385 protein-coding genes, 2 tRNA genes, 1 other RNA gene and 3 pseudogenes (2 of these 391 only partly in view) are annotated in these 461,373 nt (G+C 61.3%); 177 read left to right on the forward strand and 214 right to left on the reverse strand.

The window, feature by feature from the left end; all coding sequences use genetic code 11:
• The 6 genes from mctP to GH665_RS39545 form a co-directional block, all read right to left on the reverse strand.
• Positions 1-453 carry the 5' portion of a monocarboxylate uptake permease MctP gene (gene mctP / locus GH665_RS15680; protein WP_153136609.1) on the reverse strand. It extends 1,098 nt beyond the left edge of the window, so 453 of the gene's 1,551 nt are visible here — the first part of the coding sequence; it begins with the start codon at positions 451-453; its stop codon lies beyond the left edge, outside the window.
• On the reverse strand, positions 453-701 hold the full coding sequence (locus GH665_RS15685) for a DUF3311 domain-containing protein (RefSeq protein WP_153136610.1): 249 nt from the start codon (positions 699-701) through the stop codon (positions 453-455). Before GH665_RS15685 ends, mctP begins: the two co-directional genes overlap by 1 nt.
• A 435-nt stretch (positions 702-1,136) precedes the next feature.
• The gene (locus GH665_RS15690) at positions 1,137-2,060 is read right to left on the reverse strand and encodes a class I SAM-dependent methyltransferase (RefSeq protein ID WP_153136611.1); all 924 of its coding nucleotides are present in this window, start codon (positions 2,058-2,060) and stop codon (positions 1,137-1,139) included.
• Complete coding sequence (locus GH665_RS15695; RefSeq protein WP_153136612.1) at positions 2,057-2,530, reverse strand: DNA-deoxyinosine glycosylase; 474 nt, start codon at positions 2,528-2,530, stop codon at positions 2,057-2,059. The genes GH665_RS15690 and GH665_RS15695 overlap by 4 nt, the downstream gene beginning before the upstream one ends.
• Entirely contained in the window at positions 2,530-3,303 is a 774-nt protein-coding gene (locus tag GH665_RS15700; protein ID WP_153136613.1) for a chorismate--pyruvate lyase family protein, read from the reverse strand. The genes GH665_RS15695 and GH665_RS15700 overlap by 1 nt, the downstream gene beginning before the upstream one ends.
• Before the next feature lie 53 nt (positions 3,304-3,356).
• Entirely contained in the window at positions 3,357-6,416 is a 3,060-nt protein-coding gene (locus tag GH665_RS39545) for a hypothetical protein (RefSeq protein ID WP_153136614.1), read from the reverse strand.
• A gap of 269 nt (positions 6,417-6,685) precedes the next feature.
• Here GH665_RS39545 and GH665_RS15710 point away from each other — a divergent pair, with 269 nt between their 5' ends.
• Positions 6,686-6,955 (forward strand): FHA domain-containing protein, encoded by a 270-nt coding sequence (locus GH665_RS15710; protein WP_153136615.1) that lies wholly within the window; start codon positions 6,686-6,688, stop codon positions 6,953-6,955.
• A gap of 146 nt (positions 6,956-7,101) precedes the next feature.
• Here GH665_RS15710 and htpG read toward each other — a convergent pair whose 3' ends face one another.
• Both htpG and GH665_RS15720 read right to left on the reverse strand, forming a co-directional pair.
• Positions 7,102-9,000 carry a molecular chaperone HtpG gene (gene htpG / locus GH665_RS15715; RefSeq protein ID WP_153136616.1) on the reverse strand — a complete coding sequence of 633 codons (1,899 nt, stop codon included), beginning with the start codon at positions 8,998-9,000 and terminating at the stop codon, positions 7,102-7,104.
• Between the two features lie 83 nt (positions 9,001-9,083).
• Positions 9,084-10,538, reverse strand: a complete 1,455-nt coding sequence (locus GH665_RS15720; RefSeq protein ID WP_153136617.1) for an aminotransferase-like domain-containing protein — start codon at positions 10,536-10,538, stop codon at positions 9,084-9,086.
• Positions 10,539-10,817: 279 nt separating this feature from the next.
• On the opposite strand from GH665_RS15720, the gene GH665_RS15725 reads away from it, so the two are divergent.
• The 6 genes from GH665_RS15725 to GH665_RS15750 all read left to right on the forward strand — a co-directional run bounded on the left by GH665_RS15725 (position 10,818) and on the right by GH665_RS15750 (position 18,674).
• Positions 10,818-11,507: a VOC family protein gene (locus tag GH665_RS15725; protein WP_153136618.1), complete on the forward strand. Its 690-nt coding sequence runs from the start codon at positions 10,818-10,820 to the stop codon at positions 11,505-11,507.
• Positions 11,508-11,582: 75 nt separating this feature from the next.
• The gene (locus GH665_RS15730; protein ID WP_153136619.1) at positions 11,583-12,779 is read left to right on the forward strand and encodes an aminotransferase-like domain-containing protein; all 1,197 of its coding nucleotides are present in this window, start codon (positions 11,583-11,585) and stop codon (positions 12,777-12,779) included.
• Between the two features lie 57 nt (positions 12,780-12,836).
• Positions 12,837-13,301 carry a RidA family protein gene (locus GH665_RS15735; RefSeq protein ID WP_153136620.1) on the forward strand — a complete coding sequence of 155 codons (465 nt, stop codon included), beginning with the start codon at positions 12,837-12,839 and terminating at the stop codon, positions 13,299-13,301.
• A 193-nt stretch (positions 13,302-13,494) separates the two neighbouring features.
• A complete protein-coding gene (locus tag GH665_RS15740) occupies positions 13,495-14,409 on the forward strand; it encodes a PhzF family phenazine biosynthesis protein (RefSeq protein WP_153136621.1) in 915 nt (304 codons plus the stop codon).
• Positions 14,410-14,876: 467 nt separating this feature from the next.
• Positions 14,877-17,237: a bifunctional diguanylate cyclase/phosphodiesterase gene (locus GH665_RS15745; RefSeq protein WP_153136622.1), complete on the forward strand. Its 2,361-nt coding sequence runs from the start codon at positions 14,877-14,879 to the stop codon at positions 17,235-17,237.
• Positions 17,238-17,465: 228 nt separating this feature from the next.
• Entirely contained in the window at positions 17,466-18,674 is a 1,209-nt protein-coding gene (locus GH665_RS15750) for a chromate transporter (protein WP_153136623.1), read from the forward strand.
• Between the two features lie 30 nt (positions 18,675-18,704).
• Here the strand turns inward: GH665_RS15750 and GH665_RS15755 are convergent, their stop codons facing one another.
• From GH665_RS15755 to GH665_RS15775, 5 genes are all read right to left on the reverse strand, one after another.
• Positions 18,705-19,163 (reverse strand): CopD family protein, encoded by a 459-nt coding sequence (locus GH665_RS15755; protein WP_028196844.1) that lies wholly within the window; start codon positions 19,161-19,163, stop codon positions 18,705-18,707.
• A gap of 262 nt (positions 19,164-19,425) precedes the next feature.
• Positions 19,426-21,750, reverse strand: coding sequence for a DNA topoisomerase IV subunit A (gene parC, locus GH665_RS15760; protein ID WP_153136624.1), 2,325 nt, complete (start codon positions 21,748-21,750; stop codon positions 19,426-19,428).
• 64 nt (positions 21,751-21,814) lie between these two features.
• Positions 21,815-23,800: a DNA topoisomerase IV subunit B gene (locus GH665_RS15765; protein WP_153136625.1), complete on the reverse strand. Its 1,986-nt coding sequence runs from the start codon at positions 23,798-23,800 to the stop codon at positions 21,815-21,817.
• Between the two features lie 337 nt (positions 23,801-24,137).
• On the reverse strand, positions 24,138-26,075 hold the full coding sequence (locus tag GH665_RS15770) for an ATP-binding cassette domain-containing protein (protein ID WP_153136626.1): 1,938 nt from the start codon (positions 26,073-26,075) through the stop codon (positions 24,138-24,140).
• A 202-nt stretch (positions 26,076-26,277) separates the two neighbouring features.
• On the reverse strand, positions 26,278-26,679 hold the full coding sequence (locus GH665_RS15775; RefSeq protein ID WP_153138509.1) for a DUF4399 domain-containing protein: 402 nt from the start codon (positions 26,677-26,679) through the stop codon (positions 26,278-26,280).
• A 338-nt stretch (positions 26,680-27,017) separates the two neighbouring features.
• On the opposite strand from GH665_RS15775, the gene GH665_RS15780 reads away from it, so the two are divergent.
• Together GH665_RS15780 and GH665_RS15785 are read left to right on the forward strand one after the other, a co-directional pair.
• Positions 27,018-27,209 carry a rubredoxin gene (locus GH665_RS15780; protein WP_028196839.1) on the forward strand — a complete coding sequence of 64 codons (192 nt, stop codon included), beginning with the start codon at positions 27,018-27,020 and terminating at the stop codon, positions 27,207-27,209.
• 449 nt (positions 27,210-27,658) lie between these two features.
• On the forward strand, positions 27,659-27,958 hold the full coding sequence (locus GH665_RS15785) for a hypothetical protein (protein WP_153136627.1): 300 nt from the start codon (positions 27,659-27,661) through the stop codon (positions 27,956-27,958).
• A gap of 100 nt (positions 27,959-28,058) precedes the next feature.
• On the opposite strand, the gene GH665_RS15790 is transcribed toward GH665_RS15785, so the two are convergent.
• Positions 28,059-28,685, reverse strand: a complete 627-nt coding sequence (locus GH665_RS15790) for a TetR/AcrR family transcriptional regulator (protein ID WP_153136628.1) — start codon at positions 28,683-28,685, stop codon at positions 28,059-28,061.
• A gap of 218 nt (positions 28,686-28,903) precedes the next feature.
• Between GH665_RS15790 and GH665_RS38755 the strand changes: the two genes are divergently transcribed.
• Complete coding sequence (locus GH665_RS38755) at positions 28,904-29,215, forward strand: H-NS histone family protein (protein ID WP_167530951.1); 312 nt, start codon at positions 28,904-28,906, stop codon at positions 29,213-29,215.
• 17 nt (positions 29,216-29,232) lie between these two features.
• On the opposite strand, the gene GH665_RS39430 is transcribed toward GH665_RS38755, so the two are convergent.
• Positions 29,233-29,367 (reverse strand): hypothetical protein, encoded by a 135-nt coding sequence (locus GH665_RS39430; RefSeq protein ID WP_281357241.1) that lies wholly within the window; start codon positions 29,365-29,367, stop codon positions 29,233-29,235.
• A 62-nt stretch (positions 29,368-29,429) separates the two neighbouring features.
• Between GH665_RS39430 and GH665_RS15800 the strand changes: the two genes are divergently transcribed.
• Positions 29,430-29,735: a panthothenate synthetase gene (locus GH665_RS15800; protein ID WP_153136630.1), complete on the forward strand. Its 306-nt coding sequence runs from the start codon at positions 29,430-29,432 to the stop codon at positions 29,733-29,735.
• Positions 29,736-30,354: 619 nt separating this feature from the next.
• Positions 30,355-30,429: transfer RNA gene (locus GH665_RS15805), tRNA-Arg, on the forward strand.
• A gap of 435 nt (positions 30,430-30,864) precedes the next feature.
• Here the strand turns inward: GH665_RS15805 and GH665_RS15810 are convergent.
• The 3 genes from GH665_RS15810 to GH665_RS15820 all read right to left on the reverse strand — a co-directional run bounded on the left by GH665_RS15810 (position 30,865) and on the right by GH665_RS15820 (position 32,363).
• A complete protein-coding gene (locus GH665_RS15810; protein WP_153136631.1) occupies positions 30,865-31,572 on the reverse strand; it encodes a glutathione binding-like protein in 708 nt (235 codons plus the stop codon).
• Between the two features lie 229 nt (positions 31,573-31,801).
• Positions 31,802-32,023, reverse strand: coding sequence for a hypothetical protein (locus tag GH665_RS15815; protein ID WP_028196820.1), 222 nt, complete (start codon positions 32,021-32,023; stop codon positions 31,802-31,804).
• A gap of 148 nt (positions 32,024-32,171) precedes the next feature.
• Entirely contained in the window at positions 32,172-32,363 is a 192-nt protein-coding gene (locus tag GH665_RS15820) for a CsbD family protein (RefSeq protein WP_153136632.1), read from the reverse strand.
• Between the two features lie 175 nt (positions 32,364-32,538).
• On the opposite strand from GH665_RS15820, the gene GH665_RS15825 reads away from it, so the two are divergent.
• The 5 genes from GH665_RS15825 to GH665_RS15845 all read left to right on the forward strand — a co-directional run bounded on the left by GH665_RS15825 (position 32,539) and on the right by GH665_RS15845 (position 37,162).
• Positions 32,539-32,865, forward strand: coding sequence for a hypothetical protein (locus tag GH665_RS15825; protein ID WP_153136633.1), 327 nt, complete (start codon positions 32,539-32,541; stop codon positions 32,863-32,865).
• Between the two features lie 270 nt (positions 32,866-33,135).
• Complete coding sequence (dcm, locus tag GH665_RS15830) at positions 33,136-34,419, forward strand: DNA (cytosine-5-)-methyltransferase (protein WP_153136634.1); 1,284 nt, start codon at positions 33,136-33,138, stop codon at positions 34,417-34,419.
• 30 nt (positions 34,420-34,449) lie between these two features.
• A complete protein-coding gene (locus GH665_RS15835) occupies positions 34,450-34,896 on the forward strand; it encodes a very short patch repair endonuclease (protein WP_153136635.1) in 447 nt (148 codons plus the stop codon).
• 173 nt (positions 34,897-35,069) lie between these two features.
• Complete coding sequence (locus GH665_RS15840) at positions 35,070-35,573, forward strand: YbhB/YbcL family Raf kinase inhibitor-like protein (protein ID WP_153136636.1); 504 nt, start codon at positions 35,070-35,072, stop codon at positions 35,571-35,573.
• A 149-nt stretch (positions 35,574-35,722) separates the two neighbouring features.
• A complete protein-coding gene (locus tag GH665_RS15845) occupies positions 35,723-37,162 on the forward strand; it encodes an MFS transporter (protein ID WP_153136637.1) in 1,440 nt (479 codons plus the stop codon).
• 208 nt (positions 37,163-37,370) lie between these two features.
• On the opposite strand, the gene otsA is transcribed toward GH665_RS15845, so the two are convergent.
• The 6 genes from otsA to GH665_RS15875 form a co-directional block, all read right to left on the reverse strand.
• A complete protein-coding gene (gene otsA / locus GH665_RS15850) occupies positions 37,371-38,801 on the reverse strand; it encodes an alpha,alpha-trehalose-phosphate synthase (UDP-forming) (protein WP_153136638.1) in 1,431 nt (476 codons plus the stop codon).
• Between the two features lie 211 nt (positions 38,802-39,012).
• On the reverse strand, positions 39,013-39,225 hold the full coding sequence (locus GH665_RS39105) for a hypothetical protein (RefSeq protein WP_153136639.1): 213 nt from the start codon (positions 39,223-39,225) through the stop codon (positions 39,013-39,015).
• 152 nt (positions 39,226-39,377) lie between these two features.
• A complete protein-coding gene (locus tag GH665_RS15860) occupies positions 39,378-39,614 on the reverse strand; it encodes a hypothetical protein (protein WP_153136640.1) in 237 nt (78 codons plus the stop codon).
• Between the two features lie 1,001 nt (positions 39,615-40,615).
• A complete protein-coding gene (locus tag GH665_RS15865; RefSeq protein ID WP_153136641.1) occupies positions 40,616-42,013 on the reverse strand; it encodes a sigma-54-dependent transcriptional regulator in 1,398 nt (465 codons plus the stop codon).
• A 302-nt stretch (positions 42,014-42,315) separates the two neighbouring features.
• Positions 42,316-42,591, reverse strand: a complete 276-nt coding sequence (locus GH665_RS15870) for a hypothetical protein (protein ID WP_153136642.1) — start codon at positions 42,589-42,591, stop codon at positions 42,316-42,318.
• A gap of 48 nt (positions 42,592-42,639) precedes the next feature.
• Positions 42,640-42,957 carry an ElaB/YgaM/YqjD family protein gene (locus tag GH665_RS15875; protein ID WP_153136643.1) on the reverse strand — a complete coding sequence of 106 codons (318 nt, stop codon included), beginning with the start codon at positions 42,955-42,957 and terminating at the stop codon, positions 42,640-42,642.
• A 398-nt stretch (positions 42,958-43,355) separates the two neighbouring features.
• Between GH665_RS15875 and GH665_RS15880 the strand changes: the two genes are divergently transcribed.
• The 3 genes from GH665_RS15880 (at position 43,356) to GH665_RS15890 (ending at position 46,005) form a co-directional block, all read left to right on the forward strand.
• Positions 43,356-44,402, forward strand: coding sequence for a sigma-54 interaction domain-containing protein (locus GH665_RS15880; RefSeq protein WP_153136644.1), 1,047 nt, complete (start codon positions 43,356-43,358; stop codon positions 44,400-44,402).
• A 389-nt stretch (positions 44,403-44,791) separates the two neighbouring features.
• Positions 44,792-45,388 (forward strand): hypothetical protein, encoded by a 597-nt coding sequence (locus GH665_RS15885; protein ID WP_153136645.1) that lies wholly within the window; start codon positions 44,792-44,794, stop codon positions 45,386-45,388.
• Positions 45,389-45,486: 98 nt separating this feature from the next.
• On the forward strand, positions 45,487-46,005 hold the full coding sequence (locus GH665_RS15890; protein ID WP_028196807.1) for a hypothetical protein: 519 nt from the start codon (positions 45,487-45,489) through the stop codon (positions 46,003-46,005).
• Positions 46,006-46,069: 64 nt separating this feature from the next.
• On the opposite strand, the gene GH665_RS15895 is transcribed toward GH665_RS15890, so the two are convergent.
• Positions 46,070-47,416, reverse strand: a complete 1,347-nt coding sequence (locus GH665_RS15895; RefSeq protein WP_153136646.1) for an ABC transporter ATP-binding protein — start codon at positions 47,414-47,416, stop codon at positions 46,070-46,072.
• Positions 47,417-47,439: 23 nt separating this feature from the next.
• Complete coding sequence (locus tag GH665_RS15900; protein ID WP_153136647.1) at positions 47,440-49,191, reverse strand: ABC transporter permease; 1,752 nt, start codon at positions 49,189-49,191, stop codon at positions 47,440-47,442.
• A 761-nt stretch (positions 49,192-49,952) separates the two neighbouring features.
• Here GH665_RS15900 and GH665_RS15905 point away from each other — a divergent pair.
• Positions 49,953-51,644: a sensor domain-containing diguanylate cyclase gene (locus GH665_RS15905; protein WP_153136648.1), complete on the forward strand. Its 1,692-nt coding sequence runs from the start codon at positions 49,953-49,955 to the stop codon at positions 51,642-51,644.
• Positions 51,645-51,868: 224 nt separating this feature from the next.
• The gene (locus GH665_RS15910) at positions 51,869-52,135 is read left to right on the forward strand and encodes a double-stranded DNA-specific endonuclease (protein ID WP_120346012.1); all 267 of its coding nucleotides are present in this window, start codon (positions 51,869-51,871) and stop codon (positions 52,133-52,135) included.
• 75 nt (positions 52,136-52,210) lie between these two features.
• Here GH665_RS15910 and GH665_RS15915 read toward each other — a convergent pair whose 3' ends face one another.
• Both GH665_RS15915 and GH665_RS15920 read right to left on the reverse strand, forming a co-directional pair.
• Positions 52,211-53,527 carry an ATP-binding protein gene (locus tag GH665_RS15915; protein ID WP_153136649.1) on the reverse strand — a complete coding sequence of 439 codons (1,317 nt, stop codon included), beginning with the start codon at positions 53,525-53,527 and terminating at the stop codon, positions 52,211-52,213.
• A complete protein-coding gene (locus GH665_RS15920) occupies positions 53,511-54,236 on the reverse strand; it encodes a response regulator (RefSeq protein ID WP_028196802.1) in 726 nt (241 codons plus the stop codon). Before GH665_RS15920 ends, GH665_RS15915 begins: the two co-directional genes overlap by 17 nt.
• Before the next feature lie 220 nt (positions 54,237-54,456).
• Between GH665_RS15920 and GH665_RS15925 the strand changes: the two genes are divergently transcribed.
• Entirely contained in the window at positions 54,457-54,984 is a 528-nt protein-coding gene (locus GH665_RS15925; protein WP_153136650.1) for a periplasmic heavy metal sensor, read from the forward strand.
• 218 nt (positions 54,985-55,202) lie between these two features.
• Here GH665_RS15925 and GH665_RS15930 read toward each other — a convergent pair whose 3' ends face one another.
• The gene (locus GH665_RS15930; protein WP_153136651.1) at positions 55,203-55,913 is read right to left on the reverse strand and encodes a pirin family protein; all 711 of its coding nucleotides are present in this window, start codon (positions 55,911-55,913) and stop codon (positions 55,203-55,205) included.
• 619 nt (positions 55,914-56,532) lie between these two features.
• Between GH665_RS15930 and GH665_RS15935 the strand changes: the two genes are divergently transcribed.
• From GH665_RS15935 to GH665_RS15955, 5 genes are all read left to right on the forward strand, one after another.
• Complete coding sequence (locus GH665_RS15935) at positions 56,533-57,309, forward strand: ABC transporter substrate-binding protein (protein WP_153136652.1); 777 nt, start codon at positions 56,533-56,535, stop codon at positions 57,307-57,309.
• A 156-nt stretch (positions 57,310-57,465) separates the two neighbouring features.
• Positions 57,466-58,155, forward strand: coding sequence for an ABC transporter permease (locus GH665_RS15940; RefSeq protein ID WP_153136653.1), 690 nt, complete (start codon positions 57,466-57,468; stop codon positions 58,153-58,155).
• The gene (locus GH665_RS15945; RefSeq protein WP_153136654.1) at positions 58,152-58,865 is read left to right on the forward strand and encodes an ABC transporter permease; all 714 of its coding nucleotides are present in this window, start codon (positions 58,152-58,154) and stop codon (positions 58,863-58,865) included. Before GH665_RS15940 ends, GH665_RS15945 begins: the two co-directional genes overlap by 4 nt.
• Positions 58,866-58,916: 51 nt before the next feature.
• Positions 58,917-59,696 carry an ABC transporter ATP-binding protein gene (locus tag GH665_RS15950; protein ID WP_153136655.1) on the forward strand — a complete coding sequence of 260 codons (780 nt, stop codon included), beginning with the start codon at positions 58,917-58,919 and terminating at the stop codon, positions 59,694-59,696.
• A 591-nt stretch (positions 59,697-60,287) separates the two neighbouring features.
• Positions 60,288-61,442: a porin gene (locus GH665_RS15955; RefSeq protein WP_153136656.1), complete on the forward strand. Its 1,155-nt coding sequence runs from the start codon at positions 60,288-60,290 to the stop codon at positions 61,440-61,442.
• 237 nt (positions 61,443-61,679) lie between these two features.
• Here the strand turns inward: GH665_RS15955 and glnK are convergent, their stop codons facing one another.
• Entirely contained in the window at positions 61,680-62,018 is a 339-nt protein-coding gene (glnK, locus tag GH665_RS15960; RefSeq protein ID WP_074763377.1) for a P-II family nitrogen regulator, read from the reverse strand.
• 148 nt (positions 62,019-62,166) lie between these two features.
• Positions 62,167-63,897 (reverse strand): NAD+ synthase, encoded by a 1,731-nt coding sequence (locus GH665_RS15965; protein WP_153136657.1) that lies wholly within the window; start codon positions 63,895-63,897, stop codon positions 62,167-62,169.
• Between the two features lie 132 nt (positions 63,898-64,029).
• On the opposite strand from GH665_RS15965, the gene GH665_RS15970 reads away from it, so the two are divergent.
• Positions 64,030-65,199, forward strand: coding sequence for a GNAT family N-acetyltransferase (locus GH665_RS15970; protein ID WP_153136658.1), 1,170 nt, complete (start codon positions 64,030-64,032; stop codon positions 65,197-65,199).
• A 9-nt stretch (positions 65,200-65,208) separates the two neighbouring features.
• Positions 65,209-65,532: a GIY-YIG nuclease family protein gene (locus GH665_RS15975; protein ID WP_153136659.1), complete on the forward strand. Its 324-nt coding sequence runs from the start codon at positions 65,209-65,211 to the stop codon at positions 65,530-65,532.
• Here the strand turns inward: GH665_RS15975 and GH665_RS15980 are convergent.
• From GH665_RS15980 to ppa, 3 genes are all read right to left on the reverse strand, one after another.
• Positions 65,529-67,634 carry an FUSC family protein gene (locus GH665_RS15980; protein WP_153136660.1) on the reverse strand — a complete coding sequence of 702 codons (2,106 nt, stop codon included), beginning with the start codon at positions 67,632-67,634 and terminating at the stop codon, positions 65,529-65,531. The two genes, GH665_RS15975 and GH665_RS15980, sit on opposite strands and share 4 nt — an antisense overlap.
• Before the next feature lie 46 nt (positions 67,635-67,680).
• Positions 67,681-67,869 (reverse strand): hypothetical protein, encoded by a 189-nt coding sequence (locus tag GH665_RS15985; RefSeq protein ID WP_153136661.1) that lies wholly within the window; start codon positions 67,867-67,869, stop codon positions 67,681-67,683.
• A gap of 64 nt (positions 67,870-67,933) precedes the next feature.
• Entirely contained in the window at positions 67,934-68,461 is a 528-nt protein-coding gene (gene ppa, locus GH665_RS15990; RefSeq protein WP_153136662.1) for an inorganic diphosphatase, read from the reverse strand.
• Positions 68,462-68,758: 297 nt separating this feature from the next.
• On the opposite strand from ppa, the gene GH665_RS15995 reads away from it, so the two are divergent.
• The 3 genes from GH665_RS15995 (at position 68,759) to GH665_RS16005 (ending at position 72,414) form a co-directional block, all read left to right on the forward strand.
• Positions 68,759-70,198 (forward strand): aldehyde dehydrogenase family protein, encoded by a 1,440-nt coding sequence (locus GH665_RS15995; protein WP_153136663.1) that lies wholly within the window; start codon positions 68,759-68,761, stop codon positions 70,196-70,198.
• Between the two features lie 53 nt (positions 70,199-70,251).
• The gene (locus tag GH665_RS16000) at positions 70,252-71,010 is read left to right on the forward strand and encodes an SDR family oxidoreductase (RefSeq protein ID WP_153136664.1); all 759 of its coding nucleotides are present in this window, start codon (positions 70,252-70,254) and stop codon (positions 71,008-71,010) included.
• Positions 71,011-71,094: 84 nt separating this feature from the next.
• Entirely contained in the window at positions 71,095-72,414 is a 1,320-nt protein-coding gene (locus tag GH665_RS16005; RefSeq protein ID WP_153136665.1) for an MFS transporter, read from the forward strand.
• Positions 72,415-72,581: 167 nt separating this feature from the next.
• Here GH665_RS16005 and GH665_RS16010 read toward each other — a convergent pair whose 3' ends face one another.
• Genes GH665_RS16010 through hemC form a run of 3 tightly spaced genes read right to left on the reverse strand, consistent with a single transcriptional unit; the run spans position 72,582 to position 76,809 of the window.
• Positions 72,582-73,772: a heme biosynthesis protein HemY gene (locus GH665_RS16010; protein ID WP_153136666.1), complete on the reverse strand. Its 1,191-nt coding sequence runs from the start codon at positions 73,770-73,772 to the stop codon at positions 72,582-72,584.
• 2 nt (positions 73,773-73,774) lie between these two features.
• A complete protein-coding gene (gene hemDX / locus GH665_RS16015) occupies positions 73,775-75,793 on the reverse strand; it encodes a fused uroporphyrinogen-III synthase HemD/membrane protein HemX (RefSeq protein ID WP_153136667.1) in 2,019 nt (672 codons plus the stop codon).
• The gene (hemC, locus tag GH665_RS16020; RefSeq protein ID WP_153136668.1) at positions 75,793-76,809 is read right to left on the reverse strand and encodes a hydroxymethylbilane synthase; all 1,017 of its coding nucleotides are present in this window, start codon (positions 76,807-76,809) and stop codon (positions 75,793-75,795) included. Before hemC ends, hemDX begins: the two co-directional genes overlap by 1 nt.
• Positions 76,810-77,226: 417 nt before the next feature.
• On the opposite strand from hemC, the gene ppc reads away from it, so the two are divergent.
• The gene (gene ppc / locus GH665_RS16025) at positions 77,227-80,355 is read left to right on the forward strand and encodes a phosphoenolpyruvate carboxylase (protein ID WP_153136669.1); all 3,129 of its coding nucleotides are present in this window, start codon (positions 77,227-77,229) and stop codon (positions 80,353-80,355) included.
• Between the two features lie 150 nt (positions 80,356-80,505).
• Here ppc and GH665_RS16030 read toward each other — a convergent pair whose 3' ends face one another.
• The gene (locus GH665_RS16030) at positions 80,506-81,258 is read right to left on the reverse strand and encodes a class I SAM-dependent methyltransferase (protein ID WP_153136670.1); all 753 of its coding nucleotides are present in this window, start codon (positions 81,256-81,258) and stop codon (positions 80,506-80,508) included.
• Between the two features lie 201 nt (positions 81,259-81,459).
• On the opposite strand from GH665_RS16030, the gene GH665_RS16035 reads away from it, so the two are divergent.
• Together GH665_RS16035 and argH are read left to right on the forward strand one after the other, a co-directional pair.
• Positions 81,460-82,272 (forward strand): helix-turn-helix transcriptional regulator, encoded by an 813-nt coding sequence (locus GH665_RS16035; protein WP_153136671.1) that lies wholly within the window; start codon positions 81,460-81,462, stop codon positions 82,270-82,272.
• Between the two features lie 148 nt (positions 82,273-82,420).
• Positions 82,421-83,827 (forward strand): argininosuccinate lyase, encoded by a 1,407-nt coding sequence (gene argH / locus GH665_RS16040; protein WP_153136672.1) that lies wholly within the window; start codon positions 82,421-82,423, stop codon positions 83,825-83,827.
• A gap of 221 nt (positions 83,828-84,048) precedes the next feature.
• Here the strand turns inward: argH and GH665_RS16045 are convergent, their stop codons facing one another.
• Positions 84,049-91,428, reverse strand: a complete 7,380-nt coding sequence (locus GH665_RS16045; RefSeq protein WP_153136673.1) for a non-ribosomal peptide synthetase — start codon at positions 91,426-91,428, stop codon at positions 84,049-84,051.
• A gap of 480 nt (positions 91,429-91,908) precedes the next feature.
• On the opposite strand from GH665_RS16045, the gene GH665_RS16050 reads away from it, so the two are divergent.
• From GH665_RS16050 to GH665_RS16060, 3 genes are all read left to right on the forward strand, one after another.
• Positions 91,909-92,379, forward strand: a complete 471-nt coding sequence (locus GH665_RS16050) for an energy transducer TonB family protein (RefSeq protein ID WP_246216224.1) — start codon at positions 91,909-91,911, stop codon at positions 92,377-92,379.
• A 392-nt stretch (positions 92,380-92,771) separates the two neighbouring features.
• Positions 92,772-94,079 (forward strand): MFS transporter, encoded by a 1,308-nt coding sequence (locus tag GH665_RS16055; RefSeq protein ID WP_153136674.1) that lies wholly within the window; start codon positions 92,772-92,774, stop codon positions 94,077-94,079.
• A gap of 99 nt (positions 94,080-94,178) precedes the next feature.
• Positions 94,179-94,358: a hypothetical protein gene (locus GH665_RS16060; protein ID WP_074285075.1), complete on the forward strand. Its 180-nt coding sequence runs from the start codon at positions 94,179-94,181 to the stop codon at positions 94,356-94,358.
• 171 nt (positions 94,359-94,529) lie between these two features.
• Here the strand turns inward: GH665_RS16060 and GH665_RS39435 are convergent, their stop codons facing one another.
• Entirely contained in the window at positions 94,530-94,661 is a 132-nt protein-coding gene (locus tag GH665_RS39435) for a hypothetical protein (protein ID WP_255246783.1), read from the reverse strand.
• 731 nt (positions 94,662-95,392) lie between these two features.
• Positions 95,393-96,397: a lipopolysaccharide heptosyltransferase I gene (waaC, locus tag GH665_RS16065; RefSeq protein WP_153136675.1), complete on the reverse strand. Its 1,005-nt coding sequence runs from the start codon at positions 96,395-96,397 to the stop codon at positions 95,393-95,395.
• Positions 96,398-96,609: 212 nt separating this feature from the next.
• On the opposite strand from waaC (GH665_RS16065), the gene GH665_RS16070 reads away from it, so the two are divergent.
• Positions 96,610-98,025, forward strand: a complete 1,416-nt coding sequence (locus GH665_RS16070; RefSeq protein ID WP_153136676.1) for a chloride channel protein — start codon at positions 96,610-96,612, stop codon at positions 98,023-98,025.
• Positions 98,026-98,246: 221 nt separating this feature from the next.
• Here GH665_RS16070 and GH665_RS16075 read toward each other — a convergent pair whose 3' ends face one another.
• From GH665_RS16075 to map, 6 genes are all read right to left on the reverse strand, one after another.
• On the reverse strand, positions 98,247-98,561 hold the full coding sequence (locus GH665_RS16075) for a YXWGXW repeat-containing protein (RefSeq protein WP_153136677.1): 315 nt from the start codon (positions 98,559-98,561) through the stop codon (positions 98,247-98,249).
• 328 nt (positions 98,562-98,889) lie between these two features.
• Positions 98,890-99,153, reverse strand: a complete 264-nt coding sequence (minE, locus tag GH665_RS16080; RefSeq protein WP_028196771.1) for a cell division topological specificity factor MinE — start codon at positions 99,151-99,153, stop codon at positions 98,890-98,892.
• A gap of 14 nt (positions 99,154-99,167) precedes the next feature.
• Positions 99,168-99,983 carry a septum site-determining protein MinD gene (gene minD / locus GH665_RS16085; RefSeq protein WP_153136678.1) on the reverse strand — a complete coding sequence of 272 codons (816 nt, stop codon included), beginning with the start codon at positions 99,981-99,983 and terminating at the stop codon, positions 99,168-99,170.
• A 104-nt stretch (positions 99,984-100,087) separates the two neighbouring features.
• Entirely contained in the window at positions 100,088-100,936 is an 849-nt protein-coding gene (gene minC, locus GH665_RS16090; RefSeq protein WP_153136679.1) for a septum site-determining protein MinC, read from the reverse strand.
• A 220-nt stretch (positions 100,937-101,156) separates the two neighbouring features.
• Complete coding sequence (locus tag GH665_RS16095; protein ID WP_153136680.1) at positions 101,157-101,690, reverse strand: GNAT family N-acetyltransferase; 534 nt, start codon at positions 101,688-101,690, stop codon at positions 101,157-101,159.
• Between the two features lie 185 nt (positions 101,691-101,875).
• Positions 101,876-102,661, reverse strand: coding sequence for a type I methionyl aminopeptidase (gene map / locus GH665_RS16100; protein WP_153138514.1), 786 nt, complete (start codon positions 102,659-102,661; stop codon positions 101,876-101,878).
• A 449-nt stretch (positions 102,662-103,110) separates the two neighbouring features.
• Here map and GH665_RS16105 point away from each other — a divergent pair, with 449 nt between their 5' ends.
• Positions 103,111-104,088 (forward strand): ferritin-like domain-containing protein, encoded by a 978-nt coding sequence (locus GH665_RS16105; RefSeq protein ID WP_153136681.1) that lies wholly within the window; start codon positions 103,111-103,113, stop codon positions 104,086-104,088.
• A 122-nt stretch (positions 104,089-104,210) separates the two neighbouring features.
• Entirely contained in the window at positions 104,211-105,515 is a 1,305-nt protein-coding gene (locus tag GH665_RS16110) for an Nramp family divalent metal transporter (protein WP_217361881.1), read from the forward strand.
• 10 nt (positions 105,516-105,525) lie between these two features.
• Here the strand turns inward: GH665_RS16110 and GH665_RS16115 are convergent, their stop codons facing one another.
• From GH665_RS16115 to GH665_RS16140, 6 genes are all read right to left on the reverse strand, one after another.
• The gene (locus tag GH665_RS16115; protein ID WP_153136682.1) at positions 105,526-106,038 is read right to left on the reverse strand and encodes a chalcone isomerase family protein; all 513 of its coding nucleotides are present in this window, start codon (positions 106,036-106,038) and stop codon (positions 105,526-105,528) included.
• Between the two features lies 1 nt (position 106,039).
• The gene (locus GH665_RS16120; RefSeq protein WP_153136683.1) at positions 106,040-107,251 is read right to left on the reverse strand and encodes an SAM-dependent methyltransferase; all 1,212 of its coding nucleotides are present in this window, start codon (positions 107,249-107,251) and stop codon (positions 106,040-106,042) included.
• A gap of 12 nt (positions 107,252-107,263) precedes the next feature.
• Positions 107,264-108,121 (reverse strand): DUF1365 domain-containing protein, encoded by an 858-nt coding sequence (locus tag GH665_RS16125; protein ID WP_153136684.1) that lies wholly within the window; start codon positions 108,119-108,121, stop codon positions 107,264-107,266.
• Complete coding sequence (locus tag GH665_RS16130) at positions 108,118-109,422, reverse strand: NAD(P)/FAD-dependent oxidoreductase (protein ID WP_153136685.1); 1,305 nt, start codon at positions 109,420-109,422, stop codon at positions 108,118-108,120. Before GH665_RS16130 ends, GH665_RS16125 begins: the two co-directional genes overlap by 4 nt.
• Positions 109,423-109,677: 255 nt before the next feature.
• Positions 109,678-110,844: a transporter substrate-binding and LysM peptidoglycan-binding domain-containing protein gene (locus tag GH665_RS16135; protein WP_153136686.1), complete on the reverse strand. Its 1,167-nt coding sequence runs from the start codon at positions 110,842-110,844 to the stop codon at positions 109,678-109,680.
• 42 nt (positions 110,845-110,886) lie between these two features.
• Entirely contained in the window at positions 110,887-111,645 is a 759-nt protein-coding gene (locus GH665_RS16140; RefSeq protein ID WP_153136687.1) for a hypothetical protein, read from the reverse strand.
• Between the two features lie 788 nt (positions 111,646-112,433).
• Here GH665_RS16140 and GH665_RS16145 point away from each other — a divergent pair.
• Positions 112,434-112,841, forward strand: a complete 408-nt coding sequence (locus GH665_RS16145) for a RidA family protein (RefSeq protein ID WP_153136688.1) — start codon at positions 112,434-112,436, stop codon at positions 112,839-112,841.
• 29 nt (positions 112,842-112,870) lie between these two features.
• On the opposite strand, the gene GH665_RS16150 is transcribed toward GH665_RS16145, so the two are convergent.
• From GH665_RS16150 to GH665_RS16170, 5 genes are all read right to left on the reverse strand, one after another.
• The gene (locus GH665_RS16150; protein WP_246216225.1) at positions 112,871-113,806 is read right to left on the reverse strand and encodes an alpha/beta fold hydrolase; all 936 of its coding nucleotides are present in this window, start codon (positions 113,804-113,806) and stop codon (positions 112,871-112,873) included.
• Between the two features lie 14 nt (positions 113,807-113,820).
• Positions 113,821-113,928: a DUF3563 family protein gene (locus GH665_RS39650; RefSeq protein ID WP_153136689.1), complete on the reverse strand. Its 108-nt coding sequence runs from the start codon at positions 113,926-113,928 to the stop codon at positions 113,821-113,823.
• 217 nt (positions 113,929-114,145) lie between these two features.
• A tRNA-Ser gene (locus GH665_RS16160) sits at positions 114,146-114,235 on the reverse strand.
• A 147-nt stretch (positions 114,236-114,382) separates the two neighbouring features.
• Entirely contained in the window at positions 114,383-115,678 is a 1,296-nt protein-coding gene (gene serS, locus GH665_RS16165) for a serine--tRNA ligase (RefSeq protein WP_153136690.1), read from the reverse strand.
• A 146-nt stretch (positions 115,679-115,824) separates the two neighbouring features.
• The gene (locus tag GH665_RS16170; protein WP_153136691.1) at positions 115,825-117,138 is read right to left on the reverse strand and encodes a replication-associated recombination protein A; all 1,314 of its coding nucleotides are present in this window, start codon (positions 117,136-117,138) and stop codon (positions 115,825-115,827) included.
• Between the two features lie 362 nt (positions 117,139-117,500).
• On the opposite strand from GH665_RS16170, the gene cytX reads away from it, so the two are divergent.
• A complete protein-coding gene (cytX, locus tag GH665_RS16175) occupies positions 117,501-118,817 on the forward strand; it encodes a putative hydroxymethylpyrimidine transporter CytX (RefSeq protein ID WP_153136692.1) in 1,317 nt (438 codons plus the stop codon).
• A gap of 94 nt (positions 118,818-118,911) precedes the next feature.
• Here the strand turns inward: cytX and speB are convergent, their stop codons facing one another.
• Complete coding sequence (gene speB / locus GH665_RS16180) at positions 118,912-119,901, reverse strand: agmatinase (protein ID WP_028196760.1); 990 nt, start codon at positions 119,899-119,901, stop codon at positions 118,912-118,914.
• 170 nt (positions 119,902-120,071) lie between these two features.
• Between speB and GH665_RS16185 the strand changes: the two genes are divergently transcribed.
• Complete coding sequence (locus tag GH665_RS16185) at positions 120,072-120,992, forward strand: LysR family transcriptional regulator (protein ID WP_153136693.1); 921 nt, start codon at positions 120,072-120,074, stop codon at positions 120,990-120,992.
• 86 nt (positions 120,993-121,078) lie between these two features.
• Here the strand turns inward: GH665_RS16185 and lolA are convergent, their stop codons facing one another.
• Together lolA and GH665_RS16195 are read right to left on the reverse strand one after the other, a co-directional pair.
• Positions 121,079-121,807 (reverse strand): outer membrane lipoprotein chaperone LolA, encoded by a 729-nt coding sequence (gene lolA, locus GH665_RS16190; RefSeq protein ID WP_153136694.1) that lies wholly within the window; start codon positions 121,805-121,807, stop codon positions 121,079-121,081.
• A gap of 245 nt (positions 121,808-122,052) precedes the next feature.
• Positions 122,053-124,365, reverse strand: a complete 2,313-nt coding sequence (locus tag GH665_RS16195) for a DNA translocase FtsK (protein WP_167530952.1) — start codon at positions 124,363-124,365, stop codon at positions 122,053-122,055.
• Positions 124,366-124,700: 335 nt separating this feature from the next.
• On the opposite strand from GH665_RS16195, the gene trxB reads away from it, so the two are divergent.
• From trxB to GH665_RS16210, 3 genes are all read left to right on the forward strand, one after another.
• Positions 124,701-125,699: a thioredoxin-disulfide reductase gene (gene trxB, locus GH665_RS16200; protein ID WP_153136696.1), complete on the forward strand. Its 999-nt coding sequence runs from the start codon at positions 124,701-124,703 to the stop codon at positions 125,697-125,699.
• Positions 125,700-125,879: 180 nt separating this feature from the next.
• Positions 125,880-126,638 (forward strand): Smr/MutS family protein, encoded by a 759-nt coding sequence (locus tag GH665_RS16205; RefSeq protein WP_153136697.1) that lies wholly within the window; start codon positions 125,880-125,882, stop codon positions 126,636-126,638.
• 13 nt (positions 126,639-126,651) lie between these two features.
• On the forward strand, positions 126,652-127,272 hold the full coding sequence (locus GH665_RS16210; RefSeq protein WP_153138520.1) for a trimeric intracellular cation channel family protein: 621 nt from the start codon (positions 126,652-126,654) through the stop codon (positions 127,270-127,272).
• A gap of 109 nt (positions 127,273-127,381) precedes the next feature.
• Here GH665_RS16210 and fliD read toward each other — a convergent pair whose 3' ends face one another.
• From fliD to GH665_RS16225, 3 genes are all read right to left on the reverse strand, one after another.
• Positions 127,382-128,890: a flagellar filament capping protein FliD gene (fliD, locus tag GH665_RS16215; RefSeq protein WP_153136698.1), complete on the reverse strand. Its 1,509-nt coding sequence runs from the start codon at positions 128,888-128,890 to the stop codon at positions 127,382-127,384.
• Positions 128,891-129,171: 281 nt separating this feature from the next.
• Entirely contained in the window at positions 129,172-130,323 is a 1,152-nt protein-coding gene (locus tag GH665_RS16220; RefSeq protein ID WP_153136699.1) for a flagellin, read from the reverse strand.
• 388 nt (positions 130,324-130,711) lie between these two features.
• Positions 130,712-132,217 (reverse strand): flagellar hook protein FlgE, encoded by a 1,506-nt coding sequence (locus GH665_RS16225; protein ID WP_153136700.1) that lies wholly within the window; start codon positions 132,215-132,217, stop codon positions 130,712-130,714.
• Between the two features lie 354 nt (positions 132,218-132,571).
• Between GH665_RS16225 and GH665_RS16230 the strand changes: the two genes are divergently transcribed.
• Together GH665_RS16230 and GH665_RS16235 are read left to right on the forward strand one after the other, a co-directional pair.
• The gene (locus GH665_RS16230) at positions 132,572-133,231 is read left to right on the forward strand and encodes a glutathione S-transferase family protein (protein WP_153136701.1); all 660 of its coding nucleotides are present in this window, start codon (positions 132,572-132,574) and stop codon (positions 133,229-133,231) included.
• A gap of 112 nt (positions 133,232-133,343) precedes the next feature.
• The gene (locus GH665_RS16235) at positions 133,344-134,261 is read left to right on the forward strand and encodes a LysR family transcriptional regulator (protein WP_028196751.1); all 918 of its coding nucleotides are present in this window, start codon (positions 133,344-133,346) and stop codon (positions 134,259-134,261) included.
• 131 nt (positions 134,262-134,392) lie between these two features.
• Here GH665_RS16235 and GH665_RS16240 read toward each other — a convergent pair whose 3' ends face one another.
• The 4 genes from GH665_RS16240 to GH665_RS16255 form a co-directional block, all read right to left on the reverse strand.
• Positions 134,393-135,508: an ABC transporter ATP-binding protein gene (locus tag GH665_RS16240; RefSeq protein ID WP_153136702.1), complete on the reverse strand. Its 1,116-nt coding sequence runs from the start codon at positions 135,506-135,508 to the stop codon at positions 134,393-134,395.
• Between the two features lie 104 nt (positions 135,509-135,612).
• A complete protein-coding gene (locus GH665_RS16245; RefSeq protein WP_153136703.1) occupies positions 135,613-136,470 on the reverse strand; it encodes a carbohydrate ABC transporter permease in 858 nt (285 codons plus the stop codon).
• Positions 136,460-137,401, reverse strand: coding sequence for a carbohydrate ABC transporter permease (locus GH665_RS16250; protein WP_153136704.1), 942 nt, complete (start codon positions 137,399-137,401; stop codon positions 136,460-136,462). The genes GH665_RS16245 and GH665_RS16250 overlap by 11 nt, the downstream gene beginning before the upstream one ends.
• Before the next feature lie 195 nt (positions 137,402-137,596).
• Entirely contained in the window at positions 137,597-138,844 is a 1,248-nt protein-coding gene (locus GH665_RS16255; RefSeq protein ID WP_153136705.1) for an ABC transporter substrate-binding protein, read from the reverse strand.
• A gap of 531 nt (positions 138,845-139,375) precedes the next feature.
• On the opposite strand from GH665_RS16255, the gene zwf (GH665_RS16260) reads away from it, so the two are divergent.
• The 5 genes from zwf (GH665_RS16260) to GH665_RS16280 all read left to right on the forward strand — a co-directional run bounded on the left by zwf (GH665_RS16260) (position 139,376) and on the right by GH665_RS16280 (position 146,547).
• Complete coding sequence (zwf, locus tag GH665_RS16260) at positions 139,376-140,839, forward strand: glucose-6-phosphate dehydrogenase (RefSeq protein ID WP_153136706.1); 1,464 nt, start codon at positions 139,376-139,378, stop codon at positions 140,837-140,839.
• Positions 140,840-141,041: 202 nt separating this feature from the next.
• Positions 141,042-141,764 (forward strand): 6-phosphogluconolactonase, encoded by a 723-nt coding sequence (gene pgl / locus GH665_RS16265; protein ID WP_153136707.1) that lies wholly within the window; start codon positions 141,042-141,044, stop codon positions 141,762-141,764.
• Positions 141,742-143,658 carry a bifunctional transcriptional regulator/glucokinase gene (locus GH665_RS16270; RefSeq protein ID WP_153136708.1) on the forward strand — a complete coding sequence of 639 codons (1,917 nt, stop codon included), beginning with the start codon at positions 141,742-141,744 and terminating at the stop codon, positions 143,656-143,658. The genes pgl and GH665_RS16270 overlap by 23 nt, the downstream gene beginning before the upstream one ends.
• 615 nt (positions 143,659-144,273) lie before the next feature.
• A complete protein-coding gene (locus tag GH665_RS16275; RefSeq protein WP_153134963.1) occupies positions 144,274-145,404 on the forward strand; it encodes an IS481 family transposase in 1,131 nt (376 codons plus the stop codon).
• Positions 145,405-145,620: 216 nt separating this feature from the next.
• Positions 145,621-146,547 (forward strand): bestrophin family protein, encoded by a 927-nt coding sequence (locus GH665_RS16280; protein ID WP_153136709.1) that lies wholly within the window; start codon positions 145,621-145,623, stop codon positions 146,545-146,547.
• Between the two features lie 11 nt (positions 146,548-146,558).
• Here GH665_RS16280 and GH665_RS16285 read toward each other — a convergent pair whose 3' ends face one another.
• From GH665_RS16285 to apbC, 5 genes are all read right to left on the reverse strand, one after another.
• On the reverse strand, positions 146,559-147,305 hold the full coding sequence (locus tag GH665_RS16285) for a lysozyme inhibitor LprI family protein (RefSeq protein ID WP_153136710.1): 747 nt from the start codon (positions 147,303-147,305) through the stop codon (positions 146,559-146,561).
• Positions 147,306-147,307: 2 nt separating this feature from the next.
• Positions 147,308-149,593, reverse strand: a complete 2,286-nt coding sequence (locus tag GH665_RS16290) for an arginine/lysine/ornithine decarboxylase (RefSeq protein ID WP_153136711.1) — start codon at positions 149,591-149,593, stop codon at positions 147,308-147,310.
• An 84-nt stretch (positions 149,594-149,677) separates the two neighbouring features.
• Complete coding sequence (dcd, locus tag GH665_RS16295) at positions 149,678-150,247, reverse strand: dCTP deaminase (protein WP_028200499.1); 570 nt, start codon at positions 150,245-150,247, stop codon at positions 149,678-149,680.
• A gap of 244 nt (positions 150,248-150,491) precedes the next feature.
• Positions 150,492-151,025 (reverse strand): superoxide dismutase family protein, encoded by a 534-nt coding sequence (locus tag GH665_RS16300; RefSeq protein ID WP_028200498.1) that lies wholly within the window; start codon positions 151,023-151,025, stop codon positions 150,492-150,494.
• 131 nt (positions 151,026-151,156) lie between these two features.
• A complete protein-coding gene (gene apbC, locus GH665_RS16305) occupies positions 151,157-152,245 on the reverse strand; it encodes an iron-sulfur cluster carrier protein ApbC (protein WP_153136712.1) in 1,089 nt (362 codons plus the stop codon).
• A gap of 331 nt (positions 152,246-152,576) precedes the next feature.
• Here apbC and GH665_RS16310 point away from each other — a divergent pair, with 331 nt between their 5' ends.
• Both GH665_RS16310 and metG read left to right on the forward strand, forming a co-directional pair.
• Entirely contained in the window at positions 152,577-153,230 is a 654-nt protein-coding gene (locus GH665_RS16310; RefSeq protein WP_153136713.1) for a YiaD family glycine zipper/OmpA-like lipoprotein, read from the forward strand.
• A 418-nt stretch (positions 153,231-153,648) separates the two neighbouring features.
• Entirely contained in the window at positions 153,649-155,787 is a 2,139-nt protein-coding gene (gene metG, locus GH665_RS16315) for a methionine--tRNA ligase (protein ID WP_153136714.1), read from the forward strand.
• Positions 155,788-155,907: 120 nt separating this feature from the next.
• Here metG and GH665_RS16320 read toward each other — a convergent pair whose 3' ends face one another.
• Together GH665_RS16320 and GH665_RS16325 are read right to left on the reverse strand one after the other, a co-directional pair.
• Positions 155,908-160,239, reverse strand: coding sequence for a translocation/assembly module TamB domain-containing protein (locus tag GH665_RS16320; protein ID WP_153136715.1), 4,332 nt, complete (start codon positions 160,237-160,239; stop codon positions 155,908-155,910).
• 28 nt (positions 160,240-160,267) lie between these two features.
• Positions 160,268-162,106 (reverse strand): autotransporter assembly complex protein TamA, encoded by a 1,839-nt coding sequence (locus tag GH665_RS16325; protein ID WP_174771726.1) that lies wholly within the window; start codon positions 162,104-162,106, stop codon positions 160,268-160,270.
• A gap of 414 nt (positions 162,107-162,520) precedes the next feature.
• On the opposite strand from GH665_RS16325, the gene GH665_RS16330 reads away from it, so the two are divergent.
• From GH665_RS16330 to panD, 4 genes are all read left to right on the forward strand, one after another.
• Positions 162,521-162,706 (forward strand): DUF3460 family protein, encoded by a 186-nt coding sequence (locus GH665_RS16330; protein ID WP_153136717.1) that lies wholly within the window; start codon positions 162,521-162,523, stop codon positions 162,704-162,706.
• Between the two features lie 4 nt (positions 162,707-162,710).
• Positions 162,711-163,583 (forward strand): segregation and condensation protein A, encoded by an 873-nt coding sequence (locus GH665_RS16335; RefSeq protein WP_153136718.1) that lies wholly within the window; start codon positions 162,711-162,713, stop codon positions 163,581-163,583.
• A 199-nt stretch (positions 163,584-163,782) separates the two neighbouring features.
• Positions 163,783-164,616 carry a pantoate--beta-alanine ligase gene (panC, locus tag GH665_RS16340; RefSeq protein ID WP_153136719.1) on the forward strand — a complete coding sequence of 278 codons (834 nt, stop codon included), beginning with the start codon at positions 163,783-163,785 and terminating at the stop codon, positions 164,614-164,616.
• A 50-nt stretch (positions 164,617-164,666) separates the two neighbouring features.
• On the forward strand, positions 164,667-165,053 hold the full coding sequence (panD, locus tag GH665_RS16345; RefSeq protein WP_012432059.1) for an aspartate 1-decarboxylase: 387 nt from the start codon (positions 164,667-164,669) through the stop codon (positions 165,051-165,053).
• 84 nt (positions 165,054-165,137) lie between these two features.
• Here panD and GH665_RS16350 read toward each other — a convergent pair whose 3' ends face one another.
• A complete protein-coding gene (locus tag GH665_RS16350; RefSeq protein WP_153136720.1) occupies positions 165,138-165,776 on the reverse strand; it encodes a ParA family protein in 639 nt (212 codons plus the stop codon).
• A 211-nt stretch (positions 165,777-165,987) separates the two neighbouring features.
• On the opposite strand from GH665_RS16350, the gene GH665_RS16355 reads away from it, so the two are divergent.
• The 3 genes from GH665_RS16355 to GH665_RS16365 all read left to right on the forward strand — a co-directional run bounded on the left by GH665_RS16355 (position 165,988) and on the right by GH665_RS16365 (position 168,041).
• Positions 165,988-166,407 (forward strand): PaaI family thioesterase, encoded by a 420-nt coding sequence (locus tag GH665_RS16355; protein ID WP_153136721.1) that lies wholly within the window; start codon positions 165,988-165,990, stop codon positions 166,405-166,407.
• Between the two features lie 597 nt (positions 166,408-167,004).
• A complete protein-coding gene (locus GH665_RS16360) occupies positions 167,005-167,454 on the forward strand; it encodes a mobile mystery protein A (RefSeq protein WP_246216300.1) in 450 nt (149 codons plus the stop codon).
• Complete coding sequence (locus GH665_RS16365; RefSeq protein WP_153136723.1) at positions 167,445-168,041, forward strand: mobile mystery protein B; 597 nt, start codon at positions 167,445-167,447, stop codon at positions 168,039-168,041. The genes GH665_RS16360 and GH665_RS16365 overlap by 10 nt, the downstream gene beginning before the upstream one ends.
• Before the next feature lie 89 nt (positions 168,042-168,130).
• Here the strand turns inward: GH665_RS16365 and GH665_RS16370 are convergent, their stop codons facing one another.
• Complete coding sequence (locus GH665_RS16370; protein WP_153136724.1) at positions 168,131-168,547, reverse strand: DoxX family protein; 417 nt, start codon at positions 168,545-168,547, stop codon at positions 168,131-168,133.
• A 138-nt stretch (positions 168,548-168,685) separates the two neighbouring features.
• Positions 168,686-170,146 carry a cobyric acid synthase gene (locus GH665_RS16375; protein ID WP_246216301.1) on the reverse strand — a complete coding sequence of 487 codons (1,461 nt, stop codon included), beginning with the start codon at positions 170,144-170,146 and terminating at the stop codon, positions 168,686-168,688.
• Positions 170,147-170,308: 162 nt separating this feature from the next.
• Here GH665_RS16375 and cobU point away from each other — a divergent pair, with 162 nt between their 5' ends.
• Genes cobU through GH665_RS16395 form a run of 4 tightly spaced genes read left to right on the forward strand, consistent with a single transcriptional unit; the run spans position 170,309 to position 173,736 of the window.
• The gene (gene cobU, locus GH665_RS16380; protein WP_153136725.1) at positions 170,309-170,863 is read left to right on the forward strand and encodes a bifunctional adenosylcobinamide kinase/adenosylcobinamide-phosphate guanylyltransferase; all 555 of its coding nucleotides are present in this window, start codon (positions 170,309-170,311) and stop codon (positions 170,861-170,863) included.
• A complete protein-coding gene (gene cbiB / locus GH665_RS16385; protein ID WP_153136726.1) occupies positions 170,863-171,798 on the forward strand; it encodes an adenosylcobinamide-phosphate synthase CbiB in 936 nt (311 codons plus the stop codon). Before cobU ends, cbiB begins: the two co-directional genes overlap by 1 nt.
• Positions 171,791-172,828 carry a threonine-phosphate decarboxylase CobD gene (gene cobD, locus GH665_RS16390; protein WP_246216226.1) on the forward strand — a complete coding sequence of 346 codons (1,038 nt, stop codon included), beginning with the start codon at positions 171,791-171,793 and terminating at the stop codon, positions 172,826-172,828. Before cbiB ends, cobD begins: the two co-directional genes overlap by 8 nt.
• Positions 172,825-173,736 carry a cobalamin-binding protein gene (locus GH665_RS16395; RefSeq protein WP_153136728.1) on the forward strand — a complete coding sequence of 304 codons (912 nt, stop codon included), beginning with the start codon at positions 172,825-172,827 and terminating at the stop codon, positions 173,734-173,736. Before cobD ends, GH665_RS16395 begins: the two co-directional genes overlap by 4 nt.
• A 36-nt stretch (positions 173,737-173,772) precedes the next feature.
• Here GH665_RS16395 and GH665_RS16400 read toward each other — a convergent pair whose 3' ends face one another.
• From GH665_RS16400 to GH665_RS16430, 7 genes are all read right to left on the reverse strand, one after another.
• On the reverse strand, positions 173,773-175,188 hold the full coding sequence (locus tag GH665_RS16400) for a Fic family protein (RefSeq protein ID WP_153136729.1): 1,416 nt from the start codon (positions 175,186-175,188) through the stop codon (positions 173,773-173,775).
• 203 nt (positions 175,189-175,391) lie between these two features.
• Positions 175,392-175,982, reverse strand: coding sequence for an alpha-ribazole phosphatase (gene cobC / locus GH665_RS16405; RefSeq protein ID WP_153136730.1), 591 nt, complete (start codon positions 175,980-175,982; stop codon positions 175,392-175,394).
• Entirely contained in the window at positions 175,967-176,743 is a 777-nt protein-coding gene (locus tag GH665_RS16410) for an adenosylcobinamide-GDP ribazoletransferase (RefSeq protein WP_153136731.1), read from the reverse strand. The genes cobC and GH665_RS16410 overlap by 16 nt, the downstream gene beginning before the upstream one ends.
• Positions 176,744-176,806: 63 nt before the next feature.
• Positions 176,807-177,868: a nicotinate-nucleotide--dimethylbenzimidazole phosphoribosyltransferase gene (gene cobT, locus GH665_RS16415; RefSeq protein WP_153136732.1), complete on the reverse strand. Its 1,062-nt coding sequence runs from the start codon at positions 177,866-177,868 to the stop codon at positions 176,807-176,809.
• A gap of 39 nt (positions 177,869-177,907) precedes the next feature.
• Positions 177,908-178,747, reverse strand: coding sequence for an ABC transporter ATP-binding protein (locus GH665_RS16420; protein WP_153136733.1), 840 nt, complete (start codon positions 178,745-178,747; stop codon positions 177,908-177,910).
• Entirely contained in the window at positions 178,744-179,799 is a 1,056-nt protein-coding gene (locus GH665_RS16425; protein ID WP_153136734.1) for a FecCD family ABC transporter permease, read from the reverse strand. The genes GH665_RS16420 and GH665_RS16425 overlap by 4 nt, the downstream gene beginning before the upstream one ends.
• A gap of 27 nt (positions 179,800-179,826) precedes the next feature.
• Positions 179,827-180,000 carry a hypothetical protein gene (locus GH665_RS16430; protein ID WP_153136735.1) on the reverse strand — a complete coding sequence of 58 codons (174 nt, stop codon included), beginning with the start codon at positions 179,998-180,000 and terminating at the stop codon, positions 179,827-179,829.
• An 838-nt stretch (positions 180,001-180,838) separates the two neighbouring features.
• On the opposite strand from GH665_RS16430, the gene GH665_RS16435 reads away from it, so the two are divergent.
• From GH665_RS16435 to GH665_RS16455, 5 genes are all read left to right on the forward strand, one after another.
• The gene (locus tag GH665_RS16435; RefSeq protein WP_028200474.1) at positions 180,839-181,195 is read left to right on the forward strand and encodes an ATPase; all 357 of its coding nucleotides are present in this window, start codon (positions 180,839-180,841) and stop codon (positions 181,193-181,195) included.
• Positions 181,192-181,506 carry a cell division protein ZapA gene (locus GH665_RS16440; protein WP_091796442.1) on the forward strand — a complete coding sequence of 105 codons (315 nt, stop codon included), beginning with the start codon at positions 181,192-181,194 and terminating at the stop codon, positions 181,504-181,506. Before GH665_RS16435 ends, GH665_RS16440 begins: the two co-directional genes overlap by 4 nt.
• A gap of 110 nt (positions 181,507-181,616) precedes the next feature.
• Positions 181,617-181,798: non-coding RNA, 6S RNA (gene ssrS / locus GH665_RS16445), on the forward strand.
• 95 nt (positions 181,799-181,893) lie between these two features.
• Entirely contained in the window at positions 181,894-182,352 is a 459-nt protein-coding gene (locus tag GH665_RS16450; protein WP_153136736.1) for an EVE domain-containing protein, read from the forward strand.
• Between the two features lie 206 nt (positions 182,353-182,558).
• Positions 182,559-183,290, forward strand: coding sequence for an SIMPL domain-containing protein (locus tag GH665_RS16455; RefSeq protein WP_153136737.1), 732 nt, complete (start codon positions 182,559-182,561; stop codon positions 183,288-183,290).
• Positions 183,291-183,407: 117 nt separating this feature from the next.
• On the opposite strand, the gene lgt is transcribed toward GH665_RS16455, so the two are convergent.
• Positions 183,408-184,313: a prolipoprotein diacylglyceryl transferase gene (lgt, locus tag GH665_RS16460; RefSeq protein WP_153136738.1), complete on the reverse strand. Its 906-nt coding sequence runs from the start codon at positions 184,311-184,313 to the stop codon at positions 183,408-183,410.
• A gap of 132 nt (positions 184,314-184,445) precedes the next feature.
• Positions 184,446-185,441 carry a LysR family transcriptional regulator gene (locus tag GH665_RS16465; RefSeq protein ID WP_153136739.1) on the reverse strand — a complete coding sequence of 332 codons (996 nt, stop codon included), beginning with the start codon at positions 185,439-185,441 and terminating at the stop codon, positions 184,446-184,448.
• Positions 185,442-185,659: 218 nt separating this feature from the next.
• Here GH665_RS16465 and ilvD point away from each other — a divergent pair, with 218 nt between their 5' ends.
• Both ilvD and GH665_RS16475 read left to right on the forward strand, forming a co-directional pair.
• Entirely contained in the window at positions 185,660-187,333 is a 1,674-nt protein-coding gene (gene ilvD, locus GH665_RS16470) for a dihydroxy-acid dehydratase (RefSeq protein ID WP_153136740.1), read from the forward strand.
• A 192-nt stretch (positions 187,334-187,525) separates the two neighbouring features.
• A complete protein-coding gene (locus tag GH665_RS16475; protein ID WP_153136741.1) occupies positions 187,526-187,867 on the forward strand; it encodes a c-type cytochrome in 342 nt (113 codons plus the stop codon).
• A 108-nt stretch (positions 187,868-187,975) separates the two neighbouring features.
• On the opposite strand, the gene GH665_RS16480 is transcribed toward GH665_RS16475, so the two are convergent.
• The 3 genes from GH665_RS16480 to GH665_RS16490 all read right to left on the reverse strand — a co-directional run bounded on the left by GH665_RS16480 (position 187,976) and on the right by GH665_RS16490 (position 190,694).
• Positions 187,976-188,605 (reverse strand): DUF2486 family protein, encoded by a 630-nt coding sequence (locus tag GH665_RS16480; RefSeq protein ID WP_153136742.1) that lies wholly within the window; start codon positions 188,603-188,605, stop codon positions 187,976-187,978.
• A gap of 93 nt (positions 188,606-188,698) precedes the next feature.
• Entirely contained in the window at positions 188,699-189,115 is a 417-nt protein-coding gene (locus GH665_RS16485; RefSeq protein WP_153136743.1) for a DNA polymerase III subunit chi, read from the reverse strand.
• Between the two features lie 52 nt (positions 189,116-189,167).
• Positions 189,168-190,694 carry a leucyl aminopeptidase gene (locus GH665_RS16490; protein ID WP_153136744.1) on the reverse strand — a complete coding sequence of 509 codons (1,527 nt, stop codon included), beginning with the start codon at positions 190,692-190,694 and terminating at the stop codon, positions 189,168-189,170.
• Between the two features lie 137 nt (positions 190,695-190,831).
• Here GH665_RS16490 and lptF point away from each other — a divergent pair, with 137 nt between their 5' ends.
• Genes lptF through GH665_RS16505 form a run of 3 tightly spaced genes read left to right on the forward strand, consistent with a single transcriptional unit; the run spans position 190,832 to position 193,473 of the window.
• Positions 190,832-191,929: an LPS export ABC transporter permease LptF gene (gene lptF / locus GH665_RS16495; protein WP_153136745.1), complete on the forward strand. Its 1,098-nt coding sequence runs from the start codon at positions 190,832-190,834 to the stop codon at positions 191,927-191,929.
• Between the two features lie 3 nt (positions 191,930-191,932).
• On the forward strand, positions 191,933-193,081 hold the full coding sequence (gene lptG, locus GH665_RS16500) for an LPS export ABC transporter permease LptG (RefSeq protein ID WP_153136746.1): 1,149 nt from the start codon (positions 191,933-191,935) through the stop codon (positions 193,079-193,081).
• Between the two features lie 11 nt (positions 193,082-193,092).
• Positions 193,093-193,473, forward strand: a complete 381-nt coding sequence (locus GH665_RS16505) for a sirohydrochlorin chelatase (protein WP_153136747.1) — start codon at positions 193,093-193,095, stop codon at positions 193,471-193,473.
• Between the two features lie 655 nt (positions 193,474-194,128).
• Here the strand turns inward: GH665_RS16505 and cobA are convergent.
• The 6 genes from cobA to GH665_RS16535 all read right to left on the reverse strand — a co-directional run bounded on the left by cobA (position 194,129) and on the right by GH665_RS16535 (position 200,352).
• Complete coding sequence (gene cobA / locus GH665_RS16510) at positions 194,129-194,884, reverse strand: uroporphyrinogen-III C-methyltransferase (RefSeq protein ID WP_153136748.1); 756 nt, start codon at positions 194,882-194,884, stop codon at positions 194,129-194,131.
• A gap of 73 nt (positions 194,885-194,957) precedes the next feature.
• A complete protein-coding gene (locus GH665_RS16515; RefSeq protein ID WP_153136749.1) occupies positions 194,958-196,271 on the reverse strand; it encodes a sulfate adenylyltransferase subunit 1 in 1,314 nt (437 codons plus the stop codon).
• 18 nt (positions 196,272-196,289) lie between these two features.
• Complete coding sequence (cysD, locus tag GH665_RS16520) at positions 196,290-197,252, reverse strand: sulfate adenylyltransferase subunit CysD (protein ID WP_153136750.1); 963 nt, start codon at positions 197,250-197,252, stop codon at positions 196,290-196,292.
• A gap of 115 nt (positions 197,253-197,367) precedes the next feature.
• The gene (locus GH665_RS16525; protein ID WP_153136751.1) at positions 197,368-198,114 is read right to left on the reverse strand and encodes a phosphoadenylyl-sulfate reductase; all 747 of its coding nucleotides are present in this window, start codon (positions 198,112-198,114) and stop codon (positions 197,368-197,370) included.
• On the reverse strand, positions 198,111-198,650 hold the full coding sequence (locus GH665_RS16530; protein ID WP_153136752.1) for a DUF934 domain-containing protein: 540 nt from the start codon (positions 198,648-198,650) through the stop codon (positions 198,111-198,113). The genes GH665_RS16525 and GH665_RS16530 overlap by 4 nt, the downstream gene beginning before the upstream one ends.
• A gap of 22 nt (positions 198,651-198,672) precedes the next feature.
• Positions 198,673-200,352, reverse strand: a complete 1,680-nt coding sequence (locus tag GH665_RS16535) for a nitrite/sulfite reductase (RefSeq protein WP_153136753.1) — start codon at positions 200,350-200,352, stop codon at positions 198,673-198,675.
• A 234-nt stretch (positions 200,353-200,586) separates the two neighbouring features.
• On the opposite strand from GH665_RS16535, the gene GH665_RS16540 reads away from it, so the two are divergent.
• From GH665_RS16540 to GH665_RS16560, 5 genes are all read left to right on the forward strand, one after another.
• Positions 200,587-201,528: a CysB family HTH-type transcriptional regulator gene (locus GH665_RS16540; RefSeq protein ID WP_028200562.1), complete on the forward strand. Its 942-nt coding sequence runs from the start codon at positions 200,587-200,589 to the stop codon at positions 201,526-201,528.
• 32 nt (positions 201,529-201,560) lie between these two features.
• A complete protein-coding gene (locus GH665_RS16545) occupies positions 201,561-202,721 on the forward strand; it encodes an ABC transporter substrate-binding protein (RefSeq protein WP_153136754.1) in 1,161 nt (386 codons plus the stop codon).
• Positions 202,722-203,005: 284 nt separating this feature from the next.
• Complete coding sequence (locus GH665_RS16550; RefSeq protein WP_153136755.1) at positions 203,006-204,205, forward strand: efflux RND transporter periplasmic adaptor subunit; 1,200 nt, start codon at positions 203,006-203,008, stop codon at positions 204,203-204,205.
• Between the two features lie 15 nt (positions 204,206-204,220).
• Positions 204,221-207,433, forward strand: coding sequence for an efflux RND transporter permease subunit (locus GH665_RS16555; protein ID WP_153136756.1), 3,213 nt, complete (start codon positions 204,221-204,223; stop codon positions 207,431-207,433).
• An 88-nt stretch (positions 207,434-207,521) separates the two neighbouring features.
• Positions 207,522-207,782 carry a hypothetical protein gene (locus GH665_RS16560; protein WP_120297970.1) on the forward strand — a complete coding sequence of 87 codons (261 nt, stop codon included), beginning with the start codon at positions 207,522-207,524 and terminating at the stop codon, positions 207,780-207,782.
• Between the two features lie 7 nt (positions 207,783-207,789).
• Here GH665_RS16560 and GH665_RS16565 read toward each other — a convergent pair whose 3' ends face one another.
• The 6 genes from GH665_RS16565 to GH665_RS16590 form a co-directional block, all read right to left on the reverse strand.
• Complete coding sequence (locus GH665_RS16565; RefSeq protein WP_153138524.1) at positions 207,790-208,914, reverse strand: Gfo/Idh/MocA family protein; 1,125 nt, start codon at positions 208,912-208,914, stop codon at positions 207,790-207,792.
• A gap of 84 nt (positions 208,915-208,998) precedes the next feature.
• Positions 208,999-210,048 (reverse strand): sugar phosphate isomerase/epimerase family protein, encoded by a 1,050-nt coding sequence (locus tag GH665_RS16570; protein WP_153136757.1) that lies wholly within the window; start codon positions 210,046-210,048, stop codon positions 208,999-209,001.
• 79 nt (positions 210,049-210,127) lie between these two features.
• On the reverse strand, positions 210,128-211,090 hold the full coding sequence (locus GH665_RS16575) for a substrate-binding domain-containing protein (protein ID WP_153136758.1): 963 nt from the start codon (positions 211,088-211,090) through the stop codon (positions 210,128-210,130).
• 82 nt (positions 211,091-211,172) lie between these two features.
• On the reverse strand, positions 211,173-212,186 hold the full coding sequence (locus tag GH665_RS16580; RefSeq protein ID WP_028200552.1) for an ABC transporter permease: 1,014 nt from the start codon (positions 212,184-212,186) through the stop codon (positions 211,173-211,175).
• Positions 212,167-213,654, reverse strand: coding sequence for a sugar ABC transporter ATP-binding protein (locus GH665_RS16585; RefSeq protein WP_153136759.1), 1,488 nt, complete (start codon positions 213,652-213,654; stop codon positions 212,167-212,169). Before GH665_RS16585 ends, GH665_RS16580 begins: the two co-directional genes overlap by 20 nt.
• A gap of 3 nt (positions 213,655-213,657) precedes the next feature.
• Positions 213,658-214,743, reverse strand: a complete 1,086-nt coding sequence (locus GH665_RS16590) for a LacI family DNA-binding transcriptional regulator (protein WP_153138526.1) — start codon at positions 214,741-214,743, stop codon at positions 213,658-213,660.
• A 353-nt stretch (positions 214,744-215,096) separates the two neighbouring features.
• Between GH665_RS16590 and GH665_RS16595 the strand changes: the two genes are divergently transcribed.
• The 23 genes from GH665_RS16595 to ureG all read left to right on the forward strand — a co-directional run bounded on the left by GH665_RS16595 (position 215,097) and on the right by ureG (position 241,175).
• Positions 215,097-215,750 carry a protein-L-isoaspartate O-methyltransferase family protein gene (locus GH665_RS16595; RefSeq protein WP_153136760.1) on the forward strand — a complete coding sequence of 218 codons (654 nt, stop codon included), beginning with the start codon at positions 215,097-215,099 and terminating at the stop codon, positions 215,748-215,750.
• Between the two features lie 59 nt (positions 215,751-215,809).
• A complete protein-coding gene (locus GH665_RS16600; protein ID WP_028200548.1) occupies positions 215,810-216,133 on the forward strand; it encodes a rhodanese-like domain-containing protein in 324 nt (107 codons plus the stop codon).
• Between the two features lie 40 nt (positions 216,134-216,173).
• Entirely contained in the window at positions 216,174-217,694 is a 1,521-nt protein-coding gene (locus tag GH665_RS16605) for a TolC family outer membrane protein (protein WP_246216227.1), read from the forward strand.
• 132 nt (positions 217,695-217,826) lie between these two features.
• Positions 217,827-218,303 (forward strand): DUF2844 domain-containing protein, encoded by a 477-nt coding sequence (locus GH665_RS16610; protein ID WP_153136762.1) that lies wholly within the window; start codon positions 217,827-217,829, stop codon positions 218,301-218,303.
• 32 nt (positions 218,304-218,335) lie between these two features.
• Entirely contained in the window at positions 218,336-219,637 is a 1,302-nt protein-coding gene (locus tag GH665_RS16615) for a DUF3443 domain-containing protein (RefSeq protein WP_153136763.1), read from the forward strand.
• A 170-nt stretch (positions 219,638-219,807) separates the two neighbouring features.
• Positions 219,808-220,260, forward strand: a complete 453-nt coding sequence (locus tag GH665_RS16620) for a DUF2844 domain-containing protein (protein ID WP_153136764.1) — start codon at positions 219,808-219,810, stop codon at positions 220,258-220,260.
• Positions 220,261-220,293: 33 nt separating this feature from the next.
• Positions 220,294-221,850: a DUF3443 domain-containing protein gene (locus GH665_RS16625; protein ID WP_153136765.1), complete on the forward strand. Its 1,557-nt coding sequence runs from the start codon at positions 220,294-220,296 to the stop codon at positions 221,848-221,850.
• Between the two features lie 597 nt (positions 221,851-222,447).
• Entirely contained in the window at positions 222,448-223,746 is a 1,299-nt protein-coding gene (gene urtA, locus GH665_RS16630) for an urea ABC transporter substrate-binding protein (protein WP_153136766.1), read from the forward strand.
• 112 nt (positions 223,747-223,858) lie between these two features.
• A complete protein-coding gene (gene urtB, locus GH665_RS16635) occupies positions 223,859-225,496 on the forward strand; it encodes an urea ABC transporter permease subunit UrtB (RefSeq protein ID WP_153136767.1) in 1,638 nt (545 codons plus the stop codon).
• A 1-nt stretch (position 225,497) separates the two neighbouring features.
• On the forward strand, positions 225,498-226,694 hold the full coding sequence (gene urtC, locus GH665_RS16640; RefSeq protein WP_153136768.1) for an urea ABC transporter permease subunit UrtC: 1,197 nt from the start codon (positions 225,498-225,500) through the stop codon (positions 226,692-226,694).
• Positions 226,691-227,554 carry an urea ABC transporter ATP-binding protein UrtD gene (gene urtD / locus GH665_RS16645; protein WP_153136769.1) on the forward strand — a complete coding sequence of 288 codons (864 nt, stop codon included), beginning with the start codon at positions 226,691-226,693 and terminating at the stop codon, positions 227,552-227,554. Before urtC ends, urtD begins: the two co-directional genes overlap by 4 nt.
• A 658-nt stretch (positions 227,555-228,212) precedes the next feature.
• On the forward strand, positions 228,213-229,283 hold the full coding sequence (locus GH665_RS16650) for an IS30 family transposase (protein ID WP_153135631.1): 1,071 nt from the start codon (positions 228,213-228,215) through the stop codon (positions 229,281-229,283).
• Between the two features lie 169 nt (positions 229,284-229,452).
• On the forward strand, positions 229,453-230,145 hold the full coding sequence (gene urtE / locus GH665_RS16655) for an urea ABC transporter ATP-binding subunit UrtE (RefSeq protein ID WP_028199808.1): 693 nt from the start codon (positions 229,453-229,455) through the stop codon (positions 230,143-230,145).
• Between the two features lie 164 nt (positions 230,146-230,309).
• Positions 230,310-231,191, forward strand: coding sequence for an urease accessory protein UreD (locus GH665_RS16660; protein ID WP_153136770.1), 882 nt, complete (start codon positions 230,310-230,312; stop codon positions 231,189-231,191).
• Between the two features lie 652 nt (positions 231,192-231,843).
• Entirely contained in the window at positions 231,844-233,700 is a 1,857-nt protein-coding gene (locus tag GH665_RS16665; RefSeq protein WP_167530953.1) for a S8 family serine peptidase, read from the forward strand.
• Between the two features lie 85 nt (positions 233,701-233,785).
• Positions 233,786-235,615 (forward strand): tetratricopeptide repeat protein, encoded by a 1,830-nt coding sequence (locus tag GH665_RS16670; protein WP_246216229.1) that lies wholly within the window; start codon positions 233,786-233,788, stop codon positions 235,613-235,615.
• Between the two features lie 208 nt (positions 235,616-235,823).
• Complete coding sequence (locus GH665_RS16675) at positions 235,824-236,627, forward strand: transporter substrate-binding domain-containing protein (protein WP_153136772.1); 804 nt, start codon at positions 235,824-235,826, stop codon at positions 236,625-236,627.
• 163 nt (positions 236,628-236,790) lie between these two features.
• Positions 236,791-237,093, forward strand: coding sequence for an urease subunit gamma (gene ureA, locus GH665_RS16680; RefSeq protein WP_054041799.1), 303 nt, complete (start codon positions 236,791-236,793; stop codon positions 237,091-237,093).
• 32 nt (positions 237,094-237,125) lie between these two features.
• Positions 237,126-237,431 carry an urease subunit beta gene (locus GH665_RS16685; protein ID WP_046566532.1) on the forward strand — a complete coding sequence of 102 codons (306 nt, stop codon included), beginning with the start codon at positions 237,126-237,128 and terminating at the stop codon, positions 237,429-237,431.
• A 52-nt stretch (positions 237,432-237,483) separates the two neighbouring features.
• A complete protein-coding gene (gene ureC, locus GH665_RS16690) occupies positions 237,484-239,190 on the forward strand; it encodes an urease subunit alpha (protein WP_153136773.1) in 1,707 nt (568 codons plus the stop codon).
• Between the two features lie 2 nt (positions 239,191-239,192).
• The gene (gene ureE / locus GH665_RS16695; RefSeq protein ID WP_153136774.1) at positions 239,193-239,843 is read left to right on the forward strand and encodes an urease accessory protein UreE; all 651 of its coding nucleotides are present in this window, start codon (positions 239,193-239,195) and stop codon (positions 239,841-239,843) included.
• Positions 239,830-240,510: an urease accessory protein UreF gene (locus tag GH665_RS16700; RefSeq protein ID WP_153138530.1), complete on the forward strand. Its 681-nt coding sequence runs from the start codon at positions 239,830-239,832 to the stop codon at positions 240,508-240,510. Before ureE ends, GH665_RS16700 begins: the two co-directional genes overlap by 14 nt.
• Positions 240,511-240,521: 11 nt before the next feature.
• Positions 240,522-241,175, forward strand: coding sequence for an urease accessory protein UreG (gene ureG / locus GH665_RS16705; protein ID WP_153136775.1), 654 nt, complete (start codon positions 240,522-240,524; stop codon positions 241,173-241,175).
• 21 nt (positions 241,176-241,196) lie between these two features.
• Here the strand turns inward: ureG and waaA are convergent, their stop codons facing one another.
• The 4 genes from waaA to GH665_RS16725 all read right to left on the reverse strand — a co-directional run bounded on the left by waaA (position 241,197) and on the right by GH665_RS16725 (position 246,083).
• Complete coding sequence (gene waaA, locus GH665_RS16710; protein ID WP_153136776.1) at positions 241,197-242,510, reverse strand: lipid IV(A) 3-deoxy-D-manno-octulosonic acid transferase; 1,314 nt, start codon at positions 242,508-242,510, stop codon at positions 241,197-241,199.
• Positions 242,511-242,586: 76 nt separating this feature from the next.
• Entirely contained in the window at positions 242,587-243,471 is an 885-nt protein-coding gene (gene kdoO, locus GH665_RS16715; RefSeq protein ID WP_153136777.1) for a Kdo hydroxylase KdoO, read from the reverse strand.
• 53 nt (positions 243,472-243,524) lie between these two features.
• Positions 243,525-244,526: a lipopolysaccharide heptosyltransferase I gene (gene waaC, locus GH665_RS16720; protein WP_153136778.1), complete on the reverse strand. Its 1,002-nt coding sequence runs from the start codon at positions 244,524-244,526 to the stop codon at positions 243,525-243,527.
• A 162-nt stretch (positions 244,527-244,688) separates the two neighbouring features.
• Complete coding sequence (locus GH665_RS16725) at positions 244,689-246,083, reverse strand: phosphomannomutase/phosphoglucomutase (protein ID WP_153136780.1); 1,395 nt, start codon at positions 246,081-246,083, stop codon at positions 244,689-244,691.
• Between the two features lie 304 nt (positions 246,084-246,387).
• On the opposite strand from GH665_RS16725, the gene GH665_RS16730 reads away from it, so the two are divergent.
• From GH665_RS16730 to GH665_RS16760, 7 genes are all read left to right on the forward strand, one after another.
• Positions 246,388-247,650, forward strand: a complete 1,263-nt coding sequence (locus GH665_RS16730; protein WP_153136782.1) for an oligosaccharide flippase family protein — start codon at positions 246,388-246,390, stop codon at positions 247,648-247,650.
• Positions 247,647-248,477, forward strand: a complete 831-nt coding sequence (locus tag GH665_RS16735) for a glycosyltransferase (protein ID WP_153136784.1) — start codon at positions 247,647-247,649, stop codon at positions 248,475-248,477. Before GH665_RS16730 ends, GH665_RS16735 begins: the two co-directional genes overlap by 4 nt.
• 49 nt (positions 248,478-248,526) lie before the next feature.
• Positions 248,527-249,675: a glycosyltransferase family 4 protein gene (locus GH665_RS16740; protein ID WP_153136786.1), complete on the forward strand. Its 1,149-nt coding sequence runs from the start codon at positions 248,527-248,529 to the stop codon at positions 249,673-249,675.
• A 12-nt stretch (positions 249,676-249,687) separates the two neighbouring features.
• Entirely contained in the window at positions 249,688-250,710 is a 1,023-nt protein-coding gene (galE, locus tag GH665_RS16745; protein WP_153136788.1) for a UDP-glucose 4-epimerase GalE, read from the forward strand.
• Positions 250,711-251,233: 523 nt separating this feature from the next.
• Positions 251,234-252,379, forward strand: coding sequence for a glycosyltransferase (locus tag GH665_RS16750; protein ID WP_153136790.1), 1,146 nt, complete (start codon positions 251,234-251,236; stop codon positions 252,377-252,379).
• 34 nt (positions 252,380-252,413) lie between these two features.
• Positions 252,414-253,502: a glycosyltransferase family 4 protein gene (locus tag GH665_RS16755; RefSeq protein WP_153136792.1), complete on the forward strand. Its 1,089-nt coding sequence runs from the start codon at positions 252,414-252,416 to the stop codon at positions 253,500-253,502.
• A gap of 234 nt (positions 253,503-253,736) precedes the next feature.
• Positions 253,737-254,798 carry a glycosyltransferase gene (locus tag GH665_RS16760; protein ID WP_246216230.1) on the forward strand — a complete coding sequence of 354 codons (1,062 nt, stop codon included), beginning with the start codon at positions 253,737-253,739 and terminating at the stop codon, positions 254,796-254,798.
• Here GH665_RS16760 and GH665_RS16765 read toward each other — a convergent pair.
• From GH665_RS16765 to GH665_RS16790, 6 genes are all read right to left on the reverse strand, one after another.
• Positions 254,724-256,208 (reverse strand): MOP flippase family protein, encoded by a 1,485-nt coding sequence (locus tag GH665_RS16765; protein WP_153136796.1) that lies wholly within the window; start codon positions 256,206-256,208, stop codon positions 254,724-254,726. The two genes, GH665_RS16760 and GH665_RS16765, sit on opposite strands and share 75 nt — an antisense overlap.
• A 26-nt stretch (positions 256,209-256,234) precedes the next feature.
• Complete coding sequence (locus GH665_RS16770; RefSeq protein ID WP_153136798.1) at positions 256,235-258,496, reverse strand: polysaccharide biosynthesis tyrosine autokinase; 2,262 nt, start codon at positions 258,494-258,496, stop codon at positions 256,235-256,237.
• Positions 258,497-258,617: 121 nt separating this feature from the next.
• Entirely contained in the window at positions 258,618-259,910 is a 1,293-nt protein-coding gene (locus GH665_RS16775; protein WP_153136800.1) for a cellulase family glycosylhydrolase, read from the reverse strand.
• A 127-nt stretch (positions 259,911-260,037) separates the two neighbouring features.
• Complete coding sequence (locus tag GH665_RS16780; protein ID WP_153136802.1) at positions 260,038-261,291, reverse strand: hypothetical protein; 1,254 nt, start codon at positions 261,289-261,291, stop codon at positions 260,038-260,040.
• Positions 261,288-262,757, reverse strand: a complete 1,470-nt coding sequence (locus tag GH665_RS16785; protein ID WP_153136805.1) for a N,N-dimethylformamidase beta subunit family domain-containing protein — start codon at positions 262,755-262,757, stop codon at positions 261,288-261,290. The genes GH665_RS16780 and GH665_RS16785 overlap by 4 nt, the downstream gene beginning before the upstream one ends.
• 39 nt (positions 262,758-262,796) lie before the next feature.
• Complete coding sequence (locus GH665_RS16790) at positions 262,797-263,822, reverse strand: glycosyltransferase family 2 protein (RefSeq protein WP_246216302.1); 1,026 nt, start codon at positions 263,820-263,822, stop codon at positions 262,797-262,799.
• Positions 263,823-264,230: 408 nt separating this feature from the next.
• Between GH665_RS16790 and GH665_RS16795 the strand changes: the two genes are divergently transcribed.
• Entirely contained in the window at positions 264,231-265,211 is a 981-nt protein-coding gene (locus GH665_RS16795) for a glycosyltransferase family 2 protein (RefSeq protein ID WP_153136811.1), read from the forward strand.
• 66 nt (positions 265,212-265,277) lie between these two features.
• Here GH665_RS16795 and GH665_RS16800 read toward each other — a convergent pair whose 3' ends face one another.
• Positions 265,278-266,576: a glycosyl hydrolase gene (locus tag GH665_RS16800; RefSeq protein WP_246216232.1), complete on the reverse strand. Its 1,299-nt coding sequence runs from the start codon at positions 266,574-266,576 to the stop codon at positions 265,278-265,280.
• Positions 266,577-267,123: 547 nt separating this feature from the next.
• Positions 267,124-268,767 carry a methyl-accepting chemotaxis protein gene (locus tag GH665_RS16805; RefSeq protein ID WP_153136815.1) on the reverse strand — a complete coding sequence of 548 codons (1,644 nt, stop codon included), beginning with the start codon at positions 268,765-268,767 and terminating at the stop codon, positions 267,124-267,126.
• Between the two features lie 269 nt (positions 268,768-269,036).
• On the opposite strand from GH665_RS16805, the gene GH665_RS16810 reads away from it, so the two are divergent.
• The gene (locus GH665_RS16810; protein WP_046566557.1) at positions 269,037-270,137 is read left to right on the forward strand and encodes an MraY family glycosyltransferase; all 1,101 of its coding nucleotides are present in this window, start codon (positions 269,037-269,039) and stop codon (positions 270,135-270,137) included.
• Positions 270,138-270,207: 70 nt separating this feature from the next.
• On the opposite strand, the gene GH665_RS16815 is transcribed toward GH665_RS16810, so the two are convergent.
• From GH665_RS16815 to GH665_RS16830, 4 genes are read right to left on the reverse strand one after another with little or no spacing between them, the layout of a single operon-like run.
• Positions 270,208-272,094 (reverse strand): polysaccharide biosynthesis protein, encoded by a 1,887-nt coding sequence (locus GH665_RS16815; protein WP_153136817.1) that lies wholly within the window; start codon positions 272,092-272,094, stop codon positions 270,208-270,210.
• Positions 272,094-273,134 (reverse strand): MraY family glycosyltransferase, encoded by a 1,041-nt coding sequence (locus GH665_RS16820; RefSeq protein ID WP_153136819.1) that lies wholly within the window; start codon positions 273,132-273,134, stop codon positions 272,094-272,096. The genes GH665_RS16815 and GH665_RS16820 overlap by 1 nt, the downstream gene beginning before the upstream one ends.
• 8 nt (positions 273,135-273,142) lie before the next feature.
• Positions 273,143-274,102 (reverse strand): UDP-glucose 4-epimerase family protein, encoded by a 960-nt coding sequence (locus GH665_RS16825; protein ID WP_153136821.1) that lies wholly within the window; start codon positions 274,100-274,102, stop codon positions 273,143-273,145.
• Entirely contained in the window at positions 274,099-274,941 is an 843-nt protein-coding gene (locus GH665_RS16830) for a glycosyltransferase family 2 protein (RefSeq protein WP_153136822.1), read from the reverse strand. Before GH665_RS16830 ends, GH665_RS16825 begins: the two co-directional genes overlap by 4 nt.
• A 618-nt stretch (positions 274,942-275,559) precedes the next feature.
• On the opposite strand from GH665_RS16830, the gene GH665_RS16835 reads away from it, so the two are divergent.
• Together GH665_RS16835 and GH665_RS16840 are read left to right on the forward strand one after the other, a co-directional pair.
• Positions 275,560-276,102 carry a D-glycero-alpha-D-manno-heptose-1,7-bisphosphate 7-phosphatase gene (locus tag GH665_RS16835; protein ID WP_153136824.1) on the forward strand — a complete coding sequence of 181 codons (543 nt, stop codon included), beginning with the start codon at positions 275,560-275,562 and terminating at the stop codon, positions 276,100-276,102.
• Between the two features lie 89 nt (positions 276,103-276,191).
• Positions 276,192-277,235: a glycosyltransferase family 2 protein gene (locus GH665_RS16840; protein ID WP_153136826.1), complete on the forward strand. Its 1,044-nt coding sequence runs from the start codon at positions 276,192-276,194 to the stop codon at positions 277,233-277,235.
• A 211-nt stretch (positions 277,236-277,446) separates the two neighbouring features.
• On the opposite strand, the gene GH665_RS16845 is transcribed toward GH665_RS16840, so the two are convergent.
• The 4 genes from GH665_RS16845 to GH665_RS16860 form a co-directional block, all read right to left on the reverse strand.
• The gene (locus GH665_RS16845; RefSeq protein ID WP_153136828.1) at positions 277,447-278,970 is read right to left on the reverse strand and encodes a hypothetical protein; all 1,524 of its coding nucleotides are present in this window, start codon (positions 278,968-278,970) and stop codon (positions 277,447-277,449) included.
• Positions 278,971-279,870: 900 nt separating this feature from the next.
• On the reverse strand, positions 279,871-280,992 hold the full coding sequence (locus GH665_RS16850; RefSeq protein ID WP_153136830.1) for an acyltransferase family protein: 1,122 nt from the start codon (positions 280,990-280,992) through the stop codon (positions 279,871-279,873).
• Between the two features lie 25 nt (positions 280,993-281,017).
• Positions 281,018-282,061: an acyltransferase family protein gene (locus tag GH665_RS16855; RefSeq protein WP_153136832.1), complete on the reverse strand. Its 1,044-nt coding sequence runs from the start codon at positions 282,059-282,061 to the stop codon at positions 281,018-281,020.
• Positions 282,062-282,236: 175 nt separating this feature from the next.
• Complete coding sequence (locus tag GH665_RS16860; protein WP_153136834.1) at positions 282,237-283,343, reverse strand: methyltransferase domain-containing protein; 1,107 nt, start codon at positions 283,341-283,343, stop codon at positions 282,237-282,239.
• Positions 283,344-283,785: 442 nt separating this feature from the next.
• Here GH665_RS16860 and GH665_RS16865 point away from each other — a divergent pair, with 442 nt between their 5' ends.
• Positions 283,786-285,273 carry a SulP family inorganic anion transporter gene (locus GH665_RS16865; RefSeq protein WP_153136836.1) on the forward strand — a complete coding sequence of 496 codons (1,488 nt, stop codon included), beginning with the start codon at positions 283,786-283,788 and terminating at the stop codon, positions 285,271-285,273.
• A gap of 147 nt (positions 285,274-285,420) precedes the next feature.
• Here the strand turns inward: GH665_RS16865 and GH665_RS16870 are convergent, their stop codons facing one another.
• On the reverse strand, positions 285,421-286,581 hold the full coding sequence (locus GH665_RS16870) for a TylF/MycF/NovP-related O-methyltransferase (RefSeq protein WP_153136838.1): 1,161 nt from the start codon (positions 286,579-286,581) through the stop codon (positions 285,421-285,423).
• 743 nt (positions 286,582-287,324) lie between these two features.
• On the opposite strand from GH665_RS16870, the gene GH665_RS16875 reads away from it, so the two are divergent.
• The 9 genes from GH665_RS16875 (at position 287,325) to GH665_RS16915 (ending at position 298,553) form a co-directional block, all read left to right on the forward strand.
• Positions 287,325-287,930: a D-sedoheptulose-7-phosphate isomerase gene (locus tag GH665_RS16875; RefSeq protein ID WP_153136840.1), complete on the forward strand. Its 606-nt coding sequence runs from the start codon at positions 287,325-287,327 to the stop codon at positions 287,928-287,930.
• 604 nt (positions 287,931-288,534) lie between these two features.
• A complete protein-coding gene (gene rfbF, locus GH665_RS16880) occupies positions 288,535-289,302 on the forward strand; it encodes a glucose-1-phosphate cytidylyltransferase (protein ID WP_153136857.1) in 768 nt (255 codons plus the stop codon).
• A 2-nt stretch (positions 289,303-289,304) separates the two neighbouring features.
• Entirely contained in the window at positions 289,305-290,405 is a 1,101-nt protein-coding gene (gene rfbG, locus GH665_RS16885) for a CDP-glucose 4,6-dehydratase (RefSeq protein WP_167530954.1), read from the forward strand.
• A 28-nt stretch (positions 290,406-290,433) separates the two neighbouring features.
• The gene (gene rfbH / locus GH665_RS16890) at positions 290,434-291,777 is read left to right on the forward strand and encodes a lipopolysaccharide biosynthesis protein RfbH (RefSeq protein ID WP_153136861.1); all 1,344 of its coding nucleotides are present in this window, start codon (positions 290,434-290,436) and stop codon (positions 291,775-291,777) included.
• A 2-nt stretch (positions 291,778-291,779) separates the two neighbouring features.
• Positions 291,780-292,850 carry an NAD-dependent epimerase/dehydratase family protein gene (locus GH665_RS16895; RefSeq protein ID WP_153136863.1) on the forward strand — a complete coding sequence of 357 codons (1,071 nt, stop codon included), beginning with the start codon at positions 291,780-291,782 and terminating at the stop codon, positions 292,848-292,850.
• Complete coding sequence (locus GH665_RS16900) at positions 292,847-293,536, forward strand: sugar phosphate nucleotidyltransferase (RefSeq protein ID WP_153136864.1); 690 nt, start codon at positions 292,847-292,849, stop codon at positions 293,534-293,536. The genes GH665_RS16895 and GH665_RS16900 overlap by 4 nt, the downstream gene beginning before the upstream one ends.
• Positions 293,536-294,900: a GHMP family kinase ATP-binding protein gene (locus tag GH665_RS16905; protein ID WP_153136867.1), complete on the forward strand. Its 1,365-nt coding sequence runs from the start codon at positions 293,536-293,538 to the stop codon at positions 294,898-294,900. The genes GH665_RS16900 and GH665_RS16905 overlap by 1 nt, the downstream gene beginning before the upstream one ends.
• A complete protein-coding gene (locus GH665_RS16910; RefSeq protein WP_153136869.1) occupies positions 294,897-296,798 on the forward strand; it encodes an N-acetylneuraminate synthase family protein in 1,902 nt (633 codons plus the stop codon). The genes GH665_RS16905 and GH665_RS16910 overlap by 4 nt, the downstream gene beginning before the upstream one ends.
• 9 nt (positions 296,799-296,807) lie before the next feature.
• On the forward strand, positions 296,808-298,553 hold the full coding sequence (locus GH665_RS16915) for a thiamine pyrophosphate-binding protein (protein ID WP_153136870.1): 1,746 nt from the start codon (positions 296,808-296,810) through the stop codon (positions 298,551-298,553).
• A 152-nt stretch (positions 298,554-298,705) separates the two neighbouring features.
• Here GH665_RS16915 and GH665_RS16920 read toward each other — a convergent pair whose 3' ends face one another.
• The 9 genes from GH665_RS16920 to GH665_RS16960 all read right to left on the reverse strand — a co-directional run bounded on the left by GH665_RS16920 (position 298,706) and on the right by GH665_RS16960 (position 307,955).
• A complete protein-coding gene (locus tag GH665_RS16920) occupies positions 298,706-300,358 on the reverse strand; it encodes a Stf0 family sulfotransferase (protein ID WP_153136873.1) in 1,653 nt (550 codons plus the stop codon).
• Positions 300,359-300,841: 483 nt separating this feature from the next.
• Positions 300,842-301,543, reverse strand: a complete 702-nt coding sequence (locus tag GH665_RS16925) for an ABC transporter ATP-binding protein (RefSeq protein WP_153136875.1) — start codon at positions 301,541-301,543, stop codon at positions 300,842-300,844.
• Positions 301,544-301,556: 13 nt separating this feature from the next.
• Positions 301,557-302,345 (reverse strand): ABC transporter permease, encoded by a 789-nt coding sequence (locus GH665_RS16930; protein WP_246216233.1) that lies wholly within the window; start codon positions 302,343-302,345, stop codon positions 301,557-301,559.
• A gap of 363 nt (positions 302,346-302,708) precedes the next feature.
• Positions 302,709-303,311 (reverse strand): NUDIX hydrolase, encoded by a 603-nt coding sequence (locus GH665_RS16935; RefSeq protein ID WP_153136877.1) that lies wholly within the window; start codon positions 303,309-303,311, stop codon positions 302,709-302,711.
• Positions 303,312-303,370: 59 nt separating this feature from the next.
• Positions 303,371-304,267: a dTDP-4-dehydrorhamnose reductase gene (rfbD, locus tag GH665_RS16940; protein WP_153136879.1), complete on the reverse strand. Its 897-nt coding sequence runs from the start codon at positions 304,265-304,267 to the stop codon at positions 303,371-303,373.
• 12 nt (positions 304,268-304,279) lie between these two features.
• Positions 304,280-304,831 carry a dTDP-4-dehydrorhamnose 3,5-epimerase gene (gene rfbC / locus GH665_RS16945; protein WP_153136881.1) on the reverse strand — a complete coding sequence of 184 codons (552 nt, stop codon included), beginning with the start codon at positions 304,829-304,831 and terminating at the stop codon, positions 304,280-304,282.
• A complete protein-coding gene (rfbA, locus tag GH665_RS16950) occupies positions 304,828-305,709 on the reverse strand; it encodes a glucose-1-phosphate thymidylyltransferase RfbA (protein WP_153136883.1) in 882 nt (293 codons plus the stop codon). Before rfbA ends, rfbC begins: the two co-directional genes overlap by 4 nt.
• Positions 305,710-305,719: 10 nt before the next feature.
• Complete coding sequence (gene rfbB, locus GH665_RS16955) at positions 305,720-306,781, reverse strand: dTDP-glucose 4,6-dehydratase (RefSeq protein ID WP_153136885.1); 1,062 nt, start codon at positions 306,779-306,781, stop codon at positions 305,720-305,722.
• A 262-nt stretch (positions 306,782-307,043) separates the two neighbouring features.
• A complete protein-coding gene (locus tag GH665_RS16960; RefSeq protein ID WP_153136887.1) occupies positions 307,044-307,955 on the reverse strand; it encodes a GDP-mannose 4,6-dehydratase in 912 nt (303 codons plus the stop codon).
• Positions 307,956-308,179: 224 nt separating this feature from the next.
• On the opposite strand from GH665_RS16960, the gene GH665_RS16965 reads away from it, so the two are divergent.
• Complete coding sequence (locus tag GH665_RS16965) at positions 308,180-309,091, forward strand: symmetrical bis(5'-nucleosyl)-tetraphosphatase (protein WP_153136890.1); 912 nt, start codon at positions 308,180-308,182, stop codon at positions 309,089-309,091.
• Between the two features lie 47 nt (positions 309,092-309,138).
• Here GH665_RS16965 and GH665_RS16970 read toward each other — a convergent pair whose 3' ends face one another.
• The 8 genes from GH665_RS16970 to GH665_RS17005 form a co-directional block, all read right to left on the reverse strand.
• The gene (locus GH665_RS16970; RefSeq protein ID WP_153136892.1) at positions 309,139-309,999 is read right to left on the reverse strand and encodes a lysophospholipid acyltransferase family protein; all 861 of its coding nucleotides are present in this window, start codon (positions 309,997-309,999) and stop codon (positions 309,139-309,141) included.
• Between the two features lie 37 nt (positions 310,000-310,036).
• Complete coding sequence (locus GH665_RS16975; protein ID WP_153136893.1) at positions 310,037-311,317, reverse strand: dihydroorotase; 1,281 nt, start codon at positions 311,315-311,317, stop codon at positions 310,037-310,039.
• 14 nt (positions 311,318-311,331) lie between these two features.
• The gene (locus GH665_RS16980) at positions 311,332-312,357 is read right to left on the reverse strand and encodes an aspartate carbamoyltransferase catalytic subunit (RefSeq protein WP_144192863.1); all 1,026 of its coding nucleotides are present in this window, start codon (positions 312,355-312,357) and stop codon (positions 311,332-311,334) included.
• Positions 312,358-312,414: 57 nt separating this feature from the next.
• Positions 312,415-312,957 carry a bifunctional pyr operon transcriptional regulator/uracil phosphoribosyltransferase PyrR gene (gene pyrR, locus GH665_RS16985; protein WP_153136895.1) on the reverse strand — a complete coding sequence of 181 codons (543 nt, stop codon included), beginning with the start codon at positions 312,955-312,957 and terminating at the stop codon, positions 312,415-312,417.
• Entirely contained in the window at positions 312,944-313,384 is a 441-nt protein-coding gene (gene ruvX, locus GH665_RS16990; RefSeq protein ID WP_025496511.1) for a Holliday junction resolvase RuvX, read from the reverse strand. The genes pyrR and ruvX overlap by 14 nt, the downstream gene beginning before the upstream one ends.
• Before the next feature lie 10 nt (positions 313,385-313,394).
• Positions 313,395-313,973 carry a YqgE/AlgH family protein gene (locus GH665_RS16995; protein ID WP_025496512.1) on the reverse strand — a complete coding sequence of 193 codons (579 nt, stop codon included), beginning with the start codon at positions 313,971-313,973 and terminating at the stop codon, positions 313,395-313,397.
• 266 nt (positions 313,974-314,239) lie between these two features.
• Positions 314,240-315,661: a FimL-related protein gene (locus tag GH665_RS17000; protein ID WP_153136898.1), complete on the reverse strand. Its 1,422-nt coding sequence runs from the start codon at positions 315,659-315,661 to the stop codon at positions 314,240-314,242.
• A gap of 268 nt (positions 315,662-315,929) precedes the next feature.
• Positions 315,930-316,100, reverse strand: a complete 171-nt coding sequence (locus GH665_RS17005) for a rubredoxin (protein WP_006047743.1) — start codon at positions 316,098-316,100, stop codon at positions 315,930-315,932.
• 336 nt (positions 316,101-316,436) lie between these two features.
• On the opposite strand from GH665_RS17005, the gene GH665_RS17010 reads away from it, so the two are divergent.
• Both GH665_RS17010 and cysC read left to right on the forward strand, forming a co-directional pair.
• Positions 316,437-317,297: a hydroxymethylpyrimidine/phosphomethylpyrimidine kinase gene (locus GH665_RS17010; RefSeq protein ID WP_025496515.1), complete on the forward strand. Its 861-nt coding sequence runs from the start codon at positions 316,437-316,439 to the stop codon at positions 317,295-317,297.
• Positions 317,298-317,526: 229 nt separating this feature from the next.
• The gene (gene cysC / locus GH665_RS17015) at positions 317,527-318,198 is read left to right on the forward strand and encodes an adenylyl-sulfate kinase (RefSeq protein WP_153136900.1); all 672 of its coding nucleotides are present in this window, start codon (positions 317,527-317,529) and stop codon (positions 318,196-318,198) included.
• A 138-nt stretch (positions 318,199-318,336) separates the two neighbouring features.
• On the opposite strand, the gene groL is transcribed toward cysC, so the two are convergent.
• The 7 genes and pseudogenes from groL to GH665_RS17050 form a co-directional block, all read right to left on the reverse strand.
• A complete protein-coding gene (groL, locus tag GH665_RS17020) occupies positions 318,337-319,977 on the reverse strand; it encodes a chaperonin GroEL (protein ID WP_090532067.1) in 1,641 nt (546 codons plus the stop codon).
• A 54-nt stretch (positions 319,978-320,031) separates the two neighbouring features.
• Positions 320,032-320,322, reverse strand: coding sequence for a co-chaperone GroES (gene groES / locus GH665_RS17025; protein ID WP_007178996.1), 291 nt, complete (start codon positions 320,320-320,322; stop codon positions 320,032-320,034).
• A 530-nt stretch (positions 320,323-320,852) separates the two neighbouring features.
• A pseudogene (locus tag GH665_RS17030) lies at positions 320,853-321,416 on the reverse strand (IS6 family transposase); the annotation flags it as partial.
• Positions 321,417-321,494: 78 nt separating this feature from the next.
• Positions 321,495-321,821: pseudogene (locus tag GH665_RS17035) on the reverse strand (cation:dicarboxylate symporter family transporter); the annotation flags it as partial.
• 327 nt (positions 321,822-322,148) lie between these two features.
• Complete coding sequence (locus GH665_RS17040; RefSeq protein WP_153136903.1) at positions 322,149-323,417, reverse strand: 2-hydroxycarboxylate transporter family protein; 1,269 nt, start codon at positions 323,415-323,417, stop codon at positions 322,149-322,151.
• A 132-nt stretch (positions 323,418-323,549) separates the two neighbouring features.
• Positions 323,550-324,407 carry an HpcH/HpaI aldolase/citrate lyase family protein gene (locus GH665_RS17045; RefSeq protein WP_153136905.1) on the reverse strand — a complete coding sequence of 286 codons (858 nt, stop codon included), beginning with the start codon at positions 324,405-324,407 and terminating at the stop codon, positions 323,550-323,552.
• Entirely contained in the window at positions 324,398-325,627 is a 1,230-nt protein-coding gene (locus tag GH665_RS17050) for a CaiB/BaiF CoA transferase family protein (RefSeq protein WP_153136907.1), read from the reverse strand. Before GH665_RS17050 ends, GH665_RS17045 begins: the two co-directional genes overlap by 10 nt.
• A gap of 119 nt (positions 325,628-325,746) precedes the next feature.
• Between GH665_RS17050 and GH665_RS17055 the strand changes: the two genes are divergently transcribed.
• Positions 325,747-326,331 carry a MarR family winged helix-turn-helix transcriptional regulator gene (locus GH665_RS17055; RefSeq protein WP_167530955.1) on the forward strand — a complete coding sequence of 195 codons (585 nt, stop codon included), beginning with the start codon at positions 325,747-325,749 and terminating at the stop codon, positions 326,329-326,331.
• Between the two features lie 66 nt (positions 326,332-326,397).
• Here GH665_RS17055 and GH665_RS39440 read toward each other — a convergent pair.
• Positions 326,398-326,946: pseudogene (locus GH665_RS39440) on the reverse strand (LysR substrate-binding domain-containing protein).
• Positions 326,947-327,580: 634 nt separating this feature from the next.
• On the opposite strand from GH665_RS39440, the gene GH665_RS17065 reads away from it, so the two are divergent.
• Positions 327,581-328,810 (forward strand): porin, encoded by a 1,230-nt coding sequence (locus tag GH665_RS17065; protein WP_153136910.1) that lies wholly within the window; start codon positions 327,581-327,583, stop codon positions 328,808-328,810.
• 7 nt (positions 328,811-328,817) lie between these two features.
• Here GH665_RS17065 and GH665_RS17070 read toward each other — a convergent pair whose 3' ends face one another.
• Positions 328,818-329,639 carry a TetR/AcrR family transcriptional regulator gene (locus GH665_RS17070; protein ID WP_153136912.1) on the reverse strand — a complete coding sequence of 274 codons (822 nt, stop codon included), beginning with the start codon at positions 329,637-329,639 and terminating at the stop codon, positions 328,818-328,820.
• Positions 329,640-329,818: 179 nt separating this feature from the next.
• Here GH665_RS17070 and GH665_RS17075 point away from each other — a divergent pair, with 179 nt between their 5' ends.
• The 8 genes from GH665_RS17075 (at position 329,819) to GH665_RS17110 (ending at position 337,783) form a co-directional block, all read left to right on the forward strand.
• On the forward strand, positions 329,819-331,012 hold the full coding sequence (locus tag GH665_RS17075; protein ID WP_153138534.1) for an alpha/beta hydrolase: 1,194 nt from the start codon (positions 329,819-329,821) through the stop codon (positions 331,010-331,012).
• Positions 331,013-331,040: 28 nt separating this feature from the next.
• On the forward strand, positions 331,041-332,735 hold the full coding sequence (locus GH665_RS17080) for an AMP-binding protein (protein ID WP_246216235.1): 1,695 nt from the start codon (positions 331,041-331,043) through the stop codon (positions 332,733-332,735).
• A gap of 3 nt (positions 332,736-332,738) precedes the next feature.
• Positions 332,739-333,608, forward strand: a complete 870-nt coding sequence (locus tag GH665_RS17085) for a VOC family protein (RefSeq protein WP_153136917.1) — start codon at positions 332,739-332,741, stop codon at positions 333,606-333,608.
• The gene (locus GH665_RS17090; RefSeq protein ID WP_153136919.1) at positions 333,605-334,762 is read left to right on the forward strand and encodes an FAD-dependent monooxygenase; all 1,158 of its coding nucleotides are present in this window, start codon (positions 333,605-333,607) and stop codon (positions 334,760-334,762) included. The genes GH665_RS17085 and GH665_RS17090 overlap by 4 nt, the downstream gene beginning before the upstream one ends.
• Positions 334,759-335,238: an acyl-CoA thioesterase gene (locus tag GH665_RS17095; protein ID WP_153136921.1), complete on the forward strand. Its 480-nt coding sequence runs from the start codon at positions 334,759-334,761 to the stop codon at positions 335,236-335,238. The genes GH665_RS17090 and GH665_RS17095 overlap by 4 nt, the downstream gene beginning before the upstream one ends.
• Positions 335,235-335,990 carry a maleate cis-trans isomerase family protein gene (locus GH665_RS17100; protein WP_153136922.1) on the forward strand — a complete coding sequence of 252 codons (756 nt, stop codon included), beginning with the start codon at positions 335,235-335,237 and terminating at the stop codon, positions 335,988-335,990. The genes GH665_RS17095 and GH665_RS17100 overlap by 4 nt, the downstream gene beginning before the upstream one ends.
• A 54-nt stretch (positions 335,991-336,044) precedes the next feature.
• Positions 336,045-337,304, forward strand: coding sequence for an MFS transporter (locus tag GH665_RS17105; protein WP_246216236.1), 1,260 nt, complete (start codon positions 336,045-336,047; stop codon positions 337,302-337,304).
• Between the two features lie 245 nt (positions 337,305-337,549).
• On the forward strand, positions 337,550-337,783 hold the full coding sequence (locus tag GH665_RS17110; RefSeq protein ID WP_153136927.1) for a hypothetical protein: 234 nt from the start codon (positions 337,550-337,552) through the stop codon (positions 337,781-337,783).
• A gap of 251 nt (positions 337,784-338,034) precedes the next feature.
• Here GH665_RS17110 and GH665_RS17115 read toward each other — a convergent pair whose 3' ends face one another.
• The 3 genes from GH665_RS17115 to GH665_RS17125 form a co-directional block, all read right to left on the reverse strand.
• Positions 338,035-339,198 carry an N-acetylneuraminate epimerase gene (locus GH665_RS17115; RefSeq protein WP_153136929.1) on the reverse strand — a complete coding sequence of 388 codons (1,164 nt, stop codon included), beginning with the start codon at positions 339,196-339,198 and terminating at the stop codon, positions 338,035-338,037.
• Positions 339,199-339,230: 32 nt separating this feature from the next.
• Entirely contained in the window at positions 339,231-340,298 is a 1,068-nt protein-coding gene (locus GH665_RS17120; RefSeq protein ID WP_153136931.1) for a porin, read from the reverse strand.
• A gap of 572 nt (positions 340,299-340,870) precedes the next feature.
• Positions 340,871-341,572, reverse strand: a complete 702-nt coding sequence (locus GH665_RS17125) for a FadR/GntR family transcriptional regulator (RefSeq protein ID WP_217361882.1) — start codon at positions 341,570-341,572, stop codon at positions 340,871-340,873.
• Between the two features lie 610 nt (positions 341,573-342,182).
• Here GH665_RS17125 and GH665_RS17130 point away from each other — a divergent pair.
• Together GH665_RS17130 and GH665_RS17135 are read left to right on the forward strand one after the other, a co-directional pair.
• A complete protein-coding gene (locus GH665_RS17130) occupies positions 342,183-343,325 on the forward strand; it encodes a sialidase family protein (RefSeq protein WP_153136934.1) in 1,143 nt (380 codons plus the stop codon).
• Positions 343,326-343,492: 167 nt separating this feature from the next.
• Positions 343,493-344,821 carry a GDSL-type esterase/lipase family protein gene (locus GH665_RS17135; protein ID WP_153136936.1) on the forward strand — a complete coding sequence of 443 codons (1,329 nt, stop codon included), beginning with the start codon at positions 343,493-343,495 and terminating at the stop codon, positions 344,819-344,821.
• A 272-nt stretch (positions 344,822-345,093) separates the two neighbouring features.
• Here GH665_RS17135 and GH665_RS17140 read toward each other — a convergent pair whose 3' ends face one another.
• On the reverse strand, positions 345,094-345,786 hold the full coding sequence (locus GH665_RS17140) for a FadR/GntR family transcriptional regulator (RefSeq protein WP_153136939.1): 693 nt from the start codon (positions 345,784-345,786) through the stop codon (positions 345,094-345,096).
• A gap of 326 nt (positions 345,787-346,112) precedes the next feature.
• Here GH665_RS17140 and GH665_RS17145 point away from each other — a divergent pair, with 326 nt between their 5' ends.
• Positions 346,113-347,225 (forward strand): porin, encoded by a 1,113-nt coding sequence (locus tag GH665_RS17145; protein ID WP_408271789.1) that lies wholly within the window; start codon positions 346,113-346,115, stop codon positions 347,223-347,225.
• Between the two features lie 181 nt (positions 347,226-347,406).
• On the forward strand, positions 347,407-348,876 hold the full coding sequence (gene zwf / locus GH665_RS17150; protein WP_153136941.1) for a glucose-6-phosphate dehydrogenase: 1,470 nt from the start codon (positions 347,407-347,409) through the stop codon (positions 348,874-348,876).
• A 50-nt stretch (positions 348,877-348,926) separates the two neighbouring features.
• Here the strand turns inward: zwf (GH665_RS17150) and GH665_RS17155 are convergent, their stop codons facing one another.
• The 21 genes from GH665_RS17155 to GH665_RS17255 form a co-directional block, all read right to left on the reverse strand.
• Positions 348,927-349,178 (reverse strand): BON domain-containing protein, encoded by a 252-nt coding sequence (locus tag GH665_RS17155; protein ID WP_167530956.1) that lies wholly within the window; start codon positions 349,176-349,178, stop codon positions 348,927-348,929.
• 222 nt (positions 349,179-349,400) lie between these two features.
• Positions 349,401-349,751 (reverse strand): BON domain-containing protein, encoded by a 351-nt coding sequence (locus GH665_RS17160; protein WP_167530957.1) that lies wholly within the window; start codon positions 349,749-349,751, stop codon positions 349,401-349,403.
• Between the two features lie 229 nt (positions 349,752-349,980).
• Positions 349,981-350,988, reverse strand: coding sequence for an SIS domain-containing protein (locus GH665_RS17165; protein ID WP_153138537.1), 1,008 nt, complete (start codon positions 350,986-350,988; stop codon positions 349,981-349,983).
• Positions 350,978-352,084 carry an N-acetylglucosamine-6-phosphate deacetylase gene (nagA, locus tag GH665_RS17170; RefSeq protein WP_153136947.1) on the reverse strand — a complete coding sequence of 369 codons (1,107 nt, stop codon included), beginning with the start codon at positions 352,082-352,084 and terminating at the stop codon, positions 350,978-350,980. Before nagA ends, GH665_RS17165 begins: the two co-directional genes overlap by 11 nt.
• A gap of 1 nt (position 352,085) precedes the next feature.
• The gene (locus GH665_RS17175) at positions 352,086-352,841 is read right to left on the reverse strand and encodes a GntR family transcriptional regulator (RefSeq protein WP_153136948.1); all 756 of its coding nucleotides are present in this window, start codon (positions 352,839-352,841) and stop codon (positions 352,086-352,088) included.
• Between the two features lie 50 nt (positions 352,842-352,891).
• Positions 352,892-353,851 (reverse strand): alpha/beta hydrolase, encoded by a 960-nt coding sequence (locus tag GH665_RS17180; protein ID WP_153136950.1) that lies wholly within the window; start codon positions 353,849-353,851, stop codon positions 352,892-352,894.
• A gap of 42 nt (positions 353,852-353,893) precedes the next feature.
• Positions 353,894-354,925, reverse strand: a complete 1,032-nt coding sequence (locus GH665_RS17185; RefSeq protein WP_167530958.1) for an ABC transporter ATP-binding protein — start codon at positions 354,923-354,925, stop codon at positions 353,894-353,896.
• Positions 354,912-355,937, reverse strand: coding sequence for an ABC transporter ATP-binding protein (locus GH665_RS17190; RefSeq protein WP_153136954.1), 1,026 nt, complete (start codon positions 355,935-355,937; stop codon positions 354,912-354,914). Before GH665_RS17190 ends, GH665_RS17185 begins: the two co-directional genes overlap by 14 nt.
• Position 355,938: 1 nt before the next feature.
• Entirely contained in the window at positions 355,939-356,868 is a 930-nt protein-coding gene (locus GH665_RS17195) for a dihydrodipicolinate synthase family protein (RefSeq protein WP_153136955.1), read from the reverse strand.
• Positions 356,869-356,875: 7 nt separating this feature from the next.
• Entirely contained in the window at positions 356,876-357,769 is an 894-nt protein-coding gene (locus GH665_RS17200) for an ABC transporter permease (RefSeq protein ID WP_217361883.1), read from the reverse strand.
• 114 nt (positions 357,770-357,883) lie between these two features.
• Positions 357,884-358,837, reverse strand: coding sequence for an ABC transporter permease (locus GH665_RS17205; RefSeq protein ID WP_153136957.1), 954 nt, complete (start codon positions 358,835-358,837; stop codon positions 357,884-357,886).
• 57 nt (positions 358,838-358,894) lie between these two features.
• Positions 358,895-360,451 (reverse strand): ABC transporter substrate-binding protein, encoded by a 1,557-nt coding sequence (locus tag GH665_RS17210; RefSeq protein WP_217361884.1) that lies wholly within the window; start codon positions 360,449-360,451, stop codon positions 358,895-358,897.
• A gap of 69 nt (positions 360,452-360,520) precedes the next feature.
• Positions 360,521-361,441 (reverse strand): ROK family protein, encoded by a 921-nt coding sequence (locus tag GH665_RS17215; RefSeq protein ID WP_167530959.1) that lies wholly within the window; start codon positions 361,439-361,441, stop codon positions 360,521-360,523.
• Positions 361,438-362,121, reverse strand: a complete 684-nt coding sequence (locus GH665_RS17220) for an N-acetylmannosamine-6-phosphate 2-epimerase (RefSeq protein WP_153136960.1) — start codon at positions 362,119-362,121, stop codon at positions 361,438-361,440. The genes GH665_RS17215 and GH665_RS17220 overlap by 4 nt, the downstream gene beginning before the upstream one ends.
• A 188-nt stretch (positions 362,122-362,309) precedes the next feature.
• Positions 362,310-363,944: an FAD-dependent oxidoreductase gene (locus tag GH665_RS17225; RefSeq protein WP_153136961.1), complete on the reverse strand. Its 1,635-nt coding sequence runs from the start codon at positions 363,942-363,944 to the stop codon at positions 362,310-362,312.
• Between the two features lie 810 nt (positions 363,945-364,754).
• On the reverse strand, positions 364,755-366,236 hold the full coding sequence (locus tag GH665_RS17230) for a hypothetical protein (protein WP_246216237.1): 1,482 nt from the start codon (positions 366,234-366,236) through the stop codon (positions 364,755-364,757).
• 218 nt (positions 366,237-366,454) lie between these two features.
• A complete protein-coding gene (locus GH665_RS17235; protein WP_408271754.1) occupies positions 366,455-366,841 on the reverse strand; it encodes a GtrA family protein in 387 nt (128 codons plus the stop codon).
• Positions 366,838-367,776, reverse strand: a complete 939-nt coding sequence (locus GH665_RS17240) for a glycosyltransferase family 2 protein (protein ID WP_153136963.1) — start codon at positions 367,774-367,776, stop codon at positions 366,838-366,840. Before GH665_RS17240 ends, GH665_RS17235 begins: the two co-directional genes overlap by 4 nt.
• 263 nt (positions 367,777-368,039) lie before the next feature.
• Positions 368,040-368,534: a hypothetical protein gene (locus GH665_RS17245; protein ID WP_153136965.1), complete on the reverse strand. Its 495-nt coding sequence runs from the start codon at positions 368,532-368,534 to the stop codon at positions 368,040-368,042.
• Between the two features lie 122 nt (positions 368,535-368,656).
• Positions 368,657-369,223, reverse strand: a complete 567-nt coding sequence (locus GH665_RS17250; RefSeq protein ID WP_153136966.1) for a hypothetical protein — start codon at positions 369,221-369,223, stop codon at positions 368,657-368,659.
• 131 nt (positions 369,224-369,354) lie between these two features.
• On the reverse strand, positions 369,355-369,768 hold the full coding sequence (locus GH665_RS17255) for a hypothetical protein (RefSeq protein ID WP_153136968.1): 414 nt from the start codon (positions 369,766-369,768) through the stop codon (positions 369,355-369,357).
• A 579-nt stretch (positions 369,769-370,347) separates the two neighbouring features.
• Between GH665_RS17255 and GH665_RS17260 the strand changes: the two genes are divergently transcribed.
• Positions 370,348-370,965: a TetR/AcrR family transcriptional regulator gene (locus GH665_RS17260; RefSeq protein ID WP_153136970.1), complete on the forward strand. Its 618-nt coding sequence runs from the start codon at positions 370,348-370,350 to the stop codon at positions 370,963-370,965.
• Between the two features lie 11 nt (positions 370,966-370,976).
• Positions 370,977-372,194 carry a glycosyltransferase gene (locus GH665_RS17265; RefSeq protein WP_153136972.1) on the forward strand — a complete coding sequence of 406 codons (1,218 nt, stop codon included), beginning with the start codon at positions 370,977-370,979 and terminating at the stop codon, positions 372,192-372,194.
• Between the two features lie 30 nt (positions 372,195-372,224).
• On the opposite strand, the gene GH665_RS17270 is transcribed toward GH665_RS17265, so the two are convergent.
• Entirely contained in the window at positions 372,225-373,037 is an 813-nt protein-coding gene (locus GH665_RS17270) for an FkbM family methyltransferase (RefSeq protein WP_153136973.1), read from the reverse strand.
• A 357-nt stretch (positions 373,038-373,394) separates the two neighbouring features.
• Between GH665_RS17270 and GH665_RS17275 the strand changes: the two genes are divergently transcribed.
• From GH665_RS17275 to GH665_RS17290, 4 genes are all read left to right on the forward strand, one after another.
• Positions 373,395-375,164, forward strand: coding sequence for an alpha/beta hydrolase (locus GH665_RS17275; protein WP_153136974.1), 1,770 nt, complete (start codon positions 373,395-373,397; stop codon positions 375,162-375,164).
• A gap of 181 nt (positions 375,165-375,345) precedes the next feature.
• On the forward strand, positions 375,346-375,984 hold the full coding sequence (locus GH665_RS17280; RefSeq protein ID WP_153136976.1) for an SCO family protein: 639 nt from the start codon (positions 375,346-375,348) through the stop codon (positions 375,982-375,984).
• 25 nt (positions 375,985-376,009) lie between these two features.
• Positions 376,010-377,968 (forward strand): RICIN domain-containing protein, encoded by a 1,959-nt coding sequence (locus GH665_RS17285; RefSeq protein ID WP_153136978.1) that lies wholly within the window; start codon positions 376,010-376,012, stop codon positions 377,966-377,968.
• A complete protein-coding gene (locus GH665_RS17290) occupies positions 377,968-378,423 on the forward strand; it encodes a hypothetical protein (RefSeq protein ID WP_246216239.1) in 456 nt (151 codons plus the stop codon). The genes GH665_RS17285 and GH665_RS17290 overlap by 1 nt, the downstream gene beginning before the upstream one ends.
• A gap of 396 nt (positions 378,424-378,819) precedes the next feature.
• On the opposite strand, the gene GH665_RS39655 is transcribed toward GH665_RS17290, so the two are convergent.
• Positions 378,820-379,290 (reverse strand): hypothetical protein, encoded by a 471-nt coding sequence (locus GH665_RS39655; RefSeq protein WP_153136980.1) that lies wholly within the window; start codon positions 379,288-379,290, stop codon positions 378,820-378,822.
• Positions 379,291-379,385: 95 nt separating this feature from the next.
• Here GH665_RS39655 and GH665_RS17300 point away from each other — a divergent pair, with 95 nt between their 5' ends.
• Entirely contained in the window at positions 379,386-380,414 is a 1,029-nt protein-coding gene (locus tag GH665_RS17300; RefSeq protein WP_153136981.1) for a hypothetical protein, read from the forward strand.
• A gap of 67 nt (positions 380,415-380,481) precedes the next feature.
• On the opposite strand, the gene GH665_RS17305 is transcribed toward GH665_RS17300, so the two are convergent.
• Together GH665_RS17305 and GH665_RS17310 are read right to left on the reverse strand one after the other, a co-directional pair.
• A complete protein-coding gene (locus tag GH665_RS17305; protein WP_153138548.1) occupies positions 380,482-381,564 on the reverse strand; it encodes a glycosyltransferase in 1,083 nt (360 codons plus the stop codon).
• Positions 381,564-382,817 (reverse strand): oligosaccharide flippase family protein, encoded by a 1,254-nt coding sequence (locus tag GH665_RS17310; RefSeq protein WP_153136983.1) that lies wholly within the window; start codon positions 382,815-382,817, stop codon positions 381,564-381,566. Before GH665_RS17310 ends, GH665_RS17305 begins: the two co-directional genes overlap by 1 nt.
• A 350-nt stretch (positions 382,818-383,167) precedes the next feature.
• Between GH665_RS17310 and GH665_RS17315 the strand changes: the two genes are divergently transcribed.
• A complete protein-coding gene (locus tag GH665_RS17315; protein ID WP_153136985.1) occupies positions 383,168-384,358 on the forward strand; it encodes a glycosyltransferase in 1,191 nt (396 codons plus the stop codon).
• 63 nt (positions 384,359-384,421) lie between these two features.
• Here GH665_RS17315 and GH665_RS17320 read toward each other — a convergent pair whose 3' ends face one another.
• Positions 384,422-385,570: an acyltransferase family protein gene (locus GH665_RS17320; RefSeq protein WP_153136986.1), complete on the reverse strand. Its 1,149-nt coding sequence runs from the start codon at positions 385,568-385,570 to the stop codon at positions 384,422-384,424.
• A 292-nt stretch (positions 385,571-385,862) separates the two neighbouring features.
• Between GH665_RS17320 and GH665_RS17325 the strand changes: the two genes are divergently transcribed.
• Together GH665_RS17325 and GH665_RS17330 are read left to right on the forward strand one after the other, a co-directional pair.
• Positions 385,863-387,356 carry a hypothetical protein gene (locus GH665_RS17325; RefSeq protein ID WP_153136988.1) on the forward strand — a complete coding sequence of 498 codons (1,494 nt, stop codon included), beginning with the start codon at positions 385,863-385,865 and terminating at the stop codon, positions 387,354-387,356.
• Complete coding sequence (locus GH665_RS17330; protein WP_153136990.1) at positions 387,353-388,588, forward strand: glycosyltransferase; 1,236 nt, start codon at positions 387,353-387,355, stop codon at positions 388,586-388,588. Before GH665_RS17325 ends, GH665_RS17330 begins: the two co-directional genes overlap by 4 nt.
• A gap of 49 nt (positions 388,589-388,637) precedes the next feature.
• Here GH665_RS17330 and GH665_RS17335 read toward each other — a convergent pair whose 3' ends face one another.
• Together GH665_RS17335 and GH665_RS17340 are read right to left on the reverse strand one after the other, a co-directional pair.
• Complete coding sequence (locus GH665_RS17335) at positions 388,638-390,380, reverse strand: FAD-dependent oxidoreductase (protein ID WP_153136992.1); 1,743 nt, start codon at positions 390,378-390,380, stop codon at positions 388,638-388,640.
• A 227-nt stretch (positions 390,381-390,607) separates the two neighbouring features.
• Entirely contained in the window at positions 390,608-391,228 is a 621-nt protein-coding gene (locus GH665_RS17340; protein WP_153136994.1) for an LbetaH domain-containing protein, read from the reverse strand.
• A 176-nt stretch (positions 391,229-391,404) separates the two neighbouring features.
• Here GH665_RS17340 and GH665_RS17345 point away from each other — a divergent pair, with 176 nt between their 5' ends.
• Positions 391,405-391,911 (forward strand): hypothetical protein, encoded by a 507-nt coding sequence (locus GH665_RS17345; RefSeq protein WP_153136997.1) that lies wholly within the window; start codon positions 391,405-391,407, stop codon positions 391,909-391,911.
• 31 nt (positions 391,912-391,942) lie between these two features.
• Here GH665_RS17345 and GH665_RS17350 read toward each other — a convergent pair whose 3' ends face one another.
• The 9 genes from GH665_RS17350 to GH665_RS17390 all read right to left on the reverse strand — a co-directional run bounded on the left by GH665_RS17350 (position 391,943) and on the right by GH665_RS17390 (position 404,383).
• On the reverse strand, positions 391,943-393,277 hold the full coding sequence (locus tag GH665_RS17350) for a glycosyltransferase WbuB (RefSeq protein WP_153136999.1): 1,335 nt from the start codon (positions 393,275-393,277) through the stop codon (positions 391,943-391,945).
• A 56-nt stretch (positions 393,278-393,333) separates the two neighbouring features.
• Complete coding sequence (locus GH665_RS17355) at positions 393,334-394,476, reverse strand: glycosyltransferase family 4 protein (protein WP_153137001.1); 1,143 nt, start codon at positions 394,474-394,476, stop codon at positions 393,334-393,336.
• A gap of 115 nt (positions 394,477-394,591) precedes the next feature.
• The gene (locus GH665_RS17360) at positions 394,592-395,551 is read right to left on the reverse strand and encodes a GDP-L-fucose synthase family protein (protein ID WP_153137003.1); all 960 of its coding nucleotides are present in this window, start codon (positions 395,549-395,551) and stop codon (positions 394,592-394,594) included.
• Positions 395,552-395,556: 5 nt separating this feature from the next.
• The gene (gene gmd, locus GH665_RS17365) at positions 395,557-396,675 is read right to left on the reverse strand and encodes a GDP-mannose 4,6-dehydratase (RefSeq protein ID WP_153137005.1); all 1,119 of its coding nucleotides are present in this window, start codon (positions 396,673-396,675) and stop codon (positions 395,557-395,559) included.
• A 99-nt stretch (positions 396,676-396,774) separates the two neighbouring features.
• The gene (locus tag GH665_RS17370; RefSeq protein WP_153137007.1) at positions 396,775-399,009 is read right to left on the reverse strand and encodes a polysaccharide biosynthesis tyrosine autokinase; all 2,235 of its coding nucleotides are present in this window, start codon (positions 399,007-399,009) and stop codon (positions 396,775-396,777) included.
• Between the two features lie 50 nt (positions 399,010-399,059).
• Complete coding sequence (locus GH665_RS17375; protein ID WP_153137009.1) at positions 399,060-400,202, reverse strand: polysaccharide biosynthesis/export family protein; 1,143 nt, start codon at positions 400,200-400,202, stop codon at positions 399,060-399,062.
• Between the two features lie 67 nt (positions 400,203-400,269).
• Complete coding sequence (locus GH665_RS17380) at positions 400,270-401,655, reverse strand: undecaprenyl-phosphate glucose phosphotransferase (protein WP_153137011.1); 1,386 nt, start codon at positions 401,653-401,655, stop codon at positions 400,270-400,272.
• A 63-nt stretch (positions 401,656-401,718) separates the two neighbouring features.
• Positions 401,719-403,290 carry a sugar phosphate nucleotidyltransferase gene (locus GH665_RS17385; protein WP_153137013.1) on the reverse strand — a complete coding sequence of 524 codons (1,572 nt, stop codon included), beginning with the start codon at positions 403,288-403,290 and terminating at the stop codon, positions 401,719-401,721.
• 112 nt (positions 403,291-403,402) lie between these two features.
• Positions 403,403-404,383 carry a helix-turn-helix domain-containing protein gene (locus tag GH665_RS17390; protein WP_153138550.1) on the reverse strand — a complete coding sequence of 327 codons (981 nt, stop codon included), beginning with the start codon at positions 404,381-404,383 and terminating at the stop codon, positions 403,403-403,405.
• Between the two features lie 819 nt (positions 404,384-405,202).
• On the opposite strand from GH665_RS17390, the gene GH665_RS17395 reads away from it, so the two are divergent.
• The 4 genes from GH665_RS17395 (at position 405,203) to GH665_RS17405 (ending at position 410,825) form a co-directional block, all read left to right on the forward strand.
• Entirely contained in the window at positions 405,203-407,479 is a 2,277-nt protein-coding gene (locus GH665_RS17395; protein WP_153137015.1) for a hypothetical protein, read from the forward strand.
• A 195-nt stretch (positions 407,480-407,674) separates the two neighbouring features.
• Positions 407,675-407,824, forward strand: a complete 150-nt coding sequence (locus GH665_RS38760) for a hypothetical protein (RefSeq protein ID WP_167530960.1) — start codon at positions 407,675-407,677, stop codon at positions 407,822-407,824.
• A gap of 20 nt (positions 407,825-407,844) precedes the next feature.
• Positions 407,845-408,297, forward strand: a complete 453-nt coding sequence (locus GH665_RS17400) for a GDP-mannose mannosyl hydrolase (protein ID WP_153137016.1) — start codon at positions 407,845-407,847, stop codon at positions 408,295-408,297.
• A 146-nt stretch (positions 408,298-408,443) separates the two neighbouring features.
• A complete protein-coding gene (locus GH665_RS17405) occupies positions 408,444-410,825 on the forward strand; it encodes a PIG-L family deacetylase (RefSeq protein WP_153137018.1) in 2,382 nt (793 codons plus the stop codon).
• A 41-nt stretch (positions 410,826-410,866) separates the two neighbouring features.
• On the opposite strand, the gene GH665_RS17410 is transcribed toward GH665_RS17405, so the two are convergent.
• On the reverse strand, positions 410,867-411,952 hold the full coding sequence (locus GH665_RS17410) for a glycosyltransferase family 4 protein (RefSeq protein WP_153137020.1): 1,086 nt from the start codon (positions 411,950-411,952) through the stop codon (positions 410,867-410,869).
• Between the two features lie 721 nt (positions 411,953-412,673).
• Here GH665_RS17410 and GH665_RS17415 point away from each other — a divergent pair.
• Positions 412,674-414,626: a glycoside hydrolase family protein gene (locus tag GH665_RS17415; RefSeq protein WP_153137022.1), complete on the forward strand. Its 1,953-nt coding sequence runs from the start codon at positions 412,674-412,676 to the stop codon at positions 414,624-414,626.
• Between the two features lie 124 nt (positions 414,627-414,750).
• Here GH665_RS17415 and GH665_RS17420 read toward each other — a convergent pair whose 3' ends face one another.
• Complete coding sequence (locus tag GH665_RS17420) at positions 414,751-416,289, reverse strand: amino acid permease (protein WP_153137024.1); 1,539 nt, start codon at positions 416,287-416,289, stop codon at positions 414,751-414,753.
• Between the two features lie 76 nt (positions 416,290-416,365).
• Positions 416,366-417,142, reverse strand: a complete 777-nt coding sequence (locus tag GH665_RS17425; protein ID WP_153137027.1) for an SDR family NAD(P)-dependent oxidoreductase — start codon at positions 417,140-417,142, stop codon at positions 416,366-416,368.
• A gap of 271 nt (positions 417,143-417,413) precedes the next feature.
• On the opposite strand from GH665_RS17425, the gene GH665_RS17430 reads away from it, so the two are divergent.
• Together GH665_RS17430 and GH665_RS38765 are read left to right on the forward strand one after the other, a co-directional pair.
• A complete protein-coding gene (locus GH665_RS17430; RefSeq protein WP_153137029.1) occupies positions 417,414-418,388 on the forward strand; it encodes a helix-turn-helix domain-containing protein in 975 nt (324 codons plus the stop codon).
• Between the two features lie 982 nt (positions 418,389-419,370).
• Positions 419,371-419,511, forward strand: coding sequence for a hypothetical protein (locus GH665_RS38765; RefSeq protein WP_167530961.1), 141 nt, complete (start codon positions 419,371-419,373; stop codon positions 419,509-419,511).
• Positions 419,512-419,562: 51 nt separating this feature from the next.
• Here the strand turns inward: GH665_RS38765 and GH665_RS17435 are convergent, their stop codons facing one another.
• The 4 genes from GH665_RS17435 to GH665_RS17450 form a co-directional block, all read right to left on the reverse strand.
• Positions 419,563-421,047, reverse strand: coding sequence for an MFS transporter (locus GH665_RS17435; RefSeq protein ID WP_153137031.1), 1,485 nt, complete (start codon positions 421,045-421,047; stop codon positions 419,563-419,565).
• A gap of 91 nt (positions 421,048-421,138) precedes the next feature.
• Positions 421,139-422,395, reverse strand: coding sequence for a CaiB/BaiF CoA transferase family protein (locus GH665_RS17440; RefSeq protein ID WP_153137033.1), 1,257 nt, complete (start codon positions 422,393-422,395; stop codon positions 421,139-421,141).
• Positions 422,392-423,369 (reverse strand): hydroxymethylglutaryl-CoA lyase, encoded by a 978-nt coding sequence (locus GH665_RS17445; RefSeq protein WP_153137035.1) that lies wholly within the window; start codon positions 423,367-423,369, stop codon positions 422,392-422,394. The genes GH665_RS17440 and GH665_RS17445 overlap by 4 nt, the downstream gene beginning before the upstream one ends.
• 220 nt (positions 423,370-423,589) lie before the next feature.
• A complete protein-coding gene (locus tag GH665_RS17450) occupies positions 423,590-424,483 on the reverse strand; it encodes a LysR family transcriptional regulator (protein ID WP_153137037.1) in 894 nt (297 codons plus the stop codon).
• A gap of 179 nt (positions 424,484-424,662) precedes the next feature.
• On the opposite strand from GH665_RS17450, the gene GH665_RS17455 reads away from it, so the two are divergent.
• Both GH665_RS17455 and GH665_RS17460 read left to right on the forward strand, forming a co-directional pair.
• Positions 424,663-425,316: a LysE family translocator gene (locus GH665_RS17455; protein WP_028198772.1), complete on the forward strand. Its 654-nt coding sequence runs from the start codon at positions 424,663-424,665 to the stop codon at positions 425,314-425,316.
• Between the two features lie 178 nt (positions 425,317-425,494).
• Positions 425,495-426,283, forward strand: coding sequence for a sulfite exporter TauE/SafE family protein (locus tag GH665_RS17460; RefSeq protein WP_153137039.1), 789 nt, complete (start codon positions 425,495-425,497; stop codon positions 426,281-426,283).
• A gap of 52 nt (positions 426,284-426,335) precedes the next feature.
• Here GH665_RS17460 and GH665_RS17465 read toward each other — a convergent pair whose 3' ends face one another.
• Together GH665_RS17465 and GH665_RS17470 are read right to left on the reverse strand one after the other, a co-directional pair.
• Entirely contained in the window at positions 426,336-426,584 is a 249-nt protein-coding gene (locus GH665_RS17465) for a hypothetical protein (RefSeq protein ID WP_153137041.1), read from the reverse strand.
• 319 nt (positions 426,585-426,903) lie between these two features.
• Positions 426,904-427,254, reverse strand: a complete 351-nt coding sequence (locus tag GH665_RS17470) for a BON domain-containing protein (protein ID WP_153137043.1) — start codon at positions 427,252-427,254, stop codon at positions 426,904-426,906.
• A 712-nt stretch (positions 427,255-427,966) separates the two neighbouring features.
• Here GH665_RS17470 and GH665_RS17475 point away from each other — a divergent pair.
• The 3 genes from GH665_RS17475 (at position 427,967) to GH665_RS17485 (ending at position 431,370) form a co-directional block, all read left to right on the forward strand.
• A complete protein-coding gene (locus GH665_RS17475) occupies positions 427,967-429,424 on the forward strand; it encodes a TAXI family TRAP transporter solute-binding subunit (protein WP_246216240.1) in 1,458 nt (485 codons plus the stop codon).
• A 94-nt stretch (positions 429,425-429,518) separates the two neighbouring features.
• Positions 429,519-430,163, forward strand: coding sequence for a 2-hydroxychromene-2-carboxylate isomerase (locus tag GH665_RS17480; protein ID WP_153137044.1), 645 nt, complete (start codon positions 429,519-429,521; stop codon positions 430,161-430,163).
• A gap of 223 nt (positions 430,164-430,386) precedes the next feature.
• Positions 430,387-431,370, forward strand: coding sequence for a LysR substrate-binding domain-containing protein (locus tag GH665_RS17485; protein WP_153137046.1), 984 nt, complete (start codon positions 430,387-430,389; stop codon positions 431,368-431,370).
• Positions 431,371-431,426: 56 nt separating this feature from the next.
• Here the strand turns inward: GH665_RS17485 and xdhC are convergent, their stop codons facing one another.
• The 3 genes from xdhC to xdhA form a co-directional block, all read right to left on the reverse strand.
• The gene (gene xdhC, locus GH665_RS17490; protein ID WP_153137049.1) at positions 431,427-431,993 is read right to left on the reverse strand and encodes a xanthine dehydrogenase accessory protein XdhC; all 567 of its coding nucleotides are present in this window, start codon (positions 431,991-431,993) and stop codon (positions 431,427-431,429) included.
• Between the two features lie 107 nt (positions 431,994-432,100).
• The gene (xdhB, locus tag GH665_RS17495) at positions 432,101-434,467 is read right to left on the reverse strand and encodes a xanthine dehydrogenase molybdopterin binding subunit (protein ID WP_153137050.1); all 2,367 of its coding nucleotides are present in this window, start codon (positions 434,465-434,467) and stop codon (positions 432,101-432,103) included.
• Positions 434,468-434,496: 29 nt separating this feature from the next.
• On the reverse strand, positions 434,497-436,026 hold the full coding sequence (gene xdhA / locus GH665_RS17500) for a xanthine dehydrogenase small subunit (protein WP_153137052.1): 1,530 nt from the start codon (positions 436,024-436,026) through the stop codon (positions 434,497-434,499).
• 389 nt (positions 436,027-436,415) lie between these two features.
• Here xdhA and GH665_RS17505 point away from each other — a divergent pair, with 389 nt between their 5' ends.
• Complete coding sequence (locus GH665_RS17505; protein ID WP_153137054.1) at positions 436,416-437,627, forward strand: MFS transporter; 1,212 nt, start codon at positions 436,416-436,418, stop codon at positions 437,625-437,627.
• A gap of 672 nt (positions 437,628-438,299) precedes the next feature.
• Here the strand turns inward: GH665_RS17505 and GH665_RS17510 are convergent.
• The 4 genes from GH665_RS17510 to aspT (GH665_RS17525) all read right to left on the reverse strand — a co-directional run bounded on the left by GH665_RS17510 (position 438,300) and on the right by aspT (GH665_RS17525) (position 444,891).
• On the reverse strand, positions 438,300-439,529 hold the full coding sequence (locus tag GH665_RS17510) for a pyridoxal-phosphate-dependent aminotransferase family protein (protein WP_153137056.1): 1,230 nt from the start codon (positions 439,527-439,529) through the stop codon (positions 438,300-438,302).
• Positions 439,530-439,639: 110 nt separating this feature from the next.
• Positions 439,640-441,304 carry a bifunctional aspartate transaminase/aspartate 4-decarboxylase gene (locus tag GH665_RS17515; protein WP_153137059.1) on the reverse strand — a complete coding sequence of 555 codons (1,665 nt, stop codon included), beginning with the start codon at positions 441,302-441,304 and terminating at the stop codon, positions 439,640-439,642.
• 103 nt (positions 441,305-441,407) lie between these two features.
• Complete coding sequence (gene aspT, locus GH665_RS17520; RefSeq protein ID WP_153137061.1) at positions 441,408-443,090, reverse strand: aspartate-alanine antiporter; 1,683 nt, start codon at positions 443,088-443,090, stop codon at positions 441,408-441,410.
• Between the two features lie 118 nt (positions 443,091-443,208).
• Positions 443,209-444,891, reverse strand: a complete 1,683-nt coding sequence (aspT, locus tag GH665_RS17525) for an aspartate-alanine antiporter (RefSeq protein WP_153137062.1) — start codon at positions 444,889-444,891, stop codon at positions 443,209-443,211.
• Positions 444,892-445,431: 540 nt separating this feature from the next.
• Between aspT (GH665_RS17525) and GH665_RS17530 the strand changes: the two genes are divergently transcribed.
• A complete protein-coding gene (locus tag GH665_RS17530) occupies positions 445,432-446,430 on the forward strand; it encodes a 2-hydroxyacid dehydrogenase (protein WP_106355958.1) in 999 nt (332 codons plus the stop codon).
• Here the strand turns inward: GH665_RS17530 and GH665_RS17535 are convergent.
• The gene (locus GH665_RS17535) at positions 446,427-447,044 is read right to left on the reverse strand and encodes a plasmid fertility inhibition factor family protein (protein ID WP_153137064.1); all 618 of its coding nucleotides are present in this window, start codon (positions 447,042-447,044) and stop codon (positions 446,427-446,429) included. The genes GH665_RS17530 and GH665_RS17535 overlap by 4 nt on opposite strands.
• 77 nt (positions 447,045-447,121) lie before the next feature.
• On the opposite strand from GH665_RS17535, the gene GH665_RS17540 reads away from it, so the two are divergent.
• From GH665_RS17540 to GH665_RS17550, 3 genes are all read left to right on the forward strand, one after another.
• Positions 447,122-447,946, forward strand: coding sequence for a crotonase/enoyl-CoA hydratase family protein (locus GH665_RS17540; protein WP_153137066.1), 825 nt, complete (start codon positions 447,122-447,124; stop codon positions 447,944-447,946).
• A gap of 233 nt (positions 447,947-448,179) precedes the next feature.
• Complete coding sequence (locus GH665_RS17545; RefSeq protein WP_153137067.1) at positions 448,180-449,346, forward strand: MFS transporter; 1,167 nt, start codon at positions 448,180-448,182, stop codon at positions 449,344-449,346.
• A 135-nt stretch (positions 449,347-449,481) separates the two neighbouring features.
• Positions 449,482-450,642, forward strand: coding sequence for an MFS transporter (locus GH665_RS17550; RefSeq protein ID WP_153137069.1), 1,161 nt, complete (start codon positions 449,482-449,484; stop codon positions 450,640-450,642).
• 160 nt (positions 450,643-450,802) lie between these two features.
• Here GH665_RS17550 and fahA read toward each other — a convergent pair whose 3' ends face one another.
• From fahA to GH665_RS17565, 3 genes are read right to left on the reverse strand one after another with little or no spacing between them, the layout of a single operon-like run.
• Complete coding sequence (gene fahA / locus GH665_RS17555) at positions 450,803-452,131, reverse strand: fumarylacetoacetase (RefSeq protein ID WP_153137071.1); 1,329 nt, start codon at positions 452,129-452,131, stop codon at positions 450,803-450,805.
• Positions 452,128-453,474 (reverse strand): homogentisate 1,2-dioxygenase, encoded by a 1,347-nt coding sequence (hmgA, locus tag GH665_RS17560; RefSeq protein WP_153137073.1) that lies wholly within the window; start codon positions 453,472-453,474, stop codon positions 452,128-452,130. The genes fahA and hmgA overlap by 4 nt, the downstream gene beginning before the upstream one ends.
• A 47-nt stretch (positions 453,475-453,521) precedes the next feature.
• Positions 453,522-454,883, reverse strand: coding sequence for an MFS transporter (locus tag GH665_RS17565; RefSeq protein WP_153137075.1), 1,362 nt, complete (start codon positions 454,881-454,883; stop codon positions 453,522-453,524).
• 347 nt (positions 454,884-455,230) lie between these two features.
• Here GH665_RS17565 and GH665_RS17570 point away from each other — a divergent pair, with 347 nt between their 5' ends.
• Entirely contained in the window at positions 455,231-456,064 is an 834-nt protein-coding gene (locus tag GH665_RS17570) for an EAL domain-containing protein (protein WP_028198794.1), read from the forward strand.
• A gap of 63 nt (positions 456,065-456,127) precedes the next feature.
• Here GH665_RS17570 and GH665_RS17575 read toward each other — a convergent pair whose 3' ends face one another.
• On the reverse strand, positions 456,128-456,913 hold the full coding sequence (locus GH665_RS17575; protein ID WP_153137078.1) for an IclR family transcriptional regulator: 786 nt from the start codon (positions 456,911-456,913) through the stop codon (positions 456,128-456,130).
• A 104-nt stretch (positions 456,914-457,017) separates the two neighbouring features.
• On the opposite strand from GH665_RS17575, the gene GH665_RS17580 reads away from it, so the two are divergent.
• On the forward strand, positions 457,018-458,208 hold the full coding sequence (locus GH665_RS17580) for an acyl-CoA dehydrogenase (RefSeq protein ID WP_153137080.1): 1,191 nt from the start codon (positions 457,018-457,020) through the stop codon (positions 458,206-458,208).
• A 152-nt stretch (positions 458,209-458,360) separates the two neighbouring features.
• Here GH665_RS17580 and GH665_RS17585 read toward each other — a convergent pair whose 3' ends face one another.
• Positions 458,361-458,999 carry a peroxiredoxin gene (locus tag GH665_RS17585; RefSeq protein WP_153137082.1) on the reverse strand — a complete coding sequence of 213 codons (639 nt, stop codon included), beginning with the start codon at positions 458,997-458,999 and terminating at the stop codon, positions 458,361-458,363.
• A gap of 383 nt (positions 459,000-459,382) precedes the next feature.
• Here GH665_RS17585 and GH665_RS17590 point away from each other — a divergent pair, with 383 nt between their 5' ends.
• The 3 genes from GH665_RS17590 (at position 459,383) to GH665_RS17600 (ending at position 460,839) form a co-directional block, all read left to right on the forward strand.
• Positions 459,383-459,685 carry an ElaB/YgaM/YqjD family protein gene (locus GH665_RS17590; RefSeq protein ID WP_028198798.1) on the forward strand — a complete coding sequence of 101 codons (303 nt, stop codon included), beginning with the start codon at positions 459,383-459,385 and terminating at the stop codon, positions 459,683-459,685.
• A gap of 148 nt (positions 459,686-459,833) precedes the next feature.
• Positions 459,834-460,220: a phage holin family protein gene (locus GH665_RS17595; protein WP_153137084.1), complete on the forward strand. Its 387-nt coding sequence runs from the start codon at positions 459,834-459,836 to the stop codon at positions 460,218-460,220.
• 139 nt (positions 460,221-460,359) lie between these two features.
• Positions 460,360-460,839: a DUF3318 domain-containing protein gene (locus tag GH665_RS17600; RefSeq protein ID WP_153137087.1), complete on the forward strand. Its 480-nt coding sequence runs from the start codon at positions 460,360-460,362 to the stop codon at positions 460,837-460,839.
• Positions 460,840-460,915: 76 nt separating this feature from the next.
• Here GH665_RS17600 and GH665_RS17605 read toward each other — a convergent pair whose 3' ends face one another.
• Positions 460,916-461,347 carry a type IV pilin protein gene (locus GH665_RS17605; protein ID WP_153137089.1) on the reverse strand — a complete coding sequence of 144 codons (432 nt, stop codon included), beginning with the start codon at positions 461,345-461,347 and terminating at the stop codon, positions 460,916-460,918.
• A 10-nt stretch (positions 461,348-461,357) separates the two neighbouring features.
• Positions 461,358-461,373, reverse strand: partial view of a pilus assembly PilX family protein gene (locus tag GH665_RS17610; RefSeq protein WP_408274715.1) — the final stretch only. It continues 563 nt past the right edge of the window; 16 of the gene's 579 nt are visible here — the last part of the coding sequence; its start codon lies off the right edge, out of view — the gene reads right to left on this strand; its stop codon occupies positions 461,358-461,360.

The raw sequence follows: 461,373 nt of genomic DNA on the forward strand, positions 1-461,373 counted from the left end.
GCCGATCACCACTTCGATCCCGACCAGTTGCAGCGCGATGTACGGCATCGTCGCGACAATGCCGGTCACGGCGATCGCCAGCGCCAGCATGCGGCTGCCGTAGCGAGCCGAGACGAAGTCCGCCGAGGTCACATAGCCCTGACGCTTGGCGATGCTCCACAGCTTCGGGAACACCACAAAGGCGAACGGATAGATCAGGATCGTGTACGGCAGCGCGAAGAAACCGGTTGCGCCCGCACCGAACACCAGCGCCGGCACGGCGATAAAGGTATAGGCGGTGTACAGGTCGCCGCCCAGCAGGAACCACGTGACGATGGTGCCGAAGCGCCGGCCGCCAAGGCCCCACTCTTCCAGATGGGCCAGGTCGCCCTTGCGCCAGTGGGCCGCAATAAAGCCGAGAATGGTGACGCCGATGAAAAACAGGACGAAGACGAAAGTTGCGGTGGCGTTCATTATCGTGCGCCCCCTTGCGAGTTGCCCGGCGTGCCTCGCGAGCGGGTCTTGGTCTTGAAGTACACGAGCGCCGTGATGATCGCGCTGATCAGCACCCAGAGGAGCTGATACCAGTAGAAGAACGGAAAATCGAACAGTTGCGGTTCGACCTTGTTATATGACGGCACCCAGATCATCGCGATCCAGGGCAACAGCAGCAACCAGAGCCAGTGCTTGCTGGCCTTGTTCGCGTCGGCGTCGTGAGCCATGACGTCTCCTCTTCCCTATTATTGAAATGTTGGCCCGTGTGTGGACGGGTGGTGGATGTCCCGTCGCAGGTAGGCCACGGGTACCCCGAAAGCTTCGAAAGAGTATAGGAGCCGAGAACGTCCGGTCAAGCAGGGACGACCCGAGGCGCGAATGTGCCGCTGGGGCAGGCGGGGCGGCGGTTTAGCAGAGTTGGGCGGGATGCGGGGCGGCTGGACGCGGCGGTCGGGTCGCCGATGGGTGATGCGTTCTGGGTGCCCGGGGCGCCCGGGACAATCGAACCGGCTTTTCAATGCGCTGGGGAAGCGTTGAGAGACACGGTTGAGAGACACGGTTGAGAGACACGGTTGAGAGAAGCGCTTGAGAGAATCGTCGCATGAGCGCAACGGGGGAAGCCTGGGTCGAACCAGCTTCAGCCAGTCCGACCCATTCTCGCCTCAGATCGAGAACGAGCTGCCGTTCTGTCCGGTCGACTCCTGCAGACCCTTGATCCACTTGCGCGCCGGCAAGCCGAGTTCCGCTTCGATCAGCTTCGCGCGCGTTTGCAACGCCGCGAACGGCACGTCGAGCGCCGGGCCCGAGAAGGCGATCGCGATACGGTTGCCATCGTGCACTTCCGGCAGCGCGACCACGCGGCCATTGAACGCTTCGTTCAGGCGCTTCATGTTGCGCACGAAGCTCGGATGATCGCCGAACAGGTTGACCGTCACCACGCCCGCGTCGGTCAGACAGGCGCGCACCGCACGGTAAAAGCCGACGCTGTCGAGCACCGGGCCACGCGCGGTCGCATCGTAGACGTCGATTTGCAGCGCGCCGATCGTGCCATGGTTGGCGCGGTCGTTGACGAAGTCCCATGCATCCATTTCGTGCACGGTGAGGCGCGCGTCGTCGTGCGGCAGCTCGAACATCGTGCGCGCGGCTACCACCACCGCCGGGTTCACTTCGACCGCTTCGACCTTCGCGCGTTTCAGGAAGCGATGGGCAAACCTGGTCAGCGCGGCTGCGCCGAGACCGAGCTGAACGATCCGTCTGGGCGTTTCGATGAACAGCAACCAGGCCATCATCTGTTGCGCGTATTCGAGTTCGATGTGGTCCGGCTTGCGCAGACGCATCGCGCCTTGCACCCATTCCGTGCCGAAGTGCAGAAAACGCACGCCGCCCTCTTCCGAGAATGTGACCGGCGCGAAGCGCGGCTTGCGCGGCGCTTCGATTTGCGGCGCATCGTGCAGGTCGTCGTCGTGCAGTGCGCGCTTTTTGTTGCGCACTACTTTCTGTTTGTTCGGCGTGTGGTCGTCGCCGTCAGCGGCTTTGTTGCGGAAAGCACGGGCTTCAGCCGAGGCGCGCTTGATCAGTTTCGTCATGTAAGGATGTCGCGCCAGAGACGCAATTTTTGGTCGAACGAGAGCATAGCATTCGCCGGACTCGACGAAGGCAATACGAGGGTGGCGTAGCCGGCTTCGCCGATCACCGGCGCAAAGCGGCCTGCCGTCTTGCCGTTGAAGCAGACTTTGGCGAGCTTCGGCGCGTGGGCACGGAGCGAAGCGAAATCGTTGGGACTGGCGTTGCGGATCGCGGCGTCGAGACTGCCTTCACGCTCGCAGGCGGCGAGCACGTCCCATACGCCGATGCCATGCGATAGCAAACGCCTTAGGCGCTCTTCATAAGCGAACTCGGGAAGCGGCTCGTCGAGCACCGTGCCGAGCAGCCGCCAGAACTGGTTGCGCGGATGCGCGTAATACTGTGTCGCCGCGAGCGACGCCTCGCCGGGAAAGCTGCCGAGAATCAGCGTATGTGTATCCGCCGCGACGACCGGAGGGAAGCCGCGCAGCATCAGCGCTTCACCTTACTGTCTGATGCCGATGCGTGTTCGGATTCACGCGCATCGCGTCCGGCAAGATGGCCGCGTTCCGCGCGCGGCGCACCGTGAGCGCGCGACGCCGTATGCTCGAGCGGCCTGCCATGCTCCCGTGCGTGAGTGCGCTGCGGCGCTTGTGCGGTCGCGTGAGGCGCAAACGGTGTGCTGGCCGTGTTCACAAGATTCGCCAGGTGTGCAAGCTGCGTCCACAGCGCGGGCAACATGCATTCGGTCACCATCAGCGGCGCACCGTGACGCTCGAACACCGAGCGGCGTGCGACCAGCGCATGCGGTGGCGGCGCTTCGTCGATCTCACGCGCAGCCAGGCGATACAGAGGATGGCGCGCCGTCAGCCGCCGGCTCACCAGCGACGAACGCGCAACGCTGCTATCGCTGTACAGCAACTCGGCGAGCGGCCGTGTACGCAACCGGCGCATGGCCTGCCAAATGCCGATGCTTGCCGCCAGCGGCGCGACACTGTGCGCGGCGACAAACGGCACGCCATTCACCGACAGAACCACTTCCCGGACCCACACCGGCGCGCGCGGCACCAGCCCGAGCGCGGCGTGTTCGTCGTCCCACGGCAGCGTGACGGCTTCGCACGTCACGCGCACCGCGACTTCGCCAAGCGTGCGCAGATGCGCGGTCAGCGATCCGCCGCGGGTCAACCAGTCTTTCTGGGCGGCGCTAAAGCCGGGTAAGGGCGCGACGCGCCAGTGGGCGTCGGCGGCATCAAAACGGATAGGCATGGTGTCGGATTATAACGGCGGCGCCGTCAGACGCTTGCCGAGCCGCGCAGCTTTCAGACCGTCACGAACTCCCGCAGCGCGGTCCGCACATCCTCGAGCACCGTGTCCCATCGACCCAGCTCCCGCTGCCTGAACAGGCGCGCCGACGGATACCACGGGCTGTCGTCGCGATCGGCCATCCAGCGCCAATCCGTGCAGGTGGGCAACAGGATCCAGACCGGACACCCGGCGGCACCTGCCAGGTGAGCGACGGATGTGTCGACGGTAATGACCAGATCGAGCGATTGAAGAATGGCCAAGGTATCGGAAAAATTGCCGATATCGGGGCCTGGCAGAACTAAGTCGAGGTCCATCGGCAACGCCGCCGCCTCATCTTGCGCCTGCCCCATTTGCAACGAAACCCACGTCACCGCGGGTTGCTCGAGGATGGGCACCCAGCGGTTCAATGCAATCGAACGATAACGATCGAGCCCGTAGCCCGGATTGCCCGCCCATACCAGTCCCACGCGTTTTTTTCGCGCGGGAAGCGGGTCGGCATTGGCAGTGGCATCGGTGGCATCGGTAGCATCGATTTGCTTCCGCCAGCGGTGCACCAACGCCGGCTCCGCGCTCAGATACGGCATCGCCAAAGGAAGCATCGGCAATGTCAGCTTGATATGCTCCGGCATCCTGAGCATTCGGCACCAGAAGTCATACGGCCCCGGCGGTGACTCGACCCATACGGTGCGGACGCCGCTTGCGCAGCGTGCCAACTCCGCCAGCGGCGCGGCAACCCACACATCGACGAGCGCACCCTGCCGATTCAACCACGCAGCCAGCCGGAGAAACTGGATCTGATCGCCAAGCCCTTGCTCGCCGACGAGCAGAAACCTGCGGCCCGCCACCGGCTCGCCTTGCCACTCAGGAAAGTCGGGGCGAACCAGATCGTGGTTTTCCGGCAGTGCTTCATGCCAGCGATACTGTTTCCAACCCTGCTCGAAGTCGCCGAAACGCAGTTGTGCGGCCGCGAGATTGAACTGAATAGGCGCGTTATCGGGCAGCAGCCTGGCAGCCTCGGCGGCATGCAACCGCATCTGATCGAACTCGCCCAGCATGTTGCACGCATACGATGCGTTGTGATGCAGCCCGGCGTTCTGCGAGTCGATAGCCAGCATCTGAGCGGCGAACCTGGCGGCGTCCCGGAAGCGGTGCGCACTGTTCAGTTCAAAGGCCGCTTGCGCGGGTGCTGTGAATTCGGAAGTCAGGTGTGCAGGCAGGCGAGCGAGCACCGGTGTGCTGTCCAATTGCGCAGGCGCTTTCTCCGGACTCTGTTCATGCGAGAGCATCATCGCCTGCAATCTGTCAGTCACCCGCGCGACCACCGGTGCCCAATCGCCGGGCTGTGGTTGCCGGAATAGCTCTACCGAGTCGTACCACGGCTGCGTCTCCTCATTGCCCCACGCCCAATGCGAGACGTGATCGAGCATGGCCAGCACGGGGCGTCCCAGCGCGCCACCCAGATGCAACGGCGCGCTGTCGATGGTCACCACCACGTTGAGCGCGCTCACATGTGCAGCTACGTCGTCGAAACCGGCCTGATAGTGCGCCGTCAGATCGCGGATGCGATAGCCCTGCGCGATCAACGCCGCCACATCGGCGTGCCGGCCCGGCGTCAGCGGATAGAACACCACATTGGGTAACGCGAGCACCGGAGCCAACGCTGCAAGCGGAATCGACCGCTTCGCGTCACGACGGTGCGTCGGGCTACCTGACCAGACGAGACCGACGTGCATGCGCGCCGGCTCCCCGCTCCATGCGTTGATCCGCTCGCGCCACGCAGCGACACGGTTTGCCTCGCCAAACAGGTAGGCGCCGCCGCGCACGTGTTCAGGCCGCAAGCCAAGCAGTGACGGCACGCTCATGATCGGCAGTCCAAAGTGGGGTTCGCCAAGCGGCCCGTCCTCGATAGACACGCAATCCGCGTAAAAGCGCGCCAGCAGCGGTTGCAACGCGCGACGCACCGCGAGCACCAGCCTGCCGCCCTCGTCGCGTACGCGCGTCGCCAACTCGGGTACGAAGCGCACCATCTGGATATCGTCGCCGTTGCCCTGTTCGCTGTGCACGAGCAAGGTCTTGCCGGCCAGCGATTCACCCTGCCAGCGCGGACACAGGCGCCCCATCACGCTCACGACGTTGTTCGGCTCGCGGTCGTCGCGCGTCAGACGCGCTTCGAAATGCGGCCACGCGCCAGGCCAGTCGCCGCGCCGCAATTTGAGGTCGGCGAGATCCACTGCCGCTTGCGACGCGGATGGCTCGAATGCGAGCGCGGCATGCAGCGCCGCCTCGCTGTCGGCAAAACGCGCCTGCTCGGCGAGATACATACCGATCGCGGCCAGAACATGGGCATTGCCCGGTGCGGCGGCATTGGCAGCGCGCATGGTCGCCTCCGCTGCGGCGGCATCGTTGCCCTGCCATTGCGCGTGGCTCAGTTGCCAGGCGATTTCGGCGTCGGCGGGATCGCGCGTCAGCACCTCGCAACAAACACGTTCGACCGTTGCCCAATCACGTATCTCCCGGAAAGCCAACACCAGTTGCAACGGCAACGCGGGGTGGATTGCCGGATCGAGCGCATAGGCCCGCAACAGCGCCGCGCGGCGCTCGGCTCGCGCGCGCGCGTCCGGCAACATTGCAAGCGCAATCGCCAGCCACCAGGGTGCCCGGGCGTCTTGTGGCGCGTGTTGCTCATACGCGCGCAACATGTGCGCCGCGGCTGAAGGCGCACCGCAGCGCTCGATCAACCAACTGGTCCATTCGACCGTCGCCGCCGGCGGCTGCACGGCGACCGCCAGTTCACTATTGCGCTGCGCGGTCCCGGCGCGGCCAAGCGCATCGGCGAAGAGCGCCACGCGGGCGTGACGCACACCATTGCCCGCAGCCTGCGCTTGCGATGCGCTGTGGTACGCCGCTTCAAAACGGCCGGCGCTTGCGCAAAGATCCGCGTGCAACTGCGGCGTGGCACCCTCCGCGATCAGTTCGAGAGCGCGTTGTTCGGCGGCATCGAAACCTTGTTCGCGCAAGATCGACCACAGCAGATACACAGGATCGACGGGGTTCACCAGGATGGAATCGGACATAGGAAGACAAAGAGGTTATTGCACGCAGCAACGCGTAGTCGCAGAAATAAGACTCGGCGCATAAAGGGCTTAAAGATTGCAAATAATCCTTTATGCATCCGAATTTCGATCGCGCGAGCATAAGACAAATACGTGTTTTTTCATCTCACAAATCAATCTCGATATAGAGTTGTTGAATGTATTTGATTAGTTAACCATAATTATTTTCCGGACATTTTTAATAGCTTTCCAGAGCGTCCGGATCAACAACAAACAACATGGAGTAACAGTTGAATACTACGAACTCAAAAGAAACTTCCGACCGCATTGCCCATCTGGCGGCAGTCGTTTTGCGGCGACCGAGGGTCTTGTATGTGGAAAAGGAACTTGCTGGTTCCGCGCTCGCGCAGCACCATACGTCCAAGCAAACCAGCACGGCGATCGGCAGTCTGGCGGCGAAAGTGCTGGCTGACCCGCACTCCTGCATCGAAGCCAAGGAACTAGCCGGCTCCGTGCTATCGCAAGTGCGTCATTTGCACGGGCAAGCATCTGCGCACTAAGCCCCCTGTGTAGCGTCTTCGCCGGGCAGTCGGGCGACAAGGCACATAAAGCACATAAGGCGCAGGGCAAAAAAATGCGCTGCCGAAGCAGCGCATTTTTCAATCACAAGCGTCAGAGCGACGCCCGTCCAGGCTCAATCCGAAACTCAGCTCGCACGCGACAGCAACAACGCGTTGGTGCGCTTCACGAAGCTCGCCGGATCTTCCAGCGCGCCACCTTCGGCCAGCAATGCCTGATCGAACAGCAGATGGCACCAGTCATCGAAATTCGCGCTGTCCGCGTGCAAGCCTTTCACCAGCGCATGCTCCGGATTCACTTCGAGAATCGGGTGGAACGACGGTGCGTCCTGACCCGCCGCCTTCAGCATACGTTGCAGATAACCGCTCATTTCGCCGTCGTCGGCCACGAGGCAGGACGGCGAATCGGTGAGGCGGAACGTCAGGCGCACGTCCTTGGCCTTATCCTTCAGCGCTTCTTTCATCTTGTCGACGAGCGGCTTGAACTCTTCGCCGACCTTTTCCTGCGCCTGCTTTTCTTCGTCATTCAACGCACCCAGATCGAGATCGCCGCGAGCGACGCTTTGCAGCGGCTTGCCGTCGAATTCGTTCAGGAACGACAGCATCCATTCATCGACGCGATCGGTCAGCAGCAGCACTTCCACGCCCTTCTTGCGGAACACTTCGAGATGCGGGCTGTGGGTCGCGGCCTGCCAGGTGTCGGCGGTCACGTAGTAAATCTTGGTTTGCTCGGGCTTCATTCGCGCGACGTAATCGGCGAGCGATACAGTCTGCTCCGGCGATTCCGTATGCGTCGACGCGAAACGCACCAGCTTCGCAATCCGCTCGCGATTGGCAAAGTCTTCGCCAATGCCTTCCTTCAGCACCTGGCCGAATTCCTTCCAGAAGCCGGCGTACTTTTCGCGATCGGCCTCGTTCTCCGAGTTCGCCAATTCTTCGAGCATCGACAGCGAACGCTTGGTCACGCCCTCGCGGATCGCCTTCACGTCGCGGCTTTCCTGCAAGATTTCGCGCGACACGTTCAGCGGCAGATCGGCCGAATCGACCACGCCCTTCACGAAACGCAGGTACGCCGGCAGGAGTTGCTCGGCGTCGTCCATGATGAACACGCGTTTCACGTACAGCTTCAGGCCACCGCGATGATCGCGGTTGAACATGTCGAACGGCGCATGCGTCGGCACGTACAGCAGTTGCGTATATTCGCTGCGGCCTTCGACACGGTTATGCGTCCAGGTCAGCGGATCTTGATGATCGTGCGAGAGGTGCTGATAGAACTGCTTGTACTGTTGTTCGGTGATGTCGTTCTTCGAGCGGGTCCACAGCGCGCTCGCCTGATTGACGGTCTCTTCCTCGTCCTTCGTGACCATCTCGCTCTTTTCGGCGTCCCACTCTTCCTTCGCCATCAGGATGGGCAGCGCGACGTGATCCGAATACTTCTGGATGATCGACTTCAGACGATGCGACGACAGCAGCTCGTCTTCATCGGCACGCAGATGCAGCGTGATGGTCGTGCCGCGCGCGGCGCGCTCGATCTGCTCCACCGCGAAATCGCCCTCGCCGGCGCTTTCCCAGCGCACGCCTTCCGAGGCCGGCACGCCGGCGCGGCGCGTTTCGACTGTGATCTTGTCCGCGACGATAAAGCCCGAGTAAAAGCCCACGCCGAACTGGCCGATCAGCGCCGCGTCTTTCTGCTGGTCGCCGGAGAGCTTGCCGAAGAATTCCTTGGTGCCCGAGCGCGCGATCGTGCCGAGGTTGGCGATCGCTTCGTCGCGGCTCATACCGATGCCGTTGTCGTCGAGCGTAATGGTGCGCGCGGCCTTGTCGTACGACACGCGAATCCGCAGATTCGGATCGTTTTCGTACAGCAAGCTGTTTTCGATCGCTTCGAAACGCAGCTTGTCGGCCGCATCGGACGCGTTCGAAATCAGCTCGCGCAGAAAGATTTCCTTGTTGCTGTACAGCGAATGGATCATCAGGTGCAGAAGTTGTTTAACTTCTGCCTGAAAGCTCATGGTTTCTTGTGCCATGGTCGGACTTCCTCTCTGTTACGAATACGAAAATATAGGGGGGCAAACATTGCCGGCGTAATTGGGGGCACGCCGGCAATGTTTCAAGAGGCGCGCCGGGCAACGCTGTCCAGATAACGGCAGAGGAACGTCGACAGTTCAGGATCGCCGCAGTTGGCGATATTGAAACGCATCCACGTAGTTGTCGACTGTTGGGGAGAAAACAGACTCCCCGGCGTCAGCAGAAAGCCCTCTTCGTGGCCGGCGGCGGCGAGCGCGCCCGCATCGACGCCGGTGTCGGCCCACAAGAACATCCCTGCCGAGGGCGTCAGAAACAGTTTCATGCCGGTCTTTTCGAGCATCCGCACGGATTTTTCGCGCACGCCGTCAAGGCGCGCCCGCAAGCGTTCGACGTGCCGGCGGTAATGCCCCTCGGTGAGAATCTTGTAGAGCACGCGCTCGTTCAACTCGGGGCTCGTCATGCCAACCAGCATCTTCTGATCGCTGACGGCCCTTGTCACTTCGGGTGCGCTGGCGATAAAACCCACGCGCAGATTGGGCGCGAGTGTCTTCGAAAAGCTGCCGAGATAAATCACGCGCTTTAACTGGTCGAGGCTCGCGAGACGCGTGCCGGGATGGCTCGGCGGGCACAGGTCGCCATAAATATCGTCTTCGACGACGATGAAGTCGTGTGCCTCGGCGAGACGCAAAATGCGGAACGCCTGCGCGGCCGTAAGCGAGGTGCCGGTGGGATTCTGCAGCACCGAATTGATCACCAGCATTTTCGGCCGCCAGGTCTCGATCAGCGACTCGAGCGCGTCGAGGTCCGGCCCATCCGGCGTGTACGGCATGCCGACCAGCCGCGCGCCCTGCGACGCGAAGCGCCCGAACATCTGAAACCAGGCGGGATCGCCGACGATCACCGCATCGCCCGGCTTCACGTAAATCCGCGAAATCAGGTCGATGGCCTGGGTAATACCGGAAACCATCACGATCTGATCCGGCGAGGCGCCGATTTCCAGTTCCTCCAGCCGCGTCTGCAACTGTTGGCGTAGCGGCAAAAAGCCCTGCGGCGTACCGATACCGAGCATCTGCGCACCGCTTTGCCTGCCGAGCGTGCGCAGCGCGTTGGTGATCAGATCGCCGTCGAGCCAGCGGCCCGGCAAGTAGCCGAGGCCCGGACTGCGCTCGGGGCGCGCGCCCGTATGCAGCATATTGCGCAGCAGCCAGACGACGTCGATCGTGGCCGGCGCGGGGGCCGCTGCGGCAATTGTGCGGATCTCCGCCGTCGGCGCGCCACCCAGGCGTTCGCGCACATAGAAACCGGAACCGCGCCGCGACTCCAGATAGCCCTGCGCCACCAGCCGCTCGTACGCCTCGACCACGGTGAAGCGCGACACGCCTTTGTCCTGCGCCAGCTTGCGAATCGACGGCATGCGCATGCCGGGACGGAACACCCGTTCCTCGATGCGGCGGCTCGCCCACTGGACAAGCTGCTCGACCAGCGTCATCGACGCCGTGTCGTGCGGGGTGGGAATCTGGGTAAGCGGGACGGACATGGCTGACTCCAACTGTACCGAATGGTATCGAGTCGATTGTACCGTTACTGTGCCGGTCGCCGCCGCTACATTCAAGGCTGGATTCAAGATAAGCAACGGATGATGAAGCGGCTCGGGGCGTCATGCAGCGCACCCGAGCGGCCCTGGGCGAGACCAGCCCAAACGCCATCCGTCTGGCCCGCCGACCCGGCAAACGGTTATGCTTACGACCCCGGCCCCGCTGCTGCCGCATCCGGCGCACGTTCCGGCTTACCGCAGAAACCGTTTTCCTGATCCGCCATGACTGCCCATCCACTCCGTCTCGATCATCTCGTGATTTCCGCCCGTACCCTCGACGAGGGCACGCAGTACGTCGCCGACACGCTCGGCGTCGCACCGTCCGGCGGCGGCGCGCATCCGCTGATGCGCACGCACAATCGCCTGTTGAACCTGTGGGGCGGCGTGTATCTGGAAGTGATCGCGGTCGACCCGCAGGCCGCGGAGCCTGCGGACGCCGCCGCGCCCCGTGCCCGCCTGTTCGCGCTCGACGACCCGGCCACGCAGGCGCGGCTCGAAAAAGGGCCATACCTGTCGCACTGGGTGGCCCGAGTCGACCGCCCGAAGCGGCTCACCGCATGGCAGGCACAGTATCCGCAGCGCATTGCGCCGATCGTGCCGATGACGCGCGGCGACTTCAGCTGGGGGCTGTCGGTGCCCGACGACGGCGCGTTCCCCACGTGGGAAGGTGCTGGCGACGGTGTGCTGCCATCGCTGATCCAGTGGGACACGCTGCGGCATCCGTCGGCGGTACTGCCGGAAACAGGCATTGCATTGAAAGCTTTGAAAGCAGTCCATCCGCAAACCGACGCGATTGCCACGCAATTGCGCTGGCTGGGCGCGGCGCACCTGATCGCGCTCGAACCCACGGAAGGCGCAGCGGCGCTGATCGCCGAGTTTGAAACACCCGAGGGTCTACGGACCCTTAAATAAGCAGCGCGCGCAGGTCGTCGACTCGCGCGATAATTGAAGTTTTGACCGGTTCCAGACATACCAGCAGAGGAGACCATGGACCAAAGCGACTTGAAAGCCCCCACGTGGCAACTGTCCGAACGCGCGCGCAAGCTCACGAGCTCGGCGATCCGCGAGATCCTGAAGGTCACGGAACGGCCCGAAGTCATTTCGTTCGCGGGCGGCCTGCCCTCGCCGGCGACCTTCCCGGCCGAACGCATGCGCGAAGCATCCGATCGCATTCTGCGCGACGCACCCGCCGCGGCCTTGCAATACAGCGCGACCGAAGGCTATCTGCCGCTGCGTGAATGGATCGCGCAACGCTATTCGGTGAACGGCGCGCAGATTCGCCCGTCGCAGGTCCTGATCACCACCGGCTCGCAACAGGCGCTCGATCTGCTCGGTAAAGTGCTGGTGTGCCCGGACAGCCCCGTACTGGTCGAAACGCCGACCTACCTCGGCGCGTTGCAATCGTTCTCGATGTACGAACCGCGCTATGTGCAGGTGCCGACGGACGAGCAAGGCCTGATTCCCGAGGCGCTGACGCCCGAGCTGACAGCCGGTGCGCGTCTGTTGTACGCACAACCGAACTTCCAGAATCCGACGGGCCGCCGCCTGCCGGTCGAACGCCGCCGTGCCCTGGCTGCGTTTGCAAAGACCGCACCGTTCCCGGTGATCGAAGACGATCCGTACGGCGCGCTCGACTACGCCGGTGAACCGCTGCCCACCATGCTGTCGATGGCGCCGGATCACATCGTCCATCTCGGTTCGTTCTCTAAAGTGCTGGCGCCGGGCCTGCGGGTCGGCTACATCATTGCGCCCGAAGAGTTGATCTTCAAGCTCGTGCAGGCCAAGCAAGCCACCGATCTGCACACGCCGAGTTTCACGCAACGCATCGTGTACGAAGTGGTCAAGGACGGCTTTCTCGACACGCACGTGCCGACCATTCGCGAGCTGTATCGCGATCAATGCGCGGCAATGCTCGCCGCGCTCGAACGCTACATGCCTGAAGGCGTGAGCTGGAACCGTCCGGAAGGCGGCATGTTCGTGTGGGTGAATCTGCCCGCGCAGATCGACAGCATGAAGCTGCTCGAAGAAGCCGTCGCGCAGAATGTGGCGTTCGTGCCGGGCGGTCCGTTCTTCGCGAGCGAAGCCCAGCACAATACGCTGCGCCTGTCGTTCGTCACGGTGCCGCCGGCCAAGATCGACGAAGGCGTGGCGCGTCTCGCAGAACTGATCCGCGCAAAGGTCTGAACACCCCCGGCCGCCGCGCCGGGTTAACCGACTTCCACTACCGACCAGGAACACACCATGGCTCAAACGAATGTGTACGACAAGCTTAAGGAACTGGGCATCGAACTGCCGAGCGCGGGCGCTCCGGCAGCGGCCTATGTGATGAGCGCGCAAAGCGGCAACACGGTGTACCTGTCCGGCCACATCGCCAAGAAGGACGGCAAGGTGTGGACCGGCAAGCTCGGCGCCACGCTCACCACCGAAGAAGGCAAGGTCGCCGCACGCTCGATCGCGATCGACCTGCTCGCCACGCTGCACACGCATGTGGGTGATCTGAACCGTGTCACGCGCATCGTCAAGCTGATGAGCCTCGTCAATTCCACGCTTGAATTCACCGAGCAGCACCTGGTGACCAACGGCGCGTCCGAGCTGATCGCGGATGTGTTCGGCGAGCGCGGCAAGCATGCACGTTCGGCATTCGGCGTGGCACAGATTCCGCTCGGCGCTTGCGTCGAGATCGAGATGATCGCCGAAGTCGAATAACACATGCCAACAGGTTCGGCCGCTGGTTCGCCCAGCGGGTCGTCCTGCGTGTGGCCGTAAACGCACTGAACGCGTCGCAAGGTGTCCAGCACCTGCGGCGCGTTTTGCATTTATCGCAAGGTAGATCGTTCCTTTGTCACCAGGTAGAATCCCCGAACCCTATCAATCTGCTGGATTCGCCGGATTGCGCCCGATGCCCGCCAACACCGTTCGTTTTAAACAGGTCGACGTGTTTACGTCGGTGCCGTTCAAAGGCAATCCGCTTGCGGTCGTATTCGACGCCGATGCGCTCGATGCGAATCAGATGCAGGCAATCGCGCACTGGACCAATCTGTCCGAAACCACCTTCCTGCTGAAACCAACCGACCCGGCCGCCGACTATCGCGTGCGTATCTTCACCACGTGTGGTGAATTGCCATTCGCCGGTCATCCGACACTCGGCACCGCGCATGCGTTGCTCGAAAGCGGTTACCGGCCCAAACAGGCTGGCAAGCTGGTGCAGCAATGCGGCGTAGGGCTCGTCGAACTGCAAGCGCTGACCGAATCGGGATCGGGATCGGCCGGCCAGACGCCGGGCGAATGGGCTTTCGCCGCACCGCCCGCGCGCGTCACGCCGCTTGCGCAGGACCATTACACAGCACTCACTACGGCTTTACGTAGCGACGCGATCGATTTCAGTGCAACGCCCTGCGCGGTCGACAATGGCGCGCCATGGCTCGTGGTGCGGGTCAATTCCGCGCGCGACTGCCTTGGGCTCGAACCCGATGCCGCGGCGCTCGCCGACATCGTGCATGCGATGAACACCCATGGTCTCGCCGTCTATGGGCCGCACGACGCCAACGGCCCGGCCACCTTCGAGGTGCGCTGCCTGATGGCGGGCGGGAGCTTCGGCGTGGGCGAAGATCCGGTTACGGGTAGCGCTAACGCCGCGATCGCGGGCCTTCTGAGCGCCCAGCAACTCCGCCCGGGTTCAGGTTACACGGCCCGCCAGGGCACGGTGTTAGGTCGCGCCGGCAACATTTCGGTGCATTACGACGACGCAGCCGGTAAAACGTGGATCGGTGGGCCGTCGGTCACGATTGTCGACGGCACATTCCGTTTGCCATGAACGGCGCGGCACCGGTTGCAGGCTCGCGAGCGCTGGCCTGCCGCTGAATGCAGCCGCTGTTTCGCCATTTTCAGCCACGCCTGACCACAAAAGCCGCACCGTTTACGCATTTAATGCGTCATGCATAACGCGAGGCCTGGCACACCTGAATTCCAGATCCAGATGAGATACTCGAAAACAAATGCCAGGCCGCGGCCCCAATGCTGGCCGCGCCAGCTGCGAATTCAGCCCGCCAGGACCGCCTGTCGCGCCCGCGTATACCCGATGCACGGACGCTTCCTTAATCCAGTGGCATTAAGTAATATCGAAACGTACCCGATGACCTCCGGATGGTCAGGCACGACGCCACGCTCCCTTCCCCTGCGCAGCAGTTCCGGCACCTTGGTCACCATGCAGCCACCCATGAAATTAGCGCAGTCGATGTTCGCGCAGTTGCAACTGACCGGCACCAGGGAACGGGCTACCCGATGAGCCAGTTCCGCTTCTCCGACCAGCGCGAAGCCAAACCCCGGCGCGACCCTGCCGTGTCGCGCCGCCGAGCCCTGCTCGCGATTCCCGCGCTCGGCGTGCTGGTGCTGATCCTGCTTTGGGCTGTAATCTTCGCGCGCCTGTCGGTTGAGAAAGAAGCCACGAATCGTGAAGCCATGGCCTCTGCCGCAATTCTCTCCGCGGCGCTGGAGCAGCACACGGTCAAGGCGATTCACCAGGTCGACCAGATCACCCGCTTCGTCAAATACGAGTTCGAGAAATCGCCGAATCATTTCGATCTGGCCAACACGGTCGAAAAAGGCGTGGTGCAAAGCGATACGCTGGTGCAGGTGTCGCTGATCGACGAGCACGGCACGCTGATCGCCAACACGGCCGAACTCAATCCCAAGCATATCGATCTGTCGGACCGTGAACACTTCAAGGTCCACGAACACGAAAACGACGACCAGCTCTATATCAGCAAGCCGGTGCTTGGGCGCATATCCGGCCACTGGACCTTGCAGATGACGCGGCGTCTGAATCATCCCGACGGCTCGTTCGCAGGCGTCGTGGTGGTCTCCGAAGACCCAAGCTATTTCACCAGCGACTTCTACAACAACGCGGCCATTGGCCGTGAAGGCGTGATCGCGGTGATTTCCGACAACGGCACGGTATTGGCGCGCCGCACGGGCAGCCCCGACAGTGCCAACGGCACGTTCTCGGCGAGCGGATCGTATCCGACCTCGGAACACGTGTCGGGCACCTATGTCGATTCGATCGACAACGTCACGCGCATCGTCTCGTACCGGCATATCGACGGCTATCCGCTCGGTGTGCTGGTGGGCCTGTCGCAAGCCGAAGAATTCGCCGACTACAATCACACGCGCAACGTCTATCTGCTAATGGCGGGCTTCATCTCGCTCGCGATGCTGAGCTTCTTCGCGGTGGCCACCGGTTTGATCGGCAAGCTGCTCGGGCGTGAACGCGAGATGACGCATCTGGTCGAGTACGACCTGCTGACCGGTTTGCGCAATCGCTATGCAACGTTGCAAGCCTTGCGGCACGACGTGGCGCAGCCGTCCAATCTCGGCCGCCTCGCGATTCTCTTCATCGATCTCGACAACTTCAAGACCGTCAACGACACGCTCGGCCACAACGCCGGCGACATCGTGCTGCAAATGACAGCCTCGCGTCTCGCTACCGCGGTCGGCGACGGCGGCTCGTTAAGCCGCATCGGCGGCGACGAGTTCGTCGTGGTGATCAAGGGCGACGACGTCGAGAAGCGCGCGGTCACGCTCGCCGAAGCGGCGGCCGAAGCCTTCGCCAAGCCTTTCGAAGTGCGCGGCAGTTCGTTCGTTCTGCATGCGAGCATCGGCATCGCGCTCTACTCGGTCGCCAACGAGAGCGAAATCGACCTGCTGAAAAAAGCCGACCTCGCGATGTACAGCGCCAAAGACGCAGGCAAGAACTGCTACCAGTTCTATTCGCCGCAACTGTCGCACCGCGCGGACCATTTGATGAAATGGGAACAGCAGTTGCGCGTCGCGCTCGCCGAAGGCCAGCTGTTTCTCGCCTATCAGCCGAAGATCGATCTGACGCGCCGCTGCATCACCGGTTTTGAAGCGCTGGTGCGCTGGAACCATCCGCAGCACGGCTTGATTCCCGCCAACGAATTCATTCCGGTCGCCGAATCGACCGGCCTGATCGTGCCGATCGGCGACTTCGTGATCGAGACTGCATGCCGCCAACTGGCGGTGTGGCAGCAACAGGGCTACGACACGCTGTCGCTCGCGGTCAACATCTCCGCGGTGCAATTCTGGCGCGGCGATCTATACGAAACCGTCTCGCATGCGATCGAGGAAAGCGGCATCTCCGCGCGCCGCCTCGAACTCGAAATCACCGAGACCGCGATGATGGAATATCCCGAACTCGTCTCGGAGAAGATCTTCGCGTTGAAGCGCCTCGGCGTGCGCATCGCGCTCGACGACTTCGGCACCGGCTATTCGTCGCTCTCCTACCTGAACCGCTTCTCGGTCGATACGCTGAAGGTGGACCGTTCGTTCGTCCAGGCGATCCCCGGCGACCGCAGTGTCTGCGTGATGGTCACCGCGATCGTCAATCTCGCGCGTTCGCTCGGGCTCACGGTGGTGGTCGAAGGCACCGAGACCGAAGAGCAGATTGCGTGGCTCGCCGCGCTCGGCCATATCGAGGCGCAGGGCTTCCTGTTCTCGCGGCCGGTACCGGTCGACGCGATTCCGGCACTGCTCGAACGCTTCGGCGTATGCGGCACGAAGGGCCAGCGCACCGCGCATGAAACAGACAGCACCAACAGCTTGTCCAGCACGAGCGCCAATAGCTGAGTGCGCGCGGGTAGCGCGGTGCTTGCCGCACTTACGTGTATGCGTAGGCATTCCGCATGAGTCCATAAGCGTATAAACGACTCCCCGCGCTTATCCAACCGCAGCTTCGCAAAACCAGCTACATTCACGCTGTAATGCGTGCCGGCGCGATACCGGCTGCCGGCGCGCCAACACACACAATGATGATCCCAGAGGGCGGGCCGCCCGCGTGCCGGAGCCCGCGGCGCCATGCAGACGATCACGAACCAGGATGCAGCCAGACGAGGGGAGCGAGAACCGCTATGGACGCTGTTCCGGGTCGTGTGCGGCCTGTCGGCGCTGTCGTGGGGCGGCCTCGCGCTGATGGCGCAACTTGAAAACCATTACGTGGAACGCGAGGGACGGCTCTCGCGCGTGGCCTTTTCCGACCTCATCGCGCTCGCCTGGATGGTGCCCGGACCGGTGGGCTGCAATGTCGCCGTGCAACTCGGGCACGCGCTGCGCGGCCGCGCCGGCGCCTGGGTGGCGGGCGTGGCCAGCGTGCTGCCTTTTTTCATGCTGATGACGCTGTTCGCGATCTTCTATCGCACGCCGCTCGTGCGTGCAGCGGCCTCTCAAACTCTGCTCAATCATTTCAGCGTGGTGTTGGCCACGCTGATCGCGATCACCTGGTACAAACAGACGCGTGCGCTGGTGCGCGGCAAGCTCGAATGGATCGCGGCGCTGCTCGGGTGTGTGGGCCTGTTTTATGCGCGCAGTCCCGCCGCCTATGTGGTGATGCTCGGCGCGGCTTTCGGCGCCGGCTGGCTGGTCAGCCCGGCTCGCAACACGCGTATCGTGCTGTCGATTGGACGAGGCGATTGGCAGATACTGGCTGCATTGTGCGTACTGCTGGCGATATTCGCGCTGCCGCTGCCACATCGCTATGAGCTGGCGCTGCTATGGCCGCGGCTGGCCGGTGCGGGCATGACGTTATTCGGCGGCGGTTTCTCGGCGTTGCCGGTACTCAAGACGCTGTTTGTCACACCGGCGATCGGTGTGTCGGATAACGACTTCACCCTCGCGTTTTCGCTGTCTCCGTTGTCGCCGGGACCGCTGTTGAACGTAGTGCCGTTCTTCGGCTATCTGGTGGACGGCTGGCTGGGCGCGCTGATCGCCACGCTCGCGCTTTTTGTGCCGTCGGGCTGCCTGGTGGTGCTCGCGCAGCGGCATCTGCATCAGTTGAAGGCCAATCCGCGTTTCGAGCATGGCATGCGGATCCTGCGCGCGGTCACCACCGCGTTTCTGGCGGTGGCTGTACTGCGCATCGCGGGGCATGTGCCGTTCAAACCCATGTATCTGGTGACGGCGCTGTTCTCCGGCATGTGCTTCGCGAAACTCAAAGTGCCGGTGTATGTGGTGTACGGGACCGTGGCGATCGCGTGCGGGCTATGGCTTGCCTACGGCGCCACGCCTTAGGCAAGCACACCCTGGATTCAGGCGCCGGTTTCAGAACCCGCGCGATAACACGGCCACGCCGATCGTCACCACGCCCAGCACGATATTCACCAGCACCAGGCGCCGGATCGTACCGACCGCTTGTGCGCCATCCGGCCACTTCTGCGCCTGCACCGCGCGGCGAATGCGCGGGAACACGGCGAAGCGGATGTGTCCGAAGATCAGCATCATCACGATGCCGAGGCCGGCCATGGCATGCAGCGGCCACGTGGCATGACCACCGCCGAATTGCATCAGCAGGAAGCCGCCGGTGAGGAGAATCACCAGCACTGCTGCGGCAACCCAGTTGAAGAAACGGCCGAACACCGATTCCCACAACGGCAAGCGCAATTGCGGCGAAAGGTCGGCAATGGCCGGACGCAGACAGAAATGGGCGAACACCATTCCACCGACCCAGACCGCGACGGCGAGCAGATGCAAAAAGAGTGCGAGTTCGACTGCTTTGTTCATGTTGTTTTCCTCTCCCGACGACGCCACACCGCTTATGACGAGTGATATTAGTAGCGGCTATTGAGCGCATTCGACCGCGCGCTATGCGTGCAGTTCCTTGCGCTGGCAACGTCTTGACATTCTTTGTAGTTTTTATTGCAACGCGGCCAATACCGCGACAGCGTTACACCCCGGATTTTTGCTACGCACGGCGTACGCTTTTTAAAGCGCACGCCGCGTTGATGCCTCGCGCTACCCTGCTCTTATCGACTTCTAGTGCTTGTTACGCGGCCAGCACCGGGCGCAAACCGTCGAGCTTCATCTTGCTCTCAGGCGCACGCCCCTTGCGCGCCCGCTTACCGATATGCGGCGTGAGCGTGGCGCCGCTCAGCTTCTCTTCGTCGACACGGCCGCCGCGACGCGTACCGATCAACACCACGCCCGCCTTATTGATGGACAGCGCCTGCAGCAGCGTTTCGTTGTCGTCGAGCGCCATCAGCGTGACGCCGCGTCCGCCGCCCGAAAGCGTCTTCATTTCGTCGAGACCGAACACCAGCAGGCGTCCACCTGAAGACAGACACGCAATGTGCGTCGCGTCCGGCAGCATCGGCATCGGCGCGAGCGGGGCGGCACCCGCGTCGATCGTCATGAACGACTTGCCGGCCTTCACGCGGCTCACCATGTCGCCGACCTTGGCGACAAAGCCGAAGCCATTGCTCGATGCGAGCAGCAATGCCTGATCCGCGGACGCCGCGTAGTAGTGCATCAGGTGGCTGCCCGATTCGAGTTCGATCAGCGAGGTGACCGGCACACCATCGCCCCGGCCGCCCGGCAGCATCGCAACCGCCACCGAATAGACGCGGCCATTGCTGCCCCACGCGACCAGCGTATCCGGCGTACGGCACTGGAACGCCGCGTAGAGACCGTCGCCGGCCTTGAACGTGAAGCCGGCCACATCCAGGCCGTGGCCCTTCAGCGCACGCACCCAGCCCTTCTGCGACACCACCACCGTCACCGGCTCGTCAACCACGCGTGCTTCGAAAATGGCGCGCTTTTCCTGCTGGATCAGCGTGCGGCGCTCGTCGCCGTATTGCTTGGCATCGCCTTCGATTTCCTTGATGAGCAGGCGCTTCATCGCGGTTTCGCTGCCGAGCAGTTCTTCGAGCTTGGCCTTCTCATCGCGCAGTTCGGACAGTTCCTTCTCGATCTTGATCTTCTCGAGCCGCGCCAACTGACGCAGGCGGATTTCGAGAATGTCTTCGGTCTGCCGGTCCGACAAGCCGAACGCGGCCATCAGCGCGGCCTTGGGCTCGTCCGATTCGCGAATGATGCGGATGACTTCGTCGATATTCAAAAAGACGATCATCCGGCCTTCGAGGATGTGAATCCGGTCGTCGACCTTTTGCAAACGATGGCGCGTGCGGCGCGTGACCGTCGCGAAGCGGAACGCGATCCACTCGTGGATGATTTCGCTCAAACCCTTCTGACGCGGCCGGCCATCGCCGCCCACCATCACCATGTTGAGCGACGCATTCGATTCGAGGCTCGTATGCGCGAGCAGCGAATTGACGAACTCGGTTTGGTCGATACGGCTCGATTTCGGCTCGAACACGAGACGCACCGGCGAGTCCCTGCCCGACTCGTCACGCACTGCGTCGAGTAGCGCGAGCATGGTCTGCTTGGTCTGCAACTGTTCAGGCGTGAGCGCCTTCTTGCCGAGCTTGATCTTCGGGTTGGTCTGCTCTTCGATTTCTTCGAGCACCTTCTGCGCGGCAGTGTTCGGCGGCAGTTCGGTAATCACGAGTTGCCATTGGCCACGCGCAAGTTCTTCGATCTTCCAGCGCGCGCGCACCTTCAGGCTGCCGCGGCCGCTTTCGTACGCGGCGGAAATCTCGGCGTCGCTCGAAATGATCTGGCCACCGCCCGGGAAGTCCGGCCCGGCGACGTGCTGCATCAACTCGGCATGCTCGATCTTCGGATTGCGGATCATCGCAACGGCGGCCGCCGCCACTTCGCGCAGATTGTGCGACGGGATTTCCGTGGCCAGCCCCACGGCAATGCCCGATGCGCCGTTCAGCAGCACGAACGGCAAGCGCGCGGGCAACAGCCTCGGTTCTTCGAACTCGCCGTCGTAGTTCTTCATGAAGTCGACCGTGCCCTGGTCGATCTCATCGAGCAGCAGCTTGGCGATCGGCGTCAGGCGCGCTTCGGTGTACCGCATCGCCGCTGCGCCGTCGCCGTCGCGCGAACCGAAGTTGCCCTGGCCGTCGATCAGCGGATAGCGCATCGAGAAGTCTTGCGCGAGGCGCACCAGCGCGTCGTACGCCGACTGGTCGCCGTGCGGGTGGTACTTACCCAGCACGTCGCCGACCACCCGGGCCGACTTCACGGGCTTGGCGTTGTCGCCGAGGCCCATGTCGTTCATCGCGTACAGAATGCGTCGTTGCACCGGCTTCTGGCCGTCGCACACATCGGGTAGCGCGCGACCCTTGACCACGCTCACCGCATAGTCGAGGTACTGGCGCTCCGCGTAATTGCCGAGCGTCAGAAAGTCGCCTTCCGGGGGCGGCGGCTCGGTGAAAAGGTCGAGAGTGTTATCGTCGTCCATCTAGATTCCGTATCCGTATTTGGCGTGAAGTTTTTGTGCAAACCATGAGCGCTTTAAAAGACGCTCAGATATCCGCTTCCACTTCGTTGCCCTTTTCTTCCAGCCAGCTGCGCCGCGACGCCGCTTCGCCCTTGCCCATCAGCATCGTCATACGCGCCACTGTGGCGTCGTAGTCGAGTTCGCCGAGTGCCACCGGCGTCAAGCGCCGCGTGTCGGGGTTCATCGTGGTGTCCCACAACTGCTCCGCACTCATTTCGCCTAGGCCCTTGAAGCGGCTGATCGACCATTGCGTATCGCGCACACCGTCTTTGCGCAGCTTGTCGAGGATCGCTTCGAGCTCGCCTTCGTCGAGCGCATAGAGCTTCTGCGCCGGCTTCTTGCCACGTGCGGGCGCATCGACCCGGAACAGCGGCGGGCGCGCCACGCACACATGCCCACGCTCGATCAGTTGCGGGAAATGCTTGAAGAACAGCGTGAGCAGCAGCACCTGGATGTGCGAACCGTCGACGTCAGCGTCCGACAAGATGCAGATCTTGCCGTAGCGCAGATTCGACAGATCGACCTTGTCGTCCGGGCTATGCGGGTCGACACCGATCGCCACCGAAATGTCGTGCACTTCGTTGTTGGCAAACAGCCGGTCGCGCTCGGTTTCCCACGTATTCAGCACCTTGCCGCGCAGCGGCAGGATCGCCTGATATTCCTTGTCGCGGCCCATCTTCGCCGAGCCGCCCGCCGAATCGCCCTCGACGAGGAACAGTTCGTTGCGGCCGATTTCCGTCGATTCGCAGTCGGTCAGCTTGCCCGGCAGCACAGCCACGCCCGAACTCTTGCGCTTCTCGACCTTCTGGCCGGCACGGGTGCGCGCCTGTGCCTGTTTGATGACGAGGTCGGCGAGCTTCTTGCCGTGCTCGACGTGCTGGTTCAGCCACAGCTCCAAGGCCGGACGCGAGAACGACGACACCAGTTTCACCGCATCGCGGCTATTCAGGCGCTCCTTGATTTGCCCCTGGAACTGCGGATCGAGCACCTTCGCCGACAGCACGAACGAAACGCGCGCGAACACGTCTTCCGCCAGCAGCTTCACACCCTTCGGCTGCAGGTTATGCAACTCGACGAAGCTCTTCACGGCCTGGAACAGACCGTCGCGCAAACCGGATTCGTGCGTGCCGCCCGCGGGTGTCGGAATCAGATTGACGTACGACTCGCGCATCAGCGTGCCTTCTTCGCTCCATGCGACGACCCATGTGGCGCCTTCGCCCTCAGCAAACGTCTCTTCGCTGGTACGCGAATTTTCGACGTAGCGCTCGCCCTCGAATAGCGGAATCAGCAAATCGCTGCCGTTCATGCCTTCCAGCAGGTAGCCGCGCAAACCGTCTTCGTACTTCCAGCTTTGCTGCTCACCGGTTTTCTCGTTGATCAGCGTGACTTCGACGCCCGGCAACAGCACCGCTTTCGAGCGCAGCAGACGTTGCAGTTCGCCGAGCGGCAGGTTCGGCGAATCGAAATATTTCGGATTGGCCCACGCAGTGACGCGCGTGCCGGATTTCTTGTCGGCCTTTGTTGCAGGCCGAACTTCGAGCTGCTTCGCGACGTCGCCGTTGGCAAAGCTCAACTCGGCGACCTTGCCGTCGCGCCACACGGTGACGTCGAGGCGCGTGGACAGCGCGTTGGTGACCGACACGCCGACGCCGTGCAGGCCGCCCGAGAACGTGTAGGCGCCGCCGGCGGCTTTATCGAACTTGCCGCCCGCGTGCAGGCGCGTGAAAACGATCTCGACAACCGGCACGCCTTCTTCCGGATGCATGCCGAAGGGAATACCACGGCCGTCGTCGTCGACCGAGACCGAATGGTCCGCATGCAGCGTGACCGTGATTTGCCGGCCGTGGCCGCCAAGGGCCTCGTCCGACGCGTTGTCGATAACTTCCTGAATGATGTGCAGCGGATTTTCGGTGCGGGTGTACATCCCGGGCCGTTGCTTGACCGGCTCCAGGCCCTTCAACACCTTGATCGACGCTTCGCTATACGCGGCGTTTGGCTTTTTCGTAGACATGGTTGACTCGGGTGCGTCGGTTCATCGTTGTCCACAGGTCCTGTGGACAGGTCCGTGGACAATGCGTTGAGTTTTCAAAAAAAGCGAAACGAAACAACGGGGTTAGGTGGGGTGCCCGCAGTGCGGGCAAGCTGTTTTATCGCCCGGCTTCCCGTAGGCTCGCTCGACGGCGGCTCGACGCCGGGCTCTACAGCCCGGCAAAGGCCTGCCGGTGCGAACGCCGGAGGAAGCCTGTTCGCGGGGTATTTTACTGATTTCGAACCAGGCGGCAATTCACGACCTGCGAGCGTGGCCGTTTGGACAAGGGGCGGCATGCAGATCACGCCGCTCCCGTGCATCACTTACGTTTGTTTTCCAGCTCGTCCCAGCGTTCCAGCGCGATCAGCAACTCCTCGTCGATCGCGGCATAGCGCTCGGTCAGGCGCGTGCCCTCCTGAGCGTCTTTGGCGAAAACCGAACCGTCTTCGAGTTGGGCGCCGATGGTTTTCTGCTCGGCCTCGAGCGCGGCAATTTTCGCCGGCAACGCTTCGAGTTCGCGCTGATCCTTGAACGACAGCTTGGCGGCGCGCTGCGTATTGCGGCCCGCGCCGGCATCTTTCGGGGCCGCCGTTTCTTTTGCCGCGTCTTTGGCCGCTTCTTTCTGCGCGTCCTGCGCCATCTGCTGCGAGCGGTCCCGCTGAATCTGCCAGTCGGTAAAGCCGCCGACGTACTCGCGCCACTTACCCCCGCCTTCTGCGGCGATCACCGAAGTCGCGACGTTATCCAGAAACGCGCGATCGTGGCTGACCAGCAGCACGGTGCCGTCGTATTCGGTGAGCAGTTCTTCGAGCAACTCGAGTGTCGGGATGTCGAGGTCGTTGGTCGGTTCGTCGAGCACCAGCACGTTCGCCGGACGCGCGAACAGACGTGCCAGCAGCAGACGATTGCGCTCGCCGCCCGACAGCGACTTGACCGGCGAACGCGCGCGTTCCGGCGCGAACAGGAAGTCGCCGAGATAGCTCATCACGTGCTTCTTCTGGCCGTTCACTTCAACCCACTCGCTACCCGGGCTGATCGTATCGGCCAGGCTCTTGTCCAGATCGAGCTGCGCGCGCATCTGGTCGAAGTACGCGACTTGCAGATTGGTGCCGATCCGCACCGTGCCTTCGTCCGGCGCCAACTCACCGAGGATCATCTTGAGCAGCGTGGTCTTGCCCGCGCCATTCGGACCGACAAAACCGATCTTGTCGCCGCGCATGACCGTGGCCGTGAAGTTGTCGACCACCGTGCGCGAACCGTAGCGCTTGGTGACGTCGGTCAGTTCGGCGACGATCTTGCCGGACTTTTCGCCCTGCCCCACGTCGAGCTTCACGTTGCCCTGCACGTTGCGGCGTTCGGCGCGCTCATTGCGCATCTCCACGAGCCGTGCAATCCGGCCGACGCTGCGCGTGCGGCGCGCTTCCACGCCCTTGCGAATCCACACTTCTTCCTGGGCGAGCAGTTTGTCGAACTTGGCCGCTTCCACTTGCTCGATTTCAAGCTGCTGCGCCTTCCGGGTCTGGTAAGCGCTGAAATTGCCCGGATACGACAGCAAACGCCCGCGATCCAGTTCGACGATGCGCGTGGCGACACGGTCGAGAAATGCGCGATCGTGGGTAATGAAGAGCAGCCCCGCGCGCAGCGAAACCAGCAACTCCTCGAGCCAGCGGATGCCGTCGAAATCGAGGTGGTTGGTTGGCTCGTCGAGCAGCAGCACGTCCGGCTGCACGACCAGCGCGCGCGCCAGCGCCACGCGCTTTTGCATGCCGCCCGACAGCGAACCGACCCGCGCCTCGCCATTCAGACCGATCTGCTGCAGCGTGGTGGCCACGCGCGTGCTCCAGTTCCAGGCGTCCGAATGGTCGAGCGCCGATTGCAGCGTGTTCATGCGCGACATCAGTTCGTCGTGTACCGGGCCTTCCGGCTCGTCGGCAAGCTGATTGGCGACTACATCGTATTCGTCTAGCAGCGCACGGGCATGAGTCAGGCCGGCGGCAACCGCTTCGAAGACGGTGTCGTCGGTATCGAACTCCGGCTCTTGCGGCACGTAGACCGAGGTCAGACCCTGCTGGCGCGTGACGAGGCCGTCGTCTGGCTTGGCCAGATCGGCGACGATCTTCAGCAGCGACGACTTGCCCGCGCCGTTACGGCCGATCAGCCCAACGCGCTCGCCCGCTTCGAGGGAGAAATCCGCGTGATCGAGCAACGCGACGTGACCGAACGCCAGTTGGGCCCCGGTAATGGTGTAAAGCGACATGGAGAATTGGAGAAGACAGCGATGAGTCGGAACTGCTCATTGTACCGGGCGCGCGCTCGGGTGCCTGTATGCCGGAAGAGATAGGCTGATTGGCCGGCTTGAAAAACGGGTTCGGAAGGAATCCCGGCCGAACCTTGAGCGGGGAAGCTCGACCGGACGGTGCTTGCACCCGCCCGGCCAGTCGTTCACAGGCCCGACACGCTTACTTCACGTGCACCGTGATGGTCTTACTCAGCTCCGGACCGTACGAGCGGTGCATGCCGTCGCCGAATTGCAGCGTCAGCGTATGGTCACCCGGCGGCAGCGTCACATCGGTTTCGGTCTGCCCTTTGCCGAAGTGAAGCGATTTATCAGTCGCGGGAATCACTTCGCCTTTAGGAAGCGGTTTGCCGTCGATCAGCAAATGATGATGGCCGGTGCCATCCGTCATCGTGCCGGCCGGCGCGATGCTCATGCCTTCGACAGCGAACACCACATGCACCGGGTTGCTGACGGTTGCGCCGTCCGCCGGCTGCACGAAAGACACGCTCGCGGCTTGCGCAGCGCCTGATACGGCCAGCAAGCCGGCCAGTGCCGCACCGATCAACCATTTGTTTTTAAACATCATTTTTCTCCTTTTTGGGAAACGAAAGTCATGCGCGGGCCAGGCGGGCGTCGATTGCGACTCCGGTTGCGGCTTCGGTTACCTGAGGCCGATCGTCGCAATGGATGCGGTGCGCCCGCTGCGCCTGTCCAAAAAATGAGCTGCGGATCGAAGCATACACGCTGTGTATGACGAGGTTCGTCACGCGGGCCCGGACATGTCTCAGGCGCTTTGCGGCGATGCCGCATGGGTAAATGGCGGTCCGTTTGACAAATTCCGGTAATATTGCGGGTCGCCGCCGTGCCCAAAAAAGGGGCAGACTTGGCGGATCACTGCATTGAACCAAAGAAGAGTACGTCGTGAGCGAAGTAATTGAAGTGACTGAATATAAGAGCTGGGTCTGCCTGATTTGCGGCTGGATCTACAACGAAGAAGAAGGCCTTCCCGAAGAAGGTATCGCCCCGGGCACGCGGTTCGCCGCGATTCCGGACGACTGGCGCTGCCCGCTGTGCGATGTCAGCAAGGCGGAGTTTGCAGTGGTGGAATTCTGAGTGCGCTCAACCGAACCGGGGTGCGCTGCCTGATTTAGTGCGGCAATGGCAGTACGGCAGTGCACCGGATGGTTTGCGCGGCCCAGTGGGTGATGCCCACTGGGCCGTTTGTTTTGGGGAAATGGAATGGCAGGCGCAAAGCTTGTCATAAGGGGCGCTCTTCCCCTGCCATAGCAAATAAATTTGCAACATACGAAACGCGATACGCCGATTCTTTTAGCCGCATCCTTGGCCCAACCGACATTAGCGCGATTACCAGCCAGTAGGGCAAAGCCTTGAACGAGGGTTAGCTTGATTGAGACGGATGGTCAAGTACGTCCGGGAGTGGCTGAAATAATAGAGACAGAGCGGTTAAATCCCGTGGATTGCGCTGCCTGGCAAGCGATGCTGCCGGGGATGCGGCATTCACCGCTCCTTTCTAAAAAAATACGAAAAAAGCCCGAGGGAATATGAGGATTAAAAGCAAATGGGGACGCGGTATTCACGAAGGGAAAGTCGTTTCCGTCGTAGACGGCAAGCGGATTTTCATCCATCTACACGCTTCAGTTGAAACGCTCTCTTTAGGCAATATAGCGGCCCGTCGAAGCCAAAGCGTGCTTACCGTCTCGATCGATAATGTGCAAAAAATAGCGGATCACATGAGCGAACCATTTACCCACGCGAAACGAGACGACGTGGTAGTTCTGCTTTATGAAAACGACGAAACTCGTACAGCGGCGCTCGCCATGCTCGGGTTGCGCGACGCATAAGCAAAACCCTGCTGTTATTACTTCTTCAACCACTCGCCGGCCGTGATCTCCACGGCCTCGGCGGCATTCTTGCTTACCTCGTTCTCCACAGCATCGCAGATCAGCGCACAGGCGGCGCCGCGGCTAGCAAGCTGCGCAGGAAGACCATGATCATATGGCCAATGGGGACCTCGGACAGCATCGATCGCTGCAGTGCGAGGCCTTGCGAGAGCCCCATGAAGGACGCGGCTAAGATAGTCGGCGATTCTGGCGGCACTCTTTCCAGCCTGGCAAAAATCTGCGCGATGCAATAAGCAAGGCCGTCACGGTGGGCGTCGAGCAACGCCTGTGAGGCTGCTGCAAAAACAGGGTTGCGGCGCCCCTGAAGCTTGAACTCAACGCCCAGCACAGACCACTCAGGCTCGGCATCAAGCGTCTGCGCCCAGACCTCCAACGCATTCAGTATGTCGTCCGCAGACGAGGACGGGTCGCTCAGCGTCCGGGCAATGTCGGTTACTTGCGTCCTGGAACGCTCTTGCATCAACTCCACAAACAACTCTTCCTTGCTCGCGAAATTCGAATAGAAAGCACCCTGCGTATAACCGGCCTCGGCCGCAATATCTCTGAGAGAAGTGGCGCCGAAACCTCTCTCGACAAATAGCCGCTTCGCCGCAGCCAGCAAATGCGCCCGGGTCTGCAATCGACTTTCTTCGCGGCTCAGCCGCGGGGATTTGGTCGCCGTATTCATGGCCGGAAGGATATCAGTTGATATTTAAAATTCAACTGGCTATTATTACGATTGCATTTCATATCTCACTTGATATGCGAAAGTGCAAGGCACGACCTGAGTCCTTGGAGAGCCGTACGGAACAGGACGAGGGCGTGCGTGCGAAGTCAGTGCGGGAGCCAACCGCTAAGACCGGGAGCGCAATGCAACAACCTGGTCATGTACTACGGAAAGAGAACATGAGCAGCAGGGTAAAGATCTTGAAGCAGCAACTCGCGCAACTCGATGAGCGGTTATTAGTGGCGTGGCAGCAGGAGCAGAAAGCGGCTATCGACCACGTCCGCCAGGTGATGAACTTCTTCAACCTGGTGCCTAACCAGTTACGCGTCGACCGGCGAGGCACGTACAACACCAAGCCGGTTCAGATGAAGTATCAGGACCCGATCACCGGCGCGACCTGGAGCGGCCGTGGACGCGCGCCGTCCTGGATCCGGAACCGAAACTACGACGATTTTCTGGTCAGGCATTCGGACGACGTCGGGGCAGACTAGGTAGGGTCGGTCGACGTTCAAGCAAGGCGATATTCATGGAGTCCGGATTCCGGATTCCGCACGGCCTCGCGGTATTTCCTGGCGAGTTCGCCGACCTTGACGATCGCGGCGCCCCCCCCCACTTGCTCTTTGCCGGTTTGTTGAACAGCCACGGCCGACTCGCAAAGCTCCTATTCTTGAAGAGTCCATTCGGACCCAATCAAGGAGGGAGGCCATGCGCATGCTTCTCAACATACGAATACCTCACGAGCCATTTAACACGTTTGTGCGCGATGGCACTATCGGAGAGTTAATGGAGAGGATTCTCGCGGAGATGAAACCGGAAGCCGCCTACTTCACCTCGGAGAACGGAACACGCGGAGCAATCCTCATCGTGAACCTCGAGGAGCCGTCGCAGATTCCGAAATTCGCGGAACCATGGTTTCTTTCGTTCAATGCGGACTGCGAGTTTCGCGTGGTGATGGTGGCAGATGACCTCAGGAAAGCCGGACTCGAAACGCTTGGCTCCAAGTGGAAATAGGGAGCGCGGCACGGCGTGTGAGCGCGAACAGCATGCCGTGCCGTCGCCCACTTCGGTCGACGTACTCAGATAACCGCTTGACCTCGAAGAACTGCCGTTGTGCACCAGTAAGTGCGCGCGGCCGAAGGGTTGGATTGGGACGCCCAGACCACACACGTTTGATCCGGCTAGCTTGTAAACGCTGTCAACGATGAGATTTCGTAGACCATGACCAGCACACAACAACAAAAAAAGAGCCCGCCAATGCGGGCTCTCTGTATTTCAGAATAGGCGCACAAACTGCGCGGCATCACTACTCAGTCAAGCTGCAATCTAAGGTTCGTAGCGGCGGCAAACGCGCCGGCCTTTCTGCGATCCGGGGCAAACCTGGCAATGCGTTGGATCGTAAGCTTTGCATCCTGGACGTTCTCGACCTCGACTTCCCCAAGCTGCGCCCAGGCTTCGGTAGCGCCTTTCGTTTTGAGTGTTTTTGCTATACTCTTGCGCTCGCTGGCGTACCAGGGCTAACAAGCTGTCACGGCGCTTCGTTTAGGAAGAAGCAGAAATGCCGGGCACGCCCAAAAGGTATGGCGGGAGCCAATAGCAGCAAGGCTTCAGCCCACCTATTGCCAATATCCATCTCCCCGTAGTTCAATGGATAGAACAAGTGCCTCCTAAGCGCTAGATACAGGTTCGATTCCTGTCGGGGGGACCAAGAAGCTTCCCAGCGTCCCCCAAGTTTGCCCACAAAAGCCCCGAAAGCCTCGCGCTGCGGGGCTTTTTGCTGCCATCATCGCCCACAGTTGCACAATACAAACCAGATTTGCTGGGGGTATCGATGAGCATAGCCACCTGTTTTGCGACAGGGTCAGGCGACAAGCAGCGCAATAAGACATGCAACGGCCATAGCCAGGCACAATCCGCCTGAGATCAAGTCGTATGGGTAAGTCATGGGATCCCCGATTCGTTATCCGGCAAGCATAAGACGATCAGGGGCGACGTGGTGTTAAGCATGGTCAGGCAAGCACACCCGGAAAACCAAGGGCGTCCGCACTCGGTTGCCGATCGTCGCGGCGCCCGGCCTATTGCTCGATGTGCATGCGCCACGCGGGCGACGTCGCCGCTTACGCCCCCCGCTCGCACGAATCCATCAAGCCGGCCGCTTCGGAATCTCCAATCCCCTCGCCACTGCCGGACGCGCGACGAACGCCGCCAGCACCCGCTTCACGTTCGAAAATTCTTCGATCCCGACCAGCTCCCCTGCTTCGTAGAAGCCGATCAGATTGCGCACCCACGGAAAGGTCGCGATATCGGCAATCGAATACTGATCGCCCAGAATCCAGTCACGTCCTTCGAGCTGCCGATCCAGCACCCCGAGCAAACGTTTTGACTCAGCGACGTAGCGGTCACGCGGGCGTTTGTCTTCGTACTCCTTGCCCGCGAACTTATGGAAGAAACCCACCTGACCGAACATCGGGCCGATGCCGCCCATCTGGAACATCACCCACTGAATCGCTTCATAGCGGCCAGCGGCATCTTGCGGAATGAATTTGCCGGCTTTGTCCGCGAGGTAGATCAGAATCGCGCCGGATTCGAACAGCGGCAGCGGCTTGCCGCCAGGGCCATTCGGATCAATGATCGCCGGAATCTTGTTGTTCGGATTCAGCGACATAAACTCGGCCGACATCTGATCGTTCGTATCGAAGCGAACGAGGTGCGGCTCATAGGGCAGGCCGGTCTCTTCGAGCATGATCGACACCTTCACGCCGTTAGGCGTCGGCAGCGAATAGAGCTGAATCCGGTCCGGATGCTCGGCAGGCCATTTCTTCGTGATCGGGAAGGCGGAGAGATCGGTCATGGTGATGATGTAACCCTTGTGCGAGAGCTTCGGCTGAAAATTGGAATCGGGAATCCGCGATCGGCCAGCAGGCCGGCAGGAAAGACCCGAACGCGCGATCGCCAAATATAAACCGACTCGGCACAACGCGTACAATACCGACTCAGAACATCGCGACGCGACCGTTCACCGCGCTCTCCCACCGCCGAACCACAAGACGGCGCCAGGCATCACCGCAACTCAACGCAACTCACCACAAATCCTTGGTCGCCGTCCCGGCACTCAGGTTATAGCCTTCGCGCCACAGCACCGCGCCGACGGTCAGCAGCATGGCCTTCTGCTCGTCGCCAAGTTGCTCCCACATCGCCGCCAGCCAGGTGGCAAAACTTGCACAGGTGGTTTCGAGGTCGACGGGCGCTTTGCCCTGCAGGTACTGCCGCTCGAACATCGAAAGCACTTTTTCGGGTGTCATGGGCACGTCTCCTCCGGGTTGGATGCGCCAAGTCTAAAGGCGCCGCACGGTGCGCGGAGCGTCCGCACAGGCAAACCCGGGTTACTCCCAGGCGAAAACAAGAAAGGCGCCGAAGCGCCTTTCCCGTCAAGCAACACCACCAGCCGAATTACGGCGCGTTGTGCTTTGCCTTGTCCTTACTGTCTTCCTTGGCGTCACCGTAGGCCTTCTGCACCTTGCCGGCGGCTTGTTGAAGATCGCCCTTAAGCTCCTTGCCCGGGTTATTGGTGGCCTTACCGACGGTTTCGTTGACTTTGCCCTTGATCTGCTCGCCGACGCCCTTGACTTGATCCTTATTCATATTCAGCTCCAGTATCTGAAATGCCGGCACGACGTTGCGCCAGTAACCCGATACAGCAACGGGTGTGCCCGTGCCCACCATCAGTCCGTTTTGCCGGGCCAAGCCGGCCAAAAAATATTTTCAAAAACCCCTAAAGTCCCGCCGCAGCTTGCCGTAAAGGTGCCATGGAGGGGCTATGGAACGCACACTCATTAAGCTGGCGGGGTCGAGCCAAGCGACGCTGATCGATCAGGACATCGCGCATATCGGGCGTGTCATGCGACCGTCTTTACTCGGCGATCTGGGCGGCCCTATTCTGCCCGCCGCCTATTGGCGCAAGCGTCTGCACCAGTTGCTCGACACCAGCCAGTTGTCCCATGCGCAACTGTGCGGCGTGGACAGCCTGCTGCTGCAACTCGATCAATTCGAGGCCAGCGCCCAGCCGGCGTGGGACGAGCTGCCGCCGGCAACGGGCATGCCGCTCCGGCCGGTACACGCAGTGACGGCCTACCCCCATATCTGACCCGCTGCAAGCCTTGATGGCTGGCCTTCTGCGCCGGCCAAGCCCATTTTCCCCTGTTAAAAAAAGGCCGCGAATCCTGTCGCGGCCTGAACACGTCGCAACGCAGGGAATTCGCGTCACACCACAAGCCTACACGTTCAACTGTGACAGTCACGTTTAGACGAAACGGGTTGTTGCGTTGCGGGAGATTTCCGGTCTTCGTCTGCAAAAATAGGAAAAAGGGACGACCTTAGGTCATAATGTCCGCAAAAATTCCCAGCAAGGACCTCCGTGACCGTCGCCGCCCCGCTCGACCTGCTCAAACAGGCTCGCGCCCGCTTCACCCAACGCGAAATCGCAGCGCACGTCGGCAAGGACATCAAGACGGTGCGGCGCTGGGAAAAGGGCGAAACGCCGTGCCCGTCCATGCTCGAACCGGCCCTGCGCGATCTGCTGCATAGCAGCGGCCGGACGAAGGCTGGCGCAGTGACAGGCGGCACCCAGTTCCGTTTTATCGATCTGTTTGCCGGCATCGGCGGCATTCGCATGGGTTTCGAGGCGCAGGGCGGCGACTGCGTATTCACGAGCGAATGGAACGATTTCTCCACCAAGACCTATCGCGAAAACTATCCGGCCGACGGCGAACACGCGTTGATCGGCGACATCGTTTCGTTTCCCGCCGAAGAGGTGCCGAGCCACGACGTGCTGCTCGGCGGCTTTCCGTGTCAGCCGTTCTCGATTGCCGGCGTCAGCAAGAAGAATGCGTTGGGCCGTCCGCACGGATTCGAATGCACGACGCAAGGCACGCTGTTCTTCGACGTCGCACGGATCATCGCCGCCAAGCGCCCCGCCGCGTTCCTGCTGGAGAACGTGAAGAATCTGCTCTCGCATGACAAGGGCCGTACCTTCGACGTGATCCTGCAGACCCTGCGCGACGAACTCGGTTACGAAGTGCACTACCGCGTGGTCGACGGTCAGCATTTCACGCCGCAGCACCGGGAGCGCATCATCATCGTCGGCTTTCGCGGCAAGACCTCGTTCTGCTGGGACGATCTGCGCCTGCCGGAAAGCGGTCCACGTCTGGGCTCGATCCTGCATCGCACCGACGGCAGCGAACCCGTCCTGCCGTGGGACCACGATCGCTTCTTCGACCACGCTGCCAAACGCGTGCAGCCGAAGTACACGCTCACGCCCAACCTCTGGACCTATCTGCAAAACTACGCGGCGAAGCATCGCGCGGCGGGCAACGGCTTTGGCTTCGGCATGGCTTATCCCGACAGCGTCACCCGCACGCTCTCCGCGCGTTATCACAAGGACGGGTCGGAAATTCTCGTGTACCAGGGCGAACAGTTGCGGCCGCGCCGCCTCACGCCGCGTGAATGCGCCCGGCTAATGGGTTTTCCCGATACCTTCAGGATTCCCGTCAGCGACACGCAGGCTTACCGGCAGTTCGGCAACAGCGTCGTCATGCCGGTGATGCGGGAAGTGGCGCGCATCATGCTGCCGCACGTGCAAAAGCTGCTCGCCGCGCAAACACGCCATGGCTCGAAGCAAACCCTTTCGCTCTATTCCTGAGCGGCCCGATCCGTTATCCGGGCCCTAGCGATGGTCGATATCGTCGACAGTGCAACGCGCAGCCGCATGATGTCCGGTATTCGCGGCCGCAACACCAAACCGGAAATTCTGATCCGCAGCCTGCTGCACGGCCAGGGTTTCCGCTTCCGTCTGGACGCGCGCGATCTGCCGGGCCGTCCGGACATCGTCCTGCCGCGCTACCGTGCTGTCGTGCTGGTACACGGCTGCTTCTGGCACGGCCACGACTGTCATCTCTTCAAATGGCCACAAACCCGGCCGGAGTTCTGGCGCGACAAGATCGGCCGCAATCGCAGCAACGACGACAAGGTTCAGGCAGCGTTGCTCGCGAGCGGCTGGCGCGTCGGTGTGGTGTGGGAATGCGCTTTGCGCGGCGCCAATCGGGATATCGAGGGCGTGTTGCAGCGGCTTGTCGCGTGGTTGAAAAGCGACGCGACGCGCTTCGAGGAACGCGGCTGAAAGCTGCTTGTAGCCTGCCCGGTTCGAACGAATCCCGAAGCCGCTGGTGATACACTCGATTGGCTAGCTTGGGGCATTTTTTGCGTACCGGACTTGCAGAAATCGGGCAGCAGGCCGGCGGCAAAAGAACGCGCTCCGTCCATCCCAGAACCACTCAACAAGGGAGGCACACCATGGCTGATTTCCGTCTCTGGTCCGACGATTTCCCCACCAACGGCTTTATGCCGAAAGCCCACGAGTATCACGACAAGGCCTTCGGGGTGGACGGCGAGAACATCTCGCCCGCGCTGCAGTGGGACGCACCACCGGCCGACACCCAAAGCTTCGCACTCACCGTTCACGATCCCGACGCCCCGACCGGCAGCGGCTTCTGGCATTGGGTTGTCGTCAATATTCCGGCCGACGCCCGCTCACTGCCGCGTAATGCCGGCAAGGCCGACGGTTCGCTGCTGCCGCAAGGCGCGCTGCAGGTGCGCAACGACTACGGCACGGTCGGCTACGGCGGCGCCGCGCCGCCGCGCGGCGACAGGACGCATCGCTACATCTTCCGGCTGCATGCGCTGAAGGTGCCGCACCTGCCGATCAACGCGGAGACCACCAATGCGGTCGCGCGTTTCATGACGCATCTGAACGAACTCGACTCGACCACTCATACCGGCCTGTACGAACTCAAATAACCAGCGAGACGCGATGCCGCTGCGCTGCTGCAGTGCAACGGCATCGTTGCTGCGCGCCGTCTTGTCTTTCCAGGGCCGCACGCAGCGCGCGCGGTTCATCGCCGGGACGCCTGGCTGATGAATCGCCCTACTCCAAATCCAGAAGAACGATGCACGCACAACCATCGCGCAAAGACAGTTCGATGACGGCCGATGCCGCCTCAGCTACCTCACTCGCCGCCGGCCCAACGCTCGCGGATAGCACCGAACAAGGCTTGCCGATTCCGCAGCGCTACTGGGCCATGCTGGTCATCGCCCTCGCCCTCACGCTGGCGGTGCTCGACAGTGCGATCGCCAACGTGGCGCTGCCGACCATCGCACGCAATCTGCATGCGAGCGCAGCCGGCTCGATCTGGGTCGTCAATGCCTACCAGCTCGCGATCACCATTTCACTGTTGCCGCTCGCGTCGCTCGGCGATCGTATCGGCTACCGGCGCATCTATCTGGCCGGGCTGATCCTGTTCACGGTGGCGTCGTTCGGTTGCGCGCTGTCCACTTCGCTGCCGACGCTCGCGCTCGCCCGCGTGGTCCAGGGCTTCGGCGCGGCCGGCGTCATGAGCGTGAACACCGCGCTCGTGCGGATGATTTATCCTCCCGCGCAGTTGGGGCGCGGCGTTGCAATCAACGCAATGGTCGTGGCGGTGTCGTCGGCGGTCGGGCCGACCATTGCCTCAGGGGTGCTCGCCATCGCCTCGTGGCCATGGCTGTTCGCGATCAACGTGCCGATCGGGATCGCGGCGATTGTCGGCGGCTTCAAGGCGTTGCCGATGAACCCCGGCCACGAGTCTCCGTACGACTATCTGAGCGCGGTGATGAACGCGTTTGTGTTCGGCCTGCTGATTTTCGCCGTCGACGGCCTCGGTCACGGCGAATCCGTCGGCTGGGTCGCCGCGGAAGCACTCGGCGCGCTCGTGATCGGCTACTTCTTCGTGCGCCGTCAGTTGACCCAGCCCGCGCCCCTGCTGCCGATCGATTTGCTGAAGATTCCGGTGTTCGCCTTATCGATCGGCACGTCGGTCTGTTCGTTCTGCGCTCAGATGCTGGCGTTCGTGTCGTTGCCGTTTCTGTTGCAGGACACGCTCGGCTTCTCACAGGTCGATACCGGCTTGCTGATGACGCCGTGGCCGGCAGTCATCATCATCGCGGCGCCGATTGCCGGCGTACTGTCGGACAAGGTGTCGTCGGGCTGGCTAGGCGGCGTCGGACTCGCTGCGATGACGGTGGGCCTGTTGCTGCTCGCCACCCTCGGCGCGCATCCGGAGCCCATGCAGATCGCCTGGCGCATGGCGCTGTGCGGCGCGGGCTTCGGGATCTTCCAGTCGCCGAACAATCGAACCATGCTGTCCGCCGCGCCGCGCGAGCGCAGCGGCGGCGCGAGCGGCATGCTCGGCACCGCGCGCCTGACCGGACAGACGCTCGGCGCCGCGCTGGTCGCGCTGATCTTCGGCATCGCGCCGCAGAACGGGCCGATCATCGTACTATATGTGGCCGCGTGCTTTTCAGCGGTTGCCGCCGTGGTCAGCACGTTGCGCGTGATGCAGCGAGCCTGAACGGGCAAACGGGGCACGCTGGGTCGAGCGACGTGAGCGCATGGCAACGCTCATTGCAAGCCTGCTCCCTGAAAACAACAAGGGCGCGCATCGCATACCGCGATCCGCGCCCTTTCTCGTGTCCCTTTCCGCGTTCTTTTCCGTGCTTCAGTTCTGTTTCGACGTGACCGGCACGCGCGATTCCCGAAGGAATCGCGCCGCCATTGATTCAGCTGGAAGATGCGGTCACGTCAGCGAGCTTTACCGCTTTGGCCGTCACCGAAGAGGCGGTCGCGATGTTGCGCAGATCGCCCAGGAAGGTATCGCGCCAGACCGACAGATTGTTCTCACGCATCGGCGCCATCATGTCCGCGTGACGCGCCTGGCGCTCGGCGAGCGGCATCGACAGCGCGCGCTCCAGCGCCTCGGCCATCTGCGACAGATCGAACGGATTGACAACCAGCGCACCCGGCAATTGCTCGGCGGCGCCGGCAAATTGCGACAACACGAGCACGCCCGGATCGGCCGGATCCTGCGATGCAACGTACTCCTTCGCGACCAGGTTCATGCCGTCGCGTAGCGGCGTCACATAGCCGACCTGCGATTGACGGAACAGCGCCATCAGCAGATTGCGCTCGTACTTGCGGTTCAGGTACTGGATCGGCGTCCAGTCGAGTTGCGCGAAACGACCGTTGATACGGCCCGCTTCGCCTTCCAATGTCTGACGAATGCGCTGATACGTCTGCACGTCCGCGCGCGTCGGCGGCGCGATCTGCACCAGCGATACGCGTCCGTGCCAACCCGGTGCATTCAGCAGTAGCCGTTCGAATGCCTGGAAGCGCTCCACCAGTCCCTTCGAATAATCGAGCCGGTCGACGCTCATGATCAGCTTGCGCCCGCGCATGCCGTCACGCAGGCTGCGTACCGGCTTGCGATCGGTGAACTGCTCGGCGGCCTTGGCGATCGCATCCGGATAAATGCCGATCGGGTATGCGGCCACTTTAAGAAAGCGGTTGCACGCGTGCACCATGCCGTCTTCGCTCGAGGTGCCGTGCTGGCCGCGCTCGATAAAGTCGACGAACGACTGGCGATCCGCCTCGGTCTGGAAACCGACCACGTCGTAGCTGCACATTGCCTTGACCAATTCCTCGTGCGGCGGAATCGTACGGAGTACTTCCGGAACTGGAAAGGGAATATGCAGGAAGAAACCGATTGGATTCTTCACGCCGAGTTCGCGCAGGCAGCGCGCGAACGGCAGCAGATGATAGTCGTGCACCCATATGATGTCGTCGGGTTTGAGCAGCTCCTTGAGCTGCTTGGCGAGCGTCGCGTTGACTCGCTGATAGCCCGCATATTCCTGCCGGTCGTAGCGCGACAGGTCGTTGCGATAGTGGAACGTCGGCCACAGCGTCGCGTTCGAAAAACCGCGGTAGTACTGGTCATAGTCGCGCTTGGTGAGACCCACCGTCGCGTATGTCACATTGCCCTGCTTCTCGATCACCGGGGACGACGGCTCGCTCACGGTCTCGCCGCTCCAGCCGAACCAGACTCCGCCGGTTTCCTTCAACGCGTCCAGCACGCCGATCGCGAGGCCACCTGCCGCGGGGCGGCCTTCCTGGATTGGCGCCACACGATTCGATACCACGATCAGTCTGCTCATTGGTGCTCCACCTCGTCAGTTGTTTCGTTGCATACGGATATGTGCGTTAACGGTGCATGCAAGTCGCGTGCCGTTTTTTGAGATGTTGGAAATAAAAATGGTTACAAATGTATCGGACGAGCAAAAACATGCAATACCGAAGCATTGCGAAGAAATTTTTTCTGCTTTGTATGACGAAACCGAAACCGTTCTTACCGGCTGTCAGACGGGTTCAGGCGTCCTGTTCCGAGCCGAGATCGCGTTGATACTCCAGCCCTTCCTGGCGCACGCCACCCTGGTTGTGTTCACCGTCTGGCGGCGCATTGGGCGCGATGCGATTCTGCGCTGCCGGGTCTGGCGACTCTGGCGAGCTGCTCTGGCTGCTACCCGGCCGGAAATCGCGTTTTGAGTGGCGCGCGGAACGTCGCAGTGCTGGATGTCTCATGGTCGATGCCTCCGGGGGAAGCCCGCCGTCAACGAGACGGCATCAATTCAGTGTAGGGGTCGCGACGGCAAATTGCCGGTAAAAGATGCGCCGAGTTTGTAACAAGTACATAAAATCGCTGTGGCGGATGGTGGTGCGGCGCACTGAGCATGTCAGAGTTGCACGAACGCGGGTTGAGGCAGTGGGCGCCGATTGGCTTGTGGCGTTTGCGTGGGTTGCGGGGGTGGGTCGCCGATCGGCGGCGCAACCGGTTCGATCGGGTCTGGAGTCGGGCTGGGGCCTGGAATCGTGTCGGGTTCGCCAGGGTCTGGTGACGGTGATGGCGGTTCGATCGGCTCGGGACGGTGAGCGTGTTTCGGGAAGGCGGTCGCGGCGGCGTAGTCCGGCATGTTCGTTGTCCTTGGCTTTGCGGTTGTTGTGGGTGGCAGCAAGGGTTATGCCGGGAAGGGTTTTGCCTGCCCGGCAGGTGGGGGCCTTCGCGGCGCTCTTGGTTTGCTTGCCCGATTGCCTTGGTTTGCTTGTGGCCGTTGGCCGCTTCTTGGGCTTGTCTTGCTGTGTCTGTGCGTTTGCCTTTTTGGCCTTTCCTTGATTTGTTAGTGGTCTATTAGTGTTGCCCCTGTGCGGGGCGGCACCTACTTCTCTTTGCCGGCCGCAAAGAGAAGTAGGCAAGAGAAAGCGGCTCAAACCGCTAATTCTTAAGCGGGTCCCCCGCGCAGTGGCGGTAGTGGTGCATCTGGAATCCGTGTCCCCGCGCACTCCGCGCCGTTGACAAAGGATTCATCAGCTCCCACTCCGCACTGCGTGCGTCGCGGATGGGGCTGCCAGGGAAACCAGGAGGGGTTGCTCCGCGCAGCGGGGGCCGTCGGCTTCGCCTCGGTGAGGCGCCCCGCTCTGGTTGGCCAATCCCATTTCAAATGAATGTCGGGGCATCGATTTCGCGATCGCGTTTGTGCTTCCAGCAGCGATGTAACGGCGAGTCGGGGAGCGGACCAAACCGCGGAAGCGAAAATCCGGCGGGCGGTTTTATGAACAGGGTATCGGCGCGCGCAGCGCCGCCGGAGGTATGACGCCTTTGTCACTGACGCCGAATGTGCGAGGGCACAGATTCCAGATGCACCACCACCGTGGCTGTGCGGGGGACCCGCTTAAGAATTAGCGGTTTGAGCCGCTTTCTCTTGCCTACTTCTCTTTGCGGCGGCAAAGAGAAGTAGGTGCCGCCCCGCACAGGGGCAACGCTAATAGACCACTAACAAATCAAGGAAAGGCCAAAAGACCAGCAGCAGAACAGAGACAACCACCTCAGCAAGGAAAGGCCAAAGGCGCACCGCCAACAAACCACAACAAGGCAACGCCAAAAGCAACCCCCCGAGCAGGCCCAACCCTAGATCTTTCAGACGTCCACACCCGCCCGCGGCGACTCATCAGCCGCATCCCCCTCATCCCTCGCATCGTTCCCGTACTCAACCAGCCGGTTGTACAACGTCTTCAAACTGATCCCAAGAATCTCAGCAGCCCGCGTCTTCACCCCACCACATTGCTCAAGCGTAGCCAGAATCAGCTGACGATCCGCCTCCGCAAGCGAAGTCCCAAACGGAATCGTAATCGCCGTGCCAGCCGCAGGCTTCGACAACGTGATCTGCAACGGCACCGTCGCCGTACTGTCCGAATCCGTACCCGACATGATGTGCGCGCGCTGCACATAGTTCTTCAACTCGCGCACATTACCAGGCCACGGATACGACATCAACATTTCCTTCACGGCGGCCGGGAAATGTTTCTTCGTGCTGTGACGCTCGTTGAGTTCGTCGAGAAACGCCTGCCCCAGCAATTCCACATCCTTGCCCCGATCGCGCAGCGGCGGCAAGCTGATCGGAAACACGTTCAGGCGGTGATACAGGTCGAGCCGCAACTTGCCTTCCAGCACCGCCTGCTCAGGATCACGGTTGGTGGCCGCAATCAGCCGCACGTCCGTTTCGATTTCTTTGGTCGTGCCGACCCGCATGAACATGCCGGTTTCCAGCACGCGCAGCAGCTTCACCTGCAACTCGATCGGCATCTCGGTGATTTCGTCGAGGAACAGCGTGCCGCCGTTCGCGCGTTCGAAATAGCCTTTGTGCTGACGGTCCGCACCGGTGAACGAACCGCGCTCGTGGCCGAACATTTCCGACTCGATCAGATTCGGCGAGATCGCGCCGCAATTCACCGCCAGAAACGCATGCTTGCGGCGCAAACTGAGTTGATGCAGCGTCTGGGCGGCAACTTCCTTGCCGGTGCCCGACTCGCCAACCAGCATGACCGAGGCAGCCGTCGGCGCAACCCGGCTGATCTGGTCGTAAACCTCCTGCATGGCCGGTGAGTTCCCGAGCATCAACCCAAACCGGCCCATGCGGCGCAACTCGCCACGCAACGTGCCGATTTCCGCCTTCAGGTCGCCAGCACGCGGCAGGCGCGACAGAATCGCCTTCACCCGCTGCATGTTGATCGGCTTGACCAGGTAGTCGGTGGCGCCCATCTTCAACGCATTGACCGCCGACTCCACCGTGGCGTGACCCGTAATCACAATCACTTCCACGCCGGAGCGCGGATCGAGATCTTCAAACAGATCGACTCCACTGCCGTCAGGCAATTTCAGATCTGTAAAAACGACGTCCGGCATCTGCCGGACCAGTTGAATGCGCGCTTCGCGCAAATCGCCCGCAGTGGCAGTAGTCAGACCGTCTTCCCCGATGATGGCGGCAAGCGCCTCGCGGGTACCGGCATCGTCATCGACAATCAGTACGTGTGGCATCGCGTCTCGAAAGCCCGAAAGCGTGAATGGGGAAACATGCAAAACGCATGCTGAAGTGCCGGCCGGCCACTCGCCTTATGCTGCGCGTGCGTCGTGATGTGAGCACACGCTAACTTTTTGCGATAGCGCCGAACCCCTGACTTGAATCAATACCGCAACAATCAATGAGAAAATCGCCCATTGCGACGCGGCATTGTTGTCTATTTACCTATTATACGGTTTTATCGGGACACGTTTGTAATGTGCGCCAGATGCCGCCCGGCGAAGCGGCCCGTTCCGGCGCAGCCGCGTGCGCAAGGGCGTCACTGTGGCCCTTCGCTACGCGGAAACGGCCATGCGCTCCCTTGGCCATTCGGATGCTGCGAGCCATTTGCGCCGTGCGCTGTGTCTGGTGCGGACGGGCCGGCGCTTGCCGCGCTCACGCCGCCGGTCGCCACCGCGCCGCCCTCACCCTCCCAGCGGCTCAGGTCACGCGCCGTCGGAATCTGTGCGGCACGGTTTCGCTGCACATAGCGCAGAGCCAGCAACCCGCCGAGGGCCATCAGCGCGCCGAAGATGCCAATTTTGGGTCGTCCCATCGTGAACTCCTGGTTATCGCCTAGGGGATCCGCATCGAACGCGGCGCGTCAGCGCGCGGCGAGGACGCCGAGCAGAAAACCGGCGCCCGCAGCCATACCAAGCGAGCGCCATGGGTTGTGCCGCACGTATCGCTCGGCACTGACGGTTGCGGCACGGTAGCGGTGCCGGGCGTTCCGCTGCGCATCACCGAGCGCCGCCTGCAACGTCTCGACATGCGCCGTCAGGCGTTCGCGCAGCGCATCGACGCCCTCGCCCGGTACATTGGCTGCGAGCCGCAGCATCTCTTCCGAATCCGTCAGCAACACCCTCAGATCTTCGACAATCTTCTGGCCGCCGAGTGCGAGCTGTTGCGTGGTGTCACTCATTATTCGCTCCTATGTCTGAATTCGGCGTCTGCGTCCCATTTGCGTCCTGGTTGCTGCGCGTGACGAACAATCGAGGAACCAAGGAAATCGCATCCGCCACCGGCGCGCCTTGCACAGCGTCAAGCCGCTCAAAAGCGCACGCACGTCGAATTCATGCCGCAAACGCCGTGCCCGGTAAATTTGCTACGCTCATTCGATAGCAACCCCGGCTCAGGCACTTTCGACCGGATGCGCGGCGAACTATTTCTCCACCGGTCACATGGATTGCCGGAAGCAGCTTCAAAGTGGTTAAATCGAATTCTTGTGAGATAGTGAGTGAACTGGTCCACCTTGCTCCAAGGACTTCAAGGCCTGCGCGCCGCAACACCGAACCCCATTTGCACAGGACTCCCCCGTTTATGGCGTCAATCGACCTGGACCCGCCGACCGTCTCCGCCGCACAGACGAAGCAGCGCGTCGCGGACGGCATCGCGGGACTGAAATCGTACGGGCTGCTGTACGGCTCGTCGCCGGTGATGCTCGATTTGTATGAACAGATCGAGCGCGTCGCCGGCACCGATGCGACCGCGCTGATCATCGGCGAATCCGGCACCGGCAAGGAACTGATTGCCCGCACGATTCACGATCAAAGCAGCCGCAAGGACGCCCCGTTTATCGCCGTGAACTGCGGCGCAATTCCCGACGAACTCATCGAAGCCGAATTGTTCGGCCACGAAAAAGGCAGCTTCACGGGTGCCGTGCAAGGCCGTATCGGCTACTTCGAGCATGCAAACGGCGGCACGCTGTTTCTCGACGAAATCACTGAAATGGCGCCGGTGCGCCAGGTCAAACTTTTGCGCGCACTCGAGACCGGCACCTTCTTCCGGGTGGGCGGCAACGAACTGATCCGTGGCGACGTGCGCGTGATCGCCGCGACCAATCGCGACCCCGCGATCGCCGTGAAGGAACACGGTCTGCGCGAAGACCTGATGTACCGGCTCGCGGTTTTCCCATTGCGCGCACCGCCGTTGCGCGAGCGCGAGGGTGATCGCGAACTGCTCGCCCAACACTTTCTCGCCCTGCTGAATCAGCAGGAAAACGCGAGCAAAAGCTTCAGCAAGCGGTCGATCGAAACACTGCGAACCTGGTCGTGGCCGGGCAACGTGCGCGAGCTGAAGAACGCGGTGTATCGCGCGTTCATTCTCGCGGAGAAAACGGTTGAACTACCGCATCCGCATCTCGCGTCGCGCGTGAAAAAGCCCGTGACCCAGGGCGACGCGATGAGCGTGTGGATCGGCACTCCGCTCGCCGATGCGCAAAAGCAGATCATTCTCGGCACGCTCAAATATTGCGGCGGCGACAAGCGGCGCGCGGCCAAAGCACTCGGCGTCAGCCTGAAAACGCTGTACAACCGCTTGAGCGTGTACGGCGGCGACGAAGGCGCGGAAGAAGAAAGCGAACCCTAAGCCGTGCCAGGCGCTCACGCGATTCGCTCGCGTGGGCAGGTATTTTCTGCATACCGACTGCCTGCTTTTTCAGCCACCTGCTCCGCGCGTTGCGCATGCCATCTCCGCTGAAACGGCCCTTTTTTGCGCATCTTTCATCTCATAATTAATCCCTTCGCACCACCAATCAAATCGGCTTCTGCTCACCAGAAACCGATTTGACTCGCACTATCTTTTGCAATTGCTTGCACTTTCCCACTGCCAATTACAAATGGCATCCTGCAAAATGCGGCAGCGCATAGTGCAACGATGAGAAAGCCGTGCCTTTCGCTCACACACCGTTCACAAATGTGAAGCACGCAAATAAACCATGCGTGAGCGAAGGCACTTGCAGGAGCAGAGACAGGGAAATGCAAAAAAGTATGGTGTGGGCCGAAGGGGCAAAACAAACAACTACCGCGTCTAAAGCCGCTAAACGCGGACGTCCGAATGCAACGGCGCTCGTCGCATTAGCGATGGCGATCACGTCGGCGTTGAGCGGGTGCAGTTCGCTCTATACGGAAGGCGCCACCGCCGGCGCAGGTGTCGCAGGCGCCGCGCTCGCGGCCAAAGTCACCAGCAACGCGGCCGTCGCTACCGGCATCGGCCTCGGCGCAGTGGCCGCGGCGCGTGCCGGCGTGCAGTACTCGGAGCGCGTGGTCCACAAGAATACGCAGGACGGTATCGCCAAAATCGCCGGACCGCTCGAGGTCGGCGCGATTGCACCGTGGAGCGTGACGCATTCGATGCCGATCGAAGACGACGAACACGGCCGCGTCACCGTAAGCCGCACAATCAGCGCCGGTGCGCTCGACTGCAAGGAAATCGTCTTCTCGGTCGATCAGACCGCTACCCAGAATGTGCCGGCTAGCAGCGCGTTCTACGTCGCCTCGATCTGCCGCGACGGCGACAACTGGAAATGGGCGTCGGCCGAACCCGCCACCGAACGCTGGGGCGCGCTGCAATGAGGGCGCTGTGGCTCCAATCTCCCCGCAATGGGCGCGCGCTGCCTGAACTACGTTCCAGCCACGCTAAGCGCGACGCCCTGGCTCCGCGCACGCATGCAATGGCGCTGTCCGGCAACCGGCTGCGGCTCGCACTCGCGGGAGCAATCTGCGTCGGCGCGAGTCTGCTGACGAGCGGCTGCTCGTCGGTTGGCGCGGCGAGCGGCGCCGCGGCCGGTGTAGCGTCAGGTCTCGTGACCGCCAACCCGGCAGTCGGCATCGGCGTCGGTATCGCCGTACAGGCCGCGACGGATGAGGCCGTCAACCGCTACATGCGCACCATGCACACCGATCAGCAGAACATGATTGCCGCGTTGGCGGGGGCGATGCCGGTCGGCGAGACGCGGCTTTGGGCAGTCAAGCACTCGCTGCCGATCGAGAACGGCCATGGCCAGGTGCGCGTGACGCGTGCGTTCAGTTCGGCGCTCGCGCTGTGCAAGGAGTTCGTGTTCTCGGTGCAGGATGGCGACGGTCCGAACGCGCACGAGGATTGGTACACGGCCAGCGCGTGCCGCCAGGACAAGGGCTGGAAGTGGGCGTCGGCGGAACCGGCGGTCGAGCGCTGGGGCAATCTGCAATAAAAAAAGCGGCGGGGTCTCCCCTGCCGCTTTTTTGTCTCGGGCGTCTTAATCAATCCGACAGGATTTAAGACTCCACGTCTTCCAGACTGAAAATTTCCGTCTGGTCGTTGTACGAGAAGATCTCGCCATAACGGCCCCAGTTGATCACTGCGTCGAGCGTCTCTTCCGCGGCGCTGTCCGACAGAAAATCCTCCAGCTCCTGCTCGAAGCGCACACGCGGTGCGCGATGCCCCGGCCGTTCGTTCAACACCTTCTTGATCCGCGCGGCGAGCGGCACGTGGCGCAGCAGGTGCTCGGCGAACATCATCTTGCGTTCCTGGGTACCGAATTCCGAGAACACACGCGCCGGCGGCGTCAGGAAAATATCGCCTTCGCGCACGTCGGCGAAACCCAGGTGCTGCAGCACTTCAGCAACCGGGAACAGATCGTCCACCTCCAGATGCAGCGAGCGGGCGATTTCCGGCATGTCGGCACGGCCGTGGTACGGCGCGGCGGCCAGCGTTTCGATCAGACCGGCCATCAGGTTGGTCGACACATGCGGCAGCCAGCTGCCGAGCTCGAGACCCTTCCTGGTCGCTTCGTCGGTCTGGCGCGCGGTCATCTTGGCGTAGATCTCGTCGACCAGACGGCGGAACGCCGGGTCCAACCGGTTACGCGGATGCTTGAACGGCACCTTGATCTCGGCGATCACGCGGCCCGGGTTCGACGACAGCACCAGAATGCGGTCGCACATGAACACCGCTTCCTCGATGTTGTGCGTGACGATCAGCACCGATTTGATCGGCATGCGGCCTTGCGTCCACAGGTCGAGCAGGTCGGTACGCAAGGTTTCGGCGGTCAGCACGTCGAGGGCGGAAAACGGCTCGTCCATCAGCAGCAGCGTCGGATCGACCACCAGCGCGCGCGCAAAACCAACGCGCTGGCGCATACCGCCCGACAATTCGCGCGGATACGCGTTTTCAAAACCGTCGAGACCGATCAGGTCGATCGCGGCCAGCGCGCGTTCGCGACGCTCGCGCGCCCCCACGCCTTGCGCTTCGAGACCCGCTTCCACGTTCTGCAGCACGGTCAGCCACGGGAACAGCGCGAAGGTCTGGAACACCATCGCGACACCCTTGGCCGGACCGTCGAGCGGCTTGCCGAGGTACGTCACTTCGCCGTCGGTCGGTTCGATCAGGCCGGCAATGATACGCAGCAGGGTCGACTTGCCCGAGCCCGAACGGCCCAGCATGCCGACGATCTCACCTTCGCGCAGCGACAGGTTCACATCGTCGAGGACGAGCAGCTCGCCTTGGGTCTTGTTGAACCCTCGGCACACGTCCTTGACGCACAGAATCTCCTCACCCAGGCGCGGAGGCATCGGCGGCGTCTGGACCGGCGCGGCGGTTACGGCAGCTTTAGGATTTTGCATCGCGGTTTGCCTTAAATTTACTGTCAATCGAGCCGAAGCTTGGACTCGGCATAGGCGTACATCGGACGCCACAGCAGGCGGTTAAACAAGGTCACAAAGAGGGACATCACGGCAATGCCGAGAATGATTTTCGGGAAGTCGCCCGCAGCGGTGGTCTGCGCGATATACGCGCCCAGACCGTGTGCGGCGAGTTTGGTGTCGCCCCACTGAACGAACTCGGAGACGATACTCGCGTTCCACGCGCCGCCGGATGCGGTAATCGCCCCCGTCACGTAGTACGGGAAGATACCGGGCAGCATCACCTTGCGCCACCACTGCCAGCCGCGGATACCGAAGTTGGCGGCCGCCTCGCGGTAATCGTTCGGGTAGGAACTGGCGCCCGCAATCACGTTGAACAGGATATACCACTGGGTGCCGAGCACGATCAGCGGCGACAGCCAGATGTCCGGGTTCAGGTGAAAGCGCACGATCACGATCACGAAGACCGGGAACAGCAGGTTCGCCGGGAACGCGGCCAGAAACTGCGCGAGCGGCTGGATCTTCTCGGCGAGCGCCGGACGCAGCCCGATCAGCACGCCGAGCGGCACCCAGATCACCGACGAGATCGCGATCAGCAGCGCCACCCGCAGCAGCGTGATGAGGCCCAGCACGAGCACGTGTCCCACTTCGTCGAGTGTCACGCCGGTGCGCACATACGCCACCACGCTATAAACGACATACACAGTAAGGAGGATCACCAGAATCCCCCACACGATATCGCCCACGCGCGACGATTTCTGGCGCTGCGGAATCGCAAAGCGGACGCGGTCGAATGCCGGCAGACGCATCGGCACCCGTGCGGCGTTCGCGAAGACCCAGCCCATCGGCACGAGCAGGCGGTGAATCAGACGGGTACGGCGGATCAGGTCGAGCAGCCACGATTCCGGGGCATTGCCGGAACTGGTCGTTTCCATGCGGAACTTGTCGGCCCACGCGACGAGCGGGCGGAACAGGAACTGGTCGTAGGCCAGAATCACGACCGTCATCGCCAGAATCACCCAGCCGACCGCGTGCAGGTTCTTGTCCGAGATCGCCTGCGCCAGATACGCGCCGATCCCCGGCAACGTGATCGTGTTGTTGCCCACCGTGATGGCTTCGGAGGCCACCACGAAGAACCAGCCGCCCGACATCGACATCATCATGTTCCAGATGAGGCCGGGCATCGAGAACGGCACTTCGAGCTTCCAGAAACGTTGCCAGCCCGTCAGATGGAAACCCCGCGACACTTCGTCCAGATCGCGCGGCACCGTGCGCAACGACTGATAGAAGCTGAAGGTCATGTTCCACGCCTGGCTCGTGAAAATCGCGAAGATCGCCGCGAGCTCCGCGCCCAGCACGCGCCCCGGGAACAACGCGAGGAAAAACGTGACCGTAAACGAAATGTAGCCGAGCACCGGCACCGACTGCAGGATGTCGAGAATCGGCACCAGCACGAGACCCGCGCGGCGGCTCTTCGCGGCAAGCGTACCGTAGACCAGCGTGAAGGTAAGCGACGCGACCATCGCCGCCAGCATGCGCAGCGTTGTGCGCATGGCGTATTCGGGCAGGCTCGACGGGTCGAGCGAGATGACCTGGGTCTTCAGCGTCGACATCGGCGCCAGCGTCTGATGAAAACCGATCGCGGCCATCGCGATGATGCAGATGATCAACGGGAAGGCGACGAAATCCCAGCCGTTAGGCAGCAATCGCCACGCCGAAGCATTGGCGGTGCGTTTCAGGTCGAAACTGAAGTCCATCAGGCGCCCTCCTCGTTATTACAGGTGTTCGAATGGACAAAGGAGGCCGCAGGTTCGGCGCGGCAGTCTGAAGATCGGTCCGGAAAGCGGAAATCAGGCATGGCAAAACGCGTAGGCGCGGTAAATCGTTAGCGTTGGAGACACATAGACCGGTGCGGACGTGTCCTTGGGCGAGCTGCCCAGGACCGGTACCACGAAGCCGGACTCCTCTGTCGCCGCGGGCGCCGCCCTAAGGCTGGCGGGCTTTCCTTGTTTTGGACGGCACGACACTACACCATCCTATGTTTCAGGCACAACCTTTCGCGCCAAATACCGGCAAACAGCCGCGTACGCCGCAACGACGGCCTTCAAAAGGCCTTCATCCAGCGTTGATCCGGCGCAATACAGCAAGTTATTTACCGACGTGCGCCAGCCATTTTCCCGGCAATCGCGAGCGCGGCCCGGAAATGCATTTCAAACACCCGGAAAACCCGCGCGGCCATTCAGAAAGCCGACACGCTGCCGTTAAGGCCCTGATGAGCGAGGCGGACACGCTTCGCATTCCCGCAATAACAGTGGCGTCAGGCCCCATGACGGTTAAAATCAAAAAACGACACGCTATGTACGGTGACCGGGACACAGCACGGTCCACACCGAGGCCGCATCGCCAGCCGCTTCCATAAGGGCGTCACAGCTGGGCGAAAACAACCGGGCAAAACGGCGCCACCGCGCTGCCACGAATGAGCTAGTTGCATGTCACAGCCAGACGGAACAGAGGGTCGATGAACAGGACAACCTTGCGCCAGGCAGCCGGACCGATCAGCTTCGCGCTGATCGTGCTCGTTTGCTGGTTCGTGGCCGGCATGGTCGCGGACCGGATGGTACAGCAAGAGCTGGACGCGGCCATGCGCACACAGCGCCAAATGTCCACGTCGATCGTCGACAACATGGCCGAGGTGATTGCGAGCGACCTCTCGATGTCCCGGGCTATCCCCGCCACCATGGCCGAAATGAACGTGGTCCAGCGCGCGCTGGTGCAATCCCAGAATTATGCCGCGAACGGCGAAGCGACGGAACCCGCCCTGCGCGCCGCGTTGTTAAAAGACCCGCAGATGCTCGCCGTGAGCAACTTCCTGCATGACGCACAAGGCTTCTCCGGGCTCGATCAGATCTGGCTCGTCAACACCAACGGCACCTGCGTCGCGTCGAGCAACTCCATCAATAACCCGCTCGCCGCGGAACGCTCCTTCGTCGGCGTCGACATGCGCACCCGCAGCTATTTGACAAATGCCCTGCTCGGCGCGTTTTCGGAAGCTTATGGCGTGGGCCGCTCGAGCGGCGAGCCGGGCATCTTCATCGCAGCGCCGGTTTACACCGACGGCCTGCTGGTCGGAGCCGTCGTAGCCAAAGTGGGGATCGCGCGGCTGCGCCACTGGGTCGCCCATACCGGCACCTTCGTGGCCGACGAGCACGGCGTCATCATCATGGCGCACAACAGCGATCTTGAAGGCCATGCCCTGCCAGATTCGCGCGTCACGCAGATGAGCGCCGCCGAGCGCAAGGCCATCTACCGCCGCGACATCCTCCCCGACATCCGGATTCAGGTCGACGCACAAGTACGCGAGCAGGCGCCCTGGGTACCCGCAGCCATCGCCAGCCAGTTGTTCGGCATGAGCGCGCAGCAAACGCCTGCGTTGTATCAGGCACGCGGCGGCCTGAACTCGGGGCTATCGGCGCATCTGGTCGACCCGCTTGCGGCGTGGCCCGAACTGCTGCGCAATCACAAGCGCGATCATCTGCTGGTGTTTCTGACGCTGGCCGGCACGGTCGCCCTCGCGTGGGTGATCACCGTGTCGTACGTGCGGGAGCGGCGCCATCATCGCGCCACCCGCGATCTTGCCGAGCAACTGCAATCGGCCAACACCCTGCTCTCGGCCGAAGCGCGCCACGACGCGCTGACCGGTGCGCTGTCGCGGCGCTACTTCCTCGACCTGCTGCGTCACGAGATAGAACGCGCGCATGCAGGTAATCAGCCGCTGTGCGTGGCGATCGCCGATCTCGATCACTTCAAGCAGATCAACGACCGCTTCGGCCACGCCGCGGGCGACCGCGCGCTCGAGCATTTCGTCGATACCTGCCGGGCTGAGTTGCGCGGCACCGATGCGATCGGCCGGCTGGGCGGCGAAGAGTTCGGCCTGCTGCTGCCGGCCACGAATCTGGAGGGGGGCCGCGAAGTCGTCGAACGCTTGCGTCTGCGTCTCAAGGCGGTTCCTTCGCCGAAGCTGCCGCCTTCGGTGGGTTTGAGCGTGAGCATCGGCATCACCGAACTCTCCGCCGACGATCTGCCCGAGCGCATCATGAGCCGCGCCGACATGGCGCTTTACGCAGCGAAGACGGGTGGGCGCGACCGCACCGAAGCGCTTCCTCCCGACGATACCGCACCGCCCGCGCGCACGGTGGCCAACGCCTGGTAGCGCCTGGTAACACCTGGCAGCGCCCGATAACGTCTGCTCTCACGGGTAATGCGCCGATCCGCGCCGGATTGCAGTTCGCGCCGCCCTGCCTGTCATGCCATTGGCACCCCGAGGAACGCGGCAACTGACGCAAAGCAAATCACGCCCTCGGAAGTTCCGTAAGGATGCAGGTATCATCAACCCTGACATTGAGGTTGCCGCTACCGCTCTAACGGGAGATTCGCATGAAGGGAAATTTGGTCATCGTCTGTCGCGATCAGGATGCCGACGCATTCGACCATTTGCTGGCCGAATATGGCGCGTTCCAGACACGCCTGTCGTCGACCGCGTGGTATCTGAAACTGGATGTCGCACCGGAATTGATTCAGGAAGAAATACTCACGCGTCTCGGCAAGTACACCACACACTACATTTTCGAAGCCGAAACGGTCACGTGGAATACGGTGGATAGCGACGCGGCGAATGCGTTGAACACGCTGTTTTCAGACTAGCGCAACGGCTGCCGGACGCGCATTCCGGCACGAACACAGCGGGGCCCAGGCGCCTGCCGCCCTTGCCCCGCCAACCTACCAGACGCTTTCCGAGGCCGCCATAACACGCGGCACCACCTCGAACGGAAAGCTCATCAAGACCCGCAAGCCACGGCCTTCGTGGTTGCCGATCTCCCACTCCCCGCCCGCACGCCGCACCAGACGCTCGACGATCGCGAGCCCCAGTCCGCTATGGCCATTGCCGCCGCGTGCTGGGTCGAGCCGGACGAACGGCCGGCTGGCATTGATCAGGTCCTGCGCGGCGATACCGCTGCCGTTGTCGCTCACCGACAGCGTGAAGCCTTGCGCCGTGCGCGCCGTGGCGACAACGATCGGCGGCGCGCCGTAGGCATGGGCGTTGTCCAGCAGGTTCGAGAGGATCCGGTCGAGCGTCGCCGCGGGCAGCAGGAAACCGGGCCCCGCGTTGAGTTCGGTTCGCACCGTGGGCGCGCCGGCAGCGACCGCACGATAACTGCGGACCACGCGTTCGCACTGCGCGTCCACTTCGACCGCTTCGCTGCGGTCGGCGCCGTCGTGGGCGAACACCAGAAACTGTTCGACGATGTGCGTCATTGAATCGACGTCGCGCACGACGCCATCACGCATTTTCACTTCTTCCATCATTTCGGCGCGCAGCCGCAAGCGTGCCAGCGGTGTTTTCAGATCGTGCGCGACGCCGGCCAGCATGACGGCCCGGTCGTTTTCAGTACGTGCCACTTCCTGAACCATCTGGTTGAAGCCATGCGTCAACTGCCGCAATTCGCGCGGACCGCGCTCGGGCACCGGCGGCACCGGCAAGCCGCGGCCGAAGCGCGCCACCGCCTGGGCAAGCGAGCGCAACGGCTGCTGCAGCGCCCATGCGGCAAACAGCGCCGCCATCACCGCAAACGAGAAAATGATCGCGAGCCACAGCACCGTGCGATCGAGCGAGCGCGGCGGCCGCAACGGCTGCACCGGCACGACGATCCAGTTGCGATCCGTGGTGGCGCGCACCCACAGCGTGGGCGGACGGCCAGGCTGGCCGATTCGCACCAGGGTGCCGGGCGGCATGCGATCGCGCACGTCTTCGATAAAGCGTTCGAGCGGCGCCGGCAAGGTGGCGATATCCGGCGGCACGTCGGAGCTGGCCGGATCGACCAGCCGTACTCGCGACGGCAAGGGCTGGTCCGGCGTGCGGGCAACGTGCTGGCGTACCGCGTCGACGAGGAAGGTGGCCTCCTCGACGGCGTAGCGGGTTTGCAATTGGCTGCGCTCGAGCCGCATCAGCGCGTACCACGCGAAATGCGACAGGAGCAGCACCGCAATGACTAGCAGCGCGAGGCGCCCGAACAGTGAATCAATGGGCCGACGCATGCTGTTCGCCATCCGGCACGAACACGTAGCCGCGCCCGCGCACCGTTTGAATGAAACGCGGCGTGGACGGGTCGGTTTCGAGAATGCGACGCAAACGCCACACCTGTACGTCGATGCCGCGATCGGTGCCGTCGTATTCCGGGCCATGCAGCAGTTCGAGCAGGCGCTCACGGGTGAGCGTGCGCATGGGGTGATTGACAAAAATCTTCAGAAGCGCGAATTCGCTACCCGACAGCGTGAGCGGCTTGTCTTCGTGATGCAGCGTGCGCGACTGGAAATCGAGCGTGAAGCGGCCGAAGTTGAACGGCTCGCGCTGCTCCGGCGCCGCCGCCGACGGCAGCGTGCGGCGCCGCCGCAGCACCGCCTGCACGCGCGCCAATAGCTCGCGCGGATTGAACGGCTTGCCGAGATAGTCGTCGGCGCCGAGCTCCAGCCCGACAATCCGGTCCACGTCATCAGCACGCGCGGTGAGCATGATCACAGGAATGTCGTCGCCCGACGCGCGCAGCTTGCGCAGCGCGGTCAGCCCGTCGACGCCCGGCATCATCAGATCGAGCACGATCAGATCAGGACGCTCGCGTTCGAGCCTGCGCTCGAGCGTGCCCGCGTCGTGCAGCACCGAGACTTCGATGCCCTGACGGGCCAGATAGTCGCGCAGCAGATCGCGCAATTCGACGTCGTCGTCAACAACAAGTATTTGAGTAGCCATGGGATGAAGTTTAACGCGCGGCAGGAGGGGTTTTCGATTTCAGACGGCCCGCAAGGGTTACCGGGTGTTACCGTGAAAGGCGCACGTAATGACCCGTAATAGCCACATCCGTCGGCGTAACACAGCGTTCGAGACGTTTCTCTACGCTGTGTCTTACCGAATGCAGGCCGTCCTCTATCACCGGTTGCATCGTCGGCTATTCCATTACAAGGAGCCTTACATGTCCACCAAAAAAATCTCGCGCGTTCTCGCCGTTGCCGCTACTGCCCTTGCCATCGGCGCGGGCGCTGCCTATGCCGCACAACCCGCCGGTCAAGGCGGCCCCGGCGGCTGGCATGGCCACTTCATGAAGGAACTGACGCAACTGCACGACCAGTTGAAGCTGAACGCGGATCAGGAAAAGCAATGGCAGGCCGCGCTCGACACGATGAAGCAGAACCATCAGGCCATGCGCGCCAACCATGAACAGATCAAGAACCAGATGAAGGCCGCTCAGCAGCAGCCGATCCTGGATCTGAACGCCATGGCGGCCGCGCACCAGCAAGTCGAGCAGAAAGACGCGCAACTGCGTCAACAAACCACGGACGCGTGGCTCGCCTTCTACAACGGCTTGAACGACCAGCAGAAGACTACCGTCAGCACGGCGCTAAAGCAGCGTTTTGCGAAGATGGAAGCCCGTCACGAGAAGATGCACGAGCGCTGGCAGCATCATAAGGGCGCGGCGTCGGCGCCGGCTGCCAATCAGTAAGCGGTTTCAATAAGCGGTATTACCCAGGCGGAAGGCAGCTTGCGCGGCCGCCTTCCAGATGCAGAAACGCCACGGAAGCTTTTCCGTGGCGTTTCAGTTTGCGTCCAGCCAGCCCTTCAGGCCTAAGACACTCGTTGCGCCCGCAACCGGCAATCGCTAACCCTCTGCCAACCATTGGCCACCCATCGGCCAACGAATAAACGACAGGCGAAGGGTGCTTATCCGTTGAGCGGACCCAGATCGAACAGCAGGACTTCGGCATTCTCGCCCTTCTCGAGTGTCACCGTATCGGTCCCGCTGAGCTTGGCGGCATCGCCGGCTTTGAGCGTTTCGCCATTCACTGTCAGCGCGCCGCGCGCCACGTGCACATAGGCGAGGCGCCCTTCCGGCAACGCGAACGCAGCTTGCTCAGCGCCGTCGAGCAACGCCGCGTAGATCGACGCGTCCGCGTGAATCGTGACGGAACCGTCCCGGCCGTCGGGCGAAGCGATCACGCGCAGACGCCCGCGCTTGTCGGCATCGTCGAAGCGTTTTTCCTCGTAGCCGGGCTGGTCGCCCGCGCGTTGCGGGATCACCCAGATCTGCAACAGGTGCGCCTCGTCGTCCTGCGATGCATTGAATTCGCTGTGCATCACGCCCGTACCGGCACTCATCCGCTGCACGTCGCCGGGACGGATGGTCGAGCCGTTGCCCATGCTGTCACGGTGTGCAAGCGCGCCTTCGAGTACATAGGTGACGATTTCCATGTCGCGATGGCCGTGCGTGCCGAAGCCCTGCCCACCGGCGATACGGTCTTCGTTGATCACCCGCAGCGGTCCGAAATGCACGTGTTGCGGGTCGCGGTAATCGGCAAACGAGAAGCTGTGATACGAGTCGAGCCAGCCGTGATTGGCATGGCCGCGTTCGTCGGAACGGCGGATCTCGATCATGAGAGTCTCCCAGTAACTAAATAACGATGCCCAGAATGTATGGGCGCGCGGCCCGCTAAACAATCGGCAACGGCGCACCGGATCGTTCCATAAATCCGCGCAATCACGCGCCGGCGGGGCGCTGGGCGCGGCCAGCCCGGCTACCGGCGCCCCGGCCACGCCATTGCGGCCGCGTTGTCGGCCGTCGAGCGAACGAGTATGGACAAACACAGCCGGAGTGCGGTCCGGCACCGTCGCAAATCCACAACGCATGCGCCCGGCCATCGGCCATCGACGGCGTCCCAAACTGGCGCCCCGTCCCTGTTCGGGTAAAATACCGCCCTTTTCAAGACGCGTGGGTGCCGAAGGCACGTTGGCGGGCCCGACAGCCGGGCCGCAATGGGCCAGCCACGGGTTTCACCCGCTCGCCGATTTCGCTCGATACGTCGAGAAGACGGGCGCGAAAGCGAGGCGAACGCGAGGCAAACGCGAGGCGAAAGCGGGCCCGACCGAAGCAAAACCCAGGCGGAACCCAGACGCGGCGCGACAATTTTGACCGCCTAGAATAGCGACGGCCGGCCACGAGCCGGCGGTCGTCGAGATCGGTACACCACGACGATCAGTTTGATCCAGGAGAAACATGAAGAAGGCCGCACTGTGCGTGGCGCTTGCCGTCATGGCCACCGGCGCCATGGCGAAAGAATGGAAAACCGTGCGCATCGGGGTGGACGCCAGCTACCCGCCGTTCGAATCGAAGGCGGCCAGCGGCCAGGTTGTCGGCTTCGACGTCGATCTGACGAAAGCGCTGTGCGCGAAGATGAACGTCAAATGCTTGTGGGTCGAACAGGACCTGGACGGGATCATCCCGGCCTTGAAGGGCAAGAAGTTCGACGCGATCGTGTCGTCGCTGACCGTCACGGACAAGCGCCGCGAGCAGATCGATTTCTCCGGCAAGCTGTTCGAAGCGCCGGCCCGCATGATCGCCAAAGCCGGCTCGCCGCTCCTGCCCACGGCGGAATCGCTGAAGGGCAAGCATGTCGGCGTCGAGCAGGGCTCGACTCAGGAGACCTACGCCAAGGCGTACTGGGAGCCGAAAGGCGTGACCGTGGTGTCCTACCAGAATCAGGATCAGGTGTACGCCGACATCGCCTCGGGTCGTCTCGACGCCGCGCTGCAGGACGAACTGCAAGCCGACGCCGGGTTCCTGAAGACGCCGCGCGGTAAAGGCTTCGCCTGGGCCGGGCCGGAAGTGAAAGACCCGAAGACACTCGGTGACGGCACGGCCATCGGCCTGCGCAAGGACGACGTCGAGCTGAAAGCGATGTTCAACCAGGCGTTGGCGCAGGTGCATCAGGACGGTACGTTCAAGAAGCTCGAAAAGCAGTATTTCGACGTCGATATTTATCCTGGGCGTTGAACTGGACACTGAGCGGGTCACTGAGTTGACCGCTCACTCGGGGCTCGCCCGCATGGGCTTTCCCGAGGCTTCGTAATACAGTCGGCAACAGTTTCAAAAGCAGCTTCAACCCCGATTCAGAACAAGAGTCGGCAAGCGTATCGTCAAGGACCCCCTATGTTCCTTCAAGGCTACGGCCCGCTGCTTCTCAACGGCACCTGGCAAACCGTCAAACTGGCGGTGTTGTCGCTGGCGTTCGCTTTCGTGCTGGGCCTGCTCGGCGCGGCAGCCAAGCTGTCGAAGAACCGCTTGTCCTATGGCGTCGGCACCGTCTACACCACGCTCGTGCGCGGCGTGCCCGACCTCGTGCTGATGCTGCTGCTGTTCTACAGCATCCAGATCTGGCTGAATAACCTGACCGACCTGCTCGGCTGGGACCAGATCGACATCGATCCGTTCGTGGCCGGCGTCGCGGTGCTGGGCTTCATCTACGGCGCGTACTTCACCGAAACCTTCCGCGGCGCCTTTCTGGCTGTGCCGCGCGGCCAGCTCGAAGCGGGCGCGGCCTACGGCATGACCAGCTGGCAGGTGTTCTCGCGGGTCATGTTCCCGCAGATGATGCGCTTCGCGCTGCCCGGCATCGGCAACAACTGGCAGGTGATGGTGAAAGCCACGGCGCTGGTGTCGATCATCGGTCTCGCGGACGTGGTCAAAGCCTCGCAGGATGCGGGCAAAGGCACGTTGCGGTTCTTCTTCTTCACCCTGCTTGCAGGGGCGATCTATCTCGTCATCACCACAGTGTCCAACTTCGTGCTGATGTACCTCGAAAAGCGTTACTCGACTGGCGTACGAAAGGCGGATCTATGATCGAGATCATTCAGGAATACTGGCGCAACTACCTCTATACCGACGGCTACCGCCTCACGGGCGTCGCAATCACGCTGTGGCTGCTGGTGGTGTCGATCGGACTCGGCTTCTGCCTGTCGATCCCCCTCTCGGTTGCGCGCGTGTCGAAGAAGAAATGGCTCGCCGCGCTGGTGTGGCTGTATACCTATGTCTTTCGCGGCACGCCGCTCTACGTGCAGCTGCTGCTCTGCTACACCGGCCTGTACAGCCTCGACATCATCCGCAATCACGAACTGACCAACGCGTTCTTCCGTGACGGCATGCATTGCACGCTGCTCGCGTTCACGCTGAACACCTGCGCGTACACCACCGAGATTTTCGCGGGCGCGATCAAGGCGACGCCGTATGGCGAGATCGAAGCGGCGCGCGCCTACGGTATGTCGTCGTTCACGCTGTACCGGCGGGTGATTCTGCCGTCGGCGCTGCGCCGCGCGTTGCCGTACTACAGCAACGAAGTGATCCTGATGCTGCACGCCACCACCGTCGCATTCACCGCGACCGTGCCGGACATCCTCAAGATCGCACGCGACGTGAACTCGGCTACCTATCAGTCGTTCAACGCGTTCGGCATCGCCGCCCTGCTCTATCTATGCATTTCGTTTGCGCTCGTGTGGCTGTTCCGCCGCGCCGAGCACCGCTGGCTCGCTTACCTGCGGCCGCAAGGCAAGTAATCAAGAAGAAGGGCACTGCGCCCCAGGCAAGCAAGCCCGCCAAGGAACCCGATGAACACCAGGAAGCAAAAGCTCTTCGTCGATGAGCTTCACAAACAGTACGGCGACAACGAAGTCCTCAAGGGCGTGTCGCTGAAGGCCAATGCCGGCGACGTGATCAGCGTGATCGGCTCGTCCGGTTCGGGCAAGAGCACGATGCTTCGCTGCATCAACTTTCTCGAGCAGCCGAATGCCGGGCGCATCTTTGTCGACGGCGAAGAAGTCCGCACGCAGATCGGCAAAGCCGGCGCGCTGCGCGTGTCCGATCCGAAGCAGTTGCAGCGCGTGCGCACCAAGCTGTCGATGGTGTTCCAGCACTTCAATCTGTGGACCCATATGAACGTGCTCGAGAACATCATCGAGGCACCGGTCAACGTGCTGGGCCTGAAGCGTAAGGAGGCCGAAGAGCGGGCACGCGAGTATCTGGAGAAAGTGGGCCTCGCGCCGCGTCTCGAGAAGCAGTACCCGTCGCATCTGTCAGGCGGTCAGCAGCAACGCGTGGCAATCGCGCGCGCGCTGGCCATGCATCCGGACGTGATGCTGTTCGACGAGCCGACCTCCGCACTCGACCCCGAGCTGGTCGGCGAAGTGCTCAAGGTCATGCAGACGCTCGCCGAAGAAGGCCGCACGATGATCGTCGTCACGCATGAAATGGCGTTCGCGCGCAACGTGTCGAATCACGTGATGTTCCTGCATCAAGGCCGCGTCGAGGAAGAAGGCCACCCGGACGAAGTCTTCAGGAACACAAAGAGCGAACGGCTCAAGCAGTTCCTCTCCGGCAGCCTCAAATAAAGCGGTTGTACAGCCCGCTATCTGGGCTGTAGTCAAAGTAGCATTACAAGGCGCTTACGAGCGCCTTTTTTACTTCGCTCACCTGCCTATTCCGCCCATTCCGGCCGCCAAAACGGGCCAAACCTGGCCCAAACCACCCTCCTTTCTCCCTACTCTGACGCATTTAAAGCGTCAATAGTGGCAATCCTTAACGTTGCTCGTCCCAATCCGTGATTCCCTTGTCGCAGAAGGGTTTCCCGCCTTTTTGGAGATATCGCAACGATTCCTTGTGCACATTCGTATTGCAATTTGGAGACATCCACCCGGGGCGGTACTAATTTCTTCTCCCACTCCAGGGTATTTTTGATAAATTAGTAACCAAAGTAGCAAAACAAAGTTCATTAAAAGTAGTTTCACTTCAAAGCAACAGAGGAGAACCGGTCGGCGAGGGATCGGCATGGCGCGAAGAATAGCCCGCTGAGGCTATCCGTCACGGCAGGAGACCCAATCCACCCGCTAATCTCCCTGGTACCGATTTCTGTTCGGCGCGCTTGTGTCCGAACACCATTCGCAGTACTGGGTTTCACTTTTTGACAGGGTATGGAGGAGAAGATGAAGAAAGCTTTGCTCGCCGCTGCGCTGATGACAGCCGGTGTAGTTGCGCACGCCCAAAGCAGCGTGACGCTGTACGGCCGCCTTGATGCTGGCCTGGAATACATGTCGGGCGTTCCGCAAGGCGTCGGTGCAAACGGTCAGGCAACGGGCAGCACGAACCGTTTCAAGGCAGAAAGCGGCGACTGGGGTACCAGCCTGTGGGGCTTGAAGGGCGTTGAAGACATCGGTGGTGGCAACAAGGTGCTGTTCCAGTTGGAAGGCTCCTTCAACACCATGACGGGTGCAGGCCCTGGCGGTGGCGGTCTCTTCAATCGTTGGGCAACGGTGGGTCTCGCGAACGACCAGTACGGTACGTTCACGATGGGCCGCATGCTCTTCATCTCGAACGGCGTGTGGGACTTCGACCCGTTCGGTCAATCGAACTGGTCGTCGGCTTCGCTGGTGCGTGGCCGCAACTGGCCGCAATCGAGCAACAACTTCGCTTACCAGTCGCCGAAGATCGCAGGCTTTGACTTCTACGGTCAATACGCGCTGTCGAACGCAACGAACTGGAACGGTAATAACCCGGCCGGTCAGGGTCGCGAAGCTGGCGCACAGATCACCTACACGAACTCGCTGTTCCAGGTTCGCGGTCTGTACGACGAAATCCGCAACCCGGGCAATGGTGTTCTGTACGGTCCGGGTGCTGCCACCGCGGCCAATACGGCTAACGTCGCTACCGGCGTGTTCGCAGCATCGCGCGAATACTCGGCTCTCGTGAACGTGTTCCTCGGCCAGTTCAAGGTCCAGGCTGCATACCAGGCTGTCCGTTCGGCAGGTGCTACGGGCGTTCTGCCGGGCCAGCCGACGACCCTCGATCACGAATGGGGCGGTGTGACGTGGCAAGCAACGCCGGCTGCAGCGCTGATTGCAGCGGTGTACCACGTCAACGGCAACAACGGTGCGGGCAACGCAACGATCTACACGATTGGCGGTTCGTACAACCTGTCCAAGCGCACGTTGCTGGACATCCAGATCGCTACGGTTCGCAACAGCAAGAATGCTAACTTCGGCCTGAATGCTGACAACGCCGGCACGTCCGCCGCAACGGACAACCCGCTGCCGGGTCACCAGCAGTCGGGTGTGTACGCAGGTATTCAACACTCGTTCTAATCGAACGGGGCGCCCCGAGGGAATTTCCTTCGGGGTGTAGCAACGAGTTCTTCAAGAGAATCTTTTTCACGCTGCTGCGAGAGGCGCGTATCGGTGCGATGTCCGAAAGGGTATCGCACCGTTTTTTATTGATGCGCGCGGTTTTACCACTGCTTCGCCGCACCTGATCGGTGCGCACTAAGTAAGTGCCAATACCACCGCTTTAAAGCAATGTTTCAACAGTGCGAGTCGAACCGCTCAAACTGCCGCTTCGTTTTCTTCGCCGGTACGAATCCGGATCACACGCTCTACCTCCGCGACGAAAATCTTGCCGTCGCCGATCTTGCCGGTGCGCGCCGCGCCGATGATCGCGTCGATCACCTGATCGCACTGATTGTCCGCGACCACTACTTCGATCTTCACTTTCGGCAGAAAGTCGACCACGTACTCTGCACCACGATAGAGCTCGGTATGGCCTTTTTGCCGGCCGAAACCCTTGACTTCGGTCACCGTCAGCCCTGTCAGGCCGACTTCAGCGAGCGCCTCGCGCACTTCGTCGAGTTTGAACGGTTTAATGACTGCAGTGATGCGCTTCATGGCGAACCTCGTCTCGTGATTGGAAAGTTGAAAGGGAAATGGATAATTTTTATTCTACGCCGCGCCGGATGCGTTGCGGCGATCCGGCGATCCGGTGGGCGCTTCTGGTCTGCTATCAGGTAAGTCCGCAGCAGCCGTTTGCTTCAGTTCACTCCACCGGCTCCGTGTAGCGCGACGTAATCGGATAACGCCAGTCGCGGCCAAACGCGCGATGCGTGACGCGAATGCCGATCGGCGCCTGACGGCGCTTGTACTCGTTGATCTTGATGAGGCGCGTGACGCGTTTCACATCGTCGACCGCGTAGCCCGCCGCGATGATTTCGGCAAGCGAGCGATCCTCTTCCATGTACATGCGCATGATTGCGTCGAGCACTTCATACGGCGGCAAGCTGTCCTGATCGGTCTGGTTTTCGCGCAGCTCCGCCGACGGCGCACGGGTCAGAATCCGCTCGGGAATCACGTCCTGCTTGCCGAACGCAGTAGCCTGGTTGCGGTAATGGCACAGCTTGTAGACCAGCGTCTTGGCGATGTCCTTGATCACCGCGAAGCCACCGGCCATGTCGCCGTATAACGTGCAGTAGCCCACCGCCATCTCGCTCTTGTTGCCGGTGGTCAGCACGATCGAGCCGAATTTATTCGACAACGCCATCAGCAAGGTGCCGCGAATGCGCGCCTGAATGTTTTCTTCGGTGGCGTCTTCGGCACGACCCGCGAATTCATCGGCGAGCGAGCTGCGGAACGCGTCGAACATCGGCGCGATCGCGATTTCGTCGTAACGCACACCGACGCGGCGCGCCATCTCGGCGGCGTCGGTGGTTGAAATGTCCGCGGTGTAGCGCGACGGCATCATCACCGCGCGCACCCGGTCGGCACCCAGCGCGTCGCACGCGACGGCCAGCACCAGCGCCGAATCCACGCCGCCCGACAGGCCGATCAGCGCGCCGGGGAAACCGTTCTTGTTGATGTAGTCGCGCACGCCCATCACGAGTGCCGCGTACACCTGCGCTTCGAGAGAGAGCTCCGGTGCGATCGCGGCAGGCAGCGGTTTGCCGCCGTCGAACTCGACAATCGCGTTGCCCTCCTCGAACTGCGCCATCTTCGCGACCAGTTCGCCCTTCTCGTCGAGCACAAACGAACCGCCGTCGAACACCAGTTCGTCCTGTGCGCCCACCATGTTCACATAGACCATGGGCAAACCGGTCTCGCGAATCCGCGCGCGCAGAATGTCGAAGCGCACCGCTTCCTTGTTCAGGTGGTACGGCGAGCCATTCGGAATCAGCAGCACCTGTGCGCCCGCCGCCTTCGCCATTTGCGCGGCCGACGCATGCCACGCATCCTCGCAGATCACCACACCGTACTTGATGCCGTCCAGTTCGAACACGAACGGCTTCGGGTCGGAAGCGAAGTAGCGCTTCTCGTCGAACACCTCGGTATTGGGCAAATCCTGCTTGCGATAGGTGCCGGCCACCTCGCCGTCCACGATCAGCGAAGCCGCGTTGAAGGTATCGACCGGCGGCACGCCGCGCTCGATCGGCGCGTTTGCATTACCATGGCCGTGCGCCACGCTGTGTGTCAACGGGTTGTACGTCAACGGGTTGTACGTCAAGTCACGCAGCGGATGGCCGACGATCACATGCAAGCCGGCGAAGGGCTTCAGTTGCGTGGCCAGATCGGCCAACGCGGCCGCACTCGCAGCGTAGAACGCGGGACGCAGCAACAGATCTTCGGGCGGATAGCCGGATAGCGCGAGTTCAGGCGCGATCAGCAGCTTCGCACCATCGTTGTGCGCGGCGCGCGCGGCAGCGACAATCTTCGCGACGTTGCCGGCGAAGTCGCCGACGGTGACATTGATTTGAGCAAGAGCGATTCGGGTCTTCATGGCAGGATCGACAGGCAAGCCACAGGGCTTGCGAGTACCGCGGCTGGTTAGCTCGACGGCAACGGACAAATCGGATAAACGAACGACGCATCGCTACAGGCCTGCGTCGCTCATTGGGAACAGTCAGACAGATTGAACCAGGAACGCTTTGATTATCGCACGGGCATTCTGGCGTCGCCCTCCGAGGTGGACGCCGCGCAATGGAACGCCCTTCTCGCGCAGCAGACGCAGCCCACGCCGTTTCTGCGGCACGAGTTTTTGAGCGCGCTCTCCGCAACCCGCTGCGCAGTTGCCGATACCGGCTGGGCGCCGCAATTCGTCACGCTCACCGATCCGCGCACCGACCGGCTCGTGGCCGCCGCGCCCGTGTATCTGAAGGGGCACTCGTACGGCGAATACGTCTTCGATTGGGCCTGGGCCGATGCGTACAAACGCAACGGTCTGCCGTATTACCCGAAGCTGCTCTGCGCAGTGCCGTTCACACCGGTGCAAGGCAACCGGCTGCTGTCGGCGGATACGCACGCCCTCAAGCATCTGGCCGCGACGCTGATGGCGTTCGCCGAGCAGGCCGACGTGTCCTCGCTGCACGTGCTGTTTCCAACTGAAACGGAGGCGAGCGCGCTGACGGAGATGGGCATGATGCAACGCGAAGGCGTGCAGTTCCACTGGCTCAACGACGGCTATCGCGACTTCGACGATTTCCTCTCCACGCTCGAACAGAAGAAGCGCAAGAACATTCGCGCGGAGCGTCGCAAGGTCCAGGAAGCCGGCGTGACCATGCGCCGGATTCGCGGCGAGGATATCCAGGATGCCGATTGGCGATTCTTCAGCAAGTGCTATCGGCAAACCTACCGCGAGCACTTTTCGAGTCCGTATCTGAACCTCGATTTCTTCCGGATGATCGGCGCCTCGATGCCGGAAAATCTGCTGCTGGTGATTGCTGAATACGAGGGCAAGCCGATTGCGAGCTCGCTCGTGGTCTATCAGCGCGACGCGAAAACCGGCGGCACCTTGTACGGCCGCTACTGGGGCGCGCTCGAACATGTGCCCTGCCTGCACTTCGAAACCGCGTACTATCAGCCGCTTGAATTTTGCATCGAAGAAAAGCTCGGTGCGTTCGAAGGCGGCGCCCAGGGCGAGCACAAAATGGCGCGCGGTTTTCTGCCGACCGTGACGCGCTCGGCACATTGGCTCGCGCATCCGGCCTTCGCCGATGCGGTCGGCCATTTCCTCGACAACGAAAAGAACAGCATCCACGCGTATGTGGACGAGCTGCGCGAACACAATCCGTTCAAAGGCTGAAGCGTACTCATGGCGTGGTTTCTGTATCTGCTCGAATGTTCGGACGGCAGCGTCTATACCGGCATTGCCACCGACGTGCAGGCGCGGTTCGACAAGCATGTGAGCGGTGAAGGCGCGCGCTATACGCGTTCGCGCAAGCCGGTGCGGGTGCTAGCGTCGTTCGAGTTGGCGAATCGTTCGAATGCGTCGCGTGCGGAGTATTGGGTCAAGCGGCTGCAGCCTGCCGAGAAGCGGGCGCTGGCAGGCGGGCTGCGTACGCTTGAATCGGTGCTGCCCGAGCCTGAACCCGAGCCTCTGGCCGAATCCGAATCCGAATCGGCGGAGCCGACCTAACCCCTCGCCTCCCGCATCCGCTCCGTCAGCAGCCGGTGCATCAGCGCGATTTCCCCCACCGCATCCGCTTCCAGCGACGTCAACCGGTCGCGTGCGGGAAGCTCGCGCCGTATCGGCCGCAGGGTCCGATTCAAGGCCGCCTCGATGTCGGCACTTGTAGAGTCGATCCAGGCGCCGAGTTCACCGTGCCTGCTGCGCAGGTTCGTACTCAAGCGCAGTTGGGTCGCGGTGCCCGCCATTTTCCGCAACACGCTCAGTACCGTCAGCGTGACCGTGTCGACCATCGAGTCCTCGAGTTTTTCGAGTCGAATCCGGCCAATTGCCTCCTCGGCGTTATTGCTGCCGAGGCCAGCGGCGCGGCGCAAGCGCTCCATGTCCTTCTCGCTTCGCTGCGGCGATTCGAGTGCCGCCCTTAGATACGCGAGATTGGCCCGCACCGCCTCGCCCAGATAGGCGCGATAGTCGACCTTTTCGCGCGTCGGCCACAGGTAGAAGGTTGCCAGCAGCGCCAATACGCAGCCGAGCACATTGTTGCCCAGCCGCGTAAGCGCGTAGGCAAATTCGCTGGCGCCTGGCGTCGCGAAGTCAGCCACCAGCACGAAGGTCGGCGTCAGGAACAGAACGAAGAGGCTGTAGCTGACGGGGCGCAGCGCCATGGTAGCCACCACCAGCGGAAACACCGCCAGTGAAATGCCGAGCGGCGAATGAATCGCGTAGCCGATTGCAGCCGCCAGCACGCCCCCGACAATGCTCCCGGCAGCGCGCTCGATACTTCTTGGCCAGGTCGCGGCAATGGACGGTTGCAGGATCAGCAGCGTCGCCATGGTTGCCCAGTAGCCGAACGGAAGCCCGAGCGCCCGGATGACCAGAAAGCCCGCCGTGGTCGTCACGCCCACTCGGGCTGCGTGCCGCAAGCCGACCGACTGAACCGAGAGGTTCGCCTTGAAGGTCGACCACGTCTGCGTCAGTAGTCTGGCGGCACGGTCCCGCCACGCCGGCGATTGGTCATACGCCGGCGCGAAATCAACCAGTTCGAAATCGAATTTGAGCGCGACAGGTTCCATCAATGCGGATTCGAGCCGCCTCGCGAGGCGCCGCAATCGGCGTTGCAGGTCGGCGAGACGGTCCCATTGCGCTTCGCCGGTGGCTGCGCCCACTCTGCGCAGAACCTCGCCTATGCCGGTCAACAGTCGTGCCGCGCGCCTGGCCCGACGTGGGTCCCCCGGGATTTTTTCGCACGCGCCAGTGACTGCAATCAGATAGGCAAAGAGCGCCTCGCTCTCCGTCAACAGGCCGAGCAGATTGTCGTAGGTTTCCCGGCCGGCCGTTCGCGAACCCGGCACGTTCGCGAGCGCCTTGCGAGAGCGCTCCAGCGCGGCCCGCGCATCGGCGCGAAATTTCGCGGCATGCGTCGCCCACTCGTGAGGCGCTGCACGCTGCTCCAGCAGGCGCGCACTGTCGAATGCAATGTCAGCGAGGCGCACATACGCCGTCCGCAGCGAAGCGCGGCTCGTGCCGAACGGATGAATACGCCAGACCGTCAAGCTCAGCACGACGGCAAACAGACATCCGGACAGATAGATGCCGAGAAACGCCATCCCTTCCCGAAGGTCGCGCATGGGCTTGTCGACCATCACCACGCAGGCGGTCGCCGCGAGAATGGTCACCTGCGATGCCGCCGCGCCCCAGATCCTGCCGAACGCACCGAGCGAGGTGAATACCAGCATGGCGAGCGCCGCAAACGCCGTCCCCTCGCCCGACGCGAAAGCGGTCACGCCGCCGCACACTGTCGACAGAAGCGCAAAGCCCATCATCGAAGCGAAGCGCGCGCGATTCGAGCCGGCGGCGTCGGCAAGACAGGTCCAGAAAGCGCCGATCGCGGCCCATGCGAAGGCCGGGTCGTGCAGCAGATTGCCCAGCACCAGCATCGCGGTGGACGCACAGGCGGCTCTCAGCCCTTCCGACAGATTGGCCTCGCTGGTCGAAAACGACACCATCCATACCGGCCGTTTGCGGTAGATCGCGGTGACGAGCGCGTACAGGCTCGTGTACAAGCGGCTCGACCAGCGTGACGACGAAGGGTGGGACTTGCGATTCAGCATCCGGACGGTGGGCTCTCAAAACACACGTTCGCGCTACCTCAGCGCATTAATACGCCACCGGCAGGAAATCTGCTGCGGCCGCCGAATGATAAGGGTTAACACTGAGATATAAAAATGCCTTCGGTTCATCCAGTCGATGCGTTGTGTCTATGTGCTGAAGCAACGCCGGCCAGACTGGCGCGTTGCCGGCATGGCACATCGTGCCGGGTTCGGGATCGCTGGAAACGCCACCCATGAAAAAACCGCGCGGCCCTTGCAGGCTCGCGCGGTTTTTTCGTCAACTACCCGTGCAACGCAGCTTACTTCTTGTAGTTCGCCACGCCTTCGCTGATTTCCTTGTGAGCGGCGTCGATATCCGCCCAGCCTTCGACCTTCACCCACTTGCCCTTCTCCAGCGCCTTGTATTGCTCGAAGAAGTGCTTGATCTGGTCTTTCAGGTACGCCGGCACGTCGTCGAGCGACTTCAGCGTGGCGGTCATCGGGCAGACCTTGTCGTGCGGAACGGCGACCAGCTTGGCGTCGACGCCCGATTCGTCGGTCATTTGCAGCATGCCGAGTGCGCGTGCGCGAACCACCGAGCCGGCCAGCAGCGGGAACGGCGTGATCACCAGCACGTCGACCGGATCGCCGTCGCCCGACAGCGTTTGCGGAATGTAGCCGTAATTCGCCGGATAGCGCATACCCGTGCTGATGAAACGGTCGACGTGGAGGAGGCCCGTTTCCTTGTCGGCTTCGTACTTCACCGGATCGCTTTGCGCCGGGATTTCGATGATGACGTTGAAATCTTGCGGGAGATCTTTGCCTGCGGGGACGTGATTGAAGCTCATGAGCGCTCTCTGATCAGATGGAATTCGGAACACGGCGTGCGGCGCGCGGGCTCGGGCGGCGTGAATCGTGAGTCTCTCGCGAAACTCGCCGGCACGAGCGGCGCTACGGCCGGACAGTGCGGAATACGCCATTATAGCCAATCGGCCGATGCCACCTCGGCTTGGATCGGCGCGATAATCATCTGGCGTCTCTCGATTGTGCCTCTCGTTTGTGAACACCGCGCGTCCGGGCCCGGGCTTGAGTTCTGGTCTGGGCATCGGCCCCCTATCGGCTGCGTGACATCTCAAGGAGCATGCATGGAAGAAGCCCGGCATTTCATCGGCGGCGAATGGTCCGCTGCATCAGGCGGCGAAACGATCGCCGTGCTCGATCCCTCGGACGGCCAGCCGTTCACCACGCTTGCGCGCGGCACCGCGGCGGATATCGACGCCGCCGTCCACGCGGCCCGCCGCGCCTTCGAAGGCGCATGGGGCGAGGCCAGCGCCGTCGAACGCGGCCGCGTGCTGCACCGGCTGTCGATGCTGGTCACCATCCACCAGGAAGAACTCGCTCTACTCGAAGCCCGCGACACCGGCAAGCCGCTCAAACAGGCGCGTGCCGATTCGGCCGCACTCGCGCGCTACTTCGAGTTTTACGCCGGCGCGGCAGACAAGCTGCACGGCGAAACGCTCCCCTATCAGGCCGGCTACACGGTGCTCACCATCCGCGAGCCGCACGGCGTGACCGGCCATATCGTGCCGTGGAACTACCCGATGCAGATCTTCGGCCGCAGCGTCGGCGCGGCGCTCGCCACCGGCAACGCGTGCGTCGTCAAGCCGGCGGAAGATGCGTGCCTGTCGGTCCTGCGCGTCGCCGAACTGGCGGCCGAAGCGGGTTTGCCGGCGGGCGCGCTGAATATCGTCACGGGCTTCGGACATGAAGCGGGCGCGGCACTCGCCCGTCATCCCGGCATCGATCACATCTCCTTCACCGGCTCGCCCGAAACCGGCAAGCTCGTGACGCAGATGGCCGCCGAGAACCATGTGCCGGTCACGCTCGAACTAGGCGGTAAGTCGCCGCAAATCGTTTTCGCCGATGCGGATCTCGATGCGGCCTTGCCCGTGCTGGTTTCGGCGATCGTGCAGAACGCCGGGCAAACCTGCTCGGCGGGCAGCCGCGTGCTGATCGACCGGGCGATTTACGAGCCGCTGCTCGATCGGCTGAGCGGCGCGTTTCACGCGCTGCGGGTCGGGCCCTCGCATGCCGATCTCGACTGTGGTCCGTTGATCAATGCGAAGCAGCAACAGCGCGTCTGGGATTTTCTCTCCGACGCGCAACACGACGGCATCCCAATGGCCGCACACGGCGAAGTGATTCCCGAAGCGCCGGAAAGCGGCTTCTATCAGGCGCCCACGCTGCTGCGCGACGTGCCCGCGAGCCACCGTCTGGCACGCGATGAAGTGTTCGGGCCGGTGCTCGCCGCCATGTCGTTCAGCGACGAAGACGAAGCGCTCTCGCTCGCCAACGGCACGCAGTACGGCCTCGTCGCGGGGATCTGGACGCGCGACGGCGCCCGTCAGATGCGTCTTGCGCGGCGCCTGCGCTCCGGTCAGGTATTCATCAACAACTACGGCGCGGGCGGCGGCGTCGAGTTGCCGTTCGGCGGCGTGAAGCATTCAGGCCACGGACGCGAAAAGGGTTTTGAAGCGCTGTATGGCTTCACGGTGCTGAAAACCATCGCCATTCGTCACGGCTAGGCACGGCACCGCGGCAGCACGCATCACCATCCACAACAAACAACGGAGACATCATGCGGTTGACAGGTAAAACAGCCATCGTCACGGGTGGCGGCTCGGGTTTCGGCGAAGGCATCGCGAAAACCTACGCGCGCGAAGGCGCAAATGTGGTGGTCAACGATCTGAACGGCCCGGCGGCCGAACGGGTGGCGAGTGAAATTGCGCTGGCCGGCGGCAAGGCGATCGCGGTGGCCGGCAACGTCACGCTGCGCGAGGATTGGCAGACACTGCGCGAGGCCGCGCTCGAAGACTTCGGCAGCGTGCAGATCGTCGTCAACAATGCCGGCACCACGCATCGCAACAAGCCGGTGCTCGACGTGACGGAGGCCGAGTTCGACCGTGTCTATGCGGTGAACGTCAAAAGCCTCTACTGGAGCGTGCAGGAATTCGTGCCGTATTTCCGCGAGCAAGGCGGCGGGAGCTTCATCAATATCGCGTCGACGGCCGGCGTGAGGCCGCGTCCGGGACTCGTCTGGTACAACGGCAGCAAGGCTGCGGTAATCATCGCCAGCAAGTCGCTCGCCGTAGAGTTGGGGCCGAACCGTATTCGCGTGAACTGCGTGAACCCGGTCATGGGCGAGACAGGGCTGCTGTCGGAATTCATGGGCGTTGAAGACACGCCGGAGAACCGCAAGCGTTTTCTCGCCGGCATTCCGCTCGGGCGTTTCTCGACGCCGCAGGATATCGCCAACGCGGCGCTGTATCTCGCCTCGGACGAAGCCGAGTTCATCACCGGCGTGTGCCTCGAAGTGGACGGCGGGCGCTGCGTGTAAACGCCAAGCAAACCAAACCATTCAGCAAGGCTAGAATCGCGATCGACGGCGGTACTTCATTTCCACAAGAAAAGAGGAGACACCATGGCTAGTCCCGCAGATCCGCTCCACCATCCCGGCGCGGGTGCGCCACCTTCCACGTTCGAAGAAGCGACCTACCGCAAGGTCACCTGGCGGCTCGCGCCGCTCCTGATGCTCTGCTATGTGGTCGCGTATCTCGACCGCGTCAACGTCGGCTTCGCCAAGCTGCAAATGACCACCGATCTGGGCCTGAGCGATGCAGTCTACGGCTTCGGTGCGGGGATTTTCTTCATCGGTTATTTCATCTTTGAAATTCCGAGCAACGTGATCCTGCACAAGGTCGGAGCGCGCGTGTGGATTGCACGGATCATGGTGTCGTGGGGCGTGATCTCCATGCTGACCATGTTCGTCACCACGCCGGCCATGTTCTACGTGATGCGCTTCCTGCTCGGTCTCGCCGAGGCGGGCTTCTTCCCTGGCATCATCCTGTATCTCACATATTGGTATCCGGCGCATCGCCGTGGCCGCATGACCACCTGGTTCATGACGGCGATCGCGTTGTCCGGCGTGATCGGCGGTCCGGTGTCGGGCTATATCCTGAAGAGCTTCAACGGCATGAACGGCTGGCATGGCTGGCAGTGGCTGTTTCTGCTCGAAGGCATTCCGTCCGTGATCGTCGGGATCTTGGTGTTCGTGATACTCGACGACCGCGTCGCGAAAGCGAAGTGGCTCACCAAGGAAGAGAAGGACTTGCTCGAGCGTCAGGTGTCGGCCGAAGAGGCCACCAAGCACGACATGCCGATTCGCCAGGTGCTCACGAGCGGCCGCGTGCTGATGCTGAGTCTTACGTACTTCTCGTTCGTGATGGGCCTCTATGGTGTGAGCTTCTGGCTGCCGACCATCATCAAGGCGACCGGCGTGACGGATGCGTTCATGATCGGCCTGCTGTCGGCGATTCCGTTCGCGGCGGCGGTGATCGCAATGGTGTTCGTGTCGCGCAGCGCCGACCGCATGCGCGAGCGGCGCTGGCATATCGCCTTGCCTGCCTTCGCCGGGGCAATCGGCCTCGTGCTCTCCGTGGTATGGGCGCACAACACGGTGCTGGCGATGGCCTCGCTCACGCTCGCGACCATGGGCATTCTGACCACCCTGCCGCTGTTCTGGAGTTTGCCGACCGCAATCCTCGCCGGCACGGGCGCGGCGGCCGGCATCGCGATGATCAATTCGATCGGCAATCTGGCGGGCTTCCTCAGCCCGTACGCGGTCGGCTGGCTAAAGCAGGCGACCGCCGCGAACGACTCCGGCATGTACATGCTGGCGGCATTCATGATTCTTGGCGGTTTGCTGGCGGTCAGCGTGCCGGCGAAGATGGTCAATAAGTAAAGCGGCTCGCCGAACGAAGTAACACAGGAACCTCCGTCGAACCACAAGCATTACCTCATGAATCACGCTTGACGCTTCAACAAAAAACCCCCGCCGTCTTGCAACGCCGGGGGTTTTTTCTGACTGACTCGCCGCATGATCAAACACGTGCCGCGGCGATCAAAGCATCAAACGATATTCATCGCCAACGCGCTTTCACGATAATGCTCGCTTGCCTTATCGGAATCGCCAAGCTGTTCATGCAAACGCGCCAGCGCGCGATGCGAACGAATCTTCAGTGTCTCGTTGTCGGCCAGTTTCAGCGCGCGTTCGAGGAACGATTGCGCCTTGCCCCACAACTGCTGATGCAAACACAAGCGGCCCAGCGCGAACATCAGATCCGCGTCTTCCGGACGATCCTTCTGCCACCCTTCGGCCTTCTGGATCAGCGGCAACGCGTCGCCACCGGTCGTGTCCGGATAACGGCGCAGCAGACGCGCGTCCCAGTTCTGCGCGAGCGCTTCTTCGACGATCTTGCGCGCTTCCTGCGGACGATTCAGCGACACCAGCAGTTCGGCGGCGAGATCGGCAAGACGCGGCGAATGACGCTCCGTGGCCGACAGCGAATTCCACAACTCCAGCAGCGCATCAGCGTTATGACGCCGGTCGCGCAGCAGGTTCTCCGCCGCGAGCTGACGCAAGCGCACCGCCACCGCCGGATGGATCGCTTCGCGCTTTTCCAGTGTCTTGACGAGCTTGAGCACTTCACCCCAGTTCTTCAATTGCTGTTGCGCACGCAACATGATCTGCTGCGCGTGAATGCGCCGCGCGCCCTGCGATTGCATTTCGGTGAGCGCGCTCAGCGCGCCGTCCGCATCGCGGCCATCGGCACGCATGTCGGCGGTCGCCATCAGGCGCGCGTCCTGCCAGTCGGCCTCGTCGATCTGCGCGAGCCATTCGTCGCGCCGCGCGTACTCGTGCATGCGATGCGCCGCGGTGGCCGCGATCAAACCGGCCGCGCCCTTGTTGTCGCCGTTCGTGAGTGAATCTTTCGCGGCTTTCTCAGCGCGCGAGAAACGCCCCGCGTACAGATTGCCGATCGCGTCACGCAATGCGGCGTGCGCCTTCGCAACACGCGAGCGCGCGCGATAGGCCGCCACGCGCTGCGGCATGCGCCAGATATTGCGCACGATGCGCAGCAACGCGTAGATCAGGATGAACAGCACCACCAGCCCGACCACGAACAGATTCAGCGAGATGTCGACGCGATACGGCGGGTAGATCAGCAGCACCTGCCCCATATCGAAGCGTCCGACCACCGCCAGCACCACCGCGATCGCGAACAGTAACGCGAGCCATAGAAGTCCCCGGATTGCCATGATTAACCTCGGCTCCGGTATTGATTGACGGCCTGCAGGCTGGTGTTCAGATTCGGCAGCTCAACCGCGGCCGAGCCCGCATCCACCTGCTTGACCAGATCGATCACAGTCTGGGTTTTCTTCGAGGTATTGTCGAAGTAGCGCGTGAGTGCGGCCTGCGCCGCCTGCAGATCGGACTTCAGCGTGGTCTGGTTGCGCGAAAGCAGGGCAAGCCGTGCCGACAGCAAACGCAGTTTCAGATTCTCGCGCAGGAAGTAGCCTTGATCGGGCGTGACGAGCATGGCGTCGGCGTTGTCGATACGGCGCACCTGGACGAGACTCGTCAATTGCTGGCCGATGCCGGTCGTGACTTCGCGCCACCAGACTTTCCAGCGCGGCTCGCCGGTGGCCGCGGCTACCTTCGCCGTGTCGGCCCAGGTGGCGGCCTTCGGCGTGGCGTGCGCAATCGGCGCCTCGCCGGAGAGCGGCAGGCTGTCGACCTGGTCGATAGCGTTGTCGAGCTTGATCGCCATACCCGTCAGATCCGTGGACGGCGCGGCCTTCAGCTTGTCGATGTCTTGCGCGATGGCCTTGCGCACCGTAACGGCCTGCGGGCTATCCGATGCGGCAAGCCGCGTGTCCGCGCTTTGCAGCGCGAACAGCGCGAGTTGTGTATTGCCGGTGAGCTGCAATTGCTGGCTCGCGGCCGACAGCATCTGGCCGACTTCGGCCATGGTCCAGTCGTCGCGATTGCGGGCGAGATCGGTGTATTGCTGTTGCAAGGCCTGCTGCGCGGTTTGCGCATCGGCGAGCTTGCCTTCGAGTTGCGCGACCTGCGCGTCCGACTGTTTAACCGTGGCCAGCGCCTGATCGGTCTTGATGCGCAACTCGTTGGTCTGCGCGTCGTTCGCCTGCTGGCGTTGCGCGAGTTGCTGCTCGGTGCGCTCCACCTTGCGATTGAGCGCATAGCCGCCCACCCCCGCCGCACAAGCGATGATCACGACGACAAACCACAGCAGCGGTCCGCTCGCGCTGCGGCGCTTTTGCGCTTCGTAGGGCGTGAAGGGTGGATTCGGCGGCAACGCGCTGGTTGCGGCCGGCTGGGGTGAAGCGTTCGTGGATGCGTTCGTTTCAGTCATGCGTGATTTAGCCGGTGAATAAGCCGGGTTGGTCGGTACCGGTTGGACTACGGTCGGCACGGCAGCAAGCAAGGCGCGGGCAATGCGATCGTCGCCCGCGCCGGACACCGTAATGCTATCAAAACCCAATGCCCGCGCGGTCTGCGCGATGCGGGGGTGGGGCGTGACCAGGTTGGCGTGCTTCAGTTGCACGATTTCATCCGCAGTCAGATGCTCCTGCGCGAGCTCGTGCAAATTGCGCACCCCTTCCGAACTGGTGAGCAGCCATGCGTGCGGCGCGCCGGCCAGCAGCGCGTGCACGCGCGTCCAGCCGCCGATCGACGGTTCCGGCACGAGGCGGCGATAGGCCGCCACCGTTTCGACTTCCGCGCCCGCTTCGCGCAAGCGGTCGGCCAGCCATTCGCGGCCGCCGTCGCCGCGCACGATCAGCACGCGCTTGCCTTCGAGGCTCGTTGCGCCAAGCGCTGCGTCGAGCGCCGCGAACAGACCTTCGGAATCGAAGCGCGCCGTATCGTCATCGGATCCGGACGGCGGGCTGATGACGGTGTAGGCCGGCGCGGCGACGCCATGCCGTGCGAGCGCCTGCACACTGCCCGGCCCGACAACGCCGATCGGCAGCGCATGCGGCCAGATCGTATCGCGGCGGGCAAACGCGTGATCGACCGCATTGGGCGACACGAACACGACCAGTGCATAGCGCTCGAGCGCATCCAGCGCGGCGCGCAACGGCGCTTCGTCGGTAACCGGCGCAATGTCGATCAGCGGAAAGTCGAGCACGGCAACGCCCGCCGCCGCGAGTTGCGCGGCTAACTCGTTTGATTGACCGGCCGGTCGTGTAATCACGACCGTGAACGCCGCCTTGTCGACGGCAGGGGATGCGTTGCCCGGGATTTCGGCCGCCATCACTCGCCGGTCGCCGCGCTATCCGGCGCGCCGTCTGCCGACGCTGCCGCAGGACCGCTAGCCGTACTCAACGCACGGACGATGTCCATCGCACCTTGCTGTTCGAGCGCGCTCGCCACTTCCTCACCAAGCGCAATCGCGCGCTCGACGGTGGGCGCCGGCGCCGATGCCTGCGCGCTCAACACACGCTGGCCGTCAGGCGTGGCGACGATGCCGCGCAGATGCAATGCGCCGTCATGCCATTGCGCGTAGGCCGCGAGCGGCACTTCACAACTGCCGCCGAGGGCGCGCGAGACCATCCGCTCCGCTTCGACGGCCGCTGCCGTATGTTCGTGATGCAGCGGCGCGAGCCATGCCGCGAGGTCCGCGCGATCGGCGCGAATCTCGATGCCGAGCGCGCCCTGGCCGGCTGCGGGCAAGCTGTCTTCCGGATCGAGATTCGCGCGGATGCGCTCGCCGAGACCCAGACGCTTCAAACCGGCCGCGGCCAGAATGATCGCCGCATAGTCGCCGCGGTCGAGTTTCGCGAGGCGGGTGTCGAGATTGCCCCGCAACGGGCGCACCACGAGGTGCGGATAACGCATGCGCAGCATGGCCTCGCGACGCAGGCTGGAGGTCCCGACCACGGCGCCGGCCGGCAGCGCGGCAAGCGAGTCGTAAGTGTTGGAAACCAGCGCGTCGCGCGGATCTTCACGCTCCATGATGGCGGACAGCGCAAAGCCCGCGGGCAATTCCATCGGCACGTCTTTGAGCGAATGCACGGCCAGATCGGCGCGGCCGTCGGCCAGTGCCGCTTCCAGTTCCTTGACGAAAAGGCCCTTACCACCAACCTTCGACAAAGTGCGATCGAGAATTTGATCGCCACGTGTCGTCATTCCGAGGATTTTTACGTCACAAGATGGATATAATTTGTGCAGCGCACATCGCACATGCTCCGCCTGCCACATGGCAAGGCGGCTTTCTCGCGACGCAATCACAAGCGTGTGGGGTGGCGTAGAAAACGTCTCGGTGTTCATTAGCTTGCTGATTGAATGACGGGGTGTAATAACAATCAATGTTAGCACGCGCCCTTGTGTCTCAAGGCACAGCGGAGCGCCGTGCCGGCGCGGTATCGATGGAGGAGACGGGCCTCGGCGCAGCGCGCCTGCCCCATCCCTGCCTGTTCAAGCACGGTCGTTCGCGCACCGGAGCGCGGCATGCGGGATGATGCAATGCGGCGCAACGTGCCTGGCAGACAGGCCAGGCATCTCGTGCGCTTTGTGCAAATCTTTGCGCAAATGCTCGCGGTCCCCTCTCCGGCGTGTTGTCATCGGCGGCCATCGGCCGCATACCGCTTCGTACTGGTTTCGCGCAGTTCACGTTGCAACTCATACGCAGTTCCGCAGTAGCAGTTCATCACTCAACAGACCCTGGCTTCCCTGAGGAAACCCATCGTGACGTCTTCCGGATCGGCGCGCCCTGCCCGCCGCAACACTGCATCGCCCAACGCTCAAGCGGCCGACGCCGCCGCTTCTGCTTCTGCTTCCGCCGCCACGGCTGCCCAGTCCGCCCCGGCCAAACGCGCCGGCAAAGCTGTCAAGACAAGCCAGCCTGCCAACGTCGCCAAAACCGCCAAGTCTGCCAAGTCCGCCAAAACCTCCGCGAAGGCCAATAAAGCGGTGAAGGACGTCAAGACAGAGAAGGTAGCGCAAGCGCCCAAGCTGCAAGCCGTTTCGCAGGATACGGTCGCGCACGCGCCGAAAAGCAGCGCCCGCACGCGCGAAGACAAGGATCATCCGCTGTTTCAGGACATCCGCTATCTGGGACGCCTGCTAGGCGACGTGCTGCGTGAGCAGGAAGGCGACGCGGTGTTCGACGTCGTGGAAACGATCCGTCAGACCGCCGTGCGTTTTCGCCGTGAAGACGACAACGCCGCCGCCCAGACGCTCGACAAGAAACTGCGCTCGCTGAGCCCGGAACAAACGGTCAGCGTGGTGCGCGCGTTCAGCTACTTTTCGCATCTTGCGAATATCGCCGAAGACCGTCACCGCAATCGCCGTCACCGGATTCACGCGCTGGCCGGCTCGACCTCGCAACCGGGCACGATGGCGCATACGCTCGAGCGGCTCGTCGCCGCGGGCGCCGCGGCAACGCCGGTTCTGCAGCAGTTCTTCAACGAAGCGTTGATCGTGCCGGTCCTGACCGCGCACCCCACCGAGGTGCAGCGCAAGAGCATTCTCGACGCACAGCACGACGTCGCGCGCCTGTTGGCCGAACGCGATCAGCCGTTGACCGACCGCGAGCGCGCGCACAACGAAGCGATGCTGCGCGCCCGCGTCACGTCGCTGTGGCAAACGCGCATGCTGCGTGATTCGCGCCTCTCCGTGGCCGACGAAATCGAAAACGCGCTGTCGTACTATCGTGCCACCTTCCTCGAAGAAATCCCGGCGCTCTACGCCGATATCGAAGAAGCGCTCACCGAACACGGTATCGACGCCCGCCTGCCGCCGTTCTTCCAGATGGGCAGCTGGATCGGCGGCGACCGCGACGGCAACCCGAACGTCACGGCCGAAACGCTCGAGAACGCAATTACCCGCCAGGCCGCGGTGATCTTCGAGCACTACATGGAGCAGGTGCACAAGCTGGGCGCCGAATTGTCGGTGTCGAACCTGCTGGCCGGCGCGAGCGATGGGCTCAAGGCACTCGCCGCCGCGTCGCCCGACCAGTCGCCGCACCGCACCGACGAACCGTATCGCCGCGCGCTGATCGGCATGTACACACGGCTCGCGGCAAGCGCCCGTGTGCGTCTGGGCGAAGGCAGCGTGCCGGTGCGCAGCGCCGGCCGCGGTGCGGCGCCGGTACGCGCGATACCGTATGACGATTCCGCCGAATTCGTGCGCGACCTGCACGTGCTGATCGATTCGCTTGCCGCGCACCATGGCGCGCCGCTCGCGGCACCGCGCCTGTCGCCGCTCGCGCGCGCCGCCGAAGTGTTCGGCTTCCATCTGGCGAGCATCGACTTGCGCCAAAGCTCGGACATTCATGAGGCCGTGATCGCCGAGTTGCTGAAGCGCGCAGGCGTCGAAAACGACTATGCGTCGCTCGCCGAAGAAGACAAGCTCAAGGTGCTGCTCGCCGAACTTTCGCAGCCGCGCCCATTGCGCCTGCCCTACGCCGAGTACTCCGATCTCGTGAAGAGCGAACTCGGCGTGCTTGAAGAGGCCCGCGTCACGCGTGAAAAGTTCGGCCTGCGCGCGGTACGCAACTACATCATTTCGCACACGGAGACCGTCAGCGATCTGGTCGAAGTCATGTTGCTGCAAAAGGAAACCGGCCTGCTGCAAGGACGTTTGGGTGACGCGAACGACCCGGCGAGAGCAGGCTTGATGGTGATTCCGCTGTTCGAGACGATCCCCGACTTGCGCAACGCGCCGCACATCATGCGTGATCTGATCGCGCTGCCGGGCATGGATGCCTTGATCGAACATCAAGGCAACGAACAGGAAGTGATGCTCGGCTATTCGGACAGCAACAAGGACGGCGGCTTCCTGACGTCGAACTGGGAGCTGTATCGCGCCGAGCTGGCGCTGGTGTCGCTGTTCAATCAACGCGGCGTGACGCTGCGCCTGTTCCACGGCCGGGGCGGCACGGTTGGCCGTGGCGGTGGCCCGACGTATCAGGCGATTCTGTCGCAGCCGCCGGGCACCGTCGACGGCCAGATCCGTTTGACCGAACAAGGCGAGGTGATCGCCAGCAAGTTCGGCAATCCGGAAATCGGCCGGCGCAATCTGGAAACGGTAGTGGCCGCGACGCTCGAAGCGTCGTTGTTGCCGCACGGCATTGCGCCCGCGCAACTGCCGGCCTTCGAAGAGACCATGCAACAGTTGTCCGACGCGGCGATGGCGTCGTATCGCGCGTTGGTCTATGAAACGCCGGGCTTCAAGGAGTATTTCTTCGAGTCCACGCCGATCTCGGAGATCGCCGAGTTGAACATCGGCAGCCGTCCGGCTTCGCGCAAACTGCAGGATCCGAAGCAACGCAAGATCGAAGATCTGCGGGCGATTCCGTGGGGCTTCTCATGGGGCCAATGCCGTTTGCTGCTGACCGGCTGGTACGGTTTCGGCAGCGCGGTGGCCGCGCATCTGGACAGCGCGCCGAGCGACGCCGAGCGCACCCGCCGTCTTGCGCTGCTCAAGAAGATGCACAAGACCTGGCCGTTCTTCTCGAACCTGCTCTCCAATATGGACATGGTGCTGGCGAAGACCGACCTCGCGGTGGCCTCGCGCTACGCTCAGCTTGTATCGGACAAGAAGCTGCGCAAGCACGTGTTCGAGCGGATCGTCGGGGAATGGGAGCGGACCTCGAAGGTGTTGTCGGAGATCACCGGCAAGAGCGAACGGCTCGCGGAGAATCCGCTGCTCGCGCGTTCGATCAAGAACCGCTTCCCGTATCTCGACCCGCTCAATCACTTGCAGGTCGAGTTGCTCAAACGTCACCGTGCGGGGGATACCAACGCGCGCGTGCGGCGCGGGATTCACCTGACCATCAACGGGATTGCGGCGGGCTTGCGCAATACCGGCTAACGCTTGCTGGTTGCGATGTGGCGGAGGTGCGGCGTGTTGCACCCCGCTGTATTAGCTTGATTTAACCTGATGCACTGCGGCGGAATGTCGGTCTCGGCATTCCGCCGTTTTCTTTTGGCGCGGCTTATTGCACGCCGTTGCCTGCCGCGCTTACTGCGCCTCGACCATCAGCGCGTCGAGCTTGAACGAACCGTCTTCCTGCACATCGAAATACTGGCGCACCTCGTCGGGCGAATTGCTCCACAACGAGCGAATCGCCACCACCCGTGGCTCCGGCGTGCGCATGCGCGCCACCCACGAGCTGAACTCGATCGCGATGCGCCAACGCTCACGAATCGATGCCTTGAAACCGGCCGCTTCGAAGAACGCAATCCATTCGTCAGCGCGGTAGTCGCGAATGTGCGAGCCGTCGCGCAATACTTCGACTGCCTGAATATGCGTGTCGAGCAGCGGATGATCGGCGCCGGCGATGTCGATGAACAACACCTTGCCGCCAGGCTTCAACACGCGCCGCACTTCGGCCAGCGCGAGCGGCACGTCGTGCCAGTGATGCGCGCTCATCCGGCTGATGATCCAGTCGAACGAATGGTCGTCGAACGGCAGCGTTTCCGCGGCGCCTTGCTGCGTGCGAATGTTGGCGAGGCCGCGATCCTTCGCCGCGCCGTCGACCGTCGCCAGCATTTGCGGCGCGATGTCGTACGCGACCACTTCCTTTGCATGCGGCGCCGCCGCGAAACTCGCGTGACCCGCGCCGCAGCCCATGTCGAGCACCCGGGCACCCGGCGTCGCCGCGATCGATTCGGCCAGCGTCTGCAGGTCGGCGCCGGTGGCATGCGTCTGACTCGTCAAATACGCGGCGGCGGTCGAGCCGAAGGCGTCGGCGACCTGATCGTGATGCTTCATGGAAGACTCCCGTTGTCTATGTGGGGTTGGATTGGGCTTGGGCCGGGTTGGTCTGAACGACGCTGGGTCGTTCCAACCGTTACCGTTACAATAGAACCGGTCGTGTACCAGTACAAGTTAAGCAATTATTCTGGTATCAATAGCACCACCCCGGCACTACCCCGACACCACCCCGCTTCCTCCAAGCGCAGCCCGACAAGAATGACCACGCCGCCCTCCGCCGACCACCCGCCGCCACTCGACGCCACGCCTGCCCGCGCGCTTGGCGATTTCATCCGCGCCCACCGTGAACGGCTCACGCCGCAAGCGCTCGGCCTGCCGCCCGGCCCGCGCCGCCGCACCCCCGGCTTGCGGCGCGAAGAAGTCGCGCAACTGTGCGGCGTCAGTCCGACCTGGTACACGTGGATCGAACAGGGCCGCCCGGTCTCCGCTTCCGCCGAGGCGCTGGCGCGGATCGCCGTGGCATTGCAACTGTCGCGCGCCGAGCGGGCGTATCTGTTCGAACTGGCCGCGCAGCGCGACCCGGCCGAGCCCGATCCGGCCGCCGCCGACGCTCCCGCCACCCTGCTCGAAACCGTGCAGCTCGTGAACGCCCCGGCTTACGTGCTCGACCGTCAGTGGAACGCGCTGGCGTGGAACGCGCGCGCCGCCGACCTGTTCGTCGGCTGGCTGGACGGCACCCACGATCGCAATCTGCTGCGCTACACCTTCACCGAACCGGCCGCGCGCGAACTGATCGTCGACTGGGAAACGCGCGCGCGACGCCTCGCCGCCGAATTCCGCGCCGACTCGATTCGTCATCTGAACGACGCGCCCACGCGCGGGCTGATCGACTCGCTCACCGCCGCCAGCGACGCGTTTGCGCGTTTCTGGGCGTCGCAGGACGTCGGCGGCCGGGAAGGCGGCCGGCGCGAATTCAACCATCCGCGCGACGGCCGCATCATCTATGACCAGATCACCTTCAAGCCCGCGCATCGCGAGGATCTGAAGCTGGTGGTGCTGGTGCGGGAATAGCGGTGCTTTTGCCTGAGCGGCCTTGGGGCGGGCGGCATCTTTGATGCGGTCCGCCAGTGTTAAAATCCCTGTCTTTCGCTCATTCCGATGGCGCCCGCCCTGTACGCAAACGCCGTCAGCGTCCTCACCTCGTTCAAAGCCCAACACCATGACGTCCCAACTGCACAAAAAAGGCGAAGCCTGGTCGGCTCGCTTCTCGGAGCCGATGTCGGAGCTCGTCAAACGCTACACGTCGTCGGTTTTCTTCGACAAGCGTCTGGCGCTCGTCGATATCGAAGGGTCGCTCGCGCACGCCTCGATGCTGGCCGCGCAGAAGATCATCGCCGCCGACGACCTCGCCGCGATCCAACGCGGCATGGCGCAGATCAAGGGTGAAATCGAGCGAGGCGAGTTCGAGTGGCAACTCGATCTGGAAGACGTCCACCTGAACATCGAAGCGCGCCTGACCGCGCTGATCGGCGACGCCGGCAAGCGTCTGCACACGGGCCGCTCGCGTAACGACCAGGTCGCGACCGACATCCGCCTGTGGCTGCGCGGCGAGATCGACCGCATCGGCGGGCTGCTGACGGAGCTGCGCACGGCCCTGCTCGACATGGCGGAGAAGAACGCCTCGACCATCATGCCCGGCTTCACGCACTTGCAGGTGGCGCAGCCGGTCACGTTTGGCCATCACCTGCTGGCCTACGTCGAAATGTTTTCGCGCGACGCCGAACGCATGATCGATTGCCGCAAGCGCGTGAATCGCCTGCCGTTGGGTGCGGCGGCTCTCGCCGGCACGAGCTATCCGATCGACCGTCACGCGGTGGCGAAGACCTTGGGCTTCGACGGCATCTGCGCAAATTCGCTGGATGCGGTGTCCGATCGTGACTTCGCGATCGAATTCACGGCAGCATCCGCGCTGGTGATGACGCACGTGTCGCGCTTCTCGGAAGAACTGGTTTTGTGGATGAGTCCGCGCGTCGGCTTCATCGATCTGGCCGACCGTTTCTGCACCGGCTCGTCGATCATGCCGCAGAAGAAGAACCCGGACGTGCCCGAACTCGCGCGTGGCAAGACGGGCCGCGTGAACGGTCATCTGATCGCGCTGCTCACGTTGATGAAGGGCCAGCCGCTCGCCTACAACAAGGACAACCAGGAAGATAAGGAACCGCTGTTCGACACCGTCGATACGGTTGCAGACACGCTGCGCATCTTCGCTGAAATGGTCGCGGGCATCTCCGTGAAGCCGCAAGCCATGCGCGACGCCGCGTTGCAAGGCTTCTCCACGGCCACCGATCTCGCCGATTACCTGGTCAAGCGAGGTCTGCCGTTCCGCGACGCGCACGAAGCCGTGGCGCTGGCGGTTCGCGTGTGCGCCGATCGTGGCTGCGATCTGGCCGACCTGACGCTGGAAGAAATGCGTCAGGAACTGCCGAACGTCGCGCATCTGATCGGCGACGACGTGTTTTCGTATCTGACGCTCGAAGGTTCGGTGGCCAGCCGCAACCATCCGGGCGGCACGGCGCCCGAGCAGGTGCTTGCCGCGGTCAAGGCCGCACGGGAAGCGTTGAAGTAATGTAACGGTAAGGCGCGGCACAAAAACAAAGGCGAACTCATCAACGAGTTCGCCTTTTTTGTTTCGTGACCGGACTGATCGATTGCGCAAAGTACCGCGCAAAAAAAGAAAGCCCGCACGAAGCGGGCTAAATGAAAGACTTCCACCGATGCCTCTCGAAAGAGGCCAACGAAGTGTAGGCTCGTTTTAGCCGAAGAGAAATCCGGTCATATTTCAGCCTGTTACAACGCCACCGTCTCCGGTATAGGGGGAAGAAAGCCCGCGTCGCGCAGATAGCCGATGTAAAGCCGGATCATCGCGCCGTAGTCGGTCGTCAACGCCACGCCGTGCCGCGCAAGCTCGGTCAACGTGTCGATCTGCTCGACCGGCAACGGTGCGGCGGAAAGGTCACCGGTATAGAAGTCGCGAATCAGCGCCAAACCGTTCGACGCATCGAGACCCGCCAGACGCCGCTGCCAGTCGGCCGGCACCTGTGCCTCGGCATGCAAGCCACAAGCAGCGAACACAGCAAACCACTGACGCAAGGACAGGGCGAACGGATTGTTCAGGTTCGCCACGCGGATGCCGGCACGCGGATGCAGCACCATTGCCGTCAGCGCGCTCGCGAGCTGATCGACCGGCATCATCTCGACTTCCCGCGCCGTTTCCGGATAGGCACCGAGTTGCAAGCAGCCCTGAGTGAACAGCCAGAAATGGTTGCGCGCGAAATTGCTAAAACCGGTGCGGCTGTCGCCGGTGATATTGCCGGGTCGAGCAATGAGCGCCGGCAGGCCGAAGCGGCGTGCGCACTCCGCGACCCGTTGTTCGCTCACCCATTTCGTCAGCAGATAGCCGTTATCCAGCAACGGACGCGCGCGGCTCACATGCTCGTCGATGCGCACGGCGCCCTCCAGCATCTCGCCAACCGACAGCGTCGAGACGAAACAGAACGGTTTTTGCCGCTGCGTCAGTGCGAGCCGCAGCAAAGCCTCGGTGCCGCCGACATTCGCGGCCTTCATCTCCTCGTAGCTATGCAGGTGATGGACGAATGCGCCGCAGTGCAGGATCGCGTCGACCTCCCCCGCGAGTTGCCGCCAGCGCGATGCGTCGAGTCCAAGTTGCGGCGCGGCGAGATCGGCAGGAATCACCTCGACGCGGCTGAAGTCGATCGCCAGCCCCGCCTCGCGCGCCTTCTCCTCCAATACGGCGCGGCCGGCATCAGCGCTCGCGCAGCGTTGCAGGCAAATCACCTTGTCGATCCGGGCGCACAACGCGTGCAGCAGGTAAATGCCGAGGAAACCGCTCGCGCCGGTCAGCAGCATCGTGCGAATCGGCGCTGGCTCGGCGGCCTCAGAGCAAGCTGGCGCGGCATGTTCGGCAACGAACGGCGTCGACGCATCGGCAATCGCGCGCTCGATCATGTCCTCGTGACCACCGTGCGCGAGCGTCGCGACGGTCGGCGAGCGGTAAAACTCAGCCATCGCAAAATCGATGCCGAGCGTTTCGCGCAATTGCGCCTGCATCCGCCCCGCCAGAATCGAATTGCCGCCGAGCCGAAAGAAACTGTCGTCGCGGCCGATGCCGGAAACGCGCAGCAGCACCTGCCAGATTCCGGCGATGCATTGCTCGACGCCTTCGCGCGGCGGTGTGCCGCTTGCGCGTGAGGGCGCGGGCAACGCCTTGCGATCATGTTTGCCGTTCGGCGACGCCGGCAGCGCGTCCAGCCGGATGAAACACGCCGGCACCATGTAGTCGGGCAGCGCCTGCGACACATGGCGGCGCAGCGTGTCTTCATCGGGCACCGCACCGTCTTCGTTCGATCCGGCAACGCCGACGTAATACGCAGCCAGATAGCGCGCGTCACCTTCGCCCCACACGCGACACGCGGCATGCGCGACACCGGACGCGGTCGCGATGCAATTCTCGATCTCGCCGAGTTCGATGCGAAAGCCACGCAGCTTGACCTGCTCGTCGTTGCGGCCAAGGTATTCGATCGTGCCGTCGGAGAGAAAACGGCCGAGGTCGCCCGTCCGGTACATCAGCGCGTACGGTGCATCGCGAAACGGATCGACCACGAACCGTTCCATCGTCATGGCCGACTGGTTGATATAGCCGCGCGCCAGATTTTCGCCGCCGATGTAGATTTCACCGACCGTGCCGGGCGGCGCCAGTTGCCGCTGCGCATTCAGCAGATAGAGCCGGTAACCCGGCAGCGGCTTGCCGATGATGCGGCTCGGCCCACCCGGCAACACGTGTCCGCACGAGGCCATCACCGTGATTTCGGTGGGACCGTACAGGCTGAATAGCCGCGTGTGTTCACTCCACCAGGCAGCGCTCGGTTCGTCCAGCGTATCGCCGCCGAATCCAAGCAGTTGCAGATCGGGTAGCGGCTCGCGCGGCAGGCTCTGCACCACTACCGGTGCAAGCGAAGCATGCGTGACGCGCTCCGCTTTCAGCAAGCTGTGCAACAAGCGCGGATCGCGGCGCGCCTGCTCCGGCAACACGATGAGCGTGCCGCCGTGCAGCAGCGCGAGAAACAGATCGAGCACGCTTGCGTCGAAATTGGTGGACGCCGCCAAGGTGCTGATGCTGCCCGGCGCATAGCCGAGCGCGCGACTCGCGGCGGCCACCATTCGAACCACGCTGTGATGTTCGACCAGCACACCCTTCGGCTTGCCGGTCGAGCCCGACGTGTGGATCACATAAGCGAGCGCCTCGGGAACGACAGCCTGCTGCCGGTACGGCTGCCCCACCTGCTTCGCCAGCAGCGCCGGGTCGATCTGGTGCAATTCGCCGAGGCCGGCGGCCTCCAGCGCGAGGCGGCTCGGTTCATCGGCGAGCACCGTATCGACCGAACAGTTTTCGACGAAGTAGCGCAGGCGTTCGGCGGGATAGGCCGGGTCGAGTGGCACATACGCGCAACCGGCTTTGAGCGTGCCCAGCACGGTAGCCACCAGCAGGACGCTCTTCTGCATGCTCAAACCAATCCGCGCACCGGCCGGCATGCGGGCTGACAAGCCGTGAGCGATAGCATCGCTAAGCGCGTCGAGTTCACGATAGCTGAGCTGCTCCTCACCACAGCGCACGGCAACGCGCGATGCATGTGCCGCGACCACCTCGGCGAAACGCGCCGGGATCGACTGCGCTGCATCCGGCAGCGGCTCGCCGCACGCGAAGCTCAAACACCGCGCATGTTGCGCATCACTCAGATAGGCAAGTTCGCCGACCGGCGTGTCAGGCTGACGAGCAGCGGCATCGCAGAGCGTCATGAACACCTCCGCCATCCGCTCAACCGAAGCCTCATGCAGCACCGAACTGTCGTATTCGAAGCGTCCGTCCAGCCCACCATCGGGCCGCACATAGAAAATCGCCGACAGGTCCGCTTTCGACGTCAGCGGAGGGCGTTCCTCGGCGTAATAAGCCGCTCCGCCGATATGGCCGTTCAGCTCAATGCCGTTTTGCAGACTGAAGATCGTGTTCAGCGCACCGAGCTGATCGTTGTCCGTGTCGTAAGGCGTGGCGAGCAGATGATCGCGGTCGTCGAGCATCTGCCGTTGCACCGCACGCGCCAGTTCGCCGAACCCTTGCCGCGTGTCGATGCGCTGCACCAGCACGGCCATCGACACGAACATGCCGTAGATCTGCTCGCTGCCGGGAACATCGCGGCCCGCATACGGATAGGCACAGGCCAGTTGCTGCTGGCCACTCACGCGCCACAGCCAGATAAGATACAGCGCGAATAGCAGAGGCGGCAACGTCATGTCGTGCGCATCGGCAATCTGCTTCAGGCGTCGCACCTGGGCCGGCCGTACATGTAGCGCCAACGAGCGGTTGGCGTTAGGTTCGCGCTGCAATGCGTCGAACGGCAATTCCGTGCGCAAGGCAAGCGTGTCGAGCTTGCGTGTCCAGTACTCACGCGCGGTGGCAAAACGCGGCGATTGCACTAATTGCTGCGCCCAACGACCGTGGTCGAACCACGAGAGCCGCTCTTCTGAAACCGGCTGGCCTTCGTAGCGCAACGTCAATTCATCGAGCAACAGTTTGAACGACCAGCCGTCGAAGATCGCGTGATGAATGCAGAGCAGCAAAGTGGTGCGGCTCTCTCGCGGGGACATGAGCAATTGCGCACGCCACAACGGCGCACAGTCGAGTGGCAAATTCACTGCGCGCATGGCATCGGCATACGCTTCGATCGCGCCGGCATCACAGCTCTCTAAAGGAACGGATATAGGCGCGGGCGAATCCACCAGGTTGGCGGTTTCGCCCGGCAGCAGCCACAACTGTCCGCCACGTTCCGCGAAGCTCGCGGTGAAGATGGGGTTATGCGCGAATACGCCGACGAGCGCCTGATGCAAACGCAACGGATTCGCTGCGCCGTCGAAGTCCACCCGCATCACGATGTTGTACGCGTTATCTGCAGGCTTGCCGAGCGCGCGGGTATGCATCATCCGCACGAGCCGGCTAGCTACGGGCGCGGACGTGGGCGGACCTGATTGCGCAGTTAGCGGCGGCAGCGCGGGGCCCGGTTCGACGCCCTGCCGCGCGCTTGCGCAAAAGGCGTCGAACTGCGGATGCTCGAACAGCGTCTTCAGCTTGACGGTTGCGGACAGGCTCGCGCTGACACGATTGCACACGAGCGTGGCAAGCAGCGAGTGGCCGCCCAGGTGGAAGAAGTGGCTGTCCTCCCCGACGCTGTCGAGCGGCACGCCCAGCACGTCCGACCAGATCGCTTGCACGGCCAGTTCGAAGGCGTCGAAAGCGCGCTTCGCGGAGTCGGCCGGACCGGTTTGCGGCGCCGGCAATCTGCTGCGGTCGATCTTGCCGTTCAGCGTCAAGGGCAGCGCTTCGACCGGCAGCAGGAAGGCCGGCACCATGTAATGCGCGAGTCGTTGCGCAAGACGGTTTCGCAGAATCGCAGGCTCCAGCGCGGCCCCTGCATACCAGGCCACGAGTGCCGTCCCACCCTGCCGCTCGCAGGTACCGACATAGGCGCTACGCACCTCCGGCTGTTCGACGATGCTGGCCTCGATTTCGCCCAGCTCGATCCGGTAGCCGCGAATCTTCACCTGAAAATCGCTGCGCCCGAGAAATTCGATCGCGCCATCCGGCTGAAAACGGCCGAGATCGCCGGAGCGGTAGAGACGTCCTGGGGCAAACGGATTCGCCCGAAACTTCTGCCCGGTTAGTTCGGGCCGCAGCAGATAGCCACGCGCAACCGCCGCGCCGCCAATGCAGATCTCGCCGATGCCGCCGAGCGGCACCGGTTCGCCTTCCTCATCGAGCAGATGAATCTGATAGCCGGGCAGCGGATGGCCCAGTTGATTGGCGGGCTTGTCGCCGTCGAAGGTGTTTTCGGTCGCCATCACGGTGGTCTCGGTCGGGCCGTAGATGTTCGACAGGCGCAGCATGCCGGACCAGAAGCGGATCGTCTCGTCGTCGCTCGCTTCACCGCCACAGAGAATCGTGTCCAGATGCGGCAGCGCGCGCCGTGGCAGCAGCTTCAGAATCGCCGGCGGCAGGAACGCATGCGTGATGCGTTCGCCGTCGAGGAAGGCGGACAGTGCGTCAGCATCGGTGCGCACCGCTTCGGGCGCGACGATCAGATGGCCGCCGTGCGTCAGCGGATTGAAAATCTCCAGCACGCTGGCGTCGAAATTGACGGACGCGAACTGCAGCCAGCGCGTGCTCGCGTCACGCCGGTAGCGGCCCGTCAGCGAGGCGATCAGGTGCGCCAGCATGCCGCGCTCGATGACCACGCCCTTGGGTTTGCCCGTCGTGCCCGAGGTGTAGATCACGTAGGCGGTGCGTTGCGGATCGAGCGGCGCGCCTGGCGCGGAAGCCGATCCAGCCAACCCGGCCGGCGGGCCTGTCAGCAGATCGTCGATCCGGTATAGCGCGCAATCGACCAGCGCGCTCAAACGCTCGTGGGTTGCCGCATCGACAATCACGGCGCGCAGTTGCGCATCCTTGACGATGTAGCGCAAGCGCTCATCCGGCATCTGCGGGTCGAGCGGCAGGTAGCCCGCGCCATGGGTGAGCACGCCAAGCATGGCCGGAACGATGCACGCGCCACGCGAAATGCAAATGCCGATCAACGTGTCCCGTCCATCAGACATGTCCGGCGCATTCGGCGCATTCGGTTCAAGCGCGGCCAGGGCTGCGCTCACGCGTTCGGTGGCGAGCGCCAGTTGCGCGTAGGTGAACGCAGCGTCCGGGCCGCTGACCGCGGGATGCGCGGCGTGCTCGCGGGCCGCCTGTGCGAACAGATCGAGCACGTCGCGCGCGGGTACGGCAAGCGAACCGCCATCGGACCACGCCGCGCAATGGCGTCGCAACACCGGCGTATACAGATCAATCGCATCGACCTTCTGCCCGAGACTCTCGCCGACGCGCCCGAGCAGCGCCGTCAGATGCCCGAACGCGAGACGCAAGCCGTCGAGTTCCTGGGGATAGCGGCTGTGCACGTGCAACGCGATCTCTTCACGCACGTCGAGATAGACGCCGATGTCCTCGTGCGAGAAACGGCGCGAGTACGGCGCCAGCAAGGTCGCGGACAAGGTGCCGAGCATGAGTGCGTCGTAGGGCAAGCTGTCGGTTTCGCACACCACGTTGGTCCCACGCACGAAACCCGGTTCGCGCCGCTCGATGTCGTACAGCACCTCAAAGGCCGGAAGTTCGGCGTGAAAATCCGCCATCTCGGCGCGCGCCGCCGCGTGCCGAAGAAACTGCCGCAGCGTCATCGTGTCGTCGAAGTCGGTTTTCAGGAAGCGCCGCCGTTCGTCGAAACCGATCGTCTCGTCGCGTTGACAGCGGCCGCGCTGGTGATGCGCGGTAAGCACCGCGCGGCTGCCGGTCATGCGGTGCAGCAGCACGTGAACACACAGTTTGATCAGCAGATCGGGGGCGACGCCGAGCGTATGGGCCTCACTGCGCAAAGCAGCGGCTGTCCGCGCATCGAGGCGCAGCGTAAAGCTGCTGTCGGCGAGCGCATTTTGCCTGCGCGGCGCGTGCCATTCGAACGAAGCGTCGCCCAGTTGGCCAATCCAGAAATCGAGGTCGGTCTGCAAACGGTCATTCGCGAGGAGCTCACGCTCGGCGTCGAGCAGGCCTTGCTGATCGATGCCGAGCGGTGCGACCGGCGCTGTGCCGCAATAGGTCCGCGAAAGCGCATCGAACAACGGCCTCAGCGAAAAACGGTCGAGCAAAGCAGGATGGCAGGCGAACACCAGATAACTCTGGGCGCCGGCGCGCAGCAGCGTGAACGCCCACGGCAGCCCGGCGTCCAGCCGGAAGGCACGCGCGCACAGGCCGTCGATCAAGGACAGCACAGCGGCTTCGTCGCGCTCGTCACGCTTGTCACACTCGTCACGCCGGTCAAGATCGATGACGTTCAGCTGTGCTCCCACATCGCGGCGGATGACCCAATGCGCGCCCTGTTCGGTGTCGACGAGCCGGTAGGCAAGCGGCCGGCAGTGCGCCACTAGCTGTGTCACGGCAGCGGACAGCCGCTCGACGTCCGGACAGCCGTCGATGCGGTAAACGGCACAGAGATTGGAGCCCGCGGCGGCATGCGCCAGAGTGCGGGATTGCGTGCGCGTCAGCGCAAAGGAAGTGTGTTCCAAACGATACCTCGTTGTCGGGGTGGACAGGACCGATCGGCTCGCATAAGCGCCGGCCGCGCGCGACTCATGACCGCGCTGCGGCGCTTCGCCAGATGGTCGGGCCCACGCTATTGACGTGAGGTTGTCGTCACCATAGGAAAACTCTTAGAACTCCTGCTGTGTGTGGACCGGTATTAACACTCTTTGATCAAACACGGCTTATGTCAGGCGGATCGCATCAGACTGAATGCGCTCATGCAGACGACAGAAAGGCAATGGAAAGAACACCACGCGCAACGCGCAAGCGAACCGGATCGCAGGGCACCGGACCGGCACACAGGGCGAACGACAATTGCATCCTGGCGCTTTTTGACTACCATCAAGTTAGACCCTGTCCCAATGCTTTCCACAACGATGCTCATCCGTACGCGTCACCTTCGTCGCTTGACCGGGCCCTGCGCTTGCCGCGTCGGCGGATCGTTATTGCAAGCACATCGGGCGATGTCGGTATCGGTTTTGACCGTAGCGTCGACGCTGGTGCTTGCGGTCATGGCGGGCTGCACCATCACGCCGCCTGATCGCCCGCTCGTCATCACGCCGGCCGCCGCCGTCAATAGCGCGACGCTCGATCAATACCGCAGCGCGGTCGCCAGACGCATCATCGACCGCAGTCCGTCCTATGTGCTGCACGGCACACCGCAAGCCATGCTGCGCTCGCTGGTGGTGGTGTCGTTCACGGTGGATCGCAATGGCCAGGTGCTGCAGTCGTCGGTGTATCGCACCAATGGCGACGACGAAGCCGAGAGCACCGCGCTCGCCACCTTGCGGCGCGCCTCGCCGCTGCCGCAACCGCCTGGCGTATTGCTGAATGGCCGCGGGCAACTCGAACTGTTCGAGGACTGGCTCTTCAACGACAACGGCAAATTCCAGTTGCGCGAGTTCGCCTCGCCGCAAGCGCAGACCATCGAGTAAGCGGCGCGCCGGCGCAGTGAAAGCGGCAGAACGCGAGACCGGCCCCGCCCTGCCTTGCTGCGTTGTGGACGCGCTCGCTATAATTTTCCGACTCCCCAAGCCGGATCCCTCCGGCATGGCGCGCGCCGCCCGCTTACCCGTTGGCGCGGCGCGCGCCCGATTGCAGCACCGCCGCGCCACCCGCGCAGGCCGCCTGCCTGATATACGAACGACGCTGACGGCTAACTGCTGCCGTTGTAAGCTGTCGCATCGTCGCCCGCGCCGGGCATGGCTTCAACCGCCAGCAAGACGCGCCGAAGCGCACGAACCTAAACAAAGATGCCGGCTGATCACGCGCCGCCCGCACATAAAAGTACGGCGTCCAACGGCATCACGACACTCGGAGACCCTGCATGTCCACTTCGCCGATTTCCGCGGCCCAGCCCAATTCGACCGGGCAGAACAGCAGCGCGCGGATCATCTTCGCGAGCTTCATCGGCACCGCGATCGAGTTCTACGATTTCTACGTCTATGCGACCGCCGCGGCGCTCGTCATCGGACCGGTGTTTTTCCCGCACGGCTCGGCGACCGCTCAGGCTTTATCGGCTTTCGTCACGTTCGGCATTGCGTTCGTCGCGCGCCCGATCGGCTCGTTCCTGTTCGGTCACTTCGGCGACCGGATCGGCCGTAAATCGACCCTGGTGGCTTCGCTGCTGGTGATGGGGGTATCCACCACGCTGATCGGTTTCGTGCCGGGCTACGACTCGATCGGCAGCCTCGCGCCGATCCTGCTGTGCATCTTGCGCTTCGGCCAGGGTATCGGCCTTGGTGGCGAATGGGGTGGCGCGGCGCTGCTTGCCACGGAGAACGCGCCGGCCGGCAAACGCGGCTGGTTCGGGATGTTTCCGCAACTCGGGCCGTCGATCGGTTTTCTGGCGTCCAACGGCCTGTTCTTCGCGTTGGCCTTGTCTTTGAGCGACGAGCAATTCCGCAGCTGGGGCTGGCGCGTGCCATTTCTCGTCAGCGCGGTGCTGGTTGCGCTCGGCTTGTACGTGCGTCTGAAGATCGCCGAGACGCCGGCCTTCCAGGCAGCCATCGAGCGCGAGGAGCGCGTGAAGGTGCCGATCGCCACCCTGCTCTCGCAGCACTGGATGCCGACTCTGCTCGGCGCGCTCGCCATGGTGGTCTGCTACACGCTGTTCTACAACGCCACGACGTTTTCGCTGTCGTACGGCGTGTCGGTACTGCATATTCCGCGGCCGACTTTCCTCGGCATGCTGTGCATCGCGGTCGTGTTCATGGCGCTCGCCACGCCGCTGTCAGCCTGGGCGAGCGACCGTTATGGCCGCAAACCGGTGCTGATCGTCGGCATCATCGCGGCAATCCTGTCGGGCTTCACGATGGCGCCGTTGCTCGGCAGCGGGCAGACGCCGCTGGTGCTGCTGTTCCTCGTGATCGAGCTGTTCCTGATGGGTGTGACTTTCGCCCCGATGGGTGCGCTGCTGCCGGAACTGTTTCCGACCAACGTGCGCTATACCGGTGCAGGTGTGTCGTACAACCTCGGCGGGATTCTCGGTGCGTCCGTCGCGCCGTATATCGCACAGGTGCTGGCCGCGCACGGCGGGCTGCCCTGGGTGGGCGCGTATGTGTCGATTGCGGCGGCCGTCAGCATGCTCGGCGTGCTATGCATGCGCGAGACGCGCGATGCGCACCTGATGTAACGAGACGGAAGACGCGCTGAGTAAATTCCCTGCCTTGCGCGTCTTTTTGACTTGCCTATACTCGAAATAAATAACCCTAAGGCAAGCAGGGAGGCTCTGATGAATATTCACCTTCACAACGCGGATATCGTGATGATCATCGCGCTGGCGCTGCTATGTTCGCTGCTGCTGGCTTTGCGCTTTCGTCCCGCGACGTGGAAAGGCATCGTTGTGGAAGCGCTGGCCGCGAACGTGGCCGCCATTACCGCGGTGATTGCTTTTGAAATGCTGCTTGCCTGAGCAGCCGAACATCCCGGCGTCAGTGCCAGTGCCCGCACAGCTGGCCGGTCGAACGCGGCCTGCGCCTGAACTCATCCAAAGAAGCCGTTGAGCGGCTGCCCTCGCCGATGCGGGTGAGCGGCAGCCGTCAGGATCAGGTACTGCGTCTGGCCAAATCCGGGCCGCAAGCCATTACCGGTAGTAGTAACCGTGATGGTAGTAGCCGCCGCCGTAGTAATAGCCAGGCGCCGGTGCAACGATGCAGCCCCCAAGCGCCGTTGCCAGCAGCGTGCCTGCGATCAGGGTCAGGATTAAGCGTTTCATATTGTTCTCCTTCGAGTCAGATTCATTCGAGCCGAAACCCCGAATGACTCGATTGAACACGACCCTGCCTCCCGCGACCGTTGCCATTTGTAAGGGAAGATCACGTGGGTGTTACACGTTTGCGCCCCCAAATCCGGCTGCGCCAACCCATGGCGTCAACAGATTCACATCAGAGGAAAACAGCACCTATACTGGTTTGGATATGCGTGCCACGTGCAAGCCTTGTCCGTGGCGGATGCGCGGACCGGGACGCGGACGGCGGGTATTGAATCGGCGCTCCACGTGCCATAACCAGACCGGCAACCGCGCGCGAAACCACGCGGACAGCCAATTAGGCGCCCTACGAAAAGCGACAGATTTAACAGGTATGTAATGCGCGGTGCTGGTCCAGGTGCAGAGCGCGGTCGTCAAAGACCGGCTGCGGGATGCCGGTGAGCGACCCACGAATCTGCCGGCACGCGCGCGGCATGCCTCAATGAATGCGTCATTGAACTCGGCCGCCGGCTGGCGGTCTGTTTAGAACTGGGTCGATCACCCGAGGTGGCCGCCCGGTGTCTGAGTCAGTTTGTTCATTGAAGTGATTCCTCTTCGCCCGTAGTTCCCCGACGCGGGCGTTTTTCGGAGGCGTTCCGTGGCAGCGCTCGTTTGATTGGGCGACTGTGCGTCGCGCCTCTTTTCTTTTGACCGAACGATTAGCCAAACGATTGCGCGAAAGCGCGGCGAAGTTGCGCTCAGGCAGCGGCTGATCCGTGCTGCATGGCGACGGCGCGCGACTCGCCCTGCACGTAATCGATTGCCTCCAGCGCCTCGGCAACCGTTGGGACTGCCTCGCCGTTACCAATCGAAATCGAGCGGAACGGCGCGTCGATGCCGCAATGCGACGGCGAAGTGGCCACAAAAATCATGACCGTGCGCTTCTGCAACGCATGCGCCAGATGAACAAGCCCCGTATCGGTCCCGACCACCAGCGCGCACCCGTCGATCATCTGTGCGATTTCGGTCACGCTCAGTTTCGGCAGGACGGTCGAGCCCGGCACCTGCGACGCGATTTGTTCCGCCTCGGCACGCTCGCGCTCCGAGCCCCACGGCAACACCACCTGAAAACCTCGCTGCACCAACTCACGCCCGACCGCCCCCCAATGGGACAGCGGCCACTTCTTGTCGTCTTTGGAGGTGGCATGAAAGAGCGCCGCGACCGGTGCGCCGTTAGCCGCGAACGGCACGACGGCCGGCGTTGGCAGGCGCAGATTGTAGGCGGGCGGACCCTCGACCTTATAGCCGAGCGCCTCACTCGCGCTGATGCGCATGCCATGCCATGCATCGCAAGACGGACGGGGACCGAAACGCCCGGTGTAGGCAAATGCCGCGCCGCGCTCTCCCAGATCCTGGGACTGGTAGCCAATACGTTTAGACGAGCGAGCCAGAAAGGCGATGATCGCGCTCTTGTACACACCGTGAATGTCGATGATGAAGTCGTAGCGGTAGGCACGCAATTCGGCGATCGACGCCGCGATCGCCTTGAAATCGCCCCAGCGGCGCGCCTTCTTGAAGCGGCGCAGCGGAGCGCAAAGCACGCGGTCCACGCTTTCGCTCCAATGCACCACTTCGGCAAATGCTTCGTCGGCCGCCCAATCCACTGCAACGCCGGGAAAAGCGCGTTTGATGTCGGCGACGACCGGCAACGCCTGCACGATATCGCCGAGTGAAGTGACCTTGACGATAAGGACTCGCTTCATTGAGGACCTGTTAGTTGTTCGAACGTCAAACTATTTTAGCCGACGAATGGAATAATCTTTGCTAAACGCAATGGGGCGCGATCCGGTCATTAATACAGCCCGTTACATTGCAGAACTTACAAATATGTTCTTTACATATTTCATATTGCCTTCATGGCCTTTCGTCGATGCGGCACGCTTTATAATCCACTCTTTGCGCCAGCACATCCCTCATGTCCCGGCCTTTCCCTCCGCTCTCTTCCAGCATCGTGCGTCGCGCCAGACGCCTGTGGCGACAATATGGCGTCTTCTGGCTGGGCGCGATCGCGGTCGGTCTGGTGGCGGTTCTGTATGCCAGGCTAATTGACTGGGGCTACGGCGAATTTCGCGCCATGCAGCAACAGCACGTGTGGGCGCCGTTGATCGTCACGCCCGCGGTCGCCGCGCTCGCTGTCTGGCTCACGCGCAAATTCTTTCGCGGCGCCGAAGGCAGCGGCATTCCTCAAGTCATCGCCACCCTGCATGCCAGGCCCGGTGAATACGGCGCGCGGCTGCTGTCGTTCCGGATTCTGTTCGGCAAGATCGCGGTGTCGTTTCTGGCAATTCTCGGCGGCTTCACGATCGGCCGCGAAGGACCCACCGTGCAGGTCGGCGCGGCACTGATGTTCAATCTGCGGCGGCTCTACCCGCGCTCGAATGCGCTGATCGAACGGCAACTGGTGCTCGCGGGCGCGGCAGCGGGCTTGTCCGCGGCGTTCAATACGCCGCTGGCAGGCATCGTGTTCGCAATCGAAGAGCTCACCCGCAGCTTCGAAGCCCGCGCGAGCGGCGTGCTAATTACGGCGATCATCATTGCCGGCGTGATCGCGCTCGGCCTGAACGGCAACTACACCTATTTCGGCACCATCCAGATCGGCGCGCATTTCCCCGATCTGCTGGCGGTCGCCGTCGTGCTCACGGCGATCGTCACCGGGATTGCGGGCGGCGTATTCGGCTGGCTGCTGCTGAATACCGCACGCTGGATTCCCGCGCCGCTGCGTCAGTTGCACGGCGAGCGGCCGGTCGTATTCGCCGCGCTGTGCGGCTTCCTGATCGCGGTGGTCGGCCTCATCTCCGGCGGCACGACCTTCGGCAGCGGCTATGCGGAAGCGCGCGGATTGCTCGACGGACACGAGCACCTGTCGGTGTTCTATCCGTTCCTGAAGATGATCTCGATGGTCGGCTCGTATCTGCCGGGTATTCCGGGCGGGATCTTCGCGCCGTCGCTGTCGATCGGCGCGGGCTTCGGCAATCTGCTCCATATGGTGTTCGGCTCGATGCAATTGCCCATGCTGATCGCCCTCGCGATGGTGGGCTATCTGGCGGCCGTCACGCAGTCGCCGATCACCTCGTTCGTGATCGTGATGGAGATGATCGATGGTCATGCGCTGGTGATCTCGCTGATGGCCACCGCATTGATTGCGAGCCGTGTATCGCGTTTGCTTGCACCGCCGTTGTATGAGTCGCTGGCGGAGCGCTATATGGCGCCGCTGCCACAGCCGGCCCCCGCACCGGTGCCGGAAGTCCCTGAAGTCGAAGCGCCCGAGGCCGCAGTCGCCGATGAGACCGACGGCGATACTCGTGCTGAAGACGGCGCCCCGCGTCAGTAAACGACCACCCCCGGCGCGTGCACGTAAACCGGCCGTGCCGGCACCACTACGCAGCCGGCCAGCACGACCGCCAGAGCGGCGATCAGAAGCAGATTCTTTTTCATCATGTGTTCCTCAGAAACGCAGGCGAGCGCGAGTGCGGCGCCTGCGTCGTCAAACTGGAGAGAACGGCACGACCGCGGTCAACCGCTCCGTGCCGGACAGTGCTGGCGTCTGGGGGCCTAAGCCGCCCAGTGGCCTTCGACCCAGCGATAGTTCGGACCGTGCTCGACCCAGTGGCCCGGCACCCAGTGGAAGCCGACACGCTCGGCCTGCCAGTGGCCCGCCGCCCACACATAGCGGCCGTGATCCCAACGCCAATGACCGTGATCCCACACGTAGCCGACGCGCGGCGCCGGCACGACTTCGTAGCGCACGGCCGGCGGTGCGGACGGTGCGATCACAACGACTTCTTCGGCCGAAGCGGATGCCATGGCGGATGCGCCAGCGGCGATCAGCACAGCGTTGGCGATCAGCAAGCGAAAGGTCTTGTTCATGTTTTCCCTCTGTAGTTGGACACCGAATCCGGCGTTATCCGTTTAATGCGCGAGGGATCAAAAGCGCTGACTGCCGCCGTGTAACGGCACACGCTGAAGTGCAACGGATTATTTCGCCGCACGGCATAGCCACGTGCGGACATACGCGGCCATGCACAACGGCGCGGCGCGTTCGGGCAGCAAACAGAGGATAGAGAGGCAGACGGCGCGTAGAACCCACATCCGCGCGTCTAATTGAACAGCAGAAGGCACACCACCGGGAGGACAGCGTCTACGCGCCCCATCCCGTCACGTCAGATCGACACAACGAAGCAGAGCGCGCAGCGCGTTACGCGGAACCCGCCTGCGGTATTTCAATCTTGACCTCGAGCACTTCGAGATCGTCCTGGCGCTCCAGGCTCACGCGAATATCGTCGTTGGAAATCTTCACGTACTTTGAAATCACGGCCACCAGTTCGCGTTGCAACGCAGGCAGGTAATCGGCAGGCGCATGGCCGCCGGCGCGCTCGTGCGCGATGATCAACTGCAGGCGTTCCTTCGCTACCGACGCGGACTTCTTCTTCTCGCCCAGCAAAAACGAAAGAATCGACATTACGTGCGCTCCCCTTACTTGGTGCCGAAGAGGCGCTGCAGCAGCCCTGGCTTCTGGTAATCGGTAAAGCGAAGCGATTTCTGCTCGCCGAGGAAACGCGACACGACATCTTTATAGGCTTCGGCGACGTCGGTACCGTCGAGGTGGACCGCCGGCAGCCCCTGGTTCGACGCATGCAGCACGGCTTCCGATTCCGGAATCACGCCGATCAGATCGATGCGCAGAATTTCCTGGATGTCGGTCAGCGACAGCATTTCGCCTTCGCTGACACGCTTCGGGTTGTAGCGGGTGATCAGCAGGTGTTCCTTGATCGGTTCCTTGCCGTCGATCGCGCGCTTGGTCTTCGACGACAGAATGCCGAGGATACGGTCCGAGTCACGCACCGAGGAGACTTCCGGATTCGTCACGATCAGCGCTTCGTCGGCGAAATGCATCGCGAGCAGTGCACCCGATTCGATACCGGCCGGCGAGTCGCAGACGATGAATTCGAAGTCCATTGCGATCAGGTCGTTGATGACCTTTTCGACGCCTTCCATGGTCAGCGCGTCTTTGTCACGCGTTTGCGAGGCCGGCAGGATGAACAGGTTCTCGCACTTCTTGTCCTTGATCAGCGCCTGGTTGAGGTTCGCTTCGCCCTGGATCACGTTGATCAGGTCGTACACCACCCGGCGCTCACAGCCCATGATGAGGTCGAGGTTACGCAGGCCGACGTCGAAGTCGATCACGGCGGTTTTGCTGCCACGCAGAGCGAGGGCCGATGCAAAACTCGCGCTCGTGGTCGTCTTGCCCACGCCACCCTTGCCCGAAGTCACCACAATGATTTTTGCCATTACCCTTACCTTGTGTTCGTCAAATTCGTCAATTATGTGCGGCCCGATTTGCCGTGGAACGCCGCGTGCCGTGATTGTTCAGGGCAGCGTGCGCGTCACGCCGATCAGGTAAGCCGCAGTGGTTCGATCATCAACTTTTCTTCTTCGAGCCAGATCTGCACCGGCTTGCCGAGCACGTCGGCCGGCAGCGGGTTCTCGGTCGTACGATAGATACCTGCGATCGAGATCAGTTCCGGTTCGAGACACGTGCAGAAAATGCGCGCGTCGTGATTGCCCTGCACGCCGGCCAATGCCCGGCCGCGCAGCGGCGCATAAATATGGATGTTGCCTTCCGCAATGACTTCCGCGCCGTAGCTCACCAGGCCGAGCACGACCAGATCGCCCTTTGCGTAGATACGCTGACCCGAGCGCAGCGGCTTGTCGACCACCATGGTTTGCGACGACGTAGCGAGACGGACGGGCTCCACGGCGGGCGCCGGCTCGACCGTGGCGGCCGTGGCCGGGGTGCCGTTTTCCGGCGGCCCGCCGGCGTCAGCAAACAGATCGGCCGGCGGCGCGGCAGTCGCGGCAGTGGCCACCGGCGCCGCAGCAGCGGGATTGGCGCTTTCTTCGTCAGCGGATTTCGCGGTGGCGCCACGGCGGTCGCGCGCTTCGAGCAGCGGCAGCGCGGATTCGGCCGCCCACGCCTGTTGAGCGTTGGCAACCACGCCGACCGGGCGCATGCGCACGCTATCGAGCAGTTGCGCGATGTCGGCGAGCGGCACGCGTTCGTTCTCGGCGAGCCGGCGCACGTCGATCGCGACGACGTCGTTAGCGAAAAATTCGGGGGTCGCCTCGAAGCGCCGGGTCAGTTCGGCACGCATTGCATCGAGGTCGGTTGTCTTGACCACAAACAGGAGCGTGTCGACAGAGCCGCTGCGGAGTTCGAAAAAGGGCGATTTCTTGGGCGACATAGCGTTCGGCAAAAAATTTTGCGTATTTTACAGGCGTACAGGCGGGGAGCGAGTTTTTTTGCCGGGAGAACGCGCCCCTGCGGCCTGAATACCCATGACATAGCCACGCCTCGGCCGTTCAGGCCGCGCTTGGGGCGCTCATTTGGCCATGAACCCGGCAATGAACGCTGCTGCGACGCGGATGGGATGTGAGCGGCAGGCTGACGCGCCGCTCGCGAGATCACTGCTGAAACACCTGCGACGTGGTCGGCACGTGGCGCACCAGCAGGCTTTCGGCCTGCTCGGGCGCACGTGCGACACGCCGATGCTCGCCGGTCGGACCGAAGCCGAGCGCCTCGTAAAAGCGCATCGCATTGCGGTTGGCGTCGGCGACCCACGCGTAGATTTCCATCGCGCCTTCGCCAGCCAGCCAGGCGCTGGCGGTGTCGACCAGCAGCTCGCCGCCGCGCAGATGACGCACGGCCGGCGCCACCCACAACTCGCCGACGAACGCGCGGCGCGCCGCGGTATCGTCGAAATTCGCTTCGATCAGTCCTGCCGGATGGCCTTCGGTATAGAGAATGAAACTGGTGGCGATAAACGAAACAGCGTGTTCGGCAGCGGTGGCGTCGAACGTGGCGGCATCCGCCGACAACGCGTCCTCGAGCGTTTCGCCGAAGGCATAGGGCGCCTCCCGCAACGACGCAGTACGGAGTTCGCGGAAAACGGCGCCCTGATCAGCGGCGATACGGCGAACGGTCAATGACGGACTCATGCAGACGAAAACCCCTTGAAACCCTAACGCATAGCTTTAACCGAACCGGCGCGCGAGTCAAATGCTTATTTACTGGATCGGACCGTAGCGCCGCTCCCAGGTGCTGGCGCCGCGCGCCGATTGCGCGGCCATTCACACGCCCACCGCCTTGATAACCGGCTCGCGAAGCGCGCCGGCCACTGCGTTCAGGGCGCTTCGTAAGCGCCGGTGCCGTCCGGCCACGGCGTCAGCAACTCATAGCCCTCTTCGGTCACGGCGATCATGTGTTCCCATTGCGCGGACAGGGAGCGGTCTTTGGTGACCACCGTCCAGCCGTCGCGCTGCACCGCGGTGCCGGCGCGGCCCGCGTTGATCATCGGTTCGATCGTGAAGACCATGCCCGGCTTCAGACGCACGCCCTGCCCCAGCTGACCGTAGTGCAACACCTGCGGATCTTCGTGATAGACCTTGCCGATGCCGTGGCCGCAGTAGTCGCGCACGATCGAGAAGCCGTCGCGCTGCGCGACCTTCTGGATCGCGTAGCCGACGTCGCCCAGCGTGGCGCCCGGTTTTACCTCACGGATACCGGCCAGCATGGCTTCATAGGTCGTGTCGATCAGCTGGCGCGCCACCGTGCTCGGCTGGCCGACGCAATACATGCGGCTGGTGTCGCCGAAATAGCCGTCTTTGATAATCGCAACGTCGATATTGATGATGTCGCCATCTTTCAGGATTTCGCTGCGATTGGGAATACCGTGGCACACCACCTGGTTGACGGACGTGCAGACGGTCTTCGGAAATCCCAAATAACCAACATTTGCCGGAATAGACTTTTGCGTATTGACAATGTAGTCGTTGCACAGCGCGTCGAGGTCGTCGGTGGAGACACCGGCCTTGACGTGCTCGCCGATCATCGCCAATACGTCGGCCGCGAGGCGGCCGGAGATGCGCAGCTTGGCGATGTCGTCGGGAGTCTTGTAGGTAATGGCCATGAATTCGGTCGAGATGGGTCGATGATGACGAACGCCCAATTGTACAGAGGATCGCCGGACGTCCCCCGCGAACCGGGCTGAATCTGCATCGCGGGCGGCTTCCCGCATGATTTCTAGCGATTTTCAGGGGCTGTTCACGAGCCGCTCAGTGTGGCCATTCAGGTGCCTGCTCCGGAACCGCTCACGGACCGGCTACCCCGCGCGAGACCGCCTCATGCTGCAAGCGCACACGGAAATCTTTTGTGAGCTTTGCATCTGGTGGCCCATTCGCTCCGTAAAGGCGGTTGAGGACTCGCTTTCTTCTCCTGCATCGTTTAGTTCTTCACGGAAGAACGAGGCCTCTTTTTGCGTCCGCGATTTGCGTTTGTGCATCGCCTGTGTAACCGCTTTCCGCGCGTGTGCGTCGCGAGTCCGTGGCATTGGCAGCGAACCATCTGAGGAGCATAGCCATGTCGGAGTCCAGCAATAAATCAGCAGAACTTATCGATGTATTTGACCGCCGGGTAGAACGGCGCCTGCAACGCAGACAGTTTTTCCGCAACGCCGGCGGGCTGGGTCTGGGGTTAGTCGGCGGCACGCTGATCAGTGCGTGCGGTGGTGGCTCCGGCTCGATCGCGTCAGCCCAGAGCGCGCCGACCGATCCGGAAATACTGAACTTCGCGCTGAATCTGGAGTACCTCGAATCGCAGTTCTACACGTACGCGACAACCGGTTCGGGGCTGGCTGCGAGCATGACCACCGGCGTCGGCACACCGGGTGCGGTCATCCCGGGGCAGCAGGTGCCGTTCCAGGATCCGGTGGTTCAGGCTTATGCCAACGAAATCGCCAACGACGAACGCGAGCACGTCGCGTTCCTGCGCAGCGCCCTGGGTTCAGCAGCGGTTGCGATGCCGGCAATCGATATCGGCGGCACCAACCCGAACGGCGCATTCTCCAACGCAGCGCGTGCCGCGGGACTGGTCGGCGCGGGCGTCGCGTTCAACCCGTATGCGAGCGACAACAACTTTCTGCTCGGCGCGTTCATCTTCGAAGACGTCGGCGTGACGGCTTATAAAGGCGCTGCGCCTTTGATCACCAACAAGACCTTCCTGTCAGCCGCCGCCGGCATTCTCGCCGCCGAGGCTTATCACGCGAGCCTGGTGCGCACCGTGCTCTATTCGAAGGGCGTCGACATGTCGAGCCTCATTACGGCGGCCAACGCGATCTCTGCCGCACGCGACAGCCTCGACAACAACGGCAACGACGATCAGGGGATCACCGGCGCGACGCCAGGGACCTCCAACATCGTGCCGCTCGACAGCAATGGGCTCGCGTTCAGCCGCAATTACAGCAACGTCCTCAACATCGTCTACCTGACGAGTTCGGTGGCGGTCAAAGGCGGCTTTTTCCCGAACGGCGTGAACGGGGTGCTCAATATGAGCGCCTGAAACAGGCGCGCTGCAATATCGACTGCACCGGCAACGAGGCCGCCGCGACGACGATCGCGCTCGCCCGTTGGCCGGCCTTCATCTGCATTGCCTTGAACGTCTGAAGCCGTACAGGAGCAGACATGAACGAAGCGATGAGCCAGGCCGCCGTACCGCAGACCCTCACCGAGCAGACCTGTTTCGACATCCGCGAGACCCTGGCCGGACGCCGCCGTGGCTTGCGGGCAATGCTGCCGTTCGCCGGACCGGCGGTGGTCGCCTCGATCGCCTATATGGACCCCGGCAACTTCGCCACCAACATCCAGGCGGGCGCCGGTTACGGCTATACGCTGCTGTGGGTGGTGGCGGTGGCAAACATCGTGGCGATGTTGTTTCAGTCGCTATCGGCCAAGCTGGGGCTCGTAACCGGCCGCAATCTCGCCGAGTTGTGCCGCTCGGCGCTGCCGCGCCGCTGCGTGCTCGCGATGTGGGGCATCAGCGAAATCGCGGCGATGGCGACGGATCTGGCGGAATTCGTCGGTGGCGCGATCGGCGTTTCCTTGCTCACCCATCTGCCGATGATGCCGAGCATGCTGATCACCGCTACCGTCACCTACGGTTTGCTGCAGTTCGAAAAGCGTGGCTTCCGGCCACTCGAACTGGCGATTGCGGCGCTGGTCGGTGTGATCGGGCTGTCGTATCTGGCGGAGTTACTGATTGCACCGGTGCATTGGCCGTCGGTCATCAAGCATACGTTCACACCGACCATACCCGACAGCAACGCGCTAACGATTTCGGTCGGCATCATCGGCGCAACGGTAATGCCGCATGTGATCTTCCTGCATTCGGGACTCACACAGAATCGCGTGAAGCCACGCAACGAACGCGAGTGCAGCAAGCTGCTGCGTTTTTCGAACATCGAAGTGGTGGTCGCACTCGGCGTCGCGGGGCTTATCAACATGGCGATGGTGATCATGGCGTCGAGCGCGTTTCATGCCGGTCACGCCGATATCGCCAGTATCGAAACCGCATGGCGCACGCTCACGCCGCTACTGGGCGGCGCGGCGGCGGGCCTCTTTCTGGCGGCGCTGATCGCCTCCGGCATTTCGAGTTCGGTCGTCGGTACGATGGCTGGACAGATGATCATGCAGGGCTTTGTCGGTTTTCACATCCCTGTGTGGGCGCGGCGGCTGATTACAATGGTGCCGGCCTTCGTGGTGGTGGCCTGCGGCGTGGACGCGACACGCGCACTGGTGCTGAGCCAGGTGGTACTGAGCATCGCGCTGCCGGTACCGATGATCGCGCTGGTGTGGTTCACCTCGCGCGGGAATGTGATGGGGCGCTACCGGAACCGGCGCTCGACCACGATCGCCGCAGTGGCCGGCACGATCGCCGTGCTGGCGCTCAATCTTGTTTTGCTGCTGCAAATTGCCGGCATTTCGCTGTAACCGTTGTGTCCTAGGGCGATACGCCGAGCAACTGTTTGCGTAACGTCGGCGCGCGCGTCGACGGATCGAGCCAGATCCCGAAGAATGCTTGTGCGAAGGCAAGGTCGTCGAACTCGCCGGTCATCCGGTTGCCGGCATAAAAGCGCACGCCTTTGTCCGGCAAATAGATCGCGCTTAGCTGATCGCCTGGACCGACATCCACCAACGCCTGCATCAGGTCCGTGCGCCAGCGCGCCAATGTGTCCGCCGGAATCGGTGCACTCGCGAGACGCTTGATCTCGTTCATCCCGGTATCGACGAATCGCTCGCGCCTGATGCCGCGAGCGTAAATGATATGCAGCGCGAAGCGTTCGTCGTAGCCAACGGGTATGCGTTCGCTCCACATTTGCGCGCGGTATAGCCTGAAGCCGAACACGCTGAAATCGCCCTCGCCCACGAGTTTCGCGGGCTGCACGTCAGCGAGCCAGTCGGCGCTGGCGGCAGTCGCCCACAACGCCAGCACGAGTGCCGCGAATGCGCGCACGTCAGTCGGCCGACGCGAGCACGAACTGCATCACGTCCGTGCGTCCTTCGTCGAAACCGGCTTCACAGTAGGCCAGATAGAGCCGCCACGTGCGCACGAAAATCTCGTCGAAACCTTGTTTCTGGATCGTATCGAGTTGCGCTTCGAACGCACTGCGCCAGCGGCGCAGCGTCTCCGCATAGTCGCGCCCAAACGCCAGGGACTTGCGCGCCGCGAGCTTGCCACGCCGTGCCGCTTCAATGAAATGCTGCGGACTCGGCAGCATGCCCCCCGGGAAAATGAACTCGCGGATAAAGTCGCTCGTCGCCCGATAGGCGGCGAAGTACGAATCGTCGATGGTGATGGTTTGCACCAGCGCGCGTGCGCCCGGCCGCAGACGTTCGCGCAGGATGCGGAAGTATGCCGGCCAGAATTTTTCGCCGACAGCCTCGAACATTTCGATCGAGACAATGCCGTCGTACTCTCCGGTCAGCGTACGGTAGTCTCGCAGTTCGAGGTGCACGCGCTCGCTCAGGCCTTCCTCGTGCGCACGCCTCTGGGCGAATTCGAGCTGCGCCGCGGAAATCGTCACGCCATGCACATGAATGCCCTGACGAGCCGCATGCATCGCAAAACCGCCCCATCCGCAGCCGATTTCCAGAATACGCATGCCTTCGCGTAACCCGAGCGTATCGATGATGCGTTGATACTTGGCGTGCTGAGCGTCTTCAAGCGATTGGTAGAAATTGCCGTCGAACACCGCGCTCGAGTACGTGAACGTCGGGTCCAGCCATTGCGCGTAAAACGCGTTGCCGATGTCGTAGTGCGCGTGAATATTGCGCCGGCTGCCCGAGCGCGTATTAGGTCTCAGCTTATGACGCAGCCCGTACCAGAGTTGCGCGAGCCAGCCGCCATAAACCGTGCGTTGCAGCGCGCGTTCGTTGCGGATTGCCACGCGCAGCAAAGCCGCCAGATCGGGCGTATCCACCCAGAAGGCGCGCCATGCGTCGGCAAAGCCAATATCGCCTTTGCGCAGAATCGCGCCGCACGCACGCCAGTCGCGCAACTCCAGACGCGCACCCGGCGCCGCATGCGAATCGCCGAATACGCGCTGCTGTCCGTCGGGCGTGATCAGCACCAGGTGCCCAACCTGAATCCGCTCGAGCAGCGATAGAAACAGACGGCCGGACGCGGGTACGGTTCGGTGTCCGCTCAGGGTTCGTGAAAGCGCCATGGCTGGATCTCCTCAATCGGACGAAATGGGGCGCGCAGCGGCGGACGGTTGAGCCTGGCCGGCAGCGGTGGGATCGGTGGGTGCATCGGCCGCGCGACCCGGCGCGGGCTGCTTGCCGTAGAACGGCGTTCTCTTGATGGCGAGACGCAGAGCTTGCCAATGAATTCGCGCGATGACACCCACTGTCAGCATGGGCTGACGCAGCAACGCGGCAAGTGCCGCCGGGCGCGTCAAAGGCTTTAGACGGCCACCTACTGCGGTGCGAATCAGAAGCCCGTCAGCGTCCTTGTAATCGATCGAGACCGACACACTGTCAGGCGTCTGCCGGACGCGAAATTCGTAGCGCCCCTCCACGCGGCAAAACGGCGACACGTGCAGCACTTTGCGGCATTCGAGTTCCGTTTCGGCCGTAATCGGCGCGTTCCCAACGGCGCTCAGCAGATAGCAGTGACGCTCGCCAAAGGTGTTGCGCACCTCCGCCAGCAGCGCGCGCAAATGATCATCGCGGTCGTGGCAAAACCAGAAACTAACCGGGTTGAACGCATAGCCGAATACACGCGGAAACGCTTGCAGCCAGATCTTGCCGTCCGCTTCGTCGATGCCTGCCTCGGATAGTTGCGCGCGCATCCATGTGGCAAGATCGCTGCCATCGCGCGGGCCGTGATCGCGCTGATACAAGCTCAGCAAACGCCAGCGGTCGACGCCGAACCAGCCGCTATCGAGCGACGCCAGACGATCCAGATCGCAGCGCAAATAGAACACCGGATACGAGAAGCGATGGCGCTTCGGCCGCAGGCGCTCGTGGATCACTTTGCCCGTCAAAAGCCAGGCGGCCGGATCGACCTCGGCTTCGACACTGGTGGAATTCATAACCTGGCCCATGCCGGCGACACATTGAAATCGGCGGCAACGCGCAGTGCCGATTTCAGACCGTCCTCGTGAAAACCGTAGCCCGTCCACGCGCCGGCGAACCAGGTGCGGCGCCTGCCTTGCAACGACGGCAGCCGGTGCTGCGCATCGATGGCGGCCAGATCGAACAGCGGATGGTCGTAGACGAAGCGGCGCAGCTCAGTGCCCGGCGCCAATTGCGTTACCGGATTGAGCGTGACAACGAGCGGCGTCTTGAACGGCAGCGGCTGGAGCTGATTGACCAGATAGCTGACGCACACCGGATGCATGCCGTCATGCGCGCGGCTTCCCAGATAATTCCACGCCGACCACACGCGCTGACGCCGCGGCAGCAGATTCGTATCCGTATGCAGCACCGCGGCATTCGGCTGATAGCGTACGGCGCCCAGCACGCTGCGTTCGTCCTGATCGGCGTCGTTGCCGAGCAGTCGCAGCGAGGTCGGCGCGTGGGTGGCGAGCACCAGCGCGTCGAAACGCTCGGCGCCCTCGTCGGTGAACACGTCGACCCCGTCGGCATCGCGCCGTACGCCTCGAACCGCGGTGCCGACGCGAACGTCGTCGAGCGCGCCGACGATGCGCCGCACGTACTCGCGCCCTCCTCCGACCACCGTCTTCCACTGCGGCCGCCGATTCACCTGAAGCAGCGCGTGGTTCAGGCAAAAGCGCAGGAAGGTGGTGGCCGGAAAAGCGAGGATATCCGCGGTCGCGCTCGACCAGATCGCCGCGGCCATCGGCAGCAGGTAGTGGCGCTGGAACGCGGAGCCGTAGCCACCCGCCGTCAGCATTTCACCCATCGATGCGCGCGTTTCTATCGCGAGTTCCAGATTGCTCTGCGCGCTGCCGTTGAACCGCACGATGTCGCGCAGCATGCCGATGAAGGTCGGCGAGAACAGGTTGCGGCGTTGTGCGAACACGGTGTTCAGACTGGTGCCGGCCCATTCGAGGCGGCCTTCGTCGAGCGAGACCGAGAAGGTCATGTCGCTCGGATGCGACTCGACGCCTAATTCGGCAAACAACGCGATCAGGTTCGGATAGGTACGGTCGTTAAAAACGAGGAAACCCGTGTCGACGGGATGCGTGTGACCGTCGAGCGTGACGTCCACGGTATTGGTGTGGCCGCCCGCGTAGCCGGCCGATTCGAACAGGGTGACGCGATGGTTGCGCGCCAGCAGCCAGGCACTGGCTAAACCCGAAATACCGGCGCCGACGACCGCGACCCGCGAGCCGCGCGGCGGTGGTGAGGTCGGTGCGGGATGGATCATGGGCGCGTCTCCGGGTGCTGGGCGCGCGCGGTGGGTTAGTTGGGTGTGGCGGGGGGTGCGCGTCCTTGAGAGGATTTACGCAGCGGGGGCTGAAATGGATGCAAACCGGACAGATTCTGGGGATGAACGCGCGCAGGTGAACCCGGCGGGAGCGGCCAGGCAGGCGATTCAGGGGGTAAAGCGAGCGCCCACGTTGCCAGTCAGACAACGGCTTTCGTGCCGGGCCACGAGGGCCCGGCAGGCAGATCTACCGCATCAGCGTAGTGGAATAATCAGGTGCTGCCCGATGAGGATCAGATTGGGGTTCGGAAGGTTATTGCGCTTTTGTACGTCCACAAATCGCGCACCGCTGCCCAACTGACTCGCGGCAATGGCATTCAGCGTGTCGCCGGCGCGGACCACGTAGGTCTTCTCCCCGCTGGCCGCCGCGGTAGTCAATACCTGATCGCTGATGAAATATTTACGTAGCAGATCCAGATACGCGGGCGACTGTTTGACCTTCGCGATCGCGGAATTCAGGTAGATCAGGAGCGCGCTGTCTTCCTTGCGTACGCCGATTTTGTACGCGAGATTGGACCCGTCCAGTTTTGTGACGGCGAACGTCAAGTCAGTGCCCTTGATCTCCGAGACGCCGAACGGATAGTCGTAGACGATGGCGTCGACCTGATGTTCGTCCAGGAAGTGCGACATCCACGAACGCTGCCCCTCGATGCTCGCATCCGATAGTTCGACGATTTTGCTGTTCGGAAACGCTTTCAGGACAAACGCTTTCACATCCGGATCGCCCTGCAGCACGCCGATCGTTTTGCCCGCCAGATCAGTTGCGGAGCGGACCGGCGAGCCCCTGGCGACGATCAGCGAATAACCGAAGTCCTCGACATAGGGAATCGAATAGACGACGCCGCTCGGGGTGTTGTCGGGGAACGTCAGGCCGTCCATCGCGACGTCGACAAGCGCATTGCCTTGCTTGTCGGTTTTCGTCAGTTGATCCGGGACAGCCGGATACGTGTCCACGCCATGATGCGTATCGACCGTGATGATCGCGTGGTCGCCCGAGGTGAACTCTTTCTGCGCGAACAGCAGATTGGCAAAATCGACGTTGAAGCCTTGCGGCTTGCCGTTGTCTTCCGAGTAGAACGGCCGCGACGGGTTTTCGACACTAACGCGTACGACACCGTTGCTCAGTATCGATTTCAGCGTGTCCTTGTTGGGCACGAACCCGTCCGGATTGCCCGGCGGCGACGTTTTGACGTCGGCGTTGCCAGTATTGGTGGCGTTGCCGGTGTCCACCCCGTTCACTGCGACGGTGTCTTTGTCGGCGCTCTGCACGCTGTTAAGAGGATTTTTCAGGCCGCCCTCGTGGATATACCAACCGGCAGCCAGCAAGATCAGGAAAAGAACCGAACCCAGAATTTTCTTCATTATTTTTTGATCGAGTTGAGTAGTCGAGCGGCGCGTGCCTGATTATTTGGGTGCCGCGGGCGAACCGAGTTGCTGAGCCGGCGGATCGATCGTGCCCAACTCAGTAGCGGCCTTGGCTTGTTGCACTTCCGCGCTTTCCATCAGCGATGTTTCCATTTCGGAAAATGCCTTGTTGACCGAGTTCATCACGGAGTCTAGTGCGGCGTCCGTTTTGATTTGCGCGAAAGTGTCGCTGGTTTGCATTCCGGCGATCTTGTTCATCCGTTGTGCGGATTGCGACATATCCCAAAGCGCTTTGGCCCGATCGATCGCGTCGGAGAATCGCTTGAGTTCGTCCTGCACCTGCTTGTAGCGCCCTTCGCGAAACGCCAGCAGTTTTTTCATCGTTGCGAGTTGCCCCTCGAAACGCGCCGCGTCTTCGGGATATTGTTTTTTGAATAAAACGGTCTTGTCTTCGAAGTTTTTCACTTCCGTGCGAAAGTCAGTGATGCTTTTCTTGAAGCGTTCCGCACCTTCCTGCTTTTCCGCCAGTTCGTTATAAAGCGTCTCGATCGGATTCGACTTCGCCTCGTTCACGAACATCTTGACTTTCTGGTTCGCGAATTTCATTGCGAGGACGGGGCCGAAGTTGATCGCCGCAAGGCCGATCACCGCAGCGAGGATCAGACCGACCAGGCCTTTGACCAGCAGGATTGCGAGCGGCGCGCCGATAGCGATGCACAGCCCGATAATCGACCACTTGATGACTTTGTATCTGGTGGAGCTTGTGGTCGTGTCAACGACCGAATTGCCAACTGACATGTGAATCCCCTTTTGAAGCCTGTTTTACAAAACTGGTTTTCAAACTATTCGGGACATCGTTGTGGCTATGCGTTTGGGGTCGGCTTTTTGGGACTCGGCGCGAAAACGCTGTATGACTTTACAGCCACTGAGGCGGCTCGGGAAGTGCCACGTTTTTTTCATCGCCACCCAACGGATCATTCAACAGATCACGAGTTCGAGTTTATCTAATGGTCAGCGGTGGCAGGCGTCGCATTCAGGCAGAATAATCCTGACAAAAATAGATCAATTTATTTTCTAATTGCTTTCAATTCGCGTAACCGCTGCACGCGGACCGACCTGCTATTTGAGTTGAAGCGCCTTGCGCATAAGCGCTGCCGGTAGGGAAGACGATTGCGCTGGCGGCCACAGTTCGAAGAACGTTCATTTTGCTTGACTCCGGAAAGTTGAATCGGGACGGGTCCTGATGAAGAGGCAACGGACGTGATGCCCTGCCCTTGCGTCAGGAACCTGCCAGGCGTTGTGGTGCGAGACGCCTGAGCACATGCTGCGTGCGCGAGACCGTTTCGCCCATGGAGGCTGAATGAAGAAATCCTTAATTTTCGCGGCGGAGCGTTTGGGCTCGGAGACCAGGCCGTGAAATGAAGTGGGCGCTGCGAGGAGCGTGGTGCTCAAGTGACGCTAATCGACCAGCGAAGATCGTTCCCAGTTCGGCTTCAGCAGGTCGACTTCAGAGCAAACTCGGCCGGCCGCGGTCATAATTCGCAGCGCAGCAAATGACCGCTTCAATCGTGCCCAGGAAAAATCACATGACAGACCGCGAATTGATCGTCCCGCCGACGATGCAACGTATCGTAGAACGAGCAGGCTATGTACCCGCAGTGAAGGTCGGCGCCACCGTGTTCTGCGCCGGACAGGTCGGGCGTTCAGTCGAACTGGAAGTGATCGCCGATCCCGAGGCGCAATTCCTGGCGTGCTGGGAAAATCTGCGCGTTGTGCTGCAAGCTGCGGGCTGTACCTTTGAAGACGTTGTCGACATGACGACGTACCACGTGCAGATGAGCACGCATATGCCGGTATTCCGCGAGGTGAAGAACCGGGTTTTCCCACGCGGCACATGCGCCTGGACGACCATCGGTGTGTCAGAGCTCGCGCATCCGGGCTTGCTGGTCGAGATCAAGTGCGTGGCAGTGAAGCGGGATTCATCAGCAACGTGACGGTCCACTAATATCTGAACGCGCCACACTCAATGGCGAGAGCAGCGATCAATGAATTCCGTGACCAGACTCGTGATTTCCGCCGGCCGCTCCAGGCTCGGCAGATGGGCCGCGCCCGACAGTTCATGGTACGACCCGTTCAGCACTGTAGTTGCAACATAACGGCTTCGCTCCTGAATGCCGGGAAGGTCGAGATCACCGCAAATCACCAGCGAGGGCACCGAGATCTCAGCCAAACGGTCGTAGGCAGGCGCGGCATCAAGATTCGCCCCGATCGGCGCAGACCTGAGCGCAACTGAGTTCATGTCGAGGAACAGTTGGCGAGCCTGACCCGTAACACGACCTTCGGGCTCGAGTGGGCCGTCCAGAGAAAGGCGTGTTCTGATCGCGATCGCCCGATCTATATCGCCGATCTTTTCGGCTTGCTTCAGTTGCATCCGTAGACCCTCGATTTCAGGCGAGCCGATTGCCTCCGGCGCACCGGTCACGTTGGGTGCAATGAGAACAAGGGCACGCACGCGTGATGGATGCCGAAGCGCCGCGTCGAGCGCGATCCCCCCACCCTGTGAGCACCCGACCAGGATCACCGGCTTGCCGTGCGCCATGGCGTCAATCACCGCCATCAGGTCCGCGACTGCAGAAAAGTCCTCCTCGTCGGCACGGGTCTCGCCGAAGCCTCGACGATCATAAGCAATCGCCTTGTTATGCGCGCCCACGCCATCCAGTTGGTCGTGCCACATACGGTTATCAGCAACACGTGCATGCAGAAAGACAACAGAGTCGCCATTGCCGACGACTTTCGCAGCCAACATGGCACGGCCGGACGCAACTCTAAAATTCGAACTCATGAATCGTCCTAAGTTCTGGTGAGGATTCGATCTGAAATTCGGCGACAGAATCCGCTGCTCGGTTACGGGGACATCGTCCTTTCCGAGGCAGCCGGTAAAATCGGCGCGCTGTGCCATCACTCGCTCCCGAGTCAGATTTCTCCGTTGGGTTCCAGACATCGCATCCGCCTTTCGAGGTCCGCAAGGTCAGCCGATGCGGCGAGGTAAACATTGCGGCGGTTCCGTGCAGCAGACTCCATCAACCGCACGATCGTCCTGTGTAGAGGTATTCAAGCATGAATGGCTTCCGTTGGTGGTGGCGTATGTTTCGCCGACATACGGCCACGTCCTGCCAGAGCGTTCGATACTCAGGGGAATGTTGCGATACAGCGGATACGGGATCTTTCAAACAACCCAACTTGGCCGCCCCAAAAGCAAAACCCCGCAAGAACTTTCGTTCTGCGGGGTTTTTAAATTTGGCGGAAAGGGTGAGATTCGAACTCACGGTACCCCTAAAGGTACACTGGATTTCGAGTCCAGCGCATTCGACCACTCTGCCACCTTTCCGGGTCTTCCAACTCACCGGCAACGAGGCCAATTCGTCAGATCCAAGCGGGTCGTTGCTTGGGAGAGAAAGATTATAGAACAACCGAATCCGCTTTCCAAGCCCCTCGTCAAAAAAATTTCAAAGAAGCCTGGCAATCGGCAACGGCATCAAGCCGCCGGCACTTCCAGCCGTTCCACACCACCGAGGTACGGACGCAGTGCCACCGGCACCGTCACCGAACCATCCGCGTTCTGGAAGTTCTCAAGCACGGCCACGAGCGTACGGCCCACCGCCAGACCCGATCCGTTCAGCGTATGCACCAGCTCGGGCTTGCCTTGCGCATTGCGGAAGCGCGCCTGCATCCGGCGAGCCTGGAACGACTCCGTATTCGAGCAGCTCGAAATCTCGCGATACGTATTCTGCGCGGGCACCCACACTTCCAGGTCGTACGTCTTGGCAGCCGAGAAGCCCATATCGCCCGTGCACAGCGTGATCACACGGTACGGCAATTCGAGCTTCTGCAGAATCGTCTCCGCATGGCCGACCATCTGCTCGAGCGCGTCATACGACGTTTCCGGCGCAACGATCTGCACCATCTCGACCTTGTCGAACTGATGCTGGCGGATCAGGCCGCGCGTATCGCGGCCATACGAGCCCGCTTCCGAGCGGAAGCACGGCGAATGCGCGGTCAGTTTGATCGGCAGCGTTTCCGCTTCGACGATGCTGTCGCGCACCGTGTTCGTCAGCGAAATTTCCGACGTCGAAATCAGATACTGGGTGACCGTATTCTCTTCACCGCCCTTCTCGACGCGGAACATGTCGTCGGCGAATTTCGGCAGTTGGCCGGTACCGTACAGAATCTCCGGATTCACGATGTACGGCGTGTACACCTCGGTGTAGCCGTGATGCAGCGCGTGCGTGTCGATCATGAACTGCGCCAGCGCGCGATGCAGCCGGGCAATCTGGCCGCGCAGCATCGTGAAGCGCGCGCCCGACAGCTTCGCGCCGGTCTCGAAGTCGAGGCCAAGCGGCGTGCCGACGTCGACGTGATCCTTCACCTCGAAATCGAACTGGCGCGGCGTGCCCCAGCGGCGCACTTCGACATTGCCGGCTTCGTCCGTACCGACCGGCACGCTTTCGTGCGCCAGGTTCGGCACGCCGAGCAGCAGGTCGGACAAACGCTTCTGGATGTCGTCGAGCCTGGCCGCCGATGCCTTCATCCCGTCGCCGATACCGCCCACTTCGGCCATCAGCGCCGAGGTGTCCTCGCCCCGCCCTTTCATCCCGCCGATCTGCTTCGACAAGGTGTTGCGGCGCGCCTGCATCTCTTCAGTACGGGTCTGGGTGTCGCGGCGTTCCGCTTCGAGCGCGGTAAAGGCCGCCACGTCGAGGGTATAGCCGCGGTCGGCGAGGCGTTTGGCGACGCCGTCGAGGTCTTTGCGCAGCAACTGGATGTCGAGCATGGAATGGGGCGGGTGTTCGTTATATGAAGCTGGGATTTTAGCGCACCAGCGCCGGCGGCCGGTGCGTTAGATGGTCAAGGCATGCGGAATGACGACATGGCAGCCGGAACAGCCGCGCAAGTGCATGAAACCGCAAGCGAAACCGCTCAGCCCTTTTTGGGCTTGTTCTCACTGCGCCACTGCGCGTCGAGCTCGGCCAGACGCGCCATCTTGTCGCCGATCTTGCCTTCAAGACCCCGCGGCGTCGGCTCGTACCAATGCGGGTCGCGCATGTTGTCCGGCAGATAGGTCTCACCGGCTGCGTAGGCATCGGGTTCGTCGTGCGCATAGCGGTATTCGTGACCGTAGCCGAGTTCTTTCATCAGCTTGGTCGGCGCGTTGCGCAGATGCACCGGCACGCCGCGCGACTGGTCCTTGCTCACGAACCGCCGCGCCTCGTTGTACGCGTTGTATCCGGCGTTCGACTTCGGCGCGACTGCCAGATAAATAATCGCCTGCGCCAGCGCCAGCTCTCCTTCGGGCGTACCGAGACGTTCATAGGTTTCGGACGCGTCCAGCGCGATGCGGGCCGCGCGTGGGTCGGCAAGGCCGATGTCTTCCCACGCCATGCGCACGATCCGGCGCGCGAGGTAGCGCGGGTCCGCGCCGCCGTCGAGCATGCGGCAAAACCAGTACAGCGCGCCGTCCGGGCTGCTGCCGCGCACCGATTTATGCAGCGCGCTGATCTGGTCGTAGAACGCGTCGCCGCCTTTGTCGAAGCGGCGCAGATTCTCGGCGAGCGCGCTGCCGAGCAAGGCGCCGTCGATTTCGGTGCTCTTCTGCTGAGCCGCCGCGCGCGCGACGATTTCCAGGTTGTTCAGGAGCTTGCGGCCGTCGCCATCGGCGGAACCGATCAGGGCGTCACGCGCTTCGTCGGTGAACGTGAGACCGCCGAGTTCTTGCTGCGCACGCTCGAGCAGTTCGCTCTGCTCTTCGTCGGTGAGGCTTTTCAGCACATAGACGGCGGCTCGCGAGAGCAACGCGCTATTGACCTCGAACGACGGATTCTCGGTCGTCGCGCCGACGAACACGAACAGCCCCGACTCGACGTGCGGCAAGAACGCGTCCTGCTGGCTCTTGTTGAAGCGATGCACCTCGTCGACGAACACCAGCGTCTGATGCCCGTTCGCGCGATGAATCTGCGCGGTTTCGACGGCTTCGCGGATATCCTTCACGCCCGAGAGCACCGCGGACAACGCGATGAACTCAGCGTGAAACGCGTCGGCCATAAGCCGCGCGAGCGTGGTCTTGCCGACGCCGGGCGGGCCCCACAGGATCATCGAATGGGCTTCGCCGGATTCGAAAGCGACCCGCAGCGGCTTGTTCGGGCCGAGCAGATGCTTCTGGCCGATTACTTCGTCGATATTGCGGGGCCGCAGGCGTTCAGCGAGCGGAACATTGGCACGGGTTTCTTCAAACATGGCGTTTTGGGGATAATCTCGGCTTTTCCGGACGCGGTCCGTGTGAAGGCGGCGTGCTGCCGGTGAGCCACGCCCACACGCCAGGCGTGCGGGCAACGTCCTGCATTATGACAGCCACGGCGTCCGGGCGATGAGCGCGCCGATCAAGCCGGTAATCTCGCCGACAGCCTGACAGGCTATCATCGCGCGCGGATTGGACGGCAATACTGGCATCGCACGCGAATTTAGACGCAACACCAACCGCAACTACGTTGCATGGGACCGGAGTAGGCGCTTTGCATGGGATCAGAGTAACGCGCTAAAACGCGAACTCTGGTCGGCAGCTAAAGCGCTAACTCCGGTCGACACAGGAACAAGATTAGATGGCACAAGATCCACTCACCGGCGACGCCGGCTCCACCTACGCACCGCTCACGCCGGTGCCCGACGCGCGCCGCGCGTTCCGCACCGGCGATGCTTTCGCGCTCTGGTTCTCGCTCGGCATCGGCCTGCTGGTTGCGCAGGCGGGCGCGCTGCTGGTGCCGGGCTTATCGCTGCCGCATGCGTTGCTGGCCATCCTGATCGGCAGCGTGATCGGTGTCGTTCTGCTGGCGCTGGCCGGCGTGGTCGGCACGGACACGGGTCTCGCGGCCATGTCGTCGCTGCGGCCGACGCTCGGCGTGCGCGGTGCCTCGGTGCCTGCCGTGCTGAACGCGGTGCAACTGGTCGGCTGGGGCTCGTTCGAAGTGATCGTGATGCGCGATTCCGCCGATGCGCTCGCCAAACAGGCCTTCGGTTTCTCGATGCCGCTGATCTGGACCGTGATCTTCGGTTTGCTCGCCACGCTGCTGGCCATTAGCGGCCCACTGTCGTTCGTGCGCCGGTTTCTGCGCACGTGGGGCATCTGGCTGCTGCTGGCGGGCGCCGCGTGGCTCTCGTGGAATCTGCTTGCCAGGCACGATCTGGCCGCGCTGATGCGCCGTCCGGGCACGGGCGAGATGTCGTTCGGCGGCGCCATCGATCTGGTGGTCGCGATGCCGCTCTCGTGGCTGCCGCTGATCGCCGACTACACGCGCTTCGGCCGACGCCCCGGTGAGACTTTCCGCGGCACGCTGCTCGGTTACGGCATTGCGAATATCTGGTTCTACGCGCTCGGCGCGATCTACGGCCTCGCGGCAGGCGGTGGCGATGCGCTGCTGACCGGCGCGCTGGCTCAAGCGGGCGGCGGCCTCGCCCTGCTGCTGATCCTGATCGACGAAGTCGACAACGCATTCGCCGATATCCACTCGGCAGCGGTCTCGACCGGCACGTTCTGGACGCGCGGCAGCGTGCCGCTGTTGTCGGCGGCATTCGGCGCGCTGTGCACGGCGATCGCCCTGCTCGTGCCGATGGCGAAGTATCAGAACTTCCTGCTGCTGATCGGCTCCGTATTCGCACCGCTGTTCGGCGTGATGCTGGTGGATCACTTCATCGTACGCAAGCGTCGCATTGAAGCCGCTGCGCTCGGCGACGTGCGCGGCCGCTATGGCTTCTCCGGTGGCTGGCATCTGAGCGCGTTCGCAGCGTGGGCGATCGGGATCGTGTCGTATCAGGTAATCAACCAATGGCTGCCGAACCTGGGTGCGACCTTGCCCTCGCTGGCGATCGGCGCGGTGTGTTATCTGGCGCTGGTATCGGCTCGGAAAACTGCTTACGCCTGAGTCTCGCAAGTATCCGCGCAATACGGAAAAGGCCTGCAAATGCAGGCCTTTTCTACTTGGGCACGGTCAGCACCCGATCAGTGCGACCCGCGATTCATCGCTTCGACGCCCGATACTCGACGCCCGGCAGCACGCACAGCAATTCGAAGGCGAGATTCGCGCCGAGCAGCGCGGTCGTGCCAAACGGATCGTACGGCGGCGCCACCTCAACCAGATCGCAGCCGACGATATTCAACCCGTGCGAGCCGCGGATGATCTCCAACGCCTGCGGCACCGTCAAACCGGCGATTTCCGGCGTGCCCGTACCCGGCGCGAACGCCGGATCGATACCATCGATATCGAAGGTGATGTACACCGGACCATCGCCCATGCGTTCACGCACACGCGCCATCAGCGGGACCAGCGACTGGTTCCAGCACGCCTCGGCCTGCACCACTTCAAAGCCCTGGTCGCGGCACCAGTCGAAATCTTCCGCCGCGTAGCCCGTGCCGCGCAGACCGATCTGCACAACGCGGTCGCAGTCGAGCAGGCCTTCTTCCACCGCGCGGCGGAACGGCGTGCCGTGCGCGATTTTCTCGCCCATCATCGTGTCGTTGACGTCCGCATGCGCGTCGACGTGAATCAGACCGACCTTGCCGTGTTTGCGATGAATCGCGCGCAGGATCGGCAACGCGATCGTGTGGTCGCCGCCCAGCGTGATCGGCTTGCAGTTGTGCTGGAGGATTTCGTCGTAGGCAGTCTCAATGCGCTTGATCGAATCGTGCAGGTTGTACGGATTGATCGCGACGTCGCCGAGATCGGCCACGCGCAGCGAATCGAACGGCGCGGCGCGCGTCGCCATGTTGTACGGACGCAGCAGCACGGATTCGCTGCGGATCTGGCGCGGCCCGAAGCGCGCGCCGGTGCGGTTCGAGGTGCCGAGATCGAATGGCACGCCGACAAAGCAGGCGTCGAACCCTTCGGCCGAACCGACGTTCGGCAGCCGCATCATCGTGGCAATGCCGCCGCAACGGGGCATGGCGTTGCCGGACAGCGGCTGCGGCCGTTCACCGGCCTCGGGAGAAATGAAGGAGGAAGTATTCATCGTGTCTCGGCAATGAAAAGGGAGCAATGAGCAAATCTGTGCAACCGGCCGAGGGATCAATACGAAAAGCGCACCTCGCCGGGCGAATCTCGATTCTTGAGCACTTTCACGCAAGTTAAAATACCAACAGAATAAACTTCACATTGATTCGTAGCGATGTATCCTGACGTATGTTCTCTCAACTCACCGACCTCGACCTGCGGCTGATCCGCGTTTTCCTCGCCATCGTCGACGCCGGCGGCGTCTCGCCGGCCCAAGCCACGCTGAATGTCGGCCAGTCGACCATCAGCACGCAACTCGCCACGCTGGAAACACGCCTCGGCTACCGTCTGTGCGAGCGCGGCCGCGGCGGCTTCAGCCTGACCGCGCGCGGCGAGCAATTTATCGATGCGGCTCGTGCGCTGCTATCCGCTGTCGATACCTTCGGCATGCAGGCGCGCAACGTCGGCCGCAAGCTGGTCGGCACGCTCGATATCGGCATGATCGGCCACACGCCGGTGTCGGCAAGCGCGCGTATCAGCGACGCGATCGGACGGTTTCGGGCGCGTGATCAGTCGGTTCGATTTTCGATTCTGGTGCGCTCGCCGGGCGAACTCGAGGAACTGCTGCTGAATGGCCGGATTCAGGTCGGCATCGGCTATTTCTGGCACCGTGTGCCGTCGCTCGAGTACACCGAGGTGTTCGCCGAAGATCAGTTCGCCTATTGCGCCAAGGGGCATCCGCTGTTCGCTTCAGCCGGCGAGGTGCCGCCCGCCGACGCCGCGGCTCACGAATGGGCGTGGCGCAGCTATCCGCTCCCCGAAGCTGAAAGTTCGACCACGCCGCAAAACGTAACCGCCGTCGCCGACAACATGGAAGCGGTCGCGATGCTGGTGCTCTCAGGGCATCATCTCGGCTATTTGCCGGGACATTTCGCGGCGCCGTTCGTCAAACAGGGCTTGCTGGCCGCGTTGAATCCCGCACAGATGCGATATCGTGTGGCGTTCCATATGGTCACGCGCGCGCGGCAGCATCGAACGGATATCGTTGAAGCGTTTATCGACGATATGAAATCCGCGCATCCGGCGCAGGTGTTGGAAGTGGATGAGTAAGCGGTTCGGCGTCGCACGTGCCGCCAAAAGAAAAGCCGCGCAATTGAAGCGCGGCTTTTTCCCTTTCGTAGGCAAACCGAAGCGGTTTAACCGTTGATCACGTCCGCGCCCTTCGGCACCGTGAACTTGAATGCATCGACCGGCAGCGGCGGATTCTTCTGAATGTTCGAGAAGGTCAGCAGTGTCACATTGCCGAACACATCGTGCAGTTCCATCGCCTCAAGATTGCCGTCCTTGAAGCCTATGCCGACGCGCTGAAACTGCGTGTCTTTCGCCTTGGGCGTCAACTCGAGCCAGTCGATGCCGGCCTTCACGCCCGCATCGCGCAGCGTGAAATTCTTGTCCAGATCGTTGCTGCCAAACAGAATCGCGGCGGGGCTCGCGCCGAGTGCGCCGCCAAGGCTGCGCACCGTCACCTGATTCAGGTCCTTGTCGTACACATAGAGCTTGTCGCCATCGGCTTGCAGCAATTGCGCATAAGGTTTCTCGTATTGCCAGATGAACTTGCCGGGACGCGCGAAAGTGAACGTGCCGCTAGACGTGCCGGTCTTGCCCGCTGTGGACAGTACGCCGCTCGCACCCTGCGCCTTGCTCGGCGCGCGCACTTCCTGCTGCACAAAGGTACCGCGCGCGGAATGCACCTGCGCGACGAACGCCTTCAGTTGCTCGGTGCCGCTCGCGAATGCCTGCGACGCAACGAGCACCGACGCGCCAATCGCCACGCTGCCGACGCCACGTACGATCGTGCGCGCGAGTTGGCTGAAACGGCCCGGTTGAGCACTCTGTCGAGCGTGCTGCTGCGCGAATAGTTGCATGGTGTTTTTCTCCCTTGATTGAATTTGTCGAGCGGTCATGGCGGCGGGCGTTAATTGCCGCGTCCGCCTGATCGTGGCGGCTGGCTTGCGCCGCGCCGCCGAGGGACGAACCCTCAGCCTTGAGGTCATAGCTTAAGCAAGAAGCCTTAAACAGGACTTACGAGCAGGACTTATGAGCAGGACCTATGAGCAGCACCGATACGCGGGTCTCGTGGCTGATTCGCCGCAATAGCCTTATGAACCGGCTATTCCGCTTCCCGTGCCGGCGCCAGAATCTCGCGATTACCATTCGACGACATTGCCGACACCACACCCGAGTTCTCCATCTGCTCGAGCAGGCGCGCCGCGCGGTTATAGCCGATGCGCAGATGCCGCTGCACCAGCGAGATCGACGCGCGGCGGTTCTTGAGCACCACGTCGACCGCCTGGTCGTATAACGGGTCGGCCTCGCCATCGCCCGAGCCGCCGCCGGCACCCGCCGAGCCTTCGTCGCCCTCGCCCGTCACGCCGCCTTCGAGAATGCCCTCGATATAGTTCGGTTCGCCCTGCTCCTTGAGCTTGTCGACCACGCGGTGCACTTCTTCGTCCGACACGAACGCACCGTGCACGCGTACCGGCAAACCGCTGCCCGGCGGCAGGTACAACATGTCGCCCATGCCGAGCAGCGATTCCGCGCCCTGCTGGTCGAGAATCGTGCGCGAGTCGATCTTCGACGACACCTGGAACGCCATGCGCGTCGGCACGTTGGCCTTGATCAGGCCGGTAATCACGTCGACCGACGGGCGCTGCGTTGCCAGAATCAGATGGATGCCCGCCGCGCGTGCCTTCTGCGCAATCCGCGCGATCAGTTCCTCGACCTTCTTGCCGACCACCATCATCAGGTCGGCCAATTCGTCGATCACGACCACGATGTTCGGCAAACGCGTTAGCGGTTCCGGATCGTCCGGCGTCAAGCTGAACGGATTCGGCAGCTTCTCTTCGCGCTTCGTGGCTTCGTCGATCTTGTTGTTGTAGCCGGCGAGGTTACGCACGCCGAGCTTGCTCATCAGCTTGTAGCGGCGCTCCATTTCAGCCACCGCCCAATTCAGCGCGTGACCCGCCTGGCGCATATCCGTGACCACCGGACACAGCAGATGCGGAATGCCCTCGTAGACGCTCATTTCGAGCATCTTCGGATCGATCAGGATCATACGGACCTGCTCGGCGCTCGCCTTGTAGAGCAGCGACAGGATCATCGCGTTGATGCCCACCGACTTGCCCGAGCCGGTGGTACCGGCCACCAGCAAGTGCGGCATTTTCGCGAGGTCGGCGCACACTGGCTTGCCGCCGATGTCCTTGCCGAGGCCCATGGTGAGCGGCGAAGCCGCGTCCGCATAAACAGCCGAGCCGAGAATCTCCGAGAGACTCACGGTCTGACGGCGCTGGTTCGGCAACTCCAGCGCCATGAAATTCTTACCCGGAATCGTCTCGACCACGCGAATCGAGACCAGCGACAGCGAACGCGCCAGGTCCTTCGCCAGACCGACGATCTGACTGCCCTTCACGCCGGTGGCCGGCTCGATTTCGTAACGCGTGACGACCGGACCCGGATACGCGGCAACCACGCTCACTTCGACGCCGAAGTCCTTGAGCTTTTTCTCGATCAGACGCGAGGTGAATTCCAGCGTGTCGGCGGAGATGGTTTCCTGCGCGACCGGCGCCGCGTCGAGCAGCGAGATGGGCGGCAAGGTGGAATCGCCCGGCAGGTCGGTGAACAGCGGCACTTGCCGCTCTTTCTCGACGCGCTCCGATTTGGCGGGTGTCACGACCGGCGGCACGATCATGACCGGCTCGTGCTCCTCGATCCGCACACGGCCCTTTTCGACCTTGCCTTCGCGCTTCACCGCGGCGGCTTCGCCCAGTTTCCGGTCGCGGCCGGCCTCGCGGCGCAGCTTGGCGAACGTGACAGCCGAGATGATCGATTCGCCGACCTTTTCCGACACCGACAGCCACGAGAACCGGAAATACAGCGACAAGCCGATGCCGAGCACGACCAGCAGCGCCAAGGTGCCGCCCGTGAAGCCCAGCGCATGCGAGATACCGCGCGCGACCGCTTCGCCGACCACGCCGCCCGGCGCACGCGGCAGTTGCACTTTCAGCGACCACATGCGCAAAGCTTCGATACCGTCGCACGCAAGCAACACCAGCATGAATGCGAAGGCGTCCGCAAGCCAGCCGGCATCGCGCGGCGCGTCTTCCTGCAGTTCCTCGTGACGGGTGATACGGCGGTAATTGGCGGAGATATGGCGGCCGAGCAGCACGATCCACCAGTAGGCGGACAGCCCAAACAGCAGCAGCAGGATGTCGGACGTCCATGCGCCGACGCGGCCCGCCCAGTTGGCGATATGGTCGACCTGCGCGGCGTGCGTCCAGCTCGGATCGTGCCGGCTGTAGCTGACGAGCGCCATGAGCAGGAACACGCCGAGCGCGACCTGCAAGATCCAGCGGATTTCGGTGAAAAGGCGCGACATGCGGTGCGGCAATGCCTGCGCGCTCGCGGAATAGGGAGCTTTTGCCATTGATCCTGTTGCTTGTGTGGCCGATCTGCCGCCGCAGGCGCGGCCCGAAGCGGCCCGTGGGCGGCTCCAGACCCGATCCTGGCTGCCGGGTCCATCGATGCGATCTATTGTAAACGCAGTGCCACACGCAAGGCTGTAAATGACGGTAACTTAGCCGATTGGCGTCATGGAAGGCCGCCAGGACCCGCCGCAAGGCTATCGCCACGATCGGAAAGCTTCATGGAGCAGGCCGGCGTGCCGCCCTTTATAATGCCGCTCTGATACCCATCTATAGTTCCAGCTCAAGTCGCGCGGCCTCGCATGGGCGAGCCGGGCGCCGTAAAAGGATTTCGATCATGCCCGCAACTTCCACGAAACACGCCAAAGTTCTGATTCTCGGTTCCGGTCCCGCCGGCTATACGGCAGCGGTCTACGCAGCACGCGCCAACCTGTCGCCGGTGCTCGTCACGGGTCTCGCCCAGGGCGGCCAGTTGATGACCACGACCGACGTCGAAAACTGGCCTGCCGACGCCCACGGCGTGCAAGGCCCGGAACTGATGGCGCGTTTCCTGGAGCATGCCGAGCGCTTCAACACCGAAATCATTTTCGACCACATCCACACGGCCAAGCTGGACGAAAAGCCGATTCGTCTGATCGGCGATTCGGGTGAATACACCTGCGACTCGCTGATCATCTCGACCGGCGCATCGGCGCAGTATCTCGGCCTGCCGTCCGAAGAAGCATTCATGGGCAAAGGCGTGTCGGCTTGCGCCACCTGCGACGGCTTCTTCTACAAGCAACAACATGTGGCCGTGATCGGCGGCGGCAATACCGCGGTCGAGGAAGCCCTCTACCTGGCCGGTATCGCAAAGAAGGTCACGGTGATCCATCGCCGCGACAAGTTCCGCGCCGAACCGATCCTGATCGACCGTCTGCTGGCAAAGGAAAAGGAAGGCGTAGTCGAGATCAAGTGGAACAGCACGCTCGACGAAGTGACCGGCGACCAGTCCGGCGTGACCGGCCTGCGTATCAAGAACACGAAAACCGGCGACACCACGGACATCGCGCTGCAAGGCATCTTCGTCGCGATCGGCCACAAGCCGAACACGGATATTTTCGAAGGCCAGCTTGAGATGAAGAACGGCTACATCATCACCAAGGGCGGCCTGAACGGCTTTGCCACGGCAACCAGTGTGGCCGGCGTGTTCGCGGCGGGCGACGTGCAGGATCACGTGTATCGTCAGGCGATCACCAGCGCTGGCACGGGCTGTATGGCCGCCCTCGACGCTCAGCGCTATCTGGAAAGCGTCGAAGAAATTGGCGAGCACGTGATGAGCGCCGAAGCCGAGCGTTGATCATCGGGTAAAGCCTCCCGCGAATCTGCGAGGATAAGCGCGACGGTAAAATGGTGGCTGGGTATGACCCGGCCACCTGCTTGACAGAAGGCCGCGGCGGGTAAGCCGGCGGCCTTTTTTGCGTCCTGACGCGTGTCATCTGCGTCGCGTGATCGATCTACTTCTCTGTGTATTACCCCTATGCCGAAGAATCAGCCCCACCCCAGCGAACCGAAGCGCGCCCGTGCGGTTGCCCGGCCCGCGCCCGAGGCGGCCGCACCCGCCGCCAAACCGAAGATCGAGCCGGCCGCGGGTCTCGCCGGCCTCGGCGCGTTGCGCGACGCGTTAAAGGGCGACACGCAACAGCGTGAACGCGAGCGTACGGCAGCCGTAGCGGCGCAGCGTGAAGCCGCGGCGGACGCCGATCTGTTTCGCCGCGAGATCGGCGCGGTTGCGCCGCTGGCGGTTCCGCCACGCGCCAGCTTGCCGCGCAATCCGCCATCGCCGCTGCCGGTGCAAACCCGGCTCGACGAAGAAGCCGTACTGCACGAAGCAATCTCCGACGAGTTCGATCCCGAGATCCTGCTCGACACCGACGAAACGCTCTCCTATTGCCGGCCCGGCATCAGTCAGGAAGTCGTGCGAAAACTGCGGCGTGGCGACTGGATCGTGCAGGCGCAAATCGATCTGCACGGCATGCGTCGCGAGGAAGCGCGCGAGGCGCTGGCCGAGTTCATTCGCGAATCGGTGAAACGTGGCCTGCGGTGTTTGCGCGTGATTCATGGCAAGGGCCTTGGGTCGATCGGTAAAGAACCCGTGCTGAAAGGCAAAGTACGCGCGTGGCTCGTGCAGAAGTCCGAGGTCATCGCTTTTTGTCAGGCACGTCCGCATGACGGCGGCGCCGGTGCAGTGGTCGTGCTGTTGCAGCCGGGCGCAACGCCGGCTCAGCCCAAGTCCTGACGGAGTCCCGGTGATCCATCCGAGACTGACGCTGGCGCTGGCCGTCATGGAAGCGCTGGCTATTTTCGCGTACGCGATCTCCGGGTTTATCGAAGCCCGAACCCGGCGGCTCGACGCGGTGGGGACCTTCCTCGTGGCGATCGCGACAGCCTTCGGCGGCGGCACCCTGCGCGACGTGCTGCTGGAGCGGCGGCCCTTCTACTGGGTCGAGCATCAGGGCTATCTGATCGCAATCTTCGTGATGTCGCTGTTCGCGCCGACGCTGCTGAAAATGACGTCACGCCTGCTTTCCGAGCGGGTTTTGCTGGTGGCCGATGCGGTGGGGCTGGGTTTGTTCAGCGTGGCCGGTACATCGATCGCACACGACGCGCAGATGCCGTGGTTCACGTCGGTCATGATGGGTGTGTTGACGGGCGTATTCGGCGGCGTAATCCGCGACGTGCTGTGCAACGAGGTGCCGCTGATCCTGCGCGATTCGCGGCCCTACGCGACATGCGCGTTTATCGGGTGCTGGCTGTACGTGCTGCTGGACTACATGAACGTCGATACGGTCTATAGCGTATTGGGCGCCACCGCCTTCATCCTGCTCGCGAGACTGGTGACGTTCAGGTTCAACGTCCGTCTGCCTCACTAGGTTTGCTTCACTGCATTTGCTTCATTACACCTGCGTCAAATAAGCCCGCTTCAAAAAAAACGCGCGCCGCCTGAAACCAGGTGGCGCGCGTTTTGATCTGGCAGCAGCCTTACTTGTTGGTAGCCAACGCCCCTGCACTCTTCGAGCCGCCGAACAGCGCCGTCAGGTACTGGGAATTGTTGTTCATCGTCGCCATCAGCGTGTTGAGCGCGGTGAACTGATTCTGGTACTGCTTCGTCAATTGCGCGCTGTAGTTGGCGAGCGTGGTCTGCTGAGCCGTAATGCTCTTCAGATCGGCGTTCAACGCGGTGTTGCGCGTGTCGATAATGCCGCCCGTCTTCACGAAATCGGTAATGCTCTTGTTCAGCTTGACGCCGATGCCGTCAGTCGAGTTGAACAGCGTGGCAACCTGCGCCGGATTGTTGGTCAGCGACGCAGTCAGCTTCTTGCTGTCGATCACCAACGTGCCGTCCGCCGGATCGCCCTTCAGCGAGATGCCAATCGCCCCCAGCGTCGCCATTGAACCTTTCGGACCGACGCCGCTGCCGATAATCGACGCCAGCGAGTTCTTGATCGTCATCAGCGTCGAGTCGCCCAGCAGCGCGCCGCCCGTCTTCGACGTCTTGTCGTACGAGGACAGCGAGTTGATCGTCGTGACAACCGTGTTGTAGAGATTGGCGAAGTTCGTGATGGCCGTATTCTGCGCGGCCGTATCCGTCGCAATCGTCAATGTCTGCGTGGTGCCGACCGAGGCGCTCGACAGATTCATCGTAACGCCCGCAATCGCCGTCGTGACTGCGTTCGTGGAACTGCTCGCCTCGATTCCGCCAACGGTGAAGAGCGCGTCCTGAGCGGCTTCGCTTTGCCGCCAGGCCCTGTTGGTATCCGACGACACGATCGTGGACCCCGCGCCATTCGCGCCGGGCGTCGAGCTTACGCCGAGGCTCGACAGTCCGTTGTCGTCCGCAACGCCGCTGGTAGACACGTTGATCGTGTTGGCCGCGCCGGTGGCAGTCGAGCGCAGCACCAGGTGGGCGCCGCCCGTGCCGGTCACGATCGTGGCCGTGACGCCGGGATTGTTGCTCGCCTTGTTGATCGCGTTGGCAATGCCGCTCAGCGTGTTGTTGCTGCTGTCGATCGTGACATCCATCGACTTGCCGCCGACCTGAAGCGTCAGCTTGCCGGTGCCCAGCTTGGCGGTGGCGTCGAACGCCGCCGACGACAGGTTCTGCGACGCGGCGATCTGCTTGACCTCGATCGTGTAGCTGCCGGCCACTGCGCCGGCGCCGGCCACCGGGTCCAGGCCCTTGCCGCTCGCGGTGGCGCCAAAGGTCGACAGGGTGGTGCCGTCCGAGAGATTCTTGATGGCGGCCTGCAAGGCGGTCAGCGCCGAACTCAGCGCGCCGAAGGCGGACAGGGTCGTGCTATCGCTCGTCTGTTTGGCCTTGAGCGCCGCCGTCTGGCCGGCCGTCTTTGCATTCACGAGGGCCGACACCAGCGACGCCACGTCCATCGTCGAATTGCCGGTGGAACCGCTGATAATCGATTGCGCCGCTTGCTGCACCAGATTCTGCGCGTTAGCAGTCGCGCTATTCACAGACGTAGTGATCGTTGACATGCAAAGGCTCCGTGCGTCGAATTATTCGTTGTTTATTGCGTGACGCCCCGGTGGTCAGGCTTATTACGGCAGCAAACCGGCTACGTCGTGGTCACATCGGTTTTATTACAATTTTTTCAAATGTTACACTATCTTTCTTGAAAGTTTGTGACGTTTTTCCACAAACGATCCGGTTTCAAGACGGGACCCACACCCGAAGTCGTGGCTCACCCGGTTGGACACTTGAAACCCGGCGAAACGCCGCACTTGCGCGCGACGCATCGCCGTTACTGCGTCAGCTCTTACTGCAGGAGCTTCAGAACTTGCTGCGGGTTCGAGTTAGCTTGCGCCAACACCGAGATACCAGCTTGTTGCAGCACTTGCGCCTTGCTCAGGTTCGCCGTTTCTTGCGCGAAGTTGGCGTCCGTGATTTGCGATTGTGCCGACGACAGGTCGGTCGATTCAGCTTGCTGCGACGTAGCGATTGCCGTGAAGCGGTTTTGTGCGGCACCCAGCGACGCTTGCAGGTTATTGACCGTCTGCAGTGCGTTGTCGATGGAGACCATTGCTTCGTTCGCGCCGGTAACGGTGCTGATGTTCAGGTTCGAAACGGTCGGCGGCGCATTGATTGCGTTGATCTGCGCAATTGCTGCCGTTGCGGCATTGCCTGCCGTGGTGCCCATCGACGTTGCGAGCGTCGAGCTGAGCGTCAGGTTGGTGATCGCCGTGCCCGAACCCGTGGTTGCACCCGAGCTGAAGATTGCGCCGACCGCGGTTGCCGACAGGGCCTGGTTGTTCTGATCCGTGAACGTGAAGCCACCGTTGCCGTCCGACAGCACGTTGACCGACGTGATTGCCGGATTGGCCGCCGACGTGTACGCGCCGGCTGCGTCCGTCGTAACAGCCACCGTGCCGACCGTTTGACCCTTTTGCACCAGGCCGCCACCGATCTTCGCTGCCGACATCGACTGGGTCAGGTTCAGGCTGATGGTCTGGCCAACGTTCGCGCCGACCTGGAACGTCACGTTACCTGCCGAGCCGTCCAGAATGTTCGTGCCGTTGTACGTCGTTTGCGACGCGATACGGTTCACTTCCGAGATCTGTGCCGAAACTTCCTTCTGCAACGCGGCCTGGTCGTTCGGCGACAGCGTGCCGGTCGAGGCTTGCACTGCCAGCTGGCGGATACGTTGCAGGCTGGAGGTCAGCGACGACAGAGCGCTCGATGCGGTTTGAATCATCGACACGCCGTCGTTTGCATTCGACACGCCCTGGTTCAGGCCGTTGATCTGCGTTTGCATACGCGTCGAGATCGCCAGCCCCGCTGCGTCGTCGGCCGCACTGTTGATGCGCTTACCCGATGACAAACGGGTAATGGCTTGCGAAAGTGCGCTTTGCGAGCCATTGAGGTTTTGCTGTGCAACTAGCGAGTTAATGTTGCTATTGATTCCGAGCATGGAAGACCTCTCAAATAAACTTTGGATTTATTACCGACATCGGCAGCGACGAAAGCACTCGTTGATGTTCACCGCAACAGAAATGACGGCCTGGATAAAAGAAACTTGAGAGGTTTACCGAGTTTCAGCCCTAATGAATTTTGTCGAGTTTTGTCGAATTCCCATTCAGCTAATTTTGTGATCCTAACTAAACAGGACGACAAAATAGAAACGAGCAATCGTGCTCGGCTTTGCGAGCCGACGCCGCGGCTCACGAACGCAATACGGAGCATTTTCGTGGCCAACAGGGGCGGTCACGAAGAAAATCTGCCGATAATAAATACCCAGGAACGTCGCGCGAATATCGCTCCACGTTCCTGGGCTTTCTTTATGCCGGCGTCACGATGGCTTAAAGATTCATCAACGTCTGGTCGACCGTTTTTTGCGTCTTGATAGTTTGCGCATTCGCCTGATAGTTGCGTTGCGCGGTAATCATTTTCACCAGTTCGCTTGTCAGATCGACGTTCGAATTTTCAAGCGCGCCACCTTGCAGCACACCGTGATTAGTCGAACCCGGTCCGGATATCTGCGCGCCGCCCGATTGCGAGGTCTGCTGAAATTCGTTATTGCCGAGGTTCACGAGACCATTCTGGTTCGCAAAGTTGGCGAGCACGATCTGGCCGAGCGCCGCGGTTTGCTGGTTCGAGTAGTTGCCGGTCAAGGTGCCGTCGGCGCCGATCGTGAAGCTCGTCAGCGTGCCGGCCGCGTAGCCGTCGGGCTGCAGCGAGCTCACACCGTTCTTGCCGCCGTACTGCGTCGTACCCGCAATGTTCAGCGTCAGGTTCTGCGGCGTCGACGAACCGTCGGTGGTCGGAACGCTGAAATTAAACGCGAACGGTGTAGTAGTGGCGACGCCGTTCTTGTCCGTCGTCCCGAGCAGCGTGCCCGACGAGTTGAAGTTCGCGTGGCCGACCAGCGTCGCGGTGCCGGTCGAGGTGCCCGCGTACACGTTCCACGTGCCGGCCGAGGTCTTGGCGAAGTACATGTTGACCACCTGCGAGCCGCCGAGCGAGTCGTAGACGGTCGTGCTGGTCGAGTAGTTGTACGTTGTCGAAGTGTTCTGATTGAACGCGACCGGCGTCGGCGCGATCGTGTAGCTATCGTTGACCGCCGGCGTACCGTTGAACGTAATGGTCTGGCCGCTGCCGAGCGGAATCGCCGTACCGGAAGTGTATGTGCCGGTGGTCGACGTGCCGAGCGTGTTGTCGGTCACCGTGTAGGCAGTCGCGCTTGTGAACTTAACCGTGTAGTTGTCGTTGTTCGTGCCCGAAGCGGGGTGCGTAATGGTCGCGACGGGCGTGGTCAGCGTGCCGGTATTGGCGCCGGCTGTCACGGTCGGCGTACCGAGCATCAGCTTGTCCTGCGCGTTCAGGTTCAAACCGGCAACAATCCTGGTAGTGGCCTGCGGCGCGATGTTGGCGGTCGGCACGCTCAGCGGCACGGTTTGCGCCGTGTTGATGACGCCCCCGGCACCCGCCGCGTACCCCATCAGTTTCAGGCCTTGCGCATTGGTGATAAAGCCGTTCTTGTCGAGCTGGAAGACGCCGTTGCGCGAATACACCAGCGAGCCATCGTGCGACATCTGGAAGAAACCGTTGCCGTTGATCGCGACGTTGAGCGCCTGGTTGGTGCCGCTGATCGTGCCTTGCGAGAACTGTTGCTGCACTTCGGAGAGCCGGGTGCCGATGCCCACCTGGTTGCTCACCGCTGTCGCCACCGAATTGGCGTACATGTCGGCGAATTGCGCGGAACCGCTCTTGAAGCCAACCGTATGAGAGTTGGCGATATTGTTGCCGATCACGTCAAGATTCTGCGACGCTGCCGACACCCCACTCAAACCTTGCTGGTACCCCATCGTGGTCTCCGCTCCAGAAAATCGTACTCGGTGGCTTAACGGTTATTCGCTATTCTTCGATGTGGCGCCCAGGACAGTTGAACCAGGTCGCTTGGCCGCCACACCTGCATTCTTACAATTGTTTCAAATGTTACGTCATATTTCATGAAAGTATTGTGGATATTTGTCATAGGAATGCGGCGACCCGAGCCTGTGCCCAATTTTTATGCGGATCCGCCTGATTGGTGCGTGCCGCAGTGGCAGATTGGTGCCGGCGATTGTCGATTTCCGGCGCTACCGTTCGTCGTGCTGTAAACGGCCACCCCGGCCGTCACCGCGCTACTGCGCACCTCGCAACCGTCACAGGTGACCACGATGACCCTGAAGCTCTACGCCCACCCTTTCTCCTCGTACTGTCAGAAGGCGCTGACCGCGCTTTACGAAAACGGCACGCCGTTCGAACTACGCCTCCTTGCGCACGACGACCCGCAGGTCATGGCGGAATTCGCCGCGCTCTGGCCGATCAAGCGCTTTCCCGTGCTGGTCGACCGCGACCGGGCCGTGATGGAGGCGAGCATCATCATCGAGTATCTCGGCCTGTATCACCCCGGACCGGTGCCGCTCCTGCCGGCTGACGCCCGCGCCGCGCTGGAAGTGCGCAGCATGGATCGCTTCTTCGACAATTACATCTCCACGCCGCAGCAAAAGATCGTCTACGACAGCCTGCGCGCCGAAGCGGAGCGTGACCCGCGCGCCGTGGCCGATGCGCGCGACATGCTCGACACCGCCTACGGCTGGCTCGACAAGGTGATGGCCGGGCGCGAATGGGCAGCGGGCGATACGTTCAGCCTCGCCGACTGCGGCGCGGGGCCGTTTCTGTTCTATGCCGACTGGACGCATCGCATCAGCCCGGATTTTGAGCACGTGCTCGCCTACCGTAAGCGGCTACTGGCCCGGCCATCGTTCGCCCGCGCGGTCGACGAGGCACGCCCGTACCGCCCGCTATTCCCGCTCGGCGCGCCCGACCGGGACTGAACGCAAGCACCCGCCGCGGAGCCGGCATAGCCGCACGAACGAGCCAAGCCTATTTCCAGGCGATACACTTCACTTCGAAACCCACTTCAGCCCATTACTCATAAGGCAACACATGGACCGTTTCGAAGCGATGGAGATATTTACGCGGGTGGTCGAAGCGAACAGCTTCACCAAAGTATCCGAGTCGCTCGACCTACCCCGCGCCAAAGTCAGCCGCACCATTCAGGCGCTGGAAGAGCACGTCGGCGTGCGGCTTCTGAACCGTTCGACGCGGCAGGTCAGCGTCACCGAAGACGGCGCGCTGTTCTACGAGCGCTGCGTGCGCATACTCGCGGAAGTCACCGACGCCGAATCGTCGCTGTCGAACAAGCGCGAGAATCCGAGCGGCACGATTCGCGTGGATACCTCCGGCACGCTCGCCCGTGCGCTGCTGCTGCCCGCGCTTGACGATTTCTACCGGCAATACCCCGAGATCGACGTACGGCTCGGACTGGCGGATCGCAATATCGATCTGATTCAGGACGGGGTGGATTGCGTGATCCGCATGGGCACGCCGGAAGAGTCGAGTCTCGTGGCGCGGCACATCGGTCAGGCGCGGATCGTGACCTGCGCGTCGCCCGCCTATCTGGAGAAATTCGGCACGCCCGCCACGCTCGACGAGCTCAGCGAACATCGCGCGGTCAACTACATTTCCGCGCGCAGCGGCAAGACCTTTCCGTTCGAATACGAGGTGGACGGCGAGATCGTCAAGGTCACGCTGAAGAGCGTGCTCGCGGTCAACGACGGCAGCGTCTACATCGGCGCGGCTGCGCTCGGTCACGGCATCATCCAGCCGTCACGCTTCATGGTCGCCGATCTGATCGCGCAAGGCGCGCTCAGGGAAATTCTCACGGACTATACGAGCCCCAGCACGCCGCTGTCGATTTTGTACGCACATCGCCGTAATCTGAGTTCGCGGCTTCGCGCCTTCACCGAGTGGGTCACCGAGCTGGCGCACAACAATCCGGATCTGCGCATCAAGGACGTTTGACATCATGATGCGAGGGCTCCGCGTTCATCTTGCGGCGCCGATGCCAAGCTCGCCTGGAAAAAAGAAAACCCCGAGCGTCTCACAACGCACGGGGCTTTCTTCAACTCGAATCGTCCGCCTGACAACCCGCTTCAGGCAATCCGTTCTTCATTGGTCGGATCGAACAGCACGGCCTTCGAAGCATCGAACAGCAATGTCGTAGTCGACAAGGGCTGCGGATTCGAAGCCGGGTGCACGCGGCTCACAATGCGCTTGCCGTTCACCTGCGCGAACACCAGCGTATCCGGACCGGTCGGCTCGATCACGTCGACCTTCACGTCGATCGGCTGCAGGTTCGCGTGGTCACCATGCGCACCGCGTGCGTCGGTGATCCGCTCCGGGCGCAGGCCGAGAATCACTTCGCGCCCAACGTGCGACTTCACCTTCGCTGAATCGAACGGCAGATTCAGCACATTGCGCGCCGTGCCTGTATCCAGCTCGATGCCCACGCCCGAACCCTGCTCCACGAGCTTGCCCTGGATGAAGTTCATCGGCGGCGCGCCGATAAAGCCGGCCACGAACAGATTGGCCGGCGAGTCGTAGATATCCTGCGGCGCGCCGAACTGCTGGACGATGCCGTCTTTCATCACCGCGATGCGGTCGCCGAGCGTCATTGCTTCGATCTGATCGTGCGTCACGTAGACGATCGTCGTGCCGAGACGCTGATGCAGCAGCTTGATTTCCGAACGCATCTCGATACGCAGTTTCGCGTCGAGGTTCGACAGCGGTTCGTCGAACAGGAACATCACCGGATCGCGCGCGAGCGCCCGGCCCATCGCCACACGCTGACGCTGGCCACCGGACAGTTGACCCGGCTTGCGGTCCAGCAGGTGCGTGATCTGCAGTGTGTTCGACACACGGTCGACGATCTGCGCCTGCTCCTGCTTCGGCACCTTGCGGATACCCAGGCCGAACGAGATGTTCTCGCGCACCGTCATCGACGGATAGAGCGCGTACGACTGGAACACCATCGCGATGTCGCGATCTTTCGGCGAGAGGTTGTTCACCGTCTTGCCGTCGATCTGGATCTCGCCCTTGGTGACGGTTTCGAGGCCGGCGATCATGTTGAGCAGCGTCGATTTCCCGCAGCCCGAGCCGCCGACGAGAATCAGGAACTGGCCGTCTTCGATGTCGATATTGACACCCTTCAGAACCGGCACCCCGTTCGGGTAAGTCTTGTACACGTCACGGATGGAAAGGCTTGCCATGCTGTGAATCCTCTTGTCTCTGGTACAGCTTGAAAACTCTGGTCGGATGACGACGGCGCACTATCAACGAAGCGCCGCCGCGATGCGTATGGTTTGGCCTCGGGTTAGCCCTTGACTGCGCCCGCCGTCAGACCGCGCACGAAATAGCGGCCCGCGACGATATAAACGAGCAGCGTCGGCAACGCGGCGATGATCGCGCCAGCCATGTCCACGTTGTATTCCTTCACGCCGGTCGAGGTGTTCACGAGGTTGTTCAGCGCCACCGTGATCGGCATCGAATCGACACCGGAGAACACAATCCCGAACAGGAAGTCATTCCAGATCTGCGTGAATTGCCAGATCAGGCACACCATGAAAATCGGCAGCGACACCGGCAGCAGAATCTTCGTGAAGATCGTGAAGAAGCCCGCACCGTCGATCCGCGCGGCCTTCACGAGCTCAGCCGGAATACTCACGTAGAAGTTGCGGAAGAACATCGTCGTGAAGGCAATCCCGTAGATCACGTGCACCACCACCAGACCGGTTGTCGTGTTCGACAGGCCGAGCATGCCTTCGAAACGCGCCATCGGCAGCAGGATCGCCTGGAACGGAATGAAACAGCCGACCAGCAGCATCGTGAAGATCGGATCGGCGCCACGGAAACGCCAGTGCGTGAGCACATAACCGTTAAACGCGCCGATGATCGACGAGATCAGCACGGCCGGAATCACCATGCGCACGGAGTTCATGAAGAACGGTTGCATGCCGTCGCAACGCACGCCGGTACATGCTCCGCTCCATGCCTTGATCCAGGGGGCGACCGTCCAGTGAGTCGGCGGCGTGAGCAGGTTACCGGAGCGCAGCTGGTCGATGTCCTTGAACGAGGTGGACAGCATCACGTACAGCGGAAACAGGAAATACAGGGCGAACAGAATCAAGGCCGCATAAATGACGGCACGGCTGATCGTCATCTTAGGCTGCATTGCGGGTGCTCCTCGATTCCAGATACATCAGCGGCACGAGCACGGCCACAACGGTCGCGAGCATCATCATCGACGATGCCGCGCCGACGCCCAGTTGCCCGCGATTGAACGAAAACGTGTACATGAAAATAGCCGGCAGCGATGAAGACGTACCCGGGCCGCCCGCGGTTAGCGCGACAACCAGGTCGAAGGTCTTGATCGTGATGTGGCAGAGAATCAGCAGCACGGAGAAGAACACCGGGCGCATGCTCGGAATCACGATCTTGCGGTAGATGGTGGGCAAGCCCGCGCCGTCCATCTGCGCGGCCTTGAAAATTTCCCCGTCGACACCGCGCAGGCCCGCGAGGAACAGCGCCATCACGAAGCCGGTGGACTGCCACACCGCCGCGATCACGACGCAGAAAATCGCCTTGTCGGGGTCGCCAAGCCAGCTGAACGAGAAGCTCGTCCAGCCCCAGTCGTGGAACACCTTCTCGAGGCCGACGCTCGGCGTCATGATCCATTGCCACGCCGTACCCGTCACGATGAACGAGAGCGCCATCGGATAAAGGAACACGGCGCGCAACGCGCCTTCATTGCGAATCTGCTGATCGAGCAGGATCGCGAGGAACAGGCCGAGGCCGATGCAGATCGCGATAAACGGAATGCCGAACCAGCCGAGGTTGGCAGCCGAGGTCCAGAACACATCGTTGTCGAACAGTTCGCGATAACGATCAAGACCGACAAAATCATAGCGCGGCATCAGTCGCGAATTCGACAGCGACAGATAGCCGGTAATAGCGATGAAACCATACACGAAGATCAGGCTGATCACGACGCTGGGTGCGAGCACCAGCTTCGGAATCCAGCGATCGGCAAGGGCCGCCATCGGCGACGTGCGGCGGGTCACGGAAGCCGTGGTTTTCCCGTTTCCGCTGATAGAAGCAGTCACTACTCGACTCCTGCTGAAACTGTACCGCCGGGCCGCCCGCATGGAAAACGCGTGGCCGCAACGGCATAGGTGTGACTCGATGAAACCAGGGGTGAAGTCTCTCGCCCTAAGTAACGCAACTGCTGCAAGCACTCTGAAGCGTGCGCCCGGCGCCCACCAGGGGGACCGCCAGGCGCACTACTTCACCTACACTGCTTACTTGGTCTTCGCTGCCTTCGCGAGCGCGGCAACCGCGGTCTTCGAATCTTCCTGCGAGTTCATGAACTTCGTGACCACGTCCGAGATCGCACCGGCTGCTGCATCCGGTTGCGCCATGCCGTGTGCCAGCGAAGGCACGTAGCCGCCCGACTTGATCGCCACCTGTTCATCCGCATACGACTTCTTCGCGCAGTCGTCGAACTTGGCCATCGACACGCCCAGGCGAACCGGGATCGAACCCTTGTTCAGGCTGAACTGTTCCTGGAAGTCCGGCGACATGATCGTCTTGGCGAGTGCCAATTGACCCGGCGTTGCACCCGTCTGACCCTTCTGCTGGAAGAACACGAACGAGTCGACGTTGAACGTGTAGGCCTTTTCCGTGCCCGGCACCGCGGCGCAGACATAGTCCGAACCCGCCTTCTTGCCGGCGTTGGCGAACTCGCCCTTCGCCCAGTCGCCCATGAACTGCATGCCGGCCTTGCCGTTGATGACCATCGCCGTAGCCAGGTTCCAGTCACGGCCCGTGCGGCCCGCGTCGAAGTAACCCTGGATCTTGCGGACCGTGTCGAACACGCCGACCATCTGCTCCGACGTCAGCGTCTTCTCGTCGAGATCAACCAGCGCCTTCTTGTAGAAAGCCGGACCTTGCGACAGCACGACGTCTTCCCACAGCGTCAGGTCTTGCCACGGTTGACCGCCCATCGCGATCGGCTGGATGCCCGCGGCCTTCATCTTGTCGGCCACCGCGAAGAACTCAGGCCACGTGGTCGGCACCTTGCCGCCTGCCTTGTCCAGCGCTGCCTTGTTGATGTACAGCCAGTTCACGCGGTGCACCGAGAACGGTGCTGCCACATAGTGGCCGTCCGCGTGCATGATCTTGTCGATTTCCGGCGGCAGGTTCTTCTTCCAGTCGGTTGCGGCCGAGTCGATCGGCACCAGCACGCCTTGCGAAGCCCAATCCTGGATCAGCGGACCCTTGATCTGCGCAGCGCTCGGCGCGTTGCCCGAGATCACCTGCGTCTTCAGTGCCGTCATGGCAGCCGCACCCGCGCCGCCAGCAACCGCGAAGTCCTTCCACGTGTAACCCTGCTTCGTCATGTCGTCCTTGAGGACGCCGACGGCTTTCGATTCGCCGCCCGAAGTCCACCAGTGCAACACTTCGATCGACTCGGCAGCCTGTACGGCCGAGACGCCACACATCAGACCCGCAGCGCACAAAGCGCCCATGATCGCGCGAAATTTCATTGCTTATCTCCTCCAGACACCTGAACAAAAAACAAATGGCCCCTGATGTCGCCAGGGTGCTGTGGTTGGTTCAAACAGGCAAAACACTGGGCGATCGAGCACGGTCGGGCGCATGCTTCATGCATGTGCCGGCGGACCGATATCCGGCCGCTGGAAGCTCAAGAGATGAGTGGTTCGGGATGCAACTGACTGTCTCCTCTTTTGATTTTTGCCTGCCCGCGTCGCGCGCGGCAGACTCGAGGTGCCTCACACGTTAACCCTGACGCCAGACCCGCCTTCCGGCTTTCCGTAAGGGCCGCCGGGGGCATGCTGGCACGTGTCCGCACGCAATGTCCGTTAACATGCAGGTGACGCCTGCCGATTCGGGAAAACGCGCATCTAGCCTTACAGCGCACGCTTTTTTCATCGAATTAGCGCTACCTCTTGATTTGGATTGTAGTTAAACTACAATTCAGTGTCAAAAAATATTTTATCGGACTACGGTCGCCCTTCCTGATCACCACGGCGGCCCCAGGATATCGACGGAGACTCATGCAAACCGATTCAAGCTTCACCTTCGTTCTCTTCGGCGGAACCGGCGATCTGTCGATGCGCAAGATCCTGCCGGCACTGTTTGAAGCGCACCGTGCAGGTGGCATGCTGGCCGAAAGTGGCAAGATCTTCGCGGTGGCGCGGCATGTGGCGGATCGCGCCGGCTACCTGGAATGGGTCAATGAGCACGTCAAGCCGCACGTGTCGAAGAACGGTCTGGATGAAACCGCATGGGCGAGCTTTCTCGACCGTATCGAGTTCGTGAAGATCGACCTGGGCAAGCCCGAAGACTTCGTGCTGCTGCGCGACGCCATAAGCGGCCTGCCCGGCATTCGCGTGTTCTATCTGGCAACGGGTCCGTCGCTGTTCGTACCGATCTGCCACGCGCTGGCGTCGGTGGGACTCAACGAAAATTCGCGCATCGTGCTGGAAAAGCCGCTCGGCTACGACCTCAAGTCGTCCAATGCAATTAATGATGCAGTCGGTGAAATCTTCGCCGAAGAACAGATCTACCGGATCGACCACTACCTCGGTAAGGAGCCGGTGCAGAACCTGCTCGCGCTGCGCTTCGGCAATGTGCTGTTCGAACCGTTGTGGCGCCGCGAATGGGTGGAGAGCATTCAGATTACGATTGCGGAAGAACTCGGCGTGGAAGCACGCGGCGACTTCTACGACAACACCGGCGCATTGCGCGACATGGTGCAGAACCACTTGCTGCAACTGCTTTCCATCGTCGCGATGGAACCGCCGCATTCGATGGATTCCGACTCGGTCCGTGACGAAAAGCTGCGCGTGCTGCGCGCCTTGAAACCGATCGATCCGCGCGATATTGGCAAGGTCGCGGTGCGCGGCCAGTATCATGCGGGTGTGATCCGTGGTCATGCGGTGCCGGCGTATGCAACCGAACCTGGCGTGAAGCCGGACAGCACGACTGAAACCTTCGTCGCGCTGAAGGTGGAAATCGAGAACTGGCGTTGGGCCGGCGTGCCGTTTTTCCTGCGCACCGGCAAGCGTCTCGCGGATCGTGTCGCTGAGATCGTGGTGAATTTTCGTGCGGTGCCGCATTCTGCACTGGGCGCGTCCGCGTTGCGCGGCGGTGCGAACCGTCTCGTGATCCGTTTGCAGCCGAACGAGACCATTCGCCTTTACTGTCTGGCGAAGCAGCCGGGCGAAGGCATGAACCTCGCCAGCGTTCACCTCGACCTCGCGTTCGACCGGTTCTTCCGCGAAGGGCAGATGGAGGCGTATCAGCGTCTGTTGCTCGATGTCATCAACGGCCGTCTCGCGCTGTTTGTACGGCGTGATGAACAGGAAGCCGCATGGCGTTGGGTCGAGCCGATCCTCAACGAATGGGCCGTGTCGAACAAGCCGCCCAAGCCGTATGCCGCAGGCACGTGGGGACCGGCCGCGGCGAGCGCGATGTTGGCGCAGCATGGCACCTGCTGGCTCGAGGAAGAGAATTGAATCAACTGAAGCACGGCGCCGCGCCATGCCTGATCGCGATCCCGATCGAAGCACAGCGCAGCGTCTGCGGGACCCACTGACGAACTGAACGGAATGGCGCCGGTATCACGAAGGCGCCTGCAAGTCATCCCGCTTGCAGGTATCGCGTGACAGCAGCACGGCACGTTCCGCAGATCTAACAAGAAAGCAGCACGGAGGAGAAGTGATCGAGCTTCACGCTTTCGACGATCAACGCGCCCAATCCGACGCGTTGGCGAAGGCGGTTGGCGACGCGTTACATGCGTCGCTCGCCGCACAGGCGGCCACGGCCGCAGCAGGCGCGCCACATCCTGGCGCGCGCCCGGCAATGCTTGCAGTGTCCGGCGGCACCAGTCCGCGTCCGTTCCTGCAGACGTTGTCCACGCAAGCTTTCGACTGGGCGCGCATTGCCGTGACGCTGGTCGACGACCGCTGGGTGCCGGAAACGGATGGCGCGAGCAATTCGCAACTCGTGCACGACACGCTGTTGCAGAACGCTGCGAAGCACGCCGCTTTCTGGCCGCTGGTGGATACGGCGCAGGACCTGAACGCGCACGTTGCCGCGCTGAACGCCGACTCGCGCTTTAGCGCGGTGCCGGACGTCGCGATTCTCGGCATGGGCGAAGACGGCCACACCGCGTCGATTTTCGCCGATGCGCCTGAATGGGATCACGCGATCACCACATCCGAGCGCTTTGTCGCCGTGCATCCCGGCAGCGCGCCGCATGCGCGTGTGAGCTGGTCGCTCTCCGCTCTGAAAGAAGTGAAGCATCTGTTTTTGCTGATCGCAGGACCGCGCAAGATGGACGTGCTGAATGCCGCCGCCGCTTCGCTACAAAAAAATGCCATCTCGCAGTTGGCAAACGACAAGGGAGTGAGACTCGATGTCTACTGGTGTGCAAACTAAGGCTGCTCCGGGCGCGGGCCAGCACGCCGACGGACCGAGGCTGCTCGCCGACATCGGCGGCACCAACGCGCGCTTCGCGCTCGAAACCAGCCCCGGCGAGATCAGCTCGGTGCAGGTCTATCCGTGCGCCGACTATCCGGGCGTTGCCGAAGTCATCAAGAAGTATCTGAAGGACACCAGGATCGGCCGCGTGAATCATGCGGCGATTGCGATTGCGAACCCGGTCGACGGCGATCAGGTCAGGATGACCAATCACGACTGGAGCTTTTCGATCGAAGCCACGCGCCGCACGCTCGGCTTCGACACGCTGCTGGTGGTGAACGACTTCACCGCACTGGCCATGGCGCTGCCGGGTCTGACCGACATGCAACGCGTGCAGGTAGGCGGCGGCGCGCGCCGCCCGAACAGCGTGATCGGCCTGCTCGGTCCGGGCACGGGCATGGGCGTGTCCGGCCTGATTCCGGCCGACGACCGCTGGATCGCGCTTGGCAGTGAAGGCGGCCACGCCACCTTCGCGCCGGCCGACGAGCGCGAAGATATCGTGCTGCAGTACGCACGCAAGAAGTGGTCGCACGTTTCGTTCGAGCGTGTAGCGGCGGGCCCCGGCATCGAAGTGATCTACCGTGCGCTCGCGGGCCGCGACAAGAAGCGCGTGGCGGCGAACGTCGACACGATCGAGATCGTCAAACGCGCGCTGGACGGCGAGCCGCTCGCAGCCGAATCCGTCGATGTGTTCTGCGGGATTCTCGGCACCTTCGCGGGCAATATCGCGGTGACGCTCGGCGCATTGGGCGGCATCTACATTGGCGGCGGCGTGGTGCCGCGGCTCGGCGAATTCTTCGCGCGTTCGTCGTTTCGCAAGCGCTTCGAAGCAAAGGGGCGCTTCGAGGCCTATTTGCAGAACGTGCCGACCTACGTGATTACCGCTGAGTATCCGGCGTTTCTGGGGGTGTCGGCGATTCTCGCGGAGCAGTTGTCGAACCGCGCGGGCGGCAGTTCATCGGCCGTGTTCGAGCGGATTCGCCAGATGCGCGATGCGTTGACGCCGGCCGAGCGCCGCGTGGCCGATCTTGCGTTGAATCATCCGCGCTCGATCATCAACGATCCGATCGTGGATATTGCACGCAAGGCCGACGTGAGCCAGCCGACGGTGATCCGTTTTTGCCGCTCGCTTGGTTGCCAGGGCTTGTCCGATTTCAAGCTAAAACTGGCGACGGGTTTGACTGGCACGATTCCGGTGAGTCACAGCCAGGTGCATCTGGGCGATACCGCGACGGACTTCGGCGCGAAGGTGCTCGATAACACCGTGTCCGCGATTCTGCAGTTGCGCGAGCATTTGAATTTCGACCAGGTCGAGCGGGCCATTGATCTATTGAACGGTGCGCGGCGGATCGAGTTTTATGGGCTCGGCAATTCGAACATTGTCGCGCAGGATGCGCATTACAAGTTCTTCCGGTTTGGCATTCCGACGATTGCTTATGGCGATCTGTACATGCAGGCGGCGTCTGCTGCGTTGCTTGGCAAGGGTGATGTGATCGTTGCCGTGTCGAAGTCGGGGCGTGCGCCGGAGCTGCTGCGTGTGCTGGATGTCGCCATGCAGGCGGGGGCCAAGGTGATTGCCATTACGTCGAGCAATACGCCGCTGGCCAAGCGGGCTACCGTCGCTTTAGAAACCGATCACATTGAGATTCGCGAGTCGCAGTTGTCGATGATTTCGCGGATCTTGCATCTGGTGATGATCGATATTCTTGCGGTGGGGGTGGCGATTCGGCGTGCTGTGCCTAGCGAGGATGTGGCTGAGACGGTCGCTAAGGCGCGACAGGGTGCGGATGATGATGCTACTGCTGTGCTTGACTGGTTAAGTCATGGGGCTGCGTCTTCCGCGCGGGATTAAGGAGGGGGCCTGCTCGGCGGGTTTCTTGCTTTTTGGCGTTGCCTTGCTGGGGGTGGTCTGTTCTGTTGTTGGTCTTTTGGCCTTTCCTTGCTGTGTTAGTGGTCTATTAGCGTTCCCCCTGTGCGGGGGGGCACCTACTTTTCTTTGCCTGCCGCAAAGAAAAGTAGGCAAAAGAAAGCGGCTCAAACCGCTAATTCTTAAGCGGGTCCCCTGGCTTGGAGGGGGTAGTGGTGCATCTGGAATCTGTCGCCTCGCACATTCGGCGTTAGTGACAAGGCAGTCATACTTCCGGCGGCCTGCGCCGCCGAAACCCGGTTTCGAAAACCATCAGTTATGCAAAGCGCCGGCCAGGTTTCCCAGGTAGACCCGTCCGCGACGCACGCAGTGCGGAGTGGGAGCTGATGAGCGCTTTGTCACTAACGCGGAGTGTGCGGGGGCACGGATTCCAGATGCACCACTACCGCGGCTGTGCGGGGGACCCGCTTATGAGCTGGCGGGGTGAGCCGCTTTCTTTGCTTATCTTTCTTTGCGGCGGTGTATAGACCGGAGACATAGCTGACAGGTGTGCGGGGACATGGTTGACACTTCCGGGTACTAAAACGCCCGGTCCCGACCATGCCCTGGAACGCAAGAGACACCATGAGCCTCCGACAGGAATTTGTTCATCTGGCCAGTCAGGACACGCTGACGATGACCGAGCTGTGCCAGCGCTTTAACATCAGCCGGCAGACCGGCTACAAATGGCTCCATCGCGGCGAGCATGCGCTGGCAGATCAATCCCGACGCCCGCTCAGCAGTCCGTCGAAGACCCCCACTGCGATGGAGCAGGAAGTGGTACGGCTGCGCCAGACCCATCCGCGCTGGGGCGGACGCAAGATCAGCCGGCGCCTGCGTGATCTGGGCCTTGAGGCGGTGCCGCAGCCCAGCACCGTGACCGACATCCTGCACCGGCACAACCTGATCCTGCCGGCCGATTCAGCGATGAGCCAACCCTGGAAGCGCTTTGAGCACGAGCAGCCTAACGTACTCTGGCAGATGGACTTCAAGGGGCACTTTGAGACCCTCGGGAAGGGGCGCTGCAGCCCCCTGACGGTACTCGACGACCACTCGCGCTTCAGCATCCTGCTGCGCGCCTGTGGACCCACCGACACCGCTACCGTGCAGACAGGATTACGGGAGGCGTTTGGACACTATGGCCTGCCGTTACGCATCAATACCGATAACGGCTCGCCGTGGGGTTCGCCTGGCAGTCCGGGGCAACTCACCGAACTGGCCGTCTGGCTGATCCGGCTGGGTATCCGCATCAGTTACAGCCGGCCTTACCACCCGCAGACCAACGGCAAGGACGAACGGTTTCACCGTACGCTGAAGGCTGAAGTACTGAACGGACGAAGCTTCGCTACCCAGCAGCACGTGCAACAGGAACTGGACCGCTGGCGCACCGTATATAACTGCGAGCGCCCGCATGAGGCGATCGGCATGGACACGCCCATCAGCCGTTACCGGCCGAGCCCCCGGGCGTATCCATCGATCCTGCCGGAGCCGGAGTACGGCCCGGATGACGTGGTGCTGCTGGTTAAATCGGATGGCCGGCTACGCTTTGAAGGACGGCACCTCAAGGTCTCGAATGCACTTTATGGACTGCCGGTTGCGGCACGCGCAAAGCCGGGCGAAGACGGCGTATTTGAATTCTGGTTTGCCCATCACCGCATCCTCACCCTTGACCTGAGGAGCGACAATCACTGACCATAAAGTGTCAATGATGTCTCCGCACGTTTGTCAACCATGTCTCCGGTCTATACACGGCGGCAAAGAAAGTAAGTGCCGCCCCGCACAGGGGCAACGCTAATAGACCACTAACGCAGCAAGGAAAGGCCAAAGACCCAAAGAGCCCCTCAACCAAAAAAGCGATAATAAGAACACCACCCGCCGAAGGCAAAAAACCCCAGCCCCCAAACCCCAATGATCATCCGCCCCCATCTCCATTGGTTCCGCATGCTGCTGGCCTGGCGAGGCTCCGTCCTCCCGCAACTCCTCCCGCGGCTATCCCTGATTTTCTGCATTGCGATCATCGCAGTGGCCGCCCACGACCACCTGCTGCCGGTCACGTTGAACCTCAACACCACCGCCCCGTTCTCGCTGGTAGGCATAGCGTTAGCAGTCTTTCTAGGCTTCCGGAACAACGCCAGCTACGACCGCTGGTGGGAAGCCCGCAAGCTCTGGGGCCAATTGCTGAACGATTCCCGCTCGCTCACCCGCCAAGCGCTCACGCTGCAAAACAAACCGCTGCCCAAAGAGGACATCAGAGAGTTCATCGCCGCTCTAGGCGCCCTCCCCCATGCACTGCGTCATCAACTCCGCAAAAGCGACCCGCGTGAAGATCTCGCGGCACGCCTGCCCAAAGCGCTTCTCGACCGCGTCATGGCGTCGCGCTACAAACCAACGACACTCCTGCTGTTTCTCGGCGAATGGGTGCAACGCCACGCCCAAACAGGCGCGATCGATCCAATGGCGGTGCTCGCCTTCGATCGAAATCTGAATGGTCTGTCGGATGTGATCGGCGGCTGCGAACGCATCGCCTCGACGCCGCTGCCTTTCGCCTACTCGGTGATGATTCACCGCACGGTGTATTTCTTCTGCGCGTCCCTGCCGTTCGGACTGGTCGACAGCATCGGGATCTTCACGCCGGTCTTCTCGGTGTTCGTCGCGTATACCTTCATGGCGCACGAAGCAATCGCCTCGCAGATCGAAGATCCCTTCGGCATCGACGACAACGATCTCGCACTCGAAACCATGTCGCTCGGTATCGAAGACGCGATGCGCGACCTGCTAGGGGACCCGGCACTTGCGCAGCCGAAGCCGCAAGCCGAACCCTACGTGCTCACCTAAGCCGCGAGCACTCAGTCGTTGCCGACGGTTTCGGATAAACGTTTGAGCGTGGCCACCCGGGCGCCGATGATATCGATGCGCCCACGCTCATCGACCAACGGCGTGGTCGCGTTGAGATACGCGGTCCAGGCCTTTTGTGCGCGTACAAGTGTCGGACGCGAACGCGTCGGCATCTTCGCCTGCAAGCGGCGGTAGTAGCGGTTCAGGTCGAACATCGCGTGCTCGCATTGCGCGTCCGCATTACAGGCGCGCGCACGGCGCGGCCCGTCTCCGCCGGCGCTGATCCTGGCCATGGCGCTGCGCAGCGCAAGCGCGCGATCGCGCACCGGTTGCAACTGCATATCGGCTTCGGCCAGCACGTACATCGAGCCGTGCGTCGTCGCGAACACGGCTGCAAGCAACTGCTTCTCGACCTCACGCGAGGCCTCCCAGCTCGCCTGGCTCTTCTCCCACTGCTTGCGCCGGGCGCGCGGCAACTTCGCGTCAAGCTGCTGCCACGCGCCGTCTAATGCGGCCTTCCAGCCGATTCGCGCGTTGTCCATGCACTGCACCTGCCCCACCGTCGACGACATGTCGCTGCGCGCCAGACACGCGCGCATCGACGCGTCAATCGGGTCGGCGGCGGCCACTTCAGCATGCGCCGTCGTAGGCGTCACGCCAAGCGCCGCCACGAGTACCATCGCCGGCTTTGCCAGGGCCAGCGCGCCAAACGCGCGCCGCCAGCCGCCAGCGCCCAGCAGGGACTGCACTACCCGCATCGTCAGGCGCGCACGCAATCGACGAAGTATTCGATGCGCCCGTTGATGGTTTCGCCGACCAGCCCGTGGATATCCGTGTGGAAACCCGGGAAGCGCTCGTTGAACTCGCGCGCGAAACGCAAATAATTGACGATGGTCTTATTGAAGCGCTCGCCCGGAATCAGCAGCGGAATGCCCGGCGGATACGGCGTCAACAGGATCGACGTGACGCGGCCCTCGAGTTCGTCGATCGGTACCCGGTCGACCTCGCGGTGCGCGAGCTTCGCAAATGCGTCCGACGGCTTCATGGCCGGCTCCATGCTCGACAGGTACATCTCGGTCGTCAGGCGTGCAATGTCGTTCGCGCGGTAAACGCTGTGGATCTGCTGGCACAGATCGCGCAAGCCCACCCGCTCGTACATCGGATGATGCGCGACGAACTCCGGCAGCACGCGCCACAGCGGCTGGTTGTTGTCGTAGTCGTCCTTGAACTGCTGCAGTTCGGTGACCATCGAGTTCCAACGGCCCTTGGTGATGCCGATCGTGAACATGATGAAGAACGAATACAGCCCGGTCTTCTCGACAATGATGCCGTGCTCGGCCAGGTACTTCGTAACGATCGCCGCCGGAATACCGGTCTCGCCGAAGCCGCCGTCCATATCCAGACCCGGCGTAACGATAGTCGCCTTGATCGGGTCGAGCATGTTGAAGCCTTCGGCTAGCGGGCCGAAGCCGTGCCACGCGTCGTTCGGGCGCAGCATCCAGTCTTCGCGCGAGCCGATACCTTCTTCGGCGAACTGGTCCGGACCCCACACCTTGAAGAACCAGTCGTCGCCGTATTCGTCGTCGACCTTGCTCATCGCGCGGCGGAAATCGAGCGCCTCGGCAATCGATTCTTCAACCAGCGCGGTGCCGCCCGGCGCTTCCATCATGGCCGCGGCCACGTCGCACGAGGCGATGATCGCGTACTGCGGGCTGGTGGAGGTATGCATCAGATACGCTTCGTTAAAGCGATGCTTGTCGAAGCGGCTGTTCTTCGAATCCTGCACGACGATCTGCGAAGCCTGCGAAATACCGGCCAGCAATTTGTGCGTGGAGTGCGTCGCAAACACCAGTGCGCCGATGCGCGGACGGCCCGCGCCGATCGCGTGCATGTCCTGATAGAACTCGTGGAATTCCGCATGCGGCAGCCACGCTTCGTCGAAGTGCAGCGTGTCGAGCCAATCGCCGAGCATTTCCTTGATCATCTCGACGTTGTAGATCACACCGTCATAAGTGCTCTGCGTGATGGTCAGGATACGCGGCTTCAGATCCGGATTCTTCGCCAGCGCTTCGCGCGCGAACGGATTCGCGAGGATCTTCTTCTTGATGTTTTCCGGCTCGAACTCGCTGCGCGGAATCGGACCGATGATGCCGAAGTTATTGCGGGTCGGCGTGAGGAACACCGGAATCGCGCCGGTCATGGTGATCGCGTGCAGGATCGACTTGTGGCAGTTGCGGTCCACCAGCACGATGTCGCCCGGCGCCACCGTGCCGTGCCAGACGATCTTGTTCGAGGTCGAGGTGCCGTTGGTCACGAAGAACACGTGGTCGGCGCTGAAAATGCGTGCGGCATTGCGCTCGGAAGCGGCCACCGGACCCGTATGGTCGAGCAGCTGGCCGAGTTCGTCGACGGCGTTGCAGACGTCGGCGCGCAGCATGTTTTCGCCGAAAAACTGGTGGAACATCTGGCCCAGCGGGCTCTTGAGGAACGCGACGCCACCCGAGTGCCCCGGGCAATGCCACGAGTACGAACCTTCGTCCGCGTACTGCACCAGTTCCTTGAAGAACGGCGGCGCGAGCGAATCCAGATACACCTTGGTCTCGCGGATGATGTGGCGCGCGACGAACTCCGGCGTGTCTTCGAACATGTGGATGAAACCATGCAGTTCGCGCAGGATGTCGTTCGGCAGATGGCGCGAGGTGCGCGTTTCGCCGTACAGGAAGATCGGAATGTCGGCGTTGCGGCGGCGCACTTCGGTCACGAACGCGCGCAAGGCGACGATCGCGGCCGCCAGTTCCGGCGTCTCGCCTTCCACCACGACGTTGTCGACGTACGGCAGCAGCTCGTCGTCGTCGATCGACAGGATGAAGCACGACGCGCGGCTCGATTGCTGGGCGAACGAAGTCAGATCACCGTAGCTCGTCAACCCGAGCACTTCCGCGCCTTCTTTCTCGATAGCTTCGGCCAAAGCCCGGATGCCGGAACCCGAGATATTCTCGGAGCGAAAATCTTCGTCGATGATGACGACGGGGAAACGAAACTTCATGGGCGATTCTCCAAAAAGAACGACCGCTGCATTCGACTAAGCAGCGGTCACCCGAATAGCTGGTGGGTCAGTGCGCTGCCGACGTCACGTCTTGGGCAACGTGACGCCATGCTGACCTTGATATTTGCCGCCGCGATCCGCGTACGACGTCTCACAAATTTCGTCGCTTTCGAAAAACAGCACTTGAGCGACACCTTCGTTCGCGTAGATTTTCGCAGGCAAAGGTGTCGTATTCGAGAATTCGAGCGTAACGTGGCCTTCCCATTCCGGCTCGAACGGCGTCACGTTGACGATGATCCCGCAACGCGCATACGTGGATTTGCCCAGACACACGGTCAGGACGCTGCGCGGAATACGGAAATACTCAACGGTGCGGGCCAGCGCGAACGAATTCGGCGGGATGATGCAGACGTCGCCCTTGAAGTCGACAAACGATTTCTCGTCAAAATTCTTCGGGTCGACGATGGTCGAGTTGATATTGGTGAAGATCTTGAATTCGTCGGCGCAGCGGATGTCGTAGCCGTAGCTCGACGTGCCGTAACTGACAATCTTCCGACCGTCTTCGGAAACGCGGACCTGATCTGGCGCAAACGGCTCGATCATATTGTGCGACTCGGCCATGCGCCGGATCCACTTGTCGGATTTGATAGTCATAGGTGAACGCTGCTCGACTTGAGTGACAGATGTGTGACGGGGGTGTGACGGATAGCACCCGGTGTAAGTTCCGGGCCGGCGCCATCGACTACGCCGTGGGTCTGGACGCCCCCAGCTGCGCGCTCCGGGCCAGGTGCCTCCCGGCTACGCGCCCCGGACTAGGCGCCCCCAACGAAAGGCGCTTATTTTACGCGATCGCGAGATTGCTGCTACGGGCGCGGTCCGAGCACCGCAGGCGCTGCCTTCACTGGCGAATCAATCCGCATGCAAGCGCGGGGCCTGCACCATGCTGCGGATACGCATAGGGGTCAGTCGCGTCGTGATGCAACAGGACGGCCCGTTGCAGCACGGAGCGGATACCGTCGAGCGACACGTCCGGCGCCACGATAAAGCCGGTGGCCACGCCGTTCGCGTCCGCGTGGATATTGCCGAGATCGCCTTCGACCCGGGCGCCTGCCTTCAGACGCTCGGCTGCCGGCGAGAACACCGGGCCGGCGCTGGAGCCGTCGGCGGCATTGCAGTCGCCGCGCTCATGCACTTGCAAGGCGTGGTCGCTATTGGGCGGCAAGCCCGCAAGGTTGTAGGTGACCTGCACGCCGTCCGAGCGCTCGATGAACGTTACGAGGCCGCGCGCCTGATTGCCCACGGTGGGCAGCAACTGCGCGTCGGCGCGCTTTTCCTGTGGTCTCAGGAACGTGCTGCAGCCGCATAACAGCGCGCTGCTGGCAGCCAGGACGATGAATGCAACCACCGCCTGCCCGTCGATTCGTTTTCCCATGCGATCCTCTTGCCGGCCTGGCGGCCGCCCCTGCGGCCGCCGAGCCGAACTTGTGAAGTCGACATGATACCGCGAGACCAGGCGCAAATTGACGCCTTGGCCCCGCTTTGACCCCTTGTCCGAATGGCTACTCAGGTGTTCTGGACAACGATGCTGGGAAACTTCGAGGTCATGTCGCGAGCCCGCTCGGCAATATGGATCGCAACCTTGCGCGCGATCGACCGGTAAATCCCGGCAATACGGCCTTCCGGATCCGCCACCACAGTGGGTTTGCCCGAGTCGGCCTGCTCGCGGATGCCGATATCGAGCGGCAGGCTGCCGAGCACATCCACACCGTATTCCTTGCCCATCCGCTCACCGCCGCCCGCGCCAAAAATATGCTCTTCGTGGCCGCAATTCGAGCAGATATGCATACCCATGTTCTCGACGATCCCCAGGATCGGAATGCCGACCTTCTCGAACATCTTGAGGCCCTTCTTCGCGTCGAGCAGGGCGATGTCCTGCGGCGTTGTAACGATCACCGCGCCCGTCACCGGCACGCGCTGCGACAAGGTCAGCTGAATGTCGCCGGTACCCGGCGGCATGTCGACGATCAGGTAGTCGAGATCTTGCCAGTTGGTCTGGCGCAACAGCTGTTCGAGCGCCGAGGTGGCCATCGGGCCGCGCCACACCATCGGGTTGTCCTGCTCGATCAGAAAGCCGATCGAGTTGGCCTGCAAACCGTAGCCGGTCATCGGGTTCATCGACTTTTCGTCGGGCGATTCAGGGCGGCCGGTAATGCCAAGCATCATGGGCAGCGAGGGGCCGTAAATATCCGCATCGAGGATGCCGACCGAAGCGCCTTCGCTCGCGAGCGCCAGCGCGAGGTTCACCGCGGTCGTGCTCTTGCCGACCCCGCCCTTGCCCGACGCCACCGCGACGATGTTCTTGATGTTCGGCAACAGTTTGACGCCGCGCTGTACCGTATGCGCAGCGATGTCCTGAGACACTTCGACGCGTGCGTTCGCCACCCCAGGAACGGCCTTCAGCGCGTCGACGAATTGCGCGCGAACCGCTTCAAACTGCCGTTTGGCCGGATAGCCAAGCACCACGTCGAGGCTAACCGTGCCGCCCTCTACGGTGACGTTCCGGATGTTCCTGGCAGCCGAATAGGGCTTGCCTGTGTTGGGGTCAGTGACGGCCGCAAGGGCGGCGTCGACCAAAGCCCGATCGATACTCATTGACACTCCATGGGGAACACTTGCGGGGTGGCGGAATCCAAGTTTCGGCCACTCGCCAGAATTTGAAAAAAATTGTTAGGCAGCATTGCTAAAACCAGGCGCGGCGTGCACGCTTCGGGCAGGCGGAACGCCATGGGGTCGCATCGCTGCGTACTTCAGTCATCATTGTAGTGGCTGGCGCCAAGCCTTGCCGGAAGACCCTTCTCCACTGTCGGACCGGGACCAGGGAAGACGCAGGATTCTCGTATTTTCGACTTGTGCGCTTTACGGCCGTTGCATCCGGCGGATAGATTTATCGCTTCCACCTGCTTCACTCAAGAGGAATCAAAAAATGAACGCAAAACTCATGACTCGCCTTGCCGTTTTCGCGGTTGCCGGTTCGCTGCTGGCAGGCTGCGCGACCCAACAAGGCACTAACACTGCCGTCGGCACGGGCGTGGGCGCCGGCACCGGTGCGGCGCTCGGCGCGATCTTCGGCGGCGGCAAGGGTGCGGCGATCGGCGCGGGCGTCGGCGCTGCGGTGGGCGGCATCACCGGCTACAACTGGCAAGCCATTCACAACAAGCTGTCGGGCGCCACCAAGGGCACCGGCACGCAGATCACCGAGCAGCCGGACGGCTCGCTCAAGCTGAACATCCCGAGCTCGGTCACGTTCGATACCAACAGCTACGCGATCAAGCCGTCGTTCGCGCCGGTGCTGGATCAACTGACGCAGACCATGCAGCAGAATCCGGAACTGATCGCCCAGGTGATCGGCTACACGGATAGCACGGGTCAGCCGGCTTACAACCAGACGCTGTCGGTCAACCGCGCGGAAAGCGTGACGGGCTACCTGGGGCAACGCGGCGTCGCGCCGCAACGCCTGTCGGCACAAGGCATGGGCCAGAACCAGCCGATCGCTGACAACAACACCGAAGCCGGCAGGGCCGCCAACCGTCGCGTGGAAATCTATCTGCGCGCCACGGCTCAACACGCCACGCAATAAGCGCACAGCCTGAAAGAGGAAGAAGCAACGGGGCGGCAGGCCGCGCTTGCCATCCCGCTACCACGTGTTGCCGGCGGTGTCCGGCAAGCCGTAAAAGCCGCATGTGGGCAAATGCGGGCGGACGCAAAAAATCTCGCGAGAGAGCGAAAAAATTTCGAACTCTGCCGAAAATTCGCGGTCTGTCTTTACGGTACGTGGTTGGCGAAGCCGCCACGTCACCATTCTCCTCTTGTCGTTGTTGCTCCGGGGTTAATAGCCCCGGTTTTTTTTGGGCGCACGGTTTTCGCAGGAAGCCCCTTGAGGGACACACCCCTCTTCCCCGCACCGACCGAGGCGCGGGCGAGCCGGCCCAGCCCGCGCCTCACGCCCGCCCTGCTAGAATCAACGTTTCGTCCCACCGCAGGCTCCCACCATCCTTATGTCAGCACCCGCCACCGATCTCTCCGCAGGCGCGCCGTCCGGCCGTCGCCAGATTCTCGTCACGTCGGCCCTTCCGTATGCGAACGGGCAAATCCATATTGGCCATCTGGTCGAATATATCCAGACGGACATCTGGGTCCGGACGTTGCGAATGCACGGGCACGAGGTCTACTACGTGGGCGCCGACGACACACACGGCACGCCGGTCATGCTGCGCGCGGAAAAGGAAGGTCTGACGCCCAAGCAGTTGATCGACCGCGTCTGGCAGGAACACAAGCGCGATTTCGACAGCTTCGGGATTTCGTTCGACAATTACTACTCGACCGATTCCGAAGAGAACCGCGTGCTGAGCGAATCGGTCTATCTGGCGCTCAAGGAAGCCGGCCTGATCGACGCCCGCGATATCGAACAGGCATACGACCCCGTCAAGGAAATGTTCCTGCCGGATCGCTTCATCAAGGGCGAATGCCCGAAGTGCGGCGCAAAGGATCAATACGGCGACAGCTGCGAAGTATGCGGTTCGACCTATCTGCCGACCGAACTGATCAATCCGTATTCGGTCGTCTCCGGTGCCACGCCGATTCGTAAAACCTCGACGCATTACTTCTTCCGTCTGTCCGATCCGCGCTGTGAGAATTTCCTGCGCGCGTGGGTCAGTGGTCTGGCGCAGCCGGAAGCCACCAACAAGATGCGCGAATGGCTCGGCGACGCCGGCGAAGCCAAGCTCGCCGATTGGGATATTTCGCGCGACGCTCCGTATTTCGGCTTCGAAATTCCCGGCGCGCCGGGCAAATATTTCTACGTGTGGCTGGACGCGCCGGTCGGCTATTACGCGAGCTTCAAGAACCTCGCTGACAAGCGCGGCCTCGACTTCGACGCGTGGATCCGCAAAGGCTCGACCGCCGAGCAGTACCACTTCATCGGCAAAGACATTCTGTATTTCCACACGCTGTTCTGGCCGGCCATGCTCGAATTCTCGGGCCACCGCACGCCGACCAACGTGTTCGCGCACGGCTTCCTGACGGTGGACGGCGCGAAGATGTCGAAGTCGCGCGGCACGTTCATCACCGCGCAAAGCGTGATCGACACGGGCCTGAATCCGGAATGGCTGCGCTACTACTTTGCCGCCAAGCTGAACAGCACGATGGAAGACCTCGACCTGAACCTCGACGACTTCCAGGCACGGGTGAATAGCGATCTGGTCGGCAAGTATGTGAACATCGCGAGCCGCGCCGCCGGTTTCCTGATCAAGCGTTTCGAGGGTCGTGTGCAGGACAGCGCGATGCACCATCCGCTGCTCGCCACGCTGCGCGCCGCCGTGCCGCAAATCGCCGCGAACTACGAAGCGCGCGAGTACAACCGGGCGCTGCGCCAGACCATGGAACTGGCCGACGCGGTCAACGCGTACGTCGACACCGCCAAGCCGTGGGATCAGGCGAAAGACCCGGCCAATGCCGTCGCGCTGCACGAAACCTGCAGCGTGAGCATCGAGGCATTCCGTCTGCTGTCGCTGGCGCTCAAACCGGTGTTGCCGAAGCTGGCGGAGGCAGTCGAAGCCTTCCTCGGCATCGAGCCGCTGGTGTGGGCCGACGCGAACGTGCCGCTCTCTTCCACGCGCCCGATCAATGCGTACAAACACCTGATGACACGCGTCGATCCGAAGCAGATCGAGGCGCTCATCGCCGCCAATCGCGAGTCGCTGCAAGCCACGCCGGACGCTGCGGCAGCACCAGCGGACGCGAAGACCAAGTCGAAGGCCGCGAAAGCAGCCGCCGCCGAGAAGGACGAAACGCCCGGCATTATCTCGATCGACGACTTCGCCAAGATCGATCTGCGCATCGCGAAGATCGTCGACTGCAAGGCGGTGGAAGGCTCGGACAAACTGTTGCAGTTGACGCTCGACATCGGCGAAGAAAAGACGCGCAATGTGTTCTCGGGCATCAAGTCGGCTTATCAGCCCGAGCAGTTGATCGGCAAGCTGACGGTCATGGTCGCGAATCTCGCCCCGCGCAAGATGAAGTTCGGCCTGTCCGAAGGGATGGTGCTGGCGGCCTCGGCTACTGACGAGAAAGCCGAACCGGGCCTCTATGTGCTCGAACCGGACAGCGGCGCGAAGCCGGGCATGCGCGTGAAGTAAAGCGCGGCGTCTCGAACGCACAAGGCATCAACAAAAACGGCACGCTCTGAAAGGCGTGCCGTTTTTGTTGTGCCGCGACGTTGCGCAGACCGCAGCCAGCGCCGTCACCCCATTACTCCATTACCAGCGGATCCGATCGAAGCGCCGTGTGTAAAGCAGTTCGACGCCGTCGAACGTGCCGCCATAGGCCGCAACCGACCAATAGCGCGTAAGGTTCACCGTCGCCTTAATCGCATTGCTCGCCGACTGCAGGCCCTGCTCGTAGCCGACCACGAGCCACTCGTTGATGGCCTTCGACACCATCACCACTTGAGGATCGGTCAGCCCGACCTCACTTCGCCCGATCGAAAATTCGTCGAGTCCGAAAGTCTGCGCGATCCGCTTGCCGCTCGCGCTGCCTAGCAACGCGAGCGCCGTCGTCATAGTGCTTTGCTGACCGAGGTTATTACCCTGATCGGTGCCATGTCCAAACAGCAGCCATGAGAGCTTTTCGTTATCCGGTACGGTCGGCTCCGACACCAGCTTCGCGACCGGGAACTGAACCGTGCCGGTGACCTGCACGCCCGCTTCAATCTGCTGATTGCGGCGCATGGCCAGGATGTTGATGCCCGGATTGGCGACTGGCCCGTTGAACGTGAAGAAACCATTCTCGATGTTGAGCTTGCGGCCGAACGCGGTATAGGTCGACCCCTGTGTCACGCGGACATTGCCGACCGCGCGCAACGGCAGGTTCGGCGCGCTCATCGCGGTGATCGTGCCGGTCAGGCCGAGGTCTGCGCCCATGCCGCGGAACCGGAAGCTGTTGCCCAGGCTGATGTCGATATTGGCGCGTGGCGCGAACGGCCCGATCGGCTTGTTGGTCCCCTCAACCGGCGGCGGTTTCTCGCCGGCCACCGTGCCGTCGGGGCGGACGATCACGACGTCGTCGCCCAGCTTCGGCGCGGACTGCTCCGGCATATCGAACAGCGCGTGATCGACCACGAATTTGCCGTTGATCGCCATGCCGCCCTGCGCGCCGGCATTCGCGACGCTCGCGCTGCCCGACAAAGACAGATTGCGGTCCGGCGCCGCGAACAACTCCAGCTTATCCGCCACGATGCTCGCGGACAGATCCGGCTCGGCGCCATCCAGACGCACGCGGCCGGTGGCGCGCAAGGTGCCGCTCGCGCCATGAAACTCGACCTGCTGGAAGTCCACCAGATTTTGCGAGAGCGCGATGCGCACCACCCCATCCTTCAACTGCACGCCCTGGTCGACCATCGTCGCCGACAAACCGTCGCCGAGCAGCGACCCCGTCAGGTTCGGCTTGGCGACCGTGCCGCCGAGCGCGAGTTTCAGCGCGAGATGGCCGTCGAGCAGATAGCTCGGGCCGAACAGGCCGCCGGTCGTTTTCAGCGACGGCACGTTCGCGTTCACATTGCCGGTTAGCGCGCCCTCTTCGTTGACACTCAAAAAGCCGTCGCGCATCACAAGCGTGGTGTGGGCGTCGGCGTCGATCACGCCGATCCGGCTCGCCTGCGCATGGACCGTGGCATTCAGCCGGTTGCCGCCACTGAACTCGGCCCGGGCGACCATATCCGTGATACCCAGCGAGGCCAAACCTCGGCCGATTTCGACCGTGACGTCGCCGCCGCGGCGCTTCAACTGGACGTGACCGCTCGCAGTGCTGCCGAGCGCGAAGTCCCAGTCGCCGTCGAACACCAGATCGGTTTTGACCGCCGGTGGCGCGCCGGTGATCTCGCGCCGCAGATCCTGCAGGCGTGCCAGCGAAATGTCGGTCAAGCTGCCCGTGGACTGGATCTTGCCGTGGTCGAACGCGAACGACTTGAGGCTCAGCACCGCGCCTTCGATCGTGAGACGTGTCGCGCCAAGCGTCAGGCGGCTGGGCCCGGCGCTGACGGCGAGCGGCGACTCGAGGTTCAACGCCGGTGTGCCGCGATTCTGCAGACGGGTCACGGTGCCATCCCAGCGCGTGCCTTCGCGTGCTTCGGTCAGTTTGCCGTTGGCCGCGAGCGTCAGGTCAAGTGGACGGTCTTGCAGCTTGCCGGTGGCCGCCGCCTCCAGCGTATGGTTGGCACGCGTGCCGGACAGCCGTGCCGTCAGCGTGGTCAGATCGACGCCGCCGGCGCTGAGGTTGCGCGCGTCGGTCGTGAAAACCAGCGCGCCGTTCGCGCCGTCGCGCAGTTCGGCATGACCTTCCGCATGGCCGATGCGGTTACTGCTGAACACCACGCTGTCTGCCTTGTAGTTCAGCACGACATTCGGATGCGCGAACGAGCCGGTAACGTCGCCATCCGCGGCAATCAGGCCGGCAAGGCCGAAACCGAGGCGCTCGAGTTCCGGCGCGTCGATACGGAAACGCAGCCGGTCGCCGCTGGCACCGAAGCTGCCTTGCAAGTCCACCTGATTGCCCGCCACCGAGAGATTCGCGCGACTCGGCAGAATCCGCGAGCCGGCTAGCTGGACCACACCGCCGCCCGTCAACGGCAAACCATCGTAGACGCTCGGGCCGAGTTTGAATTCGGCCTTGGTGGTGAATACCGGGCCGAGCACACCGGCCGCGGTGAGCGTGCCGTTCACGCGCGCCTCGATCTTGCGGGCCGGCGGCGCGGCGCGCCTGGGCGGCGGCGACGCTTTGCTCCGTTGCATCACCTCGGTCCGCACTGCGGCCTTCGCGGTGTTCTTGACCGCGGCGGCGGCTTTGTCGGCGGGGGCCGCGCTTTTCGCCCCGGCTGTGCTGCCCGCTTGCGCCGCACCTTGCGCGGGCACCCTGGTTTTGGCGTTGGCCGCTGCGGATGCCGGGCCCGTCACCGGCGTGCGCGAAGGCATCTGCGAAGTCAGCGTCAACGGATCGAAATCGGTCAACTGCGCTTTCAGGTTGTAGGTCGAATTCGCGTCGTGCTTGAGTGCGCCGGACAGATCGATGCGGCCTTTGCCCGAAGTGACGCGCACGTCGTTGAAGCTGATGCGCGCGGGGTCGAAGGTCACCTTGCCTTGTGCGCGCAAACCGGCTTTCGGATCAGCGAGATCGATGGTCAGGCTCTGTATGTCGTCGTTCAGACGGAAACCGATCGGGCCGGAAAGCTGGGTGGGCCGCACGGTCGCTTCGAGCGCGTTCAGGTCGAGCCCGGCGACTTGCAGATCGAACTGGCCGCGCTTGCCGGTCAGCGTGCCGCCGCCAGTGAGCGTGGCGCTCTTTACCAGCCGCACGTTCAGGTTCGAGATGCGCTGTGCCTGAGCGTCGAGGTGCACGTCAGCCTGTGCATCGATCAAAGGCAACAGGTTCTGGTCGATCGCACCCGGCTTGGCGTTGAAGATCGAGACATGGCCCGCGACAGCGAAACCCGCGGCGCCGGAAGCGCCGGCGGGTTTCGCCGCAGTTGCCGCAGTTGTGGCACTTGCAGCACTTACCGCGTTGACCGTACTTGCCGCGCTGGCGCCGCTTACCCCGCTGGCCGCAGCCAACGTCGCCGCACCTGCTGCGCCCTGACCCACCGGCTGCAGTTCAGCGCGCACCGCCAGATCCGCCAGCGGCGCGCCCGGCGCAAACGCCTGCGGATTGACGTGATCGAAAGTCAGCGTGGCGCGTTGCAACGGCACGTCGCTGAACGGCGTCGCCTCGACGCGGGCATGGCCAGCGAGCTTCATGCCGCTGGCATCGAGTTCGGCGATGAGATTTTCCAGCGAGCCGCTCAAATGGCCGCCCACCTGAACCGCTTCGTTGTTGACCTTGCCTGAATAGCCGACATCGCCGGTCAGCGGAAACGGCCGTGCCCCGTCGAGCTTCGCCGCCGCCGTCACCGCGCCGAACGGCGTGTCGAGCCGCTCGATGGCCGCCTCGTGGTGACGGCCATCGCTGCGGCCATGGAACATGAAACGGGAGAACTCGGTCGTCGACCCGCCCTCGCGCAACAGCAGTTTGTCGACCTGCACGTCGCGCACTTCGAGTTGCATCGGCAAGCTCAGGTCTTTCGGCAATTCCAGCGGTCCGCTGCTCGACGACGACGAGCCGACACGGGCGTCGATCGTCCCGACGTGCAGATAGTCGATTGTGAAGCGCCAAGGTTGGTGCGTGAGGCCCCAGCGCCCGGCCACGCGGTCGATCTGGATATCGGTGCCGCTGCCGTCGAGACTGCGCCAGCGCACTTGCCGGAGTTGGACGCCGCTGGCAATGGTGCCGCTCTCGAGCGTGCCGGTCAGCTTGCCGCCCAGCAGTTTGACGGCCGCCTGCCACGCGTAAGCCGTGCCGCGCTCGGTTGTCAGCGCGCCATACAGCAGGCCGATTGCCACCGCGACCAGCAGCACCAGCACGGCAACCGTCCACGCCAGCGTTTTCAGCAGCCACCGGCCGCGACGCCGCTCAGGCGGCGGCGCGTCGGGCGAAGGCTGCGATCCGGGCGGATGAGCGCCCGGCGGCTGCGCAGATGGTTGGGCGGTGGCGTCCGTGGTCATGCGTGGATCATGTAGAAGCAGGTTTCCATCAGAAGGCGATGCCGAGAGTCAGGTACGGCCGCACACTCCGGTTGCGGATCCCATAGGCGACGTCGACATTGACCGGACCAACCGGGCTGCGCCAGCGCGCGCCGACCCCGACACCGGGATAAAAGACTTTCTCGCCCCACGTATCGGTGGCGGTGCCGATGTCGAAAAAGACGGCCGCACCCCAGTCGTGAGTGAACCAGTGCTGATACTCGGTCGACGCCGTCACGAGATACTTGGTGGGCAGCACGGAACCGTCGACGCTGTTACCGATGCTCTGATAGCTGTAGCCACGGATCGAATTCGAGCCGCCCGCGCGGAACAGCAGCGAAGCCGGAATCCCGCTCGAACTGCCGCTCGTGAACACGCCGCCGAGTTCGGCCCGAAACAGCACGAGGTCGTCCCGGCCGATCGGCAGGTATTGCTGGCCGCGGGCGTAGCCGCGCGCGAAGGTCTGGTCGGTCAGCACGCCTTTGACCGCAAAACCCGCTTCGACGTGAATCAGGTTGCCCGAACGCGGGAACAACGGATCGTCCGTATTGCGGCGGGTCCACGACCATGACGGCACCAGCGCGCGGCTGGTCGTCGGTGCAATCGCGTTCTGATCGAGCCGATCCTGGTAATAGAGGATCGCGTAGTTGTAGTCGATGAATTGCGACGTACGGGCGCGCTGCACGCCGCCGCGGATACTGTAGATGCGGGTATCGGACACGTCGGTCGTGGTGTAGGAAGCCAGCACGCCATTGGTCCAGGCGCGCGGCCCTGGCGGCATCGCGAGCTGAATTTGCCCGTACTGCTGGATCTGGTCGATGCGGCCGTCGACCGTGAACGGCCACGCTTTGCCGAACGTGTCGAGATAGGAATACGAACCCTGAATCAGCGGGCCGTTATCGGTCGAATAACCGACCCCGCCACGGATACTGTTGTACGGATATTCCGAGACTTTCACGTGCACAGGCGTATCGACCGGCTTGGCCGGATCGCTATCCACGTCGATCGCAACGCTCGCGTAGTACGGCGTGTTTTGCAACTGCCGCTGCAATTCGGCGACACGCTGCACGTCGTAGATATCGCCGGCCGAAATCGGGTTCACATTGTCGACGATCTGTTCCGGATAGCGCCGCGTGCCGGATACGTCGAGCTTGCCCATTGTGAAGGTCGGGCCGCTGTCGAACGTCACCGACAATTTCGCTTCGTGCGTGCGCGGGTCGATCCGCGCTTCGGAGTGGTAAATCTTCGCACCCAGGTAGCGGCGCGCCTGCAAGGCCTTGAGCGAGGCGTTTTTTGCGTCGTCCCAGTCGCTTTGCGAAAACGGATCGCCTTCGTGTAGTGAAAACGCGAAGCGCGTGGCGTTTTCCTGCGCCGGGTCTTCGGTCAGCACCGGCCCGCGAAACGACAGCGCAATCGACGTAATGAGGGTTTGCGGGCCGGGATCGACGCTCACGGTCACGCGCTTCTGGTCGTCGACGGTTCGCACGTCGGTCCGGACGACCGGCGTGAAATAACCCTGCGTGGCGGCCAGATCGCGCACCTGCTGGGGCGTGGCGGTAATCAGAAATTCGAACTGGTCGTCGCTGATGTCGGGACGCTTGGCGAAGCGCGCCACGTCCAGGTGCGCTTCGAGCAGCTTGCGCAACGAGCGCGGCGTGGCTTCGATATCGACCTTGTAGCTGGCGGCCGGGCGCCGCGCCGCATGCGCGTCGAGCGCGACCAGCATGAGGATGACGATGCCGAACGCCAGCCACGCGCGCAGCCCGCGCCGATTGGGCATCGGATGCCCGGGTTCGCCGCCGGTTTTGCCGCGCCGCAGACGCGGCTCTTCGATCGCACACCCCGTCAAACGGGACCTCCGGCCGTGGTTGATGAATTCTGTCGCTTGGGCGCGCCGCGGCGGCCGAAGCTCGCTATTTGACCACATCGGCGCAGCCGCGCCATCTCTAAAAGGCTGTTTGCAGCATGTGGTGCGGCGCGCCTTTCGCGCCGACACACCGTGCTCCAGGCGACATCGGTTGCCGATGCGCACCCACACGCGCAGGCCGGATTTCCGCGCCGCCCTGCCCGCCATGCGCCCGCCTTTGACGCGTCGCAGCAGCATGGGTTCCGGGCGATTTTGCAGGCCGGCCGCCGCCTTCGCCACCGTTTTTCGACCGCGCGCGGCGCATGCGGTAAAATTGTGGAATAGCAGCGATGCCGTGCGGGTTTCCGCCTGTTCCCGCCTGGCAGCCGCCATTCCCCCAATCACGGACGTCTAGCCATGTATCAATCGGACATCACCCAGTTCCTGAACCAGCTCAAGCAACAAAAACCGAATCTGGAAGCTGAGCAGCGCCGTGGCCGGTCGCTGCTGTGGGACAAACAGCCGATCGACCTCGATGAACGCGCCGAGCAGAAAGCCTCGCGCGTAGAGCAGACGCCTTACTCGTACTATCAAAACTTCTAAGCGCGTGAGTCACGCCGACGAGGCAAAGGGCGTCGATTCGGCGCCCGACGCCGCGCTTGCCGCGCCCGCCACCGATTCGACGCCGGACACAGTTGACGGCATCGCTTTTGCACGCCTGTACGGCGAGCCGCTCTTCAAGCTGCCGACGGATCTGTACATTCCGCCGGATGCGCTCGAGGTGTTCCTCGAAACGTTCGAAGGCCCGCTGGATCTGTTGCTGTACCTGATCCGCAAGCAGAACTTCAACGTGCTCGATATCCCGATGGCGGACGTCACGGTCCAATACCTCGGCTACGTCGATCAGTTGCGCCAGACCAATCTCGAACTCGCCTCCGAGTATCTGCTGATGGCCGCGATGCTGATCGAGATCAAGTCACGCATGCTGTTGCCGGTGAAAAAGGCCGATAGCGGCGACGAAGCAGAGGATCCGCGTGCGGAACTGGTGCGCCGCCTGCTTGAATACGAGCAGATGAAACTCGCCGCCCAGCGCATCGACCATCTGCCGCAGCTTGGCCGCGATTTCCTGCGCGCCGAGGTGTACATCGAACAAAGCATCACGCCGCGCTTTCCGGACGTGGATAGCGAAGACCTGCGCGCCGCGTGGGCCGACGTGATCAAGCGCGCCAAGCTCGTTCAGCATCACAAGATTTCGCGCGAGGAATTGTCGGTGCGCGAGCATATGAGCACGATCCTGCGGCGCCTGCAGAACGCGCGCTTCATGGAGTTCTCCGATCTGTTCGACACGAGTAAAGGCGTGCCGGTGGTCGTGGTGAATTTCATCGCCATGCTCGAATTGTGCCGCGAGTCGCTCATCGAGATTACTCAGGCCGAGCCGTTTGCACCGATCTATGTGCGCCTCGCCTATCTGCCGGCCTGAAGCCGCGCAATGGGGTTTGCGCGGGGGTTTACGTGCGCCATTGCTGCCGCAAACGCCTCGTTTCGGTGCGTCTCCGGAACAAATCCACTACAATCCGGCGCTCCGAACCTGTCATTACCAGTGAGGCTGCGGGTCACGCAAAACCTGAGTTTTTGCCCCGACCGAGTCTTGCGCCGCGCGAGGAAATCCCAGTCCGATCATGAAAGTCATCAGCTCGATCCATGAATTGCGCGACCAGTTGCGCGGCCAGAATCGCACCGCCTTTGTGCCGACCATGGGCAATCTGCACGAAGGCCATCTATCGCTGATGCGCCTCGCGCGCCAGCACGGCGATCCGGTGGTGGCGAGCATTTTCGTCAACCGCCTGCAATTCGGTCCGAACGAAGATTTCGACAAATACCCGCGCACGCTCGAAGCCGACATCGACAAGCTGCAGAAAGAAGGCGTCTACGTGCTGTTCGCGCCGACCGAGCGGGATCTGTACCCGGAGCCGCAGGAGTACCGCGTGCATCCACCACACGATCTGGGCGACATTCTCGAAGGCGAATTCCGGCCCGGTTTCTTTCAGGGCGTGTGCACGGTGGTCATGAAGCTGATGTCGTGCGTGCAGCCGCGCGTCGCGGTGTTCGGCAAGAAGGATTACCAGCAGCTGATGATCGTGCGCAGCATGTGCCACCAGTTCGCGCTGCCGACCGACATCATCGCCGCGGAAACCGTGCGCGACACCGACGGCCTTGCGCTCAGTTCGCGTAACCGCTTTTTGCAAACCGCCGAACGTGCCGAGGCGCCGATGCTAGCCGCCGAGCTCAATCGCGTGCGCGATGCGGTGCTCGCTGGCAATCGCGACTTCGCAAAACTCGAACAGGCGGCGATGGCCGCACTGGCTGCGCGCGGCTGGCAGCCGGATTACATCGCGGTGCGCAAGCGCTCGAATCTGCTGCCGCCGGGCCCGCAAGACACGAATGCGGAGTTGGTCGTGCTGGCTGCCGCCAAGCTCGGCACCACCCGTCTCATCGACAACCTCGAAATCTGAAGCCATCTTAGTCTGCGCAAACGCGCATAAGAAGCCACAAGGGATTGGTCATGCAACGCAACATGCTGAAGTCGAAAATCCATCGCGTCGCGGTCACGCACTGCGAACTGCACTACGAAGGTTCGTGCGCGATCGACGAAGACTTGCTGGAAGCCGCAAACATCGTCGAAAACGAGCGGATCGACATCTGGAACATCAACAACGGCGAGCGGTTCTCGACGTACGCGATCAAGGGCGAACGGGGCAGCGGCATGATTTCGCTGAACGGTTCGGCCGCGCGGCGCGCGCAACTGGGCGATCTGGTGATCATCGCCGCGTTCGCGGTGGTCGACGAAGCGGAACTGAAGGCAGGCTGGAAACCGGATCTGGTGTTCGTCGACGACAACAACAAGATCAAAGGCAGCCGCGATCACGTGCCGACCCAGAACTGGACCTGAGCCGAACCTGAACTGAACCCGAGCCGGCCTTGCGCCGCGCGGTTTCATCTGGCGGGCGGCCACGCCGCCGCCTGCCGATTCATATCAAGCCTGTTTATTGGCGCCGTTGGTCCATTGGATGATCGGCTGCCACTGCTCCAGATCCTTGTCCACACGGCTTTTCGCGACATCCCACAAGGTCAGGCCGTGAGCCGCCAGCTGCACGTAATTCTGCGTGTCACGCAGATAGCCCAGCACCGGCAGCTTCAATCCCTCGACAAAGCGATGCAACTGCTCCGCTGAGCGCGTGCGCGAGTCGACGCGCATCCCCACCACGCCGATCTCGATCGCACCTTTCCTGACCGCCTTCTCCTTTGCCAGCCGCTCGAGAAAGTCTTGCGTGGCGAGAATATCGAACATTGACGGCTGCAGCGGCACGATCACCTTGTCGGCCAGATCCAGCGCGATACTCAGGCGATTGCCGTGCAACCCGGCCGGCGTGTCGATAACCGCATGTTCGAGACCTCTGGGCGGTTTGGCGGGGTTTTCAGGGTCGACCTCCCAGGTCTCGATGGGCGGCAGTGCGGGAGGCCGCAGCGACAACCACGCGTGCGCGGACTGCTGTTTATCCAGGTCCGCCAGCGCGACCCATTCCCCTTGCGCCGCGAAATAGCCCGCCAGATTGGTGGACAGCGTGCTTTTGCCCACACCGCCCTTCGGATTCGCCACCACGATCACCGTCATGAATTCTCCCGGAAAGATGGCTGGGCGCCGCCAGCCGGTTTGCCGCAGTTTGCTCTGACTTGGGGGCCGGTGTGTTCTGATCGATGCCGATTTCAGGTCCACCTGCCGATCTAGCCGTTGATAATATCGACAAATGCAGCGGGGCCGAAGCCCCCAAACGGCTATTGACCTTCCTACGTCACTGTTTTTTCTATCGAGGACCCCAGATCTCATGAGCAAACTCCGTCCGGAATACACCGTCGAGCGCCTGCACGAACGTCAGAAGGGCAAGCTTCCCGGCTTGCTGGGTGTGCAGGTTCAGACGCTGGAGCAAGGCAGTCTGACTGCGGAACTGACCGTGCGCGACGAATTGCTGGCGCCGAACGGCTTTTTGCACGCCGCCACCGTGATCGGCCTCGCCGATACCGCCTGCGGCTATGCCTGTCTCGCGCATCTGCCCGAGACGGCGCGCAATTTCACGACCGTCGAGCTGAAAAGCAATTTTCTCGGCACGGCGACGGAAGGCACGATCCGCGCGGTCGCCAAGGCCGTGCATCTAGGCCGCAGCACACAGGTGTGGGACGCCACCGTCACCGATCCGAACGGCAAGGCGATCGCGCTGTTTCGCTGCACGCAGATCGTGTTGTACTGACGGATGCTGACTGACGCGGAGCGCGCGGCGCAGGGCTGGGAATGCCCGAAGCGCCCGGCGTCCGTGCGATAAAAAAGCACGCGGTCTTACGGCCTACCCGTATCAGGCAGGTAACGGTTTTTGAGCTAATTAACGCTGCGACCTGCGACCCGAGTCCCAAAGGGGATTGCGGGTCTTTTTCCTGCCGGAGATATTTCCGGGAGGTGGCGGGCGCAAGATTTCTCGAATACAAGGCGAACCGGCCGAGACTCAAAGAATTTTGGCGGAAATACAGAGCTACGGCCAAGTGCCACATGCGCAAAGCGTCAATGTTCGGGAAATCGCCCCACAATCGCTGGCTTGCGGCGCAAGCAAATCCGAGCTATTTGCTTCCTCAAAACGAAGCAAATACATGATAATTGATGCTGCATAGTGAAGCACATCGGCATTTATGCATCCCTATGATGAAGCATATTAGCCTGTTCTGAGTCACTATAGCGACGCGCCATAAGCTTATTAGCTTCGATCTGGTGAAGCAAAAATTTGCTATTTGCTTCACTATAGGATATTATTTTTTGTATTTTTGATAGCCTATAGGCCAGCAAAATGGATTCCAGAATGAGGCAGCTCCGGCTTGAGCAGGTCCAGGCGTCGGTCGCAACGTACTCGGATTTGACCAACCGTCGCCCCCCGCCGCGTGGATGGCTAAAGGCCATCCGAGAGTCCTTGGGGCTCACCGAGCGACAGCAAGCCGATAGATTAGGCATTACCGGTTCGACCCTGCACAAGTCGGAGTTGGCGGAAGCAGAGGAGCGAATCACGCTCGGACAACTGCGCAAGTTGGCTGACGGGCTGGACTGCGAGCTGGTCTATGCTCTGGTGCCCAGAAAGCCGCTGACTCAAGTGGTCGAAGACCGGGCGCACTCAATCGCCCTGCAGGAAGTGAGTGGAGTTGCGCACACTATGAGTCTGGAAGACCAACGTCCGGCAACTGACCGACTTCGCAAACAGGTTGAGCAGAGAGCGGCTGAACTACTCCGCGGCCGCTGGTCCGACCTATGGCGATAGCCTCAGACGAACAGGACGGCCAGACACCGCTCGACCCTAACGAGCTTGCGGGGCTGATACCGACACACCTGACCACCAAGAGCGACCTGAATGACTGGGAGCAGGAGAATATCCTGCAAGCCGCGCAATGGGCTCGCCGTCAACGCAAGGTCGATGTCCTCAGTGAAAAGTTCTGTCGCAACCTTCACAAGAAAATGTTCGACCAGACCTGGTCGTGGGCAGGCACGTTCCGCAAGTCCGACAAGAACATCGGATGTGACTGGACGCAGGTCAGCGTCAAACTGAGAAACCTTTTCGATAACACGCGGTGGTGGGGCGACAACGGCTCATTCCCTCCGGATGAGATTGCCGCACGATTTCACCGCGAGCTGGTATGGATTCATCCCTTTCCAAACGGCAACGGTCGACACTCACGAATGATGGCTGATGCGCTCTTGCGCAGCATGAAACAAGAGCCATTTTCGTGGGGCGGCGACGGAACACTGGTAAAAGCGGATAACGCCCGGTCGGATTATTTAACCGCCTTGCGCGCGGCGGATAAAGGTGACTACAGTTTGCTCCTGGTCTTCGTGCGAAGTACTGCTTAGCCGTCGCACGGACAAGAAGGACGTCAAGCCATTTGTGACAGGCCACAGAGCTTGCTTACGCCACCCACCAGCGCCACCGTGCAAAAGATTCAGGCGGCCACGGCGCGCGGCGCCTTCGCACCGCTCAACGCGAGCGCACCGTCGCCGAGCAGCGACTGCACCACCAGGGTCACCGCCCAGAAAGCCGGATATTCCCAGCCACCATGCGGCGACGCGAATCCCCAGCCGTTATGCAAGTGCTGCGACATCGCGCCGAGCATGAACGGCAACAGCACGAGCGCGACCCAGCGGACCTGCACGCCGAGCAGCAGCGCGATACCGCCGATCAGTTCGACGAACGCCGTCACATAACCGAGCCAGCCCGGCAAGCCCAGCGAAACAAAAAACTGCGCCGTTCCCGGCAACGTAAAGACAAAAATCTTCTGCAAGCTATGCGCGAGATACAGGACGCCCAAGGCCAGACGAAGGAGCAAAGCGGCCAGATCGGCGGAGCGGTTCGAGTTCATGACGAGTCCTTTACGAGAGACGGCCCGCGGCGGGCGTCGACGTCAAGACTGTATTCGAACCAAATGGGGCGAAAAACCGCCTCCCAGACTTTGATTATTTCCCAATGGGATTTAATCATCCCATCCGCATGCGCGTCGTCACCCAATCGCCGCAAAAAGCTTCGACAAATCGAGATGCTCGGCAAGCGTGTCGGCGAGGCGGTCCAGCGAAGCCTCGCGCAACGCCGGGTAGTCGATTTTCTCGGCGTCGCTCAAGCCCGCCCACGCGAGCAGTGCGGCGCATGCGGCCGGCGTGTCGAACAGGCCGTGCACATAGGTAGCGAGGATTTGACCATCTGCCGAAATCGCGCCGTCGGGATGAGCGTGTTGCGCGGCACCCAATTGCAGCGCGGGAGAATTCAGCGCCGGACCTTGCGTCTCGCCCATGTGAATCTCGTAGCCGGCGACCTCGGGTGAACCGGGTAAAGCAAGACGTCCTGTCACGTTCTTAAGCGTTTTCTCGCGCGTCAGCACGGTCGAGTAATCGAGCCAGCCGAGCCCCGCGCTCGTCCCGGGCGCGCCCTCTACGCCATGCGGATCGGCCACTTCGCGTCCAAGCATCTGCATACCGCCGCAAATTCCGATGACGCGGCCGCCGTAGCGCAAATGCCGCTGCAGCACCGCGTCCCAGCCTTGCGCACGCAGAAAAGCCAGATCGCCCGGCACATTCTTCGAGCCCGGCAAGATGATCAGATCGGCAGGCGGAGGCGGCGTGCCGCTTCGCACATAGTGGAAATCAACCTGCGGATGTGCGCGCAGCGCGTCGAAATCGGTGTGGTTGCTGATGTGCGGCAGCACCGGCACAACCACCCGCAACGTCCGGCCCGTATCGCTGTTTTGCGCCGCGCGCAGTTCGGGTGGCAGCATGTCTTCGGCATCGAGCGTCAGACCGTGCAGGTAGGGCACCACGCCGAGCACCGGTTTGCCGGTTTTCGCCTCGAGCCAGTCGAGCCCGGGTTTAAGCAAACTAATGTCGCCGCGAAAGCGGTTGATGATGAAGCCACGCACACGCGCCTGCTCGCTTTCCGACAGACACGCGAGCGTACCGGTCAAATGCGCGAATACGCCGCCCCGGTCGATATCGGCCACCAGCACAACCGGACAATCGACCGCTTCGGCAAAACCCATATTGGCGATATCGCGATCGCGCAGATTGATCTCGGCGGGACTCCCCGCTCCTTCGACAAAGATCGTGTCGTACGACGCTTGCAGACGCGCATACGACTCCAGCACGGCCTCGAAGGCGACCGGCTTGTAGTCGTGATAGGCGCGCGCATCGAGATTCATGCGCGCCTTGCCGTGGATGATCACTTGCGCGCCACGGTCGCTGGTCGGCTTGAGCAGCACGGGGTTCAGATCGGTGTGCGCGGCAATGCCCGCGGCCACCGCCTGCAAGGCCTGCGCACGGCCGATCTCGCCGCCGTCGACCGTCACCGCGCTATTGAGCGCCATGTTCTGCGGCTTGAAGGGCGCGACCCGCACGCCGGCGCGGCGCGCCAGCCGGCACAACCCCGCGACGAGCGTGCTCTTGCCCGCATCGGAGGTGGTGCCCTGAATCATCAGCGTGCCGCGCGGCACGGGTACGGGGTCATGCGGGGTCATGCGGGTCGAAATGGCGGTCACGGAAGCTCAGGTCCAGCGATGAATAGCAGTGAATGCAGGCAACGAACGCGGCATTATCCCATCGTGCCGGCGCGCACTGCACGCCGGTACAATCACGCGATGATTTCCCGCGACCTCACCTTCGTTCTCGGCGGCGCCCGTTCGGGCAAGAGCGTGCACGCCGAACAACTGGCGACCGACAGCACCCTGCCCGTCACGTACATCGCCACCGCGCGCGTGGTCGACGACGCCGAATTCAGCGCGCGCATCACGCATCATCGCGAGCGTCGTCCGGCGCATTGGGCTTTGCACGAAGCGGGCATCGATCTCGCTGGCGCCGTGTCACAAATCGATGCGCCCGGCCACTGTATTCTGATCGACTGCCTGACGCTGTGGCTCGCCAACCTGCTGTGCCCACCCGACGGCAACGGCGTGCCGGTCGATCAATATCAAGCGCACTTTGCTGCACTGGAAGCGGCGCTCATCAACGCTAAAGGGAAGATCATCGTGGTCAGCAATGAAATCGGGCTGGGCGTGGTGCCGCTCGGCGCGGCAACGCGCCTCTATGTCGACGAACTCGGGCGGCTCAATCAGCGCATCGCCGCGTTGAGCACCCACGTCACGATGATGGTCGCGGGCTTGCCGCTCAGCTTGAAAACCGCGGGCAGCGCGTGATGCTGTCGCTTCCTCTGCTCGTTGCGCTGGCAACGGCGGGCGTCGCCGTCGACCGTTGGCTCGGCGAGCCGCGCACCGCGCATCCGCTGGTCGGCTTCGGCAAATGGGCGATGCGCCTCGAAAAGCGCTACAACACCGGCCGGCGCCTGCGCCTCAAAGGCTTGCTCGCGTGGTCGCTGGCGGTCATGCCGCCGGTGTTGATCGCCTGGATGCTGGTCTCCGTGCTGCCGTTTTTTGCGGCCTGCGCGGTCCATGTGGTGTTGCTGTGGTTCGCGCTCGGCGCACGCAGTCTGCACGATCACATCGCGCCGATCGCCCAAGCCCTGACGCAACGCGATCTGGCACAGGCGCGGTTGCTGACCGCGCGCATCGTCTCGCGCGACACAACTCATGCCGACGAAGCGGCACTCGCGCGCGCCGCCGTCGAATCGGCACTTGAGAACGGCAACGACGCAATCTTCGGCGCGCTGTTCTGGTTCGCAATCGCAGGCGGCCCGGGCGCTTTGGGGTTTCGTCTCGCCAATACGCTCGACGCCATGTGGGGCTACCGCACGTCGCGCTATTTGCGCTTCGGCTGGGCCGCGGCGCGCATCGACGACGTGCTCAACTGGATTCCCGCGCGCCTCACCGCGGCAAGCTACGCGTTGCTCGGCGACACACGCACCGCGTTGCATTGCTGGCGCGAGCAGGCGCCGCGCTGGGACAGTCCGAATGCCGGGCCGGTCATGGCGTCCGGCGCGGGCAGCCTGAACGTATTGATCGGCGGACCCGCGGTCTATCACGGCGCACTTGAACACAGACCCACGCTGGGTTTCGGCCACCCCGCCAAGGCCAGCCATGTCACCGCCGCGTTGATGCTGGTTGAACGCACGGTCATTCTCTGGCTGGCGGTGCTGATCGTGCTGGCTTTGCTGAGTGTGCCCTTTCATGCCTGATCGAATGGCTGCTTATAAAAGCGATACCGGCACCCCGCTCAATGCCGTGGTCCACGGCGGCAATCTGCATGAAGCGGCACAGCGTTACGGCATTCCTTACGCGCAATGGCTCGACCTGTCGACGGGTATCAATCCGCACGGCTATCCGGTGCCTCCGGTTCCCGCCGACGCCTGGCGCCGCCTGCCCGACGAAGGCGACGGCTTTGCCGCGTGTGCCGCGCGTTACTACGGCGCGCCCGATGCCGCGCATGTGCTGCCCGTGGCAGGAAGCCAGGCGGCGATTCGCGCGCTGCCCTCGTTACTGCCATGTGCCCGGGTTGGCATTGCGCCGCTCACTTACAGCGAATACGCACCCGCCTTCGAGCGAGCCGGACACCAGATCGTGCCGCTGGATGTATCCTGGGACACCTTGCCCGAGCCGCTCACCCATGTGGTGGTCGTGAATCCAAACAATCCGACGGCTGAACATCTGAGCGCCGGCAAGCTGCTGCACTGGCATGCACAACTCCGCACGCGCGGCGGCACGTTGCTAATCGACGAGGCCTTCGCCGATACGATGCCTTCGGCGTCGCTCGCAGCAAGCACCCATCATGATGGGCTGATCGTGTTACGTTCGCCGGGAAAATTCTTCGGGCTCGCCGGTGTGCGCGCGGGTTTCGTCCTCGGCGCACCAGCTTTGCTCGACGCATTGCGCCACAGGCTCGGGGCGTGGACCGTTAGCGGTCCAGCTCGGCACGCTGTCAAAGCCGCGTTTGAAGACCCGGCGTGGCAGCAACAGATGCGCACACGGCTAGATACCGAAAGCGCCCGTCTGGTGAGTCTGTTGCATGCACAGGGTTTCGCTACACGGAGCACGCCCCTTTTCGCGTGGACCGATGACGCGCACGCCGCGGCACTGCATGAAGCATTAGCGCAACGTGGCGTGTGGTCACGCCTCTTCACGGCGAAGGGCAGCGTGCGCTTCGGGTTGCCCGCAAGCGAAGCCGAATGGATGCGTTTCGAAGAAAGTTTGCGCGAGGCGGTTCGATGATTCCATGCCTGCGTTTCTCCATCGCCACGGCGCTTGTCGCGATCGCCCTGCACGCGCACGCCGCCATCACCGTTACCGACGACACCGGCGCAACGGTCACCCTGTCCGCGCCCGCGCAGCGCGTCATCAGTCTCGCGCCGCATGTCACCGAGTTACTGTATGCCGCCGGCGGTGGTTCAAAACTGGTCGGCGCAGTGTCCTATAGCGACTATCCGCCTGAGGCGAAGCAGTTGCCGCGCGTCGGCGATAACAAGGCGCTCGACCTCGAACGGATCATCGCGTTGAAGCCCGATCTGATTGTCGTATGGCGGCATGGCAACGCGCAGCGCCAGCTCGATCGCCTGCGTGAAATGCATGTGCCGTTGTTCTTCAGCGAGCCGCATCATCTCGACGACGTTGCCGTGTCGCTGATCAAGCTCGGGCAATTGCTCGGCACGTCGCCGGCCGCCAATGCAGCCGCAGCGGCATACCGTCAGGACATCGCGCGCTTGCGCACGCAATATGCCGGCCGCCCGCGTGTCAGCGTGTTCTACCAGGTTTGGGATCAACCGTTGATGACGCTCAACGGCGAACACATGATCAGCGACGTGATCGCGTTATGCGGCGGCAACAATGTGTTTGCGAAACTCGAGCCGCTGGTGCCGACCGTTTCGACTGAAGCGGTGCTCGCGGCGAATCCAGAAGCGATCTTCACTGCTGCGCCCGGCGCGACCAGGCCGGATGCCCCCTTGCCGCAGCTCGACACATGGCGTGCATGGCCGAATCTGAAGGCAGTGGCAAACAACAATCTGTTCGCGATCGACGGCGATCTGATCAACCGGCCGGCGCCGCGTATCGCGCAAGGGGCGAAGCAGATGTGCGAAGACCTCGAACTGGCGCGCTCGCGGAGGAAGAGCGGCGCGCAGTGATGTCGCGGAGAAAGTCGTGTCGCGAGATGTACCCGGTTAGTACGAGACCGCGTCAGTCCGCTTGAACGGCCAGCGCTCGAATTCGGAAAGCCGCAATCGATAGCGCGCGACATTGCCGAGATAGAGTTGATCGAGATCAGACTGGATCGCGTCGACGAACAGAGAGATATCCGCCGCGTCCATCCGGCCCTGTGCGAGCGTTTCGATCTCGCCACGCGTGCCGGCAAGGCCGCCGCGAATCACCTCCTGCACTACCTCGATCAACGCATTGCGATACTTGAGCCGGAACGCGTCCGGCTCACCGATCGATTGTCGAATCGCGAGATAACGTTGACAGGAGCGCTCGTACGCCCAGATAAAAACATCGCGCAACAGCTCGACACGATTGCCTTCGTACACGCCGAGCGTGCCGTCCACGTAGGCCTTTTCGGGAACGTCGATGAACGACAGCGGACACAGATTCTTCCGGACGAGCGGGATATTCGCAGTCAGACGCGAGACCCGTTTGTTGACATCTTCGAACGGCTGCAGATACGGCAGGTGCACCATGCCGAAGAAAGCCTGCTCGAAGGGGTCTTCGATCTGGGCGGCCTTGTCTAACACTGCCTCGAAACACTCCGCGATCTGCTGAGGCACCGCAAGCGGAAAAAATACCGTGCCGCTGATCTCCACTTCGCGCGCGCGCAAACGGCCGCTCGCGAACGGGTCGGACATCAGGTTGTCCGAGAGAATCGCATGCAGGTTCAGGACGGTGAATCGATTGAAGCCCACTTCGTCCGCGCTCTCGACGATCATTTCGATCGCGGCCTTATGATTCAGGATCATCTGCGTTTCCTGAGCGCCCTTGCCTTCCGCGATGTGCCCTTGCTCGATTAACCGTACGGTATCGAGCCGCGTATAGGTATTGCCCTCCAGCCGCGACGAAGCCCATGACAAATCGATCAGAAGCCTGCTCATGATGCCGCGCGCGTATGTACCCGCCGGACGCACGTCCGCCGATGTGCGCCCCCATTCGTGCAGGCGTGCACGCTGCGCTTGCGACAAATACGCGTCCTGGTTTGGACGATAGCGTTCGAGAAACGCGCGGTTATAACCAACCGGCCGGCGTTCGTGCAGCGGCCTGTTCACTTCTGCGCGCACCTCGAGACCCGCACTCGACACGGGTATGTAAGCCTCGCCGGCAGTGCTTGTGCCGCTGACGATCGGAGCCGGGAACACTGCCGCGCTGGGGGCGGAAACCTGCTTATAGGCGACGGCGCGGCCGGCGCCTTCCGAAACGATCCGGCCAGCTTCGAGCAATGCGTCGAGACGACGTTGCAGCGTGCGACGCGGCATGGGATGGCGGCGCACGGCAAGCGCGGTGGCAAGCGCACGAATACTCTGGCCCTCAGCGCTTGCGGCGATGAGTTGCTCGATCAGATCCAGTTCCTGTTTGATGCCATTGCTGTTCATGCGCGCCACCCTTGAGCCTATGTGACGCGATAAGTCATAATCGCGCCACTTTTTCTTGTAATTGTGGCACAAATCGAGATAATCGCGCCACTTTTAATTCACAAAGTGGCGCAATTTAGGCTTTCCGCGACAAATTTCCCCTAAAAATGTCACGATTAAAGTGGAGGCTGTCGCAATTCAGGAGCAAGAGCGAACGCCCGCTTTCAGGCATTCCACCGCACCAACGACCACTGTTGCGCACCCTCGTCCCTGCGCAGCCAGACAATCCCTGTCATCTCCAGCGACCAGCGCAGACAGCGCTCCAGCGGCACGTCCAGCGCCAGCGAAGCGATCGCCCGCATAACGCCGGCATGCGTGACCACGTAGGCCGGCGACAGCTCGCGTGTCTGCGCGAACGCGTCGAACCACGCCCGCACTCGCGCGACGAATTGCGCAACGCTCTCGCCGCCATGCGCACGCGCATGTTCGAAGTTGGCCGCCCAGTCGTCGAGCAACGCACGATCGATCGCGTCCCAGCGACGCTGCTCCCAATCGCCGAAGTTCATTTCCTGCAGACGATCATCATGGCTGAGCGCACAACCGAAATCGTTCGCCATGGCGGCGGCGAGCGCCGAGCAACGCATCAGCGGACTCGATATGAACACCCGTGGCGCCGGCACTTGCAGCGTGGCGAGTTTCAACGCAAGCGCGGTTGACGAAACTTCCACATCTTCGGCAAGCGCGATGTCGCTTTGGCCGTAGCAAACACCCGCGTCGAGCGCGACGGCGGGATGACGGATCAGGACGATATCCATGCAAGCCCCAGCAGATAGATGCTCAGCTCAAGAATCTGTTGTGCGAAGCCCAGACAGTCGCCGGTATAGCCGCCGATCCGCCTGACGAAATAACGCCCCATGACAAACCGCAGCCCCGCGAGCACGACGATTGCCGCGCCGGCAAAACGCCAATCCGGCAGACCGGGCCCGTTCGGCCAGAGCAACAACGGCAAACCGAATACCGCTGCGCAGAGCAACGCGGACCCGCTCAAACGTTGTGCGACCGGTTTGGCTTTGCCTTCGGCGCGCACGTAGTCGAGCGTGGCCAGATAGCTGATGGCAAACACACGGCTCGCCGCATGCGCGGCAATCATCAGACTCGCGGCGCGTACCGGCGGCAGTGCGGTGAGCGTTTGCCATTTCAGTGCTAGCGCGATCACGAGCGCGATGGCGCCGAAAGCACCGATGCGCGAATCATGCATGATGCGCAACACGTCCTCGCGCGTATAGGCGCCCCCGAACGCATCGGCGCAATCAGCGAGTCCGTCCTCATGAAACGCGCCGGTGACGAGAAGCGACGCAGCCATCGACAGCAGCACCGCCACGCCTGCGGGAAAGACCTGCAAGGCCGCGAGATAAACCAGCGCGCTCAATCCGCCGATCAACAAACCGACCAGCGGAAAATAACGCGCCGCCGCATTCAGATAATGTGGCTCATAGCCAACCCAGCGCGGCACCGGCACGCGCGTGAAATAGCCGAGCGCCGTGAAGAAATAGCGCAGTTCCGCAAGCGGGTTCATGAGCGAACCGGACGCGCGCTTCTATACGAAGGCGCTTCGTACGGTGGCGCTTTATGCAATGTGTCAAGCATCGCGATTCGCAACCCCGGCCGATTCGAAGCTCGCCATTTCGTTGACGAACGCCACCGCCGCCCGCAGCAGCGGCACCGCGAGCACCGCCCCCGTGCCTTCGCCGAGACGCATATCGAGCGAAAGCAATGGCAACGCGCCGAAATGATCGAGCATGCGCCGGTGCCCCGCCTCGTTCGACGCATGCGCGAACACACAATACTCGCGTACCTTCGGTGCGAACGCATCGGCTGCCAGCAATGCCGACGTCGCAATGAAACCGTCGACGAGGATTGTCATACGCGCCTGCGCGGCGGCGAGGTATGCGCCTGTCATCATGGCGATTTCGAAGCCGCCGAAGGTGGCGAGCACGTCGAGCGGATCGTTGGAAACGGCATGATGCGCGAGTGCCGAAGCCAGTACGTTGCGTTTTTTCGCCAGCCCGGCATTGTCCAGACCCGTGCCGCGTCCAACGCATTCGTCGATCGGCACGCCGCATAGGCGGCTCATCAGACAAGCGGCCGACGACGTATTCGCAATGCCCATCTCGCCGAAGCCGATCACATTGGTGCCGAGCGCCAGATGATGCCGCACCCGCGCCGCGCCCGCCTGCATCGCGGCCAGCGCCTGTTCGCGCGTCATCGCGGGTTCATGCGCGAAGTTGCGCGTGCCGGGCGCGACCGGGATATCGATAAGACCGTCAGTGGACGGCAGCGGCGTAGCAATACCTGAGTTGACCACTTCGAGCTCGACGCCGCAAACGCGGCTCAAGGCATTGATCGCCGCGCCACCGGCCAGAAAGTTGGCGACCATTTGCGCGGTCACTGCTTGCGGATAAGGACTCACGCCCTCCTGCGCAATGCCGTGGTCGCCGGCGAACACGATCATCGCCGGGCGTTCGACCGTGGGATGCGTCGTACGCTGGATCAGCCCCAACTGGCGTGCGAGTGTCTCGAGCCGTCCAAGACTGCCGGGCGGCTTGGTCTTGGTATCGATAATGTGTTGCAGTTCGGCACGCAGCGTTTGATCGAGCGGTTCGACATCGGTCAATCCCGGCACAGCTGATAAAAAAGTCATAGACGTTTCAAACAGAAAGAGTGTGTTTTTATAAAGCGCTTAGCCTGCTGATATGTCATCAGCCGCAAGCGATTCGTGACCTGAGCGCGGCGCGGGAATCAGCGCCTCATGCTCGCCGTCGCGAATCAGAATCAAGGGATAGCCGAACGCCCGGCTCGTCAGCGTGGGCGTCAGCACGTCGTGAACCGGTCCGGCATACGCGCCGCCATTGCCGTCGAGCAGCAGCGCATGTGTCGCGAAGCGCCGCGCGAGATTCAAGTCATGACACGAAAACATCACTGTACGCCGAGGCTTGCGCGTCCAGGCGGTCAGCGCTTCCAGACAATCGATCTGGTGGTGCAGATCCAGATGCGAGAGCGGTTCGTCGAGCAGCAACAACGGTGCCTCCTGGCACAACACGGCTGCCAGCGCGACGCGTTGCCGTTCGCCACCCGAGAGGGAGAGCACGTCGCGCGCAGCAAATGCGGCGAGGCCCAACCCATCGAGCGCGGCATGCGCGGCAGCACGATCGGCCTCGCTTTCCCACCCCCAGCCCGTCAGATGCGGAAAGCGGTTCAGCATCACGATGTCGAGCACGCTCGCGCTGAAAGCATCCGCTGCGCTTTGCGGCATCAGCGCGCGACGCTGCGCGAGCGGCAACGGCTGCCAGTCGGCGAGACGCACGCCGTCGAGTTTGACATGGCCCGCCGACGGCTGCGCCAGACCGGCGAGCGTGGAGAGCAAGCTTGTCTTGCCCGCACCGTTCGGCCCGGCAATGCACCAGATCTCGCCGGCGTAGAACGTGTGCGTGAACGCGTCGAGCAAGGTGCGCATGCCCGCGCGCAAGGTCAGGCGTTGCGCGCTGAGCGCCACATCGGGGAGGTCGTGCGGATTCATCATCGGCGCCTGCGCAGCAGCATCCAAAGAAACACCGGCACACCGACGATCGATGTGATCACGCCGACCGGCAATTGCGCCGGCGCAATCACGGTACGCGCGATCAGATCCGCTCCCATCACCGCGACACCGCCACCGAGCGCCGCGGCCGGCAACAGCATGCGCTGGTCGTTGCCGAACGCGAGCCGCAACATATGCGGTACGACAAGGCCGACAAAACCGATGGTGCCCGCCGTCGTCACTGCGGCGGCAGCCGCGAGCGACGCCACCAGATAGACACGCAAGCGCAGCGGCATCACGGCGACGCCGAGTGTCTGCGCAGCGGCGTCACCCCGCAGCAGTACATTCAGCCGCGGCGCCGCGGGGACGATCGCCACCAGCACGACGGCCAGCGCAACAAGCGCCACCCACGGCATCGCGCCGCCGTTCAGATCGCCGGTCAGCCAGAACAACATACCGCGCAGCCGATTATCCGGCGCGAGGTTGAGCAGCAAGGTAAGGACGGCGCCCCAACCCGCCGCGATCACCGCGCCGGTCAGCAGCAAACGCGGCGACGTATCCTGCGGCTCGCCCCGCCACAACTCACGGCGTGCAAGCCCGAGCACCAGCAGGATCGACACGAGCGCGCCGGCGAACGCGCTGGCGTCGACGATCCACCACGCGCAGCCGGCGATCATCGCGACCAGCGCGAATGTGGCCGCCCCGCCCGACACACCCAATACATAGGGCTCGGCCAAGGGGTTGCGCAACAGCACTTGCAGCAGCGCACCGGCCAGCGCCAGCAGCGCGCCGCACGCGAAGCCGGCCAACGCGCGCGGCAAACGCAGCGTGCGCACGATCTCGCCGGCAAGATCGGCGGACTCGACATGCGTCACATGCGACGGCAGCAGCGCCGCCAACACGCGCGCGGGTGCAAGCGACACACTGCCGAGCGCGAGCGACGCCATCAGCACAGCCAGCGCAATTCCCGCGAGCGCGAACCAGATCGCGGCCGCGCGCTTCGCGTTCATCACGCGCATCGTGTTTGTGGGCATCGGACTCGAGCCGCGGTTCATCGAGGCGTTCTCATGCCAGTACCTTCTTCACTGCTGCCACCCAACCGTGAGATACGCACCGCGCCGCAGCGAGGTATACGAGTAGGCTGTTTCATAGTCCTTGTTCAACAGGTTCCGGATCCGCGCGGCGACGTAGCAGACCTTCGTGATGTTGGCGTAGCGCGTCTGCATCTCTCCGTCTTGCGCGCATGACAGATCCACGCTCCTTCGATCCGCTGCAGGTTCACACAACTACCGCTCCCCGGCAGGTGAATGCCGGACAAGACTTGCGGGTAGTCGATCGGATTCGAATAGCTTGCAGTCGCCTTCCAACGCCGGGTGACGTCGAAGCCGTAGCCGAGATAGTAACTGCTCACGCAGCCAAAACCGGAATACTGGCCGCGCCATGGACTAGGCCGAATCTGGCCGGCCTGAAAGGGCACACGGCACGCTTTGCCGTAGCTGCCGTTGCCGTGGCGCTCGTATTCCTCGCTCGTATTCCTTTTACGGTTGAGCTTGTGACGCAGCGAAATCAGGCCGTTTTCGTTCGGCTTAGCGTTGGGTGATGGGGCCATTTTTCCGCGTTTGAGCGGGGACGTCCCTCGCCTTCCGTCCGATCTCCGGACTGGCAACACGTCGATCCCGCCTTCCCACGCGTGGCGCGCAGTGGCACACTCGCGTGTTCAGCTTCAAACACACGATCAGGATCGACCGGCATGGCGAACGCAATCGCTTGCCGTTGCCGGAGTCTGCGCAGGTTCGCGCGTGCACGCGAGGCGCACGCCGGGCTTCCCGTTTAGCCGCGTGCACTGCGAAAAAAACGCGCGCGGGCGCCAAAGTGCGGCCAGTTTAGGAGCGGCCTCCGGGTCCGTCAAGAATGGTCAATCCATGCGCAATCTGTTCCGTTATGTGCAGGTTATTGTCCGATGCGTGGGCTGCTTTTCATCATATGGTCGATAAATGCCTGCATAAAGCGATGTTGTTACGTCTCGAAACGAGACAATTGTCGGAACCTGCGACATTCCGCGCTAAAATGCAATGTCTTTAGAGGACGCAGCAGATGCTCACCGAACTCGAAACACTTTCACAGAATATCGGCAAGCTGATCGCGATCAGCCAACGCCACAACGAAGCGCGGCTCGCGCTCGAGAATCAGCTCGCCCAAACGCGTGCCGAAGCAGAGGCCACGCGCACTGAACTCGCGTTAATGCGCGAGGAGCGCGATGCACTGCAGGCGGAACGCGACGCGCTGTCGGCAAAGATCGACGACGCACAGGTACGCCTGAATGCGATCCTCGAAAAGCTGCCGCGCGCCCGCGCGCATAGCGAGCCGGATAATCAGCTCGATCTGCTCGATACCGCGCCGCAAGAGCTTGAAGCGGAGAGCGACGTCACCCGCCACGGAGAAAATGCATGACCACCAAGCAGATCGAAGTATCGATTCTCGGCGTGCCCTATCGCCTCGCCTGCTCGCCTGAAACTGAAGGCGCGCTGCTTGAAGCGGTCGCACGCGTCGACGCCGAGATGTCGAAGATCCGCAATAACAGCAACGTGCGCGGCACCGATCGCATTGCCGTCATGGCTGCGCTGTCGCTGGCATCGGAACTGCTTAGGCTGCAATCGAGCGTGCGACACGGAGAAGCATTTCCCGCAGAAGAAATCCGGCGTACAATGCATCAAATGAACGAACAACTGGGTACTGTGATTCAGCAGTACAGCATGCAGTAAGTGCCTAGCAGTATCGAACAATTTCAAGTAGCCGGTCCTGAGATCGGCTGCGAATTCAAGCACAATGCATGAGCCAAGACTCACGCAAGTGATTGAGTTCAATCGGTTTGACTTCCCTGCCTGGTTCGCCAAGGTCATATATTCCTTGAACCAATGCCATGTGCACGGTTGTGGAAATTTGTAGCACGGGTGTGCGCGTCACTCTGTCTGATGTACCCGAAGTGCTGCTAACTGCGACCAATTCTGAACCCCCGGTTCAGGATGCCGGCCTAGCGGCTAAGGCGGGGACCTTATTCAAAACGGCATCGGACTTCGGTTCGGTGCCGTTTTTCTTTGGGTCTCGCTTTTTCTTCTGTATTCTCAAACCTTTAACGCTCACTTCGATTCATGCGCTACTGGCTAATGAAGTCCGAACCGGACGAAGCAAGCATCGACCATCTCGCAGAGGCCCCGCAGCACACGTTGCCGTGGACCGGCGTGCGCAACTATCAGGCGCGCAACTTCATGCGCGACATGATGCAGGTCGGCGACGGTGTGCTGTTCTATCACTCGAGCTGCCCTGAGCCGGGCATCGCCGGGATCGCGGAGGTATCGTCCACCGCGTATCCGGACCCAACCCAGTTCGACAAAAAGAGCCCCTACTACGACCCGAAGTCGTCGCAGGAAACACCGCGCTGGCTGCTCGTCGATGTAGTGTTCAAGAAAAAGATTCCATTGATTCCGCTTGCCGCACTGCGCGAGCATGAGGAATTGAAGGACATGCGTGTGCTCGCCAGAGGCAACCGTCTGTCGATCACGCCGGTGACCGAGGCCGAATGGCGCTTCATCACCAAGCGTCTTGTTTGACGTTGCATACTCACCTCGCGTCCGTGGTCGCTTGAGCCCTGCGCAAATCCTGTGCATATCCACGCACGCTCGAAAGCAAGTGTGAGCAAACGTCAAATTAGGGAACCAAGCTCAGGTTACAGGCGCCTAACGGACTCGCAAACGTTGTGCCAACGCACAGCGTTCGCTCAATTCGTGCACAACCTGTTCAAGCAAGGAGTCCAAAAATGACGAAAAACACCGCACGTGCACTCGCTCTCGCTCTCGTTTGCGCCGCCCCTGTCGCGCTTGCGCTGACGCCGGCCATGGCCCGCGCGCAGAGTGTGACGCAGTATCAGCCCGCAGGTGTGCTGTCGCTGAATGCACAGGCAAGCGCGGAAGTACCGCAAGACGTCGTAGATATCACGTTGTTCTACGAGCAGGAAGCGAACGACCCGTCCGCGCTCACCGCCACACTGAATCAGCGTGCCGATGCGGCGCTGCAAAAGGCCAAAGGCGTGAGCGGTGTAACCGCGCGTACCGGTTCCTTCTCGATCTATCCGTCCACCGATCGTGACGGCCGTATTTCCGCATGGCGCGGCCGTACCGAAGTGGTGCTCGAATCGCACGACTTCGCTTCGGCGTCGAAACTCGCGGGCCAGATGGCATCGATCATGCAAGTGGGCAACGTGCAGTTCTCGCTGTCGCCTGAAGCCCAGCGCGCCGCCGAGCAGAAGCTCACCGGTGAAGCCATCAAGTCGTTCCGCGAGCAAGCCACTTCGTCGGCACAGGCATTCGGTTACAGCGGCTATTCGATTCGTGAAGTCAACGTCGGGCATAACGGCGTTATGCCGCGTCCCATGATGATGATGAGCGCACGCGCCATGAGCGCCGATGCGAAGGCATCCGCGCCGGTACCGATCGAAGGCGGCACGTCGACGGTGACGGTCAATGTGTCGGGCTCGGTGCAGATGAAGTAACGCGATTGACGCCTGACGTACCGCAACGTACGGCAGTAAAGCAAAAAGCCACGGCATGCCGTGGCTTTTTTCATTGACCGACCACTACGATAAAACGTAGCGATCAGTTCACCGCACTCAATTCGCGCCGACCGCCGGCGCCGATTGACGCCGTGCACGGCGATAGGACCACACCAGCATGCCAATGCCCACGAGGATCATCGGCAGCGAGAGCCATTGGCCCATCGAAAGGCCCATGGCGAGCAAGCCAAGGAAGTCATCCGGCTCACGCGCGAACTCTACCGTGAAGCGCGCGAGACCATAGCCGATCAGGAAGACCGCGGAAATCGCGCCCATCGGCTTCGGTTTGCGCGAGAAGAAGATCAGTACGAAAAACAGCACCACGCCTTCGAGCGCGATCTCATACAGCTCCGACGGGTGGCGCGGCAGCATGTGATATTGCGCGAACACTTCGTTCAGATGCCATTGCGCGGCCAGTTGCGGATGCGTGGTGAGCCACGTGGCGTCGTCCGGTGCGGCGCCCGGAAACAGCATCGCCCACGGCGCCGAAGGATCGGTCACGCGGCCCCACAATTCGCCGTTGATAAAGTTGCCGAGGCGCCCTGCCGCGAGCCCGGTGGGTACCATCGGCGCGACGAAATCGGTGACCTGCAGCCACGAACGTTTGCGTTGATACGCGAACAGCACCATGGCCAGCGTCACGCCGAGAAAGCCGCCGTGAAACGACATGCCGCCTTCCCACACCTTGAAGATGTCGAGCGGATGCGCGAAGTAAAAGCTCGCCTTATAGAACAGCACGTAGCCGAGCCGGCCGCCGAAAATCGTCCCGAGCACGCCGTAAAACAGCATGTCGTCGATATCCTTGGCGGTCCAGCCTTGCGCGGCGACGTACGGCAAACGCAGCCGCAACCGGCCAACGACGATCGCTGCGATAAACGCAACGAGGTACATCAGTCCATACCAGCGCACAGCGAGCGGCCCCAGATGAATGGCAACGGGGTCGAAATTCGGGTGAATAAGCATCGTGTTGTTATGGGCAGTTCGGGTTCAGAAGCGGATTTCTAATCGGTTTTCAAGTGGCTGCAAGCGTTTGCACACCGTGCGGCGCATACGTTGGACGGTTCGGTTTGCAATGCGTTCGCGGCTGCTTCAGGCCTAAGCACGGGGCGCCGCGAACTGCGCCTCGACGGTGGCCGCATGGGCTCGCACGATCTCGATGAAGCCCGCCAATACCGGACTCACCTCCGCCGTGCGCCAGACCAGGCCCGTCTCGATCGCCGGCACCGATTCCGCGAGCGGCCGGTACACGACGCCCGTGCGGCGCAGGTTACGCAAGGATTGCGGCACCAATGCGACGCCCATTCCGGCTGACACAAGGCTCACGATCGTCTGCATCTGGATCGCCTCCTGGCCAACCCGCGGTGCAAGACCCGCCACGCCGTAGCAATCCATAATGATGTCATAAAAGCCTGGCGCCAAACGTCTTGGGAAGATCACCAGCGGCTCGTCGGCGACATCGCGCAGGCTGATCGGCGTGTCCAGCCATTCGGCGCACGGGTCGGCATGCGGGTAGGCGTCGGACTCCGCGGCAGCGCTCACGCGCGTCGCCGTTTCCGTCGACATTGCGATCACCAGCGGTTCGCGGGCGATCGGCAGCCACGAGAGCTGGGTGGCATGACGCGGCGGCAGCGGCGCGATCACGAGGCCCGCGTCGATGCGCCCGGCCACCAGTTCGTCGACCTGCACGTCGCTGGTGGCTTCGGTCAATTCGAGGCGCACCCGTGGATGGCGGGCGCCGAAATCGCGCAGCAGCAACGGCAGCAGCCCATAGTCGGCCGTGGAGACGAAGGCCAGCGACAGCACCCCCGCCTCGCCTCGCGCAAGGCTTTGCGCCAGCGGCCGCAGCCCCTCGGCGCCGGCCAGCAGGCGCTGAACTTCAGGCAACAGGTCGGCGCCCACCGGGGTGAGTTCGACCGAGCGCTTGGTGCGCGCGAACAACTCGACACCCAGCGTCTCCTCCAGCGCCCGAATCGCCTGCGACAACGGCGGCTGCGTCATGGAAAGGCGTACGGCCGCTCGCCCGAAGTGTTTTTCTTCGGCGACGGTCACGAAATAGCGCAACTGGCGCAGGTCAGGTATCGCGGGCAGCATAATTAATACATTTTACGACCTAATGAAGCCCGAATAATATACTGGACACGCGCTTTGCAAAACTGCATCCTTGCGCGACGCGTCGGCACTAAACTGAACTGACGCGCCGACCAGAAACCCGGCGGCAGCACCCAGGCAGCGTAGGCTCAACCCCTGCGGCACCCGCCCGAGCCCCGAACACGCAGCACAGATCAAAACAAAACAGACTGGAGTTCCCCATGGCATACAACCGTCGTTCGAAGAACATCACGCAAGGCGTGGCGCGCTCCCCGAACCGCTCGATGTACTACGCACTCGGCTATCAGAAGGACGACTTCGACAAGCCGATGATCGGCATCGCCAATGGCCACTCGACCATCACGCCATGCAACGCCGGCCTGCAGCGTCTGGCCGACGCGGCAGTCGCCGCAGTCAAGGGTGCCGACGCGAATCCACAGATCTTCGGCACGCCGACGATCTCGGACGGCATGTCGATGGGCACCGAAGGCATGAAGTACTCGCTGGTGTCGCGCGAAGTGATTGCCGACTGCATCGAGACGTGCGTGCAGGGGCAATGGATGGACGGCGTGGTCGTGATCGGCGGCTGCGACAAGAACATGCCCGGCGGCATGATCGGCATGTTGCGCACCAACGTGCCGAGCATCTACGTGTATGGCGGCACGATCCGTCCGGGCAACTGGAAGGGCACCGACCTGACCATCGTGTCGTCGTTCGAAGCGGTGGGCGAATTCACCGCCGGCCGGATGTCGCAGGAAGATTTTGAAGGGATCGAGAAGAACGCGTGCCCGTCCACGGGTTCGTGCGGCGGCATGTACACCGCCAACACGATGAGCTCGTCGTTCGAAGCGCTGGGCATGTCGCTGCTGTATTCGTCGACGATGGCCAACCCCGACCAGGAAAAGGTCGACTCGGCAGCCGAATCGGCGCGCGTGCTGGTCGAAGCGGTCAGGAAGGACCTGAAGCCGCGCGACATCGTCACGAAGAAGTCGATCGAAAACGCCGTGGCCGTGCTGATGGCAACGGGCGGCTCGACCAACGCGGTACTGCACTTCCTCGCCATCGCGCATGCGGCCGAAGTGGAATGGACCATCGAAGACTTCGAGCGCATGCGCAAGAAAGTGCCGGTGATCTGCAACCTGAAGCCGTCGGGCCAGTTCGTCGCGACGGATCTGCATAAGGCGGGCGGCATTCCGCAAGTCATGAAGATTCTGCTCGACGCAGGTCTGCTGCACGGCGATTGCCTCACGATCACCGGCAGGACGATCGCCGAAGAACTGAAGGACGTGCCGGGCAAGCCGCGTGCCGATCAGCAGGTGATCCTCCCGATCGACCAGGCGCTGTACAAGGAAGGCCACCTCGCCATCCTCAAGGGCAATCTGGCCGTTGACGGCGCAGTCGCCAAGATCACCGGCCTGAAGAACCCTGTCATTACCGGCCCAGCCCGCGTATTCGACGACGAGCAAAGCGCACTGGAAGCCATTCTGGCCGACAAAATCGTCGCCGGCGACGTGGTCGTCCTGCGCTACCTAGGGCCGAAGGGCGGCCCCGGCATGCCGGAAATGCTCGCACCGACCTCGGCGATCATCGGCAAGGGGCTCGGCGAAAGCGTCGGCCTGATTACCGACGGCCGCTTCTCAGGCGGCACGTGGGGCATGGTGGTCGGTCACGTTGCGCCGGAAGCCTTCGTGGGCGGCACGATCGCGTTCGTGCAGGAAGGCGACTCGATCACGATCGACGCGCACAAGCTGCTGCTGCAACTGAACATCGACGATGCCGAACTGGAACGCCGCCGCGCCGTCTGGCAACAGCCGAAGCCACGTTACACGCGGGGCGTGATGGCGAAGTACTCCGCGCTGGCGCTGCCGGCCAACAAGGGGGCGGTGACGGGCTAAGCGCGCGTCGGGCACGCGTGGATTCGCCTCGGTTGGCCGGGCGAATCGGGAGCCTCCTCGCCTCTGCCTAAGCGGTCTGAGTTGCGAAATAAGTTACGAAAAAGCGCAAAGGGGCGCACGGAAAACCGTGCGCCCCTTTCCTTTTATAATGCCTGCACCACAAGTCGGGCACCTGCACCGACGGAGACCAGAATGAAATCAATGTCGTTTGCGGCGCTTGCAGCAGCCGGCGTGCTGGGCGCTATGTTAAGCGTCGGCATTCCTGCGGCGCATGCGGAGGCCTCCGCCGGTCTCGCGCTTGCCCAGCAGCAGAATTGCATGAGTTGCCACTCGGTGTCGCGTCCGGTTATGGGACCGGCGCTGCATGACGTCGCCGCGAAGTATGCCGGCCGCGAAGATGCCGCCACCTATCTGAAGCGCAAGATTCTGGATGGCAGCACGGGAGTGTGGGGCCCGGTGCCCATGCCCGCCAACACGCAACTCACGCCCGATCAGGCGGCTACGCTGGCGAGCTGGGTGATGACGCTTAAATGATTGACGCCTGATTGACGCCTGATTGACGGCCTGAAGGCGCAAATGATCGCGGCCCGGTGAGCGCAGCGAGCGCGCCCGGATAAAGGAGCGCCTCGCCCTCTGCCATGTTCAGGCGCTGCCCGAGCGCCGCGCGAGTTCCTGATCGACTGCTTCCTTGACCCAGCCGGTCATTTCGGTTTCCAGAGCCAGCGCTACTTCGCGCGTGATCTGGTTGACCAGCCATGTCGTGTGATCCTGCAGAGCATCGCGGCAGCGTGCTTCGACAATGCTACGCCCCTCGCCCGCCAGAAAACTCGTGAACCGTCCGCGCAGACGTTCGGCGATGACATCCGCATCGAGATTCGGTTGCGGCTGCGCGGGTGCCTCGTGAGCGATATCCGGCGGCACGATCGCACCCGCCTCGATCGGCGCGTGCGGCTCGGCCCGATCGAATACACCCGCTGACGGCGCAACGGCGGCCTCATGCTCATCGTCGTGTCCGTGCTGGCGATCGGCGGCGTGAGCGTGGTGCGTCCTCGAGCGTTTTCTCGGATGAGCGTGTTCTGCTGGATACGCGTGTTCCGACGCAAGCGCCGGTTCAGGCTCGGGCGCCGGTTCCCGCGTGGCCGCAGGATCAGGCACCGGCTGCCTCGCCGGGGCCGCTGCGCCGCCGGGCGCATAACGCGCCTCGGCAGGCCTGCCCTGCACGAGAATCTCGTGCAGAACCGGGATAGAACTATCGTCGTTAGGATCGGACACGCGCGCTCTCCGTGTTTGAGTCCAAGCTGCAGCATGCCGCGCACGCGTCGGAGCCACACGACGGAACACCATACGACCCGCGCGGAACGAGGCCTAGCTGCCTTGCTTGTAGTTGTTCAAAGCATAGCCGCGATCGCGATAGAAACGATAGCGTTCGCGGCCCGCTGCGAGCTCGTTGTGTGCGTTACCGACCACTTCCAGCAATCTTTCAAAGCGCGCGAATTGCGCCGGCACCGCGGCGCCGAGATTGAGCAGCACCTGATGGTGCGGCACATTATCGAGGTTCGATGTCAGCACAATGGGTGTTTGCGCGGCGAGCGGCGTGCCCGCCACGCAGTGCGGCACGAAATCGAGAGGCGAGAAGGTCCACAACTGCTCGTCGAAGGCCCGCAGGCGCTCCGGCTCGGCCAGCACGATGGTAGGCTGGCCCGCCTGATACGCCTTGCGGATCAGGCGGCACGCATACAGCAGCGAATCGCCGACGTTCGAGTGAAAATCGATTCTCGTCATCGGCGGCTCCGCTTGGCGTCTGCAACGACGCCCGCAACTTTACTGCAATGCGTCATTGTGCGCCGCGACCGTCGGCGGCCCTATCGATCAGGAACTGCGCGAGCAACGGCACCGGACGACCAGTCGCTCCCTTCGCCGCGCCGCTCTTCCATGCGGTGCCGGCGATGTCCAGGTGCGCCCACGGGTACGTTTCAGTGAAACGCGACAGGAAGCACGCTGCCGTCACGCTGCCCGCCGGACGGCCGCCGATGTTCGCGAGGTCCGCGAAGTTCGACTTGAGCTGATCCTGATACTCGTCGTCGAGCGGCATGCGCCAGGCCGGGTCGGACGCTTCACGCGATGCGTCGAGCAGCTCACCCGCCAGCGCGTCGTCTTTCGAGAACAGGCCGCTGTTGTGGTGACCCAACGCGATGATGCAGGCACCCGTGAGCGTGGCGATGTCGATCACCGCCGCCGGCTTGAAGCGCTCGGCGTAGGTCAGCGCGTCGCACAGGATCAGCCGGCCTTCGGCGTCCGTGTTCAGCACTTCGATCGTCAGGCCCTTCATGCTGGTAACGATGTCGCCCGGCTTGGTGGCGGTGGCCGACGGCATGTTTTCGACCGCCGGGATAATCCCGACCACGTTGATTTTCAGGCCCATTTCGGCGACGGCGCGCAACGTGCCCAGCACCGAACCGGCGCCGCACATGTCGTACTTCATCTCGTCCATGCCTTCGCCCGGTTTGAGCGAAATGCCGCCGGTGTCGAACGTGACGCCCTTGCCGACCAGCACAACCGGCGCGGCTTTCGCGGCGCCGCCGTGGTACTGCAGCACGATGAACTGGGCGGGTTCGACCGAGCCGGCCGTGACCGACAGGAACGAGCCCATCTTGAGCGCTTCACACTGCTTCTCGCCGAGCACTTCGACCTTCAGTTTCCAGTCTTTGGCGAGTTTTTTCGCCGTGCTGGCGAGGTAGGTCGGCGTGCAGACGTTGCTCGGCAGATTGCCGAGGTCGCGCGTCAGATCCATGCCGTTGGCGAGTGCAGCGCCTTGCTTGGCCGCGAGCTTGGCGGCCTTCTCGTCGCCGGTGTTGACGCTGAACACGATGCGCTTCAGGGCGCGCGCGGCGTTGTCCGGCTTGCTCTTCATCTGCGTGAACTTGTAGGTCAGCTCGCGCAGTGCGAGGATCGCGGCGCGTACGCCCCAATCGGCCGAGCGCTCGAGGATCGGCAGTTGAGCGAGCGTAAAGGTGACCTGGACGATCTTGGTGCCCAGCAGTGCGCGCCAGGCGGCCCGCACGGCTTCGCCGTAGGCTTTCTGACTGAAAGCATCCTGTTTGCCAAGCCCGACGAGCAGCACGCGCGAAGCGCCGATGCCCGAAACTTCGTGCAGGAACAGGGTAGTGCCGGCTTTGCCGTCCATGTCGCCGGCTTTGATGATGCGGGTCAGGAGGCCCTTAGTGGCCGCATCGATCTCCAGTGCAGCGCCCGAGAGCGTTTGCGACTCGAACACGCCGATTACGATGCAATCGGATTTCCCGGTCAGGAAACCGTTTGACGAGCCTTTGGTCCAATCACAGGCTTTTATGCTAAAGTCCATCGCGCTTGTCCTCGGATAAAATCTGAGCTTAGGATGAAAGCCGCAATTATCCGCTATTTTTCCCGCGGCGGCTGCACCGGAGGCGTGACGGGAACCAACCCGTGCGTCACTGAGAGCGCCCCCTCCCATCATCAATAATGATCTTCGAACGCTCCCTCCAGCGCGAACTCGCGTATACGGCTGGTGCCGTGTTCATGGTTCTCCTCACGCTCGTGCTGACGACGATGATGATCCGCATCGTCGGCCTCGCGGCCTCGGGCGAGATCGATCCGCGCGACGTGCTGGTCCTGATCGGCCTGACCGTGATCGGCTACCTGGCCATCATGCTCGTCGCGACCCTGTTCGTGTCGATCCTGTTCGTCCTGACCCGCTGGTACAAAGACTCCGAGATGGTGGTCTGGCTCGCCTCGGGTGTCAGTCTGACCCGTTTCATCAAGCCAATCGGCATTTTTGCCACGCCGATCATCATTCTCATCATGTTCTTCGTGTTCGTCGGCTGGCCGTGGTCGAACCAGCAGAGCAAGCTGCTGCGCGCGCGCTTCCAGCAGCGCGACGAAGTCTCGCTGCTGGCGCCGGGCCAGTTCCGCGAATCGGCTGCCAGCCACCGGGTGTTTTTCATCGAAAAGATGTCGCCCGACCAGGCACGCGTCGAGAACGTATTTGTGACGAGCACGGAAAACGGCAAGGTCAACGTGGTCGTGTCGAAAACCGGCCACACTGAAACGCACAAGAACGGCGACCGCTTCGTCGTGCTGGAAAATGGCCGCCGCTATGACGGCGAACCGGGCCACCCCGATTTCCGCATCATGGAGTTCGAGCGCTATGGCGTGAAGATCCAGAGCCAGCCGGTCGTCAATACGCCGACCACGACCGGTTTGCCCACGCTCACACTGCTGCGCAACCCGACCAACGAAAACCTCGCCGAGTTCGCCTGGCGCGCGGGCCTGCCGCTGATCGCAATCAACCTGATGCTGCTGGCGATTCCGCTCGCGCATCAGAACCCGCGGCGCAGCCGCACCATCAACCTGGTGATGGCGGTCCTGATCTATTTGACGTATTCGAATCTGCTCAACGTGGTCCAGGCGTGGATCGAGCAAGGCAGGATGTCGTTCGCGGTTGGACTGGTGGCGTTGCACATCATCGTGGCGGCGATTGTCGTGTTCATCTTCTGGCTGCGCGTGCGCAACCGGCCGCTATTCACGCGGGCGATGTTCCGCCGTTCGCAGGGGGCCTGACCGATGCGCATTTATGAAAAGTACTTCGCGCGTCAGGTCTACCTCACGTTCATCTTTATTCTGTTCGCGTTCTCGGGTCTGTTTTTCTTCTTCGACCTGATCAACGAGCTGAACTCCGTCGGCCACGGCAACTACAAGCTCCAGTACGCGGTGCTGCGCGTCGCGCTGCAAACGCCGTCGCGTTTCTACGAAATCATTCCGGTTGCCGCGTTGATCAGCGCGATCTATGTGTTCGCGCAAATGGCGGCGAACTCCGAGTACACGATTTTCCGCGTGTCCGGCCTCGCCACCAATCAAGCGCTGCGCTCGCTCATGAAAATCGGCATTCCGCTGGTATTCCTGACCTATCTGATCGGCGAAGTGGTCGGTCCGTACACGGATCAGCTGTCGGAACGCGTGCGGCTCGAGGCGCTGGGGTCGTCGGTATCGAGCAACTTCGAGTCGGGCGTGTGGGTGAAAGACACCCTCACCGCGCGCGCGGATGGCGAGCAGGTGACGCGCTTCGTGAATGTCGGCGAATTGAAGCCGGACGCGACGATCAGCAATGTGCGGATTTACGAGTTCGATTCGCAGTTCCGTTTGTCCAATGTGCGGACTGCGAAGAGCGGCACCTACCAGCCACCGGGTCATTGGCAACTGACTGACGTGACGGACACGCAACTGATCGACGTGCCCCCTCCTACTGGCACGCCGGCCGATGCGTTGAATCCGGTGTATCGCGCGAAGCAGACGACCTTGCCTGAGTATTCGCTGCGTTCGGAGTTGACACCGCAGATTCTGTCGGTGCTGCTTGTGTCGCCGGACCGGATGTCGATGTTCAACCTGTTCCGCTACATCCAGCATTTGACCGAGAATCATCAGGACACGCAGCGTTATGAAATTGCGCTGTGGCGCAAGCTGTTGTATCCGTTTGCGGTGTTCGTCATGCTGGTGCTGTCGTTGCCGTTTGCGTATCTGCATACGCGCGCCGGCGTGGTCGGTGTGAAGGTTTTCGGCGGGATTATGCTGGGGATGAGTTTCCAGTTGTTCAACACGCTGTTCTCGCACATCGGCACGTTGAATACGTGGCCTGCGCCTTTGACTGCGGCTACGCCTGGGCTTGTTTATCTGGTGCTGGGTCTGGTCGGATTGAAGTGGGTTGATCGCCATTAGGGGCCTGGGTTATGGCTACGCATGGGATGGTATTGTTCGCGCATGGCGCGAGGGATGTACGCTGGCGCGAGCCGTTTGAGAGGCTTGCCGGGAAGGTTCGTGCTGCGCGCGGTTCTGATGCTGAAGCTGGGCCGGTTTTGCTGGCTTTTCTTGAGTTGATGGAGCCGGATTTACCGACTGCGGTGGGGTCTCTTGTCGCCGACGGGTGTTCTGTGGTGACCGTTGTGCCGGTGTTTTTTGGCCAGGGCGGGCATGTTCGCAGGGATCTGCCGGAGGTGATCGAGCGGTGTCGCGGGATGTATCCTTCTGTCAGGATTGTGTGCGCTGGCGCGGTTGGGGAGGATGAGGCTGTGTTGGGGGCGGTTGCTGAGTATTGCCTTCGGCAGGGGTGAGTTTTTTGCCTGTTCGGCGGGTTTGTTGATCTGGTTTTTTGGCGTTGCCTTGTAGTGGTTTGTTGGCGGTGCGCCTTTGGCCTTTCCTTGTTGTGTTAGTGGTCTATTAGCGTTGCCCCTGTGCGGGGCGGCACTTACTTTCTTTGCCGCCGCAAAGAAAGATAAGCAAAGAAAGCGGCTTCACACCGCAAGCTCATAAGCGGGTTCCCCGCGCAGCCACGGTAGTGGTGCATCTGGAATCCGTGCTCCCGCACACTCCGCGCCGTTGACAAAGGGCTCATCAGCTCCCACTCCGCACTACGTGCGTCGCGGACGGGTCTGCCAGGGAAACCTGGCTGATGCTTTGCATGACTGATGGTTTTTTGAATGGGACGTCGGCGCGCGCAGCGCCGCCGGAGGTATGACTGCCTTGTCACTGAGGCGGAGTGTGCGAGAACACAGATTCCAGATGCACCACTACCGTGGCTGCGCGGGAGACCCGCTTAAGAATTAGCGGTTTGAGCCGCTTTCTTTTGCCTACTTTTCTTTGCGGCAGGCAAAGAAAAGTAGGTGCCGCCCCGCACAGGGGCAACGCTAATAGACCACTAACAATTCAAGGAAAGGCCAAAGGACCAGACCAACAACAAACCCGCCGAACAGGCAAAAACCGAAACCATCAAGCAGCAACCAAAACCCCACCCGCGGAGCGGCCCACCCCCATCTGCCGGGCAGCAAAAGCCTCCCCAATCATCAAAAGACTCGGCTGCGAAGCATCAAGCCACTGCTGGGCATCGCCACAAGCGAGCCCTGAAAGCGTAAGAGTGAGCGTCCGCTCACGAGGCGTACTACAAGCCTCGACAATCGCCACAGGCGTCGCCCCATCGCGCCCAGCATCGATCAGCTGTTGAGCGATCTCAGGCCCGCTATCCCGCCCCATGTAAAACACCAGCGAATCAGCATTCACCTGCTCACGGATCGCCTCAGTATCGGCCGCCCGGCTATGCGTAGCCAACGCCACGCTACGCGACACACCGCGAAGCGTCAAAGACCGCTTCAGCGCAGCCGCACTAGCCAGCGCAGCGGTAATCCCCGGCACCACCTCATACTCGATACCCGCAGCCTCAAGCGCCCGCATTTCCTCATCGGCACGCCCGAACAACATCGGATCGCCACCCTTCAGACGCACCACCACATCGTGCTCAAGCGCAGCATCCACGATCTGCTTGTTGATGAACTGCTGCGCCGTCGAAAGCTGCCCACAGCGCTTGCCCACCGCAATCCGCCGCGCGTGAGCCGGTGCATAGTCGAGCATCGCGTGCTCAACCAGCGCGTCGTGCAACACGACGTCCGCCATGCCGAGCAGCCGCGCGCCCCGCACCGTGATGAGATCCGCGGCCCCTGGCCCTGCACCGATCAGATACACCTTACCCATTTGCCTCAATCCCTTTCGTCCGGTTCGTGCAAAACCCAGCGCGCGACGTCGTGTCAATCGTCCAGCCGGCAACTCAGGCCGAAAAGGCCCGAATCATCCCAGCCGCGACCGTGTGATGCGTCGCCTCGTCGATCAGCACGAATGCGCCCGTGCCCTGATGCGAATCGTACACGTCGCACACCAGCGGCTTTTGCAAGGTCAGCGCCACACGGCCAATGTCGTTCATCGTCAGGTCCTTGCGATCGGTCGCCTGCGACAGCGTATGCACGTCGAGCACTTCCTTGATCGCCCCAATCCGCGCGAACACCGTGTTGGTGGTCTGCTTCAGCAAATATTTGCGTTGCGTCGACAGCGGCGTGTCGTCGAACCAGCACAGGTCGGCTTCCAGCTTCTTCGCAGGCTCCGGCGCCGCTTCGCGCAGCACGAAGGTGTCGCCGCGCGACACGTCGACGTCTTCCGCCAGACGGATCGTCACGGTTTGGCCGGCAAACGCGCGGTCCACCGCGGCCGTGCCGCCCGTTACCGGCGCGATGATCTCTGCAACCGTCGCTTCGCGATTCGCCGGCAGCACGACGATCGTGTCGCCAACCGTCACCTCGCCCGCTTCGACACGGCCCATATAGCCGCGGAAGTCGTCGGCCTGGCTGCCGTCCTGGCGCGCCACCCATTGCACCGGGAAGCGCAGCGCCTGACCCGTCGGAACATCGACCGGCAATGCCTCGAGCAGATCGAGCAACGGCTCGCCTGCATACCACGGCATGCTTTCGCTAGCCGTTACGATGTTGTCGCCCTTCAGCGCCGACACCGGCACGAAGCGCACGTCGCTCAGACCCAGTTGACGCGCGAGTTCGACGTACGCATCGCGAATCTCGTTGAAACGCGTTTCGCTGTAGTCGACGAGGTCCATCTTGTTGATCGCAACAATCGCGTGCTGCAGGCCGAGCAGCTTCACGATCGCGCTATGACGCTTGGTTTGCGGCAGCAGTTGCGCGACGCCGTCGACGAACGTCACACGCGTTGCGTCGACCAGGATGATCGCCGCATGCGCGGTCGATGCGCCCGTCACCATGTTGCGCGTGTACTGCTCGTGGCCCGGTGTGTCGGCGATGATGAACTTGCGCTTGGCCGTTGCAAAGTAACGGTATGCAACGTCGATCGTGATGCCCTGCTCGCGTTCGGCTTCGAGGCCGTCCGTCAGCAGCGACAAATCGATTTCGTCGCCAACGGTACGCTTATTCTTTGCCCGCGACAGTGCCGAGAGCTGGTCGCTCAATACCGCCTTGCTGTCGTACAACAGGCGGCCGATCAACGTGCTCTTGCCGTCGTCGACGCTGCCCGCGGTAATAAAACGCAGCACGCCGAGGTCTTCTGGTTGATGAATGTTCATTTGCATTGCCCCGTGTGCTTAGAAATAACCTTGTTTCTTACGCTGTTCCATCGCGGCTTCGGAGACCTGATCGTCCATCCGCGTCGCGCCGCGTTCCGTGATTTCCGTCACGGCCGTTTCGGCGATGATCTTCTCGAGATCGTCGGCATCGCTTTCCACCGGGCACGTGCAGCTGATATCGCCCACAGTACGGAAACGCACCAGCGCGGTTTCGCTGGTTTCACCCTCACGCATCGGCGTGAGCGGCGTGACCGGCACGAGCAGGCCGTTACGGCGCACGATCTCACGTTGATGCGCGTAATAGATCGACGGCAGCTCGAGCTGTTCGCGGGCGATGTATTGCCACACGTCGAGTTCGGTCCAGTTCGAGATCGGGAACACGCGCAGATGTTCGCCGTTGTGCAGACGCGCGTTATACAGGCTCCACAGTTCCGGGCGCTGCGCCTTCGGATCCCATTGGCCGAATTCGTCGCGGAACGAGAAGATCCGTTCTTTTGCACGGGCCTTTTCTTCGTCGCGGCGCGCGCCGCCGATCAGCGCCGTGTATTCATGTTCAGCGATCGTTTCGAGCAGCGTCACGGCTTGCGCGGCGTTGCGCGAATCCAGTTCGCGGCGCAAACGCACCGTACCGCGCTTGATCGAATCTTCGACGTGACCCACCACCAGTTCAGCGCCGATCTCTTTCGCGCGGCGATCGCGGAAGTCGATCACTTCGTCGTAGTTGTGGCCGGTGTCGATATGCACGAGCGGGAACGGCAACACGGTCTTGCGATTCGCGCCAATGCCAAACGCCTTCAGCGCGAGGTGCAGCACCACCACCGAATCCTTGCCGCCCGAAAACAGCAACGCGGGCTTGCGGCATTCGGCGACCAGTTCGCGCAGGATATGAATCGACTCGGCCTCAAGCCAGTCGAGGTGATCCATCCGGGTTGCCGTGTTGGTAAGCGGTGCATTCACAGTGGAATCGAGCGTGGTGCTCATGTTGGGGTCCTTCGTAGATTCGTCCGGGCTGGCAATTGCCAACCCGGGCAGAAGTATTCAAATCGGTATGTGCGGCGCTCAAACCAAAAACCAAGGTCTGAGCCGCCTGAATGCTTTATGCCGAGGCGTTCTCGCTGCTGCGGACCGGGATCGGCGTAATCGTCGTGATATGCAGGCCACATTCCTTCGTATCGCGCGACTCCCACCACCAGCGCCCTGCCCGGCTGTCTTCACCGGGACGAATCGCACGGGTACAAGGCTCGCAGCCGATGCTCGGGTAGCCGCGCGCATGCAGCGGATTGACCGGCACATCCAACGCTTTCAGATAATCCCATACTTCAGCTTCGGTCCAGTCCGTCAGCGGATTGAACTTGGCGATATTGCGCGCCGCATCAAGTTCTTCCTCGTGCAGTTCGGCACGCGTCACCGACTGCTCGCGGCGCTGGCCCGTCACCCATGCGCTGACGTCCGACAACGCGCGGTTCAACGGTTCGACCTTGCGGATCTCACAGCAGCGCTTGCGCAGATCGACGCTTTCATAGAACGCGTTCAGACCATGCGAGCCGACATATTCTTCCACCGCGGCAGCTTGCGGATGAAACTGCTCGATATCGTAACCGTAGCGCTCTTTCACGCGATCGATCATGCCGAGCGTTTCCGCATGCAGGCGGCCCGTGTTCAACGAGAAGATGCCGATCTTCACGCCACGCGACAGAATCGCGTGCGTGAGCAGCATGTCTTCCGCGGCAAGGCTGCTGGCAAGCTTCACGTTCGCGTGACGCGCGGCGATCGAATCGAGCAGCGTATCGAGACGCTCGACCTTCGCAGCGAGTTCCGGCGTGAGCGATTGTGCGGAGCTCATGCCGAAGCCTTTGCCAGTTCGCCCGCTTCACGGCGGCGGAACAGCGGCGACGAGTTTACCGCGCCTTGATAGTTGAAGCTGAATTCGTCAAAAGCTTTCAGCGCGTCGTCGAAGTCTTTATCGGCGCGCAACGCGTAGGCGTCGAAGCCGCAGCGGAACATGAACGCCAGCTGATCGCGCAGCACGTCGCCGATCGCGCGCAGTTCGCCCTTGTAGCCATAACGCTCGCGCAGCAGGCGGCCAATGCTATAGCCGCGGCCGTCGCGGAACACCGGGAAGTCCACGCCGATCAGCGCGATCGTGTCGAAATCGCCGACGATATCCGCCGGCTCGCTATCCGGTGCGAGCCACACGCCGATTTCAGCGGTGCTGCGCGAAGCGATCAGCGCCGCGCGCTCAGCTTGCCACAGTGCGAGCGGCACCAGTACCTTGCCGGCCGGCAACGCATCGACCGCCGGCAGCGTGCCGTCTTCAGCGGCGCGCACCACCGTCCAGTCATCGTTGACGATTGCGCGGTTCTTGATAATAGAAGCCATCTGTTCAGTATCCTTGTCGCGGTTACGCGTGAGCCGGTTGACGCGAGGCGTACACACGTTCCTTGAACGGAGCCATGCCGATGCGGTTGTACGTTTCGATAAAGCGTTCGCCCTCAAAGCGATTTTCCACGAACGTATCGATCACCTTGCTCATCACGTCCGGCATTTCTTCCGCCGAGAACGACGGGCCGATCACGCGGCCGAGATGCGCGCCCGTGGCGCCCGTACCCTGCTCGCCGCCGAGCGTCACCTGATACCACTCCGAGCCGTCCTTATCGACGCCCAGAATGCCGATGTTGCCGACGTGGTGGTGACCACACGCATTGATACAACCCGAAATGTTCAGCGACACGTCGCCGAGGTCGTACACGTAATCGAGATCGTTGAAACGCTCCTGGATCGCCAGCGCGATCGGAATCGACTTCGCATTCGCGAGCGAGCAGAAATCGCCACCCGGGCACGCGATGATGTCAGTCAGCAAACCGATATTCGGCGTCGCGAAACCTTGCGCCTTGGCTTTTTCCCACAGCGCGAACAAGTCGCGCTTCTTCACGTTCGCGAGAATCAGGTTCTGTTCGTGCGACACGCGGATTTCGCCGAGCGAGTATTCGTCGGCCCAATCCGCAACCGCTTCCATCTGCGCGTCGGTGGCGTCGCCCGGGGCGATCGTGGTCGGCTTCAGCGACAACGTGACAGAAGCATAACCCTCCACCTTGTGCGGACGCACATTACGCTCGACCCAACGCGCAAATGCACGGCTTTCCAGCAAATGCTTTTCGAACGATGCATCCGTGTCGGCCAGCTTTTCATACACCGGCGGCTGGAAGTATTGCGACACGCGATCGACTTCCGTTTGCGTGAGCGTCGACGGACCGTCTTTCAGGTGCTGCCATTCTTCTTCGACTTGCGCCGAGAATTTCTCCGGGCTCAGCGCCTTCACGAGAATCTTGATGCGCGCCTTGTACATGTTGTCGCGGCGGCCATAGCGGTTGTACACACGCAATACGGCTTCGCAGTAGGTCAGCAGATGTTGCCACGGCAGATCGCGACGGATGATCGCGCCGATGATCGGCGTACGGCCCATGCCGCCGCCGGCCAGAATGTCGGCCACCAGCTCGCCCTGCTCGTTCTTCCTCAGATACACGCCCATGTCGTGGATCTGCACGGCGGCCCGGTCTTCCTTCGAACCCGACACGGCAATCTTGAACTTGCGCGGCAGCCACGCGAATTCCGGGTGGAACGTCGACCATTGGCGCAGGATTTCTGCCCAGGGGCGCGGATCGACCACTTCGTCTGGCGCCACACCCGCGAACTGGTCGGCCGTGATGTTACGGATACAGTTGCCCGAGGTCTGGATACCGTGCATCTGCACAGCCGCGAGCTTGCGCAGGATTTCCGGCGTTTCTTCGAGCTGGATCCAGTTGTACTGGATGTTCGAGCGCGTCGAGAAGTGGCCGTAGCCGCGGTCGTGCACGCGCGCGATCTCGGCCAGTACGCGCATCTGGTCGCTGCGCAGGTTGCCGTAGGGAATCGCGATGCGGTGCATGTACGCGTGACGCTGCATGTACAAACCGTTCTGCAGGCGCAGCGGACGGAACTCCTCTTCGCTCAATTCGCCCGACAGACGGCGGCGAACCTGATCGGCGTATTGCGCGACCCGTTCATCGACGATGGTCTGGTCGTACTGATCGTATTGGTACATTCGGGGACCCCAATTTTTGCAGTGATACGCAGCAGTCCGGGGGCCGGCCGCCCGGTTCCGTCGCGCCCTGGATACCTCTGTTTGTCACCACCCGCCGATGAACGTTTAGACCCATCGCTCATTTGCTTATGACAAATACAGATATCCATATTGAAAAAGATGGACAGATCGTAATAAACTCGCCTTATATTTCAAACGACTAAAAAATTCTTTTGATATGCGGAGAGGTTATATATGAACCTGCATCAATTCCGCTTCGTCCGCGAGGCTGTGCGGCAGAATTTCAACCTGACCGAAGCGGCCAAAGCCCTGTTTACAAGCCAGCCGGGCGTCTCCAAGGCGATCATCGAGCTGGAAGACGAGCTGGGCGTCGAAATCTTCACGCGGCACGGCAAGCGCGTGCGCTCGCTGACCGAGCCGGGGCGCATCATTCTGCAGTCGGTAGAGCGGATTTTGCAGGAAGTCGAGAGTCTGAAGCGGGTCGGTAAAGATTACGCGGCGCAGGATCAGGGCAATCTGGTGATCGCCGCCACCCACACTCAGGCGCGCTATTCACTTCCGGCCGCCATCGCCGAATTCAAGAAGCGCTTCCCGAAAGTCCACCTTTCAATTCTGCAAGGCAGCCCGACACAGGTCGCCGAGATGGTGATCCACGACCAGGCCGATCTGGCCATCGCCACCGAAGCAATCGCCAACTATAAGGAACTGGTCTCGCTGCCGTGCTTCCAGTGGCACCACGTCGCCGTGATGCAGCCGGACCATCCGCTGCTCGACCGCAAACTTTTGTCGTTGGATGATCTGACCCAATATCCGCTGATCACCTACGACAACGCGTTCGCCGGCCGCACCAAGATCAACGAGGCGTTCCGCCTGCGCGGCTTGCATCCGGACATCGTGCTGGAGGCAATCGACGCCGACGTGATCAAGACCTATGTGGAATTGGGGCTGGGTGTCGGCATCATGGCGGATATCGCGTTCAACGCCGAGCGCGACCGCCATCTGCGCGCGATGCCGGTGGGCCACCTGTTCGGCAGCAATGTGACGCGCGTCGCGCTGAAACAGGGCGCGTATCTGCGCAGCTATGTGTATACGCTCGTCGAACTGCTCTCGCCGAGCATGAACCGCAAGCTGATCGAACAGGCGCTCAAAGGCGAACACGAAACCTACGAACTTTGAACTGACCACGCTTCCCGCTACGGAGACCCTTGATGACGTCGCATAAAAACAAACTTCGCGGCCTGGCCGCTCTCGGCGCGCTCTTGCTCGCTACCGCAGCACAGGCCGACATCAAGGTCGGCATCGACCTGTCGAGCACCGGCCCCGCCGCCGTGATCGGCATTACGAGCAAGAACGCGATGCTGATGTGGCCGGCCACGATCGCCGGCCAGAAAGCCGACTACATCTTTCTCGATGACGCGTCCGACCCGGGCAACGCGGTCCGCAACATCCGCAAGCTGATCAATGAAGACCACGTCGACGTGATCGTCGGTCCGAATATCACGCCGGCCGCGATGGCAGCGCTCGATCCGGTTGCCGAAAGCCAGACGCCGATGATTACGCTGATCGGCTCGGCGAGCGTGGTCGAACCGCAGGAAGGCAAAAAGGTGTGGGCCTACAAGATGGCGCAGACCGATAGCGCGATGGCCGACGTGATGACGCGTTACATGTCGAACCACAACGTGAAGACGGTAGGCTTCATCGGTTTCGCCGACGGCTACGGCGAAAGCTGGCTCAACGAATTCAGCAAGTTCGCGGCCCTGCGGCATATCCAACTGGTAGCGACAGAGCGCTACAACCGCACGGACGCCAGCGTCACCGGCCAGATCCTCAAGCTGATGGCCGCCAAACCGGACGCGATCCTGATCGCCGGGGCCGGCACGCCGACCGTGCTGCCGCAACGCACGCTGATCGAGCGCGGCTACAAAGGCCCGATCTATCAGACGCACGGCATCGCCACGCCTGAGTTCATCAAGCTGGGCGGCAAGGACGTGGAAGGCACGCTGTTCCCGACCCAGCCGGTCGTGGTGGCGCGCACGCTGCCGGCCGACCATCCGGCGAAGAAGGCCGCGCTCGCGTTCACCAACGAATATGAAGCGAAGTACGGCCCGGGCAGCGTCACGCAGTTCGCGGGCGATGCGGCAGGCGTGTATCCGCGCCTGCAGGATGCGGTCGCACGGGCGTTGAAGACAGCGCAGCCGGGCACACCGGCTTTCCGCGTCGCCTTGCGCGACGAACTGGAGCACGCGCATGAACTGGTCGTCCCGAACGGGGTGGTCAATACGAGCCCGAAAGATCACGTCGGTCTGGATCAGCGCGCGAGCGTAATGGGCATCATCAAGAACGGCAAATTCGTGTACTTGAGCCAGTAAGCAACGCATGCGCGCGGCCTTTTCCATTGCTGCCGGGCCGTGCGCGGCGCTTGCGCCTCCCTTCGCCCGTCCGGGCGAGTGACATTCGAGTCAATGCGCGTGCCGTTTGATCGAGCACACCGATCGAGCGGCGCACACCTTGCAAGCAGCGTGTACCATGCTGACGGCCAGCTTGCAGTGAGCGCAGGCACCGGCTAATTTCGCTGATTCCGGGCGAGCGCGCGGTGCCTTGTAACCACAAGGCCGCCGCTGCTCGCCAGCCCGTGAAGTCCGTCAGACCGCGCATGCTAAAAACCAGAAAACGCATCATCATCGCCGCCGTTATAGCCGTCGTGTTCCTGGCTATCGCGATCGGTCACGCCATTAGGAAGCGCAGCGGCGCCGACGCCGCCAGCGTCGAAGCGCCCTCTTCCGTCGTCGAATTCGCACCTGACGACCTCACCACCGTGAGCCGCCGCACGCTCTCCGAAACGCTGCCGTTGACCGGGTCGCTACGCGCCGTCACGCAAGCCGCGGTGAAATCGAAGGTGGCCGGCTCGGCGCTCAACGTGATGGTGCGCGAAGGCGATCCGGTCAAGACCGGCCAGATTCTCGCGAAGATCGACGCCCGCGACTACGTCGCCCGCGCCGAGCAGACGCGCGGCCAGATGGCGGCGATGGCCGGCCAGCTCGACATTGCCAGACAGACGCTCGACAACAACCGCGTGCTGGTCGAAAAAGGCTTCATTTCGAAAAATGCCTTCGACACCGCGCAAAGCCAGTATCAGATCGCCCGCGCGAATCTCGACGCGGCGAAGGCCGCGCTGGCGTCGTCGAATCTGTCGTTGGACGACACCGTCGTGCGCTCGCCGCTCGACGGACAGATCGCCTCGCGCACGGTTGAACCGGGCGAGAAGGTTGCCGTCGATACCAAGCTCTTCGACGTGGTCGATCTGCGCACGCTCGAACTGGAAGCACCCGTGCCGGTCGGCGAGATCGGCCGCGTGCGGATCGGCCAGCCGATCCAGATCGCCTTCGACGGCATCGACACGCCCATCCAGGGTTCGATCACGCGCATCAATCCGGCGGCCCAAGCCGGTTCGCGTTCGATCATGGTGTATGTGCAAGTCGCCAATCCGTCGGGCACGCTGCGGGTCGGCATGTTCGGCACCGGCACGATCTCGGTCGGCAGCCGGCAGAATGCGCTGGTTGTCCCGGCCACCGCCATCCGCACGGACGGCACGCGCCACACGGTCTATGCGCTCGTCAACGGCAAGCTGGTCGAGCAAACGGTGGAGACTGGCGTAACCGGCGATGCCGACGGCAGCGCCTGGATCGAGATCGTCGGCGGCCCATTGACGCCTGGCCAGCAGATCGTGCAGAACAATCTCGGCTCATTGCGGATCGGCAGCACCGTGCACGTGGTGCAACCCGCCCAGCCCGCCCAGTCAGGGCAAACCTCCCCGCCGGCGGCCGGCGTGCCGGGCGCAAGCAGCGCACGCTGACCGGAGTCCTTGCCCATGTGGTTCACCCGCATCAGCATCGGCAACCCGGTGCTCGCCACGATGATGATGATGGCGCTGCTCGTCATCGGGCTGTTTTCTTATCAGCGGCTCAAGGTCGATCAGTTCCCGGACATCGCATTTCCGGTCGTGGTCGTGCAGACCGCGTATCCGGGGGCCTCGCCGGAATCGGTCGAGTCGGACGTCACGCGCAAGATCGAAGAAGCGGTCAACACGATCAGCGGCATCGACGAAATCACCTCGCGTTCATACGACGCGCAGTCGATCGTGATCGTGCAATTCGATCTTTCCGTGGACGCAGTGCAAGCCGCCCAGGACGTGCGCGACAAGATCGCGCTGATTCGCCCCGATCTGCGCGACGGCGTGAAAGATCCGCGCGTGCTGCGCTACGACCCGTCGGATATGCCGATCATCACCGTGGCGATCTCGAACGCGCCAGGCGCGTCGCTGTCCACGCGCGATCTCACCACGGTCGCCGATCAGATCGTGCGCAAGCGGCTCGAAACCGTGCGCGGCGTCGGCTCGGTGTCGCTGGTGGGCGGCGTAAAGCGGCAAGTGCAGATCGACGTGAATCCGCAGAAGCTGCAGGCGCTGTCGATCGGCGTCGATCAGGTGATCCGTGCCGTGCAGAACGAGAACCAGGAGATTCCGGCCGGTCCGCTCACATCGAGCACGATCGAACAGACCGTACAGGTCAAAGGCCGCTTCGAGAAACCGGACGATTTCAAACGCATCATCGTCGCGCGGCGCGGCGCGCAGTCGGCGATTCCGACCGCCACCTCCGCCACTCAGCCCGTCACGCTCGATCAGGTCGCCGATGTCGTGGACGGTCAGCAGGAACCAGACAGCATGGCCTTGCTGAATGGGCAGCGCGCGCTGTTCCTGTCGATCATCAAGGCGCAAGGCGAAAACACCGTGGACGTCGCGCACGGCGTGCGTGACGCCGTCGCCCTGCTGCAACCGCAACTGCCGCCGGGCGTCAAACTCGATATCACCGACGATTCGTCGATCAACATCGAGGAAAGCGTCAACGAAGTGAAGGGCACCCTCCTCGAAGGCGCGCTGCTGACGGTGCTGATCGTGTTCCTGTTCCTCGGCTCGTGGCGCAGTACGGTGATCACCGGCCTCACCCTGCCGATCGCGCTGATCGGCACCTTCGCAGTGATGTACGCGTGCGGTTTCACGATCAACGTGATTACGCTGATGGCGTTATCTTTATGTGTCGGTTTGCTGATCGACGATGCGATCGTGGTGCGCGAAAACATCGTGCGGCACGTACAGCTCGGCGCGGACCACCGCACCGCCGCGCTCGACGGCACCAAGGAAATCGCGCTCGCCGTGCTGGCGACCACCTTTTCGATCGTCGCCGTATTTCTGCCAGTGGGCTTCATGGGCGGCATCATCGGCCGCTTCTTCCATCAGTTCGGCATCACGGTAGCCGCCGCCGTGCTGATCTCGATGTTCGTGTCGTTCACGCTCGATCCGATGCTGTCCTCCATCTGGCCGGACCCCGATCTGCACGACGCCGACACGGGCCGCAAGGGCCACCGCTATGGGCGCATCATCGGACGTTCGCTGCATCTGTTCGACAAGCAGATCGACCGGCTCACCACGTTCTACCAGCGTCTGCTCGGCTGGTCGCTGAAGCACCGCGCGATCACGCTGGTCGTGGCCGCGGCCACGTTCTTCGGCAGCCTGTTTCTGGTGCCGTTCGTCGGCACCGAGTTCGTGCCGAATGCGGACTTCTCCGAAACGCAGATCGGTTTGAACACACCGGTGGGCACCTCGCTTGAGGCCACTTCGGAAAAAGTGAAACAGGTGCAGGCAATTCTCGCCACCTACCCCGAAGTGCGCTTCAGTTACGCCACAGTCAACTCAGGCAATACGCAAGGTAAGAACACCGCGCTGATCACCGTGCGCCTGAAGGACCGCCGCGACCGCACGCGCGGCATGGCCGAACTGAACGACGCATTTCGCGCGCGGCTTGCCTCGGTGGCGGGCGTGTCGATCACCGAAATCGGCATGCCCGACGGTGCCGGCAGCACGAAAGCAATCCAGTTGAGCTTGCAGGGCGACAACATCGACGAACTGCGCCGGCTTTCGGATGCGGCTCAGGCGCGGATTGCAAAGATCCCAGGGCTCGTCGATCTCGATTCGAGTCTCAAGGCGGATAAGCCGATTGTCGCGATCAACGTGAAACGCGAACTGGCATCCGACCTCGGCGTGGGCGTGGCCGATATCGGCACCGCGTTGCGGCCGCTGCTTTCCGGCGACGCGATCAGCACGTGGCGCGCGCCCGACGACCAGGACTACGACGTCAGCGTGCGCTTGCCGCGTGCGCAGCGCGAGGACGTGGACGATCTGGCGAGGCTGATGATCGCCACCAGCCGCACGGACTCGAACGGCGCGCCCGTGCTGGTGCCGCTGCGGCAGATCGCGGATATCGTCAAGACGACCGGCCCCGACGTGTTGAACCGGCGCGACCTGCAGCGCGAGGTGATGCTGTCGGCGAACGTGAATGGCCGCTCGCCTGGCGAAGTGGCTTCGGACGTCGCGAAGACACTCGACGCGATGCATTTGCCGGCGGGCTATCACTATCGATTCGAAGGCTCGACCAAGAGCATGAACGAGTCGTTCGTCTACGCGGTGGAGGCGTTAGCGCTCGCGGTGATCTTTATCTACATGATTCTCGCATCGCAATTCGCCAGCTTCGCGCAGCCGCTCGCCATCATGGCGTCGCTACCGCTCACCCTGATCGGCGTGCTGATCGCGCTGCTGCTGTTCGGTAGTACGCTGAACATGTTCTCGATCATCGGCTTCGTGATGCTGATGGGTCTCGTGACAAAGAACGCAATTTTGCTGATCGACTTCGCGAACCAGGCGCGGCGCGGCACCCTGCTCGACGCATCCGGCAAGGGCCGCATGATGGAACGGCGAGAAGCGCTGCTCGAAGCGGCACGTGTGCGTCTGCGGCCGATTCTGATGACCACGCTGGCGATGATCTTCGGCATGCTGCCGCTGGCGGCGGCGCTCGGCGAAGGCGGGGAGCAACGCGGGCCACTCGGACAGACGGTGATCGGCGGCGTGATTACGTCGTCGATTCTGACGCTGGTGGTCGTGCCGGTGGTCTACACGGTGCTCGAGGACTGGGCGGACTGGCTGCGACGCAAGTTCAAACGCAAGGCGTACACCGTGAAGGATCGCGTGTAACGGCTAAGTCCGCGCAATGTAGCAATTTCGCGTGCAGTGCGCGAAGTTGCTACAGTAGAAGCCTTTCCCCGACCAGCCGTCCCCCATCATGCGCACCACCCGAGCCATCCACGCCGTCGAGCGGCTGAAAACCCGCAGCGGCAATCCGCAGTTCGCCGCGATCAGCCTGTCCGGCGGCCTGTTTTATCTGGTCGACAAATCGAGCGGCACGGACAAGAAGGTTTCCGATCCGCTCACGCTCGACGATTTCGTCAAATTCGTCGACGGTTTTGGACCGCCCAAGCCGCGTAAGGCAAGCAAGCTCGATATCGCCTTTGAAGAGCAGATCAGGAAGAGCAAGGGCGGTTGAGGATTTCTCAGCCGCTCGCGATCTCGCGCCACTGACCGTCCGCCGCGCTGCTTGCCAACACCGCGTCGATGAAGCGCAGGCCCGCCACCCCGTCATCCACCGTGGTCAGCAGCAGGCTTTCGGCGGGTAACGGTTGACCCGCGTTCAACGCTTCGATCTGTAGGGCCGCATCTTTGTACAACTGCGCGAACGCTTCCAGATAACCCTCAGGATGCCCCGCCGGCACGCGTGTCGCGTGCGCGGCGAGTACGCTTTTCACCCGCCCGCGCGTCAGACGCTCAGCCGCGCCGCCCAGCGGCGTGAACCACAATTCGTTCGGATTCTCCTGATCGAAGGCAAGATTTGCTTTCGTCCCATACACCCGCAGACGCAGCGCATTCTCCGCGCCGCTTGCCACCTGGCTCGCCCACAGCATGCCGAGCGCGCCGTTCGGATAGCGCAACATCGCCTGCACGTGGTCGTCGATACGGCGGCCCGGCACAAACGTATGCAACTCTGCCGATAACGACGACGGCGTCATGCCCGTCATGAAGGCGGCAAGGTGATACGCATGCGTGCCGATGTCGCCCAGACAGCCGGCAGGACCCGCTAACGAGGGATCCGTACGCCAGCCAGCCTGCTTGTTCGTGCCGCCTGTTTCGATCGGCTCGGCCAGCCAGTCCTGTGCATATTCGACTTGCACCACGCGTATTTCACCGAGTTCGCCGTTCTCGATGAGCTCACGGCCATGGCGTACGAGCGGGTAACCGGAATACGTATGCGTTAGCGCGAACAGCCTGTTCTTCTCGCGAGCGAGCTTTGCCAGTGCCTCGCCCTCCGCTAACGAGATGGCCAGCGGCTTGTCGCAGATCACATGGATGCCCGCCTCGAGAAAAGCCGTCGCTACTGGCGCATGCAGATGATTCGGCGTGACGATTGCGACCGCGTCGATACCGTCCCCACGGGCGGCTTCGGCGCGCGCCATCTCGCGCCAGTCCGCGTAGCTGCGCGCGATACCGGCCTCGGCCGCGCTCGCTTGCGCACGCTGCGGATCGGAGGACAACGCACCTGCCAGCAGTTCGAAGCGATCGTCGAGCCGCGCCGCGATCCGATGCACTGCGCCGATAAACGCGCCCTGGCCGCCACCGACCATGCCGAGCCGGAGTTTTCTGTGTTTTCCTTGCGACACCCTCGCTCCTTTTCGATCTGCTTTAGCCACTCCAGTATTAGAGCGCAGTCAAATTCCAAGCACGCGTTTTAACTGTGCGGCATCTACACCGCTGCCGGCGAAATCGTCGAACGCGTGCTCGGCCACACGAATGATGTGACGGCGTATGAACTCTGCGCCTTCACGCGCGCCATCCTGCGGATGCTTCAACGCGCACTCCCATTCCAGCACCGCCCAACCCGGAAAATCGTATTGCGCCATCTTCGAGAAGATCGCACCGAAATCGATCTGCCCGTCGCCAAGCGACCGGAAGCGCCCCGCGCGCTCAACCCAGCCGCTATAGCCGCCGTACACGCCCTGCTTGCCGCTCGGACGAAATTCCGCATCCTTCACATGGAACGCCTTGATGCGCTCGTGATAGATGTCGATGAACGCGAGGTAGTCCAGTTGCTGCAAGACGAAATGGCTCGGGTCGTAAAGGATGTTCGCGCGCGGGTGCTGTTTCACCGCATCCAGAAAGCGCTCGAAGCTCACGCCGTCGTACAGGTCCTCGCCTGGATGCAATTCGTAGCACACATCCACACCCACTTCGTCGAACGCATCGAGAATCGGTGCCCAGCGGCGCGCGAGTTCGTCGAAAGCGGCCTCGATCAAACCTGCCGGACGCTGTGGCCATGGATACAGATACGGCCACGCCAGTGCGCCGGAAAACGAAACATGCGTATCGAGACTCAAGCGCTGCGAAGCCTTCGCTGCGAGCTTCATCTGCTCGATGGCCCACTGCGTGCGCGCAGCAGGATTGCCGCGCACGTGCTGCGCGGCAAAGCCGTCGAACAATGCGTCGTAGGCCGGATGCACCGCAACGAGTTGCCCTTGCAGATGCGTCGACAGTTCGGTAATCGTCACGCCCGCGTCTTCCGCGATCTCGCGCAGCTCATCGCAATAGGTCTGGCTCGCCGCCGCCTGCTCGAGATCGATCAGGCGCGTATCGCATGGCACCTGAATCCCCTTGAAGCCGAGACTCGCCGCCCAACCCGCCAGGTGCGCGAGGTTATCGAACGGCACCTCGTCGCCCATGAACTGGGCGAGGAAAATCGCCGGCCCTTTGATGGTTTTCATCGTACGGTTCCTCGAACTATGGCGCGCCTGTCACGCCACTACGACAGAGACACGGCAAGCACGCACGGGACGCCCGCAATCAGAACGGCGAGTCAGGAAAGTAGAACTGCTGCGCGTTTTCCTTCGTGATAAGCACCGACGGAATGATCGTGGTCGGCGGCAGTTTGTCGCCCTTCAGACGCGCTTCGGCGGTAAGCTTGATTGCGTCGTAGATGAATTTCGGCGAGTACGACACGTCGGCCTTGATCATCGGCGCACCGTCCATCACGTTCTTCACCATACCCTTCGATCCCGCCCCGCCGAATACGATCTTGATGTCGGTGCGCTTGGCCTGTTCGATCGCCTTGAGCACGCCGACAGCCATGTCGTCGTCAGCTGCCCAGACCGCGTCGATATGCTTGAAGCGCGTGAGATAGTCTTGCATCACCTTGAATGCGTCATCGCGATTCCAGTTCGCGTACTTGGCGTCGAGGATTTTCATCTGCGGATAGTTCTTGATCACGTTCGTGAACGCGGTCCAGCGTTCATTGTCGAGCGTGGTCGGAATGCCGCGCAACGCGACGATGTCGCCCTTGCCGTCGAGTGCTTTCGCCAGATACTCGGCGGGAATCTTGCCGAACGCGGTGTTGTCGCCCGCAACGTACGCATCCTGCGCACTCGTATCCGTCAGACCGCGATCCACCACCGTCACATACACGCCTTTCTTCTTCACCTGCGCGACCGGTTGCGTGAGCGAGGCCGACTCAAACGGGAAAATCACCAGCGCGTTGATCTTGTTTACCGTCACCAGATCCTGCAACTGGTTTGCCTGTTCCGGCGAGCCGGCCGCGGTTTTCACGATCACCTTCAGATCAGGATGCGCTTTTTCCAGATCGGTTTTCGCCTTGTTCGCCCACCAGACGATGCCACCCGTAAAGCCGTGGTCGGCCGTTGGAATCGCGACGCCCAGCGTGACCTTCTCGTCGGCACGCGCGACGCCTGCCGTGCCCAGTATCCCCAACGCCAGCATGCCGGCGCCGACCGCTCGAATGACCTGCTTCATGGTTGTGTCTCCGTTGTGAGGCGTTCATGCGCCCCGATTCTCGAACTTGCCGTTGTATCCGTTGAAGCTCAACGCCTACCACTTACCGCCGTCCGCGCTGCACGAACGCGACGAAGATAATCACGACACCCTGCACCGCCGCGTTCAGATACACGCTGATGATGCTGGTCAGATTCAGAATGTTGGCGATCACTGAAAGCAGGATCGCACCGATCACCGTGCCGATCACACGCCCTTCGCCGCCTTTCAGCGCCGTGCCGCCCACCACCACCGATGCGATCGCTTCCAGTTCCCAAAGCAGGCCGGTGGTTGGCGTGGCGGAACCGAGCCGCGGTACGTACAGCACCGTCGCCACACCAACGCAGATGCCGAGCAATACGTACGTGACGATCTTCACGGTATCGACGCGAATCGCCGCATAGCGCGCAACCTGTTCGTTCGAACCAATTGCCTGCACGTGGCGGCCGAACGCAGTGCGATTGAGGATCAACGCGCCGCCCGCCGCGACAACCAGGAACACCCAGATCGGCACCGGTACGCCAAACAGACTTGCGTAATAAACCGGGCCGTACAAGTCGGATAACGAGTTGTCCAAAGTCAGCGCGCCGCCATCCGCGAGCCACGTCAGCACCGCGCGAAAAATGCCCAGCGTGCCCAACGTGACGATGAACGGCTCGATGCGTCCTTTGGTGATCAACAGCCCGTGCGCGCAGCCGAACAAACCGCCGAGCACCAGCGCGAACACGATGCCGAGCGTCAGGATCAGCAAGGGCGCAAGCGTATGACCGCCGACACCGGCGGCAAGTCCGTTCATCAGCCAGATCATGCTGCCCGCGATCAGCGCCGCCATCGACCCGACCGACAGATCGATGCCGCCCGAGATAATCACAAAGGTCATGCCGACCGCGATGATGCCGATGAACGACGTGCGCGTGAGCACGTTCATCATGTTGTCGAGCGTCGCGAAATCGCGGTTGAGCAGCGTGCCGACAATGCACAGCGCGATCAGCCCAACCAGCGGCCCGAGCGCGTACAGACGGTGCGCGAAGCGCAGCGCGCGGCCGGATTGGACGGCTTCAGTGGGTGCCGGTCGCATGGGCGATCAACTCCTCTTCGGTCAGATGCTCGAGCGTGAGCGTAGTTTGCAGGCGCCCCGCGCGCATCACGGCAACGCGATGGCACAGGCCAATCAGTTCGATCAGTTCGGATGAAATAACGACCACCGCGCGGCCCTGCGCGGCAAGCCGGTGAATCAGAAAATAGATGTCGCGTTTCGCACCGACATCGACGCCGCGCGTCGGTTCGTCCAGCACGATCACGTTCGGATCGGGCTGCAGGAATTTGGCGAGCGCGAGCTTCTGCTGATTGCCGCCGGAGAGCATGCGCGCGCGGCTCGACAGATCGCCGGTGCGAATGCCGAAGTCGCTCACCGCCTTCGTCAACGCGGCGCGCCCCGCTTTCATGTCGAGCAACGGGTGCGCGTAGCGTTCGAGCGTCATGAGCGTGACGTTGTCCTGCAAGCTCAGATTCACATGCAGGCCTTTGCCTTTGCGGTCTTCACTCAGATAAGTAAGACCGTGGCGCATCGCGTCGCGAGGGTTTTTCAGATCGGCGCGGCGGCCGGCGATCTCGATGCGACCCGCCGTGCGTTTGCGCAGGCCGAGGATCGCTTCGAACGCTTCGGTGCGGCCCGCGCCCACGAGGCCGGCAAATCCCAGCACCTCGCCGGCGCGCACGTCGAAGCTCAGATCCTCGACCCAGTCCGGCACCGCGAGGCCGCTCACTTTCAACGCGACCGGCGCGTCCGCGGGCACGGCGATCTTGTCGGGGAACATATCGGACACGTCGCGCCCGACCATCAGGTTCGCCATCTGCTGTCGCGCGAGTCCCGCGGTTTCACTGCGCGCGACAAAGCGGCCATCGCGCATCACGATCACTTCGTCGGTAATACGCTCGACTTCATCAAGCTTGTGCGAGATGTAGATGAGGGTCACGCCGTCGGCTTTGAGCTTGGCCATCAGTGTGAAAAGGCGCTCGGTTTCCGCAGGCGTGAGCGTGGCGGTCGGTTCATCCATGATCAGCAAACGCGCGCGACGCGACAGCGCCTTGGCGATCTCCACCATCTGCTTTTCCGCGACGATCAACTCGCGCACCTGCGTATCCGGCGCTTTTTCGAGGCCGACCTGCGCGAGATATCGCGCGGCATCGGCGCGCATGGCAGCATCGTCGACGAACCAGCCGCGCTTTTTTTCATGGCCGAGATACATGTTCTGCGCGATCGTCAGATGCTCGGCAAGATTGAACTCCTGGTGAATCAGCACGATGCCTTGCGCTTCCGCGTCGCGGGAACCGGCGAACTGCTGCGCGTGGCCGTCAACCAGCAAGGTGCCCGAGCTTGCCGTTTCGTAGCCGGCAAGTATCTTCATCAGCGTCGATTTGCCCGCGCCGTTCTCGCCGAGCAACCCATAGATGCGTCCCGGCGTCAGTTCAAAGCTCACGCCATGCAGCACACGCACCGGGCCGAAGTCTTTGCGGATATCGTCGAAGCGAACGGCGAGACTCATGGCTTATGCGCTCCTGCGGATCACGAGCCGATGCGGCAGCAGCACGCCCGGCACATTCGCCAACGGATTCGCGAGCCGTTGCAGCAGGAGGCGTGCGGCGGTTTCGCCGAGTTCGCGCATCGGCTGGGCGATGGTGGTCAGTGGCGGATCGATTTGCGCCGCAAGCGAAATATCGTCGAAACCGACCACCGCGACGTCGTCCGGGACGCGCTTGCCGACATTGCGCAAACCGTGAATCACGCCGATCGCCAGCGTGTCGGAAACGGCAAAGATCGCGCTCGGCGCGTGAGGCTGCTCCATCAGCATGGCCGCAGCCGATGCACCCGCCTCGTAGTCGAGACTGTTCAGATTCATGCGCCAACTGTCATCCGGCGTGATGCCCGCTTCGGTCAACGCATCCAGATAGCCCTGCTGACGCTGCCGGGCGTACAGATAGTCGACATCCGAATTGATCAGCCCAATGCGCCGATGGCCGCGCGCGAGCAGATGCCGTACCGCATCGCCCGCCGCCCGGTAGTTGTCGATGCCGACGTACGGCACGCCCATCGCCGGATCGAACTCGCAGCACGCGACCCAGGGCAGCGCGCTGGATGCCTCGCCGAGCGCCTGCTGGATGGTGGCGGGATCGAGGCAGATCGCACCGTCGGCACGACGGCGGCGCAGCAGGTCGAAGTAGCTGCGCTCGCGGCCCGGATCGGCACCGGTGTCGCACAGCAGCACGAAGTAGCCGTGCTGGCGCGCAACGCTGTCGATGCCGCGCACGATCTCCGCGTAGAACGGGTTGCCGACGTCGGGCACCATGGTCAGCAGCAGACGGCTTTCCGCGGTGCGCAGGTTGCGCGCGAGTTCGTTGACGCGATAGCCGCTGGCGTCGACCGCCGCCAGGACCTTGTCGCGCGTGGCGGGCCGAACGTTGTCGTGACCGTTCAGCACGCGTGACACCGTCGCCACCGAGACGCCCGCCTGCTCCGCCACCTGCGAAATCGACAGCCCCTCAGCCGGACCCAGCGGCTGAGCCACGGGCCGTGGGCGCCTGGCCGACGACGTCGACGCCTTCGCGGGAGCCGCTTTGGACACCGATTTCGACACCGATCTGGACACGTGAACTCGCCACAAAATGTAATCGATTACATTTTTGGACGATCAAGACCGGAATCGCAAGGACGGATCACTAGGGATTAACACGGAGGACCCTGGGAGGAGAAGCGGAGGACAACGGAGCACAAACGCAACGGCGAGCGCCGCTCCAGGGTGCGGCCCAGCGGCGCACTGCCCGCGACGGCGTGGGTTTGCGCCGCCATTTGGTACAATCCCGCAGTTACCCTGCCGTGGCCCGCTGTGCCCTGAGTTGCACCCGGAGTTTTACCCCGGAGTTGTGCTGCAAGGCCGCCGGTCAGTGGCAAAAAATCGCAAACTCGCCAAACCACACTGCCGAATCCACCATGAACATCGAGCAAGCGCGTTTCAACATGATCGAACAGCAGATCCGCCCCTGGGAAGTGCTCGACCAGGACGTGCTGAATCTGCTCTCGATCGTCAAGCGTGAAAACTTCGTCCCCACCGTCTACCGCGATCTGGCCTTCGTCGACTTCGAAGTGCCGCTGCCGGCCGGCCAACATATGCTGGCGCCGCGCGTCGAAGCACGCGTGTTGCAGGAACTGGCGGTGAAGAAACACGAAAGCGTGCTCGAAATCGGCGCCGGCTCGGGTTACATGGCCGCCCTGCTCGCGCACCGCGCGCAGCACGTGCTGACGGTCGACATCGAACCGGAACTGGCGGAACTGGCAAAGAACAACCTGATCGCCAACGGCGTGCTGAACGCCGAAGTCGCCACCGGCGACGCCTCGCGCGGCTGGGCGAGCGCGGCGCCCTACGACGTGATCTGCGTATCGGGCGGCCTGCCGGTGCTGCCGCAGGAAATCCTCGAACATCTGAAGGTGGGCGGCCGGCTGGCGGCGTTTGTCGGCACCGCGCCGGTCATGAAGGCACAGATCATCACGCGTATCGACGAGAAGCAGTACCGTATTGCCGACGTGTTCGAGACTTACGTCGAGCCGCTGATCAACGCCGTGCAGCCGCCGCGCTTCAAGTTCTAATTCACTCGTTTATCCGTACGGCCGGCGCGTCGCCGTCCTTTGAACTGGATGTCTTGCTGATGCAAAATCTGACCGCTCCCGCGCTCGCCGAATGGCTCGCCGATCAATCGCGCCCCGCGCCCGTGCTGCTCGACGTGCGCGAACCGTGGGAAATCCAGACGGCGTCGATCGCCGGCGCCGTGTCGATCCCGATGCGTGAAATCCCCGCGCGCAGCGAAGAACTCGACGACGACGCGCAAATCGTCTGCGTGTGTCACCACGGCGCGCGCAGCGCCCAGGTCGCGATGTTCCTCGAATCACGCGGTCATACCAACGTATTCAATCTGCAGGGCGGGATCGACGCGTGGTCGCGTCAGGTCGACCCGTCCGTTCCCACCTATTGATCGCACGGTTGAAATGATGCGCCTGCGGGTGCCGGTCCTCGTGGCCTCTTTGACGCTTCATTGCGCAGCACTCGCATTTTTTCCGCTCACGGCGCACGCCGTCGGCCTCTCCCAGCTTTACGACGAAGCACTTTCGAACGACGCACAGCTGCAAAGCGCGCGCGCGGCGCTCGTCGCCCATAGCGAAGACTTGCCCCTCGCCCGCGCCAAACTGCTGCCGCAAGTCTCCGCGTCACTCACCGCGAACCGCCAAAGCACCGATTTTGGCGGCGGCTTTCCTGCTTCCTATGGCAATAGCAACGGTTACGTGATTTCACTCACGCAGCCGCTGATTCACGTCGATAGCTGGTACGGCTATGCACAGGGCAAGCTCGCGGTGGACTCGGCGCAAGCGTCGTTTGCGCAGGCCCGCCAGGATTTGATCGTGCGGCTCGGTCAGGCTTACTTCGACGCGCTCGCGTCCCAGGACAGCCTCGCGATCGTGCGCTCGCAAAAAGCGTCGATCGCGCAGCAGCTCGAATCGGCCAGGCGTTCATTCGAAGTCGGCAACACGACGATCACCGACGTCAACGAAGCGCAGGCCAAATACGATCAGGCGATCTCCCAGGAAATTGCCGCGCAGAACGATCTTGCGGTGAAGCTGGCCGCATTGCAGCAGATTGTCGGGCATGCGGTCGAGCGTGTGGATGGACTCGTCTCCGGCGCACCGCTGCCGCCTCCCATGCCCGCCGACATCAACCTGTGGGTCGATGCGGCCACCGACGGGAATTACCAGGTCGTGCTGAAGCAGATCGCGCTGGATAGCGCACAGCGCGAGACGTCGAAGGCCAAGGCCGGACATCTGCCGACCGTCGACCTGGTAGCGAGCCGTTCGCGCAGCAGTCTCGGCGCGGCCGGCGCGGGTAACTTTGGCGGCAATTTTGGTGGCGGCTTCGGCAGCGGCGCGAATACGCCCGCGCCTGGCACGCCAGCGCTCGCCGCGGAACTGGGTAACCTGGGGTCGTCGTACACGAACAGCACGATCGGCGTGCAGGTCACGATCCCGATCTTTGCGGGCGGCGCGACGCAAAGCCGCGTTCGTCAGACGCTCGCGCTCGAAGACCAGGCCTCCGCCGATCTCGATACGGCCCGGCGCAATGCCGCGCTATCGGCACGGCAAGCTTTTCTCGGCGTGGTGAGCGGGCTTGCGCAAGTGCGCGCGCTGCAGACCGCCGAGCGATCGGCGAATACCTCGCTCGAATCGAACCTGCTCGGCTATCAGGTCGGTGTGCGGATCAATATCGACGTGCTCAATGCGCAGGATCAATTGTTCTCGGCGCGTCGTGATCTGGCGAAGGCGCGTTACGACACGCTGATCAATAGCCTGAAGCTGAAGGCTTCCACCGCCAATCTCACCGATCAGGACGTGTTGCAGTTGAGCGCACTGCTGTCGCCGGTCGACGATGGCTCGCTGACCGCGTTGCCACAGGTGCCGACGGTACCGCATCCAGGCGTTGCGGCTAAGGGTGCTGCCGGGAAGCTCGGGCGGCGCGCGATGCCGAACGCGGCGACGGCCCAGTAACGCAAGACCGTTTTCCGCATCGCCCACACCTTCCTTTCGTTGTGCGCTTTCTCGGCGCCACCGCAGAAATTTCGTACGGTTTGCTGATCATTGCACAGGCACCATGCTCCGACTATTTTGTGGAGCAGTGCAATGAGACTTCTGAAGATCGCAATGCTGGCCGCAATGCTGTTGCCGCTCACATCGCATGCAACGCTGGGCGGCGCACCGAGCGCCAGCTCGTCCTCTCCGACCATGCTGCGCGCTACGCCTCAGTCTGCCGCGAGTTCCAGCACGGGCTCAGCAAACGCCACCGCCGCCGCGCCCTATACGGTGCGCGAGTCGCGCGACGCCAACGGTGTCACGATCCGCGAGTATGTACTGCCCAGTAACGTCGTGTTCGCCGTCACGTGGGAAGGGCCGATACGTCCGGACATGACGGCGTTGCTCGGCAGCTATTTCCCCAACTACGTCAGCGCCGGCGAGAGCCGCGCGCGCGGCACCGGTCCTCTGATCGAAGGCAACGGCGATTTCCGCATCGAATCGGCTGGCCGGCTGGGGCATTTCTTCGGCATGGCGTATCTGCCGCGCCTGATGCCAGCCCATGTGCTCGCGAAAGATCTGCAGTGAACCAACGCGCCGATTTCACGGAAAACACAAACATGAAAATATTTAGCAAAGCGCTCTGGGTCGTCGCCGCGATTTCCAGTGTGGCGCTTGCCGCATGCAGCGGCGGAGGCAGTGAAAGCAGCAATCAAGGTGGCAATTCCATCGGCTGGAACGCGACCCCCGACTGGATAAACAAGCCGGGAGGTTCCGGCAGTTCCGGCGATCCGGCCACGCCATCCGGCGACAAGAACAATACGGTAGCGATTCGCGTCGACAACTCGATGGGCACCATCAACATGCTTTCCGCGACGATCACCGTATGCGTGCCCGGCACGCAAGGCGCCAGCCAGTGCACGACGATCGACCGCATGCTGGTCGATACCGGCTCGGTGGGCGTACGCATTATGGCCAGCGCAATGCCCACGCTCAGCTCCCGGTTGCTCACCCAGGTCGGCGCTGTCGACGACGCGAGCGGCACGGCCCCGATCGCCGAATGCATGCCGTTCGGTTCGGGCACGACCTGGGGCTCGGTGAAACGCGCCGACGTCACGATCGGCAGCCGTACGGCAAGCAATATCCCCATCCAGTTGATTGGCGACGGCGCATACACCATCCCGTCGGACTGCGTGGCACACGGCGGCCCGGATCTCAGCACTGTCGAACGACTTGGCGCCAACGGGATTCTCGGCATCGGGTACGGAACACGTGATTCGAAAGACGCGCTGACCACCGCGCTGCCGGGAAATTATTACTATTGCACCGGCACCAACGCCTGTTTCAACACGCGCATGCTGGTGACCAAAGAGGTGATGAACCCCGTCGCCGCTTTCCCGAGCGACAACAACGGCACGATCATCCGCCTGCCCAAGCTGCCTGTGGGAGGCCAGACGAGTGTCATCGGTGAACTCACATTCGGTATCGGCACGCAGTCAAACAATGCGTTGCCGTCCAACGTGAATGTTCTGGCATTGGATGAGTACGGCGAATTTACGACTCAATACCAAGGCCAGGTGCTCAGCTGGAGCGCACTCGACAGTGGCACCAACGCCTTCGCATTCCAGGACGATGCAATCCCCACTACGTCGGGTTGGTACACGCCGTCAACCGCACTGAACCTGGCAGCCACGATGGAAGCCACCAACGGCAAGGGGACGCCCGTCAATGCGCCATTTACGATCGACAACGCCGCCCGCGTGTGGGCAAACGGAAATGCCGCTTACGACAACGTCGGCTGGTATCAGTCCAGCTCGAAGATGTTCCTGTGGGGCCTGCCCTTCTTCTACGGACGCAGTGTCTACACGACGGTGGGCAACGGCACGATAGGTAAGCAGAGCGGACCGTTTGTCGCCTTTTAACCGCCGCTGCGTGAAATGGGAGGCGATATCGCAAGGCGTCGTCTCCCTGCCTCGGCGGGAGGCTAACGAGTTGCGAAGTCGGCGTTTCCTACTCCACGTTAGGAATTGTCCGGCACTCTCATTGCTGGCCCGCAGGCACCATGCTCCGACCTGTTTTTTGGAGCAATTTAATGAAATTTGTAAAGATCGTGCTGGCCGCAGCGGCCATGTTGCCGCTCGCGTCGTATGCGGCGTTGGGTGGAGCACCGGGTGCGGGGTCGGCCCCTAAGTCCTTGCTCCAGTCCGCCGCGCCTACCTACTCTTCCGCAACCACTGCGGCTTATACCGTGCGCGAATCGCATGACACCGACGGCGTCAGGATTCGCGAATACGTGCTGCCTACCAATGTCGTGTTTGCTGTCACCTGGCAAGGGCCTGTGCGCCCCGATATGGTCGCGCTCCTCGGCAGCTACTTTCCGAACGCAGTCTCCGCAGGTTCGGGACGCGCGCGCGGCACCGGTCCGTTGATCGAACGCAACGGCGACTTTCAGATCGAGTCCGCGGGCCGGGCGGGAAACTTCTTCGGCAAGGCAGTTTTGCCGCGCCTCGTCCCTGCGAATGTCCGTGCTGACGATCTGCAGTAACACGACGCATCGATCTCACGGAACACAGGAAACATGAAGACTCTCAATAAGAAACTTTGCTTCGCGTTGCTAACGGCCAGCCTGGCTCTTTCGGCCTGCGGTGGTGGTGGTGGCGACGACGGCGACTCGAACGCGACCAAAAACAACGACAAACCGGCAACACCGACGCCGAGCCCAACGCCGTCGCCTACGCCTAGCCCGAGTCCCGCGCCGGCGCCGGCTCCGACACCGACACCGACACCGACTCCAACTCCGACTCCGACTCCGACTCCAACCCCGACTCCAACCCCGACACCAACTCCGACTCCAACCCCGACTCCGACTCCAACCCCGACCCCGACTCCGACTCCGACTCCAACTCCAACTCCAACTCCAACTCCAACTCCAACTCCAACTCCGACTCCGACTCCAACTCCGACTCCGACTCCGACTCCGACTCCAACGCCAACCACCGACGTGAACACCGCGCCTATCGTCATTGATCGCACAATGCCCGGTGCCTCGGTCAACATGCCATACGTGAGCGTCGCCATATGCATCCCTGGCGTGCAAGATGCCAACCAATGCGTAACCATCGATCACATGCTGCTCGACACTGGATCGGCGGGCGTACGCGTAATGGCCAGTGCACTGGGGTCAGCACTCGCCGGCCGATTGCCGGCGCAGACAGGGGCCTCCAACGATCCGACCGGAGGTTCCCCAATCGCCCAATGCGCAACGTTCGGGGCCGGCTACACGTGGGGTTCAATCAAACGTGCCGACGTAACGATCGGTGGCAAGACGGCAGGCAATCTCCCAATCCAGGTGATCGGCGACGCTGCGTATCCCAATGTCCCGTCAGATTGCGCTTCGCGTGGCATCAGCAACATCGGCAGCACGGTAGCCGCACTCGGCGCCAACGGCGTGGTCGGCATCAGCCCTTCGCGGACCGACTATCCATCTGCGGCACAATCCGCTCTGTCGGCCACCTACTACTATTGTCCGTCCACGGGATCATGCACCGGCGCGCGGGTGCCGCTCGACACGCAGGTCATGAATCCGGTCGCCAACTTCACGTCGGACAACAACGGCACGATCGTGCGCCTGCCCGCATTGCCAGCAGGTGGCCAGGCAACGGCGACAGGTGAATTGGTTTTCGGCATTGGTACCCGGCAAAACAACGCGCTCCCGCCGACTACAACCGTTCTAAAGGTGGATAACAGCGGTGCCTTCACCACTGTCTATCAGGGGCGCACACTCACTAGCTATGTCGATAGCGGAACCCCGATACTCTGGTTCCCGGATACGGCGACGCCAGTAAGATGGGACGACTTTTACGTGCCGCCGACTACGCTCAACCTATCCGCCACGTGGTATTCCGCCGACTATTCGACCGTCAGGAAAACCGGTACGGTTCTAACGGTGCCGTTCTCGATCGCCAACTCGTCAAACCTGCTGGCGAGCCAGTACGCTGCCTATGGCAACCTCGGCAGATTCTGGTCCGAATGGACCTTCCTCTGGGGTTTGCCGTTCTTCTACGGCCGGGATATGTACACCGCGCTCAGTAACGCCAAAGTCGGTACGCAAACCGGACCGTTTATTGCGTTCTGACCTTCCGCGACAAAATACACGTGACACATGAGGCCGGCGCCGCAAGGCGCCGGCCTTTTTCACGTCACAACGGCCAACCATTGCAACACTGCTTCTTGCCCCCGCTCACCACGGAACCTGTGAATCTGAAGCTCAAAGATCGGTGCCATCTCGCCAACAAACGCGGCGCGCTCCTGAACCAACGGGTGACGGCACGGGTATCCGTAACGCGGATATCGGATGGCTCGACGCTGGCGCGCTCATGCATGCCATGTCTCCTAGTGTGCTGGTCTTCCAATGCAGACAGACCACGGCGCATGCACAAAGGCGCGGCGGCCATGCACCGCCGACGCCCGCTGTCCGACAGGCACGCTTCGTTGCGGCGCGACACGCACCCGAACGAGGCGCACACCCCGCTTGTGCACCAGTTTCGCGCCAGATTACGCATAACTGACGTCGTGCATCTCCCGCGCCGCAGCGCGCATTCCGCCGACTTCCAGTCGAAATGACCGCATGGCATGTGCCTTGCAGTACACAAGCGGCAAGTCATGCGGGATAAGCCCTGCTGTCTGAAATCGACGCCCATAAACATTCACCATCCATGGCAAGGGGAAATACATGAAACGTCGCAGTCTGTTGAAGTTCGGCTCCATGTCGGGCGCACTGGCGCTTGCTGGTCAGGTTCCGTTTGCTCACGCGCAATCGGGCAGCGGTCCGATCAAGGTAGGCGTTCTACATTCCTTGTCGGGCACGATGGCAATCTCGGAGACCTCGCTCAAAGACACCGCGCTGATGACCATTGCGGACATCAACAAGAACGGCGGCGTCATGGGCCGCCAACTGCAACCGGTGGTCGTGGACCCGGCGTCGAACTGGCCGCTATTCGCCGAAAAAGCGCGTCAACTGATCACCCAGGAAAAGTGCGCTGTCGTATTCGGCTGCTGGACCTCGGTGTCGCGCAAGTCGGTACTGCCAGTGTTCGAAGAACTGAACGGTCTGCTGTTCTACCCCGTGCAGTACGAAGGCGAAGAAATGTCGCGCAACGTGTTCTACACGGGCGCCGCGCCGAATCAGCAGGCGATCCCGGCAACCGAATACCTGATGAGCGCGGAAGGTGGTGGCGCCAAGCGCTTCTTCCTGCTCGGCACCGATTACGTATACCCCCGCACGACCAACAAGATCCTGCGTGCGTTCCTCAAGTCGAAAGGCGTGCAGGAAGCCGATATCCAGGAGGTCTACACGCCGTTCGGCCACAGCGACTATCAGACCATCGTCGCGAACATCAAGACCTTCTCGCAAGGCGGCAAGACCGCGGTGATCTCGACCGTCAACGGCGACTCGAACGTGCCGTTCTACAAGGAACTGGGCAACCAGGGGTTGAAGGCGACGGATGTGCCGGTGGTCGCGTTCTCGGTCGGCGAAGAAGAACTCCGCGGCATCGATACCAAACCGCTGGTCGGCAACCTCGCAGCGTGGAACTACTTCATGTCGCTGCGCAACCCCACCAACGAAAAGTTCAAGAAGCAATGGGCGCAGTGGGTCAAGGACAACAACCTGCCGGGCGGCACCAAGCGTGTGACCAATGACCCGATGGAAGCGACCTTCGTCGGCATCCATATGTGGAAGCAGGCCGTCGAAAAAGCGAAGAGCACGGACGTGGACAAGGTGCGCGTGGCAATGGTCGGCCAGACGTTCGCGGCACCGTCGGGCTTCACGCTCGAAATGGACGGCAATCATCATCTGCACAAGCCGGTCATGATCGGCGAAGTGCGTGCCGACGGCCAGTTCAACGTGGTGTGGCGCACCAAGACCGCGATTCGCGCACAACCGTGGAGTCCGTTCATTGCCGGCAATTCGAGCAAGCCGGACGTAGTCAGCTCGATTCCGGCGTTTCTGAAGCGCTCGCGCGTTGCCTGATTCTGAATCTGACAGGATGACGCAGTAAGTAGCAGCAAGTAATACGACGGCGCGGCGGCGGCTCTTCAGCACGATGCCGCGCCGCCCTGCCGGTTTTTCTTCAAAGGCCATCATGGCGTTTTCATTCCTGACTGTTGCACGACGCAGCGCACGACATACCATCGGCAGCCTGGCGCTTGTGCTCCTCGCCAGCGCGCCGCTTGCCGCTTTCGCGCTGAGCCCGGCCGACGTCGCGCCACTCGCTGGCGACGACTTCGATGCGAAATCCGCGGCCATCGACAAACTGATTGCGAACCACGACAAAGAATCGCTCGCTGTCCTCAAAGCGCTCTCCGAGGACAGCGCACTCGCCACCGATTCCGGCGAGGTGCTGCTGCAAGACGGCGACACGGCGCGCGATGCCGTCACCGGCAAAACAGTCGCCGCGGGCGACGCGCAACCCGTCACCCTGAACAACCTGCTGCGCTCGAAAGTAGCCGGCGCGCTCTCGGGATTGCAACTCGATTCGCCCGACGCCGCCACACGCGGTGCCGCCATTACGGCATTGCTGCAAAACCCCGACCCGGCGATCAAGCCGCTCGTCGATGCGGCGCGCGCGAAGGAAACCGACCCGGCGCTCAAGAAACGCCTGGACACACTGTGGGCCATGACCGCGTTGCACGACGCAGACCCGGTCAAACGTCTCGAAGCCGTGCAACTGGTCGCCGCGCGGCACGATCTGGACATGAATGAACTACTGCGTCCGCTCGTCGCGAAGAAGCCGGATGGCAGCTTCAACGAAGCGGATAGCCGCGTGCGCGCCGCCGCGCAAAGCGGTATCGACGAACTCGATTCGATCCAGCGGCGCAGCCAGATCGCCGGCACGCTGTTCGCCGGCCTGTCGCTCGGCAGCGTGCTGCTGCTCGCCGCATTGGGTCTCGCGATCACGTACGGGTTGATCGGCGTGATCAACATGGCGCACGGCGAATTCCTGATGATCGGCGCATACGCCACCTATGTCGTGCAGAACCTGTTCCAGCGCTTTGCGCCCGGCGCATTCGACTGGTATCCGCTGCTTGCCGTGCCGGCTTCATTTGCCGCAGCCGGGCTGGTCGGCATCGTGCTCGAACGGCTGGTGTTGAAGCATCTGTACGGCCGTCCGCTCGAAACCCTGCTGACCACATTCGGCGTGAGCCTGATCCTGATTCAGGCAACGCGAATGCTGTTCGGCGCACAGAACGTCCAGGTGATCAACCCTGCGTGGATGAGCGGCGGCGTGACCGTGCTGCCCAATCTGATCCTGCCGTATAACCGGCTGGCGATTCTGGCGTTTTCACTGATCGTCGTCGGGATTGCGTGGGCCGTCCTGACTAAGACCCGGCTGGGTCTGTTCGTGCGGGCCGTCACGCAGAACCGGCGGATGGCGGCATGCGTCGGCGTAAAAACCGCCCGCGTCGATTCGTATGCGTTCGCATTCGGTGCGGGCATTGCAGGTCTGGGTGGCTGTGCGCTGTCGCAGATCGGCAACGTGGGGCCGGACCTCGGCCAGAGCTACATCATCGATTCATTCATGGCCGTGGTGCTCGGCGGTGTCGGCCAACTCGCCGGCACGGTAATCGGCGGCTTCGGCCTCGGGTTGGTCAGTAAGGCGATCGAGCCGTTCTGGGGTGCGGTGCTCGCCAAGATTGCGGTACTGGTGCTGATCGTGTTGTTTATCCAGAAGCGTCCGCAGGGCATGTTCGCCCTCAAGGGCCGCAGCGCGGAGGCATGAAATGACATCCGCAACCTCATCGGCGACCTCGTCGACGCGCGTCGGCGCAGCGGGCGCTCGCGCCGCTGCCGGACGTGAAGCGCAGTCCGGTTTCGCGCTCGGCTTGCCGCCACGTCCCGCCTTGCTGTCGCGCCGTGCGTGGCTCGCGCTGATCGCGTTGATCATCGTGTTCGGCCTCGGCGTGCCCTTCGCCACCCTGGTGGTTCCGGAGACGAGCGCGTTCCATCTGTCCGCGTATGCGATGACGATCACCGGCAAGTTCATGTGCTACGCGATTGCCGCGCTGGCGCTCGACCTCGTGTGGGGCTACTGCGGCATTCTGAGCCTCGGACACGCGTTGTTCTTTGCATTGGGCGGCTACGCGATCGGCATGTACCTGATGCGTTCGATCGGCCACGACGGCAAATACGGCAGCGATCTGCCCGACTTCATGGTGTTTCTCGACTGGCATCAACTGCCGTGGTACTGGCAAGGTACACAGCATCTCGGTTACGCGCTGCTGCTGGTGGTGCTGGTGCCCGCCGTTGTTGCGTGGGTGTTCGGCTTCTTCACGTTCCGTTCGCGGGTGAAGGGCGTGTACCTGTCGATCATCACGCAGGCGATGACATTTGCCGCCATGCTGCTGTTCTACCGTAACGAAACGGGCTTCGGCGGCAACAACGGCTTTACCGACTTCAAGCGCATCGGCGGTTTTCCGATTACGCACCCGGGCACGCGCACTGCGCTGCTGTTGATCACGTTCGCGGTGTTGGTCCTGGCGTTCATCGGCGCGCGGGCAATCGTCACATCGAAACTCGGCCGCGTGGTCACTGCGGTGCGTGACGGCGAAACACGCCTGATGTTCCTTGGCTACAGCCCGCTCGCGTACAAGCTGTTCGTGTGGACCGTCTCCGCCGTTTTGTGCGGGATCGCCGGGGCGTTGTACGTGCCGCAGGTCGGCATCATCAACCCGGGCGAGATGTCGCCCGGCAACTCGATCGAGATGGCGATCTGGGTTGCGGTGGGCGGACGCGGCACGTTGATCGGACCGATCATCGGCGCGTTCGCGGTGAATGGCGCGAAGAGTTTTTTTACGGCGAACTTCCCTGAGTACTGGCTGTTCTTTCTTGGTTTGATCTTCGTGCTGGTCCCGCTGTTGTTGCCGAACGGCATCATGGGGCTGATCGACATGATCACGCGCAAGAGGAATCGCTCATGAACGAAAACCCGATGGTTCCTGATCTTGCATTACCTGAAGAGCCTGCTGAACGCTCGTTGAGCGGCGTCGCGAGTATGGGGCACGCCGTGGTGCCTGGCGAGATCGATGTTTCGCACGGGACGATTCTGTACCTTGAAGACGTGACCGTGAGTTTCGATGGGTTTCGCGCGTTGAATGCGCTGAGCCTTGCGATCGATGCGGGCGAATTGCGTTGCATCATCGGGCCGAATGGCGCGGGCAAGACGACGATGATGGATGTCATCACGGGGAAGACGGAGCCGGACTCCGGCAAGATTTTTCTGGGGCAGTCGATCGATCTGACGCGGATGAATGAGCCGTCTATTGCCCGCGCAGGGATTGGGCGGAAGTTTCAGAAGCCTACGGTTTTTGAGCAACATCCTGTGTGGGAGAACCTTGAGTTGGCGATGAAGGCTGACAAGGGATGGTGGGCTTCCTTGCGTGCACGGTTAGATCGTGAGGCGCAGGCGCGGATTGAAGAGACGTTGGTTTTGATTGGGTTGGAGAGTGAAGCACGGAGGCTTGCTGGGGAGTTGTCGCATGGGCAGAAGCAGCGGCTCGAGATTGGGATGTTGTTGATGCAGCAGCCGGCGCTGCTTTTGCTTGATGAACCTGCGGCTGGTATGACTGATGACGAGACCATGCAGTTGGCTGAGTTGCTTAATCATCTGCGTGGGACGTGTTCGATGATGGTTGTCGAACATGACATGGAGTTTGTGGCTGCGTTGTCGGGGGACGCCGGGAAGGTGACGGTGATGGCCGAAGGACGGGTTCTTGCCCATGGCACTTTGGATGAGGTTAAGCGCGATGAGATGGTGGTTGAGTCTTATCTTGGGCGGTAATGGTGTTTTTTTTCTTAGCGGCGGCTTGTTTTCATGTGGGTTTGTTGGTGTTGGTCTTTTGGTCTTTTGGTCTTTTGGCCTTTCCTTGATTTGTTAGTGGTCTATTAGCGTTGCCCCTGTGCGGGGCGGCACCTACTTTTCTTTGCCTGCCGCAAAGAAAAGTAGGCAAAAGAAAGCGGCTCACACCGCCAACTCATAAGCGGGTCCCCCGCACAGCCACGATAGTGGTGCATCTGGAATCCGTGCCCCCGCACACTCCGCGCCGTTGACAAAGGACTCATCAGTTCCCACTCCGCACTGCGTGCGTCGCGGACGGGTCTGCTAGGGAAACCAGAGGGTTGCTTCGCGCAGCGCATCGGCTTCGCCTCGATGAGGCACCAATGCGCAAGCAACATGGCATTCTGGAAGTGCATCACTCCAAGTACGGCGCGCCGCGAAACGCGGCGGGTGGTGTTCTGAACTGGGTGTCGGCGCGCGCAGCGCCGCCGGAGGTATGACTGCTTTGTCACTAACGCCGAATGTGCGAGGAGACAGATTCCAGATGCACCACTACCGCGACTGCGCGGGGGACCCGCTTAAGAATTAGCGGTGTGAGCCGCTTTCTTTTGCCTGGCGGTTTCAAAATACAAGTGCAACAGCCTCAGTTAGGATGCGTTGCATGGGAAAAATATACGAACATCTGAGCGTCGAAGAGCGCGGCGTGATCTTTGCGATGAAGATGGAGAATCGCAAATCAAGCGAGATTGCGCTCGCTTTGCAGCGCTCGCGCAGCACGATCAGTCGGGAGTTGAGGCGCAATAACTGGAAGCCGAAGCACGAACGCGGCGCACTGGGCAGGCCGCCGGTTGCGGGTGGATACAATGCAACATCGGCCGGACGCAGGGCTGCACAGCTTCGTCATAAGCCGCGTCGCGAACGCAAGCTACAGCCTGAAGGAGCCCTGTGGGCTGAAGTGCGTCAGCATCTGGACGAGTGTCACTCGCCCGAACAGATTTCTGCCGAACTCAAACGTACCCATCCAGACGAACCTGCCTTGAATGCCTCACACGAAACCATCTACAACGCCATCTACGCCATGCCGCGTGGCGAACTCAAGCGCGAGTTGGTGGGTCTGTTAAGACAGGGGCGTAGCACGCGCAAGCCGCGCACGCGAGGCGAAGACCGACGGGGCAAACTGGTCGATATGGCTAGCATCCATATCCGGCCTCCGGAGGCCAATGAGCGGCGGATTGCCGGACATTGGGAGGGGGATCTGATCAAGGGTGCGGGCAACCGTTCGGCAGTGGGCACACTGATCGATCGCAGCACGCTGTTCGTGATGCTGGTGAAGATGGAGGACAGCACCGCCGAAGCCGCGCTCAAGGCGTACAGTGCGGCGTTTGCGCCGCTCGATCCGGATTTGCTGAAGACCCTGACTTACGATCAGGGCAAGGAAATGGCGCTACACAAGAAGCTGGCCGAAACAACCGGTATCAAGGTGTATTTCTGTGATCCGCATAGTCCCTGGCAACGCGGTATCTGCGAGAACACCAATGGGTTGCTGCGCCAGTTCCTGCCGAAGGGCGTGGACCTGTCAAAGTTCACGCAGCGCGAACTCGATGCCATCGCGCTGAACCTGAATCGGCGACCTCGCAAAACACTCGGCTGGCGCCGGCCCGGCGAGGTCTTCATTGATAACTGCGCCAGACAGGGAATTGTTATCGACCCGGCTGTTGCACTTGGTATTTGAAACCGCCCCTACTTTTCTTTGCGGCAGGCAAAGAAAAGTAGGTGCCGCCCCGCACAGGGGCAACGCTAATAAACCACTAACAAATCAAGGAAAGGCCAAAAGACCAACACCCCAAACCACAACCAAACCGGAAACCGCCGAACAGGCTCCCCTCCCGAGGCCCCTCAAAATGCTAGAAGTAGAAAACCTGAACCAGTACTACGGCGGCAGCCACATCCTCCGGGATGTAAAACTCACCGTACCGGACGGCAAACTCACCGTCCTGCTAGGCCGCAACGGCGTAGGCAAAACAACGCTGCTCCGATGCCTGATGGGCGTCGTCCAGACCAGAAGCGGCTCCATTGCCTGGCGCGGCGCCCCCATCACCAAACTCCCCACCTATTCCCGCGTGGAGAAAGGCCTCGCCTACGTCCCCCAAGGCCGCGACATCTTCCCCCGCCTGACGGTAGAAGAAAACCTGCTAGTCGGCGCAGCCAGCAAAAAAGCCCCCAAAAAAATCCCGGACCGCATCTACGAATTATTCCCAGTCCTCAAGGATATGCGCAGCCGCCGCGGCGGCGACCTCTCCGGCGGTCAGCAACAACAACTCGCAATCGGCCGCGCGCTAATGAGCGATCCGCAATTGCTGATCCTCGACGAACCCACCGAAGGTATCCAACCCTCGATCATTCAGGACATCGGCCGCACACTGCGCCAGTTGGTCGAAGAAATGGGCATGACCGTGCTGCTCGTCGAACAGTATTACGACTTCGCCAAGGAAATTGCCGATCGGTACTGGGTCATGAGCCGCGGTGAAATCGTCGCCGGCGGCGAAGGAGCCAACATGGATACCGATGGCGTACGCGCACTGATCGCCGTCTGACGCGTGCGAGCAGCGCAGCGTGCTATTCTCGCCGCATCCTGTGGCAACGCGACTAGTCGTTGCCTGGCGCGCGCTGACACGCTTCGCGTTGACGCGGCTGCCAGCGCGTCAGTCGCTGCGTCCTTTACGCGCCGCCCCGCCCGTCCATTCGCACTTCCATCCGTATGTCGCTTCACGAAAACCACGTCGCACTCGCCACCGCGCAAAACACCACGCACTCGCAATGGCGCGCGCGCCTCGAACTCGGCTTCGTCAAGGACGGCGAGCGGACCACACTCAAACATCGGCGGCATGATGGTCCGTTGCGCATACAACGGCCGCTTTACCCGGAAGGCCATGCGATCTGTCATGCAGTTATCGTGCATCCGCCGGGCGGAATCGCAGGCGGCGATCATCTCGACATCGATGTGACCGTGGGCGACGGCGCGCATGCCGTCATCACCACGCCCGGGGCGACCAAGTGGTACAAGTCCAATGGCCGTGCCGCACGGCAGAATATTGCAGTGCGTGTCGGCCCGCAGGCAAAGCTCGACTGGCTGCCGCAGAACAATATCGTTTTCGATCACGCCAATGCAATGCTGGATTTTTCGCTGACGCTGGGTGAAGGCGCTACCGCGATCGGGTGGGATGCCACGCAGCTTGGGCGGCAGGCGGCCGGTGAGCGGTGGTCGGCCGGGCATTTGCGCGCGGTATCACGAATCGTTGGCGCGAATGGCGAGGCGCTGTGGCTCGAACGCGCAAGTCTTGCGGCGGAGGATTCATTGCGGGACGCGGCCCAGGGGCTTGCCGGATTTCCCGCTTACGGGACGCTGTGGGCCGTGGGGACAGCCTGCAATGACGCACTCGCTGAGGCGCTCACCGCCCAGTTGCCGTTCGACGATTCGTTGCGGGTTGCCGCTTCCTGTGTCACAGATGGCGTGTTGCTCGTGCGAGCGGTTTCGCGGTCCATGGAAATGCTGCAGCGTGCTTTGACGCAGTGCTGGCTTCAGTTGAGGCCTGTTGTGCACGGAGTCGAGGCCGTACCACTGCGAATCTGGTCGACGTGACTGCAACGGTCACACGCAACAGTCACCCCTGTTTCAGTGCGCATCTACACAACATTTCCTCGTTGACCGTCACGTGACCTCACGTCATGACGGTCACGCTTGCAGCTTGCCCTGACCGGCTTCACCAGCTTACGCAGGGTGTGTGAATCACCCTGCCCCAAGCCCTCCAGTGAAACCGGCAATCTCCCCGGTTTCACTGAAATTTCCGCAACAAAAGCAGACATGGCCGTTCACCAGCCATATTAAGCTCACATGCGCTAACTAATAGCTCAATCAAGAAAAATACCATCGGCGTAACCAACCGCCAAAGGTGGAGACCGGCTCGATCAGCACACCCACGTGCGCGACTGCAGCCAACAGAAAAACAGGGGCCATCCTTCTTCCTGCGGTACGAAGGACATTACCAATAATGAAAAAAAGATTTAACAGAACGCGGCCGGATCTGCGGCAGACGCAACTCGACCGCGCTACAACATCAAGGGCAAAAAATTTCAGAGCGGCATTGCTGGGTGCAACGTACCTGTCGTTATCACTCGCGCTAGCGGCATGCGGTGGACGCAACGATGTCGATTCCGCCGATCAGTCCATTCCCTCCGCGACAAACAGCGCGGCTACAATTGCCGATGATTCGCGCCTGCCTTCGCGAACCGCCATGATCAACACAAGCGGCATGGAAGCCGGTGCGTCGAATGACCGCTTCATCGTCAAATATCGCAACGGCACTTCTGAGCGCACGTCGCCGGAGACGGTCCAGCCGCTACTCAACGTGCACGGCAAGCGCTTTGGGATGAAGGCGCGGCATCTGCGGCGCCTCGGCGTCGGTGCGGACCTTATCGCGTCGGATCGCAAATTGACCGCTGTCGAAGCCACTGCATTCATGCGCGACATTGCGTCGAATCCCGACGTGGAATATGTCGAAGCCGACGTGTCGATGCACACGACTATGACACCGAATGACCCTGACTATGCGCCCCGGCAATGGGCCCTTCAGCAGCGTGGAAGCATGAGCAATTGGGCCGCGGGTATTCGACCTGAGCAGGCATGGGACATCAGCAACGGCTCGGGCGTGGTGATTGCCATGCTCGATAACGGCGTGACACCGCACAGCGATCTCGATACCAACATCCTGCCCGGTTACGACTTTACGGCAAGCAATCGCGGCGGGAACGGTTCGAATCCCGGTCTCGCGGAAGGGACGTGCGGCGTCACATGGCATGGCACCCACGTAGCCGGCATCCTCGCCGCGTTGACCAACAACGGCAAGGGTATGGCCGGCACGGCATGGGGTGCGAAGGTCGTACCGGTTCGGGTCCTGAACGGCTGCGGGAGCGGTTTGATGTCGGATGTGGCTGACGGCATCACGTGGGCGGCTGGAGGGGCCGTTTCCGGCGTCCCGGCGAATCCGTTTCCTGCCAGGGTCCTCAATCTCAGTCTCGGCGGCAATGGGAATTGCAGCATCACTTATCAGCAGGCAATCGATGACGCAACAGGCAGAGGCGCCTCGGTCGTGGTCGCGGCCGGCAACGACAATCTGAACGCGGGCTTCTATCAACCCGGCAACTGTCAGGGTGTCATCGTCGCATCGAGCCTTATGCCGGACGGCAGACGCGGCAACTTCGCGAACTACGGACCGGTTGTTGACATTGCCGCGCCCGGTGAGAACATCTGGTCCACCTGGAACAGCGGCGAGCGCACACCGGCTGCTGAGTCGAATGCCTACCTGAGCGGAACGTCGATGGCGGCTCCGTTTGTTTCAGGCGTTATCGCGCTTGCCCAGGCGGTCGCGCCAAAGCCGCTGACAGCGCCCGAGGTTCGCAGCCTGCTCATGCAGAACGCCCGAGCCTTCGTTGCTGGTTCCCCGGACATGCCACTGGGCGCCGGCATGCTCGACGCCACAGCAACGGTCGAAGCGGCCCGATCCGGCAAGATCCCAACAGCGGCAGATTTCCGTTGCGTGCAGAAAAAAGGCAACGTCATGCAACTGGATTGCCAGGATCTTTCCAGTAGCCGGAGCGGCACCATCGTGTCCCGCACCTGGAACTTCGGCGCCGGTGCTGACTGGACAGTGACGGATGCCCGTCACTGGGACAATCTGAATATCGAATACGCGGGCAACTACAACGTATCGTTAAAGGTCACCGACAGCAGCGGTGCAACAAGTAGTGTCGTGCGCAGGCTAGCGGTTTATGAGCCGCCCGTGCTGACGCTGAGGCCCGATCAGACCGCCAGGTTCTCGGCCAACCGATACGAAGTGTCGTTTTATTCGATCGTGGTTCCATCCGGCGTGAAGGGTCTGACCGTGGCGCTGTCAGGGGGAACAGGCACGGCCTCTCTGAAGGTGCGGCGAGACACGCCATCCCTGCTCAATCCGATCTGCGAAGGCTATATCGTCAGCGGACGCAACCAGAATTGCGCGATCAACAACCCGCAACCCGGAACGTACTACATCGCGCTGAACGCTTCCACACCGGTACAGGATGTCTCGGTGACGCCCACCTTCACCAATTGATCAAAGGGACGTAAGACCGATGCCCTTGCACGAACACAGGTGCAAGGGCACTGCATTCGCCCCCTGTTTGCCGCGAGCACTTCTTATGAACAACAGCATCCCGTCAGTCGACCGCCCGTCCGCGCTGGCGAGCATTGACGCATGCATGGCGCGCGCGGACGCTCAGTTCCGCGCACGCCGCCTGCCTGAAGCAATCTACGAATATGAACAGATCCTCAAACGGCAACCACGCCATTTGCAGGCGCTGCATCATGCCGGCATAGCCTCCTTCGAAAACGGACAGCTTGACGAGGCCGGCGAATTCTTCGACCGTGCATTGCATGTGGCTCCGCAGCGCGCCGACTTATGGGAGCAACGTGGCTTGCTTGTCGCCCTGACTGGCAACGCCATTGCGGCCGAAGCCTTCTTCCATCGCGCGCTGGCTTTCACGGATAGAAGCGCCACCATCTACGCGAATCTCGCGGACTGCCTGCGTTCGTCTCAACGTCTCGACGAAGCAATGACGTACTACGCGAAGTCGCTGGAGATCGAACCCGGCTCCCATCACGCCTTGCGCTCGCTCGCGGCAATCAGCCAACAGTCAGGACATTGCGACAAGGCCGCAAATTACTGGTTACGCGCGTGGGCCATCGATCCAACCCGCGCGGCAGACGGCGCCAAGCTTATACAAGCGTTAGGCAAGGCGGGGCGCGCCGATCTCATCGGCACCGTTGTCTCGCAGATGCGCGAGTACTTTGCTGGCAACGCCGCCGCGCTCAAGGAACTCTCATTCGCGCTGAATTGCGTTGATCGACCTGAAGATGCACTCGCTGTGGCAAAACAAGGTCTTCGCCTGGATCCGGCGAATGCATGGCTCCATCACAATGCAACTTTCGCGCTCAGCATCCTCGGTGATTTTCAGCAGATGCGAACTCACTCGATCGAAGCGGCGCGGCTCATGCCCGACAACGCGGCCATGCAATACAACCTGGCCACCACGCTGCTGCGTTTCGGCGATTTCGAAGAGGGATGGAAACGATACAAGTGGCTGGACAAGCTCGCAGAAAACGAGGCCGCAGCAGTCCCGGGCGTCCCCCAGTGGAAAGGCGAAAGTGTCGCTGGATGCGACTTCCTGCTGGTTGGCGAGCAAGGTCTGGGAGACGAACTGCAGTTTCTGCGATGTGCGGATTGGCTCCATCGACAAGGCGCAAACGTCGACGTCTGGATTCACGGCCCACTTGCGGAAGTTGCAGCTTGCGCCACGGGTGTGCGCGATGTCTACGTGACGAGGCCATCCGCACACTACCACTACTGGTGCCGCATGCTGCGGATGCCGGAGTATATGCATCTGAGCATGTCGATGCTCCCCGTCGCGATGCCTTATCTCAGCGGCACGAAACTGAAGCGACAACAATGGCAAACCCGCATCGATGCGATTTCGCCAAAGCGGCACCCAGCGCAACTGCGTATCGGCGTGGTGTGGGCCGGCAGTCCCACCCATTGCCTCGATCGTTACCGGTCCATTTCACTGGACTTGCTGAAGCCGCTTTTTTCCATCCCGGACGTGATCTGGCATTCGCTGCAAAAGGGTGCGCTTGAACGGCAGAGCGAATCCTTGGCCCTCGAATTTGACTTGCGGACGCTCGGACCGCAAATCAACGACTTCACTGACACGCTCGCGATACTCGAAACGCTCGACTTGCTGATTACGGTGGACACATCCGTGGCGCATCTCGCCGGAGCGGCAGGCTTGCCTGTATGGATGCTCATCCCCACATGCGCGGACTGGCGGTGGCTAATAGACCGGACCGACAGCCCCTGGTATCCGTCAATGCGATTGTTTCGCCAGAGCACGCCGGACGATTGGATCAGTGTGATCGAGACCGTGCGGCAGGAATTGCGACGCCATTCGCGCACGCGCGATATCGACATCTGATCCGGCGTGGCTTTCACGCTTAACCGCCGCAAAGCCATTCACGCACCAAATTGGGGATCGACAATGCCCCATCGGCGTGCCCGGACTCGATAATTGCCCCGCCCGCGCCTATCGCACCGGCATGGCACATACCTTGCGTCAAAGTCCCCCACGATGCTGCCGCACCCTGACGGCAGCCGACCGCTTTCGCCACCACCGCTCACCTGACATGACTCGACCGATTCTTCGTCCCGCGCGTCGCGCCTGGCTCGCCGCACTGCTGCTCTCGCCCGTCCTCGCCATCCATGCGCCCGTCGCTCACGCGGATACGCTCGACAGTATCGCCAAGGCAGGTGTGCTGAAAGTCGCTGTGCCGGAAGACTACCCGCCGTTCGGTTCGGTCGGCCCGGACATGAAGCCGCAAGGCTATGACATCGATACTGCCGCGATGCTGGCGAAGTCGATGAACGTGAAGCTCGAACTCGTGCCGGTCAACAGCGCGAACCGTATTCCGTATCTGCAAACGGGTAAGGTCGATCTCGTGATTTCGTCGCTCGGTAAAACGCCTGAGCGCGACAAGGTCATCGATTTTTCGACCGCCTATGCGCCTTACTACCAGGGCGTGTTCGGTCCCGCCGACATCAAGGTCACCGGCCCCGCCGACCTCACCGGCAAGACGGTCGGCGCCACGCGCGGCGCGCTCGAGGAAATCGGTCTCACGCAAATGGCGCCGAATGCGACCATCAAGCGCTTCGAAGACAACAACGCGACCATCGCCGCCTTCCTCTCGGGGCAGGTGCAATTGATCGCCGCCGGCAATATCGTCGCCGCGGCGATTCTCGCGAAAAATCCGCCGCGGCGCCCGGAACCGAAGTTCGTCATCAAGAATTCGCCGTGCTTTGTCGGCATGAACAAGAACGAGCCGCGCCTGCAACAGAAGGTCAATGCGGCAATCGCGCAAGCGAAGCAGGACGGCACGCTCAATGCAATGTCGAAGAAGTGGTTCAGCGCGCCGCTGCCGGCCGATCTGTAAGCGCGTCGTTAGCCAAAGTTGATACCGTAGCTGGCTTATCCGGCATTGCACTCGTCGTGGCTTCATCCCGTGCACCGCATGCGATCGCAGCCATGGCGCGCAGCGCCTATCATTGTCGCAGCCGGCCCAGCTCGGGACCGGCGCAACCCACCGCACACACTCAATGAAGCTGACACCTCGCGAGAAGGACAAGCTGCTGATCTTCACCGCCGCGCTGCTCGCCGAACGGCGCCGCGCCCGCGGCCTCAAACTGAATTACCCGGAAGCGATCGCGTTCATCACCGCCGCGCTGATGGAAGCGGCCCGTGACGGCAAAACGGTCGCCGAGGTCATGCACTACGGCACCACGCTGCTGACGCGCGCCGACGTGATGGAAGGCGTGCCGGAAATGATCCCCGATATCCAGGTCGAAGCCACCTTCCCCGACGGCACCAAGCTCGTCACCGTTCACCATCCGATCCCGTAACCCGTACCTCCGTACCCCGTAAAGGCAGCCTCATGATTCCCGGCGAACTCCTCATCGACGACGGCGAACACGAACTCAACGCGGGCCGCGCGACCGTCACGGTGGTCGTGTCGAATACCGGCGACCGGCCGGTGCAGATCGGCTCGCACTATCACTTCTACGAAGTGAACGAAGCGCTCTCCTTCGATCGCGAAACGGCACGCGGCTTCCGCCTGAACATCGCGGCAGGCACCGCCGTGCGCTTCGAGCCCGGCCAGGAACGCACCGTCGAACTGGTCGAACTGGCGGGCGAGCGCATCGTCTACGGCTTCAACGGCAAGGTCATGGGCAAGCTCTGATGCCTCTTCAGGCACGTGCTCTGGCCACCTTGCTCATCTCCGGACCCACACCATGACATTACGCATTGGCCGCCGCGCATACGCGGAAATGTTCGGCCCCACGACCGGCGACCGCGTGCGCCTCGCCGATACCGAGTTGCTGATCGAAGTCGAACGCGACTTCACGACCTACGGCGAGGAAGTGAAATTCGGCGGCGGCAAGGTGATTCGCGACGGCATGGGCCAGTCGCAACGCGTGCATGCCGACGTGGTCGACACGGTCGTGACGAATGCGGTGATTCTCGATCACTGGGGCATCGTCAAGGCCGACATCGGCATCAAGAACGGCCGCATCGCCGCAATCGGCAAAGCGGGCAACCCCGACATCCAGCCGAACGTGACGATCGCGATCGGCGCGTCCACCGAAGTGATCGCCGGCGAAGGTTTGATCGTGACAGCGGGCGGCATCGACACGCACATTCACTTCATCAGCCCGCAGCAGATCGAAGAAGCACTCGCGAGCGGCGTGACGACGATGCTCGGCGGCGGCACAGGCCCGGCAACGGGCACGAACGCGACAACCTGCACGCCGGGACCGTGGCATCTCGAACGCATGCTGCAGGCGGCCGATGGCTATCCGATGAATCTCGGCTTTCTCGGCAAGGGCAATGTGAGCCAGCCGCAACCGGCGCTGGAGCAGATCGCCGCCGGCGCGATCGGTTTGAAACTGCACGAAGACTGGGGCACGACGCCTGCCGCGATCGACAATTGTCTCTCCGTTGCCGACGACACCGACACGCAGGTCGCGATCCACACCGATACGCTAAACGAAGCAGGTTTCGTGGAAGCGACCGTGGCCGCGTTCAAGGGCCGCACGATTCACACGTATCACACGGAAGGCGCGGGCGGCGGCCACGCGCCGGACATCATCAAGGTCTGTGGCGAAGCGAACGTGCTGCCTTCGTCCACCAATCCGACGCGCCCGTATACGATCAACACGCTCGAAGAACATCTCGACATGCTGATGGTGTGCCACCACCTGGACCCGTCGATTGCGGAAGATATCGCGTTTGCCGAGTCGCGCATTCGTCGCGAGACCATTGCTGCCGAAGACATCCTGCATGACCTCGGCGCTTTGTCGATGCTGTCGTCGGATTCGCAGGCGATGGGCCGGGTTGGCGAAGTCATCATCCGTACATGGCAGACCGCGCACAAGATGAAAGTGCAACGCGGCGCGCTGCCTGAAGACAACGCGCGCCACGACAATTTTCGCGCAAAACGTTATGTCGCCAAGTACACGATCAACCCGGCCATCACGCACGGCATCTCGCACGAAGTCGGCTCGATCGAGCCGGGCAAGTGGGCCGATCTGGTGTTCTGGGAACCCGCGTTTTTCGGCATCAAGCCGTCGCTGATCCTGAAGGGCGGCATGATCGCAATGGCGCAGATGGGCGATCCGAACGCATCGATCCCGACGCCGCAACCGGTCCACTATCGCGAGATGTTCGCGACGCGTGGCGGTGCACTGGGTCGCACTTCCCTGACCTTCGTTTCGCAGATGGCGGCGGATGCGGGTGTCGGCGAACGCTATGGCCTGAACAAGCGTATCGTTGCAGTGAAGAACTGCCGCAACATCACGAAGGCCGACATGATTCACAACGCGTGGCGCCCGTCGATCAGCGTCGATCCGGAAACGTATCAGGTCATCGCCGACGGTCAGTTGCTGACTTGCGAGCCCGCCACGGTGCTGCCGATGGCACAACGTTACTTCCTGTTCTAAACATGCGCACTCTCGACAAACTGATCGCGCCGCATCTGAAACTGGCACCTGTGCTGGTGAAACGCGCGCCGACCTTGACGCTCGCCTTCGACGACCGTCGTAAGAGCCGTCTTGCGGCCACGCTCGATAACGGCGAAGAAGTCGCGCTGCTGCTGCCACGCGGTACCGTGTTGCGCGACGGCGATGTGCTGGTCGCCGACGACGGCGGTTTGGTGCGGGTAGTCGCCGCGCCCGAAGCGGTGCTGGTCGTCCGCGCGAAAGATGTGTTGACGCTGACGCGTGCCGCGTATCACCTCGGCAATCGTCATACGCCCGTTGAAGTCGGCGCGGATTATCTGAAGCTCGAATACGATCCGGTACTCGCCGATATGCTGAAGCGCATTGGCGCAAGCGTGGATCAGGTGTCGATGCCGTTCCAGCCGGAATCTGGCGCGTATGGCGGCGGTCACAAGCATGGTCACGACGAGACCTTCGCGGAAGACTATGCGCTCGCGCAGCAGGTGTTCGGCGAGCATCATGGGCATGAGCACTCGCACGATCATGCGCACGGCCACTCGCATGACCACGGCCACGACCACGACCATAGCAACGGCGATCACGTCCACGACGAATCGTGCGGCCACGGGCATCATCACCACCATGCGCATCGCTGAACTCACGGCGCTGTTGCATCTGGCGTCGCCGGCGCTACCGATCGGCGCGTTCAGCTACTCGCAAGGTCTTGAAGCCGCGATCGAAGCGCAACTCATCACCGACGCCGATTCCGCACGCGACTGGATCGCGAGCGGTTTGACCGACGTGCTCGCGCGTGGCGAACTACCGTTCCTCGCGCATCAGATGGAACGCTGGCGTGCGCACGACGCAGACGGCTTAAGGGAAGCGAACAGCGAATTCCTGGCGAGCCGCGAATCCGCGGAACTCAGGCGTGAGACGGAACAGATGGGTTGGTCGCTGCGGCAATTGTGCGTGTCGCTAGAATGGGGCGACGCCGAGCGGCGCGCAACGCTGACTTCGCTCAAGCCTCTGGCCCAGCCCACGGCTTTCGCCTTCGCCGCCTTCGCCCACGACGCAGCGCCGGACGCGGCGCTTGCCGCCTACGCCTTCAGCTGGGTGGAAAACCAGGCGGCCGCCGCATTGAAAGCGGTGCCGCTCGGCCAACTCGCGGGACAACGCATCATTGTCGCGTTGCGCGAGCCAATCGACGCCGCCGTCACGCACGCATTGGCCACCTCGCCCGACAACATCAACACCTTCGCGCCGCAATTAGGCATTCTGTCGGCGCGTCACGAGTCGCAGTATTCGCGCCTGTTTCGCTCATAAGAAGATCCATCATGAACGCACCTCATCACGCCGCTCACTCATCCGTTCGCACGAAGAAACTGCCGCCCTTGCGCGTGGGCGTCGGCGGTCCCGTCGGCTCGGGCAAGACCACGCTGCTCGAAATGCTCTGCAAGGCGATGCGCGAGCAGTACGACCTCGTCGCGATCACCAACGACATCTATACGAAAGAAGATCAGCGTCTATTGACCGTGGCGGGCGCATTGCCGGCGGAACGGATCATGGGCGTCGAAACGGGCGGCTGCCCGCATACGGCGATTCGTGAGGATGCATCGATCAATCTCGAAGCCGTCGACCGGATGCTGACGCGTTTTCCCGATGCGGACATCGTGTTCATCGAATCGGGCGGCGATAACCTGGCGGCCACGTTTAGCCCGGAATTGTCGGACCTGACGATCTACGTGATCGACGTGGCCGGCGGCGAGAAGATTCCGCGCAAAGGCGGCCCAGGCATCACGAAGTCGGACCTGCTGGTGATCAACAAGACCGATCTCGCCCCGATGGTTGGCGCGAATCTGGAAGTGATGGCGTCAGACGCGAAGAAAATGCGCGGCGAGCGCCCCTTCGTGATGTGCAATCTGAAGGCGCTCGACGGACTGGATGTGGTGGTGAAGTTTATCGAGAAGAAGGGGTTGTTGAAGGCTTAAAAGGCGCATTCGCGCCCTTCGTCATTCCGGCAACAACGCCATCAACACATCGACTGTGCGTGCGGTTGCGCCACGGTGACGCGCGGCAAACGCCGAAGCCGCGCCGCCCATCGCCAGCCTTCGCGCCTTGTCGCTGAACAGTTCGCGCAGCGCCCGTGCCAGATCGGCCGGATCTTGCACCTGCACCGCCGCACCCGCGGCGACAGCATCCGCCGTGGCTTGTGTGAAGTTGAACACGTGTGGCCCAATCAGCACCGGCACCCCGACCGCACAGGCCTCAATCAGATTCTGCCCGCCCAGCGGCAACAAACTCCCACCGATAAACGCCAGATCAGAGGCGGCATAGTAGGCGCCCAACTCGCCCATCGAATCGCCAAGCAGCACGGTCACGTCCGAAGGCAAAGCAGGCGCGCCGCCGCTAGCGGTCGCGGCAGCCGATGCCACGGTTGCCGCGGGCGCCCACGTCGAACGCCGCTCAAGTCGCAGACCGGCCTTCTCCACCGACGCCGCCACTTCGTTGAACCGTTGTGGATGACGCGGTACCAGGATCAGCAATGCATTGTCGATGCCCAACGCCGCGAACGCCTGCAGCACCAGTTCCTCTTCGCCTTCACGCGTACTCGCCGCGACCCACACCGGCCGCGTGCCGATCGCCGCACGCCATGCATGGCCACGCGCCGCCAGTTCCGGCGGCGTACTCATATCGAACTTCAGATTGCCGAGCACCGCGACGTTCCGCGCGCCGAGTGCGGTGAGCCGCTCCGCATCCGCCGGACTCTGCGCCAGTACCCGCGCAAAGCCTCCGAACACATCTTTCGTCGCGTGGCCGAACTTGGCCGCGCGCTTATACGAGCGCGCCGACATCCGCGCATTGGTCAGCACGAGCGGCACATCCGCGCGACGGCATTGGTCGATCAGCGTGGGCCACACTTCGGTTTCCATCACCAGCCCAAGCGACGGCCGCCACGTCCGCAAAAAGCGCTGCACCGCATGCGGCATGTCATACGGCAGATAGCTGCGCAACACGCGGTCGCCGAAAATCTGCTCGCCGGTGGCGCGGCCACTCGGCGTCATATGGGTCAGAAGAACTCGTGCGTCGGGACGCGCCTTGAGCAACGCGTCGATCAGCGGCTGCGCGGCGCGCGTCTCGCCCACCGACACCGCATGCACCCAGATCAGCGGTGCATTGTCTTCCGGCAACCGGCCGTGCGCATAGCCGAAACGCTCGGCGATATGCTCGCGATAGCCCCGCTCCTTGCGCGAACGGATCAGCAGGCGCAGCACGGCAAGCGGCGCGACGATCCACCAGAGCGCGTTATAAATCACTCTCAGCATCGGGACTCCGCACGCCCAGGCGCGAATCCGACTGCAAGCGCGAGTCTCAAAGTACGAGCGGCAAAGACAGCGGCGCTCAAACCAGCGCCCTGCCCTTCAGGCGCTCGAGAATGCCCAGCGGCGCGCATTCCGGCTGCGCCATCGCCTTGACCGGCAGGAAGAAGGTCTGCTCCAGCATGAACTGCCCGGACATCACGGCATGTGAAGTGTGGTCGGAGAAGCACACCCACACGCTACCCGGCGGAAACGGCATGGTCTGCTGCGGGCTCGACTTCTGATAGTCGAGATCGGCCTTCATGCCGTCGTGCAGGTTCAGCATCAGATGGTCGTATTCGCTGCGCGGCGATTTGGTGACGTGCAGCAGGTTCAGCAGCCACGCCGAACCCGGCATCTGCGGTTTGATGCGCGGCAGGAAGCGTTTGGCCATGTCCTCGAAGGGTTCGCCGACGCGCCATACGCGCGGCTCACCATGCGGATTGACGTTGGTGAACACGCGCAAAATGCGCTCGCCGTAATTCGGCCGCGACGGAAATGCGTCAACGTGCAAACGGCTATCGTCCTTACGCCATGACGTTTCACGCCCTTGCACCTGATGCAGCCGCAGGCTCGTTGGCGCGACGCGCAGCTTGCCGTTGTATTCGGGGAACAGCCCGTCGACGAGCGTGCGCGCATTGGACTGATAACGCGCGATCAATGCGCGCACCGCCGATTGCGTGACCGCGTCACCGGCCACGCCGTGCAACGCGCCGCCGTTCGGCTCGAGACTGATGTTCTTGCGGCTCGGATCGGCCAGTGCGGGATCGAGCAAGGCCTGTTCGCCGCCTTCGATAGCAAAGCGCAGATTCGGGAAATACAGCACTTTGCCGCGTTCCACGCCGGCCAGCAGCGTCTCGCGCGGCACGGACAGGTTGCGTCCGTGCCAGTCGGCGTTCGCTACTTCGATGATCTGGGTTTCGTTCATGGTCGCCCTTGAAAACGGATGGCGCGTAAGGCGAAGCACGCCGCGTTACAGCATTACAGCAGGCCGAAACCGGCCAGCGCGGACTTGACTTCCTGCAGCGTGGGCGGCTTGCCGGCCGTGCCGAGATTGACCACGTTCGGCGACCAGTAGCCGCCGGTACGCCACGCGGTGGCGAAATTGTACAACTCGACCGTCGGCCGCTTCAGCGCCGCCGCTATGTGCACTAGACCTGTGTCAACGCCGACTGTCGCGGCGGCGCCTTCAATCAGCCCGACCACTGCCGGCAGCGACAGCTTGGGCGGAACAATAGCCGCACCGCCGAATTCCTTCGCCAGACGCTCGCTGGTGACGCGCTCTTCCTCGCTCCCCCACGGCAGCACGATTGACGCGCCACGCCGCACCAGAGACTGGCCAAGCTCGATCCATGCGGTATCGGGCCACTGCTTGTCGGCGCGTGAGGTGGCGTGCACGAACACCACATAAGGCACCGGCAGATTCAGATTCGCCTCCGACAAGGCCAGTGCCGCGCGCCCGGTGTCGATGCCGAAATCGATGTCGTCGGTGGGTTGCGGCTGCGGATCGTCCAGCGCCGCGGCCACCAGTTGACGCGTCCGCTCGACCACATGGGTACGCGGCTCGATCGGCACGCGCTTGTCGTAGAAGAAACGCACCGGCCATTCGAAGCCGGCGCCGTCGGTGCGGTTGGCGAGGCCGACCAGCGGTCCGCGCGCCATGCTCGCGACCCACGCGGTCTTGATGAGGCCCTGGCAGTCGATCACGAGGTCGTAATTCTCAGCCGCGAGCGCGCGGCGAAACGCGCCGATCTCGCGCCAGTTGTCGACCGAGAGAATGCGTTTGCGCCAGCGTCGCAGCGACACGGGAATCGCCCGCCGCACGCCGCTGACGAGCTCCACGAGCCCCACGAAGCTTTCCTCGACAAGCCAGTCGATCTGGGCCTCGGGATGGCGGCGTCGGATGTCGGCGATCACCGGCATGTTGTGAACGACGTCGCCCAATGACGACACCCTCACGATTAGTATCTTTTGCACGCTCAAGTGTGGGAAAACCGGCTATCCGGCCCGAAAAATCGGTGAAAGGACCGCAATTCTATCGCGACAGCGGTAAATGGCATGAAAAAACGCGGCGCGGTAAGTGAAACCCGCGCCGCGTTCGACAGCGGCCGCGACTCAAGAAGAACCGCGCCGCCGCTGAAGCTCTTAGAACGGCAGCTTCGCGTCCGGCTTCTCCGCCATGATCACGCGGCGGAAGTCCTCCTGGATGCGCCTGAGCGCTTCATCGCTATCGGCTTCGAAACGCATCACCACCACCGGCGTGGTGTTCGACGAGCGCGCAAGGCCGAACCCGTCCGGGTACTCGACACGCAAGCCGTCGATCTTCACCACGTCGTCCGCGCCGGTAAACCGGGCGTTCTGCTGCAAACGCGCGATCAGTTCGAAGTTTTCGCCTTCCTCGAGCTTCAATTGCAGTTCCGGCGTGGAATTCGAGTTCGGCAGCGAGTTCAGCAGCTTGCTCGGATCGGCCACCCGCGTGAGGATTTCCAGCAGGCGTGCGCCCGTGTACAGGCCGTCGTCAAACCCGTACCAGCGGTCCTTGAAGAACACGTGGCCGCTCATTTCGCCGGCCAGCGGCGCGCCGGTTTCGCGCAGCTTCGCCTTGACCAGCGAGTGGCCGGTCTTCCACATCAGCGGTTCGCCGCCCTTGTCTTTGACCCATTTCGCAAGATTGCGCGTGCACTTCACGTCGTAAATGATCTGCGCGCCCTTGTTGCGCGACAGCACTTCTTCGGCGAACAGCATCAACTGGCGGTCCGGATAAATGATCTGGCCGTCTTTGGTGACGACGCCGAGGCGATCGCCGTCGCCATCGAACGCGAAACCGATTTCAGCGTCCGTTTCCTTCAGCGCGCGGATCACGTCCTGCAGATTCTCGGGGTGAGCCGGGTCCGGGTGATGGTTCGGGAAGTTGCCGTCGATCTCGGTGAACAGTTCGACCAGTTCGCAGCCGAGCTTTCTGAACAGCTTCGGCGCGAGGCCGCCGGCCACGCCGTTGCCGGTGTCGACCACGATCTTGATCGGGCGCGCGAGCTTGATGTCGCTCGTGATGCGATCCAGATAGGCGTCGGCGATGTCGTACTCGGTGTACGTGCCGCTACCGTCAGAAAAGTTTTCGTCGACGATGCGCTGATGCAGCGCGAGGATCTGCTCGCCGTAAATGGCCGCGCCGCGCAGAACCATCTTGAAGCCGTTGTAGTCGGGCGGATTGTGGCTGCCCGTCACGACGATGCACGAATCGACGCGACGCTCGCCGCCGTCGAGCTGCAACGGCACGCTGGCCGCGAAGTAGCCGACCGGCGTCGGTACCATGCCGACGTTGACCACGTCGACCCCTGCCGCACGCAAACCGTCCGACAGCGCCTGGATCAACTCGGGGCCCGACAGGCGTCCGTCACGCGCAACCACCACCGCGTCGCCGCCTTGCGCCCGCACTTCGCTGCCGAAGGCGCGGCCGATCGAACGCGCTGCATCAGCGTCCAGCGTCTTGCCGATTACGCCGCGAATGTCATACGCCTTGAAAATGGATTTGGAGATCATGTTGGCTCACTTGCGTGCAATGGAAAATTTTGACCGGCACATCGCCGAGGGATCGGTAAAACTACCTGTGAAACCGAACGATGCGCGCTGGCCGGAAGCGATCCGGTTCCAACTTATAATTGCGCCTTTCGGACATGCCCTAATAGACACTCATTCTAATGCTTAGACGCCCTGCTTTTGCAATGTTGCCGCGACTGCCGGCCAGGTGGGCTGTTACATATCGTGCCCTGGCGCACGTTGGGTCTCCGGCACAAGACGGGCAACCGGTGCAACGCGCGCAACCGCATGGGCGAGTGTCCACCGGATGCTGACGCTCAAGCGCTTCGCCAATCCCGACGTCACGCGCGCCTTCGCCAATATCGTCTGGCTCGGGCTGGAACGGCTCACGCAGATCGGCGTGGCGATCGTCATCAGCGGCATGCTGGCACGCTACTTCGGGCCGGACACCTTCGGCAAATGGCAGTACGCGAACACGCTGCTGCTGGTGCTTTCGCCGATCACCTGGGTGTGCGGCGCGGAGATTCTGGTTCCCACTATCGTCAACCGGCCGCCAGCCGAACTGGGCACGGTGCTCGGCAGCGCCTTCGCGCTGCGTTTCTCGGTTTCAGTCGCGGCGCTGCTGCTCACGTGGCTCGGCATCGCCCTGCACTTCTTCGACCCGCTGGTGGGCGCCATGCTCGCCGGTCTCGCGGTCACCATGCTGTTTCGCGAGCCGTTCGTCGGCGTGATCAACGCGTGGCTGCAAAGCATGACGTACAGCAAGCCGCAGTTGCTCACCAGCATGAGCACTGCGGTGCTGAAGGCCGGTTTCGTCTATCTGCTGGTGCGCGCGGCGGCCACGCCCGCGCGCTTTGGCTGGCTGTGGGCGGCCGAATCGGCGGTGATCGGCGCGGTTCTGCTGATCTATTACATCCGCCGGCACGGCGGCCAGCTCGGCTGGCGACTCGACCGCTCGCTCTTCAGGCACTTCGCGACCGCCGGCACGGTATTCTGGCTCGGCCTGATCTGTATGTATCTGTTCCTGAAACTGGACAGACTGATGCTCGAACGGGCGATTTCTTTCGCCGACCTCGGGCGCTATTCCGCCGCGCAGCAGTTGAACGAAAACTGGATCACGCTCGCGCTGATGCTCGCGCAGACGATCGCGCCCGCCTTCGTCTACCGCGTGCAGGATGCCGCGCAGTTGCGCCGCAACGTGTGGCGGCTCACGGCCATGACCGCCGCGCTGATGGTGAGCGGTGCGATCGTGCTGGATCTGCTGGCCGGCATCATCATCCGCCGCGTGTTCGGACCGGACTTTGAAGGCGCGATAGAAATTTTCCGCTGGGCTGTGTGGCTTTCCGTACCGGCCGGCATCGAAGCGATCGGCAATCTGATCGTGCTGAAATATCAGGCCAAGTTCGTCTTGCTGTCCAAATGGCTGCTGGCGCTGGCCGTCGCGTTTGTCGTCAATTTGCTGGCGATTCCGCGGCTGGGCGCGTACGGCGCGCTGGTGGGGCTCGCCGCCGGCTATCTCGCTGCCGCGTCGGTTAATCTTTATTACATTCGTTTCAAATTGCGCCCATGACGAATTCATCCGCCGCTGCGCAGTGTTCCCTCGACGACGTCGCCGTCCTGATGCCCGCGTACAACGGCCAGGCCGACGTCGATCTCACGCTGGCCTCGTTCAGCGAAAGCACGCTGGTCCATGTACTGATTGTCGACGACGGCAGCACGCCACCGATCGTCGCACCGGTGCTCGCCAACATGAAGATCGATGTGTTGCGTATGCCGCAGAACGGCGGCATCGAACGCGCATTGCAAACCGGCATCGACGCCCTTGCGCAGCGCGGCTTTCGCTACGCCGCCCGCATCGACGCGGGCGACCGCAGCGTGCCGCAACGGCTCGCCCGACAACGCGGGTTCATGGAGTCGCATCCGCAAGTGGCCGGCCTCGGCATGTGGACACAGGTCGTCACGCGTGAAGGCAAACCGCTGTTCCTGCTGACGCCGCCCGCCGAGCCGGATCAGATCCGGCGCCTGCGCTTCTTCCGGTCGTGCCTCGCGCACCCGTCGATGATGCTGCGCATCGACGCGGTCCGTGCGGTCGGCAACTATCGCGCGGCGTATCCTTCCGCCGAGGATCTCGACCTGTTCGTACGCCTGATGGAACGCTACGACTGCGCGAATCTGCCGGAACTCGGCCTTTATTACGAGTTGAACGAAGGCGGCATTAGCGCCACCAAACGGCGCCGCCAGGTCAACTCGACGCTGCGGCTGCAACTACGCTACTTCAACGCCACCAACCCGTACGACTGGCTGGGTCTCGCCAAAAATCTGCTGCACCTGGTGACGCCCTACCGCGCCTTGCAACAGGTCAAGCGCAGGCTGCTTGCACCGCGCGCGAGCCATTGATGCCGTTGCCGCCATTTATCCCGTCACCCACCGTCGAGCCCGTTCCCGCATGAAGCCTGCCCTGAAATCGACGCCCGCGCTGCGCATTACACTCGTCTGTAACACCGCCTGGGCAATCTATACGTACCGGCAAGGGCTGATCCGCATGCTGGTCGGGCGCGGCGTCGACGTCACGGTGCTCGCGCCGCACGACCGCACGTTCAAGCTGCTCACCGCGATGGGCTGCCGCTGCATCGAGTTGCCGGTGGCCTCCAAGGGCACCAGTCCGCGCGAAGACCTGCGCACGCTTTTGTCGTTGTATCGTTTGTATCGAAGCATCCGCCCGCACGTCGTGTTCCACTACACGATCAAACCGAACATTTACGGCTCGATCGCCGCGAAACTGGCGGGCGTGCAGTCGGTAGCGGTAACCACCGGGCTCGGTTACGTGTTCATCCAGCAAAGTCGCGCGGCACAGGTCGCCAAGAAACTGTACCGTTTCGCGTTCCGTTTCCCGCGCGAAATCTGGTTTCTGAACCGCGACGATCAGGCTGCGTTTGTCGAGCAGAATTTGTTGGTGCATCCTGAGCGGGCGCGTCTCCTGCACGGCGAAGGCGTCGATCTCGAACAGTTCGCCTTCACGCCGATGCCGGAGCGGGAGGTATTCAAGTTCGTGCTGATCGGGCGGCTTCTGTGGGACAAGGGTGTCGGCGAGTATGTCGAAGCCGCCCGGCGCTTGCGTGAGCGCTATCCGCAGGCCCGGTTCCAGTTGCTCGGGCCGGTCGGTGTCGACAACCCTAGCGCGATCACACGCGAAGAAGTGGCCGCGTGGGAGCAGGAAGGCATCATCGAGTACCTCGGCGAGGCGCATGACGTACGGCCCTTTATCGCCGATGCGGACTGCGTCGTCCTGCCGTCCTATCGCGAAGGCGTGCCTCGCACACTGATGGAAGCCTCCGCGATGGGCCGGCCGATTGTAACCACGGACGTGCCCGGCTGCCGCGAAGTGGTGGCGGACGGCGTCAACGGATTGCTGTGCGAAGTGCGCAATGCAGAGAGTCTCGCGGCGAAACTGGCGCAAATGCTCGATATGAGCAGTGCCGGGCGCCGTTTAATGGCTGAACGCGGTCGACAGAAAGTCGCGCAAGAGTTCGACGAACGCGTCGTCGTCGAAACATATAAAGACCTGGTGCAAAAAATGACGGGCGTTTTACTTTAACGGAGTAGCAGAATGACCACGAAGGGTACGATTCTGGTAACGGGCGGTGCAGGATTTATCGGCTCGCACACATGTGTCGAACTGCTGAACGGCGGTTACGACGTCGTGGTAATCGACAATCTCGTGAACAGCAACCGCGAATCGCTGCGGCGCGTAGAAAAGATCACCGGCAAGCCCGTGACCTTTTACGAAGCCGACGCGCGCGACGAAGCAGCGCTCAATCGCATTTTCGACGCCCACCCGATCACCGGCGCGATCCACTTTGCGGCGCTCAAGGCGGTGGGTGAATCGGTCGCCAAGCCCGTCGAGTACTACAGCAATAACGTCGGCAGTTTGCTGGCGCTGCTCGGCGTGATGCGCGATCGCAAGGTGAAGCAGTTCGTGTTCAGTTCTTCCGCAACGGTGTACGGCGTGCCAAAAAGTTCGCCGATCGACGAATCGTTTCCGCTGTCGGCCACCAATCCATATGGACAGTCCAAGCTGATCGCCGAGCAGGTTTTGCGCGATCTGGAAGTAGCAGATCCTTCCTGGCGAATTGCGACCCTGCGCTATTTCAACCCGGTTGGCGCGCATGAGAGCGGCTTGATTGGAGAAGACCCGGCCGGCATCCCCAATAATCTGATGCCATATGTGGCACAGGTCGCAGTAGGCAAACTGGAAAAGCTGCGTGTATTCGGTGGCGACTACGAGACGCCGGACGGCACCGGCGTGCGCGACTATATTCACGTTGTGGACCTCGCGCGCGGGCATCTGGCCGCACTGGATGCGCTGGTCAAGCGCGATGCCAGTTTCGTCGTGAATCTCGGAACGGGCCAGGGGTATAGCGTGATCGACGTCGTCAAGGCGTTCGAGAAGGCCGCGGGCCGGCCGGTGCCCTACGAGATCGTGGCTCGCCGCCCCGGCGACGTGGCTTCGTGTTTCGCGGATCCCGCCGCGGCGCTGGAAGTCATTGGCTGGCGTGCGGAGTATGGGATCGAGAGGATGTGCGCGGATCACTGGCGGTGGCAGTCGACCAATCCGCACGGCTTCGCCTGAATGTAGTAAAGGTCGACAGCGCAACGAGTTGCCTGGCAGGGACTCAACCGCTGTCGATTACCCGGATCTCGCACCGCTTGTGTTCCATGTCGAACAGTCTCCAGGAAGTCTGCTGTGCTCATCGGCACAGCTCGCCAATTCCAGAAAGAAAATCGGCTCGATATTGAGCCCTGTTGTTTGACCTCAATCTCCGCAATTAGCGAACTTTCCCGCTTTTATATGTCGATCTCTCCCATTTCGAGTCCGACCGGATTCGAATCGCAAAGGATCGTCAATTCAGGTTAATTCCGCCACTCGGGCGCTTTGATTCGCTTCCTTTTTGCGGATAGAACCTAATTCATTCGTACCATATTGAGAATACTTTCTTAATCATTTCGCAGGCCTATATATTTATGCGTTTTAAGTGTGCGCCATCACACAGAGCCATTGGCGCCGTGAAGACAAGATCAAACCGCAGGGGTGCCTCCATCTAGCTGAATCATTCCATCACGCCTACCAGAATCTCGCCCACGGGAACAGACACATGAAAGACATCGTTCATATCACGGAAGCCTTCGGAGGGGGGGTTCTGTCGATGCTAGTCGAGCTTTCCAATCGCGCAGCAGAGGCCGGGGCAAATGTGTCAGTCATTTATTCATTACGGCGGGAAACACCTAAAGATTTCGCGCGTCTGTTTCATCCGAAGGTCAAGATGACATACGTCGCGATGTGCAGGGAGATCAGCTTCAAGAAAGACTGGTCGAGCCTGCGCGAACTGGTTCAGAACCTCCGCGATCGCAATCCTGAAGTCATCCACCTCCACTCGTCGAAAGCAGGCGCGCTTGGGCGCGCGGCGGCCAAGATCGCGTCGCCTCATGCCAAGGTGCTTTATTCGCCGCACGGTCCGGCCTTCCTGCGGCGCGATGTGTCGGCCACCAAGCAGTTCGCGTATTTGAGCTTCGAGCGCCTCGCCAACTATATCGGCGGCACGATCGTCGCCTGCTCGCGCAGCGAGTTGCATGAGATCAAGGGCCGAGTTCACGCGCGCGCCGCAATCATGATCGAAAACGGCGTAGACGTTCGTGAGATCCCTGTTCAATGCAAACGAAGCGACGGGCGGGTGGTAATCGGCATGACAGGGCGAGCGTCCTTCCAGAAGAACCACGAGGTATTCATTCAACTGGCGAATGAACTCCGGGATCCCGCCGTCAGCTTTGTCTGGATAGGCGGGAATGCAGAAGACGTGCCCGCGCCTTATCAGGGCGATGCCGTTACATGCAGCGGCTGGGTCACTCGCGCGCGTGCATTGGACCTGATGTCCCAGCTCGACGTCTATGTACAGACCTCCCGTTGGGAAGGCATGCCTCTCGCACTGATCGAAGCGCAAGTGGCAGGAATTCCTGCCGTGGTGACCAACGTAGTCGGTAATCGCGACGTCGTCATTCACGGCGTGACCGGCTTTGTCGCGTCAAACGCCGAGGAAATGGCCGTCTATCTCGACCTCCTGCGTAACAACTGGTCGCTTCGGCAGCAAATGGGCGCGGCAGCGAGAAAGCGCGCTGTCGAGCGCTTTTCCATGGACGCGATTTTTCGGGAATGGCAACAGCTCTACGGACTCGCCGATGAGCGCACCGCCACCAAAGAGCCCTTGATCGCCGACATCGCGCTTCCTTATGAAGTCAATCGCTAAGCCCGTCCTCCGGGGAGACAACGGTGTGAAGAATATGGCCTCGAGCACCCCGACGTTTATCTACAACGGCCGCTTCGCGACGCAGAAGACGACCGGCGTACAACGTGTGGCGCGCGAACTTATCGCCGCGCTCGGTCACTTGCCCGACAACGGCGAAGTCACCGTCGTTGTGCCGCCACAGCCTGGACTCCAGTCCGTCGGCAATACGAACACCGTCAAGGTCGGATTCGGCAAGGGCGTGTTCTGGGAGCAACTCGTTCTGCCGTTCTTCGCCGGCCGGCATCGTATTGTCAATCTCAGCAACTCGGCTTCTATCTTTCGCTTCAATCAGGTTATCTACATGCACGACGCGGCGGTGTTCGATACACCGGCCCACTTCTCGAGGCGTTTTCGCGCATGGTACCGGCTGATGTTCTGGATTCTTGCGCGCACTTCGAGTTGCGTCGTCACCAATTCGAACTTCTCGAGGCAGCGTCTCGCTCATCACTGTGGAGTACCCGCAACGCGAATCAGTGTCGTTCCGCTTGGCGCGGATCATCTGGATGCAACCGTACCCGATACCAGTGTGCTGCACGAGCATGGCTTGACGTCGAAACGTTTCGTGCTCGCGGTGAGCAGCATGAATCCGACCAAGAACTTCGGCCGGATACTGGAGGCCTTTCGCCAACTGGACGACCCCACGACCGATCTGGTGATTGTCGGGATGAAAAACACCAGCGTGTTTGGCAATGTTCAGGACGTGCAAGGCGCCGCGCCGAACGTCAAAGCAGTCGGCTATATCAGCGACGAGAAGCTGAAAGCGCTTTACCAGCACGCGCACTGTTTCGTCTATCCGTCGATCTATGAGGGATTCGGGATTCCGCCACTCGAGGCGATGCGCAGCGGCTGCCCGGTTATCGTGGCTCGATCGGCCGCGTTGCCGGAAACCTGCGGGGACGCCGCACTCTATTGCGATCCCTACTCGTCAGAAGATATTGCGGAGCAACTACGCACGCTACTGCGCTCGCCCGAGTTGAGGAAAACTTTAATAGAACGGGGTCTGGCGCACGCGGCCGAGTATCGCTGGGGTGTAAGCGCGGAGATGCTCTCGCAGGTTATCGATCGATCCCGGCGCGGGGCATGACGCGATCGTTGCTCTTGCAACGCTCTGCCAGCTTTTCAAATCAGGGGCCACGGTGGTCGGTGTATCCGTAAGCCACATTTCGTCCTAAGGGGAGCTTCAGTGAGGTTAGGCATCTATTGCGATTCGGGCGTCAACGGCGGCCACGAGGAAATGCTCAAACGGCTTATTCATGCCCTTGTGAAGTGCCCGGGCATTGTCAGCCTATACATTCTCGTGCCGACCGGGAATGAAGCCATGTCCCTGTTTGCCAAAAACATTGCCGGGCGGCACCGTCAGGTCACTGCCATTTCATTGCCGTTTACCTCAGAACAGATTCACCGCAACCCTCTTGCGCTGCTGTCGGCCACATGGCGAACCGCAGCGCTTTTGCGCGGGCTTCATCTGTCGAAACTCGTGATCGCTCAAGGCACAATCGTATCCGCCCTCGCCGGCTTGATCGCCGCGCGATTGACCCGAACAATCGCCGTCAGCTACATCCCGCTGGTGGATGACGAAGCGGGAGCAGGAGCGCCCGCGACGGAACGTATCAAGTTTCGGGTCAAACGCGTGCTCTACCAGTTGCCGCAGCAGTACATCACGCTCAACGACCATCTACGCGGCAAACTGGCGAAACTGGCGCCGGCAACGCCTACTGCGATTCTGGAAAACTGCGTCGACGACAAGTTCAGCAATACCGCACTCACCCGTGACGCGGCGCGCAGCCTGCTTTCTTTGCCGCAGAGCGGAAAGTTCATTTGCACCCATATTGGCCGGATTCACTTTCAGCACAAGCGGCAAAACTTCCTGCTCGCAGCCATTGAGCGCAACCCGGATCGGTTTATCAATTCGCTTGTGCTGATCGTAGGCGATGGCCCGGACGCAGCGAAATTGCTGCAAGCCGTGCAAGCCAGCGAGGTCTTGTCTCGTTGCGTGAGGATCATCGGTCCGCAATCCGACGTGCTGCCTTATATCGTAGCGAGCGACGTGATCGTGCTGCCTTCAGGCTATGAAGGCGTGCCGCTCGTCATGATCGAGGCCATCCTGGCGGGCCGCCCGATCGTGGCCTCACAAGTATCGGCACTAGGCTCGTACCTGCCGGCGGAATTGCTGTTTCCGGTTCACGATCAGGACGCGTTCGTTGAAAGAATCTTTGCCGCGCAGACCTATCCGCTCGCCGAACTGACCGCCTCTTTCCGGCTGCGGTTTTCCCGCGAAGCGTTCGACGCTCAGGCACAGCGCGTACTATTGCAGCCCGTGCCGCAACGCTGCTTTACGGACCATCTTAAACACAATCCCTCGGATCTCGGCACAAAGTAGCGATCGATCGAGCAGGAACGTCACACCAAACACCGCCGCGCCGAGTGTGACTTCCGCGATCAGCCTGAGGACGTGCCCGCTCGACGACGCGTTAAGCAATTCGGAGGCGACCAGCACGCTTGCCACCATGGGCAACGTCATTCTCAGCGGTACAAAACAGGCGTTGAAGAACTCTCCCAGGCTCGGACCGAGCACGCGCTTCAGCATGAAGTGATACATCGGCATGATCGTGATCGCTTCGACCGTGACCAGCGAAATCGCGACGCCGAGCGCACCGCCCAGATAGGCGCCGAGGATGATGGCCGGCAGCATCACCGTCGTTTTTATCAGGTTGAACCAGAAGCTCACGCGAATGTTCGCTGTCGCCATCATCAAAGAGGCGACTGGATTGCCGAGGCAACGAAACGCGCCCACGAGGCACAGTACCCGCAATACCGGTGTCGCCCAGAGCCATTTTTCGCCGAACATGCACACGACAAAATCCGGCGCCACGACCAGCAGCCCGAACACGAGCGGAAAGTTGAACATCGCGATAAAGCCCGTCAGCTTGTAGTAGTTTTGACGAAGCTTTGCCGTATCGTCCTGAATGATCGAGAAGACCGGGAAGAGCACGCGCGTAAAGAACGGATTCAGTCGCGCTGGAAAATTGACCGCGCAATTGAGCGCCAGGTTGTAGCCGCCAAGTGTCGCCGCCCCTAGTACGCGGCCCGCCACAATGCCGCCAAAATTACCGTTGAGGTAATTCACCATCGAGTCCATGGCCTGGAAGACACCGAAGCTGAGATATGACCGTGTGTCCGACAACCTGAACCGCAATCCAGGCTTATGCAGTTTGCGCCCGTTCAGATTGAGCAGCACCACGCGGCACACCGCGGCGGTCAACGCACCGATAACCGGCGAGTAAGCGCCATAGCCGCGCAACGCGGCCACCAGCGTCGTAATGAATAACACCATGCTCGACGCCACCTCGATCTTCGAGAGCATGTCGAACATCAACTCGCGCGCCATGAGCGATTGATACAGCAAGCCATGAGGCGAGACGAAAAACATCAGCGCGGCAAGGGCAACCAGTGTCTTCAGTTCGGGTTCGGAGAAAAACCAGGCCGCCACGCCGCTGCCGGCCAGCAGAAGTGCACCAAGCACCGCACCGAACATTACGTTGAGCCAGTACAGCGATGTCAGCTCATTCGCCGCCACATTCTTACGCTGCACAATCGCTGTACTCAATCCCATATCGAGGAACATGTCGGCCAGCGTCGTCACCAATGAAACCATACTCGCCAAACCCAGCTCGCCCGGTTTCAGCAGGTGCGCCAGTATTGCCACCTGCAGAAACTGGACGCTGATGATCGAGATCATTGATGCTGCCGACCACTTTGCTCCCGAAATCGCCTTCTCACGTAACGACATTATTTTCCTTGCTGTCCGGAATGCGCTTAATAGCGCCGGGCGCCGTTCAGCGCATAGTCATCACGTTCGCCGTATCGCGACGGAAGAAAGCCGTTGAAAATATGCCCGCCCACCTTTGCACCGACATTCGCGAGCCGCTGGAGTGCTTCTTCGACCTGGCGGGAACCGGTGTAGTCGGCACGCGAAACGAGCAGCACCAGGTCGCAACCTTGAGCGGCGATCGACACGGCGTCGCTCACCGGCAGAACCGGAGGCGAGTCGATGACCACGTAGTCGTAGCGCTCACGAAGCGTGATCAGCATATCCCGGAACGCCGGACTGCCGAGAAGCTCCGCGGGGTTCGCCGGATACGGATTACCGGCACCCAGAATGGACAGATGGCTGCCTTCATTGCGCACAATCGCATCCTCGAGCTGCGCCGTTCCCTTGAGCACCTCGGCCAGTCCGGGCCTGTCTTCTTCCTTCCAGAGATGGCTCAATTTGCCCTGCCGCATATCGCCGTCTATCAGGAGAACGGATGCCGCAGTCTGCGAAAGCAGATAGGCAAAATTAGACGAAACAAAGCTCTTGCCTACGCCTTGAGTAGGTCCGGTAAACAGAATCACCTTGTTCGTCGATCCATCGCCGTTACCGGCCAGCAATGTTCTCACGCTGCTCGGCAATGCGCGCAACGCTTCGACGCTCGGGTCTCCGGGGCTGCTCACCGCCAGCAACTTCACCGGCTCGGCGCGACGGCTTCGCGAATCGATATCGCCCCGAATCTGGGCTCTCGAGCGCGCCACGACAGCGAGACGCGGCAAGTCGGAGATAGTGTTAATTTCCTGCGGCGTACGGAGTTCCCTGCGGTTGAGCGACACGAGATGCACGGCGAGCGTGCCGCCAAACAAACCGGCCAGGATCGAACCGAGCAGAATGATCGTCTTGCGGGGCCAGGAAGGCTTTTCCGACGCAATGGCCCAGTCCATGATGCTCACACCGGATGCGGTACTCGCGGCAGCCACTTCCAATTGGTTCACGTTGGCGAGCACGCCAATGTAAAGCTGCTTCTTGATGCCGGCGTCGCTGGAAAGCCGCACATATTCACGCTGCGTGGCGGGCATATTCTTCGTTGCTTCCGTGTTCTGCGCGATGTCGTGGTTCACCTGATCCAATTGCTGGACCAGCCCTCGAATCACGGGACTATCCGGACCGAATGTCTGCCGCTTGTCGTCATACTCGAGTCGCAAAGCTCGCTGTCTTTCGGCAAGCGAAGTCATGTTGGTGATAAGCGCCGAGCCCTGCTGCTCCATATCGATCGCCTGATGCTGGGTGCGGAAATCGCTAAAGCGGTCTTCCGCCTCATGCATATCCGCCTGCAATTGAGGCAGGCGCGCCCGCAGTGTTTCCAGCTTCATGCGTGCCTGAGCCGCGCGGTCGTCGATATTGCGTTTGATGAACGCCTGCACGATTGCGTTGACCATCGACTGGGCGGCAATCGGAGAGCTGGTTTGATAGCTCAATCTCAGCATCGAGGAGTCCCGTACCGACGAGTTCTGGCTCGAGACGGTAGTCTTCATCTGACTGGTGATGTTCTCGTAGGCTGTTTGCGTGGACACCCTGGAGAGGGTGAATTCCACGCCCGGTCGTGCGCGCAGAACGTCGATCCTTATTTGCCCGGGCCCACTCCCTTCATCTGTCGCGACCTGGAACGGCACTGTCTGCCCAACGCGGCCTTGCGCCAGCTGATGGCTGTCCTTGTCATACAAGGTCCAACTGCCCGCTTCACCCGTCACCACCCGAAACTTGTCGCCGAAGGCAGCGCCCGGTATCTCGAAGACGGCGGGTTTCAGTTGCTCGCCGCCCCATGCATAGCCGCTCAATCCGAGGAACGGACGCTGCAACTCGGTGGCGGCTGCGTGGCGGGATGCAAGGAAGCGGCCAATCAGCGGAAAGTGACTATCCGTCTGCACGTTTATATCGGCACCGGTTTGCGCGATTGCTTCGTCGACGATGGTGCGGGACGTGAGAACATCGGTCTCGTCGTCGGCGGACTGGTCTGCCGATGTCGTTCCGGACACATCGGAGAGTGCGCTGACTGACGCACCGGGTTTAATTTGAACGCGCAGCAACGCGTCAGCCCGGTATTGCGGCGTGGCAAGCAAAATGTACATGCCGCCGGCAAAGCAACAAGCGCCGAGAATGGCGGCAAACAGTAACTTGTGCCGGGCGATATTTCGCCATAGGCCAGTTAGCCCGTCGTTCTGGGCAGGAAAAACACCCACTGCCGATTGTCCGTAGAATGAACTCATTTCATTTCCCGCGATAAAAGACGAAGGTGAACCCGTTAACACACAAGCTTCCAGCGTTCGAATAGGCCTGTCTGGAACTGCCGAGAAACTCTCTGCCACGTCGCACGGGTGGCATTACCGCTCAAACAGTGACGAAGATCGGACCACGCGTTTCGGGGACTGCAAGCACGCCATTCGCAGGCGTTTTTAACACTCGTCCATACATGTCGGTGATCGTCGCACGCCCAGGCAAATGCGAAGCGTCCAAGTTAAGTACATTTCCGTCGCCATAGGACCACACGACATATCTGCTTGCGCCCGTAGTGGTTGCTAACTTCAGGACGACATATTTTCCGCTCTCGTCGATAAAGTACTTTGCACTGGCAATGTTTTCCGTAAATGAAAACAGATACTTCGATGCGTTATAGGCCGGCAGCTTGTTATTGTTTGCATCCAGCAAGCCGAAATTGTGTTCGCGATTCATCGGATCTTTGCCGTCATCGCGCATGTCGTAATAGGCCGTGAGTCCAACGCCTGCCATCCAGTCAACCAGAAATCGTCGAACGGTATATTTGGCCTGTAGCGCAAGCGCCCTGGGCGAATGGCCATCGCCAATTTTGGCGACATACACATAGCCATAACTCGGGTAAGACCATTCCGTCGTCCAGATTGCGGGTGAATTCCTGTAGCCGGCCAGATCCTTACGCAGTGTCCGGTAATCCGAAAATACCGTCTCCGGATACTGCTGACGGTACGCATGCACACTGACCGCATCCGGTCCGCGCAGCGTTTCGCTCGAAATGTCACCGACTGACCGCACGAATCCCAGATCCATTTCCTGCACGCCGCCCGTGGCAATCATCGCCTTGGGGTTGGCCGCCCGAGCTGCCTTCACGGCCGTCACCAGCAAATTGCGGTATGCCGACGGCGACGGGGGGGCGAGCCAGTACACCGCATCGTTCTCTTCATTCCACACTTCGAATTTGACCTCGGCACCGCTGTACCGGCGTACCGACTCGTAAACATAGGTGTAGAACGCTTTCAGCTGATTCGTCGTAGTTGGCGGCTGATTCGGACTGAACAAATAGTGCTTGTAGCCGAGGATAAAAAGCGCGCCGAGTTTTCGCTGCGCGAGATTGGCTACGAGCGCGTCGAATTTCTCAAAGTGCCAGCCGTCAGGCGCTTGCACGGCTTCCCAGAACAAATCCGTGCGGATGAACGAGAAGCCCACATCTTTAACCGCATCCAGCAGGCGCGTATCCTCGATGTCGTGGATCGCCACACCGGTGTTAGCCCGCGATGCCGCGAATGACGGCAGATCGACGTACGATCTTTCGTTCGATTGCGCCGGGTCATCCAGAACAACTAGCGGCGGCGCCTGTATGGCAAAGGCGCGAATAGCCAGTGCACCCGCGAGAGCAAGGACGAGGCCCATGCACCCTACGACTGCAATGCCAATCCGACCGAAACGCCTGCTTCGTTGCGCCTTCATCTACTGCCCCCAAGCCGGCGTGGCGGGAGTACCACGTGCCGTCGTTATTTGTCCCGCTACGACTGCTCCGTCATAGCGTCGACTTTCTTTCCCGCAAGCTCATCATCACGCGGGGATTCAAACGGAAGCGTTGCTCCTGCGTGTTCAGCCAGAGCGATTTCGCCGCGACGCCGAAGAACAGCAGGCAACCCAGCGATTCAAAAATGTCCGTGGTGATGCCGCTGATCAACAGGAACAGCAACATCGTCCATGCAAGCCTATCTTTGGATTCGCTAAAGAACAGTAGTCTTGCCAACAGAACCATGAAGATAAGCATGCCGAATACGCCGAAATTCGCGATTGCATATAGCGCGGCATTGTCGGCATAGCCAATATTGAAGCCGAAGTTCTGGTGATAGTAGGTAGTCGCCGCGCCAAAGCCACCGGGACCGATTCCGAACCAGATGAGATTCTCCCGCAGCATGCCCTGCAGCAGCAGCGGCCACGTGTTCTCGAATCGATCCTGGAACGAAGAGAGCGCGCCGCCCCCAATGATCGAATGATTGATTGCCGCCGTGATGGCAAACGACGCAAGCGGCAGCAGGAGCACAGACGCCGCAGCCCAGGCAGCGGCTCTTCTGATCGTGTCCAGCTTTCCGAATCGCTCGATACACAACACAACCGCCAACGCAACGAGCGATGTCTTGTTGGTCGTGGCCCAGATAGAGAGCCCCGCCACCGCAAGCATCATCGTCGCGAATGGGAGCGACCGGAATCTCGGTATCAGCCACGTCGAGAGCAGGCCAATCATGAGCCCGGTGGCAGCGCTGTCGCGCCCGAACCCGGGCAACCGCGGTATTTCCCCAACGAAGTTCGAGTTCGTGACGTGCACAGCGGTCCCATCCACCATCGTGCTTGCCCCGACCCAAGGCAAAGGCGTGAAGTAACCGAAATAATTCACCAGCACGCCTAACATGCAAATCGCCGCGACGATCACGAACGCGGCCCGGGCTAACGGGCGGCCGAGTATCTCGATCGCTTCAGGCGGCGCCAGAATCGCGAAGAACATGGGTAATACGGTCCACCCCCAGAAGGCCACCGCGCTTGCACTGATGCCATTGAAAAGCGACACGCAGGCCTGCATGGCGAGGTACAGGAAAACGAGCAGGTGGCTCACCTTGGGGCGATACGAAAGGAACAGCACAACGCACGCGGCCATCATCAGCTTGGGCAGATAGATAGCCTGCGGCGCCCCCGCGATCGACGTGTAGTAGCGGATCGCGCCGGACATGACATCGCTTAAGATGCCGATGAAGAAGGTGAATACCCAAAGTGCGCCCATCATGCGTTCCCCGCATCTATCGGCATTGGGTGTTCGCTATGCCCGAGTGCCGATGTGTCGTGAACGGCGGCATTCGTGAACCTTCGAATCACGTTGTGAGTAATCTGCGAAACGATTGCATGACTGGTTGCGCCGCTGTCGCCCAGAACGCGCGGCCAGTCGGTCGTACCGCCATTGAAAACCCATCCCTGATTGAGCCCGTCACCCAGTTCCGGCTTGAACATGCCCATCGCGCCGACGCCGCCGATTTCCCATCCGACGAGCCGCGACGTATTGGCGAGCGTCACGAATCCGTTCGGAACGGGCGGTACGCCGTCGACTTCGTAGCCGACCAGATGGTCTTCGGCGCCGAACGTCTGCCCATTCTTTAGACCTGTTCCATCGAAAGCCCAATGATCGGCATGCTGCACGGTGAAGCCCACCGGTTCGCGTCCGGTTCTCACCCATTTCCGCCTGAACCGGCTCCAGATACCGTACGATCCGCCACCATAGCCGTAACTCAAGCCGATCAGATTGCTCTCGTTGAAATCCGGCCATTGGTCAGCGAGCCGGTTCATTTCCTTGATGTTCTGCAGGTCCCCACTCGTGCCGAAATCAATCGGCCGAAAGCAGGTGTTACCGCTGAACACGGCCAGATTGCCGCCGCCGGCTATGAAGCGCGAGACGTGATCGCGCATCTCCTGGGTCCAATATTCATGGTGACCGACGCTCAGCATGCAGCGATACTTGCTGAGATCGAGGTCCGTCCCACGATGCAGATCCACATCGGTATAAAAATCGCACGCAAGATGTTGCGTGTACAGCCAGCGGATGAATTTGGCATCCCAGTGAGTGAAGTGCTGCCTGGGCGAGCGCTTATCGTATGGGTCTTCGGCATGACCGATCTGAATACCGAGTCCGCCGCCTGGTCGCAGAAGACTCACCTTCGACGCGGGGCGCGTGCGGTAAATGGGATCGCCGTAAAAACAGCCGCCTCCCATCGAGTTGTAAGCGTGATAGGTGGCGATTGGCACCACGTACGCGATGGATGCCGCCGGCGAACGCGGCCGGATCACTACCAGTGCCATGCTGTCGCTATCCGGCGGCCCGGCGAAGACCGGCAGACGCGCAGCACAACGACGCCCCAGATCCGTCAACGGTTCGCCGTTCTTGCCGACCTCGTAAGCAATCGCCGCATAAGCTCCGCTTTCCAGCACGTGAGCCTGCGGCTTGACTGTGATCGTCGGCCATTGCCAGTCGCTGTCGAATCGAACCGGTTTACGCTCGCGCGACGATTCGAATACGTAGTTGCCGTTGATGAGTTTCGCCGTCACGTCCCGCGTCGTCACCGCCGTCACGCCGCATACGCTGATCAACGACTCCTCGCCCCGTTGCTGATAGATCGCGATGGAGAACCGGCGGCGCGGCTGCACTGCCAAGTCGAGATTGTCTGCGGCAGTAAACGAAGTTTGAAGTGGGTAGAGTTGCATGCCTCGCGCGCCTCGGAAAGTCACTTATCGGTCGCTGGCTCAGGGACGATCGTCCAGACGACTTGAATCGACACGGCTCGGCGCTGCTACGGCTGGCCGCAACTCCATGCCCAGCGTGCGCTTGATCAACCCCTTCATCTGAAACACGCGACGGTTGACCGATATCTGGGTACGAAAGCGCAATTCGGGTAACTGCTCCCTATGTTTCACCGCGAAGCTTCGGTACTTCGCGGCGGTCTCCTCCACCAGCTTCATTGCCTGAGGAAGCACGGACGCATCGACGCGAGAAGCGAGAAAACACTGATTGGCAAAGAACTTTCTGAACAGTGCGAGCCAGTAGACCCGCTCATCTTCCGCCTCGCTTTTCTTAAGTGCGTCCGCGGCAAAGTGCGCAACGCATTCCACTGAAAATAAGGTGGTGGTTTGCGTAATGCTCCCCGCGCGCCGGCGATAGTAATAGAGGCGATCGCGAATGCCGTACAACGTCTGGGCGCGCTTGTACACCAGTGGAATAGCAAAAGCATCTTCGTACACGCGACCGACAGGAAATTCGATACCGTCCCACAACTCGCGGCGGTACACGCGCGAGCCGGAATGAACCTGACAAACGCGCGCAAATTCGAGCAAGGTCGTCATGCTGTTGGTACGCAGCCCGGTCGAGGCACCGCCCACCATCGTTAGTGCACCCACTACGCGCCCGTTGGAATCCACCATCCCGACATTGAATTCGATGATGTCCGCAGTGTCGGCATCGAGCAACGGCATGATGATGTCCGAAAAATTCGGCGCCCATTCATCGTCAGAATCGAGAAAACCGATATAGCGGGAGGTTGCGCGTGCTATCGCGGTGTTACGGGCAGCGCTTACGCCGCGGTTCTCCTGATGAATCACCGTGATGTTGTGTCCGCTCGCCTCTTCCTTGACCTGAAGAATTTCCTTCAGCGTGCCATCGGTCGAGCCATCGTCGACCACGATGAACTCGATCTCTTCCGATCGTGGTTGAGCGATCGCCGATCTGAGCGCTACGCCGATGTAGTGCTCGACGTTGAAGGCCGGGACTACCACGGACAAAATTGTCTCGCCGCTACGTCTATCCACTGATTTCATAGGATGGGTGAGCCTTAAAAATCGTCGTCGATTCGTTTTATGCGGACCACGCGAATATTTCGGTACGCCCCCTGTACGGCTGCATATTGCGGTGCGGCGACGAGATCGTAAGTTCGGAAGCACACAGTGCAGGCACATACCGCCAGGTGGGATCGGCGGGGAGCACGGGTACAAAGCGCAGACAATTGCCGGCGAGGCCGAAATGTGACGTATCGCACCGACCCAAAATTACCGGTTCGCTACCGTCTTCAAGTTGAAAATGCGCGTGTCGGTGAGCGGGCAGAGAGGGACTTACGTGCTTGACGTACTTGACGTGCTCGCGTCAAACCAATAGCAGTCCGACACCTCAATCAGGAGGCTCCACCTATGCCAGCGCCAAAAGTAAGCGTTCTGCTGCCCATGTACAACGTCGAACCTTACGTTGAAGCCTGCTTGATGTCGCTTCTATCGCAAACGTCTTCGGACTTCGAGATCATTGCGGTCGACGATTGCAGCCCGGACAGGTCAGGCGAGATTGCGGCCCGCATTCTGAATGCACAGAACAAGGTGCCGTGGAAGCTGGTGGTCAACGAGCGCAACCAGGGGTTGGCCGAAACACGCCGAATTGCCGCCATGCAGGCGGTTGGCGACTATGTGCTATGCGTCGACAGTGACGACTATGTGCAACCGAATCTGATAGAGAGAGTTATCGAAGAAGCGGTCAAACATGACGCCGATGTGGTGATGTTCGCCGCGACGAACGTCAATGCAGACGGATCGGTGAATTACCAGATCGACAGTGAAGACAAGGTGATCAGCGGAGTCGAGGCCGTTGAGGGAATCATGGACCTGAAGCTGCAGGCCTATTGCTGGAACAAACTGGTGCGGCGCTCCATCTTTGCAGACGTGCACCATCCGAGCGGACTCATCTACGAAGATATCTGCGTATCGGTCCAGACCTTGGGCAAATCCAGAACGGTCCGCCTGATACCTGACCGTTTGTACTTCTATGTGCTTCGCGATTCGGGAATCTCGACGCGGTTCAATCCAAAGATCCTCGATCTTTTCGCCATCATGGATCTGGTGGAGAAGACCACGGCTTCACTTCCGATCAAGAACCGGGAGCGGCGTCTCTTCAGGCTGAAGTACATCTATGGCTTCAGAACCATTGCGTTTCAGGTGGCAATGAGAGCACCCACTTATCGACTGGCCAGCCCCATTCTCAAGACTGTCGCCGAGCGTTTGCATCCTCAGCATCTTTATCGCATGTATGCGGATAGCCGTCCGAAGCTGTCGTTCGTGATGTGCCTGCTCAAGATACATCCGAGAATCTTCTACAGCTTCGTCCGGCGCTTTTCCGAACGATAGAACCTCTGCGACAAGTAACACCGAGGCCGGTTGCGCGTGCCACGCGCAACCGGCTCATTTACTTGCTTAAGGTACCGGCGAAGCTGCAACCGCCGCTTTGATCGTCGCGTAGATCGGCTTCTGAGTCGCACTGCTGGTCATGATGCCGTAGTTCCCGGTCGGATCGTCGTACAGTTCGTACCAGTTGAAACCGATCACGTTGTACGTAGCCTTGGCTGCGACGAGCTCAGGAATCGTCTTGTTGATATACGTCTGTGCCTGCGCCGTGGAGAAGTCGGTGTTCACGCCGATTTCCGTGAACATGATCGGCAGGTTGTACGCATCATGCAGGGACTTCAGAACGTTATAGTTCGTGCCCGTCACACCCCACGTATTCTCCGGATCGCCGCCGTCGGAGTACCAGTGCAACTGGATAATGTCCGTCTTCACCACCGGGTGTCCGGTCGAGCCATCCGGCTGCGTACCCGTCAGCATGCCCTTGTACCAACCCAGATGCAGGAAGCCCGATGAGGCGGTGTTGATGATCTTCGTCGTGCCTGTGGTGTCGACCGAACGCCAGCCGTCGTAATAGCCGCGCAGCGCGCCGCGCCAGATCGGCCACGTGTTGTTGTCGTAGTCCGACACGTTCGCACCGTCGTTGGCGACCGGCTGGTTGTGGCTATCGAGATCGTATTCATTGCCGAATTCGACCGCCGGAACGCCCTTGAATTTGGTCGCTGCGTACGCTGCCATCGAGTATGCGTAGGCATAAGCGCTCGCCTCAGTCGGCGTTTGGCCGTTCAGCGAAGGATCGTCCCACGGATAGGCGTCGATCATCGGCATGACCGTGATCTTCGATCCCATGCCCGGGATAACCGTATTCGCGATCGTATCGATCTGATCGTAGCTGTGGATGTCTTGGCGCGTTCCCGTCAGCCCAAGATCCGTGAGGGTCGCGGCTTGCGTGGCGAGCGGAACCGAAGTGTAAATGCCGCCGTAGTTGTAGTGCTGATTGACGCCGAAGAACGGAATCGCCGCAGACGTCGTGGTTCCGGCCGTGCTGGATGCAGCGGTGGTAGTCGTCGTGGAGCCGGAAGTGGAAGTGGTGCCCGAGGTGGAGCCCGAAGTAGAAGCAGGACGCGGATCAGCCGATGCTACCCAGTTGCTGTTCTGCCAGACCCACCATTGATTGTCGACGTTCTGCTGATACATCTTGCCGGCGTACCACAGCAACAGCGTGATGTTCATCGTAAAGCCGGCCTTCTGACCCGCGCGATAGGCCACGCCACTCTTCACCGTCCAGACAGCGCCCGAGGCATCGTTGATCGAGGTAGACGGGGGAATCGCGGTGCCGCTGACTGACGCCGGATGCTTGGCGACGTTCACAACGGTGGTCGGATCGACGGCGTTAGCCGCAACACCCGTGGGGTCGCTACCACCACCGCCGCCACCACATGCCGCAAAAATTGGTACAACTAAGTAGATGGAATAATTGATTAAATTTCGTAGCTTCATCTTTATGACTCTGAGCTTTTAACGGCCTAAAACCAGAAAAAGTTCGCCCCGGCGTCCGCGGGGGAAGCCATCGACGACTGGTTCAGGATGAAAGAAGGCAGGACGGCTTGTGCGCCCGGCAAAACTGGGCACAACTTCACAACATGCGTACCGCCTAGGCAGAACCTACCGCTGTTCTGTCCGATAAGGTGAGGCAATGTTACACAGATGAAACGTTTTTCTCGAGTTTTGAACCGTAACAACGTGTAACGTCTGACTAATGCGCGGTAAATTTCACTTTTATATTATTAATATAAAAGTGAAATGGTCTAATTTGACGCGCCTTACGCTGATCCGTGAAAACCCGCACTGGGCCTGGCTCTGAGCGCCATTCGGCGGCACGAAACGACGGGCCGCGGAACAACTCCAAGTCAATAAATCAAGCAATTTTCAAATCTATTTCGTTGTGCGACAGAGACAATTTTTTATTGGGGTTATATTCAATTGAAGCTATTTCTTTAGCTGTTGTTGATTGATCGTCGAGTCGAAATACGGCGACTGCGTCACGCAATGCAACCGCGTGCTCTTCCAGTGATTTGGCCGCTGCCGCAGCCTCTTCCACGAGCGCTGCGTTGTGCTGCGTGACTTCATCGATCTGTGCGACTGCCTTGTTGACCTGTTCGATTCCATCGCTCTGTTCGAGCGCTGACGCTTCGATCTCGTTCATGACACCCGTGACGCGTTGAACCGCGTCCATCGCCTCATGAATTGTCTTCTGCGCATCGGACACGAGCGATGCCCCCTGCTCCACTTTCGCAGCCGATTCGCCGATCAACTCCTTGATCTCCTTCGCCGCCGAGCCGGACCGCTGTGCGAGGCTACGCACCTCCGAGGCAACCACTGCAAAGCCTCGTCCCTGCTCCCCCGCACGCGCTGCTTCGACGGCCGCGTTCAACGCGAGGATGTTAGTCTGAAACGCGATGCCTTCGATCATGCCGATAATCTCAGCCACTTTCCTCGACGATGCGCTTATCCCATCCATCGTCTCAGTGACACGCGACACCACAGCGCCACCACGGGTCACTGTATCCAACGCACCCTGCGCCAACCGGTTTGCCTGCTTCGCGTTATCCGCGTTCTGCTTCACCGTCGCCGAAAGCTGTTCCATGCTTGCCGCGGTTTGCTGAAGCGCGGCAGCCTGCTGTTCGGTGCGCGACGACAGATCGGCGTTACCCGACGCAATCTCGTTTGCACCTTGAGTGATTGCCGTCGTACTGCCGCGTACCTTGGCCACCGTCTCGACCAGGCCGTCGCGCATCTTCGTCAACGCACCGAGCAACTGACCCATCTCGTTGCGCGACTTGCTTCTGATGCTAATCGTCAGATCGCCGGCAGCAATCCGTTCGAAATGTTTGATGGTTGCATTGACCGGCTTGATCACCGCCGCGGACAAACCGACCCGCGCCATCACGCCGATCACAATGGCAATTGCGCCGATGCCGGCGAACAGCAGCGTCGCCATCTGGAAGCGCTGCGCCGCCGTCTCGGCCTGCTGGCGCTGGCTATCCATTTGCACACGCTGGAGGGTATCGATGGATTTCGAATAAGCCGCGTAAAAGGCATTCGCCGTCTCACCCTGGATGTTGCGGAAGGTGTTGAAGTCGAAGTCGGTCAGTGCCTTGAATTCCGGCTCGATTGCTTTGTCGACAAGCGCACTGCGTGCCTGCTCGACGCTCTGCGCAAGCTTCTTTTCGTCCTCGCTTGCGAACGGGCCGGCCATGTAATTGGCGAAGTCCTTGTTCGACTCGACCAGCACCTTATGCGCCGCCGGCAACAGGTCGTCGGTTTGCTTGCCGACGCTGAAGAGCGTCTGATAGGAGCCGAGCGCGAGCTGCACTTGCAGCAGCTTCTCGGAGCTCGCCTTCAGATGTGACAGAGCCACGGCGCTGTGCTGCGTTTCATCGAGGCTGCTATTGGCAAGCTTCAACGCGCCGTAGCCGACGCCGATCACGATCAGCAGGAAAGCAACGAACACGCTGATCACGAGCGTCAGGCCGCCACGAATGGTGATGTTATTAAGCATTGGGTCTCCGGAACGTCCTAATGATCGGCGGCGAACCCCACGAGGCGCTGGCGATCATCTTTTTCGCCTGCAACTTACACGTCGCCGCATCCAGGTTAACGGCCTTCCGCGACCCTCGTTAAATAGGTGAAATCCATGACGGGCCTAGGTTTGCGGGCCGTTTAAGCTTCACTATCTGGGATTTTCCGCATAATCGGAGCAAACCCTGCTTTTCAGGACGGTATGCGTTTCGTTTGTATAATTCGGCGTCTCCGCTCAGGCCCACTTTCATGCTTAGTTTTGCGCTCGGCTTTCTCGTTTCACTGCTGATCACATTGTTGATCGTGCGCTACGCGCATCTGCATGAGAAATTCTCAACCGATTCCGATCTGGCCGGGGTGCAGAAATTCCATGTGCGACCGGTGCCGCGCATCGGTGGCGCCGGGATTCTGATCGGCTTGATCGTCTCCGCGGTGCAATTGCACCATGCCTATCCTGCCGTGTCCGGCGGCATCCTCGGGCTGATCGCATGCGGCATGCCGGCATTCGGCTCCGGCCTCGTCGAGGATCTCACCAAGCGCGTGTCGCCACTTGCACGGCTCGTCTGCACGATGGCCGCCGCCGCCCTCGCCTATTTCCTGCTGGATATCGCGGTCACGCGCATCAGCGTGCCGCCACTCGACTTTCTGCTCTCGTATGCCGTGATCTCCTGCGCGGTCACGGTGCTGGCCGTCGCGGCGCTCGCCAACGCGATCAATATCATCGACGGCTTCAATGGCCTTGCATCGATGGTCGCGTTCATGATGTTCGCGTCACTCGCTTATGTCGCGTTCCAGGTGTCCGATCCGATCGTGCTGTCAGCGTCGTTAATGATGATGGGCGCGGTGCTTGGCTTCTTCATCTGGAATTTTCCGGCCGGGCTGATTTTTCTCGGCGACGGTGGCGCGTATTTCATCGGCTTCATGCTCGCCGAGCTGTCGATCATGCTCGTGATGCGCAATCGCGATGTGTCGGCGTGGTATCCGGTGCTGCTTTTCATGTACCCGATCTTCGAGACCTGCTTCTCGATCTACCGGAAGAAATTCATTCGCGGGATATCGCCGGGAATTCCCGACGGCGTGCATCTGCATATGCTGGTTTATAAGCGCTTGATGCGCTGGGCAGTCGGCACGCAAACCGCGCGCGAACTGACGCGACGGAACTCGCTGACGTCGCCTTACTTGTGGCTGCTATGCCTGATCGCCGTCGTTCCGGCCACGTTGTTCTGGCGGCATACGCTGCATCTGTTCTGTTTCGTGGTGGTGTTTGCCGCGACTTATGTGTGGCTTTATATGAGTATCGTACGGTTCAAGTCGCCGCGGTGGATGGTGGTGAGGAAAGGCAAAAGGTAATAAAAAAAGGCGCCTCGGCGCCTTTTTTTATTACCTTCGCGGTACCACCCGCCTGGACCTTCCTGCTCGCTTAAAGCGAAGCGCGAATACCGGCCGCCGTCGAAATACTTTGCAGCGGTGGCGCGAGGTTCGGCTGATACTCAGGCACCCAGCGGCGCAGATCGCGACGCACTTCGTCGTCTGCCAGTACACGGTGCTGCATCAGCCACGGCAGCAGTTCGTCCAGGAGGTTATCCGGCACGCCGCGCGCCTGAGCCGTCCGCAGTTTGGGATGTGGCGTGCGGGTTGTCGTTTCGTCGTCCGCGAGCAGTTCCTCGTAGAGTTTCTCGCCCGGCCTGAGTCCGGTAAACACTATGCGGATGTGCTCCTCATTGAAACCGTACAAACGGATCAGGTCGCGAGCCAGATCGACAATCTTGACCGGCTCACCCATGTCGAGAATGAATATCTCGCCGCCACGACCCATGCTCGACGCCTGCAGCACCAGTTGCGAAGCTTCAGGGATGGTCATGAAGAAGCGTGTGATCTCCGGGTGCGTGACGGTCACAGGGCCGCCCTTCGCAATCTGCTGCTGGAACTTGGGAATCACACTGCCGGCGCTGCCCAGCACATTGCCAAAACGCACCGTCTCGAACTGTGTGCGCGTGCTGGTTTGCTGCAGGGCCTGACACGCCATCTCAGCGAGCCGCTTGCTCGCACCCATCACGTTAGTCGGGTTGACCGCCTTGTCAGTCGAGATCAGGACGAAGTGCTTCACGTCATGACGGATCGCCGCCCGCGCTACCCGGTAGGTGCCCAGTACGTTATTGCGCACCGCCTGCCACGCATTCTGCTCTTCCATCAGCGGCACGTGCTTGTAGGCCGCGGCGTGAAACAGGATGTGCGGCGCATGCCGCGACAGCACCTGATCGAGCAACAGCGAATCCTTCGCGTCGCCGATCACGGGGATCACCGGCAAGCCAGGGAAGCGCTCATGCAACTCTTCTGTCAGCTTGTACATCGCATATTCGGACAGGTCGAACGCGATGAGTTGTGCGGGCCCGAAGCGCAGGATCTGACGGCACAGTTCCGAGCCGATCGACCCACCCGCTCCCGTTACCATCACCACGCGATTGCGCAGCAGGGCTTCGACGTGTGGCGTGTCGATCTTGACCGGCTCCCGGCCAAGCAGGTCTTCGAGGTCGATCTGCCGCACCCGCGACAAAAATGCCTGCCCCTGTGACAGCGTGGTCAACGCCGGCAGCACCATTGCGCGAACGCCCGCGCGTACGCAAAGCGTGGCTACGCGCCGCTGCGCTTCAACGGACGCAGAGGGGATCGCAATAATGGCGTACTCAGTCTTGAGCGACTCAGCCAGTTGCGGCAGTTCGCTGATAGCGCCGAGTACTTTGTAACCGTAGATTTCACGGCCGTGCTTGGACACGTCGTCGTCCAGCAGTCCAACCAGACGCCATTCACTGGAGCGCGACAGTTCGCGGGCAAGACTCGCGCCTGCGGAACCGGCGCCGAGCACTACAACGGGCTTACCTTTGCCTACAAGGCCGCCGTAAAGATAAAACTCCTTGGTGGCGCGGTACAGCGCACGGGGGCCTCCCATGGCCAGGAACAACAGCAACGGGGAAACCACAAGGACCGAGCGCGGAACAATCGGAACGGGTTGCACCATCACCGACGTCACCATCGCTACGAGCGCGCCGGCTATGACGGCTTTTGAAATGCGCACGAGGTCTGGCAGGCTCGCGAATACCCACATGCCCCGGTACAAACCGAAAATGCGAAACATCACGCCGTAGACCGGGAGGATCCAGACCAACGCGTGTATCGCCCCGACCCTGAACTCAACCGGGATAACACCGTTGAAACGGATGAGGTACGAGGTCAGCCACGCGACTGCGACCGCGCACAAGTCGAAAAGGAAAGCGCCGAGCGATAGCCAGAAGCTCTTGTTTCTTAACATCAGCGTGATACCTCAGACGAACGTTCGGACGGTGTTGATTGGAAACGACGCCAACGCAGATCCACAACTCCTCCCATCAGGAAAAGGATGCCGATCCATATCGCAACGACACTCCACTGAAACACAGGGGGCCAATCAAGCGCACCGACCGCGAGTACGATGCCGATCGCCATCACGGCGTACCACATCCACGCGGTTCCAGCGTGGCCCACACCGGAACGTACCAAACGTTGATAGTAATGCTCCCGATGCGGTTCCCAAAATTTTTCACCGCGCAGCAGGCGCTTCAGCAATGTGACGGAGGCGTCGGTGATAAAGGGTGCGAATACCAGCACCGGGAACCAGATAGGCCATGCTTCGCCTCTCCAACCCCAATAACCGAGCGCACCGGCCAGAAAGCCGATTGAAATCGATCCGGCATCGCCCAGAAAAATGCGCGCCGGGTGAAAGTTAAATATCAGGAAACCCAAGGCGGCGCCCGCTACCGCCGCCGATGCCAACGCCAACTCCGGCATCGGATGCCCGCTCACCATGGCGGCCACCGCATAGCCGGCGAACCCGAACAACGTCATGCCGCCCGCGAGGCCGTCGGCGCCATCCATGAAATTGTAGAGGTTGACGAGCCACATCATCAAAAAGGCCAATGCGGCGAGCAGCCACCACGGCGCAGCCGCCGGATAGAGGGCGACAAATGCCACAACCGCAATGAAGTGCGCCGCAAACCTGACGCGCGCCGGCAGCCCACGGCGATCGTCAACCTGCGACACCGCGGCGAGGAAGCCGGTGGCAAGCGCCGCGCACCACAATGACGGCGCGGCGAGCAGGATCGCGATCACGGCCACCGGCACAATGCCCCAGCCGCCGACCCGCGGTGTCGGACGGACATGTAAGGAACGATCGTTCGGAATGTCCGTGGCGAGCCGCCAGGCCAGCCCGGTTTTCAGCAGGACGAGCAGGATCGCCGCGCTCGCGCAGGCGGCGCTCACTGCCACTATTGCCACCGTCGTCCAGGGCAAATTCACAAGAGCATGCGTGTTCATGGACTGCCTTAGCGCTTCTTTGAACGATACCAACTGGCTGTCGCAGCCAGCCCGTCATCGGCTGTATAGGGCGGGTTCCAGTCCAGCACGCGGCGAATGCGCGTCGTGTCGACCTGCAAACTGCCGATCAGGCGTTCGACGTGTGCCGAGCGGCGTGCCAACCGGCCAACCAGACGCAGCAAGCCGACCGGAACCGGGAAAAGCCGTGCCGTCTTTTGCAGATGCCTGCCGATAGCCTGCGCAAGCTCGGCAACGGTCGGATCGCCGCCGTCCGCGACGTGAAAGCACTGGTGCGCCGCGCGCGGGTCCGTTGCACAGCGCACGAGCGCATCGGCGAGATTGCCGACATAAACGAGGCTACGCCTCGCGCTCACGGCCCCAAGCGGTAGCGGCACGCCACGCCAGATACCGTCCATCAGACGCAAGAAATTTGCCCGCACCTGCGGGCCGTAAACCAGCGGCGGACGCACGATCACAACATCGAGCCCGGTATCCTCACTGTAGTGAATCAGCGCCTGCTCGGCTTCCCGTTTCGACCGGCCGTAGGCGTCTTCCACGTGTGCCGGATCATCTTCGCGAAGCGGACGTCCACCATCCGTTTCGGCTACTGCCTTAATACTGCTGACGAACACGAAACGCTGCACGCCGTTTTGCGAGGCCGCTTCTGCGAGCCGCAGGGTACCTTCGACGTTGGTCGCACGAAACGCGGCGTCGGGGTCAGCCGCATCGTCGTGCATGACGTGCACGCGAGCGGCGAGATGCACGACACAATCGGGCTTCAACCCTTGGGGCCATGCATCGGCCACACCGGCAAAATCCTTGCCGTCATAAACCCATTCCTGCACACCCTCCGCGCAGCCGCCCGGCTGACGAACCAGTCCAGTCACGGTATGACCCGCATCAATCAGCGCGCGCCCGAGAACCCGCCCGACAAATCCATTCGCACCGCTTACCAGAACGTGCGTCATAGCAACTTCCAACCGAAGCGGTTGAAGAACCTCACCGCCGACGCTGCGAACATTCGGAGATGCGCGGACCCTTTGCGCGCCGCGCCCCCACCGTGGTGCAAGACACGAACAATGGGAAGATACGCAACGCGGGCCACATCGTGAGTGCGCAGGCTCAAGTCGTAGTCTTCGAAGTAGAGGAAATAGCGCGGGTCAAAACCCTCCAGCTTTTTCAGCACATTCGTTCGAAACAACATGAAGCAGCCACTGACGATAGGCGGATCCCAGACTATGTCGCGCCCGTTGATCACATCGTGCATCTCGTAGCGCGCCAGACGCCGCGCAAAAAAACTGCGCGCGCTCGCAGGCAAGAATCCCCGGACGAACAGATCGAACAATGTCGGGAAGCGGCGGCAAAGATACTGGATGTGTCCCTGGTCGTCGCAGATCTGAGGCGTCAGCAATCCAAGCTCCGGGTGTGTCTCGAAGAAGTCGAGTGCCTTGATCAGCGCGTCGTGATCGAGGTCGATATCGGGATTCAACACCAGGTGATAGCGGCTGACCGACCGTTCGATTGCCAGATTGTGCCCGCGCCCGTAGCCCACGTTGCCGTGCCCGGCGATGATCGTCGCTGGAATCTCGTGAGCGCGAAGTTCGCTGAGCGTGCTGCTGACGTCGGATAGGCCGCCGTTGTCGACCAGGTAGAGTTCGACCGGAAGATGAGGTCTCGCCGCCGTCAAGGCATCACGGGCGACCGCTAGACTATCCAGCGTTTGCGCGAGTTGTACCGGGTCCGGCCGATAGACAACCACCGAGACGGAAAGACCCTCAATTTCGGAATTCAGCGCGCTAGTATTCATGTGGATGAAGCAACGTGTCTTGTAACGACACTTGTATTTTTGCGACTGGCCAACGTCGGAGAGGTGAGTCTGCTCAAAATGAGCGGGCCCAGCAACCTGCTTTTCCTTTTGTTACCCTCAAAAACAACATGCGACCCTTTTTGGGCCTTACAGGCATCTGCGGACCGCATGGACGTCTTGGGCAGCAGAGCTGCCCGAAGATCATACGAGTTAAAAATAGTGGATCAATGCTTCGACTTTCGCCCCGGAGGCCTGATCAAGGTAATTTTTGTCTCAGATTCGTATTTTATCGGAGTAACCGTGTCGACAGTCACTTTTGTCCATCATCGTGTGCGAAGCAGCAATGTTTGTGAGGCCCGCCGGTACACGGTCACACGGACGCAAGCTCAGAACCAAGCCACGCTGGTACGCACCCTGCTAGACTATTAAAGCGACACGACGGCAAGGACCATCGCCAACGCGATGACTGCGGGCGCCTTCGATGTAGGCTCTCTGTCGGCCAGGGCACGACTGTACGCAGACACCTTCGATACCGGGAATTCAGGCGCCCTGACTTCGAATGAACGAACTGGGCAAAACCAGGCAGCAGAAATACCATAAACACGATGAGTAGACATTATGAAGCAACCGGCTTTATTTCTTGATAGAGACGGCGTCATCAATATTGACACTGGATACACCCATCGACAGGATCAATTCGAATTTATCAATGGAATTTTCGAACTGGTTGCGAAGGCTACTGCCTATGGATATAAAACGTTCATTGTGACAAACCAGGCAGGGATTGGCCGAGGTTATTACACTGAGCAGGAATTCTGGATCCTGATGGACTGGGTACGCCAGCAATTTTCCGAAACTGGCGGGTTAATCGAAAAGGTCTATTTTTGCCCGCACCACCCAGAACATGGCATCGGGCAGTATCATCAAGCCTGCACTTGCCGCAAACCCGCGCCTGGAATGCTGCTAAAAGCCGGCCATGATTATAACATCGACTTCAGTAATTCGATTTTTCTGGGCGACAAGAAGACTGACATGGATGCGGGTCGCGCGGCCGGAGTAGGGACATTGCTTTACATGGGCGACGAGATGGATTTTCAACCGGCCATAGAAATAGCGTCTCCAATTGACGCTATTCCATACCTTATACGGTCAAACGGATAGGCAGGTCGCATTTTAAAACCAGCTTCGCTGCTTATCCAACGCCGGTTCACAACCTAAACCGTCTCCCCAGGCTAAATGCTCAATCGAGAATGGAAACCACCATCTTGAATCGCCCTCTTCTAACCATTGCGATCCCCACATTCAACCGCGCAGCATACCTTCAACTGTGTCTGCAGCAATTCCTGCCTGACCTTGATCTGGTTGACGGTGGCACGGTGGAAATTCTGGTCTCCGACAACTGCTCGACCGACCAAACTACGGCAACCATCGAAACCCTTCGTCAGCAAGGGTTAAATATACGATCAATAAGCAATGAAATAAATATCGGATCCGATGCCAATATTGCCCAGTGCTTCAACCAGGCCCGCGGGCGCTATGTGCAAATTATGGGTGACGACGATCTATATTTGCCAGGAAAACTGAAACATGTCATTGGCCTGCTGCGAGAAAATGACTATGGCGTTGTTTGTCTGAAATCGTACGGCTATGAGCACGACTTCACCAAGGAACGCCCAAGTGGAGTTAGTGGAAGACGCGATTTCACCGATATATCTGACTTTCTTCAGGAAGTCGGTCCGCTAATCACTTTCATATCGGCATGCATTATAAACAAGGATCTGCAACCTGAAATTGATGCACGATTATTTTGCGGCAGCAATCTGGTTCAAGTGCACCTCGTTATCCTTCCGGCATTGCGGTCTGATTTGAATTCATACATTCTCGACTACACGTTGGCATGCAAGCGCGCCAATTCTGGTGGCTACGATTTTTCTGAAATATTTGTCGAAAAATTCTTTGAAATTCTGAAATCGTATGAATCCGCCGGATTATCTCAATCGGCTATCGCTCGTTTCGGCAACAAATTACTGATCAGTTATTATCCATTCAATTTGCTAAGACAACGTCTCGCAAACGAGGGAAGTCCGCAAACCACCTTTCGGCGTTTCGAGGCACAGTTTGGCAATCGAGGAATATTCCTTTTCTTTTGCGCGCCGATTATCACCTGGCCGAAGCCGCTTGCTATCTTATGGGGATGGGGTGCCGTTCTCATAGGCAGACTTTGGAACGGCGAACTAAGGCGCGGGTGGCACTTTGCCCTGCACCGCCTGTCACGCGCAATCGGCGGACGGTAAGAGTCCGCTACTCCCAAGAAATCGGCCAGGCCTTTCGCGCGCAATCTCGATCATGTTGTGCGAAGTTAAACTAACTCCGCGCGACCGCGGTTCTGCTGATTTTCCAGATTACAGCAGGACCGCAGCCGGGATTACAAGCTCGGCGCCACAAGCCACTCCTTCGCTCTGAAGAAGCGATTTTCATCGCAAAGAGTTCTGACCGCTGACCCGATTACATTAGCGCGGATTTGAGCTTCTTCTTGATGTTATCAGGCAGCAACGAAACCAGGCGATAGGTGAGTCGCGAGCGATAAAATTTCACGACTAACCGTGACGTTATCTTCCTGCTCAGGCTCGGCGGGCCTCCCCGAACGGTGCTGACAGGGAAAAGGTCGTCAATTCGCCTGACGATTTTTTTAGACGTGAAGGCGAGGAATTCAGATTCAGATAAAATTCTCCACCGCGTCACTCCTTGAGCCCCACCCATGAAGGAACTCCAGCGGGATTCATCCGGAACAGCGTCAAGCAGCTTGTATCCGAGCATGAAATCTCCGTTATCGCTGACCGGTGAAGCAATATATCCTTTCGGGTGGAGTCGGATGTACTGATCGCCCACCTGGTCTACGATTAAAGAAGATAATTTCAGGTCAAAATTATCGACCTGATTTGCTTCATTGATAACTGAAAATTTGGCCATAAACTGCTTATCCGAGAAAGAGGCCGATTGCGTGTACAGCTCCTTGAGCAAACCGTTCACAACTGCCTTTTCGGGGCATGACCGATACAGGAAATTAATAATTTCGTCAAACTCGGACTGTTTGAATTTCTCATGGACGTTGGCCCAGCCATAGCGCAACTGAGCCAGAAGGTGCATATAAATCTCGTCAATCTGACGGCGAAGCAGCCTCCCCTCCGAACACATTGAACGGCGAACATCCGAATAGCTATATGCGCCTTGCTGTATCAGATAATCAAATTGTCGAACCAGGCCTAGACTCCATGCATAAAAACGATATGTGCCTGCGAGTTTGGAATATCGGACCCATTCGCTAGCATCTCCGGCGTGATAAGCTTTACTTTCGTTGATATATAGGAAGGTGGTATAGCACTGGACTGGTGTTTCGCCCATCGCTGCCAGCAATGTGGCGACATGGGAGAAATGAGGGCCGCAGTTTTTGATGATATGAGCCCATTTATCTCGATCAAGATAATGCCGCTCATAAACCCATGCACCCATAGCCGTGGCCATGAAGTTAATGCCAGTGTGCATAACGAACTGCTTATAAGACATGACGTGTTCGCCAGCACCGATATGGATCGACGGCTGCCCGTTTGTGAAACCACCCTGGTCATACCAGACGGTATTGAAGAAGGCTGCCGGAGCCGTGGGTTTCTTTAACCATTCGTCAAGACGAATCAAACCTTCGGGGAGGAAGATCCGGGCATCTCCGACGATCCAGATGAACTTACCTGTCGCATTGGCCGATGCAGCAAACGCAGACTCTTCGGCGGTTAATTCGAACCGATCAGCACGTACGACCTTTAGCGATTCGAATTTCGATTTAATTTTTTCGAGATATGCGTCAATCCGGTCGTAGTTAACTTCGGCGATGGGATCGGCATTGATAAAAACGACCAATTCCGCCAACGCAAGCAGGCTAGCCGGTGCATTATGCACAAGCGAATCAAGACAGCGAAATAAGTTACGTTCTTTGCCGGTGGTCGGCAACACCAGGGATAATTCGGGACAACTCATGGAATTAAATGTCATAATTTGTGAAAATTCGCTCTCGATATTTAATACCTATTGCTCCGAAGCCTCATTTTTTAGCAGGCTCGTTTCGTCGAAAGGCGAAGGGCAAGACGATGCACGACTAAATTGCGTAGTAGAGGTCCACATCACCTGACACCTCCTCTGCGTGCAGAATGTATTTGTAAGCGCTTTAGGAACTGCATGAGTATACCCTCGGCCGCCGTCTGATCAATTTTTTTGCTGACGATCCGTGCGCGAAGAGACATTGGCTCTCCCTCCGCGCGTAGTTGCGCCGGTCCGACGCATTCAGCCTAGTCTGAGCAGACGGGCCCCTGGCGGGACGAAGCCAGATTGCGTTGTACACCGACAACGTCGGAGTCATGTTTGATGGGCTCGCGTCGTTCATGGCTGCACACGAAAATCAGCCCGCGATTTCTCGACTTGCATCTCCGTTTTCAGATCGGATTCCGTCGTCCTTCAAGGAGCCGCAACGCTCGCGGGCAGACCATCTGAGCTCGTTCCAACACCTGCAACGCCTATTCTCGCGAATGACAATATCGACCGCGGTCACGAACGCCGCTACATGAATTGAGCCTTCCCGGTCAACTTGTCCGCAGAGCGTACGACCGTACTGGAAACTATGCGGTTAAGACTCGTGGTATTGCTGGAAATGTGACGACTTGGAATTCTGAATCGCTGCTTCCCGGAAACGCTGGTCTCACCGACCTCAGTGCGATTTCCGTGTGAGCCTGAGCGAGTTTTATCAGTACAACCTCCTTGGTACCAGTGGGTGCACCCTCACAGAGCCCATCTCCCGGCTACCAAGGCGTCATGTCTCATCGGCCCAGACCAATGAAGGTACGAACCGGAACGGCCTTTCCCAGGTCGGGTAATCCAACTAAATTATCCGTTATTCGCCGCGCGTTCGCGTCTTACGGGCGTATTAGCGCCAAGTTGACCTTGGTTGTCCTTTTGAGGCGTGAGGTGATGATCCGAATAATCATTCCGTGCATTCTCCTTTGCAACCGGGCGTACCGCAGCCTTTCGTTTAAATAATATTCGGCTTGGATAGTCGACGAGATACAAGGCCAAGAGAGAAACGATAAAGGCGCTGGATAAAGTAATTACTGATCTGTTCGACCCAAACTGCAGCACGGCGATGAAGCAAGCCATGTGGAAGAGGTAAAGAGGATATGACCAATCCCCAAGAAAGTTGAACGCCTTTTGCATTTTGCCCGACACGCTAAACTCCTCAGCGGCAATCAGAACAAACGCCGTAATGAAGAATGGAACGCCGGTGGAATGCCCGATGGTCAGCGCAAAGAGCGACGGTCCGATCAGCAACAAAATTCCAAGTGGTGTTCTCCGGTATCGATAGTAAACAAATCCCGTCATCCACACCCACGACAAAGCCAAGATTCCTTTGCCATGGGTAAGCTGGTCCATTCCAGCGACTCCTGGGCCGGCCGGATTGACTCTCAAGTAGAGGATGAAGGATGCCAGCATGGCCACTAGCAGCACCGAAGTCGGGATCTTTTTGAGCACCGGTGAAATCATGTAATGCCACCATTCTGCACTCAGCGACCACGTCGGCCCTATGGTCGCGATTGGTCCAGCTATCACCGTTTGCAACATCAACAACGAGGCGATAATCGCCAGACTTCCTGGGTGGGCTGACAGAGACGCATTACCCAAGGGCCAGCTAAATCCATTCGGGATGAGCATGTAGACGGCCAAGCCAAACGCAATCGCAGCAAGATATAAAGGCCAAATCCGGGCGAACCTGCGTCTCATGAAGCCGGATGTACTCCGGTCCAAACTAGCAGCGATACTGTATCCGGAAAGGATGAAGAATCCGTAAACCGCACTCAGCGGATTCAGATACCCATCCCCGACGAGATGACGTGTGTCCAGCCTGACATATAAAGAAAAATGCCCTGCCACAACCACGACGGCAAGAAAAAATCTCAGCGCGGCTAATATCGCCCAGTGGCTTTCGGTGTTTGACGTTTCTTTCTGCTTCATGTGGACGCGGATTGTTAGCGAAATATCAGGCCGAATCCTGGCCGATCTTCACGGGGCGGGCGAGTCTATCACTCTGCGTCGCCGCGGCCCTTGCGGCGTTACGTCCAAAGAGCTTTCGACTCGGATAATCAACGAGATACAGAGCGGCTACGGAAGCGGCCAACATGGCTGCCAAGGTAATCGCCGAACGGTTAGACCCCAGCCTCAAAGCAAGCACCATCGCTGGAAAATGAAAGAGGTACAGAGGAAACGACAGATCGCCCAAGAAATTGCATACCTTGATGAGCTTCGGGGATATCCTCACCTCAGCGCTCATTACGACCACGAAGATCGAGATAAACAGTGGCGCACCTGTGAAATGCCCCAACGTCAGAGCGAACACCGATGGAAAAGCCAAGATCGCGAATCCTGCTGCTGTTCCTTTGAGACGGTAGTATAAAAATCCGGTAATCCACAACCAGGACAGATTCAAAAAGGGAAGTCCATGCGATAGCACGTCAATGCCATGTCCTATGGGGGGATTTATCGTCAAAAAAGCCGTAAGAGACAGCATGACCCATATCATCAACAGCTTGTCTGAAACCTTTTTTAGCCATGGCGCAATCATGTAGTGCCACCATTCTGGACTAAGTGACCAGATCTGCCCGACGATCGGGATCGGCCCGCTGATGATCGTCTGAAGCATGAGCAGTGATGCAACGATTGATAGTCCGGAGGCCGTCGGCACGGTACCGCCGAACGGCAACGGAAAGCCGTTGGGAATCAGAAGTTCCACGCACAATCCAAATACGATGGTCGCGAGATACAGCGGCCATATCCGCAGGAATCGTCGGCGGAAAAAACCTTTGCTTTCCCGGTCCACGCTGGCGGCAATGCTGAATCCAGACAAGATAAAGAAACCGAACACCGCACTGCCGGGATTCAGGTATGCATCTCCGAAGATATGGGTCGGATCATGTCGCACGAATAGAGCGAAATGTCCAAGAGCGACAACGGCAGCGAGGAAAAATCTCAGCGCTGCCAATATGGCCCACTGGCTGCTCGTTACGGAATTTTCTGTCGACTTCATGTAGGCCCAAGGTTCACATTGACGAAACTTATCTGGCCCTATCAAGCCATGCCATGCGAAAGCGCCAAGTTTACCATGATGCAAAAATAGCTCAGCGAAGCAATCCCGTCGCGGCTGCCAACACCTCCCGCAGCGCAGGAGTGTGTTGGCGCTCCGGTAGTCGTTGATATCTGGACTACGCACCCAGCTTGGCAAACCTGCAGAGCAGGTTCTTCAGCACTCTCAAAGGAGCGGTGACACGCCAAGAGGTGCTGCGATAGACGGACTGAAGTTCAAGGCTCGCAGACTGAAGTTCAAGGCTCGCAGATTGTTCACTCGTCCATCTAGTGCCGTCACCGCTGAGCTGCGAGATTTGCTGCGAGAGACGGTGCGACAAGCGGATACTGTCTAAGACGTGATCATGAGCCGCCTCAGCCTCTTCCCGAGCCATCTTTGCTTCAAAAACAGCGGCACGCTGATACTTCTCATTCAGTAGTTTTGTTGCGACAGCAGAATCCTCAAAGCCTGCCAACACGGTTAAAACTGGATAGCGAAGCTTGTGTTCGAACAACGGAACCATTCCGGCAGCATGGACCAGCAAGCCCAGACTTCGCTTCGAAAAGTGCGTGATGTGCTCATGCATCTCGTAGAGTTCGCCGCCATGTTTTTGCTGCCACAGCAGCCCCTCGCCCAAGTTCGGCTGGGACGGGCTGGGGACATCAATAAATATGATCCCCTCCGGGTCAAGACGATCCGTTAACTTCTTCAAAACCGGGACGGGATCCGACAAATGTTCGAAAACATTTGACGTAAAAATCATTTGGTATTTTGACCTATTCGCCGATGATCCCGCATTCAAATCATCGATTTCAATTTCTGCATTAGGAAATACGCGCGCCGGAATACTTCCGTCGCCGCCGAAATCGAGGATATTCTTTATCTCTCCAAGCTCAGGATAAGCGTCAACGAGGCCAATATAATCGCGAATCCGTTCCGTATAATACGTCGACAGAGGGTTATCGAAGAGGTCGATGAAGCTCGAGTACGACGGTTCGACGCCGAGGCGAATACGGTTGTACTCTTCGCCCCGATAATTCGTGTACAGCCTGCTAGCCTCGGCATCAGTCAGACGTCGTCTGAAAAAAACGAAATCACAGCTTCGGCAGTAACGCGTTTCCGTCGTTTTCTGATCAAAGTTGCAATATTTGACGAGAAAAGGGGCAATTGTTGCCGGCCTGCCATCAGTAGGTCCGCCGCAAATAAGGCACTTGATGCGCTCCATCGCTGCTCCAGTTTGTTTCATAGGCGGCTTCTGTTAGTGTATTACCTTTCTCGCAACCTCAGAATCTGCTTCACAATCTCAAGCCTTCCATAAATATTGACGTACGCTGAACGCGTACCCGCTTCATTCGGGCGCAAACAACTTGACCTCTCTCGCCCAATGATCGGCAGCAGGCCGATTGCCGATCATGCGGCAGACACGCAGAACAACAATGCCATTGTCCGCTGCAGCGCCGTTCACCACCGAGACAAGCAACCCGTCACCGGGCCTGTCACCCTGACGTGGTAGCATTCCGTTCTTTCAGCCGGCTAACACACCGCGATTTGCAAGGAACAGCCCTTGCGATGCATCTGCGGTCCCGCCGCCGAAATTCCAGACCTCCCCAATTCGCACGTCTTGCCGGCCCTGCTTTCGAGCACGTCAAAGGCGTTCATCCAAGTCATCTGCCAATCCGTATTGCCACATGGAATCTCCCAGTCCCGGCTTGAGCCAGCTTTCCTCTGTCCGTAGCAACCTGCTAGCAGGCCTGACATCGTCGTTCGCGCTCGTCCCGGAGTGCATCGCCTTTGCACTGGTCGCGCATCTTAACCCGCTGACAGGACTGTACGGCGCGTTCTTCATCGCCACGATCACCGCACTCTTTGGTGGGCGCCCAGGCATGATTTCCGGCGCGGCCGGGTCGATGGCGGTCGTGATCGTCGCGCTCGTGGTCCAGCACGGAGCGCAATACCTGTTTGCGACGGTTGTGCTCGGCGGGATTCTAATGATGCTGTTTGGAGCGCTAAGGCTCGGCAAGCTGATCCGGATGGTGCCGCATCCCGTCATGCTCGGTTTCGTGAATGGTCTTGCCATCATCATCGCCCGCGCACAGTTCGAGCATTTCCAGCAGCCCACGCCGCACGGGAACGAATGGCTGCACGGCCAGGCGCTGGCGCTCATGTGCGGACTCGTCGCGCTGACAATGGTGATCGTGTACGTCGTTCCGCGACTGACGAAGGCGGTGCCCCCCGCACTCGTCGCGATCATCGGCGTTGGCGTTGGCAGCGCGGTGCTGCATCTGCCTACCAGAACGCTCGGCGACATGGCGCACATCGCAGGGGGACTGCCCGTCTTCAGCATTCCAATGGTGCCCTTCAATCTGGAGACACTGCAAATCGTGCTGCCCTACGCGGTACTGATGTCGCTAGTCGGCCTGCTGGAGACGCTGCTCACGTTCAACCTGACTGACGAAATTACTGGCACGCGGGGTCGGCCGAATCGCGAATGCGTGGCGTTGGGCGCGGCGAATATCGTGTCGGGCATGTTCGGTGCGATGGGCGGATGCGCAATGATCGGCCAGACGGTTATCAATCTCGGATCGGGCGGTCGCACGCGGCTTTCCGGCGTTACCAGCGGCGTGATGATCCTGCTGTTTATTCTGTTCCTGTCGCCCCTGATCGAACGCATTCCGCTTGCCGCACTGGTCGGCGTGATGTTCGTCGTCGCACAGCAGACATTCGCGTGGGGCTCGCTACGCGTCCTGCACAAGCTCCCGCGCAACGACGCGATCGTCATCGTCGCCGTCACGGTCATCACAGTCTTTACGGATCTGGCGATCGCGGTGCTGTGCGGCGTCATCATCGCGGCACTGAATTTTGCGTGGCAGCATGCGCGGGAATTTCACTGCGCAGCACGGGTCGAGCCGTCCGGCGACAAGGTTTATTTGCTGAAAGGAACGCTGTTTTTCGCCTCTGCGGCGCATTTTCAGACGCTATTCGACCCGCTGCAAGATCCCGACCGCGTAACGCTAGACTGCTCAAACCTGCATATCGCAGACCATTCGGCGATCGCCGCGCTTGAAGCAGTGCGTGAGCGTTACCGGCGAATGGGCAAGCAACTCCGATTCGCCCACCTGTCAAGCAAAAGCCAGCACATCCTGCGACGCGCCGATATTGATCTCACCGTGGCGTAAATCGTGGTGACCTTTGCGTCACCTAATGTCGCCGTCAAGCTGCGTTTGTATGCCGCCAGTGCTGGGTTCGATCATCCCGGGCAACAGAAATCCGTGCATGGGACCGGACAGAACTGCAATCGATCGGGTGCCCGGCTGAACCTTCGGTCAGGGCACAGCTCGCCGCCTTTTCAATGCCCGCAGTGGCGCGGTCACGCGCCAACTGGTCGAGGCGAGCAACTCGGAGATGTTGCCCTGTAGCTTGTCAATTCTTTCGTCGCGAACGCGGAGTTGTTCGTCCTTCTCGCGAAGCTGTTCGTCCTTGCCGTGAAGTTGTTCGCTCTTCTCGCGTAGCTGTTCATTCAACGCATGAAGCTGCTCGTCGACGGCATGCAGTCTTTCCTCCTTGCTACGCAACTCCGATTCGAGCGTACCGATGTAAGTCCGTGCTTCCGCCAATTCAATCTCCTTGAGCATTGCTGCATCGAACGCCTCTTCGTCGAACTCTTCTGCTGCTCGAATTCGTGGTGCAGGGAAGCGATAAACAAGATGCGGATAGGCTTGCTCCGCGCGCAACCCAATCGCCTGAATCATGTCTTCGACCGCTTCCAGCGCACCAAGACACGTCGGCTGAAGGGAATCATCGAATGCCAGGTAGCCGCCCGCCGGATGCATCTTGGGCCGAACCACCTCGGTCGAAAATTTCACCGCGGAGTAAATGTCGCAATCGATATGCGCAAGCGTGACCGCAGCAATCTTTTCGAGCAGCGCAGGCGCTGTGTCTTCGAACAACCCCTGCACAGGGATCAGATTCACCAACTGATTCTTCTCGGCAAATGCGCGCAATGCATCGATGGAGGTGTCGTTGAAATCACCCGCGACATGCAGATCACGCGCCACATCCGTCTCTGGCATTCCCTGAAAAGTATCCAGCGCATAGATTCTGGCTTTCATCCCGAGCCGGCGCGCAACGTTCGCCATGAAGACCGCCGAGCCGCCCTTGTAACTCCCGAATTCGACGATATCGCCCTCGACCCCCGTCAGACCGTATTTCATGATCAGGAACAGGTTCATGAGCTTGTGTTCGGCGACCACGGTCAAGCCCCTCGCCAGCTCCATGCTCTCCCGGTAGATGGGATCCTGCTCGATGGCGGAGGCGATTCCTTCGGGAGAATAAAGTCCCCACGATCGTATGTAGCCAGCCGTCACATTTCTGCCGCCGACAACGTTCTTCGACGTATTGACGTGGAGCTGTCTGAGCGCGCGCTCGAGCTCGGGTCCATAAGGGCGATTCCTGAGGAGCGAAATTTCGGCAAGATGGGAATTCACGGTCCAGGCACCTTAGATGTCAATGCATAAAGACTGCTCGCCACGCGCGAAGATACTCCAGCAGACGCAGGGCAGCCGGGTTTGGGGAATGCTTCGTGAAAAGAGACTGTGGAGCAGCCAAGAGTCTCTGGCGGCCGCCGTTGTGCCACCACCGCAAAAGCAGCATGTCGGGTGCGCAGCGTAAAAACGTTGCTTACGATCTCTGATGTGTCCGATATAAGAATGATTGACCGTCGGCACGGCCGGTTGTCAGTGTGCCAAGCCCACGACTGCTCCGCAAGTGATCGGCAGCAGCTATCTTGAGAGATTTATCGCCTCCGGCCCCGCAAGGATATGGCGGTCGACGTGAGCCTCGATAGCGCGGTCGAGTTCGGTTTAGACTGCGCTGATGACGCGTGCGCACATTGGGCGAAACCGAAGACCACGCCGCCCCCGAACTAGGCGGAAAGCCGAGTAAGTCATACAATCGATACACCATCGGCGGAAAGCGGCCCTGAATACCTACCCCGCATACAAATCCGAACGGCCTTGCCGCAAGGCGATGCGCCGCGCGAGGGGCGGCTTTTCATGCCGGCAAAGCGGGACCAATTTGCTCCCTGCCGCAGCGCGTTAAACAGCGCCGAAACGTGTCAAAAAATCGCGATTTCCAGTACGCGATGTTTCGCCGTTTCGCGTTTCACACGAACTGTTACATCGATTACGTTTTTGAATCAAAGCTGCACCAACTCCCGATGACTACCCCCATGACAAGTACCAGCCACCTCGTCGATATTCTCCAAACAAACGTCGCCCAATCCATCCAGGCAAAGGAAGCGCTACTCAAAGATGCCCGTTTGCTTGAAACCTTTTCGAAGGCAACGGCACACGTGATCGAGTGCTACAAGGCGGGAGGGCGGCTTTACATTGCTGGCAACGGCGGCTCCGCAGCCGACTCGCAGCACCTGGCCGCGGAATTCGTCAGCAAGCTCGCGCGGGACAGAAACCCGCTCCCCGCCGAGTCCCTGACGACTGATACGTCCATTCTCACCGCGATAGGCAACGATTACGGCTACGAACACGTATTTTCCAGACAATTGATTGCAAAACTGAAGCCCAACGATGTTTTTCTGGGCATCACGACGTCCGGACAATCGAAGAACATCCTGTCAGCCTTGCAGGTGTGCAAGGAAGTTGGAGTGAAGTCGATTGTCTTCACCGGCTTTGGCGGGGGCGCAGCCGCAACGCTGGCGGACTATCCGTTGATCGCCCCCGGCGACCGGACCAGCACCATCCAGGAGTTGCACATTTTGCTGGCGCACAGCGTGTGCGAAGCGGTCGAACTGGCGCTCTTCCCTGTCGAGACGGTCTGATCCAAGGCGTGACGCGCTCGCCAAGTCCTGCCGTCACGCTCAAAAGACCTGGAGCGGCTGCAAAATCCACCCTCAATCGCCGGCCAGCATGGGCGGCGCCGCTGCTGATGAGAAACGCTTCACTGGCACGCGCCCCTGCTGTACCATTACGCAGCATCACATTTCGCCAGCTTACGTTTAGTTTAATTCGCTTACAAGACCTACGATATTTCGGATGCTGCCGGCTTTGGCGCTTCAGCCATCTTCAGCAAAACAGCCATCCGCCCGGATGCCCGACTCAAGTCGGATGTCGACATCGCGCCGCACCTTGGGCGAGACGACGCGGGCTGAGGCACCCGATATCAACAGCAGGGAACGGCTCAAACAGCCTTCTGACGAGCCGCATTACCGCACTCGGCAATCTCCCCGCTTATGTGAGAACGGCGCCTGAATTGTGCTGTGTGGCCCGTGACTCTGATCATACAATCCCGGGATTCGATACCACTACGCGCCGGACTTCCTGAAACGGGAAGTTAGCCATAGCGGCGCGAATTTTTACTTCCGGCGATCGTTAGTAGACAATATGGGATTGCCCGATCAATATTTCCGAAGGAGCTATGCTTAGATGAAAGTTGTATTGCTTGCAGGGGGTCTAGGTACCCGAATTTCGGAAGAGACGTCTGTCCGTCCAAAGCCGATGGTCGAGGTCGGCGGCAAGCCCATTCTCTGGCATATCATGAAGATTTATGCCGCGCACGGATTGACTGATTTTATTGTTTGTTGCGGCTACAAAGGATATCTGATCAAGGAATACTTCGCCAACTATTTCTTGCACATGTCCGACGTCACGATCGATCTCGGCAAAAACTCCCTGGAAGTGCATCAGAAAAAGGCTGAGCCCTGGCGCGTGACGTTGGTCGACACCGGCGAAACCACGCAGACAGGCGGCCGTCTGCGTCGTGTGCGGGACTATATCGACGGCGATTTTTGCATGACGTATGGCGACGGTGTGGGCTCCGTCAACATCACTGATTTGCTGTCCTTCCATCGCACGCATGGCAAGCAGGCAACGATGACTGCCGTTCAGCCTCCAGGCCGGTTTGGCGCGCTGGAGATGAATGGCACGCAAGTCCGTTCCTTCATGGAAAAACCGACCGGCGACGGCGGCTGGATCAATGGTGGTTTCTTCGTTCTGAATCCGTCTGTGATCGACCTGATCGAAGGCGACGAAACCCTCTGGGAACGTCAACCGCTTGAAGCGCTCGCAAAGAACGATCAGTTGCAAGCTTACTTCCACCACGGCTTCTGGCAGCCAATGGACACGCTGCGTGACAAGACCCACCTCGAAGAGTTGTGGACGTCGGGCAATGCGCCGTGGAAAAAGTGGGAGTGACGATGGTAGTTGATCCTGCGTTCTGGCGTGGCAAGCGAGTTTTCCTGACCGGCCATACCGGCTTCAAAGGCGGCTGGATGTCGCTGTGGCTGGCATCCATGGGTGCAAAGCTGGCGGGTTACTCGCTGCAGCCGAGCACGCAACCGAATCTCTTTGAAGCAGCCAACATTGCGCCGCTTCTGGAAGAGAACCACATCGGCGACATTTGCGATCGCGAGAAGCTAACGGCCGCCATGGTTGGCTTCCGTCCCGACGTTGTGATTCACATGGCGGCGCAGGCTCTGGTCCGTCCGTCGTATACGGCACCCGCCGAAACGTACGCGACCAATGTGATGGGCACCGTCCACGTGCTGGATGCCATCCGGCAGTGCAATACGGTCCGCGCCGCAGTCATGGTTACGTCCGACAAGTGTTATCAGAACAATGAATGGCCCTGGGGCTATCGTGAAAACGAACCCATGGGCGGCTACGACCCGTACAGCAATAGCAAGGGCTGCGCGGAACTGGTGACGTCGGCCTATCGGCAATCGTTCTTCCCGGCGGAGCGTTACGCGGATCACGGCGTAGCCATTGCGTCCGGACGAGCGGGCAATGTGATCGGTGGAGGCGACTGGTCTGCGGATCGGCTGGTCCCCGACGCCGTTGCAGCGTTCCAGAAGGGCACGCCGCTGATGATTCGCAGCCCCGGTGCGATCCGCCCCTGGCAACACGCGCTGGAACCCATCTCGGGGTATCTGGTATTGGCGCAAGCCTTGGCGGATCAAGGCCCCGCATTCTGCGGCGGCTGGAACTTCGGCCCCAATGACACGGATGCACGGAGCGTGCGAGAAGTCGTCGAGCTCGTCATCGACAAATGGGGTGGCCCCGCGAGCTGGCAACAGGACGGCGCTGAACAACCCCACGAAGCCAATTTCCTGAAACTGGATTGCTCGAAAGCTAAACAGCACCTGGGCTGGACGCCGAGCTGGGATTTGTCGAAGGCAATTGAGGCAACGGTTGCATGGCATCGCGCCAGGATGAGCGGCGAAGACATGCAACAAGTTTGTCTTGCCCAGATTCAAAGCTATTCAGACGCCGCGCAAAAGCGTGCGGCGAAAAAGTAAATCAAAAGATTCCCAAGAGGTCTCCACTATGGTTATCGACATCATCGATTCTGGCAAACAGGCGCAAGCCGAACTACGTAACAAGATCGCAGCGCTCGTTGACGAGTATGCCGCGCTCGCCTATGCGGACAAGCCCTTCGTTCCCGGACAAACAACGATTCCTCCGTCGGGCAAAGTCATCGGTGCGCCAGAACTCAAGAACATGGTCGAAGCGTCGCTCGACGGCTGGCTGACAACAGGCCGCTTCAACGACGAGTTTGAAAAGCGCCTCGCCCAGTATCTGGGTGTTAATCACCTGATCACCGTCAACTCGGGCTCCTCGGCCAACCTGGTGGCGTTCAGCACGCTCACGTCGCCGAAGCTCGGCGAGCGCGCGATTCTGCCGGGCGACGAAGTGATTGGCGTGGCAGCGGGATTCCCGACAACGGTCAATCCGATTCTCCAGTTCGGCGCCGTGCCTGTCTTCGTCGACGTCGAACTCGGCACCTACAATATCGACGCATCGAAGATCGAGGCCGCGCTCTCCAGCAAAACCAAGGCCATCATGCTGGCCCACACGCTGGGCAATCCGTACAACCTGGGTGTCATCAAGGATATCTGCGAGCGCCACAACCTGTGGTTGATCGAAGACTGCTGCGATGCACTGGGCGCGACCTACAACGGGCAGAAGGTCGGCACGTTCGGCGACATCGGCACGCTGAGCTTCTATCCGGCTCACCACATCACCATGGGTGAAGGCGGCGCGGTTTTCACCAACAATCTCGAACTCAAGATGATCGCGGAGTCGTTCCGCGATTGGGGACGCGACTGCTATTGCGCTCCGGGCAAGGACAACACGTGTAACAAGCGTTTCTGCTGGAAGCTCGGCAACCTGCCCGAAGGATACGACCACAAATATACGTATTCGCATCTCGGCTACAACCTGAAGATCACCGACATGCAGGCAGCTTGCGCCTTGTCGCAGCTTGATCGTATCGACGACTTCATCGCGAAGCGCCGCGCCAACTTCGACTTCCTGAAGGGGCGTCTCGCGTCCTGCGAGGAGTTCCTGTTGCTGCCGCATGCCACGGAAAACTCCGACCCTTCCTGGTTCGGCTTCCCGATCACGCTGAAAGACAACGCGCCCGTCAGCCGTCTCGAACTGTTGACCTATCTCGACCAGAACAAGATCGGCACCCGTCTGCTGTTCGCCGGCAACCTCACGCGCCAGCCGTACATGCTGGGCCGGAACTACCGCGTGGTGGGCGAGCTGACCAACAGCGATATCGTCATGAACCAGACGTTCTGGCTTGGCATCTATCCGGGGCTGACGTCCGAACACCTCGAATACGTGGCGACCAAGATCGAAAACTACCTTGGCGTAGGGTTCTGAGCATGACGTCGCGCGATGACATGCACGCTTCGCAAAAGCCGTTTCTGGAGATAGCCAGCGCCGACTTTGCAAGGTTGGCGCAGCACATCGACAGCCAGGATTTCGCCGGCAAAACCATCCTGGTCTCCGGCGCGACCGGTTTTTTCGGCATGTGGATACTTGCGCTGTTCGCATGGATGCAAAAGACGCGTGACGTTCAGTTCCGCGTGCTTGCCATTTCGCGCAACCCGCGGAATTTTCAGGCGAGGCATCCCTGGATCGAAGGCGCCGAGTGGTTGCAGTGGATCACCGGCGACATCCAGGATTTCACCTTTCCCGAGGCAACCGTCGATTGCGTCATTCATGCGGCAACCGATACATCCGCAGCCGCCGGGAGATCGCCGGGCCTGCTGCTGAACTCTATCGTGCGCGGCACTGAACGCATTCTTGCTTGCGCCAAGGCCTGCCACGCAAAGCGCATCCTGCTGGTGAGTTCCGGCGGCGCCTATGGCGGACAAGCAGTCGAGACACCTCGTCTGCTCGAATCTTTGAGAACCGCGCCCTCGACGATGGACCTGGGGAGCGCCTACGGCGAAGGCAAGCGCGTCATGGAGCTCCTCGGGGCGATCCATGCACATGAGAACGAGTGCGACGTGGTCATCGCCCGATGCTTCGCATTCGTTGGCGCGGGCCTGCCGCTGGACGGCCACTTTGCGATCGGCAACTTCATCCGCGACGCGCTCACGCAGGAGCGGATCGTCATTCGCGGCGATGGCAAGGGCGTTCGCTCCTATCTTTACGCGGCCGATCTTGCTGTCTGGCTGATGCGCCTGCTGTCAAACGGACAGAACCGGGAAATTTACAACGTCGGTTCTGATCAGGAAGTCACGATCGCGGAACTGGCGCGCCAGGTCATTGCGTCGCTGGCACCGGAGAAGACTGTCGTTGTCGAAGGTGCCAGCAATAGCCCCGGCGCCGGCAATCGCTACGTCCCGTCAATCGACCAGGCCCGCGAACGGCTCGGCCTGGACGTTTGGACTCCGTTGCCGCTGGCGATTCACAACACTGCCCTTTGGTCTTCGAAGAACTCATGAAAGCATTGATACTGTGTGGAGGATTGGGTAGCCGCCTGCGTAGTGTGATCGGAGCATCGCAAAAGGCAGTGGTCGATATCGACGGGCGCCCCTTCCTTTATTACGTCATCGAACAGCTTGCGAAAGCCGGCATTCGTGACCTCGTTTTTTGTACTCACTTCCAGTCTGAGCAGGTGGAAAGCGTCGTGGCGGATCTACCCGCCGACCCCGCACGGAACGTAGCAATCGTGCGCGAGCCTTCTGCGATGGGAACGGGTGGCGCCGTGCTGTACGCGCTGTCCCAGCTTCAGTATGAAGGTCCGTTTATCGCCCTTAATGCGGACACCTATCTTGATGCCAGCGCCTATCAAAGCGCGGCGGAGGCTGCGCCGCCCGTGATCGTCGTCACGCCGATTGACGATTGCGAGCGGTACGGCGCGGTGCAAATGGATGAGAATCGCCGGGTTCAAGCCGTGACCGAAAAAGGCAAGATCGGCCCGGGTCTGATCAGCGCCGGCGTTTACGGTCTGCATACTCGCCATCTCACCACCTTCCCTGTCGAGACGTTATCGATGGAACAGGACATCATTCCAGCGCTGATCTCGCAGCAGCTTCTGACGGCGCAGGTGTATGAGGGTCCTTTCCTGGATATCGGCACGCCTGACAGCCTGAAATTCATTCGCGAACAAGGTGTGCAGAAACTGTAATGAAAGATCATTTCACAAATCTTGTCGTAAACCACAATCAACCCGTCGTGGATGCGATTGCAGCCATCGAGCGCGGCCCGACCCAGATCGCACTGGTGGTCGACGCAGATGAGGTATTGGTAGGCGTACTCACCAATGGTGACCTGCGGCGCTTCCTGGTGAACGGCGGCCAAACGTCGACCCCGGTTCGCGAATGCATGAATCGCAAATTCCATGCGCTGCCTCACGGGACTTCGCGCGAAGAACTATTGAAGCTATTCGATCTGGGCTATAACGCGGTTCCTCTGCTCGATCCGCATGGCAAGCTCGTCGAATTCGCTACTCCGGATTTTTTCCCGCCAGCGAAGGAAGTGGCGGTGCTGTCGCGCGCAAGGGCGCCAGTGCGTATCAGCTTCTCCGGCGGCGGGACCGACCTCACCTATTACTTCATGAAGAACGGCGGTGTCGTTCTGAATGCATCGATCGCACTGTACGCGCACGCCACGCTGATTCCGTCCGCAGGACCGGAAATCAATATCATCTCGCATGATATCGATCGCCACGAGCACTATCCGACGCTGCGCAGTCTGCTGGACAGCCTGGATAAGGGGCTTCTGTCCTCCGTGGTGTCGGTGATCCGCCCGGACTTCGGCTTCGATCTGTTTGTGCATTCCGACTTCCCGGTAGGCTCCGGCCTCGGCGGCTCGTCCGCCGTGGCAACAAGCGTCGTAGCCGCGTTTAACGAACTGCGGCTGGATAAATGGAGCACCTATGAAATCGCCGAACTCGCGTTCCAGGCCGAGCGGCTCTGCTTCGCGATTTCCGGTGGCTGGCAGGATCAATATGCCTCGGCGTTCGGCGGCTTCAACCTGATCGAATTCGACGGCAAGCGCAACATGGTTCATTCGCTGCGCCTCGAGTCCGCGATCGGCCACGAGCTGGAAGAATGCCTGATACTGTGCAATACCGGCATTGAGCACAACTCCGGCAAGATCCACGAGCAGCAGCGTGAAGACTTCAACAAGGTCGACCGCAACCAGCAGTTGCTCGATATGGTGGACCTTTGCCGGCGCATGCACAAACACCTGATTCGCGGCGACCTCAATGATTTCGGCACCAGCCTGCATGAGGCGTGGACAATCAAACATGGCCTGTCGAGCGCAATTAGCGGTAACGCCCTGGACGCGATCTACCAGGCGGCACTGGATGCCGGCGCGCTGGGCGGCAAGTTGCTGGGCGCGGGCGGCGGTGGCTTCTTCCTGTTCTATGTACAACCGCGCCACCGCGCTTCGGTGTCGGCCAAGCTCAAATCACTGGGCTGCACATTGAGCACCGTCCGTTTCGAACAAGAAGGCGTAACTTCGTGGAGAACCAAAGTAGCATGAACGAATCGACATTCAAGATTGGCGATTTTACTGTCGGGGGCCCACGCACGTTCGTGATCTCTGAAATCGGCAACAATCACAACGGCAGCCTGGCACTGGCGAAAGAACTGGTGGATGCGTCGATCGACGCCGGTGCGGATTGCGTCAAGTTTCAGATCAGAAACCGCGCTGCGCTCTATCGAACGGCTCCAGGGGCCGAGGGCTCCGAGGATCTGGGTGTCGAGTACATTCAGGACCTGCTGAACAAGGTCGAGCTGACGAACGACGAGCACCGGGAACTGCGCGAATATTGCGCGCAGAAGAACATCACCTATATGTGCACGCCGTGGGACGAACCCAGCGTCGACGTGCTGGCAGGATTCGACGTGCCGGCACTCAAGCTCGCATCGGCCGACCTGACGAACCCCTATCTGATCCGCAAAGCGGCCAGCCTGGGCAAGCCGCTGATCCTCTCCACCGGCATGTCGCTCGAGCCCGAAATCGAGGCCGCGGCGAAACTGGTCAAGAGTCTGGGCGTGCCGTTTGCGATGCTTCATTGCAATAGCACCTATCCCGCTCCGGAAGCCGACATTCATCTCGGCTACATCAAGCGCCTGCAGGAAATTCACAGCGTAATTGGCTATTCCGGTCACGAACGCGGCACGGCGGTGACCATTGCCGCCGTGGCCCTGGGCGCAAAGGTGGTCGAACGGCACATCACGCTCGACCGCAACATGGAAGGTCCCGATCACGCTGCGAGTCTCGAACCGGCCGAATTCAAGGCGCTGGTCGACGGCATTCGCCAGGTCGATCAGGCACTGCCCTGGACAGGTCCTGGCCGGCAAGCCAGCCAGGGTGAGCTACTCAATCGCGAAAACCTGAGCAAGAGCGTCATCGCCGCGCGCGCCATCAAGCAGGGCGAAACCTTCACCGAGGAAAGCCTGCGTGTCGCAAGTCCCGGTCAAGGTCTGGCACCGTACCGCCTGCCCGATCTGCTCGGTAAGGTCGCGCATCGTGATATCCGTATCGGCGACTTCCTGTATGAAGGCGACCTGACCGGCCAGAAAACGGTGAAGCGCTCATACCAGTTCCCGGGATATTGGGGGGTGCCGGTTCGCTATCACGATTTCGAGCAATACGTCGCCATGATCGATCCGGACCTCTATGAGTTCCATCTGTCATATCGTGACCTGTCGCTGAAGCCGGCTAATTATCTTAAGCAGGTTGACTGCAAGCGTCTGGTCGTTCACGCGCCCGAACTGTTCGAGAACAGCGAGTTGCTCGATCTGACCTCGGATGATCTGGCCTACCGTCAACGCTCCATCGACAACCTCAAGCGGGTGGTCGAGGCGACCGAGGAGATGCGCAGCTTCTTCCCCGCAGCGGATTCGGCATTGATCGTGGCGAACGTCGGCGGCTTTTCGATGGATGCGCCCTTCCCGCTTGCGCATCGCGCCGAGCTGTATAACCGCTTCGCCGAATCGTGCGCGAAGATCGACTTCGGCTCCACCGAACTGACGCCGCAGAACATGGCGCCGTTCCCTTGGCATTTCGGCGGGCAGCGTCACCAGAACATCTTCATGATGCCGGACGAGCTGGCTGAGAAAGCGAAGGAACTCAAGCTGCGCTATTGCACCGACCTGTCGCATCTGCAAATGACCTGCAGTCATTTCGGACTCGACTTCCAGGATGCATTGGCGAAGCTGTTGCCGCACAGCGCGCACCTGCACGTGGCCGATGCGCTTGGCGTCAACGGCGAAGGCGTTGTGATCGGCACTGGCGACGTCAACTGGCCTGAAACCTGGAAGAAGGTCTCGGCATACCCGTCCGTCAGCTTCATCCCCGAAGTGTGGCAAGGCCACAAAGACCACGGCGCCGGCTTTTGGCACGCGCTGGACTTCCTCACCAAGCTCAACTAGAACGCCACAATGAACGTCGCTGAATTTATTCTTTCGAACATCCAGAAACTGGGCACGGATACCGCATTTTGCTTGACCGGCGGCATGGCGATGCACATCAATCGCGCGGCGGACGAGTCCGCCCTGCGGATGATCTACTGCAATCATGAGCAGGCAGTCGCCGCCGCTGCGGACGGCTACGCAAAAGCGAAAGACTACGTCGTCCCGGGTCTCGCGATCGTCACATCGGGTCCTGGCGTGACGAACACCATCACGTCGGTGGCTTCCGCCTACTACGACTCGGTGCCGATGTTCGTGCTCGCCGGGCAGGTCAAGCGGGCTGACATCAACGCGCATGGCGTCCGCAGCCGCGGGGCGCAAGAAACGCCGCATCTGGAATTGATGCAGCAGGTCACGAAATGCGCGTTCCGTTACCAGCCGTCAGAGGTCGACGACGCAACGCTGGCGGCGAATCTGGCTCAAGCCGTCACGGGCCGTAAGGGCCCGGTGTTCATCGACATCCCGCTTGACGTGCAAGCCGAGGTTGTCCCCGACGCCGAAGCCCGTCTCGAGAAAATCGCTGCATTGATCGCCGCAGCCGTGCACAAGGATCACGAGATTCCCGAGGCCGCAGTCTCGGCGATCATCGAGGGTCTGCAAACCGCGCGCAAGCCGGTGCTGGTAGTGGGCAATGCGTTGCGTATCGCCGGCATTTCCCGCGCGTCGATCAAGGAGCTGGTCGAGAAGATTGGCGTCCCCACGCTGTTCACCTGGGCCAGCTTCGATCTGTTGGCACACGATCACCCGTTGAACTTCGGTTGCGCCGGCGGCTTGGCCCCGACGCATTCGAACCAGATCATGCAGTCGGCCGACTATGTCGTCTTCCTCGGCACGCGCCTCGATCTGTTGACCACGGCATTCAATCCGGCCAACTACGGCAAAAATGCACGCCGGATTGTCGTGGAGCTGGACGAGAAAGAAATTGCCAAGAATGCAGGCCTGCCGAACACCACGTTCTTCAACGACAATGTCGCCGGCGTTGTAGATGCTCTGCTGGTGCGTGCTCCTGCAATCGATACGAAAGACTGGCTGGCGCATTGCAAAACCTTGCTCGCCAAGGATCGTGAAGACGAGCAAGCCGCTTTCGGCACGCCCCGACTGACCACCTACCAGATCTCGAATGTCCTCTCGGCTTCCCGCGTAGGAAAGTACGTGGTGCCGACCGCGTCCGGATACGCAATTGAAGGCATTGCGCGCTTCTTTAAGCCGACGGAAGGCGCCAGCTTCGCCTGGGCAGGCCACGTGCTCGGTTCCATGGGTCTGGGCTTGCCGACCGCCGTGGGCGCCGTTGCGGCGCTGAAACAGCCCGTGGTGTGCCTGGAAGGTGACGGTGGACTGCTGCTGAACGTTCAGGAACTGTTCACGTTGGCTGCGAATCCGGATCTGCCGTTGACGATCATCGTGCTGAACAACCGCGGTTATCAATCGATCATCAAGTCGCAGGCGCGTGCGTTCGGCAAGGAGTTCGGCGCCTCGGCAACGTCCGGTTTGTATGAACTCCAGTTCGAACTGCTGGCCAAGCTGGCTGGCCTGCCTTACGAGAAGTGCGACACCCTGGCACAACTCGAAGCGAGCCTGAACAGCGGCGCACCGCGGCGTTTGATTGACGTATCCGTCGAGGAAGACGGCTATCGCGGCCCGTCCGTGACCACGAAGTTCGACGAGAACGGCAAGCCTTACTCGACGGACATCGCGGACGTCACCTGGGCGCGATAAGCGGATGTTCCGTGTCCCCACCGGGCAGCCTCTCGCTCTGGTGGGGACAGTTTCAGACAGTGAATAGCGTGCCGATCTGGCCGGCATGCCTAGGGAACGGCAGAGCCGCATCCCTTTGCTCACCGGCTGACCAGCGCCAGCTCAGTTGCCGCCTAGACCTCGACGGGCGACAACGAAGACATGTGCCGCATCACGTAGCGCTGCACGTCGTTGCATAGCTCCGTTCTGTCGCTCGACAGAAACAGCAGAGGAGCACGTTGAACCGTTGTGTCCAGCAACGAGAGGTCGACGCCATGAAGCACTGCCATGTATTGGCCATCCGCTTCGTGGATGTCATAGCCCCACAGTTCCCCTTCGCCACCAATGACAAGCGCCTTGTGATACGAGTTGCGCGCCTTTGCCGTGGGCTGCAGCACGACCTTTCCCTCATTCACGATACTCAGGCTGGACGTATCAATTCCGATATGCTCGGCAATACGACGCGCATGCCCAACCGGATCGGCAACGAGATCTTCGTAAGAAAGCTTGTATGGAGAGATATTGTGTTCACTGAAGAAGCTCAGGAAAAACTTTTCTACGCCCAGGAGAAAATTGACCTTCTCAATAAGCGTCGCTCTCGATATATAGCGGAATTTCTCGTCCTGAGGCGAACCTGAGAAATTGTGCCAGACGCCTGTGTCGATCGATATCTGATAGGAAATCGCCTGGGCAAGGACATCTTCTCGCCAGATGTAAACATGGCGCCAATCTTTGACGTCGGAGAAAAATTCCGGCTCCTGCACGAAGCGCTCCGACTCAATCTCGATCCCATATACGCCGTTCTCGGAACGATGCCTGGAGACAAGAAATTCGTCATAGGAAGAAAAAACGTCGGAGAATGCGAGCGAAAATGTCCTGACCACATCCGGGACAAAAGACTCACCAGGAAATCCAAGCTTGCGAGTGCTAGCCAGAAGTTCCGTTAGAAGTGTAGATCCCGAACGGGGAACCATGAAGATGCAATACTTCAGCGCAGCTTCCTGATTGTTCTTTAAGAAAGTCTCGACCAGTTCTTTTGGCGTTCGTTGATATTGCGATTTTATATACTCAATAGACAGCGTCCACTCCTTCTCCAATATTTCAACCCGATCTGCAACGCTGACTTGCGGAGCGTGAAGGTCAATTGGGTGAAAGGCCGTTTCCGAGTGAAGCTGGACTATCCGACTCTCATCCAAACCAGAAGCACGGTCGTCACATCGGAGTGTCAGCTGGCCTGTTGCATCATCGCATTGCGCGACACCGTACTGGAGAAACGCGCGGCATGGAACCGTCTGCCCGGCCTTTTCAGCGTTTATCGCGAAGTCGACAAACCCCGGCGACGTGAAGCGCAAAAATACAGAATATTGAGGATTCGCTTCAGTATTTGATATACGGTCGTCCCAAAGGCGTTTGCCATTTGCACAAACCGAGACGGTATATTCGCCCTCAAAAACAACAGGAACAAAAGATACCGCTATGAAATAGGTACCCGGAGACGCGATATGGACCCGGGCAGCCATTGTCTCGAAGGAATGGGAAACAAGGACGACCCGGTTAGGCGGAACGGGAACGTGCTCATAGACAGTGGTCCCAGATCCCAGATTGGCAGCCGCGAAACCCGTTCCTTCGTTTGGACGGCCGGCCAGCGTCCACGCATACCAGCGTTTGATCCCTTGTTCCGTGAAGGTATATTTTCGGAGCGGCGCAAAAAAATAATCCCCGACCTTCTCTCCATACTGAGTTAGAAGCGTTTCTGACGAACTCGGGAGCAGGTTTGCGTTGTGCATTTCCAGTTTACCTCGAAGCAAATTTCTAATTTTTCAAAATCTCTTGGCCAATAGACGGCGGCCTCGGCGGGATGCGAGTGAACTGCATCGGGCGACGTGTGCGAACGCAATGGGTTTTGGAGTCGGCCATCCCTTTGCCCGCCGGTTACGCACGAGTTCCGTGCGTCGGAGCAACGAACGTGTGCCAATAGGAGAAGTTTGCTCAAAGTGCCGGAGGTCGGCAACCCGAATTAATTTTCCGTTACAACTGCAGATAATAAATAATCTGCGGGAATTTTATGCAAGCGCGTTGCTGGCCATAAAGTGGGATCGTTGCACCGCAGGTGGTCAAAATCCAAACAACGGATCAGCTATTCCGTGGAAAGTTGCCGGAATAGCCCCAATCTCACGCAAGGAAAGGCCGTATAGCCGGCAATCGCTCGTCGTCCACCAGACATCGAGTTGCGGCTATACGAGCGCAAGCGGGCGGGAACAGCTCGTGCGTCAGGAAGTGGAAACGATCCTACCGTGTTCCATCGTGATACGGCGATTCGCAAGCCGCTCTGCCAGACCGTGATCATGCGTTGCAATCACGAGGATGCCGGCATCGCTCACGAACTGTTCGAGACGTTGCTCGGCTTTGTGCTTGAAGTGTTCGTCGCCGACACTCATCCATTCGTCCATCAGCAAAACTTCGGGCTTGATAATAGTCGAAATCGAAAAGGCGAGACGCAGTGTCATACCCGATGAATAGGTACGCACGGGCACGTTCAGGAAATCGCCAAGCTCACTGAATTCAGCGATCTCATCCGACAATGCCGCGATCTGCTTGGCCTTGAGGCCAAGAAACAGTCCGCGCAGATACATGTTCTCGTAGCCGGTGGATTCCAGATCCATACCGAGCATAGAGTCCAGCAAGCTGGTGACACGGCCCTTTACCTGAACGGTGCCTTCCTCGGGGTGGTACACGCCGGCAAGCACTCGCAGCAAGGTCGTTTTGCCCGCCCCGTTACCGCCAAGCAGCGCGACCCGATCACCCTCGGCGATCTCCAGATTAATCTCGTGCAGCGCCTCAACAACAGTGTGCCCTGACTTGCCAACAAATTGGCCGCCGGTCGCGGCTGCCATCACTGCACGCTTGAACGACCGCTGCTTCGCGTCGTAAATGGGAAAGCGTACGCTCACGTTCTCAAGAGAGATATGCATTCGAACGCTCCCTTTAAAGCCAGTATGTAACGCGATGCCGGCACTTGCCGAGCATATACAGCGCCAATGCGGTTCCAACCACCGCCATTCCCGTGGCCCGAATCCAGATATCAGGCGCCGGCATCATACCAAGCAAGGGTTCACGCAAAAGTTCCAGAAGGTAGAAGAACGGATTGAGGTGAATCAGGTGTTGCCGCTCGGGGGATAACTGCTCAGCTTTCCAGATAATGGGCGTCACGAAGAACATGACCTGCACCAGATTACCGATCACCGGCTGCATGTCGCGATACCGCGTGCAAAAGATACTCGTGATAATGCCAATCCAAAAAAGATTGACTAGCACGAGGAGTATGGAAAACGGCAAAACCAACAGGCTCGCATTCAAATGGACCGGCAAAATCGCCCAGATGACGACAAAAACGATGATGTTGTGAGCAAGGATGATCGAGTGCCGGTACATCACTCGAAGCACGAACATCGAGAGCGGCAGCTTCATTTGCCGCAGGTAATTCGTCGAATTCGAAAACGCTTCTCCGAAATCGCCGATCTGTCCGGCAATAAAGCCCCAGAAAATCAATCCGAGTGCCAGGTGCGGGATAAAGGACGCAGCGTTATATCCAAACAGCGACCCGTACAGCGGCCCCATGGCGCCGATCATCACACCCATACTGATCGTCAGCCAGAACGGCCCCAGCAGCGAGCGGCGATAGCGTTGGCGGATATCCTGCATGCCGAGCGCGAGCCACAACTCGCGGCTACGCAAACCATCCCGGACATCATTTACGGCGTTCAAATACTTCACACTCGACGACTCGAAAGATCAGTCCGCTGGACTGTATTTGTTCAACTGGGAATGGAGCAAACAGAGTGTGGCGCCATTCGCCACACATTGAAATCAGCCGCCTGCACTACCCTGCTGCAGGTGGCGACTGCGCTCCTCTGCTCATCGTTCTTGCCGCGGGCTCAGCGAGGCTTATCACTTCGACGAACCGCCCTGAAGGCCTGAAACGGGGGACACACTGAAAGAAGCAATCCCCAAAATTATAGCCCGGCGAGTATCCCGCACATATATCACCTTGTCAACGCGTCGCGGTCGGCGCGAACCGGAGCCGCCTTCGCGTCTAACAATCGAAGCAACTTACCGTGCGTTGCAGGGCGTTGCGGGTTAAGAGCCCACATCCTGCCCACTCCGGAACAAATGCAGCGCCGCATACTGCAGCAGAATGATCGTTTTGCCATCCACAATCTCGCCGCTCTCAATCATCCGCAACGCTTCGTCGATCGATAGTTCGACCACCGAAATATCCTCACCCTCTTCCAGCAGGCCGCCGCCGGCCGCGATCTTGTCTTCCGGCGTATACGGCGCGACGAAACCGTACACCGTATGGGTCACGCAACCCGGCACCATCAACGCCTCGCACACCTTCTTTACCGAAGACACGCGATAGCCGGCTTCCTCCATGATCTCTTCGCGTACACGATCTTCCGGCGAAGCGCCGTCCAGAAAACCGGCTGCCGCCTCGAGCGTAAATCCGCTCGAACCCTGCAGGTAGGCAGGCAAACGGAATTGCCGCACCAGCACCACGGTACCGCGCGCAACGTCATAGAGCAGCCCGGCGGCACCGTCGTTCACGCTGTATATCTCGTTGGTGAGCAGTTGCGTGCTGCCGTCGCTACGGTCATATTCGTAGGTCAGCTTCTCCAGCCGCCGCCGTTCATTCGACAACGTTTCTCTGGCCGTCACACGAATACGCTCGCGGTCTGACATCTTCCTGCTCCTGCCTCAGATTTGAGTAAGCGGTGCACCGACGTTTGCCTGTACGGCACTCACCGCGCCGCCATGCAAAGACTCAACGCATCGCGCCAGTCCGGCGCACGAACGCCGAATGTGCTCGCAAGCTTGTCATTCGAAAGACGCGAATTGGCCGGTCTCGCGGCAGCAGTGGGATAGGACGCGGCGGGCAGCGGCATGACTCGAGGTTTCGCGGCCAGACCGGACAGCTCGAAAATAGCCTGCGCGAACCCATACCAGGACGTCTCGCCCGAAGCGGTCAAATGGTAGACGCCTGAATACGACGACCACCAGTCGTCCCAATCTCCCGCCCGTAGCGCTGCCGTCTGCGCAAGCACGTTTGAAGTCAGGGCCGCAATAGTATTCGCCCATGTGGGGGCGCCATACTGGTCGGCCACCACGCTTAGCTCGCTGCGCTCCGCGCCGAGGCGCAGCATGGTCAACAGGAAGTTTTTGCCGCGTGTTCCGTAGACCCAACTGGTGCGAAAAATCAGATGCGCGCAACCCGACTCGATAATCGCCTGTTCACCCTCGAGCTTGGTGCGCCCGTACACATTCTGCGGATTCGGCTCATCGTCTTCGACATACGCCGTGGCCTTCTTTCCGTCAAACACGTAGTCGGTTGAATAGTGGACAAGCGCAGCGCCAAGCCGCTTCGCCTCTTCGGCCAGCACACGAGGTGCGTCGAGGTTGAGCTGCGTAGCACCCGCCACGTCGGATTCCGCTGCGTCGACCGCCGTGTACGCGGCCGGGTTGACGATCAACGCCGGTTTGGTTGCGCGCACAACCTCGCGAATCTGCTGCGGGTCGCGCAGGTCCAACCGGCTGCGATCGAGCGCAACGATTTTGCCCAGCCCCTGCAAACTGCGTTGCAATTCGAAACCGACCTGACCGTTGGTGCCGGTCAGCAATACGACGCGCTGCTCGCTCATGGCCCGCCTCCCTCAGTCCGGCAATTCGGCGTCGGCCAAAAGCGGCGCGGCAGCGTCTTTCGTGGCCAGTAGCGCTTCACCGTCGAGCGGCCATTCGATCCCAATCTGCGGATCATCCCACCGCATGCAGCGCTCGTGTTCCGCAAACCAGTAGTCGGTCGTCTTGTAGAGGAACTCGGCCTGCTCCGACAACACGGCGAAGCCATGCGCGAAGCCAGCCGGAATCCACATCTGCCGCTTGTTCTCCGCGCTCAGCCGCTCGCCCACCCATTGACCGAAAGTCGGCGAGCCCTTGCGGATATCGACCGCGACGTCGAACACCTCGCCCGATACGACGCGCACGAGTTTGCCCTGCGGCCGCACGAGCTGATAGTGCAAACCGCGTACGACGTTCTTCGCGGACAACGAATGGTTATCCTGCACGAACTCGACGTTCACGCCGAGCGCCTGCGCAAATTCGTTCGCATTGAAACTTTCGAAGAAAAACCCGCGGGCATCCGCAAACACCTTGGGTTCGATGATTTTCACTTCCGGCAGCGAAGTCGGAATAACGTTGAGTTTCATGCGAGAGGATCCGAAACGAGCTTGAGCAAATATTTACCGTAGGCATTCTTCGCGAGGGGTCTCGCGAGCCGCTCGACCTGTTCCGCGCCGATCCAGCGCTGACGGAACGCCACCTCTTCAGGACACGCGACCACCAGGCCCTGGCGTTTCTGCAAGGTCGCGATAAAAGTCGCCGCATCGATCAGCGAATCGTGCGTGCCGGTATCGAGCCATGCATAGCCGCGGCCCATCAGCTCGACGCTGAGCCTGCCCGACTTCAGGTACGTCGAATTGACGTCGGTGATTTCGAGCTCGCCGCGCGCGGACGGCTTGATGTCGGCGGCGATGTCGCAGACGTCGCGATCGTAGAAGTAAAGACCGGTGACCGCGTAATTCGAGCGTGGCGTGAGCGGCTTTTCCTCGATCGACAGCGCGCGAAAATTCTTGTCGAATTCGACTACGCCGTATCGTTCGGGATCCTGCACGTGATACGCGAATACGGTTGCGCCGTCGGTGCGATGGTTCGCGTGGCCGAGCTGGGTCGCGAGGTCGTGGCCGTAGAAGATGTTGTCGCCAAGAATCAGCGCCGACGGATCATTGCCCACAAAATCGCGGCCAATGATGAACGCCTGCGCGAGCCCGTCCGGCGACGGCTGCACGGCGTACTGAAAATTCATTCCCCACTGGCTGCCGTCGCCGAGCATCGACGCGAAACGCGGTGTGTCTTCGGGTGTCGAAATGATCAGCACGTCGCGAATGCCGGCGATCATCAGCGTTGACAGCGGGTAGTAGATCATTGGCTTGTCGTACACCGGCAGGAGTTGCTTCGATACAACCTGCGTGATCGGGTACAAGCGAGTGCCGGAACCGCCGGCGAGAATAATGCCCTTGCGCGCCATCTCGAACCCCTTATGACCGTTGGGAGTAGTTCGTCTCGACCCACTTCCGATATTCGCCGGAAGCCACTTCGTCGACCCACGTCTGGTGGTCGAGATACCAACGAACTGTTTTCGCGAGTCCGGTCTCGAAGGTTTCCGCCGGCTTCCAGCCGAGTTCGCGTTCGAGCTTGCGCGCGTCGATCGCGTAGCGGCGGTCATGACCCGGACGGTCGGTCACATAGGTGATCTGGTCGCGGTACGAGGCACCCGCCTTCGGGCGCAGTTGATCGAGCAGGTCACACAGTGTATGTACAACGTCGAGGTTCTTCTTTTCGTTCCAGCCGCCGATGTTGTATGTCTCGCCCGGCGTGCCGCGCGCGAGTACTTCGCGGATCGCGCTGCAATGGTCGCCGACATATAACCAGTCGCGCACATTCTGACCGTCGCCATACACAGGCAGCGCCTTGCCGGCAAGCGCGTTGGCGATCATCAGCGGAATCAGTTTCTCGGGAAACTGATACGGACCGTAGTTGTTCGAGCAGTTCGTGGTGAGCACCGGCAGGCCGTACGTGTGATGGTAGGCCCGCACCAGATGATCGGAACCTGCCTTGGTGGCCGAATAGGGACTATTCGGCGCGTACGGCGTGGTTTCGGAGAATTGCGGATCGGTAGCGGACAGCGAGCCGAACACTTCGTCGGTCGACACATGCAGGAAACGGAATGCGGCCTTGTCGGCCTCGCCGAGCGTGTTCCAGTACCGACGAGCGGCTTCGAGCAAGGTAAAGGTGCCGACCACGTTGGTCTGCACAAAATCCGCCGGGCCATGAATCGAACGGTCCACATGGCTTTCGGCGGCAAAGTGCAGCACGGCGCGCGGCTTGTGCTCGGCGAAAAGCACGTCGAGCGCGGTGCGATCGCAGATATCGGCACGAACAAAGATATGGCGAGGATTGCCCTGCTGCGATTTGAGCGTGCCCAGATTGCCGGCGTAGGTCAGCTTGTCGACGTTCAATACCGCTTCGTCCGACGTACCGAGCCAGTCGAGCACGAAATTGGCGCCGATAAAGCCCGCACCGCCCGTTACCAGGATCATGAAATTTCCTTCTAGATGGTAGTGGCGGATCAACTCGGCCTGCTGATCCGTTCACCTCGCGTTGTGGTGTTCACTCTGTGTCGACGCCCGCGGCAACCCCTGCCCCTCGTGGACAGACGCTGAAACGCCGATCTTATTGAGTCACGATTATAAAGCCGCGCCGATGAAAACCCGAACCCTGGCAACCCGGAGCAGCCTGACAGAACCGCCTGGCTGTAAGGTGAGCGCAGGACGATTGGGCATCCGCCGCCGCAAATTTTCCTTAAGCCGCCAACATCCAGCGCAGCGTATCCATAAACGGAATGGCCTCGACCTTCGGCACCAGCGAACGCAGCTTGGCTGGCGACCCGGCCAGCATCTTCACGTCGGTTTGACGCACGAAAGCCGGATTGACCTGAATCTCGATCTCGTGCCCGGTCAGATCACTCGCCGCCGACAGAATCTCGCGCAGCGTGTACGGCGTGCCGGTGCAGACGTTGACCGTTTCGGCCGCGGCCGCCGAGTCGAGCAAAGCTTCATAGGCGCTCGCCACGTAGCGCACGTCCGAGAAATCGCGCGCCACGTCGATATTGCCGAGTTCGATAGCCGGTTCGCGCCGTGCAAAATGCTCGACGATCTTCGGCACGAGGAAATTGGATGCCTGCCCGCGGCCGGTGTAGTTGAACGGCCGCACGATCAGAATGGGCAGCCGGTCGAACCAGGTCCGGACCATTGTTTCCATCGCCGCCTTGCTGGCGGCATAGTGGTTCACCGGCGTGACCGGGAACGTTTCGTCGATAGCATCGCTTGTGACATTGCCGTACACGTTCGCGCTGCTCGCGATCAACAGCTTGCGGGGCGTATGGCCAACGGCTGCGCAGGCCTCCAGCAGATTCAGCGTACCGAGCACATTGACGCGATAAAAATCGAGCGGATCGTTATGGCCTACGAAGCTGATCGCCGCCAGATGCACGATGTAGTCGGGCCGCACGGTTTCGATCACACGCCGGCACATATCGGGCGACGTAATGTCGAGCCTGACGCGTGTCGGCGTTTCCGGTTCGTTACGCCCAGCCACGGTTTCAATCACGGTATGACCGCGGCCGAGCAGGTTGTCGACCAGATAGCGGCCCGTGAAGCCACTCGCCCCGGTGACGAGCGTGCGGATAGGTTGCTGTGCATGAATAGACGGCATGCTTTCTCCGTTCACGAGGGTCATCCTGTTGTGGTGCAATATCGCGCGCGCCGGCAGCGGTACGTCTGAGCTCACCCCGGGCAGCGCCGTTGCTGGCGGCTCCGGGCGGCGCATACTGCGATATCCGTGCTTCAAACGGGCTATTATGTCACGCTAACTTGCTGCACCGCCCAACGCGGCACGCCTTGTTCGTAACCGCGTGTATCGAACTGCACCGACTTCCGATGACATCCTCCACCGCCTCCACCTCTTCCACCACCGCTTCTGCCGCCACCGCCAGCGCCGTCCGGCAGCCGCACCCGCTGCCGCTCGCTTTCGGCGACCTGCAAGGCTGCCGCACGCCGTTCCAGCAGTTGCTGGCCAAAGCCGCGCCGCCCGCGGACACGCCGCTGTGGTTCGCCGGCGACCTGATCAACCGGGGTTCCGAATCGCTCGCCACGCTGCGCGACATCATCGCGCTGGGAGAGCGCGCAGTGCCGGTGCTGGGCAACCACGACCTGCATCTGCTGTCGGTGTCGGCGGGAATCCGCAAATCGAAGAAAGGCGACACGATCAACGACATTCTTTCCGCACCGGATGCCGCCGATCTGCTCGAATGGGTCCGCCACCGTCCGCTCGCGCATTTCGATAACGGCATGCTGATGGTCCATGCGGGCGTGCTGCCGCAATGGGACGCCGCGCTGACCATGGAGCTGGCCGACGAGTTGCAGCGGGCGCTGCGCGCGCCGAACTGGAAGGAAACGCTCGCGGGACTCTACGGCAATGAGCCGAATCGCTGGACACCCGGCCTCAAGGGCATCGAGCGGCTGCGCCTTACGTGCAGCGCACTGACGCGCATCCGCTTCTGCAATGCCGAAGGCGCAATGGATTTCAGCAGCAGTGGCGGCCTGAATTCCGCCCCTCCGGGCAGCATGCCGTGGTTCGACGTGCCGTCGCGCAAGACCGCGGACGTGACGATGGTGTTCGGCCATTGGGCCGCGCTCGGTTTGACCTTGCGCGACAATCTGATCGGGCTGGATTCCGGCTGCGTATGGGGCGAGAAGCTCTCCGCCGTGCGCCTCGCGCAAAATCCCGCGGAGCGCACGCTGACCCAGGTCGACTGCGAGACCTGCCGCGCGCCGGCCGGCGGCAACTAGAAAGCCGGCTTCTTAAACCGACCGGCTAAACCGACCGGCGAGACCGGTCAAGCCGACCGGCCGGACCGATCGGCGGGCTCGATCAACGCTGCCGGGGCGTTGGAAGCATTGGCGTCGTTAGCAGCGGCAGGCGAGGAAATCGACGCCGCGATCGCGGCACCGGAATTCGTCGCACCGCCCTGCATCTCCCGCAACGCCGCGGCAATCACCCTTTCCGCCTCGGCTGCCAGCGTACGCCGGTCCGCACCCGGCGCAAGCGCCGCGCCGACATACACGTGCGCGGTCAACGGGCCGCCGCGCAGCAACATATTCAGCGAGTCGGCCAGCGTCAGATCGTCGATATAGGCAGGCGCGGTGGATTGCCGGCCCTGCGCATCTTCGTACATGATGCACAGCGGCTGCACCGGTGCCGAGGCCGACACGGCGGCCTGGAACATATTCGCGTGAAACGGCAGCAGCGCCAGACCGTTCGACGTCGTCCCTTCAGGAAACACGCACATCAGCTCGCCCGCGCTCAGACGGTCGGACAGTTCGTGCATGATGCGCTTCGCGTCGCTGCGCTTCTCGCGCTGGATGAACACCGTATCCAATTGCTGCGCCAGCCAGCCGACCACCGGCCACTGCCGGATCTCGGCCTTCGAGACGAACGGTGTGGGCCGCCACGCATTGATCACATAGATGTCAATCCATGAGATGTGATTGGCGACCACCAGCGCGCCACGGTCGAGCCGTGCGCTGTCGTTATGCACGACGAGCTGCATGCCGCATAGACGCAGCATTTTCAGCGACCATTCGCGATTGAGTGTCAGCCGCCCTTCAGCGCCGGCTTTGTGAAAGCGCGTCGCGACGATCCACATGCCGTGCAGCAGATGCGCGATGAGACGGGCTTTGCGTAACGCGAGCTTCATTGTCGGAGCTTTCCGTAACTGGGCATTGCCGCGGATATTAGCGCTGTTCGAATGCAACGTGACCGGACACGATGGTCGCGCGCACACGCGCCGGCAGTTCATAGCCGAGGAACGGCGTGTTGTGTCCCTGGCTCTTCAGTGCGCGCGGTTCAACGCGCCAATATGCGTGGCGGTCGAACACACAAAGATCGGCGACCGAGCCCACGGCGATGCGGCCCGCCGCACCCAGCTTCAACACGTCGGCCGGCGCCGTGGTGATGCGGTTCAGCGCCTTGGCCAACGGCACGCGCGCCTCGTCGGCCCACTTGACCGTCAGCGACAGGAACAACTCGAGCCCGGTCGCACCAGGTGTGGCTTCGGCGAACGGCAGGAGTTTTTCGTCGTCGTCGACCGGCGTGTGGTCGGAGCAGATCGCGTCGATCGTGCCGTCGACGAGACCCGCGCGTATCGCTTCGCGATCGCGCTGCTGGCGCAACGGCGGATCGAGCCGGAATTGCGCGTCGAAGTAGCCAATGTCGAGGTCGATCAGATGCACATGGTTCACGGTGACGTCGCACGACACCGGCAAGCCTTCGGCCTTGGCCGCACGCATCAATTCGATGCCCGCCGCCGAGGACACATGCGACAGATGCACCCGTGCCCCCGTCACGCGAACCAGTTCGAAGATCGTATGCAGCGCGATCGTCTCAGCCGACACCGGCACGCCCGACAATCCAAGCCGCGACGCCAGCGCGCCGCTCGCGGCCACGCCACCCTTGCCGAGATAGGCATCGACCGGACGCAGCCACACCGTGAAGCCGTAGGTCTTCGCGTACTGCAGCGCACGCATCAGCACCTGCGTGTCGACCACCGGCACGTCGGCCTGCGAAAAGCCGATGCAACCCGCCTCCGTCAATTCAACCATCTCGGTGATGACCTGGCCTTTCAGACCGACGGTCAACGCGCCGAGCGGATACACATGCGCCTGGTTCAGATTGCGCGCGCGGAACTTGAGCATCTCGACGAGGCCCGGTTCATCGAGCGTCGGATCGGTGTCCGGCGGACACACCAGACTCGTCACACCGCCCGCGAGCGCGGCGGCCATTTCGGATTCGAGCGTCGCCTTGTGTTCGTAGCCGGGTTCGCGCAAGCGCGCGGACAGGTCGACCAGACCAGGCGCAATCGAGAGGCCTTTGGCATCGATCGTCTTCGCGGCATTGAAATCAGCGGGTGCGTTGCCAATGGCAACGATCTTGCCCGCCGCAATAAAAATGTCCTGCTGCTGTTCGGTGCCCGCTGCCGGATCGATCAGCGTGCCACCCTGAATATGAATCTTCATGCGCTGCCTTATTTTTAGTCGTGATTGCCGGCGACAATTCCCATCACCGCCATGCGCACCGCGATACCGAACGTCACCTGGTTCAGGATCACCGATTGCGGGCCGTCAGCCACCTGCGAATCGATTTCGACGCCGCGGTTCATCGGACCCGGGTGCATCACGATCGCGTCGGGTTTGGCGAGCGCAAGGCGCTCCGGCGTCAAACCCCAACTCTTGAAGTACTCCTGCGCCGACGGCAGCAGCGCGCCGCTCATCCGCTCGTTTTGCAGACGCAGCATGATGATCACGTCGACGTCTTTCAGGCCTTCGTCGAGGTTATGGAATACGCGCACGCCCATCTGCTCCAGGCCACCCGGCAACAGCGTGCGCGGACCGATTGCGCGCACTTCCGGCACGCCAAGCGTGGTCAGCGCATGAATGTCCGAACGCGCGACCCGCGAATGCAGAATGTCGCCGACAATCGCCACGCGCAGATTGGTGAAATCCTTCTTGTAGTGGCGAATCGTGTACATGTCGAGCAGACCCTGGGTCGGGTGTGCGTGACGGCCGTCGCCGGCGTTGATCACATGCACGTGCGGTGCGCAGTGCTGGGCGATCAGATACGGTGCGCCGCTCGACGCATGGCGCACGACGAACATATCGGCATGCATCGCCGAGAGATTGTTGATCGTGTCGAGCAGCGACTCACCCTTGCTCGTCGAAGAAGCATTGATGTTCAGATTCAGCACGTCCGCCGACAAACGCGTCGCGGCGATTTCGAAGGTCGTGCGCGTGCGCGTCGAGTTCTCGAAGAACAGATTGAACACCGACTTGCCGCGCAACAGCGGCACTTTCTTCACTTCGCGATCGGTCACGCTGACGAACTGGTCGGCGGTATCGAGAATGTGATTGACGATCGCCTTCGGCAAGCCTTCGATCGACAACAGATGTTTGAGCTCGCCGTTTTTCGTGAGCTGCGGATTGCCCTTCAGAAAGCCATAGCGGAAGCGCTCGGTGGCGCCTTCGGCTGAATCCTGGGAGGCCTGGGTGGCGGTGTTCATGGTGTACCTGCTTATTGCTCAATGCGGCTCAATGCGGCTCGATGCGCAAAGCCGCGTTCAATCGACGCGGGCTTCGGTGTGAAAGGTGAAACGCTGATTGCCGTGCGCGCCGCCCTCTTCGCGGCTCAGCACGAGCGTCGTCTCGGCGGGCACTTGCACCACGCCGCCGACGAAGCGGGCCGCCACCGGCAACTCGCGTCCACCGCGATCCGCCAGCACCGCCAGTTCGACCGATGCCGGCCGCCCGTAGTCGTACAGTTCGTTCAGTGCCGCGCGAATCGTGCGGCCGGTGTATAGCACGTCGTCCACCAGCACGATGCGGCGCTTGTCCACGGAAAACGGCAGTGAGGTCGGGCTCGCCTGCGAGTGCAAGCCTTTTTTAGCGTAATCGTCACGATGTAGCGCGACATTCACTACGCCGAAGCTCGGCACGTGCAGGTCGCGCGCGAGGCGCTCGGCAAGCCACGCGCCACCACTGTAAATACCGGCCAGCACGGCGCCTTCCGCACTGTCTGGCCCGGCGCCGAGCTTGTCGCCATAGGCAGCACGAATCTGCTCGAGCAAAGCGCTGTAGAGCGCTTCGGCGTCAATGGAACTCATGATCGTCGGAAAGTCCGTCTAGATATTGCTGGAGAATAATGCTGGCGGCTTCGGCGTCGAGCATGTCGGCGCGGCCGTTACCGGCGCGAATTTCCGCCTTCGCTTCGACTGACGAATAACGCTCGTCGATCCACGTCACCGGCAGATTGAAGCGGCCATTCAGCTGATTGCCGAAGCGCTTCGCGAGTTGGGTCATTTCGTGCGGCGTGCCGTCCGGGTGCATCGGCAAGCCGACCACCAGCGCGTCCGGCTTCCATTCGGCGATCAGCTTGCCGATCGCCTCGAAACGGTATTCGCGGCTGCGGTTCTGCACGATCACGAGCGCCCGTGCACTGCGGGTGAGCGAGTTGCCCACCGCCACGCCGATCCGCTTTTCACCATAGTCGAACGCAAGCAGCGTCGCCTCACGTCCGGCCGGCGGACTCATACGTTACCTTTCATGCGTGACCTGCTTCGCCCGACAGCATCGACAGCGAAATACCGAGCAGCGCGAGCGCGGCTTCCAGACGTTGTTCGGCAGGCACGTCGAAAACGATTTTCGGGTCGGCTTCAACCGTGAGCCAGCCGTTCTTGGAAATCTCTTCCTCGAGTTGACCCGCGGCCCAGCCGGCATGACCGAGCGTGAGCAGGAAGCGTTCCGGACCGGTGCCGCTCGCGACGGCTTCGAGCACGTCTTTCGAGGTGGTCATTTCAAGGCCGCCCGGCACCGACATGGACGACGTGTACGCATTGCCGTCTTTCGGATCGTGCAGCACGAAGCCACGCTCGGTTTGCACCGGGCCACCGAAATACACGGGCACATGAAGAAGGGGTTCGATCTCGAGCTTGAGATCGATGCGACTGAAGAGCGCTTCAAGATCGATATCGGTCGGCCGGTTGATCACGAGGCCGAGCGCACCGCGCTCACTGTGATCGCAAAGGTAGACCACCGTTCCTGAAAACGTGGGATCGGCCATGCTCGGCATGGCGATCAGGAACTGGTTGGTCAGATTGATGCGATCGGTACTCTTGGACATAGTTCGAATTTTAGCAAAGACGATGCAGGATGGCGGGCTTTGAGCGCTGGACCGCAATGTGCGCGATGAAGAGCGCCGCGAGCCATCGACGGCGAATCAAGTTGCACTCTATCACGCACGCAGGCCTTGTCCACGGTGCGTTAGGGGTGTTTTGCGACACGCTGGGCGCGCGCCGCCGGGTCCGAACCTTGCTCCCCGTGGCGGCCGGCAGAGGATGCTTGCCGGCGCACGGGACAGGCTGCCAATTGTGCCAATTGCGCCGCCGCTCAGGCGCCGCCCTGCTCGATCGCGCGCGTCAATGCGGCCAGCGCGGTGTTACTGCCGGTCGGCGCGACGCCGGCAGCAACTTTGTGCAGCATCGCGCGCAACGCCTCGGCAGCCTGCTCGAGCGTGCTCGCCGCAGGTGCTCCGACGATGACGTGGGAGCGCACTGCCGGCGTGGAAACGCCGGCATGCGCGCGGCGGCGCCACGCCAGCCCGAGCGCGTCGGCTACCACCGCCACGTGGCCAAGGCCCAGCGCGCACGCGGCAGCGCCGAGCCGGTAGGCGGCATCGCCCGCCTGCAGCGCTTCGCTCGGATCGGCTTTCTCGGGCTGATCGGCCGCGCGGGCGTGTTCGGTCAGCGCCGAAATCGACGCATCCGCCGTCTGCAGGAAATCTTCATAAGCGTGCGCGTTGACGGTCAGCACGCCCAGCTCACGCGTCAGCGAACTGCGAGTCGCGCTGATCGCCTGCGCCTGCACGGCGCCCGCCTCCCAAAGCATTTCGGATGCCTGCGTGCCGGCGACATGCCAATCGACCGTCAGGCCGTAGTCGTGTAGCACTTCGACCTGATCGGCATCTTCCGCTGCAGCGCCGAATAGCGCGTAGTCGCGCCACAGCAGCGCCAGCGTCGCGCGCACCAGCGAACGCGGCGCGCGCTCGATGCCGCGTGCGTGATCGGCCAGCGTGAGATTGCAGCGCGCATAGAAACGCCGCGCGTCGGCTTCTCCGGTAGCGCGGCCGCTGACGCGCAGCGCCTTCGCGCACGCTTTGGCGAGACGCCAGAAATCGTAGGGATCCGGGCCGGCGAGTTCGGACAGGACTGCGTCCAGTTCGTCGAGCGCGGCATTGGTGAACGCAAGCGCGGCACCGCTGTTATCGGGCTGCGCGCGCAACACGGGCAGCAGCGCGCGCTCATAGCGCGCCCGCAAATGAGCCAGTTGATCCACGGGCTGAGCGTGCAGCGACACCGGCGGTACCGGACGTGAGGTCAGCGCGAGGTCTTCGAACGCGGCGGTTGAACCTGGCGTGTGCTCCGACAGATGGGTGCAGAGCGCGCGATAGTGCCTGAACAGAGTGGGCGAGCAGGATAGCTCGTGCAGATTGTGACGCTCGAGCGCCGCGCGGAAATCGCGCAACGCCGCACCGAACACGGACCGCGCGTTGTCCGCGTCTGCCGGGTTCGCCGGACTCTCCTCGTCGGCCAAAGGCGAAAGCCGCACCAGTGCGTCCGCGAAGCGCTGCGCGCTCAGCCAGCCTGCCTCGCGCAACGCGTGCGACGCACGCAATAACGCCGAGGTGCTCTCGCTATGTTGCTCGAACGCCAGCAGCGCTTCGGCCAGCGCCAGCTCTGCGGAACGGACAGCGCCGCCGCGCGGATTCGGCAAGGCATCGAAGGAATCAGGTGCAGCGGATCGAAGAGTCATGGGCTGGCGACAGGAAGCTGACGGGCCGCCGCCCGGCGCTGCACGAGAAACTGATCGGCTAACGCGCGAACTGGCGACAGAACAATGACAGACTACCGCTGCGACACGGTGCAACCGGGGACGTTCCGCATCGACGCGTCGGGGCGGCGTTCCGAACGCACGAATCGCGTTCGATCCGGGCGGCACCGTCTGCAAAGCGCCGCGCGGCGGACGCACGACATGGCGCCCAGTCAGACAACGCCGGGCACCGCCGTTTGCCCCTCGAATCTCAGATCTGGACCATCTCGAAGTCTTCCTTGCGCGCTCCGCATTCCGGGCAGGTCCAGTTAATGGGAACGTCCTCCCAGCGAGTGCCCGGCGCAATGCCTTCGTCCGGCAAACCGGCTTCTTCGTCGTAAATCCAGCCGCAAATCAGGCACATCCAGCTTTGATATTCCATTCTTGTGTCGCGTCGTAGAGTCCGTGGAAACGGGAGCCATGATGGTACCGTGTTGCCGCCCCAATGCCTAGCAATCAGAAACGCGCAAATCGCAGCGTGCGACGGCCTTCGGCGATGCCGGGCGGGTCGCTGCGTGGCACGCTTGCGGCGTAGTGCCACTGCATGACCGATTCGTCCCTGCGCCCGGATTTGCCGCCTGCTCGCCAGATAGCCGCTGCCGGCTTGCAGCCGGACATCGAAGAATGCGAAAAAACGCCTTCATGACAGTTTAGGCCGCATAATTGAGTCGATTGCGCACCGTCTGCGCCTAAATACAGCCCCTTTTTGCAAATTTTCATGCCCAGCGACACGCCTCCGATCGTCCTCACCTTCGGCCTTTCCGATCCCACCGGCGGCTCCGGCCTGCAAGCCGACCTGATGACGCTTGCCAGCATGGGTTGCCATGGCGTCTCCGTACTCACCGGCTATACCGTGCGCGACTCGGCAAGCTGCGACGAAGTCACCGGGCTCGACCCTGAAGTGGTCGCGACCCAGGCTCGGATGCTGCTCGAAGATATGCCGATCGCCGCGTTCAAGGTCGGCGCATGCACGCGTGCGGAAGTGGTGAGCGCGATTGCCGAGGTGGTCGCCGATTACGACGATATCCCGCTGATCCTCGCGCCCGACTTCACGCTCGACGACGAACACGTGCTCGCCGCCGACGAACTACGCGAAGCGATTGCCGACTTGCTGGCGCCGCAAACCACCCTGCTGGTCGCCGATTCGGCCACGCTGCTCGCGCTCGCCCAACCGGACGGCGACGCCGAGGCGCCAAGCCTCGACGCAGCGATCTCGCATTTGCTGTCGCAAGGTTGCGAGTACATTCTGTCGACGGAAACCGGCACGCACCGGCTCGTCAATACGCTGTTCAGCGAAGACGGCCAACTTCGCCAGGATATGTGGGACCGCGGCAGTCACAGGATCATGGGCATCACGGACACGCTCGGTTCCGCGATTGCGGCGTTGCTGGCCAATGGCCAGGAACCGGCCGAAGCCGTGCGCGAAGCACAGGAGTACCTGTATCAGGCAGTGCGCAGCGCATTTCGGCCAGGAATGGGCGCGTATATGCCGGATCGCTTCTTCTGGGCCCGCAGCAGCGACGACGATACGCCGCCGGCAGCGGGTAAGGACGCGGCGCCAGGTGAAGCGCGTCATTAAAATTCGACGCGAAGCACCAGCGGCATGAGCGACAAGCGCATGGCGAGCATTACAGCCGTCACCAGGCAGCGCCCATTAAAAACCCGCATTTCTGCGGGTTTTTCTTTTTGAACAATCCTCTGGCCGCCCTTTCGGGCGCATACCCACTTTCAAACTTGTAATCAAACGTTACAACGAACGTTTTATCGTCAGGTTAGACTTTCGATTCGTAATTCTGTCATATAGCTCTATGTCGTCGCCGACGCCCATTCCCTTACCAGCCGGTGCTTCGGACGACTCCCGCGCCTTCCTGCAACGCTGCCGCGGCGAAGTTACCACCCGCGACAGGATGCAAATGTTCCGCCACAAGCCGGTTACGATCTGGCTGACGGGATTGTCCGGGGCGGGCAAATCAACCATCGCTTTCGAACTCGAGCAGCAGCTCGTAGCGCTAGGCCACGCGTGCTATGTCCTCGACGGCGACAATGTCCGCCACGGCTTGGCAAGCGATCTTGGCTTTGACAGCAAAGACCGGCGTGAAAATATTCGCCGGGTGGCGCACGTGGCGCAATTGATGAACGACGCGGGCCTGATCGTCATTACGGCTCTGATCTCGCCCATGCGCGAAGACCGGGCAATGGCGCGCGAAATCATCGGCCCCGGCAATTTCATCGAAACCTACCTGTCGGCCTCTGTCGACGCTTGCTCCCGCCGCGATCCAAAAGGTCTCTATGCCAAAGCCCGGAATGGCGAGATTCCGTCGTTCACCGGAGTATCGGCGCCCTATGAGGTCCCAACCGGTCCCGAGCTGAATATAGACACCACAACGCTGACGCCGGCCGAAAGCGTTGGGAAACTGTTCGCCTACTTGCACGACAACTGCCTGACGGATCCCTGCTGCGCAGCGCGCACGCAATATTGAGCGTTCCTCAGAGCAGCACCGCTCGCCCCAAAAGCAAAAACCCGCATTTCTGCGGGTTTTTGCTTTTGAGAAGCACGCCTCGCGGCGCACTTCCCCATGTGTTTCGAACTGAGCCTCTCATGAGAGGCCCAACCGAAATTACATGTCCATGCCCATGCCGCCCATGCCGCCGGGCATACCGCCGCCCATCGGAGCATCTTCCTTCGGCAGTTCGCAAACCGCTGCGTCGGTGGTCAACAGCAGGCCAGCGACCGAAGCTGCGTTTTGCAGCGCCGTACGCGTGACCTTCGTCGGGTCCACGACACCTGCGTCAACCAGGTCGACGTACTCGCCGGTTGCTGCGTTGTAGCCGTAGTTGCCCTTGCCTGCTGCAACTGCTGCCACCACGACGCTGGCTTCTTCGCCGCCGTTCGTGACGATCTGGCGCAGCGGTTCTTCCATTGCGCGCAGAACGATCTTGATACCTGCGTCTTGATCAGCATTCGCGCCCTTCAGGCCAGCGATTGCCGTGCGAGCGCGGATCAGTGCGACGCCGCCGCCAGCCACGATGCCTTCTTCCACAGCTGCGCGCGTTGCGTGCAGTGCGTCTTCGACACGTGCCTTCTTTTCCTTCATTTCGACTTCGGTCGCAGCGCCAACCTTGATCACTGCAACACCGCCTGCCAGCTTGGCAACGCGTTCTTGCAGCTTTTCACGGTCGTAGTCCGACGTAGCTTCTTCGATTTGCGTGCGAACTTGCTTCACGCGCGCTTCGATCGTTGCAGCTTCGCCAGCGCCGTCGATGATCGTCGTGTTTTCCTTGCCCACTTCGATACGCTTTGCTTGACCCAGTTCGGCCAGCGTTGCCTTTTCGAGCGTCAGGCCGGTTTCTTCAGCGATAACTTGACCGCCGGTCAGGATCGCGATGTCTTCCAGCATGGCTTTACGACGATCGCCGAAGCCCGGAGCCTTGACAGCAACAGTCTTCAGGATGCCGCGGATGTTGTTCACAACCAGCGTTGCCAGTGCTTCGCCTTCGACGTCTTCTGCGATGATCAGCAGCGGACGGCCAGCCTTGGCGACTTGTTCCAGAACCGGGAGGAGGTCACGAATGTTCGAAACCTTCTTGTCGTGCAGCAGCACGAACGGGTTTTCGAGCACAGCAACTTGCTTGTCCGGGTTGTTGATGAAGTACGGCGACAGGTAGCCGCGGTCGAATTGCATACCTTCGACAACGTCCAGCTCGTCTTGCAGCGACTTGCCGTCTTCAACCGTGATGACGCCTTCCTTGCCGACCTTGTCCATTGCTTCAGCGATACGGTCGCCGATCGACGAGTCGCTGTTTGCCGAAATCGCGCCAACTTGAGCGATTTCCTTGTTGGTCGTGCACGGCTTGCTGATCTTGCGCAGTTCTTCGATCGCGGCCGTCACAGCCTTGTCGATACCGCGCTTCAGGTCCATCGGGTTCATGCCCGATGCAACGTACTTCATGCCTTCGCGGACGATCGACTGAGCCAGGACCGTTGCGGTCGTGGTGCCGTCACCTGCGTTGTCGCTGGTCTTGGAAGCAACTTCCTTGACCATTTGCGCGCCCATGTTCTGGAGCTTGTCTTTCAGTTCGATTTCTTTCGCGACCGAAACACCATCCTTCGTGACCGTCGGGCCGCCGAAGCTGCGTTCCAGGACAACGTTGCGACCCTTCGGGCCCAGCGTGACCTTCACAGCGTTCGCGAGGATGTTCACGCCTTCAACCATCTTGGCACGGGCGGAATCACCGAATACGACGTCTTTAGCTGCCATCTTCTAACTCCTTGAATTCTTGGGATATAACCGGGTAAGTAGCGATTTTCTCGCTTACTTCTGCACCACGGCCATGATGTCTTCTTCGCGCATCACGAGCAGTTCGTTGCCGTCGACCTTAACGGTCTGGCCTGCGTACTTGCCGAACAGGACGCGGTCACCAACCTTCACGTCGAGTGCGATTTGTGCACCCTTGTCGTCACGCTTGCCCGGGCCGACTGCCAGGATTTCGCCTTGATCCGGCTTTTCCGCTGCGGCTTCGGGGATCACGATGCCCGACGCAGTCTTGGTTTCTTGATCCAGACGTTTGACGATCACGCGATCATGCAAAGGACGAAGGTTCATACATACTCCTCTCTTGATTGAGACTGAAGAACGCTGAGAAAACCCGGCTGGCTAAGCCAACCGGCGATGTTGTTAGCACTCTCGTGCAGCGAGTGCTAATTATATGGACGGGTGGTGACAAATTCAAGAAGGGATGTGGAGATCGATGCTGGTGTCGAGATTCGCTCAACTTTGAACTTTGTTCGCTTAAGTCTGAACTCTTAGCCGCGCACGATCGCCACAATGATATTAAATATCTTTTAAAACAATGGCTTATTGTTCCCCTAGCTGATTCACAGCGTCGCGCGCGCAGTGCAACTGCACGGTCCTCAGTGACGACATCTGTTCGCAAGTCCTAGTGACTCAGGCCAAATTTAGGGAAAACCCCACCAGAGGTCGCAATCGCTGCTCTCCTTCAGGCAGATCGAAGAACACGATCCGGCACGGCGCGTGCCGGTGCGGTGACCCCGAGTTCACGTGCTCAATCAAGTCGTCGCCGAGCAATGCGATAGCAGCTGCATAAAGATACTGAGTTGAGGCAGGTTCCAGCTAAAAGCTGAGCAGGGTCGCTCGCGTTCGCGCGTGGGCTGAGGGCTGTTTTCCACCCGGTTATTGAACCGCGCGCTGGCTTTGACGAAAACGTGCTTGACGTGAGCCAGTTCGGGGATCTCGGCTTTCGCCGCCGGATAGCCGCGCAGCTGCTCGGTCACGATCTTGCGCGGCGCCTCAGTACACGAGGCAAGCACGTGCTTGAAAAACCGCTTCGCTGCAGCCTTGTCACGGCGCTGCTGTAGCAAGATGTCGAGTTCGGCACCGTGTTGATCGACGGTGCGCCACAACAGGTAAGGCTCTCCGCGTAGCGTCACAAATACTTCGTCAAGGTGCCACGTGGTGCCGGGCCTGCGACGCAGCGCTTTCACATGGTGTGCGAAGCACGCACCGAACTTATCGCACCAGCGTCGGACCGTTTCGTAGCTGACGATAACCCCACGCTCGAACAGCAGTTCCTCGACATCACGCAGGCTGAGCTGAAACCTGAAATACCAGCGTACGGCGCAACTGATGACTACCGTCGGAAAGCGATGACCGTGGTAAAGCCAGTTCGCATTCTTCATCCCACGAGCTTACTCGGCCATCTCCTCAACGTGACAGTGCCCATGGCCGCGTTGCTCGGAATGAGATTAACTGACGGCTCAATGAATCTGGGGCCGGATAATGGCGTCTTTCGGAGGCGTCCGATCTGTTAGCGTCTCGTCGGTTGGCTCCAGCGCATCGATGCTCGTGTCGGTACGGTTAAGCATCGTGCGGGCCTTGTTCATATCGAGCGCCCCCTCCCATCGAGCGACCACAATCGTCGCCACCCCATTACCGATCAGGTTCGTGACTGCACGTGCTTCGTTGAGGAAGCGATCAACACCTAACAGAAGCACCAGCCCAGACACCGGGATTTTATGCATCGAGGCCAGCGTGGCTGCCAGCGCGACGAATCCGGCCCCCGCCACACCCGCAGACCCTTTGGACTTACCGACGCGCTGACTTCTCCTCGCTGGGTTCGCAACTGTTCTGCAGGTGCCCTTTCAGAGACTGCTATCGAACTGTGAGGTAACGACGGGTGCGTTGCTCCGTTTGGAGACACGATGACATGAACGGAGAAATGTGACGCGACAGCCCAAAAGTCTCTCATCAACGCAGTGTCGATCGTGGAGTGCAACAGCAGGTTAACCTCCGATTCGGCAAGTAATGGCACTCGGCACCCTGTTGCTTGAGAAAGACCTCGATAGAGCGGGGCGTCAGGCAAAAATAAGGAGACCATCGTCCAGGTATGCACGAACAACCCGAGATTCTCGTCAAGTACAGAATCTGAGAAAAGCCAGCGCACATAAGATTGTGCCCATCCCGCCAACCCGGGTGGCAATCTGCGCGAACGGCATCAGCGTCATACGGTTGGCGGCCGTCAGAATCGCAACATCGCCACCACCACCGAGTCCGCTATGGCAGGCGTTGATAATCGCCGCCTCAACGGGATACATACCGAGCCGCCGACCGCAAACAAAGCCAACCACAATTAGCGTGATGACCGTAGCGACAATCGTCGCGATGTTGGCCAGCGTGATCGCTGCCATTAGTTTGTCCCACGGCGTCCAGAATGCACCGATCCCGAACAGCAGCGGGAATGTAGTAACTCGAGCAAAAAAACGATGTAGTTGATGAGCCCCCGTATGCAGCGTGCCGGACACCCCGTTGGTAAGCTTGAGAGCAAGTGCCAACAACAGCATTGCCACAGCTCCCGGAAAATCCGTCCACCGCTGGATGACCATGCCGACGAAATAGAGGGCGATGCCGGTATAGCCTGCGTAACAGAGGCTGCGAATATCGAAGGTGTCGGTTTCGATCTTTGTTGACGTCGCAGGTTCGTCGGCTGAAGAAGCATCGATTCGCCCGTTACCCGTCAGGTGCGGCCGTTTCTTGGTATACGCATTGAGCAAACCACAGCAAATGATCGCGCACAGATTGGCGAGCATGATCACTGGGATGACTCTTGCAAGAACCTCACCTTGCGTAGTGTGCATGAGCAGGGCGTAGCCGATCGATAGCGGAATCGCACCTTCGCCCAGACCACCAGCCATAATCGGCACGGCAATAAAGAAAATAATCTCATGAACACTCAAGCCAAGGGCCGATCCGACGGCGAGCGCGGCAAACATGGCGGCGATCGATCCAAATAACAGTGGCACGAAGATCTTCGCAAAGCCTTTGATGAGTTGTTGCCGGTTCATGCTTAGAATGCTGCCGACTACCACGGCAAGCACGAACAGCGAGAGAGGATTGTCATTCTTCCAGAACGCCGCTATCGGCGCCAGGAGAGGCTCTGGTATGAGCTTGTGATAGACCAGATAGGACGGAACAAAGCCAGCGAGAAGGACCGGGCCACCAAGCATACGCAACAACGGAATTCGCGACCCTAATTCTGCAAGGAGAAACCCCGATACCGAGAGCACGGCGATCACGGTAGTCAGATCGCGTGGTAGCGACTTTGTATAAGCGTCAATCAACAACGCAGCGAAGATGGCTATAAATGCGGGGGCCGGTACGAGCCCGATTGACGCGCCAAACATGCTTGATATCCACGCCGGCAGAGTCCGCCGACGAGCCCTTCTGCCCGGGGACGTCTCCACCCGGGGCTTGCACAATTTGGCGTCCAGCATGATGTCTCCATGAATATTTATGTTTTGTTTACTCGAGGCGCTTCAACTCACAGAAACACCGTCCAGGTAACGCAGCGCTCTTGCCACGACAGGCGCGTCTATCATCCGCCCGTCAACCGTCGTCACGGCTTCCCCCGCTTCGGCTGCGCGACGCTGCGCTTGTACTACCCGACGAGCCCACGCGAGCTGATCGGCACTCGGACTGAATCCGGTATTCAAGGTTGCTATCTGATCGGGATGAAGGGCGACGCTACCCGAAAACCCTAGCGCGCGCGACGTACGTACAAGTTCCGTGTAAGCCGCGGCGTCCGAGAATCCCGCAACGCTTCCGGCAAGACCAATCGCAGGCAGTCCATATGCGCTCGCCGCAATCACCACTTGCTGCGCGGGGAATCGCAATGCTTCGGTCGTGGGTTCAATCCCCATTGCAGCGCTGAAATCCTCTGACCCGAAAGCGATAGCCGCGAGATGGTTCGAGGACTGTGCAATTTTTTCCACTGAAAGCAGCGCTTTTGGTGTTTCGATCGTGGGTATAAATCTCACGCCACACAGATCAGCTGGCGCTCGCTTGCGCCAAAGCGATTCTGCATACTGCACATCTTCACCATCTTCTACTTTTGGGAGCATGATGGCGGCGATCACCTGCATCGGAATCGACGCCATATCCAGTTCGAGCAGATCACGTGCCGCATTGACCCGCACGATGACCGTCGCGCCCTCATCGCTTAGAGTGCGAGCAGCAGCTGCAGCCAGACGGCGGGCTTCGTCCTTGCGATTCGACGCCACCGAATCTTCAAGGTCGAGTATCAATGCGTCGGCGCCTCGCCGCACAGCCTTAGCGAAATGGCGTTCGGCCGTAGCAGGCAAAAAAAGCAGGGATCGCAGCCGGGTTAGAGACATTCGACGATCCCTTTGCGAATGAATACATCAATCGCTTCGCTCTCAACGCCCGCGGCGGACAATATCTCACGCGAATGCTCTCCCAGCTTCGGCGCCATGTGCCGGACCACGCCGGGCGTACGGCTCATCCTCGGCGTAGGTTGATGCATGAACACCGCTCGGTCTGTCCCGCCTTGTTGCTTCACGAAGGCGTGACGCTCAACGATATGGGTGTCTGCGACCAGTCCTTCGACGTCGTAGATCGGACCGACGGTGATACTCCTATTCCGGAAATAGGCCAGACATTCCTCACGTGACCGCCCCGAGACGAAAGCATTGATATAGGTATCAATCTCCGCATCGCGCCCCAGTCGTCCGGCATTCGAGCGAAAATCTGGATCTGATTCATAAAGTTCGCCGCATCCGATCGCGATGAATACGCGCTCGGCCATTTTCTCCGTCGAACCCGACAGCGAAATCCACTTTCCGTCACCGCACCGGAACACGCCGCGGGGAGACGCGATCTTGGTGCGTGGATCAGGCAGCACTCCCGTTCTCGCCCACGCAGTTGCTTGTGGTCCCATCACAGCAAGCATCGGTTCAAGCAGTGAAAGATCGATGACCTGACCCCGACCGTCGCCCTGCTCGACCTGTCGGAGTGCCGCCATCGTGGCGAACGCCCCCGTCAAACCGGCAACCATGTCGGCAAGCGCCATATTCGGCAGCGTCGGCTTGCCGTCTATCGTCATATGGCTATTTGCGAAACCGCACATGCCTTCAATGAGACTGCCGAAGCCGGGCAGCCCGCTATACGGCCCAGTCTGCCCCCATCCGGATACGCGGACAATCACGAGCCTGTCATACCGATCCAGCAGTTCATCAGGAGCAAGCCCCATGCTTTCGAGCGTGCCCGGCTTGAAGCTTTCCACCAGCACATCAGCAAGCTCGAGCAGCGACAGAAGAATCTCGCGCGCAGCGTCGGAACGCAAGTTCAGCGACAGGCTTCGTTTGTTGCGACCGTAGACCTGCCACCACGAGTCGAATGACTCGTCGCTGCCGGGTGCACATGAGAGCCAGTGGCGCAACGGATCGCCCGTACCAATCGCCTCGACCTTGATCACCTCGGCACCGAAATCCGCTAACTGGAGCGTTAGCATGTTGCCGGCCACCAGCCGGCTGAGATCCACTACGCGAAGACCGGCAAGCGGCGCCTGTGTGTTACGGGGCTTTGTCTCATTCATTGATGTTTTCGTTTCTCGCATGCCAGGGGCACTATCGTATCGACTGCCTCCTGCAGCCGAACTGGCGTTCTCGCTTCGACCTATCGTTTCGCCGATACAATGAGTCCGGACCGAAAGATATGGCTCACCGCTCGCCAGAAGCACCCGGCGTCACCAGCCATTGCAGGATAGATCGAAACAATTTGCTACGTCAAATTATTTTATTTGCTATGACAAACAAAATGGAAGAACCCGTACTGGCTGAGGAGTCAATTCCTGAGGACCTCCTGACATTCCGGTTTTCGGTGCTGTCGCAGCTACTCGCACGTGTCGTCGAGGCATCGGTATCAGAAAAGCTTGGCCTGTCGGCTCGTCAGTGGCGCTTCCTGATGACGCTCAATCGCATCGGAAAGTCGACCTCTGGCGAAATCGCGCAGTTCTCCCATCTCGACTACAGCCAGGTTAGCCGAGCCGGCGCCGAACTGGTCAAGAAGGAACTGGTCGTATACGTAGTTGACGCCAAAGACAAACGCAAGGCGTACGTCAGTCTGAGTTCCAAAGGCAAGCGACTGATCGCAAAAGGCCTGGGGCGTGCGTTGGAGCGCCAGGCAAGACTTAAGGGCGCGCTAACGGCCGAAGAATATCAACTGCTCGGCTCCATCCTCACCAAGCTCACGGCGGAGGCCCGCCAGATGCTGACGAACGAGAAATCAGAAATTAAATGAGGTCGAAACCCGGTAGCTATCTGCTACGCGATGTGCCACACGAGTCGCTTGCATTGCCGGGTATTTCTAGTTTGTCCTTCGGAAATGACAGCAGACCTTGACTAGTCGCGCGATTTCTTCAGCCACGGCGTTGGCACCCTCCGCTCGATGCAAGACGTAATAGTCAACCGATGGCGGTGCAGGCTCCGTCCTGGCGATCTGCAGCGTTCCGCGTGAGATGTCCTGTTTGAAATAATCGAGCGGCAGCGCGCTGATACCTAACCCTGCCGCGGTCAACTGCCCAATGACTGGCAGACTGTTGGTCCGAAGCGCCTCTTTCGTCGATACACCATGTTCCCTGAGCCAGTCTTCATGCAGCTTGGCAACAGCGGACGTCGGAGACTGCATGAGTAGCGGGTACCCGTAGATGTAGATCTTGAGCATCACGCCTGGGTGATACGACGGGCGGCCCGTGATCGCCGGTGTGGTACCGCTGAAACCAGGGTCCGCAAGGTCCAACTCGTCGACGAAGGCGTCTATGACTCTGACCGGGTTGTCCTGTCCGATCTAGTCATCGACACATTCGGGAAGTAGTGCGACCTGCCTGCGGTCATCGCCTTCAACGAATCGCTTCATGAGTCACCCGGTCTCAGTGCGCTGATTCAGTTTAGGCGATCAATGCGTTTTCACACACTCTGCTCCGGAAGCGGCCATACGGTTCACCTTTGTGAACGGCGCATCGTCAGCCCTATCTGTCATGCAAATACGGGTGTGAATGAAATGGCTCCAGGACGCATCCCTGCCATTCGCATCTCGACACCCACAAATGCCGGCCGTCACTTTAAGCTGAGGGGTACTTGTGTCTCGCATTGTCTAACGCCTCCCCAGACGCTCGTCGCGCATTCATTACAGGGCATTGGACAAAGACAGGGGGCGACTCGGCTTCAATTGGTCTCGCATCCAGGTCGAACCCGGCGTTGGCGCGGAATTCCTTTTGCGCTTCCTGTGGCGTAAGTGTCGCCGATCCAGGTAAGCGGCAAGCTCGGCAATCTTCTTTGAACATCCGAAACAGACGTCTGGACAAGTCCGAACCGGCATGCCGGGTAAACGACTATGTCGAGTTCTCCGTCGTCATTATTGACACCCCTAGCAATTATGCTAGATTTCATCCTTAATTGATGCAGTCTCAATAAGCGTCAATGACAGACACGGTTTCGTACGAGGAACCTCGTTACATAAAATTAGTATAACTACTTATATGGAGACAAAAATGCGATGGAGATACCTTGCGGCCGGTTCGATTACCGCCGCACTCGCGTTGCCGGTCCATGCCCAAAGCTCGGTTACGCTATACGGCATCATCGATCTGGGACTTACCTACACCAACATTGCGCAAACGGCCAAAGTTGGGAACAGGCTGATCGGAGCCTCTCAATTTGCCCTGACGGACGCTCACGCGACTGGATTGAGCGGTAGTCGCTGGGGATTACGCGGTGCTGAGGACCTCGGTGGCGGCATGAAGGCGATCTTTGTGCTCGAAAATGGATTTATGGCCAATACCGGCGCCCTCGCGCAAGGGGGCGCCGAATTCGGAAGGCAAGCCTACGTAGGGGTCTCCAGTAACTACGGGACGGTGACAGCGGGACGGCAATATGACCCCCTGATCGACTTCGTGCAGCAGTTTTCTGCGTCGGGTTCGTGGGCGGGATATATGGGCGCGCACCCTGACGATCTCGACAATCTGACTAACACCAACCGCATCAATAATTCGGTCAAGTTTACGACCGCGAAGTATGGCGGTTTTAGCGCCGCTGCGTTGTACAGCTTTGGAGGTGTTGCCGGAAGCGAGACGCAAAACCAGATCTGGGGTGCCGGACTGGGCTACACGGGCGGCTCGTTTGCGCTAGCCGCGGGCTATCTCAACGCACGTGATCCGAACGTCTCGTTTTACGGCAATACGCCAAACAAAGGAACATCCACAGCCAATAATATTGGCTCCGGGGGGAGCGCTACCGCGCCTCAATCCAATCCGGTTTTCGCCGGATATGCTTCGGCCAAGACGCTCCAGATTATCGGCGGCGGCGCCTCCTACACGGCTGGCAGCGCCATCTTCTCGCTTGCGGCAACCAGCACCCGGTTCGATTCACTTGGATCGGCATCCGGACCCAATCCTTTGGGCTACAGCGGCGACGCAGTATTCACGAGCCTCGATTTCAATGTCCGGTATCGGCTGACCCCTGCTCTACAGTTAGGCACCGGCATCGACTATACCCATCGGAACTCCGTGAAAAACGATCAGGGTGCGAAGTACCTTCAACTTGATCTTGGCGCGGACTACAACGTTTCAAAGCGTACAGATCTCTATCTGTTGACAGTCCTGCAGCGCGCCATAGGACGTGACTCGTTGGGTCAGTCTGCAGTCGCTTCGATCGCAGGCTTCAGCCCGTCGACCACAGACAAGCAGATTGGCGTACGCCTGGGCATCCGGCACAAATTCTGACCAGTCGTCAATTGCCTTCGGCCACGCGCTTTCTTCGGGTAGTGCGTGGCACGGCAGCCTTCGTACTCTCTGCTTCTGCTTGCTCCAGCCATGCCTCGAACCCGTTCAGGAGGAGGTGTAAGCCTTCGTCAAACGCGCGATCCGCACTTAGTTCGGAGAATGCCTTACCAACCAGCTTCGCCGCCGGATAGCGATCATCGGGTGCGGAGTCAAACTTACCGCGGATGTAGGCAGAGTGATCTGCCGGTGATTGTCTTCCAGCGGCCGAAATACTCGACGACAACAAATACTGCGCGAGCAGGTGATACGCAAGCGCAGCCCGGTCAGGCACGAAGCCCCCCTGAAGGAAGGCAGAAGTTGTGTGATTGAAAAGCGCCATACCGTAATCGACCTCTCCGGGCGCGACGGATTGGAACAGGCGAAAGCGGTTATGCGACGCAATGTATAGGCTGATTCCAGGCATTTCCCGAGCCAGCGAGAAAGCCACCCGCGCTATCTTTTCGACATCCGCGCGCCAGTTGCCGGTCAAGGCCGGCAATGCCTCGAGACGCTGCCTGTAGTAGCCGTTGAGTACGCCGGAGATCAGGTCGTCGCGGCTGCCCAGGTAATAGTGAATCAGTCCCGGCGCAACACCAAACTCCCTGGCAAGCTGAACCATCGATACCTGATCGAGCGGCATCGCTTTTGCCATCTGACTTGCGCGTTCGATGATGACATTGCGCGAAAGAATAGGCTCCGCTCCGATCGCAGATGCAGTTTTCGGTGGCCGACCGCGTCTTCGTGGCGCGATTTCGTTGGTTGATTCCAGTTTATTTTTGGGTGCAGCCATCGCCGTTAGTGTGCTGGTCGGGAAAGTACCGACAGTCTAACTCCAAATTTTAATTGACACTATCTCAATTAATTTCTAATCTGACTGCACGGAATTCAATTTTTGGAGCAGACGTGGCAGAGACGGATAAAGCAGTCATCACTGCGGGCTTGCGCGGCGCGAACTGGGACCCTGCGTTAATGCAACGGCCTTACAAGGTCGTGCCTTACGCGTTGCAAACAGCGGATGGTCAAAAGACGCTGGGGTTCCTCTTCACGACGACGGGAACTGAAAAGACGGTGGTCTCGATCATGCATCCCCGCGAGATGTCGGTTACGCATTATCTGGTTCCCGCCGTGCTCGATGCCGATTGTGCGTGCTGGGTGCAGGGGCCTCGTTCGATCGGTAACGACCTGAGACTGGAGCACGAGATCGCGCTGCTCGATGTAGCGGCGGGGATGCAACATCTACGCTCGCTCGGTTACCAGGACGTCGTCCTTCTCGGCAACTCCGGAGGCGGCTCGCTCTACGCGTTCTATAACCAGCAAGCCCGTCTGGCGCCGGAAAGCCGGATAGCCAGGACGCCGGCGGGTAGGTCCACGGGACTTGGCGAGGCCGAGATGCCGACGGTCGACGGATTCATACTTGTGTCTCCTCATCCTGGTCAGGGAGCAATCCTGCTGCGTGGGCTAGATCCAAGCGTCGTGGACGAAAATGATCCGATGTCCGTCGACCCGGCTCTCGATCCGTTTTCTGTCGAAAACGGTTACGACATGGAGACGCGTACCGCGAAATACATGCCGGAATTCCTGGACCGCTACCACGCAGCACAGATCGAGCGCGCAAAGCGGCTCGATATTCGCGCACGGGAATTGCTCTCCGCGAGGCAGCAGGCACGCAAGCGTGTCAAGGACGGCTCCAGCAGTCCATCGGACCGCCGCATCGCTGCATACGCGCCGATCCTTCATGTCTGGCGTACGGATGCGGACCCGCGGGCATGGGACACGTCCATTGATCCGTCAGACCGGAAACCCGGGTCCCTATGGGGAAATGATCCGTTTGCGTCCAACTGGGGCAGCGTCGGATTTGGGCGGGTCGTGACGCCTGACTCGTGGCTATCCACCTGGTCGGGGCTTGCAACCAATGCGTCGTTCGAGAAGTGTGCTGCTTCGATCGCCGCACCCACATTGCTGATCGAATACACGGGCGACCAGTGTGCGTTCCCCAAGGACCTCGAAACGATCTACGAGGATATTGCTGCTGCCGACAAGCAGCGTGTCAGGGTGCGCGGTAACCACCACGGCATGGCATTGAGTCGGGGCGAGCCTTCCGGTCGCGACGTTGTGGCCGAACATATTGGCAAGTGGCTGCGCGAGCGTTTTTGCGTGGCATGAAAAAGTGACTAGCATGCAGGAGATAACGTTGGAACAGTCTCGGTTCAGACCAAAGTCCCCTTTACCGGGAGTACGGTATCCCGACCTCGACAGGTTAAAGCACTACGTCGAAGAAGGTACATTAGGCAATCAGTCGCTGATCTCGGCGCTTCGTTCGTCGTTTCGGGAAAACGCAGACAAGAAGGCATTTGTGGGTCCCGAAGGAGAGGTCACCTACGCAGAACTTGACTCTCTGACAGACCGCTTCGGTGCCGCCCTGATCAGGCTCGGAGCACGGCCTCTTGATCGGGTGATTCTCCAGTGTGGTAACTGCAACGAGTTACTTCTGGCTTTCATTGGTTGCCTGAAGGCGTCCCTGATTCCGCTGTGCGCGTTGCAGGCGTTTCGCAAGCACGAGATAACTTACCTCGGCAACCTGTGCGAAGCGACCGTGCATTTTGTGCAAGGTGACGACGCGAAATTCGACGATGTCGCTTTTGCGACGGAGATGCAAGAGTTTGTCCCTACTCTCAAGCTCATCGTTCAGGCACGCGGTGACGCCCGTGGGAGCGCAACCGGTTTCTCATCGCTCGTCCACAGCATCAGCCGGGAGGAAGCGCTGCAGATTCTCGCGGGCATTGACGACGACCCATTTCAGGCCGCCGTATTTCAACTGTCGGGCGGCACGACAGGCGTGCCAAAGATCATCCCGCGTTTTCAGAACGAGTATCTGTACAACATGCGCGCCGTGGCCGAATGGAATCGCTACTCGAGCGCAGACGTCCTTTTCATGCCGACCCCGTTCATGCACAACATGAATATGGTGTGCTTCTTCGGACCCATGTTGCTCGTCGGGGCGAGCATCGCTGTTTGCCCCGACATCAGGCAGGAGACGCTTGCCGACGCTATTGCGAAATACAGCCCGACGTGGTTTGGGCTAGCCGGCCCGATTCTGTCTCGAGTCTCTGAGCAAATGAAGTTGGCTTCCCCAGAGGAAAAAATCCGCCGAAAGCTCATTGGGCCCAAAAACGCTCCACGCTTGCGCGAGATGCTTGGTTCGCCCTGTTATCACATCTTTGGAATGACGGAAGGCGTGATTATGTTTGCGCGCGAAGGCGATCCGACTTTCGTGCTTGATGAATCGGTGGGACGCCCGGTGTCGTCGCAAGATGAAGTAAAAATTGTCGAACCGGGCACGGACGTGGAATTGGCCGACGGAGAAGTTGGCGAAGCGCTGTTTCGAGGGCCCTATACCATCCGCGGCTACTACAAGTCCGAACAGGAAGATGTTCATCGATTTACGCCCGACGGTTATTACCGGTCTGGCGATCTGATGATGGCGCAGACATTCGCAGGGCAGCGCTACTTTTTCTTCCGTGGCCGCACGAAAGACGTCGTCGACCGCGGTGGCGAAAAGATCAATGCGGAAGAACTCGAAAATATTATCAACACCTTTCCCAAGGTGCATGCGTCGGCCGTGGTTGGTATGCCGGACCCCGTCTATGGCGAGAAGGTCTGCGTTTTCGTTATCCCTGATCCCGGCAGCGAAGTGATTTCACTGGCGGAACTGACTTCGTTCCTGGAACAGGCAGGCCTCGCGAAATTCAAGTGGCCTGAGCGCCTGGAAGTGATTGCCGAATTTCCGGTTACCGCATCAGGCAAGCGCAGCAAGATCCTTCTCCGACAACAACTGATCGAGCGCCTTCGGCAAGAAGCCGTTGCGAAAATCGTCACTCAGGGTTAAGCCATGAACCAGACTGTTTCCCCTCACGTCCAAAATAATCCTGTTCTGCGCGGCGTTCATCACACCGCACGCCCGACGTGGAAGCTGGAAGAGACTGTCCATTTTTATCGGGATCTTCTGGGGTTGCCTCTCGTCCACGCGATTTCGGCACGAGGTTGGGGTCCCGCCGATCACGCAGATTTTCTTCATTTTTTCTTCGACAGCGGCAATGGCAGCACGATCGCATTCTTCTACTACATCGGTACTGAACGTCCGGAAAAACTGACGCCGACTGACCATTACCAGGACCGCGCGACTCACACAGCGTGGCTGGTTTCGAACCAGGAAGAACTTGCGGCGTGGCGGTCGCACGTTGAGGGAGCCGGGATACCGCTGCGTTATCAAGTACGCCATGAAGTCATCGAGTCGATCTATTTCAACGACCCGAATGGTTATCCGATCGAAATCACTTATCAGACGCGTCCGTTCGACGACAAAGATACGGGCGACGCGGCTCGGACCATTCAGGCAGCGGTCGATATGGAGCGCCAAAACGCGCAAGGCAAGCCATTCAAGTCGATCGATTCGGTATGGAAGAGTAAGGGAAGCCGGCTCAACGATACGAGCGCAAACGATGTTGCGTCCGTATTCGTTCTCGATGTACCCGAGTTCAGACCGCTCGTAGACGCGGTGGAAACACGCGAAGGATACCGGTCGACCCACGTGACCGGCGGCTACATCCGTATTGATGGCAATCCGGGCATCGCGTTCACCCGCAAGGACCTGGGATTCAAGCCCGCAGTGTGGTACGGCGCGCTGACGGGTGGCCTGGTCGGCGACATCAAGCAGTTCGATACGGATAGCCTGATTATCAGTCCGTTGGTGCAATCATGAAGATCGACATTGTTGGTGGTGGTCCAGCGGGCCTTTTTCTGGCAATTCTGCTGGCGCGACAGGCGCCGGATGTATCCGTCGAAGTGTTCGAGCAGAACGAGGCCGATGCAACATTCGGATTTGGTGTCGTACTGGCCGACACCGGTCTGTCAAGGTTGAACGACGCAGCGCCGGATGTATGCGCCGATCTCGTGAAGGCGATGAAGTTCAGCACCCAGCAGACGATAATTTCCCGCGAAACGCCGATCGTAATTCAGCGTCCAGGACAGGGCGGTGGTGCAATTCCGCGGCTGAAATTGCTGAGCGTCCTTCAGGATCATGCTGCGCGATTGCGCATTCCGGTGACGTACTCGTCCAGGGTAACCGATCTCACATCCCTTCAAGGCGATGTTGTCGTAGGGGCTGATGGTGTCAATTCAAGAGTCCGTTGCAGCGATGAAAATGGCTTCGGAACAACCCGCTACGATCTGACGAATCATTTCGCATGGTTTGGCGTTGAAAAGCCGTTTAGTTGTCCTGCACTGGTATTCCGGAAGTTTGAGGGCGGCTACTTCGTTGCTCACTACTATCCGTACTCTGACCATATGAGCACGTTCGTTGCGGAATGTGACCATAAGACGTGGCGGGATCTTGGCTTCGAAAATGCGACTGCCGATGAGCGGCGTGCGGTGTTCGAGCGAGCATTTGCGCCCGAACTCGATGGGTTCGGCCTTGTGTCGAACAACTCTGTGTGGCGCCAGTTCCCCGTGATCCGCAATGCAAACTGGTATAGCGGTAATCGTGTATTGGTGGGCGACGCGCTCGCCAGCGCGCATTTTTCGATTGGGTCCGGCACCCGCATCGCCATGGAAGATTCAATCGCGCTTGCGCAGGCCATCGCCGCCAACACGAACGATGCCTCGCTGGCTCTTGCAAACTACGTCGACTTGCGGCGTGAATCGAAGGACCGCCTGATCGGCGCGTCCGAGGCGTCGTATCAGTGGTACGAGTCAATTCGTGACTGGATGGGGCAATACACGCCACACGAATTCATCTACCAGTTTATGACTCGTACGGGCCGCGTCGACGCGGCACGGCTTCGCGAACAGTATCCAGCGCTTGTCGCCGAACTGGAGGTCGCGGGGGCGATTCCGGCCAACGAGGCGCACCCATGATCCGAAGTTACGAATACATATTGAGCGAACTGCCTTTCGTGGTCCGCCGCACGGTTCGTTGGGGGGACTGTGATCCCGCCGGCGTCGTCTATACCGGGCGCTTTCCAGAATATGTACTCGGTGCGCTCGCGCTGTTCAAGGAGCACATTGCGCGTGCAAGTAATGATGACAGGTCTTTTCTCGGAAAACAGCATGGCGTCGGATTGCCTTGCCGCGGTATGTCTTTCGATTTCTCCGGCACGTTGTGGCCACATAACGAGGTCGACATCGAATGTTTTGTTGGAGACATCCGCACCCGGACCTTCGACATGCATTGCGTTGGACGCCGTCCAACTGGCGAGCCTGTCTTCGACGCGAGATTTTCGCCAATCTGCGTACGCGCCGACGCGCGCATCAGCACCGACATTCCGGAATCGCTGCGCTCGACGCTGCAGCGCTTCACACGGTTGACTTCAGAGGGAACGGAGAAAGCATGAATTACCGAATTGGCCAGATTGTGCCGAGTTCTAACATCACGATGGAGAAAGAGATCCCGGCGATGTTCGCCTCTCTGATGCGTCGAAACCCGGAGCATTCATTCACGTTTCATTCAAGCCGCGTACGCATGCATCGCGTTGTGGTGGAGGAACTGGAGCAAATGAACCGCGATATGGATCGATGTGCGATCGAGCTGGCCGACGCAAGAGTTGATGTGCTCAGTACGGCGTGTCTGGTTGCGATCATGTGCATGGGACCTGGATACCATCGGATAGCTGCGGAGACCCTCCGACGCGCGATAAATGGCAGCGGAGCAAACACCGAAGTGATGACGTCAGCCGGAGCGCTGGTGGAGGAACTGAAGAGTTTCGGCGCGAAACGGATTTCGTTAATGGCGCCATACACGGACGCCTTGACTCGAAGGGTTGTCGAGTACATCGAGGGCGAAGGCATCGAAGTTCAGGACGCAATCAATTTTTCGATCGAAGACAACCTCGATGTCGGCGCTCGTGACCCCATGAAGTTGCTAGAAGACGTCAAGCACCTGAATGTCAGGAACGTAGACACGGTCGTGCTATCCGCCTGCGTCCAGATGCCCTCTTTGCCGGCAATCCAGAAGGCGCAGGAGATGCTTGGAATTCCGGTGACTTCCACCGCTGCGTGCACGGTCCGTCAGATGCTGAAGCTTCTGAAACTCGAGCCTTCGCTACCCGGCGCGGGAGCGTATCTCGGAGATTGGGGCGGCGTGTAGGGGGCGTTCGATGCTCACGACGGCAGTTCAAACAAAATGACCAGGAGACGACAAATGGAAACGGAATCAGGACGCGACGGCGGCCCAGCAACGAGCATCATCAACGTTTGCGGGGCAGCACTGGGGATGGCCGTTGGTTTCGCTGCAATCTTTATCTCGACCAATGGTGTCTTCATCCCTGCGGTCCTGCGCGATTTTCATTGGGGGCGGGCCCAGGCGGCCCAATCCTATGCAGCTTCGATGTTGGGGCTCGCGCTAGTCAGTCCGCTGATTGGCATACTGATGGACCGTTTTGGGGTCAGGAAGGTGGTGCTCATCTCAGCGTTGGTCTTTGCCGTCGCAATGGCGTGCATGGGTCTGCAGGACGGCAACAAGGTATGGTGGATCGGTCTCTCGCTGATCATCGGAATGTCAGGTGCGGCAACCTCGGTGCTTGGCTACCTTGCCATTCTCCCGCAATGGTTCGACAGGCGTCTCGGTCTCGCAATCGGATTTGCCATGGTGGGCCTGGGTGTCGGTACGATCGTTCTCCCTGCTCTGTCTGCAAAGCTGATCGCCATGTGGGGCTGGCGGACCGCATACCAGGTGCTAGCTGCTATATCGCTGGCAGGGGCATTGCTTGCCTTTCTTATGCTCCGGGAAAACCGGAAGGTACATCGGCCAATGGGGGCAGTGACTCACGGGACACCGACTGGTCCTGTCGTGCGCCATAGGGGCCTCAAGGTTTTCATCATCTTCCTGGGTGCTTTTCTCGCCTCAAGCGCCGTGCTGTCGCTTGGTCCGCATCTTCCGGCGCTGCTGATGGATCGAGGAATATCTGCTCAGGATGCAGCAAAGAGCGCCTCACTGATTGGTCTCGGTATTCTTGTGGGCCGTTTGAGTTCAGGCTTTCTTGTCGATCGGGTTCACGCTCCGTTTGTCGCCTGTTGCTATTTTTTGTGTGGCGCAGCTGGATTCATTCTGCTGGGACAGATTGACAGCTATGAGGGCGCGTTGTTCGCTTCCGTGCTGGTCGGGCTCGCTATTGGCGCGGAGGGCGATCTGCTTTCGTATCTGGTGCGCGCCTACATCGGCCTCGAGAGGTTCGGTCTGTTCTATGGGACTGTGTTTTCGGGCTATTCGCTGGGTGCCGTAGTTGGTCCGGTCGTCACCGGTCACTACTTCGACACGCACAAGAATTACTCGCTGCCATTACAGGCAGGACCGGTTCTCCTGGTTGTCGCCAGTCTCCTGTTTGTAAGTCTGGGGCGGTATATGAGACCAGGCTTGCGTCACGGCGATTCGATGCATCAGGTTGCTATTGCGGGCGAGTGAAAACTGGCCCGGAAATGTCGATGCTCGAACAGCAGTTTCCGCCGACAACACGCGAGATGTCACAGACGCTCGGATAGCCGTAGGACCTCAGAAGCGGCTATTAACCTGGTCCGTCTCAACGGCGGGTTAGGGTCGATTTGGTGCGGTCGCTGTCGGCCCGGGTTCGGCCAATAACGACGAGTCAACATCGACCGACCGATCGTCGACAATCGGACCACCGAATCATTCAGAGGGGTGGAAAACTCATGTCGATTGCCATGACCGGAGTCACGACTTCCATCACGCTACTCGTCGTATTTTTGCTTTCCACATTCAGTAGAAATGCAGTCGCCGTCGGTTGCCCTGGCGAGGACAGTATTGCAAGGTATGGCGCGCATGAACTTGCCATTATCAGGAAGGTGACTGCGGGCATTCCGGTCGGGTTACGGTATGTACCTCAAGAACATTTCGATAATGTCGTGGATTCCCGGTCCTATTGACAGAGTCCAGACACGCCTCCACCTCCCTTTTTCTTCTCGCGGTTTCGAATGTCTAAAAACATTTAGCAGACGAAAATCGGCCTGCTGCTCTGTCGTCCCTCGTGCCTCACCGGTTCCGCGGAATAAACGAGCTCGCTGAGAGCTTGATGGCGTGGGGCACAAAGAGAGGACCGGCATGCCACTGACTGGCCATTACTCAACTTCAAACACTTGCCCCTGATTTTCCTTATTCCAGCAAGCTGGCATATTGGTCACGGTGCCACAATGCTCGCCGATTTGCCCTCCCACAGTAGGAGCTGAACAGAGGCAATCGCCTTTCCCTGCTGGTTCTCGCCGCCGACCAGAAGTACACCGTCATCAACCATGAAAGACAGACCATAGGCTCTCGCCCCGGGCAAATGTCCGGCCGTCTGCCACTTTCCGTCGATCAACGCGTAGATATCATCGTGCCAGGTTTTCTGCAAACCACGATGCGCGTAATTCTGCCCCTGCCGATACTGGTTCCATGCACCCGGGAAATTGGCGCCGCCGGCCACGAGCAGAACACCGTTGCTATAGCCCGCGAACGCACCCGCCAGTCCTTCCTGCTGCGACTGTCCCACTGGCGCAACCAGATCCGGCCCGCTCTGCGATGCCACGCTGTTGCCGTCGATCGTCACGCGATTGACCTTGTACGAACGCAATCCCGGCTTTAACTCCCCGTTTATCAACGTGACTTCATTACCCTTCACTGCTACTGCCGCACCAGCGGTGGGCGGATACGTAACCTTACCGAGGGTTCCCCAGGCGTTCTCGGCCGGTGTATAGCTCAACACATCAGTTGAAAACAGGTAGTCCTGCGGACGCTTGCCAAAGTACTCGTTCGCGATTTCGCTCTTGCGTTTCTCATCGCTGCCAGCCGCCTTCAGATCCTGGAAATAGCCATCGAAGATCGCCTTGTTTACGCCACTGAAGAACAGCACACGCTGCCCGTCGACCGACACAGCCACCGCACCCAGCAAACCGAGTGGGCTGCGTGTCTCCAGTTTTCGCCAGTTGTTGGCCACCGGGTCGAAGCAGTAAACATCCGAGAACATTATCGTGTCCACGGTGTTGTCGGACCGCTTGATCTCCCCCGCACCACCGAAGATATAGATCTTTCCGTCGACAGCCGCGGCGACGCTCTGGTCGCGGGGCTCAGCTGGGAAGTCCGCAAGACGTTGCCACCTCGGCTCAGGCGCAGAGAGATCGATTGAGAACCAATCCTTCCCTGCCGACCCGAGCCCCGCGTAAATGACCTGCCCGACCTTGACGCCTGCTCCGTTCTTGAGCGGAACGGGAAACGCCGGATAGGTTGTTACCGCGTAGGTGGTCGCGCTACTGAGAATAGTCATAAAAATGCTAACCCTTAAAAATCGGTATAAGAAATTAACCATGTTGTCTCCATGTTTCCCGCGTATTCAGGATTTCAGAAATGATGACTCATGCCCACGTCCCATCCTGCTCTGCCACTCGGCGCCCGTCTGTCGTAGACAAGATCCGCATAGAGAAAGGTCGCCTTCGACAGGTAATACTGGTAACCCGCTCCCAACTTGCGTGAAATCCAGGGGTAGGTGGTATACGAGTCGTATCCTCCCGCGGCATTGAGCGTTTTCGTGTTCAGTACGTCATAGGAAAATAGCCAGGTTCCGGTGCCCATCGGCACGTAGAGTCCAGCCAGCATATTGATTGCTTTGACCTGCATTTTGTCGGTGCCAGGCGCCGTGTATCCACCAGCCTGTACGCCAAACGACGCTTTGACAATTCCCCAGTCGTAAATTGCGGTGGCACCTAGTGCCTTCGTGCTGTAGGCGGTTGCCTCGTAGCCCACGCCGAAGTAGACAGGTCCCTTGCTGTAGCCCGCCGCCGCACTCACCGGGAGCGAACCCGTCACGGTGATGTTTTTGACAAGCGCCGTCTGGATAACAGGTGGTGTCGCCCAGACCACCTTGGGATCGCTCTGGGCGACCTGAACACTTGCAAAGAATCCGTCGTAGTTGAGATTCACGCTGCCTGCATTCTGGTTGCGCGCTGAGCTAAAAAGATGATTGGCATGCAGTCCGGCATTGTTACGAGAAACGTACGAGTAGGTTCCCCATGGGTCTCCCATCAGGAACACTACCCACGCAGGTGTGAGCTTGCGTCCTGCGTCGATTGATCCGTATTCATTTTGCACCCCGATAATGGATTTTGAATCGAAGAACCCCGCCGGGCCGTTAACCCCTGTGCCTCCGGTTTGCACTCCATTCTGCAGCGTGATGCTGGACTGCAGGTCAAAGAAAACGGAATATCCACCGCCGAGATCTTCCTTACCTTTGAAACCCAGCAGACTCCCCTCTCCCTGCCCCTCACGAAACTGACCGTTGCTATCGATTTCCCTGCCGATACTGGCGTCGGCCCGCCCGTACATCGTCAACGACGATTGTGCAATTGAGAATGAAGCGGTCGAGCCGAGACACACGGCGATTGATAATTTCAGTGCTTTCCGGGTTTTCATGTATATGATTTTTTCGTTGCCTGGGTAGAGGAGATCTCGTTAACCTGGGTATTTCCGTACCATTTTCATATCATCTATTTCGCAGTACTTATTTAATTATTGACTGCTATTTCACATGAATCAGTTACCTCAAAACAGACAATGTTTCGACGTTCGATCTCCCACTATGACGCCAATGTCGCGCGGGGCTCCCTGTCATCGAAACGAGCACCAGCCTCACATGTCCAGCAAGGGCGCCTTCAGGCAGTCATGCGAAAGTTCACTCAGGCACTGACCTTGCATTTTAGTATGCCAGATATCTGATATCAAATGTGAGCGGCGAAATCCTAACACATCAAGATTTGTGGAAGATTGGTATTTGCCCTGGACGTGCGCTGACCGGTTTGCAATGCCCCCCCCTTTGAGCTCTGTGTCTGGAGCGCGAATCGCGAGAAGGGTTTTGGCGAGCAATGCCGCCGGGGGGACAGCAGGAGGAAAAGCACCCGGACGGGGCGATGGGCACTGTCCAGGCGTTCTATGAGCGTGTGTGGGTACAACGTGTGGCGCAAGGCCAGCGGGGGGACACCGTTACCTCAGGACGCTTCCCTGATCATCGGAGACGCGTCCATCCGGGAAAATATCGTGTTGAAGTGCCTTTCGTACGCACTCATCAATCCGTTCAGGTCCCTGGCCTCAATCATCTTTACGATATCAGCATGGTCACGCGCAGACGCCTCCATCGCCTTGCGCGTGGGCGGCAGTTCGCTGTGATTCATGCGATTGAATACACGCCAGAAAAGATCGGTCAGCGTGCCCAGAAACGCATTGCCAAGGCAACGGTACATCGTAGCGTGAAACTGCCGGTCCTCTTCTTCGAAAAGCTCTCCGATTTTCGCCTTCTTCACCATCCTGCTCGCGAGCTCTCGTAGCTCCTGAACATCGGCAGACGGAATTTGCCGCAGAACCGCTGGAACGGAGCCAAGTTCGATCGCTGCCCTAACCTGCAGCAGATCTCTAACGCTGCGGCCGCTGGCGACGAATGCATAAGGGAGGTTCTCGATAATCGAATCGAAGGAGAACGCCTTTACGTAGATACCTTCACCGTGACGAGACTCCACAATGCCAAGCGACTCCAGGCTCTTCACAGCTTCCCGCAATGACGGCCGGCTAATGCCCAGATCCTGGGCCAACACACCTTCAGGTGGCAGAGGGTCGCCAAATCGCAACTGATGGTCTTCGATGTATTTCTTGATTTCTATCTGGGCCTGCCGGTAGGCAGGGACACGAGCGGTCATTTTCATCTCCACCTTCCCATGATGTTGGCCTGAGCGCGACAAGCTTTGCGACAGGGCCGCAACGAAGCGCTTGCAACGTAGACTTTTGGAATGCTAGGATAAGACATCAGATATCTGATTCTAACACAGTAAAAAATGGACTCCGTCGCTCGCTAACCCGGCTGGGAAAGCACGGGTGATGCGATCGTTTTCCAGCAAGCTTGACAGATTCGCCGTGTTGCGCCGGCTCCGGAAGTGCCTCGTATGCTCATCTAGCAGACGCAACATTATTATAAGTATACCTAATTAAATAGAGACATTCGCGTTTGGTACGGGTTAATGCAGGCACGCAACCCGTCCTTACACCCAAACAGGAGGAAATATGGCAAACCCGTCGATTGCGTACCGGGTCGCAAGGTGGTTTCTTGCACCGCTTGCACTCATTGCGATGACGTCTCTGTTGAGTGCGTGCGGCGGCGACACAGGAACAGCCAGCGCGCCGCCCGCTCAGAGTTCGCCCTCGCCCAATTCGTAGTCGCTACGTCCCTCGATCACCGCGCAGTAGCCACGGACTCCTCAATCCCGAGGAGCGCCGGATCTCTCGTTGCACCAACCGACGGAAGGGTTTTCAATGAAAATCTCACTCAGCAAACTTGTAGCCAGCATCTGCCTCCTTGCGGCAAGTACCGTATCGCACGCGGGTATTCCGGCTGTCAGTCTCTACCCCGCATCAGACGCCAGCACTGCGTGCTACCGCATCCCTGCCCTGCTCACGTTACACGACGGCACCATGCTGGCCTTTGCCGAAGCGCGAATCACCAGTTGCGCGGATTTTGGCAATGTAAAGATCATGGTGCGTCGCAGTACCGATCATGGGACCACCTGGTCAACCCAACAGGTCGCAGCCAGTTACGGCACGCTCCAGGCTGACAACGCGGTACCTGTCGAGGACACGACGGACCCGAACTACCCGAACGGACGAATATTTCTGTTCTACAACACGGGCAACGCTTCGGAAGCCAGCGTCCGTGCTGGTAACGGACTGCGCGAACAGTGGTACACCACCTCCGAGGATGGCGGCGTGACCTGGGATGCCCCGGTCAATATCACGGCCCAGACGGCGAAGCTTTCGGCGGCGCCCTACAACAATCCTGCCGACTGGCGCACACTGGCGATGGGCCCAGGTCACGGCCTCCAGACTTCCTCCGGTCGGATTTTTATTGCCGGCAACCATAGCGCCGGCGCTCCGCAAAGCAACTATACCGACTACGTAGCGTATGCCTTCTACTCCGACGACCACGGACAAACGTTCAATATCGTCCCCGACATCGCCTATCCGGGTTCGAACGAATCCACCGCGGCACAACTGAGCGATGGCCGCGTCATGATGAACAGCCGGGATCAGTCCGGCGCCTCCAAAGCCCGCGTCGTATCGATCACGAGCGACGTCAATGGCAATGTGTTCGGTACGCCGTACATTGACAAGACACTGATCGACCCGGTCGCTGAGGGAAGCCTGCTTGCCTCCACGGTCAACGGCCAGCCATACCTGTTCTTCTCGAATCTCGCTAACACCACCACCCGTGCTGACCTGACCCTGCGCGCCAGCAGCGACAACGGCCAGACCTGGGCGAAGTCCCTGCGCATCACGGGTCTCTCGGCGGGGTATAGCGACATTGCCGTGATCGATGCCAATAACATCGGCATCCTCTATGAGCAGTCTTCGATCAAATTCATGAAGGTACCGTTCTCCACCCTGCTTGGTACGCCTTAACGCGCGAGCGCAGTCGTGCGAACGATCTTCAGAATCGCACGACTGCCAGGCAGATTGGAACTGTCCGGGGCATCCCGGCGCATCTGGGTCTCGTGACCGATCCGTACGCTGCCCCGTCACGAATCACCTTTACCTCTACTTCTCAAAGAAAGCGACAAGAGAATCTCATGTCACGACTATTTTCAGCACTGCGTCCACTGACCGTTGCCGTTCCCATTGCTCTTTCAATCACGGCGTGCGGCGGAGGTTCAGATCTATCCGTTCCCCAGGTGGCGCAGACCTGGGAGCAGGTCATGACCGACAATGGCATCACCGGCCTCTTCACCCAGCCCGTCACACTCCGCCAGTACGCACGGACCAGCGCGGCTGGAAACAGTGTCAGGATCAGGCTATCGAACGTTTATTCGTCGAAGCCACTTGATATCGGTTCCGCGAACGTCGCGCTACGCGACGACACGTCGTCGGAAGGGTCCGCCATACAGCCTGGAACACTTCACGTCGTCACATTCAATGGCGGAAGTCGCAGTGTGCAGATTCCAGCTGGCGCGGTTATTGAAAGCGATCCGGTTGCAATGAGTCTCACATCCGAAGCCGATCTGCTGGTAAGCATGTATTTTCCCTACTCCCCCAACCTCGAGGACATCCATGCTTACGAAGGTGGCAACCCAACTACGGCGGTACCGGAAATCTCCTATCTGGTTGCAGGCGGAGACGTCACCGCAAACACGGCCCTCAACCCGGCCCAGTACACGCAGGTACCTTCAAAATACATTCTGACCGGTGTGGACATTACGCCCGCAGCGACTATCCGGACAATGGTCGCATTTGGTGACTCGATCACCGACCACGCCCACGTTTCCGCACCCAATAAGGATTACCCGAGCCAGCTTGGTGCCATCATGAATTCGTCAGACGCAGCGTCCGGGCTCGCAGTTGGAAACGCAGGGATCAGCGGCAATGAACTCCTGGTCGATCAACCGGCCACTCCCACGAACGGACAGGCAGGCATTTCGCGATTCAAGCGCGATGTACTGGATCGTCCCGGTGTAACGGATGTGGTCGTACTGGAGGGAACCAATGATCTTCACAAAGGTTTTTCGAACTGGACGACCGATCCGAATGCCGTGGCAGACAACACTGCCCAGCTTATCGCCGGATACAGGAACCTTATTAGCCAGGCGCATCAGCACAGCATCAGGATCTATGGAGGGACCATCATGCCCGTGGGCAGCTGGTACAACAACACCCAGGCGGACAGTGCGCGTCAGGCGGTAAACGCATGGATCAGAACATCGAATGAGTTTGATGGTGTCGTCGATTTCGATCTGGCGACCCGCGATCCGTCCAATCCATCAGTGTTGGCAGCGGGCTGCGGGAGCAACGACGGGATTCACCCGACTGACCCGGGCACTCTCGTGATGGCCAATCTGACCGCGAGCGTCGTGTTCAATCGGAAGACGGACCCAAAGCTGTTGTCCTGTTCTGGTACGTCGTAAGGCGGTTTATCTTCGGTGATGGCAATCAGGTACAAGGGGTCGTTTCCGAAGACGACCCCGAACGCAGTCCGTCAAATTTTTCTGCGACCACACACGCGCCATGAGGACCCGCGCTCCGTCAAACCAATACGCGGCAATGTACGAACGCCCACATCTCCCATCCGCCAACCGGTTCACCAATGACCTCTGCAGGAGCATCTTCGTCTGCGCGCGTTCATACGAAACGTGACGGGGAGGAATCCGAGGGCAACAGGGCTGGTCGCTGGCGCCCCTCACGCCGCCAGCGACGACGTATCCATCCGCGCAAAGATCGTATTGAAGTGCTTTCTGTACGCCTTCGCGAGTCCCTCGAGGTTGCGAGCCTCGATCATTTTGACGATCTCCATGTGGTCAACTGCCGTCGCCTCGACAAGCCAGTGCTCCGGCTGTCCTGTCGAGGAATTGAGGCGGTGAAACACCTGCCAGAACAGATCGGTCAGTGTGCTCAGGAACGGATTCTGAAGACGCCGGTACATCGTTGCGTGAAATTCGCGGTCCTCCTGTTCGTATAGCTGATGAGCCTGCGCTTTTTCGAGCATCCTGGCGGCCAGCTCGCGCAACGCGCGGGTGTCGTCCGCTGTGATGCGTTCGAGGATAACCGGTACCGCGCCCAGCTCGATTGCCGCGCGAACTTCCAGCAGGTCTCGCAGACTATGGCCGTCCGCGATAAAAGCATAGGGAAGGTTGTCGATGATCGAATCGAATGAAAACGCCTTCACGTAGATGCCTTCGCCATGCCGTGATTCGACCACACCAAGCGATTCGAGACTCTTCATCGCCTCACGCAAAGACGGGCGACTCATTCCCAGTTCCTGCGCGAGCTGCCCCTCCGGGGGGAGCGCATCGCCAAAGCGCAACCGATGCTGCTCGATGTACTTCTTGATCTCGACCTGGGCCTGCCGGTAGGCCGGTATGCGTGCCGTCATTGTTGCTCTCCACTCAAGCGGCTCAATCGCCTGTTCGGTCCATCCCCGTGTTCCGAGACGTGCCGCAACCGCGCAGTCGACTCCTGTCGTTTTCCCTGGGCCGCAAAACCGCAAAAAGCACTTGCATCGTCGAATTTTGCGGTGCTACGATTTGACCTCAGATATCAGATATCTGATTCTAGCACGGGTTTCGAGTATGGCGTGACAGCGGTGTATCGTTTTGAAAAAGATCTGCAGCTGATTTCGAACGAACACCAAACCATGGCTCAACCATCCCAAAGTAGAAAGACTCAAAACTATTAGCCATGATTTGTTTAGGAGATCAGATGATGAAGAAGGCGGGATGGATTGCATGCGCTGCGGCCGCACTCTATGCGTTCTCGACAACGGCCAGTGCGCAATCGAGCGTCACCTTATCCGGACGCATCGACGCCGGTTTTGCCTATCTGAACAATGTTCAGAGTGCCCCCGGAAAGACCACGTCGCGGTTCGGCATGCAAAGCGGCGACTGGGGTACCGGCATGTTGAACTTCAGCGGCACCGAAGATCTCGGTGACGGTCTGAAGACGATCTTCTTTCTGTCGGATTCGCTAAAGGCCGTAACCGGTACAGCCGGCGCTCAGGACCGGAAAGCATATGTGGGTCTGACCAAGGATAACTACGGTACGCTCAAATTCGGTCGAGACCTGTTCATCAGCAATGGTGTCGCGGCGATCGACCCGTTCGTTCAGGAACTGTTCGGCTCCCCCTCTCTGGTACGCGGACGTAACTGGCAACAGACCAACAATAACGTTTCATATCTGAGTCCGTCGTATCACGGCTTCGACTTTGCTGGACAATATTCGTTCGGCGGACAGGCAGGCAGTTGGAACGCGACCAACTTCGGGCCGTTCGGCCGCTCCGACGGAGTTCAACTGACATATCGCACCGGTCTTTTCGATATTCGCGCCATCTATGATGAACTGCGCGATGCCAACGGGCACTTCAGCAACGTGTTTACCGCTTCGCGTGAGTTCATCGTCGGTGGAAACGTCAGGCTCGGGCCGTTCACCATTCAGGGCGCAGCGACGCGCATGATCGCACCAGACACCACACCGGGATTGGCTAGCACGGCGAATCACTACTGGCTCGGCACCAATTATCAGGCCACACCTTATCTTCTGTTGACGATCGGCGCCTATCACGTCGATGTCGGCAATGGCAACGGCGACGCAACGCACGATGCTCACGGCCACGCCACGATGTATGAGATCGGCTCGACCTACAACCTGTCGAAGCGGACATTCCTGTATGCCACGGCCGCCTATGTGCGCAACAGCGGAAATTCGACTTTTTCGCTCGAACCGAACAATCCGGGCCTGAACAACAGCAATCTGGACAACCCGTTACCGGGCCATTCACAGACCGGCGCTTACCTCGGTATCAATCATTCGTTCTGAGACCCCGGGCGAGACTTTCGCCTTGCATGAAGTCCGTGAAGCGATACGGTGACGCGACTTTGTCCCGCTCTGTCTGATCCAGTTTCTTCATGCCGTACCCGCGGCTGCCGTGCCGGTCCAGTCTGACCGGCACGGCTTTTTTTGTCACTCGTTTGCAGTCTTTCACCGCTGACTCAGAATTATGAAAAACCCACCTCACCTCGACGCCACTTCGTTTGTCCTGTTCGGGGGCACGGGTGATCTGGCGATGCGCAAAATCCTGCCTGCGCTCTACGAAGCCGAAATGTGCAACAGGCTGCCGTCGGAATTGCGCATTCTCATTGTCGCCCGCAAGTTCGACGTCCGCACGCAGTTGATCGACTGGCTCAACGACTGCGTTCGCAATCACGTTGCGCACGAACGCTTCGAAGCGGCCGCATGGAAAAGGTTTGTAGAACGCGTCGAGTATGTCCGGCTCGATTTCTCGCAGGCGAAGGATTTTCCGGCGTTGCGCGACGCGCTGGGGGAGCAGAGCGGCCAGACCATCTTCTATCTAGCGACCGGGCCCGCCTTGTTTGTGCCAATCTGCCGGGCGCTTGCCGCAGTCGGTCTGAACAGGAAAGCCCGGATCGTCCTCGAAAAACCGCTCGGTTACGATTCACGTTCGTCGCACGAAATCAATGACCAGGTCAGCGAAATATTTGCCGAGAACCAGATCTACCGGATCGATCACTACCTCGGTAAAGAGTCCGTGCAGAATCTGCTTGCGCTGCGCTTCGGCAACACGCTGTTCGAGCCGCTATGGCGACGTGAGTGGGTAGAAAGCGTCCAGATTACGATCGCCGAGGAGCTTGGCGTTGAGGGCCGTGGGGAGTTTTACGACAGCATCGGTGCACTGCGCGACATGGTCCAGAATCATCTGCTGCAACTGCTTTCGATCATCGCCATGGAGCCTCCGCACTCGATGGATGCAGATGCCGTGCGCGACGAAAAGCTGCGGGTGCTCCGGGCTCTCAAGCCCGTGCCGGTCAACGATGTGGATAGTATCGCCGTACGTGGTCAGTACAACCGCGGCGTGATCCGCAGTTCGCCAGTACCGGCCTACGCCGAAGAGGCCGGCATACCTCGAGCAAGCATGACTGAGACGTTCGTTGCGTTGCAGGTCGAGGTGGAGAACTGGCGCTGGGCGGGCGTACCGTTCTTCCTCAGAACCGGCAAACGGCTTGCCGACCGCGTCGCCGAAATCGTCATCACTTTCCAGGCGGTTCCGCATTCGGCGCTCGGGTCTGAATCGGTTCGTTCAGGTTCCAACCGGCTCGTCATCCGGTTGCAGCCCAATGAGGAAATCCGGCTTTACTGTCTGGCCAAGCGTCCTGGCGAGGGGATGACACTGCAACCCGTTCACCTGAACATCGATTTCGACCGGTTCTTCGCTCCCGATCGCATGGACGCATATCAACGCCTGCTGATTGATGTGATTCACGGCCGTCTTGCGCTGTTCGTTCGCCGCGACGAACAGGAAGCCGCGTGGCGATGGGTCGAGCCGATTCTTAACGAATGGTCCATCCGGAACAAACCACCCAGACCCTACGTGGCGGGCTCGTGGGGACCCGCCGCATCGAGCGCAATGCTGGCTCGCGCGGGGACCTGCTGGTTCGAAGAAGAAAACTGATACGGCAACGCGGGCGCGCGGCGAACAGCCGCGCCCGCCCGACACAGCAATCAGCGAGGGATGGATACGCCGATCTTGTTGTTGACAGATTTAACGCCGGGAACCGACTGCGCGATCGCACCGGCCTTATCGACCTGGTCCGCTGATGAGACCCAGCCGGTCAGCGTGACGGCACCGCCGGACACTCGCACGGAGATCGTCTGCTGGGAGTCGAGTTGATGGGATTTGGCAAGCGCCTGCAGCACATCGCGCCTGAGCTTCCTGTTGTATGCCTTGATCGTCTTGGCGCTCGATGCAGTCACTGGTACAGATACGCCTGCGCTGGAGGCATTCGGCTGCGCGGCGGCATTGCAAGCTACCACAATGGCGACTCCTCCACACAACGTCCTGAGCAAGTCTGTCGTTCTCATGATTTCCCCTGCTTGATGTCGTAGATCCCTGCTGTACGGCGGCTGGGTGACCTTCCGCCGTAATCGTGTGGCGAGGCACAGCAGAGGCTGGTCCGAGTACCCCGCCTCGCGGGGTTAGTTATAGGCCCGCGCGGTGAGCTTGTTGTTGACCGCGGTTACACCGGGTACCTGTTGAACAACATCACCCGCCTTCTGTATCTGATCGGCCGCAGGGACCGAACCGCTCAATGCCACTGCGCTGCCTGAAACCCGCACGGAGATGCGCTCGTTACTCAAACCGGGCGTTTTCGCTAGCGCGCGCAGTACGTCGCGCCGGAGCTTTTTGTTGGCCGCCTTGACCGCCTTCGCGTTCGACGAAGCCACAGCGCTCGATGCGGGCACACTGGCGGTGCCCGGTTGTGCGCACACGTTCAACGCAACAACCAGTGCAATCGAGCCGCCAACCGTCTGTAAGACTGCTTTCATCCTCATTGTCTTCCCCTGTTTTTCCTGCGGATTGATCAATTGCGCTACAGACTGCGCCCGATATCGCACACGCGTGTCACTGCCTGCCGATACCAGGGTTCCAACCACGACAACGTTCATCTGATCGCCTTTGAACACGCGCAATCAGAGGTGCATCAACAGCATCTACCTCGTCCGGATGCCGTGCGACCCGCACTCATCTCATCGGCGCGGTCTGCCAAAGCAATGGCTAGTGGGTTTCTGTGACCTTATTCAGATGACTCGGCGTATCCGGATTGCGGCCGCGCGCGGCGGCAAGCCCCGCGGCCATCACATAGAACGACAGGATCGCGGCAATCGGGTCGAGGCTCTCGTGTGCCGTTGCCGCGAGCGGCAGCGTGGCGTCGGCGATATCCTGCGGAGCGGCGAGCAACACACGCGCACCGCGCGTGCGCATGTCGCGTGCAAGCTGCAAGAGGCTTGCCTGCTCAGGTCCACGCGGTGCGAACACAAGCAGGGGATAGTCGCGGTCGATCAGCTCCATTGGCCCGTGCCTCACTTCAGCACTAGAGAACGCTTCGGCCTGGATGCCTGAGGTTTCCTTGAGTTTCAGCGCCGCTTCCTGCGCGATCGCGAGACCTGGGCCACGACCAATGACGATCATCCGCTCGGCCGCGCGCAATTCTGGAATTGCCGCTGACCAGTCGAGTTCGCAAGCTGTCTTCAGAGCTTCGGGTAAGCTTGCCAGCGCTTCGATCAACGCGCCGTCGCGTTGCCAGAACGCAACCAGTTGCACGGAAACCGCGAGCATTGCGATATAGCTCTTCGTGGCGGCCACACTCAACTCGGGACCGGCAAGCAGTTGCAGATTCCATTCACAGACATCCGCCAATGGCGAGTCCGGCGCATTCACGGCAGACACCGTCAACGCCCCGGCCTTGCGCAGCACCTCCATCGTACCCACCAGGTCCGGACTACGACCTGACTGCGAGAAGGCCATGGCAAGCTGCCCCTGCACTCGCAGCGGCGCGTGCTGCAAGGTTGCGACCGACATCGGCAGCGAAGCAACCGGCACGCCGAGCCTGCTCATCGCCAGCGATGCGAAGTAGCTCGCCGCATGATCGGAACTGCCACGCGCCACGGTCAGCGCCACATTGCCAGCGCGTGCGGCAAGCATGTCCGCCAGTGCCGCGACAGGCGACGTGTTCGCCAGCTGCGCGGCGACGACAGCCGGCGAAGCCAGCGCTTCATTGAGCATTTTCGACAATCGACTCTCCTTCGATATAAGTTGCAGTAAGCGCCAGTGCGCGATCGAACACGACCAGATCGGCCCACGCACCACGCTCAATGCGACCTCGATCAGCCAGGCCGAGGTACTCGGCCGCGTGGCGCGATAAGTGGTTGGATACCTCGGCGAGTGGCAATCCGACCAGTACCAGGTTGCGCAGCGCCTGGTCCATCGTCAGCGTGCTGCCTGCAAGCGTGCCATCTGCAAGCCGTACGCCGCCCAGACACTTTGTCACGTACTGGCTTCCAAGCCGGTATTCGCCATCGGGCATGCCAGTGGCAGCGGTACTGTCGGTGACAGCATAGAGGCCCGGAATGGCCCGTGCAGCCGCGTGAATCGCGCCGGGATGCACGTGCAGCAGATCGGGAATAATCTCCGCATAGTCGGCATGTGCCAATGCCGCGCCGACCATGCCGGGTTCCCGATGATGCAAGGGTGACATCGCATTGAACAGGTGGGTGAACCCGCTTGCGCCATGCTTGAGTGCCTTCACTCCGTCGTCGTAAGAGCCGACCGTGTGGCCGAGCTGCACCCGTACGCCGCGTGCCGCAAGCTGGCTGATGATCTCCATGTGCCCTGCAATCTCTGGCGCGAGCGTCACGATGCGCACTGGTGCGAGTTTCATGTAGGCGAGCACCTCATCAAGCACCGCAACGACGGCCGCATCAGGCTGCGCGCCAAGCCGGTTCGGATTGATGTAGGGGCCCTCCAGGTGAATGCCCAGCACGCGTGCGCCGCCAGGAGCACGTGTGTGGGCAATTGCCCCGAGTTCGCCGAGCACGTGAACCAGCTTCTCGTGAGGCGCCGTCATCGTCGTAGCCAGCAGACCGGTGGTGCCATGACGCGCATGCAAGCGCGTCATGGTGGCCACGGCCGCGGCGCCCTCCATCACGTCGGCGCCGCCGCCGCCGTGTACGTGAAGGTCCAGGAAGCCCGGCAGAATGTACGGGTCATCGTTGCTCGCCGGATCGGCGTGATCGCCCTCCAGCGCCACGATGCGCCCCTCGTGTATATGCAGACGACCGTGGATCCAGCCGTCGGTCGTCAGAATGTTTCCGCTCAGCATGTCATATCTCGTTCGTTACAGGCTGATGGCACACTTCAGCCACCAGGTCGTAGAAGTCGCTCCGGCAATACATATGGGTCAACTCGATCGCACGTTGTTCTGCCGTGTAGCCAATTCGCACACTCCTCAGGAGCGCCGTGCCTGGGGCAAGATCCATCTGCATGGCAATCTGAGGTGATGCATTGACCGCACAGAACCGCTGCAGCGCCCGCACGACAGGCGTACCGCGCTGCAGGAGAAACGCGTACGGCGAGTCGCCGATGGCATGCGGATCGGGCACAACGGTGGCGGGGAACGTCGAACTCTCAAGCGCCATCACGATGCCGTCGGCAACCTGCAATCGCTGTATATGGGCGACCCGGGCGTCAGGTGAAAGCCCCAACTGAACCATCTCGTCACCATGGGCTGCGCGCATCGCACGGGACAGCCAGTGCGCGCCACAGGTGCCGCCATGCCGGGGCTTCATTGCCGTCAGCGTGAGCGGGTTGGACAGTGGATCGCCGATGCGCGGTGCAATAAACGTCCCCGCACCCCGAGCCCGCCTGATCAACCCCTGCTCGGCCAGCAGCGCCATCGCCTTGCGCGACGTGATCCGCGACACACCCAGTGCATCCGCCAGCATCCGCTCGGACGGCAGTGCCTCACCGATCGACCACGTCCCGCCAAGAATCGCGGTCGCCAGCTTGCGGGCCATCTGGATGTACAGCGGCGTCACGCTGGCGGCGTCGGGCTTGATGCTCTGCCATGGGATGTCCATTGGAACTCCAGATTGGACGGTTTTTTGCCGCGCAGGGACACTCACCGCGTCTAGCGGCCCAACGCGCGGCACAAGGCCGCCGTCGATGCCTGCCGGCAGTGTTTCGCCGCATCCGCTCCGCCGACGGCATCGAACCCATGCGGCGCGCCTGGGTAGACATGCAGTTCGGTCGGCACGCCTGCGGCAATGAGGCGGTTCGCGTAGGCCAGATTTTCTTCGACAAACAGATCGAGGGTGCCGACCGCAATAAATGCAGCAGGCAGACCAGCAAGGCTTTCGGCCCGCGCGGGCGGCAAGTACGTGGACATCCTGTTTATGCCTAGCTCGTCACCAAGCGCGGCAGACCATCCGACGCGGTTCGAAGCACTGGACCAGACGAATTCGCCTGCGTACGGATGCGCATCGACGGTCGAACCCGTCCGGTCGTCGAGCATGGGATAAGTCAGCAACTGGAACTGCACCGGAATCTCGTTACGATCCCGGGCGAGCAACGCAAGCGCAGCCGCGAGGCCTCCGCCCGCACTCTCTCCGCCGACCGCGATCTTTGCACGGTCCACCCCGATCGCGTCGGCGTTCCCATGGACCCACTTCAACGCCGCGTAGCAATCCTCCACCGCACCGCAGAACCGTGTTTCCGGTGCCAACCGATAGTCGACCGACACAACGACACAGCCGACGTCCACAGCAAGACGCCGGTTGCGCAGGTCCGCGGCTTCCGGTGTTCCCATGACCAGGCCACCGCCATGCATATGAACCAGCACGGGTGGCAATATCGCGTCGACATCCGGTGTGTACACCAGCACGCGAACGTACGGCGCGCCAGCCGGTCCACGCACGAATCGCTCGGCGACCCGCACGGCATCCAGTTCGCGCGAGGCCGTCTGCGATCGCTGCGCCGCCAGTTGCACAGCCAGCACGCGCCGGCTATGTAACGTGTCGTGCGTCAGCGGCGGCAGCGTGGTGTCGGCCAGCAACTGATAGGCGGGGTCAAGAAGATGCCTGGAGGACATGGATTGACTGTGACCTTTCGAAGGGACGTGTGGCGATCAGGGCTATGCCGGCGTCAGCGGCGCGGCAACTGTCGCCGCCTCTTCTTTGCCATAGAGCAGGCACGCAACATCGTGATGACCCGGCATCTTCACGAGCGGTGGCACCGCGCTTGAACATTGCGGCATCGCACGCGGACAGCGCGTATGGAACACGCACCCCGACGGCGGGTTCAACGGACTCGGCACCTCGCCCTTGAGCAGATCTTCCGCGGCGAGTCTGCGTGCCGGATCGGGCACCGGCGAGCTGCGTGTCAACGCCTGCGTGTACGGATGCAAACCGCCATCCTGTATGGCCGCCCGGCTCGACAGCTCCATCACGCGTCCCAGATACAGCACCAGCACACGGTCGCACAGACCCTGCACGATCGGCAGATCGTGCGACACGAACAGGATCGCGAGATCCAGCGATTTGCGCAGATCGAGCAGCAGATTGACGATCTGGGCCTTGACCGACACATCGAGTGCCGCGACGGCTTCGTCGGCGACCAGCACTTTTGGTTCAAGCGTCAACGCGCGAGCGATGACGACGCGCTGCTTCTGCCCACCCGACAGTTCGTGCGGATAACGTTGCAACACCGAGCCCGGCAGACCGACCACGTCCAGCAGTTTCGCAACGGTGGCGCGCTGCTCGACGCGCGAGCCAAGCTTGTGCAGCATCAACGGTTCAAGCAGACTCTGCTCGATCGACATGCGGCCATTGAGGCTCGCATTCGGATCCTGAAAAACCATCTGCAGATCCCGGCGAACCTGGCGCAGATTCCTGCCGCGCAGTTCCGCGAGATTTTGCCCCCGGTAGCGCACCGAGCCGCTCGTGGGCGGCATCATGCCGAGCGCGATCCGTCCCAGCGTCGACTTGCCGCTGCCCGATTCGCCTACAATACCGATGATCTCTCCGGGCCGAACGTCGAACGACACATCGGTCAACGCATGCAGAACTTTCTGCGGCTGCAGGAACGCCTGTTTGACGGGAAACTCGCGGCAAACACGGTCGAACGAGAGAATGGGCTGTCCCGCGCCCTTATCATCTGTCTTCATATCGTTCATCCTTTTTCAGCCCTTCACCATCCCTTTGCCAGAAATGACAGCGCACGCTATGGATAGCGCTGACGTGCGACTCCACCGGCACCTCAACACTGCAACGCGCTTCGGCCCGTGGGCATCGGTTGGCGAAGCGGCATCCCTTCGGCGCGCCGACAATCGCTTCGATCTGCCCGGGAATGCCGCGCAGTACACCCCCGTCCGACGGGCGCGGGATCGAGTCCAGCAGCGCCCTGGTGTAGGGATGCTTCGGAGCGGCAAACAGTTCGGCGGTCGGCGCCGTCTCGACGATCTGGCCGCCGTACATCACCGCGACACGGTCCGCAATCTGCGCGACCACGCCCATGTCATGCGTGATGAACACGACCGCCATGCCCTCCTCACGCTGCAGCTTGCGCAGCAGGTGCAGGATCTGCGCCTGGATCGTGACGTCGAGCGCCGTAGTGGGCTCATCCGCGAGTAGCACCGTAGGCTCACAGGCCAGCGCAATTGCGATCATCACGCGCTGGCGCATGCCACCTGAGAGCTGATGCGGATACTGCCGCGCACGCGAGGCCGGATCTGAAATGCCTACCTTGCCCAGCAATTCAATTGCGCGTGCCCGCGTATCGCCGCGCTTGCCCGCGCCATGAATCGTCAGCGCCTCCTCCACTTGCCGGCCGATACGCTGAACCGGATTAAGCGACGTCATCGGCTCCTGGAAAACCATCGATATCCGGTTGCCGCGCATCTGCAGCATCTGCTTCTCGCTGAGCGCAAGCAGATCGACCGCAGGCATGCTGTCAGCATGCACCCACGCCTGACCCGACAGCTGCGCACGACTGTCGAGCAGGCGCATCAGCGAGAGCGACGTGACCGACTTGCCACTACCGGATTCGCCGACGAGCGCCAATGTCTCCCCGCGCCGCACCTGCAATGTGACATCCGTCACGGCGTGAATCTGGCCATTGGGCGAAGCGAACCGCGCGGACAGTTGCTTCACGTCGAGAGCGATGGCGTCGTTGCTCATGTCAACCTGCCTGCAGCAGTCCGCTCTTTTCCACGATCGCACGCACCTTGGCAGCGTGCACATCGGACAGGACGGCGTTGGGACGATTCATGTGACGATGCGCGATGATGCCCATCATCTGCATCGCGGTCTTGAAGGCGCCGACACCTGACGCGTTGCGGCTCACGTCCGGGTATGCCTGAAACACGATCTCGAAGAGTTCGATCAGGCGTTGCTGCTCGGCACGTGCGGCAACCCAGTCACCCTTCTTAGCGGCTTCATACAGGCGCACATAACCTGCCGGATCCACGTTCGCGAGTCCGGGCACCGCGCCGTGCGCACCGCCGAGCATCGCATAGTCAACCGTGATTTCGGAACCCGTGAGCACCGCAAAGTCGGGATGACTGGCGAAGTCGCGCATCACCATGCGCATGTTGCCGTCGTCGCCACTGCTGTCCTTGAGGGCGACGATGGCCTTGCGCTCGTACAACGCACGCAGCGTGTCTCGTTCCAGTTTGATATTCACGCAGACTGGAATGTCATAGGCGATCAGCGGCAGATCGACCGCATCGCGGACATAGCAGAAATGATCGACGATTTCCGTTTGCGACGTGCGGGCGTAGAACGGCGCGGTCAGCACCAGACCGTCCACGCCCAGTTCGTGGGCCTGCCTGGCATGCTCGACGCAGCGGTCGGTGGAGGTGTCGATCACACCGGCGATCACCGGCACGCGGCCGGCGGCCTCGTCGACCGCGATCCGGATCACGTCCGCGCGGCGCGCCGGATCGAGAAACACAACCTCACTGGACGACCCGAGGATGAACAGGCCATGCACGCCCCCATCGATCAGATGGCGCACGACGCGACGCAGCGACGGTGCGTCGATCTGCATATCTTCGGTAAGCGGCGTAACAACCGGGGGCACGATTCCGTGCAAGGAGAGCTGATTCATTTTGCGTTTAATTCCTGATTGACTTTGGATCAAAGGCGGCACGAAGTCCGTCGCCGAAAAAGTTGGCGGCAAGCGCCGTCACAACGATAAGAATCCCTGCGGGCAGCCACATCCACGGATAGGCCTGCATCATCGACGCGTCGGTCGTCAGGCTCAGCAGGCTGCCCCAGCTCGCGAATGGCATCTGCACACCCAGACCGAGAAAGCTCAGACCCGCTTCCATCATGATGGCCGACACGAAGTTCAAGCTCGCAAACGCGACGATCACATCAGTCGTATTAGGCAGGCAGTGGCGCACGATGATGTACGCGTTGCCCGCGCCCATCAGGCGCGCCGCCGACACAAAATCGAGTTCGCGCACGGTCAGAATGCGTGCCCGCACGAGGCGCACCGCGAGCGGAGAGGTGAGCACGCCGATGATGACCACGGTCTTGCCGGTTCCCGGTCCGAGCACGGACGCAAGCGTCAGCAACACGATGGTGGTGGGAAAGATCATGACGACGTCGACCAGACGCATGATCAGCGTGTCGATGCGGCCACCGAAGTAGCCGGCGATTCCGCCGAACATCAAACCGATCATGACCGACAGAAGTGCACTCAGCACCCCGACCGTGAGTGACACCTGGCCTGCCGCGAGCGTGCGCGCAAACATGTCCCGCCCGGTTTCATCGGTGCCGAACCAGTGTGTGGCCGAGGGCGGCAGCGACACTGCGTTCAGATCGATCGTGTTCGGCCCGAAATGGCTTGCGATCGGTCCAACGATACACAGCGCCACCACGAGACCGAACACCGTCAGGCCGAAGACCGCCAGCCTGTTGCGCATGAAGCGGCGCAGAACGGGCGACTTCATGCGGCGCTCACCCGTTGAAGCCACGCGCGCAATGGCAATGTTCTGTTGCATTCGAAACTCTCCATCATGGCCGCTCCCGGCATGTTCATGCACAGCCTGCGCGGCCTACAGGTCGTGCCGCAGGTATCTCTCGTTTCGTCCTCGGCGCTCATTGCGCGAGGCCGCTCAACCAAGCGAAATACGCGGGTCAATGAACGCATACACGACATCCGTCAGAAGGTTGACGATCAGCACCGCAATCGCGATCCACAGCGTGATCCCCATGATCAGCGGATAGTCGCGCGATGCGATGCCGTCCAGTAGCAACGTCCCCATACCCGGCCACGAAAAGATCGTCTCGAGAAACACGGCACCACCGATGATGTTCGCGAAGTTCGCGCCGATGACCGTTACGATCGGAATCAGTGCATTGCGAAACGCATGCCGCGTCAGCACCTGCGAGCGGCTCAGTCCCTTCGCGCGGCCGGTGCGGATATAGTCCTGCGTCATCACTTCGAGCAGGCTTGCACGTGTGTAGCGCATCAGGGTCGCCACATACTGGATCGATAGCACCGACGCCGGCAGGATCAGATGCCACAGGATGTCCGTGACGCTTCCGTTGCCCGGCGTCGCATAGCCACCGGTCGGGAACCAGCCAAGCGTCATCGACAGGAAGTAGAGCGCCAGAATGCCGAGCAGGAAGACCGGGCCGCTGACGCCGACGTACGCGAGCAACGACAAGGTATGGTCGATGACGCTACCTTTCATATGCGCACTGACAAGCCCTAGCAGAACGCCCAGCACGACCCCGATGCCGATCCCGGTTCCGGTGAGCAGCAACGTCGCCGGGACTCGCCGTTCGATTTCACGCGCAACCGGCGAACCATCCTTGTAGCGGTACCCGAGATTGCCCTTCGTCACCTCTTTCATCCAGTAGTAAAACTGGACGTAAGGGGGGCGGTCGAGTCCCATCTCGTGGCGCAGCGCCTCCTTCTGCACAGCCGAGATATCGTGTCCGGGTGGCGCGAACGCGTCGACCGGGTCGCCCGGAGCGAGACGGACAAACACAAAAACGACCACAAGCACCGCAAGCAGGATCGGTATGTTGAGCAGGAACCGTTTAATCAGATAGTTAGTCATGTTGGCACTCACGCGAGCGACGAACGGACCGATCGCACAACGGCGACCGTCCTTGCGTCATTTGATCGACCAGCGTTCGGCATGCTCCATGTAGCGTCCGCCGCCAGGGGCCGACGTCCACACGAAGTCCTGCACCTGGTTTGACACGCCGGCAAACCGGTTGGCTTCCAGCATCGGAAGCCAGGGCAGGTTAGCGTTGGTATAGCGGCAAACGTTCTGGTAGATGACGGGACGCTTCGCCAGGTCGGTTTCCGCCCGCCCCTGGTCAAGCAGGGTATCCAGTTGCGGCATGTTGACGTGCATCAGGTTGTAGCCACGCGGCGGCGCATACGCCGACTCCAGCACGCTGCTCAGCACATCCGGATCCGGACCGTTGGTCGTGCCAGCAAACACCATCGCAAACTTGCCCGCCCGCACCAGTTCGCCATAGGTCGGCGCGTCGACGAAACGCGGTTGCACGTTGACGCCGGCTGCGCCGAGCATGGCTTGAATCACCGCCATCGCGTTCTTCGATACCGGATCGGTGTAGTACGTCAGCAGTTCAATCGGTGCGCCCTTGATCTTGTCCCAGCCTGCCTGAGCCAGCAACTGCTTCGCGGCGTCCGGGCTATAGGCGTACGGGTTCAGGTTCGTCGGCACGTACTGTGGATCCGTCAGCACGCAATTCGCGACCTTGGCCTGTCCAGCGTATAGAGTCTTGATCAATCCCGCGCGGTCGATCGCCATCAGCATGGCCTGACGGACCCGTACATCCTTGAAGCGCGGATCGTTAAAATTCAGGCCGATGTAGTTGACCACACGTGCCGGGCCCGCAATCGTCCGGAACTTGTCCGATTTCGTATTGCGCACCTGTGCAAGTGACATATAGCTGTACTGGATGTCGCCCGATTGAAGTGCGAGCACAGCAGCGCCATCGTCCTTGAAATAGCGGTTAATGAGCGTGTCGATCTTCGGCCTGCCGCGGTAGAACGCCGGATTTGCATCGAGCTCGACGTACTGGTCCGGCACGTACTTGCCCCACTTGTAGGGTCCCGTGCCGACCGGTTGCGTCTTCCACCAGGCAGCCGTGCGCAAATCCCTGACGGGAATACTGGCAAGCGAATGCTCGGGAACGATCATCACGTTGGTCAGTGCGTCAAGCAAAGCAATGTTGGGCTTGCTGAGCGTCAGCACAACCGTATTGTCGTCCGGCGCGTCGACGCTTTGAATGTCTGACAGGCGCGCCCAGAACTGGTTGGGCAAGTCAGGATTTTTCAGCAGATCCAGGGTGAACTTGACGTCTTTCGCGGTGAACTTCTGACCATCGTGCCACTTCACGTCGTGGCGCAGATGGAACGTGATTTTCTTGCCGTCGGGCGCGATCGTCCAGTCACTGGCCAGATCGCCGCCGATCTTGTTCATTTCGACGTTATAGAGCACCAGCGTGCCAAAGTACTTATTGAACCAGCTGTAACCCGCCGTTGCGGTGAGCGGATTGAATTGTTGCGGCGCGCCCGCGGGGCCGGTATCGAACGCACCCGTGAACGTGCTCGCACCCGCGTCGGGAGCACCCAGCATCGTACTTGCGGCAATCACGAATGCAGTGGCAATCTGGGCGCCTGTCTGAAACTTCATTTTTTGTCTCCTTTGTTGCGTTCAGGCGTAAGGCCTGGTGCGCCTGCGGTACTGAATGGGTACCGATCTCTAGTGAACCGTTGGGTAATGTGCCGCGTCCCCCAAAGGGCGCTCTTTCGACGGATCAGCGCCGGCTGCCCACCGGGCGGCGCCAATCAACCCCGAGTCCGCGCCAAGAACTGCCTTCGTCACAGCAATCTGCGTCAGCCCGGATTCAACCTGCAACGCCAAGCGGATACGCTCGATCATGCCTGGCGCAAGTCCGACGCTTCCCCCGATCACAGCACATTCCACGTCCAGCAACATCACGCAGTTGGCAATCGCCTCGGCAACCGCGTGTGCCGCGTTGACCAGAATCCGCTCTGCCCGGCCATCGGATGCTGCACGCGCAAACACCTCGCGACTGTCGAGCGGCTCACCGAATACGAACAACGCCTGCCGTGCGATGGCCGTTCCGGACGCTATCGTCTCGAGGCAGCCTTTGCGTCCGCAGCCGCAGGTCATCCTGCCTTCGACCGGAAACGTGCATAGCGTAGTGTGTCCGATATGCCCTGCGAGCCCTGTCCAGCCGATTCGCAAATGACGATTGACAACGATGCCTCCGCCTACGCCGGTCGACAGCGTCAGATACAGCAGGTTACCAATCGCCGCATCGCAGACAAGATACTCTGCCCACGCGGCGGCTTGCGCATCGTTAAGCATCACGATCGGACAGGCAAACCGCGTACTCAGAAACGCGTGCAGCGCGAAGCCATTCCAGAAACTGATGATGTTCTGGTTGACCGCGTAAATATGGCCGTCGCGAATGAAGCCGGTTGATGCCACCGCGATCCGATCGGGCGCCGGCATGTCCGCAACGAGTTCATCTATCGCGCAACTGAAGCTCTCGATATCCTGCGGCATCGCAACCTGCCGACGCGTCACCACCCGCCCCTCTTCGACCATCGCGGCCGCGAGCTTTGTCCCTCCGATATCGAACGCCAGAATCACTGCTGTTCTCCAGCGGGCGCGCTCATCGCATGCACGAACCATTCGGTAATGTGCTCGATGCGCGTAATGGCCGAGCCTACTGTCACGGTAAATGCACCCGCGTTCAGCGCACGCGCGGCGTCGCGCGCCGTCTTAAGACGCCCTTCAGCCACGACGCAAAGTCCCCGCTGACTCCACGCCGACATCAATGCGTAATCCGGTTCGTCCGAAGAGGTCAAGGTTTCCTGTGTATAGCCGGACAACGTCGTCCCAACCATCTCAAACCCGAGCGACGCCGCAGTCAAACCGTCGATCTCCGTCGCGCAGTCCGCCATCGCGATGCAACCTGCCTGATGGATCGCGCTCAGCAACGCCGCCACGGCGACCGGACGCGGCCGGTTCGTTGCATCGACGGCGATGATCTGCGCGCCGGCGTCGGCCAATGCGCGGACGTCCGCTTCGAACGGCGTGATGCGTACAGGCGTTTCCGCCAGATCCCGTTTGACGATGCCGATAATGGGGACATCAATGACTGCAGATACTGCGCGCACGTTGTCGACGCCCTCGATACGAAGACCGCTTGCGCCACCGGCCACAGCAGCACGCGCCATCGCGACAATCATCTCAAGCCGATCCATTGGACCGTGAGTGACCGGTTGGCACGACACGATGAGCTTGCCTTTGAGTATTTCAATATTCATGTTCCGGCACTCCGGGTGTGGCTGTCAGGCGCGGAAAGTTCCTTACCATCGCCTGCTTCACACATCATGTTGGATATCTGATATCTGATCTTAACATCACAAATTTCCGGGCAGCAACTGTTTTTTCGTGATGGAGCATGAAGATCGACGCTAGCTTGCCGGGAGCCGAAAACGCCATGCCGGGGAGCCTACTGATGATCGCGGCGAATCTCGAGAGCGCCGGCGTGGAACGCGACGATCTGCCGGTACACGCGTGGATCAGCATTGGGATAGTCGGCACGGAAATGCGCGCCACGGCTTTCCCTGCGCCCCAGCATCGCGAGCATCAGGACTTTCGCGACGGCCAGCGCGTGATACGCGTCGAAGCCGTGAACGAGCGGACTGTAGGCGGCCTCCAGCTCGTCGAGTCGTGCTAGCGCGTCGGACAGCGACCTGTGCTCCCTGAGGACATTTGCATTGATCCAGAGGAGTTGCCTGACTGTTTTGAGCACCTCTGTGGCCGTGCACGTCGATTCGATGGCGGCGAATTGCGCGCACCATGACTGGAAGTCACGCGCCATTTCGTCGAACGAGACACTGCACTCGTGCAAATCCCGATAGTGCGCCGCCTTTTCGATCGCACGATCGGCGAACACCAGCGCACCGCCCACCGAGTTGCCCCCCAGACGGTTCGCCCCTTCAATCGCCGATGACACCTCTCCCACCGCGAATAAACCCGCCACGGCGGTTTCGCCGTGTTCGTCGATGCGAATGCCGCCATTGCAACTGTGCGCAAAGGGCGCGACACGTATCTCGTCCACACACATGTCGATTCCCCGCTCGCGTTTCAGCCAGTCGAGGTAGATCGCATAGAACTCGGAACGGTCTTCGTACAGATTTGCGCCGAATGTCAGACGCACGCCGTCGGAGCCGGCGCGAATCGCCTCCATCATCCGTATGTCAAAGATCTGCGACGCGTAGTCGCAACTGAACGGTGCATACGCGCTGCGTTCGACGAACAACGCCTCGCTCGCCGACGGAGACAAGTCGGCGAACAGGTCGCGCCCCTGCTGGTCGACCATGCCGGTGCAGTATTTCAGGGTGTGCTCGCCGAACAGCACCTTGTTTTTAGGCGCAACCAACCCAGGAATGAACTGGATATATTCCATGTTGACCAGCTGACAGCCGGCTTCGAGCGCCGTAGCATGGCCGCCGCCATAGAGATGGCCTGGATAGAGGTTATGCTGATACAGACTCGCGAGGCCCCCTGTCGCGAGCACCATCGCCTTGCAGCGAATTAGCACGTACTCGCCGTCGCGCTCGATCACGGCCCCGACAATCCGTCCACTGTCCGTCTGAATCCTGATCAGGCTCGAGCGCTCGAATGGAACAATGTGTTCGCTGCTTCCGATGATCGCGCGAGCATTGCGCGAAGCTTCTTGCCAATCGCTAATCATGAAAATGTCGCGCGGGTGCCGGGCAAAACATGCCGGCCGATTGTCGCCGCGCAACCATGGACGAAAACCGATCTTGTTGAGCAGGCTGATCTTGTGGGGCGAATCGGTCAGGTAGGCGTCAACGATCGCCGGATCGTTCATCCCTTTCGCAACCTGCGCGATGTCGCCTTTGAACAGTTCGTAGTCGCTCGCCCCCTTCGTCACCTGGATGCCAAGACTCGCCTTCCCGGGGAAATAGCTAGCGCCGCCAGCAATCTTCCCCTTGCAGACGACGATGGTTTTCATTCCCCGGTCGGCCGCCTGTACCGCCGCCACCAAGCCTGCAATGCCGGCCCCGACGACCAGTACATCGCATTCCGATCTTTCCAGAATCGCACCCATCGACATACTGATTAAAGATTAGATATCTGATATCTTAACATCACTAGGCAAACTCTATAAGCCAGGGGTTTCCCCCTGTCGCCAGGGTCGATCACGTCAGTAAGAAACCGCGAGCGGGTCCTTCCCTGTTGATTTCCACCGAATCCCCTACTGGCTCAGATGGGTCAATTCTGGGTGGACATCAACAGGGTATGGCCGATGAGCGAGCGTCCGTCCTTTACGATTGGATGGCCGGTTACGGGGCGGAGCCGACGCCTGAACGTCCGCGCAGCGACGCATGTGACCGTCCGCTCCTGGCCGACGGCTACCCCATGCATGCTGCCGCCCGGATCGGCCCGCTCAGGACGCTGAAATAAGTGCCGGCAAATCGGCGATATTCGGCGTACTGCAGCCATGAATCCTTGCGTCGGTCGTAAGCTCGCGGATCAAACGCAGCGCGATGCTGGGTTCATGATTCCGGGGATGTGGATGTGATGTGGATTCTTGAACTTCGACAACCAACGGCGCAAATCAGTGGTTGGATGGAATCGCCAGCGGCTCGTCAAGAAAGTTCAAAGTTAAATGAACCAAACGTCGGATAGTTCAAACTTAAGTGACCGAAGGGTTCAAAGTTACTTGAGCAGCAAGTTCGGGGGAGCCCATCGTAGCGGCATACCCGATTCAAAGTGAATTGAATCTCGACAGTGGAGATCGATGCTGCGATTGTTGAGATTCGTTTAAGTTCGAACCCAGGCAGGGAAAACCCCTATCCGACTGACTGCTGGAGATGCGGGCACTTCGTGGCGCCCCACAGCCGCCACGACGTACGCCACTTGATCACCGCGCGCTAGCGACGCGGCACCACTGATACGGATACACGCCTTTTCCGATATGGGCCTGAAAAGTCCTGCATGATCCGGCGTCAAGCAGGAATCCGTAGTCGGCTAACGCCTGGCCGGACTCGGCGAGTTCGGCCGAATCCTTCGCTGCATCCTCCCGACCGCCGGTCCAGTAGCCCGGTACTAGCGCGTACACAGGGCCGCCTCGGGTCCTGACGATATCGTGAATCTTGTTGTCGTATGCCGGTCGCGCCTGCGGAAACGCCGACCTGATCGTGGCAAAGGCAACCGTATCGGGGAACATCGGCACCAGCCAGCCGAGCGGCGGATCGCCGGCAGTGAGCAACACGGTTGTCGTCTGTGGCGTGGGCAGTTGCGGCACATCTGCGACGAACATCTTTTTCGCCCAGGATTCATGTCCCCAGGAATGGGCGCCTCCAATCAGCACCCCGATAGAGCTCAGTACCAGCAACACTCGCGCTACGTTCCGTGCCGCACGCTGGGTAAGCACCTGCGTGAGCAACAAATAAATGAAGAGAGGCACGCAAAGCTCGATGGCCACCAGATACCGCTGAATGCTGAACGCCTTCATCCACACGAGATACCCAATGGCGACATAAGCCACCACATAGCGGGCAGGCGAAGGCAGTCCCGGCACAGACACGCCCTTGCGTCTGCGCACAAGCGTTGCGATGACCCACCACCAGAAGATCACGTACGCTGCGGCCCAGATTGCCTGATGCAGTTCCACCTGGCCCACGCGGTGTGGATTAATTGAAAAGACGAACGGGAAAACCAAAGCCTCCCAGATGCTGTTGGGGAGCCACTTTGTATCCACGGCCCCGACGCTCGATGTCAGCGCGCTCGGGAAAATGGCACTGTATTGCGGATAGACCGGATTTCCGTACAGGCGCCACAATTCCAGAAACCAGTACCCCCCCGTTGCAGCCAGACCGAGCAGCACGCCAACGCCGAAGACAAACGCCACGCGCAGGCGTGCAACGGACGATATTGGAGCGAACAGCAGCCCCCCGCACAGCGCGACTGAATAGACGACGGTGGTCAGCTTCAACCCCGCACCCAGACCGGAGATCACACCGCCGATTGCCACGGTCAACAGGACGCGCGCGCTCACCTCGGCCAGCCGGGACCAAACCGTCATCACGATCAGCAGGGCACCGAGGCAAAAAAGCGACGTTGTGTTGTCGCCCATCGAATTGCCTATCCCGGACATGAAGTTCGCAGTAAAACATCCGGCAAGTGCGAGCCAGAATGGCGTCCGATACCGCTCCTGCTCCGGCAGATCGGCAAACACCAGACGGCACACGCCAAGCAGCAGCACAAAGTTGAGCCCCTGCAGAACGCCCATGACAAAGCCCACCAGCATCGCCGGCAGGTGCATCGCCATCAGGTAGTAGGGAACATCCAGCAGCGGGTTGAAATAGCTCTGCATTCCGGCGGGCGCCAGATCGATGGCCATCTTCCCATGCAGCAACGCAAACGCGTTGTAGAGATGATAGTTGCGAACATCCCAATTCGAATCCGCACCCTGCATAAACGAATAGACACCGTATATCAGCGGCACGATCCAGCATGCGCGCGTCAAGGCGCGAGGGCTGTTCATACTCGGCATGAGGAACCAGCGCCCGCGCGCGGTGGAATTTCTATTCATTTCGTTTTACGTAACAAATGATCAGGCTATGCCTTGAACGCCCAGAATTTTGCGGCGAAGAAATTGACAAACATTCCTGCGACAGAGCCGCAAGCCACGGCAATCAGAGGGACCAGCCGCGAGCCATGAACGGTAAGCACAACGACCGAATACGCTGCGTAGTTCACACTGGCGCCACCGAGCATGGATAGCAGATAGCGCCACCATTCGACCCACGCGGACCTCTCGGCTCGCTCGCGGAAAGTGTGCCGCCGGTTGATACGCCACGTCACCCAGACAGCGGCCATGAACGACACGATCCGCCCCGCAAAAAAACCGAGCCCGCAGGCCAATGCCAGATACAGGACGCCGGCGTCGACGACGAAGCCGATTACGCCGGCGATCGCGAACCGGACGAATTGACTGCCGATCACGAGCGGTTTGGCCCCGGAACAGCGAGATAAGCCATCCGCTTGGTCTCGGCCCGGCCATGTGTGACGGTGTCGAGCACGATGCCGCAGACGAGCAGAATGCTCCCGAGCAGCATGAGCGCCGCGCATAGCAATGCGGTCGGCAAGCGCGGCACGAGCCCGGTCTCCAGATAGGTCTGCAGCAGCGGTATCGCGAACAGAATTGAAGCAAGTGCGCAAACCAGTGAAGCCGACGAGAAAAACAGAAATGGCTTCTCTGATTTCAGGAGCCTGGCGATGGTGACGAGGATACGAAAGCCGTCACGGTACGTATTCAGCTTGCTGGCGGAACCTTCCGGTCGCGACCTGTAAACGGTGGCTACTTCCGAAACCGGCATCCTCAATTCCAAGGCATGCACGGTCAGCTCGGTTTCGGTTTCAAAGCCGGACGCATGCGCCGGGAAGGACTTGACGTAGCGCCGGGAAAAGACGCGAAAACCAGAAAGCATATCCGTGAAAGTGTTGCCGAAGACTGACGACACGCATCGGGTCAACATAACATTGCCAAACCGATGACCGAATCGGTACGCGGACTGCTCTTCGCTGATACGGGTTCCCACAACCATGTCCAGGCTTTCGTCGACGAGCATCGAGACCATACCGGGGGCTGCATCGGCGTCGTAGGTATCGTCACCGTCGACCAGCACGTAAACATCCGCCTCGACATCTGCGAACATACGCCGGATGACATTGCCCTTGCCCCCCAATGTGACTTTGCGCACCGTTGCGCCTGCCGCCCGCGCCACTTCGATGGTTCCATCGGTGGAATTGTTATCGAAAACGAACACTTCAGCTCCGGGCAACGCGTTCTTGAAGTCGCGTATCACTTTCGGAACCGTCAACGCTTCGTTGAGGCAGGGAATCAGGACGGCGACTCGGCCGGTGGACAATGCGGTCATTCGATTTAGGCTGAGGTAAAAGGTCGATCAGGCGACGGGATGAGCCGCAGCCCGGCGGCAACGGCCGACCGGCAAAGGGGCATTTCTTTCTATTATCGCAGCCTGTCTGCCCGATCTTTACGAGCGAGCGTACGAGTATAGAGACCGCCTTGGCCGCGCGCAACGAAGTTTGCGGATTTCGTAGCGCTGGCCGCCAAGCCACGGCCAGCCGGTTGTGCCGCCCTGCCCACCGGGGATTCCCGCTGCTTTCCGGTTACGTTCGACTACCGAAATTTAATACACGTCAGTCCTGTCTGACGAGGTCTCACCGCAGTCACCTTAACGGGCTTAAGCGGTTGCCCTTCGTTATCAAGTTCGAAGACGCCAACGGCGCATTGCCGCTGGGGTGTATGCACAAGCAATCCGACGAACGAGCTAGTCGGGTCGGACGGTTTGGCCCCTTCCTCGGCGATCAGCAGATAATGCGCATCTTTCTGCGGCGTAAAGGTCGCGGGCATCATGCAGACGTTCTGCTCGTAAGAGATCACGAGCGGACTGCCCGGCACGACTTTTACCGGCACTGCGCCCGGGCTGCCGTCGACAGATGTTTTCCCCGTGTAGCAGCCCTTTTCATTCAATGTCAGGAGATAGACTCCAGTGCCCTGGATGCGGAGATCCGCGGCGGGCTCCGAGTCTTTTGGAAAGGGATATGGATGGCCAATGGTGGTACAGCCCGCGAGAAGGGAGAATACGCAGGCGATTGTTATTCTGGACTTCATGACTTTCTTTTTTAATGTAGAGAAACTATCTGGTCAGTGAGCCAACGAGCGTCTGTTGCGCCTGCGGGACATTCGCGAGGCACGTCGCTCGACGCAATTTGCGCGCGCTGACCGACGCCCGCTTACTCGGCCTTCGCGGCACTCGCGGGATCGGTTTGGGCCGTCGGCTCGGAAGCCGAGGCATCCTTCGGCGGCGCTTCTTCCTTGATCTCATAGGACGGGTCGCGCACCCAACGGCTCAGGTCCTTGCTGATCACAATGGTTGTGCGATCGAGAATCGAGCAGCTTCCCTTGAACGCGCCCCACATGCCGCCCACCGACCAGCGGTTAATCTTCGTGTGACGGACGACCTTACCGTCCTCAAGCAGATCGGCACTCACCGTCGTAGCCTTGGGGCCGCTCCATGCACCGCCGCCGACGCCCAGTACGTGGGTGATCTGCAATCTGAGAATCTTCGCGCCGCCCGCGTCGGTTTGCGACGCGATGGTGCCGTCGCCCGTTTTGTTGATGCGGCGAAGTGCGTCGCCTACGTGGCGCGTCAGCATGTCTTCAATGTGACATTCGTTCTTGATCTGGTCGACGACGCTGGCATCCGGCGCGTAGGTGACTGGGGTTTCCAGTAAAACCTGACTGGCGGCGAAGACGGAGGTTGTTGAGAAGCAGAGAGCGGTGAGGAGGAGTTTTTTCACGGCGTGGCGTTTTCTAGTTTTTTGGTTTGGTGTGGATTATCGGTTCGTGCGGCGGATCAAATGTATCGAGCGCTGCGAGTGCGGAGGTTATCGCCTCACGACGTCGCCTGGAAAATGGATTTGTGCGTACTTCATTCGAAGCTGAAGCGGAGGTCTTTGACGATCTGTTCGTTACCCCACTTGAACGAACAGACGCGAGCCACCTCGACGCTGACTGTTTTCGATCCCGCAGTCTGCTTTTCACTGACAGGCAAGCATCCGCCCTGAATGGTCACAGTCGGGACGCCTTGGTTCGACAGCGGGAATTCGACGCCTGCGTCCTCGGGAATTGTGTGAGTGAGCGAGACGTTTTCGATGTAGTCGTCGGGCGCCGAAAGAATCACGGCGTTGTCGACTGATAGGGTGTAGTAGTCGTGCTGGAACGGCACCTCAGTGATACATATTCTTGAGGTGTGCTGACCGAAAGTTTGTGTCTGGCATTTTGGCGCTGCCGCGAATGCTGGTAGAGCGCCAAGTAGGAGAGAGAGCGTGAAGATGTTTTTCATATGAGCGGGAGTTTCAGGAAAATGATGGTGTACGCCTGCGAAGACGTGTCGTGCGTACGAAAATCGCATTTGTTAAGGTCCCGCGATAACGCTGCTGGCCGTCATTGGCGAAAGTCAATTCACCCGGGAAAAGAGGACTGGGCAGCAAGGCGCGCGCACCGGCCGACTCCGCCACCTCGCTTAAACCGGGCTGCACTTCCAGCGTCGGTTCGTCGACCTTGAAGCACGGCGTCTCGACCGGAACCTTGCCGTAGTCTTCCCGTGGCCCGCGCTACTTCGCCGTGCGCTGCTGGTCATTCTCGTTTTCACGCAACTGTGCGTTGCGGGTTCTTCTGGTGGATTCGCTCGATGCACGCGATTGTGCAGTCGCAGCATTCGTACGACGAATAACGGCCCAAGCCAGGTGTTCTTTAGGAATATTTGGCAATATTTTTTAATTACATTTAACTTTCGATAGTTCGCTAGCAGCCAGGAACACCGCCATACGCACTCAATTCCAGCGCAGTCGAAGTGAACATAGGTTGACCCGATAATTGAACAGAGTACAATTTTGATCTCTGTTCAAATTTATCGAAACCGATGAGTGCCACCGATACGACTGGACGTCGGGCTCGCAAACGTCAAAGCATCCTGGAACGAGTGGCGAGCCTTGCAGGCGATCTATTTCAGCGGGACGGGTACGAATCCGTGACGATGGAACAGATCGCGCAGGTAGCCGATATCGCGCGAGGCACGCTATACAACCACTTCCCGACCAAAGAAGCTGTGCTGGCATCCTGGATCCATCAGGAACTTGCGCGAGATTTGCAGGGCTTCGCGCTCGGCATAACCGCACACACGGAATTCGCGGACGGCGTCCCTCCACTGCTGGATCTATCCGCCCAGTGGTGCACAGCGCACAGAGAATTGCTGCCGCCGTATCTGAAGTTCTGCTTTGCGGGCATCCAGGCGTCCACGACTGACGGCGGCGCCGATGGGCTTGTAGCGCTCTACACGCAGATGATCCGCAATAGCCAGCACGTCGGAAAAATCCGCGCCGACCTCGGCGCTGCGCATCTTGCCACGCTCTTTCATCACCTTTATCTGGGCGCGCTGATGCGTTGGCTGGCCCTGCCGAATCTTGAACTGCGCCGCGAATTCGCTCTTGCGATCGATGTCTTCCTGCAAGGCAGCGCCCGCGCGCCGAACGAAGAATAAGAGGGATCCAGATGAAACTCCTCGCATTGACCTACGGCACCGAAGGCGACACGAGACCTCTCGCTGTGCTGTGCCGCGCCTTGATGGATGCGGGACACGAGGTCATGCTGCTCGCCGATGGCGCAACGCTTGGGAGCGCCATCGCCCTGGGCGTTCCTCATGCGGCGTTGAGCGGAAACATAAGAGACGAGTTGAGTACCTTGATGGCCAGCGGCAAAGGCGTCAACGCCACAGCGGCGAGTCTGGCGAGCATCGCAAACGCCAAGACGCGCAGCTGGATGCAGCAGACCGCCGAGGCGGCCATAGGCTGCGATGGATTGATCGTATCGGGCCTGGCGGCCTTCGTGGGTTTATCCGTTTCCGAGCATCTCGGCATACGCGTGATCGGCGCCGGCCTGATACCCATCTCTCCGACACAGGCATTTGCCTCGCCATTCCTTCCTTCTCGCTGGATGCCCGCGGCGTTAAATCGGATCAGCCATCATGCAGTGAACAATCTGCTATGGCTCGCTTTCCGCAAAGCGACCAACAGCGCAAGACAAAGCGTGCTTGGGCTGCCACCGCGCCGGAAACTATGGACAGCGCACCCCATGCTATACGGCGTCTCCCCCGCGCTGTTACCCGAACCGCAGGATTGGCCCGCGCACACGCTACTGTGCGGGCAATGGCTGGCGCCTGCCGAGTCATGGGTACCACCGGCTGCGCTTAAAGCATTTCTGGATGAGGGCGAACCTCCCGTGTATCTGGGATTCGGCAGCATGGTCGGATTCGACCGGAAAGCCGTGCTGAATGCCTTCATAGACGCTGCGCAAGGGCTTCGCGTGCTCCTGTATCCAGGCTGGTCCGGCACGCCCGACGATATGACGCTGCCCGACAATTTCTTCATCGTCGAAGAAACACCCCATCAATGGCTGTTCCCGCGGACCTCGCTGGTTATCCATCACGGCGGCAGCGGCACGACTCATTCGGCGTGTCGCGCAGGGGTACCATCGGTCGTGTTGCCTTTTGCAGGAGACCAGTTCTTCTGGGCCGATCAACTGAAACGCCTCGGCGTAGCCGGCGACCCAGTAGCAACGCGCAAGCTGGAACGGGACAAGCTCAAACAGGCGATCAGATTTGCACAGCGTGCAGAGACGAGGCAACGCGCCTCTGCGCTTGGAAAACGAATGGCGCAGGAAAACGGCACAGCAACCGCCGTTGCGGAGATAGAGACGCTCCTTCGCACATGATTCAGCGAACCCTGCGGCGATGGGCACAACTCAGCGTGCTCCACCATTCATCGTATTGGAAATAGAGAAAATGTTTTCGCCGTAGTTAACGAAGTCCCGTTTCATTTCAACGTGCCATTTCAGGAAATTAAGACTCGTTGATTCGCGCGGAAGCATCCAGTCATGCAGTTCGATAATAACCAGCGGAAACCGGTCCAATACTGCTGTGTAGCGTGAAAACAGATCCGATTCGGCACCTTCGATGTCGATCTTAAGAATGAACGGCGTGCCGCTCGATTTCGCCAACACCTGCTCCAGCGTCATCGCTTCAACCGCATTGGAGTGTTCACCGGGTTGCTCCGCTGTGCGATAGCCCCACGCGCCAACGCCTGGATCATTCAGATAAAGCGTTCCGCTATTTGCCGCGATAGCCGCGTTCAGCGGCAAGACGGACGGAAACGAAGCCGTGTTGAGTTTGAGCAACCCGTAGTTCGCGGCGTCCGGCTCAACGGCGAGGACCTTGGCCTTGGGGTAGGTCAGCGCAAACCAGACCGCTGCGGCGCCCATGTTGGCACCCGCGTCGACGATGATGGGATCGGGACAGGCCTCGTAAAAATCGCCGATCTCGTTCGAGCGGGCCAGGTGATCCGTCGCATAGTCCCGGTTAAAAAAAATCTGCTCGCATACCATGCGATCCGCCGTCGAAGGCCGGTAAATGAAATGCCTTCCTCCTGGCAGGCGCAATCCGTGCAGACCGTATCGGGCGCTGCCCCAGGTGTCCGCGTGCCTGCGTTGCGGTCGAAGCGCTCGCAGCAGCGCCGGGGGTATCACGGACTTAAGCGTGGCCTTCAAGAGATCGTGCAAGTCAGTTCTCCAGATCGCACTACCGGCAAAAGCGCCACTCGCGGAACACCCATGTGAATCCGCGGCGCCACCGTTCAACGAAAACTAAAATATTCTGGGCATCGAATGATGTACAGCGCATAACGAAAAATGGCGCATAGGGTCTGATATCCGTCCGAAGGCGTGATAACGGCTTTCATTTCGCCCTCCGCCGGCTACGTGCGCAAACGCACCGACAACACCCACCCCGATATCGCGTAATAACGCCACAAATTCCAAGTCTTAAAACCATGGCACGGCGAAAGCATTGGAAAAGCCCCCGCGGCGAATGCTGTGAGTCGCCGCAAGGACAGAGAGACGAATAAAGTGGACTTCAAAATGCATCCTGTCGATTTCGGCGGACATTTCGGTTGGCTTTACGAGCCAGTGTCACGGCCTGACAAAACCAGGCAATTAGGGATCGTGCTCTGCGGCCCCCTCGGCCATGAAGCTTTATGGCTGCATCAAACCATCCGCTCGCTCGCCGACCGTCTCGCGGACCAGGGATTTGCAGTACTAAGATTCGACTACGCCGGCACCGGCGACTCCGTTGATACCGGCAAGCTCGTCGAACCGGACAAATGGGTAGACGAAGCGATCGAAGCCGTGGATTTCCTCAGACGAACAACGGGCATCGAACGCGTCGCGCTTATCGGGGTCCGCTTTGGCGCGATGGTTGCCGCGCAGGCCGCGCGTGCAGCGCGCGTCGATACGGTGGCGCTCATCGCGCCAGTCGTGGTTGGGCGGCAGTTCGTGCGAGAAATGGATGTCCTGCAGCGCACGTGGCTCGACAAGACGGCCCGCCATGTGGCCAGCTATACAGAACCTGCCGACGCATTCGATGTGCTGGGGCATCGCTTCAGCCGCGCCGCCATCGAAGCAATCGGCAAATACGATTTGCGCCGGGTCACGTCGATACCCGCGAGCAGCCTGTTGATCGTTCACGCCGGCAGTCAGGGTCCCAGCTACGAGCTGGCGAACCTGTACAGCACGCTTGGCGCAAAGGTCGATTCCCTGCCGTTTCCCGAATATCCTGAGGCGATGCAGCCCTCATGGCTCGCCGTCTTGCCTCGGGCGGCATTGAGTTCGATCGAGACATGGTTCGTCCGCGAAGGAGCACGCTCACCCGCGCCGTTTCCGCCCGCTGCATTTGACGCAGTGGCGCCCTCAGCGCCTTCCCGGCGCGCAGTCGGTTTGCACGGCATTGTCGAGACACCGGTCGAGCTTGCCGATGGACGTTTATTCGCCATGCTGTGCGAACCGGGCGGCCGTTCGGAACGCTCGCCGCTTGTCGTCATCGCCAACACTGCCGCAACGCATCATGTCGGCGACGGCCGGTTTAACGTCGAACTCGCCCGTTCGCTGGCACAAGCGGGAATCGCATCGCTGCGACTCGATGCAGACGGCATTGGTGACAGCCGCGGTGCGGGGACAGTTGCGAACCCGTCCTTGCTCAGTTACGACCAGCTCGCCGCCGATACGTCGCTGGCGGTCGACTGGGCCGTCGACAGGGGGCATCCGCGCGTCGCCGTCTTCGGGATCTGTTCAGGCGCCTATCTGGGGCTTCACGCAGCCACGAAAAACCCGGCCGTCGCCGCCCTCCTGCTGGTCAATCTCCAGGGTTTCGACTTTCCGGTTGGCTTCAGGATGTGTGACGCCGCAAAGATCGGCGCAGGTTCAACACGCGCCCATTTCCGCGCCATGCTTCGCGCGCAAAAATGGTCGCAGGTTCTGCGCGGTGAGGTTAGCTTGCGGCCGGTGTTGCGAACGCTGTCCCGCTATGCCATCGACACGGTCGTGAGTGCCGTCGCGTCATTGACCGGCGACGCGAACGGCAGCGCGGTGAACAAGGGCTCGCGCGCCCGGCGGCGCATGATGGATCTCGATGCGCGAGGCGTCCGGGTCCGGCTGCTCTTCAGTCCGCTGGATCACGGGTTGGACGAACTACGCCTGCACTTCGGCCGCGGCGGACGCCGGCTCAACAAGCTGGCGCATGCCAGCGCGATGGTGATTCCGAACATGGACCACGAGGTGTTGAATCCTGCGGCACGGCAGCGGGTTGCCGCGTTGTGCGAGACATTTTTCACCCAGGCGTTCGCGCCCAAATGAGTGTGGCCGAGCGCACAAACGCATGTAGTTCGCCGCCCCGCGCGCATCGTCATCGACTATCTTTTTCAGGTGGACTCCCGGAGGTTGCACTCGCCTGCATCGGTAACGTGTGAGTGTCACAGCGTCCCCCTTCGTCAGACATTCGCAGAGACCACAGCCAGGGCTTGATTCAACAAATAAAATGAACACGCGCCCCGATCCCATCGAGCACACGTCCATTCGAAAACTGACTCGACGTGCTGTGCTGCGCGGTATGGCATCGGCCACGCTGGCCGCGCTGGCCGCGACGCCGCCCCGCCTATACGCGCAACATGTGGCGATGGGGGTCGTCAATCCGCCGGTTCAACTCGACGATGTCTGGTTAGTCGACCAGACCGGCAGGAAGCAACGGTTGAACGACTTGCTGAGTCAGCACGTGAGCGCGCTGCAGACGATCTATACCGGTTGCAGTTCGGTATGCCCGTTGCAAGGTGCGCTGTTCAATGCGGTCCAGGACCGGATACCAAATATCCGCGCAAATCATCCGGTTCAATTGCTGTCGATCGGAATCGATCCGCTGTCCGATTCGCCCCCGGCGTTGCACGAATGGCTGATGCGTTTTCAGGCGGGCCCTGCTTGGCACGCAGCAACGCCGACATTGGGCGATGTCGACCGGATACGCACGGCGCTCTCGGGTAGCCGCTTGCCACTCGGGAACCTCGCCGATCATGCAACGCAGATCTATTGCTTCGATGCGAGCGCAAAGCTGCGCTGGCGTAGTGCCGACCTTCCGCGTGCAGACGAAATCTGCGATGTGCTCAACGCGCTAGGACGAGTGTAGTCCGACGTTCAAGGATACCGAGGCCATGGCACGCATTCTTTCCGCAAGAACCTTCGTCCGATCGCTCGACCAGTGCGTGAAGGCCCTGCTCCTGATCGCATTCGCGTCGACCTTCGCGACACTATCCGGACTCGCCCAGGCGCAAACGTCCGCTTCGGTCGCACTGACTGGTTCGAGCTTTTGTGCGGACGTCGACTCGCAGTCGCTAGCACCGGGCGCCGCGGTCATTACCTGGACCTGCAACGGCGGCACCAATCAGAGTTGGCTGCCGTCGTCTTCAGGAAGTCAATACACCCTGCTGAATCAGAACAGCAATCTGTGCATGGACGTGTCGGGCGCAAGCAAGGTCGCAGGCGCCCCGGTCATTCAGTGGACCTGCAATGGCGGCACGAACCAAAGCTTCACGCTGAAGGCGCAGGGCAGCGGCTACGCGATCGTCGCGGTGCACAGCGGCATGTGCCTCGCCGCGGCGAGCCAGACCAATCAGGGGTCCCAGGTCCTGCAGCAGGTGTGCAACGGCAGTGCGCTGCAAACCTGGCAGGTCAACGGCCTGCCTCTACCTGCTTTGCCTTCCAAGTGGACCGCGCCGATCACGCTGCCAATTATTCCTGTAGCGGCCGCCAATCTGCCTGACGGGACCGTGCTGGTCTGGTCAGCCGATAGCCCGTTGAATTTCACACCGGGTGAAGTCACGCCGGGCAACACCTACACGGCGATTTTCAATCCCACCACGAATACCAGCAAAGAGGTGCTGGTTACCAACACCGGGCACGACATGTTCTGCCCGGGCATCGTCAATCTGCCGGACGGCCGCATCTATGTGACAGGCGGCTCAAGCAGCGACTTGACCAGTTTCTACACGCCTTCAACCCATGCGTGGACTTCAGGCAACCCGATGAACATTCCGCGTGCCTACCAGGGCAGCGTCACGTTGAGCAACGGCGGTGTGTTCCTGGTGGGTGGCTCATGGAATGGCCCATTGGGCGGCAAGACCGGCGAAACGTGGACGTCGGGTTCGGGATGGCAACTCAATAGCGCGATACTCGACGACTACATCCTCACGAACGACGCAGGCGGAATATTCCGCGCCGACAACCACGCGTGGTTGTTCGCGGTCTCCAATGGCCGTGTCTTCCACGCGGGGCCGAGCAAGGCAATGCACTGGTTCGATACGGCGGGCGCCGGCAGCGTGACCCAGGCCGGCAATCGGGGCAACGACAACGATGCGATGAACGGCAACGCCGTCATGTACGATGTCGGCAAAATTCTCGCCGTCGGCGGTGCGCCAAGCTACGACTCCTCCCCCGCCACGTCGAACGCGACGCTCATCAATATCAGCAGCGGCACCGCGGTCACCACCACGATCCGCTCGATGAACTATCAGCGCGCCTTCAACAACAGCGTCGTGTTGCCGAACGGACAGGTCGTGGTGGTGGGTGGCCAAACCTTCGCCCAACCTTTCTCGGACGACACCGCGGTGTTGACACCGGAGTTGTGGGACCCGACCAAGCAAACCTTCTCGCCGCTGGCTCCACAGGCTGTACCGCGCGTGTATCACAGCGTTGCGCTGCTGCTGCCGGACGGCCGCGTGCTGAGCGGCGGTGGCGGACTCTGCGGCACCTGTTCGACCAACCACCCCAACGTCGAAATACTGACCCCGCCGTATCTGCTCAATGCGAATGGGTCCGCTGCAACCCGGCCGACCATCAGCTCGGCGCCGACCGTGGCTCAACTCGGTACGTCGATCGCGGTGAGCGCCAGTAGCGGCGTAAAGGCATTCGCGCTGATGCGCCTGTCGTCCGTCACGCATTCGGTCAACAACGAGCAGCGGCGCGTGCCGGTAAGTTTCAAGGTAGGCACCGCAGGCGAATATCTGATAACCATCCCTTCCGATCCGAGTGTCGTGGTGCCAGGGTACTACATGCTCTTCGCGCTGAACGCGAACGGCGTGCCGAGCGTGTCGCGCACGCTGCAGATCCAGTGATGGCATCGCCGTCCCAACGCCCGGCGGCACACGTATTGATCGGCCTCGTGCTGGCCGCGGTGGCATTGCTGGTCAATGCAGTCCATGCCGCCGACGCCGCCGGGCAGTGCGAGGCCGCCGATCTGGGATGCGCGATCTTCAATGGGCAGCATGCGCTCGCGGCGCAACTGCGCGGCGACGATCGCACGCTGCCCGCCTCTACAACCCGATGCATCAACTGCCATACCCAAACCGATCCGGCGGGAGCCTTCGCACCGCCTTTGACGCGCGACTATCTGCTCGACGCGGTAAACCGCCGCGGGGGGCCGCCCAGTCACTACGACCTGGCGAGCTTCTGCCGCGTGCTCAAGGAGGGTGTCGATCCGGCCGGCGTCGTGCTGCGCAAGTCGATGCCTCACTACCAGATCTCCGATGCCGAGTGCACAGCGCTCTGGCGTTTCATCACAAATCGTTAGGTAGCCTATGAACCGGAAAACCAGGTATTTCCCCTGGCCCTCTGCACCATTTCCCGGCGCTTCAGTTCGGGATGTCGTGATTCGACTGCAGGATGGCGTTTTCACGCGCTATGCGAAGCACTCCGAAGACAATGCGCGGTGTTACGCTGAAGCAAGAAGCCTTCGCGGCAGTGAGCCGCCGTTCAGCGGCAAAATCAGCAGCCACGAGAACATACCGCGAAGCGCCATTGCCGGCGAACGGCGAAACATCGCTGCGGGAGCGACTGCGATGGAATTCAAAACATATATAGCGTTAATAACCTGGGTGTTTAGCAGTGCTGCTTTCGCATGGCAGCCACTCACCTATCCAATCCGAAGCCAAAGCGCCTACCAGCGCAGCGTCGACACGGCGATGTGTTATGCCCAGGCGAACAGAGAGTCCAAGGTCAACATCGTCCACGAATCGCAACTGCCACCGCGCCAACCTGTTGCGACCAGGACTTCATCGACCGGCGCGCCGTCGCGCCCCCCGCTTCCTCCCAGCTCCTTCTCGGCAGGTCCGTTTGGCGCCAGCATGCCGGCTGCCGCCGCGCCGGCCGCAAGCGGAGCCGCTGCAACCACAGCAAACAACGCAGCAGCGATGAAGCCCGCGAGCGCACCCGCGGCATCGGCTGCGGCAACCACCGCGGCATCGGCAGCAGCAACCACCGCGGCGGCTTCGGCGGCGGTCGCAGGCAACGGCGCTTCGGAAACTTTAGCAGGCGGCGCATCGGAGAGCGCGGCAGCGTCCGGCGTGAAGCTGCCGCCCCTGCCCGCGCCCGAGCCGCCGATGACCCGGTATTGGGCCGTGTATGGCGCGTGCATGCAGGCGCGGGGGTATGTGGTCACACAGTAATCCCGCGAGTCCGCTTGCAGGCCTCGTTGCCGTACGGTGTACTTTTTGATTCCGGCGCCAGCATTTGACGCCCGTTTTCGACATGGCAATGCTTAGCGACATTACCTCCGATGAGCACGATTTCCCCCAATGCAGGCACTGCGGTGCGCTGCTAGCCGACCGCTTTACGCCCTGTCCTTCGTGCAATGCGCGTCCGCTCGATCCGCTGGGCAGGCGCTCCGCGCCGCCGGCGCCCCTTAAAATGCCGCTGACTGACAGCGACGCGCTGTTCGGGCCGCAGTTGCCGGTACGCAAGATCTGGCGGCCGTCCTCGCGCGCACTCGTCAATCCGTACGATGTCGCCGAAGAGCCGCAAGTTGCCGTACCGGTCGCCCAGAAACTGCGCCGCCCGCTTGTGATGGGCGCGTCATTGATGGTAGTGACATCCGCTGTGTATCTGGGTTTCATTCACACGAACGACGGGGAAATCAGCCCCCCAATCGCGGTATCCGGCAAAGTGACGGCCCAGAACGGCAAGCCGCCGGTCGGGGCGGTTGTTCTCGCCCAACGGTCCGCGCCGGTGTTCGCCGCGCAACAGCCGGCGTCGGCCGCACTCGCGCCGCGCGCCGCGCCGGTACGTTCCCCACCTATCGCGCAGCCGGCTACAGCAGCACCGGCTACACGTCGTGTCGTGGCAGTCGCCTCGTCGGCTGCGAAGCACAATCCCGGCAGCCCGCCGGACAAGCCTCGCGTGGATGTCTCGAGGCAGCTCAGAGCCGCCCGCGCCAATCTGCAGCAAAACAATCTTGCCGGTACCAAGGCGAGGCTCGCGGCGGCTATTGCCGCACAGCCGGACAACCGCGACGCGCTGAGCATTCGCACCACGCTCGTCGAACGTGAGCAGCAACGCGACGCGCTACTGAGCCTGGCGCGCGGCTGCGGCTATATCGCGCGATGGGGATGCGCCTGGCACAACGCCGCGAATGCGCTGCTGCTCGATTCGAGCAGCAAGGAAGCACAGAATCTCGCCTCGCTCGCCATGCGCGAGTCTGAACTCGCAAGCGCAATGCCGCCGCCGGCCCCCGCGCCAGAGACGCCGGCCCCCGAAGACCGCACCCCTATCATCAGCCATCATTGACAGTGATGTGTCACGGTGGCCATCGCGTGCCACGCGCGCGACGCGGGCTTTAGAGCTTTCGAGCCCGCTAACGAACCGACACCGCCAGATGATGCCGGCTGACCTGCTGCGCGATCGCCCGATAGCGGGCGGCGGTGTCCCTGAGCGTCAACCCGATAAGCGAGCGTTGCGCTCGCGCCTGCCCTAACGCCGCGACAACGGCATCCGCATAGCACGGCACATTGTTCGTATCGACCAGTTGCACGCCGGCAAATCCGCTCGCAAACGCAAACGACGGAATCTTGCTGGCGACGATCGGGATCCCCGAGGCCAGCGCTTCGAGAAACGCCACACTATGCCCCTCGGAACGCGAGGGCATGACGAACACATTCGACTCCGACAGCACGCTCGCCACGTCGGTACGCGGCCCGGCCACCACGACGCGGTCGGCGAGCCCCAACTCCCGCACCAGTTGAATAACCGCGCGCTGATACTCCGGATCTTCGACCACGCCGTACAGCACAAGGCGCGCGTCGGTCACCCGCTCGACCACCTGACCAAAAGCGCGCACCGTCAGAAGCTGATTTTTCACCGATGCATAGCGCCCGACCTGCACGACCTGAGGCGCCCGGCCGCTGCGCCCGGCGCCGTCGGTGAACGCGAAGCGGCCGAGGTCGACCCCGTTGGGCACCACGGTCATCGACGGATGCGGCCCGATGGCCTGCACGTAGTCGGTTACGCCTTGCTGGGACACACCGATCACCACGCGCGCGCGTCCCGACAGAATGTGCTCGACGCGCCGGAACAGCGGCCGCTCGAAGTCGTTGGTTGCCGAATGCATGACGTAGACGACCGGCACACGCAGCGGCAACGCACGCGCATAAAACGACGGAATCGTGGCATGCGCGAAAATCACGTCGGGGCGAAAACGCCGCACCGCGAGAAACAGCGTCCATAGCTTACCGGCGATGCGGTTGCGCTGCGGCGGAAACCAGCATTGCACGCCGTGCTCCTGCAACTCTTCCTGCAAAGGCACGAATTCGACATGCGCGGGCAATAGCGAAGCCATGCAGACCGCCATACCCTCGGCGCTCTGATCGATCGCGAGATCCTTCGCGAGAACTTCGGCGCCGGACAGACGCGGCGCGAGAACCAGATGTAAAACGCGCATCATGGCGTCCTTGCAGTGAGCGTCCTGAACAGCATCCATGCCGCGGCACAGCCCAGGCCCACGGTCATGGACCAGGCGATGCCCGTCACGCCCCACCAATGAACCGCCGGCGGCACGCTGACCAGCAGCACGACCACCTGAATCAGCGACGCATGCACCGTCGCCTTCGCGTCGCCTACCGCGCGCAGATACGCAACCAGCACGGCGATCAACGCGCCGATCGCCATATTGATCACCAGAATTCTGAACAGCGGCACCGCAGGCAGCCAGGCTGCGCCGAGGATCAGCGAGAAGAGCGGTTCAGCGACCAGCCTCAGCACCTCGACGAAGACCGCCAGCCCGATCGCGATCAGGAACAGATAGACCTTGATGAGCCGGGCGGCCGACTGTGGACTGCGGCGATGATGTGCCGAAAAAGTGGGGAAAAGGTATTGCGACATGGCGATCGCGGCGTCGGCGAGCAGCATCTGCGCAAGCCGCGACGACATCTGGTAGCTGCCGAGTTGTGCCGGACCGAGCAGTTTGCCGACCACCACCTTGTCGAACTGGTTCAGCAGCAGATTGACCACACTGCTGGCCCAGATCCAGCGGCTGAAGCCCACGTAATGACCGATGCCGGACCATACCGCGCGGATCGGCGGGCGCGGTTTCATGGTCGACCAGGTCAGGATGCTTTTCAGGCTTTCGCCGGCCACCAGCCCGATCAGCACCGAAATCGCACCGGCGCCGAAATAGGCAAGCGCCAACCCGACCGAACAGTCGACAAACGACGCCGCAATCTCGACACCGGCAATATGCTGGAAACGCCGCTCGCGCTGCACCACGTAGTACGTGGGCGACGCCAGACCGCGCAACAGCGGCAGCAGCGCGGCCAGCTGGATCAGCACCAGCGAACCGTTCAGATGAAACTGACTGCTCAGCAATGGCGCGAGCGCCACCAGCAGCAATGAGATGAGCACGCCGCGCGCGGTCAGCGTGGTCCACACCGCGCCGAGTTGCGAACGCGTCGGCGGATGCTCGCCTTGAATGACCGCTTGCGCAAGACCGGTGTCCGAAAGCGCCTCGGCAATCGCCACCGCGAGCAAGGCCACGCTCACGCTGCCGATCGCCGCCGGCCCGAGCATCCGGCCAATTGCAAGAAACTTGATTGCCACGAGTCCACGCACGGCAAACTGCTGCAACAACACCCACGTTGCCGCGCTCGCGCCGAAGCTGGCCGCTATCGAGAGCGCCGGAAGCCTGATCGCCCGCAAGCTGTATCTCCGTCGAATCGGAGCGCCGTTTAATCGGTCGCATACAGCGATTCAATGCATCGCTGCGAAACGCCGCCGGCGCATAAATAGTTAGGTCGCACCAGCAAGCTGGCGAGTTTTTTCATCGAATTCCACGTACGACCTTACCGCGAGAGAATCGGCGACAACCGCCATCTGCTAGGCCAGTTCAGCCGAAGCCATTGCGCTCTGGTACGTTTACCCACAGAACGGGTCAAATAGGCCGAGCCATGCATATCGTCGATGCTAACGTTGATCAGTTGGCGCGCCCCGGGCACCCGGCGTGAAGGCGCTTTTCGCAACGCATTCGACCACTGAAGACCCCTGAATCGATGGAACAAGATTACGTCCTGATTGTGGAACCCAACCTCACGGGCCATCGCTGGCGCTATGTCGAGTGGACCATGCAGGCCTGCACGGAAGCCGGCTATCCCTGCATCCTCGCCACCGAGTCGGCTAACGAGGATCATCGGCTCGCGAGGCAAATCGCCGCCGCGAACCGTGCGGATCTGCAGATCGCCTTCGTCGACCCCGAGGAGCAGCCACGCGGGTTGCTGCGCCAGTCGAACCAGTATTCGCGCTTTCACCGTTATTTCAAGCGTGTGCATCGAGTGGTCAGCCACGCGCAGCCAATCAGGCTGGTGGTCGTGCCTTACGCCGATTACTTCTTCTACGGGTTGCCGTTTCTCGGCTCGCCTTTTCGCAAGACACCGTGGATCGGCATCACGATGCGTTCGACCTTCCATCATCACAAGGTCGGCATCAAGTCGCCGGACCGGCCGCTCGTGAACGCGATCAAGGCACTGCTTTTCAAGCGCGCGATCCAGTGTCCCGGCTTGCGCACGCTGCTGACGATCGACCCTACGCTGCCGGAGTGGGCGGCACACCACGCCCCGAAGAACAGCGCGGCCATCGCCTACGTAGCGGACCCGTTTCCCGACGAGCACGCGGAAAACCCGGTACTGGCCCGTGCGCGGCTCGGGCTCGACCCTGAGCAGCGCTATCTGCTGGTGTACGGCTCGATCACCGAACGCAAGGGCATCTACGAACTGGTGCACGCATTGAGCCGCATGGAACATGCGCCCACGCTGATCGTCGCCGGCGAGCAGGACGCGGGCACGCGCCATTTCATGCGCAATCATGTGCGCAGCCTCAAACCCGCGCCGCTGGTACTCGATTCGTTCATTGCTAACGACGTCGAACGTGATCTGTTCTCCGCCTGCGACGCGGTCTGGCTAGGCTACAAGGGTCACTACGGAATGAGCGGCGTGCTGGTGCAGGCTTATCGCTTCGGCAAGCCGGTGATTGCAACGGAAGACGGTCTGATCGGCTGGTTCAGCCGGCGCTGCGAACTGGGGCCGATTCTGAGCGACCTCAGTTCCGCCTCGATCGGCCGCGCGATCACCGAGACGATGACCTCCTGGCCGCACGCTCCGCACACCGGACCGGCCGCAGGCGAAGACCTGCTGTCGCGGCACACGCTCGGGCAGTTCAAGCAGACCTTGCTGCAGCAGATGGCCTGAGCCCTGAGCCGGTAACGCTGGCCGGTCAGGGAGTCTCAGGAAGTCCCAGGGGGTTACAGAAGATCAGGACAACTGCCCGCCCGCCACCGGCACTTCCTCACGCACCGAACTGTTGCGCTTGGCCGGGAACAGCGCGTTGCGCATCAACAGGAACGGGTACTCGATCGCACGTGTAGTCACATAGCCGATCGCAATCGCGAAGGCAAACTGCGCCGTGAGCGCGACCACCCAGATCACGCTCGGTGCCAGACCCATCGCGGTCAACTTGCGAATCAGAATGTCGCCGGGGGCCAGCGCAAGTGAATGCCACAGGTAAATACCGTACGAGTAGAGTCCGATCCAGGCGACTCCGCGATACACCCACGACGAACGCAGCGAGCCCGAATACTCCAGCACGAACACGATCAGCGCGGCGAACCCGAGTGCCTGAATCGTATAGCCAATGCTTTCGTCGAGCGCCAGGTGTGGGGTCGCAAAAGCGAGCCACGCACACAATACCGCGATGCAGGCGACCAGCAGCCACTTGCGCTTCGCGATCTGATGATAGACGCCTGGCTTCATCCAGTAGATCGCCGACAGAATCACCCCGACCAGCAAGCTGTCGATGCGATATTGCGTGTACGCGAATGCCGCTTCAAGGTTGCCGTCCGCCACCGCGAAGCAGCGTGCGGTGAGCACCACTGCGCAGATTCCGGTGAGCACACCGACAATCGTCCATGCGCTCAGGCGCCAGCGCGCGAACAGCAACAGCAGCGCCGGCAGCACGAGATAAAAGTGTTCTTCGACCGCGAGACTCCAGGTCTGGGTAATCGAGGTGCCCAGATAGTTCTGCAGGTGGGTCAGGTTCTGGATCAGGAACGTATTCCACGGATGGCGCCCGGCCAGCACATGAAAAGCGATCAGCACGTAATACGCGGGCCAGATGCGGAAAATCCGCCGGATGATAAAGCGCTTTGCGTCGACGTTGCCCGTTTCGGCGTACTGTCGAAGCAGCAGGCCGCCAACCAGAAAGCCGCTCAGCGTGAAGAACAGATTGACGCCTTCGCGCCCAAAACTTTTCAGCGGGTACTCAATGATCTGAATCAGAAAATTGCCGGTATGAACGGCATGAAAGTGAAACCCCATCACCATGATAATGGCGATGCCGCGCACGAAATCCAGCTCGATGGCCCGGCCTGCTGTTACGGATCTCGCCCCGCCGAATAATTTCATGTTTTTCTCCCCTGTCACCTTTCGCGGGCGTATGTCCCTGCATGGCCCTTTTTGCATCTTCGGTGGCGGCAAGCGTGCGTGCGCGCCAACATCAAGGCATTGGCCGACAACATGAGCCAGTGTGCGCGCGTCTTGCAGAGAGCGCCCTTGCCGGGGTCGCCAGAACCCAGGTAAAGGGCGACGAAAGGGGGGCTACCGAACATTCAGGCGGCCAGTTTCCCGGACAATGACCCGATGCGAGACCGTCTGCTTTAGACCGACGGCGGATCGACTGCACGGGGAGGAATCAGCAATGCGCCACCAGTATGCGACGCTCTGGATATGGTTTTTTCTGTTACCGCTTGCGTTTGACTATAAAGCGACCGACGCCAATGTAAGTCACTTTGCGCAGTCCGCGCTGGTCATTCCGGCCATCGCCGCGGGGCTCGCCCTTGTGCTGATTGCGCCACGCTTTCGCGACCGCTCGCGGTTGCGCTCGATAATCACGTTCAGCCTGCTGCTGTGCGTGCTCGGCAGCGTCGTCGCCCAGTTCGTGCAGGACAACGACACCGGTAATTACTTGCGCGTGCTACTGCCGTTCGCGCTGTTTTTACTGGGCTACCTCGTGGCCTGCCGGCCGTGGAGCGAATACAGAATCTCGCAGTTCGAGAAGGCGCTGTTCGTCGCCAACGTGATCTGTCTCGTCTTCACCTTCGCGTATGGCATGGTGACGGGCGGCGATCTCGAGGACGTGCGCTTTCGCATCATCTCCGTAACGCTGCTCGGCTTGCAAGGCGTGCTGCTGCACGAATTCATCGTCGCCAAACGCTTTTCGTTTTTTACCGTCGCGGTGTTCGCCCTCAGTGTGATCGTCGAATTGCTGAGCGTCACACGCAGTTTGCTGGTCGGCACCATCCTGCTGTTTCTGGTCGCCATGGCGCTGTCCGCGCCGTCGCTCCAGTATGTGTGGCGCGCGGCCGCCCGTACCCTGATTGCCGGCGCCGTGCTGGCCGGCGTGGCCGGCATCGCGGCGTTGAGCTTTCCGACCGTCGCCGAGCACTGGACGCAGCGCATCTTCGCGTCGGAGGAAACCGTCACCGGCAAGGACCCGACCACGATCACCCGGCTCGCCGAGATGCGCGATCAGTACGACCAGGTGACGGCGTCGCCGGAAACGCTGCTGTTCGGCGCGGGCTACGGCCACTACTATCGCTACTCCCCTGCCTACCTGCCGGACCTCGCCGGCCAGATCAGCGAGAAAGACTTCTACGCGATCAACGAATGGGCCGCGGGTCACAACTTCTGGGTCTATCAGCTTTTCGCGGGCGGGCTGCTGTTCGGCATCGCCATGCCTCTGGCGACGCTCGCCGCCCTGACAATCTGCTTCTTCTCGTACCGCTACTGGCGCTCGGTGGTTCCCGACGCGCCCATGCTGCCGGTGCTGGGGCGCGCCATCATGCTGTTTGCCGCGCTGCCGGCCACGTCGATCGGCGGCAATCCGCTCGGACCGCGTTTCTCCGGGCTGGTATTCGGTGTCGCCCTCGGCCTGATGATCGCCACCCACGCCCGCTTGCAGCGCGCACTGCCGGCGCGGGCCAGGCGCGCGCGGACGCCGCCGCGCATGCGCGCGGTCGCCATGCCTGATTTGCCCGGCAGGATCCAGCCCGGCATGGGCCGCGCCGATCTCGCGAAGACCCTCGGCATGTCGCACGCGGCAAGCGCCGCCCCTGGTTCCAGCCAGTTCGGCGCCCTCGTATCGCGCGCAGCGTCGCCACGAAACGTCAATCGACAAAAATTCGTCCGATGAAAATTCTCCATCTGCTTGCCAGCGTCGATCCGCGCGCCGGCGGTCCGGTTGAGGGCGTGCGCCGCAGCGGCGTAGCGATGCAGGACGCCGGGCACCACATCGAAGTGGCCACCTGCGATGCCCCCGACGACGCCTACCTCGCGCACTTTCCGTTTCCGGTTCATGCGTTCGGCCCCGTCACCAGCCGCTACAGCTACAGCGCGCGGCTCGCGCCGTGGCTTGCCGCCAACGCGAAGCGGTTCGACGCGGTCGTCGTGCACGGTTTGTGGCAGTACCACGGCCTTGCGGCGTGGAAAGCCGTGCGCAAAAGCGGCGTGCCCTATTACGTGTACACGCACGGCATGCTCGACCCCTGGTTCAAGCAGGCTTACCCGCTCAAACATCTGAAGAAGTGGCTGTACTGGCCGTGGGCCGAATACCGCGTACTACGCGACGCACGCGCCGTCATCTTTACGACGGAGGAAGAGCGCACCCGCGCGCGCCAGTCGTTCTGGCTATACCGGGCCGAGGAACGAATCGTGCCGTACGGCACGACGGTGCCGCAGCTTGAAGCCGCGCCTTTGCGCGAAGCCTTCCTGCAAGCTGTGCCCGGCTTGCGCGGCAAACGCATCGTACTGTTTCTCGGCCGCGTGCATGCGAAGAAAGGTTGCGATCTGTTGATCGACGCCTTCGCGCGCGTTGCCAGCCGCGATCAGTCGCTGCATCTCGTGATCGCGGGCCCCGACGAGACGGGCTGGGTGACCAGTCTGCGCGCCCAGGCTCAGGCGGCAGGCATCGCGCAGCGCATCAGCCTGCCGGGCATGCTGCAAGGCGACCTCAAGTGGGGCGCGTTTCATGCAAGCGACGTGTTCGTTCTGCCCTCGCATCAGGAGAACTTCGGCGTGGCGGTTGCCGAAGCACTCGGCTGCGGACTGCCTGCCCTGATCTCCGACAAGGTCAACGTGTGGCGCGAAATCGAAGCGGATGGCGCGGGAATGGTTGCGGCCGACACTGTCGACGGTACGGAAAAGAACCTCGTGCGCTGGCTCGAACTCGACGACACCGCGCGCGCCGCGATGCGCGCTCAGGCGGCCCGCACTTTCGAAGCACGCTTCCGGATCGAAACCATGGTCAGCGCACTGACCGCCCTGCTGGAAACGCACGGCAGCACCGGTGAAACGCGCGATAACACGCTCACCACACTGCGTGGGACTCAACCGAACACCCAGCCGAGCACTCAACCAAGCCGGTAACAAGTAACGGTGACAGCGCGCCGGCTGGCGCGCTGTCACCTGTTGCTCCTCACTGTTCCTTCATCAACGGCGTCAAGGTCGAGGCTGCGATCGGCAGGGTTTCGACTTGCGGCTGCTGCGTCTGAATCGACATCAGCGAACTGTTGGCAGCGTCGTTGCGCGTATTGCCCACGATATCGGGGACATCGAGCTGCCGCACCAGATGACCCGCGAGGCGCAGCGCAAGCGCGGCGATCGTGATGGTCGGAAAGTTGGCGCCGACGGTCGGAAACACCGAGCTGCCCGCCACATAGAGATTGCTCATCCCATGTACCTTGCAGTCGCGGTCGACCACGCCTTCACGCGGCGAATCGTGCATGCGCGTGGTGCCCATGTGGTGCCACGTGCCCTCCAGCTTCGCCGGCCAGCGCCGACCCTCGAGCGGCGCGTCGAGTTCGACGTCCGCGATGCCGGCCATCTGCAACTCCTGCGCGAGCAGCGAGAAGGTCTTGTCGAAGGTGCGCTGCACCTGTTCGCCCAGCCGCCACTCCACTTTCACGCGGGGCATGCCGAAGCGGTCCCGCTTATCGGTCGACAAGGTGACCCGGCTGTCGGGATCGGGCACGGCTTCGACAATCGCCTGCAAGGTCACGTCGGTGATCAGCACCGGCCATTGCAGCAGCCGCGTCAAGCCATAGCCGACCGTGTGCAGCGGGTGCGCGATCATCGTTGCGACATCGGTTTTCAGGCTGCGGCCGGGCTGGTCTTTTTGCAACAGCGCTTCCTTGCAATGGATCAGCGCCTCGGACCCGGCAGTGCCTTCACCGTACCAGCGCGAATAGAGCCACACACGCGAATTCAGCAGCTTCTCGCGCTCCATCAGTTCCTGCTTCGGCGCGAACTGTGACGATATCTTCGTGCCGTGCGCCGACACTGCGGCATTCTGATAGTGATACTTGATGTCGTACAGTTTGTTGCGAGCGTTGCCAGGACGAAAACGCACTTTCCCGGACATCATTCGCGGATGATCCATGAAGTAGCGGCCCACCAGATCGTTGGCATTGCCGAGACCCGCCGCCTGCACGTTGTTCGAGGCGAGCAGCAGACGCGCGTTCTCGATACCGCCCGTGGCCAGCACGAAGATTTTCGCGGTTACCGTCATCTTGCGGCCACTGATGGTCGCCACCTCGAGCCGCGAAACGGAAGTCCCTTGCGGATCGGCGTCGATGTTCTGAACGTTCGCATACAGGAACACGCGCACCCGTGCCGAACGCTGCAACTCGTCGCGATAAGCCTTGCCGAAACGCACCGGTGGACTGAACTGCGCGACGGTATCGCGCATATCGCCAGTGGCAAGCGGGATGCGGCGCACGTCATGGCGCCCGATCTCGCGTTCCCAGTAGGCGGGGTCGAAATTCTGCGGACCCAGCTTCAGCAGTTCATGCGTGCGCGCATAGTACGGCGCCAGTTCTTCGAGTCCGAACGGCCAGCCGCTATGAGGAATCCAGTCGCGCTTCTCGAAGTCCCACGGATCGAGCGGGCGGCACCAGCCGCCCCAGCAGTTGCTGCTGCCGCCGAAGTAGCGGCTGCGCGAGCCGTCCGCGAATGAATAGGGAAGCCCGACGTTCTCGCCGCGATAGAGATCGCGGGTTTCGTCATCAGGCCCGAAGCCCCCGCTTTCGAGCATGCAGGTGTCGACCCCGGCCCTCGACATCTCCAGTGCAAGCGTAATGCCGGCGACACCTCCGCCGATAATGCAGACCGTTGTTTCAATAGCCGTGTTGTTTTGAACCGTACGAGTATCGATAAACATCCCTACTCCCCATCTTCTTCATGCATTTCTGAGTGCGTCAATCCGGCTACTCATCCAACCGGGGCTGGCAAGCAAACCACGCACATGTCGTGACTGAAAGCCTGATCGGCGTCGCCGCGGGTGACGATCAAAGTATCGATCGACAATCCCATTGCGGCCGCCGACGTTCCGGCGTGTCAACGACTGGCCTCCTCAGCATACGAATGCTGCGGTTCTTTATCTGTGGTTCAGGTCACGGAGTCGAAGCGGTTGCGAATAAACCGGCAGGGATTGCCGCCATACACGCCTTCCGGATCGAGCGAACGATGCACGACCGACAACGGCGTCACCACCGCCGACCGGCCGATCGTCACGCCCATCTGCACCACACATTTCGACGTGATCCAGACGCCGTCCTCAATCACGATCGGCGCCACGCGCAGATCCATCGTCGTGCTCATGTCGTGCGAGCCGGCGCTCAGGAACGTACCTTGGGAAATGCAGACATTCGATCCGATCCGAATCAGCGCCTGGTTGTAGATCCAGACGTCGACACCGAACCAGCAGTTGTCTCCCACTTCCAGATTCCACGGCGACTTCACCCGCAACGGATGCACAAAGCGGCAGCCCGTGCCGATCTTCGCGCCGAACAGGCGCAACAGCGTCACCCGGACCGACGAGAGCGGCAGCAGCTTGTTGTTGATCACGCAGGCTTCAACAAAGAACCAGATGAGTTCGATCAGCGCACCGCGCTTCGCCCGATAGTTTCCCTTTCCCGCCGCGCTCAGATCGATGACGCGGCCATCCTTGCGCACACCTTCGGCTTGCGGCTTGCGCCCGATTTGCGGATCGTCGGCAACGTTGCCCATCAGTTTTCTCCGGACCACAAACGGGAGTCGGAATACCCATGCATCCTTCTTACATTATGTTTCGAGTCCTTAATGAATCTGGCTCGATGTCCGCCTGGGCAAGCGTTTTGGCGGCTACGCGCGTGCCGTTTGGCGCACGATAGCTCTATTGCGACTGCATCTTCCTGGGGCATACGATGACCATCCCGTTTCGGCATACAACCAGCTTGCTGCTTTTCACCTTCGCCACCTGTGCCACACCGGCGCTCGCCCAGAATGCGGCACCCGCGCCCGCTGCGCCGGTCCTTGCCGCCACGGCCTCGACCAGCTACGGCACCCCCGCTGCGGCAGCACCCGTCAATCCGGGCACCGCGCATCGCAAGAGCGAAGCGGATCTGCTCGGCGCCCCACGCGACTATGGCTCGCCAGACGCGCAACAGGGCAACACCGCCGCCGCCCAGCAGGCCGCGCTGCTCGACGAGCAACGCATGACGGTATTGGGCGGACAAGGCGCGCGACCGGCGGTAGGCAAAGGCCAGCGCAACAACAAGCTGCCTGCCGGCGCCAACGGCAAGGTGCGCGTGGCCGGCCAGCCTGGCGGTCCTAATGCGGTCGACGGCCTGATGCCCGAAGGCGCGGCGAAAACCACGTACGCCGATCCATACGATCCGGGCAAGCACGCCGTCTACAAGTCCCCGTGGTGATATCGCATTCATGAGATGGCCGCGTACCGGATCAATCCGGCGCGGCTTCCTCCGTTGTGGCCGGCTTATGCGGCCGGGCCGCGGCGGGTGAAGGCCGCGGAGTACCGAAGTACGGCGTCTCCACTTTTGCGCGCTTGCCGCGTGACTCGCGAACCAGCGTCGCGAGCCGCTCCTCAAAGGTCCCAATGGTCGATTCCGGCGACAGCGTACGTTCCGCATAATCGCGTGCGGCCTTGCCGAGCGCCGCGCGACGTTCGGGGTCCCTCGCCAGCACCGCGATCGCCGCAGCCAACGCCTTGACGTCGTCCGGCGGCACGACCACGCCGCGCGGCGACACCGCGTCGTACAGACCCGTGCCTTGCCGCGCCATCGCCACCACCGCGCGCCCGCTTGCGAACATGCCGGTGAGTTTCGACGGCATCACCAGATCCGCGGCATCGCCGCGTTGCGGCAGCACATGGATATCGGCGAGATTGAGCAGTTCGTTCAGGTGCTCCACCGGTTGCAACGGCATGAAAAGACAGTTCTTCAATCCCGCACAGCGTTCGAGCAAACTCTCTTTCGCGGCGCCGCTGCCGCAGAAAACGAAGGTGACGTCAGCACGTTTTGCCAGCAATGCCGCTGCATCGGCGAGCGTTTCGATGCCCTGCTTCGCGCCCATGTTGCCCGAATACAGCACCACCTTGTGGTCGTCCGGAATGCTTAACAGACGCCGGTAGTCGCTCGTACGCGAAAGCGGAAAAATGGTCGACACATCGACCCAATTGGGCAGGCACACTACCCGCGAAGACTCGACACCCTTGAGCACCACGCGCGAACTCATCTGCGGCGTAATCGACGACACGGTATCGAAGTGCCGCAGCAACGTGCTTTCGATCCAGCGCGCCAAGCGGGCTATGCGCGAGCTCTTCAGGAGACCCAGATCGAAAGCCGCATCGACCTCGAAGTCCTGAATGTGCACCCACGCATTTGCGCTCGTAAGACGCGCGAGCGCCAGCGTAGCCGGCGCGCACATCAGGGTCGGCGCGATCAGCATCGCGACCTGCGGGCGCCACAGAACCTGCCGGGCGAGCAGCGGCAGCGAGCTCGCCGCAAAGCTCATCAGGTGCAGCATCCGCTTCAGGCCATTAGGGTGAGCCGGCACCCACAGCGGCGCACGCCAGATCGTCACGCCGTCGCGCGTCTCGCGCTGATATCGCCACGACGCATAGTTGTCGGCCACGTGCCACTCAGGGTAATAGGGGGGTGCGCACACCACGCGAACCTCGTGGCCGCGGCTGGCCAGAAGCGCCGCCATTTCCGCCGTGTACTTGCCCACTCCCGTCAGTTCAGGCGCGTAGTTAAGGCCGTAGATCAGGATCTTCATTGTGGCTGCCAGAACGTGTTAGAGCTTTTTTCATACGCGGCGGGCCCCGTCGCGCGTCAGTCGCTCAGCATCAGCGCGCAGCCACGAGCGATATTGGCGGCGGCGGAAGGCGGATCGAAACGACGAATCACATCCATGCAACGGTGCGCCGTGCCGCCTGCGTCGGCGAAAGCCTCCATCGCCTTGAGCATGGTTCGCTGCAGTCCGGCGACGTCGCCCGCTGTGAAGGCGTAACCGCTCACGCCGTCGATCACCAGTTCCGGCACACAGCCGCAACTCTCGCTGACCACCGCGGGACAGCCATGTGCGAGCGCCTCGTTGACAACGAGTCCCCACGGCTCGCTATAGCTCGGTAACACCATGCAGGTCGCACCGTAGTATTCCTGGGTAAGCGGTTCGTCCTGCAAACTGCCGGCGAAGGTCACCGCATCGCTCAGGTCGAGATCGGCCACCTTCGCGTGCAGCGCGTCCGCCATCGGCCCCGTGCCGACAATGCGCAACTTCGCTGCCGGAATACGGCGCCGCAAACCGGCGAATGCTTCGATCAGTGTGCCGATGCCCTTCTCTTCCGAAAGACGGCCGACATAGAGAAAAATTGGAGGATTGCCGGCGCGTGCCGCGACCCGCTCGACCAGCGCGCGCTCCGGCGAGAACGAGCCGGGCAATGCCGCGGCCTGACACGGCACGAAGATTTTGTCGCGCTTTGCGCCGAGCGACAGCAGATACTCGCGGCTACGCTCGCCAAAACCGAAATAGCCGTCGCATAGCGAGAAGAACACGCGCTTCGGAATCGACGTCAACAACTTCTTGGGCCGGTCGCGCGCGGTAGAATCGCAGAACACCGCGCGCCGCTTGCCGGTCACGATGCACGCCGCCAGCATCGCCCAGTACTCAGGGCGGTGGTAGCCCGGCAGAACAATCAGATCCGACTTGGTCCGCAACACTTCCCAGGTGAGCCGCGCGATCATCTTCATCGTCGGCACATCTTCATAGCAACCGTCGAACAGCTTCTGCATCGGATAGCGATGGTATGAATAGTCGACATCCGAAAAACCGACACGATCGTGCTCGGTATCCGCAATCTGCACCATCGAGTAGCGAATCGCGCCGGATGCCGAAATGTTATGCAAAGCAGAGAACACGACACCCTTGTGGCGCGACCACACGACGTTGTGGAAGATCGTGACTGACGCTGTCATTTTTATGCCACTCCTCGAAAAATCGTCCCAGTGTGCGTTGCACGCAATGCGTGCGAAGCACCCCATGCGTTTCCCCAATTCCGAAAACCGCGCTCGACGCCCGGTCAGTGCGCGCCTAGGCCTGCAAGGCGGCGGCAGGTGTCGAGCCAGCATGTGTTGCCACGAATTCCCGATAGGTGGAGGCGATACCCTCTTCGAGGCCAATGCTCGCGTGCCAGCCCATGTTCGCGAGCCGCGATACGTCGAGCAGCTTGCGCGGCGTGCCATCGGGTTTGGAAGCGTCGAACACCAGTTCGCCCTCGAAGCCCGCCACCGTGCAGATGCATTCGGCCAGCTCGCGAATCGACAGGTCTTCACCCACTCCGACGTTGAACAGGCCGTCTGTCACGTTGTGCTCGAGAACAAAGAGCGTTGCCGCGGCGAGATCGTCGACGTGGAGAAACTCGCGGCGCGGCGTGCCCGAGCCCCACACCGTCAGGGTCGCGGAGCCGTTCACTTTTGCTTCGTGCGCCTTCCTCAGCAGCGCGGGCAAAACATGGCTGCTGTTCAGGTCGTAGTTGTCGTTAGGGCCGTACAGATTGGTCGGCATCAGCGAGACATACTGCGTGCCGTATTCGCGGTTGTACGCCTCGCACAGCTTGAGACCGGCGATTTTCGCAATCGCGTAGGCGTCATTGGTCGGCTCGAGCGGCGAGCTCAGCAGATACTCTTCGCGAATCGGCTGCGGACTTTGCTTCGGATAAATGCACGACGAGCCGAAAAACACCAGCCGCTCCACCTTCGCGCGATACGCGGCATGGATCACGTTGGTTTCGATCACCAGGTTGTCGTAGATGAACTCACCCGGTCGCGACGCATTCGCAAGAATGCCGCCCACCCGCGCGGCCGCGAGCAGCACCACGTCGATCTTTTCCTGCTGGAAGAAGCCGTTCACGGCGGCCTGATCCGTAAGATCGAGTTCCGCCCTCGAACGCGTGACGACGTTGTGGTAGCCCTCGGCATTCAGCCGCCGGACCAGGGCCGAGCCAACCATGCCACGGTGGCCCGCGACGAAGATGCGTGCTTGTTTGTTCATCGCCGTTACTCGTGATGTTCCAGTGCCGTAAAACCGGCCAGCGTGACAAGCGCGTCACGTCTTGCAATCTGATAGTCGGAGCGCACCATTTCCTTGACCAGCGCGCTGAACGGCGTGGTCGGCTGCCAGCCGAGCTTCGCATGCGCTTTCGATGGATCGCCCAGCAGGGTCTCGACTTCGGCGGGACGGAAGTAGCGCGGATCGACACGCACGATCACATCGCCAGGCGACATCTTGATCTCGCGCCCTTCCACCTTCTCGACAATGCCGACTTCATCCACGCCGGTACCTTCGAAACGCACCGTGACACCCAGCTCGGCGGCGGCGTGCTTAACGAACTCACGCACGCTGTACTGCACGCCGGTGGCGATGACGTAGTCCTCCGGCTGTTCCTGTTGCAGCATGCGCCATTGCATCTCCACGTAGTCGCGCGCATGGCCCCAGTCGCGCAACGCGGACAGATTGCCGAGATACAAGATCTTCTGCATACCGACCGCGATACGCGCCACGGCGCGCGTGATCTTGCGCGTCACGAAGGTTTCGCCGCGCACCGGCGATTCGTGATTGAACAGAATCCCGTTGCAGGCATAGAGTCCATACGCCTCGCGATAATTGACCGTGGTCCAGTACGCAAACAGCTTGGCGACCGCATACGGGCTGCGCGGATAGAACGGCGTAGTCTCGGACTGCGGCACCTGCTGCACGAGGCCGTAAAGTTCCGAGGTGGACGCCTGGTAAAAGCGCGTCTTGTGCTGCAGATCGAGAATCCGGATCGCTTCGAGAATCCGCAGCGCGCCGAGGCCGTCAGCGTTGGCCGTATATTCCGGCTCCTCGAACGAAACCGCCACGTGGCTCTGCGCCGCGAGGTTGTAGATCTCATCGGGCTCCACGCGCTGGATCACGCGCAGGATGCTGGTCGAGTCGGTCAGGTCGGCGTGATGCAGAAAGAGCCGCTGATCGGGGTCGTGAGGGTCGCGATAGAGATGATCGATCCGGTCTGTATTGAACAGCGATGTCCTGCGTTTGATGCCGTGCACGTCGTAATCCTTGCTGAGCAGCAGCTCGGCAAGATACGACCCGTCCTGTCCCGTGATACCGGTGATCAGCGCGACCTTGCGTTTCATGGAACTCTCTCCCTCGTTGAACTTTGCGATGCCGGTTTCGCGGCACGATCAAGTCAGCGGCTCCGGTGATGGAGCCGCTGCTGCATCCACTTCCCGTCCTCAGCCAGCGATGCTGTCGTAGCCGTAATAGCCGCCCTGATAGCCGGAACCGAGGAATGCCCCTTCCTGAGGCACATCGGTGAGCAATACGCCTTTGAGCGACACGCCGCCGTTGAACAGCCGTTTGGCCGTTTCGGAAATTTCATTCAGCGGATGGCGGCCGTGGCGCACCACCAGCAGCGTCGTGCCGGCGTACTTGCCGATCAAGGTCGAGTCCGTCACGGCCAGCACCGGCGGTGTGTCGACTATCACGATGTCGTAGTGCGATTTCAATTCCTCGAGCATCGTTTCGAAGCGTTTGCTCATCAGCAATTCAGACGGATGCGAGGGCAGCGTGCCCTTGGCGAGCACGTCGAGTCCGGGCAGCACATCGCGCTGAATCATCGCGCCGAGATCGCCGCCGCTCAACACGTCAGAGAGTCCGGGCTGATGGCCAATGCCGAAATGCGAATGGACGTCGCCGCGCCGCATGTCGCCGTCGATAATCAGCACGCGCTTATTTGCCGACGCCACCAGCGCCGCCAGATTCACCGACAGAAACGACTTGCCGGCGTCGGGCCGCGAACCCGTGATCATCACGACGTTGTTCTCGGCATGATCGAGCGACAACTGCAACGAGGTCCGCAGGTTGCGCACGCCTTCCACCGCGATGTCTTCCGGCGCCTGCTGCGCGAGCACATGAAGCCCGCGACGGCGCAGCATGACGTTTTCCTGCAGACGCAACTGGGTCTGACTGCGCGGCACGATCGCGAACACCGGCACGCCGAGCACCGCTTCGAGCTCGTCCGGGCGCTCTACGCCGCCGTACATCGCGCGCTTGAAGAAGGTCAGCATGATGCCGATCAGCAAGCCGCCGCCGAGCGCGATCAGGATTGCCAGCACGCGCTTCGGACGCACCGGTTCGTCAGGCGTCTCGGCGAAGTCCACCACGCGCACGTTGCCCACCTGGCCGGCTTTCGCCACCCGGAGTTGCTGCGCGCTGTTCAGCAGATTGGTGTAAAGCTCCGTGTCGACGTGCACGTCGCGCAGCAGACGCAACGCGGTCTGCTCGGTATCCGGCATCACGGCCACGCTGCGGTTCATGCTCGCCGCCGCGTTCTGCAATTCGGCGATCTGTGCGTCGAGCGCCGCCACCGCCGGGTGATGCGCCGTAAAGCGCTGTGACATCTCCGCGCGTTGCTGCTGCAGATCGAGCAGCTTGGTCTTGTTGTCGACCACCTGCTGCAGCAGCAAGCGGCTTTCCTCGCCAAGATCGACCGTGCCGTGCTGGTTGCGGAACTTGTTGTAGCGTTGTTCGGCGTCGTCGAGTTCCTTGCGCAGGCCGGGCAGTTGCTGATCGAGGAAGGCCAGCATGTGCTCCGCTTCGGTCGAACGGCTCTCCACATCCTGACGCACGAATTCGCGCGCCATGCTGTTGACGATCGCCGCGGTCAACGCGGGGTCGCCGCCTTCGAGGCTCGTGCGAATCACGCCGGATTGCAGCGTGGTTTCCTGGATCACCAGCGCCTTCTGCAAGCGGTCCACCGTCCCCAGCGTCGAGAAGCGCTGCAGCTCGAAACGCGAGCCGGGCGCGCCGACCAGCTTGTCGACGTGCAGCGTGATCGGACCGTCGGCGGTATCGGTTTGCACGGTCTCGCCAACATGGCCGGAGAGAATCGCGGTGCCGTTCTTGTCGCGCAGCACGTACGAACCGCCCTCGCCTGCAATCAGCGTGAAGGTCGTATCGTAGAGTTCGCTTGTCGTGTCGAATTGCGACACGGCAATGCTCTCGTTACCCCATGCGTAGCCCGACAGGTTGATGAACGACGGCAACCGGAAACCCCATTGCCCGGTCACCAGCCCCGCGATCATCCCGCCGACAAGCGGCAGGGTGCGCGGCGCAGCCGAAATATCGAGGTGCAGTTTCTTGACCGTTTCCTCGGTGACGAGCCGCGACTTCAGCAGCTCGATTTCCGCCGCCGTGGAGGGCTTGGTGTCGAACATGCCGGTAAGCGGCGGCAAGGAATCCTTGCCGTTCGCGTTGGCATTGGCCGTCTTGTCCTCGACGTGGAACAGCACATCCGCCCGATACGTAGGCGGAGCAAGAAACGCGTACGCGCACCCCAGCGCGAGCGCGACCAACGTCGCCACGAGGATCGTGCGCCAGCCCCTCACGATCGTGCGCAGATAGTCCGACAGATGCAGCTCGTCCGGTCCGGACACGTCGATGTAGCGATTTTCGAAGTTGATTGCCATTTTTGGTCACCCAACAGAACGCGGCGGTTCAAGGTCACGTTGCACGGTTGTTATTTCGCAAGAACTGCCCCCGTTACAGCCGCGTTGATCGCGGGCAGCAGCAGGTTCAACACACGGTTGAAGCGGACCAATCCGCCTTGACCGACATATACGACGTCCTTCGGTTGCAGCTCGAACTGATTGGCGAGCACCATGGACACCGGCGAAGTCGCATCGAGGTGATAGACCTGCGGCGCATCGCTGGTCGAATTGCGGATCACGAACAGCTGTCTCGGTGCGGACGTGTTCGAATCGAAGCTGCCGCTATCGGAAATGGCCTGTGCAAGCGTCAGGGAACCGTTGCGCATCGGCTGGATGGTTGCCGGTTTGTTGACTTCGCCCATCACGTAGACGCCGCTGTCTTCGCGCGAGGCCACTCGCACGATGTCGCCCGCCTGAAGGTAGATGTCCGACGGATTGCGGCCGCGCTTGATCAGGTCATCCACGTTGAGCGGATACGTCACGCCGTTACGGATCAGTTCGACCCGGCTGCGGTCCGCGTTGGCACTGAAGCCGCCGCCCTGATTGATCACGCTCGTCAGCGACATCGGAATGTCGTTGAGCGACTGGGCGCCCGGCGTGCGCACTTCGCCGTCCACATACACCTGGGCATTACGGAACGAGGCGACCCGCACCGTTACTTCCGGCTTCTGATACACGTTGCTCAGGCGCTTATGCAGTTCTTTCTGGATCGATGCAACGTCCCTGCCTGCCACATGCAGATTGCCTGCATACGGGAACTGGATGTCGCCGTTTTCGTCGATCAGAAAACCCGGCGCGGCATCCGTGGGTTTCGTGTTCTGCGCCGGCTGGCCAAGCGCGGCGGCAAGTTCCGGGTGATCCCACACGACGATTTGCAGCACGTCGCCCGGGCCGACTTTGTATGCCGTCGGTTTGCCGAACAGTCCGAGCGTCTGCGACGGCAACGTGGCCGCCGTCTGCGCCGTGTGCATCTGGCGCAGCAGCGCGAGGTTGATATCGGTAATCGGAATCTGCTGTTGTTGCGATGGTTCCGTGCTGTAATCCCCACCCGTGTCCTGAATCGCGGCTGGCGTGATCATCCGTTGCCCCGGTACGGACCCGCATCCGGAAAGCAGTGCTGTTGCAGCAGTGAAAATCACGAGACTTCCCGTGCGTATACCAAGCGAGCTCATGGTGTTTCCTCCTTGCGCCAGGGCTGTGTCCTCGGGGGAGGCAGCGCCCAGCGTGCTTGTTAACTACTTAGTAAGCGTTTCGATGCACCAGTCCGGCGACAATCGTCGCGCCGATAATCCGCATATCGAGCGCGAACGACCAATGCCCCAGGTAATACAGGTCATGTTCGACGCGACGCTCCATCTTCTCGATGCGGTCGGTTTCGCCACGAAAGCCGTTGATCTGCGCCCAACCTGTAATGCCCGGCTTGATCCGATAGCGATTGATGTAGCCCGCGACCACTTTCTGATAGAGGTCGTCGTGCTCGAGTGCATGGGGACGTGGTCCAACGACCGACATGTCACCACGCAAAACGTTGAAAAATTGCGGCAGCTCGTCGAGGCTCGTGCGGCGCAGAAATGCGCCGATTTTCGTAACGCGCGCGTCGTTGCGCGTGGCCTGACTGAGCGTGCCTTTCTCCTCGGTATGCAGTCGCATCGAGCGGAATTTGTAGATCGTGAAGACCCGGCCGTCCGCACCTTTACGCTTCTGCCTGAAGAAAACCGGGCCGCGCGACGAGAGCTTCACCGCGATCGCAATGCCGAGCATGATCGGTGCGAGTCCGAGCAGCGCCGTCGCGGCGAACAGGCGGTCGAAGATTTCCTTCTTCAGCATCGAACTCGCGGACAGCGGCGAGGCGACGAGGTTGATCGCCGGCACGCCGAGCAGATCGATCACGCCACTGCCTTCGAAGAGCGCGAGGCTGCGCACGTCCGGCATGAAGCGGATATTCACCAGATCGTCGCGGAACTCGCCAATCAGCGAACAGATCAGCGGCTCCTCGGCGAGCGAGAGCATCAGCCAGAGCTCGTGCACGTCATTGGTGCGGATATAGCCGGCGAGCGCATCCACGGTGTCGAATACCGGCACGCGCGAACTGGTCACAGACGACACGTCCGGATGCGTGTTATAGACCGCCGCCGCACGAAACCCGGTGGTCGGCGCCGATTCGATCCGGCGGATGATCGCATCGCACTGCGAGCCGCTGCCGACAATCGCGACCTGATGCAGATTCAGACCGGCGCTGCGCGCACGCGCCAGCACCGCGTGAGCGATCAGCCGCGAGGAAATCAGCAGGCCACCCGTCACCGCCGTCCAGTAGGAGAACCACAGACGCGAGACGAAGTCGGTACGGTGCAGCGAGTACATCAGCACAAGCGCACTGCCTTGCACCATCAACCATGCGAGCGACACCTGCCCGGCCAGCGAAAGCTTGGAGCGGCCGCGCCACGATTCATAGACGCCGAATGCCGGAAAAATGGCCAGCGCGAAGGCGGCGGAAAACATCACGAGCGCCCAATAGAACCCCGATTGAGCGAGGTACTCGAAGCGGATCTGCGACGCCACCGCCGCCCCCGCGAGTACTAATCCCACATCGAACACTCGCGCGAGCAAATCCTGAAACTTGCGCATTTTGCTTACCTCGTTCTGGCTCTGGCCGTTCGTTCTTTTCCGCAGATGATCCGTGGCGCGCTGTTAGGAGCAGCGGCCGTAGGTGTCGTTGAACCTCACAATGTCGTCTTCACCGAGATAGGTGCCTGACTGGATTTCAATGATTTCGAGCGGTACCTTGCCGGGGTTTTCGAGCCGGTGACGGGTGCCGATAGGAATGTAGGTCGACTCGTTTTCGCTCAGCAGGAACTGCTCTTCGCCGCGCGTGACGAGCGCCGTACCGCGCACCACGACCCAGTGTTCGGCGCGGTGGTGATGCAGTTGCAGCGAAAGCTTCGCGCCTGGCGTGACGACGATGCGCTTCACCTGGAAGCGTTCGCCATGGTCGATGGAGTCGTAGAAACCCCAAGGGCGCCGCACCTTGCGGTGCACATCGGCCTCGGGGGCGTGCTGCGCCTTGATGCGCGACACCAGGCCCTTGACGTCCTGCACGTGCGAACGATCGACCACCAGCACGGCGTCGGCCGTTTCGACCACCACCACATTGGTCGTGCCGACACAGGCAACCAGCCGGCCCTCGGAATGCGCATAGCTCGACACCGCGCCTTCGAACGTCACGCGGCCGCGCCCGGCATTGCCGTTGGCGTCCTTCTCCATTGCGGCCCAGACGGCATCCCACGAACCGAGGTCCGACCAGCCCGCATCGAGACGTACCACCACGCCGGAAAGATTCGCACCCGACGCTTGCATGTCTGTGCGGTGGGAAGCGGACGCCTCTTCCGCGATAGCTACGTCAGTGAGACGCTCCATCACCGCGTAGTCGATCGAGTCAGCGGGCGAGCTCAGGAAAGCTTCCGTCAGCGGACGGAAGTGCGCGCCTTCTGTACGGCCGTTCACGAAGGCCCGCTCGCAGGCCGCATGCATGTCGGGCTGCAAGCGTTTCAGCGTATCGAGCCACACACCCGCCCGCACCACAAAGATCCCGGCGTTCCACCAGTACGTGCCCGCGGCAACGTATTGCGCGGCGATTTCCTCTGCCGGTTTTTCGACGAAGCCGTCGATCGCATAGCCACCATCAGACAATTGCGCGCCAATGCGGATATAGCCAAAACCCGTATCGGGACGCGTGGGCGGCACGCCCAGCGTGGCGATCGAGCCCCGTTCCGCGTAGCGCGCCGCACATTCCAGCGCGCCTTGCAGCGCGGGCACGTCCGCAATCGAATGGTCGGCCGGCATGACAATCAGAATCGCGTCGTCGCCGTCCGCACATGCGAGCGAGGCCGCGAGCGTCAACGCCGGCGCCGTATCGCGCCGCGCAGGCTCGACGATCAGACGCGCTGCCATGCCGTTTTCAAGAAGCTGCTCGGCGATCACAAAGCGGTGTTCTTCACCGCATACGACGATCGGCGACACGTCGACCTTCCAGCCGGCGGGAAAGCCGTTCATACGACGCGCGGTCGCCTGCAGCAGCGAGTCGGAGCCGACCACGTCGATCAGTTGCTTCGGATAGTTTTCGCGCGACACCGGCCACAGCCGCGTGCCCGAGCCCCCGGCAAGAATCACCGGGACGATGCGCACGCAATGCGCACCGGCGGCCCCGGCATGGGCGCTGTCCGGATTCGCCGACGCAGCGCTTTCAGCTCCCTTAGTCAACATATTCGCATTCCTTATAATTCTGTAAAGCAGACGAAACATTTACCGAGACACTGCTTGACGGGCGCGCCTGGCCAGACGCTCAGCCGCGCCAGGCCAGCTTGCGTCGTGTGCGCTATCCGCCGACCATGCGGCGGCTTTGAATCCGGAATTCCGTAGGGGAAATTCTCATCCGCTTGCGGAAGACTTTCGCGAGGCGGTCACCATTGCCCATACCGGTGCGCCGGGCGATCTTGTCTACCGGCAACTCCGACTCGGTCAGCAGACTGCAGGTCACCGCGAGGCGTTCATGCAACAGAAAACTGGAGGGCGTGATACCCATTTCCATCTTGAAGCGGCGCAGGAAGTTGCGCTCGCTCATCGCGGCAAACTGGGCCGCATCGGCAATCGAAATCGACTGCTGGCAATTTTCTTGCAGCCAGCGTGCGGCCGCGCGCACTTTGTCGCCGGGGCTCAAACCACCGTCTTCGCCAAGCAGCGGCGCCAGGTTCGAGCACGAGTCCGCGAGCAGGCGCTCGGCCACGGTGCGGGCGGTCGCGCCGCCGAGATCGCGCTTGATCATCGCGAGCGCGCTTCTCATCGATTCAAGGCGGTCGCCCGCATCGCCGTTCTCGGTCTGGCGCGGCATCGACTGCGGCTGATGAAAATCTCCAGCTTCCCGGCTGTCCGGCACGTAGGCCGCTTCCAGCAGCGCACGCCCTTCCGCGATCGGCCGGATCATGCCGGTGTTGCGGCGAACGCGCCGCAACCACGCGATCAGACGCTCGTCGCCGGCTGCGGCGAATGCACCTTTACCACCGGCGACATACAGTGCGTCGAAGCCGCCGTAATGCCGCGCGTCGAGTCCGTCGGTCCAGACCCGCAGCGCCGATGACGAGGTCACCATGCCGCCGTCGGCCGACAGGAAGGAAACGTCATACAAGCCGCCGCCGGAACCGGACGATGCCAGTTCGTTCGCAGCCTGGAACACCTCGGCAACCACGCCCGCGCCCTGCAGCGAGCAGTCGTTGAACATCAGTATTGCGATGCGACGCGTACCCTTGTTCGGTGCGTGCACCCAGCGCAGCATTGCTGACTCGAGACTCGCGCAGGTCATAGTCATCCTCTCACCAGAAAACGGATCTACTGGATCTACTTTTCAACCTTAAACGCACTCCGCAGAGCGATGCTCTGTGCAGTGCATCATAGTCATCCGCAATCAAGCATTTAGCCGCCATGACCGAAACCGCAGACATGTTGGCGTTTAGATATGGTGGCCGCCCAGTGATTTTCGGAACAATCCCGCCACCACCTGTTTGGCAATGAATTAAATACCGATTCTGCATATGAATGTATTTACGACCTGCGAATCATAATGCTAATTGGCGCGAGTTTTTGTGCGTTGTCACACACATCATCGCTACTCGAAATGGTCGAGTTGCAATTTGATCCGCCTGCCATTCTGCAGATTTGAAGTGACTTCTTTCCGTCACGCCGCCAGAATGAGCGTAGCCGCCTTGCACACACCCGTCATTGCTCTTACCAGATGCCCGTAGGGCTTTCTTCTGACGATATTTTTGGTTGGCAGAGACATGTAAAACAGTGTCCAATATAAACAATTTTCCAGAGACAAAATTATTTAATTGGTTGTTATTGGATCCGGAGAATATAAACGGAACGATTAATGTTTCAAACGTGAAACACAGAAATAAGACAACTTTAGACCGCCCGGCAATAGACGGGCCAATGGCGGAATCTGTCGGATGAGAGGCGGTACATTTCCGCCATCGAATTGCGGAAATGCTCTATGCGGTTTGCGCAACAGATCGCGGCACGCGGTAGCCTTAGGCGGGTCTGGCCTGGTGAACTAGCCATCCGACGACGTTCCATCATAGGAACTCGCCGGAACAGGTACGTCGAATTACACGGGGAACACATGTCGAATGTACTCGAATATCAAGCGCTGAGACCACTCACCAGGGCCCGTGTCGCCCACGGGTTGGCGCTGCACATCGCTGCCTCTACGGCGGCGTTTATCCTGCTGGGCGGCGTCGCCTCGGCGTGTCATGCGGCGGGGGCTTCAGCCGGGCCTGACAGCGCGAGCAACGCCGAACTTGTTGTCGACGGTAGAAAGTGGGCACCCTGCGCGGCGGAATACGGTACTTGCCGATTCAGCGGCACGCGCGACGTGCTGTATGGCACCGTCGAACAGCATGTCATCAAGACGTTCTCGAACAGCGCCGATTGCAATAACGGTGTGTTCGGCGATCCGGCACCCGGAGTGGAGAAGCGCTGCGCGGTTGCGCTCACGGCGGCGAAGGCAGTTGCAGCAGCCCCGGCAAACCAGAACGCCGCGCCGGACACGGGAGCCACGCTGCCTGCCGCATTGAAGGCGCCACCAGGACCAGGCTTGCGCTGCGCCGCGCCCCCCTCTCAAGCGCGCGCGGCGGCAAATGGCGATCTGCTGGAAGCGGATACGCCGAGCGACGGCACCCGTCTGTTTACAACCGGCAAACCCTTCGCACTCGTCTTCACAACACGTCCGACGCAAAGCGACACGCTCAACTGGCAAATCCGTGACAGCTGGAATACTGTGCGCGCCAGCGGCCGCTTTCCTGTTGCAGCGGGCGCCACGCTATCGACCCTCAGTTGCGCGTCGAGCATGGCCGGCTATTTCGCCGTCTCGGCTTCGCTGGAACGCGCACACGGCCGGCTCGAATCGCGCGGTACACGTCCTGCGGGCATCGCCACTTTCGGCGTGCTGCCCGACACCGCCGCTGCATTGCCCGCAGTGCGCTTTCCCTATGAGGATCTGCATCGATTCGGCGGACAGGGCACGGCCTACCTTGCGCCCGGCCAGCACTGCTGCGACGGCGACGGCTACCGGCCGGTCTATACGGCGCTCGGCCTTTCGTGGGCAAACGACAACCGCAACTGGTATACGGAGGAGCCGAAAAACGCGGGTACGTTCGATCCCGCGACCAAGCAGTTGCTCCCCTATTTCCGGCGCGGCGACATCATGCGCCTGATCCAGCTTGACGGCATTCCTCAGTGGGCCAGTCCGACCGGCAAAGAGACCCACAGCTACGCGCCGACTTCGCTCGCACAAATGAAGGACTACATGGCAAAAGTCGGCGCCGAATCCAATCGCACGCGGATCACCTACTTCCCCCAGCAACGCGACAACTACTATCAGGTGACATGGGAGCCGGACGCCGATGGCGGCCTGCCATGGCGCGACACCGACGCGAATTTCGTCGCAATGTATAAGGCCGTGTGGGAGGGCATTCATCAGACCGACCCTCACGCCGTGGTGATGGGTCTGACGTATGCGTCGGTGCAGGCGAACGTCGAGTGGATGCGCCGTCTCGGTCCGCTCGGAATCGGCCGCTATATGGACGGCATGACCATTCACGGGTATTACGATATCGGCACGACACCGTCGCATCCTCCCGAGCGTGTGGCCGATCCAGGCAATCGCGGCACCATGCAGGGCGCGCTGCCCGCCGCGATGCGGGCGCTGCGTCACGAGATGCATCAGTACCTGAAACCCGGCGCGCCGCTGTTCGTCACCGAGACCGGCATCAGTTACGACATCGGCCAGGCGTACGGCAAGAACTATCCGGATGCGAACGTGCTCTACGCGCAAGCCGCGGTGGTGGCGCGCACGCATCTCATTCTGCTGGGTGAAGGCGCGGATATGACCTATGTGTTCTATCTCGCCGACATGCCGGATGCAGCGCCTGGCTACGGGATTTTCTTCGAGCTCGACCATCCGACCGGCGCCTACGGCCCCAGCCACATCAGCCCCAAACCCGCCGCGCTGGCGGTAGCGGCGATGACGCGGATTATCGACGGCACGGATACGCTCGGGCCGCTCAAGGGATTGCCGAAAGGAGTTTATGCCTACGCATTCCGCCGGCTCGGCGGCGGCAAGATCGTGACCGCACTGTGGACACACGACAACGACGCATGGAACGCTAAAACCGGTTTCAGCGCGAGTCAGAGTGCGGATTATCGTTTGCGGGTCGACGCGCCCGGCAGCTCGGGCGAAGTGACCGTACTCGACATGATGGGCAACGCTTCGAGCCTGCCGTACCGCGACGGCTTCGCGAGCCTCAAGCTGTCGCCGGCGCCCATCTACGTCGTCTCCGCCAATGCCGCCGTGTTCAAGGACGCGGTCAACACGCCGGAGGGTTATGTCGCCCGCTAGCTGCACCTTACAAAGCGTGCATGTCACACGCTGCCGGCGCGGCGTGAGCGCCCCCGCGCGCGCTTCGATCAACACAGTTCGCTGTCGCCATGCACCGATACTTCGGCGTGTTGTGACAGTGCAGCCGCCTGTCGACACAAGTAGAATCCAGGCGAATGTTGGTTCGTACGCCTATCAACGCGTTGGAGCCAGGGGATGAGCGGGCTCGCATGGACAATGCTGGTGCTGGCCGCGATGGCCGGGGCGTTTCTCTTCGCCACGATCGGCGCGGTTCTGCTCGCATTGCTGCTGGCCAGTGTCTCCAACCGTCTCACCGAGGACGATGAGCATCGTCGCGATTACTAACGCGCCCTTCAGGAGAAGACATGCTGACTGAGATCGACTTCCTCGACGTGGTGCGTCTGACGCCACTGGTCGCAATCGATCTGATCGTGCGCGATGCCGAGGCTCGCGTGTTGATCGGCCATCGGCGCAACCGCCCCGCGCGCGACACCTGGTTCGTTCCCGGCGGACGCATTCATAAAGACGAAACACTCGACGCAGCATTCGCACGCATTGCCGACGCCGAACTGGGCATCGCCAGACTGGCACGCTCGACGGCACGCTTCGAAGGCGTTTTCGAGCACCATTACGAGGACAACTTCGCCGCAGAGCCCGGCGTGTCGACACACTACATCGTGCTCGCCTATGCGCTGCAACTCACCAGCACCGTTCCGGTCGGCCGGCTCGACCAGCACAGCGAATATCTTTGGCTTTCGCCTGCGGCGCTGCTCGCGCGCACCGACGTTCACGAGAACACCAAGGCTTATTTCCGCTAACGGCAAGCTTACTGTCGACGCCGGCCGCCCTGTTACCGGGACATGCCGTTGCCCGAGGGCAAAAGTAATACCCACTGTGAGTTCGCCAACGTGGCGACTCACGCCGATACAGTATGATCGAGCTCACCATCAGAGTTCGAATCAATATGCGATCATCGGCAGCCAGGCTCGTTCGCGATTCATCCCTTGCTTTTCTAGCGCTACTCTTCTTCGCTCTCATTCCCGCTTCGGCGCACGCGGCCGATTGCAGCGCCGGTACGCTGGTCACGGTCGTCGCTCACCTCGATGACGATCTGCTCTTCGTGGACCCCGCTATCAGCGAACGGCTCGATGCCGGCTGGTGCATCACCACCGTGCATCTGATCGGCGGCGCCAATGGGGCGAACTTCGCTTACGTACAGACTCGCGAGCGGGCTTCGCGGCTTGCCTATGCGCGGATGGCGGGGGTGCCCGACGAATGGATCGAAACGAATATTCCAGTTGCCGGCAAGCTCGTGCATCAGATGGTGCTGAAGGCGAAGCCGCAGGTTCGCCTGCTCGAACTCCGGCTACCAGGCGGCGCCGTGCGGGGCGGCCGCGTACCGCTCGGCCTCCTGTGGGAGCAGCGCGCCACGCTCTCCACCTATCCGATGAACGCCGACGGATCCGTGCGCGTGCAATACGATCGGGCCTCGCTGTCGGCCACACTGAAAGCGATACTCGCCGAGGCCTCGCAGATCTACACACTCAATCCCGACACCGTGCCGTTTCTCGAGCATCCCGATCATATCTACGCCGCACGTATTACACGCCACGTCGCTCAGACGTTGAACAAAAGCGTGCCGATCGTCTATCACGTCACCTATCCGACCGGCGACTGGCCCGGCAACGTGCCGGCGGCTGAAGTGCAGCGCAAGCGCGATATCGTCGCCAGCTATTTTTCTATCGACGGCAACGAGTCCTCGCACGTATTCGGCGAGTTCCAGTGGGACGGCAACTGGGTCGCGCGCCGCTATGCTTTTGCCGATCGCAGCGACCATCGCATCGCGGATTTCCAACCGCGTCCCATACAGCTCTTCAACGCGGCGGCAAACCGCTGCCTGACTTCCGCGGGCAGCGGCCATGCGCCGACACTCGCCGAGTGCACGGGCTCTGCCGCACAACAATGGCGCTGGGATCCACTCACTGTCTATCCTGGCAATACGCAGAACGCCGCGCTCGTCAGCGTCGCGACTTCGCAATGCATCGCCGAACGCGACGGCTATCTGATCTCCGAGGCCTGCGATCAATGGGACATGGCGCAGCGCTGGACACCGTGGGACTTCGGCCTCGTCTATACGCCGCAGCGGCACTGCCTCGGCGAGAACGACGGCAAGCTCACCATGCGCGGCTGCACGGCCCTTACCACACGCTACCGTTGGGCAACCACGCAACACACGCAGGCAACCGATTTGCGGCTCGCCACTGCCATGGTTGGCGACATCGCCGGCACCGGTGACGCTTCCGCCGTGTATGTGCAGCGACAGCACGACGGGCCCGGATTCAACGTCTATGCGGCGTCGCTCGTGAAAGCCTCGCCCCCCGCGCTCTGGTACGCGAGCACGGTCCCATTCGATCCTCGCGCCACCGCGGCGAGCTGCACGAATGACGCGCTGTGCTTCGACAGCGCACGTTTTCTGCTCGGCGATTTCGACGGTAACGGCAAGGCTGACTTGATGGTCATCACCGCACGCCAGGGCGGCACTGCATTCTGGCTGCTGCGCAGTACCGGCGAGCGCTTCGAGGCGCCACGTCTCTGGCTCCAGACCAGCAATGCGTTCAGGCCTGAGTTGACGCAGCAGTATGTCGCGGCGGATTTCAACGGAACCGGACGTGCCGGCGTGCTGATCGCGCAGAAGCGAACCGACAGCGGACTCGACCTCTGGCTCGCGTCTTCCACGAACTCCGCAGGCACGGCGCCCACGCTCGTGGCGCAGGCCAAAGCCCTGCCGCAAAACGTCAATCTCCTACCGGTTCAGGTGCCGGGGTCCCGCGCGTCATTAGTTGCGGTGGGGGCTGCGAACGGCCGGCTCGCGCTCACGCAGATCGCCAACGACGGCACTCGCATGAGTGTCGGCGAACGCCGACTATTGCCGGCGAATTTCCAGCCCGATTTCGTCAAGGTGACACTCGGCGCCGTACATGGCAAAGCGAGCAGTACGCTGATTCTTTCGATACCGCATTTCGACGGCGCAACCGACGACGCGGTTATCGATATCGCCACGCTCGATACAGCGGATGCGAGCAGCGTAGCTGTCCAGGCGGCGACATTGCGTGGCATGTCCTGGTCGGACGTCTTTCCGTTTTTCGTGCGCGACAAACGCAATGCGGCGCTCGTGCTGTACCGGCGAACCGATGCGACGCTGGGGAATTTCTATTTCACCGGCGGCGCACCGGCGCTAACGCGCTACCCGGTAGGCGACGGCTTCGCCCTGGGTCCGGCCCAGGAACTCGGCGAACTGCCGGGACTGTTTTCGGAGACGGTGCGGATCGACCGGCTGGCGCAATAACGGGCGTCGTAACGCGCGCCGACCGATCGATCCAGCGTCCTTCAGGCCGACATCTGCAGCGGCTGGACGAACTGCCGCGCGATCTTCATGTAGCGATCCGCGGTGTCATGCAACGTGTATCCCGCCAGTTGCCGGTTGGCACGCGGCGTGTCGAGCGCCTTGAGCAACGCGCGGCCATAGGCCTCGGGATCGGCCGTATCGACGAGATTGACGCCCGCAAATCCGCTGGCAAAGACGAACGACGGAATCCGGCTCGCCACGACAGGAATGCCCGAAGCGAGCGCTTCCAGAAAGCCAATGCTTTGCGCTTCGAATTGCGAAGGCATCGCGAAGACGCGCGAGGAGCGCAGGATCGCGGCAACATCCGAACGCGGTCCGCATACCGTCACGCGGCTGTCCAGACCAAGCTGATGAACGAGCGACACTACCGCCTCGTGATAAGCGACGTCTTCGACGACACCACACAACAGCAGGCGCGCCTCGGGCTCGCTCTGCACGACACGCTCGAACGCGCGGATCGTGTGCAACTGACTCTTGCCTTCTATATAGCGGCCTAGCTGAACGATCTGCTTCGCGGGCACGGCGATATCCGGTGCCGGTGCGCCGTTGTCCTGCGCGAACAGCGATGCATCGACCCCGTTCGGGATCACGACCAGCGCCGGGTGTTTGCCGATTTCTCTTAGATACTCATCGATATTTTTCTGCGACACGCCGATGACCGCTCTGGCCCGCCGCGACAGCAGCCGCTCGGCCTGCTTGAGCGCGCTGTTCTCGAAGTCATTGACACCGGAGTGCATTACCCAAGCGATCGGCGTATGCACGGGCAGAAGACGCACATAGAGTGCGGCGAGCGTGGCATGAGCCACGATGAAGTCGGGGCGAAACTGACGCACCACGCGATACAGATGCAGCAGCTTGCCCACCCTGCCGTAGTGAACGCCTGGAAACAGGCAGGTGACGCCCGCGGCCTCGAGCTCCGCGCGAATGTCGACGAAATCGTCCTGCTGGGGAAGCAGCGACGCGATGCAGACCTCATGGCCGCCGCGCTGATGATGAATCGCAAGCCCCTTTACCAGCACCTCTGCCCCGGAAAGTCGCGGTGCGTGAACCAACTGAAGAATTCTCACGATTTATCTCTCTGGATAACCGCCCTTTTTACGCAGCGGATGGGGATGCCTGCAAGCAAGTACCGGCCCTAAAAACATCGGCATCCCATCATGTTTGTCTGGCGCACCCCTTTTGCGGAACGTCGCCTGGTCTTTCGAAAAAACAGCGACAGTTCCGCCGCGAAGTCACTGTCGCGAGGAAACGTTACACCGAAGGCCCAGCACTTTTACGCCATCCCCAAGGCGCAATCGGCTATGGAATGAGCGCTACCGCCCACTTCCCCGTGGTTCACGCCGACTCGACTAGTTAGGCATCCGTCACAAATCTTTTCGACCCCATTTCAGAATGGCGGATAAAGACTAGTCTCTCCAGATAATTATTCTGATGTGATCAATGCAATTAGTACTGCATCATTGTTCATACGTAACGACTCGTTACTTCTTTTAAACACACTCCTGCGTATCGTTGCGGTCGATTCTCCCCATCAGCGGCCTTTCCTTCTTACAGAACAGTAAAAAGTTCACCGAGCAGCACCATGGACTCAGGCACTGCGATATGAATTTCGCTGTGGCTCACGACATTGGTTGTTTTCGTCGCACCTTCCCGGGCCGTCCGATTCCGCCAGATCCGCCATGACGAGCGGCGCGGATTCGTACGACGTTAATTTCTGTTCACTTCGTCTCCCGCCGCGCGTCGCGCGAAGAGACGCGAATGTTCAGCTCACGCATTGGTTAGAGATTGATGAAATCGCAACTCCTCCTACTTTCGACACTTTCCCTCGCACTAGCCGGTTGCGGTGGCGGCGGCGGTGGTAGCGCCGGCACCAGCGCGGCAACCCAGGCCAACGGCAGCGCCGCTCCATCCAGCGCCGCCAACCTGAGCGCGGCAGGAAACAGCAGCACCGGCGGCACCGCCACGGTGAATGGCGCGGGCACCACGGTCGCAGCACTCAGTTGCGCAGCGCCGGCCGTCTCGGCCGGCTCGGGCAGCGCCACCATTTCAGCCGATACGCCGAGCACGGACGGCACGCGCATCTTCGCCGCCGGCAGCACATTTCAGCTCGCCTTTACCACCAACGTACCGAATGCCGACACGCTGAACTGGGCCGTCACGGACACCCTCGGACGGGTGGCCGCGAGCGGCAGCACCGCCGTGCCGAGCGGTTCGAAAACCATCACGTTCAACTGCACCTCGACGCTCGCCGGCTACTTCGCGGCAACCGGCACTCTTGCGCAGAACGGCGGCCAGTTGCCGCAAGCAGGCACGCGTCCGGTCGGCATTGCGAGCTTCGGCGTGCTGCCGAACCTGTCCGGTGTCGTGCCGGCCGTCACCTACGCGCACCAGGAGCAGCATCGCTTCGGCATGCAGGGCGCGAACGACAACGGTCCGCTGCTCGCCGACCTCGGCATATCGTCGACGATCGACGATCGCCAGCTCTCGACCATGGAACCGAACGGACCGAACACGTTTAATCCGTCAGCCAACAATCTCGATCCGTTCTACACAAGCGGCAAGGTGATGCGCCTGATCCGTCTTGACGGCATTCCCGCATGGGCGAGCAGCACCGGCGCGTTCCAGGACGATACGAGCGTGCCGACCAATCTGTCGTACTACCAGAGCTACATGAGCCGCGTCGGCACCGAATCGAACGCGATTCGTGCGGCGTATTTCCCGACCCAGTCGGCGAACTACTATCAGGTAACCTGGGAACCCAACCAGTTCTGGACCGATACCGACGCCAACTTCATCGCGCTGTATCAGTCCGTCTATCAAGGCCTCCACTCGACCGATCCGAACGCGGTGGTAATGGGCCCGGCCGATGCGTTCCCGAGCCTGACCACGACCCGCCTGAAGCGCCTCGCGCCGCTCGGCTTCGGTCAGTACATCGACGCGGTTGCCACCCACGGTTACTACGACGCGGGAACCTCGCCGTCGCATCCGCCGGAGCGCTACGATGCCGACCCGTCTACCGCCGAAGGTTCGCTGCGCGGCCAGATGCGTGATTTGCGCGCGGAAATGGCCACCGATTACCGTCCGGGCATGAAGCTGTTCTCGACGGAAGCCGGCATCAGCTACGACCTCGGCACCTCGTACGGCCCGAACTATCCGACTGCCAACGTGCTGTACGCGCAAGCGGCGGTCGCGGCGCGCATGCACATCATTACGCTCGGCGAAGGCGCGGATCAGACCTACGTGTTCTACGGTGCGGACTATCCGGGCGAAGTCGGCTATGGCACCTTCTTCGATCTGAACGACGCGCAGGGCGCATTCGGCGCGACGAACATCAGCCCGAAGCCGGTCGCGATGGCAATCAGCGCGATGACGCATACGCTCGACGGCACTCATACGCTCGGACCGGTAAACGGCACGCCGACCGGCATCTACGCCTACGCGTTCCAGCAGGTGGGCAACGGCGCGGTGGTCACCGCGCTGTGGACGCACAACAACAGCGTGTGGGACGCGAGCGTCGGCTTCAGTTCGAGCTACAGCGTGCCGTATAGCCTCACGGTGGATGCACCGGGCACGAGCGGCACCGTGAAGGTTATCGACATGATGGGCAATGCGTCGAGCGCGAACTACAGCAACGGTACGTTGACGCTCAACCTGACCGAATCGCCGGTGTATGTGGTGTCGAACAACGCGTCGGTCGCCAAAGCCAACACGACGGCTCCGGTGGGATACACCGGGATCTGAGCCGCAGCCGCCACCCATGCGGCGGATGTAAATACGTCAGCCGGCTCCAGGGCCGGCTGACGTTTGTTCTTTCAGACATGAATGGCGGCAGCGGGCCGCGCATTCGCAGAGTTTCCGTCTTCTTTCAGCTTTCCCCCAGCCGTCCCTCCAGACCGTTCAATTCCTGCTCGCGTTCCTTCGACACCTTGCCGACCGGCGGCCCTGCAAAGCTCTTGCGCACACCGGCGCCGTACCAGATCGCCAGCAGTACCGCGAGCAATCCGACAATCACGTACACCACTTTCTGGTTCGGCGGCTGCATGCCGACATAGGCGAGCACGAGTGCGCCGAACACCGCGGCCACTGCGAACGGCTTCGACAACATGCCTAACTGGAACGGACCCTTTTCTTTCCATGTGCGGCCTTCGGCAAAAATACCGGACGCAATCGGCATGGCGTATGAGATGAACAGGAACACGGCGCTACCCGCGCTCAACACCGTGAACGCATCGCCGTACAAGGTCACCACGATCGCCAGCACCGCCGAGGTCCAGATCGCGGCACCCGGTGTACGGTGCGCCGCATTCACTTTGCGCAGCCACTTCGAACCCGGCAAACCGCCATCGCGAGCGAATGCGAACATCATGCGCGAGGTCGATGTGACGGCGGCGAGACCGCATACGTAGTTGATGAAGAACATCAGCAGTTCGATCAGGATGCGCAGCGGTCCCGGAATCGGCGCGAGAATCGCTTCGAAGAATCCCGTGCCCTGCTTTACCGCTGCGCCAATATCCGGCATGACCAGCACGAAGGCGCACACCATCACGTAGCCGAATGTGGTCGACCAGAACACCGAACCGATAATGCCGCGCGGCACATTGCGTGCCGCCTGACGCGTTTCCTCCGAGGTATGCGCGGAAGCGTCGAAGCCCGTGATCGTATAGGCGGTCAGCAGCAGGCCCGACAGAAATGCCATGGCGATAGTCTGCTTGGGCCATGCGCCGCCATCGACACCGGTGAAGTTGGTGAAGGTATAGAGCCGTGACAGATCGATCTTGACTGGCGAGTAGACCAGTAGGGATACCACCAGCATGATCGTCACCACGAAGATCAGATAACCCGACAGGTCCGTGATCTTGCTGGTGATGCGAATGCCGCGATGATTCAGGAATGCTTGCGAAGCGGTGATCGCCGTCAGGAAGAGCGTCTGCTGCCACCAGCCGAGCGAATCGGGACTGACACCGAACATCGGTGCGATCAGCGTGCGAAAGAACGGATCATAGGTGCCGTAATTGATCGCGGCGACAACAAACACGAGGCCGAGCAGATTCAGCCAGGCGGTGAGCCATCCCCACATCTTGCCGCCCAGAATCGAACTCCAGTGATAGAGGCCGCCGGCGGTCGGATACGACGACGCGATCTGCGCCATCGCAGCCGCCACGACCAACGCGAACAGCGAGCCGAGCGGCCAGCCGAGCCCGATCGACGCCCCGCCCGCCGCCGACAACCCCATCTGGAAGGATGTGATACCGCCCGACAGAATGCAGATCAGCGAGAACGACACCGCGAAGTTCGAGAACGCCCCCATGCGCCGTGACAGTTCCTGCGCGTAGCCCATCTTGTGCAACAGCTTGACGTCGTTGTCGGCGGGTTCCGCCGACGGCACGGCCGTGTTGATGTCCATGACGCGATCCTTTGAACAGGGTTATGGCGAAGCGGCTAAGCAATAGACCAGCGTGAGCGCGCGACGCAGGACCGGCTCACGCAGCCGTAAAGCAGTTATCCACGTACAGGTGGGCGCCGTTGACGAAACTGGCGTCGTCGCTGGCGAGAAAGAGCGCGGCGCGTGCGACTTCTTCCGGCGCGCACAGACGGCCTTGCTGCACCGACAGCGCCGCCTCGCTCGCATCGAACCCATACTTGGCGAGCGCGCTGATTTCGCGCCGTCCGTGTGGCGTGTCGATGAAGCCGGGGCACACCGCATTGCAACGAATGCCGCGGTCGCGATACTCGACCGCAATCGAGCGCGCGAACATCGCGCACGCGCCTTTGGTCGTGCAGTACAGCACTTCGAGCGGCGTGGCCGCCACGGATGAGATCGACGCCGTACACACGATCGAACCGCCGCCCGCAGCGAGCATATGCGGCAGCACTGCGCGCGTCATCATGAACATGCTTTTCACGTTGACGTTCATGAGCCAGTCGTAGTCTTCGTCGGTGGTATCCACGAAGGGCTTCACGACGATACTGCCGGCGTGGTTGAACAGCACGTCGATGCGCCCGAAACGCGCCATGATGTTCGCCACGGCGGCGTCGACCGCTGCGCGCTTTGATACATCGGCGGCAAATAGCTCGGCTGTGCCGCCTGCCGCGCGAATGCGCGTTACGACTTCCTCGCCCGCATCGGTATTGATATCGACCACCGCGACCTGCGCGCCTTCCTGCGCGAACAGCAGCGACGCCGCGCCGCCCGCGCCCGTTGCGCCGCCCGACACGATTGCGATCTTGCCTTCCAGCCTGCCTGCCGATCTGCTCATGCGTGACTCCCCTTCCAGTGCCTGATGCGTTGCATTGCGTGACGTGTTGTGCACAAAGTAGGGGCGGCAAAAAGCGGCGACTATCCAAAATTGGCAAAAAAGTAAAAATCCCGTAAAAATTCAGCTTGCTGACAAATGCATTACGCGCTGACGTTCGAGCGCCCTACTGCCTGTGCAGACGGCCTGATCCACGAGCGCGACGCGGTTTTTTTTTCGCATACACTGGTCGGCACCATGCGTTTGGGGAGCGCCAACAGAATCGGGAGAAGCTATGCAGCCGGTCAATCAGACAAGCAGCGCCGTCGAGATCCACTGTTGCCGGAACATCGACGAACAGGCGATGTTGCTCGACGCATGGAACCAGAGCTATTGCCAGATTTCGCGCGGCGCCTTCGACGGCTCGGTGAGTTCGTTCTCTGCGGGCGGGGTACGGGTGCTGGTGGAACGCCTGAACCGCACGGTCTATCAACGCGGGCAAGTCGCGCTATCCAGGCTGGCCGTGGGCGTTCCATTTCAGCTCGAAGGACATGCGCTGCTGTGCGGGCAGACGAGTCATCGTGACGGCCTGCATGTCTTTTCCGGCGATGGCGGGTTTGAGTTTTTATCGCCCGACAAGCACGTGGTGGTGAACCTGGAAATTGAGCCTGGCGCGATTGCCGATGAGCTGGTGCGCGTGCAGCTCGAGGGCATAGCGCCGTTGCTGGGCAAGAGGCCTGGCATACTGAATGTCGATCCGGCGAGATTGCAGGGCTTTCGCGAGGTGCTTCTGCGCTTGCTCGACGCGGTGGCGGCTACGCCGGCTTTGCTCGATAACGCGGGTGTGGCGGCTTCGTTCGAGAAGTCGGTGATCTTTGGTCTTGCCGAGGCATTGCAGGGGATGCGGGATGCCGATCCGCACGGGCAACTCGAGGCGCGGACCGCGCGGAACTGGCAGCTTGTGCGCGGTGTGCGCGAGCTGGTGGAGGAGTCGCCGGATTGTCCGTTGTCGGTCGCTGAGCTATGCGCGCGGTTTCGTGCGAGCCGGCGGACTTTGCAGTATGCGTTTGAGGATACGGTTGGGGTGAATCCTTCGGCTTATATACGAGCTGTTCGGCTCGATCATGTGCGGCGGGAATTACGGAGTGCCGGGTCGGTTACCGAGGTCGCTACGCGGTGGGGGTTTTGGCATTTTGGGAATTTTTCCAACGAGTATCGAGGGCAGTTTGGGGAGTTGCCGAGGGAGACCTGGCGGCGGAGTAGAAGTTAAGGGTGGTTTTTTGCCTGCTCGGCAGGGGAGGTCTTCGCGACGCTTGTTGGTTTTATGCCGTTGGCTTTTTGGTTGATCTGGATTTTTGGATTTCCTTGCGGTGCTCGTTGTCTGCTCTGGTGTTGGTCTTTTGGCCTTTCCTTGCTTTGTTAGTGGTCTATTAGCGTTGCCCCTGTGCGGGGCGGCACCTACTTTTCTTTGCCTGCCGCAAAGAAAAGTAGGCAAAAGAAAGCGGCTCAAACCGCCAGCTCATAAGCGGGTCCCCCGCACAGTCGCGGTAGTGGTGCATCTGGAATCTGTCGCCCCGCACACTCCGCGCCGTTGACACAGGGCTCATCAGCTCCCACTCCGCACTGCGTGCGTCGCGGACGGGTCTGCCAGGGAAACCAGTGGGGTTGCTTCGCGCAGCGAGCAAGCCGCAACGGCTTACGCTGTTAAAAATTCGTCATCCGAATGAAATGAGGCCGGCGATAGAGGCTCACCAGGCACCGGCGGCCCGTACGAGATAATCGGTGTGTGCGAAACGTAGGCGGCGGTTTTATGAACTGGGTATCGGCGCGCGTAGCGCCGCCGGAGGTATGACTGCCTTGTCACTAAAGCGGAATGTGCGAGGCGACAGATTCCAGATGCACCACTACCGTGGCTGTGCGGGGGACCCACTTAAGAATTAGCGGTTTGAGCCGCTTTCTCTTGCCTACTTCTCTTTGCGGCCGGCAAAGAGAAGTAGGTGCCGCCCCGCACAGGGGCAACGCTAATAGACCACTAACAAATCAAGGAAAGGCCAAAAGACCAGTAGGGCAACGCCAAACCAAACCACAAACCCAGCAAGGCACCGCCCAAACTCCAGATCAACAACAAAAAAGCGCCGCGAAGGCCCCCCCTGCCGGGCAGGCAAAAAAAACCCCGCCAAAAACACCAAATTCAGCGCACACTACGTAACTGCTCCCTCGCGGAGGGACAAACGCCTATTGGGGAGCCCATCATGGCAAAAGGTCAAATGCGCAGCAACCGCGAAGTAAAGAAACCGAAACAGGCCAAGAAACCTACACCGGCCACAACACCGTCGGGCGCGCCGCCGATCCGCGTTGCGCCAAGCAGCTCGGCAGCCCAGAAGAAGAACTAGGCAAGCACCAACCCGGCAGCAAGCCCGCCACCACCAGGCGGGCCTCAACCATCACTTCGAAATATCCTCCAACGCAACATCCCGCGTCTTCGGCCCAAGCGTTCCAATGGCCACCATCACCACCACCATCGCGCCCGAAATAAACACGAACACCCCATTCACACCAAAACGGCTCAAACACCCCGCAATCACAAACGCGGAAAACATCGCCGAAAGCCGGCTCCACGAATAAACAAATCCCACCGCCCTCGCCCGAATACCAGTCGGAAATAGCTCGGCCTGATATGCGTGGTAGCTATACGAAATGATATTGCCCGCCAGCACCAGGCACACACCCAGGCTCACGAGCAATACCGTCTCCCGCGCCTGGCTGAACAGCAGCCCGCACACCACGTTCACCGCCGCCATGCAGATAATCACCGTCTTACGCTCGAAGCGGTCGGCAATCAGCATCCCCAGCAATGGTCCCAACGGCGCAGCAATCGCAATGACGCTCGCATACATCAAACTCGTCGTGACGGTAATGCCCTGCCTGATCAACAACGTCGGAATCCAGTTCGCGAAGCCGTAATAACCCATCGTCTGGAATACGTGGAAGATAATCAGCATCAGCGTGCGCTTGCGATACGGCGGCATCAGCAGATCGCGAAACGCCGCACGCGCACGCACCGGTTCGGGCAACGCCGGCTCCGGCAAAGGCCGTCCATATTCCCGTTCGACGCGCGCTTCAAGCCGCTTCATCACCGCGTCGGCTTCCTCGATGCGGCCCTTCTGCGCGAGCCAGCGCGGGCTCTCCGGCAAACGCCGGCGAATCCACCACACCACGATCGCGCCCACCACGCCGGTCAGCACAACCAGACGCCAGCCGTCGAGACCGAAGTAACGGTGCGGCACCAGCAAGTACGATAGAAACGCCACGATCGGTACCGCGCAGAAACCGACGGCCTGCGAAAAGGCCGATGCGCGACCGCGCACGTGCTTCGGCACGAGCTCGGAGATGTACGTGCCGATCGTCACGATCTCCACCCCAATACCGATCCCCGCGATGAAGCGCCAGAGGTTCAACCCGAGCGCCGTATCCTGGAACGCCATGACGACGTTGGCCGCGGTGTACCAGAGCAACGACCAGGTGAAGATCGCGCGCCGCCCGAAACGGTCGGCGAGAAAACCGCATGCCGCCGTGCCAATGAACAGGCCGGCAAACAACGCCGCGATGAAGCTCGCTACGCCACTCGTGCCGAACAAACCATGCATCGTCGCGGTGAGAATGCCGCTACGCACGAGACCCGGCGCGATGTAGCCGGAGAACATCAGGTCGTACAGCTCGAAGAAAAGCCCGAGGCTCAACAGCATCACCAATTGCCAGATCGAGCGCGTGGCGGGCAGGCGGTCGAGCCGCGCGGAAATGCGCGCACCGTCCAGCGCGATCTCTTCAGCGCGGCCGCCCGCCGATGCGCCGGCGTCTGAAGGCAAACCACCCAGCGCGCCGGCATCGCCAACCGCTGTCGCATATACCGCATGCTTCGACGATTTCATCGTCTGTCTCCATGATTTCCGGTCTGATGCCGGATGAGATTGATCGACTACGTTCCATGCAACGAGCACCCGCTGCCTCGCACCATCACGCTCACGCAGCTTCTCGCGGCACCTGCGCCGCGCCGCCGCCCAACGCCGTGATCTGCGCCTCGTCGTAGCCCAAACCGCGTAGTACGTCGGCGGTGTGCTCGCCGATCTTTGCGATCGGCTGGCGCGGTTGCAAACGCGCGCCGTCCATCGAAATCGGCAACAGGGGCATCGCGGTTTCGCTGCCGTCGTCGAGGGTCAATCGCGCAAGACCTCCGCTCTCGTTCAGGTGCGGATCGTCGAACAGGTCTTCGGGTTTCGTGATCGACGCGAAGGGAATGTGGTCGCGTTCGAACAACGGCACAAGCGCGGCGCCTTCGAAGCGGCTCAAGGTTTCGCCGAGCGTCTGCAGCAGCCACTCGCGCGCCAGCACGCGGTCGTTGTTGGTTGCAAGGCGCGAGTCGGCCAGCAGGTCGGCACGGTCGAGAATCGCGCACAGCGCGCGCCACTGCCCATCACCGGTGGCGGCGATAAACATCTGCTCGTCGTTGGCAAGCCGGAACACGTCGTAGACCGCCCATGCGCTGATGCGCTCGGGCATCGGTGCAGCAGCCACACCGGTCGCGGCGAACTGCTGCATGTGCTGCGCGGACAGCAGCACGCAGTTTTCGAACAGCGCGCTCTGCACTTCCTTGCCGCGCCCGCTCGTATGCCGCTCGTGCAACGCCGCAAGCACGCCGATCGCGCCGAACATGCCGCCCATGATGTCGTTGACCGAACTGCCCGCCCGCAACGGACGGCCTACCGGCCCAGTCATGTAGGCGAGGCCGGCCATCATCTGCACGACTTCGTCCAGCGCAAGACGGTGTTCGTACGGACCGTTCAGAAAACCTTTGTGCGAGACGTAAATCAGCCTGGGATTGCGTTCGCGCAGCGACGCATAATCGAGACCCAGGCTCGCCATGCGGCCCGGCTTGAAGTTCTCGACGAATACGTCCGCGGTATCGACCAGCTTGTGCAGCGCGGCCAGCCCCGCTTCGCTATCGAGGTCGAGCGCGACACTCTTCTTGTTGCGATTGAAGGTGCGAAAAAAGCCCGCACCCGTGCCAAGCAAACGGCGCGTACCGTCGCCGCGCGGCGGTTCGACCTTGATGACTTCGGCGCCGAGGTCGCCGAGAATCATCCCGCAGGTCGGCCCCATCACCATATGCGACAACTCGACCACGCGAATGCCCGCCAGCGGCAACGCGCCCTGTTGCTCCGCCAGAGAAGCGGATGCGGAAGTGGTCGAAGAAACGGGAGCGGAAGAAGCTGAAGTCATTGCAACACCTGTGAGTCGGAAGGTTCGATACGTTGCGTCTGGGCGCTGAATTGCTTCGGCAAACCGGCTCGCGCCAGATAGCCGTACAGCGGTTCGCCGGGTAGCGCGTCGGCGAGAATGTCGCGCGAGGCGATGAGTCGGGTGAGGTCGATGCCGGTGTCGTAGCCCATGCTGTCGAGCATGAACACAAGGTCTTCGGTGTTCACATTGCCGGTTGCGCCCGGCGCATGCGGGCAGCCACCGAGACCGGCCAGCGACGCGTCGAATTCACGGATACCGTGCTGCAGCGCGATCAGCGTATTCGCGAGACCGAGGCCGCGCGTGTCGTGGAAATGCAGCGAGCGCAACTTGCTTCCCGCAACCGCTCGCACCAGTTCGATGATCTCGCCCACCTGGCGCGGCGCCGCTTCACCCGTGGTGTCGCCGAGTGCAATGGCATCGGCGCCGGCCTGCAACGCGGCGCGCGCAATCTGCTCGATGTCGGTATAGGGCACCGCGCCTTGCATCGTGCAGCCGAACACGGTCGACAATCCCGCAATCAGCTCCACGCGCCGCGCGTTTGCACTAGCCGCGCTATCGATCAGCTCGCGCATCGCGGCAAACGATTCGATCATCTCAGCGGGTGTCTTGCGAACATTGGCAAGGCTATGCGCCGTACTCACCGAAATCGGCGCGACGATCCGATGCACACCGGACGCGAGCGCGCGTTGTGCGCCCTTCAGGTTCGGCACCAACGCCGTCACGATCAGATCGCCGTAGGTCAGCGCGTGGGCGATCACGTCCTCGGCGTCGGCCATTTGCGGCAGCAGCTTCGCCGGCACAAACGACGCGACTTCCATGTGCCGCACGCCGGCGGCATAGGCCGCGTCGATCCAGCGTCGCTTGAATTCGGTGGGCATCGTGCGCGCAATGCTTTGCAGGCCGTCGCGCATGCCGACTTCGGTCACGACGACGCGCTCGTGGGTGTCACTCATGGTCTTGAATCCCGGTCTTGAATCTTGCGTGGAGGGCAGGGAAAGAAGTTGCTGAGCGACAGCGTGCCCGCGCGCGGCCGCGCGGCAAAGTCTGCGTTGACGACGCTCTCCATCGCCGCTCGCGATGGCGGCTCAGGCAAGCGGGACGGGCATGCGCCGTCGCAAAGGGAAAACCCTTAAGGACTTGTCAGAAGGTGTTCAGGCCGCGTTCAACCCGCGCTCAGGCGAGGCGCAGCAGATGGTCGAGCAAATTCGACGCCGCCAATGTCAGCGTCTTCCGGTCGCGCATGCAGATCACGAAGCGCCGCTCGGCCCATGCTTCGCTCAACGGCACGGCGGCAATGCCGTACTCATCGGCGGCATGCCGGGGCAATGCCTCGCGTGGCAGGATCGCGACGGCAAGGCCCGCCTGGATAAAACGATAGGCGGCGTCGAAGGTCGATACGTAGGTTCGGTAATTGAGCTCGCGGCCTTTTTCTACCGCAATGCGCTGCATCAGCGCGTTCATCGAGGCGTTCGACGCAAGCCCGAGATGGTCGAACGCCAGGGTCTGCTCAAAGCCGATTGCGGCCTCGCCGGCCAGCGGATGTTCGCGCGGCACGAGTAGCGCGAGATGATCGGAGCGATACTGCAGCACATCGAGATTGCCCATTGGCACCGAGTCGCGGCAGATGCCGAGATCGGCCACGCCCTCTTCCAGACCGCGCACGATCTCGGTGCTGACGCGCTCTTCGACATCGACGCGAATCTGCGGATTGGCCTTCAGAAACACCGACAGCGCCTCCGGCAAAAACTCGACCATCGACGACACATTCGCCAGCACCCGTACATGACCGCGAGCACCGGCCGCGTATTCGCTGAGCTCGGCCTGCAGGCGTTCGTGGCCACGCATGATGAGCCGCGCGTGCCTGAGCAGCGCCTCGCCGGCGGCGGTCGCGCGCACGCCGCGCTGGCTGCGCGAGAGCAGCGCGACGTCGACCAGCGCTTCGAGATCGGCAAGCCGCTTGCTGACCGCGGACGGCGCAATGAACTCGCGTTCGGCTGCGCGCGCGATCGTGCCTTCCTCGCAGACGGCGATAAACAGGCGCAGCGTCACCTGATCGATTTGCCACATGAAAGGGCGTGCCCTGGGTGTTTGGAGTGGGAAAATTATGCCCGAGGAACGCGGCGGGCAGCTTGCCCGGGATTTTCGGTCCGACTATCCTTGTGAACGCGCCGGCCAGACGCCTGCCCGCACACGAGAAGCGCAGCGCGCGGCCCACCACCGAACAGAACAACCCATAAAGGCTTTCCATGTCCACCGCCAGTCTCTTCGTCACCTCCGCCGGTGTCGGCCTCGCGATTGCCGCACCGGTCGGCCCGATGGGCATGCTGTGCATTCGCCGCACGCTGACGGGCGGCCCGCGCGCGGGGCTCGCGATCGGCTTCGGCATTGCCACCGGCGACGCGGTTTACGGCCTGATCGCGGCGCTCGGTCTGGTCGGCATTTCGCAGTTCATGCTGGCCTACGACCGGCCCTTGCATCTGGTCGCCGGCCTGTTCCTGCTGTACCTAGGCGTGCGCACGCTGTTACAGAAAGCTCCCGCCGAAGCAGCCAACGGCAATGGCGGCAGCGACGCTAACGGCAAACTCGCCCAGGTGGGCCGCGCCGGCGCGCTGCGCGCGTATGCGAGTTCCCTGCTGCTCACGCTGACCAATCCGCAAACCGTCATCATGTTCGCCGCGCTGTTCACAACGCTCGCACCGCGTGGGGCGTTTTCATCGAGCATCGCGTTGACCACGGTCGGCGGCGTGTTTTGCGGTTCGATCGCGTGGTGGTGTTTTCTCGTGACGGTGGTGTCGCTCGCGCGTCATGCGATCGGCAGCAAGTTGCGCGTCGCGATCGACCGGATCGTTGGATTCACGCTGGCGGCATTCGGTATCGTCGAAATTCGCCGCGCGCTTTGAGTGGGGTTTAAGGCCTGGCGGCGCGCTTCATACGCAAGCGCGGCAGTTTTGCGACAATAGCGGCTTTCGCCGTGCCGCCACGCGCCTGCCGCCGACCTTCGCCGACACTCGAAGGCCGGTGCGCGCCGGCCTTGCCGCCTGATCCGTCCAACCCACCCGACCGTCACCGGTCCGCTCAATGGCTCTTCCCCACATCGATCTGCTGTACTCCGTCTCCGGCCTGTTCGTCGGCTTCCTGGTCGGACTGACGGGTGTCGGCGGCGGCTCGCTGATGACGCCGATCCTGGTTCTGCTGTTCAACGTGCATCCGGCTACCGCGGTCGGCACCGATCTGCTGTACGCGGCCGCCACCAAGGCAACGGGCACGCTGGTGCACGGCCTGAAAGGCTCCGTCGACTGGCAGATCACACTGCGTCTCGCGGCCGGCAGCGTACCGGCCGCCACCCTCACCTTGATCCTGCTGCATCGGTACGGGATGGATACGCCGGGCGCGAGCCGGCTGATCCAGATCGTGCTCGGCGCCGCGCTGCTCGTCACCGCCGTGGCGCTGGTCTTCCGTCCGCAACTCGCGGCGCTCGGCGCGCGCCGTCAGCGCGCCCCGCGGCAAGGCCGTACGCTCGCGCTCACCATGCTGACCGGCGCGGTGCTGGGCGTGCTGGTGTCGCTGACTTCGGTGGGGGCAGGCGCCATCGGCGTGACGGTGTTGCTGCTGCTCTATCCGTTGCTGCCGACCACCCGCATCGTCGGCTCCGACATCGCGCATGCGGTGCCGCTCACACTGCTCGCAGGCGCGGGGCATTGGCTGCTGGGTTCGATCGACTGGTCGATGCTGCTGTCGCTGCTGGTAGGCTCATTGCCCGGTATCGCGGTCGGCAGTTATCTGTCGTCAAAGGCGCCGGACGCGCTGCTGCGCAACGTGCTCGCCGCCACGCTTACGCTGGTCGGCGTGCGCCTCGTGCTGGCATAAAGCGGACATAGAGCGGACATAAAGCGGCGGCCCTGACGGGCCGCTTCTGCTTCTATTTGAAGAACCGGCAGGTCAGATCGGATTCGAACTGCTTGACCCATTGGCCACGCTGGTCCGGATAGGATTGTGTCCAGCCGCCGCGGCGAACCGTGACGAGGCGCTCATGCGGAGCGTCGCCCGGATTCAGGCGGGCGCTGATGTCGAAATGCACCGGCGCAAAGCCGTGCCGTGCGCATACCAGTTCGAAAGCCGCCCGATCGCCGATAGGCAGATCGGTGTAGCGCAAAAGCGTGATGTCCATGGCGAAGGCTCCCGTTTCCCTCACATCACAGTACGCTTCATGACGCGTTAATTGTGTGTCGCAGCGCACGCAAGGGCCGTTGCGGCGCCGGCGTTCGACCCGCAACGGGTCTAAGCCATCATCACCGCTTTAAAAATAATCGCCACGAAAAATAAAGCGAAAAAAAGGCTCCGGGTATTCGCCGGAGCCCTTGCACTGGCATGCCTCAGAATGGCGCATAACGATATGGAATCGCCGACACCCTCCGATACAGCTTCGTGCGCCAGTTGCAAACTGCTGGTGCCAGGCCGCCTGATGCGGCCTGCCGATTGCAACTGTCTTACTGCTGCACAACGGTCAGCTTGTTGGTTACCGACGTCACGCCGGCAACGCCCTTGGCCACCGTACCGGCGCTGTCGATCTGGCCTTGATCGGGCACCGAGCCCGTCAGGGTCACCGCACCGCCACGAGCACGCACGGCGATGTTCGACACGTCGATACCTTGCGCCTTGGCAAGCGCGCTGCGCACCTTGCGGCCCAGTTGGCCATTCGCCTTCTTGGTGGCCTTGGCGCTTGCAGCCGGCGCGGCGGTCGTGCCGGTCGTTGCATCGCTTGCCTGAGCGTACACGTTGCACGCCACCACCATTGCCACGACCGAGCCCAGCGTTTTCAGAAAACCGACCGATTTCATAGTTTCTATTCTCCTTAGCTACACATTGGACCGCATGTACCAGCAGCGGCTTCGTTACGACTACGTGCGGCTATCCAGGACGCGGCAAGGCGCGGCTCAGCGACGGCCGACTATGGCTGCAACACGGTGTGCGAGAGGCGAGAGACGCCGGCCGCCGTTATCGCATGCGTATCCACGCATACATGCGGTACGAGAGCCGGCAAGCCGCGAAGTCCGCCGGCGCGCCCGGTTCTTGTCTGTCGTGCCGGGTCACGCCGCGCAAACATTTGTTCGCGACAGCGATCCACAATTTAATCTAGCCGCGCCAGAAGCGCAAAGGGTTTAGTCATCCCTCGAGGCGCCTGCCGGTTGTCATCCGGTCATGGATCGTGTTTTATTCATGCACCGTTCATATTTTTGGCCCGGTGAAAGTTCATCAGTCGCTCATGGGGTCGTCATGGACCATTCATGCGTCATTCATGCTTCGGTCATTTTCTGTTCACGGGCTGTTCACGCGCTGTTCACGAATTGTTACGGGTTTGACAGCGCCCGCGCCGGCCGGGCGCTGCGCCACCGCGCGATTCTCGGGTACCATCGGCGCGACGCGCGCTGCCGTGCGGCGTGCCGGTTCGTCGTGGTCGCCGGCCCGGCATGGCACGCGCCTCGCCCCGGTTCGCGTGCCGCACAGCGCCGCCGCCCTGTCCACTTTCGACCGTAGCCGTCACGTCACCCGATGAAGCCAGCCACCGGCCGCAAACGCTCTCCCCGCCTCGTCGCCCGTTTTGTCGCGATCTCCTGGCGCGATCTGGCGGTCTCGTTCGGACCGCTCCTGCTGATCGCCGTCGCGGCGATCTGGGTCGCCGTGCGCCTGATCCAGCCCGCTCCGCCCAATACGCTGACGATCAGCGCCGGCCCGGAAGGCAGCACCTTCTGGAACGCCGCGCAGAAGTACAAGGCGATTCTCGCTCGCAACCGTATCACCCTGAACGTACTGCCCTCGGAAGGCTCGGTGCAGAATCTGAAGCGGCTTTCGGACCCCAAGTCGAACGTCGACGTCGCCTTCGTGCAAGACGGCATTTCGCCCGGCCCGGTCAGTCCGGACCTGATGTCGCTCGGCAGCGTCGCCTACGTGCCGCTGGCGATCTTCTATCACGGACCCACCATCAGCCGGCTCTCCGAATTCAAGGGCTTGCGCCTCGCGGTCGGCGCCGAGGGCAGCGGCACGCGTGAACTGGCGCTCGCGCTGCTCAAGGCCAATGGCATCGTACCTGGCGGCCCGACCAAGCTGCTGCCGCTCTCGGGCGACGACGCCGCCCAGGCCCTGGTCGCCGGCAAGGTCGACGCGGCTTTTCTGGCTGGCGATTCGGCGCAACCGGCGGTGATGGGCAAGCTGAACCGCACCCCGAACGTGCAGTTCTACGATTTCACTCAAGCCGATGCTTATACCCGCCGGTTCCCGTATCTGACGCAGCTTCAGATACCGATGGGTGCGTTCGACCTCGGCAAGAACCTGCCGGCCGCGCCGATGCACATGGTGGCGCCGACCGCCGAACTGGTGGCGCGCGACTCGCTGCATCCGGCCCTCTCCGATCTGCTGATCGAAGCAGCACGCGAGGTCCACGGCAAGGCAAACATCCTGCAGCGCGCCGGTGAATTCCCCGCGCCGCTCGCGCACGACTTCCCGATCAGCGACGACGCCGCCCGATACTACAAATCGGGCAAGAGCTTCCTCTACCGGGTCCTGCCGTTCTGGCTGGCCAGTCTCGCAGACCGGCTGCTGGTGGTCGTGGTGCCGCTGATCGTGCTGCTGATTCCGGCGCTGCGCGTGGTGCCTTCTCTGTACACGTGGCGGGTGAAATCGCGCATCTACCGCTGGTACGGCGCGCTGATCGCGATCGAGCGAAGCGCGCTCAGCGAGCATTCGGCCAGCGAACGCGCGTCACTGATCGAACGGCTCGATACGATCGAAGAATCGGTGAACGGTCTGAAAATGCCGCTCGCCTATGCGGATCAGTTCTACGTGCTGCGTGAGCATATCGGCTTCGTGCGCGAGCGGCTCACCCACAGCCGCGAGGCCCAGCGCGACGCAGCGGGCGAGCCGGACGAGCCGGATGAGCCCGGCGATCCAGATGAACCGGGCGAGTCCGGCGACGGATCCGAACCGGCCGTCGCGGGTCCCAAGTCATATTGATCGGTGCAAGCCGGGGCTGCACCGCGTAAGATCATTACAAATCCGACGATCCAGCAGACAGCATCGTTTGGAACAGGCAATCCGGGAGACATTTATGACCATTGGCATCGACGCCAGGCAACCGCTGTGGTTTTACGATTTTGTCTCGCCGTTCACGTACCTGTTGCTCGAGCAACACGACAAATGGCCGGGCTTCGACTTCGCGTTCACGCCGGTCGTGCTGAACGAGTTGTATAGCCACTGGGGCCAACGGCCCGCTTACAGCGTGCCCGCAAAGCGCACTTTCCTGTATCGCCACGCGCTGTTTCGCGCGGAGCAACTCGGCATCCCGTTCAAGATGCCGCCGGCCCATCCGTTCGATTCGATGAAGCCGCTCCTGCTCGCTACCGCGGCGAAGGGCGACATCGGCTTCGTACGCGAGATTTTCCGTTTCATCTGGCGCGAAGGCCGCGATCCGTCGAGCGATACGGCATTCGCCGAACTATGCGAACGCGTCGGCATGCCGGACGGTCCGGAACTCATCAAGAGTGAAGAAGTGAAAGCGCAACTGCAACGCAACACCGCCGATGCAATCGGTCTGGGCGTCTACGGCGTGCCGACCTTCTTTCTGAACGATCAATTGTTCTGGGGTGAAGACGCGTTGCCCATGGTGCTGTATTGCGCGCGCACGCCGAATTGGCTCGACTCGAAGGAAGTGAAGCGGATCAGCCTGCTGCCTTCGGGACTTGCGGACGTTTAAACGAAAGCAAAAAGTAATATTCGTGCAATCAGACCCGCTGCTGCAGGCCTGATTGCACCAAAAAGGCCGTCCTGATGCCGGCCATACCGTGCCCGCTATGCCGCCACACCATAAACGGCCTAAGGTTATAACCTTTGCGCCCTGCTCTCGCGATCTGGCTCGCGGGCGGCTCCGTAAGACGCTTCATCCGGACCTGACCTGCTTGCATCGCCTCCCCTGAACCATGGACGACGACTCCGCCGCCTCCCTCGACATCTGGCTTGTGCGCGTGCTGCGCACGCTGATCGTCGAGCGCAGCGTCACACAAACCGCGCTACGTCTGAACCAGACCCAGCCCGCCATTAGCACGGCGCTGCGCAAATTGCGCGAAACGCTGAACGACCCGATCCTCGTGCGCGGCAAGTCCGGCATGGTGCCGACGGAATACGGCGAATCCTTGCTGGCCTCGGCGCAACGTGTGCTGCGCGAAGTCGATTTCGTGGCGACGCCGCACGGCGACTTCGATGCCGGCCGCTCGCGCCGCACCTTCCGCGTGGCCGCGCCGGATTATCTGAACGACTTCTTCATGCCCACCGTGATCGCGCAATTTCGTGAAGCGGCGCCGCATGCGCGTCTGGAGATCGATTCGCTGAGCCCAATGCTCGATCATTCGGCCGCGCTCGACGCAGGCGAACTCGATCTGGTGATCGGCAACTGGCCGAAACCCGAGCCGCGTTTCGAACGCAGCGATCTGTTCTCCGATACGGTGGTCTGTCTGATGCGCGCCGATCATCCGCTCGCGCGCGCGCCGATGACGCGCGAAGCCTACCTCGCCGCGCCGCATCTCGCGCCCACGCCTTATAGCGGCGCGAGCGGCGGCGCCGTCGACATCGGCTTCGCACGGGCCCGCGCTGAGCGGCGCATCGTCGCCACGCTGCCTTACTTCGGCCTCGTGCCGCAAACGCTGCTGCAATCGGATCTGATCTTCACGACGACACGCCGGTTCGCGATGCACTACGCCAACATGCTGCCTCTCGCGGTGGTCGACGTGCCGATTCCGTTTCCGCGCATCAAGTGTTATCAGCTATGGCATCCGCAGCCGGACCGGCCGAGCGACGTCGGCTGGCTGCGTACCTTGATGTCGCAAGTGTCGGATACGCTGGTCGCACAGAAGGTTCGGCGCGCAAAACGGTCGCCGAAAAAGGCAACGTCAGCCGCGGCGGACTGACGTTCTGGTTTGAACCTACGTTGAACGCCTGGCGCCAGGCGTCTTGCTCTAGCCGTTCACACGCTCGCGCAGAGTTTCTGTGTCACTGCCTGCGCCAACGCCTCGCGCGAGCGGATCTGCAGCAACTCCGCACACACAGCGACCGCGATGGCCGCAGGTGCTTTATCGACAATGCCGCCGACGCCGATCGGGCACGTCATCTCCACCAGCCGGTCCAGATCCACCCCGCGATCCAGCAAACGGCGTTCGAATTTCACGCGCTTCGTTTTGGACCCGATCATGCCGAAGTAGGTGAAATCGCGCCGCCGCATGATGCGGGCGGCGAGCGAGAAATCGAGCGCGTGGTTATGCGTCATCACGAGAAAATACGCGCCGGGCGGCGCCGTATCGACGATCGCATCCGGCGTGTCGGTTGCTTCGACCTGTACGTTGGCCGGCGTTTCGTCAGGGAACAGTTCGTCGCGCTCATCGACCCACTGGACGACGCACGGCAAGCTGCCGAGCAGCGTGACGAGCGCATGGCCGACGTGCCCCGCGCCGAACAACACGATGTGCATCGGCGCCGGACGCGGTGCTTGCACGGCGCTGCGCCGGCCGATCTGAACGGAAGAAAAGTCGTTCATGGCGATCAATCCAGTTGGTTTCAATGATTGCACAATTGCGTTGGCGGGTCAGTGTCTTTGCGATCACGGCGTGACCCGCGAAAGGCCACGCCATGCGCATAACGCGCTTACTGCCGCGCCGCCGCCGTCGCTGCCCGCACGGCGCCGACGGCCTTGAGGATTTCCTCGCTGGTCGCAGGCGCGTTCAGCGGCGGATTCACCTTGTGGTCGCCCACCGCCGAGACGGCGTCGCGCACCGCGAAGAACACCGAGAACGGCAGCAGCAGCGGCGGCTCGCCGGTCGCCTTCGAGCGATGGATGCTGTCCTCCGCGTTGCGGTTCTTGAACAGGCGCACGCGGAAATCGGGCGGCGTATCGTTGACAGTCGGAATCTTGTAGGTGGACGGCGCGTGCGTCATCAGCTTGCCGCCGGCGTTCCACCACAGTTCTTCGGTTGTGAGCCAGCCCATGCCCTGGATGAACGCGCCTTCCACCTGGCCGACGTCGAGTGCCGGGTTCAACGACGCCCCCACGTCATGCAAAGCGTCCGCGCGCAGCACGCGCATTTCGCCGGTCAGCGTGTCGATCACCACTTCCGACACGGCCGCGCCGTACGAGTAGTAGTAGAACGGCCGGCCTTGCAGCTTCGATTGATCCCAATAGAGCTTCGGCGTTGCGTAGAAGCCGTCCGACCAGAGCTGGATACGCGCGACATAGGCCTTCGCGATCACTTCTTCGAACGGCACGATCACTTCACCGACCACGACGCGATCGTGGACGAAACGCACTTGCGCAGCCGACACCTGTCCCGCGCCGAAACGCTCAGCGGCAAACGCCGACAGACGTTCGCGCAACTGGCGCGCGGCATCTTGCGCCGCCTTGCCGTTCAGGTCCGAACCGGTCGATGCAGCGGTCGCCGACGTATTGGCGATCTTGCTCGTATCGGTCGCTGTGACGCGAATGCGGTTGAAGCCGATCCCGAGTTCATGCGCGACGACCTGCGCAACCTTGGTGTTCAAACCCTGGCCCATTTCGGTGCCGCCGTGGTTCACCAGCACCGAACCGTCGGTGTAGATGTGCACCAGCGCGCCGGCCTGATTGAAGTGGGTCACGTTGAACGCGATGCCGAACTTGACCGGCGTGAGCGCGAGACCCTTTTTCAGCACTTCGTTGTTCGCATTGAACTCGTTGATCGCCGCACGACGCGCGCGATATTCGCTGGTCGCCTCGAGTTCGTCGATCAGTTCGTGAATCACGTTGTCTTCGACTACCTGACCATACGGCGTCTGGTTGCGCTCGGTCTTGCCGTACAGATTGCGGCGGCGCACGTCGAGCGAATCCTCGCCGACCGAGCGCGCGACGTTGTCCATGATGCACTCGATCGCGAACGCGCCTTGCGGACCGCCGAAGCCGCGGAATGCGGTATTCGATTGCGTGTTGGTCTTGCCGCAGAAGCCGTCGATCGACACGTCGGACAGCCAGTACGCGTTGTCGAAGTGGCACAGCGCGCGCGTCATCACCGGACCGGACAGGTCGGCGGAGAAACCGCAACGCGAGGTCATGTCGACGCTCACGCCGTCGATCACACCCTTGTCGTCGTAGCCCACTTCATACGTGTAGTGGAAATCGTGGCGCTTGCCGGTCACCATCATGTCGTCGTCGCGGTCCGGACGCAGCTTGACCGGGCACAGCAGCTTCCATGCGGCCAGCGCCGCGCAGCACGCGAACAGACCCGATTGCGATTCCTTGCCGCCGAAACCGCCGCCCATCCGGCGGCATTCGATCAGCACGTTGTGCGATGCCACGCCCAGTGCGTGCGCGACCATGTGCTGCATTTCGGTCGGGTGCTGCGTCGAGCAGTAGACATGCATGCCGTCGTCGTCCTTCGGCACCGCGTACGAAATCTGGCCTTCAAGATAGAACTGTTCCTGGCCGCCCAGCAGCATTTCACCGGCTTCGCGACGCACGGCGCGGGCGATCTTCGTCCCAGCGTCGCCACGCGCGAGTTTCATCGGCGGCAGGACGTGCTGGTTCGCGGCGCGCGCCTGTTGCGCGGTCAGGATCGCGGGCAGTTCTTCGTAGACGACTTCGGCGCGGCGCGCGGCCAGGCGCGCAGTTTCATGCGAGGTCGCGACCACGATAAACATCGGCTGACCGACGTATTGCACGACACCGTCGGCGAGAATCGGATCGTCGCCGTGGATGATCGGGCCGACGTCGTTGACGCCGGGGATATCCTGCGCGGTGAAGATCGCGACCACGCCGGGCGTGGCGCGCACTTTATCGAGCGACATCGAGACGATCTTCGCGTGCGCTTTCGGCGACAGGCCGAGCGCGGCGTGCAGCGTGCCGGCGAGCGTCGGGATGTCGTCGGTGTAAGTCGCACGGCCGCTCACGTGCAGATGCGCGGATTCGTGCGGACGCGAGATGTGGACCTGGGTAAAGTCGTCGAGATCCTGAAGGTCTTTCAGGAACGGTTCGGCATGCTGATTCATTCTTGTGTTCTCCGTATCCTTGTGGCTTCTCAGGCGCTTGCGCCGGCCGGGGCGCAGGCAGCGGCAACCGCGCGAACATCCAGCGCACTCTTGGGCAGCGGATTGTTCGGACGCGTTTCGAGCCAGAAGCGGTACAAGGTGTTCTTCGCCGCTTCGAGGCGGTAGTTGCTGGTCGCGCGCATGTCGCTGAGCGGCGCGTAGTCGTTGCCGAGCGCGAGCATCGCGGCCTGTGCGGTGGCTTCGTGCCATTCGGCGTCGCGCAGCACGGCTTCGGCATGCGTCGCGCGCTTCGAGGTGGCGGCCATGCCGCCGAATGCAATGCGCGGCTCTCGGATCAGATTGCCGTCGGCGATGAAGGAGAACGCGGCGCACACGGCCGAGATGTCCGAGTCGAAACGCTTCGACAGTTTGTAGGTGCGGAACTGCAGGTTCTTGCGCGCGCCGGTACGGGTCGGCACCTTGATCCCAACCACGAACTCATGCTCAGCCATGTCTTTCTTCTGATACGCGAGGTACAGATCTTCGAGCGGCATTTCGCGTTCGATCTCACCGCCGCGCACGATCACATGTGCGCCCAGTGCGATCAGGCCAGGCATCGAATCGCCGATCGGCGAGCCGTTGGCGACGTTGCCGCCGAGCGTGCCGGCGTTGCGGATCGGCAGCGACGCGAAGCGTTGCCACATTTCGTAGAGTTCCGGATACTGCTTCGCGATCTCCGCGTACGCCTTCTCGACGGTTACGCCCGCGCCGATCTCGATCCAGTCGTCATTGGTTTCGAGCTTTTGCAGCTCGGCGATCTGACCGACGTAGACGATGTTGCCCAACTCACGCATCTGCTTGGTCACCCACAAGCCGATGTCCGTGCTGCCGGCGAGGATGCGGGCGGCCGGTTCGGCTTCCTTGATTTTCGCGAGCGCGTCGACGGTGCGCGGCGCATTGAACTGCTGGCCGGCGTGCTGGTAGTGAAAGGTGTCCTTGCGCTCGAGCGTGGCGAGCGTTTTCGACAATGCTTCGATGTTGACCGGCGCTTTCGGAGCGGGGGCTTCGAACATGCGCACGGCTGCGTCGACGATCGGACGATAGCCGGTGCAACGGCACAGATTGCCGGTCAGCGCGTTGCTGATCGCGTCGCGCGATGGCACGGTCTTGTTCGCGCAGCTATGTTCGTGGCCGTGCTTTTCGTACAGCGACCACATCGACATCACGAAGCCTGGCGTGCAGAAGCCGCACTGCGAGCCGTGGCACTCGACCATCGCTTCCTGCACCGGATGCAGCGAGCCGTCAGGCTGACGCAGGTCTTCGACGGTGTACAGCGCTTTGCCGTCCAGGGTCGGTACGAACTGGATGCAGGCGTTCACCGCCTTGAAGTCGACGCCGCCCGCCTCGTTGCGCTCACCGATCACGACCGTGCACGCGCCGCAGTCGCCCTCGGCGCAGCCTTCCTTGGTGCCCGTGCAATGCGCGTCTTCGCGCAGATACTGCAGGACGGTGCGGGTGACGGGCGCGTCCTTGATCTCGCGGATCGCGTTGCGGTGGTAGAAGCGAATCGGCTCAGTCATGTCTCGTTACTCTCAATGTTCTGTGTCCGTGGGGACGTGCTGCGATGATGGTTCGAAAACTATCACCGTCAATAAATACAACCCATAGCGGGGATCGCATGCGGGACATATCCGCGAAACGATATAGAGATGGGTTTAGGGGGCGGTTGACTTATGTTGATGTGGCTTATTTTCCGTATTTTCTCAAAAATAACGGAATTATTGCCAATACGAGCCAAGACCTTCTGATCCGTCACGCATGAAAAGGTCGCCTTGATGGGAAGAAAACGGACCTCTATATGGCTCTGGCACCGTTTTTGGGGTATCGGGACTATTAAGCAAACCCTGCAAGGGAATCGGTTCCATGGGAAAATCACGCCTTTCCGCCGTTTTCAAGTCTCGTTTTCCCCATGCCCACCGACTCAGCGACATCTCGCAGCGAATTTTCGACGACCATGCAGATCATTCCGGTCGTCTTTTTCACGTTTCTTTGCTACCTGACGATCGGAATTCCGCTCGCGGTGCTGCCGGGCTACGTCCATGACGACCTCGGGTACAGCGCGATCCTGGCTGGCGCGGCGATTAGCGTGCAGTACCTCGCGACGCTGGCATCGCGGCCACTTGCCGGCCGTTCGGCCGATACGTTGGGGCCGAAGCGGACGGTATCGATAGGCTTGCTGGGTTGCGGGGCGAGTGGGGTTCTGTTGCTGCTGGCTGTGTTGTGCGGGCGCTGGCCGGTGTTGAGCCTCGGGCTGCTGGTGTGCAGCCGTCTGGTGCTCGGATTCGGCGAAAGTCTGTGCGGGACGGGTGCGATTCTATGGGGAATCGGCCGGGTGGGCACGAGCAACAATGCCCGGGTGATTTCGTGGAACGGCATTGCGACGTACGGCGCGCTCGCGATTGGCGCGCCGCTTGGTGTTGCGATTGCGCATTCGATCGGGTTCGCCGCGTTGGGCATTCTGGTGATTTTGCTGGCGGCGCTTGGGTTTTATCTGGCACGGCTTATCGCGCCTGTGCCGATTGTGCATGGCGAGCGGATGTCGTACCGGAGCGTGTTCACACGGGTGTTGCCGCATGGGATTGGGTTGGCGCTGGGCTCGGCCGGCTTTGGGTCGATTGCGACGTTCATCACGCTGTTTTATGCCGCGCGGCATTGGCCCAATGCGGCTTTGTCGCTGACTGTTTTCGGCACGCTGTTTATCGGCGCGCGCCTGTTGTTTGCCAATACGATCAAGGTCTATGGTGGGTTTCGCGTCGCGATTGCTTCGTTTTCGTTTGAATGTGCTGGGCTGTTGATGTTGTGGTTGGCGCCTGAGCCGCATATTGCGCTTGCGGGGGCTGCGTTGACCGGGTTTGGGTTTGCTTTGGTGTTTCCGGCTCTTGGTGTTGAAGCGGTTGGGCTTGTGCCGCCTGCTAGCCGCGGGGCGGCTTTGTCTGCGTATTCCGTGTTTCTCGATCTCTCGTTGGGGATTACCGGGCCGTTGGCCGGGTATATCGCTGGGGAGTTTGGCTATGCGCAGGTGTTTTTGTTTGCGGCGGTCGCGTCTGCGATGGCTGTCGTGCTGTCGACTATGATGTATTTGCGCAATGCGCGGGCGCCTAATGCGCCTGCGGCGACTTGATTGGGGTGGTGGCCTGGTCGGCGGGGTTGTTGTTGATCTGGATTTTGGGCGGTGCCGGGCTGGGTTCGTGGTTTGTTTTGGCGTTGCCCTTCTGGTCTTTTGGCCTTTCCTTGCTGTGTTAGTGGTTTATTAGCGTTGCCCCTGTGCGGGGCGGCACCTACTTTTCTTTGCCTGCCGCAAAGAAAAGTAGGCAAAAGAAAGCGGCTCACCCCGCCAGCTCATAAGCGGGTCCCCCGCACAGCCACGGTAGTGGTGCATCTGGAATCCGTGCTCTCGCAAACTCCCCGCTAGTGACAAAGCCCTCATCAGCTCCCACTCCGCACTGCGTGCGTCGCGGATGGGTCTGCCAGGGAAACCTGGCCGGCGCTTTGCATAACTGATGGTTTTTGAACCGGGTGTCGGCGCGCGCAGCGCCGCCGGAGGTATGACTGCCTTGTCACTGAAGCGGAGTGTGCGAGGCGACAGATTCCAGATGCACCACTACCGTGGCTGTGCGGGGGACCCACTTATGAGCTGGCGGGGTGAGCCGCTTTCTTTTGCCTACTTTTCTTTGCGGCAGGCAAAGAAAAGTAGGTGCCGCCCCGCACAGGGGCAACGCTAATAGACCACTAACAAATCAAGGAAAAGCCAAAGACCCAGATCAACAACAAAACCGCCGAGCAGGCCAAACCTTTACTTCCCCTCCGACAACCCCCTCTCAAGCGCCGCCACACCAGCCGGCAACTCAACCTTAACCCCAAGATCCACCATCGTCCGCCCTAACGCATGCAACGTGCGAAACAGGTTGTGCTCCCGGCACTGCTCCCCCATCTGCCCAATCCGCACAATCGGCAAACCAAACGAACCTGAGATTTCCACCTGATGATGCCGCGAAATGTGCCCACAAATATCAGCGGGACTCAACCTCTCCGGCACAACAATACCGACCACCGAATTCAACCGGCAAGGCGCCGGCGCATACAGTTGCAAGCCCAATGCAGTAATCCCCGCCTGCAACGCCACCGAACACTTCAAATGCCGCGCAAAGCGCTTCTCAAGCGTCTCAGCGCAAACGAGACGCAGCGCCTCATGCAAGGCAAGCACGCCGGAAACCGGCGCCGTATAGTGATACCCCGCGTTATGCCAGAAATTCTCCGCCAGCGAAGCGTCAAGACACCAATGCGCATTCGCCGCCGTACGACCCTTCACCCGTGCCCATGCCTCATCCGAAAACGCGATCAGCGAGACACCCGGGATCGAAGACAACCCCTTCTGCCCGCCCGTAATCACCGCATCGATACCCCATGCGTCCATCTCCAGCGGCATCGTGCTCAGCGTGCACACCGCGTCGACAATGACCAGCGCGCCGGCCGCTTTTGCGAGCGCCGCAATGTCCTTCAAATGATGGTTCCACACGGTATTGGACGTCTCGCCCTGCACCACCGTGACAATCTCAGGCCGCTCGCGGCGGATCGCCTCGGCAACCGCGTCGAGGCTCGCCACCGTGCCGTCCTCGACGTCGAGCGTGACAACGTGCGCGCCGACTCGCCGGCCCATCTCCGCCATCCGCTCGCTGAAGAAACCGTTCTTGATGCTCAGCACGCGCGTGCCTTCCCACGCAAGGTTGGAGATCGCCATTTCCATCGCGGCTGAACCCGGCCCTGCGACCCCCAGCACCCACTTTGAATTCGTCTGGAAGACGTAGCGCGCCATGGTCTTCACCTGGCCAATCACCTTCACCATCGTGCTGCCCAGGTGATTGATCACTACCGTATTGGCCTTCGCGACCGCCGCGGGAATCGGCACGGGACCGGCGCCCATCATCAACAACGGCTCTTCGGGAAGAATGGCGTCGAGCGATTCGACAACCGGACAGGGCACAAGATGTGAAACGGGTTCGGTAGAGGGCAATGATGTCGGCATGATCGGTACGTGAATGTCAGGGCACAAGGAACAAGCGGCCCCGCCAGCAGTGACACTGGCGGGGCCGTTCGTCCGATCATTCACCGATCCGCGCGATTGCGCAAGTTTTTTTACTTCACTTTGGTCTTATCGAGCTTCTTGCCGGTTGCCGCGTTATACCGCTCGACATACTCCTCGATCAGCTTGCGCATCGCGCGGCCGATCTGCCGGTAGTCCGACTCGTTCAGATTCGCGAGCGACACCCGTCCCGACGGATGCTGCGTACCGAAGCCGCGTCCCGGCAACAGCACCACACGCGCCTCCCGCGCGAGGCGGAACAGCAACTCCGACGGCTCGGTGTTCTTCAGCAGCCACTCGACAAACTCGCGACCGAACATGCGCTCACCGAGGAACTCGATGTCGAGAATCGTGTAGTAATCGACCTGATTCGGATCGCTGTCCTCGAACGAAATACCAACCTCTTCGTACAGCGCCTGCTTGCGCTTGCGGATCAAACGCTTCAACGCGTTCTTGTACGCATCCGGCGTGTCCATCAGCGAGAACAGCGAGAACAACACCATCTGCACCTGCTGCGGCGTCGACAAACCCGCGGTGTGATTCAGCGCGACAGTGCGGCTATCGGCTACGAGGCGATCGATGAACTTGAGCTTGTCCGGTTCAGTCGTGATCGATTCATAACGCTCGTGCAGCTGCTTCTTCGCTTCTTTCGGCAACTCGCCGATCAGTTTGTCGAGTACGTTGTCGCGATGCGTCGCGATCACACCGAGACGCCAGCCGGTTGCGCCGAAATACTTCGAGTACGAGTACACAAGAATCGTGTTCTTCGGCGCGAGCGCGAACAGCGAGACGAAATCGTCGGCGAAGGTGCCGTACACATCGTCGGTCAATAGAATCAGATCGGGGCGTTCCTTGACGATGTCGGCGATGTATTGAAGGCTCTCGTCGTCGATCTTCACAGAAGGCGGATTGCTCGGGTTCACAAGGAAGAACGCCTTCACCTTCGGATCGCGCAGCTTGTCGAGTTCCTTCTTCGAATACTGCCAGCCGTTGGCAACATCCGCCTCGAGATTCACGACGTTGAGCTGATAGTCGTTGAGACGTGGAATTTCGATGTACGGCGTGAAGATCGGCAAGCCGAGCGCGATCGTGTCACCCGGCTTGATCAGATGATTCTCGCGCATCGTGTTGAAGATGTACGTCATCGCCGCCGTGCCGCCTTCCACGGCGAACACGTCGAATTCGCCGACAAATGGATGGTTGCCGATCATCTCCTTGCGCAGATACTGCCCGACGATCAGTTCGGACAACTTGAGCATCCGGTCCGGCACCGGATAGTTCGACGCGAGAATGCCCTCGCACATTTCGTAAAGAAAGTCGCCCGCGGAGAGTCCGAGCTGATCGCGCACATACGACACCGCGCCGCGCAAAAAGTCGATGCCGGGCACGCCCTTGTTTTCGCGCAGGAACAGATCGAAGCGCTCCGTGAGCCCTTCGCGACGAGGAAAACCGCCCACGCCTTCCGGCATGTACGCAAACGAACGCTCCGACTCGCGCATCGCGAAAAGACCAAGCTGCCAGAAGCCGTGGCGCGGAATCGTCGCGAGGAAGTTCGGGTTGCCGCGGCCGGCGTTGAGCATCGACGCGTTGGCGGCACGCTCTACCGCACCGCCGCCGGCGGCCTTGATCAGTTCGTCCTTGAGTTCGAACGGACTGAGCGCCGCGAGACCGGCTTGAGCCATGTCGCCTTGTTTCTTGCCGCCTTTCTCTTTTGCCATGATGCGTTCTCCAATGTGCAAGTGAATGACGCCGGCCTCGCGTGTGAAACTTTCAGTTGAGACCGGCGTTAGAGAGATCGATAAATGCTTGCGCTAAACCGGGTTAAACCAGCCCGACCACGAGCGGCCCGAGCAACGTCAACGCGACGTTCGCAATTGCATAGGTGATCGCGAACGGCACCGTCGGCACGGCACTTTCCGCCTTGTCGAGCACGCCGCCGAACGCTGGATTGGCGCTGCGCGAACCCGAAAGTGCACCGGCCAGAATCGCTGCGTTCTTGTAGCCAAGTACATAGCGGCCGAACAGCATCGTCAGAAGCAGCGGGAACAAGGTGACGAACACGCCGAGCAGGAAAATCGTCATGCCGCTCTGCTTGACCGTTACGACCGCCTGCAAGCCGGAGTTCAAACCGACCACCGCAACGAACGCCGCGAGACCAAAGTCCTTCAGCAACTGCGAAGCCGCCGTCGGCATCGCGCCGTACATCGGATGTTTGCCGCGCATCCAGCCGAACAGTAGACCAGCCAGTAGACAGCCGCCGCCCGAGCCTAGCGTGAGCGGAATCCCGGCCACGTTGACGACGATCAGCCCGATCAGCAGACCGAGCACAAGGCCGACGCCCATATAGATGAAGTCGGTCTTGTTGCTGTACGGCAGCTCATAGCCGGCTGCATCGACGGCGCGCTTGGTGTCTTTCGGCGAACCGTAAAAGGTGATCACGTCACCGTGTTCAAGCTTGGTTTCAGGCAGGATCGGCAGCGGCTGGCCGGCACGCGAAGCGCTCTGGATAAAGACACCATGGCGCAAGTCGCGGTCCACGACCTCACGTGCGGCGGCGATCGTCGTGTGATTCATGCCTTTGCGCGTGAACACGCCCTGGCGCGTCTGCATCACGACGCCACTGTCGTCGACATTGGCGATCTCGTTGCCGTTCGCACCAAAGGCGACCACCGCCTCGCGACGCCCCACCACCAGCACTTCGTCGTTGAGTTGCAAGGTCAGGTCGGGCGTCGGATCCAGGTTCTTGCCGTCACGCTTGATTCGCTCGACTGTCAACAGGTCCTGATGCAGGGTCTCGACGGCCTTGACCGTTTTCCCCGCACTGACATCGATCCGGTACGCACGCCCCACCAGTTCGGGTAACGCACTAATTTGCCCCGCGCTGAGGGACGGCGTACCTGCGGACAGTTCACGCTCCGCTTCGATCGACGCCTCGCGCAAGCCTTGCCCCATAAACTTCGGCAGGATGTTCACGCAGACGATGATCGCGCCGAGCGAGCCGAACACGTAGGTCACGGCGTACGCAATGGCCACGTCCGATTGCAGCGACTTGACCTGATCGGCGGGCAGACCGAGACGCGCGATCGCGTCGCCGGCCGTGCCGATAATCGCCGACTGCGTCAGCGCACCACCCGCGAGCCCCGCGGCGAGGCCCTTGTTCAGATGGAACAGCTTCGCGCACACCACTACGGTGACTAGCGCGGAGACGGCGAGAAACACCGCCATCGCGATCTCACGCAGCGTCTTGCGGTTCAGGGAGTTGAAGAAGCCCGGCCCGGAGTCGTAACCGACCGCGTAAATGAATACGGCGAACATCACCGATTTCACGCCGTTGTCGATCGTCACACCGGCCTGACTGATCACGACCGCGGCCAGCAATGAACCGCCCACGCCGCCTAGCTGGAATTTGCCGAAGTTGATCTGCCCGATGAAGTAACCCGCTGCAAGCGACAAAAACAGCGCAATCTCGGGTGATTTCTGAAAAATGTGATGTAGCCAGTCCATCGTGCCCTCGCTGGATAGTTTGCGATACTGAGTACTGGGTACTGCATGTGCAAACGGACCTCACGGCATCCGCATGCGGTCGACTGCGCGCCACGCCGCGCGCAATCCATCTGCCCGTTTAGCCGAACTTCCCGGCAAGGCCGACCACGATCGGCCCCATCAACGGCAACAGAATGTTCGAGAGTGCATAGGTGATCGTGTAGCCGATCACGGGCGTCGAATTACCGGTCACGCCGACCAGCGCGCTGATCGCCGGCGTGCTGCATTGCTGACCGGCAATGGCGCCGAGCAGCATGGGCGTTTCGAGCTTGAGGAACACGCGGCCGATCCACAGCGACAGCAGACCGGGCACGAGCACCATCAGAATGCCGGCGACCGGCAACGCCAGACCGTATTCGCGCACCAGCTTGATGGCGTCGGGGCCGGCCGACAGTCCGACGGCGGCAATGAATGTGGCAAGCCCGAAGTCCTTGAGAATTTGTGCGGCAGCGGAAGGCAACGAGCCGATTAACGGATGGCGCGAACGGATCCAGCCGAACAGCAGCCCTGAGAGCAGGCAGCCGCCGCCTGTGCCGAGCGCGATCGACACACCGCCGATACGCCCGCCAAGATGACCGATCGCCATGCCGAGCAGCACGCCGAGGCCCAGATAAACGAAGTCGGTTTTCTGGGTCGCGGGGAGCACGTAGCCCAGATGCCGCGCGCCGCGCTCGACGTCGGCCTTCGCGCCCACCAGCGTCAGCACATCGCCGCGATTGAGTTCAGTGCCGGGCAGCGCGGGCACCGTAGTTTCGAGCCGCGTGACGGCCGCGATATAAACGCCGCGGCCCTCTTCCGGCTTCGCCCGTTCGCGCACCTGCGCGACCGTCAGACCCTCCGCCTCGCGGCGCGTCAGCACGACGTCGAGCTTCTCCGCAATGAGTTGGCCGAAGCCGGCGTCCGCCACTTCTTCGCCGAGGCCGGCGGCCGCGGTCACGATCGCTTCGCGCCGCCCGGCCACCAGAATCACGTCGTCGGCTGCCAGCACCAGGTGCGGCTCGGCCGGCACGTCGGCGCCATCGCGCCGGACCCGCTCGACGGTGAGGTTGAAGCCGTACGTCTGTTCAAACGCATGGATCGTGCCGCCCGCCGCCGCACCCACCCGGAACGCACGACCGACCAGGGCCGGCGCCGCGGCCCGCTGCCCCTCGCCGAAGGCGCCGTCACCGCCGAGCTTGTGCCACACGCGCTCGGCTTCTTCGCGCAAATTGACGCGCAGCAGCAGCGGCGCGAACTGGCTGGTGAACAGGACGATGGTGATCAGGCCGAACAGGTAGCTCACGCTGTACGCGGTCACGATGTTGGCCTGCAAGCGCAAGGTCTCCGTGTCGCCGAGGCCGAGCTTGGCGATCGCCTCCGAAGCAGTGCCGATCACCGCCGATTCCGTCGCGGCGCCGGCCAGCAAGCCGGCCGCCGTGCCGGCGTCGAGCCGCATGACGAAGACGGCGATCATGATCAGCACCAGCACCGACACGATCTCGACCACCGACAGCAAGCCGTAACGCCACCCCCGGCCGATATTGGCAAAGAACTGCGGGCCACCGGTGAAACCCAGCGCGAAGATGAACAGCGCGAAAGCGATGTTCTTCAGATCGGGCGCAAGCCGTGCCCCTGTCTGACCCAGCAGCAAGGCCACGATCAAGGTGCCGCACACGCCCCCGAGCTGGATTGGCCCCACGCGAAACGACCCGATGAAGTACCCGATTGCAAGACTTGCGAACAGCGCGATCTCCGGTTGAGATCTCAGCAATTCACCGATCATGTTGGCTCGCCGATTTACGGTTTATTAGCAGAAAGTTGAAGAATCTCTCTCTGGCATTTGAAGCGAATTCGATCCAGGCCTTCACGACCCGAAATAACGCATCCGGCATAACCGGATTCCACCAAATGGAAAATTTATGGCAATGGCATGACGCTCTGGGCGTCAAAATAGATATGCCGCAATGCAATGACAGTAGCGGAACGCTTTATAGCAAGCTCGACAGTCACGCTTTCCTCGCGAAGTTCGCCTGATGCCCAGAAAGAAACATAGTCTACGGATGGCCAATTTTCAGCACGATATCTTCATGCTTTTTTGGGATTGCTTTTTTAATAAATATTGTAGTTCGGCATCGCTGTCAATATGATTTTCGATTGCGACCGCTTTTGCTTCGCAAAAGATGATCTTTAGTAAATTCGAAATGTATTGCGGACTGCGCATGCAAGCGGCGTCCATTACGCTATAGGGTCGATATACTGTCCTGCCCGCCTGCCACGCAGTGAGTCCATTTGCCGCGCCGGCACGCTTTCTTCGGAGCCATTCATGCGCATGATTCTGTTCAGCAGCCGCCAATACGACAGCGACACGTTCGCCGAGGCCAACGGTACGCATCGCTATGAACTGCACTTCCAGGAATCGCACCTCGACGTCGAAACCGCGATCCTCGCGCAGGGCTATGAAGTGGTCTGCCCATTCGTCAACGACAACGTCGACGCCGCCGTCCTGGAACATCTCCATGCCGGCGGCACGCGCATGATCGCGCTGCGCTCGGCGGGCTTCAATCACGTCGACCTGGCCGCTGCCGAGCGTCTCGGCATAACGGTTGCCCGGGTGCCGGCCTACTCGCCGCACGCGGTCGCCGAACATGCGGTCGGCCTGATTCTCGCGTTGAACCGGCGCTTGCCGCGTGCGGTCGCGCGCACCCGTGAAGGCGATTTCTCGCTACATGGGCTGCTCGGCTTCGATCTGCACGGCAAGACCGCGGGTGTGATCGGCACCGGCATGATCGGCCGCGTATTTGGCCGCATCATGGCGGGCTTCGGCATGCAGGTACTGGCCCATGACCCCGGCACGCCGGCCGAGGATCTGCTCGCGCTCGGCGCGCGCTACGTGCCGCTCGACACGCTGCTGGCTGAAAGCGACGTGGTCAGCCTGCATTGTCCGCTGGTGCCCGACACGTACCATCTGATCGACGGGCCCGCGTTGGCAAAGATGAAGCGCGGCGCGATGCTGATCAATACCGGGCGCGGCGGCCTGGTCGAAAGCAATGCGCTGATCGGCGCGCTGAAAGATGGCCAGCTCGGCCATCTGGGGCTCGACGTGTACGAGGAAGAAGGCGGCCTCTTTTTCGAAGACCACTCGAACCTGCCCCTGCAGGACGACGTGCTGGCACGCCTGTTGATGTTCCCGAACGTGATCGTCACCGCGCACCAGGCGTTCTTCACGCGCGAGGCGATGAACGAGATCGCGCAGACCACGCTCGAGAACGTCGCGGCATGGCAGGCCGGTACACCGCGCAATGTCGTGCAGGCACGAAGTTAAGGAGTGCCGCCGCCATCTACCGTAGTCGGGCGAATCGCCGTGCGGGCGTCGTCCGCTGCGCCGCACATGTCGCGCAGCAAGGCCGCCTCGCGCTCGTGCACTTCCACCGGAAACCAGCGCGCACCCGCATCGGCCAGATAGCGCGCGCGATGCTGCCCATTGCGAAACGCCACCACGCCTTCGCGCTCGAGACCGAACCAGCCCAGCAAACCCGGCGCGCGACGCGTCGAGATCGTCACATACGGCATCTGCGGAATACGCGGGTTGTCCGGATCGAGAAACTCGCGAATCCCGCGCACCTTGCCCGCATGCCATTCGGCAACCGGCTTCAGCACGTAATCGGTGTTGTCGCGATCCGCGCACTCCAACAGCTTGCGTGCATCGACCATGACCACTTGATGGCGCGTGCCGTCAGTCACGAAGACGCGTTTCAGGCGCACATGGTCGTACCATTGATGGTCATGGAGGGGTACGGTCCAGACCGTCTCGGCACAAGCCGGTACAGCTTCGGGTGATGAATTGGACAAGGACAAAGGCAAGCTCGAAAAGCTAGCTGAAATCCGCCAGCGCGTTAAAAGAGCGCTAACGCTACGAGCCGATTGTGAAAGACGCATGACAACCACCGGGATTAATCGCAGCGCATGAGCACACTGGATCAGCGGCCGGGCCACCACCCTCAACGGAGACAACGATGATAACGACGCAACATTTGAATGAGCACGTGCGCATCGAAGCCAACGAAGACACCGGCGTCGCCACCATCGTGCTCCAACGGCCCGCGCGGCGCAATGCCGTCGACCGGCCTACGGCGGAAGCGCTCAGTGCAGCGTTCGTTCGTTTCGAAGTGGAACCGGCATGGCGCGCGGCCGTGCTGTTTGGCGCGGGCGGCACCTTCTGCGCGGGCGCGGATCTCACCGCGCTCGCCGACGAGAGCCGCCGCAATGAACTGCACGCCGACGGCAGCGGACCTGGTCCGATGGGCCCGACGCGCATGAGCTTCAGCAAACCGGTGATCGCCGCGATTGCCGGCTATGCAGTCGCCGGCGGCCTCGAACTGGCCGCGATGTGCGATCTGCGCGTGGTCGAGGAAGATGCCGTGCTCGGCGTGTTCTGCCGGCGCGTTGGGATTCCGCTGATCGATGGCGGCACGATCCGCTTACCGCGTCTGATTGGCCTGTCGCGGGCGCTCGATCTGATTTTGACGGGCCGCGCGGTAGAGGCGCAGGAAGCGCTCGGCCTGGGCCTGGCCAACCGCGTCGTACGCAAAGGTGAAGCCCGCGCGGCGGCAGAACAACTGGCCGCTGAACTGGCGGCCTTTCCGCAGGCGGCGCTGCTGGCGGACCGCCGCTCCGCGCTGGAAAACAGCACGCTCGAGGATCTCGCCCTCGCGCTGCAACGCGAAGGCGCCGGCGGCTATCAGGCCGTATTCGAAGAAGGCGTCGCGGGCGCCGCACGTTTCGCCGAAGGTGCCGGCCGTCATGGCAACACCTTCAAATCAGACGAAAGCGCACCATAAAACTGCGTTACTTCGCTGCCGCATCTCAAACGCGTGCCAAGCGCATTTCAAATCCGCGCTCGAAGCCAGCTTTCAGAAAAAAACAACAGCTGGCTTGACGCTAAGCAAGGCTGTTTTGACTTAGGTAGAATCCCCTACTGTTTTCCCCTTGCATGGCGCATGCGTTCTCGCCCCGAAAAATGCGCGCCTGCCGCGCGGCGCTTCCCGTCGCGCTGATTCACGCTCCGTCACCCATGCCTTTACCCCTGCTCGCCCTTGCCGTTGCCGCCTTTGGAATCGGTACCACTGAATTCGTGATCATGGGGCTGCTGCCCGATGTTGCCCGCGACCTGTCCGTATCGATTCCCGCCGCCGGCATGCTGGTGTCGGCCTATGCGCTCGGCGTCACCATCGGCGCACCGATTGTCGCGATCGCCGTGGCCAATATGCCGCGCAAGAAAGCGTTGATGAGCCTGATCGGGGTCTTTATCGTCGGCAATCTGCTGTGCGCGATCGCACCGGGCTACGCGGTGCTAATGGCCGCGCGCATCGTCACGGCGTTCTGCCACGGCGCGTTCTTCGGCATCGGTTCGGTGGTCGCGGCCGGTCTGGTCGCGCCGAACCGCCGCGCGCAAGCCATCGCGCTGATGTTCACCGGCTTGACGCTCGCCAATGTGCTCGGCGTGCCGCTCGGCACCGCGCTCGGTCAGGCGGTGGGCTGGCGCGCGACCTTCTGGGCGGTCACCGGTATCGGTATTCTTGCCGCGCTGGCGCTCGCGGTTTGCCTGCCGGCCAGAATCGAGATGCAGAAGGCAAGCCTTGTGCGCGAATTCAGCGTGCTGAAAAACCCGCAAGTGCTGATGGTGCTCGGCATCAGCGTGCTCGCGTCGGCCAGCCTGTTTTCCACCTTCACCTACATCACGCCGATTCTCGAAGACGTGAGCGGTTTCACGCCACACGCGGTCACCTTCGTGCTGTTGCTGTTCGGCCTCGGCTTGACGGTGGGCAGCACGCTCGGCGGCAAGCTCGCGGACTGGCGGCTGATGCCTTCACTGGTCGCGTTTCTGCTGGCAATCGTCGTGATCCTGACCATTTTCGCCGGCACGATGCATGCGCAGATTCCGGCCATGCTCACGATCTTCGTGTGGGGTGTTCTGGCTTTCGCGATCGTGCCGCCGCTGCAAATGCTGATCGTCGACCGCGCAAGCCATGCGCCGAATCTGGCATCGACTCTCAATCAAGGCGCGTTCAACCTCGGCAATGCAACCGGCGCGTGGCTCGGCGGCATGGCGATCGGCGCGGGCGCGCCGCTTACCACGCTGCCGTGGGTCGGCGTGGCGACCTCGATCGGCGCATTGGCACTGACGTTGTGGTCGGTGTCGATCGACCGGCGCGCGCAACGGATGGCGGTAGCCGGCTGATTGGCGGTTGATTGACGGCGCCGCGACAAGCTAGCGGCGAAGCGCGTTCCTGGTACGCGCTAACTGCCGTTCTTACCCACTCCGCACGAAGGTGCAAATGACGAATGACTCGAGGCCGTAGTAGCATCTCGGCCGATGAAAGTCATCTTCACACGCGATTTCCTCGCACTGATCCTGAGCGTCGCCGTCGTCGGACTCGGCAGCGGCGCCACGCTTCCGCTCACCGCCCTCGCGCTGACGCAGGCAGGCTATGGCACCGACGTGGTCGGGCTCCTGACCGCCGCGCAAGCCGGCGGTGGTCTGATCGTCGTGCCGCTGGCCGGTTGGGTCGCGGCGCGCTTTGGCGGCCGCCAGGTAATCGTCGGCGCGGTGTCGACCGTCGCGCTCGCCACCGCGCTGATGCAATTCACCTCGAACCTATGGTTATGGGCGGTGTTGCGTGTACTCTGCGGCGCGGCGCTGATGCTGCTCTTCACGATCAGCGAAGCATGGGTCAACCAGCTCGCCGACGACGCCACCCGCGGCCGGGTCATCGCGATCTACGCGACCACCTTTACGCTATTCCAGATGTCGGGCCCGGTCCTGGTGAGCCAGATCGCCGATTTCATGCACGGGCGTTTCCTGATTTGCGGCGCGATCTTCCTGCTGGCTTTGCCGACGCTCGCGAGTATCCGCAAAACACCGCACGCGTCCGGGGATGAACACGCAGCGCACGGCAGTTGGCGCCATGTGCTGCCGCAGATGCCGGCGCTCGTGATCGGTACAGGCTTCTTCGCGCTGTTCGACACGATCGCGCTGTCGCTGCTGCCGCTCTTCGCCATGTCGCATGGCATCACGAGCGAAGTGGCCGTGCTGTTCGCCTCGGCCCTGCTGCTCGGCGACACGACGCTGCAGTATCCGATCGGCTGGCTCGCCGACCGGCTTGGCCGCGAACGCGTGCATATCGGCTGCGGCGTGATCGTCGTGGTGCTGCTGCCGTTGCTGCCCTGGGCGATTCAGTCGCCGTGGCTGTGCTGGCCTCTCTTGTATGTGCTCGGCGCGGCGGCTGGCGCGGTCTATACGCTGTCGCTGGTTGCGTGCGGCGAGCGTTTCCGCGGCGTCGCGCTGGTGTCGGCGAGTTCACTGATGGGCGCGTCATGGAGCGCCGCCAGTTTCGGTGGGCCGCTGGTGGCCGGCGCATTGATGAAGGGGGTCGGCAATGATGCGATGGTCGGCGTGCTGCTTGCCGCCGCACTTGCGTTTCTCGTTGCGACCTGGTGGGAAAGGCGGCGCGCGCCAGCGGGAGCGATCGGCTGACGGTGCGGCTGCGGTGCTGATGCCAATGCGGATGCGCTGTTGCCCATGCCGGCGCCGGTACGCAAAACGGGGAAGCCGCGATGGCCTCCCCGTTTTGCATTGCGCTTCGAGCCGCGCTTGTTCCACGCTTCTTTCGCGCTTCTTCCACGCTTCTTCCGCGTTATTTCAACGCCGGCAGAATTTCTCCAACGCACGTCCCGAAGCCGACACGGTAGCCATCACCCTGGCACCATCCGGCAAGCGTCAGTTCGTCGCCGTCTTCGATAAACCCTCGCGTGCCGCCTTCCTTCAACTCGAGCGGATTCTTGCCATTCCAGGTGGATTCGAGCAGGCTGCCGCATGAATCCGCAGTGGGGCCGCTGATCGTGCCGGAGCCCATCAGATCGCCGACCCGCGTGTTGCAGCCCGATACTGTGTGATGCGCGAGCTGTTGCGCCATCGTCCAGTACATGTGCTTGAAGTTGGTACGCGAGATCGTGGTGGCCTGCTTTGCGGTTTGCGGCCGCAGCGTCACTTCCAGTGAGATGTCGAACGCGTGCTTGCCGTCGTGGCGCAAGTACGCCAACGGTTGCGGCTCCTGCACCGGCTGTTCGACGCGGAACGGTTCGAGCGCGTCGAGCGTCACGATCCACGGCGAGATCGTCGTCGCGAATGTCTTCGCGTTGAACGGACCGAGCGGCACGTATTCCCATTGCTGGATATCGCGCGCGCTCCAGTCGTTCAACAGCACCATGCCGAAGATGTGCGCTTCGGCATCGGCACACGCAATCGGCTCGCCCAGCGTATTGCCGCTGCCGATCACGAAACCAGTCTCCAGTTCGATATCCAGCTTGCGGCACGCGCCGAACACCGGACGTTCCTGATCCGGCAGTTTCAACTGACCGTTGGGCCGCCGCACCGCCGTGCCGCTTACCACCACCGACGACGCACGTCCGTTGTAGCCGATCGGCATCTCCGACCAGTTCGGCAACAGCGCATTCTTAGGATCGCGGAACATCGAACCCACATTGGTCGCGTGCTCTTTCGACGAATAGAAATCGGTGTAGCCCGGAATCTGCACGGGCAAATGCAGTTGCGCATCGGCCTGGCGCACCAGGGCTTTTGAGCGCAAGGCGGCATCGTCGCGCAAGGTCGCGGTGTCGCGCGCCAGCAGATTGCTCAACTGGATGCGCACGCTGCGCCATGCATCGCGGCCAAGCGAGATGAAATCGTTGAGGGTGTCCTGCTCGAACGCCCGATCCTTCAGCGCAATGAATTGATCGGCCGAGACGACCGGAAGCTTGAGCAAGCCGGAGGATTTAAGCACGCTCAGATCGACGATCTCATCGCCGATCGCCACACCCACGCGCCGCGCGGCGTTGGTCTTGTCGCTGAAAATGCCGAACGGCAGGTTCTGGATCGAAAAATCGTTGGTCGGGTCGTTAGCCGACTCGACCCAGCTCTTGCGCGACGGATCGAGCGTCGCCTGAAGATCGCTCAATGCGTTCATCGTTGCTCCGGGTTGAAGTGTTTTTTGAGACCTTGCCAGCACTCGTAGTAATGCGCCTGCAGTTGCGCCGTTTCGAGCGCGAAACGGGTCGGCTTGATCGGGGTGCGCGTTTCGAACATGAAGGCCATCGTGTCGCCGACCTTCTTCGGTGTGGACGTATCGCTGTGCGACGCCTTCTCGAAGGTATCCGCGTCCGGCCCATGACCCGACATGCAGTTGTGCAGGCTCGCGCCGCCCGGCACGAAACCCTCGGCCTTCGCGTCGTACACGCCGTGCACGAGACCCATGAATTCGCTTGCCACGTTGCGATGGAACCAGGGTGGCCGGAACGTATCTTCGGCCGCGAGCCAGCGCGGCGGGAAAATCACGAAGTCGATCGTATCGACACCCGGCGTATCGCTTTGCGACTGCAGCACCAGAAAGATCGACGGGTCCGGATGGTCGAAGCTGATCGAGCCAATCGTGTTGAAGCGGCGCAGGTCATATTTGTACGGCGCGTAGTTGCCATGCCACGCCACTACATCGAGCGGTGAATGGCCGATGTCCGCGCGCCACAGATTGCCGTTCATCTTGGCGACGAGTTCAAAGTTGCCTTCGCGGTCTTCATACGCGGCATGCGGCGTGAGGAAATCGCGCGGATTGGCAAGGCCGTTCGAACCGATCGGGCCGAGGTCCGGCAGACGCAGCAATGCGCCGAAGTTCTCGCAGATGTAGCCGCGCGCCGCGCCATCCGGCAGGCTCACCGCGAAGCGCACACCGCGCGGGATCACGGCGATCTCGAACGGCTCGACATCGAGTTGGCCCATTTCCGTGGCGATATGCAGGCGGCCTTCCTGCGGCACGATCAGCAACTCGCCGTCGGCGCTGTAGAAGAAGCGGTCCTGCATCGAGCGATTCGCGGCGTACAGGTGGATCGCGCAGCCGTTCATCGCTTCGGCCGAACCGTTGCCTGCCATCGTCACCCAACCGTCGATGAAATCGGTCGGCTCGGTGGGCATGGGCAACGCATCCCAGCGCAACTGATTGGGAGGCGTAGGCGGCACTTCGGCGAAGTTGGCGACGAGCCGTTCCGACGGCAGTTGCGTGAACGGTTTGTGAACGGCCGCCGGACGAATCCGGTACAACCACGAACGGCGATTGTGTCCGCGCGGCGCCGTGAACGCGGTGCCCGACAACTGCTCCGCGTACAAGCCATAGGCCGCACGCTGCGGCGAATTGCGGCCTTCGGGCAACGCGCCCGGCAAAGCCTCTGAAGCGAATTCGTTCGCGAATCCCGACTGATAGCCCGGCTCGATCTCGAGCCGCGAACTCACGGTATTCGGTGTACGGGTTGAGGTTTCCATGCAAGGTTCTCCGTTGATACTCGATCTGCTGGCGTGAGCGGTTTATCTCAGGCTGTGCGCGACTCGGATGGGCTGCGTTGCCGTGTCGCCGCGGCCAGTGCGATCACCAGCAGCGCGGAGCACAGCACCGGCATCGCAGCCGCGTGAAACAGCGATTCGTTCGACCAGTTCAGTGCAATCAGTTGTCCGCCGACCAGCGGCCCGATCACCGAGCCGATGCGGCCGATGCCGAGGCTCCAGCCGATGCCGGTGGAACGCAACGCGGTCGGGTAAAAGTGGCCGGCCAGCGCGTTGACCGCAGGTTGACCGCCAACCACGCAGAAGCCGCCCACGAACACGACAAGCAGCAGCCACGGCAACGCATGCGCCACCGTACCGATGGTACCGACCGCCAGCGCCGCACCCGCGAAACACACAAACAGTACGCGCACAAAGCCAAAACGCTCGATGAACCAGCCAAGCAGCAAAGTGCCGACCACGCCACCGGTTTGCAGCACCGTGCCGACGATCACTGCCGTGCCCGGCGAGTAGCCGGCGTCGCGCATCACGGTGGGCAGCCAGTTCGACAGGAAATAAAGATCGATCAGGTTCATGAAACTGATCGCCCACAGAATCAGCGTGACAGCACCACGTCCCGCACGGAACAGCTCGGCAACCGGCGCGCCGCCGTTGCCCTTCTCACGCACGACGACGCGCGTGTTCACATCGATCGGCAACGTCGGATCGAACCTGGCGAGCCAGCGTAAAGCGCGATCGCTGCGTCCTTTGAGGACGAGAAATTGCAGCGACTCCGGCAACGCCGCGAGCATCGCGAACGCGAGCAGCAAGGGCACCGCGCCGCCCACCCAGAACACCGCGCGCCAGCCGTACGCGGGAATCAGCGCGGCACTGACGAAGCCGCCCAGCGCCGCGCCCAGCGTGAAACCACACGACACCAGCATCATGCGCTTGACGCGATGCGCGGGGGTGGAGAACTCGCCGACCAGCGCCATCGCGTTCGGCATGATGCAGCCGAGGCCAAGGCCGGTGATGAAGCGCAGCGTGATCAAGACAGGGATCGTCGTGGCGAAGGGCGTGGCCAGCATCGACAGGGCGAAGAAAAACGTCGCACCGATCAAAACCGGACGCCGGCCGATCCGGTCAGCCAGCACCGACAAGCCCAGCGCGCCCAGCAACATGCCGAACAGACTGGCGCTGAACACTGGCCCGAGCGCCGCCTTGGAAACATGCCATTCACCGATCACGCTCGGCGCGACGTAGCCCATCGCCTGCGCGTCGAAGCCGTCGATCACGAGACACAGCCCGCACAGCACGAGCAGCATCAATTGAAATGCGGGGTGATGCGTTTCGCCGAGCACGCGCTCGACTTCGATGACATTGGCGGCGGCTGCGGCCGGTTTGGCACTCATTAGGTCGTCCCCTCTTCCTGACTGGATTGCTGATTCGCGGTGCGCACCAAACGACGGTCCGCCAAGGCAGGCGCCTTTTCCCCCGAAGAAAACGCGGACGCCACCGCCCTGCGCAACCGCGCAGGGATTTACGTATAGTAAAACCAATTACGAATAGTGAAATTAACGTATACCCTGAATGCTCGCCATGAATACTCCGGCAGCCCGTGCTGACAGGCGCTCGACCGATAACGTTATGAGCATTTTGTTCAAGTGCGCGCGGCGCGGACTGCTACCATCAATGGATGCGGCAACCGCGTCGTGTTGCCGGGCGCCCAGTGCGCACCTATCTCCATCCATTCGCCTACATGATTCCGCCGACCATTCCCAACCTGATTGCCCGTGCCGCCGAGCACCCCTTTCTCGGCGAACATCTGGTGATGGGAACGGGCGTGCATAGCGAGATCGCGCTGGCGCGGTTCGACGGCGTCGAGCTTGCCAGTGCCTATGAGCCGATCTTCGACATCAGCGTGCATGCGTTGGCGCAGTCGCTGACGTCGGGCGCCGAAGGCGTGGATCGTTTCGGCGATGAACTTGGGTTTCAGGCGGTCACGCAACGTCTCGACGGCGCGGCCTTCGACGCTTTCGATCCCTTCGACCGTATCGCCGACGATCAGCAACTGGTCGCGCTCGATCGCATGTCACGCGCGTTGCACGCAATCAATTTCTTCGGCGCGCAGCGGCACGGGCTGTTGTTTCTGCGGGTGCACGAGCGCCTGCTCAAGAGCGTCAAGTACGACCACGGACGGCATTTCTCGAGTGTGCTGCTGTCGTTCGGGCTGAACCCGTCGCGCGTGGTAATCGAGCTGCCCGCGGCAGCGGTCGCGCATAAGACGTTCCTTGGTTATCTGACCACGAGCTATCAGCGCTACGGCTTCAAGGTGGCGGGGAATCTGTCGAACGCGGGGCAGATTCTGTCGGTCTCGGAAACGGCGCGGCTCGACTTCATCAAGATGGACGCGGCAATCGCGTTGCGCGATGCGATGGTGAAGCCGCTAGTCGGCTATGCGAGCCGGCTGCGGGTCCCGTTGATCTTCAATCGGGTGATCGATGAGCCGCAGTTCCTCGCGCTGCAGCAGTACGACGTGCGCTTCGTGCAAGGGCCGTTGTTCACCGCGCACTATCACGATCGGGCAGTGTGACCCGGTTCGCCGGGGATTCACCGGAGCTCGTCCGGATCAGCCGGGGTTGAGCCTGCCCGGCGCTCAACCGGTATCCCCCAGACGGCGCGCCAGCGCCTTCAGACGCGGCGCCACGATTTCCCGAAACACCTCCTCCCCCATCGACGACGCCGGCCCGCTGCAACTCAGCACCAGCCAGCGGCCTTCGCGTGGCTCGCGAAACGGCACCGCGACCGCGTTCACGTCGTCATGCCACGCGCGGAACGAATAGCAGCAACGCTCGTGCGCGAAGGCTTCGATTTCCTTTTCGGCATCCGCCAGCAGTGCAGCGCCCTCCTTGCCGGCTGCTTTCTTGAGCTCGGCCAGCAATGCGACGCGCACGTCCAGCGCTTGCACCGCCAGATACGCGCGCCCCATCGAACTCGTCAGCATCGACAGTTTCGAACCGGAGGCGAGTCCGAGCGTCAACGCGGTTTCGCTGCGGATCGTCTCCAGATAAATCATGTCGAGGCCGTCGCGGCACCCGAGCGACACCGCCGCGCCCACTTCGCGCGCGAAGGTACGCATATGCGGACGCGCGAGTTCGAGCGTGTCGGTACCCGAGAGCAGCGCGAAACCTAGCGACAGCACACCGGCGTCGAGCGCATATTTACCCAAGGTTTCGTCGAACCGCAGATAGCCGAGCATGGTCAGCGTGTAGGTCAAACGGTTGACGGTCGCCTTCGGCAAACCCGTGCGTTCGACGAAATCGCGATTACCGAGCATCGTGTCGCCCGGCTTGAACGCGCGCAGCAGGTCCAGACCACGAGCGAGGGCGACGACAAATTTTCGCTCGTCGAGCGGTTCGGAGAGAGTGGATGCAGGCGTCATGTGGTGATACACTCGGTCGTGGTTTGCAAAACATTGTTCCGCATAGCGGAACTTAAGTCAAGCACAGATCCGTTTTGGTCAAGCAAGGAATCAGGAGATACGTCATGGCAGAGGCCGCGCAGTTTCACTGGGAAGACCCGTTGCTGCTGGATCAGCAGCTCACCGAAGACGAACGCATGGTGCGCGACGCCGCCGCCGCTTACTCGCAGGACAAGCTGCAGCCGCGCGTGCTCGAAGCGTTCCGTCACGAGAAGACCGACATTGAGATCTTCCGCGAAATGGGCGAGCTCGGGCTGCTCGGGCCGACGATTCCGGAGCAATACGGCGGCCCCGGCCTGAACTACGTGGCGTACGGTCTGATCGCGCGGGAAGTGGAGCGCGTCGACTCCGGCTACCGGTCGATGATGTCGGTGCAATCGTCGCTCGTGATGGTGCCGATCTACGAATTCGGCTCGGAAGCGCAAAAGCAGAAGTACCTGCCGAAGCTCGCCACTGGCGAATGGATCGGCTGCTTCGGACTGACCGAGCCGAACCACGGCTCCGATCCGGGCAGCATGGTCACGCGGGCGAAAAAGGTCGACGGCGGCTATTCGCTGTCGGGCTCGAAGATGTGGATCACCAATTCGCCAATCGCCGACGTGTTCGTCGTGTGGGCAAAGCTCGAGGAAAACGGCAAGGACTCGATTCGCGGCTTCATTCTCGAGAAGGGGTGGAAGGGGCTGTCGGCGCCGGTCATCCATAGCAAGGTTGGCCTGCGCGCTTCGATCACCGGCGAAATCGTGCTCGACGAGGTGTTCGTGCCGGAAGAAAATCGCTTCCCCGAGGTCAGCGGCTTGCGCGGCCCCTTCACGTGCCTGAACTCGGCGCGCTACGGGATTGCCTGGGGCGCGCTCGGCGCGGCTGAGGCGTGCTGGCACACGGCGCGTCAATACGTGCTGGACCGCAAGCAGTTTGGCCGGCCGCTCGCCGCGAACCAGCTGATCCAGAAAAAACTCGCCGACATGCAAACCGAAATCACGCTCGGTCTGCAAGGCGTTTTGCGTCTGGGCCGCATGAAAGACGAAGGCACGGCTGCCGTCGAAATTACGTCGATCATGAAACGCAATTCGTGCGGCAAGGCGCTGGACATTGCGCGGCTCGCGCGCGACATGCTCGGCGGCAACGGCATCTCGGACGAGTTCGGCATCGCACGGCATCTGGTCAATCTGGAAGTCGTGAACACCTATGAAGGGACGCACGACATCCACGCGCTGATCCTCGGGCGCGCGCAAACCGGGATTCAAGCGTTTTTCTGACGGGCCGATTGCGTTGATGGCGGCGTTTCGCGGTCTGATTCTGGCCGCTGAGTTGCTGGGTGGAAAAGAAAAGGCCGGTTCCTGTGAACCGGCCTTTTTCTATTGCGGCGCCACCATGAATCCAGGAGGGCGCCGGATGCTGCGTCAGCCGCTTACTTGTTCGGCTGCGGCGTCAAACGCAGGTAGGGGCGCAGCGCCTTGTATCCCTTCGGAAATTTCTGCTTGATGACTTCTTCATCTTTCAACGACGGCACGATCACCACGTCGTCGCCCTGCTTCCAGTTGCCGGGCGTGGCGACCGAGTGAGAGTCGGTGAGTTGCAGCGAGTCGATCACGCGCAGCACTTCGTCGAAGTTGCGCCCGGTGCTGGCCGGATACGTAATGGTCAAACGCACCTTCTTTTTCGGATCGATCACGAACAGCGAGCGGACCGTGAACGTCTCACTGGCGTTCGGGTGAATCATGTCGTACAACTGGGAGACCTTGCGGTCGCCGTCGGCGAGAATCGGAAAACCGACATTGGCGGCTTGCGTCTCGTTAATGTCCTTGATCCATTCCTTGTGCGATTCGGCGCTGTCGACAGACAACGCAATCGTCTTGACATTGCGCTTCTCGAATTCGCCGGCCAGCTTCGCCGTCAAACCCAGTTCGGTCGTGCAGACCGGCGTGAAATCGGCGGGATGCGAGAACAGCACCCCCCAACTGTCACCCAGCCATTCGTGGAACCTGATGCGGCCAACACTCGACTCCTGCTCGAAATCCGGCGCGATATCGCCAAGACGTAGACTCATAATGCAGCTCCTTGATTGTGTTCGGACATTCCGCGCGTATTCGCCGGCGACGCCACGCTACAGCGCCCCTAGCAAAGCGCCCCTGGCAAAGCGCCCCTGGCAAAACTACAGCATACGGGAGTGGCCGTACACACCTAACGAACATCGCGTCACTACTTTATGCGTTTTTGTAATTTTCACCGTTTTAGTGGAAACTTTGCGGGACAGATCAACTCCATCTTAGGCAAACTTTGCTGCACGGTGCCGCAAAGAGGGAGTCTTGCAGCTTTGCTTCAACCAGGAACGGTTCGTGCGTTCGTTTTCAAGAACCGAGCACTGCGCTCGCCAGCGGCCGTTTCTTTGGTTACGATTCACGCGTGGCGTGAGACGAAGGGGAGCTGTCAATGTCGGAAGTCAACAAGGAGAGATTGATGTCGGATATCAAAACCGTCCTCGCGGACGCTGAAGATTTGCTGAAACAGGCCGCGAGCGCCACTGGCGAGCGCGCTTCGGAACTGCGTGAAACGGCGCTTACGCGCCTGAAGCAGGCTAAGGAAAAGGCGGCTGACGTACAGGTCGTGGTGGTCGAGAAAGGCAAGAAGGCCGCCCGCGCTACCGACGATTACGTGCACGAGCATCCGTGGGCATCCATCGGCATCGCCGCGGGCGCCGGCGTACTGCTCGGGCTGTTGATCAACCGCAAGTAACACTGCTCACACTGGTGACTCTGCCACGGCGTATCCCGTCCGGCACACCAGCGAATCAAGTTGACCGGCGCATGTCTGGCCGGTCCGCTTCTCTTGGCGCGCTCGTTTTCACGCGCCGGTTAGGCCTTCACGCGCAACGCCCAAAGCCATGACGATCGAAACACAATCGCAGCACGGCGAACATAGTCCGTTGCGCCGTATCATCGGATCCGTGTTTGCCATTTTGCAAACGCGGCTTGAACTGGTCGGGATCGAACTCGCCGAAGAAAAAGATCGTCTGATCGGCGTGCTGTTCCTCGGCCTCGCCGCCATGATGCTCGCGACGATGGCCCTGATCGCCTTGACGGCGCTGATCGCGATCGCGTTCTGGGACACCTATCGCTGGCAAGCGCTCGCCAGCATCACGGCGGTTTATGCCATTGCTGGAATAGTCTGTGCACTGAAAGCGCGCAGCGGTTTGCGCAATGCCCCAATGGTGTTCGAAGCCACCCTTGCCGAGTTCGAAAAAGACCGCGACCTGTTTCGCAAACCGTGATGCGGTAGGCGGATTGGGTTGATGTTGGGTTACTGGACGCGCCTCAACCGCCTTGCAATTTTTTGCAGATACTCCGCAAACACCTCGAGCGATTTGCAGCACCGTTTTACCGCCCCACTTCCACTGCAGCCGACACGCCATGAGCCAATCCCATTCCGATACCGCCTTTCGCAACAAACGCTACCAGGCCAAGGATCTGAGCGCGCCGCACCTGCGAGCGCTGCGCAAGGAATTGCTGCTGGTGCGCGCGGATGTCGAGCGCCTGGAACTCGCCCAGGCGACCATCGAACTGCGGCAGGCCGTCACGCACTTCAGCTGGCTCAAATTCATTGTGCCGGGCTTCGGCGGCTTGCGCGTGGGTAGCGGATCGAAGGCGGGCTTTCTCAACGCAGGGAGCATCGGCGCGCTTCTCAAACAATATCCGCTCATCAGCTCGATTGCATCGCTGATACTGGCCAAGCCGCTGCGCGCAACGCTTGCCGCGAGTGCAAAGCCCGCGCTCAAATGGGGCGGCCTTGCGCTTGCCGCCTGGGAAGCGTATCGAATCTGGCAGCAAATGAAGAGCGACTCCGCCACGTCTACCGACGACAATGAAGGTGCTGTCGATAGCGGATACTGAGAGGCCGCACAAGCATGGCCTGTCTGTGTGCCATTGCGTTTCGACTCCCTGGTCGGCTCGTTCCCGGTAGCGGACCCTAGCTCGTATTCCAGCACTCGCCGCTTGCCGGCACGGTTCTGCTTGCGCCGCTTCTATTGCCTCGCAACCCCGTCGCATCCAGCGTAAAGGCTCCACAAGCGTCGTCGCGCATCGGACCGCTATCGATCGGTGCGGCCTCTACCGAATAACCGCCGTTTGTGTCGTCCGCCGGCAGCACTTGCAGCCGATAGATTGGCGTGCCGAATTGTGGCGTCTGATCCAGGCCCGGCGGCAATGTCGCGGCGCCGTCGCTTGCCGCTCGCTCGACGAATTGCGCGGCTCGATAAAGCGCGGATGCCGCGTCGATCCTGTGCGTTCGTGCAACATGGTTCCGGTAGGAGGGCACAGCAAAAACGACCAGCGTCGCCGCTATTGCCAGCGCGATCATCAGTTCCAGTAGCGTAAATGCCCACGTGTGCTGCCTCGTCATGAACCTCCCGTCAAAATGGTCGCGCC

It is taken from the genome of Paraburkholderia agricolaris (assembly GCF_009455635.1).
Lineage (GTDB): Bacteria > Pseudomonadota > Gammaproteobacteria > Burkholderiales > Burkholderiaceae > Paraburkholderia > Paraburkholderia agricolaris.

Bases quoted from the DNA above. Each gene is read 5' to 3' on its own strand.
- GH665_RS15685 (WP_153136610.1), bottom strand. From the start codon at position 701: ATGGCTCACGACGCCGACGCGAACAAGGCCAGCAAGCACTGGCTCTGG.
- GH665_RS15690 (WP_153136611.1), bottom strand. From the start codon at position 2,060: ATGACGAAACTGATCAAGCGCGCCTCGGCTGAAGCCCGTGCTTTCCGC.
- GH665_RS15695 (WP_153136612.1), bottom strand. From the start codon at position 2,530: ATGCTGCGCGGCTTCCCTCCGGTCGTCGCGGCGGATACACATACGCTG.
- GH665_RS15700 (WP_153136613.1), bottom strand. From the start codon at position 3,303: ATGCCTATCCGTTTTGATGCCGCCGACGCCCACTGGCGCGTCGCGCCC.
- GH665_RS39545 (WP_153136614.1), bottom strand. From the start codon at position 6,416: ATGTCCGATTCCATCCTGGTGAACCCCGTCGATCCTGTGTATCTGCTG.
- htpG (WP_153136616.1), bottom strand. From the start codon at position 9,000: ATGGCACAAGAAACCATGAGCTTTCAGGCAGAAGTTAAACAACTTCTG.
- GH665_RS15720 (WP_153136617.1), bottom strand. From the start codon at position 10,538: ATGTCCGTCCCGCTTACCCAGATTCCCACCCCGCACGACACGGCGTCG.
- GH665_RS15725 (WP_153136618.1), top strand. From the start codon at position 10,818: ATGACTGCCCATCCACTCCGTCTCGATCATCTCGTGATTTCCGCCCGT.
- GH665_RS15730 (WP_153136619.1), top strand. From the start codon at position 11,583: ATGGACCAAAGCGACTTGAAAGCCCCCACGTGGCAACTGTCCGAACGC.
- GH665_RS15735 (WP_153136620.1), top strand. From the start codon at position 12,837: ATGGCTCAAACGAATGTGTACGACAAGCTTAAGGAACTGGGCATCGAA.
- GH665_RS15740 (WP_153136621.1), top strand. From the start codon at position 13,495: ATGCCCGCCAACACCGTTCGTTTTAAACAGGTCGACGTGTTTACGTCG.
- GH665_RS15745 (WP_153136622.1), top strand. From the start codon at position 14,877: ATGAGCCAGTTCCGCTTCTCCGACCAGCGCGAAGCCAAACCCCGGCGC.
- GH665_RS15750 (WP_153136623.1), top strand. From the start codon at position 17,466: ATGCAGACGATCACGAACCAGGATGCAGCCAGACGAGGGGAGCGAGAA.
- GH665_RS15755 (WP_028196844.1), bottom strand. From the start codon at position 19,163: ATGAACAAAGCAGTCGAACTCGCACTCTTTTTGCATCTGCTCGCCGTC.
- parC (WP_153136624.1), bottom strand. From the start codon at position 21,750: ATGGACGACGATAACACTCTCGACCTTTTCACCGAGCCGCCGCCCCCG.
- GH665_RS15765 (WP_153136625.1), bottom strand. From the start codon at position 23,800: ATGTCTACGAAAAAGCCAAACGCCGCGTATAGCGAAGCGTCGATCAAG.
- GH665_RS15770 (WP_153136626.1), bottom strand. From the start codon at position 26,075: ATGTCGCTTTACACCATTACCGGGGCCCAACTGGCGTTCGGTCACGTC.
- GH665_RS15775 (WP_153138509.1), bottom strand. From the start codon at position 26,679: ATGTTTAAAAACAAATGGTTGATCGGTGCGGCACTGGCCGGCTTGCTG.
- GH665_RS15785 (WP_153136627.1), top strand. From the start codon at position 27,659: ATGAGGATTAAAAGCAAATGGGGACGCGGTATTCACGAAGGGAAAGTC.
- GH665_RS15790 (WP_153136628.1), bottom strand. From the start codon at position 28,685: ATGAATACGGCGACCAAATCCCCGCGGCTGAGCCGCGAAGAAAGTCGA.
- GH665_RS38755 (WP_167530951.1), top strand. From the start codon at position 28,904: ATGAGCAGCAGGGTAAAGATCTTGAAGCAGCAACTCGCGCAACTCGAT.
- GH665_RS15800 (WP_153136630.1), top strand. From the start codon at position 29,430: ATGCGCATGCTTCTCAACATACGAATACCTCACGAGCCATTTAACACG.
- GH665_RS15810 (WP_153136631.1), bottom strand. From the start codon at position 31,572: ATGACCGATCTCTCCGCCTTCCCGATCACGAAGAAATGGCCTGCCGAG.
- GH665_RS15815 (WP_028196820.1), bottom strand. From the start codon at position 32,023: ATGACACCCGAAAAAGTGCTTTCGATGTTCGAGCGGCAGTACCTGCAG.
- GH665_RS15820 (WP_153136632.1), bottom strand. From the start codon at position 32,363: ATGAATAAGGATCAAGTCAAGGGCGTCGGCGAGCAGATCAAGGGCAAA.
- GH665_RS15825 (WP_153136633.1), top strand. From the start codon at position 32,539: ATGGAACGCACACTCATTAAGCTGGCGGGGTCGAGCCAAGCGACGCTG.
- GH665_RS15835 (WP_153136635.1), top strand. From the start codon at position 34,450: ATGGTCGATATCGTCGACAGTGCAACGCGCAGCCGCATGATGTCCGGT.
- GH665_RS15840 (WP_153136636.1), top strand. From the start codon at position 35,070: ATGGCTGATTTCCGTCTCTGGTCCGACGATTTCCCCACCAACGGCTTT.
- GH665_RS15845 (WP_153136637.1), top strand. From the start codon at position 35,723: ATGCACGCACAACCATCGCGCAAAGACAGTTCGATGACGGCCGATGCC.
- otsA (WP_153136638.1), bottom strand. From the start codon at position 38,801: ATGAGCAGACTGATCGTGGTATCGAATCGTGTGGCGCCAATCCAGGAA.
- GH665_RS39105 (WP_153136639.1), bottom strand. From the start codon at position 39,225: ATGAGACATCCAGCACTGCGACGTTCCGCGCGCCACTCAAAACGCGAT.
- GH665_RS15860 (WP_153136640.1), bottom strand. From the start codon at position 39,614: ATGCCGGACTACGCCGCCGCGACCGCCTTCCCGAAACACGCTCACCGT.
- GH665_RS15865 (WP_153136641.1), bottom strand. From the start codon at position 42,013: ATGCCACACGTACTGATTGTCGATGACGATGCCGGTACCCGCGAGGCG.
- GH665_RS15870 (WP_153136642.1), bottom strand. From the start codon at position 42,591: ATGGGACGACCCAAAATTGGCATCTTCGGCGCGCTGATGGCCCTCGGC.
- GH665_RS15875 (WP_153136643.1), bottom strand. From the start codon at position 42,957: ATGAGTGACACCACGCAACAGCTCGCACTCGGCGGCCAGAAGATTGTC.
- GH665_RS15880 (WP_153136644.1), top strand. From the start codon at position 43,356: ATGGCGTCAATCGACCTGGACCCGCCGACCGTCTCCGCCGCACAGACG.
- GH665_RS15885 (WP_153136645.1), top strand. From the start codon at position 44,792: ATGCAAAAAAGTATGGTGTGGGCCGAAGGGGCAAAACAAACAACTACC.
- GH665_RS15890 (WP_028196807.1), top strand. From the start codon at position 45,487: ATGGCGCTGTCCGGCAACCGGCTGCGGCTCGCACTCGCGGGAGCAATC.
- GH665_RS15895 (WP_153136646.1), bottom strand. From the start codon at position 47,416: ATGCAAAATCCTAAAGCTGCCGTAACCGCCGCGCCGGTCCAGACGCCG.
- GH665_RS15900 (WP_153136647.1), bottom strand. From the start codon at position 49,191: ATGGACTTCAGTTTCGACCTGAAACGCACCGCCAATGCTTCGGCGTGG.
- GH665_RS15905 (WP_153136648.1), top strand. From the start codon at position 49,953: ATGAACAGGACAACCTTGCGCCAGGCAGCCGGACCGATCAGCTTCGCG.
- GH665_RS15910 (WP_120346012.1), top strand. From the start codon at position 51,869: ATGAAGGGAAATTTGGTCATCGTCTGTCGCGATCAGGATGCCGACGCA.
- GH665_RS15915 (WP_153136649.1), bottom strand. From the start codon at position 53,527: ATGCGTCGGCCCATTGATTCACTGTTCGGGCGCCTCGCGCTGCTAGTC.
- GH665_RS15920 (WP_028196802.1), bottom strand. From the start codon at position 54,236: ATGGCTACTCAAATACTTGTTGTTGACGACGACGTCGAATTGCGCGAT.
- GH665_RS15925 (WP_153136650.1), top strand. From the start codon at position 54,457: ATGTCCACCAAAAAAATCTCGCGCGTTCTCGCCGTTGCCGCTACTGCC.
- GH665_RS15930 (WP_153136651.1), bottom strand. From the start codon at position 55,913: ATGATCGAGATCCGCCGTTCCGACGAACGCGGCCATGCCAATCACGGC.
- GH665_RS15935 (WP_153136652.1), top strand. From the start codon at position 56,533: ATGAAGAAGGCCGCACTGTGCGTGGCGCTTGCCGTCATGGCCACCGGC.
- GH665_RS15940 (WP_153136653.1), top strand. From the start codon at position 57,466: ATGTTCCTTCAAGGCTACGGCCCGCTGCTTCTCAACGGCACCTGGCAA.
- GH665_RS15945 (WP_153136654.1), top strand. From the start codon at position 58,152: ATGATCGAGATCATTCAGGAATACTGGCGCAACTACCTCTATACCGAC.
- GH665_RS15950 (WP_153136655.1), top strand. From the start codon at position 58,917: ATGAACACCAGGAAGCAAAAGCTCTTCGTCGATGAGCTTCACAAACAG.
- GH665_RS15955 (WP_153136656.1), top strand. From the start codon at position 60,288: ATGAAGAAAGCTTTGCTCGCCGCTGCGCTGATGACAGCCGGTGTAGTT.
- glnK (WP_074763377.1), bottom strand. From the start codon at position 62,018: ATGAAGCGCATCACTGCAGTCATTAAACCGTTCAAACTCGACGAAGTG.
- GH665_RS15965 (WP_153136657.1), bottom strand. From the start codon at position 63,897: ATGAAGACCCGAATCGCTCTTGCTCAAATCAATGTCACCGTCGGCGAC.
- GH665_RS15975 (WP_153136659.1), top strand. From the start codon at position 65,209: ATGGCGTGGTTTCTGTATCTGCTCGAATGTTCGGACGGCAGCGTCTAT.
- GH665_RS15980 (WP_153136660.1), bottom strand. From the start codon at position 67,634: ATGCTGAATCGCAAGTCCCACCCTTCGTCGTCACGCTGGTCGAGCCGC.
- GH665_RS15985 (WP_153136661.1), bottom strand. From the start codon at position 67,869: ATGGGTGGCGTTTCCAGCGATCCCGAACCCGGCACGATGTGCCATGCC.
- ppa (WP_153136662.1), bottom strand. From the start codon at position 68,461: ATGAGCTTCAATCACGTCCCCGCAGGCAAAGATCTCCCGCAAGATTTC.
- GH665_RS15995 (WP_153136663.1), top strand. From the start codon at position 68,759: ATGGAAGAAGCCCGGCATTTCATCGGCGGCGAATGGTCCGCTGCATCA.
- GH665_RS16000 (WP_153136664.1), top strand. From the start codon at position 70,252: ATGCGGTTGACAGGTAAAACAGCCATCGTCACGGGTGGCGGCTCGGGT.
- GH665_RS16005 (WP_153136665.1), top strand. From the start codon at position 71,095: ATGGCTAGTCCCGCAGATCCGCTCCACCATCCCGGCGCGGGTGCGCCA.
- GH665_RS16010 (WP_153136666.1), bottom strand. From the start codon at position 73,772: ATGGCAATCCGGGGACTTCTATGGCTCGCGTTACTGTTCGCGATCGCG.
- hemDX (WP_153136667.1), bottom strand. From the start codon at position 75,793: ATGGCGGCCGAAATCCCGGGCAACGCATCCCCTGCCGTCGACAAGGCG.
- hemC (WP_153136668.1), bottom strand. From the start codon at position 76,809: ATGAACACCGAGACGTTTTCTACGCCACCCCACACGCTTGTGATTGCG.
- GH665_RS16030 (WP_153136670.1), bottom strand. From the start codon at position 81,258: ATGAAGCATCACGATCAGGTCGCCGACGCCTTCGGCTCGACCGCCGCC.
- GH665_RS16035 (WP_153136671.1), top strand. From the start codon at position 81,460: ATGACCACGCCGCCCTCCGCCGACCACCCGCCGCCACTCGACGCCACG.
- argH (WP_153136672.1), top strand. From the start codon at position 82,421: ATGACGTCCCAACTGCACAAAAAAGGCGAAGCCTGGTCGGCTCGCTTC.
- GH665_RS16050 (WP_246216224.1), top strand. From the start codon at position 91,909: ATGTCGGTATCGGTTTTGACCGTAGCGTCGACGCTGGTGCTTGCGGTC.
- GH665_RS16055 (WP_153136674.1), top strand. From the start codon at position 92,772: ATGTCCACTTCGCCGATTTCCGCGGCCCAGCCCAATTCGACCGGGCAG.
- GH665_RS16060 (WP_074285075.1), top strand. From the start codon at position 94,179: ATGAATATTCACCTTCACAACGCGGATATCGTGATGATCATCGCGCTG.
- GH665_RS39435 (WP_255246783.1), bottom strand. From the start codon at position 94,661: ATGAAACGCTTAATCCTGACCCTGATCGCAGGCACGCTGCTGGCAACG.
- waaC (WP_153136675.1), bottom strand. From the start codon at position 96,397: ATGAAGCGAGTCCTTATCGTCAAGGTCACTTCACTCGGCGATATCGTG.
- GH665_RS16070 (WP_153136676.1), top strand. From the start codon at position 96,610: ATGTCCCGGCCTTTCCCTCCGCTCTCTTCCAGCATCGTGCGTCGCGCC.
- GH665_RS16075 (WP_153136677.1), bottom strand. From the start codon at position 98,561: ATGAACAAGACCTTTCGCTTGCTGATCGCCAACGCTGTGCTGATCGCC.
- minE (WP_028196771.1), bottom strand. From the start codon at position 99,153: ATGTCGATTCTTTCGTTTTTGCTGGGCGAGAAGAAGAAGTCCGCGTCG.
- minD (WP_153136678.1), bottom strand. From the start codon at position 99,983: ATGGCAAAAATCATTGTGGTGACTTCGGGCAAGGGTGGCGTGGGCAAG.
- minC (WP_153136679.1), bottom strand. From the start codon at position 100,936: ATGTCGCCCAAGAAATCGCCCTTTTTCGAACTCCGCAGCGGCTCTGTC.
- GH665_RS16095 (WP_153136680.1), bottom strand. From the start codon at position 101,690: ATGAGTCCGTCATTGACCGTTCGCCGTATCGCCGCTGATCAGGGCGCC.
- map (WP_153138514.1), bottom strand. From the start codon at position 102,661: ATGGCCATTACCTACAAGACTCCCGACGACATCGCCAAGCTGCGCATC.
- GH665_RS16105 (WP_153136681.1), top strand. From the start codon at position 103,111: ATGTCGGAGTCCAGCAATAAATCAGCAGAACTTATCGATGTATTTGAC.
- GH665_RS16110 (WP_217361881.1), top strand. From the start codon at position 104,211: ATGAACGAAGCGATGAGCCAGGCCGCCGTACCGCAGACCCTCACCGAG.
- GH665_RS16120 (WP_153136683.1), bottom strand. From the start codon at position 107,251: ATGGCGCTTTCACGAACCCTGAGCGGACACCGAACCGTACCCGCGTCC.
- GH665_RS16125 (WP_153136684.1), bottom strand. From the start codon at position 108,121: ATGAATTCCACCAGTGTCGAAGCCGAGGTCGATCCGGCCGCCTGGCTT.
- GH665_RS16130 (WP_153136685.1), bottom strand. From the start codon at position 109,422: ATGATCCATCCCGCACCGACCTCACCACCGCCGCGCGGCTCGCGGGTC.
- GH665_RS16135 (WP_153136686.1), bottom strand. From the start codon at position 110,844: ATGAAGAAAATTCTGGGTTCGGTTCTTTTCCTGATCTTGCTGGCTGCC.
- GH665_RS16140 (WP_153136687.1), bottom strand. From the start codon at position 111,645: ATGTCAGTTGGCAATTCGGTCGTTGACACGACCACAAGCTCCACCAGA.
- GH665_RS16145 (WP_153136688.1), top strand. From the start codon at position 112,434: ATGACAGACCGCGAATTGATCGTCCCGCCGACGATGCAACGTATCGTA.
- GH665_RS16150 (WP_246216225.1), bottom strand. From the start codon at position 113,806: ATGGCACAGCGCGCCGATTTTACCGGCTGCCTCGGAAAGGACGATGTC.
- GH665_RS39650 (WP_153136689.1), bottom strand. From the start codon at position 113,928: ATGGAGTCTGCTGCACGGAACCGCCGCAATGTTTACCTCGCCGCATCG.
- serS (WP_153136690.1), bottom strand. From the start codon at position 115,678: ATGCTCGACATCCAGTTGCTGCGCAAAGACCTCGACGGCGTCGCCAAA.
- GH665_RS16170 (WP_153136691.1), bottom strand. From the start codon at position 117,138: ATGTTTGAAGAAACCCGTGCCAATGTTCCGCTCGCTGAACGCCTGCGG.
- cytX (WP_153136692.1), top strand. From the start codon at position 117,501: ATGGCACAAGATCCACTCACCGGCGACGCCGGCTCCACCTACGCACCG.
- speB (WP_028196760.1), bottom strand. From the start codon at position 119,901: ATGAATACTTCCTCCTTCATTTCTCCCGAGGCCGGTGAACGGCCGCAG.
- GH665_RS16185 (WP_153136693.1), top strand. From the start codon at position 120,072: ATGTTCTCTCAACTCACCGACCTCGACCTGCGGCTGATCCGCGTTTTC.
- lolA (WP_153136694.1), bottom strand. From the start codon at position 121,807: ATGCAACTATTCGCGCAGCAGCACGCTCGACAGAGTGCTCAACCGGGC.
- GH665_RS16195 (WP_167530952.1), bottom strand. From the start codon at position 124,365: ATGGCAAAAGCTCCCTATTCCGCGAGCGCGCAGGCATTGCCGCACCGC.
- trxB (WP_153136696.1), top strand. From the start codon at position 124,701: ATGCCCGCAACTTCCACGAAACACGCCAAAGTTCTGATTCTCGGTTCC.
- GH665_RS16205 (WP_153136697.1), top strand. From the start codon at position 125,880: ATGCCGAAGAATCAGCCCCACCCCAGCGAACCGAAGCGCGCCCGTGCG.
- fliD (WP_153136698.1), bottom strand. From the start codon at position 128,890: ATGTCAACGATCACTACGTCTGTGAATAGCGCGACTGCTAACGCGCAG.
- GH665_RS16220 (WP_153136699.1), bottom strand. From the start codon at position 130,323: ATGCTCGGAATCAATAGCAACATTAACTCGCTAGTTGCACAGCAAAAC.
- GH665_RS16225 (WP_153136700.1), bottom strand. From the start codon at position 132,217: ATGGGGTACCAGCAAGGTTTGAGTGGGGTGTCGGCAGCGTCGCAGAAT.
- GH665_RS16230 (WP_153136701.1), top strand. From the start codon at position 132,572: ATGACCCTGAAGCTCTACGCCCACCCTTTCTCCTCGTACTGTCAGAAG.
- GH665_RS16235 (WP_028196751.1), top strand. From the start codon at position 133,344: ATGGACCGTTTCGAAGCGATGGAGATATTTACGCGGGTGGTCGAAGCG.
- GH665_RS16240 (WP_153136702.1), bottom strand. From the start codon at position 135,508: ATGGCAAGCCTTTCCATCCGTGACGTGTACAAGACTTACCCGAACGGG.
- GH665_RS16245 (WP_153136703.1), bottom strand. From the start codon at position 136,470: ATGCAGCCTAAGATGACGATCAGCCGTGCCGTCATTTATGCGGCCTTG.
- GH665_RS16255 (WP_153136705.1), bottom strand. From the start codon at position 138,844: ATGAAATTTCGCGCGATCATGGGCGCTTTGTGCGCTGCGGGTCTGATG.
- zwf (WP_153136706.1), top strand. From the start codon at position 139,376: ATGCAAACCGATTCAAGCTTCACCTTCGTTCTCTTCGGCGGAACCGGC.
- GH665_RS16270 (WP_153136708.1), top strand. From the start codon at position 141,742: ATGTCTACTGGTGTGCAAACTAAGGCTGCTCCGGGCGCGGGCCAGCAC.
- GH665_RS16275 (WP_153134963.1), top strand. From the start codon at position 144,274: ATGCCCTGGAACGCAAGAGACACCATGAGCCTCCGACAGGAATTTGTT.
- GH665_RS16280 (WP_153136709.1), top strand. From the start codon at position 145,621: ATGATCATCCGCCCCCATCTCCATTGGTTCCGCATGCTGCTGGCCTGG.
- GH665_RS16285 (WP_153136710.1), bottom strand. From the start codon at position 147,305: ATGCGGGTAGTGCAGTCCCTGCTGGGCGCTGGCGGCTGGCGGCGCGCG.
- GH665_RS16290 (WP_153136711.1), bottom strand. From the start codon at position 149,593: ATGAAGTTTCGTTTCCCCGTCGTCATCATCGACGAAGATTTTCGCTCC.
- dcd (WP_028200499.1), bottom strand. From the start codon at position 150,247: ATGACTATCAAATCCGACAAGTGGATCCGGCGCATGGCCGAGTCGCAC.
- GH665_RS16300 (WP_028200498.1), bottom strand. From the start codon at position 151,025: ATGGGAAAACGAATCGACGGGCAGGCGGTGGTTGCATTCATCGTCCTG.
- apbC (WP_153136712.1), bottom strand. From the start codon at position 152,245: ATGAGTATCGATCGGGCTTTGGTCGACGCCGCCCTTGCGGCCGTCACT.
- GH665_RS16310 (WP_153136713.1), top strand. From the start codon at position 152,577: ATGAACGCAAAACTCATGACTCGCCTTGCCGTTTTCGCGGTTGCCGGT.
- metG (WP_153136714.1), top strand. From the start codon at position 153,649: ATGTCAGCACCCGCCACCGATCTCTCCGCAGGCGCGCCGTCCGGCCGT.
- GH665_RS16320 (WP_153136715.1), bottom strand. From the start codon at position 160,239: ATGACCACGGACGCCACCGCCCAACCATCTGCGCAGCCGCCGGGCGCT.
- GH665_RS16330 (WP_153136717.1), top strand. From the start codon at position 162,521: ATGTATCAATCGGACATCACCCAGTTCCTGAACCAGCTCAAGCAACAA.
- panC (WP_153136719.1), top strand. From the start codon at position 163,783: ATGAAAGTCATCAGCTCGATCCATGAATTGCGCGACCAGTTGCGCGGC.
- panD (WP_012432059.1), top strand. From the start codon at position 164,667: ATGCAACGCAACATGCTGAAGTCGAAAATCCATCGCGTCGCGGTCACG.
- GH665_RS16350 (WP_153136720.1), bottom strand. From the start codon at position 165,776: ATGACGGTGATCGTGGTGGCGAATCCGAAGGGCGGTGTGGGCAAAAGC.
- GH665_RS16355 (WP_153136721.1), top strand. From the start codon at position 165,988: ATGAGCAAACTCCGTCCGGAATACACCGTCGAGCGCCTGCACGAACGT.
- GH665_RS16360 (WP_246216300.1), top strand. From the start codon at position 167,005: ATGAGGCAGCTCCGGCTTGAGCAGGTCCAGGCGTCGGTCGCAACGTAC.
- GH665_RS16365 (WP_153136723.1), top strand. From the start codon at position 167,445: ATGGCGATAGCCTCAGACGAACAGGACGGCCAGACACCGCTCGACCCT.
- GH665_RS16370 (WP_153136724.1), bottom strand. From the start codon at position 168,547: ATGAACTCGAACCGCTCCGCCGATCTGGCCGCTTTGCTCCTTCGTCTG.
- GH665_RS16375 (WP_246216301.1), bottom strand. From the start codon at position 170,146: ATGATTCAGGGCACCACCTCCGATGCGGGCAAGAGCACGCTCGTCGCG.
- cobU (WP_153136725.1), top strand. From the start codon at position 170,309: ATGATTTCCCGCGACCTCACCTTCGTTCTCGGCGGCGCCCGTTCGGGC.
- cbiB (WP_153136726.1), top strand. From the start codon at position 170,863: ATGCTGTCGCTTCCTCTGCTCGTTGCGCTGGCAACGGCGGGCGTCGCC.
- cobD (WP_246216226.1), top strand. From the start codon at position 171,791: ATGCCTGATCGAATGGCTGCTTATAAAAGCGATACCGGCACCCCGCTC.
- GH665_RS16395 (WP_153136728.1), top strand. From the start codon at position 172,825: ATGATTCCATGCCTGCGTTTCTCCATCGCCACGGCGCTTGTCGCGATC.
- GH665_RS16400 (WP_153136729.1), bottom strand. From the start codon at position 175,188: ATGAACAGCAATGGCATCAAACAGGAACTGGATCTGATCGAGCAACTC.
- cobC (WP_153136730.1), bottom strand. From the start codon at position 175,982: ATGGATATCGTCCTGATCCGTCATCCCGCCGTCGCGCTCGACGCGGGT.
- GH665_RS16410 (WP_153136731.1), bottom strand. From the start codon at position 176,743: ATGAACCCGCTTGCGGAACTGCGCTATTTCTTCACGGCGCTCGGCTAT.
- cobT (WP_153136732.1), bottom strand. From the start codon at position 177,868: ATGACTTTTTTATCAGCTGTGCCGGGATTGACCGATGTCGAACCGCTC.
- GH665_RS16420 (WP_153136733.1), bottom strand. From the start codon at position 178,747: ATGATGAATCCGCACGACCTCCCCGATGTGGCGCTCAGCGCGCAACGC.
- GH665_RS16425 (WP_153136734.1), bottom strand. From the start codon at position 179,799: ATGAACCGCGGCTCGAGTCCGATGCCCACAAACACGATGCGCGTGATG.
- GH665_RS16435 (WP_028200474.1), top strand. From the start codon at position 180,839: ATGCTCACCGAACTCGAAACACTTTCACAGAATATCGGCAAGCTGATC.
- GH665_RS16440 (WP_091796442.1), top strand. From the start codon at position 181,192: ATGACCACCAAGCAGATCGAAGTATCGATTCTCGGCGTGCCCTATCGC.
- GH665_RS16450 (WP_153136736.1), top strand. From the start codon at position 181,894: ATGCGCTACTGGCTAATGAAGTCCGAACCGGACGAAGCAAGCATCGAC.
- GH665_RS16455 (WP_153136737.1), top strand. From the start codon at position 182,559: ATGACGAAAAACACCGCACGTGCACTCGCTCTCGCTCTCGTTTGCGCC.
- lgt (WP_153136738.1), bottom strand. From the start codon at position 184,313: ATGCTTATTCACCCGAATTTCGACCCCGTTGCCATTCATCTGGGGCCG.
- GH665_RS16465 (WP_153136739.1), bottom strand. From the start codon at position 185,441: ATGCTGCCCGCGATACCTGACCTGCGCCAGTTGCGCTATTTCGTGACC.
- ilvD (WP_153136740.1), top strand. From the start codon at position 185,660: ATGGCATACAACCGTCGTTCGAAGAACATCACGCAAGGCGTGGCGCGC.
- GH665_RS16475 (WP_153136741.1), top strand. From the start codon at position 187,526: ATGAAATCAATGTCGTTTGCGGCGCTTGCAGCAGCCGGCGTGCTGGGC.
- GH665_RS16485 (WP_153136743.1), bottom strand. From the start codon at position 189,115: ATGACGAGAATCGATTTTCACTCGAACGTCGGCGATTCGCTGCTGTAT.
- GH665_RS16490 (WP_153136744.1), bottom strand. From the start codon at position 190,694: ATGGACTTTAGCATAAAAGCCTGTGATTGGACCAAAGGCTCGTCAAAC.
- lptF (WP_153136745.1), top strand. From the start codon at position 190,832: ATGATCTTCGAACGCTCCCTCCAGCGCGAACTCGCGTATACGGCTGGT.
- lptG (WP_153136746.1), top strand. From the start codon at position 191,933: ATGCGCATTTATGAAAAGTACTTCGCGCGTCAGGTCTACCTCACGTTC.
- GH665_RS16505 (WP_153136747.1), top strand. From the start codon at position 193,093: ATGGCTACGCATGGGATGGTATTGTTCGCGCATGGCGCGAGGGATGTA.
- cobA (WP_153136748.1), bottom strand. From the start codon at position 194,884: ATGGGTAAGGTGTATCTGATCGGTGCAGGGCCAGGGGCCGCGGATCTC.
- GH665_RS16515 (WP_153136749.1), bottom strand. From the start codon at position 196,271: ATGAACATTCATCAACCAGAAGACCTCGGCGTGCTGCGTTTTATTACC.
- cysD (WP_153136750.1), bottom strand. From the start codon at position 197,252: ATGAGCACCACGCTCGATTCCACTGTGAATGCACCGCTTACCAACACG.
- GH665_RS16525 (WP_153136751.1), bottom strand. From the start codon at position 198,114: ATGAGCTCCGCACAATCGCTCACGCCGGAACTCGCTGCGAAGGTCGAG.
- GH665_RS16530 (WP_153136752.1), bottom strand. From the start codon at position 198,650: ATGGCTTCTATTATCAAGAACCGCGCAATCGTCAACGATGACTGGACG.
- GH665_RS16535 (WP_153136753.1), bottom strand. From the start codon at position 200,352: ATGTACCAATACGATCAGTACGACCAGACCATCGTCGATGAACGGGTC.
- GH665_RS16540 (WP_028200562.1), top strand. From the start codon at position 200,587: ATGAACCTGCATCAATTCCGCTTCGTCCGCGAGGCTGTGCGGCAGAAT.
- GH665_RS16545 (WP_153136754.1), top strand. From the start codon at position 201,561: ATGACGTCGCATAAAAACAAACTTCGCGGCCTGGCCGCTCTCGGCGCG.
- GH665_RS16550 (WP_153136755.1), top strand. From the start codon at position 203,006: ATGCTAAAAACCAGAAAACGCATCATCATCGCCGCCGTTATAGCCGTC.
- GH665_RS16555 (WP_153136756.1), top strand. From the start codon at position 204,221: ATGTGGTTCACCCGCATCAGCATCGGCAACCCGGTGCTCGCCACGATG.
- GH665_RS16560 (WP_120297970.1), top strand. From the start codon at position 207,522: ATGCGCACCACCCGAGCCATCCACGCCGTCGAGCGGCTGAAAACCCGC.
- GH665_RS16565 (WP_153138524.1), bottom strand. From the start codon at position 208,914: ATGGTCGGTGGCGGCCAGGGCGCGTTTATCGGCGCAGTGCATCGGATC.
- GH665_RS16570 (WP_153136757.1), bottom strand. From the start codon at position 210,048: ATGAAAACCATCAAAGGGCCGGCGATTTTCCTCGCCCAGTTCATGGGC.
- GH665_RS16575 (WP_153136758.1), bottom strand. From the start codon at position 211,090: ATGAAGCAGGTCATTCGAGCGGTCGGCGCCGGCATGCTGGCGTTGGGG.
- GH665_RS16580 (WP_028200552.1), bottom strand. From the start codon at position 212,186: ATGCGACCGGCACCCACTGAAGCCGTCCAATCCGGCCGCGCGCTGCGC.
- GH665_RS16585 (WP_153136759.1), bottom strand. From the start codon at position 213,654: ATGAGTCTCGCCGTTCGCTTCGACGATATCCGCAAAGACTTCGGCCCG.
- GH665_RS16595 (WP_153136760.1), top strand. From the start codon at position 215,097: ATGAACATCGAGCAAGCGCGTTTCAACATGATCGAACAGCAGATCCGC.
- GH665_RS16600 (WP_028200548.1), top strand. From the start codon at position 215,810: ATGCAAAATCTGACCGCTCCCGCGCTCGCCGAATGGCTCGCCGATCAA.
- GH665_RS16610 (WP_153136762.1), top strand. From the start codon at position 217,827: ATGAGACTTCTGAAGATCGCAATGCTGGCCGCAATGCTGTTGCCGCTC.
- GH665_RS16615 (WP_153136763.1), top strand. From the start codon at position 218,336: ATGAAAATATTTAGCAAAGCGCTCTGGGTCGTCGCCGCGATTTCCAGT.
- GH665_RS16620 (WP_153136764.1), top strand. From the start codon at position 219,808: ATGAAATTTGTAAAGATCGTGCTGGCCGCAGCGGCCATGTTGCCGCTC.
- GH665_RS16625 (WP_153136765.1), top strand. From the start codon at position 220,294: ATGAAGACTCTCAATAAGAAACTTTGCTTCGCGTTGCTAACGGCCAGC.
- urtA (WP_153136766.1), top strand. From the start codon at position 222,448: ATGAAACGTCGCAGTCTGTTGAAGTTCGGCTCCATGTCGGGCGCACTG.
- urtB (WP_153136767.1), top strand. From the start codon at position 223,859: ATGGCGTTTTCATTCCTGACTGTTGCACGACGCAGCGCACGACATACC.
- urtC (WP_153136768.1), top strand. From the start codon at position 225,498: ATGACATCCGCAACCTCATCGGCGACCTCGTCGACGCGCGTCGGCGCA.
- urtD (WP_153136769.1), top strand. From the start codon at position 226,691: ATGAACGAAAACCCGATGGTTCCTGATCTTGCATTACCTGAAGAGCCT.
- GH665_RS16650 (WP_153135631.1), top strand. From the start codon at position 228,213: ATGGGAAAAATATACGAACATCTGAGCGTCGAAGAGCGCGGCGTGATC.
- urtE (WP_028199808.1), top strand. From the start codon at position 229,453: ATGCTAGAAGTAGAAAACCTGAACCAGTACTACGGCGGCAGCCACATC.
- GH665_RS16660 (WP_153136770.1), top strand. From the start codon at position 230,310: ATGTCGCTTCACGAAAACCACGTCGCACTCGCCACCGCGCAAAACACC.
- GH665_RS16665 (WP_167530953.1), top strand. From the start codon at position 231,844: ATGATCAACACAAGCGGCATGGAAGCCGGTGCGTCGAATGACCGCTTC.
- GH665_RS16670 (WP_246216229.1), top strand. From the start codon at position 233,786: ATGAACAACAGCATCCCGTCAGTCGACCGCCCGTCCGCGCTGGCGAGC.
- GH665_RS16675 (WP_153136772.1), top strand. From the start codon at position 235,824: ATGACTCGACCGATTCTTCGTCCCGCGCGTCGCGCCTGGCTCGCCGCA.
- ureA (WP_054041799.1), top strand. From the start codon at position 236,791: ATGAAGCTGACACCTCGCGAGAAGGACAAGCTGCTGATCTTCACCGCC.
- GH665_RS16685 (WP_046566532.1), top strand. From the start codon at position 237,126: ATGATTCCCGGCGAACTCCTCATCGACGACGGCGAACACGAACTCAAC.
- ureC (WP_153136773.1), top strand. From the start codon at position 237,484: ATGACATTACGCATTGGCCGCCGCGCATACGCGGAAATGTTCGGCCCC.
- ureE (WP_153136774.1), top strand. From the start codon at position 239,193: ATGCGCACTCTCGACAAACTGATCGCGCCGCATCTGAAACTGGCACCT.
- GH665_RS16700 (WP_153138530.1), top strand. From the start codon at position 239,830: ATGCGCATCGCTGAACTCACGGCGCTGTTGCATCTGGCGTCGCCGGCG.
- ureG (WP_153136775.1), top strand. From the start codon at position 240,522: ATGAACGCACCTCATCACGCCGCTCACTCATCCGTTCGCACGAAGAAA.
- waaA (WP_153136776.1), bottom strand. From the start codon at position 242,510: ATGCTGAGAGTGATTTATAACGCGCTCTGGTGGATCGTCGCGCCGCTT.
- kdoO (WP_153136777.1), bottom strand. From the start codon at position 243,471: ATGAACGAAACCCAGATCATCGAAGTAGCGAACGCCGACTGGCACGGA.
- GH665_RS16725 (WP_153136780.1), bottom strand. From the start codon at position 246,083: ATGATCTCCAAATCCATTTTCAAGGCGTATGACATTCGCGGCGTAATC.
- GH665_RS16730 (WP_153136782.1), top strand. From the start codon at position 246,388: ATGCTGACGCTCAAGCGCTTCGCCAATCCCGACGTCACGCGCGCCTTC.
- GH665_RS16735 (WP_153136784.1), top strand. From the start codon at position 247,647: ATGACGAATTCATCCGCCGCTGCGCAGTGTTCCCTCGACGACGTCGCC.
- GH665_RS16740 (WP_153136786.1), top strand. From the start codon at position 248,527: ATGAAGCCTGCCCTGAAATCGACGCCCGCGCTGCGCATTACACTCGTC.
- galE (WP_153136788.1), top strand. From the start codon at position 249,688: ATGACCACGAAGGGTACGATTCTGGTAACGGGCGGTGCAGGATTTATC.
- GH665_RS16750 (WP_153136790.1), top strand. From the start codon at position 251,234: ATGAAAGACATCGTTCATATCACGGAAGCCTTCGGAGGGGGGGTTCTG.
- GH665_RS16755 (WP_153136792.1), top strand. From the start codon at position 252,414: ATGGCCTCGAGCACCCCGACGTTTATCTACAACGGCCGCTTCGCGACG.
- GH665_RS16760 (WP_246216230.1), top strand. From the start codon at position 253,737: ATGTCCCTGTTTGCCAAAAACATTGCCGGGCGGCACCGTCAGGTCACT.
- GH665_RS16765 (WP_153136796.1), bottom strand. From the start codon at position 256,208: ATGTCGTTACGTGAGAAGGCGATTTCGGGAGCAAAGTGGTCGGCAGCA.
- GH665_RS16770 (WP_153136798.1), bottom strand. From the start codon at position 258,496: ATGAGTTCATTCTACGGACAATCGGCAGTGGGTGTTTTTCCTGCCCAG.
- GH665_RS16775 (WP_153136800.1), bottom strand. From the start codon at position 259,910: ATGGGCCTCGTCCTTGCTCTCGCGGGTGCACTGGCTATTCGCGCCTTT.
- GH665_RS16780 (WP_153136802.1), bottom strand. From the start codon at position 261,291: ATGATGGGCGCACTTTGGGTATTCACCTTCTTCATCGGCATCTTAAGC.
- GH665_RS16785 (WP_153136805.1), bottom strand. From the start codon at position 262,757: ATGCAACTCTACCCACTTCAAACTTCGTTTACTGCCGCAGACAATCTC.
- GH665_RS16795 (WP_153136811.1), top strand. From the start codon at position 264,231: ATGCCAGCGCCAAAAGTAAGCGTTCTGCTGCCCATGTACAACGTCGAA.
- GH665_RS16805 (WP_153136815.1), bottom strand. From the start codon at position 268,767: ATGCTTAATAACATCACCATTCGTGGCGGCCTGACGCTCGTGATCAGC.
- GH665_RS16810 (WP_046566557.1), top strand. From the start codon at position 269,037: ATGCTTAGTTTTGCGCTCGGCTTTCTCGTTTCACTGCTGATCACATTG.
- GH665_RS16815 (WP_153136817.1), bottom strand. From the start codon at position 272,094: ATGTTAAGAAACAAGAGCTTCTGGCTATCGCTCGGCGCTTTCCTTTTC.
- GH665_RS16820 (WP_153136819.1), bottom strand. From the start codon at position 273,134: ATGAACACGCATGCTCTTGTGAATTTGCCCTGGACGACGGTGGCAATA.
- GH665_RS16825 (WP_153136821.1), bottom strand. From the start codon at position 274,102: ATGACGCACGTTCTGGTAAGCGGTGCGAATGGATTTGTCGGGCGGGTT.
- GH665_RS16830 (WP_153136822.1), bottom strand. From the start codon at position 274,941: ATGAATACTAGCGCGCTGAATTCCGAAATTGAGGGTCTTTCCGTCTCG.
- GH665_RS16835 (WP_153136824.1), top strand. From the start codon at position 275,560: ATGAAGCAACCGGCTTTATTTCTTGATAGAGACGGCGTCATCAATATT.
- GH665_RS16840 (WP_153136826.1), top strand. From the start codon at position 276,192: ATGGAAACCACCATCTTGAATCGCCCTCTTCTAACCATTGCGATCCCC.
- GH665_RS16845 (WP_153136828.1), bottom strand. From the start codon at position 278,970: ATGAGTTGTCCCGAATTATCCCTGGTGTTGCCGACCACCGGCAAAGAA.
- GH665_RS16850 (WP_153136830.1), bottom strand. From the start codon at position 280,992: ATGAAGCAGAAAGAAACGTCAAACACCGAAAGCCACTGGGCGATATTA.
- GH665_RS16855 (WP_153136832.1), bottom strand. From the start codon at position 282,061: ATGAAGTCGACAGAAAATTCCGTAACGAGCAGCCAGTGGGCCATATTG.
- GH665_RS16860 (WP_153136834.1), bottom strand. From the start codon at position 283,343: ATGAAACAAACTGGAGCAGCGATGGAGCGCATCAAGTGCCTTATTTGC.
- GH665_RS16865 (WP_153136836.1), top strand. From the start codon at position 283,786: ATGGAATCTCCCAGTCCCGGCTTGAGCCAGCTTTCCTCTGTCCGTAGC.
- GH665_RS16875 (WP_153136840.1), top strand. From the start codon at position 287,325: ATGACAAGTACCAGCCACCTCGTCGATATTCTCCAAACAAACGTCGCC.
- rfbF (WP_153136857.1), top strand. From the start codon at position 288,535: ATGAAAGTTGTATTGCTTGCAGGGGGTCTAGGTACCCGAATTTCGGAA.
- rfbG (WP_167530954.1), top strand. From the start codon at position 289,305: ATGGTAGTTGATCCTGCGTTCTGGCGTGGCAAGCGAGTTTTCCTGACC.
- rfbH (WP_153136861.1), top strand. From the start codon at position 290,434: ATGGTTATCGACATCATCGATTCTGGCAAACAGGCGCAAGCCGAACTA.
- GH665_RS16895 (WP_153136863.1), top strand. From the start codon at position 291,780: ATGACGTCGCGCGATGACATGCACGCTTCGCAAAAGCCGTTTCTGGAG.
- GH665_RS16900 (WP_153136864.1), top strand. From the start codon at position 292,847: ATGAAAGCATTGATACTGTGTGGAGGATTGGGTAGCCGCCTGCGTAGT.
- GH665_RS16905 (WP_153136867.1), top strand. From the start codon at position 293,536: ATGAAAGATCATTTCACAAATCTTGTCGTAAACCACAATCAACCCGTC.
- GH665_RS16910 (WP_153136869.1), top strand. From the start codon at position 294,897: ATGAACGAATCGACATTCAAGATTGGCGATTTTACTGTCGGGGGCCCA.
- GH665_RS16915 (WP_153136870.1), top strand. From the start codon at position 296,808: ATGAACGTCGCTGAATTTATTCTTTCGAACATCCAGAAACTGGGCACG.
- GH665_RS16920 (WP_153136873.1), bottom strand. From the start codon at position 300,358: ATGCACAACGCAAACCTGCTCCCGAGTTCGTCAGAAACGCTTCTAACT.
- GH665_RS16925 (WP_153136875.1), bottom strand. From the start codon at position 301,543: ATGCATATCTCTCTTGAGAACGTGAGCGTACGCTTTCCCATTTACGAC.
- GH665_RS16935 (WP_153136877.1), bottom strand. From the start codon at position 303,311: ATGTCAGACCGCGAGCGTATTCGTGTGACGGCCAGAGAAACGTTGTCG.
- rfbD (WP_153136879.1), bottom strand. From the start codon at position 304,267: ATGAGCGAGCAGCGCGTCGTATTGCTGACCGGCACCAACGGTCAGGTC.
- rfbC (WP_153136881.1), bottom strand. From the start codon at position 304,831: ATGAAACTCAACGTTATTCCGACTTCGCTGCCGGAAGTGAAAATCATC.
- rfbA (WP_153136883.1), bottom strand. From the start codon at position 305,709: ATGGCGCGCAAGGGCATTATTCTCGCCGGCGGTTCCGGCACTCGCTTG.
- rfbB (WP_153136885.1), bottom strand. From the start codon at position 306,781: ATGATCCTGGTAACGGGCGGTGCGGGCTTTATCGGCGCCAATTTCGTG.
- GH665_RS16960 (WP_153136887.1), bottom strand. From the start codon at position 307,955: ATGCCGTCTATTCATGCACAGCAACCTATCCGCACGCTCGTCACCGGG.
- GH665_RS16965 (WP_153136890.1), top strand. From the start codon at position 308,180: ATGACATCCTCCACCGCCTCCACCTCTTCCACCACCGCTTCTGCCGCC.
- GH665_RS16970 (WP_153136892.1), bottom strand. From the start codon at position 309,999: ATGAAGCTCGCGTTACGCAAAGCCCGTCTCATCGCGCATCTGCTGCAC.
- GH665_RS16975 (WP_153136893.1), bottom strand. From the start codon at position 311,317: ATGAAGATTCATATTCAGGGTGGCACGCTGATCGATCCGGCAGCGGGC.
- GH665_RS16980 (WP_144192863.1), bottom strand. From the start codon at position 312,357: ATGAACACCGCCACCCAGGCCTCCCAGGATTCAGCCGAAGGCGCCACC.
- pyrR (WP_153136895.1), bottom strand. From the start codon at position 312,957: ATGAGTTCCATTGACGCCGAAGCGCTCTACAGCGCTTTGCTCGAGCAG.
- ruvX (WP_025496511.1), bottom strand. From the start codon at position 313,384: ATGAGTCCGCCGGCCGGACGTGAGGCGACGCTGCTTGCGTTCGACTAT.
- GH665_RS16995 (WP_025496512.1), bottom strand. From the start codon at position 313,973: ATGTCCAAGAGTACCGATCGCATCAATCTGACCAACCAGTTCCTGATC.
- GH665_RS17000 (WP_153136898.1), bottom strand. From the start codon at position 315,661: ATGACTCTTCGATCCGCTGCACCTGATTCCTTCGATGCCTTGCCGAAT.
- GH665_RS17005 (WP_006047743.1), bottom strand. From the start codon at position 316,100: ATGGAATATCAAAGCTGGATGTGCCTGATTTGCGGCTGGATTTACGAC.
- GH665_RS17010 (WP_025496515.1), top strand. From the start codon at position 316,437: ATGCCCAGCGACACGCCTCCGATCGTCCTCACCTTCGGCCTTTCCGAT.
- cysC (WP_153136900.1), top strand. From the start codon at position 317,527: ATGTCGTCGCCGACGCCCATTCCCTTACCAGCCGGTGCTTCGGACGAC.
- groL (WP_090532067.1), bottom strand. From the start codon at position 319,977: ATGGCAGCTAAAGACGTCGTATTCGGTGATTCCGCCCGTGCCAAGATG.
- groES (WP_007178996.1), bottom strand. From the start codon at position 320,322: ATGAACCTTCGTCCTTTGCATGATCGCGTGATCGTCAAACGTCTGGAT.
- GH665_RS17040 (WP_153136903.1), bottom strand. From the start codon at position 323,417: ATGTTTGGCGCGTCAATCGGGCTCGTACCGGCCCCCGCATTTATAGCC.
- GH665_RS17045 (WP_153136905.1), bottom strand. From the start codon at position 324,407: ATGTCTCTAACCCGGCTGCGATCCCTGCTTTTTTTGCCTGCTACGGCC.
- GH665_RS17050 (WP_153136907.1), bottom strand. From the start codon at position 325,627: ATGAATGAGACAAAGCCCCGTAACACACAGGCGCCGCTTGCCGGTCTT.
- GH665_RS17055 (WP_167530955.1), top strand. From the start codon at position 325,747: ATGGCTCACCGCTCGCCAGAAGCACCCGGCGTCACCAGCCATTGCAGG.
- GH665_RS17065 (WP_153136910.1), top strand. From the start codon at position 327,581: ATGCGATGGAGATACCTTGCGGCCGGTTCGATTACCGCCGCACTCGCG.
- GH665_RS17070 (WP_153136912.1), bottom strand. From the start codon at position 329,639: ATGGCTGCACCCAAAAATAAACTGGAATCAACCAACGAAATCGCGCCA.
- GH665_RS17075 (WP_153138534.1), top strand. From the start codon at position 329,819: ATGCAACGGCCTTACAAGGTCGTGCCTTACGCGTTGCAAACAGCGGAT.
- GH665_RS17085 (WP_153136917.1), top strand. From the start codon at position 332,739: ATGAACCAGACTGTTTCCCCTCACGTCCAAAATAATCCTGTTCTGCGC.
- GH665_RS17090 (WP_153136919.1), top strand. From the start codon at position 333,605: ATGAAGATCGACATTGTTGGTGGTGGTCCAGCGGGCCTTTTTCTGGCA.
- GH665_RS17095 (WP_153136921.1), top strand. From the start codon at position 334,759: ATGATCCGAAGTTACGAATACATATTGAGCGAACTGCCTTTCGTGGTC.
- GH665_RS17100 (WP_153136922.1), top strand. From the start codon at position 335,235: ATGAATTACCGAATTGGCCAGATTGTGCCGAGTTCTAACATCACGATG.
- GH665_RS17105 (WP_246216236.1), top strand. From the start codon at position 336,045: ATGGAAACGGAATCAGGACGCGACGGCGGCCCAGCAACGAGCATCATC.
- GH665_RS17110 (WP_153136927.1), top strand. From the start codon at position 337,550: ATGTCGATTGCCATGACCGGAGTCACGACTTCCATCACGCTACTCGTC.
- GH665_RS17115 (WP_153136929.1), bottom strand. From the start codon at position 339,198: ATGGTTAATTTCTTATACCGATTTTTAAGGGTTAGCATTTTTATGACT.
- GH665_RS17120 (WP_153136931.1), bottom strand. From the start codon at position 340,298: ATGAAAACCCGGAAAGCACTGAAATTATCAATCGCCGTGTGTCTCGGC.
- GH665_RS17125 (WP_217361882.1), bottom strand. From the start codon at position 341,572: ATGACCGCTCGTGTCCCTGCCTACCGGCAGGCCCAGATAGAAATCAAG.
- GH665_RS17130 (WP_153136934.1), top strand. From the start codon at position 342,183: ATGAAAATCTCACTCAGCAAACTTGTAGCCAGCATCTGCCTCCTTGCG.
- GH665_RS17135 (WP_153136936.1), top strand. From the start codon at position 343,493: ATGTCACGACTATTTTCAGCACTGCGTCCACTGACCGTTGCCGTTCCC.
- GH665_RS17140 (WP_153136939.1), bottom strand. From the start codon at position 345,786: ATGACGGCACGCATACCGGCCTACCGGCAGGCCCAGGTCGAGATCAAG.
- GH665_RS17145 (WP_408271789.1), top strand. From the start codon at position 346,113: ATGATGAAGAAGGCGGGATGGATTGCATGCGCTGCGGCCGCACTCTAT.
- zwf (WP_153136941.1), top strand. From the start codon at position 347,407: ATGAAAAACCCACCTCACCTCGACGCCACTTCGTTTGTCCTGTTCGGG.
- GH665_RS17160 (WP_167530957.1), bottom strand. From the start codon at position 349,751: ATGAAAGCAGTCTTACAGACGGTTGGCGGCTCGATTGCACTGGTTGTT.
- GH665_RS17165 (WP_153138537.1), bottom strand. From the start codon at position 350,988: ATGCTCAATGAAGCGCTGGCTTCGCCGGCTGTCGTCGCCGCGCAGCTG.
- nagA (WP_153136947.1), bottom strand. From the start codon at position 352,084: ATGCTGAGCGGAAACATTCTGACGACCGACGGCTGGATCCACGGTCGT.
- GH665_RS17175 (WP_153136948.1), bottom strand. From the start codon at position 352,841: ATGGACATCCCATGGCAGAGCATCAAGCCCGACGCCGCCAGCGTGACG.
- GH665_RS17180 (WP_153136950.1), bottom strand. From the start codon at position 353,851: ATGTCCTCCAGGCATCTTCTTGACCCCGCCTATCAGTTGCTGGCCGAC.
- GH665_RS17185 (WP_167530958.1), bottom strand. From the start codon at position 354,925: ATGAAGACAGATGATAAGGGCGCGGGACAGCCCATTCTCTCGTTCGAC.
- GH665_RS17190 (WP_153136954.1), bottom strand. From the start codon at position 355,937: ATGAGCAACGACGCCATCGCTCTCGACGTGAAGCAACTGTCCGCGCGG.
- GH665_RS17195 (WP_153136955.1), bottom strand. From the start codon at position 356,868: ATGAATCAGCTCTCCTTGCACGGAATCGTGCCCCCGGTTGTTACGCCG.
- GH665_RS17200 (WP_217361883.1), bottom strand. From the start codon at position 357,769: ATGCAACAGAACATTGCCATTGCGCGCGTGGCTTCAACGGGTGAGCGC.
- GH665_RS17205 (WP_153136957.1), bottom strand. From the start codon at position 358,837: ATGACTAACTATCTGATTAAACGGTTCCTGCTCAACATACCGATCCTG.
- GH665_RS17210 (WP_217361884.1), bottom strand. From the start codon at position 360,451: ATGAAGTTTCAGACAGGCGCCCAGATTGCCACTGCATTCGTGATTGCC.
- GH665_RS17220 (WP_153136960.1), bottom strand. From the start codon at position 362,121: ATGAATATTGAAATACTCAAAGGCAAGCTCATCGTGTCGTGCCAACCG.
- GH665_RS17225 (WP_153136961.1), bottom strand. From the start codon at position 363,944: ATGTCGATGGGTGCGATTCTGGAAAGATCGGAATGCGATGTACTGGTC.
- GH665_RS17230 (WP_246216237.1), bottom strand. From the start codon at position 366,236: ATGGCCATCGATCTGGCGCCCGCCGGAATGCAGAGCTATTTCAACCCG.
- GH665_RS17240 (WP_153136963.1), bottom strand. From the start codon at position 367,776: ATGACCGCATTGTCCACCGGCCGAGTCGCCGTCCTGATTCCCTGCCTC.
- GH665_RS17245 (WP_153136965.1), bottom strand. From the start codon at position 368,534: ATGAAGTCCAGAATAACAATCGCCTGCGTATTCTCCCTTCTCGCGGGC.
- GH665_RS17255 (WP_153136968.1), bottom strand. From the start codon at position 369,768: ATGAAAAACATCTTCACGCTCTCTCTCCTACTTGGCGCTCTACCAGCA.
- GH665_RS17260 (WP_153136970.1), top strand. From the start codon at position 370,348: ATGAGTGCCACCGATACGACTGGACGTCGGGCTCGCAAACGTCAAAGC.
- GH665_RS17265 (WP_153136972.1), top strand. From the start codon at position 370,977: ATGAAACTCCTCGCATTGACCTACGGCACCGAAGGCGACACGAGACCT.
- GH665_RS17275 (WP_153136974.1), top strand. From the start codon at position 373,395: ATGCATCCTGTCGATTTCGGCGGACATTTCGGTTGGCTTTACGAGCCA.
- GH665_RS17280 (WP_153136976.1), top strand. From the start codon at position 375,346: ATGAACACGCGCCCCGATCCCATCGAGCACACGTCCATTCGAAAACTG.
- GH665_RS17285 (WP_153136978.1), top strand. From the start codon at position 376,010: ATGGCACGCATTCTTTCCGCAAGAACCTTCGTCCGATCGCTCGACCAG.
- GH665_RS17290 (WP_246216239.1), top strand. From the start codon at position 377,968: ATGGCATCGCCGTCCCAACGCCCGGCGGCACACGTATTGATCGGCCTC.
- GH665_RS17300 (WP_153136981.1), top strand. From the start codon at position 379,386: ATGCTTAGCGACATTACCTCCGATGAGCACGATTTCCCCCAATGCAGG.
- GH665_RS17305 (WP_153138548.1), bottom strand. From the start codon at position 381,564: ATGCGCGTTTTACATCTGGTTCTCGCGCCGCGTCTGTCCGGCGCCGAA.
- GH665_RS17315 (WP_153136985.1), top strand. From the start codon at position 383,168: ATGGAACAAGATTACGTCCTGATTGTGGAACCCAACCTCACGGGCCAT.
- GH665_RS17320 (WP_153136986.1), bottom strand. From the start codon at position 385,570: ATGAAATTATTCGGCGGGGCGAGATCCGTAACAGCAGGCCGGGCCATC.
- GH665_RS17325 (WP_153136988.1), top strand. From the start codon at position 385,863: ATGCGCCACCAGTATGCGACGCTCTGGATATGGTTTTTTCTGTTACCG.
- GH665_RS17330 (WP_153136990.1), top strand. From the start codon at position 387,353: ATGAAAATTCTCCATCTGCTTGCCAGCGTCGATCCGCGCGCCGGCGGT.
- GH665_RS17335 (WP_153136992.1), bottom strand. From the start codon at position 390,380: ATGTTTATCGATACTCGTACGGTTCAAAACAACACGGCTATTGAAACA.
- GH665_RS17340 (WP_153136994.1), bottom strand. From the start codon at position 391,228: ATGGGCAACGTTGCCGACGATCCGCAAATCGGGCGCAAGCCGCAAGCC.
- GH665_RS17345 (WP_153136997.1), top strand. From the start codon at position 391,405: ATGACCATCCCGTTTCGGCATACAACCAGCTTGCTGCTTTTCACCTTC.
- GH665_RS17350 (WP_153136999.1), bottom strand. From the start codon at position 393,277: ATGAAGATCCTGATCTACGGCCTTAACTACGCGCCTGAACTGACGGGA.
- GH665_RS17355 (WP_153137001.1), bottom strand. From the start codon at position 394,476: ATGACAGCGTCAGTCACGATCTTCCACAACGTCGTGTGGTCGCGCCAC.
- GH665_RS17360 (WP_153137003.1), bottom strand. From the start codon at position 395,551: ATGAACAAACAAGCACGCATCTTCGTCGCGGGCCACCGTGGCATGGTT.
- gmd (WP_153137005.1), bottom strand. From the start codon at position 396,675: ATGAAACGCAAGGTCGCGCTGATCACCGGTATCACGGGACAGGACGGG.
- GH665_RS17370 (WP_153137007.1), bottom strand. From the start codon at position 399,009: ATGGCAATCAACTTCGAAAATCGCTACATCGACGTGTCCGGACCGGAC.
- GH665_RS17375 (WP_153137009.1), bottom strand. From the start codon at position 400,202: ATGAGCTCGCTTGGTATACGCACGGGAAGTCTCGTGATTTTCACTGCT.
- GH665_RS17380 (WP_153137011.1), bottom strand. From the start codon at position 401,655: ATGCGCAAGTTTCAGGATTTGCTCGCGCGAGTGTTCGATGTGGGATTA.
- GH665_RS17385 (WP_153137013.1), bottom strand. From the start codon at position 403,290: ATGTTGACTAAGGGAGCTGAAAGCGCTGCGTCGGCGAATCCGGACAGC.
- GH665_RS17390 (WP_153138550.1), bottom strand. From the start codon at position 404,383: ATGACCTGCGCGAGTCTCGAGTCAGCAATGCTGCGCTGGGTGCACGCA.
- GH665_RS17395 (WP_153137015.1), top strand. From the start codon at position 405,203: ATGTCGAATGTACTCGAATATCAAGCGCTGAGACCACTCACCAGGGCC.
- GH665_RS38760 (WP_167530960.1), top strand. From the start codon at position 407,675: ATGAGCGGGCTCGCATGGACAATGCTGGTGCTGGCCGCGATGGCCGGG.
- GH665_RS17400 (WP_153137016.1), top strand. From the start codon at position 407,845: ATGCTGACTGAGATCGACTTCCTCGACGTGGTGCGTCTGACGCCACTG.
- GH665_RS17405 (WP_153137018.1), top strand. From the start codon at position 408,444: ATGCGATCATCGGCAGCCAGGCTCGTTCGCGATTCATCCCTTGCTTTT.
- GH665_RS17415 (WP_153137022.1), top strand. From the start codon at position 412,674: ATGAAATCGCAACTCCTCCTACTTTCGACACTTTCCCTCGCACTAGCC.
- GH665_RS17420 (WP_153137024.1), bottom strand. From the start codon at position 416,289: ATGGACATCAACACGGCCGTGCCGTCGGCGGAACCCGCCGACAACGAC.
- GH665_RS17425 (WP_153137027.1), bottom strand. From the start codon at position 417,142: ATGAGCAGATCGGCAGGCAGGCTGGAAGGCAAGATCGCAATCGTGTCG.
- GH665_RS17430 (WP_153137029.1), top strand. From the start codon at position 417,414: ATGCAGCCGGTCAATCAGACAAGCAGCGCCGTCGAGATCCACTGTTGC.
- GH665_RS38765 (WP_167530961.1), top strand. From the start codon at position 419,371: ATGGCAAAAGGTCAAATGCGCAGCAACCGCGAAGTAAAGAAACCGAAA.
- GH665_RS17435 (WP_153137031.1), bottom strand. From the start codon at position 421,047: ATGAAATCGTCGAAGCATGCGGTATATGCGACAGCGGTTGGCGATGCC.
- GH665_RS17440 (WP_153137033.1), bottom strand. From the start codon at position 422,395: ATGACTTCAGCTTCTTCCGCTCCCGTTTCTTCGACCACTTCCGCATCC.
- GH665_RS17445 (WP_153137035.1), bottom strand. From the start codon at position 423,369: ATGAGTGACACCCACGAGCGCGTCGTCGTGACCGAAGTCGGCATGCGC.
- GH665_RS17450 (WP_153137037.1), bottom strand. From the start codon at position 424,483: ATGTGGCAAATCGATCAGGTGACGCTGCGCCTGTTTATCGCCGTCTGC.
- GH665_RS17455 (WP_028198772.1), top strand. From the start codon at position 424,663: ATGTCCACCGCCAGTCTCTTCGTCACCTCCGCCGGTGTCGGCCTCGCG.
- GH665_RS17460 (WP_153137039.1), top strand. From the start codon at position 425,495: ATGGCTCTTCCCCACATCGATCTGCTGTACTCCGTCTCCGGCCTGTTC.
- GH665_RS17465 (WP_153137041.1), bottom strand. From the start codon at position 426,584: ATGGACATCACGCTTTTGCGCTACACCGATCTGCCTATCGGCGATCGG.
- GH665_RS17470 (WP_153137043.1), bottom strand. From the start codon at position 427,254: ATGAAATCGGTCGGTTTTCTGAAAACGCTGGGCTCGGTCGTGGCAATG.
- GH665_RS17475 (WP_246216240.1), top strand. From the start codon at position 427,967: ATGAAGCCAGCCACCGGCCGCAAACGCTCTCCCCGCCTCGTCGCCCGT.
- GH665_RS17480 (WP_153137044.1), top strand. From the start codon at position 429,519: ATGACCATTGGCATCGACGCCAGGCAACCGCTGTGGTTTTACGATTTT.
- GH665_RS17485 (WP_153137046.1), top strand. From the start codon at position 430,387: ATGGACGACGACTCCGCCGCCTCCCTCGACATCTGGCTTGTGCGCGTG.
- xdhC (WP_153137049.1), bottom strand. From the start codon at position 431,993: ATGAACGACTTTTCTTCCGTTCAGATCGGCCGGCGCAGCGCCGTGCAA.
- xdhB (WP_153137050.1), bottom strand. From the start codon at position 434,467: ATGAATCAGCATGCCGAACCGTTCCTGAAAGACCTTCAGGATCTCGAC.
- xdhA (WP_153137052.1), bottom strand. From the start codon at position 436,026: ATGACTGAGCCGATTCGCTTCTACCACCGCAACGCGATCCGCGAGATC.
- GH665_RS17505 (WP_153137054.1), top strand. From the start codon at position 436,416: ATGCCCACCGACTCAGCGACATCTCGCAGCGAATTTTCGACGACCATG.
- GH665_RS17510 (WP_153137056.1), bottom strand. From the start codon at position 439,529: ATGCCGACATCATTGCCCTCTACCGAACCCGTTTCACATCTTGTGCCC.
- GH665_RS17515 (WP_153137059.1), bottom strand. From the start codon at position 441,304: ATGGCAAAAGAGAAAGGCGGCAAGAAACAAGGCGACATGGCTCAAGCC.
- aspT (WP_153137061.1), bottom strand. From the start codon at position 443,090: ATGGACTGGCTACATCACATTTTTCAGAAATCACCCGAGATTGCGCTG.
- aspT (WP_153137062.1), bottom strand. From the start codon at position 444,891: ATGATCGGTGAATTGCTGAGATCTCAACCGGAGATCGCGCTGTTCGCA.
- GH665_RS17530 (WP_106355958.1), top strand. From the start codon at position 445,432: ATGCGCATGATTCTGTTCAGCAGCCGCCAATACGACAGCGACACGTTC.
- GH665_RS17535 (WP_153137064.1), bottom strand. From the start codon at position 447,044: ATGCGTCTTTCACAATCGGCTCGTAGCGTTAGCGCTCTTTTAACGCGC.
- GH665_RS17540 (WP_153137066.1), top strand. From the start codon at position 447,122: ATGATAACGACGCAACATTTGAATGAGCACGTGCGCATCGAAGCCAAC.
- GH665_RS17545 (WP_153137067.1), top strand. From the start codon at position 448,180: ATGCCTTTACCCCTGCTCGCCCTTGCCGTTGCCGCCTTTGGAATCGGT.
- GH665_RS17550 (WP_153137069.1), top strand. From the start codon at position 449,482: ATGAAAGTCATCTTCACACGCGATTTCCTCGCACTGATCCTGAGCGTC.
- fahA (WP_153137071.1), bottom strand. From the start codon at position 452,131: ATGAACGCATTGAGCGATCTTCAGGCGACGCTCGATCCGTCGCGCAAG.
- hmgA (WP_153137073.1), bottom strand. From the start codon at position 453,474: ATGGAAACCTCAACCCGTACACCGAATACCGTGAGTTCGCGGCTCGAG.
- GH665_RS17565 (WP_153137075.1), bottom strand. From the start codon at position 454,883: ATGAGTGCCAAACCGGCCGCAGCCGCCGCCAATGTCATCGAAGTCGAG.
- GH665_RS17570 (WP_028198794.1), top strand. From the start codon at position 455,231: ATGATTCCGCCGACCATTCCCAACCTGATTGCCCGTGCCGCCGAGCAC.
- GH665_RS17575 (WP_153137078.1), bottom strand. From the start codon at position 456,913: ATGACGCCTGCATCCACTCTCTCCGAACCGCTCGACGAGCGAAAATTT.
- GH665_RS17580 (WP_153137080.1), top strand. From the start codon at position 457,018: ATGGCAGAGGCCGCGCAGTTTCACTGGGAAGACCCGTTGCTGCTGGAT.
- GH665_RS17585 (WP_153137082.1), bottom strand. From the start codon at position 458,999: ATGAGTCTACGTCTTGGCGATATCGCGCCGGATTTCGAGCAGGAGTCG.
- GH665_RS17590 (WP_028198798.1), top strand. From the start codon at position 459,383: ATGTCGGAAGTCAACAAGGAGAGATTGATGTCGGATATCAAAACCGTC.
- GH665_RS17595 (WP_153137084.1), top strand. From the start codon at position 459,834: ATGACGATCGAAACACAATCGCAGCACGGCGAACATAGTCCGTTGCGC.
- GH665_RS17600 (WP_153137087.1), top strand. From the start codon at position 460,360: ATGAGCCAATCCCATTCCGATACCGCCTTTCGCAACAAACGCTACCAG.
- GH665_RS17605 (WP_153137089.1), bottom strand. From the start codon at position 461,347: ATGACGAGGCAGCACACGTGGGCATTTACGCTACTGGAACTGATGATC.